The organism is Micromonospora sp. RHAY321, from assembly GCF_023896955.1.
Taxonomy (GTDB): Bacteria; Actinomycetota; Actinomycetes; order Mycobacteriales; family Micromonosporaceae; genus Micromonospora.
In genome coordinates, this window is record NZ_JAMHIW010000002.1 from 114,424 (window position 1) to 575,796 (window position 461,373).

Below are 461,373 nucleotides of genomic sequence, written 5' to 3' on the forward strand. Positions count from 1 at the left end.
CGCCTCGCCGCCGTCGACCTGGGTGCGTCCAGCGGCCGCGTCATGGCCGCCCGCGTCGCCCCCGGGGAGCTGGCGCTGGCGGAGGCGCACCGGTTCCGCAACGAACCGGTGCGGGTGGCGGGCACGCTGCACTGGGACGTCCTGGCGCTGTACCGAGGCGTCCTCGACGGCCTGCACGCCGCCGGCCCGGTCGCCAGCATCGGCGTCGACACGTGGGCGGTCGACTATGGACTCCTGGACGCGACGGGCGCGCTGCTCGGCAATCCGGTGCACTACCGCGACGGGCGTACCGACGGCGTCGGTGACCGGGTGGCGGAGCAGGTGGGGCCGGAGCGGCTCTACACCACGACCGGTCTGCAGCACCTGCCGTTCAACACCCTCTACCAGCTCGTCGCCGCAGCCGGCACACCACAGCTGGACATGGCGCACCGGCTGCTGCTGATCCCCGACCTCATCGCGTACTGGCTCACCGGCGAGATCGGCGCTGAGGTCACCAACGCCTCCACCACCCAGCTGTACGACCTGCGTCGCCGCGCCTGGGCGACCGACCTGATGGCCGACGCGGGCATCCGCGCCGAGCTGTTCCCACCGCTGCGGGAGCCGGGCACCCGGATCGGCCCGGCCCTGCCCGCACTGGGCCTGCCCGGAAACCCCGACGTGGTGGCGGTGGGGTCACACGACACCGCGTCGGCCGTGGTGGGCGTGCCGGCGGCGAGCGAGCACTTCGCCTACATCTCCTGCGGCACCTGGTCCCTGGTCGGGGTCGAGCTGGACGCCCCGGTACTCAGCGAGCAGAGCCGGCGGGCCAACTTCACCAACGAGTCCGGCGTCGACGGCACGATCCGCTACCTGCGCAACGTCATGGGCCTTTGGCCGCTGCAGGAGTCGCTGCGCACCTGGGGCACCACCGACCTGCCCGCCCTGCTCCGGCAGGCGGCCGTCCAACCGGCCTTCCGCTCCGTCGTGGACCCCGACGACCCCACGTTCCTGCCACCCGGCGACATGCCCGCACGCATCGCCGACGCCTGCCGCCGCGCGGGGGAGCCGGTGCCGACCACCCCGGCGGCCACGGTCCGGTGCATCCTCGACAGCCTCGCGCTGGCGCACCGGCGCGCGGTCCGTCAGGCGCAACTGCTCGCCGCTCGGCACGTCGACGCCGTGCACATCGTCGGCGGCGGCGCCCGCAACGAGCTCCTGTGCCAGCTCACCGCCGATGCCTGCGGGCTGCCGGTGCTCGCGGGGCCGGTCGAGGCCACCGCGTTGGGTAACGTTCTCGTGCAGGCCCGCTCCCTCGGCGTGGTCGGCGGCGACCTGTCGGCGCTGCGGGCCGTGCTGCGCGAGACCCAGCAGATCGTGCGCTACGAGCCACGCGGCGCCGAGACGACGTGGCGGGCGGCCGCCCGGCGTCTCGGATGGGAGGACTGAGGATGCGAATAGCCCTGTTCGTCACCTGCCTGGCCGACACCCTGTTTCCCGAGGCGGCCAAGGCGACGGTGCGGCTCCTGGAACGGCTCGGCCACGAGGTCGTCTTTCCGCGGGACCAGACCTGCTGCGGGCAGATGCACATCAACACCGGCTACCCGGACGAGGCGGTGCGGTTGGTACGCCGGCACGTGCGCACCTTCGCACCGTACGACGTGGTGGTCGCGCCCTCCGGCTCGTGCGTCGGTTCGGTGCGCCACCAGCACGCGGTGGTGGCCCGGGGCGCGGGTGACGAGCGGTTGGCCAGTCGGGCCGAGGAGGTCGCCAGCCGCACGTACGAGCTGTCCGAGCTGCTCGTCGACGTGCTCGGGGTGACCGACGTCGGCGCCTTCTACCCGCACCGGGTGACATACCACCCGACCTGCCACTCGCTGCGGATGATCCGGGTGGGGGACAAGCCGCTGCGGTTGCTGCGTGAGGTGCGCGGCCTGGACCTGGTGGAGCTGCCGCAGGCCGAGGAGTGCTGCGGCTTCGGTGGCACGTTCTCGGTGAAGAACGCGGACACCTCGACGGCGATGCTGGCCGACAAGATGCGCCACGTGCTGGCCACCCGGGCTGACGTCTGCACCGCGGGGGACGCCTCCTGCCTGATGCACATCGGCGGTGGGCTGTCCCGCCTGCGGGCCGGCGTGCGGACCGTGCACCTCGCGGAGATCCTTGCCAGCACCGAGACCAGCGGTGGGCCGGTCGAGCGGGCGCAGCGGCAGAGCGGCGTGGTGACGGCGTGACCCGTACCTTCCTCGGCATGCCCGCCACCGCGCCCCGCGGCGTCGGTAACCTGCGCGGCGACGAGCCCTTTCCCGTCGCGGCCCGGCGAAGCCTCGCCGACGCCCAACTGCGCCGCAACCTCGGCCACGCCACCGCCACGATCCGCGCCAAGTCGGCGGCGGTCATCGACGAGGTGCCCGACTGGCAGGAGCTGCGCGAGGCCGGGCGGGCCGTCAAGGCCGACACCATGGCCCGCCTGCCCGAGCTGCTCCAACAGTTGGAGACCGCGGTCACCGCCGCCGGCGGCACCGTGCACTGGGCCGCCGACGCCGTCGAGGCCAACCGGATCGTCACCGACCTGGTCAGGGCCACCGGCAGCGACCGGGTCATGAAGGTCAAGTCGATGGCCACGCAGGAGATCGGCCTCAACGAGGCGCTGGAGGCCGCCGGCATCGAACCGGTGGAGACCGACCTCGCCGAGCTGATCGTCCAGCTCGGCCGGGACAAACCCAGCCACATCCTGGTGCCGGCGATCCACCGCAACCGGGCGGAGATCCGCGAGATCTTCCTGCGCGAGATGCCCGGCGTCGACCCGGCGCTGACCGACGAACCCGCGATCCTGGCGGCCGCGGCCCGCCGCCACCTGCGTCGGACGTTCCTCAGCACCCGGGTCGCGGTCTCCGGGGCGAACTTCGCGGTGGCGGAGACCGGCACCCTCGCCGTGGTCGAGTCTGAGGGCAACGGCCGGATGTGCCTCACCCTGCCGGACACGCTGATCACCGTGATGGGCATCGAGAAGGTCATCCCCACCTGGGCCGACCTCGAGGTGTTCCTCCAACTGCTGCCCCGGGCCTCCACCGGCGAGCGGATGAACCCGTACACCTCGATGTGGACCGGTGTGACGCCCGGCGACGGGCCGCAGGAGTTCCACCTCGTGCTGCTGGACAACGGCCGCAGCGCTGTCCTCGCCGACGAGGTCGGCCGCCAGGCGTTGCACTGCATCCGCTGCTCCGCCTGCCTCAACGTCTGCCCCGTGTACGAGCGCACCGGTGGGCACGCGTACGGCTCGGTCTACCCCGGGCCCATCGGGGCGGTGCTGTCACCGCAGCTGACCGGCGTGGAGGACAACGCCTCCCTGCCCTTCGCCTCCTCGCTCTGCGGCGCGTGCTTCGACGCCTGCCCCGTGAAGATCGACATTCCGTCGATCCTGGTGCACCTCCGCGCCCAGCACACGGCGGCGTACCGGAGTGAGCACCGCCTGCCCAGCGCCGAGGCGGTCGCCATGGCCGCCGCCGCGTACACGATGGACCACCGGGCGCTGTACGAGGCCGCGCAGCGGGCCTCGCGGGCCGCCCGCCTCGCCGGCCGGCGCGGCCGCGGCCTGCCGCCGCCGCTGTCCGGCTGGACGGTCGGCCGTGACCTGCCGCAGCCGCCGCCGCAGACGTTCCGCGAATGGTGGACGCAACGATGACCTCCCGTGAGTTGATCCTCGGCCGCCTGCGCGCGGCCCTCGGCGAGACGCCGACCACTCCCGGCGACGTGCCACGGGACTACCGGCCCGCCGGCGGCGCCGGCGACCTCGACGTGCTGGTGCACCGGCTCACCGACTACCGGGCCACCGTGCACCGGTGTGCCGACGGCGAGGTCGCGCAGGTCGTGGACGGGATCCTCGGTGGCCGACGCGTCGTGGTCCCACCCGGGCTGCCCCGGCACTGGCTGCCCGACACCGTCGACGTGCTGACCGACGACGACCTCCCGAGGGAACAGGTTGCCGGGGCCGACGGGGTGGTCACCGCCGCGGCGGTCGCCGTCGCCGAGACCGGAACGGTGATCCTCGACGCGTCCCCCGACCAGGGGCGACGGGTCATCACGCTCCTGCCCGACGTGCACATCTGCGTCCTGCGTACCGATCAGGTGGTGGCGGGAGTTCCGGACGCCCTCGCGCGCCTCGACCCGCACCGCCCGCTCACCTGGATCAGCGGGCCGTCCGCCACCAGCGACATCGAACTCAACCGGGTCGAGGGCGTCCACGGCCCCCGGAACCTGCACGTGGTGATCATCCCGGGTTGACCCGCACCGGCCGGCCGGTGCGGGTCGCGGTGTGAGCGCGTTACAACCAGGCCTGCTCGGTGAACGTCTGTCGCAGGTAGCTCTTCGGCCTGGACCCCACGGTCGATCCGACGACCTCGCCCCGGCGGAACACCAGCAGCGTCGGCAGGGACATGACGCCGTAACGACGCGTCGCCGCCGGGTTCTCGTCGGAGTTGAGCTTGGCGACGACCATCCGGTCGCCGAACTCCCCGGCCAGCTCGGCGAGGCTCCGCTCGATCGCCTTGCACGGTGGGCACCACTCCGCCCAGAAGTCGACCACCACGGGCCGGTCGCTGGCCAGCACCAGCTCGGCGAACGTGTCGTCGGTGACGGTGACTAGGGAGCTGGTCTCCGTTTGGGGCATGTTTCCTCCCGGTGTGCGATGGCGTGGGCGAGCTGGGTGTGGAGCTGCTGGCGTACCGCGCCGAGCCGGTCGATGACCGCGTCGACCTCGACGAGCTTGCGTCGCAGCACCAGCACCGAGTCCGGGCAGACGTCGCCGGACGTGTTGCCGGCCCGGAGGCAGGCGACGAATGGGCGGACGTCGTCGAGGCCGAAACCGACGTCGAGCAGCGCCCGGATCTCACGGACGACCCGCAGTTCCGTCTCGTCGTAGACCCGGTAGCCGTTGGCGGAGCGCTGCGCGCGTACCAACCCGTGCGCCTCGTAGTAGCGCAGCGACCGCGTACTCGTGCCGGCCCGCTCAGCCAGTTCGCCGATCCGCATCCGACCCCCTCCACCAGCCCGTCGCCACCACGCTAAACCTTGTCGCCAGCGTCAAGGCAAGGCGTGTGCGAAGGGCTCCCTACCGTCGGCTGGCTTCCTGCCGCGCACCTTTGCGCCGCCACGGGGCCGCCAGGATCACGGCGGCCAGCAGGACGGCAGCGCCGAGGCCCAGCCCGGTGAGCAGCGAGATTGAGGTTGCGGCGGCAGGAGCATGGCGCTCGCCCTTGACGGGGACCACCGCGGTGTCGTGCTTCTTCTCGTCGGGTGTGACCAGGCGGCCGACGGACGCGTGGGGAGGCAGGGCGAAGCCCCAGTTGAGCAGGGCTGCCGCCTCTCCCAGACTTCCCAGCGGCGCGGTCTCCGCTCCGAGCAGGGTCACCGCGAGCCGTCGGCCGTTGCGTTCGGCCACACCGACGTACGTCTGCCGAGCCAGGTCGGTGAAGCCCGTCTTCCCACCGAGCGTTCCGGGATAGTGGCCCAGTAGCGTGTTGTCCTGAGTGATGGCGAATGCGCGGTTCCTCGGCTGCGCCGGAATCTGTGCCACCCTCGTTGCCATGTATCGCCGAAAGTCTTCCCGGGCGAAGGTGGCCCGTGCGATCAGCGCGAGGTCGTAGGCGCTGGTGTACTGGCCGGGGCCGTCCAGACCCGAGGGCGTTGCGGCGTGGGTCTGGTTCGCGCGCAGCCGGCGTGCTTCGTCGTTCATCGCCTCGACTCCGCCCGGTCTACCCGCGCCGCCGCCGCCGACCCGAGCCAGCACGTTGGCCGCGTCGTTTCCCGATGTGAGCAGGAGCCCCAGCCACAGGCTCTCGATCGAGTACCGGCCACCCTCGATCACCCCCATCAGCGAACTGGCTGGGTCGAGATCGCGCAGGTCCGCTCTGGTCACCTCGACCATCTGGGCCGGATCGAGGCGGGGCATCAGGGCCGCCGCCAGCAGCAGCTTCTGCACGCTGGCTGGCGTTCGGTGCTCGTGGGGGCCGCACCCACCCAGGACCTCGCCACTGTTGAGGTCCGCCACCAGCCACGAGGTGGCGGTCAGTGCCGGTGTCATCGGCGCAGCCGCAGGAATGGCCAGCCCTGCCGTGGCCAGCGCCTGCCCGCCGACCGCCCGGTGGGTGGGGTCAACCGGTGGCGGGGACGGTGTGGCCGGCGGCGGCGCCGGCGGCTTCACGGCCGGGCATGGCACGTACGGCGCGGCCGCCGCCCGCGTCGGTGGCAGGACCGCCACCGCGGGCAGAACCAGGATGGCGCTGAGCGTCACGGCGGTAAACCGATAGTCGGTCACATTAACGAACGGTAATCGTCACCAGGGCTGGCGCGGTCCGATTGGCGAAAGCACGTGGGGTAACCGGGGCAATGCCAGCGGCGACATCGCGTTCGGGTAGCCCGTCTGGGCCGTTACCGTCCGAGATGACGTCGTCTGTGCGCCTTTTTGCGAGACGGTGTTGCTTATTCACAAAAGTGCCATCGCTGCTTCTCATGGGGAAAGGCTTCGCGCCGTGGGTCTACTGTCCTCGACATGAGATTCCGCACGACGCTGTTCCTCGGCGGCAGGACCGCCACCGGTATGACGGTGCCGGCGGAGACCGTGCAGGCCCTCGGCTCCGGCAAGAAACCGCGGGTCGCGGTCACGATCAACGGCTACACCTACCGGCTTCGGGCGGATCTGGCCGCTGCGTTGGACGCGGAGCCGGGCGCCAGGCGGCAGTTCGAGGCGCTGTCGTATTCCAACAAACGCCAGCACGTGCTTTCGATCGAAGGCGCGAAGACCCCGGCGACCCGGCAGCGGCGGGTGGCCAAGGCCCTCACGACGCTGCTCGACCTGGATGCCCAGCGCGGCGGCTAGCTGCCCGAGCAGCAGGGCTGACCGGACTCGTGGTTCGGTCAGCCGAGCAGATCGCCGGTCGGCAGTGGCAGTGGCAGGCCGGGAAGCGACGGCAGCGGCACCGACGGCAGCGGCACCGACGGCAGCGGAAGTTGGGGCACCGTCGGGTCGGTGCCGGATGTCGGCGAGCCCGTCGGCGCGGGACGCTGTGGCGCTGGCGCCGTCCTGCCCGGTGTCGTTGCGCCGGAGGGCACGGGTGTGGCCGTTGACACCGCGGAAGTGGGCATCGGTGCCACCGGCGCCGGCGCGCAGCGGGGCCAGCCGGGACACCCCTGCGCCGCCAGGTCCCGCAGGACGGCGTCGATGTCGGCACGCAGGCGGGTGGCGTCGGCCGGGTCGCTGACCCGATCCAGGTCGCGCCGGGCCTGGTCGATCAGCCGCTGGGCCTCGTCATACCGCCCCTCCGCGACGGCCCGGCGGGCCAGGCTCGTGGTGTGTTCGACGCCGAGCACGTCCGCCCGCTCCGGATGGAACACCTTGGTCAGCGACCACAGCGGACTGCTCGGCCCGGCGTCGCGGCTGGCGACCCCCAGCCCCGTCGCCAGCGTGAGGGCGGCGACCACCGCGGCGGCCGATCCCACGGCAAGGCGTCCGAGCGGTTGCCGCCGGGGCGGGCTCGGGACCGAGACGGTGGGGGTGCCGGCCCGCAGCGTCCGGGACCGACGGTCCGGAGTTGGCGAGTCGGCCTGGGCCGCGCCGACCACGGTCTCCGGCTGGTCGGCGGTGATGTCGGCGCGCCAGGCGGCCAGCATCGCGGCGAGGCCGTCGGCGTCGGCCTCGTGTTCCCCGCGTCCCAGCGCGTCGAGGAGCAGGTCGTCGCGGTTGATGCCGGCGAGGTCCAACTCCTCGCCACCGTCGGGCCGGGGCTCGCTCATGCCGCCACCTCGTCAAGTCCGTCGCCGGCAAGCGTACGGAGCCGGGCCAGGGCACGGGACTGCGCCACCCGTACGGCCGCCGCCGACATGCCGAGGATCGCGCCGACCTCCTCGGCGGTCAGGCCGACCGCCACCCGGAGGATGATGATCTCCCGCTGGGCGTCGGGGAGGCGGTGCAGCAGCGCCGAGAGTCGACGGGCCAGATCGGTGGCGACGGCCTGCTGCTCCGGCCCCGGCGTGGTGTCCTCCTGCTCCAGGTCCGAATCGGGGACGGCGATGGCGGCGCCACGGATCGCCGCGCGTTGGGCGTCGGCGACCTTGTTCGCGGCGATGGCGAAGACGAACGCGGAGAACGGCCTGCCCTGGTCGCGGTAGCGGGGAAGGGCCTTCAACACCGCCAGGCAGACCTCCTGCGCGACGTCGTCGGCCGTGGTGTACGCCCCGCCGACGCGGCCCAGCCGTGCCCGGCAGTAACGGACCAGCCCCGGCCGCACGGTGCTGAGCAACGCAGCGAGAGCTGCCCGGTCACCCTGGGCGGCCAGGTGGACGAGCTCTGGCTCGATCACTGTGGTCATGGGGACGCGAGACACCTTCGTTACCGGCCGGTTAACCGCACGCTATCGAGACGCACGCCACTTTGCCTAGTTCACGTTCGGTGGTGGTGGCGTGGCGCAAAGAAGTTGTTGCGTTCGGCCGGGCCGCCGCGATGTCTCAGGTAGCGACCCGGGAGGGGAGGGTGGATGGGCGTCGAGGTGGCGGTGCAGGGGCTGACCAAGTCCTTCGGTGGTCAGCCGGTCTGGTCGGACGTCAGCCTGACCCTGCCGGCCGGCGAGATATCCGTGCTGCTGGGACCATCCGGCACGGGCAAGTCGGTGTTCCTCAAGACCCTGGTGGGGCTGCTACGCCCCGACAGCGGGTCGATCTGGATCGAGGGCAAGGACCTGCCCCGGCTCTCGGAGCGGGCGCTGTACGAGGTGCGCAAGCTGTTCGGGGTGCTGTTCCAGGACGGGGCGCTGTTCGGCTCGATGACGATCTACGACAACGTGGCCTTCCCGCTGCGGGAGCACACCCGCAAGTCGGAGTCCCAGATCCGCGAGGTGGTCACCGAGAAGCTCGACATGGTCGGCCTGGTCGGTGCCGAGAAGAAGCTCCCAGGGGAGATCTCCGGTGGGATGCGCAAGCGGGCCGGCCTGGCCCGTGCGCTCGTGCTCGACCCCCGCATCGTCCTGTTCGACGAACCCGACTCGGGGCTGGACCCGGTGCGCACCGCGTACCTGAACCAGCTGATCATCGACCTCAACCAGCGGACCGGGGCGACGTTCCTGATCGTCACGCACGACATCAACACCGCGCGCACGGTGCCGGACAACATCGGTCTGATCTACCACGGGCACCTGGCCATGTTCGGGTCGCGGGAGATGCTGCTGTCCAGCACCGAACCGGTGGTGCGACAGTTCCTCAACGCCCAGCGCATCGGACCGATCGGCATGGCCGAGGAGAAGGACGCCGAGGAACTGCGAGCCGAGGCGGACGCCGGCGCCGAACTGCCACCGCTGCCGCCCATCCCGCTGCAACTGCCGCCGACGGACGGGCGGCCCCGCGCCGCCGAGCGGCCACCGGGGCAGTGGTGCCGGGAGCACGGCGTCACCCCGCCACCCGGCTCCTTCGCCGGCCCACGCGACGCCGAGCGGTCCACGCTGGACGGACCACCGGGCGGGGACGGGCGGCAGGGCGCGGGGGTGTCCCGATGACGGGACCCGTCACCGCCGTACGGCACACCGGCGAGTTCTTCGCGTTCTGCCTGGACACCCTGCGCGGCCTCGGCCGGCGACCGGTGCAGGTCCGCGAGTTCGTCCAGCAGGCCTGGTTCATCAGCTCGGTGTCGATCCTGCCCGCCGCTCTCGTCTCCATTCCCTTCGGCGCGGTCATCGCGTTGCAGCTCGGCTCGCTGGTCCGTCAGCTCGGGGCGCAGTCGTTCACCGGCGCGGCGTCGGTGCTCGCGGTGGTCCGCGAGGCGGGGCCGATCGTCACCGCCCTGATCATCGCCGGCGCGGGTGGCTCGGCGATCTGCGCCGATCTCGGTTCCCGGAAGATCCGCGAGGAGCTCGACGCGATGCAGGTGCTGGGCATCGATCCCATCCACCGCCTCGTGGTGCCCCGCGTGCTCGCCTCGATGCTGGTCGCCGTGCTGCTCAACGGGCTGGTCAGCGTGGTCGGGGTGACCGGTGGCTACCTGTTCAACGTGGTCCTGCAGGGCGGGACGCCCGGCGCGTACCTGGCCAGTTTCCAGGCCCTGGGGCAACTGCCCGACCTGCTGGTGGGTGAGGTCAAGGCGCTGCTGTTCGGCGCTGCCGCCGCGCTGGTCGCGTCGTACAAGGGGATGACCGCCAAGGGTGGCCCGAAGGGGGTCGGCGACGCGGTCAACCAGAGCGTGGTGATCACCTTCATGCTGCTTTTCGCGCTGAACTTCCTCGTCACGGCCGTGTACTTCCAGGTCGTACCGCAGAAGGGAAGCTGACGTGCTGGTGCTGCGACACCTCGACAACCTGGGCGGCCAGCTCGCCTTCTACCTGCGGGCGTTCGCCTGGGCGCCGCGCACTCTGCGCCGCTACAAGCGCGAGGTGGTACGGCTGCTGGCGGAGGTGAGCTTCGGCTCCGGGGCGCTCGCGGTGCTCGGCGGCACCGTCGGTGTCATCTGCTTCCTGACCTTCTTCACCGGCACCGAGGTCGGACTGCAGGGCTACCAGGCGCTCAACCAGCTCGGCAGCAGCGCCTTCACCGGTTTCGTCTCGGCGTACTTCAACACGCGGGAGATCTCCCCGCTGGTCGCGGCGTTGGCCCTGTCGGCCACCGTGGGCTGCGGGTTCACCGCGCAGCTCGGGGCCATGCGGATCTCCGAGGAGGTCGACGCCCTCGAGGTGATGGGCGTGCCCTCGCTGCCGTTCCTCGTGACCACCCGCATGATCGCCGGCTTTCTCGCGGTCATCCCGCTGTACGTGGTGGGGCTGCTCTCCAGCTACCTGGCCACCCGCACCATCGCCGTGTACTACTACGGCCAGTCGGCCGGCACCTACGACTACTACTTCCACCTCTTCCTGCCACCCGAGGACGTGCTCTGGTCCTTCGGCAAGGTGCTCGTGTTCAGCGTGATCGTGGTCCTGGTGCACTGCTACTACGGCTACACGGCCACCGGTGGGCCTGCCGGTGTCGGCGTCGCCGTCGGACGGGCCGTCCGGCTCGCGATCGTCGCGGTCAACATCGTCGACTTCTTCCTGTCGCTGGCCATCTGGGGCGCGACCACCACAGTCCGGATCGCGGGGTGAGCATGAGACATCGCATTCTCGGCATCGTCTTCATCGTCGTGCTGACCGCGGCGCTGACCGCCTCCGTGCTGCAGTACCGCAAGGCGTTCACCCCCGTCGACCGGGTCACGCTGCAGGCCGGTCGTTCCGGGCTGCAACTGAGTCCGGGCGCCGACGTCAAGGTCCGTGGGGTCGTCGTCGGCGAGGTGCGCTCGGTCGGCAGCGACGGCGCCGGGGCGAGGATCCGGCTGGCCCTGGACCCGGCCACGACGCCGCTGATCCCCTCCGACGTCAGCGCGCGGCTGCTGCCCAAGACGCTCTTCGGTGAGCGGTACGTCGAGCTGGTCCCGCCGGTCGGCGGCAACGCCCCACCGATCCGCGACGGCGCCGTCATCACCCAGGACCGCAGCAGCACCGCCGTCGAGCTGGAACGGGTCCTCGACGAGGCGCTGCCGCTGCTGCAGGCGGTGCGGCCCGACCAGCTCGCCGCCACGCTGGGCGCGATCGCCGTCGCACTCGACGGGCGCGGCGAGCAACTCGGCGCGAACGTCGAGCGGCTCGACGCGTACCTGCGGCAGCTCAACCCGGCGATGCCGACCATCGCCGAGGACGTCCGGAAGCTCGCCGTCGTGCTGGACAGCTACGACGCCGCCCTCCCCGACCTGCTGGCCCTGCTGCGCGACGTCACCGTCACCGCCCGTACGGTCGCCGACCAGCGCGCACAGCTGGCGGCGTTCCTCGCCGACGCCACCGGCACCGCCGACGCCACCCGCAGTTTCCTCGACCGGCACGGTGACCAGATCATCGAACTCGGCCAGGTGAGCCGGCCCGTGCTGCAACTGCTCGCCACGTACGCCCCCGAGTACCCGTGCCTGATGAGCGGTCTGGTCGCCCTGCAACCCCGCGTCGAGGAGGTCTTCGCCGGCGGGCGGATGCACATCACCCTCGAGGTCACCCGCGACGGTGGCAAGTACGAGAAGGGACGCGACGAGCCCGTCTACGGCGCGCACGGCGGGCCGCAGTGCCGCGGCCTGCCCCGACCGGGGCAGCCCGCGCCCGACGTACCCGTCGAGGACGGTTACGACCGTGCCGGTGCGCGCCCTCGTACCCCGTTGCCCGTTGGTCTGCCGGCGACCGCGCCCGCCGGCGCCTCCCCCGAGATGGGCCGGGCCGCCACGGGCGAGGAGCGGGCGTTGGTCAAACCCCTGGTCGGCGCCGTCACCGGCATCCTGCCCGCGGAGGTCCCCGACATCGCGGTCCTGCTGTGGGGGCCGTTGCTGCGGGGAGGGGTGGTGAACGCGCGATGAGCAACCGGATGCTCGCACCCTCGCTGAAGCTGGTGGTCTTCGCCGCGGTGACCCTGCTGCTGACGGCGCTGCTCGCGCAGACCCTCGGTGCCTTCCCACCGGGTGGCGTCACCTACCGTGCCCGGTTCACCGACGTGACCGGGTTGCTCGTGGGAGACGACGTCCGCGTCGCGGGCGTGCAGGTCGGTCGGGTCAGCGGCATCAGGGTGGTCGACGACACGGCCGCCGAGGTGGCCTTCACCGTCACCGCCGATGTCCCGGTGGCCACCAGCGTCCGCGCCAAGATCCGCTACCGCAACCTCGTGGGTCAGCGGTACGTGGCCCTCAGCGAGGGCCCGGGGGAGGGGCGGCCACTGCGGCCCGACGGCCTGATCCCGCTCGGCCAGACCACCCCGGCGCTGGACCTCACCGTGCTGTTCAACGGGTTCCGGCCGCTGTTCACGGCCCTCGACCCCGACGACGTCAACAAGCTCGCCTACGAGATCATCCAGGTGCTGCAGGGCGAGGCCGGCACCGTCAGCAGTCTGCTGCGTCGCACCGCCTCACTCACCAACACCCTCGCCGACCGCGACGCCGTCATCGGCCGGGTCATCACCAACCTCAACAGCGTCCTGGGCACGCTGGCCGAACGGGACCGGAACCTCGACCAGAGCATCAGCCAGCTGCAGCAGTTCGTCTCCGGGCTGTCCGCCGACCGCACGGCCATCGGTGAGTCGCTGGTCAGCATCGGTGACCTCACCACCGCCACGTCGTCGCTGCTGCGCGACGTACGACCACCGCTCGCCGCGGACGTGCGCGCCCTGGACGAACTCTCCGGCACCCTCAACCGCAACGCGGCCGTCATCGACAGCACCCTGGGGCGGCTGCCCGAGCGGTACCAGTCCCTGACCCGCGTCGCGTCCTACGGCTCGTGGTTCAACTTCTACCTCTGCGACTTCGACGGCAACGTGGCGGTGTCGGGCCGGGCACCGCTCGACCTGCCCACGTTCAGCGCCCCGGCCGCCCGATGCGCCGGAGGCAGCCAGTGACACCGTTTCGGGAACGCAACCCCGTGGTCATCGGCACGCTCGGGCTGGTGCTGATCGTCGCCGTGCTGCTGGGCGCCTTCCAGCTCGACCGGCTGGCCGACCTCACCGGACGCGCCTACCAGGCGGCCTTCCACGACGCCAGCGGCCTCGTCACCGGCAACGAGGTGCGGGTCGCCGGCGTACGGGTGGGCAAGGTGACCGGCGTGGAACTCGCCCGCGACGGCGCGCCCCACGTGCGGGTCCGGTTCCGGGTGGACGACGACAGCGTGCGACTCGGCACCGACACCGGCGCCACGATCAGGATCAAGACGGTGCTCGGCCAGAAGTACCTGGCCCTCGCACCGGCCGGACCGGGCCGACTGCGTGAGGGCGGGCAGATCCCCCTCGCCCGCACGGCGGCACCGTTCGACGTGGTGCAGGCGGTCACCGGGCTCGCCGACACCCTCGACAAGGTCGACACCGACCAGCTCGCCGCCGCCCTCACCACCCTGGCCGAGACCTTCCGGGACACTCCGGAGAGCGTCAACGCCTCCCTGGTCGGGCTCTCCCGGCTCTCCCAGACTGTCGCCGGCCGCGACGCCGAACTGCGGGCGCTGCTCGACCGCGCCCGGCAGGTGACCGCCGTGCTCGCCACCCGGGACGAGGAGTTCCGCAAGCTGGTCACCGACGGTGAGGCGCTGCTGGGCGAGGTGAGCCGGCGACGGGACGCCATCCACCGGCTGCTCGTGGGCACCGACGAACTCGCCACCCAGCTGTCCGGACTGGTCAGTGACAACCGGGTCCAGCTCGCTCCGGCGCTGCACAAGCTGCGGGAGGTCGTCGCCATCCTGCAACGCAACCGGGACGACCTGGAGAAGACCATCCAGCGGATGGGTCCGTTCGTCACCGCGTTCGCCAACGTGGTGGGCAACGGCCGCTGGTTCGACTCGTACGTCTCCGGTCTGCTCCAGCCGTACCAGCCCACGACGGGAGGCCGCTGATGCCCGGTCCCATCCAGCGGTGGCGACGACCGGTCGCCGTCACCACCGTCCTCCTGGTGGCCGTCGCCGCCGGCGCGGTCGTCCTCCGCGACGGCACACCCCCACGGCGGGTGGTCGCCCACTTCACCCGCGCCGTCGGGGTGTATCCCGGATCGGACGTGCGGGTGCTGGGCGTCCGCGTCGGCGAGGTGGTCGCCGTGACCCCGCAGGGCCGCACCGTCCAGGTGACCATGTCCTACGACCCCGGCATCGCCGTTCCCGCCGACGCGCAGGCGCTCATCGTGCCGCCCAGCGTGGTCAGCGACCGTTACGTCCAGCTCACCCCCGCCTTCGCCGGCGGAGCCGCGCTCGCGGACGGGGCCGAGATACCGCTGGAGCGGACCGCCGCTCCCATGGAGATCGACGACATCTACCAGGCGCTCGACGACTTCAACCGCGCCCTCGGGCCGGAGGGCGCCAACCGCGACGGCGCCCTGTCCGACCTGGTCGCCACCGGCCGCGCCAACCTGGAGGGCAACGGCCAGAACCTGCACGAGACCCTCGACGGGCTGTCCCAGGCACTGGCCACCCTCTCCGACGGGCGGCAGGACCTGTTCGGGTCGGTGGCCAACCTGCAACAGTTCACCACCGCGCTGGCCCGCAGCGACCGCGAGGTACGCGCCTTCAACCAGCAGTTGGCCGACGTCGCCGAACAGCTGGCAGGGGAGCGTGACGAACTGGCCGCCGCGCTGCGCAACCTCTCCACCGCGCTGGCCGACGTCACCACGTTCGTGCGACAGAACCGGGACGCGTTGACCTCCAACGTCGACGCGCTGGCCGACATCACCGGCATCCTGGTCCGCCAGCAGCAGGCCGTCATCGACATCCTCGACGTCGCCCCGCTCGCCCTGGGCAACCTCAACCTCGCCTACAACCCGCGATCCGGCACCCTGGACACCCGCGACAACGCGCTGGGTCCCTACGATCCCGCCGCCTTCGCCTGCTCCCTGATGGTGGACCAGCTCCCCGCGCGTCAGGTGCCCGCCACGTGCCTGGCACTCGCGCAGACCCTGCACTCCCGCGGGCTGCCCATGACCGACCAGCTGCGCAGGCTCCTCAAGCTGCCGCCCGGCGCCCCGGCGACCGGCGGGTCCTCACCGGGGAACCCTCCCCCCGGTGCGCCGATCCCCGACCAGGCGCCGGGCGGCGTCGACAACACCAACGACCCCACCCTCGGCGGCATCCTGCGGGGCGTGTCATGACCGCCCGGGCACTGCGGACCCTGGCCTGCGCGATCGTGGTGGCGATGCTGCCGGCCGGCTGCGGCCTGCCCGACCTCACCGATCTGCCGCTGCCCGGCGGTGCCCCGAAGGGCGACGGGTACGTGGTCATCGCCGAGTTCAGCGACGTGCTGGACCTGGTGCCGCAGGCCGCCGTGAAGGTCGACGACGTCACCGTCGGCAGCGTGGAGAAGATCTCCCTGGCCGGCTGGACCGCCCGCGTCACCCTGCGCATCGGCGCGGACGTACGCCTGCCGTCCAACGTGACGGCCGCCGTCCGCCAGAGCAGCCTGCTGGGCGAGAAGTACGTGACCGTCGCGCCGCCGCCCACCGCCCCCGCCAGCGGTCGACTCGTCGACGGCGATCTCATCCCGCTGTCCCGGACCGCTCGCGGCGCCGAGGTGGAGGAGGTCCTCGCCGCCCTCGGGCTGCTGCTCAACGGTGGTGGGCTGGCGCAGCTGAAGACCATCAACCAGGAACTCGGCGCCGCACTCGACGGACGGGAACCGGCCGTTCGGGACGCGCTGCGCCAGCTCGACACGTTCATCGGCGGGCTGGACAGGCAGAAGGCCGACCTGGTCCGCGCCCTCGACGCCCTGGACCGGCTCAGCGGCCGGCTCGACCGGCAGAAGCAGGTGCTCGGCGAGGCCGTGGACTCCCTGGCTCCCGGCCTGACCGTGCTGGCCGGTCAGCGTGCCCAACTGACCCGGGCGCTGACGGCACTCGACCAGTTGGGCGACGTCGGCACCCGGGTCGTCAACCGGAGCCGCGACGACACCCTGGCCGATGTGCGGGCGCTGCAACCGATCCTGGAGCAGCTGGCGCGCGCCGGGGACGACCTGCCGAAGTCGCTGGACTTCATGCTCTCCTACCCGTTCCCGCCGAACGTCACCGGCGCGATCGTCGGTGACTTCGTCAACCTCTCCGTCACCGCGGACCTCGACTCGGCGTCGATCCTGGCGAACCTGGTCGCGGCGGCGCCCGCCCCGTCCCGTCCGGCCGCACCGCCGACGGGGACCCGGCGCGGCGGAGCACCAGCGGCGGGCGGTCCCGCACCTGCCACGCCGCGACCAAGCACCGGGTCCCGCCCCCTGCCCGACCTGCCGATCCTGAGATGCCTGCCCGACCCGCGCAACTTCCCGGCGACGTGGACACCGCCGAAGGACTGCCTGCTACCGGAGGGCTGCGTCCTGCTCAAGCCCGGCTCGACGGTGCCCATCGGCGGACTGATCCTGCCGAAGGGCCTCGTACCCCCGGGCACGGTCTTTCCCGCCGAGACCCAACTACCCGTTGGAACGGTCCTGTCGGCGCAGTGCGTCCTGCCGTTGACCGGCGCGGTGACCGGGCAGATCGGCGGCCTGCCGGACGTCCTGCGGGGAGGGCTGACGCCATGATCGGACGTACCGCGAAGGTTCAGGTCCTGGCGTTTCTGCTGGTGAGCGTTCTCGGCGTCAGTTACGTCGCCATCCGCTACGTCGGGCTCGGCGACCGTCTGCTCGGCGGAAGCTACGTCGTCCATCTGGACCTCACCCGGGCCGGCGGCATCTTTCCCAACGCCCCGGTCACCTATCGGGGGGTGCCGGTCGGTCGGGTCGCCGCGGTCGCCCTGCGCGGCGACGGGGTCCGCGCCGACCTGCGGTTGCAGCGCGACGTACGGATACCGGACGACCTGCGGGCCGTGGTGGCGCAACGCTCCGCCGTCGGAGAGCAGTACGTGGACCTGCGTCCGGAGCGCGACAGCGGGCCGTACCTCGCCGACGGCGCGGTGATCCCGGCCGACCGGACCGGTGTCCCGCTGGCGCCGGAGGTGCTGCTGAGCGACCTCGACGCCCTGGTCCGCTCCGTCGGCCCGGAGGATCTCACCGTCCTGATCACCGAACTCGGCACCGCGTTCGAGGGCAACGAGCTGGCTCTGGCCCGGATCCTCGACCACGGGGACGCCCTGCTGACCGATGCGACCACCCACCTGCCGGAGACACTCGCGTTGATCGACGACGGGCGAACCGTGCTCACCACCCAGGCCGAGTCGGCCGAGGCGCTGCGCCGGTGGGCGGCGGGCCTTGCCCGGCTGGCGGCCACCGTCCGCGACGCCGACCCGGACCTGCGGCGGCTGCTCGCCGCCGGGCCTCCCGCCGGTCGGGAACTGGTCGCGTTGCTGCGCGGGCTGGAACCAACGGTCGGCACCCTGCTCGGCAACCTGGTGACCGTCAATGGCGTCGCGGCCCGGCGGCTGCCCGGCATCGAGCAACTGCTGGTGGTGTACCCGATCGCCGTCGCCGGAGGGTTCACGGTCACCCCGGGCGACGGCACCGCCCACCTCGGCCTGGTGCTGAACGTCGACGACCCGCCGCCCTGCGTGTACGGCGGCGGTCGAACCACGTGCGGCGCCGGGGACCGCGCAGCCGGCGCCAGTGTGCGGGGGGCTGCCAACGCGCCCCGACCGGGCGGACCGGAGCCCGCCGCCGACCCGGCGCCGTCCAGCGCCACCCCGCCCGGCGGTTACGACCCCGCGACCGGCCTGGTGCTCGGCTCGGACGGTCGGCCACTGCAGTTCGGCGGGACCGGGGGCCAGTCCCGGATGGCCGGGGACCAGTCGTGGAAGCAGTTGCTGCTCGCCGGGGTGACCCGGTGACCGGCGTGAGCAAGGAGGTGGCGATGCGAGCTCGCAGGGACCACACGTTGAAGGTCATCAGGGGGGCGAAGGCCGGGGCTCCCGGCCGGGCCCCGCAGCGTCGGATCGTTCCCCGGCAGCTTCCCCGAGCGACGGAGCCGATCGACGACCTGCTGCGGCGGCTCGACCAGGAACCGGTCGAGGACCCGACGGGTTTCGAGGATCCGGTGGGTGGGGACGACCCGGCGAGCGCGGACGGCACGCTGGAGGAGCCCTCCGGTGGGCGCGTCACGGACGAGCCGGGAAGGGCCGGGCCGGCGGGAGGGCGACGTGTCTCCATCGTCGTGCTCGTGGTGCTCCTGGCCGCGGCGCTCGGCGCCGCCGGCGTGACCGGCCGCCAGTGGTACGTCGACCGGGCGACGGAGCAGGCCCGGCAGGCGGCCCTCTCGGCGGCCAGACAGGCCAGCGTCAACTTCGTCTCGGTCAGCGCGGCCAGCGTCGACCGGGACATCCAGCGGATCACGACCGGTGCCACCGGCGACTTCCGGGACGAGTTCACCCGGGGGCAGTCGCAGGTGCGCGCCGCGGTCGTGGAGAACAAGGTCGACTCGCGCGGGTCGGTGCTCCGGGCCGGGCTGGTCTCCGGGGATCGTCGTCGGGCGGTCGTGCTGGTGGCCGTCGACGCCACCGTCAAGAACGTCAAGGCACCCGAGGGGCGGCCGTCGCACTACCGGATCCAGCTCGACCTGGTCCGCGACCGGGAATCCGGCCGGTGGCTCGTGTCCCGACTGCAGTTCGTCGGCTGAGAGGGGGAGGACCGATGGGTAACCTGGTCGAATTCGTGCGACGGCCGCGCGTACCCCGGCGGCGCCGGATGCGGCTCGTCCCGGTGCTGGCCGTCGCGATCGTGCTCGCGGCCGCCGTCGCCGCTCTCGGCTGGTGGGGTGACCACCGGGCCGGTCAGCGGGACACGGCCGTACGGCAGGCGCTGGCCACCGCTCCCGCCGCCGCCAAAGCGATCTTCTCCTACGACTACCGGACGTTCGACGACAGCGTCGCCAACGGCCGCACCTTCGCCACCGGACCGTTCGGCAGGGAGTACGAGCAGACCACGGCGGCGTTGAAGCAGACCGCTGCCACGCAGCAGGCTGTCGTCGCGGCGGAGGTGTCCGCGACGGGTGTGGTGACCGCCACAGCGGAACGGGTCGAGCTGCTCGTGTACCTCAACCAGTACCGGCGCAACGTGAACACGGCCGGGGAGAAGGTCGACCAGAACCGGGTGGTGCTCACCCTGGTCCCGGTCGACGGGGAGTGGAAGGTGGCCAAGGCGGAGGCCATCTGACCGGCCGCCGCCCGCTGGCTCCGGATCGGGCGGGGGAGGCTCGTGACCTGCTTCGGAGCCGGAAAGCGCTAGGCTCCTGGCGTGATTGACGTGCAGGACAGCGGGAGCGACGAGCGGCTGCGCCGCATCGAGGCGGTCACCGACGCCGCGCTCTCCCAGCTCGACGTCAACGACCTCATGGAGGAGCTCCTCGAGCGTGTCCGAGAGGTGCTGAAAGTGGAAACGGCGGCCATCCTGCTGCTGGACGTACACGCCCAGCAGTTCGTGGCCACCGCGACGAAGGGGCTGGGAACGGAGGTCCGGCAGGGCGCTCGCACCTCCGTCGGCCACGGCTTCGCGGGCCGGATCGCTCAGGAGAAGCAGCCCGTCCTACTGGCCGACCTCGCCGCCACCGACGACCCGGATCTGTTCGCTGGGGGAGTCCGCTCGCTGCTGGGTGTGCCCATGCTCGCCGGCGGCGAGGTGATCGGCGTCATCCATGTCGGCTGCCTGCAACCGCACCAGTTCACCAGCGTCGACGTGCAGTTGCTGCAACTCGCCGCGGACCGGGCGAGCCTCGCCACCCGGACCAGGGCCAGCGGCCTCGACCGCACCGCCGCCCTCGCACTGCAACGCAGCCTGCTGCCCACCCACCTGCCGGACGCGCCCGGCGTGGACATGGCCGCCCGCTACGTGCCCGGTCACGACGCCGGCGTCGGCGGCGACTGGTACGACGTCTTCACGCTCCCGTCCGGCTGGCTGGGCGTCGTCATCGGTGACGTGTCCGGACACGGGCTACGCTCGGCGGTCGTCATGGGTCGCCTCCGCAGTGCGCTGCGCGCCTACGCGCTGGTCTGCGACGACCCGGCCAGTGCGCTGACGCTGCTCGACCGCAAGATCCACCACTTCGAGGCCGGGAGTCTGGCCACGGTCCTCTACGCCATGATCTCCCCGGACCGCACCACCATCCAGGTGTCCCTCGCCGGGCACCTGCAACCCATCCTGGCTTCGCCAGGACGCCCGGCCGAGGCGCTGACCATTCCGGTCGATCTTCCACTGGGTATCGGACCGCGCCAGCCGGCCCGCCGGTGCACCGAGGTCGCGTTCCCGTCCGACGCGGTCCTGGTCTGCTACACCGACGGGCTCGTCGAACGCCGGGGCGAGATCATCGACGAAGGCGTCGAACGGCTCCGCGCGGCGGTCGAACCAGGCTCCGCCGAGAAGGTCTGCGCCCGCATCATGAGCATGCTCGCCGGCAAACAGGCCACCGACGACATCGCCCTGCTCGCCATCCACACCGCCGACCGGATTCTCCCTGAGCCGCGCAACCCGGAGGCCGCGGCATGAGTACCGGTTTCGTGCATCCCGCCCTGTTCTACGCCGATCACGAGGAGTACCTGGCCGGGACGGTGCCGTTCATCCAGGCCGGTCTCGACGCCGACGAGCCGGTCATGGTCGCCGTACCGGGGGACAACCTCGACCGCATCCGCACCGCGCTCGGCAGCGACGCGGCCCGGGTCCAGCTGCACGACATGAGCGTGGCCGGGCGCAATCCCGGGCGAATCCTCCCGGGCGTCCTGTTCGCCTTCGCCGCCGCCAACGCCGGAAAGCGCGTACGCATCATCGGCGAACCCATCTGGGCCGGCCGAAGCGAGACCGAGTACCCCGCCTGCGCCCAACACGAGGCCCTCATCAACGCCGCGTTCGCCGGTCGGCCGGCCACCATCCTCTGCCCCTACGACACCGGCAGCCTGGAGCGGAGCTGGCTCGACGACGCCTACCGCACCCATCCCGTCCTGCAGATGGGCGGTGTGTCGTGGGAGAGCCCGGACTACGCCGACCCGATCGCCGTGGCCGCGGGATTCAACCTGCCGTTGCAGGGGCCGCCCCCCGAGGCGATCATCATCGCCATCGATCTCCCGGCTCTCCCGGTCATCCGTCGGCTGGTGACCGCCGAGGCCGTCGCGGCCGGTCTGCCCCCGGACCGGGTCTCCGACCTGACCCTGGCGGTCAACGAACTGGCCACGAACACGATCAGGCACACCCCCGCCGGCGGCACCCTCGCGGTCTGGACCGACCCGAAGAGGCTGATCTGCCAGTTCAGCGACACCGGGCACATCGCCAATCCGCTCGCCGGGCGGATTCCGGTGCCGCCGCAGCAGCCCGGCAGCCGAGGCCTCGTGCTGGTCAACCAACTCTGCGATCTGGTACGCGTCCACACCGTGCCCGGTGCCACCACCATCCGCCTGCACATGCACCGCTGAGGTCCGCGCGACGACAGGGGCAGCCGCGCGGGGGATCGGCACTCAGAATGGCTGCGTGAGCCTGAAGATCGATCACATCTACGTACCCGTCAAGTTCGACCTCGGCGGCACGTTGCAGGACGTGGAGCCGGCCGTTCCGCTGCTGGCCGGGTTGGGCGCCACCACCGTCGACGTGGTCGAGCACGAGGAGACCCGGGCCTACAACATCTCGTACCTCGCCACCCACCCCCCGGTGCTGCAACTCTCCCTCGGCACGTCGGCGGTGCGCGTCGGACACACCACCTGGGCCACCAGCACCCGGATCGTGATCTATCCGGCGCTGGGGGTGATCTCGGTGGACCTGCGGTTCGCAGCGCCGGAGCCGACGGCCGGTACCGAGGAGATCTGCCGGTTCTATGACGACCTGGTCCGCGAGAACACCCTCGACTACTTCCGGCACCTGCGCGACCTGGAGGTGTTCCCGGCGAACCTGGCAGGGCACCTGCGGGCGATCGAGGCCGAGCCCCGCGAACCGGGTGGGCTGACGGTGTCCGCCCACGTCCAGGCGGTCCGCGCGATCCTGCAGGACTCGCCCGGTTTCGAGCCACGGGAACGGTGCTACCCGTTTCAGAACATGCGGCAGTTCTTCGTGCTGCGCGGTCCGGAGGGCGGCGAGGACGAGCCGGTCGTGGAGTCCCTGCTGCGGCTCTCCGCGCTGCCGGTGACACCCGGTTCGCCGGCGGACGACGGTCCCCTGCGCCTGCGCGGCCTGGTGGTGCGCACGACCGGCTGGTCCACCGTGGCCGTCGTGCACGACGGGATCGAGGGCGGTCCGGCGACCGCCCGGATGGTCCAGGACATGTACGGGCAGATCCACGCCCAATGGTTCTTCTGCCAGCTCTGGGTGGGGGTGGATCCGAATGACCACGACGAACTCGTCGGGCCGGGCCACTCACTCGGCGCGCGCATCACCCAGCTGGCCCGGGTGCAGCTGCAGCTCAGCCGAGGGCTGGCCGAGGTGGGCAACGTGGATCTGATGTACCGGGATCCGCTGCGGATCGCGGTGGCCACGTTCCTGATCGACGGCCTGCGGGTGCCCCGGCACCTCCAGGCCGCGCGGCAGCGCCTGGAACTGCTCCGCAGCAACCTGAGCCAGCTCTTCGGGTTGCAGACGGCGCTGTTCCAGCAGCGGTTGCAGTGGCTGTTCTCGATCACTGCGGTTGCCGGTGTCGCCGCGCTCCTGCCGGAGATGCTCCAGGTCGACAGCATGCGCTGGCGGGTCGTGACGGTCGCGCTGTTCGGCATGCTGGCGGTGTTCTGCTGGCTGCTGATTCGGCTGCTCGGACGCGCCGGCGTGCACGCGGGCCGAGCGAACCGTGCAGCCGGTCAGGCGACGGGCAGGCGGCCCCGGGTCGCCTTCGGGTGGGTCCGGCGGCGGCGCGGACGCTGACCGGCCGAAGCCGCCGGGTGGGACGGCTCGATTCTCGGTTCAGCGTTGGCTGGATTCAGCGTCGGCTGTACTGTGACGGGCATGCAGATGTTGACGCACGGCCAGGTGCTGGCCCGCTTCGGCCACGCCCTGTCCGACCCCGTGCGAGCGCGGCTGCTGCTGGCGCTGCGGGACGGCCCCGGATACCCCGCCGAGCTGGCCGTTCTGCTGGGCGCCACCCGGCAGAACGTGTCCAACCATCTCGCCTGCCTGCGCGGCTGCGGCCTGGTCGTCGCCGCTCCGGAGGGACGCCGTACCCGCTACGAACTGGCGGACCCCCGCCTGGCCCACGCCCTGGGAGACCTGCTGGGCCTGGTCCTCGCGGTCGACCCGGCGGCGTGCCCGACCTCCGTCGACGACGGGTGCTGCTGATGGTCACCCCGTTGCCGCTGGTGTCGCCTGGGCAGTCGCCGTCACGGCGGGCGACACTGACCCGGCGTGTGCGGATGCTGGTGGCCGCGACCATCGCCTACAACACCGTCGAGGCCGTCGTGGCGATCACGGCCGGAGCCCTCGTCTCGTCGACCGCGCTGATCGGCTTCGGCCTGGACTCCGTCATCGAGGTGTCGTCGGCGGCGGCCGTGGCCTGGCAGTTCTCGGGCAGCGACCACGAGCGGCGCGAGCGGACCGCGCTGCGCATCATCGCGCTGTCGTTCTTCGGCCTGGCCGCCTACGTGACGGTGGAGTCCGTCCGGGCACTCCTCGGCGGCGACCGGGCCGAGCACTCCACGGTCGGGCTGGTGCTCGCCGCGGTGTCGCTCGCCGTGATGCCGGTCCTGTCCGCGGCGCAACGCCGCACCGGGCGTGAGCTCGGGTCGGCGTCGGCGGTGGCGGATTCGAAGCAGACGCTGCTCTGCACGTACCTGTCCGCGGTGCTGCTGGTCGGCCTGGCGGTCAACTCGCTGTTCGGCTGGTGGTGGGCCGACCCGGCCGCGGCCCTCGTGATCGCCGTGGTCGCGGTCAGGGAAGGCCGCGAGGCGTGGCGAGGGCGTCTCTGCTGCGCCCCGACCTCAGCCACCGCACCCGGGGCGGCCGACTGCTCCGGGGGATGCTGCGCACCTGGGGAACAGCGCTGAGGCCGGTCCCGCCTGCCTGGTGAGACGCCGAAGGTCGTCAGCGTCGCAGGGTCGTGGACGGCGACTCACCGAAGCGCGCACGGTAGTCGGCGGCGAAGCGACCGAGGTGGACGAACCCGTGTTGCAGGGCAACGGTCGTCACGGACACCCCGGGGACGGTCGCCCGCAGCGCACGGTGGGCGGCGTCCAGCCGGCACGCGCGCAGGTACGCCGTCGGCGTCGTCTGCAACTCCCGGCGGAAGCAGTCCTGCAGCGTCCGCACGCTCACCCGCAGCGCCTCCGCGACATCCCCGACCGTCAGAGCCTCGCCGTGGTGGTCGGTGATCAGGGCGCACGCCTGACGGGCGAGGCGCCCGGGGGCGGGGTGCCGTGCCGGTTCGGCGAGCAGGTCGGAATAGGTGTGCCGGTGGGCCAACAACAACTGGGCGATGAGCCCCTGCTCGAAACGAGCGGCGACCTGGGGGTGGTCGAACAGCGAGGCGTCCATGGGGTGTGCCAGCTCGCCGGCGAGGAAGTCCACACCGCGCTCCCACGCCGTCGCCGTGGGCGTGGTCATGGTCATGCCGATGTCGAAGCGGACCGGGCCGTCCACCGGGCGGCCCAGCAGGCGGGAGAGCTCCCGGTCGACGGTGCGCCGGTCGGCGTAGAAGATCCGGTGCGGTGAGCCTGCCGACCACCGCATGTCCGAGGCGTCGTACGGGGAGAGGACGGACGCGACGTCGGGCGTCGAGGTGACGCTGCGGCCGGCGTGCCGGACCACCGTGCCGCCACTGCGGGGGATCTGTACGAGGTAGAAGGTCTCCAGCGGGGTGGGCTGGATGCGTACCGCCTGCCCGTAGTCGAGGTCGATGACGCCCACGCCGCCCACCCGGTGGGCCGCCATCCGCAGCCGGACGTTGTGGACGCCCGACTGGGGCGTGAGGCGGTGCGCACAGAACACGCGACCCACCTCGGCCCGTGCCTGCTCGACGTCACGCGTCCGGATCGTCACGGCATCCATCCGACACCTCCCCGGCGTCCTGATGTGCTGACCCTAGGGCGCGACCGGGGCGACGGGGGTCGGAAAGGCGGCGACCCGACAGGGAGCAGGCCGGCTGCGCACGACGGACACATCCCGCGTGCGGCGGATAGCGGCCCATCGACGCTGCTGGTTAGCGTACGGACACCGCCGGCGCACCTGCTGCGGCGGTTCTCGTCAGCGGGTCACACCCCATTTCGGAGGCTGCCATGAGGATCGCCGTCGTCGGCGCTGGATTCGCCGGCCTGAGCGCAGCGAAGGTGCTGCGGCAGAGTGGCTTCCACGTCACCGTGTTCGAGAAGGCGCCCGACGTCGGTGGGGTGTGGAGTCGCACCCGCCGGTACCCCGGCCTCCGTACCCAGAACGACAAGGGCACCTACCACCTCTCCGACCTGCCCATGCCGGCGCACTACCCGCAGTGGCCGACGGGGGAGCAGGTGCAGGAGTATCTGGAGAGCTACGTGGACATGTTCGGGCTCGGCACAGCCCTGCGGCTCTCCACGGAGGTCGTCTCCGCCGAACTTCTCGACGACGAGACCGGGTGGCTGCTCGCGTCGCGGCCGGCGGGCGGCGGGGACCCGGTGACCGTGGAGAGGTACGACCACCTCGTCGTCGCCAACGGCATCTTCTGCGATCCCCTCGTCCCGTCCTTCCCGGGCGTCGAGGACTTCACGGCCGCCGGCGGACGGGTCCTGGCCGCGGGGGAGTTCCACGACCTCGCGGCGGCGCGGGAGAAGAACGTCCTCATCGTCGGGTACGGCAAGTCCTCCTGCGACGTGGCGATCCCCGTGAGCGATGTCGCCGCCCGGACCCACGTCGTCGCCCGCGAACTGCTCTGGAAGATGCCCAGGAAGCTCGGCGGCGCGCTCAACTACAAGTACCTCCTGCTCACCCGCATGGGTGAGGCGCTGTTCCGGTACATCACGCTGAAGGGCTTCGAGCGGTTCCTGCACGGTCCGGGCAACGGCCTGCGCCGCGGCATGCTCGACAGCGTCGGGTCGGTCGCGACCAGGCAGCTCAAGCTGCGTGAGCTGGGCCTCGTGCCGAACGGCAGCTTCCAGGACATCGCCCGCAGCACCGTCAGCCTCGTGACGGAGGGCTTTTTCGAACGCGTCGCCGACGGCCGCATCGGCGTCCACCGGGACCGGACGATCAGCGAACTGCTGGTCGACGACGGTCGACCGGCCGCCCGTCTCGCCGACGGCACGGTGCTCGCCGCCGACCTCGTGATCTGTGGCACCGGCTTCCGGCAGCACGTGCCGTTCTTCGACGAAACGCTGCACGCCCGACTCCAGGACGACGCGGGCAACTTCATGCTGTACCGCCAGATCCTGCCGATCGACGTGCCACACCTGACGTTCGCCGGCTACAACTCCTCGTTCTTCAGCCCGCTCAGCGCGGAGATGGCCGCCGTCTGGACCGCCGCCTACCTGCGGGGCGGGATCACGCCGCCGCCGGTGGACCGGATGCGCGAGGAGGTCCGCACGCGGGTGGCCTGGATGGCGGCGCGGACCGGAGGGCGGCACGCCCGAGGCACGAACGTCATCCCGTTCTCGATGCACAACATCGACGAGGTGCTCGACGAGCTCGGGCTCAACCTCGGCCGGCTGGCCCGGGCCAGGCAGTGGTTGCTGCCGGTCGACCCGCGTTCCTACCGGAGGGTGACGGCACGCATGATCCGGCGTACCGCCGACGAGGGCGTGACGGGTCGGGCCGAACCGGCCCCGGCCCGCCGTGCCGCGCCCTGAGGGCCCGGCGGGCGAGTCGGCCGACGCGCTGGTTCACACGCCGTCGATCCGCCCCGGGGGCGGTAACGTCGGCGAGCGCGAGCCTGTCCCGGATCCACGACACGAGGGGTGTACGGATGAACTGGACGCTGGAAGTGGTGATCGTGCCGGTCTCGGACGTGGACCGGGCCAAGGAGTTCTACGCCGAGCGGCTCGGCTTCACCGTGGACCACGACACCGTGATCAGCGACGACGCGCGACTGGTGCAGTTGACCCCGCCGGGCTCCGGCTGCTCGGTGGTCATCGGCAAGGGAGCGGTGCCGGACATGCCGCCGGGCTCACTGAAGGGGCTGCAACTGGTGGTGCCCGACCTGCAGAAGGCCCGGGCGGAGCTGGTGGAGCGGGGCGTCGAGGTCAGCGAGATCCAGGTGCTGGGGGTCAACCCCCGACCGGTGCCGGACCCGTTGGACAACGTCGGTTTCGTCTTCTTCTCCGACCCCGACGGCAACGCCTGGGCGGTGCAGCAGATCTCCAGTCGGGCCTGAACCGTCACCGGGCAGACCCGAGGGTTCGTGCCGCCATAACCGCCAGAAAGGCGAATAACGTGGGATAAAATCCCCTCACAGGCGCATGAGGCTCGACGGTCCACGAGGAGGCCAGGGCGATGGCGGGGCAGATCACCGAGCACCGCTACCAGGCCCGGCGGCTGGACGTGCCCGTGCCGGCGGTCCTGGCCGGCGGCTGACCCGCTCCGTGCTGACGCGAGCATGGTCCCGGGGGCTGGGGGACAGCACGAGCCCGCGTGGGGCGACCGTTCTGGAACTGCTGTTCGACATCGTCTACGTCTTCGCGCTGGCCCGCCTCGCCGGGCGGGTCGCGGACGACCTGACCATCGTGCGGCACGCGCTGCTGTCCGAGGCGGGGCAGACGCTGCTGTTCTTCGCGGCGATGTGGATGATCTGGTCGCTGAACTCCCTGATGGCGAGCACGTACGACCCGCGTCGCACCGACATCCAGATCGTCCTGCTGGCCACGATGTTCGGCACCCTGGTGCTCGCGGTCTCGCTGCCGCAGGCGTTCGGTCAGCGCGGGATGATCTTCGCCTGCACGTACGTCCTCATCCAGGTCGGCCGCCCGCTCTTTCTGACGTTGGCCCTGCGGGGCCACCCGATGTGGGAGGTCTCCGCCCGGGTGCTGACCTGGCACGCGGTGTCCGGCGTGCTCTGGATCGGCGGCGGCATCAGCGGAGGGCTCGGCCGCGGCGTCTTCTGGACCCTCGCCCTCGCCATCGAGGTGGCCGGGGCGGCAAGCAACTGGCCCGCGTTCGGGATTCGCGGGGCACGCCGCGACGCACTGTCCAAGGTCTCCTACGTTCACCTCGCCGAGCGGTACAACCAGTTCTTCATGATCGCGCTCGCCGAGGTGGTGCTCGAAGCCGGTGCCGCCATCAGTTTTCCGGGCTTCTCCACCGAACGGACCGTCACCCTCGTCGCCGCCTTCGTGGCGGTGGTGGCGTTCTGGCGGATCTACTTCTACCACATCCGGCCGGGCCGGACGGCGACCGGCAGTCTCGCCGGGGAGGGGATGCAACTGTCCCGCTGGGCGAGCTTCAGCCTGCTGCTCATCGTCGGAGGCATCATCTGCACCGCGGTCGGCTTCGGACAGGTCATCGAGGACCCGGACCCGCCGATCGACTGGGCGCTGCTGGTCATCATCTTCGGCGGCCCGGCGCTGTTCCTGATCGGGCGGACCTACCTGGAGAAACTGTCCCCGACCGGGCCCCGCTGCCGGGTGCCGCTGGTCGGAGTGCTGCTGCTGGCCGTGGCGGCGCCACCCATGGTGTTCCTCCCGCCGGTCGCGGCGTCGGTCACCGCCGCCCTGATCCTGGCCGCGGTCGGCGTCGCCGACGGGTTCACCCATCAACGCGGATCGGAGACGAATCCGCCGTTGTAGCGGGCGAGCGCGTCGAGTAGGTTTCCGGATACGCCGTCGAGCCGGGAGGAGGTCAGAACAATGTCCGATGTTCTGCGCCCCCTCCGCGCCTCGGCGTCCGCGCGGATCTGACCGGGGCGCTCGCTTCCGGAGGATCAATCCATGACTGATCTGGTCATCCGTCCGCTTGTCGCGGGCGAGGAAAACCTGTTCGACTCCATGCCCGATTCGCTGCCCCAACTGCGCCAGGTCGGCTACGCCGACGGGATCGCCGGCGGCGGTTACCGCCCCGAGCACACCTGGGTCGCCCTCCGCGGCGGCCGGGTGGTCGGCCGGGCCGCCTGGCTCCTCCCGCCGGGCGCCGTCGGTGCGCCCTGGCTGGAGCGGTTCGACCTGGACGCCGAGCCGGAGGTGGGCGCCGCACTGCTGCGCGCCGCCCACGAGGCGCTGGGCGGTCCCGGTCTGTACTACGCCGCCATGCCGGCGCACTGGCGACGCCGGCCCGAGGTGCTGGCCGTGATGAGGGCGCCGATGGCCGCGGCACGGCTCGCCGGGCTGGTCGAGCGCGGGGAGCGGCTCAGATGCTCGTGGACGGGCACGCCGCTGCCGGCCACCTCCGGGCGGTACGTCTTCCGCCCGGCCACCGATTCGGCGGAGATCAACGCCCTGGTCGCCCGCATCGCCGAGCCGGACGTACTGACCGGCGTGGAGATCGCGCGGGCGGTCCGGGGCGTCGACCTGGCCACCGACCCGCTGGCCTGGCTGGACGGGACGGCCGGCGACTGGCGGGTCGCGTTGGACGACGGCGAGCCGGTCGGACTGGTCGGGACGGCCGGGGACGCCTGCTACCCCCTCGTCGCCTACCTCGGTCTGCTCGACGAGGCCGTCCGGGCTGAGCTGCTGGCCGAGGCGGTGCGGGTGCTGGCCGCCGGCGGCGCCCGGGAGGTGATCGCCGACGTCGACGCCCACCGGGTGGCGGTGCTGGCGGAGCTGGAACGGACCGGCTTCCGGCAGTTGCGCGCGCGGGTCGCCTTCGCACCGGCAGGCGCTCCGGTGGCCGCCGCCGGTCGTCAGGACTAGCCGATCGGGGTACGCCCTGCCGCCACCAGGGCGTACCCCGTCCCCACCGCCCCATCGATCGACGGCCCGGTGAGAGGATCTGCCGGTGCCGAAGATCCTTGCCAGCACCCACCAGCAGGCCTAGCGTCGATGGACCTGTTCGGTGCGCACCTCACCGTCCTCACCCTCTGCTTCGCCCTCGCCGTCGGCGGGCTGACGGTGCTCCTGTCGGCGGTCGTCGGGCTCTACCTCTGGCCGTTGCGCCGCCGTGCGCTGCGTGACGCGCCATCGCAACCGCTCGACTTCGCCTCCGCCACCCGGGCCGCCGAGGCCACCGTGGCGGCCGAGGCCGCGGACCCGGGGGTCAGGCCGGAGTCCCGGAGCCGGTTGCTGAGCCACGGCACGCGTACCGGCAGGGTGGTGCTGCTGCTGCACGGGTACACCCTGGGGCCGGAACAGTACGACGAACTGGCCCGGGAGTTCTTCGCCCGCGGCTACAACGTCTGGGTTCCGCGGGCACCCCACCACGGCACCGCCGACCGCCGGGCACACCACCGGGTCGAGGCGACTGAGCTGACCGCGTACGCCGCCCAGGCGTTGACCGTCGCGGCGGGTCTCGGCGACGAGGTGGGTGTCGTGGGAATCTCCGGCGGCGCGGTGCTGGCCGCCTGGTTGGCGCAGGTCCGCGGCGACGTCGTGCGCCGCCTCCTGCTGCTGTCGCCGTTCTTCGGCCCCGACCCACGTCAGGCTCCGGCGTTCGCCGTCAAGCCGCTCATCGTGCTGTACGGGCGCCGCCTCCTGTCCGACCGCGTCAACTCGCGCGGCTACTCCTTCTCGGCGGTCACGCAGTACCTGACGATCGCCCGCAACCTCCCCGATCCGCCCCGACGGACCGGTCTGCTGACCGCCGCGGTCGCGATGAGCCCGCTCGACGGGGTGGTGGACCCGGTCGCGGCGGTGACCGTGCCCCGCAGGATCGCCGAGGCGAGCGGCATCCAGCTACGCGTCTGCATGCTGCCGGAGGCGTTGGCCGTCCGCCACGACGTCCTCGACCTCGCCTCGCTCGGCGCCGACGGACCCGCGTTGCACCGGCTCTACGTGGCGCTCTACGCGGGAGAGCCGACGCCGACGCCGACGGCCGGACTCGCCCGGACGAGCAGCGCGGGCGAGTAACGGTCGACGACATGGTGGCAGGGGCGTACGCCCTGCCACCACCGCTGGCCGGTCGATCAGGCCCGGACGGCACGCCGGCGCTGCCGCCAGGCCAGACTCACGGCCTGCAGGACGAAGAAGACGCCGCCGGCCGCGGTGTAGAGGATCAACATGCTGAGGCTCGGTTCGCCGCCCAGGGCGGCGGGCAGGTAGGTCGCGCCGGCGATGACCGAGAGCGCGCCCGCGATCAGCATCGGCCACTGGCGGCCCAGTTCGGGGCCGTGGCGGCGGATGGCGACGGTGAACTGGGCCACGCCCGAGACGATGGCCCAGACGCCGAAGGTGAAGAGCACGGCGCCGATCCCGCTGATGGCCGTCAAGCCGAGGGCGAGGGCCGCCAGGGCGCTGAGCGCGGTGTTGAAGATCTGCAGCTTGCGGGCCGGGGTGCCGGGGTCCTCGCGGGCATCGAGCAGCGAAGCCACCACGTCGATGAGCGGGTAGGTGACCAGGAGGACGACGGCGGTGGCGCTGAGCGAATCGGTGACGGCCGAGAAGCCGGCGGCCCAGGCGATCGCGACAAGGCCGCGGACGAGGTAGACGCGAAGGAGGGAGGGCATTCGAGTGCCAGCTTTCTGCCAGGAGTGTCGGGGGTACCCGGACGACTCTGCCGACCGCACCGGTCGGTGGCCCCAGGGAGAGACCCTGGCCGAGGCACTGGTCCCGGCCGACCCGACCCCGGCGGGGCACCTTGGGCACTGTCCGTCGCGGACCAGGCGGTTCCCCCGGGGCGACCGGCCGCTGAAGCCCAGGGCACCGGCCAGGGGTTCTCCCTGGGGCGACGGGTGAACCCGGCGCGCGACGGTGGAGGCCGGACGCCGAGCGGCATCCGGGCGCAGCAGAGGAGTGAAGATCATGGATTTCAAGCTGGAAGTCATCGTCCTGCCGGTCTCCGACGTGGACCGGGCCCGGGACTTCTACCAGAAGGCGGGCTTCCGGGAGGACGTCGACTACGTCGCCCCGGACGGCTTCCGCGTCGTGCACCTCACCCCGCCCGGCTCGGCGGCCTCGATCATCATCGGTGACGGGGTGGCCGACGCCGCACCGGGCTCGGTGCAGGGCGTGCACCTCGTGGTGGACGACGTCGTCGCCGCCCGGGCCGAGCTCATTGCGCGGGGAATCGAGGTGAGCGAGGTCTTCCACGACGCCGGGGGCGTGTTCCACCACGCCGGCACGCGGGATCGGGTGGCCGGCCCACAGCCGGACCGGCGGTCGTACGGCTCGTTCGCGTCGTTCAGCGACCCGGACGGCAACGGCTTCGTGCTGCAGGAGGTCACCCTGCGGCAACCGGGACGGGTCACCCACGTCGTCTACGGCTCGGTGACCGAGGTGGAGCAGGCCCTGCGCGACGCCGCCGCGGCGCACGGCCGGCACGAGGCGGAGCTCGGTCACGAGGACCCGGACTGGCCGACCTGGTACGCCGGCTACATGGCTCGGGCCGCCGGACTCGATTCCTGACCCCGGCGCGGTCCCTCGCGCCAGCGACGCGCCAGGGACCGCGCGGCGGATTCCCTCGCGCGCTCGTGAGCAGGCGTTACTCCTTCGCGGGGTCAACGCTCTCGCTCGGTGTACCCTCCGCCGGGGAGGATGACGTGCCGAGCAAGACCGAAAGTCCCGTGCTGCGCGGCCGGCGGCGCGAGCGGGACACGCTCGACCGGCTGCTGCGCGACGTCCGCGCCGGGCACAGCAGGGTGCTGGTGCTCCGCGGTGAGGCGGGCGCCGGCAAGACCGCGCTACTGGACTACCTGAGCGAGCACGTACCGGCCGGTCGGGTGACCCGGGCGGCCGGGGTGGAGCCGGAGTCCGAGATCGCGTACTCGGCGCTGCAGCAACTCTGCGCGCCGCTGCTCGGCCACCTCGACCAGCTGCCGGACCCGCAGCGTGTCGCGCTCGCCACCGCTTTCGGGCTGAGCCCCGGCAACCCACCCGAGGGGCTGCTCGTCGGGCTCGCCGTGCTCAACCTGCTCGCCGAGGCCGCGTCGGAGCAGCCGCTGGTCTGCATCGTGGATGACGTGCAGTGGATGGACCGGATGTCCGAGGTCATCCTCACCTTCGTCGCCCGTCGACTCGACGAGGAGTCGATCGCGCTGGTCTTCGCCTCCCGCAGCCCGGGGGACGAACAGATCCTCGGCAGTCTGCCGGAGCTGCGCGTCGACGGCCTGCCCGCCGCCGAGGCGCGGGCGCTGCTGGACTCGGTGCTGCCCGGACCGGTCGACGACCTGGTCCGCGCCCGGATCGTCGCCGAGACGCGTGGCAATCCGCTCGCCCTGCTCGAGCTGCCGCGAGGCCTCACGCCGGCGGAGTTGGCCTTCGGATTCGGCGCGCAGAACTCGGCGCCCCTGGTGAGCCGGATGGAAGCGGGCTTTCAGCGGCGCATCGCCGCGCTTCCGGCGAACACCCGCCGGCTCCTGCTCACCGCCGCGGTCGAGCCGGTGGGTGACGTGACGCTGCTGTGGCGCGCACTTGAGCGGTTGGGCGTCGGACCGGACGCCGCCGCGCCAGCGGAGGCAGCCGGGCTGGTCGAGTTCGGTGCCCGGGTGCGGTTCCGCCACCCACTGATGCGTTCCGCCGGTTGGCGGTCGGCCGAGGCCGCGGACCTGCGCGAGGTGCACCGTGCGCTCGCCGAGGTGACCGATCCGGATCAGGATCCCGACCGCCGTGCCTGGCACCGGGCGCATGCCGCCGTCGGGCCGGACGAGGAGGTCGCCGGGGAACTGGAGCGTTCGGCTGGCAGAGCGCTCGCCCGCGGCGGCCGATCCGCCGCCGCGTCCTTCCTCGAGCGCGCCGCCGAGCTCACCCCGGACCCGAAGCCGCGTGCCGCACGCGCCCTGGCAGCCGCGCGCGCTCGATTCGACGCGGGGGAGCTGGCGCAGGTACCGGACCTGCTGGCGGCCGCCGAGATGGGTCCGCTCGACCCGTTGCTGCGGGCCGGGGTGGAACGTCTACGGGCTCAGGTCGCGTTCGTGGTCAACCCCGGCCGGGCAGCAGGCCCGCCGCTGCTCGCCGCCGCCGGCCGTCTCGAGGAGCTGGATCTCGCCGCGGCGCGCATGACGTACCTCTCGGCCCTGGGTGCCGCCGTGCACGCCGGCCGGCTCGGGGGCGGCGACCTGCGCCGGGCGGCCGAAGCCGCCCGCGGCGTGCCGGCCGGCGGGGAGCCTGCCGGCCTGTTCCTGACCGGCCTCACGGCATGGGTCTTGGACGGGTACGCGCCCGCTGTTCCGCAGCTCCGCCGAGCCCTCGACGCGACGACGGCGGAGGAGGACCTGCACCTGCTCTGGCTGGCCGGGCCGGTCGCCCACGAGGTGTGGGACGACGCGGCCTGGTACCGGCTCACCGAGCAGGCGGTCGGGTTCGCACGTACCACCGGCGCGCTGTCGCTGCTTCCCACGGCGCTGGTCTTCCGCGCCGGGGCGCTGGTGTTCGCGGGTCGGTTCGCCGACGCGTCAGGCCTGCTCGACGAGGCCGATGCCCTCGGGGAGGCCACCGGGCTGGCCATGCATCCGTCCGCCTCCCTCACCCTGGCCGCGCACCGCGGCCGGGACCTGCCCGCGATGGAGCTGATCGACGCCACCGCCAGGGACGCTGACGCGCGCGGCGAGGGCCGCCTGCTCGGCCTGGCCGGCTACGCCAGGGCGGTGCTGTGCAACGGGCTCGGCCACTATCCGGCCGCATTGGAGGCCGCGCGGCAGGCGGTCGAGTACGAGGACCTCGCCGTATTGAACTGGACGCTCAGCGAGCTGGTCGAGGCTGCCGCACGCGCCGGGGAAGCCGAGGTTGCCGCCGAGGCACGCGAGCGTCTGACGGAACGAACCGGCGCCGCCAACACGGACTGGGCCCTCGGCACCCAGGCGCTCGCCGACGCACTGGCGGGACCGTCGGGGAAGACCGAGGAGCGGTACCGCGAGGCGGTCGAGCGGCTGAGCGCCACCCAGCTCGGCCTGCAACTGGCCCGTGCCCGCCTGTTGTACGGCGAGTGGCTGCGTCGGCACAATCGGCGCGCCGACGCCCGGACCCAGCTGCGCGCCGCACACGAGGCGTTCGCCGCCATGGGTGCGGAGGGCTTCTCCGAGCGGGCGAGCCGGGAGCTGGTCGCCACCGGCGAGACCGTGCACAAGCGGACCCTCGGCGTACCCGTCGAGCTCACCCCGCAGGAGGCGCAGATCGCGCGGCTGGCCGTGGCGGGGCGGACGAACCCCGAGATCGGCGCAGTGCTGTTCCTCAGCCCGCGTACCGTCGAGTGGCACCTGCGCAAGGTGTTCACCAAGCTGGGCATCGGGTCGCGCCGCGAGCTGGCAGCGGCGCTGCGCGACCGCTGACCCCATGGCGACACCGGGGCGCGCGCGAACAACCGCCCGGCGAGGTCGACCCCGGTGATCGTGCCCCTCTCGTCGCGGGCGAAGGGGCCATGCCCGCGGCCACGACCCGGTGTGACGGGTGCGTGGCCGCGGACACGACGCCGGGTCAGCCGCTGACGAGCTTGCTGGCGTATTCCGGGTTGGTGTAGTCGCGCCAGGCGGCGATCTTGCCGTCCCGGATCTCATAGATCGCCATGTTCATCACCGGGGCCACCGGCCGGCCCGGCAGGCCGAGGCCGTGGACCTGCTCGGCGATCACGACATCGCCGTCCACCGCCTGGTGCACCGTGGCGAACTGGACCTGGGCGAAGGTGCCGAAGACGCCCCGCCAGAGCTGCAGGACCGCCTCCCGGCCGCGAACCTGCTTGTCGCCGTACGCCTGAAAGACAATCTCGGGGTGCAGGTAGGGCGCGAGACGCTCGGCGTCCCTGGTGTTGAACGCCTCGACGAACTCGCGGACCAGTGAATCGTTGCTCTGTGACATGTCGAGGTCCTTCAGTTGGCGGGTTGGGTGGCGCCGTTGAACACCGGCGGGGCATATCCGGTGGGCTTGTCGCCGACGCCGAGGCCGGGGCTCACGACCCAGGACTGGTACTGCGGGGTGAACATTCCGTAGGGCATCCCGACGTGCGGCGCGCTGGCCTCCTCGAGTCGCCGACGGGCATCCGCCGGGATCTCGAAGTCGAGCGCGGCGAGGTTGTTGTCCAGCTGCTCGGGGCTGCTCGCCCCGATGATCACCGAGGCAACCGCCGGCTGCGTGGCCGCCCAGTTGATGGCCACCTGGGCCATGCTGCGACCCAGGTCGGCGGCCACGCCCTCCAGCGCCTCGATCACCTGCCAGTCGCTGGGGTTGATCTCGCTACCCGGGGCGTCGGGATTGGTCAACCGGCCGGTCCCGCTCATGCCCTCGCCGGTGCGCCGGTACTTGCCGCTGAGCAGGCCACCGCCGATCGGGCTCCAGGCGGTGAGGCCCATGCCCAGCGTCTGGGCCATTGCCACGTACTCCGCCTCGATGTCGCGCATGACCAGGGAGTACGGAAGCTGCACGGTGACCATCGGCGTCAGCCCGTGGGTCTCGGCGTAGCTCTGCGCCCGGGCCGCGTACCAGGCCGGTACGTCGGAAAGCCCGGCGTACCGGATCTTGCCGGCGCGTACCAGGTCGTCGAAGGTCTGCACGACCTCCTCGACCGGGGTGATCCGGTCCCACGTGTGTAGCAGGTACAGGTCGATGTAGTCGGTGCCGAGCCGGCGCAGCGAGGCGTCCAGGGCGCGCACCATGTGCTTGCGACCGTTGCCGCTGGCGTTCGGGTCGCTCGGGTCGATGGTGTTGGTGAACTTGCTGGTGAGCACGAGTCGATCCCGGACACCGGCCCGGTCGATCAGGCGGCCGAGGATCCGTTCACTTTCTCCGGCGGTGTAGAAGTCCGCGGTGTCGATGAAGTTCCCGCCTGCCTCCAGGTACCGCCGGAAAATCGGCTCCGCCTCTTCCTCGGTCTTGCCGTAAGCGGCATGGAACCCGTCGACGCCGAAGTTCATCGTGCCCAGAGCCAGTCGGCTCACCCGCAGACCGGACCGCCCGAGCAGGTAGTAGTGGTTCATCGTTGCGTCCTTCCGATCGCTTGTCGGGTCCGGAGCGGACCGCGTGGTCCAGACCTTTGCTCGGCAAAAATGGACCTGCAAGTCCAAAGCTTGCGCTACGGTTGGACTGCCAGGTCCAGACGAAAACCGGTGACGGAGGTCTCATGACACGCGCGTTGACCCGCAAGGGTGAGGCGACCCGGGCGCGGATCGTCGCCGGGGCGGCGGCCGAGATCCGCGAGCGAGGTGTCGACGAGGTACGGCTCGAGGACGTGATGGCCCGCACCGGCACCAGCAAGGGCCAGCTCTTCCACTACTTCCCGGAGGGCAAGGATGAGCTGCTGCTCGCCGTGGCAGAGCACGAGGCCGACCAGGTGCTCATCGACCAGGAGCCGATGCTCAGCAACCTGACGTCCTGGCCGGCCTGGCTGGCGTGGCGCGATCGGCTGGTCGAGCGCTACCTCGCGCAGGGCATGCAGTGCCCGCTCAACGGGCTGCTCGGTCAGGCGGGCCGGCGCGCGCCGGGCGCGCAGGCGGTGGTGACAGGCCTGATGGGGCGCTGGCAGAAGGCGATCACCGAGGGCATCCGGCACATGCAGTCGACCGGGGACATCGCCCCCGAGGTGGACGCCGACCGCGCCGCCGCGGCGCTGCTGGCCGGCATCCAGGGCGGCGTGCTGTTGTTGCTCTCCACCGGAAGGATCGACCACCTCGAGGCCGCCCTCGACCTGACCATCGACTCCCTCCGGGCAGGTGCCCGCGCCGTGTGAGCGCAGGCGTCGACGGCCGACGGCGACGGCCCCGGAGTGGTCAGTCCGGGGCCGCCGCGTGGTGTCGGTGCGGTCAGGCGGGGACGCAGCGGTGGTTCGCGGCCAGAGCGGGGTCACCGTGGCCGGTGTAACGGGCCGCCTGCGGATATCGGCACGCGTTGCGGCTGACGGAGCCGTCGGTGCTTGAGGTGGCGAGGGTGGCCGGAGCCTGGCCCTTCTCCACCCAGTTGACGAGCGTGCCCAGCTCGTCGGTCGGCTGCAGGCCGGTGCCGCCACCGCAGTGGGCGACGCCGGGCAGCAGGAACAGCCGGTAGAAGTCGTCGACGCGCTTGTTGCCGCCGAACACCCGGTTGACCCGCTCGCGGTAGTCGACCGTGCCCTGGGTGGGCACCAGCTCATCGGCCTGGCCGTGCCAGCTGAGCAGCTTGCCGCCGGCCTTCGCGAACGCGGACAGGTCGGGGTCGTCGGTGCCGATGATGTCGTTGTACTGCCGCTGTGACTGACGGAAGATCTGCGCGAAAGTCCGATAGGTCATGGTCGTGGTGGCGAACGAGGGGTCCTGCTTCACGAAGTACCTGACCCAGCTGTCGGCGACGGTGAACGGCACGCCCACCACGGCCAACCAGCTGAAGCTCGCCCCCTTGTTCGGGCCGTACCAGAGCTTTTGACCCGTGGGGGAGACCGGTCCGGCCCAGATCTTGCGGACCGCGTCGGCGGTTGCGGCGGAGATCGTGATGGTCCTGCCGTCGCAGACGACCGTGGTGCCGATCAACCGTCGGGCGTCCCAGTGGCAGTCCTGCGGGTTGTCGATGACGCCGTCGGCGACCCCGTCGAGGGGGTCACACGCCTTGACCGCCGCGGCGGTGAACGCCTCCAGCTCACACTGGGTGGGCTGGACCTTCTCCTCGTGGAAGACGACCTGCGGCCACAGCGTGGCGACCGCGAACCGGTCCCAGTTGATGGCCGGCGCCGTGGCCAGGACGCCCTGGAAGTCCGTCGGGTGGTCCTGGGCCTCCAGGTAGCCCTGGCGACCGCCGGTCGAACAGCCGTTCCAGTACGAGTAGCGCACCGCCGTGCCGTAGAACTTTCTGGCCACGTCCTTGCCGACGACGGCCATGTCGTGCAGCGAGCGGGAGGCGAAGTTCTTCAGCAGCGGAGTGTTGACCGTGCCGGCCGGGGTCAGTGCCCAGCCGCTGACGTCGACCGGGTTCTGGCCGACACCGGCGTCGGTGGCAGCGGCGACGTAGCCGTTCTTCACAGCGGTGACCAGCGGTGCGCCGAAGTCACCGGCGAGGTAGGCGCTGCCGCCGGTGGCCTGGAACCGCCCGGTCCACCTCTGCGGGTCCTGCGGCAGCGAGACCTTGACCGTGACGTGGTCGTTCGCGCCGGGGTGGGTCAGCGTGACCGTGACGTCACACCTGGCCGGCACATCGGTGATCGGCGGCGGGGTGGGCAGCGGGGTTGCGTCGGGGAAGGTGACGGTCCCGCCGGCCTGTGCGACCGCCCGCACCGACTCCACCGTGGTGCCGGGCGGCGCGGAGACGGGCATGGCGGAACAGGTCGTAGCGGCACCAGTGCCGCCGTCGCGGGTGACGCCCGAGGCGGCCATGGGCACCAGCGCCGCCGACAGCGGCACCGCCGCCGCCATCAGCAAGATCAGTCGTCGTTTCATGCCCGTCACCATCGCCTGGAGCCGGCGACTCTCGCCCCAGGGAGACGCCCTGGGGTACACCCTGGCCCGGTGCGTCGTCCAGGTAGTAGCCGGCTCGATTCCTGCGGGCGACGATGGCCGGCGCGGAAGCCGATCGCCGGCCGGTGAGTTAGCCTCTGACGCGAGTTGCTGGAGATCGGAGCAGGCGTGGCAGGTGACGACGACATCTCCGGGTGACAACCCCGGCCGGCCGCAGACGGGCGCGTGATCGCGCTGTCGCCGCGGCCCTCGTCGTCATGCCCTGCTCGCGCCGGGCCGCCTGTGTGCGCCCGGATCTCCGTTCTCCGAGGTCACCATGTCTGTTCGACCCGCACTGATCGCCCATGACCTGCTGCGCATCCGGGGTGACCGCCGGGTGCTCGACGGTGTCTCCCTGACCGCCGCGCCCGGCCACCGGATCGGCCTGATCGGCGAGAACGGCACCGGCAAGACGACCCTGTTGCGGGTCCTCGCCGGCGTCGACGAACCCGACTCCGGCACCGTCGCCCGCCCACCGGATCTCGGCTTCCTGCACCAGGAGATGCCCTTCAGCCCGGCCGCGACCGTCGCCACCGTCCTGGACGACGCACTCCGCGAGGCGCGAGCGGACCTCGCCGAACTGGACCGGCTCGGCACGGAACTGGCCGCGACGCCCGAGGACACCGAGCGGCATGCGCAGCTGCTGGCCGCCTACGGCGAGACTCTGGAGCGGGCGCAGGACCGCGACGCCTGGGACGCCGACCGGCGCGCGCTGACGGTGCTCGCCGGCCTCGGCCTCGGCGGGACACCCCACGAGCGGCGGCTGACCGCACTGTCCGGCGGGCAGCGTGGCCGTCTCGCGCTGGCCGCGATGCTGATCCGCCGGCCGGACGCACTGCTGCTCGACGAGCCCACCAACCACCTCGACGACGCGGCGGCGGCGTTCGTCGAGGAACAGCTCCGCGCGATGCCCGGAGTGGTCGTGGTGGCCAGTCACGACCGGGCGTTCCTGGACGCCGTGTGCACCCACGTCATCGACCTGGACCCGGCGGTGGAGGGGCCGGTCCGCTACGGCGGCGGGTACACGGCGTACCTGTCGGTGAAGCGCGCCGAGGCCGAGCGGTGGCGCCGGCGCTACGACGACGAGCAGGTGCAGCTCGCCGAGCTGCGCGAGGCCGCAGCCGTGACGGGGCACCAGGTCGCGCACGGGCGCGGCCCTCGCGACAGCGAGAAGATGGGGTACGGGCACACCGCGGGCCGGGTGCAGAACCAGATCTCCCGCCGGGTGCGCGACGCCGCCCGCCGGTTGGAGACGCTGGAGCGCCATCAGGTCGCCGCGCCGCCGGAGCCGTTGCGCTTCCACGCACCCGTTCTGGCCTCCGGTGCCGGCGACGACGCCATCGTGACGATGCACCAGGTGGAGGTCCCCGGCCGACTGCGGGTGGAGCAGCTGGCCGTGACGGCCAGCGACCGGCTGGTGGTGAGTGGCCCGAACGGCGCCGGCAAGTCGACCCTGCTGGCGGTCCTCGCCGGCCGGCTGAACTGTGCCGGAGCCGTCTGGCGGCGGCCTGGTCTACGGGTCGGCCTGCTGACCCAGGACACCGTCTTCGCCGATCCACGGCGGACCGCTCGCGAGACCTTCGCGACGACCGTCGGTGTGCAACGGGCCGAGGCGGTGCCGCTGTCGTCGCTCGGACTGCTCGCGCCCGCGGATCTCGACCGACCGGTGGGGGAGCTGTCGGTCGGCCAGCGCCGTCGGCTCGCCCTCGCGGTGCTCGTCGCCGATCCGCCGGAGCTGCTCCTGCTGGACGAGCCGACCAATCATCTCTCCCCACGACTCTGTGACGAGCTGGAGGAGGCGTTGGGCACCGGGCCGGGCGCCATCGTCGTCGCGAGCCACGACCGGCGGCTCCGATCCAGGTGGCCGGGCCGGGAGGTCACTCTCACCGTCGGACCGTCCGCCGTTGGAAACGTTTTCGTAACGAGCCCTTGACCTCTCCGCCACTAGCGGAGCAGACTCCCGGAAACGTTTACAGCTATCGGGTGGAGGTGCCGGACGTGGGTCGTAAACGTTTACAGGAATCGGTTGACGGCCGGCCCACTGTGCACACCGTCGCCGCGCGCGCCGGTGTCTCCATCGCCTCCGCGTCCCGGGTGCTCAACGGGGTCGGCGGCAGCCCGGAGACGATCCGCAAGGTGCGCGCCGCCGCGGCCGAGGTCGGGTACGTGCCCAACGCGATCGCCCGGTCGCTGCAGTCCCAGCGCACCGGCCTGGTCGCGCTCGCCGTCGAGGACATCGGCAACCCGGTCTACGTGGAGATGATGCGCGCCATCGAGGCCGTCGTCGCCTCCTCCGGTCGGCAGCTGCTGGTGCACGCCACCGGCGGGCGGATCGACAACGAGACGGCCCTGCTGCGCCGGCTCGCCAACCGCTACGTGGACGGGATGATCGTCTCGCCGATCCGGGTCACCGACGACCACCTGACCGCGCTGGTGGACAGCCCGGTACCGGTCGTGGTGGTCGGCCAGCTCGGCGCGGACGCCGCGGTGGACAACGTACGCACCGACTCCCGGCACGGTGTCGCGCTGGCCGTGGACCACCTCGTCGCCACCGGCCGACACCGGATCGGCTTCGTCAACGGTCCGCTCGACACCGTCCCGGGCACCGCGCGTGACGCCGGCTTCCGAGCGGCCCTGACCCACCACGGCATCCCGCTCGACGAAGACCTCATCGAGGTCGGCGACTTCCAGTACGCCGCCGGCCGGGAAGCCACGCAACGGCTGCTCGCCCGCACCGACCCGGACGCGCTGGTCTGCGCCAACGACCTGATCGCGGTCGGCGCGCTGCACGCCCTGCTGGCCGCCGGTCGCCGGGTGCCGCAGGACGTCGCCGTGGTCGGCATGGACGACACCGAGTTGGCCCGGATGATGTTTCCCCAGCTCTCCAGCGTCTCGCTCGGCTCGGCCGAGCGTGGTCGCCGGGCCGCCGAGCTGCTCCTGCAACGCATCGCCGACCCGAGCCTGCCGCCACGGCGCGAGCAGGTGCCACCGAGCCTCGCCATCCGGGCGTCCAGCGGCACGACGCTGCCCGCTCCCCGGCCGGCAGACCCACCGACCAACCACCCGTCCAGCGAAGGGGTGACCTCATGACCACGCTGGCCGAGCGGCCGGACGTCGAGCGGGCCGGCCCGGCCCGCCGGCCGAGCCGGTTCCGTTCCGACCGGACCGCCATCTACCTGCTGCTGCTGCCGTCGCTGCTGCCGATCCTGGTGCTGTCGGTGTTCCCGCTGCTGCGCGGCATCTACCTCGGCTTCACCGACGCCCGGGCAGGGCGCAACGTCGAGGTCTCCTTCACCGGCCTGGCCAACTACCGCGAGCTTCTGGGCGACGAGCTGTTCTGGAACTCGTTCAAGATCGGGCTGGTCTGGGCGCTCGGTGTGACGGTGCTGCAGTTCCTGCTCGCCCTCGGTCTGGCCCTGCTGCTCAACCAGCAGCTGCGGTTCCGGGGCGTGGCCCGGGTGCTGGCTGTGGTGCCGTGGGCGATGCCGCCGGTCGTGGTCGGCATCCTCTGGAAGCTCGTCTACCACCCGGACGCCGGCCTGCTCAACGAGTTCTTCCACCGCATCGGCGCCGACGGGATGCGCACCAACTGGCTCGGCGACTTCAGCACCGCGCTGCCCGCCGTCATCCTCGTCGGGGTCTGGGCCGGCATGCCGCAGACGACCGTCGTCCTGCTGGCCGGCCTGCAGGGGGTGGGCCGCGAGCTGCACGAGGCGGCCGCCGTGGACGGAGCGAGCACGTGGCACCGGTTCCGGCACGTCACGCTGCCCGCCCTGACCCCGGTGATCGTGGCGATCACGTCGCTGGACTTCATCTGGAACTTCAACTCGTTCGGTCTGGTCTACGTGCTGACCGCGGGCGGGCCGGGCGGCAAGACGATGCTGCCGATGCTCTTCGCCTACGAGGAGGCGTTCCGCTACGGCAACTACGGCTACGCCGCCGCGCTCGGCAACGTGATGGTCGTCCTCATCATCGCGCTGCTCGCCGTCTATCTGCGCCGCCGGCTGAGGGAGGCGAACTGACATGTTTGGCAAGCCGAGTCGTACCGGGCGCACCCTGCAGTACGTGGCGCTCGCCGGCTACCTGATCTTCCTCGGGTTCCCGCTGGTCTGGCTGGTCTCGACGGCGTTCAAGCCGCCCCGGGAGCTGGTGCGGCTGCACCCCACGTTGATTCCCAGCGACCCGACCGTGCAGAACTTCGTCCAGGCCTTCACCGAGCAGGAGCTGGGCCGTGCGGCGCTGAACAGCCTCCAGGTCTCGCTCGCGTCGGCGGTGCTGACCGTGCTGGTCGCCATGCCGGCGTCGTACGCGCTGGCCCGGTTCCGCTCCAAGCTCGGCACCGCGGCGCTGGGCTGGGTGCTGCTGTCCCAGCTCTTCCCGTTCGTGCTGCTGATCATCCCGATCTTCCTGGTGTTGCGGCAGGTCGGCCTGGCCAACACGCACGCCGGGCTGGTGCTGATCTACGTGGTCTGGGCGCTGCCGTTCGCCCTCTGGATGCTGCAGGGCTTCGTCCGCAACATCCCTCGGGAGCTGGAGGAGGCCGCCTCCGTGGACGGCGCGAGCCGCGTGCAGGTGCTGCGCCGGGTGGTGTTCCCGCTGCTCGCCCCGGGCCTGGTCGCCACCGCGCTGTTCTCCTTCATCTCCGCCTGGAACGAGTTCTTCTTCGCACTGGTGCTGATCAAGACCCCGGAGCTGGCGACCCTGCCGGTCGCGTTGGCCCGGTTCGTCGGCATCGAGGGCACCGCCCGGCTCGGGCCCCTCGCAGCCGGTTCACTGCTGGCCACACTGCCCAGCCTGATCTTCTTCGCGTTCATGCAACGCCGGCTCTCGTCCGGGTCGCTCGCCGGCGCGGTCAAGGGCTGAACCGTCCCCCCACCCACCACCAAGGAGGTAACCCCCATGCTCCGTACCCGATTCCGTCGACTCGCCGCGGCCACCGCGGTCGCGGTCGTCGGCCTCGGCGCGCTCGCCGCGTGCGGTGACGGCGGCGGCGACGAGGCCACGTCCGGCCCGGCCAAGCTGCGCTTCCTCAGCCTCGCCTGGCAGAAGGAGTCGCTGCAGGTCAACAAGGACCTCGTCGCCAAGTGGAACGCCGAGCACCCCGACATCCAGGTCGAGTACGTCCAGGGTGACTGGAACTCGGTGCACGACCAGTTGCTGACCTCCTTCGAGGGCGGCGACGCGCCGGACATCGTGCACTACGAGGCGTCCGCGATCGGCGAGTTCACCAAGCAGGGCTACCTGGCCGACCTGTCCGGGCTCGTCTCGGGCGACCTGAAGGGTCAGATCGACCAGGGCATCTGGGACACGGCCACCTTCGACGGCAAGGTCGCCGGGGTGCCGTTCCTGCTGGAGTCGCAGGTCGTCATCGCCAACAAGAAGCTGCTCGACGCCGCCGGCGTCACGGTGCCGCCGGCCGACGGTGGCTGGACCTGGGACGAGTTCCAGGGCAACGCGCAGAAGCTCACCAAGCCCGGGCAGTACGGCGTGGCGTGGGCGCTGAAGTCGCCGACCAACCGGGTGCTCAACCTGGCCCTCAACTACGACGGGAAGTTCTTCTACACCGACGGCGGGCGCACCGAGGTCCGGGTCGGCGACGCGGAGAAGGAGATCCCGAAGCGGATCCACGACATGATCTACACCGCGAAGTCCGCCTCCCCGGAGGCGCTCGGCATGAGCGGCGCGGACACGCTGCCCGGCTTCTTCGGCGGCAAGTACGCGATGCTGCCCGGCTCGGTGTCGCTGCGTCAGCAGATGGTCGAGCAGGCGCCGTCCGGCTTCGAGTGGGTCACCCTGCCACCGGTCAAGGGGCTGTCCACCAAGCAGGCGGCCAACCCGCAGACGCTGTCGGTCTCCGAGGACAGCAAGCACAAGAAGCAGGCCGCGCAGTTCCTCGAGTACTTCCTGAACCCGACCAACATGGCCGCGCTGGCCAAGGGTGACTGGCTGGTGCCGACCGGCAAGCATGCCAACGAGGAGCTGGTCAAGGTCACCGGCGGCAAGCAGGGCTGGGACGTCGCCGCGGACAGCGCCGCGGACCTGACGGTCGCCCCGTTCCAGCAGGCCGACGGCTACCCGGAGTGGAAGACCAAGTACGCCACCCCGGCTCTCCAGCAGTACTTCGCCAACAAGATCACCCTCGATCAGCTCGGTACGCAGCTGGTCGATGGTGGCAAGCAGGTTCTGAGGTAGGACATGTCACTCATGCTCGACACATCGGTCGGCTGCCTGGTCGGCGCCGCGGTCGGAGACGCCCTCGGCGGCGCCACCGAGACGGCACTGCCAGAGCAGATCCGCGCGCGGTTCGGCGGCTGGGTCGAGGGCATCGTGCCCCCGTACCACGCCGACTGGGCCACCGCGCGGCCGCTCGCGCCGTACCACAAGGGCGACGGGCACATCACCGACGACACGTTGATGACCCACGCCCTGGTCCGCGCCTACGCGGCCAAACGCGACCACCTCGACGCGTACGACGTGGTCGAGCTGCTGGTCCCCGATCTGATCGAGCGGGTGGTCTACATCCCCGACCTGGAGCGGGAGGGGGTGACCTTCCACCGGCTCGCGGCCGCCGAGCGGTGGCTGGTCACCCGCCTGCACCACGCTCACGCGGACCCGCGTGAGGCCGGGGTCGGCAACATCGTCAACTGTGGTGCGGCCATGTACATGGCCCCGGTCGGCATCGTCAACGCGGGCGACCCGGCCGGGGCGTACGCCGAGGCGGTGGAGATCGCCGGGGCGCACCAGCACAGCTACGGGCGGGAGGCCGCCGCCGTCTTCGCGGCGGCGGTCGCCGCGGCGGCGACCCCCGGCGCTGGCGTCGAGGACGTCGTCACCGCGGCGTTGGACCTGGCCCGCGACGGCACCCGGGCGGCCATCGACGCGGTGGTCAAGGAGGCCCGGAGCCACCACGACTGGAAGCAGGCCATCCCGGCGTTGCGCGCCGCGGTGGCCCCCTACGACACGGTGGGGGAGGAGTACCGCAACCCCGGCCTCGGCGCGCGGCGGCCGAGCCGGCTGCACGCCATCGAGGAACTGCCGGTCGCCATCGGCATGCTGGTGGTGGCCGGCGGCGAGTTCCGCGCGGCGGTGCTCGGCTCGGTCAACTACGGCCGCGACGCCGACTCCACCGCCACCATGGCCGGTGCCATCGCCGGGGCGCTCGGCGGTGCCGCCGCGGTGCCGGCGGAGTGGTCCGAGGTGGTCGCCACGGCGTCCCGGACCGACCTGGTGGAGCCGGCCCGGATCCTCGCGGGCGTGGCCGGCGAGGTCTTCGAGCGCGACCAGGCCCGGTTCACCCGGCGGGCGGAGCGCTTCGCCGGGCTGGCCGGCGGCGCCGGTTCGGGCACGGAGTCGACCCCGTGAGGATCACCTGGGTCCAGCCGGAGGACCTGCTGCCGCACGAGTTGGCGGCCAGCCGGGACGAGGGCCGCGACGTCGCGGTCCTCGCCGAGCGGTGGACGACGGCCGGCGGGGACCTGACCCCGCCGGTCAGCGGGGCGTCGCCGACCCCGGCGTCGCCGGAGCTGCGGGCGCTCGCGACGGAACTGCTGGACGCCGCCGACGCGCTGCCCGGCGTCGCCGCCGACGACGAGCCGGACGACCTGGCCGCGCTGCGGGCGAAGTGGCCGGCGGCCTGGTCGCTGCCGACCGACGTGAGCTACGACCGGCTGCACGGCGCGTGGCTCGGCCGGGCCGTCGGCTGCCTGCTCGGCAAGCCGGTGGAGAAGATCCCCCGGGAGGGAATCCGGGAGATCCTCACCGCCACCGGCCGGTGGCCGCTGCGCGACTGGTTCACCGCGAAAGGGCTGCCGGACGACGTCGCCGCCCGCTGGCCGTGGAACCGGCGCAGCGCGCCGACCAGCCTCGCCGAGAACATCGACGGCATGCCCGAGGACGACGACCTGAACTACGCGCTGCTGGCCCTGCGGGTGCTGGAGACACACGGACGGGACTTCACCAGCGCGGACGTGGCCCAGGCGTGGCTGGACTGGCTGCCCGGCGGGAGGGTCTTCACGGCCGAACGGGTGGCGTACCGGAACCTGCTGCTCGGCTTCCCGCCGCCGGAGAGCGCCCGCCGGCACAACCCGTTCCGGGAGTGGATCGGCGCGCAGATCCGTACCGACGTCTACGGCTGGGTCAACCCCGGCCGGCCGGACCGGGCCGCCGAGCTGGCCCTCAGGGACGCCACGGTCAGCCACGTCCGGGGTGGCGTGCACGGCGCGCTCTGGGCCGCTGCCCTGGCCGCCGCCGCGCCCGTCGCGGCGAGCGTCGACGAGGTGCTCGACGCGGCGGAGGCGGTGCTGCCGCCGCGCAGCCGGTTCGCGGCCACGGTCCGCGAGGCGCGTGCTCTCGGCGCGGGCACCGACGACTGGGAACGGGTGGTCGACGAGCTGTACGCCCGGCACGGCCACCTGCACTGGGTGCACGTGCGCAACAACGCCGCGCTGGTGGCGGCCGCGCTGGCGTACGGCCGCGGTGACCTGGAGCGGAGCATCACCGCCGTGGTCAGCGGCGGCTGGGACACCGATTCGACCGGCGCGACGGTCGGCGCGGTGACCGGTGCCCTCACCGGAGCGTCCGGGCTGCCGCAGCGGTGGGTCTCCCCGCTGCGCAACCGGCTGGCCAGCAGCATCGCCGGCTTCGACGGGATCGGCTTCGACGAGCTGGCCGAGCGGACCTGGGCACTGGCGCAGCGGGGGAGCGGGTCGTGAGGCGGCAGCGGTGGACGGAAGGGAGCGCGGCATGAGCGCGCGCGTGGCGGTGGTGGGCAGCAGCAACCTGGACCTGGTGGTGTCGGCGTCGCGTCTGCCCGCCCCCGGGGAGACGGTGCTGGGCGAGGACTTCCGGACCGTGCCCGGCGGCAAGGGCGCCAACCAGGCGGTCGCCGCCGCACGGGCCGGCGCCGCCTGCGACTTCGTCGGCGCGGTCGGCGACGACGAGTTCGGTACGCGGATGCGGGCCAGCCTGGCCGGCGCGGGGGTGGACGTTCGGGGCCTGCGGACGGTCGCCGGTCCCTCCGGCGTCGCGCTGATCGCCGTCGACCGGGACGCGGAGAACTTCATCGTCGTGGCACCCGGCGCCAACGGCACGCTGACCGAGCTGGACGCCGACGACAAGGCGACGATCGCAGCGGCGGACGTGCTGCTGCTCCAGCTGGAGGTGCCGCTGGTCGCCGTGGTGCAGGCGGCCGGCTGGGCCCGCTCGGCGGGCACGACCGTCGTGGTGAACGCCGCTCCCGCCACGGTCCTGCCGACGGAGCTGCTCGACCTGGTCGACGTGCTGGTCGTCAACGAACACGAGGCGGCGGTCGTCGCCGGGGTCTTCTCCGACGACCCGCCGGTGCTGCTCGACGCCCTGCTGGAGCTGGTGCCCCGGGTGGTGCTGACCCTCGGCGCGCGCGGTGCCGCGTACGCCGACCGCGGTGGCCTGCGCCTGGCGGTCCCCGCCCCGCGCGTCGACGCGGTGGACACCACCGCCGCGGGCGACGCCTTCACCGGCGCGCTCGCCGTTTCCTGGGCCGAGCGCGGTGGCGCCAGCAGCGAAGACACCGTCACGGCGAGCCTGCGCTGGGCGTGCGCCGCCGGCGCGGCCTGCGCCCAGCGGCCCGGCGCGTCCACCGCGCTGCCCGAGCGGTCCGCCATCGACGCCCTCCACGACGCGACCTACCGAGGTACCCCGTGAGCTTCAACCCGTACGTCCCGCGCCCGATCGACCGTCCGACGGACGTGCCGCTCGGCGGGCACGCCGACCTGACCACCCTGGACGAGGCGAAGATCTTCGCCGCACCCGACGACCCGGCCGACTGGCCGGCGTGGCGCGAGCAGCTCACCCGCTGGCGGGCCGACGCCCGAGCCCGGCTCGGCTACACCGGCACGCACTACGACGAGATCGCCGGCGACTGCTTCAGCGTCTGCCTGGCGTGGCTGTGGGACGAGGCGCTCTACGACCACGAGCGCGGCGTCTTCACCGTCGACGGGTTCCTCGACGCGGCCGGGCGGGACTTCGGGGGCTTCGACGGGGTGGTGCTGTGGCACGCGTACCCGGTGATCGGCCTGGACGACCGCAACCAGTTCGACTGGTACCGGGACGTGCCGGAGCTGCCCGACGTGGTGCGCGCGTTCCAGGAGCGCGGGGTGCGGGTCTTCATCGACTACAACCCGTGGGACACCGGCACCCGCCGGGAGGCGGGCAGCGACGCGGAGGAGGTCGCGGACCTGGCCGGCAAGCTCGGCGTCGACGGCGTCTTCCTGGACACCCTCAAGGAGGGCGCCGGCGAGTTGCGCGCCGCGCTGGACGCGGTGCGGCCCGGGATGGCCCTGGAAGGTGAGAGCCGGGTTCCGCTGGCCCGGATCGGCGACCACGCGATGTCCTGGGCGCAGTGGTTCGCCGACTCCGAGGTCCCCGGTGTGCTGCGGGCGAAGTGGTTCGAACGTCGGCACGTGCTGCACCACACCCGCCGCTGGCACCGCGACCACCTCGACGAGCTGCACTCCGCCTGGCTCAACGGAGCCGGGGTGCTGGTGTGGGAGAGCGTCTTCGGCGTCTGGGTCGGCTGGAACGACCGCGACCGGGCGGTGCTGCGGGCGATGCGCCGGGTGCAGACCAGCCACGCCGCGTGGTTGCGCGCCGAGGACTGGGTCCCGCTCGCCGACCATCCCGGCGAGGGCCAGGTGTACGCGTCCCGCTGGACGCACCAGGACGAGCCCCTGTGGACGGTGGTGAACCGGGGCGCGGACCACGACGGGCCGTGGCTGCTCACCGAGGCACGCCCCGACCGACGCTTCGTCGACCTGGTCACCGGCACCGAGCTGACCGTCACCGAGACCGCCGACGGCCGGTTGGCGGTGGGCGGCCCGCTACCGGCCGGCGCGATCGCCGCCGTGGTGGTCACCGACGCCGCCGCCCACCGGCACGAGCCACCCACCGGCGACCCGTCCTTCCCGGCCCGGGCCGCGGTTCGCCTCCCGACCCCGTGGGCGCCCCGGCCGCAGCCGCCGCAGGGCATGGTCGCCGTCGAGGCCGGCCGGCGGGAACTCGTCGTCCGGCACCGGGTGCGGGAAACCGGGCTGTACGGCGAGGCGCCCTACGTCGACGAGTGGAAACCGCTGCCGCCCCGGCTGCACCACACCGGCACGCTGCGCCGCAGCGTCCGGCTCGGCCGGTTCGCCATCGCCACCCACGAGGTCACCCACGGCGAGTACGCCGAGTTCCTGCGCGCCACCGGCTACCGCCCGGTGCGTCCCGAGCGGTTCACGGCGGGACACGGACCTGCCGACGCCCCGGTGACCGGGGTGGAGCTTGCCGACGCCCGGGCGTACGCGGCGTGGACGGGGCTGCGGCTGCCCACCGAGGACGAGTGGCAGGTGGCCGCCGAGGCGGGCCTGCTCGTCCGCCGGGAACCGCTGGTGTGGAACCTGACCGAGAGCGAGCACTCCGACGGGCGTACCCGGTTCGCCATCCTCAAGGGTGGCGCCGGCTACCGGGCGGAGGGCTCCGACTGGTACCTCGACGGTGGCCCGCAGCCCGCGGACGTCTCGGTGAAGCTGCTGCTGACCGGCGCCGGGCTCACCCGCTCCGACCAGGTCGGCTTCCGCTGCGCGGCCGACCTGGTGCCGGACCCCACGTCGGTGCCCGAGGCGGAGGTGAACCAGTGACCGCGCCCCTGGACGGGATCAAGGTCGTCGACCTGGCGACCCTCTTCGCCGGGCCGCTGGCGGCGGCATTCCTCGGCGACTTCGGCGCCGACGTGATCAAGGTCGAGCATCCGGCCAAGCCGGACCCCTCACGCGGGCACGGCCCTGCCCGGGACGGCGTCGGCCTCTGGTGGAAGGTGCTCGGCCGCAACAAGCGCACCGTCACCCTCAACCTGTCCGACCCGGACGGTGCCGCGCTGCTGCGCCGGCTGCTCGCCGACGCCGACGTGCTGGTGGAGAACTTCCGCCCGGGCACGCTGGAGCGGTGGGGGCTCGGGCCGGCGGAGCTGCACGCGGTCAACCCCCGACTGGTCATCACGCGGATCAGCGGGTTCGGGCAGGTCGGGCCGTACGCCCGGCGGCCCGGCTTCGGCACCCTCGCCGAGGCGATGAGCGGCTTCGCCGCGGCCACCGGGGAACCGGACGGCCCACCCACCCTGCCCCCGTTCGGGCTGGCCGACTCGGTGACCGCGCTCGCCGCCGCGTACGCGGTGATGCTGGCCCTGCGCGCCCGGGACGCCACCGGCACCGGCCAGGTGGTGGACCTCGCCATCATCGAGCCGATCATGGCGATGCTCGGCCCGCAGATCACCTGGTACGACCAGCTCGGCTACATCCAGCCCCGGCTGGGCAACCGGTCCAACAACAACGCGCCCCGCAACACCTACCGGTGCGCGGACGGGCGCTGGGTCGCGGTCTCCACCAGCGCGCAGAGCATCGCCGAACGGGTGCTGCGGCTGGTCGGTCGACCCGAGCTGATCGACGAGCCGTGGTTCGCCACCGGCAGCGGCCGGGCGGCGCACGCCGACGAGTTGGACGCCGCCGTGAGCGCGTGGGTGGCGAAACGGGACCGCGACGAGGTGGTGGCCGCGTTCGAGGCGGCGCAGGCGGCGGTCGCACCGGTCTACGACGTCCGGGACATCCTCGCCGACCCGCAGTACGCGGCGCTGGGCACCGTGCGCAGCGTCCCGGACGAGGAGTTGGGCGAGGTACGGATGCAGAACGTGCCGTTCCGGCTCACCGACACGCCGGGGGAGATCCGGCACGCGGGCCGCCGGCACGGCCAGGACACCGACGACGTGTTCGGCGCGCTCGGCCTGAGGGCCGACGAGCTGGCCGCGCTGCGCGAGCGGGGCGTGCTCTGATGCTGCTCACCTGGCTCTACGTGCCCGGTGACCGCCCGGACCGGTTCGCCAAGGCGGTCGCCTCGGGTGCCGACGCGGTCATCCTCGACCTTGAGGACGCCGTGGTCGCCGGGCGCAAGGCGTACGCCCGGGACGCGGTCGCCGAGTTCCTCGCCGAGGCGCACCCGGTGCCGGTGCAGGTGCGGGTCAACGAGCTGACCGGGCCGGACGTCGAGGCCGACCTGGTCGCGGTTTCGGGCCGGCCGGGGCTGGCCGGGCTGCGGCTGCCGAAGGTGGAGTCGGCCGCGACCCTCGCGGCTCTCGCCGGACGGGTCGACGTGCCACTGCACCCGTTGGTCGAGTCGGCCCTCGGGTTGGAGGCCGCGTACGCGATCGCGTCCGCCCACCCCACGGTGGCCTCGATCGGGCTCGGTGAGGCCGACCTCCGCTCGGACCTGGGGGTGAGCGACGACGACGGGTTGCTCTGGGCGCGCGGCCGGGTGGTGGTGGCCGCCCGCGCCGCGGGCCTGGTCCCGCCGGCGATGTCGGTGTACGCCGACGTCACCGACATGGCCGGTCTGGCAGCCTCCTGCGCGGTGGGTCGGCGGCTCGGTTTCCTCGGCCGCACGGCGATCCACCCGCGTCAGCTTCCGGTGATCGTCGAGGCGTTCCGGCCGGCCGGCCGGGAGGTGGTCCGGGCCGCAGAGCTGCTGGCCGCGGTGGCCGAGGCGCAGCGGCGGGACTCGGGCACGGTGGTGCTGCCCGACGGCCGGTTCGCCGACCGCGCCATGGTCGCCGCCGCCGAGCGCACCGTCGCCCTGGCCGCCCGCTTCGCCGCCTGACCGGCACCCGCCGGCTTCATCCGACGTGCCCAGCGATGGGTGCGGATCAGTGGCCGCGCGGCTGTGTCACCGGCGTCCTGTACCGGCGCCGGTCGGCGACGGGGCCGCCGGGACGGTCTTCGGTGCCCGGTCGAGCCGGTCGAGCCGCGCCAGCTCGGCGGTGCCGGCCCGGACCACGGCCGCGGCCAACGCGGTGGTCGCCGGGTGGACCCCATTCTGCCGTTCCGCTCCTGCGATCCGGACCGCCTGCGTCAGGTGCGCCCGCAGGTGCTGGGCGACCAGCCGGTCGAACGGCTTCCCGGTGGCCGCCCCCAGTGCGGTCAGCTCCTCGGCGGTCACCATGCCCGGCATGTCGTGCCCCTCGTGCGGGTTGGTCGCCGGCGCCCCGGAGTCCGCCAGCAGCCGGCGGGACCGGTCCAGGTCGGCGCGGTGGGCGGCCCCGACCTCGGCGGCCAGCCGCCGCCACGCCGGGTCGGTGGTCCGGGTCGGCACCAGGTCGAGCACCGGCAGCAGTCGTTCGGCCATCGCCACCGTCAGCTGGAGCCAGGCGATGTCGGTGGGGCTGAACGGTCCTGCCGTACCCGCGGCGGGCACCGCGCTCGGCGGTGCGACCGCCGTCGGTGCGGCCGCGGACGGTGGCGGGTTGCCGGCGGGGTCCGGTGATCCGGCGCCGCAACCGCCGACGAGCAGGACCGCGACGAGCAGCGTGGACGGTGCGGCGACGTGGCCTCGCATCCGACCTTCCTTTCCGCCCGGGTGGGCGGACCCGGCGTGACCGGGCCCGCCCTCGGGTCGAACGTGTCGGCTCAGATCGGCCGGCCGTCGTGACCGCACTTGATCACCGGGCGGATGCAGTCCTGGACGCGGCGGGCCATCTCCGCCACCGGCCAGGCGTTGAAGAAGTCGCCGTGCATGGTGTAGCCGGCACCCGAGGCCAGCCGGAACTGCGCCGGGTTGCCGTTGACCGGGTACCGCAGCACCTGCCGCAGCTTCGGCACGTGCACCGGGTGCGTCGCCGGGCAGGCCTGGTTCACCGGGTACGCCATGTGGCTCTTGTGATCAGGCGAATCCAGGTCGCGGCCGTTCCAGCACTGCGGGAAGTCCAGGTACGACTCCATCATCGTCCCGGCCGGGCAGGTGACGAAGTCCTTCGACGGTGCCACGTGTCCCGCGTGCAGGCACGACCAGCGGGCGATGCTCTCGTTCGGGCCGGTCGCCCGAGCGTTGCCCGCCACGATCCGCAGCCCCTGCGGGATGGGCTGGGTGGCCGCGACGACGTCGGCGCGTACGCCCTCACCCAGGTAGTAGAACGTGACGATGGTCGGCTCGACCGGCACGTTGTTGTTGTACAGGGTCGGCACCCAGTACGACGAGACGTCCGTGCGCGGGTTGCAGGTGGTCGGAGAGTTGACCAGGTCGGGGAGCGTGGTGTGCGCGTTCGTCACCGTGCTGCCGAAGAAGCTGTGCATGTGCGACGCGCCGGGCAGACCGGGGAAGATGATCGGGTCGTCCGGCAGCCGGTGGCTGTACGTGCAGTCGGCGGGGAACTCGGCGACCCGGATGGCGTTGATGCCCGGGGCGGCGTCGGCCCGGTTGGTGGTGGAAGCGATGTACGTGCCGAGTAGCACCAGCACGGCGCCGATCGCCGCGGCGAAGCGCAGCCGGCGGTGGATGCCGGAGAGGGGTGCGGCCCTGTCCATCTCGTGACTCCTGTCGGGGGGACGGGTCAGGGACAGCTCCGGCGCCGCCGCCGAAGACGTCGGAGTTCGCCCTGGCCAGACTTGGTGGTGGCCTGTTGAGCCGAGTGCGAGAGAGCGCTCTCACAGACCAGCCTCGCCCGGATGTCGACACTTGTCAATACATGCCGCAGTTGGTGGAAATGATGACGACAAAAGGGCCGGGCCCCGTGGTGGGGTCCGGCCCTTGTCGTTGGTGTTGTCCGCGGGGTCAGCTGGTGGCGTAGCCGCGGGTGGCGATCCAGTCGGCGAGGTGCTCGACGGTGACCTCGTAGGAGGCGGTGTTCGGGTCGGCGGAGTCGGCGATCTTCACCACGTTCCCGCCGTCGCGGTAGCCGACGACGCTGATGTAGTGCCCGCCTTCGAAGGAGTGCACGCCGCCGTCGGTGTCGGTGGTGGTGCCGGCGATGTTGGCGACCACGGCCCGGCCGTCGTCGACGGTGCGGACGATGTCGGCGCGCAGCTTGTCGGTCTGCTTGTCGTCGGCGCTGGGGGTGCTGATCTCGACGCTGTGGTAGGCGTCCTTGGCGGTTTCCTTGTTCAGGACGGGGGTGATGTCGTTGATGGAGTTGGTGCCGGCCTCGGTGGTGCCCATCTCCTTGGCCATGGCGTCGACGCTGATGTCCTTGCCCTGCACGGACAGGGCGTTGCGGGCGGCGGCGGGGCCGCAGTAGTAGAAGTTCGGCTGCGCCTCGTAGCGCACACCGAGCTGACGCTCACCGTTGCTCTTCCGGTCGGTCTGCGTCTGGCTGGCCGGCTTGGCATCCGACGCGGCGTAGGCGGCGGTGACGGGTCCGGCGATGGCTCCGCCGGTGAAGGCGAGCCCGGCGGCGGTCAGAGCGGTCTTACGGATCAGATCGGTACGCATGATGGCGTGCTCCTCTGCATCGGGGGATACGCGCAACCCCAACGTGCAAGGGGGGTGGGTTGCGCGGGGAAGTTCAGAAAGGGGGATCTGCCCGGCGGCTCGGCGGCCTGCTCGGGTGTCCGGGGGATGTAACCGGGGCGGCCTGGCGGGTGTTCCCGGCGGCTGCCCGCGACCGGGCCGGGGGCCACGGTCGCGTGCCAGGTATAACGACCCCGACCCGGCCCCGATTCCACCCCGAGAGTGGCCCCGCCCACCGGACGGCCCGCCACAAACCCGACAGACAGGCCGTGACAGGCAGGTCCCGAACCGGACACCGCACGCTCCCCGCGCCGGACCGACCGGGTCCAAGATCTGCGCACTTTCGGGGAAAGTGCTGCCTGCCGACGCGCCGAGGCGACACCTTCCCGGAAAGTGCGCACATCTCGACCGTCCGCAGCGCGGGTGCGAGACGGGGATGGGGATGGGTGAACGCACGGCACCGGACCAACGGCACAGCGGCTGACCGCGGAGCCCTCAACGCGCAAGACCGTACCTTCGGGGGACCTGTGCCGGCAGGCGGGCATGCGGGCCGGTTGGCATGAAGCGCCGATACCTGAGAGGTATTTATATGACTCTGAGGTATCACGCTCTCTGGTGCGGGTGCCGCCCGTGACGTGACCCGCCCACCGCAGGGCCCTCAGCCAGGCGGCGGCCAGCGAACGGGCGACACCCTGCGGCGCGCGGTGCGCGGTGCGCGGTGCGGTGGGCGTAGCGAATCGGCCGATTGGGTAACACCGGCGGCCATGAGCACGAGCGCCGCACCATCCGCCGCACCTGTGGCCGCCGCCCGGCTGGGCACGGTCGCGGTGGTCGCCCATCGCCGTAAGAGTCTCGGTGGCGGCCTCGACGAGCTGCGGGCGACCCTCGCCGGCGCTGGCGTCGACGACCTGCTCTGGTACGAGGTGCCGAAGAGCCGCAAGGCGCCGAAGAAGGTCCGCAAGGCGCTGAAGAAGGGCGCCGGGTTGGTCTTCGTGTGGGGTGGGGACGGCATGGTGCAGCGCTGCGCGGACACGCTCGCCAGCTCGGGTGTCCCGATGGCCATCCTGCCCGCAGGCACGGCGAACCTCTTCGCCGCCAACCTCGGCATCCCGGAGGACCTGGCGGAGGCGGTGCGCATCGGCCTGCACGGCCGGCGGCGCCGGCTGGACCTGGGCCGCCTCAACGGAGAGCACTTCGCGGTGATGGCCGGCGCAGGGTTCGACGGCGATCTGATCCGTGAGGCGGACCGGGACCTCAAGGGCCGGCTCGGCCGGCTGGCGTACGTCTGGACGGGCCTACGGCACGTTCGGGGAGAGCTGGTGCACACGCGGATCCGGGTGGACGGGGTCACCTGGTTCGACGGCGAGGCGAGCTGCGTGCTCTTCGGCAACGTCGGCACGATCACCGGTGGCATACCCGCCTTCGACGATGCCCGGCCGGACGACGGCTGCCTGGAGGTGGGCGTGTCGACCGCGAGCGGAGCGATCGACTGGGCACGCACCCTCGGCCGGATGGCCGCCGGCCGCTCGACGGATTCGCCCTTCGTCCGGATCACCCGCGGCCGCCGGGTGCGGGTCCGCTTCGCCACGCCACGGATGTACGAGCTGGACGGCGGCGCGCGCACCGCCGTCGGGAAGCTCAAGGTGCGCTCGGTGCCCGGCGCGCTCGTCGTCTGCTGCCCCGACCCGCCGCCCTGAGCGGTATCAAGCCTTTCGGGCCGTACGCCGGTTGCCGAACGATTCCATGGTGGTCGCCTTCTTGGCCGGCGCCCTGGTGGCGGACGTGGTGCGGGCCCGGGCCGGCGCGGCCTTCTTCGCGGGTGCCTTCTTGGCCGCGGCCCTCGTGGCGGGAGCCTTCTTCGGCGGTGCGTTCTTGGCGGTGGCCGCCTTCGCCGTCGGCCTGCGGGTGGGCGTGGCCGTGGTGGCGGAGGTGTCCTTCTTCCGGGCGACGCGGGGCGTCGTCGCCGTGGGCTTCTCGCCGGCCGCCTTGGCCGCGCTCGCGCCGGAGGCCCGCTTCGTGGCGGTCGCGACCTTCTTGGCCGCCACCTTCCGGCTCGGCGGCATCTTCTTCGCCTCGGTGCCCTTGGCCGGTCCGGGCGACCTGCGCGCCGGGGCGAACGTCCTGCGTGGGCTCATCCTCGCTCCTCCTCGGGTGTCGCCGGCATCGCCAGCGCTGCCGGATGACGGACGTGGCGGGTCGCCTGGGCCCTATCGGCGGGGTCTTCCCGCGCCTCCGGCCGCCAAACGCCGCAAGAAGGGCCGCCTCCACCACGGGCGGACGGGTGACGCGCGGGTGGGGCAGCCCGACGTGCCGGACCGCCCCACCTGTTCGCGAGGACGACTCAGAACCCGAGTACGGCACGACCCCCGACGACCGGCAGACGCAGCTCGCTGTCGTTCGGCGCGACCCGCAGCTCGGTGCCACCCAACGGCAGCAGGGTGTACTCCTGGTCGCTGGAGAAGACGACCACGCCGATACGGTGGCCCGCCGGGAAGATGTAGTCCTTCGGCTCCAGGGTCCACCGGTAGTCGTACAACTTGCCCTGCTTCACCGGCTCGGTCCGGGCCGGTCCCTTGCGGTTCTGCGGGTCCATCCAGCCCCGGGTCACCACCGTCGGCGCGGCGGTCGAGCCCGCCGGGCCGTAGTCGACCAGGTACGCGGTGAGGTTCGCGTCCGGCTTGTTGTCGATCGCCATCCGCAGCCGCATCTCGGGACGTCCGGAGATGCGAACGGACTGGGTCAGCGTGGGGGAGCGGTAGGCGAGTCGGTTCGGGCTCGCCGTGTCGGGGTTGGCCACCAGGGTGTCCGGGTGGATGGTCCGACCCTCGTCGACGAAGCTCTGCTCGACCCTGGCCTTCGGCGGCCTACCCGAGGTGAGCGCGCCCGGGGCGGTGGCGTCGGTGGCGGCGAGGTTCAGCCCGACGGTCCGGGCGGCAGGGTCGGGCCAGTTGGCGTACGTGGTGTAGGCCCGGTCCTCCCGCTGCAGCACCGCGGTCGGCTCGTCCATGATCCCGTTGCGGACGTTCCACAGCCAGAAGTCGAACCAGCGGTTCTCGGTCTGCTTGTACGTCCACGCCCGACCGTCGGGCAGGGTCACCGACGCGCTGCTGCCGGGGCCGCCGTGCCCGCCCTGGTGCAGCCAGATCTTCCGCGGTACGTCGCGCTTGGCCAGCTCGTCCCACCAGCCGGCGAAGTGCTCGGTCTTCACGTTCCAGTCGTTGAGGCCGTGCACCACGAAGACGCTCGCCCGCACGTCGCGGGCGTCGAGGTAGTCGCGGTCCTGCCAGAACTTCGAGTAGTCGCCGGTGACCCGGTCCTGCTCCTCGGTGATCTGGGCGATCTCGTCGGCGCAGGGTCCCTCGGCCCGTGCCTGCCCGGCCGTGTACTGGGCCAGGATGTCGGTGTCCTCACCCTGGTAGGTCCCCGGAGCGACGACCAGACCGTTGGCCCGGTAGTAGTCGTACCAGCTGCTGATGGCGGAGACCGGCACGATGGTCTTGAGTCCCTTGACCCCGGTGGTGGCGACCTGGTTGGGCAGGGTCCCGTTGTAGGAGACGCCGGTCATGCCGACGGCGCCGGTGGTCCAGCCGGCGGTGACCGGGGCGCCGTTGGCGTCGTACCCCTTGGCCCGGCCGTTGAGCCAGTCGATGACGGCCTTGGTGCCGAGCGTCTCGGCCTGGTCGCCGCTGGTCGGGCAGCCGTCCGAGTCGCCGGTGCCGACGCTCTGCCCGAGCACCACCGCGTACCCCCGCGGCACGTAGTAGTCGTCCAGCGAACCGGGCAGGTTGGCCTTCGCGGTCGCCCGCTGGGCCTCCACGTCGGCTGCGCGACGCCCGGAGCGGTCGGTCAGGCCGTTCTGCGGCAGGTCGTCGACCAGGACGCTCGGGTACGGCACGTCACCCCAGGTGCCCTTGCGGTACGGGCTGTGTTCGAAGATGACCGGCACCTTGAAGCCCTGGGTCGCGGTCTCCCGGGGTCGGGAAATGTCGATCGCCACCCGGTCGGGGCGACCGTCGTGGTCGGTGTCCACCGGCGTCTGGACGAACACCCGTTCCTCGATCGCGTCGGCGAGCGAGAACACGGGTTGGGTCATGCCGTCGCTGACCACGATGCCGGTCTGTGGGGTAGCCGCGGGCGGGGTGGCCGCCGCCGCCGGAGCTGCGCTCAGCAGTAGTGCGCCGGACACACCGACGCCGAGTAGTGCCAAGGGGGTTCGACGCACGCGCGTTTCCCTTCGGTCGGACTGGTTGCCGGGGGTCGCCCGGGGGGTGGATCTCGAAGATCCATTCGTGCCCATGCTAGGTCCGGGCAGCATTCCCGTCGATCCCTTCGAGTAGGGATGCACCCTTCGTCCACAATGGTCAGCTCGTTGCCGGCGGAGAGACAGCGTTGTCACCGGGACCTCGAAGTGCGGTGGACAACCATATGATCTTGCTCGAAGCCGCGCGAAAAGACGCGTTCATCCACATAAGACTGGAGCAAGATGCTCAGAAAGACACGGTGGCTGCTGGCCGTCGCCGTCACGGCCACGGCGCTGAGCGCCGGGCCGGGCGGCTCCGCCACCGCCAGCCCCAGCGGTGCCACCCCCACGGACACCACCGACGTCTCGGTCGCCGGGACGACGCACACCGTCACCCTGCTGACCGGGGACGTGGTGACCGTACGGAGCACCGCATCCGGATGTCCGCGGGCCACGGTGCGGCCGGCCGATCCGAACGCGGTGATCCGCCAGACCTGTGGCCCGGACGGCCACCTGCACGTTGTTCCGGCCCGCGTCGCGTCCCAGATCGGGTCGGTCCTCGACCCCGACCTCTTCGACGTCACCACGCTGATCGCGGACGGGTACGACGACGAGAACGCCTCGGAGTTGCCGCTCATCGTGCAGCCCGCCACCGCGTCGGCCCGGGTGGCCGCGCTCGGTGACGTGCTGCCACTGCCGAGCATCGGCGCGGTCGCTGGCCGCGTACCCAAGAAGAGCCCAGCCACCGCGAAGTTGGCGACCAACTCGCTGCTCGCCGGCGCGAAGAAGGTCTGGCTCGACCGCAAGGTCCGCGCCACCGCACTGACCGGCGGCGGGCAGCCCGCCGGCCTGGACCGCAACCTGGGCCAGATCGCCGCGCCCGACGCGTGGAAGGCCGGCTACACCGGCAAGGGAACCACGGTCGCGGTGCTCGACACCGGTGCCGACTTCACCCACCCGGACCTCGTCGGCCGGGTCGCCGAGCGGGCCGACTTCACCGCAGAGGGCGGTGACGCCGTCGACCACAACGGCCACGGTACGCACGTCGCCTCGACCATCGCCGGCACCGGCGCGGCCGCCCGCGGTCAGCGTCGCGGCGTGGCGCCGGACGCCACGCTGGTCATCGGCAAGGTTCTCGACGACCACGGCTCCGGTGCGGACTCCGGGATCATCGCTGGCATGGAGTGGGCCGCCAGCCGGGCCGACGTCATCAACATGAGCCTCGGCGGCAGCGACCCCGACGACGGCAACGACCCGCTCTCGCTCGCCGTCGACGGTCTGAGCAAGCAGACCGGCGCGCTCTTCGTCATCGCCGCCGGCAACAGCGGCGGCGCCATCTCCTCGCCCGGCTCCGCCGCCAGCGCGCTGACCGTCGGCGCCGTCGACCGTGACGACAAGATCGCCGACTTTTCCAGCCGCGGGCCGCTGGTCACCAGCAACGTGGCCAAGCCGGAGCTGGTCGCGCCCGGTGTGGACATCGTGGCCGCCCGTGCCGCCGGCACCAACCTGCAGGACCCGATCGACAGGTACTACGAGGGCATCTCCGGCACCTCGATGGCCAGCCCGCACGTGGCGGGCGCCGCCGCGCTGCTCGCGCAGCGACACCCGGACTGGACCGGCGAGCAGCTCAAGGCCGCGCTCGTCGGTGCCGCCGACCCGCTGACCGGCGTCGACGCGTACGCCGTCGGGGCCGGGCGGCTCAACGCGGCCCGGGCCCTCGGCGGCCCGACCAGCAACCAGCCGGTGGTCAACCTCGGGACCTTCGCGTACCCGCAGTCCGGGACCAGCGAGGCGAAGCTGAGCTGGACCGGTGCGCCGACCTCGGCGACGGCCCTCCTCGACCTCGACGTGTCGGTCGTCAACCACGACGGCCAGCCGGTGCCGCGCGGCGCGGCGTCGCTCTCGACGAGCCGGGTGACGCTCAAGCGTGGCGCCACCGCCGGGGCGACCCTCCGGATCAACCGTGCGGCGCTGGCAGCCCGGCCGGGCTTCTATCTGGCCACCGTCACCGCCCGCACCGCCGGCCGCAAGCTGGTCGCGACCACCCCGGTGAGCTTCTTCGTCGAGCAGCCCAGCTTTGACCTGACGATCCACACGAAGCCGCTGCCCGGCCTCAAGGAGGGCGCCGAGACCTGGATCAACATCCTGGTCACCAACCTCGCCGACCCGGTGATCTACTACGGTGGCCCCAGCGGTACGCCCGGAGACACCCTCACCACTCGGGTGCCGGCCGGCCGGTACGCGATCCTCGGCTCCTCGGTCGCCTACTACGTCGACAGGGACGTGCTGGAGACGACGCTCGTCGGTGAGACCGACCTGAGCGTCACCAGCAACCGGAGCGTGACGCTCGACCCTGCGCGAGCCAAGCCGGTGGCGGCGACGGTCGACGGAGTCCCCACCACGCCCACCAAGGTCGACTTCACGAGCCTCCAGACCGCGCCGAACGGTCTGTCCTGGTGGAACCAGATCAGCGGGTACGGCAGCTCGACCACGGTTCGTACCTCCCCGTTGCCGCAGCCCGGCATCGGCTCGCGACGTAGCTGGGCGGCGGTCAACCTGGATTCGCCGGCCGGCACGGCGAAGCCGTACCGCTACAACCTCATCCACGAGTACCCGAACGACGTACCCGCCGATCCCGCGTACCGGGTGACGGCGGCGGAGCAGGCGAAGCTGGCGCGGATCGACGAGCGGTTCCACCAGATGGACTCGCCGGGGATGGTCACCCAACTGGTCCGCACCGGCCTCACCCCTGACGGGCTGGGCCTCACCCAGACCCACGAGGGCAACCTGCCCCCGTACCGCACCGACTACCTCTCGCCGGGCTTCCTTTGGGCCGACGAGGGCGTCTACGGGGGACTTGAGGCCCAGGAGGCGCCCCGCAGCTACCAGCCGGGCAGCCGGCAGGCCAAGGTCTGGGCGCGTCAGCCGCTGCACTCGGGTTGGTACGACGACCCGGCCGGCGCCGACTGGAGCTGTGCCACCCCACCGTCGCGGACCCGGGGCAACCTGCACATCGACCTGGCGTCGCTCGTCGACCAGCATCAGCGGGCCGACTGCCTGCAGGGCAGCTCGATCGGCGTGAACCGCAAGCTGTCGGTGTACCGCAACGGCAAGCTGGTGCAGGAGCGGGACCGACCGCTCGCCGACGTCACCGTCCCGCAGCAGATGGCGGACTACCGGCTGACCCTCGACGTCGACACGAGCCTGATCCTGCCGATCTCGACCAGGGTCAACACGTCGTGGACGTTCCGGTCCGCCGGGCCCGACGGGACCGGGAGCGTCCCGTTGCCGCTGCTCGCGGTGGACTACGCGCTGCCGATGGACACCACCAACCACGCCACCGGCGGAACAGCCGACCTGGCCGTCCGTCAGATGCACGGCCTCAGGGCGCAGAAGGTGACCTCGTTCCAGGTCTGGACGTCGACGGACGACGGCGCCACCTGGAAGTCGGCCCGGGTCACCGGCGGCGGGGACAACTACCGGGTCGAGCTGCCGAAGGCCGCCGCCGGGACGCCCGTCTCGCTGCGGGTGAAGGCCGCCGCGAACGGCGGTAGCGGCATCGACCAGACCATCATCCGGGCGTACAACGCCGGCTGACGGCCACCCTGGTGCGGCCCGGCGCTCGACCGGGCCGCACCAGTACCCAGATTCCATCTCGGGAGGTGTCGATCCGGCCGGGTCTCGATCGTCGGGACGGCAGCACTGACACCGACACGAGAGGTACGCCCATGACGTCCCTGACCACCCCTGCCGAAGCACTTTCGGCCCGGCGCCGCCGAACCCGCTGTCTCCTGGGTTGCGGCACAGCCGCCGGACTCCTCTTCCCGGCGCTGTCATTCGGGCAGGCCTTCACGCGGTCGGGGTTCGACCTGCGCCAGCACGCGCTGAGCTCGCTCACCCTCGGTGAGCTCGGCTGGCTGCAGGTCGTCGCGTTCGTGGGCACCGGCCTGCTGGCTGTCGCGTTCGCGGTGGGCCTGTGGCGGGCGCTGCGTCCGGGCCGGGCCGGCACCGTGGGTCCGGTGCTGGTCGGTATCTACGGGGTGGCCATGGTCGGTGGCGGGATCTTCGTTCCCGATCCCGAGCTCGGCTGGCCGCCCGGCGCACCGGCGGGGCTCCCCCAGCAGGCCAGCACGGGCAGCATCGTGCACACGGTCTGCGGCGCGGCGGCTTTCCTGTCGTTGATCGCGGCCGGTCTGCTGTTCGCCCGCCGTTTCGCCGGGCAGGGGCGACGGGGCTGGGCGTTCTACAGCGCCGCCAGTGGGGTCGTCGCGTTCGTGCTCACCGCCCTGCCGTGGAGCGAGGAGAACGCGAGCGTCCGGTTCGCCGTCGGAGCGGTGATCATCTCGGGGTGGCTCGTCGCCGTCTCCTCGCGAGCGCGCGAGGAGACGGACTGACCGAGGCGAGACCGGCGTGGCGGCTCCTGGTCGTACCGGCGTGCGAGCATCCCGCCATGGCGACATCGAAAGAGCAGGTGACGGTTCCGACCGGCGTCGGCGTCGACGGTTTCCTGGCCGCGGTTCCCGATGAGCGTAGGCGGGCCGACGCGGGGCGGCTCCGCACGATCATGGGCGAGGTGACCGGCGAACCGGCGGTGATGTGGGGCCCGAGCATCGTCGGCTTCGGCAGCTACCGCTACACCTACGACAGCGGGCGTACGGGTGATGGGCCGCTGGTGGGTTTCTCGCCGCGCAAACAGCACCTGGTCGTCTACCTGGTGGGTGGTTTCGAGGATCGGTACGGCCCGATCCTCGAACGGCTCGGTCCACACCGTGCGGGTAAGGGATGCCTGTACCTGAAGCGGCTCGACGACCTTGACGAGGGCGCGCTACGTGAGCTGATCGACCGCACCGCGCGGGTGCACCGTGGCGTCGACCGGGCCAGCCGACGCTGATGATCCATGGCTGCGCGCAGACCGTGCGACGACCGGCCTGGTCAGGTCACTGACCCGTCCAGACCGCCTTCGCGCCGGAGTCGCCGGTGCGGACCACGTAGTAGATCGCGACGCCCGCCGCCACCAGCGACAACACCTGCAACGACAGGGTCAGGGCGCGGCCCGGCCGGTCGCCTCCGGTGGCGCTCGCGTCGGCGGCTCGCGGCGGGACGAACCGGACCAGTGCCAGCGCCACGACCGCCAGCCCGATGGTGGCCCATAGCGTGAAGTCGCCGAACTGCTGGTGGGCCTCGATCGTCGGGACGAACTCCGGGGTGACCCGGTTGGCGGCCCGCATGCGGTCGAAGAAGGCGTCCCCGGAGAGCTTCGCCAGCAGCGCGGCGAGTGGCGCGCCCACGGCGAGCAGCCCCAGCACCCAGCGGGTGTGCGGCCGGATCGGCGCGACGAGCGCGTACCCGATCGTCAGGAGCGCCAGCAGCGGCACGAACACGACGGCGGCGTGCAGCACGAGAGGGTGGGCGGGGATGCCCATGAACTCCTCGAACATCGGTCTCCTCCGGAGCTGACGGGCGGACGTGGATCGTTCAGGCATGGACGGTATCGGTACGGACCGGGCGTGTCAGCCCCCACGAGCGCGGGCACCGCCGCCGGTTAGGCTGCCACCGTGCTGAGGGGACTGCTGCTCGACTTCTACGGCACCGTCGTCGAGGACGACGACGCCGTCATGGCCGAGATCGCCGAGCAGGTGGCCGCCCGAGCGTCGGTGCCCGTCTCCGGTCACTACGTCGCGGCGGCGTGGGGACGGGAGTTCGAGGCGGTGGCGTCCGGGCCGAGGTTCCGAACGTTGCGGGACAGCGCGATGTCGAGCCTGGCGTCGGTGATGGCCGACGTCGGGTGTGCCGGCGACGCGGCCCCCCTGTGCGCGGCGCAGTTCAGGTACTGGCGGTCGCCGCCGCTGCGGCCCGGCACCCGCGACTTCCTGTCCCGCGTGACCGTGCCGATCTGCCTCGTGTCCGATGTGGACACCGCGGACCTGGAGGCGGCGATGGCCCACCACGGCCTCGCCTTCACGGCCGTGGTGAGCAGCGAGGCCGTCGGCGCGTACAAGCCGGACCGCGCCATGTTCACCCGGGCTCTCGCCGCGCTGGGGCTGGGGGCGCACGAGGTGCTGCACGTCGGTGACTCGCTCACCACCGACGTGGCCGGGGCGCACGCGGCCGGCATCCGAGCCGTGTGGGTCAACCGTCGGGGGCAGCTCGCGCCGCACGACGCCCCGATCGCGTACGAGATCGCCGACCTGTCGGGCCTCGCCGGGATCGACCGGTGACGGGCGGTCCGGCCGGCCACCCACGGTGGCCGGCCGGACGACGTGCGGCTCAGCGGTCGCAGCGCAGGACGGACAGGTCGACGGCGTCGGCCATCGCCTGCATGCCCTTGTCGTTCGGATGGAGGTGATCCCCGCCGTCGAAGAAGGGCAGGATCGCCTGCGGGTCGTACGGGCTGCGGGTGATCCGGTCGAGGTCGACCACGGCGTCGAACGCCCCGCCGTGCCTGATCCAGTCGTTGATCCCCTGGCGCACCGCCTCGCCGGCGGCGTCGTACTCGGACCAGCCCTTGTACGGCAGGACCGTGGCGCCGACGACGCACCGACCCGCCGCGTGCACCCGGTCGATCACCTCCCGGTAGCCGGCGACCAGGTCGTCGACCGTGACGCCCGTGTGGGCCTTGATGTCGTTGATGCCCTCGAGGACGAACACCGTGCGGACACCGGGGTGGGAGAGCACGTCGCGGTCCAGCCGGTGCAGGGCGGCCTGCCCGGCGCCGTCGGCGAGCACCTTGTTGCCCGAGATGCCGGCGTTGGCCACTCCCTTCACCGGGCTGTCGGGCGCGGCCTGGAGCCGCCGGGAGAGATAGTCGGGCCAGCGCCGGTTCGCGTCCGAGGTGGAGGCCCACCCGTCGGTGATGGAGTCGCCGAGGGTCACCACCGAGCTGATCGCCGTGGACGTCTCCACGCTGACGGCGTCCAGCCAGTACCAGGAGCTGATCGGATCGGTCCAGCTGGTCGCCGCCTCCTCGGCGGCGTGGTCACCGGCCGTCGCGTAGGACGTCTGCATGGCCATGCCGTGACCGGTCGTCGGCCCCTGGGCGCCGGTGACGTAGAGACTGACGACCAGGTTGCTCTGGGCGGCCACCTTCCCGGGCAGCGGGTCGCTGAGCACGGTCTCGCCGGCCGGCACGGTGACCGACGGCTGTCCGCCGAACGTCAGGCGCCGGTTGCTGCCGCCGATCAGCTCCGCGCCCTGGCGTTGCAGCCCGGCGTAGGCGCTGGCGAAGGTGACCGGGTGGTCGCCGAAGGCGTTGGTGAGGCGGATGCGCAGGGCGTTTCCGCCGACGCTGGTGCGCACGACCAGCCGGTAGCTGCGCTCGGCGGGTCCGGCGCCCTGCCGGTCGGCGCTGGCGGCCCAGGTGACCGCGAAGTGCCGGTCCCGACCCGACGGGGCGTGCTGCGCCCCGGCCGAGGCCGCCTGGGCCGGTGCCGCCAGGGGTACGCAGACCGCCGTGACCAGCGTGGCCACGACGACCGCCGACACGCGCCGCAGGTGGTGCCCGGGGCGCATCAGAGGTCCCGCAGGGTGACGGACTCACCGGGCTCGAGGGTGATCGGGCGCGCGGTGCCGCCGACGACCAGGGTCGTGCTGCGGCCACCGACGCTGGTCAGCCGCACCTGGGTGACGGTGCCGTCGCGCCAGCTGAGGTCCACGGTGAAGCCACCGCGTACGCCCACTCCGGTGACCGACCCGGCGGCCGCCCAGGCTGCGGGCAGCGCGGGCAGCAGCTCGACGTGGCCCGGGCGGGAGTAGACCAGCATCTCGACGATCGCGGACGGCGTACCGAGGTTGGCGTCGATCTGGAAGATGCCACGGCCGGGGTTCGTCTCGTAGATGTCGAAGAGGTTCATCGCGGTGCCGTTGCTGCCGCCCGTCGACGGCCTCAGGTTGTTGACGATGAGCTGGTAGGCCTTCTCCGCGTCCTTGAGTCGCGCCCAGCACAGGCTCCGCCACGCGTTGGCCCAGCCGAAACTGTTCATGCCGCGCGCGGTCAGCAGAGCCGTCGCGCCGTCGATGATCTCCTTGGAGGTGGAGGCGTCCGGGCGGATCCGGTCGCCGGGGAACAGACCGATCAGCGGGGAGAGGTGCCGGTGGGTGGTCTCACCGAGGTTGTCCGGTGACATCCACTCCTGCAGCCAGCCGGTCGTGGGGCTGACCTCGGGCAGGTAGAGGCGCTTGCGGAGGTCGTCGATGGTCCGGGCGTAGCCGGCGTCCCGGCCGAGCACCTCGGTCGCGGTGCGGTAGTTCTCGAAGAGGTTCCACACCAACTCCTGCGAGTAGGTGTTGCCCCTGGTGTCCTGCGGTCCGTGTTCGGCCGACCAGTCGCGGTCGGCGACCAGGACCTCCCGCGAGGCGCCGGACGCGTCGGTGACGGTCGTGGTGACGAGTCGGGTCTCCCAGAACTCCACGGCACCCTTGATGACCGGGTAGACCTTCGCCAGGTAGGCGCGGTCCTGGGTGTACTCGTAGTGCTCGAACAGGTTCTGGCAGAGCCACGCGTTACCGCTCGGGTGCCACCACCAGCCGCTCCCGCCGTACGGGTTGGTGGAGTAGGCCACGGCCCATCCGGCGATCCTGCCGCTGGAGTTGCGGAACCTGTTGGTCGAGGTGTTGAACAGCCGCTGGGTGACCTCGGTCCAGACCGGCAGTTGCGCGACGCAGTAGTCGGCGAAGGCGTCGAAGGTGTCGGACAGGCCGGCCCGGTCGGCGAGCCAGTAGCTCATCTGGATGTTGACGTCCGAGTGGTAGTCGCCCATCCAGTCGGGGTCGTTGCCGTCGAGCCACGCGCCCTGCAGACCGATGGGCAGGCTGCCCCTCGATCCGGAGATCATCAGATAGCGGCCGAACTGCAGGTACGCGGCCTCCAACTCCGGGTCCGGGACGTTGTCCCGCCAGCGCGCCTGCGTCCGTCCCCAGGTGTCCAGTTCGCGCTGCGCGGCGGACGACGCGCCGAGGTCGATGGCGAACTGCTCGAACACCGGGCGGAAGTCCGCGACGTGGGTGTGCAGCAGGTCGCGCGCGGACTCGCGGGCCGCGGCCAGGACCTTGTCGCGGGCGAGGCGCTCGGGGGCCAGGGACGGGTCGCGGAAACCGGCGGCGGCGTCGGGGGCGTAGTTGGTGCCGCCGCTGAGGACGACGGTGAGGTCCCGGCAGCCGGTGAAGGAGATCGACGTGCCGTTGACCGCGATCTTCCCGGTGCCGCTGTACGCGGTGACGGCGGCGCCGTAGCGCAGGCCGTTGGCGAAGGAGGCGCCGAACGACGCGTACCGGCCCACGCGGTCGGCGGTGGTGGCCTCCCCGTGGGTGCCGGCCAGGGTGACGGTGCCGGTGTAGGCGCCGCGGCCCTGCTGCGAGAAGTGCACGACGATGACGTCGTCGGGGCGGCTGGCGAAGACCTGCCGTTGGTAGCTGACACCGGCGATGTCGTACGTCGTGGTGACCAGGCCCTGCGCCAGGTCGAGGGTCCGTCGGTAGTTGTCCACGGTGCCGAGGTCGTGCCCGGGGATGTCGACGGTGAGCGTGGCCAGCATGGTCAGCGAGCCGAAGTCGTCACGGCCGTAGGGGAACTGGCCGTCGCTGTCGAGCGTGTCGTTGCGACCACCGGTCCACAGGGTGGCGTCGGTGATCATCAGAAGCTCGCGGGCGGGGTCGTTGCTCGCGAGCGCCCCGAGGCGCCCGTTGCCGACCGGCAGTCCCTGCTCGATCATCGAGTTGGCGGAGCCGGGGGCCTGCCACCAGAGCTGGTTCTTCGCCGCGGCGTCCGCGGCGAGCAGGGGAGACTCGGTGGGCCGCCGGGGGGCCGCCGAGGCGGCGAAGGCGGGCAGGCCGCCGAGGGCGGTGGCCGCGCCGGTGGCGGCGGCCAGCGTGAGGAAACCTCGGCGGCTGGGACGGATGGCGCGCGATTCGGTCTTCCGGAAATCCATGTCGGTACTCCAACCTGGGCCAACGGCGGTTGCGCGAAATGGCGCGGCCCGGCGCTGCCGCCGGGCCGCACCGGGACTCAGAGGCTCTGCGGTACGTCGATCCTGTCGATGTCGGGGGAGTACCAGGTCCCGCTGTCGAACGTGATGGTGTTGGCGCCCGCCTTCAGCGCCAACTGGACGCTGACGGTCTCGGCCGTGCCCCAGTCACCGGTGGAGGGGAACTTCAGGCTGGTGCCGTTGCCGCTGTTGGACGAGACGGTGACCGAGCGGGGGTCGCCGCTGACGTAGGCGACGGTGACGGTGTAGATGCCGTCCTTCTTCACCCGGACGTCGTTGAACTGCACCTTGCCGCCGAGGTAGAGGTTGCCGACCTTCTGGCCACCCGAGCAGGCGTCGCACCCGCCGACGGAGGCGTTGCCGCTCAGGGTGTTGGTGGCGGCCTCGGCCTCGTAGCTCGTCGAGACCAGGGCGGTGCCGGGCCGGACGGTGAACAGTCGTGAGCCGTGCGCCGGCAGCGTCGAGGTGATCCGGTCCTTCTGGGTTCCGAGGTTCCGGCTGTTCCACACGTCGCGGACAGACGCGGTGCCGGTGAACCCGAACGACGCCCAGTGGGCGGTGACGGAGGCCGGCGCGTCGCCGAGGTTGAACAGTGCGACCGTGTAGCTGCCGTCGGGGTTCTTCGAGCCCCAGACCTGCTGGTCGCCGACCGGCGTGACCGGCCGGGCGGGCGCGGCGCCGTTCTGGTCGATGGCGATGACCTCGCGGTTGGTCAGCAGGGACAGCCCGTAGTCGTCGAGGCGGGTCAGGTCGTCCCCGGTGTACAGCGGCGACTTCGAGATCGCCCACAGGGTCGCGTACGACTGTCGCTCCGCCCTGGTGAGGCCGTCCATCTCGCCGTTGCCCACGTTGAGGGAGTCGAGGTCGTTCCAGCCGCCGGGGCCGGCCTTGCGGCTCCAGGCGGGCGCGTCGTCGAACCGGTCGTCGACCGAGTTCTCCCAGCTGACCAGCGTGTTGCAGTAGCACTCGACGTCGGTGTCGATCCGCCAACCGTTGGAGTAGCGCTTCCAGTCGGCGGCGTGGTTGATGTCGAGCGACCAGGACAGTTCCAGGTGGATCGGGCGGCCGGCGGTGGCGATGGCCTTCTGCCAGGCGGCCACGTCGGCGACGTTGTTGTAGTTGTCACCGGACTTGAACGAGCCCGGGCCGACGCCGTCGAGCTTGAGGAAGTCGTATCCCCAGTCGGCGAACATCTGCGCCTGCGAGTCGATGTACTTCTGGGCGCAGGGGTTGTCGAAGTTCAGCTTGTAGGCGCTGTCCCAGCCGTTGGTGGTGCGCAGGTCCGGGTAGACGATGTCGGCGGTGGTGCAGCCGGGTGCGTTCCAGATCGGCGCAGCGCCGTTGGCGTACGCCTCCTTCTCCAACCCGACGGGCAGGTAGATGCCCGCCTTCAGGCCCTTGGCGTGGATGTGGTCGGCGACGGGCTTCATGCCGCGGGGAAAGCGCACCGGGTCGGGGGTCTGCCGGGCGTGCTGGTCGAACTTCGGCACCCAGGCGTTGTCGCGCCACCAGCCGGCGTCGATGTTGACGTACTCGTAGCCGTACGGCTTCAGCTTGGCGGCGAGGGCGTCGGCCTGCTTCAGCACGTTCGCCTCGGTGAGGTAGCTGTAGTCGCCGTCGGGGTTGAGACCCGGGTACTTGGAGGACTGCATGGTCCAACTGGTCCAGCCCATGAAGGGGCGCTCCGCGAGGCCAGCGGTGGTGGTCTCCGCCTGCACGGTGTCGTTCGACACCGGAGGTTCCGCCGGGGCCGCCTGGGCAGGGACGGCGACCGCGCCGAGGAGCACGGCCAGCGTCGCGGCGGCGAGGCCGGCGGGCGTTCGGGATCGGCGCCGGTCGGCGCCAGTGAGGGGTGTCGTCGGTGACTGCATGGTCAACCTCCTGGTGGCACGGTGGGGGTCGTCTCGGGCTCGGTACGGTCGGCCGACGGCTGGGTTGACGCCGTGGGTCAGGGCAGGACGAGCGATTGGATGCTGACCGCGGCCGCGCCGCGGGCCCATTCCTCGAAGGGCAACGGACGGATGGAGAGGGGGCACCGCGCGGCGGCACCGAAGGCCTGGCGTTCGAAGCTCGCGCGGATGTGGCTGTCGAAGAGGTCGTAGGCGGCCAGACCTTCGCCGGACACGACGATCCGGGTGGGGCCGACCAGGTTCGCGACGGCCGCGATGCCGCAGCCGATCGCGCTGCCGGCGCGGGTGAAGACGGCGCGGACCTGCTCGTGGCCACCCCGTGCCAGGGCCACGGCCTCGTCGATGGTGAGGTCAGGGCGGCCGGTGCGGTCGCGGGCCTGGGCCACGATGGCGTCGGTGCCGGCGATCGACTCGACGCAGCCACGGCCGCCGCAGTGGCAGTCGGGGCCGGTGGCGTCGACGGCGAGGTGGCCGATCTCGCCGGCCACGCCGTACGAGCCGGAGACGAGGCGGCCGTTGACGACCAGGCCACAACCGATGCCGGTGCCCACGGTGACCAGGGCGAACGACTCTGCGCCCACACCCTCGCCGAACCAGTGTTCGGCTGCGGTGAGCGCCTTGACGTCGTTCTCCACCGTCACGGTGAAGCCGGTGCGCTGGGCGGCGAGCCGGCCCAGCGACACGTCGCGCCAGTGCAGGAACGGCGAGTAGCGGACCAGGCCGGTGGTGCGGTCGATGTCGCCGGACAGGGCCAGCCCGAGGCGACGGACCCGGGTCCGGTCGCCGGCGAACCCGTCGAGCAGGTCGTCGGCGAGCCGGTTGACCTCGGTGAGGACGGCCTCGACGCCGGGGTCGGTCAGCGGCCGGCGGGCGGTGGCCCGTACCTGCGCGCGGAGGTCGCATACGACGCCGATCAGCTCGTCGGCGGTGATCTTCACCCCGAGGAAGAACTCGCGGTCGGCCCGGACGGCCAGCGGGCTGGCCGGGCGCCCGGCGCCGGGCCCGGTGCGCTCGGTGGCGGCCAGTTCGTGCAGGTAGCCCCGGTCGATGAGCGGGCGGGCGGCCTTGGTGACGGCGGCGGAGGAGAGCCCGAGTCGGCGCGCGAGCGCCACGCGACTGACGGGCCCCTCCGTCAGCACCGCCGCGAACACCGCCGTCGCGGCCGGTGCCGCCGGTGGCCCGGCAACCGGCTCGACCTCGCCCCCAGGAAACATGGACGAAATCTAAGGCGAATATTTAACTTCTTCAAGTATTGATTCTGTTGACTGCTCCGGCCTAGAGTCGGCGGCGCCCGCGGCGGTGCTCAGCTACGGGAGCGCGGCAGACAGTCCTTCTTGTACTTGAGGCCCGAGCCGCACCAGCAGGCGTCGTTGCGCTCCGGTGGCCAGGGAATCCGCGCTGCGGGACGGGCCGAGACCTCGGCAGCGTAGCCGGCCCGGATCTCCTGGTCGGCCGCGTCGCCGTTGCGCCGGCGGGCGTACGCGTCCAGGTCCGCGACCGTCGCGGCGAAGACGCCCAGCCCGGTCTTCCCGGTGTTCGCCAGGCGTACCAGCTCCTTCTCCAACCGGGCCCGGTGCGCGTCCCAGTCCGGCCCGTACACCTCGGCCAGCGCGGAGTGCTCGGACAGGAGGCGGTCGAACTCGGCCCGCGGCCAGAAGAGCAGGTCCGTCTCGCCGCCCTGGCGCTGCGCCACCCTCCGGACGAGCTGGTTCTCCAACCGGTCGGCCAGATCGTCGTGCCGGTCATGCGTCAGGTTGAGATCCCGGCGCACCCGGTGCCGCTGCTGCAACAGCAGGAAGAGGACACCCGGCGCCTCCGGGGAACCGACGTCCACCACGGGCTCGACAGCGGTGATGGCCTGCGGCGCCGCTCCGCCCGCGCGCTCGCCCAGCAGGGTGTCGACCGCCTCGCTCAGCCACTTCTCGGCGATCGCCGAGCGACCGGCGGCGTCGAGCGCCGCGCTCACGTAGGCCGGGGCGTCGGGCTGTACGAGCAGCAACGGTCGCAGCGCGGTCAGCTCCGCCATCGCCTCGTCGTCACGGCCGCCGGCCTGGAACAGGGCCCGGGCCCGCAGCGCTCGCGCGAACCCGGCCCGGGGGTCGTCCTCGCCCGGGTACGCCACCACGGCGCGCTCCGCGTACCGGAGCGCGGCGTCCGGCTTCCCCCGGATCTCGGCGATCTCGGCGGCCAGGGTCAGCGCATCCCCGGCGTCGTCCGGGTCGGCCAGTCTGCCCTGCTCCACCGCGTCGGCCAGGTCGGCGGCGACACCGAGGGGGTCGGCCATCCCGAGCGCCGAGCGGCGTAGTTCGGCGAGGTCAGCGCTGGTGAGTACGTCTGTCGTCGGCACGATCTCACGGTACGTCGGGGTGCTCCCGGTGTGCCGGCAGATCACCTGTAACGCCGCTCTCATGCCGCCGCCGGTGAACAGGATGTTCAACGTCACCGCGAGAACCGTTCGGGTCCAGGGCTCGGCGCCGGTCGTCGAGAGGTCGCAGAACCAACCAACGACGGCCATCTGCCGTCTACCCGTCGTCGGTAGCGTCCGGTCGCCAGTTTCTCGAACACACCGCACAAAAAGGGTGGGCTATGAGCACGGTGGATCGCCGTACGTTCCTCAAGGCGATGGGGGTTCCCGCGATCGGCGCGGCGCTTCCGTTGGACCTCAGCAAGGCGCTCGCCATCCCGGCGAACAACCGGACCGGCTCGATCAACGACGTCGAGCACGTCATCATCCTCATGCAGGAGAACCGCTCGTTCGACCACTACTTCGGCACGATGCGGGGCGTCCGCGGCTTCGGGGACCCGCACCCGGCGACGCTGCCGTCCGGCAAGGACGTGTGGCACCAGCCCGACGGCGCCGAGGAGCTGCTGCCGTTCCGCCCCGAGGTGAAGGATCTCGGCCAGACGTTCCTGCCGGACCCGCCGCACGGCTGGAACGACGGGCACGCCGCCTGGAACGACGGCCGGTTCGACCAGTGGGTGCCGAACAAGGGCGTCACCGCGATGACCTACCACACCCGCCAGGACCTGCCCTACCACTTCGCGCTCGCCGACGCCTTCACGGTCTGCGACAACTACCACTGCTCGCTGATGGGGCCCACGGACCCCAACCGCTACCACATGTGGAGCGGCTGGGTCGGCAACGACGGCAAGGGCGGCGGCCCGGTCATCACCAACGCGGAGGCCGGCTACGACTGGTCGACCTACCCGGAGCGGCTGGAGCGCAACGGCATCTCCTGGAAGATCTACCAGGACGTCGGGACCGGTCTCGACGCCGCCGGCTCCTGGGGCTGGACCAACGACCCGTACATCGGCAACTACGGCGACAACTCGCTGCTCTACTTCCACCAGTACCAGAACGCCAAGCCCGGCACGCCACTCGCGGACAGGGCCAAGACCGGCACCGAGATCAGAACCCAGGACCGCAGCCCCGAGGCGCTGCTTGCCGACTTCCGGGCCGACGTCGAGAACGGACGCCTTCCCGAGGTCTCGTGGATCACCGCCCCCGAGGCGTACACCGAGCACCCGAACTGGGAGCCCGCGTACGGCGCCTGGTACATCTCGCAGGTCATCGACATCCTTGCGTCGAACCCCGAGGTGTGGAGCAAGATGGCGCTCTTCATCACCTACGACGAGGAGGGCGGCTTCTTCGACCACGTCGTCCCGCCGACGCCTCCGCAGACGCGTGAGCACGGGCTGTCGACCGTGCCGACCACCAACGAGATCTTCCCCGGTGACGCCAGTCACCCGGCCGGTCCATACGGGCTCGGCGTCCGCGTGCCGATGGTCATCGTCTCGCCGTGGACGCGCGGCGGCTACGTCAACTCGCAGGTGTTCGACCACACCTCGCTGATCAAGTTCCTGGAGGCGCGGTTCGGCCATGGCCGCAAGGACCTGATCGAATCCAACATCACCCCGTGGCGGCGCGCCGTCGTCGGTGACCTGACCACGGCCTTCGACTTCCGGCACCCGAACCGGTCACAGCACCCCACCCTGCCGGACACCGACGACTTCAAGCCCGATGAGCTGGTCCGGCACCCCGACGAGGTGCCGGTCCCGCCGGCAGACCAGCGGCTGCCGAAGCAGGAGCACGGGGTACGCCCGGCGCGGGCGATCCCGTACACCCTGCACGCCGACGGCCACGCCGGCGACGGCTCGTTCCGGATCGACTTCCGCAACTCCGGCGCGGCGGGTGCGGTCTTCCAGGTACGCGAGGCCGGCAGCGCGGCCGCCCCGCGCAGCTACACCGTCGAGCCGGGCAAGCACCTGACGGACACGTGGACGGCCGAGTCCGGGTACGACCTGTCGGTGCACGGCCCGAACGGGTTCTTCCGCCGGTTCACGAGCGGCCAGTCGAACCTCGAGATCACCGCGTCGTACGACGAGCGGGACTACAAGGTCGTCCTCGCGCTCAAGAACCGTGGGTCGAACCGGGTCGAGGTGACCGTCCGCGACGGGTACAACTCCCGGCCGGTGAAGCTGACCCTGCGCCCCGGTGAGTCGGAGCGCGCACAGTGGACGCTTTCCCGTACGCGCGGCTGGTACGACCTGACCGTCACCGTCGCGGGTGACGCCGGCTTCGAGTACCGCTACGCCGGCCACGTCGAGAACGGCAAGGACAGCATCAGCGACCCGTCCCTCGGCGGGCTCGTCTAGGCAGGTTCCGGGGTCGAAGGACGGCCTTCGTCCTTCGACCCCCGCCTGAGTGCCGAGTGGCAGCGTTCCACCGCCGTACCTCCGCCCTTCACATGATCTTCAGTGGTCGGGCGGACGGGCTGTCGAGGCTGTCGGGACGACTTCGTCTCGATCAAGGCAGGTGTGGCAGTGCCGGACCCATCCACCATCAGTCGTCGACGGTTCCTGACCATCGCGGGCGGTACCGCCGGCGTGATCGCGGTGAGCCAGCTGGTCGCCGAGCTCCCCGCGGCGTACGCCGACGAACTCGACCCGGCGCCGTTCACCCTCGGCGTCGCCTCCGGCGAGCCGGACCACGCCAGCGTCGTGCTGTGGACACGCCTGGCCCGGGACCCGCTCAACGCGGCGGACGGCGGCATGCCGCCGGAGCCCGTCCCCGTCCGGTGGGAGGTGGCCCGCGACCCGCAGTTCCGCCACGTCGTCCGGTCCGGTGAGGTGACGGCCACGCCGACGGCGGCGCACACCGTGCACGTACTCGTGGACGACCTGGCCCCCGACCGCTGGTACTGGTACCGCTTCCTCGCCGACGGGGTGTCCAGCCGCACCGGGCGTACCCGGACCATGCCGCCGCCCGGCGCGAAGGCCGACCACATGCGGTTCGCGTTCGTCTCCTGCCAGTCCTGGGCCGGCGGCCCCTACCCCGCCTACCGGGACCTGGCCGAGCAGGACCTCGACTTCGTCGTGCACCTGGGCGACTACATCTACGAGACCACCAACGGCAGCCTGACCGAGTTCCGCCGGCTGCACGCGCTCTACAAGACCTCGCCCGACCTGCGTGCCGCGCACGCCCGGTTCCCGTTCATCATGACGTGGGACGACCACGAGGTGCAGAACAACTACGCCGGCGCGGTTCCGGCCGGCGCCGGCGACGGCCGGCCCTTCCTGGAGCGCCGCGCCAACGGCTACCAGGCCTACTACGAGCACCTTCCGCTGCGGCCCGAGCAGCGCCCCGACGGACCGGACATGCTCATGTACCGGCGGGTCGACTTCGGCCGGCTGGCCCAGTTCAGCGTGCTGGACACCCGGCAGTACCGCAGCGACCAGGCGCTCGGCGACGGGCGGAAGGAACCGACCGGCGAGGTCTTCGACCCGGCCCGCACCATGACCGGTCCCGAGCAGGAGCGTTGGCTGCTCGACGGGCTGGGCCGGTCGAAGGCGCGCTGGAACGTCATCGCCCAGCAGACCATCATGGCGGCGTTCGACTACGACCTGGGGCCGGGGCAGATCGTCAACCTCGACCAGTGGGACGGGTACCTGCCGGCCCGCTCCCGGATCCTCGACTTCATCGCCACGCACCGGGTGTCGAACCCCGTCGTGCTCGGCGGAGACTGGCACACCCACTGGGTGAACGACCTGAAGACCGACTTCACCGACCCCGCCGCGAAGACCATCGCCACCGAGTTCGTCGGCACGTCGATCTCCTCCGGCGCCGGTTGGGACGCCGACGTCCGGGCCGGCCTCGCGGCCAACCCGCACGTCAAGTTCTACAACGGCAGTTACCGCGGCTACGTGATCTGCGACGTCACCGAGCGACGCTGGCGTGCCGACCTGCGCATCGTGCTGGACGCCCGGGACGCCCTGTCACCGGCGTACACGATCGCGGCGTTCGAGGTGCGCGACGGCGTGCCGGGGGCGTACCGGATCGACGCCGGCGACGGCATCGTCGGGCGGGTCGCCGACGCGGCCACCGGTGCCGCTCTGCCGAACGTGCAGGTGACGGTGCTCAGGGAGGACGGCAGCCGACTCGTGGCGAGCACCACCGACCCGTCGGGGGAGGTTCTCGCCTTCGCGCCGCCCGGCAGCTACACCGTCACCGTGAACGGGGTCGGCTACGAGCCGGTGAGCCGTCCGGCGACGGTCGTCCAGGGCGCGCCGACGAAGCTCGACCTGCGGCTCACCCGGGCGGCGACCACGGCCGGCGCCGGCCGGGTCATTCCCGGCCCGCAGGCCGAGGCGAAGGCGTCCGACTTGGTGCTCGGCAACGACCTGCTGGCCCTGGCCGTCTCGGCGGGCACCGACGACCCGCAACTGTCCGGGGTCACCGTCGGCAAGCCCCTGGACCTGGCCGCGGTCGGGCGCCTCGACCAGCTCGACTGGATCAACCTGCCGTACGCCTCGGCGACGCAGCCCCGCGGCACCAACGCGTGGCAGCAGCGGACCGTCCGCTCCAGCACCGTCGAGGTGCTCTCCGCGACCGGCCCGCTGGCGTCCGTCCGCGCCACCGGCGTCAGCACGGCGGTCGCCGACCTCCAGGTCGTCACGACGTACACCATCCGGCCGAACGAACCGTGGGTGCTGGCGGAGAGCGTCTTCACCAACGTCGGTACGGCGTCGCGCACCTTCTGGACCGGCGACGCGCTCGACCACGACGGCGCCGGCCAGCGCAGCGGGATCGCCGGGCACGGCACCATCACCAGCAGCACCCCGGCCGACTACCCGCCCACCGCGCCGTGGATCGGCATGACCGGCTCGGACCGGCAGACCTACGGCCTGCTCTACGAGGAGGCCGGCTTCGTCGCGTACGCCGCGTACAACTGGGTGATGAGCCAGCGTCAGGTGACCCTGGCGCCGGGCGCGACGTTCACGCTGCGCCGCCGGATCGTGGCCGTCGACAGCGGTGCCGGCGCCGACCCGTTCGCGGTGCTCGGCCAGCTCTGACCGAAACGGGGGTGGGTGGCGCCGCCATCCACCCCCGCTCGCTCGTCACGGCGTCCGCTCTTCAGGACGTCGGGGCGGTTAGAACTCCTCGTACACCGCCGGGTCCTGGTCCGCGAGGCGCCCGTCCGGGCGGCCCAGCGCGGTGATGGCCTCGACCTCCGCGTCGGTGAGCTTGACGCCGAAGACGTCCAGGTTCTCGACCTGCCGCTGCGGGGAGGCGGCCTTGGGCAGCGGGATCACCTGGCGGGCCACGTGCCAGGCGAGGATGGCCTGCGCCGGGCTGATGCCGTGGGCGGTCGCGATCTCCACTACGACCGGGTGCTGCTGCAGGTCGTTGCCACGGCCGAGCGGGCTCCAGCCCTGCACGAGGATCCCGTGCTCCCGGTGATAGTCGATCGCCTCCTGCTGCGGGAAGTACGGATGTACCTCCATCTGGTTGACCACCGGAGCGACGCCGGTCTCGGCCACTAGCCGGTCGATGTGCTCGGGCAGGAAGTTGGAGAGGCCGATGTGCCTGACCAGGCCACGCTCGCGGGCCTCGATCAGTGCCCGCCACGCCTGCACGTACAGGTCGACCTTCGGGTTCGGCCAGTGGATCAGGTACAGGTCGACCCGGTCGAGGCCGGTGCGGAACAAGCTCTCCTCGATGGTGGTCAGCGCCTCGTCGAAGCGGTGGTGCCGTCCCGGCAGCTTCGAGGTGACGACCAGCTCGTCCCGTACGTCGCCCGCCGAGCGGGCAGCCCGGCCCACCGCGCCCTCGTTCTCGTAGTTCACCGCCGAGTCGAGCAACCGGTAGCCCGCCCGGATCGCCTGACCGATCGCGTCGACACCCGCCGAGCCGTTCAGCCGGTACGTGCCGAGCCCGATCGCCGGCAACGCGGTGCCGTCGGCGGCCGTCAGGTAGGGAATTGCCATGGTTGAGCTGCCTTTCGTCGACCGTGACTGGACCCTACCGGCACGAGCCGCGTGCTGAGCCCAACCGGTCGATCAGCCGAGGTCGCTCTCGCCGGCCGGCTCGTACACCGTCTCGACCGGCCGGATCACCTTGACCAGCGAAGCGAGGTACTCCCGCGTCTCGGGATCGGTGGAGTAGACGATCGTGCCCTGCATCCCTCGGGTCAGCAGGACCTTGTAGGTGTTGCGGATCAGCAGATCCGCTTCGGCGTCGCTGACCGTCTTACGGCTGCGGAACGCCGGGTCCTTCGACTCCTCACGTCGCGTCACCAGACGGCCTTCCCGAGCCACCAGGTCCGGCCCCATGATGACGCCCGACCAGTCGTACTCGAAGCCCTGGGCCGTATAGACGCAGCCCACCTGGCCGAAACCGTTCGGATCGGTGGCCCAGAACGCGCTTCCTGGTGCCTCGCCGACACTGCGCTCGCTCTTGACGTTCCACGGTCGGGACCAGCCGCCGACCCGTACATCCGGCACCAGGCTGTCGTCCGGGCGCGGGTCGCTCCAGGGCCAGCAGTACCCGGCGGACATTCGGGCGGTCACGCCGGCCGCCTGCTTCCTGGCGAGAAAGGCTTCCAACTCCTCCGGCGACTCCGCGAGACGCAGGTCGACCCTCCCGTCACCGGCCCAGACCGACGGCTCGTCGTCATCGAGACCGAGTAGATCAACGACCCACCGCTCGTACGCCTCACTGCCGCCGCAGCGGAACTGGCTGTGCAGCGACACCACCTCGACATCGAGGTTGAGCTGCTTCGCGTACGACGAGATGACCTCGACGTTGCCCAACTCGCCTGGCTTCACCACCTGGTGCTCGTCGAGCAGGAAGACCGGCACTCGGGCGGCGGCGATCAGCTCGTCGATCTGCGAACGCGCTTTGTCCCGCTTGGCCTTCGAGGTGAACCGGTTGACGGAGGTCTCCCGGATGCGGTGCGCCTCGTCGCAGATCAGCACGTCCAGACCGTTGCGCTCAGCCGACATGAAGCTGTTGAAGTAGCCGAACAGGCTCTTCAACCGGGTCGAGCCCTTGCCGGCGTACCGGCGCAACGTCTGGGTGAACGACCGTGAGCCCGTGGCGTGCATGACGGCACGGTTCTGGCGTGCCAACTCGCCAAGCACCGACAGCGCGATCACGCTCTTGCCGCTGCCCGGTCCGCCCGACACGACAACGACCGACTTGCGGTCCGCGGATCGGGCTCGCTCCACGGCGTGCAGCACCAGCTCGTACGCGACGCGCTGCTGATCGAGCAACGTGAAGTGCGACCGATCCTTCAACTCCTGCGCGGCGTACCTCAGTAGGTGGCGGCTGGGCCGAACAGAGCTGGCGAGGAAGCGGTCAGCGGCGCCAGCGCCTGACGTCGGGGCGAGATGGGCGCGCAGGTAGTCGAGGAACTGGCCCCGCCGCTGCTTGGTGAAGATCCGGCTCTGCTCGGTCGCCGGGCGATCGAACAGGTCACTGATGTCGCGGTCGACCGCATTGTGCAGGTACGCCGCCCCGCGCACCGGATTCTGGTGCCCAGCGAGGATGCCGAGAAAGTCCGTCAGATACTCGCAGTACAGCTCAACCTGGACGCCGGGATGCAGCCGCGGGCCGTGCGCGTGTTGCACTGCCACAAGGGTGTCAGAACCCTCGTAGGACTCGGCGTAGGACCACTGCTTCAGCTCCACGACCACGTATGAATCGTCGGACGTCCTAGGGTCCACGCCGGCGAGCACCACGTCGACCCGCTTGCTGGTCAGCGGCAACTGGTACTCGACCAGCATCTCAACCTGGCCCAGGCCCGCGTCGGCGAGATCCTGCCCCAGCACCTCAAGGCTGCGCGACCAGGCACGGCGCTCCGCCGGGCTCACGTTGCGACCGATCTGCTCCACGATCCGATCGGCGAGCGTGCCGCCGCTAACCAGGCGCAGCAGACCATCGGCGGACGTGCGAAACGCTGACAACACTTGCCCCCGGGCAGCACGAAGTGATCGTGCGCATGGGGGGCGTGTCCGGCAGCCGCCGGAAGCCCGTCGTGACGCGCTCCTACGTCATGGACTGTAGCGAAGAGATCAACTCAGCGCCACGCTGGCGTTGTGGGCTACCGCTTCGCCGCCGAGCCGCGAGCCTGGTCTGCCGGGTAGCGGAGGGCTGAATCCTCCAGCTTGGTCAGAGCTGCTTCCACCAGGTCGACGCCGAGTACGTCGGCTAGCCGAGTCAGGTAGATCATCACGTCGCCGATCTCGGCCTTCACCCGGGCACCGGCGTCGCGGTCGGACATGACCGTCGCGGACTGCTCAGGTGTCAGCCACTGGAACTCGGCGATCAGCTCGCCGACCTCACCGGCGAGGGCCATGGCGAGATTCTTGGGCGTGTGGAACTGCTGCCAGTCCCGCTCCTCAGCGAACGCCCGCACGCGGCCCGTCAAATCATCCATGCCAGGGAGCATCGCAGGTGCTGCGTGTCCGCACGCAGCGGCGACGCCGGTCGGATGTGGTTCCCTCAGATGCGGGGGAGACCCGGACGCTTCACGGCGGCTGCGAACAATAGCCAGGTGCCCGGTTCGAAGCGGAGTACCGGCCCCTCAGTGCTCTTGGAGTCGCGTACGGCGACAACGCCGGGAAGGTTGGTGGCGACCTCGACACAGTTGCCGCCGTTGCCGCCGCTGCGGGTGCTCTTGCGCCAAACGGCGCCGGTCAGATCAGTCATGTCGCATCTCCGCTATGACGGTCTTGATCATGTCCGCCGATTGTGCCTCATCGAGAGCAAGCCGCTCCAGACCGCGCCACACGCAGCGGTAGGAAGCCAACTCGTCTGGCTTGTCGAGGTAGAGCGCGCCGGTCAACGATTCGCTGTACGCCACCGACGGCTCTGGCGCGGTTCGCCCACCGTTGGTCGCCGGGAAGTCGAGGATCACGAACGAGCCCGCGACCGCGCCAGGGTGTGGACCGGCGGCGAAGGGCAGCACCCGCACGGACACATTCGGCATCTCTCCGGCATCCAGGAGACGAGTGAGCTGCTCGACCATGACGCCCCGGCTGCCGACAGCCCGACGCAGCACTGCCTCTGAGAGCACGGCATCCAGCCGGGGCGGCTGCGGCAGCCGCCGAGTCAGCAACCCCTGCCGTTGTAGCCGCACCTCCACCGACCGTTCGCGATCCTCTTCACCGATAGACGGTTGGTCCAGTCGAGCGAGGCCGAGGGCATACTCCCGTGTCTGCAACAGGCCAGGGATCAGCGTTTCCTCGTACTCCCGTAGGTGAGCGGCGGCGGACTCCAGCCCCACGTACAGCTCGAACCAGTTCGGCACCGCATCCCCGTACGCGTGCCACCACCCCTTCGACTTCGTCTCGGCGGCGAGCCCGCGCATCGCCTCGGTCATCTCGGGCGACACCCCGTACAGCTCGCACATCGCCTTGACGTCGAGCACCCGGACCGAGCCCATGCCGCACTCGAGGCGCCAGATCTTCTGCCGGCTGTACTCGAGGGCCTCGGCGGCGGCGTCGAGCGTCACCCCGGCCTCGTTGCGGAACTGTCGCAGCAGCCGGCCGAGTTGCCGGCGCGGCACGGTCGATCCGATGTCGTCGGGCATCCGCACACTCCCTGGTTGCATCACGCAACACTGCGTGACCTGCTCCTGCAACTCCTACGGATTCCAACAAAGAAAGTCAATGCACAACAGCGAAATCGCGGTATAGAACGTTGCGTTTCCACTGCGGACTGTCGCAGGCTGATCACAGCACGAACACCCCTCGCCCCTCCGCATCAGGAAGGCAGGCAGACATGAACGCCAGAAACCAACGACCAGGGCCGCCGAGCGCTGGTACCACGTATCGCTCCACCGCGTACACCAGTCTGCTGCCGTGGCAGGTGCGCGAGCGCCGCTTCGCGCCGACCGGACTCGGGCGTCGCGGTCTGAACCCCGACGACGTGTACGCCTTCCTCGACCGGGTCGCCGTCGACATGGCCGCCGTCTACGCCGCTCTCGCGGATAGCCGTCGCGAGACCGCCCGGATCAAGGCCGGGCTGCGTCGCTGGCAGACCGACCAGGCGCGCGCCCGCAACGAGCGGGACCAGCTTCAATGAGCCAGCGGTACGTCATCCACCTGCCCGTCGTCGCCACCGACCTGCCCGCCGCGCAACGCCTGGCCCGGGTCATCGGCCGGTGGATGCTGGTGCAGCCGATGGCCGACCCCGGGGAGACCACCGTCTCCGAGGAGGACCAGCAGTTCCTCCGCCACCGGGTCTTCTGCGACCTGCGGCTTCCTGGCGGCCGGCGCTGCCTCCTCCGCGACGGCCACGACGGCGCCTGCGCCCGCCGGCTGCGCAGATGACCGTTGCGCCTGAACGGGCAGGCCACCTCCCGGGTCCGGGAGGTGGCCTGCGAGCCGCGTCAGATGCGACGTACTACCGGTTGATCAGCCCGCTCGGCAGGAGGCGAGTACGCCGACCACGCCGACACCGGTCGGCTTGAGCGGCAGCTTGGTCGACGCCGCCGGGCAGCGGGGCACGGCCAGGTCGTAGACGCCCCGACCGAAGGTCGCCGCGGTGAGCTGCCGGCTCGGCTCGTGGTAACGCAGGTACATGACGGCCGCCTGCGGCAGGTTGGTGCCCAGCGCCGCCCACTCGCCACCGTTCCACGCCGACATGAACACCCCGACGTCGGTGCCGACCAGCAGCAGGCCGTCGGCGGTCGGGACGACGAAGTTCACCGGCGCGTCCGGCAGGCCACGGCCGATGTTGCTCCAGGTACGGCCGCCGTCGCGGGTCATCATCACGTGCGACCGGTCGCTACCGGAGCGGAAGGCGGAGAAGGTGGCGTACGCGATGTTCTTGTCGGCGGGGTTCACCGCCACCCGGGTGACCCAGGTGCCGGGCAGTTGCCCCGGGTTGACCTGCTGCCAGTTCTGCCCGAGGTCGTCGGTCCACCACAGCCGCCCGTCGTCGGTGCCGACGTAGAGCTTGTTGCCGTCGGTGGGCGCGGCGGCGACGGTGGTGATCGTGCCCCACGGGTAGCCGTTCGGGTCGTTGGGGCCGCCGCCGGTGAGGTCCGGGCTGATCGGCGCCCAGGTGCGACCGTTGTCCGTCGAGCGGTTGAGAATGTTCCCGGCGTAGTACATGACGTTCGGGTCGCTCGGGTCGAACTGCAGCGGGGTCAGCCAGTTGCGCCGCTCCGAGGTCGTCTGGCCGGTGCCGATGGTCTGGCGGGGGGTGCCGCCGGAGTTCTCCGACCGGTAGCAGGAGCCGTACTGGCTGCACCCGAAGACGATGTTCGGGGCTTCCGGGTGGATGACCACCTGGAGGCCGTCACCGCAGCCGATGGCGTTCCATGGGCCGCCGACGCCGTTGTAGCCGCGGTTGCAGCCGTTGTCCTGCGCGCCACCGACCTTCAGCACCGGATCGGTCTGCGCGACGTCCACCGTGTAGAACTGGGTGTACGGCTCGTAGGTCGCCTTGACCCAGCCGCTCGCGCCGTTCGCCTCGGATCGGTAGAGGCCGCCGTCGTTGCCCAGGTAGACCCGGCCGGGCACCTTCGGGTCCCAACGCATCGCGTGCTGGTCGGCGTGCACGCCGCTGACCGACGAGAAGCTCTGCGCGCCGTTGGTCGAGCGCATCAGGTTGACCCCGGTGAGGAAGACGTGATCGGCGTTGCCGGGATCGACGAAGAGCTTGCCGAACCACCAGCTGAACGTGGACTGGGATGCCTGACCGGCGGTGACCGGGGTCTGCGTCCAGGTGTCGCCGCCGTCGTCGGAGCGGTAGAAGGCGCGGAACGGGCCGAGTGCGGTGCCGACGTACGCGTACAGCCGCTGGGGGTTGTCCGGGGCGACCGCGATGCCCCAGCGGCCCTGGTCGGCGTCGGTGGGCAGGCCGTTGGTCATCCGCGACCAGGTGCGGCCGGCGTCGTCGGAGCGCCAGAGGCTGGAGCCGGGCCCGCCGTAGGTGCGCTGGTGTGGTTCGCGCAGGTGGTCCCACATGGCCGCGTACATGCGGCGCGGGTTGCTCGGGTCGATGACGACCTCGGTGGCGCCGGTGGTGGCGTTCGGCGGTGCGAGCACCTGCCTCCAGCTGGTCCCACCGTTCTCCGAGAGGTAGACGCCGCGCTGGCCACCCGGTACGAAGAGGTTGCCGCTGGCGGCGGCGAAGATCCGGTCCTCGTTGCTCGGGTCGATGGCGAAGCGGCCGATGGCGTGGCTGTCCTTCAGGCCGACGTGCCGCCAGGTTTTGCCCCGGTCCTTCGAGCGGTAGATGCCGTCGCCGCCGAAGGTGATCGAGCCGCCACCCGGCTGGGCCTCGCCGGTGCCGGCGAAGAGGACGCCGTCGCTGGTCATCGCGACCGCGCCCATGCTCTGCGTCCAGTCGTCCGGCCAGGCCGTCTCGAACGTGGCGCCGGCGTCGTCGGACTTCCAGACGCCGCCGGAGGCGGCGGCGATGAAGATCTGGTCGGAAACCTGCGGGTCGACGGCGATGTCCACGACCCGGCCGCCGATGTTGCTCGGCCCGAAGAAGTTCCACTTCCGCTGCGCCAGGTCGCGGTAGAGGAGGCGGGTGCGCAGGTTGAGATCGTGGGCCTCGCCGCGAGCCTTCGCGTACTTGGCCACCGAGAGGTCCCGGCTGCCGTCGCTCATCCGCTGGGCGGTCATCCACTCGTCGGGGATTTCCATCGGGCCGGTGGGCGAGTTGGTGGCCAGCGACTCCTGCACCGGCCGGGGCGCGGACGAGGCGGTCAGAGCGAGCGCGACGACCAGCCCCAGGCTCGTTGTCATCGCGAGGCCGCGGTACCTTCGGGCGAGCGTGAGTCTCATGCAGTCTCCCTGTCCACGCGCCATGGCGACCGAAAAGTGGTCCAGTGCGCACGCTAGACAGTGGAGTGACCGACGTCACCGAGCATCTGTCGCGATTCGACCTGCCTGATTAGGACATCTGTCGAGCCGGTCCGGTGGTCAGTTGCTCTGGAACTCGGGCAGGCCGGCCTCGTCCGAGTCCGGCCCGACCACCGCGGTCAGCGTCGTTCCGTCCGCGCAGAGCGCCGTGGCCCGCAGATACGTCCGCCGTTCCTGCGCCCGCATCAGTACCTCGGCCTCGAACACCTCGTCCTCGGCGCGCAGCAGGTCGATGTCGCCACGGCTCTCGTAGTGGGCGCGGACGTCCAGCGGGGTCATCCGGATGGTGGCCGCGACCGTGGTCAGGGCGCCCTGCTCGACCACCGAGGTGACCCGCGCGCCGTCGGGCAGCAGCAGGCCGGTGACCCGGGCGTCCACCTCGGCGTCGGCGTCAAGCGGCACCCGGTCACAGCTGGGCAGGTTCGCGAGCATCCCCGCTCCCCGGTCGGTGGGCCGCGCGGCGTCCGTGCCGCCGCAGGCGACGAGCAACGGAACCGTGACGACGACGGCGAACATCCGGAGTCTCACCGCAGCAGGATGTCACGCTCAGCGCAGCACCCGCCAGCGTCGCACCATCAGCAGCAGCGCGGTGATGATGACCCCGGTGACCACCATGAGGACGCTCGTGATCATGGCTCCGTAGGCGAAGCCGGAGAACTCGAAGACCTGGTCGAAGATGTAGACCGGCAGGTAGAGCGTGGCGTTCGCGGGCCGGCCGTCGGTGAGGACGTACGCCGGCACGAAGTTGACCTGCAGGGTGAGGATCGTGTCGCGGACGGCGAGCAGCACCAGCACCGGCGCGAGCAGCGGCAGCGTGAGCCGGCGCAACTGGCCGATCGGGCCGCAGCCCTCCAGCGCCGCCGCCTCGTACAGCCGGCCGTCGAGCATCCGGCGGGCGGCGAGCACGACGATGAAACCCTCACCGATCGGGAACGCGAGCATCAGCGCCACGGCCACCCGTGCGGAGCCGGGCTCGGCGAGCCAGTTCATGCCCGGGTGGCCGACGAGCCCGAGCAGTTGGTTGAGCGGGCCGTAGAGCGGGTTGAGCACCCACAGGAAGAGCACCGCCAGGGCCACGTCGGGTACGACGGTCGGCAGGTAGACCGCGACCCGGAACCAGCGGCCGCCGGGGCGGGGCGCGGCGAGCAGCAGCCCGAGCCCGATGGCGGCCAGCAACCGCAGCGGTACGGCCAGCGCCACGTGGATCGCGGAGGCTCGGACGCTGTCGACGAGGAAGTCGTCGGCGAGCAGCCGGCGGACGTTGGCGAGGCCCGTGAAGCGCGGGTCCCGGGTCAGCCCGGTGTGGTCGGTGAACGCGTAGCCGAGGTTGAGCAGGGCGGGCAGCGCGATCAGCAGCGCGACCGCCACCGCGTACGGCGCGAGGAACGCCCACGCGGTCAGCGGCCGGCTGGTCCGGCCGGTGCTCACCGGCGACGCCCGGTGTCGGCGTCGAAGCGGTGGATCCGGCCCGGGTCGGCGCGCAGTCGCACCTGGTCGCCCGGCCACACACCTGGGCGGGGGCCGGTGCGGACGGTCAACCGAGTGCCGTCGTCGCAGCGGGTCAGCAGGATGGCCTCGCTGCCGAGCGCCTCGACCGCCTCGACGGTCGTCGCCACCGGTCCGTCGGGGTCGAGCCGCAGGTCCTCCGGGCGTACGCCGAGGGTCAGGTCGGTGCCACCGCCCAGCACGCCGCCACCGGGCACCAGGTTCATCGGCGGGCTGCCCAGGAAGCCGGCCACGAAGGTGTCCGCGGGTTCGTCGTACACCTGCTGCGGCGGGCCGATCTGGCGGACCCGACCGTGGTCGAGGACGACGACCCGGTCGCCGAGCGTCATCGCCTCGGCCTGGTCGTGGGTGACGTGGATGGTGGTGGTGCCCAGCTCCCGGTGCAGGGTGAGCAGGTCGGCGCGGGTGGCGAAGCGCAGCGGCGCGTCCAGGCTGGCCAGCGGCTCGTCGAGCAGATAGACGGTCGGCTCGCGCAGCAGCGCGCGGGCGAGGGCGATGCGCTGGCGCTGCCCGCCGGAGGTCTCGTCGGGGTAGCGGTCGAGCAGGTCCGCGATGCCGAGCCGGTCGGCCGCCGCCCGGGCCCGATCTTCGGCCTCCGCGCGCCGGACGCGGCGGACCCGCAGCCCGAACAGCAGGTTGCCGCGGACGGTGAGGTGGGGGTAGAGCGCGTAGTCCTGGAAGACCATCGCCACCGCGCGGCGGTGCGGCGGCACCCGGGCCACGTCCTGCCCGTCGACGACGACGCGACCACGGTCCGGCCGGTCCAGGCCGGCGATCAGCCGCAGGATCGTCGACTTGCCGGAGCCGGACGGGCCGACCAGGGTGACCATCTCGCCGGCGCGCACCGCCAGGTCGACGCCGTCGAGGGCGACGACCTTCCCGTACGACTTGGTCAGCGATTCGAGCCGGATCACGCCCTGCTCAGCCACCGGCGCCCACCGGAAGCGCGAAGAGCGGCCGGAGCTTCTCCTCCAGTTGTCGCAGCCCCTCCTCGCGTCCGATCCGGCCGTAGAAGACCTCCTCGAGCAGGCCGCCGGCCTCGCGCTCCACCCGGGACCACGTGCCGGTGCGCGGGGTGGCGCGCAGATGCGGCTCGGCGTCGAGGTAGACCCGCGACGACCGAGGCGGCTTCTGCGGGTCGAGGAATTCGGGGGAGTTGGCCACGTCGAGCCGGGACGGCACCGTGCGGCCCGACCCGGCGAGGATCCGCTGGCCCTGCCCGCCCATCGCGAACTCGATGAACCGCCAGGCCTGGTCGTGGTCGGGCAGGCCGGCGCTCATGCAGTAGGCGTCGCTGTGCAGGATCGAGGCGGGTACGCCGCCCGGCGCGATCGGCAGTGGCGCCGCGTCCCAGGTGAAGCCGTCGATCGTGCGCAGCGTCGGCACGGCGACCCGGCTGTTGAGGTACATGCCGAGCGTGCCGCGCAGGAACCGGGCCTCACTCGACTCGCTCTGCTCCTCGGCGTCCGGGGGCACGACGTGGTGCTTCAGTTGCAGGTCGAGGAACCAGTCGACGGCGGCGCGGGTGGCCGGGTCGCCGGTGAGGGTCAGGGTGGTCGGCTTGTCCGGGTGGTCGACCAGCTCACCCCGGTTGGACCAGACGAACGGGGCGAGCCGCGGCAGGGACGGCTCCACGCCCACGCCGTACTTCCCGTCGCCGGTCAGGGCCCGCCCGGCGGCCAGGAAGTCGTCCCAGGTCCAGCCGGCCTTCGGCAGTGGCACGCCGGCCGCCGCGAACAGGTCGGCGTTGTAGTAGACGACCAGGGACGACATGTTCTGCGGCAGGCAGGTCAACGTCTTGCCGTCGAACCGGAAGGCGTCCAGTGCCCGGGGGGAGAAGTCACTCTCGTTCAGCGCCTCGCTGCGGTCGAGGTACGCCTGCGCCGGCTCGATTGCCTGCTGGGCGGCGAACTGGCCGTAGCGGCGGTAGTTGAGCAGGAACACGTCGGGTGGCTGCCCGCCGGCGAACGAGGTGGTCAGCCGGGCCATCAGGTCGTCCTGGGTGGCGACGGGGGAGAGGTTGACGGGCACGTCCGGGTGGGTTTGCTCGAAGGCGGCGACCAGGCTGCGGTAGCCGGCGATCTCCTCAGCGTCGCCGAAGAGCACGACCGTGATCCCTGGCCGGTCGGCCGCGCGGTCGCCGGCGCCGCAGCCGGCCGCGTAGCCGAGCAGCAGCGCGGCGGTGATCAGTGCACCCCATCGTCGAGCGCGGAACGTGCTCACCTACGACCTCCAGATCTCAGTGCCGCCAGCGGATCGTCGTTGAGCAGGATTCGCTGGGCGAGCAGGAACACCACCACGCACGGCGCTGTCGCGACAACGCAGGCGGCCATCAGCAGCGGCCAGTCCGTCGGGTTCAGCAGCCGCAGGAACTGCAGGCCGAGCGGGTAGGTGTAGCGGTCACCGCTCTGCAGGTAGAGCAGCGGGTCGATCAGGTTGGACCAGTGCAGCGTGAAGGCGAGCACGCCGACGGCCAGCGTCGCCGGCCGCACCTGCGGCAGCGCCACCCGGCGCCAGATCGTCAACCAGCCGGCGCCCTCCAGCCGGGCCGCCCCGAGCTGGGTGTCCGGCACGCCGCCGAAGCTCCACGCGTAGAGCAGCACCAGGAAGGGGCTGCCGGCGAGCAGCGCCGGGGCCAGCAACGGGACGTACGTGTCGACCACGCCGGCCAGCCGGAACAGCTCGAACCGGGTGGCCCACACCGCGGTGACCGGCACCATGAGCACCGCCAGCAGGCCCAGGACCGCCCGGCGGCGGGCCACCGGCGTCAACAGCCGTAGCCCGAAGCCGGTCAGTGAGGCGACGACGACGGTCAGCGGCACGGCGACCGCGACGACCAGCGCCGAGTTGGCCAGGTACCGGAACAGCGGGATCAGCTCAGGCAGCCGGGCGTACGCGGCCATGGTCGGCTCGGGCGGGAGTACCTCGAAGGTCCGGGGCGGCGGCAGGCCGGCGGGTCGTAGGGAGCCGACCACCATGAACCACAGTGGTGCGGCGAAGAGCGCCGCGAACGCCGCCGGCACCAGGAACCGCCCGATGAACCGCGGGATCACGGCTGGGCCCGAGAACCGCACATCCCGCCCTTCCCGTCGCCCGTCAACCGGTTGGCGCGCTCGTCTCCGATGCCGCCGATGGGCTCCGCCGGTGACGCTGGGTGACGGTCGGGTCGACCGGCGGAGGTGGTGCGGCGAACCTATGGCCGGGCGGCCGGGACGTCATCGGGCACCTGTTGGAATCACCCGCCGTCGCGTCCTACGCCTGTCGAGATGCGACAGACGTAGGACCGGACGGCGATCACCTCCCGCATCTGTCCGATGACCATCCGTGAATCGGTTTCTAGGGTGCGAGGCAACTGCCGCACCGCCGGCACGTCGTCCTCACCCGGGACGACCGGGACCACGGCCGGTGCCGGAGATGGGGAGGAGCACGATGCGAACCACAAGGAGCTGGTGGCGAGCGTCGGTGGTGGTCGTTGCGACCATCGCCGTCGGCCTGCCGGCGGCAACCGCGACGGCGAACCCGACGGCGGGCCTGGTCAGGCCCGTCATTCAGCACGGAGTCACCCAGCCGGTGTTCGGGTATGCCGACGCGATCCGCGAGCGGGTATTCGTCACCTCCGACGTCGACACCGATGGCGACGGCGCCCGCGACGTCGTGGCGATGGACATCATCCGGCCCAAGGCCAGCCAGGCCGGTCTGCGGGTGCCGGTGATCATGGACGCCAGCCCCTACTACTCCACCGTGTGCCGGGGCAACGAGAGCGAGTGCAAGGCTGACGTCGACGGCGACGGCCTCAACGACCAGTGGCCGCTCTTCTACGACAACTACTTCGTCCCGCGCGGCTACGCGGTGGTCCTGCTCGACATGATCGGCACCAACAACTCGACCGGCTGTCCGGTCACCGGTGGTCGCGCCGACAACATCAGCGCGCCGACCGCGATCGACTGGCTCAACGGTCGTCGGGCCGGCACCGACGCGGCCGGCACGCGGGTCGTCGCCGACTGGCACAACGGCAGGACCGGCATGATCGGCAAGTCGTACGACGGGACGCTGGCCAACGCGGCCGCCGCCAGCGGCGTGCGCGGGCTCACCACCATCGTGCCGATCTCGGCGATCTCCAGCTGGTACGACTACTCGCGCAGCAACGGCCTGGTCACCCGGGCGAACAACTACTCCGGCAGCCTCTCCAACACGGTCACCAACCCGGAGCGGCGGGAGCACTGTGCGCCGGTGCGGACCCAGCTCGGCGTCGACAGCGACGACGTCACCGGCGACTACAACGCCTTCTGGGCCGAGCGGGACTACGTCCCGCACGCGGACCGGGTGCGAGCGAGCGTGTTCGTCGTCCACGGCATCAACGACAACAACGTCCGCGCGGACCACTTCAGCAAGTGGTGGGACGCGCTGGCCGAGGAGAACGTCCCCCGCAAGCTCTGGCTGACCGGCACGGGTCACATCGACCCGTTCGACTTCCGACGGGGCGAGTGGGTGGACACCCTGCACCGGTGGTTCGACTTCTGGCTGCACGGGGTGCAGAACGGCATCATGGCCGAGCCGATGGCCGACATCGAGCGGGCTCCGGACGTCTGGGAGACCCACCGCACCTGGCCGGTCCCGGCCGCCCGGAGCACCCAGGTGTTCCTGCGCCCCGGCGACGAGGGGGCGGCCGGCGGGCTGTCGGTCCGCCCGCAGCCGGGTAAGGCGTCCCGGACGTTCCAGGACACCCCGTCGATGAGCCAGACCAACGCCATCCGGCACCCGTCGGACCCGGCGGCGAACACGGAGAACCGGTTGGTCTTCCTCTCCCAGCCGCTGCGTCGGCCGCTGCACATCTCCGGCACCCCGATCGTGAAGATCAACGCATCGGTGAACGGCGAGGACACCAGCTTCGCCGGCCTGCTGGTCGACTACGGCACCCGGCCGCGGTTCAGCACCTCCGGCGACGGCATCCGGACGCTGACCACCGAGGACTGCTGGGGTGACTCGGCCACCTGGGGCGGACGCGCCGAGGACGCCTGCTACCGGCAGACCGAGAAGACCGTCGCCACCGATCCGCAGGAGCTGGTGACCAAGGGCATCCTGGACGGCCTCAACCTCAAGTCGCCGTCCGTGACGACGCCGCTGGTGCCGGGCAGGAAGAACTCCGTCGACGTGCCGCTGCTCCCCGAGGACTACGTCTTCGGGGCCGGCAACCAGGTCGGCGTGGTGCTGCTCGGCTCGTACTCCGGCTACAGCAGCCGGGCGAAGCAGAACCAGGCCGACATCACCGTCCACTTCGACCGCAGCCGGATCGAGCTACCGATCGTCGGTGGCCGCTCGGCGGCCGTGGCCGCGGGCCTGTAGGCGGGGACCCGGTGGGCGGGACGCTAGCCCCGCCCACCGGTGTCACTCCTGCGGTCGGTACGCGCCGGTCAACCGGCCCAGCTTCAGCGCCAGGTGCAGACAGAGCCGCTCGTTTCCGTTCTTCAGATCGGTGTCGGCCAGCTCCTCGATCCGCTGCAGCCGGTAGTAGAGCGTGGTGCGGTGCAGGCGTAGCTGCTCGGCCGTGGCGTGCGCGTTGCCGGCCAGATCCAGATAGCGCTCCAGGGTCTGCAGCAACACCGGGTTCGGCTGCTCCCGCAGCAACCGTTCAAGCCCGGGGTGCACGTCGGCGATGTCCAGGTTCCGACCCTCCATCCGCGACAGCACCCGGTAGATGCCCAGCCCAGCCCACGACACCACCGGGCCGAGCGCCGGCAACCGCACGCCCACCCGGGCCGACTGCAGCGCCTCCCCGTACGACGCGATCGCCTCGGTCAGCCGGGGCCGCGGCTGACCGACCCCGACCACGACGCGCTCCACCGAGCCGAGCCCGCGGGTCGCCTGCCGCAGGTTGTCGTCGAGCAGCTTCGCGACGACCTCGGGGGAGTGACGCCCGGCACCGCGCTCGCCGCAGAGCAGCAGCACCCCGTGGTCGTCGCGGATCAGGTGCAGCGCCTCCCGGGTGCCGATCCACCGCCGGGTGGTGACCAGCGCCTGCTCCAGCGCCAGCCGGGCAACCTCGTCGGGCGGCTCGCCGTGCGGCGGCACCATCTGCGCGACAAGCGCGGTGGCCGGCCCGTCCCCGGCGATCAGGCCGGTCTCGCGCAGGGTGCGCAGCGACTGGTCCCGGCTGACGTCGCTGTCGGAGAGCAGGGTCCGCGCCGCCTCGGTTTCCCGTTGGGACGCCAGCTCACCGAGGAGGTTCTCCCGGTACAGCGCCAGCGACAGCTCGCTCATCAGGCCGGTGGCGGTGATGTCCGCGTCGGCCATCGTGCCGTCCGGGTCGATGAACCACACGAACCCGAGCAGCAGGTCCTGGTGACGGATCGGGACACAGACCCGAGGCAGCAGGTCGAGCTCTCGCGACGCCTGCGTGCGCACCACGGTACGGGCGTCCATGATGCCGAGGTCCCGGAACCACGCCATCACCTCCGGGGTGTTCTGCCGGCGCAGGATGGACGCCTTGCGCACGTCGTCCATCAACCCGGTGTGCTCGCTGTAGACCACCACCCGCTGACGCCGGTCCTCGATCAGCGCCGGGCGGCCCGTGTACGCGGCGAGTGCGTCGACGAGGCGTTGCAGCTCCCCTTGCATGAGATCGGCCCGTCACCTCCTCACTGGGTCGTCACCACAGCAGTACCCCGAGTGGGCTGCCCGACTCTCCCGGCGACCCGGTGCCCACCGCGCCACAGAACGATCATGCTGGGCTAGGCCGGCCTTCACAACCGTCTATCGGGCCGTAGCCGGCGCTTTCGGCCGTCCGCCCGGGCGCTTGTACGATCGCCGGCATGCCGACCGACCCCTCCGGCGCACCCCCAGCCCCTGGGCTGGGATCGCTCCCACTCGCGTCGGGCGTCGCGGACGTCTACCGCGAGCTGCTGACGGTCGCCCCGGTACCGCAGCGGGAGTTCCTGTCCACCGCGCCACCGCAGGCCACCCGGGCACTCGCCGGGCTTGTCAAGAGCGGGGCGGTGCACCGCGACGCCGCCGGTGTCCTGCACGTCCGCCCGCCGCGCACCGCGCTGGAGAGCTGGGCGGCGCAGCGGGAGATGGAGGCCGCCCGGGCCCGCGCCACGGCGGAGACACTGTCGGGGCTGTACACCGCGGTTCACGGCACGGGGGCGGCGTTCGTCGAGGTCATCGAGGGTAAGCAGGCCGCCCGGGAGCTGTTCCGCCAGTTGCAGGCCGGCGCCCGCACGCAGGTACGGGGGCTGGAGCGCGGGCCGTACCTGCGCGACACCACACGGGTGCCGGAGGAGGTCCAGTACGACGCGCTGCGGCGCGGCCTGCGCTACCGTTGCGTCTACGAGGGGGAGTTGCTGCACGACGAGGCGATGCTGGCCGCGGTGCGCGCCGCCGTCGCGGCGGGCGAGCAGGCCCGCGTCTTCCCCGAACTTCCGCTGAAGATGATGCTGACCGACGCCGACCGTGGCCTCATCATCCTGCCGCGCGGCAGTGGGGACGACGCCGACGCGGTGCTCGTGCACCGGTCCCGCCTGTTGGACGGGCTCTCGGAGCTGTTCGAGGTGTTCTGGCGGCTCGGTGCGCCGATCCACGCCACCGCCGACGCCGCCCAGCCCGACGACGAGCCTTCCGCCGAAACACAGCGGCTGCTCGCGCTGCTCACCGCGGGCCTCACCGACGAGTCCATCGCTCGCGACCTCGGCGTCAGCAAACGCACCGTGCACCGTCGGGTCAGCCGGTTGCAGGAGCTGCTCGGCGCGCGCAGCCGGTTCCAGCTCGGCGTGCAGGCCAGCCGACGTGGCTGGTTGTGACTGGCGAGATCACGCCATGGCCGGTCTTCGTCAGGGCGGCATCGAAGCACCGAAACACTCCTGGGCCAGGGTGGAGGCCATTCGATCATCTGCTCCATGAGAGGACGGGACGATGCCTCACCCCTCGACCGGGCTGCGCCGCGCGCGCCGCCCGGCCGCCATCCTCGCCACGGCCCTGGCCGCTGCCGTCCTGAGCAGCGGTACGGCCCTGTTCCCGGCTGCTGCTGCCACGGCTGCCGCCGCCACGGCTGCCGAGCCCGACACCGCCGCCCTGGCCGGCGCCCTCACCGCCCAGCGGCCGACCTGGGAGCCGTGCGGGCTGCCTGACACCAGCGCCGAGGACGAAGCGCAACTGCGGCTGTCCTGCGCGACGGTGACTGTGCCGCGCGACTGGCACAACCCCGGTGACGGCAGGACGATCCAGGTCCGCATCAGCCGTACCGTCGCCTCCGGCGAGGACCGCAAGGGTGTCCTGCTGGTCAACCCGGGTGGCCCGGGCGGCAGTGGCCTGTCGCTGGCACCGTACGTGGCACTCTCGGCGCCCGAGCTCGCCGAGCATTACGACGTGATCGGCTTCGACCCGCGCGGCGTCGGGCAGAGCACGCCGCTGCTCTGCACGGTCACCTACCGGGACACCGACGTGACCAACGACCTGATCACCCGGGCCAATGTGGCCGGTTGCCGCAACACCGAGCTGACGAAGTACATCACCACCGAGCAGACCGCGTACGACATGGACTTCATCCGGGTGCTGCTGGGTGAGCGGAAGCTGAACTATCTCGGCTACTCGTACGGAACCTGGCTGGGCACCTGGTACGCCGCCACGTTCGGAAGCCGCACCGGCCGGATGGTGCTCGACTCGGTGGCCGCGGTCGGCTCGCCGACGCTGCAGGAGACCTGGGACCTGCAGCCGTTCACCCGTGACCGGGCGTTCCAGGAGCAGCTTCTGCCGTACATGGCCCGGCACGACGACCTGTACGGTCGGGGCACCGACCCGATGGCGATCCGCCAGATGTTCGAGCGGGCCGGCGGCACCCGGGTCGGGATGGGGCCATTCATGTTCGGCTGGTTCATCCTCGGCGCCCTCTACGACACGCAGAACTACCCGACCGCGGCGGCGGCGGTCAACACGGTGATCCAGTACTACGAGGAGTGGAACGGCTGGACGCCGGAGCAGATCCTCGCGGCGGCCACCACGAAGCTGCTCGCCGCGCCGGGGATCACCGCCGACGACCGGGCGTACATCCAGCGGTCGCGGGTCAACGCCGAGGCGGCGTTGAAGGCCCAGCGTGACCAGGCCACCCTGGCCCAGGGTGCGGGTGAGTACACGTACGACATCGACTACGTCTTCGAGGTGATCCGCTGCCAGGACGGGCAGTGGAACGACAGCGTCGCGTACTGGAACGCCTTCAGCCGGCGACTGACCCGCGACGCCCCGCTGGTGGCCCCGTACCTGCAGAACCCACCGGCCTGTGCGTACTGGCCGACGAGCAACCAGATGCCGACGTTCGACCGGAAGACGTTCCCCAAGGTGCTGATGCTGCAGGACGAACTCGACGTCGCGACGGCGTACGAGGGCGCGCTGACGGCGTCGAAGAAGCTTCCCGGCGCGTCGATGATCAGCGTCGACAACGAGGGTAGCCACGGGGTCTTCCCGTACTACACGACGTGTGTGGACGACCCGGTGTACGCCTACCTGCTGGACGGCCGCCTTCCCTCCGAGACGTACACCGGATGCCAGGCGGTGCCGCTGCCGGGTGAGACGGCGGTGTTCGAGGTGGGTGGCAAGCTGACCGGCAAGGGGACGGTGCGGACCCAATTGGTCAGCGACGACATGCGGGCGGCGAACCGCATGCTCAAGCGGATGCTGCGTACCGAGCCGGGGCCCTCGTACCCGGAGTGATGGCCCTCGGGTGCGGGCGGCGACCTGCCGCCCGCACCCTCTTCAACTGATGCGTCTGCAGTGGGGATGTGCTGGTCGGGGCCTTTGGAGCTGAGTCGTTTACGACATCACGGACCGGGTCGCGGGCTGGAGGCTCCGGGCGGGTGGCGTCGGCGAGCCGGTCTGAATCGTTTACGACATCAGCTCCATAGGCAGCGCGCCGACCTCTACCGCGCCGCAGGTCCGGTCGCTCCGGACGGCTTTCCGGACGCAGCCGCAGTCGCCTCAGCGGCCCTACTGTGACCTGCTGTCGGATGTGGACCAACTGCGCACCGTGTTCGCGGAATCACGATGGACTCCGGGTCTTGACTCTCGTGAAACATGCCGCCACGATCTGACAACGTTGTCTTGGATCCGATCCGACAACGTTGTCATGTCTGGAGGCAAGATGTCCGAGCTATCGCCCATGTCGCGGCGCACGTTCCTCTCCGCCGGAGCCACGCTGCTCGCGTCGGTCGGGGTCACCGCGGTGCTGCCGGACGCCCTCGCGTCCGCCGCGCCCGCGACGCCGACGGCCACCGACCTCGCCCTGTACCGCCCGGTGACGGTCTCCTCGACGGACTACGCGCCGACGCCCGGCACGTTCGCCGTGGACGGTCTGCCGCAGGTCGGCGTGCGGGGCAGTGGATGGCGCGCCGCCTCCGGCGATCCGCAGTGGATCTCCGTCGACCTGCAGGCACCGTGCCGGATCGAGGCGGTCACCCTGGTCTTCGAGGCCACGCTCGCCGACGGGCCGTTCGACGGCAACTACACCGACACCGACGGCGACGAGATCCTCTCCAGCGCCGCGACGGCGTACCGGATCGAGGTCTCCGCCGACGGCCGGGACTGGCGGCCGGTGTACGAGACCAGCGAGGGCCAGGGCGGGGTCCAGGCCATCAAGCTGCCCGAGCCGGTCACCGCACGCTGGATCCGCATGACGTCGACCCGGCGCTCCAACGGCAACCCGGTCGGCCTCAACGGCTTCCAGGTCTACGGCGTCCCCCTGGCGGGCCGGCCGAAGGCCGAGGGGTGGACCAGTTGGGAAGGTGGCAACACCGGCTCGGCGCCCGAACTCACGGTGGCCGCCGACGGCACGGTGCCGCTGGAGTCCGGCTGGTCGTTGACGATGGACGACTTCGCGGGCACCGCCGACGGTGCCGCGCTGTCCAGCCCCGGCGTCGACGTTCGATCCTGGCTGCCCGCGACCGTGCCCGGCACCGTCCTGGGCACCCTGGTCGACCAGGGCCACCTGCCCGACCCCGTCTCCGGCTTCAACAACATGCGCATCCCGGAGGCGCTGTCCCGGCACACGTGGTGGTACCGGCGCGCGCTGCGCCTGCCGCGCGACCTGGACACCTCGGCCGGTCGCCGGATCTGGCTCGAGTTCGACGGCATCAACCACGAGGCCACGGCGTGGGTCAACGGTGTGCAGGTCGGCAGCGTCGCGCACCCGTTCGCCCGGGCGGCCTTCGACATCACCGACGCCCTGGCCGGCCGCCGTGGCGAGCACGTCCTCGCCGTCCGGGTCTCCCCGATGCCGCACCCGGGCACCCCCGGTGACAAGGGCCCCGACGGCCGGACCTTCCTCCAGTCCGCCCACCACTACCTGGACGCGCCGACCTACCTGGCGGTGTCCGGATGGGACTGGATGCCCGCCGTCCGGGACCGGGTCACGGGCCTGTGGGACCACGTCCGGCTACGCAGCACCGGTGCCGTGGTCGTCGGCGACCCACACGTCATGACCACGCTGCCCGACCTGCCGGACACCGACACCGCCGAGGTCACCATCAGGGTGCCGGTGCGCAACGCGGCCGACACCGCCACCACGGTCACCGTGCGGGCGGAGTTCGACAAGGTACGCGTCGAGTCGACGGTGACCGTGCCGGCGGGCGGGAGCACCACGGTCACCTTCGCGCCGGAGCGCTTCGGTGCGCTGCGACTGAGTAACCCCCGGCTCTGGTGGCCCAACGGCTACGGCGACCCCGACCTGTACGACCTCACGGTCACGGCGACCGTCCGCCGCTCGGTCAGCGACCAGCGGAAGCTCCGCTTCGGCATCCGCGAGTTCGGCTACGACTGGCACCAGCCGGTCGTGATCTCGCCGCCCGCCGCGCCGGCGCTGGAGTTCGTCGACGGCGCCGCCACGCAGACGGTCACCTTCGACCGGCAGCACGCGCGGCACGTGCGCATCCAGGCCGGTCAGCGCGCCACCGGCTGGGGTATCTCGATGTTCTCGCTGTCGGTGGTCGACGGCACCGGGCCGGACCTCGCCCTGCACCGGGACGCGACGGCGTCGTCGGCGGAGAACGACACCAACGTGGCGGGCAGGGCCGTCGACGGCGACCGCGCGACCCGCTGGGCCTCCAGTTCGGAGGACAACCAGTGGATCGCGGTCGACCTCGGCGCGGCTGTCGACTTCGACCGGGTCACGATCGTCTGGGAGCAGGCGTACGCGTTGGACTACCGCGTCCAGGCCTCCGCCGACGGGGACGCCTGGACCGACGTGACGTCGGTCAGCAACGAGACGCCGCTGGGCAGCCGGGCCACGCAGGTCGAGACCTTCCCCACCCGGACCGCCCAGCACCTACGCATCCAGACCGGCGCCCGGGTGACCTCGTGGGGCGTCTCCATGTGGGCGCTCTCGGTGCAGCGACAGGCCGAGCCGGACGTCGACCTGGCCCTGGGCGCAACGGCCACCGCGTCGTCCTCCGACAGCGACTCGAACGGCCCGGACCGGGCCGTCGACGGCAACCCGCGTACCCGATGGTCCTCGAAGTTCGAGGACAACCAGTGGATCCAGGTCGACCTCGGTGCTCCGGTCAGCTTCGACCAGGTCACGATCGTCTGGGAGCAGGCGTACGCCCGCGACTTCGTCATCCAGGTCTCCGACGACGGGCAGCGGTGGACCGACGTGAAGGCGGTCAGCAACGCCGTCACCCAGCTCAAGATCAGTGTGAACGGTGTGCCGGTGTTCGCCCGGGGCGGCAACTGGGGCTGGGACGAGCTGCTGCGTCGGGTGCTGCCCGACCGGCTGGCCGACACGGTCGAGATGCACCGCGACATGAACTTCACGATGATCCGCAACTGGCTCGGCAGCAGCAACCGCGAAGAGCTCTACCAGGCCTGCGACGAGCAGGGCATCCTGGTGTGGAACGACTTCTGGCAGGCAGGGCAGTTCCTGCCCAACCCGCCCGGCTACGTGGACATCGCCGCCGACACCATCCGGCGGTTCCGCCACCACCCGAGCATCGTGGTCTGGTGCGGCGCCAACGAGGGCGACCCGCCGCCGATCGTCGACGCCGGGCTCAAGCACGCGGCCGCCACCGAGCACCCGGAGATCCTCTACATCCCCAACTCCGCCGGCGGCATCGTCAGCGGCCACGGCCCGTACCACTGGGTGGAGCCGGGGACGTACAACAACAGGAACACGTACGACACCGGCGCCTTCGGCTTCCACACCGAGATCGGCATGCCGGTGATCCCGGTCGTGGAGAGCATGCGCAACCTCGTCGGCGACGCACCGGCATGGCCGATCGGCGAGGTGTGGAACTACCACGACTGGTCGACGATCGGTAACCAGCGCGTCGGCACGTACCAGGCCGCGATCGACGCGCGGCTCGGCGAGTCCGACTCGCTCGACGAGTTCGCCGTGCGGGCCCAGTTCGTCAACTACGAGAGCCACCGCGCCATGTTCGAGGCGTGGAACGCCAACCTGTGGCAGGACGCCACGGGCCTGCTGCTGTGGATGTCGCACCCCGCCTGGCACAGCACGGTCTGGCAGACCTACGACTACGACCTGGACGTGAACGGCGCCTACTACGGGGCTCGCAAGGGCTGCGAGCCGCTGCACGTCCAGGCCGACCCGGGCACCTGGCAGGTACGGGCGGTCAACCACACCACCACGGCGCTGCGCGGCGCCACCGTCACCGCCCGCCGCTACGACCTGAGCGGCCGGTCCCTGGGCACGCCCCAGCGTCAGCGGGTGGACGTCGCCCGCTCGTCGACGACGGCCGCGTTCCCGCTCGCCGCGCCCGACGGCGGTGGGCTGCACCTGGTCCGGCTGGAGCTGCGGGACAGCCGCGACCGGCTGCTCGCGGAGAACACCTACTGGCGGTACGACCAGGCCGAGCAGATGCGGGCGCTCAACGACCTGCCGAGCACCCGGCTCTCCACGTCGACCGGTGTCGTCCGCGTCGTCGACGGCCGGTCCACGGTCACCACGACGGTCCGCAACCAGGGCCGCACCGTGGCCGCGCTGGTCCGGCTGGCCGTGCACGACCAGCACGGTGACCGGGTTCTGCCCGCCCGCTACGACGACAACTACTTCTGGCTCCTGCCCGGAGAGACGCGTCAGGTGCGGATCTCCTGGCCCGCGCGCTCGGGTCTCGCCCGCCAGGTCAGGGTGACGGCTCAGGCGTACAACTCGGCCGGCAGTTAGGAGTTCGCGGTGGGAGGCGGCGCCCAGGGCCGCTTCCCACCGCCACCCGGACAGAACGGCTGGCTGGCGCGTCACTTCTTCCTCATGACGGCCTCGCGCCAGATCAGGCCCGCGATACTCGGCCGGACCTCGGTGGTGATCACCGCCATCGCCCGCCGGACGAACCGGTCGTCGGTCAACTGCGCCACCATGCTCGCCGCCAGATCCGCACGTGCCGTGAACAGGCCGTCCGCGACGTTCTCCGCCACCTGGTAGCGCGTGGCGGCCGGGTGGTCGAACAGCCCGGACGGCCGGGCGATGGTCCAGTCCAGGTCGCTGTCTCGTACGAGGGACTCCATGCGACGCATGTCCTCGTGCGCGGTGCGGCCCACCCTGCGGTTGAACAGCGGATCCAGCACGTTGTTGAAGAAGTACTCGCCGGTCGGTCGCCAGGTTGGATCCATGACGCTGGAGCTGACCGTGACGATGCGCTTCACCCCGTGACGGTGCATGGCGGCCAAGATGTTCGCGTTGCCGCGCGAGTACACGGTGATCGGCTTAGGGGTGAGCGGGACACCCAGGCTGGACAGGACGGCATCGCTGCCGGCAACGGCCCGGTGGACGGCGTCCGGGTCTGCGACGTCGGCGCTGACCACGGTGAGGCCGGTGCGGGGCTGGACGTTGTGCGGGCGGCGGGTGACCGCGACGACCTCGTGGCCCGCGGCCAGGGCCTGCTCGGTGATGTGGCGGCCGGTGGGGCCGGTGGCGCCGAAGACGACAGTGCGCATGTGCTCGCTCCTTGATGCGGGGTTGACGGCGTTGACCGTGCCACCGGGGGCGAGCATTATTCAACTGTGTTGAATAAAACCCGGGGTCGACCCCGAGGCAACCCCGATACCAGGGCCCGGATCGCCAAGGTCGCCCGCGAGCTGTTCCTGAAGCACGGTTATCCGGGCACGACCGTCCGGGCCGTTGCCGCCGCAGCGGGCGTCGACTCGGCGCTCATCAGCTACCACTTCGGCTCCAAGCAGGGGCTCTTCAGCCAGTCACTGAACCTGCTGTGCGTCGATCCCACCGCACTCGACCAGGCTCTGCGGGGTGACCAGGCCGGCCTGGCCGACCGCCTGCTCGACTCGGTCACCGACCTGTGGGACGCCACGGTGCCCGCCGAGAACCAGATGGCGGTGCAGGACGACGACACGATGCGCGCCCTGCGTGACTACCTGGACGGTGAGCTGCGCCTCCGCATCGCTGAATTTCTCGACGGGCCCGACGCGACGCAACGCGCCACCGCCGCGGTCGGCGTGCTGGGCGGGCTGATCTTCACGCGGTACCTGAACCCGATCCGATCGATCGGTGGGCTGTCCCCGGCCGACGTCCGCCGCGTCTTCGGGCCGGCGCTGCGGGCCGCCCTGCACGGCCGACCCCGCCGGGCGTGAGCCCTGCGCCACCTGATGAGGGCTTTTAGGGCCGTTACCGCACCCCGGCGGAGGGCCACGCCCCATGCTGCTCGGGGGACAGGAGCCGCGACGGGAGGGTGCGGGCGGCGACCGCCCGCAGCAGGGGTCCGAGCCCGGGGGGACTGGTCATGTCCAACGTCAGCCGCGCCGACGGCGGAACGGCCCGGTCCAGTTCGAGATCAGCCCCGGCCCGGGTCGCCTTCGCGTTCTGGATCACGCTCGTGGGAACCACGGTGCCGACCCCGCTCTACCCCCTCTACGAGATGGAGTTCGGCTTCTCGTCGTTGACCGTGACGGTGGTCTACGCGGTGTACGCGCTCGGCGTGGTCATCGGTCTGGTCGTCCTCGGCCGGCTCTCCGACCAGATCGGCCGTCGGCCGGTCATCCTCACCGCGCTGGTCCTCTCCGTCGCCGCCGACGCGGTGTTCCTGGCCGCCGTGGACCTGGCGATGATCGTGGTGGGCAGGCTGCTCGCCGGTCTCTCCGCCGCACTGGTCATCGGAGCGGCGACCGCGGCCCTGGCAGAGCTGATCAAGAGTCCGAGGCACCCTCGGCGGGCCGCCACGGTGGCGATCTTCGCGAACCTCGGTGGCCTGGCCACCGGCACCCTGCTGGCCGGGGTCGTGTCGGACGTGGCACCCGAGCCGCTCCGGCTGCCCTGGGCCATCGTGCTGACCCTGGCGGTGGTCGGGATCATCGCGATGCTCGGAGTGCCGGAGACGGTGGCGCGACGGTCCCCGCCGACCGTGCGACCTCAGCGGTTGCGCGTACCACCGACCATCCGCGGCGACTTCGTCCGCGCCGCGATCACCGCCGGCACGGGCTTCGCCGCACTCGGAGTGCTCACGGCGGTGAGCGGCCTGTTTCTCGGCATGGTCCTGCACGAGACCTCGCACACCCTGGCCGCGCTGGTGGTCTTCCTGGCCTTCACCGGGGCCGCGTTCGGTCAGCTGCTGACCCGCGTCCTGTCCTCACGTACCGCGCTGGCCTGCGCCTGCGTCGGCCTGATCGTGTCGGCCGGCCTGCTCGCGTTCAGCATGTGGATGGCGCTGCTGGTGACCCTGCTCATCGGCGCGACGATCAACGGTGTCGCGGCCGGGGTGGCGGTCGGCGACGGCATCGCCACGATCACGATGAAGGCCCCGCCGGAGCACCGGGCCGAGGCGGTCTCGACGTTCTTCGCCATCCTGTTCACCATGCTCGGTGTGCCGGCGGTCGGGGTCGGTCTGCTGATCCAGGTGACCGGTCTGCGTACCGCTGGGGAGATCTTCGGCGCGGCGGTGGCCGTGCTCGCGCTGGTGGTTTTGCTCAGCCTGGCCCGGAGCGGCCCGGCCCGTCCGCGACCCGCCGACTGATCCAGTCTGGTTTGTCCACGATGCCCGGGCGTTCGTGGTGTTCGGCAGCCATCCACGCGGGTCTTGCGGCGGTCATCGTATACAACATACGCTCCCCGAATCGCCCACTCGAGGAGCTCCCGATGACGAACCTCTCCTTCAGCGAAACGAGCCAGTCCCGCCGCCGTCCGCTCCGGGCCGCGGTGGCCGCGGTCGCTGTCTTCTGCACGGTCGTTGCCTGCTCACCGGTGTCGGACAGCGGGGGCACCCAGTCCGGCGACAACCAGTCGGCAGGCCAGGATTCCTTCGGTACGCCCGCGGACGCCGCCGCCGTCAAGCAGGGCGGCAAGCTGGTCATCGCCCTCTCCGCCGAGCCCGACGCGCTGGACCCGACGCTGTCGCGGAGCCTCTACTCCCGCTACGTCTTCCAGGCGATGTGCCAGAAGCTCTACGACGTGAACGAGCAGGCGCAGGTCGTACCCCAGTTGGCGACCGCCCTGCCCACGACGAGCGGCGACGGCCGGACGGTGACCATCACGTTGCGCCAGGGGGTGCGCTTCGGCGACGGGACGGCGTTCGACTCCGCCGCGGTGAAGGCCACCCTCCAGCGTCACCTGACCAACGCCCGGTCGGCACGCAGGAGCGAACTCGGTCCCATCGACGGCGTCGACACCCCGGACGCGCACACCGTCGTCCTCCGGCTCAAGCAGCCGTTCGCGCCCCTGCTCGGCGCCCTCGCCGACCGGGCCGGCATGATCATGAGCGCCAAGGCCCTGCAGAGCCTGGGCGACGACTTCGCCTCCGCGCCGGTCTGCGTCGGTCCCTTCAAGTTCGCCAAGCGGGTGCCGCAGAACTCCATCGACGTGGTCCGGGACCCGAACTACTACGAGGCCGACAAGGTCCACCTCGACGGCATCTCGTGGCGGATTCTCAGCGACGCGAGCATCCGCGCCGCCAACCTGCGCTCCGGCGACGCCCAGGTCGCCGACAGCATCTCCACGCAGGACGTCGCCTCCCTGCGCCAGGACGCTGCGGTCTCCGTCCTGCAGTCGCAGTCCCTCGGCTACCAGGGCCTGACGATCAACACCGGCAACGTCGACGGCGTCGGCACCGCGCCCAAGCCGATCAACCGCCCCCTCGCCCAGAACGCCAAGGTGCGACAGGCCTTCGAGCACGCGATCGACCGCAAGGCGCTGGTCGACGCGGTCTTCAACGGTCTGCACGCCGTCGCCTGCTCGCCCATCTCGCCCGCGAGCCCGTTCTCGTCCCCCGAGGCGCAGACCTGCCCGGCGCACGACCCCGAGAAGGCCAAGCAGTTGCTCACCGAGGCGGGTGTCCAGACGCCGTACCCGGTGACGATGCTCGCCTCGAACACGCCCGACACGCTGCGCCTGGCGCAGGCGCTCCAGTCGATGGTGAAGGACGGCGGGTTCGACCTGAAGATCAACCCGGTGGAGTACTCGTCGCTCCTCGACGAGCAGGACCGCGGCAACTTCGAGCTGCTGCAGCTCGGTTGGAGCGGGCGGATCGACCCGGACGCCAACATCACGAACTTCGTCGGGACCGGCGCCAGCCAGAACGTCTCCGGCTACAGCAACCCCCAGCTGGACAACCTGCTGACCCAGGCCCGGCAGGCCAACGACATCGAGGCGCGCAAGAAGCTGTACGGGCAGGCGGTCACTCTGCTCCAGCAGGACGACGCGCTGATCTACCTCTACCGGCAGCGGAACCTGACCGCCGTCAGCAAGCAGATCCAGGGCCTGCAGGTCTTCCCGGACGGCGTGATCCGCGCGGCCTTCGCCGGTTTCACCAAGTAGGTCGCCGTGGCCCGATATCTCCTCACCCGCGCCTGGCAGTCGGCGCTGACCCTGCTGTTGTCGACGATCGTGGTGTTCTTCGGTGTACGGGCGCTCCCCGGTGACCCGGCCCTCGCGCTGGCCGGGGAGGACCGGTCGCCGGAGGCGCTGGAGGCGATCCGCCGGCACTACGGGCTCGACCAGCCGCTGCCACTGCAGTTCGCGCAGTACGTGGAACGCATGGCGCAGGGCGACTTCGGAGTGTCGATCCGGACCGGTACGCCGGTCTCGTCGATGCTCACGACGGCCCTGCCGGTGACCGTCGAACTCTCCGTCCTGGCGATCCTCATCGCCACGGCGCTCGGCGTCGGCGCCGGGGTGCTCGCGGCGGTACGCCGCGGGCGCCCGGCGGAGTGGTTGGCCAACGCACTGGCCCTGATCGGCCTGTCCGTGCCGCACTTCTGGCTCGGGCTGCTCGCCATCCTCTACCTGTCCGTGGCGACCGGGCTCTTCCCCGCCTCCGGGTTCGTGCCCTTCCTGGAGGACCCCGTGGACAACCTGCACCACATCGTCCTGCCGGCCGTGATCCTCGGGACCGGGCTCGCCGCCATCATCATGCGGCAGACCCGTTCGGCGATGCTGGACTCGCTCTCGTCGGACTACGTACGGACGGCGAAGGCGAAGGGTCTCCGGCCGCGGGCCGTCATCACCCAGCACGCCCTGCGGAACAGCCTGATCGTGGTGGTGACCGTCGTCGGCCTGCAGCTCGGCGGCCTGATCTCGGGCGCGGTCGTCACCGAACAGATCTTCGGGCTCCCGGGCTTCGGCAAGATGACCATCGACGCGGTGTTCCAGCGGGACTATCCGGTGATCCAGGCCGTCGTCCTGCTCACCGCGACGGCCTACATCGTGATCAACTTTCTCGTGGACCTGCTCTACTCGGTCATCGACCCCCGCATCCGGGTGACGGGAGATCCGGCATGACCGTCCTCACCGTTCCCATGGCGGAGACCGGTTCCGCCGGCGTCACCCGACGCACCCGCGTCCTGCGCCGGTTGCGACGCAACCCGCTCGCCGTCGTGAGCTTCGTCGTGCTCGCCCTCGCGGGCGCCATCGCGTTGCTCTCGCCGTGGCTCGCCCCGTACTCCGTCGACCAGACCGATTTCGCCCACACGTTCGCGCCTCCCGGCACCCCCGGGCACGTGCTCGGCACCGACGACCTGGGTCGCGACGTCCTGTCCCGGATCATGCTCGGGGCGCGGGCGTCACTCCAGGTGGGACTGCTGGCGGTGGCCACCTCGCTGGTCATCGGTGTCCCGCTCGGGCTGGCCGCCGGTTACTTCCGAGCCTGGGACGCTCTGATCTCGCGCTTCACCGACCTGCTGCTCGCGTTCCCGTTCCTGATCATGGCGGTCGGGTTGGCGGCCATCCGGGGCGCCAGCCTCGGCAACGCCGCCGTGGCCATCGGCATCGCCCAGATCCCCGGGGTGATCCGGGTGGTGCGCTCGGACACGCTGCGGCTCAAGTCGCTGGACTTCGTCGCGGCGGCCGTCGTGGACGGCGCCAGCGACCTGTGGGTGCTGACCCGGCACATCCTGCCCAACGCGACGTCGGTGATCCTGGTGCAGGCCACGGTCGCGATCCCGGCGGCGATCCTCGGCGAGGCGGTGCTCTCGTTCCTCGGCCTCGGCATCCAACCCCCGGCTCCCAGCCTGGGCACGATGCTGGCCACCGCCCAGCAGTTCGCGGCCCGTGCCCCGTGGGCCGCGGTCCTTCCCGGTGTCGTCATCATGGGCCTGGCGCTGGCGTTCAACGTCTTCGGCGATGCCCTCCGCGACGCCCTCGACCCGAAGGGGGACCGGCGATGACCACGGTCGAACGGGCCGGAGCGGCCGCCGCGGTCGACACACCCGTCCTGGAGATACGTGACCTCTCGGTGTCGTTCCCGACCGAGACCGGCACCGTCTCGGCCGTCGACGGGGTCAGTCTGGACCTGGCCTCCGGGGAGATCGTCGGGATGGTGGGCGAGTCGGGGTGCGGCAAGAGCGTCACCGCGATGAGCATCGCGGGACTGCTCCCGGCGAGCGCCCGGATCACCGGCTCGGTACGGCTGGACGGCACCGAACTGGTCGGCACCCGCGAGTCGGTGCTCCGGCGGGTACGCGGCAAGGAGATCGCCTACATCTTCCAGGAGCCGATGACGTCCCTCAATCCCGTGCTCACCGTCGGGCGTCAGATCGGAGAGGTGCTCCAGGTCCACGAGCGGATGACCCGACGGGCCGCCCGGGCACGCGCCGTCGAGCTGCTGACACTCGTCGGGATCCCGTCCGCCGCGCAACGGGTCGACACCTATCCGCACCAGCTCTCCGGAGGCATGCGCCAGCGCGTGATGATCGCGATGGCGGTGGCCTGCGGTCCGAAGGTGCTGGTGGCCGACGAACCGACCACCGCGCTGGACGTCACGGTCCAGGCCGGCATCCTCCAGGTCCTGCGGGACCTGCGTGACCGGCTCGGCACGAGCATCCTCATCATCACGCACGACCTCGGCGTGATCGCCGACATCGCCGACCGCGTCGTCGTCATGTACGCCGGCCGGGTGGTGGAGCGGGCGCCGGTCAACGACCTGTTCGCGCACCCGTACCACCGCTACACCGCCGGGCTCCTGTCGGCGTCACCGACACCCGGACGACACGCCGGGACCGACCGGCTGCAGGAGATTCCCGGCCTGGTGCCCGTCCTGTCGACCCAGCCGGACGCCTGCACGTTCGCCGACCGCTGCCCGGCCGCCGACGCGGGGTGCCGCGACTCCGCCCCGCCGCTGGAGGTGGCGAGGGCCGGCGGCACGGACCACCTCGCGGCCTGTTGGCACCCGTGCCCGTCGCCCCGGTCCCAGATTGAGGAGGTGAACCGATGATGCCGGAGCCGAACGCCCTGGAGGTCGAGGACCTGGTGATGCACTTCGGCCCGGTACGCGCCGTGGACGGGGTGTCCCTCACGATCCCGAAGGGCCGGGTCACGGCCCTGGTGGGAGAGAGCGGTTCCGGAAAGTCGACCGTGGGACGATGCGTCGTGCGGCTCGTCGAGCCGACCGCCGGCGTGGTCAGGATCGCCGGAACGGACGTCACCCACCTGTCCCGGCGGCAGCTACGCCCGCACCGCAGCGCGGTGTCGATCGTCTTCCAGGACCCCGCCGCCTCCCTGGACCCGCGCATGCTGGTGGGCGAGGTCGTGGCCGAACCTCTGCGGCTGTCCGGCACGCGGGTCCCGCGCCGCGACCGGGAGGCCCGCGTCGCCACGGAACTCGAACGGGTCGGCCTGCGCGCCGAGGTCGCGCGCCGGTACCCGCACGAACTGTCCGGCGGTCAACGCCAACGGGTCAGCATCGCCCGGGCGCTGATCTCCGAACCCCGGCTGCTCATCGCGGACGAACCCACCAGCGCGCTCGACGTGTCCGTGCAGGCGTCGGTGCTCAACCTCCTCGCCGACCTGCAACGGGACATCGGCTTCGCGTGCCTCTTCATCACCCACGACCTGTCGGCGGTCGAGTACCTGGCCGACGACATCGCCGTCATGTACCTGGGCCAGCTCGTCGAGAAGGGTTCGCGCGAGCGGATCTTCGCCCGGCCCGCCCATCCCTACACGCAGGCGCTGCTGTCGGCCGCGCCGGTGGCCGACCCCGTTCGCCAACGGCAGCGTCAGCTGGTGCTGCTCGGCGACGACCTCCCGTCGGCGCTCGACCCGCCGTCCGGCTGCCGCTTCCGCACCCGGTGCCCCCTCGCCTTCGACCGCTGCGCCACGGAGGTGCCGGCGCAGGTCGCCATCGGCGACGGCATGGCCGCGTGCCACCTGGTCCGGCCGGACGGCACCGGACCCGACGTCCGGACCGCAGATACCAGTGAGGTGTTGTCATGACGTTCACCACCAGACCGACCCTGCAGGGCACCTTCGGCATGGTGTCCTCGACGCACTGGCTCGCCAGCCAGTCCGCCATGGGGATCCTCGAACGCGGTGGGAACGCCTTCGACGCCGCCGTCACCGCCGGGTTCGTGCTGCACGTCGTCGAACCACACCTCAACGGCCCCGGCGGTGAGGTGCCAGCCATCGTGGCGACCGCCCAGGAACCGGCCCCGAAGGTGCTGTGCGGGCAGGGACCGGCGCCGGCCGCCGCCACCATCGCGCACTTCCGATCCCTCGGGATGGACCTCATCCCCGGCTCCGGCCCGCTCGCGGCCGCCGTGCCCGGCGCCGTGGACGCCTGGCTCCTCCTGCTGCGCGAGCACGGCACGCTCTCGCTGGAGGAGGTGCTGGAGCCGGCCATCGGCTACGCCGCCGCCGGTCACCCGCTGGTGGGCAGGGTCGGTGACACCGTCGCCGCCGTACGGTCCCTGTTCCAGGAGCACTGGCCCACCTCCGCCGAGCTGTGGCTGCGCGGCGGCAGGCCACCGGCGGCGGGGGAGATGTTCGCCAACCCGGCGTACGCGCGGACCCTGCGGGGACTGGTCGAGGCCGCGCGGGCCGCCGGCGCCGACCGGGAGGCGCAGATCGAGGCCGCTCGCCGGGCCTGGAGTACGGGTTTCGTCGCCGAGGCGATCGACCGGTTCAGCAGGAGGCCGTTCCAGGACTCCAGTGGACGTCCCCACGCCGGGCTGGTCACCGGCGACGACCTGGCCGCCTACTCGGCGACCTGGGAGGCCCCGGCCACCCTCGACTGGCGTGGCTACTCGGTGGCGAAGACGAGTTTCTGGGGCCAGGGCCCGGTGCTGCTGGAGTCGCTGGCCGTCCTCGACGCGCTCGACGACCCCGGCGCGTACGACCCGGCGACCGCGGCCGGCATCCACGCCCAGGTCGAGGCGCTCAAGCTCGCCTTCGCCGACCGCGAGGCGTGGTACGGCGACGGCGCCGACGTCCCCGCCAAGGCGCTGCTGTCCCGGGAGTACGCGCGGGAGCGGGCCGCCCTGATCGGCGACCGGGCGTCAGCGGAGCTGCGACCGGGGCGTCCCGACGGGGCCGAGCCTCGACTGCCGGCTCACGTCCGGCCGGGCGCGGGACGTCGTGCCGACCCGACGGATCCCACGACCGGGGAGCCGACCGTGCAGTCGGACGGGGTGACCCGGGGTGACACCTGCCATGTGGACGTGGTCGACCGCTGGGGCAACATGATCTCCGCGACGCCCAGTGGCGGCTGGTTGCAGAGTTCGCCCACCATTCCGGAGCTGGGCTTCCCGCTCGGCAGCCGGTTGCAGATGTTCTGGCTGGAGGAGGGGCTCGCCTCGTCGCTGGCCCCGGGCCGGCGACCGCGTACCACGCTGAGCCCGACCATGGTGCACCGCGACGGCGAGCCGGTGCTGGCGTGCGGCACACCCGGCGGCGACCAGCAGGACCAGTGGCAACTGCCGTTCCTGCTCCGCCATCTCGTCGGCGGCCAGCCCCTGCAGGAGGCCATCGACGCGCCCGCGTGGCACACCGTCAGCCTGCCGGGCTCGTTCTACCCGCGCGACATGGAGCCCGGTGTCCTGGTGGTGGAGGACCGGCTCGACGAGGACACGCTGGCGGCCCTGCGGGCGTACGGGCACGAGGTGCGGGTCTCCGACGCCTGGAGTCTCGGCCGGCTGTGTGCGGTGACCCGCGACCCGGGCACGGGCGTGCTGGCCGCCGGAGCGAACCCACGGGGCATGCAGGGCTACGCGTGCGGTCGCTAGTGGGCCGCCCCGTACCCGCCCTCGGCGTTCTCGTAGGCGGCCGCGGACGCGGCGTCGAGATGGGCGAGTGCGGCCTGTTCGGCGCGGTCGCCGTCACCTGACTCGATGGCGTCGACCAGTTGGATGTGCTCGGCCCACGAGTGTGGTGCGCGTTCCGCGGCCCCCAGCCGGAAGACCCACTGGACATGGAGGTACAGCGACTTGGCGATCGACGACAGCCAGGGGTTTCCGCTGATCTGGAGGATCCGCAGGTGCAGGGCGCTGTTCAGCTCCGCGACCCGGGGCAGGTCCTGCCGCTGCGTGGCCTCCCGGCCCTGGTCGAGCAGCGCGCGCAGGGCCGCCACGTCCGCCGCGCTCGCCCGCTCGGCCGCCAGCCGGGCGGCGAGCGCCTCCAGGCGCTCACGGACGGCGAACATGTCCGCGATGGTCCCGCTGCTGGGTGAGGCGACGACCGCGCCGCGGCGGGGGAGGATCACGACGAAGCCCTCGGCCTCTGCGACGCGCAGCGCCTCCCGGACGGGGTTGCGGGAGACGCCGAAGTCCTCGGCCAACCGGTCCTCGGTCAGCCGCTCTCCGGGGAGGTAGTCGCCGTCGATGATGGCGGTGCGCAGTGCGGCGAGGACCTGGTCGCGTAGCGGCAGGTGTTGAGCGCCGAGCTTGTCCCGCAGGTCTTCAGCCAACCTGATCGCCTCTCCGTGATCCGTCCGGACAAAGTGTATACGAAGAACAATCTATGGAGGTGGCCGACAGTGTCGAGCACAGTGCCCCGCGTCATTCGCCCCCACACCACGACACAGCAGAGCGAACACCTCCTGCGGCGACGGCAGGCCCTCGTCGTCGTACTCACCTTCCTGACCGGAAGCGCCGACGCCCTCGGCTTCCTTGCCCTCGGCGGGGCCTTCGCCAGCGTCATGACCGGCAACATGGTCCTGCTCGGACTCTCGGCGGGCAGGGGAGAGGCCGACCTCGCCCTGACGTCGGGCTGCGCCATCATCAGCTTCATCGTCGGCGTCCTCGCGGGCGCCCGCCTCGTCGGCTCGGCGCGCCCGGACGATCCCGTCTGGCCCCGGCGGGTCACCTGGGCGCTCGGCCTGGAACTCCTGGTGTTCGTCGTGTTCCTCGTGGTCTGGGAGATCAGCCTCCCCACCCACGACGAGCATGTCCACCTCGCGCTCCTGATGCTCTCCGCCGTGGCGCTGGGCGTGCAGAGCAGCGCGATTCAACGATTCGGCGTACCGGGCCTGTCCTCCACGTACCTGACCGGCACTCTCACCAGCCTCATCGCCGGCGTCGCGGCCCGCAGCCCGTGGCGCAGCCTGCGGCCCAAGGTCCAGGTCCTGCTGGCGCTGATGACCGGCGCGGCGGTCGGTGCCCTGGTCGCCCTGCACCTGCCGGCCCTGGCTCCGGCGCTGCTGATCGTGCCGCTCGTGCTCGTCATCGCCGTGTCGTGGCGGATGAGGGCGTAACCGAACCCCGGGGGGTCAGCCACCGCGCGCGAACAGGGCCAGCCGTACGCGGTTGGGGCTGTCGGTCTTGGTCATCAGGCTGGTGATGTGCGTCTTGACCGTGGTGACGCCGATGTGCAGCCGGTCGGCGATCTCGGTGTTGGACAGGCCCTCGGCGACCAGGTTCAGCACGTCCTGCTCGCGGGCGGTCAGCCCCCGCACCGGCCGTGGCGCCTCGGCGCGGGCGTGCACCGCGCGCTGGACCAGGCGTTGCAGCACGTCGGGACTGAACGGGCTGTCACCCACGGCGGCCCGACGGATGCCGTCGAGCAGGTCGGTGGGCGGTGCGTCCTTCAGCAGGAACCCGCAGGCGCCGGCGGTCAGGGCGGGGTAGAGATGGTCGTCGTCGCCGAACGTGGTCAGCACCAGGACGCGGGTGGCGGGGCGCTCGGCGAGAATCCGGCTGGTCGCGGTGATCCCGTCGACGCCCGGCATGCGCAGGTCCATGACGACGACGTCGGGGACGAGCCGCGCGGCGAGCGGGATGGCGTCGCGGCCGTTGTCGGCCTCGCCGACGACCTCGATGTCGGGTTGGGCGTCGCAGAGCATGCGCAGGCCCGCCCGGATGAGGTGCTGGTCGTCGACCAGCAGGACGCGGATCATGCCCGCTCCGGCGCGGGCGAACCGGCCGGGGCCTCGCGGTCACGGGGCACCGATGCGGCCGGCGCGGGCACGGCCGGGAGGACCGTACGCACCCGCCACCCCCTGCTGGTGGGGCCGGCCTCCAACCGGCCGCCGAGGACGTCGACGCGCTCACGCATGCCCGTGATGCCGTGACCCCCGCCGGACGGGACCGCCGCCGGCACCGCGCCGCCGCCGTCGTCCGAGACCTCCCAGTGGACGGCCCCGTCCTCGACGGCGACCACGAGGTGCGCCAGCGCGGACGATCCGGCGTGCTTGGCCACGTTGGTCAACGCCTCCTGGGTCAGTCGCAGGACGGCCAGGCCGCGCACCGCGTCGAGCGCACCGACGGCCGGGTCGATGTCGGCGTCCACCGTGACACCGGCCTGGCGGGCCCGGTCGACCGTCGCACCGAGCGCCGCCGGAAGCGCCGACGGCTCGATGGCGGTCAGCGCCGCGTCGGGGCGTACCCCGTCGGGATTGCGCAGGACCGCGACCAGCCCGCGCAGCTCCGCCAGGGCGGCGGTCCCCGTGTCGTGCACGTCGTCGAACACCTCGCCCACCCGGGGGTCCAGGTCGGTGAGCACGTGTCGCGCCACACCGACCCGCAGCACCATCGACGCCACGTGGTGCGCGACGACGTCGTGCAGCTCGCGGGCGATGGCGCTGCGCTCGTCGGCGCGCGCGGCGCGGCTCTCCGACTCGTGGCGGCGCTGCTCCGCCGCCGCCCGCTCCACGGCCTGCCGGCCGAGCTCCCGGTTGGTCCGGATGACCAGGCCGAGCAGCAGCGGCACGCCGACCTCCAGGGTCAGCCCGAACACGCCGGAGGCGACCTGGCCGATCGGGTCGCCGATCGAGTCGGTCAGGTCGACCACGGCGAGCAACCCGCAGGCCAGCCCGATGGTGCGTCCTCGACGCGCCCGCATGGTCACTTCCAGCAACGCCCAGCTGGCGCCCACCTGGTTGATCGTGATGTCGTCGACAAGGGGGATCGCGATCGCCAGCAGCCCGGCCTGCGCCACGAAATTGACCAGCGGCCGGCGGTGGAACACCGGCGCAAGGGCGAATGCGACGGCCGCGAGGACCCACTGCGTGGCGGTCGGCGTGCGCCCGGCCTGGGTCCCGAAGACCAGGTAGCCCAGACCACTGAGGTCGAGCAGCACCATCCGCACGAGCGTGTCCCGCGTGTCGAACAGTCGCCCCGCCCACCCCACGGAGGTCAGCCTAGGCGCTGCGGCTCTGGGGCGACGACCGCCGACCGTGGCCACCGGGCCCGGACGCCGAGGTAGGCGGCCAGGCCGAGCGGTCCGAGCAGGATCGTCAACACCAGCACCGGAGCCATGACCAGCGCCGGCACCCCCCGTTCCCGGCTGTCGAGCCACGCCCACCGGCCGACGAACAGGTCGAACGCGATCATGTGCGCCCAGCCCGCCGCCGCGCCGTCGGCGGTGCCGAGCAGGTCGCGTACGCCCTCCAGAGTCGGCGATGCCACGGCCGGCAGCACCTCGCCGAACGCCGGGACCACCAGCAGCGCGTAGATCAGCACGACCGGCAGCACGATCAGCGGAGAGGAGATGATCCGGGCGGTCCACGACCAGTTCGGCAGCAGGATCATCAGCGCCCAGAACGGCGCGGCCACCGCGAACGTCAGGGTGAACAGCGTTCCCGTCATGCGGTCACCACCAGGTCCGGGCTGCGCCGGGGAGCCACCACCAGGCCGGCGGCGGTCGCCGTCGCGACCAGCAGGGCCGCGAAGGCGGCCAGCGTGAGCGTGTCCGGGCGCAGCAGCGGCTGCCCGCGCAGGGCCTGCCAGGTCAACAACACCGTGAGTACGCCGTACGCCGCACCCACGACGACCACCAGCCGAGCCAGGGTGCGCTCGTCCAGCCGCCGTGCGAGGAACCGGGTCAGCAGGATCGCCAGGATCGGCAGCGCCTGCAGGGCGTGCAGCCCCACGAAGTGCCCGATCCGTAGGTCCCCACCGGTGGTGCTCCAGCCGACCAGTGGCAACCCCGGCCCACCGTCGGGTACGCCGACAGCGTGCGCCCCGCTGACCCCGTCGATCCCCGGGTCCTGACCGGGCAGCGTCATCGGCACCGCCGCCAGCATGCCCAGCAGGGACAGGCCGAGCCCCCAGCGGACCGCGCGGGCGGCGACCCGATCGGGGATCCGCCGTTGCAGCACGACGATCCCGACGACGAAGTGCGCGACGAACAGCACCATGATCGCCGCGCCCATCACCGTGAAGAGCGCGCCGTTGAGAGGGCTGGTCGCATTGAAGTGGCTCGTCGTGCCGCGCATCACCTGTCCGACGATAACCGTCATCTCGATGACCGCCATCGCGACGATGACCGTTGCGGCCCACTCGGCGATCCGGCTGCGACGCGGCAGCAGGGAGAGCATCCAGGCGAGGGTCGTGCCGTACGCCACGAAGGACACGGCGAACTTGAGCGGCTTGAGCCAGATCGGCGATCCGGTGAGGACTCGCGAGTCGACGACGATGCCGACCGCGGCGACGACGGCGAGCACCGCCATCGCGGCGACGAAAACCATGAGTGGGCGGTGCCAGTGTGCCGCCCGGCGCAGCGCGATAGTCATGCCTTAGACACTGGTGGCGACGTCCGTCGACCGCGTCCGACCGGGAGCCCCGCTTGCGGACCGCGGTCGGAGCCGGCCTCCTCCCCGGGTAGGAGACACAAATCGTCGTGGACAGTCGTGGACGCTGGCACAATGGCCGGCCTGTCTACGGGATCGGAAGTGGCCATGACGATCGACGAGGACCGTGTCCTGCCGAACGAGACCGCCGTGCCGCTGCTGCACTGCGTGTCACCGGAGGAGACCCTGGCGTTCTGGCGTGCGCTGGGCTTCGAGGTGACCTACGAGCAGACCAGGCCGTACGTGTACCTGGCCTTCCACTGGAGTGGGTTCGACCTGCACTACGCCCGCGCGCCGAAGGGCCTTGACCCGTCGGCGGAGACCACCGGCGGGTGCCTGGTGATGGTCGACGCGGTCGCGGCGTACCACGCGGCGTTCACCGAGGCGATGCGCCGGAGCTACGGCAAGGTGCTCGTCAAGGGACTGCCCCGGATGACCCGATACCGCGCCGGTGCGTCGCGGTTCAGCATCGTCGACCCGTCGGGCAACACCATCATCTTCATCCAGCGGGACGAGCCGGCCGAGGTGGAGTACGGCGGTTCCAAGGACCTGCAGGGGCTGGCCCGGGTGCTCGACAACGCGCGGATCCTGCGCGAGTTCAAGATGGACGACCGGGCGGCCTTCCGGGCCCTCAACTCCGGGTTGCGCAGGCACGGCGACGACGCGCCGGCGATCGAACAGGGACTGGCGCTCGCCGGGCTGATCGAACTGTCGGTCGCGCTCGACGAGCCGGAGCGCGTACCGGACTGGGGGAGCCGGCTCCAGCAGTTGCCCCTGACGGCGGAGGAGCGTGCGCGGGTGCGCGGCGCGGTCGCCGACCCCGCCGTGCTCGGGTCGTGGTTGCCGGAGGCGACCTGAGGTCCGTCGGCGGTGCTCGTTTCGGTCGGAGCGTCGCAGGGCACTTCGGGGTGGACGGGAAGAGGTGATGATGAGCGACCACACGCCGCTACCGACGGCCCGGGTGCGAACGGCGCTCGCGCTGATCCTGCCGTTGCTCGGCACCGTCGCGCTGACTGCCTGCACCGCCGGTGAGGACGGGGCCGGTCCGGCTCCGTCGACCACCCCACCGACGACCGCGCCGGCGTCGACGCCCCAGGTGAACGAGCCGTCCGCGACCGCGAGCGTGCGGGTGACCATCCCGACGTCGGCCTTCGTCGACCTGCCGCCCGAGCTGCGGAAGTCACCGCGCCGGGCGACGCCGGTCGCGGACGCCCTGCCGACGCTGTGTGACAACGAGTTCGGCACCGGAGGTCGACAGGTCACCGCGAGCGCCGCGATGACGCTCACCTACAAGAAGCCCGAGGAACCCGACAGCAACGTGCCGCAGGGCATGATCCACCAGACGATCTTCACCTTCGACGGCGACGGCGCGGCGGCCTACCTGCGACGACTCCGGGGTGCTGTCCAGGTGTGCCCCTCCTACAAGGACCAGGGTGGAGACCCCGTCAAGGTCGAGAGCCGGGCCCTGCCGGGCGTCGGCGACGAGGCGTTGCTGTTGACCCGGACGTGGGCCGAGGAGAGCCTGAACGGCGAACGCACCGGCCGCGACGCGTCCAGCCAGATCGCGGTGGCGCGCGTCGACGACGCGGTGACCGTGTTCCACGACCAGGGCTGGGAGGGCAGCAGCGGCAACCCCGCCATCCTGGATCGGGTCGTGCGCGACGGCGTGCAGACCATCGACGCCTGGCAGCGGTAGCACCCTGACCCGCAGACCGGGGCATCGCCGCCTCCTGACACCGCCACCCGCTGGTCCCGGTCGTCGTCGACCGGGACCAGCGTGCGTCGGTGCCCCGCCGCTCAGAAGGGCCAGCGGTCGTGGGATCCGGCCTCGATGAGCGGGATCATCGCGAAGGCGGCGTCGGACAGGCCACCGAAGGTGTGCCGGTTGGCAACGGTCGGCGTGTGGCCGACCCGGTACCCGGCCAGGTTCCAGGTGTACACCGGCACCTCCGCGGGCACCGCTGCGGCAACGTCCGCCGAGCCGTGCCAGTGGGCCTGCTCATCGGTGAGGATGACCACCCGGTCGTGCCGGTCGTAGTGCTCCCGTACCGCCTTCTCGGTGTCCGTTCCCATGCCGTAGAAGTAGCCGCCGTCCTTGAACCGGCGCACGGCCGCCAGGACCGACTCGCCCGCCACCGCAGGGAACACCCGGCTGGCGTTGGAGAACGACACCACCGTGGCAGCCCGCGCCCGGGCGGCCAGCGCGAGGCCGAACACCGTGGCGGCGTCCCAGCAGCGCAGCGTGCCGTCCTTGCTGAACGAACTCTGCATCGAACCGGACGTGTCGACGAGGACCAGGGTCCGTCCGTCCAGGACCGGCACGTTCGCCAGGGCGGCCTGCAACGCCTTCTCCAGTGGGTACGCCCACCGCAGGTTCGGTGCCGCGTTGTACGCCGACAGGAACCGCATCGGCAGCACCCGCGAGGTGGCGACCTCCGCCGGGTCGGAGAGCCGGGCGGCCACCGTCTCGGCGACGGCGTCGCTCACCCCCGCACGGTCGAAGTTGCGCAGGTTACGCAGCAGCGCCAGATAGCCCATGGTCGGGATGATCGACTCCCACGCCGCGGCGTCCATCGCGTTCTGTCGCCACCCGGCCAGGGCCTCCCACGTCATACCGGCCGCACTCAGCACCGCCGGATCGGTGATCTCCCGCCGCTGCTCGGCCGGCAACGCCATGAGCGCATCCCGCGCGGCCAGCATACGGAGCGAGGCCGGCAGCGGGTTGTCCCGCTGGTGCCGCCGATCCAGCGCGTGCCGGAACAGGTCACCCTGCCGCTCGTCCTTCGCGGTGGGATGGGTCAGGTCGATGACGTCGCCGAACCGCACCTGGCTCCCGACGGAGTCGTACTTGAGCAGGCTCCGCTCGGTGTACAGCCGGACGGCCGCGTCGGCGATGCCCCGCTTCACCGGCTTGGGCAGCGCCCGGCCATGGCGACCCAGCCAATAGGCGAGAGCCTCGCCCGGCTCGTCCGCACGCTGCAGGGCGACGTCCACGACCGCCCGGGACCCCGGAATCGTCGCGGCAACCTGGGCGCGAGCGCCCTCCAGCGCCGCGACCACGGACGCCGACCGCATCATCGCGCCGGACCGCAGCCACGGCACGAAGCGGGCGAACCAGTCGGGGTCGGCGACGGCGACGGCCGCGACCAGGTCCCGGAAGCGGGCGTCCCGGTCGGTGGCCCCCTCGTAGAAGGTGTCCTCGCCGACCATGGTGGACACCCCGAGCAGGAACAGCTCGAGGCGCGGCTCGCGGGCGAAGCCGGGTGCGCCCTCGGCGGTCACCGGTCGGCGCTGGCTCTTGCGTAGCTTGAGGTTGAACTTGGCCATGACGTCCCCCACGTCAGTCGCCCGGGAAGGCGCCACCGCACCACACACCCGAGATCAGAATCGGCCACGGACTAGTCCGCCGTTCTGTCCGTTGAACCATCCACCCGGAGGTGTCGGGGGACTCGAACCCCCATCTGCGGAACCCTGAAGTAACCGTTGCCTGCGCACCGGGTGTGTGGCGTGGTCGCGCTTCCCGAGATCGGAGTCGGTGACGGATAGTCCTTCACCGGGGTGTGAACCCCTCCAGATGTAGCCGTCGCCTGCGCACCGGGAAGTGCGGTCACGACCGTAGCGGCGGCGACGACGGCCGGGCAACGGGGTTTGCGATCTCGTGATCCGGAGGAGACATGTCACGCCGCACACCCGAGATCAAGAGTGGACACGGCGTTTTGCGGGCTCGAACCGCGGGGCCCTTGCAGGGCCTTCACCAAGAAGTAGCCGTGTCCGTCGCACCGGGCGTGCGGCGTGAGCGCGCCTCCCGAGACCGGAGCGGCGACGGCGACCGGCCCTCGCGGGCCAAGGTGACCTCGGCCGCTGGTCGACGCCACCGACGGTGGCGGTGGGATTCGAACCCACGTCTCCCCGTTGGAAGCGGAAGTAGCCGTTGCCTGCGCACCGGGAGGTGCTTCACGAACCTAGGGCCGGGACCTCGGTGTCGGCAACCGATTACGTCGTGAGGTTGCCGCGGGATCCGCTGCGGGCCGGACGGCACCTCGTCTAGTGTCAGGCTGTTCATATTTTGTCGGTTTCGTCGGAAAGGTGCGGCAATGGGGGTGCGGCGCTGGGTCGAAAGCTGGCCGCTCTACCGTCAGCTCACCGGCACCGACCCGCTCGGTCGGGGTGCCGCGGCCAAGTCCGCCGGCTCGCTGTCACTCACCGCCCGCACCGAGACGGCCGACTCGATGGCCCGATCCGTCTGCCCGTACTGCGCCGTGGGTTGCGGTCAGCGGGTGTTCGTCAAGGACGGCCAGGTCACCCAGATCGAGGGCGACCCCGACAGCCCGATCTCGCGGGGGCGGCTCTGCCCGAAGGGCGCGGCCAGCAAGAGCCTGGTGACCAGTCCGCTGCGGCAGACGACGGTGCGCTACCGCCGGCCGTACTCGACGCAGTGGGAGGACCTCGATCTCGACACGGCGATGAACATGATCGCCGACCGGGTGTTGGCGGCCCGGGACGAGACGTGGGAGGACGTCGACGCGCAGGGCCGGCCGTTGAACCGGACGCTGGGTATCTCCAGTCTGGGTGGGGCGACGCTGGACAACGAGGAGAACTACCTCATCAAGAAGTTGTTCACCGCGATGGGGGCACTCCAGATCGAGAACCAGGCCCGTATTTGACACTCCGCCACCGTCCCCGGTCTGGGGACCAGCTTCGGTCGCGGCGGCGCCACCCAGTACCAGCAGGACCTGGCGCACTCCGACGTGATCGTCATCCAGGGCTCGAACATGGCCGAGGCGCACCCGGTGGGTTTCCAGTGGGTGATGGAGGCCAAGCGGCGCGGCGCCAAGGTCTTCCACGTCGACCCGAGGTTCACGCGGACCAGCGCGCTGGCCGACTCGTACCTGCCGATCCGCGCGGGCACCGACATCGCACTGCTGGGCGGGGTGGTGCGCTACATCCTGGAGAACGAACTCGACTTCCGGGAGTACGTGGTCGCCTACACCAACGCCGCGACGATCCTGTCCGAGGACTTCCGCGACACCGAGGACATGCACGGGCTCTTCTCCGGCTTCCAGGAGGACAACGCCAGCTACGACCAGTCCAGCTGGCGGTACGAGGGGGAGAGCCAGAACGCGACGCCGCGCGACACCGAGACGCAGCGGGAGACCGCGGCGGGGTTGGAACACGAGTCGCACGGCGCACCGGTCAACGGCCAGACCGAGCGGGATGAGACGTTGCAGCATCCGCGCTGCGTCTACCAGGTTCTGAAGCGGCACTATGCCCGCTACACGCCGGAGATGGTGGAGCGGGTCTGCGGTATCCCGCAGGAGAAGTTCCTCGAACTGTGCGAGGCGTGGACGGCGAACTCCGGTCGCGACCGCACCGGCATGCTCGTCTACTCGGTGGGCTGGACGCAGCACAGCGTGGGGGTGCAGTACATCCGCACCGGCGCGATCATCCAACTGCTGCTGGGTAACGTGGGCCGTCCCGGCGGTGGAGTCATGGCGCTGCGCGGGCACGCGAGCATCCAGGGTTCCACCGACATCCCGACGCTGTTCAACCTGCTGCCCGGCTATCTGCCGATGCCACATCACGCCGACCACCCCACCCTCGACACGTGGGTCGACAGCATCCGCCACCCCGGGCAGAAGGGCTTCTGGGGCAACGCCCGCACCTACGGGGTGAACCTGCTCAAGGCGTACTGGGGTGACGCGGCGACGGCCGAGAACGACTACTGCTACGGCTACATGCCGCGGATGACCGGCGATCATGGCACGTACCAGCAGGTGTTGAACATGATCGACGGGAAGGTCAAGGGGTACTTCCTGCTCGGGCAGAACCCGGCGGTCGGGTCGGCGCACGGCCGGGCGCAGCGCCTGGGGATGGCGAACCTGGACTGGTTGGTCGTCCGGGACCTGTTCATGATCGAGAGTGCGACGTTCTGGCAGAACGGGCCGGAGATCGAGACCGGTGAGATCGTGCCGGAGGAGTGTCGGACGGAGGTGTTCTTCCTTCCCGCCGCGTCGCACGTGGAGAAGGAGGGCAGTTTCACCCAGACCCAGCGGTTGTTGCAGTGGCGGGAGAAGGCCGTCGAGCCGCCGGGCGACGCCCGCTCGGAACTGTGGTTCTTCTACCATCTCGGTCGCATCATCCGGGAACGGCTGTCGACGTCGACCCAGCCCCGGGACCGGGCGCTGCTGGACCTGAACTGGAACTACCCGACGCACGGCCCGAACGCGGAGCCGAGCGCCGAGGCGGTGCTGTACGAGATCAACGGCTACGAGGTGGCCGGCGGTCGACCGCTGTCGTCGTTCACCGAGATGAAGGACGACGGCTCCACCGCCGGGGGGTGCTGGATCTACACGGGGGTGTACGAGGACGGCGTGAACCAGGCCGCCCGCCGCAAGCCCGGCGCGGAGCAGTCCCTGGTGGCCCCGGAGTGGGGTTGGGCGTGGCCGGCCAACCGCCGGATCCTCTACAACCGCGCCTCCGCCGACCCGGACGGCAGGCCGTGGAGTGAGCGCAAGAAGTACGTCTGGTGGGACCCGGAGAAGGCCGAGTGGACCGGTTACGACGTGCCGGACTTCGAGAAGACCAAACCGCCGACGTACCGGCCGCCCCCGAACTCCTCCGGCGTGGCCGGGATCGCGGGTGACGACCCGTTCATCCTTCAGGGCGACGGCAAGGGCTGGCTGTACGCGCCGACCGGCGTGCTGGACGGGCCGATGCCCACCCACTACGAGCCGGTCGAGTCGCCGGTGCGCAACCCGCTCTACCGGCAGCAGGCCAACCCGACCCGCAAGGTCTACACGCACCCGATCAACACGCTCAACCCGAGCCCGCCCGAGGAGCACAGCCAGGTCTTCCCGTACGTGTTCACGGTCAGCCGTCTGACCGAGCACCACACCGCGGGCGGAATGAGCCGGATGGTCCGTCCGCTGGCCGAGTTGCAGCCGGAGATGTTCGTCGAGGTGTCACCGGAACTGGCGGTCGAACGCGGGCTCACCCACCTGGATTGGGCGCACCTGGTCACCGCACGGGCGGCCATCGAGGCGAAGGTGCTGGTGACCGACCGCCTCACCCCGCTGCGGGTGGACGGCCGGATCATCCACCAGCTCTGGCTGCCGTACCACTTCGGGTTCGAGGGACTGGTCACCGGCGAGTCCGCCAACGACCTGTTCGGGATCAGCCTCGACCCGAACGTCCTGATCCAGGAGAGCAAGGTCGGCACCTGCGACGTACGGCCCGGTCGACGCCCGAGGGGACAGGACCTGCTGAACCTGCTCGTCGACTACCGGCGACGGTCGGGGGATCTCGGCCCGCACTACCCACCGCAGGTCACGACCGACGTCGCCGACAGCGGCCGCGACCGGGAGGTCTGACCGATGCCCCACGTGAACAGCCTGTACGGCCCGCTCGACCCGGCTCCCGACGCCGGCTACGTCGACCCGCCACCGCGGATGGGCTTCTTCACCGACACCAGCGTCTGCATCGGCTGCAAGGCGTGCGAGGTGGCCTGCAAGGAGTGGAACGACGTGCCCACCTCGGGCCTGGACCTGCTGGGCATGTCGTACGACAACACGGGCGCGTTGACCGCGAACTCGTGGCGGCACGTCGCGTTCGTCGAACAGCCCCGCTCGGCGGGCTGGGCGACACCCGCGTTCGAGCACGAACCGGACGGACCGCCGATCAGCCCGGAAACGGCGGCGGTCGGCGCGCGTACCGGCACCGACACCGGGACGGATCCGGGTCTGCCGCCAGGCTCGCCCGCGGCGGCGGCCCGGATGTCCGGTGGGCCGGAGTTCCTGGGGATGCCGGGGGCGCAGCCGCCGGGGCGGGGTACGGGCGTGGAGCAGCGCACGGATTTCCGGTGGCTGATGATGTCGGACGTGTGCAAACACTGCACGCACGCGGCGTGTCTGGACGTGTGTCCGACGGGTTCGTTGTTCCGTACGGAGTTCGGCACGGTGGTGGTGCAGGAGGACATCTGCAACGGGTGCGGCTACTGCATCTCGGCCTGCCCCTACGGCGTCATCGACCAGCGCAAGGACGACGGCCGGGCGTGGAAGTGCACACTCTGCTACGACCGTCTGGGTGTGGGAATGACGCCGGCGTGTGCGAAGGCGTGCCCGACGGAGTCGATCCAGTACGGGGCCCTGGATGATCTGCGGGAGCGGGCGGCGGCGCGGGTGGCGACTCTGCACGAGCAGGGGGTGCCGGACGCGCGGTTGTACGGGCACGACCCGAACGACGGGGTCGGTGGTGACGGGGCGTTCTTCCTGCTCCTGGACGAGCCCGAGGTGTACGGGCTGCCACCTGATCCGATCGTCACGACCCGGGACCTGCCGGCCATGTGGAAACGCGCCGGCCTCGCGGCACTGGCGATGGCCGCCGCCACGGCGCTCGCGTTCCTCGGCAGGCAGCCATGACCGGCGCGACGTCACCGGAGCCGGCAGGCCGCCGTGAGTCCCCGGCCGGTCCGGACCAGCCCGACGGGCAGCGCCGCCGCCGGGCCGGCCACGGTGGAGAGCAGCTCACGGTGCCGCCAGCCGACTTCGCCTCCTACTACGGCAGGCCGATCCTCAAGCCGCCGGTGTGGAAACACGACATCGCCGGCTACCTGTTCACCGGCGGGCTCGCCGCCGGGAGTTCGCTGATCGGCGCGGGCGCCCAACTGACCGGGCGGCCCGGACTGCGCGCGGTGGGCCGGTGGGCCGCCCTCGGCGGCGTCGCCGCCAGCACGTACCTCCTGGTCCACGACCTCGGGCGGCCGGACCGCTTCCACCACATGCTCCGGGTCGCCAAGCTGACCTCGCCGATGTCGATCGGCACCTGGATCCTCACCGCGTTCGGGCCGATGGCCGGCGTGGCCGCGGTCGCCGAGCTCGCGCCGCTGCTGCCGCGGCACGGCCCGCTCGGCCTCGCCCGCCGGGTGGCGCCGACAGTCGGCAACGTCGCCGGCCTGGCCGCCGCGGCCACCGCGCCGGCGCTGGCCACGTACACCGGGGTCCTGCTGGCCGACACCGCCGTACCGGCCTGGCACGACGCCTACCCGTCGTTGCCCTTCGTCTTCGCCGGCAGCGCGCTCGCCGCCGCCTCCGGGGTCGGACTGATCGCGGCGCCGGCCGCGCAGACCGCTCCGCTGCGAAAGCTCGCCCTGGCCGCCGCCACCATAGAACTGGTCGGCGGGCGCCGGCTGGAGCGGCTGGGGCTGACCGGCGAGCCCTACGGGCACGGCCGCAGCGGCCGGCTGGTCATGGCGGGGCGGGCCCTGCTCGCGGTGGGCACCGCCACGGCGCTGCTCAGCCGGCGCAGCCGGATCCTGTCGGCGATCTCCGGCGCGGCCCTCGTGGCCTCGTCCGTGGCCACCCGGTTCGGTGTCTTCGAGGCCGGCAGGGTGTCGGCGCGCGACCCGAAGTACACGGTGGTGCCGCAGCGGGAGCGCCTCGCTCAGAAGAACGAGCCGGCCACCCGCCCCTAGCCCCGAAGCGCCGCCGTCGGGGGCGCTTGTCGGTCCCGTCCTCGCCCGGGGCGGCGGACGTCCGCCGCCCCGGGCGCGCAGGACATCAGCCGGTGAACAGCTTCGCGGCGGTGATCGCGGTCTGGACGATGCCGTACCCGAGCAGCGCCGCGACGAGCAGCCACGACAGCCAGAGCCGCCCGGTCTGGCTGCCGACCCGCTGCGGCACCGGAGGTTGGCTGTCCTTGCCGAGGGCGACCGGGTCGGTCACGGTGGCGCGCGCCACCGGCGAGGTCGATCCCCGGTCGGGCTCGTGGAACCGATCCGGAACGGCACGGACGAGCAGGTTGGCGATGAACCCGATGGCGAGGATGCCGACCATGGTGAACAGCGCGGGACGGTACGCCGACGCCGTGAGCGTGCCGGGCTTGCCCTGCGTGTCGAGGATCCCGTTGACGATCAACGGCCCGGCGATGCCGGCGGCCGACCAGGCGGTCAGCAGCCGGCCGTGGATGGCGCCGACCTGGAACGTGCCGAAGAGGTCCCGCAGGTAGGCGGGGGCAGTGGCGAAGCCGCCACCGTAGAACGAGATGATGGCGGCGGCGATCAGCACGAAGACCGCCGTCGCGGAGTGGCCGGCCACGGCGAGCAGCGCGTAGAGCACCATGCCGACGCCGAGGTAGACCATGTAGATCGGCTTGCGCCCGATGAGGTCGGACGTGGACGACCAGACGAACCGCCCGGCCATGTTGAACAGGGACAGCACTCCCACGAAGCCGGCCGCCGCCGACACCGAGACCGCGCTGACCCCGTTGTCCCGGAAGAAGTCCTGGATCATCGGGCTGGCCTGTTCCAGGATGCCGATGCCGGCGGTGACGTTGCAGAACAGCACGATCCACAGCAGCCAGAACGAACGGGTGCGCACGGCGTTCGACGCGGACACGCTCGCCTTTGTCACGAGGGGCCGGCTGGCGACGCGCGCGGGGTCGAACCCGGCCGGCCGCCAGTCCGGCGCCGGGACCCGCACGTTGAACGGCCCGAACATCATGATCACGAAGTATCCGATGGCGAACGTGACGAAGAGCGCCACCAGGGCATGTCCGGACGCCACCGCGGCGGGGTTGCCGGGGTTGTAGTCCGGGTCGTAGAGGGAGAGCAACTGGCGCGCGAGCGGGCCGGCGACCAGGGCGCCACCGCCGAAGCCCATGATGGCCAGCCCGGTGGCGAGACCGGGCCGGTCCGGGAACCACTTGATCAGGGTGGAGACGGGCGAGATGTAGCCGATGCCGAGCCCGATGCCGCCGATGACGCCGTACCCGAGGTACAGCAGCCAGAGCTGGTGGGTCGCGATGCCGAGCGCACCGACCAGGAACCCGGTGGCCCAGAAGCAGGCGGAGACGAACATCGCGCGGCGCGGTCCGTTCCGCTCCACCCACCGGCCACCGACGGCCGCGGACGAACCCAGCATGACGATGGCGATACTGAAGATCGCCCCGATCGCCGTCTGGCTGGTGTCGAAGTGCGCGATGAGGGAGTTCTTGTAGACGCTCGTCGCGTAGACCTGCCCGATGCAGACGTGCACGGCCAACGCCGCGGTCGGGATGAGCCAGCGGCTGTATCCCGGCGGAGCGACAGTGTGCCGAGGATCGAGTACCGACAGCATGGGCATCGTCCGCACCTCCTGCGGCTGAGTAGGCCGTCGGCGGTGCAGAGCTGTCCGAAGCCTCGCACCGTCGCGCTGCCTACTGGGCAGAATCCGCGCAGACCCGGATGACACCGGGTCGGGGAATCTCGCCGGACTCCCGGCGGTTGGCCGAGTGGCTCTCGCCGCCACGGTGGCGGCTCGGCACACGTCTGGCGTGAGCCGTTGATCGGCTGGATCCCACGTTACGGTGCGACCGGTCCGCCCCTCACCGTTACGGGAAAACGCGGCCACGCCACCGGTGGACGCGAACGGGGGCGGGCCGACCGGCCCGCCCCCGTCGGTGCGTACGGCTCAGTGGATCGCGGCCTTCGCGGCCGCCTCCTCCTGGACGCGTCGTTCGTCCCCGCTCAGGGTGTGCAGGGGCTTTTCCTTGATGAACAGCACGACGACCAGCGCGAGCAGCGCGATCGGCGCGCCGACCAGGAAGAGGTCGGCCGTCGCGGTGCCGTACACGTCCTGGATGATGCGCAGCACCGGCTCGGGCAGGGTGGACAGGTCGGGCACCTCGGCGCTGCCGCCGCCGGCCGTTGCCGCCGGCCCGAGGCGCTCGGTCGTCAGCGAGGTGACCCGGTTGGCCAGGACCGCGCCGAGGGCGCTGACCCCGATGGCGCCGCCCATGCTGCGGAAGAACGTCAGCGTGGAGGTGGCCGCCCCGAGCTCGTTGGCGGGCACGTCGTTCTGCGCGGCGAGAACGAGGTTCTGCATGAGCATGCCGACGCCGATGCCCAGCACCGCCATGTAGATCGACAGGACGACGACGCTGGTCCTGGCGTCGATGGTGCCCAGGAGCACCATGCCGAGGGTCATCACGGCGGCGCCGGCCACCAGGTAGGCCTTCCACCGGCCGAACTTGGTGATGAGCTGGCCGGCCACCGTCGACGAGACGAGCAGACCGAAGATCATCGGAAGGCTCATCAGGCCGGCGACGGTCGGCGACTTGCCCAGCGAGATCTGGAAGTACTGGGACAGGAAGACGGTGCCACCGAACATCGCGACACCGACCAGCACGCTGGCGATCGTGGCCAGCGAGACCGTGCGGTTGCGGAAGATGTCGAGCGGGACGATCGGCTCCACCGCCCGCGACTCGACGAAGACGGCCAGCGCCAGCAGGATCAGACCGCCGACGACCATCAGGACCGTCCAGCCGGAGGCCCAGTCGAACTTGTTGCCGGCCAGGGACGACCAGATCAGCAGCGTGGAGACGCCCGAGGTGATGAGCACCGCGCCCAGCCAGTCGATCCTGGCCTTGCGGCGGACGACCGGCAGGTGCAGGGTGCGCTGCAGCAGGGCGATGGACAGGATGCTGAACGGGACCCCGATCAGGAAGCACCAGCGCCAGCCCAGCCACGACGTGTCGACGAGCAGGCCGCCGATCAGCGGACCGGCGATGGTGCCGACACCGAAGACCGCTCCGAAGATGCCGGCGTAGCGACCCAGCTCGCGCGGCGGGATCATCGCCGCCATGACGATCGTGGCCAGGGCCGTCATGCCGCCGGCGCCAATGCCCTGGACGACGCGGCTGAGCAGCAGCACCTCGACGTTCGGGGTGAAGCCCGCGATCAGTGAACCCACCACGAACAGCCCCAGCGAGAGCTGGATCAGCAGCTTCTTGCTGTACAGGTCGGCCATCTTGCCCCACAGCGGCACCGTCGCCGTCATGGCGAGCAGTTCGCTGGTGACGATCCAGGTGTAGACGGTCTGGCTGCCGTTCAGATCGGCGATGATCCGTGGGAGCGCGTTCGCCACCACGGTGGAGGCGAGGATGGACACGAACATGCCGACCATCAGCCCGGAGAGGGCCTGGAGAACCTCCCGACGCGACATGCGCGTGCCGACCTCGGCACTGTCGGCGGGCGGGGCGGTGGTGGTCATTGACGCTCCCTTGTCGGGTTTGTAACGGACTGGCTGGCCCCGGCACTGGTGAACCGGGGCGGGGTCAGGACGATGGTGGATCCGGTAGGCCGGCGGCGACCGCGGCGAACGCCTCGTCCACGAAGTCGCGCAGGGGCCGGGTGTCGTCGTCGGCGGCCCAGCGCAGCATGGCGGTGCGGAAGGCGGCACCGGCCACGGCGGTGACCAGCGCGGGGTGGCCGTGGTCGGGAGCGACGCCGAGGCGGGCGGCGATGGTCGTGACCATGGCCTGTTCGGTCGCGATGTTGCCGGCCATCAGCCGGGGCAGCAGCGCGGGATTCTGGGAGATGACCGCCAGGCGGAGCCGCCACAGTTCCCGGTCGGCCTGCATCGTGTCGATCGCCTCGTCGAGGGCGAGCCGGACGGCCCGCAACGCCGGCACCTGCGGCGCGGCGGCGGCGATACGCGCCACGACCGGGGCGCCGTCGAGCGCGGGGTCTTCGGTGAGTGCCTCGTCCTTGCAGGTGAAGTAGTTGAAGAAGGTGCGCGAGGAGACGTCCGCGGCCTCGCTGATCTCCTCGACCGTGACGTGCTCCAGGCCGCGTTCGGCGACCAGCCGCAGGGCGGCGGCGGTCAGCGCGGCCCGCGTCTGCCGCTTCTTGCGGTCCCGACGCCCGGGGGCAGCCTGGTCGGTATCGGTCACTCCGGCGAGGTTAGGAGACAACTTGCGGAGCCTGCAAGTTTTTATTCTGTGAAGTGACCTTCCTGACCCCGGGCCGCCGGGGTCACCACCGACGGGTCCGACCGCTCGCGCGGCACGGCGCCGGTGGTCTCCAGGATGAGCGCGGCCACCAGATCGGGGTCGTCGCTCATCGGTACGTGCCCGCAGCGGGGCAGCGTCACCACCCGGGCCGCCGGTAGGCCGGCCCGGGCCCGCTCGGCCTGGTGGACACCGAAGATCCGGTCGCGGTCACCCCAACCGATGGTCACCGGCACCGTCGCGTCGGACAGCCGGACGCCGTCGAAGCGGTAGTCACGGGCGGCTCGGGCCACCGCGGTGAAGCCGAGCCCCCGCCGCAGGGCGAGCGCGTCGCCCAACGCGCGGTTGGCGTCCAGCAACGCCGGGCGGGCCATCAGCGGCGCGAAGCACATCGCCCGCAGGTACGCCGACCGCAGCGCGACCCGCATGATCGGAGCCGGTAGGAACGAGTTGGCCCGCAACATCGTGAGGATGGCCAGCGCGCGCCGACGCTCGGCCGGCGTGAAGAAGCCTGCGGGGGAGAAGGCGGTGGCCGAGGCGACCGCTCCAGTGGCGGCAAGCTCCAGGCTGATCGCCCCGCCGAGGCTGTAGCCGGCCACGTGCGGACGGTCCAGCCCCCACCCGGTCAGGACCGGCAGGACCGCCGCGACGGTGGCGGCCATGTCGGCGGGCATGCCGCCCTCGGGCACCGGGGAGTTCCCGAAACCGGGCAGGTCGAGCGCGATCACCTCGTGGTGGGCGGTCAGCCGGTCGAACACCGGCTCCCACGCCTGGTGGCGGTGACCGATGCCGTGGATGAGCACGAGTGGCTCGCCGCTGCCCGCCCGACGGAAGTGAACGGTCATGACTTCCCTCCCACCGAGGTCCTGCCGAAGGAGCGGCCGAGCTGGCGTACCTCGTCCTCCATCTGGCCGACCATGGTCCGGCCGCCGAGCCGGGTGATCAACGCGTCGGAGAGGCCGCTCAACACCAGCGGCCGCAGCGCCTGCACCACGGCCAGCGAGCGGGGCACGTACACCTTGCGCCTGCGGCGTTCGATGCCGCGCATCAGGGCCTCGACGCATCGCTCGACGGGCACGACGGTGGACAGCGGCCACGGCAACCGGCGCAGCGTGTCGCGGAACGATGCCAGGTCGTCGCGGATGTCGCGCACGAGGTCGGTGTCGATCCAGATCGGGTGAGCCGTGCCGACGGTGACGCCGCGTGCGCGGGTCTCCAGGCGCAGCACGTTGGCGAACTGCTCCACGCCCGCCTTGGACGCGCAGTAGGCGGCCATGCCGGGCATCGCCGTGAAGGCCGCGGCCGACGAGACGATCAGGACGTGGCCACGGGCGGCGGTGACGTGCGGCAGCGCCGCGCTGACCGTGCGGATCGCGCCGCAGAGGTTCACCTCGACGGTACGCACCAACGCGTCGACCGGCCCCACGGCCACGGTGCCGAGGTTCGCGATGCCGGCGTTCGCCACGACCACGTCGATGCCGCCGAAACGGTCCACCGTGGAGGCGACGGCCGCGTCCAGGGCCACCTGGTCGGTGACGTCGCACTCGTACCAGTGCGCATCGAGATCGTCGCTGAGCTGCTTGAGTCGCTCGCCCTCCAGACCCACCAGGGCGACCCGCGCGCCGCGGGCGGCGGCCTCGCGGGCCAACCGCGCCCCGATGCCACGCGCCGCGCCGGTGACGAGCAGGGTCCTGCCCTCGAGGTCATACCGCATCGACGTGCTCCCGTTCCCGATCGTCCAGGCCGCCGACACCGGCGCCGACGATGGCGAGGTCGGTCTCCATCACTCCTCCTCCGGAGGCTCGGGTGCCGACGGCCAGGGCGGGTCGCCCACGCCGGTGATCCGTACGCCGCCCCACGGGTCGACCTCGGCGAGCCGGGCGGGCCGGACCCGGTCGGCGATGCGCAGCTCGACGTCGCGCCGGCCGGAGCGCAGCAGGCCGGCGACCGTCGGCTCGGGCTCGATCCGCCCACCCCAGTGGTAGCGGCCGTCGACCGGCTCCCACCGCCCGGTGAGGTGCACGCGGACGGTGGTGCCCTCGACGCCGGCCGGCCCGTGGTAGCTCACGGCACGATCCGCTCGTGGGCACGGGTCAGCTCGCGCGGCAGGTCGGCGCTGGCCCGTACCCCCTCGATTCCGTTCCACAGCAGAGCGGTCAGGTAGTCGGTGAGGGCCGCCCGGCTGATCGGTTGGCCGTGCGTGGTCCACCAGTCGCCGACGGCCTGCACGAAGCCCACCAGGCCGTACGCCCAGGGCTCCGCCGGGCCGGCGTCCAGACCCAGCGAACGCAGCCGGTCGCCGATCACCCGGGCCAGCCCGGCGGCCACCTGCCGGCTGGTGCCGGCGACCACCTGGTGGATGCCCGGGTCGCCGGACTGGTGCATCAGGAACCGGTAGAGCCTCGGCTCGGACTCGATCACCCCGAGGTAGGCGTCGATCGTCGCCTCGACCAGGTCGCGCTCCTCGCGGACCTGCTCGATCGCCGGTGCGATGGTGTCGACCATCCGGGCCGCCACCACCTCGCTCACGGCGACCCAGAGCTGCGACTTGTCGGCGAAGTAGCGGTAGAGGACGGGTTTGCTGACCCCTGCGGCGGCGGCCACCTGGTCCATGTCGACCTCCGGCCCGTAGCGCAGCAACGCCTGCACGGCGGCCCCGACCAGCTCCTGCCGGCGTTGCTCACGATGGTCGGCCCAGCGGGCCCGGCGGCCGTTGCCCCGCGCCTTCCGGTCGTCGGTCGGGGGAGGGGCCGGCGGGTCGGATCCATTGACATCGCTGAGCGGCGATTGCATGCTACTACTCGTAACAGTTACCGGTCGTCACGTCAATATGGAGGAGCAATGGAGGCGGCACCGGCGGAATCCGAGCGGGCGGCGGTCGCCGAGCGCCTGCTCACGTCCTCACTGCGGACCAGCTACGACCCCACCGTCGAAATCGACTGGGACGCCCCGCACACGCCGGGCGCCTACTGGCTGCCACCGCACCGCAGCAGCCTCTACGGCACCGGGCTGTGGGAGCAGCTCGGCGAGGAGCAGCGCGTCGAGCTCACCAAGCACGAGGTGGCCAGCGCGGCCAGCGCCGGGCTGTGGTTCGAGACGATCCTCATGCAGATGCTGATCCGGGAGTACTACGACGCCGACCCGACCAGCGCGCAGGCCCAGTACGCGCTGACCGAGGTCGCCGACGAGTGCCGCCACTCCATCATGTTCGGCCGTCTGATCGAGGCGCTGGGCTGCCCCGTCTACCGCGCGAGCCCCAGGGACCACCTGCTCGGGCGCTTCCTCAAGGCCACCGCCAGGGGCCCGCGGATGTACGCCGCCATCCTCATCGCCGAGGAGATCCTCGACGCGTTCCAGCGCGAGATCATGGCCGACGAGTCCCTCCAGCCGCTCATCCGGATGGTCTCGCGCATCCACGTGGTGGAGGAGGCGCGACACGTCCGGTTCGCCCGCGAGGAGCTGGCCGCACAGGTCGCCGACGCCGGCCCGCTGGGCATGGCGTACGCCCGGCTGTTGATCGGCCGTGCCGCCAACACGATCGCCAACCGCCTGGTCCACCCGGACGCGTACGCGGCGGTCGGCATCCCGCCGGCCGTCGGCCGGGCCGCCGCCCGCGCCAACCCGCACTGGCGCGCCACCCTGCGCTGGTCCGCGGCGCGGGTGCACGCCCACCTCGCCGACGCCGGCCTTGTTGGCGGGCCGGGGCGCCTGCTGTGGGCCCGCTCGGGCCTGATCTGACCCGGCTTCACACCCCCCGACTGCCCACATCAGGCAGTCGTCAGGCTCGACCGATCCGCGGCTCCTGTCGATCGGTCAGCCGCAACCCCACACCCCGCACCGCTTCGATGCTGGCACCGGTGCCGAGGTCCCGCAGCTTGCGCCGCAGCCGCTTCACCAGGGACTGGACGTCCGCCTTGCGTTCCCGGCCCTCGTCACGCCAGACCGACCGGTGCAGCTCGGCGTAGCTCCAGACCCGGACCGGCTCCGTGACCAGGCAGGTCAGCAGGTCGTGCTCCAACCGGGTCAGGTCCACCTCGCGCTCACCGCAGCGGGCAGTGGATCGGGCCGAGTCGATGACCAGCGCGGAGTCGCTCCCGGCGGTGGGCGCGGCCGTCGCGGCCAGCTGGTGTGGAGCGGCGATCAGCCGGCGCAGCTCGTCGAGGTCGGCCACCAGCAGCAGCGGTGCGATGCCGTCGAGGCGCTCCGCGAGCCGGATGCGCTCGGTCGGCGACGGGGTCACCGCGATCAGCAACGGGAAGGGCTCGTCGGCCGGCTCAGCCCCATCCACCGTCGATTCGTCGTCCTCGGCCACAGCACCGCCCGGGATCGAAGGGCATCCCTGCCCAGTTCTTGTCACGGTCCTGACAATGACTGGCAGGCGAGCCGCCCAGCCTGGCAACCGTTAGCGACAAGTTGCTCACGGCAAGTTCTTGATCGTCCATTCTTCTCGATCATAGTGTCCACTCGGGCAACCGGCGTGACCCGCGCGGTGCATGGGGGGGGCATGAAGGGGGTTCGTCGAGACGAGCCTCCCGCACCTTCACATGGCCCAATTCACCCTGGGTCGTTCTGAGGGAGGCAGCACCGATGTTCAGACGTCCACAATGGCGGCGCACAGCCAGATCACTGGTGAGCGCCGGCGCGGCGATGATCCTCGCCGCGACATGCCTGGCCAGTATCGGCTCGGGCGCGCAGGCCGCGCCCGGCGGCGGGATGGGGGCGGGCGCCCCTGCCGGGGACAAGATCCGACCGGAGCTCGCGAAGCAGTTCCAGGCCAAGAGCGAAGGGGACTTCTGGATCCGGTTCGCGGACCGGGCGGATCTGAGCAAGGCCAGTGCGATCAAGGACTGGGCCGAGCGCGGCGCCGCGGTTGCGGACACGCTGCGCAGGACCGCCGCCGAGAGTCAGGCCAAGATCCGCGCCGAGCTCGACGGTTCGGGCGCCAAGTACCAGACCTTCTGGGCCACCAACGCCATCAAGGTGAGCAGCGGCTCCCTGGCGATGGCCCAGAAGTTCGCCGGCCACGCCGAGGTCGAGGGCCTGTACGCACCGGTCGCCTACAAGGTGCCCGAGACCGCCAAGGGCACCGACGAGAAGACGGTGAACTCCCTCGAGTGGGGCATCGCCAACATCAACGCCGACGACGTCTGGTCCCAGTACGGCGCCACCGGCGAGGGCATCACCATCGCGAACATCGACACCGGGGTCCAGTTCGACCACCCCGCGCTGGTCAACTCCTACCGCGGCAACAACGGCGACGGCACGTTCGACCACAACTACAACTGGTTCGACGCCGCCGGGACCTGCGCGACCGCGCCCTGCGACAACAACGGCCACGGTACGCACACGATGGGCACCATGGCCGGCTCCGACGGTGCGAACCAGATCGGTGTCGCACCCGGGGTCACGTGGATCGCGGCGAACGGCTGCTGCCCCAGCGACGCCGCCCTGATCACCTCCGGCCAGTGGATGCTGGAGCCGGTGGACCTCAACGGCCAGAACCCGGATGCCAGCAAGCGGCCGAACATCATCAACAACTCGTGGGGGAGCGAGAACCCCTCCAACGAGCCCTTCATGGAGGACGTGACGCTGGCCTGGGCCGCGTCGGGGATCTTCGGCGTCTGGTCCAACGGCAACAGCGGGCCGGCATGCCAGACCAGTGGTTCACCGGGCAGCCTGGCCAGCAACTACTCGAGCGGCGCGTACGACATCAACAACAACGTGGCCGGCTTCTCGGGTCGGGGTGTCGGGCAGAACGGTGAGATCAAGCCCAACATCTCGGCACCCGGCGTGAACGTCCGGTCGAGCCTCCCGGGCAACGGCTACGGCAGCGCCAGCGGCACCTCCATGGCCGCCCCGCACCTCGCGGGCACGATCGCGCTGCTGTACTCGGCGGCCCCGTCGCTGGTCGGTGACATCAACGCCACCCGTGCACTGCTCAACGGCGCCGCCGTCGACAAGGCCGACGACCAGTGCGGTGGCACCCCGGCGGACAACAACGTCTACGGCGAAGGCCGGCTGGACGCCCTCGCGCTGCTCAACGCCGCTCCGACCGGCGACACCGGCACCCTCGCCGGCACGGTCACCGATGCGGCCACCGGCGCCCCGATCGCCGGTGCGACCCTGACCCTCACCGGCCCGGCCGCTCGCGAGCTGAGCACCGGGCCCGACGGCAAATACTCGACGACGCTGCCGGTCGGTGACTACCAGGTCGCCGTGGCCGCGTTCGGTTACGCCGGCACGACGAAGCCGGCGACGATCGCCGACGGCGCGACCACGACGCTCAACGTGGCGCTGACGGCCGTGGCGAGCGTCAACGTCACCGGAGCGGTCACCGACGGCTCCGGCCACGGCTGGCCGCTGTACGCGAAGGTGACCGTGCAGGGTGTGTCGGGCGTCTACGACTACACCGCACCGGCCAACGGCCGCTACAGCATCAAGCTGCCGGCCGGCCAGACGTACACCCTCAGGTACGAGTCGCAGTACCCGGGCTACCAGACCGTCACCAAGGAGGTCGTGGTCGGCTCGGGCAACGTCACCGCCAACGTCGCGGTGCCGGTGAACACCACCACCTGCACCACGGCGCCCGGCTACACGTTCGGCTCCGACGGTGAGTACGAGACCTTCGACGGCACCACGGTGCCGGCCGGCTGGTCCGTGGTGGACAACGCGGGCAGCGGTCAGGTCTGGAAGTTCACCGACGACGGCAGCCGGGGCAACCTGACCGGCGGCAACGGCAACTTCGCGGTGATCGACAGCGACGCGTACGGTGCCGGCGGCAGGCAGGACACCTCCCTGGTCAGCCCGGTGGTCAACCTGACCGCCGTCACGGCTCCGGTCATCCGGTTCAACCAGGACTTCAACCAGCTGGCCGACGACACCGCCGATGTGGATCTGAGCATCGACGGTGGCGCCACCTGGACGAACGTGCTCCGGCAGGAGACGGACGTCCGGGGGCCGAAGGTGACCGAGATCCCGATCCCGCAGGCGGCCGGCAAGGCGCAGGTCCAGGTGCGGTTCCACTACTTCGACGCCTCGTACGAGTGGTGGTGGGAGGTCGACAACGTCCTGATCGGCAGCCAGGTCACCTGCGTCCCGGTCGACGGCGGCCTGGTCGTCGGCAACGTCCGCGACAAGAACGACAACAGCTACATCAACGGTGCCACCGTCACCAGCGACGACCGGCCCGCCGAGAAGGCTGTCACCGTGGCGACCCCGGACGACCCGGGGCTGGCCGACGGCTTCTACTGGATGTTCTCGACGCTGACCGACACGCACCCGTTCACCGCGAAGGCCGGCAACTACGTCAGCCAGAGCAAGCAGGTCGACGTCCAGGCGGACTGGGCGACCACCGCGAACTTCCAGCTCGCGGCCGGCCGGCTGTCGGTGACGCCGACCCAGCTGAGCGCGACCGTCCAGATGCCCACCGGCAAGGCCAGCAGGACGTTCACGGTGACCAACACCGGCGGGGCGCCGGTCGAGGTCGAGTTCAGTGAGCGCGACAACGGGTTCGAGATCCTCCGGGCCGACGGGTCCCGGACGACCAGGCAGCAGGTGCTCGGCGCCAGCGGCGCGCCGGAGCAGCGGCTCACCGTGCCGACGTCGTTCGCCGCCAAGGCGTCCGGCAAGGCGGCGATGGCGACCCCCGCCGCGGTCGGCCCGCAGGCCGCGCCGTGGACGGACATCACCGACTACCCGGCCAACATCATGGACAACCGGGTGGTGAACCTGGACGGCAAGGTCTACTCGATCGGCGGCGGCGACGGGAGCGCCTCCACCTCGAAGAACTACGCCTACGACCCGGTCGCGCAGACCTGGGCGTCGATCGCCGACCTTCCCGGTGCCCGCAACGCCCTGACCGTGGGCGTCGTGGACGGAAAGATCATCGCGACCGGCGGCTGGGCCGACGGCGGCCCCGACTCCGCCACCTGGTCGTACGACCCGGCGGCCAACGCCTGGACGGAGCTGGCCGACAACCCGGCGCCGCGCGCCGCGGCCGCGCAGGCGGTCGTCGACGGCAAGCTGTACGCCATCGGCGGCTGCACCACCGCAGCCTGCACGCCGATGTCGAACAGCGTGGTCCGGTACGACCCGGCCAGCAACAGCTGGGAGACGCTGGCGAACTACCCGAAGTCGGTGGCCTTCGCCTCCTGCGGAGGGATCGACGGCGCGATCTACTGCACCGGCGGTAACGACGGTGCCGCCTCGCAGAAGTCCAGCTACTCCTTCGACCCGGGTGCCAACACCTGGACCGCCATCGCCGACGCGCCGGCCGACAACTGGGCCAGCTCGTTCGCTGTCGCCAGCGGCAAGCTCCTCGTCGTCGGTGGGTCGCAGGGTGGGGCCATCAGCAACGCGGGCTTCGCCTACGACCCGGCCACCAGCTCGTGGTCCAACCTGCCGAACGCCAACACCGCGCGGTACCGCGGTGGCGCGGCGTGCGGCTTCTACAAGATCGGTGGCTCGTCCGGCAGCTTCAACGCGGCTCCGGACAGCGAGGTGCTGCCCGGGTTCGAGGGCTGTGCCGAGGCGGCGGCCGACGTCAGCTGGATGACGATCGACAAGTCGGCGGTCACCCTCGCGCCGGGTGAGAAGGTCACGGTCACCGTCGGCGTGACGGCGAACGTCGACCAGCCGGGCACCTACTCGGGCTCGGTCGCGATCAAGGAGAACACCCCGTACGCGGTGGCTCCGGTGGCGGTGACCATGACCGCGACGCCTCCGAAGACCTGGGGCAAGTTGCTGGGCACGGTGACCGGGACCAGTTGCCAGGGTGCGACCTCGCCGATCGCCGGCGCGGTGGTCCAGGTCGACTCGTGGGCGATGTCGTGGACCTTCGCCACCGATGCCCAGGGCAGGTACGCCTACTGGGTGGACCGTCGGAACAACCCGCTCACGATGATCGTCGCCAAGGACGGCTGGAAGCCGCAGACCCGTCAGACGAAGATCAGCACCGCCACGCCCACCGTGGAGGACTTCGGGTTGTCCCCCATCCGGTGCTGACGCCTGAGCGCTAGCACCACAGATCCGGCCCGCCTGGTCACCGACCAGGCGGGCCGGGCCGTCTCCGGCGGTGGTGGGCCCCGGCGGCGGTCAGACGGACGCGAGGCGGAAGCCGACCCCGCGGACCGCGTGGATCGTCGCCGCGGCGTTCAGCCGGGCGAGTTTGCGGCGTACCCGCCGGATCACGGAGTGCATGTCGGAGCCGCGGCCCAGGTGCCGGTTGCCCCAGACCTCGAGGTGCAGCCGCTCGTAGGTCCAGACCTGGCCGGGTGCGTCGACCAGGCAGAGCAGGACGTCGTGCTCCAGTCGGGTCAGGTCGATCTCCTTGTCGCGCCACCGCAGCACCCTGCGGTCGGAATCGACGGTCAGATCGGGTGGTGGCGGCGAGTGCGTGCTCTGTGCCGCCTCGACGATCACCGCCTGGGCGGGGGGACCCGCCGAGGTGACGGGAGGCATCTCGACCACCCCGAGAAACTCCCGTGCCTGCTCGACGCTCGAGACGATCAGGAAGGCGTCACTGCCGCCGAGCAGCCGCGCCAACTGTCGGCGTTCGGCCGGCGAGGACGCGATGCCGATGACCAAGGAGGCGGCCGGAATCCCCTGCATTTTTCCCCAACCCCTTCCGGTTCCCCACTGCACTCCGGATGGTTTTTCGCACTGCCGACAGAAACGTCGGTCAATCAGTGCCCTGACCTTAGTGGTGGCTCGTCTCGGGCGGGTAAAACATAGTTGCATGCAAGCATGTGAATGACCGTTCACGCCGCGTAGGCCGCTCGAGTCGGCTTCGTCGGCTTGCCGGGCAATTTATGGTGATCGACGTGTCGTGCCGGCGGCCGCAGTCCCACGACCAGCCGTTTCTCCGTTCCGGGCGAGGGTGGGGCGGGCGGAGGTCCCGGCAGCGGCACACCCCGACAACCGCTGCTCGGCGTCCGGCTTTCCGCAAGCCAGCGGAAGTTGTGACAGAACCAAGACAATCCGCGGACGGTGCCCGGATCTGGCGGGCCGAGCATGGTCGGCATGTCCCTCGGATCGTCGTACCACCTCGGGCCGGCACCCGACCCGCGGTCGGCGCGGCCGCTGTCACCCGTGCCTTCGGCCGCGTCCCTCGGCCGACTCCTGCTCGGTGCGGCCCTCGCCTTCCTGCTCGCCCTGGGTCTCACCTGTGCCGTGTTCGTGCGGACCTACCCCGGCCAGTGGCTGGACGGCCTGCTCCTGCCGCGCGCCGAGCGGGGTGGGGGCTACGAGCAGCAGACCGTCCTGGTGGGTCCGTCCAAGACCGTGCTGGCCGCCTTCGGCAGCCCCACGCTCCTGGCCGTCCTGCTCGGCGCGGTGCTGCTGGTGGGTCTGCTCAACCGGCGGCTGCTGGCCGGCCTCGTGGGCGTCGGCATGGTCGTCTGCGCGGTGGTGGCGGCCGGCGCGGTGAAATCGGTGCTTCCTCGTTCGGATTTCCCGATCGGGAGCTCCACCACCCACAACAGCTTTCCCAGCGGTCATGTGGCGGCGGCGACGGCGCTGCTGCTCGCCTTCATGCTGGTCCTGCCCGGGTGGGCGCGCCGGTGGCTGGCGGTACCGGGCGCGGTGGGAGTCTCGGTGATCGCCTCTGCCACCATGATCGCCGGCTGGCACCGGTTCAGCGACACGCTCGGCGGCGTCCTGCTGAGTGTGGCGCTGTTCTGCCTGGCCGCGGCCGCCTTGGCGGGCTGGCGTGGTGACGCCGATCCGGGCGCGGGCGCCGGCCCACACGCCGGGACGGACAGCGGCGCCGCGTGGCGCCGGCTGACGGAGGGGGCGGTGGGACTGGTCGTGCTGCTCTGGGCGCTTCTGGTGGCCGGGCCGGGTCTGGCAGCATCCGTGCAGCGGGGGACGCTCGTCGCCATCGTGGCGGCATCCGGGTTGACGGTGCTGTCGGTGGTATCGGTGGTGTTCCTGGTGCGTTCGGCGGACTTCGCCGGCCCGCGACGGGTACGGCAGCGTGCGCCGCGGCCGGCGGCGACCATTCGGGACGGCACGACAGCCTGGCGCTGATACCCCCCACATCCGGACATCGACAAAAGGCTAAATCTATTCATGATGCGATACTTGGTGACATGTCCCAGGTCCTGCTGATCGAAGATCACCAGACGGTGCGCGACGGGCTCCAGCTGGCGCTGACGCGACAGGGCCACACGGTCGATGCGGTGGCCACCGGTGAGCAGGGGCTGGAACGGCTGCGGAGGGCTTCGTCCGACGTCGTGATCCTCGACCTGATGCTGCCCGGGATGGACGGGTTCGAGGTCTGTCGCCGGATCCGCCAGCTCGGCGACCTGCCGATCATCATGCTGACCGCCCGCAACGACGACATGGACGTGGTGGCGGGCCTGGAGGCCGGCGCCGACGACTACGTGGTCAAGCCGGTGCAGGCCCGGGTGCTCGAGGCGCGCATCCGCGCGGTGCTGCGACGCACCGCTGGTGAGTCCCGACGTACCGGCGGCGACCGGTCCGGCGTGGAACAGCACGGTGCTCTGACCATCGACCGTGCCGCGCTGGTGGTCAGCAAGGGCGGGCAGCCGGTCAGCCTCGCCCCGACGGAGCTGCGTCTGCTGCTCGAACTCTCGCACACGCCGGGGCAGGTGCTGAGCCGGCAGCAGTTGCTGTCGGCCGTGTGGGAGCACGGCTACCTGGGCGACTCGCGGCTGGTGGACGCCTGCGTGCAGCGACTGCGTGCCAAGATCGAGGACGACTCGTCGGCACCGGTGTTCATCCAGACGGTGCGCGGTTTCGGATACCGGTTCGGGCCGCTGTGACACTGTGGCGCTGGGCCGGCGGCCACGCCTCGGGCCTGCGGGTCCGCCTGCTGCTGGCCTTCGCGCTGCTGGGCGTGACCACCACCGCGGTGGTGGCCAGCGGAAGCTACTTCCAGGCCCGCACGGTCATCCTCCAGCAGGCGCAGGACGCCGCGGTGGCGTCGCTGACCGACCAACTCACGAAGGTCTACCCGATCCGCCAGCTCCCGCCGACCCAGAACGAGCTGGACGACCTGGCCCATCGCCTCTCCGACCGGGAGGGCTACGCCGTGGTCATCTACCACGACATGCGGGCGCAGGGTGCCCAGGTCCCCGAGCCCCTCACCCCGGAACTGCGGCAGGCGGTCGAGAGTGGCCTCATCGCCTGGCAACGCGTGTCGCGCGACGGTGAACCCGTGCTGCTCATCGGCACCCAGCTGAAACTCGACCGACCCGACGGCGCGGTCCTGCCGTCCGGGCTGGAGGTCTACGCGGTGCGCAGCCTCGCCTCCGAACAGCAGAGCATCGACCGGCTCGCCACCCTGGCGTGGTTGACCGGCGGGCTCTCCCTGGTCCTCGCCGTCCTGCTGGCACTGCTGGCCGCCCGGGGCGTGCTACGGCCGGTACGCGAGCTGGGCCGGGCGGCGCGACGGCTCGGCGAGGGTGACCTGACCACCCGGCTGGTCGTCCGGGGCGCCGACGAACTGGCCGACGTGGCGCGGACCTTCAACGACACCGCGGGGACGGTGGAGCGGCAGGTCGGCGAACTGCGCCGGATGGAGGCCGACGCCCGGCGCTTCGTGGCCGACGTGTCGCACGAACTCCGTACGCCGTTGGCCGCGATGACGGCGGTCACCGACGTGCTGGACGAGGAGGCCGACCGGCTGCCGGGGGATGCCGGCAAGGCCGCCCGGCTCGTCAGTCAGGAGACGCAGAGCCTCACCCAGCTGGTCAACGACCTCATCGAGGTCAGCAGGTTCGACTCCGGCACGGCGCGGCTCGCCCTCGACGACGTCGACGTGGCCGCGGCGGTCACCGCCACTCTGCGGATCCGCGGCTGGACCGATCGCGTACGGGCGGAGCTGCCGCCCGGGGTCGTCGCCCGCCTGGACCCCCGCCGGCTGGACGTCATCGTCGCCAACCTCGTCGGTAACGCCTTCCGGCACGGCACCGAGCCGGTGTCCGTGCGCCTGCACGCCGAACCGGACTGGATCACCATCGAGGTCCGCGACCAGGGGCCGGGGCTGGACCCGGAGGTGCTGCCGCACGTCTTCGACCGCTTCTACAAGGCGGACACCGCGCGGACCCGCTCCGAGGGCAGCGGTCTGGGTCTCGCCATCGCGTGGGAGAACGCCCGACTGCACCGCCACGCCGGGCAGGCGGGCAGTCTCGTGGCGAGCAACGCCCCGACCGGCGGCGCGGTGTTCACACTCCGCCTGCCCCGGGTGGCGGCGGACACGGCGAACACGGGAGGCGTGCGGTGACCGGCCGCCCTGTGGCCCGGGCGCTGCTCGCCGGCGGGCTCCTGCTCACGTTGCTCCTGGCGGGCTGCGGAGTCCGGCCCAGCGGCGTCATCACCGGCCGCCCCGCGATGGCTGGCCCCTCGGTGGGCGTCCGGCTCTACCTGCTGTCGCACGGAGAACTGGCGCTGGTCATCCACCCGAGCAAGGAGCCCGCCTCGCCGGAGGAGACGCTCGCGATGCTGGCCGCGGGTCCGGACGAGTCCGACCTGAGCCAGGGGCTCACCAGCGAGGTGCCCACCGGCCTCGTCCCGGCCGGCCCGGTGACGGCGGTCCCCGGCCGACCCGGCCTCACGGTGACGATGACGGGTCCCGTGCTGTCGTTGTCGGGCGCCGCGGCCGACCAGATCGTCTGCACGGCGGCGAGCGCCGCGGCGCTCGCCGGCCTGGCGGACAGCTTCCCCCCGATCACCCTCGCCGGGCCTGACGGCGCCCGCCCGCCCCGGTTCTGTCCGGTCGTCAGGTGACCGGGGCGGGCGGGCGTTCACACCAGGTCGACCGCCCGCGCCGGCCGGGGCAACCCGCCGGGAGACCGGCTCTTATCGGCCAGCGCGCCGGAGATCAGGATGTCGAGCAGGTCGCCGAACGCGACCCCGGCCTGCCGCCAGATCTGGGGGAACTGCGACGCGACGGTGAACCCGGGGAAGGTGTTGACCTCGTTCACGATGGGCTCGGCTGACCCCTCCGTGGGCAGGAAGAAGTCGACCCGGAGCAGCCCGCGGCAGTCGAGGGCGTGGAAGGCGCGGACCGCCCGGTCCTGGAGCACCTCGGTGGTGGCCTGGTCCAGCGGGGCGGGGATCTGGAAGACGGCCCCGCCGTCGTACTTGGCGTCGTAGTCGAAGAAGCCCGCGCCGTTCACCCGGATCTCCAGGGGCGGGCCGGCCTGCACCCGGCCGTCGGGATGCTGGAGGACGGCCACGTCGATCTCCCGTCCGCGCGCCCCCTGCTCGACCAGCACCTTCGGGTCGACCTCGCGGGCCTGCTCCAGCGCCGCCGGAAGTCGCTCCCAGTCGGTCACCTTGACGACGCCCAGGCTGGAGCCGGCCCGGGCCGGCTTGACGAAGACCGGCAGGCCCAGTCGTTGCTGGTCGGACGGGGACAGGTCCTCACCCGTCCGCAGGGTCACCCCGGGGCTGACCCGCAGGCCGTCCGCGGCGAGGAGCCTCTTGGTGACGCCCTTGTCCATGCCGGCCGCGCTGGCGAAGACGCCGTTGCCGACGTACGGCACACCGAGCCACTCCAGCAGCGACGCCACGGTGCCGTCCTCGCCGTACGGGCCGTGCAGGGCCGGGAACACCACGTCCTGGGCGCGCAGCACGCGCAGCGCCTGGGGGAGTGGGCTCGGGCGGCCGTCGACGTACCACTGGCCGTCCCGGCCGATGAGCACCTCGGTGACCTGGTACCGGTCGCGGTCCAGCCCGGCGAGGATGCTCGACGCCGAGCGGCGGGACACCTCGTGCTCGCCGCTCTGCCCGCCGTACAGCACTGCCAGTCGGGTTGTCATGAAACGTCCGCCCTTTCGTGAAGGTGGTCGCGGGCCACCCGGGGCCCGATACCGGTCAAGATCTCGTGCGGGTTGGTGCCGGCCCAGCGGGCCCACTCGGCGACCGTCGGTTGGGCCGGGTCGCCCCCTTCCGGGCCGAACAGCACGACCGGGTCGCCGATCGCCACGGGAAGGTCGCCGGCGTCGACCACGCACTGGTCCATGGCGATGCGCCCGACGATCGGGCAGCGCCGGCCGCCGAGCCACACCGCGGCGCGGCCCTCGACGGCACGGGTCACGCCGTCGGCGTAGCCGAGCGGCAGCAGGGCCAGCGTGGTGGGCGCCGAGGTCACGTACTCCGGTCCGTAGGAGACGCCCGTGCCGGCCGGCACCCGCTTCACGTTGACCACGGTGGTGCGCAGCGTCATCGCGGGGCGCAGGCCGAAATCGTCGGGCGATGTCCCGCCGAACGGGTCCACGCCGTACAGGGCGAGCCCGATCCGGCAGAGGTCGAAGCGGGTCCGGGGTGCCGACAGCGCGGCCGCCGAATTGGCCAGGTGGACCAGGTCGGGGTCGAGGCCGGCGGACCGGGCGTACCGCAACGCCTCCTCGAAGGTCGTCACCTGCCGGGCCAGCCCGGGGGTGCCCGGTACGTCGGCGTCGGTCAGGTGGGACCACACGCCGCGCACCCGGACCCCGCCTTCGCGCTCGTACTTCCGGGCCCAGTCGACAAGTTCGACCCAGTCGTCGCCGCCGGCTCCGTTGCGGGACAACCCGGTGTCGGCCTTGAGCTGCACCATCGCCGGTACACCGAGCCGGTGGGCCGCGTCGACGACCGCATGCAGGTGGGTCGTCGTCGACAGGCCGAGGTCGACGCCAGCGTTGATCAATGTGGCGAAGTCCTCGTCCGGGCGGTGCAACCAGCTCAGCGTGGGTGCGGTGATGCCGGCGCCGCGCAGGGCCAACGCCTCGGACGCCGAGGTCACCCCCAGCCAACCAGCCCCGGCGCGCAGAGCGGCCCGGGCGACCGGCACCGCGCCGTGGCCGAACCCGTCCGCCTTCACCACCGCCATCAGCTCGGTGCCGGTGAGCGACGCGATCGACCGGACGTTGCTGGCGATCGCCCCGAGGTCGACCACCGCCTCGGCCAGCGCGCTCATCCGGCCGCCTCCACCCGGCGAGGTGCCGTCCGACGGTCGCCGGGGAGGGCGAACAGCCAGCGTGCGTGCGCCGCCAGCAACCCGCGATGGATGGCCAGGCTGACGCCGATCACAAGTCCGGTCAGCAGGACCGGGTAGCCGAGCACGAGCAGGCCCCGGCCGACCTGGTCCAGCCCGCAGACGGGCCCGAGCAGCCGGTGCAGCAGAGCCAGGACCGGCATGTGGATGACGTAGATCGGCAACGTGATGCGGCCGAGGGTGGCGAGCCGACCGCTGGCGGCGGGCCACCGGCCCAACTGGGCGGCCGCCGTGACGCCGAAGGCGACCGCCACGACGGAGACCGCCGGCCACACGCCGAACCACCGCTGGGCGCCGAGCGCCGCCATCGCGGCCAGCGCGAGGACGTAGGCGCCCGAGGTCAGCACGAGCCGGCGCCGGGTGGCCGTCGCCGCCCACCATTCGATCTGCGGCCGCAGGTACAGGCCGGCGAGGAAGAAGATCAGGTTCTGGTACAGGCCGGCGCGGTTGCCCGGCGTGTCGAGCAGGCCGGCGGCGGCGACGGCGGACAGTGCCGCGGCCGGCACGAGGACCAGCACCCGGGGAGCCCGGCGCAGCACCTTGGCGACCGTGAAGTAGAGCGCCAGGGCGTAGAGGTACCAGAGGTTGGAGGGTGTGATGGTGAGCTGTTCCAGCAGACCGAGGGCGGACGTGGCGCGGTCGGTCGGGAAGTCCGGGGCCGCGGCGAGGACCGCGGTGTGGATCAGCAGCCAGACCGCGTACAGGTAGAGGAACCCGGCGATCCTGCTGCGGGCGACGACCCGCCAGGGTCGCTGGACGGCGTTCGCCGCGAAGACACCGGAGATGGTGAAGAACAGCGGCATCCGCAGCGGCAGGAACTGCTCGCCCACCGTCCCCCACAGGCCCGGCACCGGTACGCCGATGTGCCAGTCGATCTGCAGGTAGTCCTTCACGACGACGTGCCACAGGACGACCAGGATGATGCAGACGCCCTTCGCGGCGTCGGCCCACTCCGCCCGGTGCGGCCGTCCCGAGGTGGGGACGGCCCCGGTTGCCCGGTACCGGTGGCGAAACCGGACGCGCGTCGCACCGGGTTCGCGCTCGGCGGGCCGTGAGTCGGTGGATGTCGGCTGTCGGATCACTCAGGAGAAGGTGTCAGGTGGATATCCCCGCCTGATCCACGGATTGTCATGAACGGGTAATGGAAGTCGCCGGAGGGCACCTGTCGCCAGAGCCCACCCGTGACGTCGGGGAGCACTAGGCTCGGCTCGGAGGTGGCGAGGATGAAGCTCGGACTGCACTACTGGAGTTACTCGACCCCGGCCGAGGCGGCCGCGATCGCACCGACCCTGGCCGAGGCGGCCACCACGGCGGAGCAGGCGGGCGTCGCCTCCTTCACGGTGATGGACCACTTCTTCCAGATGGACGCGGTGGCCGCCGCCGAGGAGCCGATGCTGGAGGCGTACACGACGCTGGGGTTCGTCGCGGCGAAGACCCAGCGGATGACGCTGGGCGTGCTGGTCACCGGCGTGATGTACCGGTACCCGGGGCTGCTCGCCAAGACCGTGACCACGCTCGACGTGCTCTCCGGCGGCCGGGCACGGCTCGGCATCGGCGCCTCCTGGTACGAGCGGGAGCAGCGCGGCCTCGGCGTGCCCGTGGTGCCGGTGGCCGAGCGCTTCGAGCGGCTGGAGGAGACGCTGCGCATCTGCCTGCAGATGTGGAGCGACGACAACGGGCCGTTCGACGGCCGCCACTACCAGCTCGCCGAGACGATCGGCTCGCCCCGGCCGTTGAGCCGTCCGCACCCGCCCATCATGATCGGCGGCGGCGGCGAGAAGAAGACGTTGCTGCTGGTGGCCCGGTACGCCGACGCCTGCAACCTGTTCGGCACGGGTGCCGGCGCCGACGAGGTGGCGCGCAAACTGGACGTGCTGCGGGGGCACTGCGCCGCCGAGGGCCGCGACTACGACACCATCGAGAAGACGGTGGTGGCGCACCGGTCGCCGTTGGCCGACGTCGACGCGTTCCTCGCCGAGGTGGCCGAGTACGCCGCGCTCGGCGTCAGCGAGGTGCAGGTGACGCCTGATCGGCACCCGGTGGAGTTCGCCCAGCGGCTCGGCGACGAGGTGCTGCCCCGGTTGGCCGACATCGGCTGATCCCATCGCGATGGCGTGACCATTGTGAAATGGGCCAATGGAGGGTTGACCGTCGGTGCGCACCGCCGCCGGTTTCGGGCACCGGAATCAGTTCGCAGGATGAAATGATCCGGGTCACACAAAGGCCCGCGCCGCCCGCCGGAAATTGCTGTCGCGGCGGGGCGGAATGGGTCGAGTGTGGCCCCCGACCGGATGCTTCAGCGGGACATCGTCAAAAGTGGTCGCGACGGTGAGTCGTACGCCAGGGGCTGCCCTCCGCGAGCGGAGGACAGCCCCTGGGGTGTAGCTGCCGCGTCAGGCGACCGAGGCGGGGAACCGGTCCCACACGCGGTGCGCGGCCATCAGTTGCCGCACCGAGGTCAGCGCTTCGGCGCCGGAGCCGGCCGTGACGACGCCGGGAGTGCCGGCCACCCCCGCCTGCTCCAGCACCGTGACGCCGGCGCCCCAGGCGCCGATCGTCTTGGCGTGCCGCCAGCACTCCTCGACGAGGAGCAGCACGCGAGGATCCACGGTCACCGCCTTCGGACTACCCGCCTTGTCGTCGCGGGCGGGGATGGCATCCGGCGCGGGCACCGGCGCTCCGGCCAGCAGCACCGCGTCGAACTCGACCGACCGACCGGTGGCGAAGGTCCGCTGCACCGGCATGCCTCCCACCATTCCGCCGTGCGGGGCGATCAGCAGCGGCACCATGCCCGCGTCGAACACCGCCCGCCGGACCTCGTCGACACCGTCCAGGTCGCCGTCGGGGTCGACGACGATCCCGACCATACGACCGTCGGTGGGCCACTCCCTGCCGACCTGCGACAGCGCCGGGCTCGGCGCGACGTCGGCCAGGGGCACGGTCGGCTGCGGAGCGGGCAGGCCCAGGCCGGCGGCGACCTGCTCGCACAGCACCGGGTCGATGTTGGCGAGGCACTGCAGCTGGCGTTCCTTGATCGCCTGGTGGTAGCACTTGCCCAGCTCGAAGGTGTACGCGCGGATGATGTGCTCCCGCTCGACCGGCGACATGCTCAGCCAGAACAGGCGGACCTGGCTGAAGTGGTCGTCGAACGAGACCGGGTTGGCGCGTACCTTCGGCGCCTGCGCCACCGTCACCGGCACGTCGACGAACGCCTGCTCCCCGTCTCCGGCGGGGAAGGGGTTGCCACCGTCGAGTGAGTTCGGCCGGTACGGCGCGACCCCCGCGTGGACGGCGTGCTGGTGGAAGCCGTCGCGCAGCATGTCGTTCACCGGGGCGTGCGGGCGGTTGATCGGGATCTGGGAGAAGTTCGGCCCGCCCAACCGGGTGAGCTGCGTGTCGACGTACGAGAACAACCGGCCCTGCAGCAGCGGGTCGTTCGTGACGTCGATGCCCGGCGGAAGGTGGCCGAGGTGGAAGGCGACCTGCTCGGTCTCGGCGAAGAAGTTTGTCGGCGTCCGGTGGAGGGTCAGCTTCCCGATGGGCTGCACCGCCGCCAGTTCCTCCGGCACGATCTTCGTCGGGTCCAGCAGGTCGATCCCGGCGAAGGTCTCCTCCGGAGTGTCCGGGAAGACCTGGATGCCGAGTTCCCACTCGGGGTACGCGCCGGCCTCGATCGCGTCGTAGAGATCACGGCGGTGGAAGTCCGGGTCGATGCCGCTGAGCATCTGGGCCTCCTCCCAGGTCAGGGAGTGCACGCCCAGCTTGGGCTTCCAGTGGAACTTGACGAGCGTCGTCTCGCCCGCCTCGTTGACGAGGCGGAAGGTGTGGACGCCGAAGCCCTCCATCGTCCGGTACGACCGGGGGATGCCCCGGTCGGACATGTTCCACATCGCGTGGTGCTGCGCCTCGGTGTGCAGGGAGACGAAGTCCCAGAAGGTGTCGTGCGCGCTCTGTGCCTGCGGGATCTCGCGGTCGGGATGCGGCTTGGCGGCGTGGATGATGTCGGGGAACTTGATGGCGTCCTGGATGAAGAAGACCGGCATGTTGTTGGCGACGAGGTCGAAGGTGCCCTCGTCGGTGTAGAACTTCGTCGCGAAGCCGCGGGTGTCGCGGACCGTGTCGGCCGAACCGCGCGAACCGAGCACGGTGGAGAACCGTACGAAGACCTCCGTCTCCCGCCCCTTCCTCAGGAAGCCGGCCCGGGTGACCCGCTCCGCGGTGCCGTACGCGGTGAACACGCCGTGCGCCCCGGCGCCGCGGGCGTGCACCACGCGCTCGGGGATGCGCTCGTGGTCGAAATGCGTGATCTTCTCGCGCAGGTGGTGGTCCTGCAGCAGGGTCGGACCGCGTGATCCGGCCTTGAGGGAGTGGTCCGTGTCGCGCAGCCGCGCCCCCTGCGACGTCGTGAGGAAGGCACCCTGCTGGCCGTTGGCGGTCGTCGGCGCGCCGGTCTCCTCGCCGGTCGGCGTGCGGGTCTGCGGAGCCCCCTGCTCTCCCTTCGGCGGCAACGGGCCGTGCGGCGTCGTCGGCTCCTCGACGGTCGGCGGGGCACTGCCGGGCGCGCCGGGGACGTCCGGCGACAGGGCATCCGTGATCTTTTCTGAGGCGGTCTTCACGGCGTTCTTGACCGCCTTGGCGGGCGTGCTGGAATCCACTGACGAACCCCTCCATGGAGCGTGTGCGAGCAGGCCCAGGAATTCCTACCCCTGGTCAGGAGGCCAAAACACCGCCGCGGGACGTGGGGTCGACCCCGCGCGAGGACCTGGGCGGGCGGGACTGGTGATTTCACCGATGCGTGGGCCGGCGAAGAGGAAAAAACTGACGCACGTCGATATCCCTCGACTCTAGGGAGTGCCCGACGTGTCGTCACCAACCACCACCCGTCCCCGTTCCGTGGTAGCCCGAGCCGTGCGGCTCGCGCTGGCCGCCACCCTCGTCGCCGGCGGCGTCCTCGCCGGCTCCTCCGGCGCCGCGCAGGCGGCGAGCCCGTACGAGCGGGGCCCGAACCCCACCACCGCGATCCTGGAGGCCAGTCGCGGCCCGTTCGCCACGGCCTCGCAGAACGTGTCCTCGCTGAGCGTCACCGGCTTCGGCGGCGGCGTCATCTACTACCCGACCAGCACCAGCGAGGGCACCTTCGGCGCCGTCGCCATCTCGCCCGGCTACACCGCGGCCTGGTCCAGCATCAGTTGGCTCGGCCCCCGGCTCGCCTCACACGGCTTCGTGGTGATCGGAATCGAGACCAACAGCCGGTTCGACCAGCCGGACAGCCGTGGCCGGCAACTGCTCGCCGCACTGGACTACCTGGTCGAGCGCAGCTCGGTGCGTACCCGGATCGACGGCACCCGGCTCGCGGTGGCCGGTCACTCGATGGGCGGCGGCGGAAGCCTGGAGGCGGCGTCCTCCCGGCCGTCGTTGCAGGCCGCGGTGCCGCTGGCGCCGTGGAACACGGACAAGAGCTGGTCCGAGCTGCAGGTGCCCACCCTGATCGTCGGTGGCGAGAGCGACAGCGTCGCGCCGGTCTCGTCGCACTCGGAGCCGTTCTACAACAGCATTCCGTCCTCCGCGGAGAAGGCGTACCTGGAGCTGAACGGGGCGAGCCACTTCTTCCCGCAGTCGGTCAACACGCCGACCGCCCGACAGATGGTGGCCTGGCTCAAGCGGTTCGTCGACGACGACACCCGCTACGAGCCGTTCCTCTGCCCCGGCCCGAGTGGACTGCAGATCGAGGAGTACCGCAACACCTGCCCCAGTTCCTGACCGCGAACCCGGGGCGGTCGCCGGTGGCGGCCGCCCCGCTTCGTGTGCCGGTGGGGAGGTATTGAAGGTCTTGACGCGGTACCCGAGAAACGTACACTGCGAGTGTAAATAACACCCGCCACGACAGAGGGATGGGTGATGGAGCGCGGCCTCGCATTGCACCACATCGGCGTACGTTTCGGTGGCCTCACCGCCCTCGACGACGTCTCTCTGCGGGTGTCACCCAACCGGGTGGTGGGCGTCATCGGGCCCAACGGCGCCGGCAAGACCACGGTGTTCAACGTGATCTGCGGTTTCGTCGCGCCGGAGACGGGTTCGCTCACCCTCGACGGCGCGCCCCTGCGGCCACGGCCGCACCGGCTGACGCGCCTCGGCATCGCCCGCACCCTGCAGGGCACCGGGCTCTTCGCCGGGCTCACCGTGCTGGAGAACGTCATGACCGGCGCCTCGCACACCGCGCGGGCCGGTTTCGTGCCGGCGCTGCTCGGCCTGCCCAGCAGCGACCGCGACGAGCGGCGGCTGCGCCAGCACGCGCTGGACATCCTGGACGACCTGGGCATCGCCGGGCACGCCGGCGCCGCGCCGGCCACACTGCCCTTCGCCGTACGGCAGCGGGTCGCCCTGGCCCGCGCGCTCGCCGCCCGACCCCGGCTGCTCCTGCTCGACGAACCCGCCGGTGGCCTCGGTGCCGACGACATCACCGAGTTGGCGGAGCTGATCCGGCAGCTTCCCCGACGGGACGTCGACCCCTGCGCGGTGCTGCTGGTGGAACACCACATGGATCTGGTGATGGCGGTCTGCGACGAGATCGTGGTTCTCGACTTCGGCCGGGTGATCGCCGCCGGCACACCGGACGAGATCCGCGACGACCCGGCGGTCACCGACGCCTACCTCGGCGCCGCCATCGACGAGGCCGCCGCGTGAGCGCGAGGAGTGAGCCGGGTTTGCGAGCCCCGCAGTCGCGAACGAAAGGTGGCACCGGTGAGCGCGAGGAGTGAGCCGGGTTTGCGAGCCCCGCAGTCGCGAACGGGAGGTGGCACCGCGTGAGCGCGCAGGATCTGCTCGTGGTGCGTGGTCTGGTGGCCGGCTATGGCGCCGCGCCCGTGCTGCAGGCCATCGACCTCACCGTTCCGGCCGGCACCATCGCCGCGGTCGTCGGTGCCAACGGCGCCGGCAAGACCACCCTGCTGCGCGCGCTGTCCGGCATGATCCGCCCGGCCGCCGGGCAGGTGCTCCTCGCAGGGGAGGACCTGCGCGGTACGCCGGTGGAGAAGCTCGTCCGGCGGGGCATGGCGCACGTGCCGGAGGGCCGGGGCGTGATCAACGAGCTGACCGTCGACGAGAACCTGCGGCTCGGCGGGCTGTGGCGGCGCGACCGGGCCGACGCCGGTCGTGCGCTCACCGAGGTCTACGAGCTCTTCGAGCCGCTGGCGCGGCGCCGCCGGCACCTCGGCCACCAGCTCTCCGGTGGCGAGCGGCAGATGCTCGCGCTCGGTCGGGCGCTGGTCGCCCGACCGCGCCTGCTGCTGCTCGACGAGCCGTCACTCGGGCTGGCGCCGCGGGTGGTCGCTCGGACCATGGCCCTGCTCCGGCAACTGCGTGACCGTACCGGCCTGACGGTGCTGCTGGTCGAGCAGAACGTGCGCAGCGCACTGGCCGTCGCCGACCAGGGCGTCGTGATGGCCCTCGGCCGGGTGGTGATCGCCGCTCCGGCCGACAAGCTGCGTGACGACGTCGAGCTGCGGCACGCGTACCTCGGTTTCTGACCACCACCTCGTCCCCAGGAGGGAGGACTGTTGGACCGCTTCGTCTTTCTCACCACCACCTCGTCCCCAGGAGGGAGGACTGTTGGACCGCTTCGTCTTTCTCACCATCGACGGCCTTTCCCGGGGCGCGGTGTACGCCGCGTTCGCGCTCGCCCTGGTGCTCATCTGGCGGGCGGCACGGGTCGTCAACTTCGCGCAGGGGGCGATGGCCGTCGCCGCCGCGTACGTCGCCTACACCGTGTCCGCGCAGACCGGCTCGTACTGGCTGGGCTTCGTGGTGGCGATCGTCGCCGGGCTGCTGCTCGGTGCGCTGGTCGACCGGGCGGTGATGCGCTACGTCGACCACACCTCGCCGCTCAACCCGGTGATCGTCGCGCTCGGGCTGGTGCTGCTGATCCAGGCCGTCCTGGGCATGGTGTACGGCAGTGAGTTCCGCCCCGCCGAGGCGCCGTTCAGCCGCTCCGCTCTCACGGTGGGCGGGTTGGCCGTGCTCTCGCCGTACGACCTGTTCGTGTTCGCGACGATCGGGGTGGTGGTCGTCGGGTTGGCCTGGATCTTCGCGCGGACGGCGGTCGGGCTGCGGATGCGCGCGGCGGCGTTCGCCCCGGAGGTGTCCCGACTGCTCGGGGTCAACGTCGGCGGCATGCTGACCCTCGGCTGGGCGCTCGCCTCGGGTGTGGGCGCGCTGGCCGCCATGCTGGTCATCCCCACCGAGCTGGGCCTGCACCCGCACGCCATGGATCTGGTCTTCGTCTCGGCGTTCACCGCGGCGGTGGTCGGTGGCCTGGACAGTCCACCCGGGGCGGTGGTCGGCGGTCTGGTGGTGGGTCTGCTGCTCTCCTACGTCAGCGGTTACGCCGGCAGTGACCTCACGCCGCTGGCGGTGCTGGTCCTGCTGCTGGCGGTGCTGCTGGTCCGGCCCGGCGGGCTGTTCGCCCCGGTCGCGGCGAGGCGGGTGTGAGCGCCACCCGGGCGGCCGTGCCGCCGAAGCAGCGGCCGGCCGACGCCGGCGACCGTCCGGTCGACCGGCGGCGTGGCTCGACCCTGCTGCGCCACCTCGCCATCATGCTCGCCGCCGGGCTGCTGCTGGTCGGGGTCAGTTACGCCGTCGAGCCGTTCCGCAACTTCCAGCTCGCCACGGTGGCGGCCTACCTCTGCGCCACCGCCGGGTTGACGGTCCTCACCGGGCTCAACGGCCAGCTCTCGCTCGGGCACGGCGCGTTGATGGCGACGGGTGCGTACACGGTGGCGTTCTGCCAGAACGCGTTCGCCGACCGGGGGATGACCGGCGGCTGGCTGCTGCCGCTCTCGCTCGGTGCGGCGGTGCTCGGCACGGTGGCGGTCGGTGCGGTCGTCGGCGTCGCGGCGGCGCGGCTGCGCGGTCCCTACCTGGCCGGGGTGACCCTGGCCGTGGCTGTCGTCGTGCCGGCGCTGGCCGTCACCTTCGACGGCGTCTTCAACGGTGAGCAGGGGCTGTCGGTGCCGGTGGAGCCGCCGCCGGTGTCGCTCGGGCCGTACTTCCCCTACGAGCGGTGGCAGCTCTGGCTCACCGGCGCGGCCACCCTGCTCGCCCTGCTGCTGCTGGCCAACCTGATCCGCAGCCGGTACGGGCGCACCTTCCGGGCGGTCCGCGACGACGAGGTGGCCGCGCGTCTCGCCGGCATCCACGTGGCCCGTACCCAGGTGCTGGCGTTCGTGGTCAGCGCCGCCACCGCGGGTCTCGGCGGCGCGCTGCTCGCGGTGCTGGCGCAGAGCGTCTCACCGGGCGCGTTCTCGCTGACCCTGTCGCTGTTCCTGCTGATGGCCGTGGTGATCGGCGGTCTCGGCCGCCTCACCGGCGCGCTGTGGGGCGCCGTCCTGCTGGTCGCCCTGCCCGATCTCACCCACTCCTTGACCGAGATGCTGACCCTCTCGCCCGCCGTGGCGCAGCGGATGGAGGGCAACCTCCCGCTGGCGATCTTCGGAATCACCCTGATCGTCGTCATGATCGCCGCGCCCGGTGGCGTGCAGGGTCTGCTGTCGCGTCTCGGCCGGGCGCTGCTGGCCCGGTGGTCGGCGCGGCGGTCCTGAGCTGTCCCGGTCCGGCTCCGGCCGGGCGTCCCACCACCACAGAAGTTCGACTGAACCGGACCGAGAAAGGTCGGTGTTTCCCATGCACCGTTCGGCACGACGCGGTCTCGCGATCGCCAGCACCATAGCCCTGCTGATCAGCGCCGCCGGCTGCAGCGGCGACGACGGTTCCGGTCCCGGCGGGGGATCGGTGCCGGGCGTCACCGACTCGGAGATCGTCGTCGGCACGCACATGCCGCTCACCGGCCCGGCCTCGGCCGGCTATTCCAAGATCGCTCCGGCGACGAAGGCGTACTTCGACTACGTCAACGCCAACGGCGGCGTACACGGGCGCAAGATCACTTACAAGATCATGGACGACGGCTACAACCCGGCGAACACCCAGCAGGTGGTTCGGCAGCTCGTCCTGCAGGACAAGGTCTTCGCCGTGCTCAACGGCCTCGGCACGCCGACGCACACCGGCGTGCTCGACTTCCTCAAGAGCAACCGGGTGCCGGACCTCTTCGTCGCCTCCGGCAGCCGTAGCTGGGACCAGCCGGACAAGTACCCGGGCACGTTCGGGTTCAACCCGGACTACACGGTCGAGGGCAAGATCCTCGCCACCTACGCGAAGGCGAACCTGGCCGGCCAGAAGGTCTGCTTCCTCGGCCAGGACGACGACTTCGGCCGGGACAGCCTGGTCGGCGTGGAGAAGGTGCTCGGCGCGACCGGCGTGGCGGTCAAGCAGACGTACGTCACCAGCAACACCAACGTGGCGCCGCAGATCGGCGCGTTCAAGGCGGCCGGTTGCCAGGTCGTCGTGCTCGCCACCGTGCCCGGCTTCACGGCGCTCTCCATCGGCACCGCGGCGCGGCTGGGCTTCAAGCCACAGTGGCTGGTCTCCAACGTCGGGGCCGATTACCCCACCCTGGCCAAGCAGCTCGGCACCGCCGCGCCGCTGCTGGAGGGCATGGTCGGCACCAACTACCTGCCCATGCAGAACGACACCGCGAACCCGTGGATCCAGCTCTTCGCGAAAATCAACAAGACGCACAACGGTGACGCGCCCTTCGACGGCAACACCGTCTACGGCATGTCGGTCGGCTACCTCTTCGTGCAGGTGCTGCTGGCAGCCGGCAAGGATCTCACCCGGGAGAAGGTCCTGCAGACCGTGCAGAAGGGCGGCTTCCAGGGGCCCGGGCTGGTGCCGCTGCGCTTCTCCGCGAACGACCACTCCGGCTACGGCGGGCAGCGGCTGAGCCGGGTGACCGGGGGAGTGCAGAGCTACTTCGGGCCGGCGTACGAGACGGACGAGGCGGACGGCCCGGTCAACGAGTACACGGCCACACCGGTGGCACCGCCGGCCAACGGGGTGCCGACCGTCTCCTGAGGACGGTCGTCCGGCTGCCTCGATCGCGGCGCGTGGGCGCGTTGGACGCGCGTCACGGACGTTGACCGGCGCCGATCGCCACTTCTACTATCTGCACTGTGAATGCATATTCGGGTCGCCTTGCCGATCGGGTCGCCATCGTCACCGGTGCCAGTAGGGGAATCGGTCTGGCCATCGCCCAGCGGCTGGTGGCCGAGGGCGCGCGGGTGGGCCTGACCGCCCGACGTCCGGAGGCGTTGGCCGAGGCGGTCGACGCCCTGGGCGGGCCCGCGTACGCCGTGGCCGTGCCCGGGCGCGCCGACGACGCCGAACACCGGGCCGCCGCCGTGCGCGAGGTCAGCGCCGCGTTCGGGCCGGTGGACCTCCTGGTCAACAACACCGGCATCAACCCGGTGCACGGCCCGCTGGTCGGGCTGGACCTGGCGGCGGCGCGCAAGATCCTCGACGTCAACCTGGTCGCCGCGCTCGGCTGGGTGCAGGAGGTCTGCGCCGCCGGCATGGCCGACCGGGGTGGCTGCGTGGTCAACGTCTCGTCGGTCGCCGGGCTCGGCCCGTCACCCGGCATCGCCTTCTACGGAGTGAGCAAGGCAGCGCTCAACCACCTCACGGCCAGCCTCGCCGTGGAGCTGGGGCCGGCCGTCCGGGTCAACGCCGTCGCCCCCGGCGTGGTGAAGACCCGCTTCGCCGCCGCGCTCTACGAGGGCCGGGAGGAGGAGGTCGCCGCGCGGTATCCCCTCGGGCGGCTCGGCCTGCCGCAGGACGTGGCCGGCCTGGTCGCCTTCCTCGCCTCCGCCGACGCCGCCTGGATCACCGGACAGACCATCGTGTGCGACGGCGGCGTCACGCTGACCGGTCGAGCCGGATGACGGCGCCCGTGGACGCCCGGATGACGCTGCTCGCGGCCTGTCTAGACTCTGCGGTGCGTCGGGGGGCGTCGTGGCGGTGAAGGGGCGGGGGCGGATGGGCGGGGTCGAGGTCCAGGGCCGGGTCGACGGACGGACCGCCCGAGCCGAGCGCACCCGTGCGGCGATCGTCGAGGCGCACCTCGCGCTCATCTCCGAGGGCGACCTCCGGCCGACCGGGGAACGCATCGCCGAGCGGGCCGGCATCTCGTTGCGGACGCTCTGGACCAACTTCAAGGACATGGAGACCCTCTTCGAGGCCAGCGGCGCGGAGGTGCTCCGCCAGCAGGACGCCGCCTACCGGCCGATCTCGCCGGCGCTGCCGCTGTCGAAGCGGGTCGACGCGTACTGCCGGCAACGGGCCCGGCTGCTCCAGCTCATCGCGCCGTCGGCGCGGGCCGCCCAGATGCGCGAGCCGGTCTCCGACCAGTTGCACCGCAACCGGCTCAAGCACATCGAACGCGTCCGGGACGAGGTGGAGGAGCTCTTCGCCGCCGAGCTGGCGCAGGCCGGGCCCGGGCGCGGCCAGCTGCTCAACGCGCTGGTCGCGGCGAGCATGTGGCCGGCCTGGTCGATGCTGCGTGACGGCCTGGGGCTGGGCGTGGATCAGGCCCGTGGGGTGATGGCGCGGACGGTCGGCGCCCTGCTGGCCGAGGTGCCGGCCGGCTGACACCGGCCCCTCACGCTGGCTGCCACCTCTTTCCATTCGGTTACCGATAGGTGACACTGAATGCATGGTTACTGCATCAAGAGTGCAAATAACCGTGCTGCGTGGCCGAGACGACGAGTGCCGGGCTGTCCGGAACCTGCTCGACGGCGTGACCGACGGCGGCGGTGCCCTGCTGCTGCACGGCGAGCCGGGGTCGGGCCGGACCGCGCTGGTCGCGTACGCCCACCGGTACGCCGCGCACTGCACCGTGCTCGCCGGCACCGGCCTGGCCGAGGAGGCCGCCCTGCCGTACGCCGGCCTGCAACGCCTGCTCGATCCGGTGCTCGACCGCGCCGCCGCACTGCCGGAGCAGCAGCGACACCTGCTACGGCGGACGCTGTCCGGCGAGGGCTGTCCGAGCGACCGCCACCTGGCGCTGTCGATGGCGGTGCTCGGCCTGCTCGGCGCCGTCGCCCGGGACCGCCCACTGCTCGCCACCATGGATGACGTCGACCGCGGCGACCGGGAGACCACCCAGGTGCTGGCCTTCGTGGCCCGCCGGCTGCGGCACCTGCCGGTCGCCGTCCTGCTCACCGCGGACGTCACCACGACGGTCGACGGGATCCCGGCGCACCGGCTCCGGGCGCTGGACGAGCGGGAGAGCGTCGCCGTTCTCAACGACCGGTCGCCCGAGCGACCCGCCGCGCCGGTCGCGGTCACGCTCGCTTCCGTCGGCGGCGGCAACCCGCAGGCCCTGGTGGACCTCGCCGACGTGCTCAGCCCAGAGCAGTGGCGGGGGGAGGATCCGCTGCCCACCGCGCCGCCGGCCGACGGTGCGCTGGGCCGCGCCTACAAGGCCAGGCTGGACCGGTTGCCGCCGGACAGTCGACGGACGCTGCTGCTCGCCGCGCTCGACGAGGACGGGGACCCGGGAACCCTGATGCGGGCGGCGGGAGCCGCCGGGACCACGGTCGAGGCGCTCGCCCCGGCCGAGGTCGCCGGCCTGGTCCGCGTCGAGCCGACCGGCGTCACGTTCCCGCAGCCGCTGGCCCGCGCGATGGTCGCGGCCAGCGCGCCGCTCGCCGAGCGCCGCGCGGCGCACCGGCTGCTCGCCGGCGTCCTCGATCCCGAGGGCCAGCGCCTGCGCCGGGCGATGCACCTCGCCGCCGCGACGGCGGCCACCGACCCGGCCTTGGCGACCGAGCTGGAGCAGGCCGCGGCCGGTGGTCAGGGCGGCTGGGCCGCCGCCTCGGCGGCGCTGTGCCGGGCCGCCGAACTCAGCGACCACCCCGCCCGCGCCGCCGCCCGACTGCTGGCCGCGGCCCGGTACGCCTGGGCCGCGGGTCAACCCGGTCAGGCCCGACTGCTGCTCGACCGCCTTCGCGCCGTCTCCGTGGACCCGGCCGTCCGCGGGCGGGCCGAGCTGCTGCGTGGCGAGCTGGAGTTGCGGTGCGACGACGCGCCGGGTGCGTCGGTCACGCTGCTGGCCGCCGCCGGGGTCGTGGCCGGCAACGACCGTGCCCTTGCCCTGGCCGCGCTGGTACGGGCCGGCGAGGCCGTCTGCTTCGCCGGAGACCAGTACCGGTACGCGGAGGTCGGGCGCCGGGCGTTGGCGTTGCGCTGCCCGAACGAGCCGCCGGCCACCGAGTTGATGGGCTCCCTGGTCGCCGGGGTGGCCGCGACCCTGCGCGGTGACCATGAGCGGGCCGGTCCGGCGCTGCGCCGGGCCGTCGTGCTCGGTGGTCGGTTGACCGGGCCGGCGCTGACCCCGACCGCGCTCACCTGCGCGGCGGCGGCCGGCCTGGTGGTGGCCGTGGACGGCGCCGCGCACCGGCTCGCCGAACGCGCCGTCGGGTTGGCCCGGGAGCGGGGCGAGTTGTCCATGCTGTCCCGGGCACTGGAGCTGCGGGCGGTGGCCGAGTACTGGCTGGGCCGGCACGAGGCGGCGGCGGAGACGTCCCGGGACGGGCTGCGGGTCGCCCGCGCCGCCGGGCAGGTCAACTGCGCCAACGTCCATCTGGGCATGCTCGCGGTGCTGGCCGCCATCCGCGCCGACCGGGGCGCCAGCCTGCGGTGGATCCGTGCGATCGGCGAGGCGCCGGCGCCGGGCAGCCGGCCGCATGCCCTCGCCGGGTGGGCGCTGGCGGTGCTCGACCTGGTCGACGGCCGACATGTCGAGGCCGCCGACCGGCTGGCGTCGCTGGCGCGGCTCGGCACCGGCCGGGGACAGGTCCTCGTCCAGGTGATGGCGACCCCGTACCTGGTGGAGGCGGCGGCCCACCTGGCGCACCGCCCTGCGGCGACCGCCGCGCTCGCCGTCTTCGACCGTTGGGCCAGCAGCACCGCGAGTCCGTTGCGCCGGGCGCTCTCCGCCCGGTGCCACGCGCTGCTCGCGCCCCGGGGCAGTGCCGAGGCCGAGCGGGAGTTCCGCACCGCGCTGCGACTGCACCCGACGGAGGCCGGCACCTTCGAGCGGGCGCGTACCGAGCTGCTCTTCGGCCAGGAGCTGCGCCGCAGCCGGCGTCCGCGCGACGCCCGTGGGCACCTGCACCAGGCCCGCGAGACGTTCACCCTGCTCGGCGCGAGTTGTTGGGCCGAGCAGGCCACCGCGGAATTGCGCGCGGCGGGGGAGTCGGTCGGCCCGCCGGATCTGCCCGCGGCGCGGCTGCTGACCGGTCAGCAACTGCGGATCGCCCAACTGGTCGCCGAGGGCGCCACCAACCGGGAGATCGCCGCCCGGATGTTCCTCTCCACCCGCACGGTCGACCACCACCTACGCAACGTCTTCCACCGGCTCGGCATCCGGTCCCGCACCGAACTCGCCCGGGCGTTCGCCGCCGAGCTGATCTCCGACCGGTGACGGCCGGCGGCTCGTGGTCCGCTCTGGACGGCCAAAACTATCACCGCTAGTTTATTCCTCATGGAGCTCACCCTCTCCGCGGAACAGGCCGCGGTCCGCCAGCTCGCCACCGAGTTCGCCGACCGGGAGCTGGTGCCCCACGCGGCGGCCTGGGATCGCCGCGAGTCGGTCGACCCCGACGTCGTGGGCATGCTCGGCGACCTGGGCTTCCTGGGGTTGACCATCGACGAGTCCGACGGCGGCTCCGGCGGCGACCACCTCGCGTACTGCCTCGTGCTGGAGGAACTGGGCCGGGGAGACTCGGCCGTGCGCGGCATCGTGTCGGTCTCGCTCGGCCTGGTCGCGAAGTCGATCGCCACACACGGGTCGGCCGAACAGCGGGCCGAGTGGCTGCCCCGGCTCTGCTCCGGTGCCGCGCTCGGTTGCTTCGCGCTGACCGAGCCGGACAGCGGCTCGGACGCCGCAGCGCTACGGACCCGCGCGGTGCGCGACGGCGCCGACTGGCTGCTCACCGGCACGAAGACGTTCATCACCAACGGCACCACCGCCGACGTCGCTCTGGTCTTCGCCCGCACCGGTGGCCCCGGGCACCGGGGCATCACCGCGTTCCTGGTGCCCACCGGCAGCGCCGGGCTGACCCGGCGGGAGATCCACGGCAAGCTCGGCCTGCGCGGGCAGGCGACCGGAGAGCTGCGCTTCGACGAGGTACGGGTGCCCGACGCGGCGCGCCTCGGTGCCGAGGGCGCCGGGTTCCGGCTGGCGCTGGCCACCCTGGCCAAGGGCCGGATGTCCGTCGCCGCCGGCTGCGTCGGCATCGCCCAGGGGTGCCTGGACGCGGCCGTGGGCTACGCCGGGCAGCGGGCCCAGTTCGGCAAGCCGATTGCCGGCCACCAGCTCGTCCAGCAACTGCTCGCCGGCATCGCGGTGGACACCGCCGCGGCCCGCCTGCTGGTGTGGCAGGTGGCCGACCTGATCGACCGTGGCCAGCCGTTCGCCACCGAGGCGTCGATGGCCAAGCTCTTCGCCAGCGAGGCCGCCGTCCGGGCGGCCAACAACGCGGTCCAGGTCTTCGGGGGGTACGGCTACATCGACGAGTACCCGGTCGGCAAGTACCTGCGCGACGCCCGGGTCGCCACCCTCTACGAGGGCACCAGCCAGATACAGCAGCTCCTCATCGGACGCGCGCTCACCGGCGTCAACGCCTTCTAGCCCTCAGGAGGACCAGTGCGAGTCTTCACCTCGTTCGACGACCTGGCCGGCGCGGTCGGCGAGACCATCGGCCCCGGCCCGTGGCAGCGGATCGAGCAGAGCCGGGTCGATCTCTTCGCCGACGCCACCGACGACCACCAGTGGATCCACCTCGACCCGGCACGCGCCGCCGCCGGGCCCTTCGGGGGCACCATCGCCCACGGCTATCTGACCCTGTCGCTGCTCCCGGCGCTGGCCGGCCAGCTCTACCGGGTCGAGGGGGTGGCGATGGGGGTCAACTACGGGCTGAACCGGGTGCGCTTCCCCGCCCCTCTCCGGGTCGGCGCCGCCGTCCGGGCCACCGTCGTCATCGCCGACGTGTCCCCGGTCGACGGCGGGGTGCAGCTCGTCGCCGCGGTCACCGTGGAGAGCGACGGTGGCGGCAAGCCCGTCTGCGTCGCCGAGACCGTCAGCCGGCTCTACGGGGCTCCGGGACGATGACCTCCAGCGGCCGCCCCGTCAGTCCTGGTCGGACGGGGAGGTCGGGCGGAGCAGCGAGCCGAGCCAGCGGAGCTGACGCCGTACGTGGAGGGCCTCACCGCCCTCGTGGCCGTTGAACGGGTAGACGTGCATCTCCCGGTGCGGTGGGGCCGGCTGGCCCGTCGCGGCCCCGTACTGGTTGTAGGCGGCGAAGCCGGTGCTCGGCGGGCAGACGGTGTCACGCAGGCCGAGCCCGAAGTGCGCCGGTGCCGTCGCCCGCCGGGCGAAGCTCACCCCGTCGACGTACGACAGTGTGCGCCGGACCATCTCCTCGGCCTCGCGGTGCACCGCCAGGTACCGGGCGATCTCGCCGTACGGCGACGCGTCGGTCGACCCGATGGCCCGCTGCACGTCGCAGAGGAACGGGGCGGTGGTCACCAGGGCCGCGAGGTCGCCGACGAGGCCGGCCACCGCGAGGGCGAGGCCGCCGCCCTGGCTGTTGCCGACCACGGCGACCCGGCTCACGTCGACGCCCGGCAGGGCCCGGGCCGCGTCGACGGCCCGCACCGCGTCGGTGATCAGACGGCGGTAGTGGTAGTCCCGCGGGTCGAGGATCCCCCAGGTGGCCGGCCACGGGCCGCCGGGAGCGCCGTGCCGGTCCGGGGTGTCACCGGCGCCGTACTGCCCCGCCTGACCCCGGTTGTCCATCAGCAGGTGCGCGTACCCGGCCACCGGCCAGGTGAGCCGCTCGTGCGGCAGGCCACGGCCGCGCCCGTAGCCGGCGTACTCGACCACGACGGGCAGCGGCGCGTGCACGTGCGCCGGTCGGGTGTACCAGGCGCGCACCGGGTCGCCGTCGAAGCCGGCGAACGTCACGTCCCAGTAGTCGAGCAGCCGTAGGTCGGTGGGCTCCGGACGGACCTCGACGAGCACCGGCGGGGCGGCCGCCTCGGCCAGGGTGTCGCTCCAGAACCGGTCGAAGTCGTCGGGCTCGACGACGGTGGGCGCGTACCGCTGGAGCTGTTCGAGGGACGCATCGGGGTGGGGCACGGAACCTCACATGGGTCAGCGCGGGTGGGCGGGAGGTGCGGTGCTCTCGCGGACGACCAGCTCGGTCACCAGGTCGATGCGGCTGCTCGCCGGCTCGACGCCCCGCGCCAGCCCCAGAAGCATCTGGGTGGCGATGCCGGCCATGTCGTGCAACGGCTGGTTGATCGTGGTGAGGGCGGGGTCGGTCCAGGCGGCGACCGGCAGGTTGTCGTACCCGATCACCGAGAGGTCCTCGGGCACCCGCAGGCCGCACTGGCGGGCGGCCCGGAGCACCCCCATGGCCTGGATGTCCGAGCCGGCGAAGATCGCGGTCGGCCGGTCCGGTCGGCGCAGCAGCCGCAGGCCGTGCTCGTGCCCCGCGCTCGCGGAGAAGCCGCCGTACCGGACCAGTTCCCGGTCGACCACGACCCCGGCCTCGTCGTGGGCGGACTGGAAGCCGGCCGCCCGTGCCCGGCTGCACAGCACGTCCGGTGGGCCGGAGATGATCGCGATCCGCCGGTGCCCCAGCTCGAGCAGGTGCCGGGTGGCGAGCAGGCCGCCGTTCCAGTTGTTGGACCCGACGGTGGGCACCGAGGCCGAGGTCGCGCTGTCGGTGTCGACGACGACGAACGGAATCCCCTGCCGTCGCAGGTGTTGCTGCTGGGCCTCGGCCAGGTGGCAGAGGACGAACACCACGCCCAGCGGCCGGTCGGTGAGCAGCGCGTCCAGCCACCGTGTCGACGGGCGGTGCGCGCCGTCGAGCTGGGAGACGGCGAGCCCGATCCCGGCGTCGCTGGTCACCGCCTCGACGCCGCGCAGGATCTCCATGGCCCATCCGGCGTCGAACTCGTGGAACACGAGGTCGACGCGGCCGTGGCCGGACGAGGTCCTCCTGCCGCGGCGCTGGTACCGGTGGCGGTCGAGACTCGCCTCGACGCGGGCCCTCGTGTCGGGGGCGACATCGCCGCGTCCGTTGAGAACCTTGGACACCGTGGCGACCGATACGCCCACGTCGTTGGCGATCGTCGCGATGGTGGTGGAGGCGGGTGGGTCGAGCGGGCGGTGCTCTGTCATCGCGGCCTCGCGCAGCATCCGAAAGTTTCGGAAGACCCTAACACGATCTCGGGTTCCCGCCAGCCGGTCCGGCGACCGGGACGGCCGTCCCTGAGGCCGAACGCCCGTCGATGCGTCACGAAGCGCAGGACGCGCGGTTCGGGAGCACAGGAGGGGTTGCCGGGAGTCGAGGTGAGACCCTTGACACGCCCAGTCGGTGCACTTAGGTTGCCGAAAAGGTTACGCGGGTTTCCGGAAAGTTTCGGATCGTGGACCGCTCGCCACGTATCTGGCCGCCGGAAGGGCGCGGGATGTGGCCGGAGCTAAGGGGTCTGGGGCATGAGAGATCAGGTGCCAGTCGGCAGCGGCGCGGCGGCCCGCGCCGGAGGCCGGGGATGACGGCCGAGACGTTGCGGCCGACGCCGCCGACACCGGAGCCCGTGCCGGCGGAGGCCGGCCCTCCCGGGCGGCGCGCGCCGGGCCGTCGGCGGACCTGGCGGCAGGCGCTGCGCCGGGACTGGCAGCTCTACTCGCTCGCCGTGCTGCCGCTGCTGTTCTTCCTGATCTTCCGGTACCTGCCGATGATCGGGAACATCATCGCGTTCCGGCGGTTCAAGCCGGGCGGCAGCATCTTCGGCGAGTACTGGGTCGGGCTGCGGTACTTCCGGATGTTCTTCACCGACCCGACGTTCTGGGAGGTCTTCACCAACACCCTGGTGCTCGGGACGTTGACCCTGCTGTTCTGCTTCCCGCTGCCCATCGTGCTGGCGCTGCTGCTCAACGAGGTGCGTGCCCGCCGGTTCAAGCGGTTCGTCCAGTCCGTGTCCTACCTGCCGCACTTCCTGTCGATCGTGATCGTGGCGGCGATGGTCATGCAGCTGACGTCGATCGACGGCACGGCCAACCAACTCGTCCGCCTGTTCGGCGGCGACGCGGTGGCGTTCCTGCAACAACCGGAGTGGTTCCGCACCATCTACGTCTCGTCCGAGGTCTGGCAGACCGTCGGCTGGGGCACGATCCTCTACCTCGCCGCCCTCACCACGATCGACGAGGACCTGTACGAGGCCGCCCGGATCGACGGCGCCAGCCGGCTTCGGCAGACCTGGCACGTGACGTTGCCCGGTATCCGGCCGACGATGGTGACGCTGCTGATCCTCAACATCGGCAGCTTCATGGCGGTCGGGTTCGAGAAGATCCTGCTGCTCTACAACCCGCTGACGTACCCGACCGCGGACGTGATCTCCACCTACCTGTTCCGGATGGGCTTCCAGTCCAGCAACTTCAGCTACGCGGCGGCCATCGGCCTCTTCGAGGCGGTCATCGGGTTGGTCCTGGTCCTGTCGGCGAACCTCATCTCCCGTCGGACGGTAGGGACGAGCCTGTGGTGACCCTCGGTACGAGAAGAGACGCCCCGCAGACCCGTGGGCCGGTGGACAGCCGGGGTTACCGGATCTTCCGGGTGGTCAACACGGTCGTCCTGATCGGCGTCGTCATCGTGACGCTGTACCCGTTCCTCAACATCGTGGCCCGCTCGCTCAGCGAGGAGGCGTACATCATCGCGGGGAAGGTCAGCCTGGTCCCACGCGGCTTCGACCTGACCTCGTACAAGCTGGTGATGTCCGACTCGATGTTCTGGACGAACTACCGCAACACCATCGTCTACACGGTGGTCGCCACGCTCATCTCGATCGTCCTGACCACCTGTTACGCGTACGTGTTGTCGAAGCCGCATCTCAAGGGACGCGGCGTCCTCGTCGGCATCGCGCTGTTCACGATGTTCTTCTCCGGCGGTCTGATCCCCAACTACGTGCTGGTCACCAGCCTGGGGATGAAGAACACCATCTGGGCCGTGGTGATCCCCAACGCCATCAGCGTGTTCAACCTGCTGGTCATGAAGGCGTTCTTCGAGAGCCTGCCGACCGAGCTGGAGGAGGCCGCGGCGGTCGACGGGCTGAACACGTACGGCATCCTGCTGCGGATCGTGCTGCCGTTGTCGAAGGCGATCATCGCGACGATGGTGCTCTTCTACGCGGTCTCCTTCTGGAACTCGTGGTTCACCGCGTTCCTCTATTTCGACCGGCAGGACCTGCTCCCGGTCACCGTGTACCTGCGCAACCTCATCGCGGGCGCCACCAGCGCCGAGTCGGCCGCCGCCGACGCCGACAAGGTCCAGGCCGCCGCCACGCTCCAGGCCGTGACGGTCGTGCTCACCACCCTGCCCATCCTGGCGGTCTACCCCTTCGTCCAGCGGTACTTCGTCTCCGGCGTGATGCTCGGCGCCGTCAAGGGATGACGCCGGGGCCGCACCCCTCCACCTCCGAACCCCCACCACCGAAAGGACGAGCCATGCTCCACAAGACGTGGCGCCGCGTGGCGTTGGCCACCGCGGGTCTGCTCGCGCTCACCCTCACCGCCGCCTGTTCCGAGGACCCCGGCGAGTCGACGGACCTGTCGGAGAACCGGGTTGGCGCGATGGCCGAATACGGCGTCGGCGACCAGTTCAAGGCGACCGAGGCGCTGTCCTTCTCCACCCTCTACAACAACCACACGTTCTACCCGCTCAAGGAAGACTGGCTGTTCTGGTCGGAGCTGACCAAGCGGACCAACGTGAAGATCGAGCCCGTCGCCGTGCCGTTGAGCGACTACGAGCAGAAGCGCAGCCTGCTGATCGGCGCCGGGGACGCCCCGCTGATCATTCCGAAGACGTACCACCCGCAGGAGGACGCGTTCGTGTCCTCCGGGGCGATCCTCCCGGTGAGCGACTACCTGGACCTGATGCCCAACTTCAAGGACAAGATCACCAAGTGGAACCTCAAGCCGGAGATCGACAACCTGCGGCAGTCCGACGGCAAGTTCTACCTGCTGCCCGGGGTCCACGAGAAGCCCACGCAGGACTACACGGTGCTGGTGCGCACCGACATCCTCCAGGAGCTGGGACTTGCGGTTCCGAAGACCTGGGACGAGCTGTACACCGTGCTCAAGGCGATGAAGGCGAAGTACCCGAACGTCTACCCGTACTCCGACCTGTTCAGCAAGCCCACGCCGACCGGCGCCCTGCTGAACATCCTCAGCGCTTCCTTCGGCACCCGTGCCGGCTGGGACTACCAGCACGCCAACTGGGACCCGACGGCCAAGAAGTTCACCTACACCGGCGGATCCGAGCAGTACAAGCAGATGCTCACCTACCTGCACAAGCTCGTGGCCGAGGGCCTGCTCGACCCGGAGAGCTTCACCCAGACCGACGACCAGGCGCGCCAGAAGCTCGCCAACGGTAAGTCCTTCGTGGTCACCGGCAACGCGCAGACCCTGGTCAACAACCACCGGCCCGACCTGGCCAAGACCCTGCCGAACGCGAAGATGGCCAAGATCCCGCTGCCGGTCGGCCCGGCCGGTGAGATCAACCCGTTCCCTCGTCTGGAGAACGGCATCATGATCTCCTCGAAGGCCCGGGAGAGCAAGAACTTCGTAGCGATGATGCAGTTCATCGACTGGCTGTGGTATTCCGACGCCGGCCAGGAGTTCGCCCGGTGGGGCGTGGAGGGGACGACCTTCACCAAGGACGCGTCCGGCAAGCGCACGGTCACCGCCGGCGTCGACGTCCTCGGGCTCAACCCGAAGGCCCCCAAGCACCTGCAGAAGGATTTCGGCTTCTACAACGGCGTCTTCGCCTACGGCGGCACCCCCGACCTGGTCCGTGGGTTCTTCTCCCCCGAGGAGCTGGAGTTCCAGAAGGTGATGGACGCCCGCAAGCCGAGGGAGGTGGCCCCGCCGTTCCCGTTCACCGATGAGGAACGCGAGCAGGTGTCGCTCTGGGAGACCCCGCTGAAGGACTTCGTCTCCCAGAACACGCTGAAGTTCGCCCTCGGTCAGCGGCCCCTGAGCGAGTGGGACGCCTACCTGGCCGAGCTGAAGGCCAAGAACTCCGAGCAGTACATCGACATGGTCAACAAGGCGTACGAGCGCTTCCAGAAGAACAACGGCTGATCAGTGGGAAGTCCGGTCGGGCGGCGCACAGCGGCCCGGCCGGACCCCGGCGACCACCGGCGCGCGAGCGTGACCCGCCCGTCCCGGGCAGGACGACCAGAGGACCCCCATGCCCATCACCGTTCCCGATCAGCCGATCGGCCGGCTCACCGACGCCTGGCGCGGCTGTGTCGGCACCGGCCGTTTCGAGTTGGCCCTGCGCCGTGACTACCAGGACTCGCTGGCCCTCATCCAGCGGGACATCGGCTTCCGGCACATCCGGGGGCACGGGCTGCTCAGCGACGGCGTCGGCGTGCACCGCCCGTACGAGCACCGGGGCGAGCGCCGCGTGCACCACTCGTTCACCTACGTCGACCAGGTCGTCGACGCGTACCTCGACCTCGGCATCCGGCCGTTCGTCGAGCTGGGGTTCATGCCCTCGGGTCTCGCCTCGGGCGACCAGACGGTGTTCTGGTGGCGGGGCAACGTCACGCCGCCCCGCTCCTGGTCGGAGTGGTCGGACCTGGTCCGGGCCACGGTCGCCCACCTGGTCGACCGGTACGGCCTCGACGAGGTCCGCGGCTGGCCGATCGAGGTGTGGAACGAGCCCAACCTGGCGTCCTTCTGGCAGGGCGCCGACCGGGACGCGTACCACCGCCTGTACGAGGTGAGCGCGCACGCGGTCAAGGAGGTCGACGCGTCGTTGCAGGTCGGCGGCCCGGCGATCTCGCCGGGCGCGGACGAGTGGCTGGTGCCCTTCGCCGAGTTCGTCACCGACCGTCAGGTGCCGGTCGACTTCGTCAGCCGGCACGCCTACACCTCCGGGCCCGCCCGGCACGTGCCGTTCGGCACCCACCAGACGCTCGCTCCGGCGGCGGAGCTGCTCACCCAGTTCGCCGCACCGCGCCGGCACCTGGCCGGCACCGCGCTGGCGGGGCTGCCGGTGCACATCACCGAGTTCAACTCCTCCTACCGGCCGGACAACCCGATCCACGACACGGCGTTCCACGCCGCGTACCTCGCGCCGGTGCTGGCCGCCGGCGGCGAGGTCGTCGACTCCTTCTCGTACTGGACGTTCAGCGACATGTTCGAGGAGGTGGGGGTGCCCACCGCGCTGTTCCACGGCGGGTTCGGCCTGCTCACCCACCGCCAGATCAAGAAACCCACCTACCACCTGTACGCCTTCATGGCCCGCCTCGGCGACGAGGTGCTCGCGCGCGGCGACGACCACCTGGTGACCCGACACCCCGACGGTCGGATCGCCGTGCTGGCCTGGGCGCCGGTGGATGTCACCGGCCGCTCGCCGGTGCCCGACCGGCACCCGCTGGCCCTGTCCATCCCGCTCGGTCCGCCCGGTACGGCGTCGGCGTTCCTGCTCCGCTCGACGGTCAGCGAGGAGGCGGGTAACGCGCGGGCGGCCTGGGCGGAGCTGGGCCGCCCCCGCTCGCCCAGCGCGCGGCAGCTCGACGCGCTGCGGGAGGCCGCCGAGCCGGCCCGTACCCACCGCGCCCTGCCGGTCGCCGACGGCCGGGTCGACGTGGACCTCACCCTGGCCCGGCACGAGGTGACCCTCGTCGAGCTGAGCCCGGTGGTGGACGAGACCCCGCCGTGGTGGGACGACGACCGCCTGCTCGGCCTGCCGGCCGGGCCCGAGCGCGAGGAGCAGCCGTGAGCGGTGCCACGCACACCCGGCGACAGTTCGGCGACGGACCCCTGTCCCGGGCCGCCGCCCGCGTCTACACCCTGCTCGTGGTCGAGCTGCTGCTCCTGCTCACCACCCTGCCCGGGCTGCTTCCGCTGCTGCTGCTCGGGCGGGACCCGAGCAACCTGCCGCTGGCCGCGGCCTGCCTGGTCCCGGTCGGCCCGGCGGTCGCCGCGGCCCTGTACGCCCTGCGCCACCAGCGCCCCGACGTGACGGATCTGCGGCCCGCCGCCGTGTTCTGGCGGGGCTACCGGGCCAACCTCACAGGGGCGCTGCGCGTCTGGGTTCCGACGCTGCTGTGGCTGACCGTCCTCGCGGTCAACCTCGCCCACCTCGGTGCCGCCGCCGTCCCCGGGTGGTGGGCGGTGCCGCTGGTCCTGATCGGAGTCGGCGTGACCCTCTGCGCCGCCAACGCCCTGGTCATCACCTCCCTGTTCGACTTCCGCGCCCGAGACGTGCTCCGGCTGGCCGTGCACTTCCTGGTGCGTACCCCCGCTGTCACCATCGGCAACGCCCTGCTGCTGGCCGCGGCGGCCGGCGTCACGGCGGTGTTCTCCGAGGCGGTGCTGGCGCTGTTCGCCTCGGTCGCGGTCCTGGCGTTCCTGCGCGTCGCCGACCCGATGATCCACCTGATCCGGAAGGAGTTCACCGCATGAGCCTGCCCGTCACGGCAAAGGTGCCCTTCGGCGGCGACTACAACCCGGAGCAGTGGCCCGAGGACGTGTGGAAGCAGGACTACCGGCTCTTCGACGCCGCCCGGATCGACCTGGTCACCGTGGGCGTGTTCGACTGGGCGCTCACCCAGCCCGCCGAGGGCGTGTACGACTTCTCGCCGCTGGACCGGATCGTCGAGCGGGCCGCTGCCGAGGGGCGCGGCATCTGCCTGGCGACCGGCACCGGCGCGCACCCGGCGTGGCTGGCGAAGGCGTACCCGGAGGTGACCCGGACCGACTTCGAGGGCCGCAAGCACCGCTTCGGGCAGCGGCACAACTCCTGTCCCAGCTCACCGGTGTTCCGCCGGCTCTCCACCGAGCTTGCCCGCCGGGTGGCGAGCCGCTACGCCGACAACCCGGCGGTCATCGCCTGGCACGTCGGCAACGAGTACGGCGGCGCCTGCTACTGCGAACTCTGCGCGGCCGCCTTTCGTGACTGGCTGCGCCAGCGCCACGGCACGCTCGACGAGCTGAACGCGGCCTGGTACACCACCTTCTGGTCGCACACCTTCACCGACTGGGACCAGATCGAGCCGCCGTCGGCGCTGACCGAGCACTGGCGCGGCCCCGACCACACGGCCTTCCAGGGCATCACCCTGGACTTCCTGCGGTTCACCTCCGACGCGATGCTCACCAACTTCCGCGACGAGAAGGCCGCCATCCGGGAGTCCAGCCCCGACCTCCCGGTCACGACCAACTTCATGGGCATGTACCGGCCGATCGACTACCACCGCTGGGCACCCCACCTGGACTTCGCCTCCTGGGACAACTACCCGCCCGACGACGATTCGGCGGCCCGGATGGCGCTGACCCACGACCTGATGCGCGGGCTCAAGGACGGCCAGCCGTTCTGGCTGATGGAGCAGACCCCGAGCGTCACCGCCTGCCGGGACGTCAACCCGCTGAAGCGGCCCGGCCTGATGCGGCTGTGGAGCTGGCAGGCGGTGGCGCACGGCGCGGACGCCGTGCTGTTCTTCCAGCTCCGTGCGTCCCGGGGTGCCAGCGAGAAGTACCACGGCGCGGTGATCGGCCACGCCGGCCGCTCCGACACCCGGGTCTTCCGGGAGGTCGCCGAGCTGGGTGCCGAGCTGAGCCGGCTCGGCTCCGCGTCGCTGGGCGCGCGGACGCCGGCGCGGGTGGCGGTGCTGTTCGACTGGGACAGCTGGTGGGCGTTGGAGATCTCCGACGGCCCGTCCCGGCTGGTGCGCTACCAGCAGGTCGTGCTGGCGTACCACCGGGCGCTCTGGGACGCCGGGGTCGACCTGGACGTCGTCCCGGTGACCGCCGACCTGTCCGGCTACGACGTGGTCGTCGCGCCGGCCCTGCACCTGCTCAAGGGAGACCTGCCGCGGCGGTTGGAGGCGGTGGCCGCGCGCGGCGGCTCGGTGCTGACCACGTACCTGTCGGGTCGGGTGGACGAGAACGACCAGGCGTTCCTCCTGGACGTGCCGGGCCCGCTCGGGCAGCTCATGGGGATCCGGGTCGACGAGTGGGACGCCCGTGGCCCCGAGGTGGTCAACCCGGTCCGCCTCGGTGCGGGCGCCGACCAGATCGAGGTCGAGGCGCGGCTGCTGTTCGAGCTGGTGATTCCGCAGGGCGCGGAGGTGGTCGGCACCTACCAGGCCGACTTCTACGCCGGCACACCGGCGGTGACCCGCAACGCCCACGGCGACGGGTACGGCTGGTACGTCGCCGCCGGCCTAGACCAGGCCGGGATCTCCTGGGTGGTCCGGCAGGTGCTGGCCCGGCACGACCTGCTCGGGCCCTACCCCGACGTGCCGGACCTGGAGTCCGCCGTGCGGGTCGCGCCGGACGGGACGCGCCTGCTGTTCCTGCTCAACCACCGCGCCGAGCCGGTCGAGGTGACCGCGTCGACCGGCGGCGTCGACCTGCTCGGCGGTGATCGGACGGAGACCGGCCAGCCGCTGCGGCTGCCGGCGTACGGGGTCGTGGTGCTGCGGGAGGACCGGTGAGCGCCGAGGAGCCGGTGCCGGTCGACGAGCCGGCCGGCGCCGAGGAACCGCGGGCGCACGCCGCCTGGCTGCCGCCGGAGGCGTTCCGGGCGCTCGGCGCTCGACGCGTCCTGGTGCACGGCGACGGGATGCTCGTCGACACCGTCCTCGACGAGGTGGCCCGGGGCTGCACCCGCTACGGCGGGCGCGTGTGGCACTCGCCGTCCTGGGACGTCGACGCCGACCTGGTGTTGGCGCTGCGCGGCGCCGGCCCGCTGCCGAGCCCGTCGGTGCAGGCGGCGCGGGCAGCGGGAGAGGCAGCGCTGGCGGAGGCCGGCGACGGCGGGGCGCTCGGTGACGAGGGGTTTTTCCTGGCGCGGGCCGGCCAGGTGACCGTGGTGCTGGCCGACGCGCCCGCCGGTCTGCTGTACGGGTTGTACCACCTGGTCCGGCTCGGCGCGGCGGCCTTCGACCCGGCCCGTCCACCGGAGCGCCAGCGGCCCGTGCTGCGCCGACGGATGCTGAACCACTGGGACAACGTGGCCGTGCACCCGGTGATGGGCCAGGTCGAACGGGGGTACGCGGGCGGCTCGATCTTCTGGCGGGACGGCCGTCCGCGCGGCGACCTGGCCCGGGTCCGGGAGTACGGGCGGCTGCTGGCGGCCTGCGGGATCAACGCCATCTCGGTGAACAACGTCAATGTCGGCCGGACCGAGGCACTGCTGCTCACCGACCGGCTCGGCGACGTGGCCGAGATCGCGGACGTCCTGCGCCCGTACGGCATCCGGGTGCACCTGTCGGTCAGCTTCGCCGCACCGGTCGTCCTGGGTGGCCTGCCGACCGCCGACCCGGTGGACGAGGGGGTGCGGGCCTGGTGGTCCTCCACCACCCGGCAGGTGTACGAGCGCATCCCGGACTTCGGTGGCTACGTGGTGAAGGCCGACTCGGAGGGCCAGCCCGGCCCGTTCACCTACGGGCGCGACCACGCCGACGGGGCGAACCTGCTCGCTGACGCGCTCGCACCGCACGGGGGAGCGGTGCACTGGCGGGCGTTCGTCTACAACCATCACCAGGACTGGCGGGACCGCTCCACCGACCGGGCGCGGGCGGCGTACGACCACTTCGCCCCGCTCGACGGGCGGTTCCGGTCCAACGTGGTCCTGCAGGTGAAGTTCGGCCCGATCGACTTCCAGGTGCGCGAGCCGGTGTCCCCGGTGATCGCGGCCATGCCGGCCACCCGGTTGGCGGTGGAGTTGCAGGTCACCCAGGAGTACACCGGCCAGCAGCGACACGTCTGCCACCTCGGCCCGTGCTGGAGCGAGGTGCTGCGGTACACGCCGTGGGGTCCGGACGGGCGGACCGTCGCCGACGTGGCAGCGGGGGAGGCGGGGGCGGGCGGCGGCCTGGTCGCCGTCGCCAACGTGGGCGACGACATCTTCTGGACCGGGCACCCGCTGGCGCAGGCCAACCTGTACACGTTCGGCCGGCTCGCCTGGGATCCCGGGTTGGACCCGGGTGCGGTTCTCGACGAGTGGATCGCGCTCACCTTCCCGCCGTCGGCGATCGGCGACCCGGAGCTGGTGGGGCGGACACTGCACGAGATCATGGACGACTCCTGGCGTACCTACGAGCGGTACACGGCCCCGCTGGGTGTCGGCTTCATGGTTCATCCCGGCGACCACTACGGCCCGGACGTCGACGGGTACGAGTACTCGCGGTGGGGCACCTACCATTTCGCCGACCGCGACGGCGTCGGCGTGGACCGCAGCCGCGCGACGGGCACGGGCTTCGCCGGCCAGTACCCGCCGTACTGGGCGCAGGTGTACGAGTCGCCGCAGCGCTGCCCCGACGAGCTGCTGCTCTTCTTCCACCACATCCCCTACGGGCACGTCCTGCACAACGGGTCCACCGTCATCCAGCACATCTACGACGCCCACTTCGCCGGCGTCGACGAGGTGGTGGCGATGCGGCAGCGGTGGCGGACGCTGAGCGGGATGGTCGACCCGGCCGTGTACGAGCGGGTGGCTCAGCGCCTCGACGAGCAGGTGCGCAGCGCCGTCGAGTGGCGGGACCAGATCAACACGTACTTCCTCCGCAAGTCCGGTGTGCCCGACGCGCGGGGGCGCCGCATCTACTGACCGGGAATTTTCCGGTAACACGCCACCGCGTCTTCCGTGGACGCCGTCGGCTCCCCGTATCGCCGCGCAGGCTGTTGCCCGGTTCCGGCGGGCGAAGACTTCCGGAAGTATTGACAATCGAGTCACATCGATTGAAGCTGACAAGGTCACGCGAGCCGCGGTCAGGGTCGGGCGAAGGGCAGTCCTCGATCTACTCCCCTTCCATGCGCCACTTCCCCCAGGAATCGCGAATGAGACTGAGAACAAGAATGCTTGGCGCCCTCATGGGGGCCATGACGCTGGCCGCCACCGCGTTGACGTTCGCCGCCCCGGCCTCGGCGGCGACGTTGACCGAGGTGACCGGTTTCGGCAGCAACCCCACCAACCTGCGGATGCACCTGTACGTGCCGGACCGGGTGGCGTCCCGGCCGGCGGTCCTGCTGGCCCTGCACTACTGCACCGGATCGGGGCCGGCGTACCACTCCGGCACCCAGTACGCGTCCCTCGCCGACCGGTACGGGTTCATCGTGATCTACCCGTCGGTGACCCGCAGCAGCCTGTGCTGGGACGTGTCCTCGCCGCAGGCGCTGCGGCGTGGCGGGGGCAGCGACCCGGTCGGGCTGATGTCGATGGTCGACCACGTGCGGCAGCGGTACGCCGCCGACCCGACCCGGATCTTCGCCACCGGCACCTCGTCGGGGGCGATGATGACCAACGTCCTGCTGGGCGTCTACCCGGACGTGTTCGCGGCCGGTGCGTCCTTCGCCGGGGTTCCGTTCGGCTGCTTCGCCACCGGCGGCAGTTCGGAGTGGAACAGCGAGTGCGCCAACGGGCAGCTCATCAGGAGCCCGCAGCAGTGGGGGGACCTGGTCCGCGAGGCGTACCCCGGCTACACCGGCCGGCGGCCGCGGATGCAGATCTGGCACGGCACCAACGATGAGACGCTGCGCTACCCGAACTTCGGGGAGCAGGTCAAGCAGTGGACCAACGTGCACGGGCTGAGCCAGACGCCCACGTACACCGACTCGCCGCAGTCCGGCTACACCCGGACCCGGTACGGCGGCAGTGGCGGCACGGCTCCGGTCGAGGCGATCAGCATGCAGGGCGTGTCGCACAACCTGCCGGTCGACGCCGCGCAGGTGCTGCGCTTCTTCGGCCTGGACGGCGTCACCCCGCCGCCGACCACCCCGCCACCGACGACCCCACCACCGACGACCCCGCCGCCGACCGGGGACGGCTGCCGGGTCGGGTACACGGTCAGCACCTGGAACACGGGCCTCACCGCGAGCGTCACCATCACCAACACCGGTGCGGCCGCGGTGAACGGATGGGCGCTGACCTTCACGCTGCCCAGCGGCCAGCGCATCACCAACGGCTGGAACGCGTCGTACTCCCCGGCCAGCGGCGCCGTGACCGCCCGCAACGTCTCCTACAACGCCGCCATCGCCCCGAACGCGTCGGTGGGCATCGGCTTCCAGGCCACCCACGACGGCGGCACCGGCAGACCGTCCTCCTTCGCCCTGAACGGCGTCACCTGCTCCACCTCCTGACCCCCACCACCACCACCCAGAACTGGAGTTGCACGATGAGAAGAGCGCAGTGGAAGGCGGCATCCAGAGCCGCGATCGCGTTGACCGGAGTGGGTGCCCTCGCGGCCGGCATGGCGATGCTCCTGGCGGCTCCCGCCGCCGCCGGCACCACCCTCGGCGCGTCCGCGGCCGAGCAGGGCCGGTACTTCGGCGCGGCGGTGGCGGCGAACAAGCTCAGCGACAGCGCCTACACCACGATCCTGAACCGCGAGTTCAACTCGGTGACCCCCGAGAACGAAATGAAGATCGACGCGACCGAGCCGCAGCAGGGGCAGTTCAGCTTCGGTGCGGCCGACCAGATCGTCAACCACGCCCGCAGCCGTGGGATGAGCGTGCGCGGTCACACCCTGGCCTGGCACTCGCAGCAGCCGGGCTGGATGCAGAACATGAGCGGCACCGCTCTGCGGCAGGCGATGCTCAACCACGTCACCCAGGTGGCGACCCACTTCCGCGGCCAGGTCGTCGCCTGGGACGTGGTGAACGAGGCCTTCGCCGACGGCGGCACCGGCGCCCGTCGTGACTCCAACCTCCAGCGCACCGGCAACGACTGGATCGAGGCCGCCTTCCGGGCCGCCCGTGCCGCCGATCCCGGCGCGAAGCTCTGCTACAACGACTACAACACCGACGACTGGACGCACGCCAAGACCCAGGCCGTCTACACCATGGTGCGGGACTTCAAGCAGCGTGGCGTGCCCATCGACTGCGTCGGTCTCCAGTCGCACTTCAACAGCGGCTCGCCGTACCCGAGCAACTACCGCACCACGCTGTCCAGCTTCGCGGCGCTCGGCGTCGACGTGCAGATCACCGAGTTGGACATCGAGGGCGCGTCGGCGGCCACGTACCGCAGCGTGGTGCAGGACTGCCTCGCGGTGGCGCGCTGCAACGGCATCACCGTCTGGGGAATCCGGGACAGCGACTCGTGGCGGGCCTCCCAGACCCCGCTGCTGTTCACCAGCGGCGGTGCCAAGAAGCCGGCGTACGACGCCGTCCTCGCCGCGCTCAACAACGGATCGACCCCGCCGCCCACCACCCCGCCGCCCACGACGCCGCCGCCCACGACGCCGCCTCCCGGCCCGGGTGGCTGCACCGCGACGGTGTCGGTGAACCAGTGGACCGGTGGCTTCGTGGCGACGGTGCGGGTGACGGCCGGATCGTCGGCCCTGAACGGCTGGTCGGTGACGATCACGCTGCCGACGGGCGCGACGGTCACCAACGCCTGGAACGTCAACCGCAGCGGTGACACCGGCACGACGCGCTGGACGAACGTGGCCTACAACGGCGGGGTCGGCGCGGGCCAGTCCACCGAGTTCGGCTTCCAGGCCAACGGGACCTCCACCGGCCTCAACCCGACCTGCACGACGGGCTGACCACGGGCCGGCCGGTGTGGAGGGACCCGAACCCTCCACACCGGCCGCGCCCACTCAGGTCGGAGCGGCGGTCAGCCGAGGCTGATCCGGACCGGCTCATCGGTCGGGACGCCGGGCAGGCGCACGGTGACCCGCCCGTCCTGCGCCGTCACCACCCCACGGCTCGCGGTGACCGGCCGTGCGGTGGCGAACACCACGACGTCCTCGCCCTGAGTGGGGCGCAGCAGCACCGCGTCGCCGTCGGCGCCGACAAGCTCGCACGTCGTCTCCACCAGCGTCGCGTCCCCGACCCGGATCCCGTAGGGCAGCATCAGGCCCGAGCGGGCCGGCACCCGCAGCCGTCGGCCGCCCAGCACCGGCTCGCCGTGCCAGCTCAACGCCACCGTCACGGCCGACGGCGCCACGTTGACCAGGTGCAGCAGCCGCTGTCCGGCCGGGTCCACCGTGGAGGTCAGCACCAGGCCGGGTGCGTCGGCCCGGGGATCGAGCCGCGGGCGTACGCCCAGCCTCTCCAGGGCGGCACGCCAGAAGCCGAGATCGCTCGGCAGGTCGGCGGCGACCACCACGGCCCGGCCGGTGCCGAGCGTCACCTCGACGGCGCACGGCTCGCCGGAGCCGACCTCGGTGAGGATCGGCTCGGCGCTTCCGCCGGCGAGTCGTTGGGCGTAGCCGACCCGCACCTCCGGGCGGCCCGCCGCCCACCCGTGCCCGACGACGGACGGGAAGTGGTGTGGCCCGCCCTCGACCCGTCCGGTGACGGTGAGCCCCAGCGCGTCGGCCAGCAGCGTGCAGGGCGTGCCGTCGTGGTCGCGCTCCGGCAGCACCCCGTGCAGCAGCAGCCCGCCGCCGTCGCGCACGTGGGCGACCAGACGCTGCTGCACGTCGCGCCCCAGCGTCGCGGCGCTGGCCAGGGCGATCACACCGGTGGTGGGGCCGGCCGACTGCAGATCCAGCGCCGGGAACGAGAACCCGGCCAGGAGCAGCGACCGGGCCAGCACGTCGCGGGGACCCATGCCCCGGAACCGTTCCAGGTCGGCGACCTGCTCGGCACGCGATGGCGAGGCCGGGTGGTGGTACTCGGTCAGGTAGTGGTCGGGGACGAAGCCGAGTGCCAACCCGTCGTTCTCCTCGTCGGAGTCGGCGAGCAGGTCGGCGACCCCACGCACCGTGTGCAGTGCGCGCTTCACGGCGTCGAAGGTCGGGTTGAGCTGCCCTTCCGGGCCGACCGGTGCGGCGAAGCCGTGTCGCTCGCCGGTGAAGGCGATCCGGTCGTTGCCGTCGCCGACCGGCTGCGCCAGGGGTGGGTTGTACCCGCCGGCGAAGAGGTAGAGGTTGAGCAGTCGGTTGCCCTGCGCCACGCAGAGCCGGGTCTTGAGCTCCATCGCCTCCGGCGGGTAGAGCGTGGACAGGTCCTCGCCGTAGTCGCCGTTGCCGGCCTCGAACTCCAGCGAGGTCAACGGCTGGTCGGCGTCGTGCACGGCGGCCAGGAACGCGTTGCTCACGTACAGGTCGGCGACGTTGGTGACGGTGAGGTCGCCGAGGTAGTAGTCGGAGCCGGAGGTCATCTGCGGCTGGCCGCGGTAGGACTCGAAGAGCTGGCTGATCCCGATCGGGAAGGTCCGGCCGCGTCCGCCGCCGGTGCCGTGCACGTTGATGAGGAACGGCACCCCGCGCACCCCGTGCCGCTCGGCGCTGGCGCGCAGTGCGGCCACGTAGCGTCGGTACCGGTCACGCATGTAACGACCCAGGTCGTCGTGCACGGTCAGGGACCGCTGTTCGGTCGGCGTGCGCAACGCCGCGGCCCAGGCCGCCGGGTCGCCCGCGTCGGCACCGACACGCTCGGCGGCGACCTCCTTGCCGTACCGCTGCACCGCCCACCGGCGCTGGTCCTCGCAGAGCAGGTCGGTGAGGTCGGGGGAGTTGGTCACCCACGAGAGCATGCCGATCTCGTTGTCCAGCTGGACGGCGATCACCGGTCCACCCCGCCCGGCCAGCCGCTCGGCGATCAGGGGCATCACCTCGGCGTACCAGCCCTCGACGGCGGCGAGGAACTCCGGCGCGAGGTAGTCGACGGTGCGGGTCTCGATCGGCGTTCCGTCCCAGGTGGTCGGCAGCAGGTGCGGGTGCTCGTCGTACACCCGGTAGGGGATGCCCTCGTTCTTGATCTCGGCCATGACGAACGGCCCGGGCCGGACCACCGCGTGCAGGCCCCGCTCGTGGGCCAGGTCCAGGAAGCCGGCCAGGTCCCGCTGCTCGTGTGTACGCCCCGTGAGGTCCACCGTGCCGTCCGGCAGCTCGTGCCAGAGCCACGGGACGTAGGTGGCCACCGTGTCGGCGCCGGCCTCGCGCAGCCGGTCGAGTCGGTCGGCCCAGTCCGCCCTGGCCAGCCGGAAATAGTGCACCTCTCCGGCGAGCAGCAGTCGGGGGCGACCGTCGACGACGATCCTGCGGTTCTGGAGTAACACTTCGGACATAAGACCTGTCTCATCCTCTCGGCGGGCATCTCGGGCTGTCCTCTTGTGATCTGCCACGAGCCTGCTTATGGTGCCTGAAACCGGTTTCTGTTAACCGCACGTTACGGATCGAGGGGGCCATGGGCAACAGTCGCGTCACGGTTCGGGAGATCGCCCGGCTGGCCGGCGTGTCCGTCGCCACCGTCTCCCGCGTCTCCAACGGCACCGGCCAGGTGTCGGCGGAGCTGCGGCAGCGGGTCCTCGACGCGATCGAGTTGCACGGCTACCAACCCGACCACCTGGGCCGCGCGCTCGCCGCCCGCCGGCACGGCGCGCTCGGCCTGGTCTTCCCGGGCCTGTCCGGCCCCTACTTCAGCGAGCTCATCCAGGGCTTCGAGTCCGAGGCGGTGCCGGCCCGCGCCAGCGTGCACATCCTCTGCACGCACCTCAGGGAGGACTCCGACGCCCAGGTGCTGGAGATGGCCCGCCGGGTCGACGGCATCGCCGTCATGGGCGGCACCATCTCGGAGGCGGCGCTGCTCCGGCTCGCCGACCTGGTCCCGGTGGTCGTCCTGGCCGGCCAGGGTCGCGACGCGGTGCCCTCGGTGGGCGTGGACAACGCCACGGCCATGGGTCGACTGACCTCTCACCTGCTCACCGAACACGGCCTGCGCGACCTGGCCTTCGTGGGCACCCCCGAGGGGTCGCCCGACGTCAGCCAACGGTGGGCCGGCTTCCTCGCCGCCCACCGGGAACTGGGGCTCACCCCGCCCGGCGAACCGGTCCGGGTCAGCATGCAACAGCCCGACGGGGTGCTCGCCGCCGAGCAGTTGCTGCGCGACCGCCGGCCCCCGGACGCCATCGTCTGCGCCAACGACGAGATCGCCCTCGGCGCCCTCGTGGGCGCCCTCGGCCGGGGCCTGCGGGTGCCCCAGGACCTGGTCATCACCGGATTCGACGACGCGCCCATGGCCGCGCTCGTCTCTCCTCCACTCACCACCGTCCGGCAACCGGTGCGAGAACTGGCGGCCGAGGCCGCCCGGCTGATCCTCCGGGCCGCCAGCACCCCCGACGCCCCCGCGCCGGACAGCATCGTCCTCCCCACCGAGCTCGTCGTGCGCCGCAGTTGCGGCTGCCCGACGGGCACCCCCACTGGAGGTACCGGCAAGTGAAGAGATCCAAGCTCATCCGGACGGCCGCCCTGGCAGCGGCGTTGGCACTGGCGGTAACCGGTTGCACCGGCACGGAGTCCGCCTCCGGCCCCGGCACCGACGGCCGCATCGGGTTCCTCGACTACGGCGACTTCGGCGGCGGCAGCAACCCGCAGGCCAACTACAACCCGTACCTGGACGCCACCCGTCTCGGCGCCACCGAGTACGTCTTCGAGCAGCTCATCGCCTACGACAGCTACGGCTGCCAGGCCAAGCCCTGGCTCGCCACCCAGTGGACGTGGACCGACCCGCAGACCCTGGTCTGGAAACTCCGCGACGGGGTGCGGTGGAACGACGGCAAGCCGTTCACCGCCGACGACGTCACCTTCACCTACGAGATGCTCAAGCAGCACAAGGCGTTGGACACCAAGGGGATCTGGCGCTACCTCAGTGCGGTCGAGACCACCGACCCGCAGACCGTGACGATGCGGTTCACCCAGCCCGGCGCGTCGGCGCTCACCCTGTTCGGCGAGATCAAGATCGTGCCGAAGCACGTCTGGTCCACCGTGGCCGACCCGGTCACCTTCACCAACGCCGAGAAGCCCGTCGGCACCGGACCGTTCACCGTGAAGGCCTTCAACCCGCAGCAGTTGACGCTCGGCCGCAACGCCAGCTACTGGCAGGCCGACAAGGTCAAGGTCGACGAACTGCGGTTCCACAAGGCCGACGGCGGTGGCCAGATCGACCAGCTCAAGCTCAGCCGCGGCGAGTACGACAGCAACGCCATGTTCGTCCCGGACATCAAGAAGGCGTACGTGGACCGTGACCCGGAGAACAACAAGTACTGGTATCCCTCCGGTGGCTCGATCAGCGTCTACCTGAACCTGACCAGGGCGCCCTTCAACGACACCGCGTTCCGTAAGGCCCTGGTGCCCGCGTTCAACCGGCAGGAGATCGTCGACAAGGCGCAGCTCGGCTACGTGAAGCCGGCCAGCCAGACCGGCCTCGTGGTGCCGGGGCAGGCGCAGTGGCTGCCCAAGGACCTGCCCAACCAGGGCGTGGCCGACTACGACCCGGCCAGGGCCGACGCCGAACTGACCGCCGCCGGCTACCCGAAGAACGGCGCCGGCAAGCGCATCGGCAAGGACGGCAAGCCGATCGCCTTCAGCTTCCGGGTGCCCGGCGCCTGGACCGACTGGGTGCAGGCGCAGCGGATCATCGTGGCCAACCTCAACGCGCTCGGCTTCACCGTCCGCGCCGAGACGCCGACCCCCGAGGCGTACGAGAACGACCGGGCCATCGGCAACTACGACGCCGTGCTCGGCGTGCACGGCGGTAGCTGCAACATGTTCCGTAACTTCCAGGAGCCGCTGGGCAGCGACCAGTCCGCACCGATCGGCAAGAAGGCCGTCAGCAACTTCGTCCGGTGGAACGACCCGCGCACCGACGAGCTCATCACCACCCTGCGCACCGCCACCGACGAGGCGACTCAGAAGGCAGCGGTCGCCGGCCTGACCACCGTGATGACCGAGCAGGTGCCGGTGATCCCGCTCTGGTACGGGGCGAAGTGGTTCCAGTACCGCACCGCGAAGGCGACCGGCTGGCCGAACGAGCAGAACCCGTACGCCGCACCCAGCGACAACCTGCTCATCATCACCTCTCTGCAGCCCGCCGGGACCACCACCAAGTAAGCCGATGGCCGGCCGGCGCGTCCCCCGCGCGCCGGCCGACCCGTCCCCCGGAAGGGAAGGCCCCGGTGGCCTACTTCGCCCGACGCTTCCTGTTCTTCATCGGCACCCTCTGGGCCGCCGTCACGCTCAACTTCCTGATTCCCCGGCTGCAACCCGGCGACCCGGCCGAGGCGATCGTGTCGCGGCTCGCCGGGCAGAGCGAGAGCATCGACCCGGCGCAGCTCCAGGCCATCCGGATCATGCTCGGCACACCCGACGGCAACCTCTTCGAGCAGTACCTGCAGTACCTCGGCGCGGTCGTCCAGGGCGACTTCGGCGTGTCCTACACGTACTTTCCCTACAGCGTCACCCACATGATCGGGCAGGCGCTCCCGTGGACGGTGATCCTGGTCGGGGTCACGCAGATCATCTCGTTCATCGTCGGCACGTTGCTGGGCACCTGGGCCGCGTACCGCCGCAACAGCCGGGTCGACTCGGTCATCACCCTCGGCTCGACCTTCCTCGGCACGCTGCCCTTCTTCTGGCTCGCCCTGCTGCTCATCTACGTCTTCGCGATCACCCTGCGCTGGTTTCCCGAGCGCGGCGGCTACGGCGGCGGCAGCAGTCCCGGTTGGAGCTGGATCTTCATCTCCGACGCCTTCCAGCACAGCGTGCTGCCCGCCGTCGCACTGCTGATCACCGGCCCGATCGGCTGGATCATCGGGATGCGCAACAACATGGTGCAGAGCCTCGGCGAGGACCACGCCCGGCTCGCCGTCGCCCGCGGTCTGCCCCGCCGGCGCATCGCGCTCACCTACGGGGCACGGATCGCGATCCTGCCCAACGTCACGGGCTTCGCCATCGCGCTGGGCAGCGTCCTCGGCGGCACCGTGCTCGTCGAGACGGTCTTCAACTATCCGGGTATGGGCCGGCTGCTGCTGGAGTCGGTGTCCAGCCGGGACTACCCGCTGATGCAGGCGATCTTCCTGTTCACCACGGTCGGGGTGCTGGTGGCGAACTTCCTCGCCGACCTGCTGTACGGGTTCCTCGACCCCCGGGTCCGAAAGGCGGAGACGGCATGACCGACCGGACCGAGGAGCTGTCATGAGCACCCCCGCTCCCGCCGTACCGGCGCCGGGCGCCGACACCGAGGGTCTCCAGGTGGCCGCCACCGAGCAGGCCCGGCACAGCCGGCTGCCCGGCTGGTTCGTCATCCTGTGGCGCAACGGGAAGTGCCGGATCGGTCTGCTGATGTTGGGCGCGTTCGTCCTGGTGGCGCTCCTCGCCCCGCTGATCGCGCCGTACGACCCGCGCGGCGACGACTTCCCCACATCGCTGGCCCCCACCGGCGGGCACTGGCTCGGCACCACCGCCCAGGGGGAGGACGTCTTCTCCCAACTGATCGTCGGCGCCCGCACCTCGCTGATCGTCGGGCTCGCCGCCGGGCTGCTCTCCACCCTGATCGGGCTGGTCATCGGGCTGACCGCCGGCTACCTGCAGGGCTGGGTCGACGAGGTGCTCTCCTTCCTGATCAACCTCGGCCTGGTGGTGCCGGCGTTGCCGCTGATGGTGACGCTGGCCGCGTACGCGCCGGTCCGTGGCCTCTGGCTGATCATCGCGGTGATCAGCGTGACCGGCTGGGCGTACGGCGCCCGGATCAAGCGGTCCCAGATCATCACGCTGCGCACCCGCGACTACATCACCGCGGCCCGGTTCGCCGGCGACGGCACCGCCCGGATCATCGCCCGGGAGATCGTGCCCAACATGACCTCGCTGATCGTGGTCGGTTTCATGGGCGCGGCGCTCGGCGCGATCGGCGGCGAGGCGGGCCTGGCCTTCCTCGGGCTCGGCGACCCGCAGACCGTCAGCTGGGGCACCATGCTCAACCAGGCCAGCCTCGGTGGAGCCCTGCTCACCGGGCAGTGGGCCTGGCTGATCGCCCCCGGCCTCGCGCTGTCGCTGCTGATCACCTCGTTCACGCTGATCAACTTCGGCATCGACGCGCTGAGCAACCCCCACCTCCGGGAGGATTGAGATGACTCTGCTCCAGGTGGAGAACCTGTCCGTCACGTACACGCCGCGCGACCTGCCGGCCAACCGTGCCGTGCACGACGTCACGTTCGACATCGACGAGGGCGAGTTCGTCGGGTTGCTGGGGGAGTCCGGCTGCGGCAAGTCCACCCTGGGCAACGCCGTCCTGCGGCTGCTCTCCCCACCGGCGAGGATCAGCGGCGGTCGGGTCGTGTTCGACGGCGTCGACGTGACGACCGCCAGCGAGGACGAGCTGCGCGCCCTGCGCTGGACCGACCTGTCCACGGTCTTCCAGAGCAGCATGAACTCGCTCAACCCCGTCATCCGGGTGCAGGCGCAGTTCGCCGACACGTTCGCCGCGCACAGGATCCCCGGCGACGTCACCGCGCGGGCGACCGAGCTGCTCGAGCTGGTCTCGCTCGACCGGCACGTGCTCCGGGCGTACCCGCACGAACTCTCCGGCGGCATGAAGCAGCGGGTGGCGCTGGCCCTCGCGCTCGCCCTGCGCCCCAAACTGGTGGTCCTCGACGAGCCGACCACCGGGCTGGACGTGGTCGTGCAGCGCAGCATCCTCACCCGGCTGGCCGAGCTGCGGCGCGAGCTGGGCTTCGCCGTGCTGTTCATCAGCCACGACCTGGGCACGGTGCTGGAGATGGCCGACCGGGTGATGGTGATGTACGGCGGCGAGATCGTCGAGAACCGCACCGCGGCGGGGATGCTGCACGAACCAAGGCACCCCTACACGCGGGGGCTGCTCGGCTCGTACGCCGACCCGCGTCTGCCCGACGTGCAGGTCACCTACATCCCGGGCCGCCCGCCGGATCTGTCCCGGCCGCACCGCGGCTGCCTGTTCACGCCACGCTGCCCGCACGCCGAGGACGCCTGCCGGGAGGTCCATCCCGAGCTGCTGCCCGAGCGCGGCGGGCTGGTCCGTTGCCTGGTCGCCCAGGAGGACCGGCTGCCGGTGGTGCGGCTGGGCGCGGCGGACGCCGCCGCCACGATCGGCAGCCACTTCCCGGCCACCGGTGCGCTGACCGACCCCGGCGGCACCCCCGACGTGGTGGCCGAGGCCGTTCTCTCCGTCGACCAGGTCAGCAAGCGCTACACCACCCGACGCGGACTGCGCACCAGCACCACGGACGCCGTACGCGACGTGTCGTTCACGCTGCACCCGGGTCGGGTCACGGCCCTGGTGGGGCAGAGCGGCAGCGGCAAGTCGACGATCGCCCGCCTCGTCACCGGCGTGGAGCGCCCCAGCTCCGGCGAGGTGCGCTTCGAGGGCGGCTCCGGTCCCACCGTCCGCGTGGACCGGCTGCGCGGACGGGCCCTGGTGGACTACCGCAGGCACGTGCAGATGGTCTTCCAGGACCCGTTCAGCGCCCTCAACCCGACCCGGACGGTCGCGTACGCCCTGTCCCGCCCGCTGGTCAACTTCGCCGGCCTGCGCGGCACCGCGATCCGGGAGCGTTCGGCGCAACTGCTGGAGAGTGTGGGGCTCGCCCCGGCCGGGCAGTTCCTCGACAAGCTGCCGCACCAGCTCTCCGGCGGGCAGCGCCAGCGGGTGGTGACCGCCCGGGCACTCGCCCCCGACCCGCAGGTGCTCATCGCCGACGAGCCGATCTCGATGCTGGACGTCTCGATCCGCGCCGAGATCCTGGAGTTGCTCGGTGAGCTGGTCCGCAACCGGCGGCTCGCCATGCTCTACATCACCCACGACCTGCTCAGCGCCCGGCTGCTCGCCGACGAGGTGCTGGTGCTCAACCAGGGTGTGCTGGTGGAGCGGGGCCCGACCCGGGACGTGATCGGGGCGGCCCGGGACGACTACACGCGGCTGCTGCTCGACTCGATCCCCAACCCGTTCGCCCCGGCGAAGCGCTCCGGCGACGCGTCGGTGGTGCGGTCAGCCCAGCCAGGCGGTTGACCGGCCGGGCAGCCTCGTACCGTCCGTTGGAGCGCTGGCCAGCAGCGCCCGCGCTCCGTACGGTCGCCAGTCGACCGGGACGTCGCCGAGGTTGACCAGGCACGTCGGCCCGTCGGCGCCGCGTCGGAAGGCGAGACAGTCGGCGGGAGCGTCCAGCCAGGACACCTCCGCCGGCCGACCGCGCCAGCACGTCCCGCGCAGCGACACCGCCGCCCGGGTCAGTGCCAGCGTCGAGGTCGGGTCGTCAGCCTGCCGGGCCACCGAGAGGTCACCCCAGCCGGCCGGCTGGGGCAGCCACGGCGTCGACCCGACCGGCCCGAAGCCGTACGGTGCCCGCTGCCCGGTCCAGGGCAGCGGCACCCGGGCACCGTCGCGGCCCCGCTCGGCGCCGGCGGATCGGCGGAACACCGGGTCGCGGATCTCGTCGTCGGCCAGGGCCACCTCGGGAAGGCCCAGCTCGTCACCGGCGTAGAGGTAGACCGCGCCGGGCAGCGCGAGCATCAGCAGCAGGACGGCCCGAGCGCCGTCGCGGCCCCACCGCTGCGCCGCCCGGCTCACGTCGTGGCTGCCGTGCACCCAGGCCGGCAGACGGCCGTGCCGGGTGGTGGTGGCGAGCAGCGCGTCCACCCCCGCCCGCCAGGGTTCCGGGCGCAGCGGCCAGTAGAGCGGGTCCATCGCGAACGCCTGCCCCAACTCGTCCGGGCGCAGATACGGCCCGATCACCTCCGGCCCGCCCCAGGTCTCGGCCACGCCGAGCCGGTCACCCGGGTACGCGGCGAGCTGCCGCGCCCACCGGCGGTAGATGTCGTGCACCTCGTCGCGGTCGCTGTAGGGCGACGCGTCACCGGCCCGCCAGCCGTCGGGCAGCTCCGGATAGGCCGGGTCCTTCACCAGCGATCCGGCGGCGTCGAAGCGCATCCCGTCGACCCCCCGGTCCAGCCAGAACCGCAGCGTCGCCGTCGCGTCCGCGGCCACCTCGGGGTGATCGTGGCGCAGGTCGGGTTGCTCGACGTCGAACAGGTGCAGGTACCACTCGCCGTCACCGAACGGCGCCCACGCCGAACCGCCGAAGATGGACCGCCAGCCGTTCGGCGGCAGCTCCCCGGCGACGCCCCGGCCGGGCCGGACGTGGAACCGGTCCCGCTGCGGGGAGCCGGGGCCGGCCGCGCGGGCCGCGACGAACCACGGATGGGTGCTGGCGACGTGGTTGAGCACCAGGTCGACCACCACCCGCAGGCCGAGGCGGTGCGCGTCGGCGATCAGCCGGTCCAGCTCGTCGAGGGTGCCCAGGCGCGGGTCCACCGCCCGGTGGTCGGACACGTCGTAGCCGGCGTCGTGGTCGGGGCTCGGATAGAACGGCGTCAGCCAGACCGCGTCCACGCCGAGACCGGCCAGGTAGGGCAACCGGGACCGCGCGCCGGCCAGGTCGCCGAGGCCGTCACCGTCGGCGTCGGCGAAGGAGCGCAGGTAGACCTCGTAGGTGACGGCCTCGCGCCACCACGGTCCGGCGTCGGTCATCGCGGGGTCAGCTCCAGCAGGGAGATGGACGGCATGGGCAGGGTCACCGGCAACCCGACCGTGCCGTGTTCCGGCGTGACGGTCACCGGCTCGGTCGCGTCGGCGAGACGGTCGGCGGCCCGCAGGGCGGCCCACTGCCCGGCGGTCGGCCAGCCGTCGACGCCGAGCCGCCGCGCGGTGGCGGAGAGGTTCGAGGTCTGCTCGTCGAGTCGCCGGTGCCGCAGCTCGTACGCGTCGTGCGGCAACCCGTCGACGCGCAGCCGGACCGACCGGTGCAGCCGGTCGCGCTGGTCGGGGCGGTCGAGCACCCCCTGGTCCAGGGTCCCGTTCCAGAGCACCACGGCGACCCGGCCGGTCCGCGGGTCCACCGACGGCCAGACCCGGACGAGGCTGCCCGCGCCGTCGCCGTCGAGCCGGGCGGCGAGCTGCGCCGGCGCCAGTCGTTCCAGCATCCACAGCGCCCAGAACCGGGGCTTGGCCAGGTTGCCCACCGAGAGCAGCCCGAACCCGCCGTGCAGCAGCGCGGGAGGCCGGCCCAGCTCCTCGAAGTGGTCGCTGGCCACCCAGCAGGCGAGCGACGCGACCCGGCCGGCCGCCTCCTGCATGCCGGTGGCCACGAAGGCCGCCGAGAGCACCGAATCGTTGACCGGCGCGAAGTGGGTGGGGGAGGGGCCCCACTCGGTCCAGAGCAGCGGCGTACCGGCCCGACCGTGCCGGGCCAGCGCCGGGCGCAGGTCCAGCGGCGGGCTGCCGTAGACGTGCGTGGAGAGGAAGTCCAGTGGGGCGCGGGAGACGTCGACGTGGTCGAGGAACGGCTCGATCCACTTCGTCGCCGCGGTCGCCGGTCCGCCGACGGGCAGGCCGGGGCACGCCTCCCGCACGGCGTGGGCGGTCACGTCGTACATCCGCAGGTAGTCCTCCCGGCTGCCGGTCCAGAAGCAGTCCAGGTCGGGCTCGTTCCACACCTCCACGGCCCAGCGGCGCAGCTCGGCGTCGCCGACCCGTGACCGCAGGTGCCGGACCAGGTCCCCGACCAGGGCCGCCCACCGGTCCCAGTCGCGGGGTGGACTCGACACGCCCGCGTCGGTCACCACCCGCGAGGGGTCGCGCGCCAGCGCCCGGGGAGTGAACGACAGCTCCAGCACCGGCCGCAGCCCGGTCGGCGCCAGGGCGTCCAGCACCCGGTCGATGCCGGCGAAGTCGTGCGCCGGCTGGCCGTCGACCTCGCGGTAGACGCCGAGGTCGTCGCCGAGGATGCCGTGCGCCCGGACCCGTTCGACGCCCAGTTCGCGGTGCACCCGTTCGAGCGCGGCGGCGAGTCCGCCGCCCATCTCCTCGCCGCCGACCCGGTCGGTGCTGAGCAGCAGGCTCAGGTGTTCGGAGCCGATCATGTCGCGCCACGGGCGGTGCACCGGCCCGAGCTGACGGGCGGCGTCGACGGTCACCTCGACCGTGCCGTCGCCGTCGGCCAGCGCCGCGGCCGGCCCGGACGGTGGCCCGAGGGGGGCGTCGTCGGGCCGGTCGGCGTCGAACACCGGGCGCACCGCGTACCGCACCGCCCGTCCGGGTTCGACGGTGGTGTCGGTGTACGGCGGGTCGGGCACCGCCAGCAGGTCACCGCCCCGATGGTCGACCACCTGGTACGGACCGTCGCCGTCGGCGCGGTGCACCAGGTATCCGGCGGCACCGGGCACCCGGTCCCAGTCGATGCTCAGGTGACCGCGACCGGCCCGGACGCGCGGCCCGTCCGACGCGTCGTCTGCCGGTGGCACGCCGCCGGCAGGCGACGCGGTGGGGGAGGTCACCGCTCAGCTCCCGGCGACCTCGACCAACACGGCTCCCGGCTGGGGCAGGTGCAGCTCCACCACCGCCGCCCCGGCCCTGACCCGGGTGTCGACCTTCTCCACCGGCAGCGAGTCGGCCGCGCGCAGGGCGTCCCACTGCTGGTCGGCGGGCCAGTCCGTCACGCCGAGCCGCTGCGCCAGCGTGGTGACGTCGCCGTGCTCGCGGTCGAGCCGGGTCACCGTCACCGTGCGACCGTCGGCACCCTCGACGGCCAACCGGATGTGCCGGGCCAGCGCCGGGTCGCCGTCGCGCTTGGACTGGTCGAGGGTGGAGGCCCAGACCAGGATGGCGAGGCTGCCGTCGGCGCGCCGGCTCGCCCAGCTCTGCACCAGCCCGTCGGCACCGTCTCCGGAGGCATCGACGCTCAGCTCGGTCTCGCCGAGCTGCGCGAGCATCCGCAGGGCGTGGTAGCGAGGCTTGGCGATGCCGCCGACGGTGATCAGACCGAAGCCGCCGTGCAGCAGCCGGGGCGGACGGCCCAGCTCCTCGAAGTGGTCGCTGGCCACCCAGTAGGAGAGTGCGTCGACCCGGCCGGCGGCCGAGCGCATGCCGCTGAGCAGGAACGTCGCCGCAGAGGTGCCGTCGTTGACCGGGTGGAAGTGGGTGGGCGTGACGCCCCACTCGGTCCACAGGATCCGCGCGTCGGGGAAGCCCAGCCGGTGCAGTGTGGGCCGGAGGTCCAAAGGTGGGCTGCCATAGGTGTGGGTGGAGACGAAGTCGACGGGTGCGCCCGAGCGGGTGGCGTGCTCCAGCAGGGCGTCCACCCAGCCGGCGGCGGCCGACGAGGGCCCGCCGACCGGAATGCGGGGGTCGACGTCCTTGACGGCCTGTGCGGTGACGTCGTAGAGCCGCATCCACTCCTCGCGGGTGCCGGACCAGAAGACCTCCAGGTTGGCCTCGTTCCACACCTCGAAGTCCCAGGTCAGCACCGTCTCGCCGTACCGCTCGAGCAGGTGTGCCACAAGCGCCCGCACCAGCTCGGCCCAGCGCTGCCAGTCCTTCGGCGGGGAGATGACGCCGCGGTACTGGAAGACGGTCCGCTCCGGGTCGCTGGCCAGGTCGCGGGGCATGAAGCCGATCTCGACGACCGGTCGCAGGCCGATGGAGAGGATCAGGTCGTACACGCGGTCCACGCCGGTGAAGTCGATCACCGGCTCGCCGTCGACCTCACGGTAGACGGCGAGGTCGTCGTGGAGGATCGCATGCGCGCGGACCGACTCCACGCCGACCTCGTCGCGGATGCGACGCAGCGCGGCGAACAGTTCGGCGCCGATCTCCCGGCCGCCGGAGGTGTCCGTGCAGAGCAGCTGGGACAGTCGCTCGCTGCCGATCATCGGCTGCCACGGTCGGGGCAGCGGCACGCCCTCGGCGGCGGCGTCGACCCGGAGCGCGACGGTCGGGGCGTCGTCGCCGGGCGGCAGCGAGGCGGCGTGGACCGGGGCGCCGAGCGGGCCCGTGACGGTGACCTCGGGAACGGCGGCCACCGCGTAGGCGTACGGCTGGGCGGGCTCGCCGGTGGTGTCGACGTACCAGGTGTCGGGCACCGAGAGGACGTCGCCGCCGAGGTGGTCGATGGGAGCGGGTTCACCGACCGGTACGCCGTCGCGCAGCGGTTGCCGGTGCACCAGGTAGCCGACGGCGCCGGCGACGGGAGACCAGGACAGTCGAACGTGACCGACCCCGGCGGTGGCCACCAGGTCACCCGGCGGGGCGAGACGCGGGGTTCCGCTCGTTGTGCCCTCCTCATCGCTGCGCAGCGCGATGCGGGCCTCCCAGTCGGATCGGGCGTCGGCCGGCTGGTGGTCGCTTGCGCTCGTCACCGGGGCACCTCCAGGTGTGTCGTGTGGTCCGGTCCGAGCACTGTAACCGGTTTCTGCGATGGTTGCGCCAGGAGAGTCGTGACTTTTTCGCCTACCGGAGCGGTCCGGCCGGGTCGGTCGCACGACGCCGGCGAGCGTCGCCCGCCGTCATCGCGAGACCACCGCCCGGCGGTGTCAGCCGTTCTGCCGACGGGGCAGGGAGAACTGCTCCATCCGCATCAGCGGCGCCACACGCTGCCGCATGGCTCCCTTGCTGAACGGCTCGCGCAGCACGTCGTGGGCGAGCACATTGCCCAGCGCCGCCATGACCATCCCCTGGTCCAACGACAGGTAACGCCTGGACACCTGCCCGGTGCCGACGTCCACAGCGTCGTAGAAGCCGCCGGGGCCGTACGCGTCGAAGTCGCGCCGGAGGTTGGCGAGGTTACGCAGCGACTGGTCCTCGGCATAACGCAACGCGAGGAACGAGGCGTGCGGGGTCACCACACCGTCGCCGTACGAGGTGGGCGCCGGCTGCGCCGGCCGGCACTCGCCGTAGCCGGCGTCGACAGTCGTCCGCTGCTGGTCGGAGGTGTAGCCCGCGGCGTCCATCCCGATCGCGTCCACGCCGTACTCCCGGTAACCCCCGGCCGGGTTGTTCGACGGCGAGAACCCCCAGTATCCGTAGCCGGCCTCGCGCAGCCCGTGCTCGATCTGCGCGCGCACGTACGTCGGGTGGTTGATCGCCCAACTGCGCGGTCCCCACCGCTCCTCGGGCACGAACAGCGGGACCATGAGCGCCTCGAACATCGACCCACCCCAGGTCGGCACCAGCTGCATCCCCCGGTAGCGGTAGGCGCCCTCGAACACCCGCACCCCGAGGTAGGTGCGCCACTCACCGACGCCCCGCTGCTCGGACCACGACCAGTCGCAGCCCTCCGGCGCGAAGGTGCGGACTGTGCCGAAGTAGTGCTCGGGCGGTATCTGGCCGGCGGCGATGCCCAGGTAGCTGGCGATGCGCGGCTCGGCGTTGAAGGCGCCGTAGTGGTGGCACGTGTAGTGGACGTCGGGGCCACCCCGGTAGTTGCCGGCGACGGCGCATCCCGGCGGCGGGTCGACCCAGAAGCCACCACGGATCTGTCGCTCCGCCGGGTTGTAGTAGTAGCCGAAGTCCATCCGCCGCAGCAGCGCGTCGGCCTGCGTGGCCACCTGCGGCACCTGGTCCCTGACGACCGTCAGGGCGATCGCCAGCCAGCCGTTGTCCACGCTGGACAGGAAGGGGTGCACCGCGCCTCCGTCGACGGGCCAGGTGGTCAGCTTCTGGCCGGTCGAGGGGTCGTACCAGTTGTAGTACATCCCGGAGGCCTCGTGGATCTCCAGGCCGGCCAGCGTCCGCAGCGTCCGGGCGATGCGCGAGCGCGCCTCGGCGGCACTGATGAGGCCGGTCTCCCGGGCGGCGACGGTGCTCCAGAGGTACGCGCCGATGTTCGTCGGCGAGGTGTAGGGCGACCGGTCGGCCGGGTCGAGGTCACCGCCGATGCTGTCGGCGACCAGGCCGGTGTCGGGGTCGACCATCGCGGCGAACGAGCGCCACGTGTCGGCGGCGTACGTCATCAGAACGGCCCTGCGGGCCGCAGGGGAGTCCGGAGCGGGGGCGGCGGAGGCGGCCGGTGCGGCGGCGAGGACCAGTCCGACGGACACGGCCATCGCGAGCGCGCGGGTGAGACGGGTGGTGGATCGCACGGGGAGGCTCCTCACGTGAGGCCGGTCATGGCGATTCCTTGTCTGGAGCCGGGCGTGGTGGTCGCCGCGCAGCCGCAGCTGCCCCGGAGGACAAGCTCGGTCGGCAGCACCAGCGTCGGCCCGGTGCGGTCGGCGGTGCCGGTGGCCACCTGCATCAGCAGCCGCGCGGTCTGCGCGGCCAGCTCGCGCACCGGCTGCCGTACGGTCGTCAGCCCGGGGGTGACGAGAGCCGCCATGGGGGTGTCGTCGAAGCCGGTGATCACGAGATCCTGCGGCACCCGGAGCCCGTGACCGGTGGCGCCGACGAGCACGCCGAGGGCGGTCTCGTCGTTGGCGCAGACGATGCCCTGCGGGCGGATGCTCCGGCGTAGCAGCTGTTCGGCGGCGAAGACCCCGTCGGGCTGTTGCAACCCGACGCGGATCGGCGCGCGGGGCAGCGGCAGCCCCAGTTGCCGGTGTGCCTCGCGGAAGCCCGCCCAGCGTTCGCTCACGTCGGGCGACCCGCTCGGGTTGCCGACGAAGTCGAGTCGGCGCAGGGCGTGGTCGACCAGCAGGTGTCGGGTGAGGGCCGTCGTCGAGTCGGTGTTCTCGACCCGTACGGCCGGCACGCCGGGTGGTCCTCCACCGGCCAGGACCACGACCGGGAGCATGCCGGCCAGCTCCTCCAACGTCTCGTCGGAGAGGGTGCCACCGAGGACGGCCAGGCCGTCGACCCGGTGCGCCATCTCGATCACCTCGGCGTCGGAGTCGGCGCGCAGGTGGGTGCAGAGGATGTGCACGCTGGTGCGGGCGTTCACGGCCTCCGACTCGAAGCCCTGGATCAGCTCGGAGAAGTATGGGCCGGACAGCCCCGGGAAGACCAGTCCCACGGCGCCGTGGCGACGGGCGGCCAGTGCCTGCCCGAGGTGGTGTGGACGGTACCCGTGCTCCTCGATGGCTCGCAGCACCCGGCGGCGGGTCTCCTCGGAGACCTGCCCGGTGCCGTTGGAGACGCGGGAGACCGTCGCGACGGACACGCCGGCCAGGCGGGCGATCTCCCTGGCTGTCAGTCGACCGTTGGCCATGCTCCTCGATCCGTTCCTGTCGGTCCGGAACCGGTTACGGCAGCACTATATGGAGATACGTCGAAGCCCACAACCGGACGGCCCGGACGTTGCGGCGCGTCATGCGGCCGGGACGGGTTCGGCCGACAGGGCGGGCTCGGGATCGACCAGGTGCGTCCGTCTGGGCAGCAGGAGCGGGGTGGCGAGGAGGAGAACCCCGGAGATGGCGATCGCGGCGAGAGGGCTGGTCAGTGTGGCGAGGAAGCCCCAGATCACCACGAGGGTGGCCTGCACGAGTCTGCTGCTGACACTCCACGCGCTGAGCACCCGGGCGGCATGGTCGGCGGGAGTCCGTCGCAGGCGTTCGGTGGCGTGGATCGGGTTGAAGACGCCCATGCAGGTGATCAGCAGACCCTCGACGATGATGACGGTGAGGAGTCCGGTGAAACCGGGATGGACGAACGTGAGGCCGAGCGGGAAGAGCGATCGGAGCCAGCCCGAGAGGGTCATGACCCGGTACCGGCCGTAGCGTCGCACGAGGCGTGCGGAGAGGCGGGCGCCCACGAAGCCGCCGAGTGCCGGGATGCCGAAGGCGAGACCGTACTGCCAGGCCGGGAAGTGGTATTCGCCCAGCAGGAGGACGGCCAGGAGCGGCAGGGTGGCCATGATCAGGCCGCCGACCAGGATCGAGTTGAGGAGCAGGCGCCGGAGTGCCCGGTCGTGGAGGATGAACCGCCAGCCGCCGAGAAGGTCGGCTGCGCGCAATCCGGTGGTCGGGTCGCGGGGTGTTGCGACGTCGCCTCCGCGGATGCGCAGGACGGCGAGCGCCGACAGCAGGTAGCTGAGAGCGTCGGCCATGATGGTGACGACCGGGCCGAGCAGCCCGATGAGCGCGCCGCCGAGGGGTGGCCCGGCCGCGGTCGCCACCCAGCTCGTGCCCTCGAATCTCCCGTTCGCGACCAGGAGGTTCTCGCCGCGGACGAGGTGTTTCAGGTACGCGCCGGATGCGGCCGTGAAGGCGATGCCCGCGGTTCCGGACACGACCGAGACGACCAGCAGGTGGCCGTAGGACAGCACGCCGAGGCCGTACGCGAGCGGAATGCTCGCCATCGCGACGAACCGGGCCAGGTCCATCGCGATCATCACCGGACGCTTGGACCGGTGCTCGACCCACGGCCCGAGCGGGAACGCGATGATCGCCGCGACGGCAAGCCCGGCCGCCTCCAGGAGCGAGACCGCGAACGCCGACGAGTGCAGCACCCGAACCGCGATGAGCGGCAGCGCTCCGAAGGCTATCCACGTGCCGTAGGTGCTGACGGCGTACGCCGACCACAGCAAGCCGAAACTGGACCCCAGTCTCACGTGCACCCGACCCCTCCGCGACAACCGATGTGTGGGCCGCTGGATCACATCCGATGGACGGGAGCGGGATCAAACAACCGGCAGTCGGCGAGCCACAACCATCAGTTGGGCGGGCATATGCTCGACCGGTGGACACCGAGGCAGTGCGGTCGTTCGTCCGGGCGGCCGAGTTCGGCCAGTTGCAACACGCGGCCGACGAGTTGGGCGTGACACAACAGGCGGTCTCGAAGCGGATCGCCGCCCTGGAGCGCGAGCTGGGGGTTCGCCTGTTCACCCGTACCGCCCGAGGGGTCGAGCTGACGCTCGACGGCCAGGCGTTCCTCCCACACGCCCGGAGCATCGTCGCGGGCGTCGATCGCGCCGTCACCGCGGTCCGGCCGGGCTCGCGAGCCCTGCGGATCGACGTTCTGGGCCTGCGCAGCGCGCAGGCCGTCGTTCTGCACGACTACTGGCGGTCACATCCCGAAACCAACCTCGACGTGGTGACCCTCCGGGTCGACGACCCGCACGTGGCGGCCGCCGCCGTCCAGGCAGGCGATGTCGACGCCTCGTTCCGCACCGTCACCGATCCGGCCACGCTGCCGCGCGACGTGCGGATGATCCACGCCTTCGACTCCCCGCTGGAACTCCTCGTCGGCCCCCGGCATCCGCTCGCCTCCGCGCGAACACTGACACCACCGCAGCTGCGCAGGCTCCGGATCTGGGTGCCGGGCATCGTGCCCCGCAGCGAATGGGGAGAGTTCTACGATCAGCTCGCCACCGCCTTCGACCTCCGCATCGACGCGGCAGGCCCGAACTTCGGCAACGAGGTGCTCCTCGACGCCCTCGCGGACTCCGCCGACGTGGCCACCCTCGTCGGCGCGCGCGACCGCTACATCTGGCCAACGAACCACGACCTGCGCCGCATCCCGATCGTCAACCCGACGCTCGCCTACCCGCTCTCGCTCATGCTCCCCAGAACGAATCCGCACCCGGGGCTTCGGGCGATCATCAACCACGTCGCAAGCCTGACACCGTTGCCCGAGACGGCCTGGCGCCCGTCCTGGGCACTGACACCACGCGACGCCTAGCCGTCGATGCGGGTGATGTTGCGGATCTTGTTGGACGCGTCCAGGGCGGCCACCTTGTACGCCTCGGCCAGCGTCGGGTAGTTGAACACCGCGTCGACCAGGTAGTCGATCGTGCCGCCACAGCCGATGACCGCCTGGCCGATGTGGACGATCTCCGTGGCGGCCGTGCCGAACACGTGCACGCCGAGCAGTCGACCGTCGTCGGGGGAGACGAGCAGCTTCAACATGCCGTACGAGTCACCCACGATCTGGCCGCGGGCCAGCTCGCGGTAGCGCGCGATGCCCACCTCGAACGGCGTCGACGTGTCGGTGAGCTGCGCCTCCGTCTGCCCGACGAAGCTGATCTCCGGGATCGTGTAGATGCCGATGGGCTGCAGGCCGTGCATCTCCCGGATGGGCTCGCCGCAGGCGTGCTGCGCGGCCAGTCGGCCCTGCTCCATCGACGTGGACGCGAGCGCCGGGAAGCCGATCACGTCACCGACCGCGTAGATGTTCTCCACCGGGGTGCGGTAGTTGGCGTCGACCGTGATCCGGCCGCGCCTGTCCGCCTCCAGCCCGGCCGCCTCCAGGGCCAGGTCGTCGGTCTGGCCCTGCCGTCCGGCGGAGTACATGACGGTGTCGGCGACGATCTTCTTGCCGCTCTTCAGGATGCACAGCGCCGCCGTCTGGTGCTTCTCCACGGCGGCGACCTCCTCGCCGAAGCGGAACGCCACGGACAGGTCGCGCAGGTGGTACTTGAGCGACTCGACGACCTCCTCGTCGCAGAAGTCGAGCATCCGGTCGCGTCGTTCCACCACCGTCACCTTGGTGCCGAGCGCGGCGAACATGGACGCGTACTCCATGCCGATCACGCCGGCGCCGACCACGACCATGCTGCGGGGTACGGCCTGGAGGTTGATGACGCCGTCGGAGTCCACGATGGTCCGGTCGTCGAAGTCGACGCTGTCCGGGCGGGCCGGGCGGGTGCCGGCGGCGATGATGATTTTGTCGAAGGTCACCTTCGACTCGCGCCCGGAACCGCCGTCGACCCAGATGGCGTGCGCGTCGGCGAACCGGCCGGTGCCGGTGATCATCGCGACCCGGTTGCGGGCGAGCTGGTTGCGGATGACGTCGGTCTGCCGGGTGATCACGTGCTGGGTCCGGGCGGCCAGGTCGCTGACCGTGATCTCCTCCTTGACCCGGTAGCTGCTGCCATAGAGGTCCCGCTGGCTCAGCCCGGTCAGATAGAGCACGGCCTCGCGCAGCGTCTTGGAGGGCACGGTGCCGGTGTTGATGCACACCCCACCGATCATGTCGCGGCGGTCCACGATGCCGACCCGCCTGCCGAGCTTCGCGGCGGCGATCGCCGCCTTCTGACCACCGGGTCCGGAGCCCAGCACCACCAGGTCGTAGTCATACACGACAGTCAGCGTCGCAAGATGTCGCCGGGCGCGCCAGACCCCCGACGGCGGGCGATGGTCCGATCGTTGCCTGTGGAGCTGAACCGTCTGCGACATCGCCCGACCAGACCGTGCGGCCGAATCGTTTACGACATCAGCTCCAAAGGCGCTGACCCGACCACACACCCCGGGGATACGTGCCCGGCTGTCCGACCTAGCCGACGAGACGGCGTTCCCAGGCCCAGGCGGCGATCTCGACCCGGTTCCGGGCCGGGAGTTTCATCTGCACGCTCGCCAGGTGGGTCTTGACCGTGCCGACGGCGATGAAGAGCCGAGTGGCGATCTCGGCGTTGGTCAGGCCCCGGGCGACGAGCTTCACGACGTCGAGTTCGCGCGGGGACAGGCCGGCGTCGTCCCGCGCCGGGGCGGGCGGGCTGAGGTGCTCCAGCAGCCGTACCGTGATGGACGGGCTGATCAGCGCGTCCCCGGAGACGGCGGCGCGGACCGCCTCCACGAGCAGCGCCGGCCCGGAATCCTTGAGCAGGAAACCGCAGGCGCCGTTGGACAGCGCCGTGTGCACATACTCGTCGAGATCGAACGTCGTCACCACGACCACCCTGACCGGGTCGGCGACGCCGGGCCCGGCGAGCAGCCGCAGCGCCTCGAGGCCGTCGAGGCGGGGCATCCGGATGTCCAGCAGCACCACGTCCGGGCGCAGGCGCCGGGCCAGCTCGACGGCGGCGATCCCGTCGGCGGCCTCGCCGACCACCTCGATGTCCGGCTGCGCCCCGATGATCATGCTGAAACCCGTCCGCACCATCGCCTGGTCGTCGGCGATCAGGACCCGGATCATCGGACCCCCACCCCGTGCAGTGGCAGCGCCGCGTCGAGCACCCAGCCGCCGGCGATGCCGGGACCGGCGGTGATCGTGCCGCCGAGGGCACGTACCCGCTCGGTGAGGCCGATCAACCCGAAGCCGTGCCCCCGGGCCGGCGCGGTGCGCGGTGCCGTGCCGTCGTCGGCCACCCGGATCAGCAGCCAGTCCGGGGTACGGCGCACGGAGACGTCCACCGACCGCGCGTCCGGCGCGTGCTGGCGGGCATTGGTCAGCCCCTCCATCACCACCCGGTACGCCGACGACGAGACCTCCACCGGAAGCCCGTCCAGCGGCCCGTCGACGTGCAGCCGGGCTGGCGCGTTCGTCGCGCCGTTGTGGCCCTGGAGCAACGGAGCCAGATCGGCCACGCCGGCCAGTGGCGCGAGTGGCGCGTCCGGCGGGGCGTCCGGATTGCGCAGGACACCCACCATCCGCCGCATCGACGCCATCGTCTCGGCGCCGGCGCGCTCGATCTGTTCCAGAGCGACGATCACCCGCTGCGGGTCCTGCTCGGCGACGAAACGGGCGCCCTGCGCCTGCACCACGATGCCGGTCACGTGATGGGCGATGAAGTCGTGCAGGTCGCGTGCGAACTCGGCGCGCTGCTCGGCCCGGACCAGCGCGATCGTCCGGTCCCGCCCGGCCGCGACCACCCGCAGGTAGATCCCGCCGGCGGCGGCGCCGGCCGCGGCGAGTGCCTGGAGCAGCCCGAAGATCACGTAGACGTTCTCGGTGCCGGCGCGCAGCGGCAGCGCGGCGGCGGCGAGTGCGGTGACCACCGCCGCCCACGGCGCGAGCCGGGGAAAGCCCCGCCGGGCCACCACGAAGACCACCGCCAACAACCCCGCGGACTCGGCAAGACCCCAGGTGCCGCCGATCGGCGTCGCTCCACCCCGGGTCAGCAGGACGATACCGCCGGTGACGGCCAGTGAGGCAGCGCCCAGCAGGAGCGCCGACACCGGCAACAGGCGGGAGCCCTGCCGGTGCACGGGCAGCCAGACCAGCGCGGTCGACATCGCCAGCCCCACCCGCACCAGGAGGAGCAGGGCGGAGGCCGTACTCATCCCGCTGGCCAGGCCGAAGCGCAGGTCGAAGAGGCCGAGCAGGGCCATCGCCGCCAGACCGGCGAGCTGGCCCAGGCGTACCCACCATGTCGAGAATCCCGGCGCGTTCATCGTGACCCAGCGTAGCCAGGCTCCCGGTGGAGGCGGATCGGCCGAAAGACAGACCGGGCGCCTGCGATCCCCGACCGTGGGCCGATGCGGCCACCGGCCCGGCGGGGCGAGGCTCTCCCGGTCACTGTCGAAGTCACTGGAGGAACAATGAAGACCCATGCCCCGCCGGGAACCAGCCAGGCCGCCGTCGCCGCGGTCGACCTGGTGAAGGTGTACGGCAGCGGCGACACCGCGGTCCGTGCCCTGGACGGGGTCTCGGTCGGCTTCGACCGGGCCGAGTTCACCGCCATCATGGGCTCCTCCGGGTCCGGCAAGTCGACGCTGATGCACTGCCTCGCCGGCCTCGACACGGCCACCTCCGGCCGGGTCCTGCTCGGCGGGACGGAGCTGACGGGCCAGTCGGACCGGACGCTGACCCGGGTACGCCGGGACCGGATCGGGTTCGTCTTCCAGTCGTTCAACCTGCTGCCGCAGCTCACCGCCGTGCAGAACATCACCCTGCCGCTGGACCTCGCCGGCCGGCAACCCGACAGTGACCTCCTCGCCCACCTGGTGGACGTGCTGGGGCTCGGCCAGCGGCTCGGGCACCGGCCCAGCGAGCTGTCCGGCGGCCAGCAGCAGAGGGTGGCGCTGGCCCGGGCGCTGGTGTCGCGTCCCGAGGTGGTCTTCGCCGACGAGCCGACCGGTAACCTCGACTCCCGCTCCGGAGCGGAGGTGCTCACGATCCTGCGTGACTCGGTCCGCGACCTCGGCCAGACCGTCGTCATGGTCACCCACGACCCGATCGCCGCCGCGTACGCCGACCGGGTGGTGCTGCTCGCCGACGGCCGGGTCGCGGGCGAGATCGACAAGCCGGACCAGGGTTCGGTCACCGACGCGCTGCGCGATCTGGCGGCCCGCGCGTGAGGGCGACGGTGCTGGGCACCCAGGTCAGCGCCGCGGCGCGACGCCCCGGCCGGTTGATCCTGACCGGGTTGGCCATCCTGGTCGCGTCGTTCGTCGTCTTCGGCACGATCCTGGCGCAGCAGATCACCGAACGGACCGCGCTGGACAACCTCAGCGGCACCGCCGGCGCCACCGACCTGGTGATCGGTGATCCGGAGCAGCCGCCGCCGAGCGTGGCGGCGTTGCAGCGCGTCCGCGCCGTGCCGGGCGTCACCGAGGCGGTCGGCCGCCTGACCCTCGGCGTGTCCCTCGGGGAGGGGTACCTCAACCTGCAGGCCGACCCCGGCAGCGGTCCGCTGGCCAGGGTCCGGCTGCTGCAGGGCAGCTACCCCGACGCTCCCGGCGAGATCGCGGTCAGCCCGCGAACCGTCGAGCGGCTGGGTCTCTCGATCGGCACGGTGACCAGCGGCACGGGCGGTGAGTTGACCACGCCCACCCGGCTCACCGTCACCGGCCTGGTCGAGGCACCCGCCGACGGCGGCTTCAACGCGTACGCCCCGGACGGCGTCGTGACCGCGTGGGGTGGCCTGACCCCGCTGGAGCGCATCGACGTGCGGGTCGCCCCCGGCGCGTCGGTGGACGTCGTGCGGGAACGGGTGGTCGCGGCGCTGCCGGCCGGCCTGCCGATGCGCACCGGCGACGAGGTCCGCCAGGTGGAGGCCGACGCGGAGGCCGAGCAGGTCGGGCGGCTGTTCGCCCTGGTCGGGATGTTCGTCGCGGTGGCGGTCATCGCCGCGGCGCTGGTGGTCACCTCGACCTTCCGCATCGTGTTCGCCCAGCGGATGCGGCAGCTGGCGCTGCTGCGGGCGGTCGGCGCCGGCCGGGCCACCCTGGTGGCAGCGCTGGTCGCCGAGGGTGCCCTGACCGGGCTGGTCGCCGGCGTCGTCGGGGTCGCCGCCGCCCTCGCTGCCGGGCACGCCCTCCCGGCGGTCCTGCGCGCCACCGGACAGGCGGTCTCGTCGCCGGGCGTGCCACTGACGGCGGCCGCGGCGGTGGTGGTCGGCGCCGTGGTCCTCACCGTCCTGGCGGTTCTGGCGCCGGCGTTCTCCGCCGCCCGGGTCTCCCCGCTGGAGGCGCTGCGGGTGGCGAGTGTCATCGCCGCCCGGCGCGGCATCGGGGTCGTGCGCCTCGTGTTCGGGCTGCTCCTGGCCGGTGGCGCCGTGCTGGCGGGCGTCGCGACGGTGAGCCGGCTGCCGACGCCCGATCAGGAGTCCTACGACCCGATGCCGGGTCTGCTCCTGCTCGTCGGGTCCGGCACCCTGGCGTTCTTCGCGCTGGTCGCCCTCGGGCCGCTGCTGGTGCGCCCGGTGCTGGCCGTGGTCGGTTGGCCGCTGCGCCAGCTCGGGCCGCTCGGCCGACTGGCGGTCGGCGGGATCGGGGGAACGCCGCGCCGCGCCGCCGCGGTCTCGGTCGTGGTCGCGCTCGGCGTGACCCTCATCTCGGGTGTCGTCATCGGCGGCGCGTCCATGCGGGTCCTGGCCGACCGGGAGATGGCGCTGTCCGCTCCGGCCGACTTCGAGGTCACCGTCACCAACGGTGAGGCACTGCCGGCCGCCGTCGGGACGCGGGCCCAGGCGGCACGCGGGGCACTGGCCCGGGTGGTGCCGTACCGGCGGGTCGACGGCGTCGCGCTGATGCGTGGCGGCGACCGGCTCGGCAGCGCCGAGTCCGGTTACCCGACGATCGACCTCGACCTGCCGGCGTTGCCGACCACCGAAGATCTGGACGTGGCGCAGGGCACGCTGGCCGACCGTGGACCCGGCCGGATCGTGCTCGGCAGCTGGGTCGCCCGGGACGCCGGGCTGCGGGCCGGCGACACCACGACGCTCGCCCTCGGCGGGAAGACCGTCGACGTACGCGTGGCCGCCGTCCTGCCCGACCACGGCCCCCTGTACGCGGGCATCCTCACCGATCGCGCCGACCTCGACCGGCTGGGCGCGCCGCCGACGTACAGCGGTCTGCTGGCCGACGCGGCCCGCTCCGGCGAGGACGGCCGCACCGCCGGGGTGCAGGCGCTGCGGCAGGCGATCGGCGGCAGCGACGGGGTGGGCCTCGCGGTGCTCGCCGACGAGCGGGACCGCAACGACGAGGTGTTGAACAGCCTGCTCTGGATCGCCGTCGGCCTGGTCGGCCTGACGGTGCTGATCGCGGTGGTCGGGGTGGGGTCCACGACCGCGCTGTCGGTGGTGGAGCGGATACGCGAGTCCGGGTTGCTCCGCGCCGTCGGCCTGTCCCGGCCCGGCCTGGGCGGCATGCTGACCGTCGAGTCCGGCCTGTACGGGGTGATCGGGGCGACCATCGGCCTGCTGCTCGGCGTCCCGTACGCCTGGTTGGCGGTTCAGGTGCTCGGGATCAACGCGCCGCTGGCCCTGCCGGTGCTGCCGCTGGTCGGGCTCTTCGCGGCGCTGGTCGCGCTGACCGCGCTGGCCGGGGTGCTGCCGGCCCGGCGGGCGTCGCGGGTCAGCCCGGTGGTGGCCCTGGGAGCCGATGGCTGAGCGTTGCGGCGGGTCGGTGTCGGGGTTGCTCGGCACCGACCCGCCGGGGCGCACTCAGTTGGGGTTGCCGGCGTGGGTCAGCGTCTCCCAGGCGACGAAGAGGTTGTTGCTGCCGGCGGGGCGTTGTTGCAGCGTGAGGGTCTGCGTGTTGGTCATGACGTGGCCCAACCGGGTGCTCATGGCGTTGAAGCCGACCTCGGTGATCGGGCCCAGGCCGCGGGTGAGGCTGCCGCCGCAGAGCCAGGAGGGCGGCGCCTCGCCGAGCTGAAAGCGCGAGTGGAGGCCCAGCGCCTGCCGCAACCGCTCACCGACCTGCGGATACAGGTCCCTGCCCTGGATGCGGGAGGTCTCCGCGACATGTGAGATGGCGGAGATCCCGTACCCGGTGTGCACGAAGTCGCGGCAGGTCTCCTGGGCGAGGCCCGCGACGAAGGTGGACTGGCCGTGCCAGTACCCGATGATCTCCGCACTGGTGTCCAGGCCGCTGCCGGGCGTCGTGTACGGCAGGGCGCCGTCGCTGGGCAGGTAGACGAAGGCCCGGGCGCGGTTGAGGAAGCGGGCGACCGCCGCGTCGTAGACGGCCCGGTCCTCCAGGAACACCGAGATGCCGACCGCCGCCTCCATCATGGTCAGTTCCCAGTTGCCGTTGCTGTTCGAGCCGTTGCGGACCATCGGCAGGTAGACGGTGCGCAGCATGGTGGCGAACCGGTTGGCGTTGGGCCAGCTCGTGTACGTGTACTTGATGATCTCGGCGGCCCGGGGCCAGACCGAGGCGGCCCAGCCGGTCTGCAGCGGCGCGTTGCTGCCGGTGTGCGCGGTGATGGTGGCCGACCACGCGTCCATGATCTGGATCGACTTCTGCGCGTACCGGGCGTCTCCGGTGAGGTACCAGGCGAGCGCGTCGGTGTACGCGGCGATCGCGTCCTCACGCTCGTCGGTGCAGCCGTTGTTGGGGTTGGAGTAGGAGCCGCACTCCACCACGGCGCGCGGTGCGGGGGTTCGCGAGAGGGAGGCGTACCGGCTGCCCATCATCTGGTTGTAGGCCGACGCCCACGGCTGTGCTCCGGCCTGCACCCGGCCGCGGACGAAGTCGAGCTGACCCCGGCTGACCAACACCCCGGGGTGTGTGAAGCCGCCCGACGGTGGCGGGGTGCCACCGCCGGTGGGCAACGTCCAGGCTTGGTTGGCGGTGCCGGTGCAACTCCAGATCTGTAGCGGGGTGCCGTCGGCGGAGCTGGGGCCGGTCGCGTCGAGGCACTTGCCGGAGGCCGGGTTGACGAGTTGCCCGGCGCTGGACGACCACTGCTGCGCTCCGGTGCCGTTGCAGTCGTAGATCTGCGCCCGGGCCCCGTTCGCGGTGCTGCCGGCGGCGATGTCGAGGCATTTGCCGAGCGCCCTGATCGTGCCGTCGTCGGCCACCGTCCACTGCTGGGCGGCGGAGCCGTTGCAGGTGTAAAGCTGCACGGGGGTGTTGTTGGCCGGGTTCGCGCCGGCCACGTCGACGCACTTGCCGCCGTACCCCGTGATGGCGCCGGTCGCGGCCGCCCTGGCGGGTGAGGCGCCGACCGCCAGGCTTGTCGGTACGGCGAGCACGGCTGCGAAGAGCGCGGCCGTCAGTCGGATACGGGGCCGGCCGGGCGTGGCCCCGGCCAATCGTCGCGCCATGTCTGGGTCCTTCCGGGCGGCCGACACAACTGTAAAGTCTGTTAATCATTACAGTCATGCACATCGATATCAATGTTCTGCCGCCGTCGATGACCCGCGTGCGCGAACGGCCCCCGGCGCGGGCGCGCCGGGGGCCGTTCGGCGAGACGGGTTACCGCAGGCCGGGCACGTCGATCACGATCAGCTCCGTGTCGTCCGCGCGCCCCGGGATGCGACCGTCGTTGCCCGGGAAGTTGTTGTCGTTGGCGACGAGCACCCGGTCACCGCCGAGCGGCAGCACCGACTCGACCGACTGCAGGGGGAACGAGAAGAGCGGACCGACGCCGTACTCGCCCGGGCGGGCCGGCGTGGAGACCCCCTTCGGGTCGGCGATGTGCATCAGGTCGACCACGGTCCGCCGCGGCAGGTAGCCGTCCGCGCCCACCTCGTCCAGGTCGGTCACCACCAGGCGCTTGACCAGCGACTGCTGGCCCATGCCGTTGTCCCGCTCGATCAGCAGCAACCGCCGGCCGTCGAGCACCGCCGCGTCACCGACCAGCAGGGACGGGTCGTCCACCCGGAACGACCAGGTGCGGTTGGTGTACCGGTTGTGCCGTACGTCGAACTCGTAGACGACCCTGCGGCGCTGGTCCGGGTCGTTGACCCGGGCGCCTTCGAGGATCGGGTAGAGGGTCCAACCGTCCTCGCTGACCGCCATCGCCTCGAAGCCGTTGCTGGCACGCAGGGTCGGGGTCTCGCCCGGGGCGAGATCCGGCGACTGCGGGGACCTGGTCCCGTCCGGCAGCGGGATCGGCGCCTGCAGCACCTTTCCGGTCCTGTCGGTGCGGATCAGGCTCGGGCCGAACTCGTCGCCGATCCACAGGTTGCCGCGCGCGTCACGGGCCAGCGACTCGATGTCGAAGTCCGCGCCGGTCAGCAGACGATCCGGGGTGTCGCCGTTGACGATCGGGAACGGCACCTTGTGGTCGGGGTCGCGGAAGCTGATGTGCCCACGGATCGACACGCCCTGGCGGTGATAGTTCGGCTCGATCTCGTACGCCCGCAGCAGGAAGTCAGCCGAGTTGGTCTTCGCACCGAATCCGTTGTCCGGCATGGCGAGCAGCCGCCTGCCGGAGCGGTCACCCGGCTGGGCCGGGATCACCGCGGAGAAGCCGGGAATGGGCTGGCCGGGGAAGGGTGCGGTGATCCCGTTGACCGGGTTCGTGGCGAGCTGGGTGCCGGAGATCGGGCCCGGCTGGTACGCGGTCGCCGACAGCAGCGCCCGGTCCTGCAGCGTCACCTGGGGCCGCAGCTTCACCGACAGCGAGTACACCCGGGTGGTCTGGGTGGCGCTGCCGTTGTCGTCGGAGATGAGGTACAGCTCGCGGCGGCCGCCCGGCAGGTGGCTGCCGAGCGCGGCGCCCTCGATGTTGTCCAGCAACGGGTTGGGCTGCGGCTGCTTGGTGGTCGCGCCGGACGGCGGGCAGTTGGCGATGTCGACCAGCAGCTCCTTGCCGAGCCAGGCCCGTGGGTCGGTCACCGTCGACAGGGTCGGGGCGGCGGCGACGTCCGGCGCGCCGGTGGCGGAGACCTGGTACACCCGGACCGTGTTGCCCACCCCGGTGGTGAAACCGCGCTCCACGGAGAGCAGTTGGTCGTCGCCGAGCGCGATCAGCTCGACCAGGCTGAGGTTGGGGTCCGTCCGGTAGGCGTACTGGGTGGTCGGAGCGTACGTTCCACCCTCGCGGCCGTCGTACCGGATGATCCGGTGCCGGCCGCGGCCCTCAGCGTCGCGACCGTCCGTGGCGAGCGGGCCCTCCATGCCGGCGTAGAGCACCCGATGGTCCGGCGTGGTGGCCAGTGCCTCGAAGGTCTGGTTGACCGCGGCCTCGCCAGCCGGGGTGACCTGGAACCGGTCCGGCACCGGCAGCGACGCGATCTCGCGACCGTCGGAGAGCCGGAACCGGCGGATCGACGGCTCCCGCTCCGAGCTGGCCAGGATCGTGGCCCCGCCTCGCTCGGCGATGAGCCCCTCACCGTCGAAGTCGGCGCCGGTGTACGGCGTGCCGTCCGGGCGGGTGAGCACGGTGACGTCGCGGACACCCACGTCCACTCCGCGCCGGTCGGTGTCCAGGCCCAGCTCGTAGACCCGGGCGGGAGTGGTGCCGATGTTGTCCACCAGCGCCAGGGCGCGGCCCGGGCGGGCGACCGTCAGCGCGGAGAGGCCGGCGACGGAGGTGCCTCGGAAGGTGGTCTTGTCGAGGGCGTCGGAGAAGCCGAGCAGCGACGCGTCCGGCGCGCAGCTCGCCCCCGTGCCCGCGTGTCCGGGGGTCGGGTGCGCCGGCGCCCCGAGCGCCGGCGCCGCCGCGAGCAGCGAGATCGCCGCCGCCGCGGACGCGACGGCCCGGGCCTTTGTGGAAGTGGTACGCACATTGCCTCCAGCATCAAGTCGGCGGCCGTTACCGCCGGGCCGATGCAAGCGCCCGCCGTTCACCACAGTGGAACCCCCACCGGAACGTCACCTGAACAGCCAGTGCACGATGCTGTGCCCCGTCCCCGACGTGGTCAGGGGTGCATGGTCGCGCCCTTGAGCACCTTGTCCACCACGGTGCGCGGGGCGTGCAGCGCCAACCCCACCAGGTCGAGCTTGTCGCGGCCGACCGCCCGCACGGCGGCCCGGTTGTCCCGGTCGTTACCGGTCGCGAACAGCTCAGACGTGAAGATCGAGACGCGTAGCCCCCGGCCGAGCGCTCGCGCGTGCGCGGCGGAGAGCACCGCCCGGTCGCCGGCGAAGACCAGCACCGGCTGGCGGAACATCGGCAGGTACGGGGTGTCGTCGGCGTCGCGGTACTCCTCGCCGAGCAGCTCCGGCTCGGCGTTCGCCACGCCGCTCACGAGGAAGGCGGTGACGTTCAGCCGTTGCCAGCTCGCCTGGTCGTTGCGGAGCAGCACGGCAATCTTGGTGGGGAATCGGATCGGGTCGGTCATGAGATCCAACCTGCCAGCCTCGACACCGGCCGGTCTTGTACGTTCTTAGCGTGGCCACCCGCCCGGCGGGCTCGCACGTCAGCGCATGGCGACCCTCGGTAGCCGGGGTGGCCGAGGTCTTCCACGCCCACTTCGTGGATCACGCGTACCCGCCGCACACGCACGACGTGTGGACGCTGTTGATCGTCGACGACGGCGCGGTCGACTTCGACCTCGACCGGCACCGACACGGCACACGACGGACGTCGGTCACCCTGCTGCCGCCGCACGTGCCGCACGACGGCCGCTCCGCGACGCCGCACGGTTTCCGCAAGCGGGTCCTGTACCTCGACACCTCGGCACTCGCCGTGGAGCTGGCCGGCCGGGCCGTCGACCGTCCGAACCTGTCCGACCCGCCGTTGCGGCAACGGATCCACGACCTGCACCGGGTGCTCGCCGAACGGGGAGACGAGTTCGAGGCGGACAGCCGGCTCGCGTTCATCCTGGAACGGCTTCGCCGGCAACTGCGCCAGCAGGCTCCGGCCGGCGGCCAGCTCGCCGCCCGCGGCCTTGCCGACCGGCTGCGGGAGCTGCTGGACGCCCGGACCGTCGAGGGCGTCACGCTGCGCGAGGCAGCCGAGCTGCTGCACGCCCACCCCACCCACCTGGTCCGGACGTTCACCCAAGTACACGGGCTGCCGCCGCACTCGTACCTGACCGGCCGCCGGGTGCAGCTGGCGCGTCGCCTGCTCCTCGCCGGGCAGCGACCCGCCGAGGCCGCCGTCGCGGCCGGGTTCTTCGACCAGGCGCATCTGACCCGGCACTTCCGGCGTCACCTGGGCGTCAGCCCGGCCCGCTTCCCGGCGCCCGAGCCCGGCCGTGACGCGCATTCGGGCGATGTCGCCCGGCCCTCTGGTGGTCGCACCTAGCATCGGGAAAGGACCGGGCCTGCCGCAGCCGTCCGTCCGATTCCCGTCCCATGACCAGGAGGCATCGGCATGAGCTACCTCACCACGCAGGACGGCACCGACATCTACTACAAGGACTGGGGCGAGGGACCGGTCGTCACCTTCTCCCACGGCTGGCCGCTGAGCGCCGACGCCTGGGACGGGCAGATGCTCTTCCTCGTCCAGAACGGGTTCCGGGTGGTCGCGCACGACCGTCGCGGCCACGGCCGGTCCAGCCAGCCCCGCTCGGGCAACGACATGAACGGGTACGCCGACGACCTGGCCGCGGTCATCGAGGCGCTGGATCTGCGGGACGTCACCCTGGTCGGTCACTCCACCGGGGGTGGCGAGGTGGCCCGCTACATCGGCCGCCACGGCACGGGGCGGGTGGCCAAGGCCGTGCTCATCTCGGCCGTACCGCCCATCATGGTGCAGAGCCCGGACAACCCGGAGGGCCTGCCGATCAGCGCCTTCGACGACCTGCGGACGCAGCTCTTCGCCGACCGGTCGCAGTTCTACCAGGACCTGGCCCTGATGTTCTACGGCGCCAACCGGTCGGGCGCGAAGGTGTCCAAGGGGATCCTCGACCAGTTCTGGCTGTGGAGCATGCAGTCCGGCCTGTGGAACGCGTACCAGAGCATCAAGGCGTTCTCCGAGACCGACTTCCGCGACGACCTGGCGAAGTTCGACATCCCGACGCTGGTCATGCATGGCGAGGACGACCAGATCGTGCCGGTGAAGGACTCGGCGCACAAGACCGCGCAGCTCGTCGCGAACGCCAAGGAGATCTACTACCCGGGTGCCCCGCACGGCATCACGTCGACGATGCAGGACCAGGTCAACAAGGACCTGCTCGCGTTCCTGAAGAGCTGACGGAATCTCTCAGACCTGCTGCGCGCCGATGACCGAGAGCAGCCGCAGCTTCTCGTCGCTCTCCGACCCGGGTACGGCGGTGAAGACCAGCAGCGTCTGGGACTGGTCGGGATCGACCAGGGTCTGGCAGTGCAGTTCCAGTGGCCCCACCTCGGGGTGCAGGAAGTGCTTGGGCGGGCAGTAGCCGCCCGGCACCGGGTGCTCGCGCCACAGCTGCGCGAACTCGTCGCTCGCGGCCAGCAGGGATTCGACGATCGCCGCCGCCCGCGAGCCGCGGCCGTCACGGGTGTACGCGGCGTGCAGGTGTGCCACGAGGAGCCGGCTCTGCGTCGCGTGGTCCTGCGCCGGGTGCATCCGCCGGGTCTGCGGGTCGGTGAACCAGCGGTGGTGCAGGCTGCGGTCCAGCCCGGTGTGCCGGGTCTCGTCGCCGAGCAGCGCGATCGCCGGCGCGGTCTGCGCCAGGGTCTCGCCGAGGTGGTTCACCACCTGGGCGGGGGTGTCCTGCAGCCGGTCGAGGATTCGCATCATGCCCGGGTTGACGTGGTCGGCGCGGACGGTCCGGTGCGGGACGGCGTGCCCGGCGAGCTGGAACAGGTGGTCCCGCTCGGTGAGAGAGAGCCGCAGGCCGCGGGCCAGGGCGGCGAGCATCTGCTCGGAGGGGTGCGGCCCGCGCTGCTGCTCCAGGCGGCTGTAGTAGTCGGTGGACATCCCGCTCAACGCGGCGACTTCCTCGCGGCGCAACCCTCCGGTACGCCGTCGCTGACCCCGGGGCAGCCCCACGTCCTCGGGCTGGAGCGCCTCGCGGCGAGTCCGCAGGAAGCTGGCGAGTTGGGCGCGGTCCACGGTGTCTCCGATCGGTGGGTGCCGGCGGTGACCGGCACGTCTCGTGCAACCGGCGAGCCCGGGTGCGATGTTCCTGCACGGGTTCCGCGCCCCGAGGAGACGACCCCCTGCACCGCGCCTTTGCTCTGCTTCACCCCACGCAACACCAGACGTCCGGTATCCGGACAGGAGGCGTTGCGCCCGGTGAAGCAGAGCAAAGCGCGCAGAGGGTGCGGTAGCGGGCGGACCCAGCCCGACGGTGCGGGCGGGCGGTTGTCCGGCGCTCAGCGCTGGATGGACTTGGTCTCCAGGAACTCCTCGAGGCCCATCCGGCCGAACTCGCGGCCGTTGCCGGACTGCTTGTAGCCGCCGAACGGGGCCAGCGGGTTCCACTGACCGGCGTTCACGTCCACCTGACCCACCCGCAGCCGCCGGGCGACCGCCAGCGCGTGCTCCGGCTCGCCGAAGACGCCGCTGGTGAGCCCGTACAGCGTGCCGTTGGCGATGGCGACCGCCTCCTCCTCGTCGGCGTAGGGGATGATCGTCAGCACCGGGCCGAAGATCTCCTCCTGGGCGATCACGGAGGTCGGGTCGACATCCGCGAAGATCGTCGGCTGGACGTAGGCGCCCTTCGCCAGGCCCTCCGGCCGGTCCGGGCCACCGAACACGAGCCGGGCGCCGTCGGCGATGCCCCGCTCGATGTATCCGACGACCTTCTGCCGGTGCGCCTCGGAGGCCATCGGGCCGATCCCGGTCGCCTCGTCGGTCGGATCACCCACGGTGTACTGCTTCGCCGCCTCGACGGCCAGCGCGACGACCTCGTCCTGACGGGAGGCGGGCACCAGCATGCGCGGCCAGGCGCCGCAGACCTGCCCGCCGTTGGCGAACGCCATCATGACGCCCTTGGCAACCGCCGTCGGCAGGTCGGCGTCGTCGAGGATGATGGTGGCGCCCTTGCCGCCCAGCTCCAGCGCGACCCGCTTGACGGTTTCGGAGGCCGCCACCGAGATCCGCCTTCCGGCACGGGTGGAGCCGGTGAAGGAGATCATGTCGATGTCCGGGTGCGCGGACATGGCCTCGCCGACGACCGCGCCGGTGCCGTACACGACGTTGAAGACGCCAGCCGGCACGCCCGCCTCGGCGGTGACCTCGGCGAGGATCCGCGCGGTCAGCGGGGCGTTCTCGGAGGGCTTGAAGACCATCGTGTTCCCCGCGAGCAGCGCCGGCGCCAGCTTGGAGACGACCTGCTGCAACGGGAAGTTCCACGGCGTGATCGCGCCGACCACGCCGATCGGCTCGCGGACGATCAGCGAGTTGCCGACCTCCTCGGTCCAGGCGAACTCGTCGGCCAGTCCGGCGACGGATTCGATCACCGCGGCCGGGAAGCCCACCTGGGCGGTCCGGGACATGGCGATCGGGGAGCCCATCTCGGCGGTGATCGCTCCGGCGATCTCCTCTTGTCGGGCGGCGAGACCGGCGGCGACGGCGCGCAGCACGGCGGCCCGCTGCCGCGGTGTGGTGGTCGCCCAGCCGGGGAGCGCCGCGCGGGCGGCGGTGACCGCCCGGTCGACGTCGGCGGCCGTGCCGGCCGGGGTCTCGGCGACGATGTCACCGGTCGCCGGGTTGACGACGGGAAGGGTGCCGGCCGAGCCGGCGAGGATCCCGCCACCGATCCAGTGACCGGTGACGGTGTAGGTGGAAGGTGTCATGGACCGACCGTCGCACCGGCGCCGAGCCCCAACCAGGTGCGGTTCATCCAGGGACTCGCGATCCCTGGCTGGGGTCGGGCCCGGTCAGAGCGCCAGGACGATTCGGCCGGCCGCGGTGCCGCCGTCCTGCCGGGACCAGGCGTCCGCGACCGAGGCGAACGGCACGATCTCGTGGTCGACGGTGAGCCGGCCGGCGGCCGCGTGCCCGGCCACCACGGTCAGCGACGCCGCCCGCTGGTCGGCCGACAACCCGTTGTTGGTGTAGCCGATCATTCGCAACGCGCCGCTGCGCAGGACGGCGGACTCGATCGGGGCGGTCGCGCCGGCGGCGCTGCCCAGGTTGACCAGGCGACCACCGGGGCGCAGCACCCGCAGTGCCGCCGCGGCGGGGACGCCGAAGACCGGATCGAGGACGAGGTCGACGGGACCGTCCGCGGCCTGTCGCAGCCGGTCGGCCACGGATGCCACGTCGTCGTCCGCGAGCAGCGGGATGGAGACCGCGGCGCCAAGGTCCTCGGCCCGGGCCCGCGCCGCGGCGGAGCGGGCCACGGCGATCACCCGGCGTGCCCCGCCGAGCAGGGCCAGTTGGACGGCTGCCTGCCCGACCACACCTCCGGCGCCGAGCACGACGATCTGTTCGCCGGCCGCGAGGCCACCGGCGTGGGTCAGGGCAGCGTGCGCGGCGACGGCGGAGAGCCCCAGGGCCGCCAGCAGGGTCAGCGGTACGTCGTGCGGCAGCGCCACCACGTCGGCGCTCGGCACCGCGACGGTGCTCGCCATGCTGCCGTCCACCCCGGACCTCATCCCGGCCGAGGTGCCGAACCACACCGGGGTGCCGTCGGTGAGCCGGCCGACTCCCTGCACCCCGGGCACGTACGGGGTCGCCGGCGTGCCGAAGTAGCTGGTACCGCTCGCACAGAGCACGTCCAGCGGGGTGATCGGCACCGCTTCGACAATGACGGTCACCTCACCGTCGGCCGGCACGGGGGCCGGCCGCTCGGCGATCGTCGGTGGGGTGCCGCAGTCGCTGAGCAGGGCAGCGCGGATCACGTCGCGATGTCCGGGTAGGGCATCGCGAAGTGGGCGAGCCGCGCGCCGTAGGACTTCTGGTACTCCAGCGGCTCGGTGTTGTCCCTCTCGAAGAGGGCGATGAAGAGGGTCAGGGTGAGGAACGGATGCGCGCCCAGCTCGAACAGCTTCACGTGGTCGTGGGTGGCCAGGGCCTCCCGCTCGACGTCGTCGAAGCGCAGCCAGGTGCTCGCCTCGCCGCTGTGGCAGTTCAGCACCGTGTTGGCGCACTCGGCCTCCCACCAGGCGACCAGTTCGCGCGGCTCGCTGCGGTAGCGCTCGACCAGCTCGGGGTCGCGGTCGACCATGAAGAGGAATTTGTTCAGCAGGTACTTGCTCATGCCGCCGGTGCTCCGTTCGGATACCAGGTGAAGTACGCCTCCATGGTGTGGAACAGGTCGAGGGTGTCGACGTAGTCGGCCTTCACGCCGGCCCCGGCCACGCCCATCATGAGCATGAAGTCCATGAAGCCGTGGGTGGCGTTGCCGGGCGAGTGCAGGCTGTCCAGCGTCACCTCGCGTAGGCACCCGTCGAGGTCGCCGTTGGCGATCCACTCGACCGCCCGCTGGTCGAACTCCGGGTCCGGGCCGTGCGGGCCGAACTGGCGGGGGCCGCCCAGCTCCAGTGAGAGGTGGCCGGTGCCGATGACGGCCACCCGCAGGTGCGACGGCCACGACTCGACGATCTCCCGGATGGCCTGACCGAGCTGGACGAAGCGCTTCGGCTGCGGCAGCGGCGGCGCGAAGATGTTCGTGTAGATCGGCACGATCGGCAGGTCGGCCTCGGGCCGCAGCGTGATGATCGGGCAGGTGATGCTGTGGTCGATCCGCAGCTCGTTGCTGAACGCCAGGTCGAAACCGGAGTCGAGCCCGGCCCGCAGGATGTGCCCGGACAGGTCCTCCTGGCCCTTGAGCAGCATCCGGGGCAGCCCGAACTCGCGCTCCTCGTTGTACCAGTTGGCGTCGTAGCTGGGTGCCTTGCCGACCAGGAACTGCGGCATGTTGTCCAGCCAGAGCTGGTGGAAGTGGTCGGAGCCGACCATCACCAGCACGTCGGGCCTGGCCCGGGTCAACGTCTCCCGGAACGCCAGGATCTTGCTGGCCCACTCGTCGGCGAACGGTGGCCGGTCCTCGCCGGTGGCCGTGCTGGCCCGGTAGTAGAAGGGGTGGTGGGTGGAGGCGATGACCGCGACGACGGTGGCCATTCCGCTCCTTTCGCTGCAGTGGAGGGGGTCTCAGGGCTCGTAGACGGCGTTGCGGTCCACGGTGCGGTAGATGTCCATGCCGAGCGGCCGGCGCCGCTCCTCGGCGAGGTGCCCGAGCAGCCCCGCCGCGCGGGCCAGCAGGGCGAAACCGCGCAGCATCTCGACGGGAAGCCCGAGGTCGGCGAGCGCCGCGCCGCAGACTCCGGCGCCGTTGAGGGGCAGGGTCCGCCCGAGCACCTGGGGGTGCACCCGTCCGATCGCCTCGAACAGCCGCAGGTGGGGGCCGTACTGGCCCTCCTCGGTGGCGATCCGGATCAGGACGGGTGTGCGCGGGTCCTGCTCCTTGTGCACGGGGTGCCCGAGCCCGGGAACCAGCTGGCGTTCCTGCTTGGCCCGTGTGACCGCGTCGAGCGCCACGGCGTCGTAGTCGGTGACGTCGCCGGCCTGTGCGAGGGTGTCGGCGAGGAAGCGACCACAGTCCTCGGTGACGCCGAGGAAGCGGGAGCCGCCCCCGAGCAGGCCGGCGGCGAGCGCGCCCTGCAGCGACTCGGGCGCGGACAGGTAGGTCAGCCGGGCCGCGATGGCCGTCGGGGTGAAGCCGTGGTCGGCGAGCGCCACCAGCACCGCCTCGAAGACCCGTACCTCACCCCGGGTGGGGCGGCGGCCAGCCACCAGCCAGTACGCCAGCTCGCCGAAGCCGACCTGGCCCATCAGATCGGCGGCCAGGTCCTGCCCGAGCAGGGAGATGGTGGTCGGGTCGGACGTGCCGATCCCGGTCGGAAAGCTCAGCTCTTCAGCCACGCGCGGATCTCCTCGCCGTGTTCGTCGAGCCCGGGCGGCGGTAGCTCGTACCGGGCCGGGGTGTCGGAGAAGGTGATGGGGTTGCGCACGCCGGGCACGTCGCCGACGGCGACCACCGGGTCGAGCCCCAGCTCCTGGGCGAGCGCCACGCCGCCGTCGATGGTGTTGATCGGGGCACAGGGGACACCCGCGGCCAGCAGGTCGCGGAACCACTCGTCCTTGGTGCGCTTGGCGAGGCGTTCGACGAGCAGGGGTCGTAGCTGCTCGCGGTTGGCCGTGCGGTCCTGGTTGCGCCCGAAGCGTGGGTCGTCGGGCAGGTCGGGCAGGTCCAGCACCTGGCAGAGCTTGCGGAACTGCCCGTCGTTGCCGGCGATGACGATCAGCTCGCCGTCGGCGGTGGGCAGCGGCTCGTACGGGAAGAGGCTGGGGTGCGCGTTGCCCATCCGGAACGGGACGGTGCCGCCGGCGACGTAGCCGCTGGAGTGGTTGACCAGGCCGGACAGCGCGGAGCTGAGCAGGTTGACCTCGACGTGCTGACCCTTGCCGGTCGCGCCCCGGTGGTGCAGCGCGGCGAGGATGCCGATGCTCGCGTGCAGCCCGGCCATCACGTCGAAGACGGAGATGCCGGCCCGGTACGGCGGGCCGTCGGGGTCGCCGGTGAGGCTCATCAGCCCGGAGATCGCCTGCACCATCAGGTCGTAGCCGGGAAAGTCGGCGCCGGCCCCGGTGCCGAAGCCACTGATGCTCGCGTACACGATCCTGTCGTTGCCGGCGGTGACGGTGTCGTAGTCCAGGCCGAACCGGGCGAGGCCGCCGGGCCGGAAGTTCTCGATCATCACGTCGGCGCGGCGGGCCAGCTCCTGCGCGGCCGTCAGGTCGTCCGGGTTCTTGAGGTCGAGGGCGATCGACCGCTTGTTGCGGTTGATGCCCAGGTAGTACGTCGAGACGCCGTCGCGGGTGGGCGGCATCCAGGTGCGGGTGTCGTCGCCACCGGGGCTCTCCACCTTGATCACCTGTGCGCCCAGGTCCGCCAGGAGCATCGTCGCGTACGGCCCGGCGAGGATCCGGGAGAAGTCCGCGACGAGCAGGCCGGCCAGGGGCCCCGTCGATTGCTGCACCATGTTCCCGCCCGTTCTACGGACACATGTCCGCCGAAACAGCTTGCGTCACCGCACCGGGCGTGTCAACGGTTCTTCCATCGCTCGGAAACACGCTCTTGACACGAATCGTGACCGGTACCACACTTGCGCCACTCGGGCTGGCCGCACAGCGGACATCGGTCCGGATCCCTCGTACCCGAAAGGAATGGGGTGGCGATGAGCGCAACCGACCGGCCGGTGGTCTTCCGCAACGGCCTGGTTCTCACCATGGACGACGCACACACGGTGCTGCCCGGCGCTGACGTGCTGGTCATCGACGGCCGGATCGCGGAGGTCGGCGTCAACCTCACCGCTCCCGACGACGCCCTGGAGATCGACGCCACCGACGGCATCCTCATGCCGGGGATGGTCGACACCCACCGGCACATGTGGCAGACCGCCATGCGGGGGTACGGCGCCGACTGGACCCTGACGCAGTACTTCGTCTGGTACTACCTGGAGTCCGGCAAGCTGTTCCGGCCCGAGGACGTGTACGCCGGCAACCTGCTCGGCGCGATCGAGGCGATCGACGCCGGTGTCACCACCACCGTCGACTGGTCGCACGGCCTCCAGACACCCGACCACGCCGACGCGGCCGTCGACGCGCTCGAGGAGGTGCCCGGACGGTTCGTGCTCGCCTACGGCAACATCCAGCAGGGCCCGTGGGAATGGGCCACCTCGCCGGAGTTCCGCGACTTCCACCGCCGCCGGATCGACGGCGGCAAGCTGGCCGGCTTCCAGATGGCGTTCGACGTCACCGGCGACCCCGCCTTCCCCGAGCGGGCCGCCTTTGAGGTGGCCCGGGACCTGGGCGCCGCGGTGACCACGCACGCCGGCGTGTGGGGCGCCACCAACGACGACGGCATCCGCCTCATGCACGAGAACGGCTTCATGAACCCCTCGACCGTCTACGTGCACGCGGCGACGCTCACCCACGACTCGTACAACCGCATCGCCGCCACCGGTGGCTCCGTCTCCGTCTCCACCGAGAGCGAGCAGAGCGCCGGGCAGGGCTACCCGCCCACCTGGCAGCTGCGCCACCACGACATCCCGGTGTCGCTGTCGATGGACACCAGCGTGTGGTGGAGCGGTGACCTCTTCTCGGCGATGCGGGCCACGCTCGGCGCCGACCGCTCGCGAGAGCACCTGGAGGCGCACGCCAAGCAGGAGACCATCACCCACTGCCACCTGCGCGCCGAGCAGGTCGTCGAGTGGGCCACCCGCGGTGGCGCCCGCGCCCTCGGCATGGACTCCACGATCGGCGCCCTCACCCCCGGCCGGCAGGCCGACGTCGTCCTGATCAAGAACGACGCCTCGCCGGTGATGTTCCCGATCCTGAACCCGCACGGTCACGTCGTCTTCCAGGCCCAGCGTGGCGACGTGCACACCGTGCTGGTGGGCGGCCGGGTCGTCAAGCGGGACGGCCGCCTCGTCGGCGTCGACCTCGCCGCCGCGCGGGCCAAGGTGGCGGCCACCATCGACCACCTCCGCGAGACGATGGGGGAGGAGGCGTGGCAGCGGGGCATGAACCCGGACGTCCCCGAGACCGCCATCCTGGAGAACCCGTACCAGTACACCGAGTGGGACGCCGGCTCGGCGCAGTGGAAGCATTGAGGCATGAGTGACAACGGAAGGGGCGCCGGACCAGACTTCATCGAGGCTCTCGCCCGTGGCCTCGACGTCCTGCGCTCCTTCCGTCCCGGCTGCCCGTCCACCACGCTCAGCGAGATCGCCGCCGCCACCGGCCTGGCCCGGCCCACCGTCCGGCGCATCCTCATCACACTCGAGTCCCTGGGCTACGTCCGCGCGGTCGGCCGTGGCCACGCCCTCACCCCGCGCGTCCTCGAACTGGGGATGGCGTACGTCAACGCGCTGAACATGTGGGACGTGGCCCGGCCGCACATGGAGAAACTGGTCGCGCAGACCAACGAGTCGACCTCGATGGCCCAGCTCGACGGCAGCGACATCGTCTACGTCGCCCGCGTGGCCGTCCCGAAGATCGTCACGCTCGGCGTCACCATCGGCACCCGCTTCCCGGCTCCCGCGACGTCGATGGGCAAGGTGCTGCTCGCGGCGCTGCCTCAGGAGACCCTCGCCGCCGTGCTCGCCGAGCCCACCCGCTCCGGCATCACGCCGCGCTGGCAGCCCTCGCCGGGCGAACTGGACGCGGTGCTGCGCGAGGTCCGGGCGAAGGGCTGGGCGCTCGCCGACCAGGACCTGGCCCCGGGCATCCGCTCCGTCGCCACCGGTGTGCGCGACGGCGACGGCCGGATCGTCGCCGCGATCAACGTGACCGTGCATGCCGCCGAGACGTCGCTGGAGACGCTGCTCGACGACCACCTGCCGAAGCTGCTGCGCGCGGCCGCCGACATCGGGCACGACTGGGCGCTGACCGCCGCCGTCCCGGTCGTCACCGCCTGAGGCCTGCCTCCCCGCCGGCCGCCCGCGCAACATCCCACCGTCAACCGAGCTGCGGTTCGCGGCTTCCGGGTTCCGGCTTGCCGCTTTCGGCGTGCGCCTTCGCCCCTCGTGAATGGGGTACGACCCCGGGCGCGAACCGCACTGCGTCTGATCGACACCCCGACGACCGGTTGCAATCCGACGGCCGATCGGGCGCGTAGCCGTCGTGGTCACGAAATCCGGCGGCGAACCGTCACATCCCACGGTTACTCTGCCTGCGCGCGTCGTCGCCCCGGTACGCCGCGCCCTGCGCCTGGTAGGCGCGGCACCGCCGCCACCGCCCACCGAACGCCTGCTCAACCGACTTCAGGAGAGTTTGTGACCCAGCAATCAATCGCGACATCGGACAAACTCGACGCCGCGGTGCTCAAGGTGGCGGGCGTCGTCGTCCTCGGCGCGATCATGTCGATCCTCGACGTGACGGTGGTCAGCGTCGCCATCCCGACGTTCCAGAACGAGTTCGACGCGTCGTACGCCCGCGTCGCCTGGACGATGACCGCCTACACCCTCGCGCTGGCCACGGTGATCCCGCTCAGCGGGTGGGCGGCCGACCGGTTCGGCACCAAGCGCCTCTACATGGTGGCCCTGGCCCTGTTCACCATCGGGTCGGGGCTCTGCGCCACCGCCGACACGATCGGTGAGCTGATCGGCTACCGCGTCCTGCAGGGCCTCGGCGGCGGCATGCTCATGCCGCTGGGCATGACCATCATGACCCGGGCGGCCGGCCCGCACCGGATCGGCCGGTTGATGGCCGTCCTCGGCATTCCGATGCTGCTCGGGCCGATCGGTGGCCCGATCCTCGGCGGCTGGCTGATCGACACCGCGAGCTGGCACTGGATCTTCCTGATCAACCTGCCAATCGGCGTCATCGCCCTGATCTACGCGCAGATGGCGCTGCCGAAGGACGCACCCGAGCCGTCCGAGTCGTTCGACTTCGTCGGCATGCTGATGCTCTCGCCGGGGCTCGCGCTGTTCCTCTACGGTGTCTCGTCGCTGCCCGAGGCGGGCACCTTCGCCGCGGCCAAGGTGTGGGGCCCGATGCTGGTCGGCGCCGCGCTGGTGGTGGCGTTCGTGCTCTACTCGTTCAAGCCCCGGCACCCGCTGCTCGACCTGCGGCTGTTCAGCAACCGCAACCTGACCATCGCCTCGGTGACCCTGTTCGTCTTCATCATCGCGTTCATGGGCGCCGGGCTGCTGTTCCCGAGCTACTTCCTGCAGGTGCGCGGCGAGACGACGTTGACCGCCGGTCTGCTGATGGCCCCGCAGGGCATCGGCGCGATGATGACCATGCCGATTGCCGGCATGCTGGCCGACCGGGTGCCGATCGGTCGTACCGTCCCGTTCGCGCTGGCGCTCATCGTCGCCGGGTTCTTCAGCTTCACCCAGGTCGACCCGCAGACCTCGTACTGGCTGCTCGGCGGCTCGCTGTTCGTGATGGGTCTGGGCATGGGCGGCACGATGATGCCGATCATGACGTCGGCGTTGCGGACGCTGCAGGCCCACGACGTGGCACGCGGCTCGACGCTGGTCAACATCCTCCAGCAGATCGGCGGCTCGATCGGCGCCGCGGTGATGTCGGTGATCCTCACCAACGAGCTGAACGGCTCCCGGCCGATCCCCGGCCTGGTGGACCCGAGCGGCGAGCCCGTCACCGAGGCCGGGCTGGCCATCGCCGCCCAACAGCGACCGGAGCTGCTCCAGCAGACGCCGGTGGACCCGTCGCTCATCGAGCGTGGCCTCGACTTCGCCGCCAACTCGTTCGCCACCACGTTCTGGGTCGCGTTCGCGCTGGTGCTGGCCACCTTCATCCCGGCCGCCCTGCTGCCGCGCCGTCGCCAGCCCGCGCAGCCGCTCGACGACCAGCAGGGCGAGCTGGTCAAGGCGCCCGTCGTCATCCACTGAGCGACCCGCCCGCCGCGCTCGGCACCCCTCGTGGTGCCGAGCGCGGCGGCGCCGGCGTTTCAGCGAAGCGGCCCGTCCCCGGGCCCGTTCGGGTCCTCGACCAGGTGCATCGCGGCCTCCTCGGCGCTGGCGGCGCCTCCATCGATCCCGACGTCCCACGCCACCGACTCGGCCTCCTCGTCCTCGCCGAGGCCCTCGTCGTCGGCGACGAGACGACCCGCCCGCGCCTCGCGCTCGTATCCCCGCCGGGTCAGCTCATCCTCGTCGTCCACGCCCTCGGCGTACGGGTCGGTGTCCGGTTCCTCCTGGGCGAGGTACTGCTCCAAAGACTCGCCCGCCCGCTCCTCGGCGGGCGTGGTGCCGAACCGGTTCGCTCCCGTCCAATGGTCCTCGGCGATGATGCCGGTGTCGAGTGGGTCGCTGACGCGGTCGTCGTCCAGGGTGTCGGAGGCGTCCAGGACCCCGTCGTCCTCGGCCACGTTCCAATCCTCGACGGAATCCATCCGCTCGGTCTGGCTCACGGTGGTCTCCTCCTCGTCACGGTGCAGGGCAGGGATGGGACCACCCTATGGCCCCCGCGGATCAGCGCTCCAGCAGCTCCACCACGGCCCGGGTGAACTCCACCGGCTGCTCGATGTGCCCGAAGTGCCCGCTGCGCTCCAGCAGCACCAGACGCGAGTCCTTCAGGCCCTCGTGCAACTGCTCCGCCCAGCGCGGGCCACAGATGAAGTCGTGCGCCCCCACGATCACCACGGCCGGCACGGTGATCTCGGCGAGGCTCTCCCGGACGTCGAAGGGCGTCGGGTCCTGCGCACCCGCCGGCGCCGACCAGGCCCGCACCGCCGCCTGGAACGGGGCGAACTCGGACTTCCGGGACCAGAAGTCCGCGAAGTAGACCGGCAGGGCCGCGCGCAGGCCGGCGCTGAGCGCCTCGTCGTCGGTGGCGGTGACGGCCTGCTGGAAGGCGGCCGGGATCTCCGCCGCCTCCGGCCGGTCGGGGTGCCGCTGCGGGTACGCCGTGAGGCCGGCCATCGCCTCGGCCCAGAACTCGGCGCCGGTGACGGGCGAGGTGTCGTACAGGGCCAGGCCGGCGACCCGGTCCGGGTGCGCCAGCGCGTACCGCTGGACGACGAAACCGCCGTGCGAGTGGCCGAGCAGGTGGACCCGGGGCTCGCCGAGGTGGTCGATGACGGCGTCGAGGAACCGGACGTACGTGTCGAGCCGGTAGTCGGCGGCGTTGTCGAGCCGCCCGGAGGCGCCCGTGCCGACCGGCTCGACGTACACCATCGTGAAGTGCTCTTCGAGGCTCGGCATCCGCAGGTAGGCCCACTCGATGCCGGGGCCCCCGGAGTGCACCACGCACACCGGGCCGCTGCCGGCGACGTGGTAGACCTGCCGGACGCCGTCGACGGTGACCTCGTGGCTGGTGGAACTCATGAACCATCTCCCGATGCGTGACCCGTGCGGCGTGTGCCGGCACGGCAACTGGTGACTGACGCGGACCAGATGCGCGGGTCGATCGGAAAGTTCGCTCGGTCGGGAAAGTTTTCTCAGACGGCCGCCGGCCGGCCGGCGTCCCGTGCCGCGACCGGGTGGAAGAGGGTGAGCTGGCGCACCCGCCCCTCGCGCAGCACCTGCAGCCACAGCGCACCGGGAGGGCAGTGCTCCGGGTCGTCCGGTGGGCTGATCAGGTCGGTCTCCCAGATCACCACGTCACCGCTGGCCACGACGTTGCGCAGCCGCTGCCGTACCCCGTCGGTCAGGTCCTTGGTCATCCCGTGGATCGCCAGGTCGGTGCCGCCGCGCAGGCCACCCGGGGCGAGCATCTCGGCGTCCGGCCACCAGCTCTCCCGGACCACCCGGTCGAAGTCGCCGCGCATGGCCGTCGCGATCATGTCGCGGCCCTCGCGCCACCGGGCGTCGCTCAACGTGGCGACGTCGGCGTGCGCGGCGGTCGCCGCCGTCCGGAGGCCGCCGGCGAGCGCGCGACGGGCGTGGCTGAGGCGGCTGCGGACGGTGCCCACGGGCACGCCGCACACGGCGGCGATCTGCTCGTACGAGGAGGCCTCGCTGAAGTAGCGCAGGAGGGTCACCATCCGGTCGGGCTCGGACAGCGCGTCGATGGCGTGCCACACCCAGTCGCGCATCGCGCCGCGGTCCAGCGCCTCCTCGGGTGTGGGCGTGTCGGCGGGGCGGGCGAACCACTCCGGTTCGGCGACCGGGACCGGTCGGGGTGCCCGCAGCGTCATCCGGGCGTTGTTGCGGACGATGGCCCGCAGCCACGGGCCGACGGCGGCCGGGTCGCGCACCTCACCGACGCGGCGCAGCGCCACCACCATCGCGTCCTGCACGGCGTCCTCGGCGTCCGGCCCGTAGCCGAGCAGGCTCAGGGCGACGGCTCGCATCTCGGCCTCGTGGCGCGCCAGCAGCACTCCCAGCGCCGCCGCGTCTCCCGCCTGAGCGAGCAGGACCAGCTCCGCATCCGCCTGCACCACGCCCATTTCCCCCGTTGTGTGGCTCGTTGGCCGTTTCCGCCGTTGCCATCGGCCGTTCGAGCCTACGGCGATCACCTGTGCCACCGTCGAGGGCTGACCTACCCGGGCGGCGGGCCGGCTGCCCGGGTCGCCCGCCCGCCGATCTCGCGGAGGTACGCGACCAGCTCCGGCGGCTCGTGCACCTCGAACTCGCAGCCGAGGGTCAGCAGGCGCCACGCCAGCCACTCCAGGGTGTCGGCGTGACTGTGCAGCCGGCAGCTGCCGGCGTCGATCGGCTCCAGGTCGACCAGGGTGCCGCCGAGCGGGCCGGCCATCCGCTCGACCGGTGCGTGCAGGGTCACCACCGCGCGGTAGACCGGCGTCAACTCCAGCAACTTCTCCGTCACGAACGCCGCGGCGTCGGTGGCCGGCAGTGGGCGGGGCGCGACGCGCGTCCGGGTGGTCCGCTGGTCGGTGATCCGGTCCACCCGGAACATCCGCCAGTCTCCCCGGTCGTTGTCGTAGCCGACCAGGTACCAGCGGCGGCCCGCCGACACCAGCCGGTACGGCTCGACCAGCCGCTCGCTGTCGACGCCGTCGCGCCGACGGTAGGTGAACCGCAGCTGCTCGCGGTTGGTGACGGCGGCGGCCAGAGCGCTCAGGTGCTCGGGGTCGACCATCGGTCGGCTCCAGGTGAGCAGCGGCTCGGTGGCCGCCCCCAGCGTGCTGACGCGGTGGCGCAGCCGGGACGGCAGCACCTGTTCGAGCTTCGCCAGCGCCCGTAGCGAGGCCTCCTCGATGCCGACCACCGCGTGACTGGCGGCGGTCCGCAGACCGAGTGCGATGGCCACCGCCTCCTCGTCGTCGAGCAGCAGCGGCGGCATGGCCTTGCCGGCGACCATGCGGTATCCGCCGATCGCGCCCATCGTGGCCTGCACCGGGTAGCCGAGGTCGCGCAGCCGCTCGACGTCGCGGCGGATGGTGCGCAGGCTGACGCCGAGGCGGGTGGCCAGTTCGCTGCCGGGCCACTCGCGCGGGGTCTGCAGCAGCGACAGCAGGCCCAGCAGCCGGGCGGGGGTGTCGGACATGGCTCCAGAATGCCAGCGATGTGTGTCAGATCCTGACCTACATGAGCCGTAGCGTGCCCGGCATGACGCCATTCCGCATCGACATCCCGCAATCTGACCTCGACGACCTGCGTGAGCGGCTCTCCCGGACCCGGTGGCCCCGCCCGGTGCCCGGCACCGGCTGGAGTCGCGGGGTGCCGCTGGACTACCTCCGCGAGCTGGCCGGGTACTGGGCGGACGGTTACGACTGGCGGGCGCACGAGGCGCGGCTGAACGAGTTCACCCAGTTCGTCACCGAGATCGACGGGCTGGACGTGCATCTGCTGCACGTCCGCTCACCGGAGCCGGACGCGCTGCCGCTGCTGCTGACGCACGGCTGGCCGAACTCCGTGGTCGAGTTCACCGAACTGGTCGGCCCGCTGACCGACCCGCGCGCCCACGGCGGGGATCCGGCGCAGGCGTTTCACGTGGTGGTGCCGTCGGTGCCCGGCTACGGTTTCTCGCAGGCGCCACCGGCCGGGTTCACGGTCGACCGGCTCGCCCGGATGTGGGTCGAACTGATGGCCCGCCTCGGCTACCACCGATACGGCACGCAGGGCGGTGACCTCGGCGCGTACGTCGCGCCGGAGGTGGCGACGGTGGCGCCGGAGCAGGTGGTGGGCGTGCACATCGACGGAGGGTTCGGCTTTCCGACCGCGGCCGACGTGCCGGACATGACCGAGGCCGAACGCGCCGAGTGGGAGCAGATGCAGCAGTGGATGAGCGGCGGCGTGGACCATCACGCGCTGCTGCGGGCCGCGCCACAGACCCTCGCGTACGCCTGGAACGACTCGCCGGTCGGGCTGCTGGCCTGGATGATGCAGAAGTTCAAGGAGTTCACCGTGACGGTCCCGACCCCCGAGCAGGCCATCGACCGGGACCATCTGCTCACCAACGTGAGCCTCTACTGGTTCACCGGCACGTCCGGTTCGTCCTCCTGGCCCATGTACGAGCGACTCACGCTGGCAGACGACGGCGGGTTCGCCTGGCCCAGGGGACAGCAGCGGGTGCCGTCCGGGGTGTACGGCGGCGGGTCCGCGCTGATGCGGCGCCTCGCTGGGCAGCACAACACCATCGTGCACTGGCCGCAGGGCAACCCGGGCAGCCACTTCGTGGCCATGGACGAGCCGTTGGCGCACGCGGCCGACATCCGTACCTTCTTCGCGGGCCTGCGATGACCGGCGTGAGCTGGGCACAGGTGTGCGCCCGGCGCCTGGAGCGGCACGGCCTCTCCGCGCCGGGGCCGACCGGGCCGGGGTCCGAGCCGGACGCCGACGCGGTCGCCGCCGTGGTGTCCGCGACCTGTGGCGCACACGCCCAGGTCGCCTCCGCCGCCGAGCTGTCCGTCGGGATACGGGTCCCGGGCGCCACCCGTACCCTGGTGCGCCAGGCACTGTGGACGGAACGCACCCTCGTCAAGAGTCGAGGGCCGCGCGGGACGGTGCACCTGCTCGCCACCGCGGATCTGCCGATGTGGACCGGCGCGCTGTCGGCGATGCCGGCACCGCCACACGATCCGAGCCGTGACCTGCTGACCCCCGAGCAGACCGAGCAGGTGCTCGCGGCCATCACCGCCGCCCTCGCCGAGACCGAGCTGACCACCGTCGAGCTGACCGACCAGGTGGTCGCCCGCACCGGCCCCTGGGCCGGCGAACGTGTCATGGACGCGTTCCAGGACAAGTGGCCCCGGTGGATCGCCGCGATGGCCGCCGCCACCCGCAGCGGCATCATCTGCTTCGGCCCCAACCGTGGCCGCGCCACCACGTACACCAGCCCGGCGCGTTGGCTGCCCGGGTTCGCGCCGATGGACGGCCGGGCCGCGCTGGCCGACCTCGTCCGGCGCTACCTGTACGCGTACGGGCCGGCCACGCCGGCGCAGTTCGCCCGGTGGCTGGCGGCACCCGCACCGTGGGCGGCGGAGCTGTTCGACTCGCTGGACCTGACAGCCGTGACGGTGGAGGGCACGCGGGCGTGGGTCGCGTCAGGTGACACCGACTTCCCGGACGACCGGCCGTCCGGGTTGCGGTTGCTGCCCTACTTCGACGTGTACGCCGTGGGCTGCCACCCGCGCGAACGGCTCTTCCCCGGGGCGGCCGCCGAGCGGGCGCTGGCCCGTGGGCAGGCCGGCAACTACCCCGTGCTGCTGGTCGACGGCACGGTCGCCGGGGTGTGGCACCACCGTCGCTCCGGCCGCGCCATCCAGGTCACCGTCGAGCCGTTGCGGACGCTGGCCGCCCGTCACCGTACGGCGCTGGAGGAGCAGGTCGAGTGGATCGGTCAGATCCTGGAGGGCAGGCCCTCGTTGACCGTCGGCCCGGTGGCTGTCGGCCCACACGCCTGAGCGAGGGGCAGGATGAGGGGTGTGGACATCGAGCCGGTCGACTCCGCGCCCCGACGGGCGTTCCCCTGGGCGACCCTTCGGCAGCGCTGGGAGGATCTCACCTTCCTGCACTGGGCCGTCGCGCCGGAACTCGTCGCGCCGCTGCTGCCCGCCGGCACCCGACCGGACACCCTGGACGGCGTCAGCCACGTCGGCCTGATCGGTTTCCGGATGGTCGGGCTGGGCCTCGGCCGCGGCCCGGGGGTGCCGTATTTCGGCACCTTCTGGGAGACCAACGTCCGGCTCTACTCGGTCGACGACACCGGTCGGCGGGCGGTGGTGTTCCGGTCGCTCGACGCGTCGCGGCTGGTCCCGGTGCTGGTCGCCCGGGCGACGCTGCGGCTGCCGTACCTCTGGTCGTCCATGCGGCTGGACCGCGACGGTGACCGCCGCACCTACCGTTGCCGGCGCCGCTGGCCCGGCCCGGCCGGTACGACGAGCCGGATGACGGTCCGGGTGGGGGAGCGGATCGCCGACCCGACGCCGCTGGAGCACTTCGTCACCGCCCGCTGGGGGCTGCACACCCGGGCGTACGGGCGCACCCTGCACCTGCCGAACTGGCATCCGCGCTGGCCGCTGCACCGGGCCGAGCTGCTGCACCTGGACGACGAACTGGTCACCGCCGCCGGGCTGCCGGCGCCGGCCGGACCGCCGGTCAGTGTGCTGTATTCCCCCGGCGTTCCGGTCCAGTTCGGCCCGCCGGTCACCGTGGGCCGGCCCGGCTGACCGGCGGGTGCCGATCTGCCGGGCCGGTCGGCCACGTCGTTGTCGAGCCTCAGTAGCGGCCACCTTCCGGCGCGGGCAGCGCGTCGAGGTCGGCCAGGTCCTCGGCGCTGAGCCGCACGTCGCCGGCCGCACAGTTGTCCACCAGGTACCGGGGCGTCTTGGTGCCGGGGATCGGAACGACGTGGCGGCCCTGGGCCACCACCCAGGCCAGCGCGACCTGCGCGGGGCTGACACCGGCCCGGTCGGCGATCTCGCGGACCCGGCCGACGATGGCGAGGTTGGCACGCAGCGCGTCCTGCTGGAACCGCGGCAGACCGCGTCGGAAGTCGTCGGCGGGCAGATCGTCGAACGAGGTGAACCGGCCGGCGAGGAACCCTCGGCCCAGCGGGGAGAACGGCAGGAAGCCGATGCCCTGCTGCGCGCAGTACGGCAGCACCTCGGCCAACGGGTCGCGCGTCCACAGGGACAGCTCGGACTGCACCGACGCCACCGGGTGCACCGCCTGGGCCCGTGCGATCTGGGCCACCGTCACCTCGGACAGGCCGAGATGCCGGGCCTTGCCCGCCGCCACGACCTCCGCCACCGCACCCCACGACTCCTCGATCGGCACGTCCGGGTCGACCCGGTGCAGCTGGTAGAGGTCGACGTGGTCGGTGCCGAGCCGGCGCAGGCTGGCGTCGATCGCCGCCCTGATGTGCTCCGGACGGCCGTTGTTGCCGATGGTCGGTGAGTTGCCGGGGCCGCCGGTGGGGGAGGTGACCACCAGCCCGACCTTGGTGGCCAGGACGGCCCGCTCCCGGTGGCCGCCGGCCAACGCCCGACCGACCAGCTCCTCGTTGGTGTACGGCCCGTACACGTCGGACGTGTCGATCAGCGTGGCGCCCAGGTCCAGCGCCTGTCGGATGACCGAGATCGACGTGTCGTCGTCCCGGGGGCCGGTGATGTCGTAACCGTGGCTCATGCCCATGCACCCGAGGCCGATGACGCCGACCTCGGGACCCGCACTGCCCAGCGTGGTGGTTCGCATGCGCCCACGCTACGACCGGCTCGGGCAGCCGGCACGAACGGCATGCTCATTTCTCGGGCGGACGTGTCGAGGGCGGTGGTGCCGGGTTCGACCACAGAATGAGGGCCGGGTTGGCCACGCTGACAGAGACCAGGGAGTGGATCGATGACGAAGGTGACGACCGGGGCGACGATGTCATTGGACGGCTACATCGCCGACCCGTCCCACGGTGGCTTCGAGTACCTGTTCCAGTGGTACGAGAACGGCGACGTCGAGACGCCGACGGCCCATCCCGACCTGACGTTCCGGACCTCCGCCGTGAGCGCGCGGCACCTGCGCGATCTCACCGAGCGGACCGGCGCGCTGGTGGTCGGTCGGCGGCTCTTCGACATGACCAACGGATGGGGCGGCCGGCATCCGCTGGACGTGCCCGTGGTGGTCGTCACGCACAGCGTGCCGGACGGTTGGGAGCCGGAGAACGACTCGTTCGTCTTCGTGACCGACGGCATCGACAGCGCGATCGCGCGGGCGAAGACGATCGCCGGCGCCAAGGAGGTCGGCGTCAACGGCGGGACGATCGCCGCCCAGGTGATCCAGGCCGGGCTGCTCGACGAGGTGCACGTCGACCTCGTCCCGGTTCTGCTCGGTGACGGCATCCCGCTCTTCGCCGACCTGAAGATCGCGCCACTCCAACTGGACGGGCCCATCAGCGTCGTCGAGGGCACCGGGGTCACCCACCTGGCCTACCGGGTGCGCCCGGCGGCCTGACACACCCGGGTCGGTCCGGCCCGGGCCGACCCGGGTGGCCGTCGCCGCCATACAATCGATGATGTTCACTGTCAGTGGCGGGGGCATGGCAGACGGCTACCGGCGAGGGTGGTGCGGGAGATGGGACCGGACGAGCGGGAACGGCTGTTCGAGCGGGCGCGGGAGCTGTCGACGCGGCAGGGGACCTGGGCCGAGGCGGACCGTCTGTGGGTCCAGGTGATCGACGCCTACCGGCGGGCCGTGCAGGGTCCGGGCCGGGCGGACCGGCATGATCAGCAGCAGTTGGCCCGGGCGTTGTGGCGGCGCGGGATGCTGTTGTCCGCGCGCGGCCGGGCCGCCGACGGGATGGCACCCGGCGGTGAGGCGGTCACCATCTTCGAGCGGGTGAACGACGCGGTGGCGGCCGAGGGTGGGAACGTGGCCGACCCGCCACGGGATGAGGCCCTCGCAGAGCTGATCACCGCCCTGGTGGACCTGGCGGAGGTCGCGTTCGCCGCCGGCCAGCCCGCCACCCGCATGGAGTTGGTGGAGCGAGCCGTCGCGGTGGGCCTGCTCACCGTCTCGCCGCCGTCCGCCGGGCCGGCCACCAGGGAGGCGATGGGCACCGCGTACCACAACCAGGCGACCGCGTTGCTGCACCAGGCGGTCACGCGGCCCGCCTCGGACGACGTCATCCGCGAGGCCGCGCTCGCCGCGTCGCGGGCCTGCGAGCTGCGCCAGAAGCTGATGGACCCGCTGCGCCCGCTCAGTCTATGGGAGATGGCCAACACCTACGGGGTCTACGCGCAGTGCCTGGCACTGATCCGCGACTTCGACCGCGCCGACATGGTGCTGGGGCTCGGCAACCGGCTGGTGGAGCTGCTGGGGCCGGCAGGCGCACAGCCCGCCCTGAAGTTGCGCGTGGCGGCGCAGATGGTGGCCCGGGAGAGGGCGACGTCCCGAGGTTCGGCCGGCTCACGTCGCTGGGGGTGGCGGAGGCGCTGACCCCGGGCCGGCGAGGTGGTCGAAGTCGCGGATCAGTCCCAGGCACTGCGCCTCGCCGCGACCGCGACCACCGCCGGCCGAGGCGTTATCCTGCGCGCGTGGAGGTCACGACGGAGGGCGAGCGGCTGGCCGCCGACCTCGGTCGGTGGCTGGACGACCTGACCTTCGTCGACCTGGACGCCGACGAGGTCACCACGCGGGTGATCGAGTCGGTGGTGCGGTGGGCCGAGGCCCAGGGCTGGCGGGTCTACCGGCGCGCGCCCAGCGTCCTGCCGCTGCCACCACCGCTGGAGCAGCGGCACTCGGTCCTCGACGTGGCGTGCGCCCGCCCCGACGGCCCGCCGGTCGTCGTGGAGGTCGACCACACCGACCGGGCGCGGACGGTGCAGAAACTGCGGGCGGAGGCGGACGCCGGTCGGATTCCGCTCTGGGTGCGCTGGGGGACCGGACGCTTCACCGTGCCCCCGCCGCCGGTACGGATGGTGACCGTCGAGGTGACCCGGCGTGCCGGGCCGGCGGGGCGCGGACGGCTGCACAGCCGCACCGGCGACCGCCCCGCGCCAGCTCACTCGGCCGGTGGCGGCACGGCGGCCGCGCAGGCGCTCCCGATCCCGCTGACCGAGCCGGAGCAGCCGGTCTGACCGACGCGCTTCCGGGCGCCGTGAAGGGCACCTGAAGCGAATCGTAAGCGGCAGCCGGCAAGGTTCTGGGTGTCACCGGAGAGCACCACGACAACCAGGAGATCCCGATGCGCAAGCTCATCAACTCGACCTACATCACCCTCGACGGCGTCATCGAGAACCCCATGTGGACCGGGCCGTACTTCGACGAGGAGGCCGCCGCCTTCGCCGGTGCCCAGACGGACGGGGCCGACGCGATGCTGATGGGCCGGGCCACCTACGACGGCATGTCCGTCGCCTGGCCGAGCATGGACGAGAGCGACCCCAGCACCGGCGCCGCCTACTTCAACAACGTCAAGAAGTACGTCGCCTCGACCACCCTGACCAACCCCACCTGGAACAACACGGAGGTGCTCCAGGGCGACCTGGTCGAGGCGGTCAGGAAGCTCAAGTCGCAGGACGGCAAGGACATCATCCAGTACGGCTACGGCTCGGTCACCGCGCAGCTGGTCAAGGCGGGCCTGGTCGACGAGGTCCGGTTCTGGATCACCCCGGTGCTGGAGGGTGGCGCCAACCTGACCGCACCGTTGGCGGAGTTCAAGGCGTCGTTCGAGCTGATCGACACCCGGGTGCACAAGAGCGGCGTGATCATCGCCTCGTACCGGCCGAAGACGGCCGCCTGAGCATCTGATCAGAGCTGGGCCCGGGCCTCGCCCGGGCTCAGCTTCGTGCCCTCGGCGACCAGGGCGTCGAAGCGTTCCCGCCCCAGGGCGGCCAGCACCCGCGCGGTCACCCGGTCGATGTCGTCGCGTTCCGCCGGGGAGGCCGGGGCCCGCACCGCGAGCCGGGCGGCGACTGCGGCGCCCAGCAGGCGGGCGGCGACCTCGGGGGAGCGCACCGCCGACGCCATCCCCTCCAGGGTGATGACCGCGTCCCGTGGGATCGCCATCGCCTCGGCGGCGTCGAACGCCTCGACGTGCAGGGCCAGCGCGGCGTCCGGGTCACCGGCCAGCTCGACCGCGTGGCCCAGCTCGACCAGGATCATGGGCAGGTAGAGGGCGGGCTGCGTCTCGCCGCGTCCCTGCTCGACGAGGCGGGTGAGGTGGGTTACGGCCACGTCGAGCTTGCCGTCGCGGCGGGCCGCCAGCCCGAGGCTCATCTCCGCGAAGACCAGCGCACTGGGGATCGCCTGCTCCACCGCAAGTTGGTATGCGCGCTCGGCCAACTCCCGACCCTGCGCGTAGTCGCGGGTCTGCACCGCGAGCCACGCCAGCCACGACAGTTCGGTGCACACCTGCGGCCACAGCGCCAGCTCCTCGGCCCACCGCAGCCCCTCCCGGTGCAGGGCGGCGGCGCGTTCCTGCTCGCCGCGCATGTCGGCCAGCCCACCCACCCACTCGGTCGCCTGGAGCCGGCCCCACCGGTCCCCGATGCTGGCGAACAGCGCGGCGCTGCGGGTCGCGGCGTGCTCCAGCGTGGCCTGGTCGCCGTTGGCGTGCGCGATCTTCGCCCGGGAACTGAGCACCGCCGCCTCGGTCCACGGGTCGGCGGCCGCGGCGGGCAGCAGCTCCGACGCCAGGGCCAGGTCGCTGTGTTCGATCACCGCGTTGGCCGCGAACCAGGCGGCGCGGCCGTCCGGGTCGCCGGCCAGCGCGGCGCGAACCTCGGCCGCCGCGATCGGCTCGCCCTGCAACAGCGCGAAACCGACCCGCCAGGCCGCGGCTCGGGCCTCCTGCGCCGGGTCACCGGGCGTCGCCAACGCCCGTCGGGCCTCGGTGAGCTGGCCGCGCAGATACCAGTACCAGCTCAGCGCGACGGCCAGCCGCAACCCGCCGCCGTGGAGCAGCGCCGAGCGCAGGTTCGCCGTCTCCGCGTCCAGCAGTGCCAGCCACCGCTGCTGGTCGGCGCCGCGCAACCGCGGATCGGCGCGTTCGGCCAGCTCCGTGTAGTACGCGGCGTGCCGCGCGCGTGCCTCGTCGGCGTCGGTCAGCCGGGCCAGGCAGAAGGCGGCGACCGATTCGAGCAGCCGGTAGCGTGGGCTGACGCCGGAGTCGTCCAACACGACCAGTGACCGGTCCACGAGCCGGGCCAGGGTGTCGAGGTCGGTCCGGCAGACCCGCTCGGCGGCCTCCGGGGTGCAGCCGTCACTGAACACCGCGAGCCGCGCGAGCATCCGCTGGTCGGGCTCGTCCAGCAGCTCCCAGCTCCAGCCGATGACCGCGGTCAGTGTCCGCTGCCGTGGCGGGACGTCCCGCTGCTGGGTGGTGAGCAGCTGGAAGCGGTCGTCGAGGCGGTCCACCACCCCCCGCACTCCCAGGGCGCGGACGCGGGTCGCGGCCAGCTCCAGTGCCAGCGGCAGCCCGTCGAGGCGGCGGCAGAGCTGGGCCACGGCGGGTGCGGTCCGGCCGTCGAGGCGGAAACCGCGCTGCTGCGCGGCGGCGCGGGCGGCGAACAACCGGGCCGCCGCCGAGCGCCGGACCGCGTCCAGGTCGCCGTCCTCCGGCACGGACAGTGGGGGTACCTCCCAGAGCAGCTCCCCGGTCAGGCCGAGCGGTTCCCGGCTGGTGGCCAGCACGCTCACCCCGGGAGCGTCCCGCAGCAGCTGGGCCACCAGCTCGGCGACCGGCTCGATCACGTGCTCGCAGTTGTCGAGCACGAGCAGCAGCTGTCGGTGCCGCAGCGCGGCGACGAGCCGATCCACGGCGGACAGGCTCGTGCCGGCGGTTTCGCGGGTGTCCAGCGCGCCGAGCACCTGCTCGGCGACGCGCGGGTCGCCCGCCGGCAGCGGGGCCAGCTCGACCAGTTGGACACCGTCCGGAAAGGACTGGCTGCGGGCCGTCTCGGTGGCCAGCCGGGTCTTGCCGACGCCGCCCGGCCCGACCAGCGTGACCAGCCTCTGCCGGGGCAGCAGGTCGCGCAGCTCGGTGAGCGCCTCGGCCCGCCCGACCAGCTCGTCGAGCTGGGCCGGCAGGCTGTTGCGGATGATCGCGGCCTTTGGCGGCGCGCTCAGAGCGGCGTCCTGTTCGAGGATCTTCCGGTGCAGGGCGACCAGCTCCGGCCCCGGATCGAGGCCCAACTCGTCGGCGAGCCGGTCGCGCAGGTCGGCGTAGCTGTCCAGCGCCTCGGACTGGCGGCCGGCCGCGTACAGAGCGCGGAGCTGCACCGCCCGCAGGCCCTCGTGCAGCGGATGCCGGGCCACCAGCTCCGCGAGGTCGGCGGCGGCCAGGTCGTGCTCGCCCCGGGCCACCCGCGCCCCGGCCAGCCGCTCGTGTACGGCGAGACGCTGCTCGGCCAGCCGGGTCGCCTCCGCGCGGACGAACTCCGCGTCGGCCACGTCGGCGTACGCGTCGCCGCGCCACAGCCCGAGGGCCTCGGTCAGCCGGTCGACGTCGGTGCACCGGGCCAGCTCGGCGAACCGGTCGGCGTCGACCGCGCCGGCCCGCAGCAGGTAACCGGGCGACCGGGACTCGACCAGCTCGCGGGCACCCGGCTCGGCGTCGTTGAGCGCCTTGCGCAACTGGGACACCCGCACCTGGAGGGCTCCGGTCGGGTTCGCGGGCGCGTCGTCGCCCCACAGGTCGTCGATGAGCCGGTCCGCCGAGACCACCTGGTTGCGGTTGGTCAGCAGGTCGGCCAGCAGCGCCCGCACCTTGGTGCCGGGCACCACCACCGGCTCGCCGACGTCGGTGGTGACGGCGAGCGGCCCGAGCACCCCGAACTGCACGGCGGTCATCCTAGAGCGTGTGGCGGACGTGCCCGGCCCGTCTGCCCCACGTCCCGAGGCGGTAAGGGGACCTGAAGGCGACCGTAAGCGCCCCGGTGGACCGTGGGGACATGGATATCCACCACGAATCGCACGGCAACGGCGAGGGCCGGCCGCTGGTACTGATCCACGGCGCGCTCTCCGGTATCGGCACCTCGTTCGGCACGATCCTGCCGTTCCTGGCGAAGACCCGCCGGGTCATCGCCGTCGAGTTGCAGGGCCACGGTCGTACCCCTGACGTCGATCGCCCTCTGACGGTGGAGCACTTCGCCGCCGACGTGGTCGAGCTGCTCGACCGCCTCGACATCGAGCGGGCGGACGTGTACGGCTGGAGCATGGGCGCGGCGGTCGCGCTGCGCCTCGGCACCGACCACCCCGACCGGATCGGGCGGCTGGTGCTCGCCTCGGTAAGCTTCGACGACGCCGGCCTGCACCCGGGGCTGCTCGACGGGATCCAGGATCTGCAACCGGAGCACCTGCACGGCTCGGAGTTCCACGAGGAGTACCTGCGGACCGCCCCGGACCCGGCGGGCTGGGCCAACCTGGTCACCAAGATGAAGGTGCTGGACGCGAACCTGCCGCAGTGGACTCCCGAGCAGATCCGCGCGCTGGCCGCGCCCACGATGATCGTGCTGGCCGACGCGGACATCGTCCAGCCCGAGCACGCGGTGCGAATGTTCCGGCTGCTCGGCGGTGCGGTGCCCGGGGATCTGACCGGTCTGCCGCCCTGCCGGCTGGCCATCCTGCCCGGCACCACCCACACGACGATCCCGCAGCGCGCGGACTGGCTCGCGCCGATGATCGACGAGTTCCTGAACGAGGTGTAGGGGCGGACCGTCCACTCTCGCCGGCCCGATCCGAACTTCGCCGGTCCCGGTCATGGCGTGCGGCCGATTTACCAGGTAGAAACATGCCAACCCCTCCATCCGGCCCAACCGCCGCCCGGAGGGACAAGAGAGCGCTCTCACGCCCCAGCTGGCCGGAGCACGTTCCGGCCGGCGGAGAGGACGAACCGCATGACAACCCAGCCCCGACGGGTGCGCCGGCGATCCGGCCGCACCCTCCTTCTCGCTCTGGCGCTGACCACCGCTGTCACGTTGACCAGCACAGCCGCCAGCGCCGGCCGGCCGACCTACGGCGAGCCGGACTTCGGACCCAACGTCACGATCTTCGACCCGGGCATGCCGATCAGCGAGATCCAGCAGACGCTGGACGCGGCGCACGCGGCGCAGGTCAACAACGAGATGGGGACCGCGCGGCACGCCTACCTGTTCAAGCCGGGCACGTACGGCACGACCGAGCAGCCCCTGCAGGCCAAGGTGGGCTACTACACCGAGGTCTCCGGTCTGGGCGCCTCGCCCACCGACGTGACCGTCAACGGCAAGCTGGAGGTCTACAACCGCTGCCTGGCCGACGGCGGCACCGGCAACTGTCTCGCGCTGGTCAACTTCTGGCGCACCCTGTCCAACCTCTCGCTCACCATCAACGCGGCGGGCCAGGACGGCTGCCGCTCGTCGGCGAACTTCTGGGCGGTGTCCCAGGCGGTGTCGATGCGCCGGCTGAACATCGGCGGCGGCGGGCTGTCGCTGATGGACTACTGCACCGCCGGCCCCCAGTTCGCCAGCGGCGGCTTCATCGCCGACTCCCGGCTGCCCGCCACCACCAACGGGTCGCAGCAGCAGTGGCTGACCCGCAACAGCGAGGTCGCCGGCTGGTCCAACGCGGTGTGGAACCAGGTCTTCGCCGGGGTCGAGGGCGCACCGGACGACGCCTCCTTCCCCGACCCGCCGTACACCACGCTGGCGACGACTCCGCTGAGCCGGGAGAAGCCGTACCTCCTCGTCGACGGCAAGGGCCGCTACAACGTGCGGGTGCCCGCCGTGCAGCGCGACAGTCGGGGCGTCTCGTGGGCCGACGGCCTGACGCCGGGGCGGACGATCTCGATCCGCGACTTCTTCATCGCCAAGCCGTCGGACTCGGTGCACGTCATCAACAGCCAGCTCGCCCGGGGCAAGCACCTGCTGCTCACTCCCGGCACGTACGACATCGCGCGCAGCATCGAGGTGCGACGGCCCAACACGGTGGTGCTCGGCATCGGCCACGCCACGCTCACCGCGGTGAACGGCTCCATCCCGCTGGACGTCGCCGGTGTGCCCGGTGTGGTCGTCGCCGGCGTCACGATCGACGCCGGGCTCGTCGAGTCACCGGTCCTGCTGCGGGTGGGACGGCAGCACGGGCACAACGCGAGCAGCGCGGCCAACCCGACCACGCTGTCCGACGTGTACTTCCGGGTCGGCGGCCCGCACATCGGCCGGGCGGACACGGCGCTGCAGGTCAACAGCGACAACGTGCTCATCGACCACACCTGGGTGTGGCGCGGTGACCACGGCGTCGAGGGCTTCACGCAGGGCGTGAACGGTGACACGGACCGCTGGAGGACCAACACCGGTCGCTACGGCGCGGTGATCAACGGCGACCACGTGACCGCCACCGGCCTGTTCGTCGAGCACTTCCAGCGGTACAACACGGTCTGGAACGGCGAGCACGGCACGACGATCCTCTACCAGAACGAGCTGCCGTACGACCCGCCGACGCAGGCGGACTGGATGAACGGCGCGGTCGAGGGCTGGGCCGGCTACAAGGTCGGCGACCGGGTGCGCAACCACACCCTGTACGGCGGCGGGGTCTACGTCTTCAACCAGAACAACCCCTCGATCCACACCGAGAACGGGTTCGAGGTGCCGGACCGGCCGGGCGTGCGGTTGCACCACATCATGACCGTCAACCTCAGTGCCGGCACGATCGACCACGTGGTCAACGGCGTGGGCGACGCGGCCGACATGACGAAGGTCGGCGTGCCGGTCTACCTCGCGCAGTACCCGCTGCCGTAGGGCAGGTCGGGCGTACCAACGGAGGGCCGGAGCCGGTGTGGCTCCGGTCCTCCGCCGCTGGGGGATGGGTCGGCCGGGCGGACGAAGAAACCGTCCCCTCGGGCTTGAATTCCTATCGTCCTGATAGGAAAATGGGTGAATGCCGGTCGGTCCGTTCCTCACCTCCCGCCGGGTCGTGGACCTGATGCGGGTCGCCTCCGAGCTCTGTCCCGGCTCGACGACGACCGACTGAGCCGTCGCCGCCTGCGCACCCACCCGGCCTCGGCCGCCGGCCAGTCACGTCGACCGTGGCCCATCGCGCCCGTCGCCGCTCGCCCGCTCGGCGAGCCGCGTCCGCGTTCCGTCCCGATCCCGCCACGGCCGGATCGGGCCCTTCCCCTCGGAGGTATGCCATGAGCACGGATTCGTCACCGTCCACCCCGCCAACCGCCGGGGAGTCCCGGCTCGCGTTCAACGAGGACTGGGTGGCCACCATCCTCGGTCTGGTCCTGCTCGGTCTGGTCCTGGTCGGTGCCATTCCCGCCGGGTTGGTGCCCTGATGGCCACCGACGCGACGCGCACGGACGCCGAGACCCCCACGGCCGACGCCTCCCGCACGGACGACGGACCGGCCGGGACCGCCGAGTCCGCCTCGGACAGTGGGCCACGGGCGACCGTCGACCCCGCCGCTTCCGCCAGCGCGGCGCGCGACGGCGGGTTCTGGGCGTGGACGGCGCTCGGCCTGGTGGTCGTGGTGGGGCTCGCCGCGCTCACCCGCTACCTGGAGCAGAACGTCCCCGCGTGGGCCGAGGGCACCGCCGTCGAGGACATCGGGGCGGCGATCGAGTACCCGGTCTACGCGATCCTGCTCGGCCTGCTCGGCAACGTCGCCGTCACGCTGCTCGGGTGGCGTGACCGGATCGCCGCCGCGTTCCGGACCGAGTTCTTCATCAAGACCGGGCTGGTGCTGCTCGGAGCGTCGATCAACCTGGCCGTCATCGCCAGCGCCGCCGGCCCGGCGATCGCCCAGGCGATCCTGCTGATCAGCGGGGTCTTCCTGTTCACCTGGTGGCTGGCCGGCCGCTTCGGGCTCGACGACAAGCTGCGCGCGCTGCTCGCCTCGGCGGTGTCGATCTGCGGGGTCAGCGCGGCGATCGCCGCCGCCGGCGCCGTCCGGGCACGTCGGGAGCAACTGGCCTACACGGCGAGTCTGGTGATCGTGTTCGCGCTGCCGTCCATCTTCGTCCTGCCCTGGTTGGCCGACGTGTTCGGGTTGTCCGACGCGGTGGCCGGCGCCTGGATTGGTGGCAACATCGACACCACCGCCGCGGTCACCGCCGCCGGAGCGCTCGCGGGCGAGGAGGCCCTCCAGATCGCCAGCATCGTCAAGGTCACGCAGAACGCGCTCATGGGCGTGGTCGCGGTCGCCCTGACCGCGTACTTCACGCTGCGGGTGGAGCGCCAGCCCGGCGCGGCCCGACCGGGTCTGGGGGAGTTGTGGCGGCGCTTCCCGAAGTTCGTCCTGGGCTTCGTCGCCGCGTCGGTCATCGCCACCTGGTACCTGGACGCGGCGGGCGCGGACGGCAAGGCCACCATCGCCATCGTCAACGACCTGCGCGTCTGGTTCCTCATCCTGGCCTTCGTCAGCATCGGCCTGGAGGTCCGGGTCTCGTCGCTGCGGGAGGCCGGCTGGCGGCCCGTCGCGGTGTTCGCCAGCGCCACCCTGTTCAACCTGGCGCTGGCGCTCGCCCTGGCGTCCCTGCTGTTCCGCAACTTCGCGGCCTGAATCGCGTCGCACCCCGCCCCTCCCGGACCGGAGGGGCGGGGTGCTCGTCTCCTGCCGTTGCTTTGGCGAATAATTTCACGGATCAGTCGAACTCTTGCGTGCCGACATTCGCTACTGCCACGATGGCCGTCAATGCCTTCCGTCCCGAAGGAGTGGTCGTCATGGCGGTCTCCCGCCGCAGGTTCGTCACATCGGTGATGGCGGGGTCCGCCCTCGCCGCCGCCTCCACCACCGAGCTGCTCACCACCCTCGCCAGCCCGGCCCACGCCGCCAGCCCTCCCGGCGACGTGGTCGGCAAGGTGACGGTCGGCTACCAGGGCTGGTTCAGCGCCCCCGGCGACTCGGCGCCCATCGGCGGCTGGTGGCACTGGAGCCGCGACCGGTTCCAACCGCCCTCGCCCGCCAACACCACGATCGTGTCCTGGCCGGACATGCGCGAGTACACGCGCAGCTACCCGACCGCCTATCCCAACCTCGGCAACGGCTCACCGGCCACCCTCTTCTCCTCCTACGACCAGCAGACGGTGGACACCCACTTCCGGTGGATGCAGGAGTACGGCTGCGACACCGCCGCACTGCAGCGGTTCAACCCGACCGGCGACGAGGGCCCGACCCGCGACGCGATGACCCAGAAGGTGCGCTCCGCCGCCGAGCGGTACGGGCGCAAGTTCTACATCATGTACGACGTCACCGACTGGTTGACCTTCCAGTCGGACATCAAGACCGACTGGACGACGAAGATGTCGGCGCACGTCGCGTCCTCCGCGTACGCCCGGCAGAACGGCAAGCCCGTCGTCTGCATCTGGGGCTTCGGCTTCAGCGAGCCCAGCCGGCCCTTCACCCCGGGGCCCTGCCTGGAGGTCGTCAACTGGTTCAAGGCGCAGGGCTGCTACGTCATCGGTGGCGTGCCCACCTGGTGGCGGCAGGGCATCGAGGACTCCCGCCCCGGCTTCCTCGACGTCTACCACGCGTTCAACATGATCTCGCCCTGGATGGTCTACCGGGCCAGGACGGTGGAGGAGCTCGACTCGTACTACAACAACGTCAACGTCGGTGACATGGCCGACTGTGCGGCACGCGGCATCGACTACCAGCCCTGCGTGATGCCCGGTGACCTCGCCGGGGGTCACCGCCGACACGGCGACTTCTACTGGCGGCACATCTACAACATGGTCCGGCTCGGCTCCCAGGGCCTCTACGTGTCCATGTTCGACGAGTACAACGAGGGCAACCAGATCGCCAAGACCTCCGAGACCCAGGCCACCACCCCGGCCGGGGCGAACATCCGGGCGCTGGACGAGGACGGCGTGGCCTGCTCCTCCGACTACTACCTGCGGATCACCGCCGACGGCGGTCGGATGCTCAAGGGACAGCTCGCCCTCACCCCGGTGCGCCCCACGCAACCGATGGTGGGCGACCCCCCTCCGGTGCCGGGCGGGAACCTGGCCGCCGGCCGGCCCGCCTCGGCCAGCAGCCAGGGCGGCGCGTTCCCGGCGGCGAACGCCGTGGACGCCAACGCCTCCAGTTACTGGGAGAGCGCCAACGGCAGCTTCCCGCAGTGGTGGCAGGTCGACCTCGGCGCGAGCCACCAGCTCGCCCGGCTCGTGCTGCGCCTGCCCGCCGGCTGGGGTGCCCGGACCCAGACCATCACCGTGTTGGGCAGCGTCGACGGCACCTCCTTCACGACCATCAGCCCCGCCGCCGGGTTCACCTTCGACCCGGCGACCGGAAACACCGTCACCCGTGCGTTGCCGGCCAGCGTCGCCCGCTACGTCCGCCTCAGCGTCGGCGGCAACACCGGCTGGTCGGCCGCCCAACTCGCCCAGGTCGAGGTGTACGCCTCGACCAGCACGCCGGACACGCCGCCGACCGCGCCGAGCGGCCTCACCGTCACCGGCCGGACGGCGACCAGCGTGTCACTGGCCTGGACCGCGTCGACCGACGACACCGGGGTCAGCGGCTATCAGGTGCGCCAGGGCGCGACGGTCGTCGCGACCGTCACGGGCACCACGGCCACCGTGAGTGGGCTCAGCCCGTCCACCGCGTACAGCTTCACGGTCACCGCGCGAGACGCCGCGGGCAACACCTCGGCCCCGTCGAACGCGGTCACGGCGACCACGGACGCCCCCGCCAACGCGGACCTCGCCCGGGGCCGACCCACCGCGGAGAGCAGCCACACCCAGAGCTACGGGTCGGGCAACGTCGTCGACGGCGACCCGAACAGCTACTGGGAGAGCGTCAACAGCGCCTTCCCGCAGTGGGTCCAGGTCGACCTGGGTGCGGCCCGCACGGTCGGGCGGGTGGTGCTCAAACTGCCGCCGGCGTCGGCGTGGGCCACCCGGACGCAGACCCTCGCGGTGCAGGGCAGCACCGACGGGTCGAGCTTCGGCACCCTGGTCGCCTCGGCCGGGCGCACCTTCAACCCGGCCACCGGCAACCAGGTGACGCTCACCTTCACCGCCGCGCAGACCCGCTACCTGCGGATCACGGTCACCGGCAACACCGGCTGGCCGGCGGGACAGTTGGCGACGCTGGAGGCGTACGCGAGCTGACCGGCGAGCGGGCGGCCGCCGGAGAGGACCGGTGGCCGCCCGGACCGCGGTGCGTCATCCCGCTGGCTGTTCCATCCGGCGCAGGTCGTCGGCGGGGTGGATGGTGCGGACGGGGTCGGGCACCGGCCCGCGCCGCTTCCACTCACGCGGGTAGCCGAGGGACACCTCCTCGAAACGCACGCCATCGTGGAACGTCGTCCGGGGGATGTGCAGGTGCCCGTAGACCACGGTGGCGGCCCCGAAGCGCAGGTGCCAGTCCCGGGTGCGGACGGTGCCGCACCACTGGGCGAACTGCGGGTACCACAGGACGTCGGTGGGTTCCCGTACCAGCGGGTAGTGGTTGACCAGCACGGTCGGCAGGGCCGGGTCCCGCTCGGCCAGCCGGCGCTCGGTCTCGACGACCCGGGCCTCGCACCACGCCTCCCGGCTCGGGTAGGGATCGGGGTGCAGCAGCACCTCGTCGGTGCACACCACCCCGGCCTCGTACGCCAGCTCCAGTGACCGTTGCTTGGTGTGCGCCCCGGGCACCCGGAACGTGTAGTCGTAGAGCACGAAGAGCGGGGCGATCGTGGCCGGCCCGCCGTCGCCGTCCCACACCGGGTACGGGTCCTCCGGGCTGACGACACCCAACCGCCGGCACAGCCGTACGAGCTCGCGGTAGCGTTCCTCGCCGCGTAGCTGCACGGGGTCGTCGGGCGGTGTCCACAGCTCGTGGTTGCCCGGCGCCCAGACCACTCTCGCGAACCGGCTGCTGAGCAGCCCGAGCGCCCACTCGAGGTCGGCGAAGCGCTCGGCCACGTCGCCCGCGACGAGCAGCCAGTCACCGTCGTTGTCCGGGCGCAGCTCCCGCACGAACGAGCGGTTCTCCGGATGGCCGATGTGCAGATCGCTGACGGCCCGCAGCCGAGGTGGAAGAGTCACGCTTCGAGGCTAGGCCGGTGCGGCACGGTCGGACACCTCCGACCGATCGGTGTCGCCGGCGGCGGAATCAGCAGAACCAGCCATCCTGGACCCAGCCGCGCCGGTTGATGTGCCCGTAGGCGAAGCCGTAGATGTAGCCGCCGCTGCGAGGACCCTCGACGAGGAAGGTCTGGCCCTGGTAGAGGGTGCCCATCCAGGCCCCGTTGGGTTGGGTGCGGACGAACAGGTCGCTCGCGCACACCGTCTCCCGCTGGCCGATCGTGCCGTTGGCGGCCTGCGCGGGGGCCGGCGCGGCGAGCGTCGCGGCGACGATCCCGACCAGCAGGCCGGCCGTCGCCCGGATGGCGGCCCGGGTCACCACGAGTCGTACCCGCCGATGCACTCGGCCCGTAGGTAGCCCCAGTCGTTCGGACCGAAGTCGAACGAGGCCGCCCACCCGTTGTAGACCGGGTGCGCGCCCGGCGTATGGCCGATCTTGTCGCCGTAGCCGAGCGTGCGCTTCAGGCCGGTGGGACCGCCGGCGGAGTCGTAGTTGGCGTAGAAGCTGGCACTCTGGCAGACGACGATGGCGTGCCGGGGCACCACCGGGTCGGCGTGGGCCGGCGTGGCGCCGAGGGCGGCCGTGGCCGCTCCGACGGCCAACGCGGCGACCCCCGTGCGGGTCCGTCGAGGCATGCCCACCTCCCGTGTGGCGAAACTTTCCTACCGGCGACCCTAGCAACTACGTTGATAAATGTCGATGAGGTCGAGCGGGGGTGGGACCCGGTGAGGGCGTTGCGGTGCCGGCATATCCGGCGACCGGGCGGGAAAGCGCTGGCGTCCGACAGCCCGAACCGGAGCAGGAGAAAACCATGCCTTTCATCACCGTCGGGACGGAAAACTCCGCGCCCATCGACCTGTACTACGAGGACCACGGGACCGGACAGCCGGTGGTGCTGATCCATGGCTTCCCGTTCAACGGGGCGACCTGGGAGAAGGAGACCAACGCGCTGCTCAACGCCGGATACCGGACGATCACCCTCGATCGGCGCGGTTTCGGCAACTCCGCCCAGCCGGCGTTCGGGTACGACTACGACACCTTCGCCGCCGACCTCGACGTGCTGATGACCGAGCTGGACCTGAGCGAGGTAACCCTGGTGGGTCACTCGATGGGCACCGGCGAGGTCGTCCGCTACCTCGGCAACTACGGCTCGCGGCGAGTGAGCAGGGCGGTGCTGCTCAGCCCGCTGCAACCCATGCTGGGCAAGGCGAACGACAACCCGGAAGGCGTCGACAGGGGCCTCTTCACGGGGTTCCAGCAGGCCATCATCAAGGACCGCTTCGCCTACCTGACCCAGTTCTGCGACGCGTTCTTCAACTACAGCGAGAACAAGGGCAAGCTGGTCAGCGAGGAGGCGTACCGGGCGCACTGGCAGATCGGCGCCATGGCCTCGGGCAGGGCCACCCACAACTCGGTGGACGCCTGGCTGGAGGACTTCCGCCCCGACCTTCCGAAGATCGACGTTCCTGTTCTGATCGTCCAGGGCGACAAGGACAACGTGCTGCCCCTTCCGGTGACCGGTCAGCGGCTCGCGCCGATGCTGCCGACCAGCCAGCTCATCACGCTCAAGGGCGCGCCGCACGGCATCCCTTGGACGCACGCCGACGACGTCAACAAGGCGATCATGGACTTCATGAAGCAGCCGGCGAAGGCGCGAGCCTGATCCGCGGCCGTACCGGATCGGACGTCCGTACGGCAGGGACACCGCGACACCCGGCCCGCCGTGGGCCGGGTGTCGTCGTCCGTCAGGGCCGGCGGGCCACCACCGCGCCGTTGGCGCCGGGAGCGTCGAACGGCACGACCCGGGCGTCCACGAAGCCGGCGTCGGTGAGCCAGGCGACGTACTCCGCACCCGAGTAGTTCCGGCCGCCCTCGGTCTCGACCAGCATGTTCATGCCCATCAGCGCCGCCTCCGGCGGGCCGGTGCGCTCGTCGTTGAGCAGCAGTTCGCAGACGACGATCGCTCCGCCGGGCGGCAGCGCGGCGTGGCACCGCGCCAGCAGCGCCCGGTTCGTCGGCTCGTCCCAGTCGTGCAGGATCATGCTGAGCAGGATGACGTCGTGCCCGTCCGGCAGGGCCGGGTCGGCGAGGAAGTCGCCGGCGACCGCGTCGATGCGGCCGGTCAGACCGGCCGCCGCGATCCGCTCCTCGGCGCGGACGCACACGTGCGGAAGGTCCAGGACGGTCGCCCGCAGCTCCGGCAGCCGACGGCAGAGCTCGAGCGGGAACGCACCGGCCCCACCGCCCACGTCGAGCAGGCGACGGTACGCCGAGAAGTCGTACGCCTCGGCCAGCGCCCTGGCGGTGAAGCTGGACGTGGAGTACATGGCGTCCCAGAACTGCGCCAGCATCTCCGGGTCCTCGGTGTCGAACATCGACTGCTGGGTCTGCGGGTCCCAGGTCAGCGGCCGGTCGGTGCGCAGAGCCTCGGCAATGCGGTGCCAGGGCAGGTAGGTGCGCAGGTCGGAGTAGCGGACCTGGGCTCCGAAGTAGTACGGGCGACCCTCCACCAGGAACTGCTCGGCCAGCTCCGAGTTGCGGTACCCGTCGCCGGCCTTCTCCAGCAGGCCGAGCGAGGCGCTGGCGGCCAGCAGCAGGTCCGCAGGGCGGTCGGCCAGCCCGAACTCGGCGGCGGCCTGCTCGACGGTCATCGTCCGGCCGTCGGCGAGCCGGGTGAACAGGCCGAGTTCGACGCCGACCGCGAGGGTCTTGAACCCCCAGACGCCGGCCACCAGGCTCATGAGGGGAGTCGGAGTGATCATGGCGACATGAGATCACAAATTCGGACCGTCCACGATGGGTGGTCGGTCGCCGGTCAGGCTCGGATCAGCGTGACCAGGCCCGCCGCGACCAGCACGCCCGCCCAGAGCCGGTCGACGTTGAACCACGCGCGACGCAGCACCCCGACCCCGAGCACCTGGTAGACGAGCATCGCGACGACCAGGGCGGTGCCGAACACGGCCACCGTGTGCACGCCGGCCGCGGCCAGCCCGGGCAGCGCACCCACCGGCGCGGCGGCCAGGTGCCCGGGGTGACCCCCGGGCATCGGCTCGTTGACCAGCACCGGCAGCAGCATCAGCCCCGCGCCGTGCGCCGACGACATGAGGAACGACCACCCGGCGAGCTGCGCCGCGGACAGCCGCATCCCCGCCCAGCGGAAGTGCCGCTCGGACAACAACCGCCACAGCCCGAAGCCGACCAGCAGCACACCACCGACCACCGCCAGGGCGGTGCTCGCCGTCACCGACCGGGTGGCGGTGACCAACGCGGCGACGATCCCCACCGAGGCGAGGTGCCCGGCCGCGATGGGCGGCAACGAGCGCAGCAGAGCCGTCCGGCTGCGCTCCTGGAGGCCGCGGGCCACCGCGAACAACCAGCCCATCGCCGGGTTCAGGCCGTGGAACGCCCCGAGCGCGGCGAGCGTCGCCCAGGTGGTGGCGGTCACGGGAAGCAGTACGAGTCGGACGAGGCGTCCCCGCCCTGCAAACGGGTCTGGTGCACCCGCAGGCCCCGGAACTCCTCCCCGTGCGGGAAGAACCTCGGGTCCGGCCTGAGCCCTCCGGCCTCGACGTCCACGTCGAGCTTGGCCAGCCAGGCCCCCACCCCGTCGGGATAGAACTGGTCGTCCCAGGCGCCGTAGAGGGAGTTGCTGACGTAGACCCGCCGGCCGTCCCGGCTCACCTCGACCATCTGCGGGCCGCCGGCCAGAGCCTCGTCCGGGGCGGACGGGTGCGCGGTGCGCCGTACGATCCCGCCGAGGTGCACCGACCCGGTCTGCACCGGGTGCAGCGGGTCGCTGACGTCGTACTGGCGCAGCTCCCCGGTGCCCCAACAGGAGACGTAGAGGAACCGGTCGTCGACCGACAGGTCGATGTCGGTCACCAGCGGCGGCACCGCGCCGAACGGCTTGAGCAGGTCGGGCAGGTCCCCGGGGTCGGCCGGCTCTGCGGGAATGTCGATCACCTTGGTGACCGCCCAGGCATCGCCGTCGCGGTGCCACAGCCAGATCGAGGCGGACAGGTCCTCGACGCTGATCACCACCCCGACGAACCCGTACGACTTCGTCGGGTCGTGCGCCGGGCGCAGCTCCAGCGGCATCTGGTACTGGTCGCCCAGGTCGACGCGCTGCACGTGCCGGCGTTTCGCGAGATCCCAGAAGTGGATGGCGTGGCCGTAGCGCCGGCCCAGGAGCAGCTCACCGATGATGCCGTCCTCGATCATCGACGGGGTGCCCCACTCGCTGGTGACCAGCACGTCCTGGGTCAGGTGCCACCACAGGTCGTACGCCAGGAACTGCGGGCCCCGGTCGGCCTCCCACGCCCCGCGTACCTCGAACGTGGTGTGGTCCAGGATGGCGATGCCTCCCGGACCCTCCGCACCGTCCGCGCCGCCGAGCGCGGAGAGGTAGATGCCGTCCGGGCCACAGTGCACGGTGTGCGGGCGGGAGTAGCCGGCCCGTTTCGCCAGCTCCTCCGGGCCGATCACCTTGACCACCTGCGGCTGGCGCGGGTCGGGCCGGGTGTCGATGACGTGGATCCGCGACGAGCGCAGGCCGGGAACGATCAGGTAGCGCCGCTCGACGTGCGGGTGCGGGGCGGTCGGGCAGAGCGCGCTGCTGCACGCGTTCCAGCCGAAGTGATGCAGCTCGTCGCCGAGGTGCGGCAGGTCGGTCCAGCCGACCACCCGGCCGTAGTCGGGGGAGTCGGGGTCGGTGTCCAGCACCACGATGGCGTCCGGGCGGCTGGCCGTGCGGTCGAAGGCCGCCACGTAGGCGAGCTTCTCGGCCGGCGCCGCCACCGCCTCCCGGGGAGAGGGGTAGAAGGTGGGATCGGGGGTCCAGCGGGTCATCGGGTCTCCGCTCGTCAGGTGGTGGGAACGCCGAGCCGGTCCAGCAGGTGGCGGCGCAGGGCGCCGAAGGCCGGGTCGTCCGGCGTACGGGTGGGGGACAGGTCGACGGGCAGGTCCGCGGCGATGCGGCCGGCGTCGAGGAGCAGGATCCGGTCGGCGAGCAGGAGCGCCTCCTCCACGTCGTGGGTGACGAGCAGGGCGGCGAAGCCGTGCTCGGCGCGCAGCCGGCGCAGCAGCACCTGCATGCGCAGCCGGGTCAGCGCGTCCAGGGCGCCGAACGGCTCGTCGAGCAGCAGCAGGTCGGGCTCGCGGACCAGGGCCCGCGCGACGGCCACCCGCTGCGCCTGCCCGCCGGAGAGCTCCGCCGGCCAGGCGCGGTGCCGCTCGGCCAGCCCGACCTCGGCCAGCGCCCGGTGGATCCGTCCGGCGGTGTCGGTACCGGACAGCCCGAGCCCGACGTTGTCCGCCATCCGCTTCCACGGCAGCAGACGGTGTTCCTGGAAGACCACGGCGGCGGTGCCGTGGACGACGGTCTCGCCGCTTGCCTCGCCGTCGAGCCCGGCGAGAATCCGCAGGAGAGTGCTCTTGCCGGAACCGCTGCCGCCCAGCAGGGCCACCACCTCGCCCCGCGAGATGGTCAGATCGACCCCGGCCAGCACGACCGTCGGCCCGAACGCCCGGCGCACCTCGTGGGCGGTGAGCACCGGCGTCGCGCCGTTCAGGTGGCCCGCAGTCCGCGACGCCATGTCAGCATCCTCCTCTCCAGGACGCGCAACGCAAGGTCGGATATCAGCCCGAGCAGGGCGTAGACGAGCAGGCCGAGCACCACGACCTCGGTCTGGCTGAACTCCCGCGCCTCCATCATCAGAAAGCCGATCCCGGTCTGTGCGTTGACCTGTTCGCCGACGACCAGGCTGAGCCAGGCCGCCCCGATCGCCAGGCGCAGGCCGAGGAAGAGGGCGGGCAGCGCGCCGGGCAGCACCACGTGGCGCAGCCGGGCGGCCTGTCCCAGCCCGCACGTGCGGGCCGCCTCCACCAGTCGCTCGTCGATGTCGCGGATGCCGGCGTAGGTGTTGAAGTAGATGGGGAAGAACGCGCCCAGCGCGACAAGGCTGATCTTGAGCGGTTCGCCGATGCCGACCCAGATGATCAGCAGCGGCACCAGGCCCAGGTGCGGCAGCATCCGGGCCATCTGCACCGGGGGGTCGACCAGGTCGTCGCCGAGCCGGAGCAGTCCCGCCGCGGTGCCCAGGACCAGGGCGAGGAGCCCGCCGATCAGCAACCCGGCCCCGGCGCGGGTGAGGGAGTCCAGCAGGTGGATGGCGAGCGTACCGTCGCGGGCCAGTCGCCAGCCGGCGGCGAGCACGTCGCTCGGCGCGGGCAGCTTCTCCGGCGCGAGCAGCCCGGTCCTGGCGGCCAACTCCCAGCCCAGCACCAGCACGACCGGGCTCACCAGCCGCCGCCAGCGCCGCGCGGACCGCTGGCGTCGGGGCACGACCGGCGCTGCGGCCGCGACCTCGGTCAGGGGCTCCGCGAGCGTCGTACGGCTCACTGGAAGACCTCGCTGAACCGACCGTCCACCCGGGATCGGATGTCGACCGGGCCGGGAATGAGATCCAGGGCGATGAAGCTGTCGGTGATCGCCTGGAGTTCGTCGCCGATCGCCGGGGTGACCGGGGCGAGGGGCCGGGCGCTGCGGGCCAGGGCGCGGCTGGTGACGTCCTCGGGAATTTTCAGCTCCGGTGCGAGGGTGCTGGCCCGCTCCTCGGGGTGCGCGATGCCCCAGTCGGTCACCTCGCGGTACCGCTGGAGGAACGAACGGATGTCGTCCGGCCGCTCGGCGACGGCGTCGGGGGCGGCCAGGACGTACTCGCGGTTGCTGGCCAGGCCCGTCGCGTCGGCGAGCACCCGGACTCCCGGCTGCTCGGCCAGGGCGAAGTACGGGTCCCAGATCACCCAGGCGTCGACCTGCCCGCTGTCGAAGGCGGGCCGCCCCTCGGCGGGCTTGAGGTACTTGACCTGGATGTCCTTCAACGTCATGTGGTTGGCCTCCAGCAGCCGGACCAGCAGCCAGTGCACGTTGGAGCCCTTGTTGAGGGCGACCGTCCCACCCTTCAGGTCGGCGAAGCTGCGGTAGCCGCTGTCGGCCTTGACCAGCACGGCCTCACCCTGCGGGATCGGCGCCGAGGTGCCGATGATGGTGAACGGGATCTTGCCGGCGGCGGCGAAGACGGGCGGTGCCTCGCCGACCTGCCCGAGGTCGATCGACCCGGCCTTGAGGGCCTCGGTCAGCGCCGGGCCGCTCTCGAACAGCGACCACTCCACCCCGGGTGCGGCGCCGCGTGCCTTGACCAGGCTCAGGCCGCCGAAGCGTTGGTAGCCGATCCGGAGCGGGCCCGTGTCGTCCCCGGCGTCGGCGGGCCCTCCGCAGGCGCTCACGCCGGCGGTGGCGAGCAGTGCCACGGTGGCGAGCGCGGCCGTCAGCAGGCGACTGCGGTGTGAGCGGCTCCGTGAGGGGGTGCGCATGGCGGCTCCTTGGGTTGGGCATGCGGATCCGGACGCATCGACCGGTGTCGGTGGCATCGTCGGTAGCCTACTAACCCGGTAGGTTTTATGGGTAGGCTGTCGGCGGGATCGTCCCACCCCTCAGGAGGTGCCCGCCCTCGCCGCGTGCGCCACCGCAACCGTTCCCGCCGCCGCGCTGGAGGAAAGAGCCGAGATGACCCTCACCTTCCACTGGTTCCTGCCCACCTACGGCGACAGCCGGGACATCGTCGGCGGCGGGCACGGCGTGCCGGCCGGCACCGCCGGGGGTGCCCGCCCGGCCACCGTGGCGTACCTGGGGCAGATCGCCCGTACCGCCGAGCAGCTCGGCTTCGTCGGCGCGCTCACCCCGACCGGCGCCTGGTGCGAGGACGCCTGGCTCAGCACCGCGATGCTCACCGAGGTGACCGAGCGACTCAAGTTCCTGGTCGCCTTCCGGCCCGGGCTGACCTCACCCACGCTGGCCGCCCAGATGGCCTCGACCTTCCAACGGCTGTCCCGGGGCCGACTGCTGCTCAACGTGGTCACCGGCGGTGAGTCACAGGAGCAGCGGGCGTACGGCGACTTCCTGGACAAGGACGCCCGGTACGCGCGGGCCGACGAGTTCCTGCAGGTGGTGCACGCGTTGTGGCGCGGTGAGACGGTCGACCACGCCGGCACCCACCTGCGCGTCGAGCAGGCCCGGCTGCACCGGCTGCCCGACCCGGTCCCGCCGGTCTACTTCGGTGGCTCGTCCGCCGCCGCCCTGCCGGTGGCGGTGCGGCACAGCGACGTCTACCTCACCTGGGGAGAGCCGCCGGCCCAGGTCGCCGGCAAGCTGGACCGGGTCCGCGCGCTGGCCGCCGACGCCGGGCGCGAGCTGCGCTTCGGCATCCGGCTGCACGTCATCGCCCGGGACACCGCGGAGCATGCCTGGGCGCAGGCCCGCCGCCTGCTCGACGGCATCGCCGAGGCCGACATCCGGGCGGTGCAGGAAGGGCTGCGCCGCAGCGAGTCCGAGGGACAGCGCCGGATGCTCGACCTGCACGGCGGCTCCCGCGACGGCCTGGAGGTCTCGCCCAACCTGTGGGCCGGGGTCGGGCTGGTGCGCGGTGGGGCCGGCACCGCCCTCGTCGGCAGCCACACCGAGGTCGCCGACCGGATCGCCGAGTACCACGCGCTCGGTATCGACGAGTTCATCCTCTCCGGCCATCCGCACCTGGAGGAGGCGTACTGGTTCGGCGAGGGTGTGCTGCCGATCCTGCGCGACCGCGGGCTGTGGCGGCACCCCGACGGCGAGCCGGGAGCGGCGGAACACCTCGACATTCCCTTCGCCGGGGCACCGGCCCCCCGGCCCGCACCGGAGCCCGCCGCGGCACGCTGACCGAGGAAACCTCCGGACGCTGCCGCTAGCTGGGTCCGCCGGCCGTACGCCGGCTGGCCCAGCGCGCGCCGAGGCTCACCACCGTGCTGCCGATCGCCGTCCCGACGAACACCAGGACCGCCCCGACGACCCAGAGTCCGCTGTCGTCGCTCGACGCGGCCCGCCACGTCCAGGCCGTGGTGAAAACCACCGTCATGACAGGCGCCACCAGCCACGGGCTGAGCCGCCGGACGGCGAGGGCGGCGAGCAGCACGAGGCTCAGCACGCAGCCGATCACCTGCCACGCGGCGTACGGGCCGCTGGTCGATCCCGTTTGCGGGTCGACGGTGTACCCGGTGTCCCAACCCAGCCAGAGCAACCACACCCCGACCGTGGCCACCGCCAGGTACAGAGCCCCGAGCAGTGCACGCGTACCCCTCGTCGCTGTCATCCGGAGATCATCCCCCGCGCGGCGCGGTCTGGAAATGAGCACCGGCACCCATCTGCGACGGCGCCCGGCCAATCAGGTCTGGACGCGGGCGAGGAAGTCGCGGACCAGCGGTACCACCTCGTCGAGGTGCGTCTCCAGCAGCCAGTGCCCGCCGTCGAGCAGGTGCAGCTCGGCGTCGGGCAGGTCCCGCAGGTACGCGCGGGCCGCGCCCGCCGGCATGTAGCCGTCGTGCGGTCCCCAGACGATCAGTGTGGGCGGTCGGTGGGTGCGCAGGTACTCCTGCTGGCGGGGGAACCAGTCGACGGTGCTGCCCTGGTCGGCCAGCAGGCGGAGCCAGGCGTCGCGTCGCCGGGGATCGGCGATCAGCGCCCCGGAGAGCCGCCACAGATCCGGGCTCACCCGGTCGGTCAGGGTGTCCGGCAGCTCGCCCAGGAACTCGCGGTGGAACCCCTCCTCGGTGATGGCGGCGGCCAGTTGGTCGCGGCCCTCGTCGGTCGGATCGCGCCAGAACCGCTTGAGTGGTTCGTACTTCGGCCCGTGCTGGTCGGGATAGATGTCGCCGTTCTGGATGACGAGACCGGCGACCCGCTCCGGCGCGGCCATCGCCAGGCGCAACCCGAACTGGCTGCCGTAGTCCTGGAGGTAGATCACGTAGCGGGTCAGCCCCAGCACCTCGGTGAACCGCCGGAGCAGCTCGGCATGCGCGTCGAAGGTGTACGCGAACAGGCCGGGGTCGGGCATGTCGCTGTAGCCGAAGCCGGGGTAGTCGGGGGCGATGGCCCGCCACCGGTCGGCCAGCGCGGGCAGCAGGTGGCGGAACTGGAACGACGACGACGGGTAGCCGTGCGGCAGCAGCACCACGGGCGCGTCGGCGGCACCGGCCTCCCGGTAGAAGATCGTGATGCCGTCGACCACCACCGTCCGGTGGCGCACAGCGTGCTCGGCCATGACCCCTCCTGATCAGCCACGGGGGTGGGCGGACCTCTCGACCGTGCCAGAAGCGGTACGGAATCGCGGCCGAATCCGAACGGCCGGCCTGCCGGATCAGGCCCTCGGCGCGGGGCCGGTCGAGTCGCGGACAACCAGCAGGTGCCCGGTGGCCCGGCGCCTGGGCCTCGCCGAGCGGGGCTTGAGCGCGAGGGTGAGAGCGGTGCGGCCCATCTCGGTCATCGGCAGTCGGATGGTGGTGAGGCTGGGCGCGAGGTCGGCGGCCACGGAGACGTCGTCGAAGCCGACGACGGACATCCGTTCGGGCACCGGGACGCGGCGCGCCCGCAGCGTCGACAGCACCCCGATCGCCATCGCGTCGTTGAGCGCGATGATCGCCGTCGTCTCGGGGTGCTGGTTCAGGATCTGCTCGGTGGCCGCCCGGCCGCCGCCACGGGTGAAGTCGCTGTGCACCACGGCGAGGTCGGCGGGGGACAGCCCGCGCTGCCGCAGCGCCGCCGACACGCCCGCGAGTCGGTCGGCGACCGTGGTGAGACCGGCGCTGCCCGCGGCCACCGCGATCCGCCGGTGGCCGAGATCCATCAGGTGCTCGGCGAGCGCGCAGCCGCCGGCCTCGTTGTCGGGCAGGACGGCGTCGACGCCGAGCGCGTGCCGCCCGATGGCGGCGACCCGGCCGCCGTGGTCCTGGAACGCCGCCAGCTCGGCGCGGGCCTCGGACTCCAGCCGGGGATCGTCGTAGCCGGAGCCGCTGATCAGGATGACGCCGACCCGCTGGGCGATGAGGTGGCGTAGCTGTTGCAGCTCGTAGGCCGGGTCGCGACCGGACTGGCAGATCTGCACCAGCAGCCCCTGCTCGGCGGCGACCTGGATGACCCCGCTGGCGATCTCGGAGAAGTAGGGGTCGTCGACCTGGTGCACGATCAGCCCCACGGTGGAGCTGGCGCCGCCGGCGAGGGTGCGGGCGTACGGGTTGGCGACGTACCCCAGCTCGCGGGCCACCTGCCGGACCCGGTCGGCCACCTCGGCGCTGACCCCCTCGCGGCCGGCCAGAGCGCGGGAGGCGGTCGCCAGCGAGACGGCGGCGCGGTCCGCCACGTCCACGAGGCGAGGTCGCTGGCCGGCCCTGGGCATCCGCAACTCCCTGGAGACATCCATGTCACCTGATCTATTGCCAGTGACGATCGTCGAAGCCTAGGGTACGTAAGCGCTTACGTAAGCGCTTACGTCGGTCCGCACCGGCGTGCCGCGAAATGAGGTGAACGCGATGTCCAGGGCCAGAAGAGCCGCCGTCGCCACCGTCTCCCTGCTGGCGGTCGGCGTGCTGACCGGCACGGGGGCCCCACCGGCGCAGGCGGACCGGAACCGTCCGTCCGATGTCCACCCGGCGCTGCGCCCACACCTGGTCGCCGCGTACGACTTCGACCACCCGGTGCCGGGCGACCCCGCGCTGGAACGCGACCAGGGCCGCTCCGGGACCGAGATCGAGCTGATCAACGGCGGCCCGGCCATGCGGGTCCAGGACCACGCCTACCGGGGCAGCGGCAAAGCGCTGCAGACCCGGCAGGTCGACCCGGCGGTGGCCGGCAACGACGACTGGAAGGCCGGCACCTGGTCGGCCAGCGGGGTCCGGACGCTCCGCGCCTTCAGTGCCACCGCGGGCACCACCGTGATGGGGTGGTTCAAGCTGCAGATGGACAGCCCGCTGCCCAACTCCACCACCGCCGACCCCAACGACCGGTACAACGCCATCGGGCTGGCCGGCGTGCTGACCGGTGACTCCGACGGCCACGGCGTCCGGGCCCTGCTGGAGCTGATCGACGTCGACGGGGAGTTGCGCCTGGTCGCGCTCGGCCGCCGGCTCGACGGTGGCAACTCGCAGACGTTCGCCGCCAGTCAGGACTGGCGGGACCTGCTGCCGGCGGGGGAGTGGGTGCACCTCACCGCCACCTTCGACTTCGGCACCGGAGCCCTCGCCCTCTACCGCAACGGCGAACCGGTGCAGGGCTTCTACACCCGCACCGACGACCCGTGGCTCGTGTCGGGACCCGGCCCGCACGTGACCACCGCGTCCGACCCCCGGGGCATCAAGATCGGCGGAAGCTTCCCGCAGGACACGCTGGAGCGCAATCCGTGCGACTGCCGCATGGACGGCCTGATGTTCCTCGACAGCGTGGTCTCCGCGAGCGACGTGCGGAGGCAGTACCGCCACCTGGCCCGCTGACCACCCTCGGCACCGTCCCACCGAGAAGGAGACACGCGTGCTCACCCTCCACGACCGCGCCCGCGGTATCCGCAGATCCGTACTGACGGCCGGCCTCACCGCCCTCGTGCTGGTCCTGTCCACCCTGCTCGCGACACCCGCCCGGGCCGCCGACGCGGTGTACGACCCGGTCCCGCAGATGCCGGTCCAGTCGCGGCTGGGGCTGGTCCTCACCGAGTACGCCAGCTTCCCGCAGTCGTACCCCACACCGGCTCCCACGGATCAGCGGCTCATGCGTACCGCCCGGATCAACACCATCATGGAGCTGCCCGACGGCTCGGGCCGGCGTGCCGTGCCGGACCTGAACGGCAACCTCTACCTGGTCGAGGGCGGCGTGCCGCACGTCTACCTCGACGTGGCGGCGACGTTCGCCCCGCGGTTCTTCTCCGGACGCGGCCTGGGGCAGGGCTTCGGGTACGTCGCCTTCCACCCGGAGTTCGGCGCCAACGGCCGGTTCTACACCATCCACACCGAGTTGGCGTCGGCGACGACCACCCCGCCGGACTTTGCCCAGGCCGGGACGATCTATCACGGCGTCATCACCGAGTGGACGGCGACCGACCCGGCGGCCGACACGTTCGCCGGTACCCGGCGCGAGGTGCTGCGCGTCGGCTTCGGCGGCCAGGTGCACGGCATCCAGGAGATCAACTTCAATCCGACCGCGAAGCGCCACGACCGGGACTACGGCCTGCTGTACCTCGCGGTCGGCGACGGTGGCCTGGGCGTACGCAACACCGACCCGCAGAACCTGGGCCTGCCGCACGGCAAGCTGCTGCGCATCGACCCCCGCGGCACCAACTCCGCCAACGGGCGGTACGGCATTCCCCCCTCGAACCCGTTCGTCGGCCGGGCCGGCGCGCTCGGCGAGATCTACGCCCTGGGCTTCCGCGACCCGCACCGCTTCAGCTGGGACCGGGCCACCGGCCGGATGTACCTCGGGCACATCGGTGAGCACGCCATCGAGGCGATCTACGAGGTCCGCGCCGGCGACAACTTCGGCTGGAGCGAGCGCGAGGGATCCTTCGTCTTCGACAAGGCGGCCACGAACCCCTGTGACCGGCTGTTCCCGCTGCCCGCCGACGACGACCGGTACGGATACACGTATCCGGTCGCCGCGTACGACCACGACCCGGCCGCGGACTGGAACTGCACGGCCGACGTCGGCGTCGCGGTGGCCGGTGGGTTCGTCTACCGCGGACGCGCCGTGCCCGCGCTGCGCGGCAAGTACGTCTTCGGTGACCTGGTCGACGGCCGGGTGCTCTACACCGAGGCCAACGAGATGCGCCGTGGCCGGGGCCTGGCCCCGATCCACCAGCTCGCCCTGTTCAACGCCGCGGGCAGCCCGGTCCGGATGCGGGACCTCTCCGGGCCCGGCGCCCCCGGTGACCCCAACCGCGTCGACCTGCGCTTCGGCACCGACGCCGCCGGTGAGCTCTACGTGGTCGCCAAGGCCAACGGAAAGATCTGGAAGGTCACCGGCACCCGGGTCTTCGCCAGCGGCGACGTCGGCAACACCACCGTGCGTCGCACGGCGGGGGCCTCCAACTGGGCGCCGGTGACCCCGGCGAAGTGGCAGTTCACCCGCGACCAGGTCATCCTCGCCGAGGCAGGGGTCAGCCGGCCCGGGCCGCGCCGGCCCTTCGAGTACGCCGTCCTCACCGCGGGTCCGGCGTGGTCGTCGGTCGAGGTCGACGCGCGGGTACGGCTCGACACCCCCGTGGAGGTCAGCAACCGGGACGTCATCATCGTCTTCGGCTGGCGGTCGGACACGGAGTTCTACTACGCGCACCTGTCCACCGACAACACGATCTATCCGCACAACGGCATCTTCAAGGTCGACAATGCGGACCGGGAACGCATCGACCACCAGTGGAACGGCCGCTCGCGCGGCGCCAACCCGGCGATCACCGACGCCGACTGGCACCGTGTGCGGGTCGTCCACCTGCCGGCCAGCGGTGAGATCGCGGTGTACGTCGACGGGCGCAAGGACCCGCTGATGACGGCGAAGGACACCACGTTCGGCTCCGGGCGCGTGGGCTTCGGCTCGTTCGACAACGTGGGCCGACTGCGCGACCTGACCGTCACGGGCACGCCGGCCTGATCGGCGTCGCGGTGGGGACGGGGCGACGATGCCGCCGTCCCCACCGTCAGCCGACGCCCGGGTCCGCCGAGCCGGCCCGGAGGGTCCGTCCGGTTCGTAGAATCCGTGCCATGCCGCGGATCGTCGAGTTGCTGGCCTCGCCCGTGCACCGCTTCCTGGGCCGGCCCGCCGACGGTCCGGCTCCGGCCCCTCCCGGTGAGCTGGTCGACGTGGTCCGGATCCGGGCCGGCCTCGGCATCGTCGGCGACCGGTACTTCGGTCAGCCGGCGCACCGCGACGCCAGCGTGACGGTGATCGCCCAGGAGTCGCTACCACCCGGTGTGGGCCTGGCGGAGGTCCGGCGCAACGTCCTCACCACCGGCATCGCGGTGGACGAGCTGATCGGCAAGGTGCTGGTCCTGGACTCCGGCGACGGCCCGGTCAGTCTGCGGGTCAACCGGGCGGCCCGGCCCTGCGCGTGGATGGACGTCACGGTCGGCCCGGGTGCGTGGAAGGCAATGCGCACCACGGGCGGCATCCGCTGCACGCCGCTCAACGACGGCACCCTGCGCATCGGGCCGCTCGACGTCAGCATCGAGCGCGCGCCCACGCCGTAGTGGCGCCGCCAGCCTGTTGAGGGTCAGACCGGGCTGATGTGAGCGGCGAGCACCCGCCAGCCGTGGGTGTCGTCGCGAACCCAGGTCCGGGTGTACCGCAGGCGCCCCGCGAACGGCACCCCGTCGAACACCCCGGCCACCCGGCCCAGGAAGAACGTCACTCCGGTCGACCCGACGACGAGCAGGTTCAGATCCTCCTCGACCAGCTCCTCGATGACCGAGGTCCGGTCCCGGTGCGCGGCCAGGTCGTCGCGCTTGGTGTACGTGCCGCCGTCCGGGCCGACGGCGATCAGCTGGTCGACGAGCAGCTGGTCGAGAGCCGCGACGTCACCGGCTCGCTGCGCGGCCTGCAGGGTGCGCTCGGCATCGAACAGTTCCGCCTCGCGTTCGCTGTCCGGCATGCTGCCGTCCTCCCGATCGGGGTTCACCCGGTGCCACCGGGGCTGTCCGCATTGTGGCAGCCGGGGCGGCCCCGACGCGACGGATCGGCCCGGCGGCATGTCCCGCCCGGCTGCGGAATCCGCCCCGCGCCGCGTCGGCCGGCGGCCGGCCGGTGGCTAGGCTGCTGGCATGGCAGACCAGGGCGGGCGCGCCGCCGCGGCGGCAGGCGCGGTCGAAGCGGTGGTCCGCGAGGTCCTGGCCGTCGTCCCCGCCGGCTGTACGTGGTTGCTGCCGGTGCCGGATGACGGGCGGCCGGTCGCGGACTTTCGCATCGCGGCCACCAGCGGCGAGGGTTATGACATCTACGGCCGGGGGGTCGAGCGGGTCGGCGAGCGGCTCAGCGAGCTGTATCCGAGCATGGTCGACGGTCCTCTCTGGCAGCTGTACCACGAGGTGCTGTCCACCGGATCGTCCGGCCGGCTGGCCGACTTCCGGTACGCCGAGAAGCGTGCCGGCGTCGTCGCCGACTCGCTGTTCGACGTACACGTGCACCGGGTGCTCGGCGGCCTGCTGGTCGCGTGGGAGCGGCTCGACGAGGACCGGCGTCGGCTGGAGCGCACCGAGTTGCTGGGCAGCCTCGGCTGGGCGGAGTACGACCTGGCCAGCGGGCTCAGCCAGTGGTCTCCCGGCATGTACCGGATCTTCGAACGAGACCCGGCGCTCGGCCCGCTGTCCCGAGCCGAGCAGTCCGCGGCCATCCTCCCGGACGACAACATGCTGCGCGAGGCCGCCTGGCAGACGCTGGACAGCGGAGCGTCCTCGGACGTGACGGTCCGGTTCCAGCCGGCGGGCACCGTGAAGTACCTGCGGATCCTCTCCGACGTCTCCCGGGACGCCGACGGCGCGCCGTTGAAGATCCATGCCGTGGTGCAGGACGTGACGGCCCGGGTGGACTCACGGACCGCCATCGAGCGGCTCAGCGACCAGGTGCGGACCCGGGAGATGACGGCGCTGGCCGAGCACCGGCTGGCCGGGCAGTTGCAGAACCTGATCCAACCCGTGCCCCGCGCGCCGTTCCCGCTCGCCGGGCTGGAGGCGATGGTCAACTACCTGCCGGCGGAGAGCGCGGCCCGGGTGGGCGGTGACTGGTACCACGCGCAGACCCTGCCCGACGGGCAGGTCGTGCTCGCCGTCGGCGACGTGACCGGTCACGGGCTGGACGCCGCGAGCGGGATGGCGCACCTGCGCTTCGCGCTGGTGGCCTGGCTCTCGATCGGCATCCGTGACCCGGCGGTGCTGCTCGGGAACCTCAACCGGCTCTGCGGTCAGCTCGCGATCACCGGGACCGCGGTGGTCGCCTTCTACGACCCGGCGACCCGGGTGCTCTGCTGGGGACGCGCCGGGCACATGGCGCCGCTGCTGTCCCGTGCCGGCGAGACCGGCCCGCTCGACCGTCCGGCGGGCCTGCTGCTGGGCGCCGGAGAGGACTCCGCGTACCCGGTGCTCACCCCGCGACTGCGCCCGGGTGACCTGGTGCTGTTCTACACCGACGGGCTGGTGGAACGACGCGCCCCCGACAACGATCTGCTCGAACAGGTGCGGGCGATGCTCTCCGCGCTCTCCGCCGCGCCGGGGGAGCAGACCCTCCCCCGACTGCGTGGCCTGCTGCACCGGCCCAACCCGGACGACGACACCTGCACACTCGCCGTACGCGTGCTGCCCTGAGCCGCCGGGCTCACAGGCCGAGCCGGATGCGGACCACGGTCCCCTCCGGCATCGCCAACACGCCGACCTCGTCGCAGACCTGCTCGACGATCGCCAGCCCTCGACCCCGTACCGCCTCGGCCGGCGGCATGTCGCGGCCGAACGCCCGCATCGGCCCCTGGTCGATGACGTCGCAGATCAGATGGTCGGCCTCGGCCCAGAGCCGGACCCGGCCGCCGCCGGTCGTGTGCTGCAAGGTGTTGGTGGCCAGCTCGCTGACGGCCAGCGCCAGCAGCTCCACCCGTTGCGGCGACAGGCCCCGGGCGACCGCCCCGGCGCAGACGAACGCGCGCAGCGCCCGGAGGTCGGCTGCCGCGTGGTACGCCATGCTGTCCGTGCTGTGCGCGGAGGTGGACTGCTCGGCAATCGTGCGGATCTCCCGCCGGTCGCCGGGCATCAGCCCGCCAGCCGCGGGTCGTCGGCGGGTGGTCGCAGCAGGTTGCCGACGCCCGTGATGTCCAGCACGGCGGCGACCGGCCCGCCGGCGTTGACGGCGTACAACCGCCGGCCGTCCGCGCGGGCCGTCCGGTGGGCGGTCACCAGGGTGTGCAGGCCGGTGGAATCGAGGAAGCGCAACCCGCCCACGTCGACCACGACCACCGGGGCGCCGCGGACCGCCGCGGCGAGCACGGTGGTCAGTTCGTCCCGGACGGCCAGGTCACACTCGCCGGTCAGCGTGACCACGATCCGGCCCGGTGCCGTGGATGTGCGGGCCTCGAAGTGCGCCATCGGGCAGCAGCACCTTCCTCCTAGCGACAGCCGTTGTGGGCACATCATGTCACCCGCCCGCCGCTTGGCAGCGTCCTCCGTTCGGCGGCGATCAAGGACCGAGGATCAGGGGACGGGCGATGCTGGGCCGACCCAGCTCGCACCACCGTGCGTCGCACGCCGCGAGGGTCGCTACGGGCGGATGTCCAGGGCGCCGATCAGGTCGTCGCGCAGCGTGAACCGGTACCGCAGCTCGATGGGGCTGCCGGGAAAACTGCCCGACACCCGGGTGAGGACCACGTACGAGTCACCGGCCTGCGGCGTGACCCCCACCGGCTCGGCCGTGTACGAGTAGGCAGCCGTCGTCCGCTCCCGCCAGGCGCGGATCGCGGCCCGTCCCTCGTGCAGCCGGTCCTCGTCGGCCACGGTGGCGGTGTCCGCGAAGCAGGCGACGAAGGCGTCGAGATCGCCGTCGTCGACGGCCCGGAAGTACCGGTCGATCACGTCGGGCAGGTCGACCGCCATCTGCTCCTCCTGCGGCGCGGGCCGCCGTCGGCGGCCGCCGGATACGCGTCCGACCTCACCGTACGAGACGGGGCCCGCGCCGCGCGGAGCAACCAGGAGAACCCTCCGGAGGTCCGGCGTGGGTCAGGGCTTGCGGCCGACGGCGCAGTAGCCGTCCAGGTCGGCGGGCGGGCCGTCCCGCTCGGGTCGCCAGTGGGTGAACGGCACCAGGCCGGGCTCGACCAGCTCCAGGCCGTCGAAGAACCGGGCGATCCGCTCCGGGCTGCGCAGGTGGTACGGCAGCGCCCCGCTCTCGTTGTACTGCCGGTGCGACTCGACGACCGCCTCGCTGGTGTCGGTGCCGTCGGACAGCGCGAGGTAGCTGCCGGACGGCACCGCGTCGAGCAGGGTACGGACGATGGCGACCGCCTGGTCGTCGTCGCCGACGTGTCCCATCACGCCGAACAGCAGGACCGCGACGGGCTGGTCGAGGTCGAGGTGCTCGGTGGCCTGTCGGAGCACCGCCTGCGGGTCACGCAGGTCGGCGTGGATGTACCGGGTCAGCCCCTCCGGGCTGCCGACCAGCAGTGCCCGCGCGTGGGCCAGGACCATCGGGTCGTTGTCGACGTACACGACGCGGCTCTGCGGGTTGACCCGCTGGGCCACCTGGTGCGTGTTGTCGGCGGTGGGCAGCCCGGTGCCGACGTCGAGGAACTGCCGGATGCCGGCCTCACCGGCGAGGAAGCGCACCGCGCGGGACAGGAACGCCCGGGACTCGCGCGCCGTCTCGATCATCGCGGGGAACAGCTCGCGGACCTGCTCACCCGCCAGCCGGTCGATCTCGAAGTTGTCCTTGCCGCCCAGCCAGTAGTTCCAGATCCGGGCGGAGTGCGGAACGCTGGTGTCGATCTTGGGCTGGTCGGTGGCCGGGAGAGGTGCCGCTTCTGCCACGGGCGTCCTTCCGCTGGGGGTGGGGAAGACACGAAGGACAACCATGCTCCCACAGCGCTCCGGTTCGTAAATCGGACACCCGCGCACGGCCCCGGGTTTGTGGCCGGTGGGCCCGGGTAGCCACGCGTCTCCGGACGGAAGGGGCGAGCCATGGCCGAGCTGATGTTCGTCGACAAGGTCGCGGGACGGGCGGGTGTCCCGCCCGAGCAGGCGCGCCCGCTGACCGAGGCCGTTCTGCGTACCCTCACCGAGCGGCTCAGCGGCGGTGAGGCGGCCGAGCTGGCCCCCCATCTGGCCCCCGAGTTGAGCCCGCTGCTGATCAAGGCGGTTGAGGCGCCGGAGGCGTTCGGTTACGACGAGTTCATGCGGCGGGTGGCCGACCGCGCCGGCACGGACCGACCCACCGCCGAGCGGGGCGTCCGGGCCGTCCTCCAGACGATGCACCGGGTGGTCGGGCACCGCGAGTTCGAGGACGCGCTGTCACAGCTCCCGGCCGATCTGCGGGCGCTGGCCCAGCCGCTGCCGCAGGGCCCCTGACCGTACCGACCGCCGGGATCCGCGCCGGGTGGCCCGGGGCACGGCCTGACCGGTTGCCGGTTCAGACCGCGCCCCAGGTGTCGGTGCCTACCCCGCGCTGACGACCCACTTCTGGTGGGCGCCGCCGGCGTACGTGCCGATCTGGATCTGGGTGCCGTCGGCGGTGGCGCCACCGGCGGCCTGCATCACCTTGCCCGACTGCGGGTTGCGGATCGACCCGTCGGGCTGCGGCTGCCACACCTGCGAGCCGGTGCCGTTGCAGGTCCACAACTGCACCTTCGTGCCGTCGGCGGTGCCGCCGTTGTCGACGTCCAGGCACTTGCCCAGAGCGCGGTAGGTGTCGCCGACCCGGCTCCAGGACTGGGCGCTGGTGCTGTTGCAGGTCCAGAGCTGGATCTTCGTGCCGTCGGCGGTGCCGGCGTTGTTCACGTCCAGGCACTTGCCGCCGACGCCGGTGATGGTGCCCGAGCCGCCGCTGGTGGCCGCGTACACCTCCAGTTCGTAGATGCGTGCGGCCGGATCGCTGGTGCTGGTCGGCGCGGTGATGGCCAACCGCACGTGGCGGGTGCCGGGGGCGGTGACGTTGTGGGTCGTGGTGCTCGCCGTGTTGCCGGTCACCGTGGCGCGGGTGGTCCAGGTCGTGCCGTCCGCGCTGGACGCGACCGTGAAGTCCCGGGTGTTCCAGGCGGCGTTCTCGCCGCCGGCTCCGGCGTGCTTGACCACCACCCGGTTCACCGCGTAGCTGGCCCCCAGATCCACCTGGAGGTACTTCGTGGCGCCCGTCGAGCACCACTTGTCACCGTTGCCGCCGGCGACGCTGCCGTTGACGGCCTTGGCCGGGGCCTCGGTCGCCGAGCAGGAGCTGTCCGCCGTGGCCGGCTTGTTGAGCGCCAGGTTGGCCCCGCCGGTCGGCGGCGGGGTGGTGCCCGGGATGGCGTTCAGCGTGTACCACGCCTCGGTGCTCCACAGTGACTGCCCGGTGGTCGAGGTGAACGGGCGCGGCGAGCGCAGGTACACGACGTGGCCGGCCTTGCGCCCACCAACGGCGAGGCTGACCTTCTTTCCGTCCGCCGAGAGGGTGGCCGAGGTGACGGTCAGCGTCTCCTCGTCGATCTTCGGACCGCCGTAGCTGGCGGTCGCCTGGTACCGCCACTGCTTGACCTTGTAGTGCGCGGCCAGGTTGGCGGCGGTCTCCGCCGAGACCGGCTGGGTGTACTCCACCTCGAAGCCGGCCTCGGTGGCCCGCATGGCGAGCATCTCGAAGGCGTTGGTGGTGTTCGGGGTGAGCTTCTGCAGGCCGTACGACAGCTTGCCGGTCTGGCCCCAGTTGCCGCCCGCGCCGAGCCCGCCGACGTAGATCGCGCCGTCCGGTCCGACGTTGACCTCGGAGACGCCCGCCTCGAGGCCCTGGGTGAGCCGGAACAGGGCACCCTGGTACTCGCCGTTGACCTTCTCCACATTGGCTCTCTGCAGGCCGCCGTAGGTCACGTCACCGATGACGAACTGCCCGGCGTACCGGCCGGTGGTCAGGTACATCGGCGTGCTGGGGGAGTTGGCGATCTCGTTCTGCGGCATCCAGAGCACCGGCGGGGTGACCGGGTTGGCGTCGAACGGGCCGGCCGGGTTCATGTAGTGGTTGAAGAACCGGCCCTGCTTGACGTGCACCAACTTCGAGGAGGGCAGCCAGCCGCCCTGGTTGTCGGTGACGAAGATGCCGCCCTCCGGGCCCCAGCCGATGCCGTGCGGGGTGCGCAGGCCACCGGCGACGTAGCTGACCGCCCCGGTGTCCTTGTTGACCTTGAGGGTGGTGCCCCGGTTGACGGCGGGCTGCGGGTTGGTGGTCGCGCCGCCGGAGTTGATCGACACCGACAGGTTCAGGTAGAAGAACCCGTCCTGGTAGAGCAGGCCGAACGCGAACTCGTGGAAGTTCCCGCCGTACGGCCAGGTGGCGACCGTCTGGAGCTGGTCGGCCACCTCGTCGCCGGTGCTGTCGACCAGTCGGGTCAGCCGCTGCTTCTCCGAGACGTAGACCACTCCGTCGACGACCTTGAGCCCCATCGGCTCCTTGAGACCTCCAGCGATCTTCTTGGTGGTCACGTTGCCCGGCGTGGTCGCGCCGCCGGTGTTGTTCATGATCCACACCTCACCGTCCTGCGAGGTGCCGGACTGGTCGCTGCCACCCCAGGTCGAGATGACCAGTCGGCCGTCGGGCAGCCAGTCCATCCCGGTGACCTTCGGCTGGAAGCCGGTGGGCCGCAGGTTGGTCAGCGTGTAGCCGGGGTGCACACCGGTCAGCGGCAGGCCGTCACCGGGGGAGTCGGTGACCCCCTCGCACTCCTTGCGGCCGGGAGCGGTCACCCGGACCACCCCGGCGTCGGTGCTCAGCGCCGAGTTCGGCACGACCACGAAGGACGACGAGCCGGGCGTTTTCCACTCCAGGGTGATCTGCTGCCCGCCGTCGCGCTCGAAGTGGTCGATGCGCAGCGGGTGCAGCCCGGCGGTGAGGGTGACGGTGCCCTCCTTGGGCGGCGTCGCGCCGTGCAGGCCGTCGTGGTTGATCACCACGCTGTTGTCGATGGTCAGCTTGGATCCGTCGTCGCTGCTGAGCCGGAACGTGTAGCTGCCGGCCTGGGTGGTGGTGATGTTGCCGAGGACCTGCGAGACGAAGTAGTTGTCGAAGCCGAAGTCGGCGGTCGACGTCCAGTTGATCGTGGACATCAGCTTGTCCACGTTCGGGGTCTGCGCGGGCTTGAGCGTGCAGAGCTCGGACAGCGGCACCTGCACGTCGAAGACGCGCAGCGTGACGCCCGGTTCCTGCTCGGGGGCGGCGCCGGCCGGGTCGGCCCAGAAGCCGGCGGCGAGGACGAGTGCCAGCGCACCCAGGACAGGACTGCGGAATCGGCGCAGCAGCCGTGTGCCCATCGTTCCTCCAAGAGGGATAGGAGTGTCCGACGGCCGGCGTGGATCAGTGGTGGAGGCGATGGCCGTCGGCCCGGTTCCGAAACGCCCTCGACGCCGACGAGTGACGTTCTGGAAACACCGGGTTGATGGGTCGAGACATTAAGTTGTTTCGATTGGACTGTCCATGCCTTTGCATCGATACATCAAAAGTTCCCGATGTATGTGCGAAAGTACGCGGTGGTACGCGATGAATGCCCGGTGTCGAGACCCTGGACCTACCGCCGCCCGCGCCGGGCCGGACCACCCGCCCGGTTGCCGGGCTTCCGGGTCGCGGTGCCCGGCTTACGGGCCGGGACGGCGGACCCACGGGCTCGGCCGGCGGGACGGCGGGCCGGGTTGGCAGCGCCGCGCGGAGCGGGTCGACGGCGGGCCGCCACCAGCACGACGACCGCGACCACCGCCACGATCACGGCCGGCACCAGCCACGGCGGCAGACCACCGCCCTGCCCGGTCGTGGCGCCCGCCGGCTCGCTCGCCGCAGCGCCGCTAGCGCCCGCCGGGCCGGGGCTCGCGCCGGCTGCTCCGGGGCTCGCCGACGGGGTGCCCTCCACCTGGGCGAGCAGCGCCGGCGCGGGACCGTCCGTGGGCGCCGTCCAACCGGCCGGTGCCGCCGTGATGGAACCCTGGTAGTCGAACGTGACGCTGCCGCGCACGGCCTCACCATCGGAGGCGACGGAGAGATAGCTGGCGGTGTACCGGCCCTTCGCCGGCCAGTGCGCGACGGACACCATGGCGGGGAAGCCGGTGTGGTACAGCCGAGGCTCGAAGACCCCGTTGACCATGAAGTACTCCTGGACCGGCTTGTCCAACCGCTTCGGCTCGCCGTACGACCAGCCGTTGTCCACCCGCGACCCGTTCGGCCCGGTGACGGTGAAGTGGGCGTTGGACGCCGGCTTCTCGGTGAAGTACAACGCCACCTGCGCCAGCGGCTCACGGACAACGGTGCCGGTCAGCGGGGCCGACGTCGCCAACTGGCCGTGCGCGGACGCCGGAGCGGCGGGCAGCAGCAGGAACACCACCAGCGTCGCGGCCAGCGCCGCCAGCGCTCGGCTCAGGACGTGACGGACAGTGACCAGCCTCGATCGCATTCGTTCATCATGGTCATTTCCTCCCCGCCGAACAAGACGTAGAGTTCACGTCCCCGACGATCAGTTCGACACCCGTCCCCCCGCGTCGTTCGGAGTCCGCCCGTGTTCGTCCGTGCCCCCGGTTCCCGGGTTCCCGCCGTCCTCGCCACCGGTGTCCTCGCCGCCCTGCTCGCCACCGGTTGCGGGCAGGGCGACGACCCGTCCGTGGCCGACCCGTCGGCATCGCCGACGGCCGCCGCGCCGCCGACGACCGCCACCACGCCGGCGCCGTCGGCCAGCCCCACACCCGGCCCCACCGCCAGCACGCCGGCGGTGGACCGGGAGATCACCGTGACGATCGCGAAGCGGCGGGTCAACCCGCCGACCGGGCGGGTCACCGTGAGTAAGGGCCAGCTGGTGCGGATCACGGTCACCTCGGACGTTCCCGACGAGCTGCACCTGCACGGCTACGACCTGGGCGCCCGCCTGCCGGCCGGCGCGCCCGCCTCGGTGGAGTTCCGCGCCGACAAGACCGGGCTGTTCGAGGTGGAGACGCACGAGACCGAGCTGGTGCTGTTCCAGCTCGTCGTCCGCTGAGCACCGTGACCGGCGCGACCGCCGTGCTGGCACACGGTGTCGGTGGCCGTCAGGACCTTCCGATCACGCTGCCGCAGCTCGTCGTCGCCGCGGCCCTGACCCTCGTCGTCACGTTCCTCGCGCTGGGCCTGCTCTGGCGCGAGCCACGACTCGACCGCGACGCCGCCGGCGGCCGGCCGGTGCCGCAGCGCCTGGCCCGGCTCGTCGACGCGCCCGCCCTCCGGTGGGCGCTGCGCGCGTTGGGCCTGCTCGCCGCCGGGTGGTTCTGCCTGGGCCTGCTGGCCGGACCGGACACCCCGGACAACCCGACGGCCGGCGCGCTCTACGTGCTGCTCTGGGTCGGGCTGGTGCCCGTGTCGTTGCTGCTCGGCCCGGTCTGGCGGGCGGTCAACCCGCTGCGTACGGTGCACCTGCTCGCCGCGCTGGCGGTACGGCGGGACCCGGAGCGCGGCCTCCGCGAGCTGCCAGCCGGCCTGGGGCTCTGGCCGGCGGCCGTCACCCTGTTCGGGTTCGTCTGGCTGGAACTGGTCGCACCCGACCGGGCCACGCTGCCGGTCATCACCGCCTGGCTCGCCGCGTACGCCGTGGTCATGCTGGCCGGGGCGGCGCTGTTCGGCGCGGGCTGGTTCGACCGGGCCGACCCGTTCGAGGTGTACAGCGGACTGGTCGGCCACCTCGCCCCGGTCGGCCGGGCCGCGGACGGCGTGCTGGTGTGGCGCAACCCGCTGGACGGGATCGCCGGCCTGCGCCCCCGACCCGGCCTGGTCGCCGTGGTGGTCGTGCTGCTCGGCTCGACGATGTTCGACAGCCTCTCCAACGCGCCCGCGTGGCTGCGCTTCGCTCAGGAGAACGGCCAGCCTCCGGCGGTCACCGGCAGCGTCGGGCTGATCCTGGTCATCGCCGCCGTCGCCGCGGCGTACCTCGCCGCCACCGGGGCCGCCGCCCGGATCGGCCGCGCCGACGACGACCCGGTCGACGGTGCCACGTCGGCCCGCGCCGTGCCCGGCGAACTCGCCCACTCGATCGTGCCGATCGCCGCGGGATACCTGGTGGCGCACTACTACTCGCTGCTGATCCTGGAGGGTCAGCGCACCGTCGCGCTGCTCTCCGACCCCCTCGGCACCGGCGCCAACTGGTTCGGCACAGCCGGCTGGCAACCGCACACCGGCCTGGTCACCCCCGGCGGGGTGGCCAGCCTCCAGATCACCGTCATCATCCTCGGGCACCTGCTCGGCACGCTGCTCGCCCACGACCGCGCCCTGTACCTGTTCCCCCGTGCCCGGGCGGTGGCCGGTCAGCTCCCACTGCTGGCACTGATGGTCGCCTACACCGTCGCCGGCCTGCTGCTGCTCTACGCCGGGTAGGACCGCCGCCGGCCGGGTGACCCGGGTTCGGGGCGGTGCTGCCCGCAGGTGAGGATGGGGCGTGGATTCCGATCTTCGCCGCTACCTCGACGAGCTGGTCGACGCCGCCCGGGACGTGCTCGGCGACGACCTGGTGGGCGCGTACGCCGCCGGCTCGGTGGGGCTCGGCGCGTACCAGCGCGGTCGCAGTGACGTGGACGTGGCGCTGGTCTGTGCCGGGCCGCTGACCGGGACCGACAAGGTGGCGCTGGTGGCGCGGCTGCGACACGAAGCGCTGCCCTGCCCGGCGCGCGGGCTGGAACTGGTCGCCTACCAACGGTCCGTGGCCGCCGCCGGCCGGCCGGAACCCGGCTTCGAGGTCGAGCTGAACACCGGTTCCGGGATGCCGTTCCGGCGCACCCTCGACCCGGCGGACCGGCCCGCGACCGACGGCCGGTTCTGGTACGGGCTGGATCGCAGCATCCTGCACCAGAGCGGCTTGCCGCTGCTCGGGCCGCCGGCGGGGGAGGTCTTCGCCGACCTGGCCCCGGCCGACCTGCGCCGCCTGCTGATCGAGGCGCTGACCTGGTGGTTGGCCCTGCCGATGCCGCCGGGCGACCAGCCCGCGCCCGGCGCGGAGGACGCGGTGCTCGGCGCGTGCCGGTCGCTGGTACGCCACCGCGACGGCGTCTGGTTGTCCAAGGTGGCGGCCGGGCAGCGGCTGATCGATGCCGGGGACCCGGCCGAGGTGGTCCGCCGGGCGGTCGCCGCCCGGCGCGGCGGGCCGCCGCCCACCGGGGCGCAGGCACGCGCCTTCCAGCAGCGGGTCCGCGCCGAGATCGCCGGCCAGCCCGACTAGCGGCCCGGTCACCACGACGCCGCACGGACGCACCCGGGTGGAAGCGTGCTCACCGCCCCCGGAGAAGGATGCTGCCGAGGAGGAGAAGGCCAGGTCAGAGAGCTCACCCGGACAGCCTGTTGACCAAAATAGGATGCGGCAGTGACCGACGGTGAGCGGGGGCGGACGATGACGCAGGTGGACTCGGCGGAGACCGGGCAGGGCGACGCCGGCCGACGGGATGCCGGCGCCCGGACGTGGCGCGCCCGCATCCGCCGGGCGATGCGCAACGTCTTCCGGCCGAGCCCCTGGAAGCGCGGCCTGGTGCTCGCGGCGCTGGCGCTGCTGCTCGGCCTGATCCTGCTACTGCACCGGCAGATCCCGAACCGGATCGGGAACCTCGGCAGCCTGGTGGAGACGTTCCTGCCGTGGTTCGGCCTGCTCATCCCCGTACTGCTGATCGGGGCGCTGTGGCGTCGTTCAGCCTCCGCGGTGGCCGCGCTGCTGCTGCCGGTCGTGGTGTGGCTGAACCTCTTCGGCGGGCTGCTCGTCGACAAGTCCCGTCCCGGCGGCGACCTCACCGTGGCCCAGCAGAACGTCAACGCCAACAACCCCGACCCGGCCGGCACCGCCCGCGACCTCGCCGCCGCCGGTGCGGACGTGCTGGCCCTGGTGGAGCTGAGCCCGCAGGCCGTGGGCACGTACGAGGAGGAGTTGGGGAAGGCGTACCCGTACCACACGGTGCAGGGCACGGTCGGGCTGTGGAGCAAGCTGCCGCTGTCGGACAGTCAGCCGGTGGACATCCAGATGGACGCCGGCCCGCTGGCGGCCACCAAGCCGGCCGACATCACGATGGCCTACAACCGGGCGCTGCGCGCCACGGTGGTCACCGACCAGGGGCCGCTGGTGGTGTACGTGGCCCACCTGGGATCCGTGCGGGTTAATCCCAGGGCGGGCTTCTGGACGGCCCATCGGGACAGGAACGCGCGGGCGCTCGGCGAGGCCGTCGCCGCCGAACGGAACGAACGGGTGGTGCTGCTCGGCGACCTGAACGGCACCATGGACGACCGCGTGTTCGGCAGCATCACCTCGCGGTTGCGCTCGGCTCAGGTCGAGGCCGGGGACGGCTTCGGCTTCACCTGGCCGGCGACGTTCCCGGTGGTGCGGATCGACCAGATCCTGGTCCGCGGTGTGAAGCCGGAGAGCTCCTGGGTGCTGCCGGCCACCGGCGGCGACCACCTGCCGGTGGCGGCCAGCATCAGCTGGTGAACGTGCCCTAGCGGACCGGGCGGGGCTGGAGCGAGGCGAAGAGCAGGTTGAGTCCCTCGGCCATGGTCGGGTGGGTGATGATCGCGTCCCGCAGGGCGGTCCACGGCATGCCGGCGAGCATCGCCAGCTGCACGGAGGTGATCACCTCTCCGGCCTCGGCGCCGAGCAGCGCCGCGCCGAGGATCCGGCCGCTGCCGGCGTCGACCACCGCCTTCCACATGCCCTCGGTCTGCCGCAGGGTGCGCGCCCGGGGGATCGCGGAGACCGGCAGGTGGGCCACCTGCACGTCGTACCCGGCGCGGCGCGCCTCGGTCTCGGTGAGCCCGACCCGGGCCAGCTCCGGGGTGGTGAAGATGGTGTACGGGATGAGCCGTCCGGCGGTGCTGCGTCGCTCACCCGCCAGGTTCGCCCGGATGATCCGGTAGTCGTCCAGCGAGGCGTGGGTGAACTGCGGCGTGCCCGCGACGTCCCCGGCCGCCCAGGTCCGCTCGGCGGTGGTACGCAGGTACTCGTCGACCAGCACGAAACCGCGCTCGTTCAGCCGGACACCGGCGGCGTCCAGCCCGAGCCCGTCGGTGACCGGCGCCCGACCGGCCGCCACGAGCACGTCGTCCCCGGTCACCAGGCTGCCGTCGTCCAGGGTCACCCCGACGGTGCCGTCGTCGTTCCGGTCGACCCGGGCGACCGTCACGCCGACGCGTACGTCGATGCCGTCGTCGATGAAGATCCGCATCACCGCGTCGCTCAGGTCGGGATCCTCGCGGGTGAGCAACCGGGGACCGCCCTCGATCAGTGTCACCGTGCTGCCGAACGAGGCGAACATCTGCGCGAACTCCACCCCGACGGTGCCGCCCCCGAGCACCACCAGGCGGGCCGGCAGCCGGTCCAGGTGCAGCAGGCTGTCGCTGGTCAGAACCCTGGCCTCCGCCATCCCGGGCACGGACGGCAGGTGTGGTCGGGTGCCCGTGTTGACCACCACGTCGGCGCCGCGGAGCAGCCGCTCACCCCCGTCCGCCAGGGACACCCGCACGGTACGCGGCCCGACGAAGCGGGCCTCGCCGATCACCAGGTGCAGGCCGGATTCGAGGAACTGCTGCCGGTTGGCGGCGATCATCCCCTCGACGACGTCCTGCTTGTGGGCGCGCAGCAGGTCCACGTCGACCCGGCCTCCCTCGACCACCAGGCCGAGCGCGCGGGCGCCACGCAGTTGGCGTGCGGCCCGCGCACTGGTCACCAGCGCCTTGGTCGGGATGCACGCCACGTTGATGCAGCTGCCGCCGATCATCCCGCGTTCGACCATGGCGACGCGCCGGCCGGAACGGGCAACGTCCATGCTCAACGTCTTGCCGGCCTTGCCGCCGCCCACGACGAGCAGGTCGAACTCCTCCGGTTGGTCGGTCACCGGCGCTCCTCTCGGTCACCGGACCCGGCCGGCGGCCGCCGGTGCGCGGCGGCCAGCCCAGCCTGTCAGCTCCGACGGGACCGTCGACCGGGTTCCGCGCAGAATCGCCCCGTCCGAACCGGCCCGAGGTCGACCGCCACCGGCGTCAGGTCCGGGCGGCGCCGTTCTCGCTGATCGGCTGCCCGAAGGGCAGGAACGGCACGGGCGTCGGGTCCCCGGTGCCGCCTGGTCGCCCGAAGGCCGGCCCGGCATCGCTGGTGGGTGCGTTCGTGGCGGCCGGACGGTCGACGGTCACGGCCGGCTCGTCCGTGCCGCCCGGGCTGTCGGCCGGCTCGCCATCGGGCCGTTCGTCCTCGGCCTGGTCGCCGCCGGGCAGCTCGTCACCCGGCTGGTCGTCGGCGGCCCGCTCGTCGATCGGCCGCTCGCTGACGAGTCGGTGGGCGGCGGGCCGCTCGACGACGGGCCGGTCGGTGCCGGACCGGCTGCCCACCATCGGGTACTCGGCGGTCTCCGTGCCACCCGCGGCGGCGGCCATCACCGCGGCGGCGGCCAGGTCGGCCACCCGCTTCGCCTCCCGCTGCACCCGGGCGCGGACGTCCTTGGCGTGCCGCTCGGCAGAATCCCCGGCCCGGCGGGCCTCGTCCAGACGCGCGCTCTCGGCGGTCAGGTCCCGGCGCACCTCGTTCAGCCGCTGCTGGATCCGGCCCAGCTCGTTCTCCAGGGTCTCGCCCTCCTGGCGGACCTCGGCGAGCTGCTGGCGGGCGGTCTCCAGCTCGGCGTGCAGCTGGGCCGACTCCTGGCGGCGTTCCTCAAGCTCCTCCTGCACGGCGGCAAGCTGCTCCTGCTGGGTGGCGGCCTGCTCGTCGGCCCGGTTGCGCAGCTCCGTCACGTGCTGCTGTGCCTCGGCCAGCAGCGCCGCGATCTGCTGCTCGGTGGTGCTGCGCTGCTCGGCCAGCTCCCGCTCGGCGACCGCCTGCTGCTCGGCGATCTCCTGCTCGGCGGCGGCTCGCCGGTCGTTGACCTCGCGCTCCACCCCGGCCTGCCACTGGGCCATCTCCTGCTGGCCCTTGGCCCGGGCGGCCTGGAGCTCCTGCTGGATCTGGGTGCGGGCCGACTTCATCAGCGCGTCGGCGGCGACCCTGGTCTGGTTGAGCTGCTGGGCGCTCTGCTCGGTGATCCGCTTCGCCTCGTGCTGCGCACGCTCGTGGGCGGCCTCACCGTCGGCCCGCAACTGCTCGGCGTGCTCCCGGATCGCGGTCAGCTCGGCCTCGGCCACCCGGCGCCGCTCCTCGTACGCCTGCTCCTGCTCGGCGCGCCGGGCCGCCAGTTCCTCGCCCAGATCCTGGCGCGCCTGCGCGGCCCGCTCGCGCGTGTCGACGAGGATGCGCTCCGCCTCGGTCCGCAGCTCGTTCGCACGATCCATGGCCGAGTCGGTGATCATCGACGCCTGCTTCTCGGCGAGGGCCAGGATCTCGCCGACCATGGGACCCAGATCCTGGAACGAGGCGCGGTCCACCTGCACGGGCTGCTCCTGAAGCTCGGCCAGCTCGGCGCGCAGCCGCTGCACCTCGGCGGTCAGCTCACGGACGCGGACCGCGGAGCGCCCGTGCTCCCCGCTCAGCATCGCCAACTGCCCGTCGAGCTGCTCCAGGTGCTTGTCGACCTGGCGTTTGTCGTAGCCGCGCAGGGCGAGCTCGAAGCTCGGCCGCGAGGCCGCATCGTCGCGTGCTGCGTGCGGCTCAGCGCCGATGGACATGCACCATCCTCCGTACGATCGGGGCGCCAGGGCCGGCGGTCGACCGCCCCGCGCGGGCCGTGAATGTGGCGCAACGCTACCGCCGAGGCCGCGCCGTGAGTAGGCCCGCCCCACCACCGCCCACGACAACCTCCGAGCACCCGTCCTTTCCCCGGTGGATCGTGACGGAGCGCCGCCCGGAAGGCGGTGATCCGCGACCTTTGTCGCCGTCCACAGTGGCGCATGCCGGTGGCGGACGAGCCGCCACCGGCATCGGTGTTCAGCGCCGGCGGGCGACCAGCACCGCGTCGTGCAGGGTGATGTCCCGGCCCTCCGGGTCCGTGGCGGTGCGAGGCCGGGCCTCGGCGGTGAGCACCTCCCACCGGGCCGGATCCAGCTCGCCGGCCACGTCCTCGGCCGTGTACATCATGTCGGGCATGTGCATCCGGTGCGCGGACGTCCACAGGTCCGACGGGTGGTGCCCGACGATCAGCAGGGTGCCGCCCGGCGCCACCGCTGCGGCCAGCCGGGCGAACAGCTCCCGCCGCTGCGCCGGCGGCAGGTGCATGAACTGCGCGGACACCAGGTCGTACGCCTCCTCGGTGGGCGGCTTCTCGCGCAGGTCGGCGTGCGTCCACTCGATGCGGTCGCCGACCCCGGCGGCGTCGGCGTGCCCGGCGGCACGGCCCAGCGCGGTGGTGGAGATGTCCACCGCCGTCACCCGCCAGCCGCGCTCGGCCAACCACACGGCGTCGGCGCCCTCGCCGCTGCCCACGTCCAGTGCCCGCCCCGGTGCCAGATCGGCGGCCTCGGTGACCAGTTGCGGGTTCGCCCGGCCACTCCACACCGCCGGCCGGGAACGGTAGCGCTCCTCCCACGCCGGCTCCTCGAAGGCCGTGGCCACCAGCTGCCGGTACGCGGTCACCGCGTCGCGGGTCTCCTCGGCGATCAGGTCGGCGTTGATGGCTGCCCCGGCCGTCAGGCCGGCCGCGGCGGCTGTGATCACCTGGCCGCGTACGTCGGCGACGTTGCCGGCCACCCAGACTCCCGGCACGGTCGTCGCCCCGGTAGCGTCGGCCGGGATCTGGCTGCCGATCACGTACCCGCCCATCGTGACCTCCTCCGGGGCCAGGCCCAGCCCGACCAGCAACCCGGCGCGCGGGGCCGTCCGGGTGGCGACCACCACCGCGTCGAGCGCCACCACCCGGCCGGAGGCGAGCCGGACGCCGGTCAGCGCGTCCCCGGTCACCTCCAGCGCGGCGACCGGACCCGGCACAACGGCGATGCTCCGGGCGGCGAGCCGCTCGGCCGCCTCCTCGTCCGGTGCCGGAGCGTCGTGCAGCAGGAGCAGCACGTCCGAGCTCCACTGCCGCCACATCTCGGCCTGGTGCACGGCCATCGGCCCGGTGGCCAGCACACCGATCCGCCGGTCCTGGACCTCCCAGCCGTGGCAGTACGGGCAGTGCAGCACGTCGCGACCCCACCGCTGCGCCAACCCCGGCACGTCGGGCAGTTCGTCGGTCAAGCCGGTGGCCACCAGCAGCCGCCGGGCGCGCACCACCTGCCCGTCGTCGAGGTTGAGGCGGAACCCGTCGTCGTCCCTGGTCGCCGTCTCCACCCGCCCGGCCAGGAACGTCCCGCCGTACCCGGCCACCTCGGCGCGGCCGGCCGCGACCAGCTCGGCCGGCGGCGTTCCCTCGCGCGCCAGGTAGTTGTGCACGTGGTCGGCCGGCGCGTTGCGCGGCTCGCCGGAGTCGATCACGAGCACCGAGCGTCGGGCGCGGCTCAGTGCCAGGGCTCCGCTGAGCCCCGCCGCGCCGCCGCCCACCACCACCACGTCATATGTCTCGTCCACCGGTGTGTCTCCCTGCTTCTCGGCTGAGCCCACCATCCGTCGCCGCCGGCCGGGCGGCAACTATCCTTGCCGTTATGGCAAACGACGACAGCGCGGCGCTGGCCGCCGTCGGCCCGCGACTGCGTGCCCTGCGCCACCAGCGGGGGACCACCCTGGCCCAGCTCGCCGACCTGACCGGCATCTCGGTGAGCACCCTGTCCCGGCTGGAGTCCGGCAGCCGCCGGCCCACCCTGGAGCTGCTGCTCCCGCTGGCCCGGGCCTACCAGGTGCCGTTGGACGAGCTGGTGGACGCTCCGGCGACCGGAGACCCCCGGGTACGCCCCAAGCCCATCGTCAAGCACGGCGTGACGTTCCTGCCCCTGACCCGCCGACCGGGCGGTCTGCAGGCTTTCAAGCAGATCCTCCCGCCGAACACGCCTACCGGGGAGCTGACCCAGCAGACCCACGAGGGGTACGAGTGGATCTACGTCCTCTCCGGCCGGCTGCGCCTGCTGCTCGGCGAGCACGACCTGACGCTGACCCCGGGCGAGGTGGCCGAGTTCGACACCCGCGTCCCGCACCGGTTGTCCAACCCCGGCCCCGGCACCACCGAGGTCCTCAGCCTCTTCGGGCCGCAGGGGGAGCGGCTGCACGTCCGCGCCCGCCCCACCGGGTCCGACGACCGGTAGTCGCGGCTCAGGAGCGCCCGTGCTGTTCCTGGTCAAGTGTCCGTTCGGGCTCGGGTCCTGGCGAGGGTGTGGAGCGTGTCCGTGGTCGCCGGGTCGGCAGGGAAGAAGGCCTCGACGGCCAGCCCGGAGACGGTGACATCCCGAGGTGTGCCGAAGACGGTGGTGGTCGTGAAGAACGACAGCTCCCGGCCGTCGTGGCGGTACCGCAGCGGGATGACGACGCGCGAGACGGCGTCCCTGACCGGCGCCGTAGCGTCGTTGTCGCCCGGATAGCCGCGAAGCTCCTCGTGCAGTTCGTGCAGGGCCGGGTCGTTGGTCGCCGCGGCCTGCTGGCGCAGCCGGTGGAGCAGGTGGGCGCGCCACTCCGGCAGGTTGAGGATTCGCGGGGCCATGCCGTCGGGGTGCAGGCTGAGTCGCAGCACGTTGACCGGTGGGGTCAGGAGGTGGGGTTCGGCGCCAGCGGTGAGCAGAGCGACGGCCGGGTTGGCTTCGACGAGATGCCAGTGCTGGTCGATGAGCACCGCGGGGTACGGGTCGTGGCCATCGAGGATCTGCCGTACGGCGGCACGTACCGGAACCAGTTCCGGATCACTGAGCTCGTGGCTGGGGTAGGCGGGCGCGTACCCGCCGGCGAGCAGCGCCGTGTTGCGCTCGGCCAGCGGCATGTCGAGCTGATCCGCCAACCGCAGGATGAGATCCGGACTCGGGCGGGATCGCCCGGTCTCCACGAAGCTCAGATGCCGGGTCGACACCCCCGCCTCGATCGACAGGTCGAGCTGGCTCAACCCGCGGGTTCGGCGCCAGTCGCGCAGCAACTCGCCGACGGGTCGCCCCTGCCTTGTCATGGTCGTCACGCCCCGACCCTAGGTACCCCATCGGAGCGCGGGCCATTACCTGCGACGTAATCGACAGGCGCCACGGCACCGGAGATCCTTTTTCCAGAGGCGGCGACCCGCCCCCATTTCCGGCGAACGAGGAGAGTTCCATGACTGCGGCATTCCACGAGCTGGCCGAGCGGTACATCGCGATCTGGAATGAGACCGATCCGGCGAGGCGGCGTCAGGACATCGACGACCTGTGGGCACCCGAGGGCCGCTACGTGGACCCGCTGGCCGTCGCCGAGGGCCGGGAGGCCGTCGACGCGACGATCGCCGCGGTGCAGAGTCAGTTCCCCGGCATGACGTTCCGGTTGGCCGGCCCGGTCGACGGCCACCACAACCAGGTCCGCTTCACCTGGGAGCTCGGGCCGGAGAGCGGCGAGGCACCGATCGCTGGTTTCGACGTCGCGGTGGTCGACGGCAACGGGCGCCTGACCCAGGTGCTGGGCTTCCTGGACCGAGTCCCGGCGGAGAGCCGATGACCGCCCACCCGACCCGCGCCGGGTTCGCGGCACTCAGTCGAGGCAGAACTCGTTGCCCTCGACGTCCTGCATCACGAGACACGACTCGTTGACGCCATCGGCGGACAGCAGGCGCACGCGCACCCCGCCGAGCGCGACCAGTCGTGCGCATTCGGCCTCAAGTGCCGCCAGGCGCTCGTCACCCACGAGCCCGGTGCCGACCCGCACGTCAAGATGCACCCGATTCTTGACGACCTTGCCTTCGGGGACGCGCTGGAAGAACAGTCGCGGGCCCACACCGGTGGGATCGACGCAGGCGAACGCCGAGCCCTGCTGTTCAGGCGGCAGCGCGCGGTCGAACTCGTCCCAGGTGGCGAACCCCTCCGGTGGCGGCGGTACGACGTACCCCAACACCTCGCACCAGAAGCGGGCGACGCGCTCGGGTTCCGCGCAGTCGAAGGTGACCTGGACCTGCTTGACCGACGCCATCGGTCCACCATAGGGGCGGGATCCCTCGTCGTCACCACGGGGCCGCCCCTCAGCGGGGTGCGGCGATCGGCGGCGTCGACGGCCCGAAGCTGGTCAGGAACCGGTCCCGGAAGGTGTCCATCGGCCACACCGGGGCCTGCGGACCCGGCCGCAGGCCGTCCTCCCAGCCCCAGCCGGCCGCTCGGGCCAGCACTGCCGGGTCACGGGCGACGATGGTGATCGGCACGTCCCGGCTGGCGCCCTCGCCGGTGACCACGGGGGCGGGCTGGTGGTCGCCGAGGAAGACCAGCACCAGGTCGTCGTCGCCGTAGGTCTGCACGTAGGAGATCAACGTCTCCAGCGAGTACCCGATGGCCTGCCGGTATCCCGCCCGGATCCGGCTGGTGTCACCGTCGGCGTCGCCGCTGTCCTCGCCGGCGGCGGCGCCGTGGTAGATCGAGCCGTCGCCCACCTCGTCCCAGCCGATCATCCGGGGTATCGCCGTCCAGGGCGAGTGGCTGGAGACCAGCGGGATCTCGGCCATCACCGGCTGGTCCGCGCGGGCGCGAACCTGCCGCTGGAAGAACGACATCGTGTACTGGTCGGGCATCGGGGCGTAGCTGAACGACGGCCCCCGATAGCCGAGCGCCTCGGCGTCGTAGTAGCGGTCGTAGGAGAAGAACCCCTTCTCCGGCCACGGTTGGGTGGCCGCCGGCAACACCCCGACGGTCTGCCAACCGGCCCGCTGGAACGCGCCGTTGAGGGTGAGCCGGTCACTGGCCAGGAGGCTGCGGTGCCGCTGCTCGTTGTCCGTCCACAGGCCGGACAGCAGCGTGTCGTGCGCCAACCAGCTGCCACCGCCGAAGGTCGGGGAGGTGAGGAAGCCGCTGCGGGAGCCGTACCCGGCCGCGCGCAGTCGCTGGGTTCCCGAGTCCAGCACCGCGTTGACCTGCGGCGCCAACTCCGGGTCCTCCACCGCGTCCCGCCCGTAGCTCTCCACGAAGGCGAGGATGACGTCCTTTCCGCGTAGCCCGGTCAGCAGTTGGTCGTCCGGGGTGTCGCGGAACGGGTCGGTGGCGATCTGGGCGGTGAAGGCGCCCCGGTCGCGCAGCCGCTCGTCCACCTGCCCGGCGTGCGCGCCGACCAGCGCGGTGATCCCGGCGTCGGCCACCGGCACGCCCGGGACCACCCGGACCCCGATGACGGCGCAGGCCAGCCAGGCGACCGTCAGCGTGGCCACCGCCCGGGTCGCCACCCGCTCGTGACGGGCCAGCAGGGCCGCCAGCCGCCGCAGCGCCAGCGTCAGCACCAGCAGCAGCGCGCCGACCAGCAGCAGGGCGCCCACCGCCGCGCCGACCGCGCCGGCCCGACCGGCCGAGTCCCGGACGAAGCCGAACGCGTCGTCCAGCAGCAGCCAGTCCAGCACCAGGTCGAACGGCCGGTCGAGGGCCGCGCGGAAGCCCAGGTCGGCGAGGTTCACGATGGCCAGCAGGCCGAGCAGCGGCCCCACGACGACCACCACCGCCTGCCGGGGTCGCGTGGGCAGCGCCAGCAGCAGCGCGGCCATGACCAGCCCTTCCAGCGGGATGCGCAGGAAGGCACCGGGCGTCAGCAGACCGAGCCGGTCCGGGCCGACCAGGACGACGAACACCAGCAGCACCGCCAGCACACTGCCCGCCGCGGCCACCGCCCGCCGCGCCGGGCCGCGCTCGGCCGCCGACACCCCGGGAGTACGCGCCGACGCCTCCCCCGCGGCGGAGGGGCGCGAGCGGAACCGGCCGGCCAGCCGGCGTACCCGGGTGGGAAGGGTCATCAGAGCCTCCAGTCGGAGTGGACGGTACCGGCCGAGCGCGCCGCCATCGCCGGAGCGTGCACCGGCAGCAGGGGCGGCACGGTGACGGGGGAGTGCCCGGCCACCGGCAGGAGCACCACCGGGACGGGCGCGACCCGTGGCGCCGGAACGGGCGACGCGGCCGGCGCGGGTGCGGCGACAGCGACCGGTGCCGGCGCGGCGACCGGGCGGGCCGCCGGGCGGCGGCGCCACAGCCAGGCGATGTCCCGTCCGAACGACTCCACCAGCAGCGTCAGCGCCACCACCAGCACCAGCGTCGTCCACGGCTCCGGCAGCACCCGCGCCGCGGCCACCGCCAGCAGCACACCCTGCGCGGCGGCCACCACCTTGCGCCAGTAGCGCGGTGGCAGCGACCCGCTGAGCCAGGGCAGCACCGCGCTCGCCGCGACGAACGCGTACCGCATCGCGCCGATGGCCAGCACCCACACTCCGGCGGCCGGCGCGACGTACACGCTGAGCACCAGGATGAGGAACGCGTCGACCTCCATGTCGAAGCGCGCGCCGAGAGCGCTGACCGTGCCGGTGCGCCGCGCCACCTGACCGTCCACGGCGTCCAGCAGCAGTGCCACCGCGCTCACCGCGACCAGCAGCCCCACCGGCGAGGGCCGGCCGAACGAGTCCACCACCAGTGCGGTGACCGCTCCGACCAGGACGGCCCGGGTCAGCGTCACCCGGTCGGCGGGGCCCAACCGCGACGCGCCGGCCTGGCGCAGGCCCCGGCTCAACCCGATGCAGGTGACCACCGCGTAGCCGGTCCCGACCAGCCAACCCGCGCCGCCCAGCCCCACGGTGGCGGCCAACGCCGCCAGCACGACCAGTTGCGCGCCCAGCCCGATCATCGGACCACTTCGAACTGTGGGCACCGTACCTCCGTGTTTATGATCGACGACCCCGACAGGGAACACGGAAAACGTGGCCGTTCGGTTCGGCCGGAAGCAAAGGTGAGGTGCGCGACGGTGATCCGCGAGGCGTACGCCTGCTGGGTGCGCGAGCCCGGCTCGGCGGAGATCCGGCCGGTGACGCTGCCCGCCCCGGGTCCCGACGAGGTGCTGGTCCGGGCGCGATACTCCGGGGTCAGCCGGGGCACCGAGACGCTGGTCTTCGCCGGCCGGGTGCCCCCCGACCAGTACGCCGCGATGCGCGCGCCGTTCCAGGAGGGCGACTTCCCGGGCCCGGTGAAGTACGGCTACCTGAGCGTCGGCGTGGTCGAGCAGGGTCCACCGGCCCTGCTGGGGCGCACGGTCTTCTGCCTGCACCCCCACCAGAACGCGTACGTCGTGCCGGCCACCGCCGTGGTGCCGGTGCCCGACGGGGTGCCGCCCGCGCGGGCGGTGCTCGCCGGCACCGTGGAGACCGCGGTGAACGCGCTGTGGGACGCCGCGCCGCTGGTCGGTGACCGGGTCAGCGTGGTCGGCGCGGGCATGGTGGGCTGCTGCGTCGCCGCGCTGCTCGCCCGGTTCCCCGGCGTGGACGTCGAGTTGATCGACACCGACGCCCGCCGGGCCGGCGTGGCCGGCGCGCTCGGCGTGGCGTTCGCCCGCCCGGCCGACGCCTCCGGTGACCGGGACCTGGTCGTGCACGCCAGCGCCACCGCCGCCGGGCTGCAGCGCTCGCTGGACCTGCTCGCGCCGGAGGGCACGGTGGTCGAGCTGAGCTGGTACGGCGACCGCCCGGTGCAGGTGTCGCTGGGCGGGGCGTTCCACTCCGGCCGGCTGACCGTACGCAGCAGTCAGGTCGGTATGGTCGCGCCCGCCCGGCGGGGCCGGCGCAGTTACACCGAGCGGCTGGCGCTCGCCCTGGACCTGCTCGACGACCCTGCGTTCGACGCGCTGATCACCGGTGCGTCCCGCTTCGCGGAGCTGCCCGACGTGCTCGCTCGACTCAGCACGGGCGACCTGCCCGCGCTCTGCCACCTCATCACCTACGACGGGGAGTGACCGTGTTCAGCGTGACCGTTCGGGATCACATGATGATCGCCCACAGTTTCCGGGGCGAGGTGTTCGGCCCGGCCCAGCGTCTGCACGGGGCGACCTTCGTGGTGGACGCGACGTTCCGCCGGCCCGACCTGGACGCCGACGGCATCGTGGTCGACATCGGTCTGGCCACCGAGCAGCTGCGCGCCGTGCTCGGCGAGCTGACCTACCGCAACCTGGACGACGAGGCCGCGTTCGCCGGGGTGAACACCACGACCGAGGTGCTGGCCCGTACGGTCGCCGACCGGCTGGCCGAGCGGGTGCACGCCGGCCAGCTCGGCGCCGGGGCGCGCGAGCTGGCCGGCATCACCGTCACCCTGCACGAGTCGCACGTCGCCTGGGCCAGCTACGAGCGGTCGTTGTGATCGGTGCGGGTCGGGCGACGCCGGTCGGCCGGCCGGGAGCGCAGGGCCGCACCGTCCACGTCGTCCTGCCCGGCGACATCGACGACCCGGCGACGCCCAGCGGCGGCAACGTCTACGACCGGCGGATCTGCCGAGGGCTGGGTGAGCAGGGCTGGTCGGTGCGTGAGCATCCGGTGCCCGGCGCCTGGCCGCGCCCCGACCCGGCGGACCGGTCGGCGCTTGCCCGGCTGCTCGCGGCCACGCCGGACGACGCGGTGGTGCTGCTCGACGGCCTGATCGCCTCGACCGTGCCGGACCTGCTCGCCCCGCACGCCCGCCGGTTGCGCCTGGTCGTCCTGGTGCACATGCCGCTGGACGACGACGCCGAGGCCGCCGCGCTGGCGACCGCCCAGGTTGTGGTCACCACCAGCGAGTGGACCCGCCGCCGGTTGCTGGCCCGCCACCCGCTGCCAGCCGACCGGGTCCGGGCGGCACCGCCGGGGGTGACCGCCGCCCCGGCGGTACCCGGCTCCGCCGCCGGCAACCGGCTGCTCTGCGTGGCGGCGGTGACCCGGCACAAGGGGCACGACGTGCTGGTCGACGCGCTGTCCACCCTGGCCGGGCTGCCGTGGACGCTGGTCTGCGCCGGCACACTGGCCCGGGAGCCGGAGTTGGTGCACCGGCTGCGCGAGCGGCTGGCGGGGGCGCAGGTCGCCGACCGGGTCCGGCTGGCCGGCCCGTTGACCGGGGCGGCGCTGGACGCCGAATACGCCGCCGCCGACCTGCTGGTGCTCCCGTCGCGGGGCGAGACGTACGGGATGGTCGTCACCGAGGCGCTGGCCCGGGGCCTGCCGGTGCTCGGCACGGAGGTCGGTGGTCTGCCGGAGGCGCTCGGCCATGCCCCCGGCGGTGACCGGCCCGGGTTACTGGTCCCGCCGGACGACCCGACGGCGCTGGCCGGAGCGCTGGCCCGCTGGCTCGACGACGACACGCTGCGCACTCGCCTGCGGCGCGCCGCCCTCGCCCGGCGGGAGACCCTGACCGACTGGCCGGTGACGACCGCGCTGCTGGCCGCCGCGCTGGAGGAGGTGACGGGATGACCGTCGAGGAGACCCTGCCGTTCGCCGACTGGCTACGGCTGCGCGAAGCCGCCGACGCGGCGGCCCGCGCCGAGGACCTGGTCGACGTACTCCGGCCCCGGTTGACCGGCGACGGCCCGACGCTGATCCACGACCTGGGCAGCGGCACCGGCTCGATGAGCCGCTGGCTGGCGGCCCGCCTGCCCGGCCCGCAGCACTGGGTGCTGCACGACCGGGACGCCGACCTGCTGTCCCGGGCCGCCGACGCCATGGCCGGCGTCACCGCCGCGGACGGAGCGCCGGTCACGGTGAGCACCCGGCACGGTGACCTCACCCGGCTGACCGCCGAGGACCTGGCTGACGGCGCGCTGATCACCGCGTCGGCGCTGCTGGACATGCTGACCGCCGAGGAGGTCGAGAGGGTGGTGGACGCCTGCGCCGCCGCCGGCCGCCCCACCCTGTTCGCGATCTCGGTGACCGGGCAGGTCCGGCTCACCCCGGCGGACCCGCTGGACCCGGTGATCGAGGCCGCGTTCAACGACCACCAGCGCCGTACCGTCGACGGCCGGCGGCTGCTCGGCCCCGACGCCGCCGACGCGACCGCCGCCGCGTTCGCCCGCCGGGGCGTCGCGGTACGCCAGCGGCCCAGCCCGTGGCGGCTCGGCCCCGAGCAGGCCGACCTGGCCGCCGAGTGGTTCCGGGGCTGGCTGGGGGCGGCCTGCGCACAGCGCCCGGAACTGGCCGACCGGGTCGGGCCGTACGCCCGGCGCAGGCTGGCCGACGCGGCCGCCGGCCGGCTCGGTGTGCTGGTCGAGCACCGGGACCTCCTCGCCCACGGATGAACCGCTCGCGCCCCGGATACGTGAACTGGGGCAAGTGGACGATCTTCAGGGAGGACCGGCGCCGATGTTCTGGGCCTGGGCACGAGTGGTCGGCGGGGTGGGGCTGCTCGCCGTCCTGCTGTGGCAGGTGGGCACCGGTCCGTTCCTGGCCGGGGTGCGGCTGATCGACGCGCCGGCGCTGGCCGCGGCCCTGCTCATCGGTGTGCTCACCACGGTCTGCGCGGCCTGGCGGTGGAGCCTGGTCGCCGGTGGCCTGGGTGTACGGCTGCCGCTGGCGACCGCGGTGGCGCACTGCTACCGCGCGGTGTTCCTCAACGCCACCCTGCCCGGCGGTGTGCTCGGTGACGTGCACCGGGCGGTACGCCACGGCCGGGACGCCGGCGACGTGAGCCGGGGCATCCGCGCGGTGGTCTGGGAACGTGCCGCCGGTCAGGTGGTCCTGGTGGCCGTGGCGCTCGTGGTGCTGGCCGCCTTCCCCTCGCCGGTGCGCCCCTATCTGCCGGCCGCCGCCGCGTTGCTGGTCGCCGCCGGGTTGGCGGCCGTGCTGCTGGCCCGGGTCCTGCCCCGGACCGGCCGGTCGCGGTGGGCGCGAGGGCTGCGCACGGCCGTGGCGGACGTCCGGGCCGGGCTGCTGTCCCGCCGGACCTGGTTCGGCGTGCTGCTCGCCTCCACCGTGATGGTCGCCGGTCACCTGGCCACCTTCCTGGTGGCGGCGCGTACCGCCGGCTCGGACGCCCCGCTGTCCCGGCTGCTGCCGTTGACGCTGCTCGCCCTGCTGGCCATGGGCTTGCCGCTGAACATCGCCGGCTTCGGCCCGCGCGAGGGGGTGGCCGCGTGGGTGTTCGGCGCGGCCGGGCTCACCGCCGCCCAGGGAATTGCCACCGCCACCGTCTACGGTGGACTTGTGCTGGTGGCAAGCCTGCCCGGTGCCGCTGTGCTGCTCGCCCGGCGTGCTCGGGTTCCGGCGGGCGGGCGGGAAACCGGCGACGGCTGTTGAGCCGGTTGTGGAAGGACGCGCCGCCGCGCGACGGTGGCGCCGGACAAAGGAGTCCCATGCGCGAAGCACTGCCGGTTGCCACGGTCCGTACGCAGGTCACGGTGCCGTTGGCGTTTCCCGACGGCTACGCCACGACCGCCCGGGTGTTCTCGTTCAAGGGCCTCGTGGACGGCCGGGAACACCTCGCCCTCGGTCTCGGCGACTGGGCCGGCGCGCTGGACCGGCTCGCCGCCGGGGGTGAGCCGCCGCTGGTCCGCCCGCACAGCGAATGCCTGACCGGGGACGTGTTCGGCAGTCAGCGCTGCGACTGCGGGCCGCAGTTGCGCGAGGCCGCGCAGCGGATCGCCGAGGCCGGTGGGTTCCTGCTCTACCTGCGGCAGGAGGGCCGGGGCATCGGCCTGTACGCCAAGCTGGACGCGTACGCCCTGCAGGACGCCGGCCTTGACACCTACCAGGCCAACCTCGCGCTCGGTCGGGGCGAGGACGAGCGGGACTACAGCGTCGCGGCGCAGATGCTGGCCACCCTGGGCGTGCCGCGGATCCGGCTGCTCAGCAACAACCCGGACAAGGCCGAGCAGTTGACGCGGCTGGGCGTCACCGTCGTCGAGCGGGTGTCCACCGGCATCTTCCTGTCTCCGGCCAACGCCGACTACCTCGCGGCGAAGGCGGCCAAGGCGGCGGAGACCGAGTTGGCCGAGGCCAGGGCAGCGGCGGAGGCCGGGGCGGCACGGTCCGAGGTGGCCGACGGTGCCGCTCCCGCGCCGGCGGGCCGTACCCCCGACCGGCCCTTCTCGCGGTGACCTGCCGGCCGGCGCCGACGCGGCCGTACGTGCTGCTGAGCTGCGCCACCTCGATCGACGGCTACATCGACGACGCCTCGGACCAGCGGCTGCTGCTGTCCAACGACGACGACCTGGACCGGGTCGACGCGGTCCGGGCCAGCTGCGACGCGATCCTGGTCGGCGCCGGCACGGTCCGCCGCGACGACCCCCGGCTGCTGGTGCGCTCAGCCCGCCGTCGGGCCGAGCGGGTGGCGTGCGGCCGGCCCTCCACGCCCACCAAGGTCACCCTGACCGCCCGGGGTGACCTCGACCCGACCGCCCGGTTCTTCACCGCCGGCGACCCGCCCCGGCTCGTCTACTGCGCCACCGGCGCGTTGGAGAAGACGCAGGAGCGGCTGGGTCGGGTCTCCACCGTGGTGGACGCGGGTGAGCCGGTCGACCCCGGGTGGGTCCTGGCCGACCTGGCCGGCCGGGGTGTGCGGCGGCTGATGGTGGAGGGTGGCGGGACGGTGCACGCCCAGTTCCTCACCGCCGGCCTCGCCGACGAGCTGCACCTGGTGGTCGCCCCGTTCTTCGTCGGGGACGGCCGCGCGCCCCGGTTCGTCGGCGAGGGCCGGTTCCCCTGGCACCCCGGCCGCCGTGCCCGCCTGGCCGAGACGCGCCAGATCGGCGACGTGGTCCTCCTCCGCTACGCCCTCTCCGACCGCTTCCCGGGAGCCTGACCGCCGTTTCCCCGCACACGACGGGTGGTCAGGCGGCGCCAGGCTGCGCGGAGGGCGTAGGTCAGGGCGCTGGACAGGAAGAAGGCGGCGGTGAGCAGCAGCCAGCGGGACAGGTAGGGGTGCTGGTTCTGGCCGGTGGCGGCGAGGTGGGTGGTCTCGCCCAACCGCAGGATGCCTGGGGCGAAGACCAGGAACAGCAGGGCGCTGGCGAGCGCCGGCGCCCGGAGATGGTTGAGCAGTGCGACCCGGCGGTCCGGCCCGGGGCGGATCACGGCCCGCAGCACCCGGTCGGCGGTCGCGTACGCCGGGAAGAGCACCAGGTCGTGGGCGATGACCGCGCCGAGGAACCAGAGCAGCATGCGGCCGGTCGTCGCCTCGCCGGCCAGCCGCAGCGCCACCCAGCCGGCGAGCACGATGGCGGCCGTCACCACGATGACGTGTCGGGGGCCGGCGCCGTAGCCGGCGCGCAGCCGGGCGGTCAGCTCAGTCATCGCCGCGCACCCGGAAGTCGATCTCGGCGACCCACTTGGTGCAGTGCACCCCGGGCAGGGCCGGGACGATCACCCGGGCCGGGAAGCCGTGGTCGGGGGAGAGGTCGACGCCGTTGACCCGCAGCGCGAGCAGGGAATCCGGGTCGAGGACCTGGTTGGGCGCGAGCACCGCCTCCCGGAACAGCCCGGCCTTCTCCAGTGACGACACCCGCGCGGAGGCCGGGTCGGCGACCCCGGCCAGGGCGGCGAGGTCACGCAGCCGTACGCCGGTCCAGGTCTGCCGGGTCGACCAGCCCTCCACGCAGGCGATCGGCAGCGCGGCGGTGTGCTGCGCCATGGCCAGCAGCCCGGGCCGGTCCAGGGTCACCGTGCGGTCCGCGCCGCGCAGGGTCAGTCGCCAGCCGCTGCCGGTCTCCTCGGGGCGTACGCCGGCGGCGGCGACGGTTCGGTTGACCGGGAAGCCGTTCGGGCCGGGGCCGTTGTCGCGCCCGCGCGGCAGCAACAGCGCGGTGTGACGTAGCGGGCCGTCCAGGGTCTGCCCGACGGTCAGCGCCGCCAGCAGCAGCGTCGCGCCGCCGACCAGGCCGACGGCGCCGCGCCGGCTGACCGTGGCCGGGCCGGGTCGTGCCGCCACCAGGTCGTCCGGGTCGGGCGGCTCGGGGTGGGTCGCGGCGACCGGGGTACGCAGCTCGGCGCCGAACGGGCGGGACCGTAGCGCGGTCACCAGCCGGGGCAGCTTGAGCACCACGTGCGCCACGAACGCCCCGATGAAGACCCACCCGCCGAAGTAGTGGGCGGTGTAGAAGTCGAAACCGAACAGGTACGCGTACTGGATGTTGAGCAGCCCGGTGGCGATCTGGAACAGGATCCCCCCGACCAGCAGCAGCAGGGTGAGCCGTTCCAGCACCTGGGCCAGCGAGCGGGCCGGCGGCCAGTTGAACAGCTTCGGGATCACCGACCAGAGCTTGCCCAGCACCACGGGGATGAGCACGATCCCGAGCGTGACGTGCAGTCCCTGGGTGACCCGGAACAGCCAGGACGGCCGGGTCGGCCAGTCGAACGTGGGCAGCCGCAGCCAGCCCACGTCGTGCGGGAACGCCTGCCCGAAGCGAGGGCCGTAGGCGGCGTAGTCGAGCAGCCCGGTGATGATCACCAGCGGCAGTCCGACCAGCAGCACCGACCCGTAGACGGCGGTGAGCCAGGGGCCGCGCAGCGGGCTGCGCCAGCTCCGGTCGAGGGTGTCCACGCCTGGTGGCCGGTGCCGGTCCAGCGCCCGCCAGAAGCGGCGCGGTGCGCCGTGGTCGTCCGCGTTCGCCGGTGGCGCGCCGGTCGGGTCGGTGCTCGGACCGGGTCTGCTGCGAGACACCGTTGCTCCTTCCTCGCCGCCGGGTGCCGCACCGGCCGTCGGCCGGGCGGGCGGCGTGCCGCCGTCGGTCGGCGGATGCGCTGCGGGCAGGCTAGAACGCGCAGGTCGGGCCCGGACGCGTTTGCCGCATTACCGAACGCTTACCGGCCCACCTGTGCCCGTCGACCTGTTGCGAACTCCTTACGGGTCGCCGGAACCGGCCCGCCGGGCACCCGTCCGCCCTACCGTGACCGGGTATGCGGGTACTGGTCACCGGCGCGGCCGGATTCATCGGGTCGCAGGTCGTCGACCTGCTGGCCGAGCAGGGGCACGAGGTGGTGGCGTTGGACGCGCTGCTGCCGCAGGCGCACGGCGGTGAGCTGCCCGCGTGGTCCCGCACGCACGACGTGGTACGCGGCGACGTCCGCGACGGCCCACTGCTGGACCGGCTGCTGTCCGGGGTGGACGCGGTCTGCCACCAGGCGGCGATGGTCGGGCACGGCCTGGACCCGTCGGACGCCCCCGACTACGTCACGCACAACGACTACGGCACGGCGGTGCTGCTGGCGGCGCTGCACCGGGCAGGGATCGGCCGGTTGGTGCTGGCCAGCTCGATGGTGGTCTACGGCGAGGGGCGCTACACCTGCCCCGGCCACGGCACGGTGCGCCCGGCGCCCCGCCGGGCCGAGGACGTGGCGGCCGGCCGGTACGACCCGACCTGCCCGCACTGCGGCCTCGACCTCGACCCGGCCCTCGTGCCCGAGGACGCCCCACTCGACCCGCGCAGCACGTACGCGGCGAGCAAGCTCGCCCAGGAGCACCTGGCGGCGGCGTGGGCCCGCCAGACGGGCGGCACGGTCTGGGCACTGCGCTACCACAACGTCTACGGTCCGCGGATGCCCCGCGACACCCCGTACGCCGGAGTGGCGTCGATCTTCCGGTCCGCGCTGGCGGCCGGCGAGGCACCACGGGTGTTGGAGGACGGCCGGCAGCGGCGCGACTTCGTGCACGTCACCGACGTCGCGCGGGCCAACCTGCTGGCCCTGACCAGCGCCGCGCCACCGGCCACGCTGGTGCCGGTGAACGTCTGCTCGGGTGAGCCGCACACGGTGGGGGAGTTGGCGGTGACCCTGGCCGAGGCGATGGGCGGACCGGCTCCCCGGGTTGTCGGGGGCGCCCGGGCGGCCGACGTGCGGCACGTGGTGGCGGACCCACGCCGGGCCGTCGACCTGCTCGGCTACACCGCCCGGGTGGGCTTCGCCGAGGGGGTGGCCGGCTTCGCCACCGACCCGCTGCGCGAGCCGGCCGCGATCGCCGGCTGACCGCCCGCTTCGCGGGCGCGCTCAGGACACCGTCCAGACCAGGTGGTTGACGGCCAGCGCGGTGGCCGCCTGCCCGGCCAGCCACCAGCGCCGCGAGCCCGCCGGCAGTCGGGCGGTGGCCACCAGCAGCCACACGACGAACGGCAACCAGATCCGCTCGACCTCGGCCTTGCTCAGCCCGGACAGGTCCGCGCCGAGGACGGCCACCACGGCCGCCAGTGGCAGCAGCACGGTCGGGCCGGCCGCGCGTACCGCCGCTGCCGCCGGCGTGGCCAACCGGCCGACGGCCCGCCACCCGGTCGCTGCCGCTTCCGGACCGAAGCGTGGGCCACCCGGTGCCGGACCGGTCGGCGGCACGGCGGAGCGCGCCGGTAGCGCCTCGCGCAGCGCCGGCCACCACTCCCGTCGCACGGCCAGCAGCACCCACCGCAGTGCCGGCCCGAGCACCGGCCCGGCGCTGAGCAGCAGGGCGGCCACGTTGGCCCACACCCAGTAGCCGTAGGGACGGTCCGCCGCCCAGCCCTGGTAGTACCGCTCGACCACCAGCCGGTACCCGTCCCACCACTGGAAACCCGCCGCCAGGAACACGGCCGTCACGGCGACCACCCCCGCGCAGGCGGCGAGCAGCGCACCCCACCGGTGGGTACGGCGCAGCGCCAGCACGGCCAGCGCGAGCACCCCGACGAGCAGAAACCCGTACGACAGGTGCAGCGCGAAGCCGAGCAGCGCGCCGCCGGCCGCGGCGGCGACCCGGCCACGCACCGCCAGCAGGGCCAGGCCGGCCGCGACCACGGCGGCGAAGATGCCGTCGGCGGAGGCGCCCACCCAGACCGCGCCCGGAAGCAGCACGAGGAACGGGAGCACCGCGCGGGCCGCGTCGGCCGCGCCGAGCGCCCGCAGTGTCACCGGCACCGACACCGCCACCGTGGCCCCGACGAGCACGCAGGCCAGCGCGGCGGCGGTGCCCCCACCCAGGCCGACCCGGTCCAGCCAGACGAAGATCAGCAGTGCGCCGGGGGGATGCCCGGCGGTGTGGGTGGACCAGGCGTCCGGCTGGAAGTCCAGGATCCGGCCGGTGAACCCGGCCAGCATCGCCGGAATGTCGGTGACCCCGGGCACCTCGTGCAGGTACTCGGCCTGTGGGGTGAGCCGCCGCGCCAGCCCCGCCGGCCAGCCGTCCACCAGGGCCAGCGACAGCGTCCAGGCCACCGCCGCCAACCACGCGGCGATCAGCAGGACGCCCCACCGGGCGGTGCGCGCCCACCGCACGCCCCAGCCCACGACCGCGACCGCCACCAGCAGCGCGGCCGGGCTGCCCCAGCCCACGTGCGGCCGCCAGGTCGCGTACAGCGGGGCGGCGTCGGCGTACAACCCGGCACCGCGCGCGTTCAGCAGCGCACCCACCAGCACGGCCACGGCGAGCAGCGCCGCCTCCACGCCCAGCACCAGAAGATCGCCCCGCCAGCGGCGGGTCCGGGTCCGCCCGGGGGCGGTGGCGGGAGCGGTGGTCGAGGTCATGACCACCGGACGGTACGGCGACAGCGCGCCTCCCCGGGGCGGAACTGCCAGCCCGTCACCGGACGGTAAGAAATGCGCTGGTGGTAAGGGTTCGGTAAGCACATTCCGGCCTTCGCCGGGTGGGTGCCGCCCTAACGTCGGCCGTATGCCGACTCAGATCGACGTGGTGCTGCCCTGCCTGGACGAGGCGGCCGCCCTGCCCGGCGTCCTCACCGCCCTGCCGGCCGGCTACCGGGCCATCGTGGTGGACAACGGCTCCCGGGACGGCTCGCCCGAGGTGGCCGCCCGGCACGGCGCCCGGGTGGTCCACGAGCCCCGGCGCGGGTACGGCGCGGCGGTGCACGCCGGCCTGGAGGCCGCAGACGGCGAGCTGGTCTGCGTCCTCGACGCCGACGGCTCCTTCGACCCGGCCGAGCTGCCGGGCCTGGTCGCCCCGGTGGCCGCTGGCACGGCGGATCTCAGCGTGGGCCGGCGCCGGCCGGTCGGTGCCGGGGTGTGGCCGTGGCACGCGCGGGCCGGCACGGCCCTGGTCGCCGCGCTGCTGCGCCGCCGGGGCGTACCGCTGCGGGACCTCAGCCCGATCCGGGTGGCCCGCCGCGACGCGCTGCTCGCCCTCGGCGTCGCCGACCGGGCGTTCGGCTACCCCCTCGAACTGCTGATCCGGGCGGCGGCCGCCGGCTGGCGCTTCCACGAGCTGGACGTGACGTACGCGCCCCGCACGGCCGGCACCCGATCCAAGGTGTCCGGCTCCGTCCGAGGCACCCTGCGCGCCACGCGCGACTTCGCCGGCGTGCTGCGCACCGTGGGCGGCCCCCGGTGACGGTCCTGCTGGTGGTCGCCAAGGCGCCGGTGCCCGGGGCGGTGAAGACCAGGCTCTGCCCGCCGGCCACCCCAGCGCAGGCGGCCCGGATCGCCGCCGCCGCGCTGCGCGACACCCTCGACGCCGTGCGCGGCACCCCGGGGGTGACCCCGGTGCTGGCCTGCGCGGGCCGCCTGACCGAGGCCCAGGACGCGGCCGAGCTGACCGCCGCCCTGGCCGGCTGGGTGGTGCTGGACCAACGCGGCACCGGGCTCGGCGACCGGCTCGCCAACGCGTACGCCGACGTGGCGGCGGCGTACCGGGGGCGGCCGGTGCTCCAGATCGGCATGGACACCCCGCAACTGACGCCGGCCCGGCTGACCGCCGCGGTACGCCGGCTGCACGCCGCGGACGCGGTGCTCGGCCGGGCGCGCGACGGCGGTTGGTGGTCGCTGGGCCTGCGCGATCCCCGGCACGCGGGCGTGCTGCGCGACGTACCGATGTCGACGCCCGACACCGGCCGCGACACCTGGGCGGCGCTGACCGGGCGCGGGCTGCGTACCGTGGCGCTGCCGGTCCTGCGTGACGTGGACGAGTGGGCTGACGCCCTGGCGGTGGCGCCCGAGGTGCCGCGGGGCCGGTTCGCCCGGCAGGTCGCGGCGGTCCGGCTCGCCCTCGTGCCGGGGGACCGGAAATGAGTCGGGTCGACTCGGCGCGGGGTGCGCCGCTGGCTGTTCCGGTCGGGGCGCCGGTCCGGGCCGGCGACGGGTCGGCGCAGGGCGACGGGTTCGCCGCCGCGCTGGACCGGGCGGCCGGCGGGCGGTGGTTGGTGCACGGCGACGGTGTCCGTCGCCGGCTGCCGGTGGATCGCTGGCACGGCCGGGCCGAGCCGGCGGTGGCCGGGGTGGTCGCCCGCTGCGGCGGACCGACCCTCGACCTCGGCTGCGGGCCGGGTCGGCTCACCGTGGCGCTGACCCGGTCCGGTCTGACGGCGGTGGGGGTGGACGTCTCCGCGGCGGCGGTGCGGCTGACCCGTGCCCGTGGTGCGGTCGCCCTGCACCGCGATCTGTTCGGCCCGCTGCCCGGCGAGGGCCGCTGGTCGCACGCGGTGCTCATCGACGGCAACATCGGCATCGGCGGCGAACCGGTCGCGCTGCTGCGCCGGTGCCGGACGCTGCTCGCCTGCGGCGGCACGGTGCTGGTGGAGCTGGAGCCGCCCGGTCCCGGGCTGTGGCAGGGCCAGGCCCGGGTGGCCGCGGCGCACCGGGCCGGCGGGCTGTTCCTCGGTCCGGCGTTCCGGTGGGCCCGACTCGACGTGCACGCCGTCCATCCGGTCGCCGCCGCTGCCGGCCTGGTCGTACGGGACCTGTTCCGCCGGGGTCGGCGCTGGTTCGGTGAGCTGACCGCCGTCCACCCGCTCGTCTCCGACCGCCCCTGACCGCCCCTGGAAGGGTCGACGCAGGTCAGGCCGCCGGGAGGCGGACCACGAAGCGGCAGCCGCCGACGATGTTCTGCACGTCCACCCGGCCGCCGTGCGCCTCGACCAGCCCTCGGACGATCGCCAGCCCCAACCCGCCGGAGCCCTCGCCGCCCGTGTGGGGCGTGCGGGCCGGTTCGCCCCGGAACGCCACATCGAACAGTCGGGGCAGGTCGTCCTCGGGGATGCCGCCGCAGGTGTCGGCGACCGCCAACCACGCGGCGTCGCTTTCGCACCCGGCGTCGACCCGGACGGTGCCGTCGCTCGGGGTGTAGTGCACCGCGTTGAGCAGCAGGTTGCCCACCACCCGGGCCAGCTCGGGCTCGCTGGCCAGCACGGTCGGCCAGCCCGACTCGGCGGCCACCAGGCGGATCCGGCGGGCCTCGGCCAGCGGTGCGGTGCCGGCCAACGCGTCGGAGACCACCTCGCCGAGCGGCACCGCCGACAGCGAGAGCCGCAGCGCCCCGGCGTTGATCCGGGACAGCTCGAACAGGTCGTCCACGAGGCGGGTCATGCGGTCGGTCTGCGCGCGGATCCGCCGGTGGTACTCGGCCACCGTCGCCGGGTCGTCGACCACCCGGTCCTCCAGCGCCTCGGCCATCGCCCGCAGCCCGGCCAGCGGCGTACGCAGGTCGTGCGACACCCAGGCGACCAGGTCCCGGCGCCCCTTCTCGACGCGCCGTTCCCGCTCCCGGGCCTGGTCCGCCCACACCGCGGCCACGGCCAACCGACGCCCGAAGTACCAGCCGACGCCGAGGCTTACCACCGCCGCCGCGGCCACCGTGAGCAGCACGACCTGGAGGTCGTGCGGGGACAGGAACATCGCCTGGGCGACCACCACCACCCCGGCCACCACGGCGGCCACGGTGACGGTGAGCAGGACGCAGACGTGCACCGTGATCGACCGGTCGCGCAGCAGCCGCAGGGTCAGCGCACCGACCAGGCCGACGCCCAGCGCCGCCGCGAGCGCCGCGCCGAAGATCAGCGCCAGGTCACGCATCGGCCGGCTCGTACCGGTAACCGACGCCCCAGACGGTGACGATCCGCCGGGGCTCGGCCGGGTCGTCCTCGATCTTCTCCCGCAGGCGCCGCACGTGGACGGTCACTGTCGACTGGTCGCCGAAGTTCCAGCCCCACACCCGGTCGAGGAGTTCGGCGCGCCGGAACGCCCGACTCGGGTGCCGCATCAGGTGCGCCAGCAGGTCGAACTCGCGCAGCGTCAGCGCAAGCTCGCGTCCGTGCAGGCGGGCGGTCCGGGGTCCGGTCGCCACCTCCAACCCGGCGTCGACCAGCACCTCGGCCGCCGGCCCGGCCGGCTCCCCGGCCCGGCGCAGCACCGAACCGACGCGCAGCACCAACTCGCGCGGCGAGAACGGCTTGCCCAGGTAGTCGTCCGCGCCCAGTTGCAGGCCGAGCACCCGATCCGCCTCGTCGCCGCGCGCGGTCAACATGATGATCGGTACGCCGTCCGGCCGTTCCCGCAGCCGCCGGCACACCTGCAACCCGTCCAGCCCGGGCAGCATCAGGTCCAGCACCACCAGGTGCGGCGAGCGCTCCTGCACGGCGTCCAACGCGGCCAGCCCGTCCCCGACGTGGCTCACGTCGTAGCCGGCGTGCTCCAGGTAGCGGCAGACCACGTCGCTGACGGTCCGGTCGTCGTCGACCACGAGCACCCGCTGCGCCACCGGCCACCTCCCCGGGTCAGCCTAGCCAGCACCGCTGCCGGTCAGCGATCCGGAAGATCTTGCGGTCCTCTTACGTCCTGCGGTGACAGACAGACCGGAGCTTGCCGCCGCCGTCGATGACGGTCAGAGCAACGGAGCACGATGCCGAATGCTCAATGGCCGGACGGCCACCCTTCATGGACATGACCATCGATTGACATGATCGTCAGAGACGGTTGCCGTCCACCCCCTGACGAAAGGCGGCTGCTCATGCCGACCACGCCCTCCGCCACTCCCACTCCACGCGCCAGAAGGCGCGCCGCAGCGATCGCCCTGGCAGCCCTCGCCGGGGCTTGCCTGACCGTCGCGAACGTGCAGTCGGCTTCGGCCGCGCCCTCCGGCATTCCGTCCAAGGCGACGGCGCAGTCGCAGCTCAACGCGCTGACGGTGGCGGCGCAGGGGTCGACGGCCGGTTACTCGCGGGACCTGTTCCCGCACTGGATCACCGTCAGCGGTAGTTGCAACACCCGCGAGCAGGTCCTCAAGCGCGACGGAACCTCCGTCGTGGTCGACAGCTCCTGCGCGGCCACTTCGGGCCGCTGGTACAGCCCGTACGACGGCGCGACCTGGTCGGCGGCCTCCGACGTCGACATCGACCACGTCGTGCCCCTCGCAGAGGCGTGGCGCTCCGGAGCCAATTCCTGGACCACCAGCCGTCGGCAGAGCTTCGCCAACGACCTCACCCGCCCCCAACTGATCGCGGTGACGGACAACGTCAACCAGGCCAAGGGGGACCAGGACCCCTCAACGTGGCAGCCGTCGCTGTCGTCCTACCGCTGCACCTACAGCAAGATGTGGATCACTGTGAAGTACAACTGGGGCCTCACTCTCCAGTCCTCCGAGAAGTCCGCGCTGCAGAGCATGCTCAGCACCTGCGCCTCCTGACCAACACGTGCCACCCGGCCGGCGCTCGTTGGCTCCTCACCGTGCTCCAGGCAGGTAAGCCCGTGCCACGCGCGTCTCTTATCACGCGGGGCGCCGGTCGGTAGCGTGGGACGTGACGGCGGCCGTCGGGCCGGTGTCGCATCCCGCGCTACGAGGAGGTACGGGATGGACTCCATGCCGGAGTTGAGCTTCGGGCATGGCCACCTGAGGAACGAGCGTCCGAAGGCCAGGATCCAGCGTTTCGCCTGACGCCAGCATCGACGTGCAGGCCGTAGCGGACCGGTTGAGTCACACTGGAGGCCGTGCGAAGGTCTCTCGGTGATGGCTGGTCGATCGAGCTGATCGGTCCTTGGACGCGAGAGCGGGCCACACACGGTGCCGCAACCTGGCGGGCGCCGGGTCGACTGGTGCACGTCGCCCCCGGAGCGGAGTGGCGCTGTGCCAACGGGGTCGACATCATCGCCTCACTCGACGCGGAGCTGCCACCGGACCCGGCAGGAAAGCTGGCCGAGAGCGGCCGCGACGGGGTTGGGCACCGGGCGGCCTGGCTCTACCACCGCAGCGGCGATGCCGCTTTCGCCCTCTACGGCTACACCTTCCGCGACGACGCGTACGTCGAGACGTTCTTCACCAGCCCGGACGCTGCCGACCCCGGCTGGGCGTTCGACGCCTGGCGTTCGGTGGCGCACTCCACCGACTAGTGGGCTCGATGTCGCCGACTGACCGAGTGATCAGCGCCCGGGCACCGGCTGCGTACGATGCGGGGCTGAGTTTCCCTCGTCGCGGCGGAGGTATCGGGCAGATGGCAGGCCAGCACGAGGGTTTTGCTCTCGGCGTCGACCTCGGTACGTCCAACACCGTCGCGGTGCTGCGCTGGCCTGATGGGCGGACCCGTCCGCTGCTCATGGATGGTCAACCGGTCAGTCCGTCCGGTGTGTACGCCGACCCGGACGGCACGCTGCACGCCGGATGGGACGCCCGACGGCTGGCGCAGGCCGACCCGGCCCGGTTCGAGGCGAACCCGAAACGACGGGTGGACGACCCGGCGGTGCTGCTCGGCGACCGCCCGTACCCGCCGGCGGAGCTGCTCGCCGCGGTGCTGGCGGCGGTCGGGCGGGCCGCGGTGAGCAGCGTCGGCTTCCTTCCTCCGGCCGTGCTCACCTGCCCGGCTGCCTGGGACGCGACCCGGCGGCAGGTGCTCGGCGACGCGCTGATGCGGGCGGGCTGGCCGCAGGCCGCCGAGCACACCCTCGCCGGGCCGACGCCGCCGGGCACCCGACTGCTGCGCGAGCCGGTGGCCGCCGCCCGCTACTACACGCAGGTGCTGCACCGGCCGGTGCCGGTCGGCGGCGCGATCGCGGTGTTCGACTTCGGTGGCGGGACCCTGGACGTCGCCGTGCTGCGCAACGAGGGCGCCGACCCGTGGGGTGACTCCGGCTTCAGCGTGGTCGCCGACGGCGGCCTGCCCGACCTCGGTGGCCTGGATCTCGACGCCGCGCTGGTCCAGCGGGTCGGTGAGCTGGTCGGCGACCGGCACGCCGCGCTGTGGGCCCGGCTGCTGCACCCGGCGGACGCGGCGCAGCGCCGCGACCAGATCCGGCTGTGGGACGAGGTCCGGGGCGCGAAGGAGACCCTCTCCCGGTCCACCGTGGCGCCGGTCGCGGTGCCCGGGGTGGGCGAGGCCGTGCGGCTGACCCGGGCGGACGTGGAGCGGGTGGCCACGCCGCTGCTGCGCCGCGCGGTGGATCGGGCCCGGGAGGTGATCGCCGCAGCCGGGCTGAGCCCCGACCAGTTGTCCGGGCTGTTCCTGGTCGGCGGCTCGTCGCGGATCCCGCTGGTGGCCCGCATGCTGCACGCCGAGCTGGGGGTGGCGCCGACGGTGCTGGACCAGCCCGAGTTGCCGGTGGCCGAGGGCGCGCTGACCGACCTGCCGCTGCGCAGACCGCTGGCGGTGCCGGCGTACGCGGGACCGCCCGTCGCCCCGCCCGCACCGGCCGGAGTACCCGCACCGGCTCCGCCGGGCCCGTCCACGCCGCCGGTGCCGGTCTCACCGGCCGGAACGCCGTTCGCGCCGACGCCGCCCGCCCCCGAGACCGCGCCGACCGTGCCGGCCAAGTCGGGTCCCGCCGCGCCGACCGTGCCGGGGTCGGCGGGCGTACCCCCGACCCTGCCCGGCGGGTCCACGTCGCCGGCCAGCGGGCCGCGCTGGCGGCGGGCCCGCTGGGTGGTGCTCGGCGCGGTGCTCGCCCTGGCCGGGGTGGTGACCGCGGCGACGCTCTACTACACCCGGGACCGCTACCCGGACCTGGAGTTCCGGTCGCTGCTTGAGCTGTCCCGCCCCACTGCCGGCGCCGAGCGGCCCGCGGGCATGTGGACGGCGGTGCTCGGCGACCGGGCCTATCTCGGGTACCCGCTGCCGGACGACCGCCTGGAGGTGGTGGGCGTCGACGCCGCCACGGGTGACCAGCTGTGGCGCAAGCAGACCGCCGTCACCGCCGAGGACTGGGCCGGGTTGGTCGCCGTCCCGGGGGCGGTCGCGGTCCTCGCCGACGCCCCGGGCGACAGCACCCCCCGGGAACTCGCCGTGCTGGACGGCCGCTCGGGCACCCAACGCTGGCACCGGGCGATCCGTGGTGACGACGACGTCTACTTCGCCGACGACGCGGCGGTGGTGGTGGACCGGGACGCCGGCCAGCTCGTCGGGCTGCGGCTGAGCGACGGCAGGGCCAAGTGGACCCGGCCCAACCCCCGTGACCAGTACGGCGGTGGCCGTACCGTCGTCCTACCGGTGGGCAGTGATGAGGCGTCCGGTGGTCCCGCGTTCCTCGACGGCACGCCCCGCAACCCCTGGACGGGCGAGGACCGGCGGCTGGTGCAGGTCGGTGCGGACCGGTCGGTGCGGCTGCTCGACATGTCGTCCGGCGCCGTGCTGCGCGAGTGGGGGAGTGTCGCCGACCTCGACGACCTGCTGGTGGCGCACGAGGACCGGCTGTACGTGGCCGCCAACGACGGCGGGTACCAGCTCCTGGCGTACGACCTGGGTTCCGACGCGGAGCCGGTGGTGCTCTACCGGGCCGGGGACGACCAGCGTCGGCCGAAGGAGCTGGTGGCCTGCGGCAAGCGGCGGGCCTGCCTGCTGGAGGTGCCGGACAGCGACGCCGCCCGCACCGAGGTCGTGGCGGCGACCGAGGGTGAGCGCCCGAGCCGCTGGCCGGCGCCGGGCGTGACCCGCCTCGTTCCGCTCGGTGAACAACTGCTCGGCCAGCGGGAGTACCCGGAGCCGACGGTCAGCCTCTTCGACGCCTCTGGCAAGACGGTGCTGCGCGACCGTCGCGGGGTGGCGGCCCGGTTGGACGAGGGCAACGTGCTGGTCTTCGCCAAGGCGCCCAGCACGGTGGCGGACAATCGGGTCCTGGCCGGCGTGTGGGCCGAGTCGGGTGAGGTCGACGAGCTGGGTGAACTCCAGGACGTCCGCAGCGCGTCCTGCTCGTGGAACACCCGGGTGATCGCCTGCGGGGCGGAGAAGGACTTCGTGGTGTATCGCTTCGCCAACGACTGACCCCCCGCCGGGGGTCAGGTCAGGCGCGGAGGATGTCGGTGCCGTCCACCCGGACGGGGATCTCCGTCAGGCCCCGGGTGGCGGGGCCGCCGAGCCGGGCGCCGTCGCCGGCCGAGAAGGTGGAGTTGTGCGCGGGACAGGTGATCACCCCGTCGCGGGGAGCGCCGACCCGCACGCCCTGGTGCGGGCAGGTCGCGTCGTACGCCGTGAAGGTGCCGGCCTCGGGCTGCACGACCAGCACGCCGTCGACCACCGTGCCACCGCCGACCGGGACATCGCCGGTACGGGCCAGCACGGTGCCGGCCGTGGCGGCCGCACCGCCCGCCGGGGTGTCGCCGGCCCCGCAGGCGCTGAGAAGTCCGGCGGCGCCGACCGCGCCGGCCCCGGTCAGCAGCGCCCTCCGGCTCAGGCACCAGCGGTTGTCGCGGAGGAAGTCCTGCCCGTCGTACACCGTCGTCACCTCTCCGTCGGCGGACCGGACCGCTGTGGTCCCGGGCGCCGCTGCCGCTGGTCGGCGGCGGCGCGGCCGGACAGGTCCGGTGGTTCGCCGGACCAGCCTGCCCCACGCGGCTGAACGTCAGATGCGACGACGCTGAATGGCGGCTGGGTGCCGGCGGTGGGCCGCAGATGCCCGCCGGGGCGGCCCGTACGATGCTCCGGTGATTCTTCGGGGTTCGGTCCGGGCCGATCGTCCGCTGGTGGTACTCGCTGTCGAGGAGGAGGCGCGGTACCTCCCTCCGGAGCTGCCGGTGCTGCTCACCGGGATGGGCAAGGTGAACGCCGCCAGCGCGGTGGCGGCGGTGCTGGCGGCCGGGCCGCGCCCCGCCCTGGTGCTCAACCTGGGCACCGCTGGCGCGCTGCGCCCCGGGTGGGGCGGCATCCACGAGGTCGCCACCGTGCTCCAGCACGACCTGGACACCGCCCTGCTGCGCACGCTCACCGGCCAGACCTACGGCGCGCCGCTTCCGCTGGCCGCCGAGGGCGCGGTGCTCGCCACCGGCGACACGTTCGTGGCCGACGACGCGGCGCGGGACCGGTTGGCGCAGCGCGCAGACCTGGTCGACATGGAGGGGTACGCGATCGCCTGGGCCGCCAGTCAGGCCGGCGTACCGTGCCGCCTGGTCAAGCAGGTCAGCGACCAGGCGGGGGAGGGTGCGGCCCGGACGTGGCGGGAGTCGGTGGACGACTGCGCCCGGGACCTCGCCGACTGGGCCGGCCGTCACCTCGCCTGACGGTCGGGGTCACTCGCCCGGCCGCCACAGTCGCAGGCCCGGCGTGGTCTCCGGGGTGTGGCCGGGGGTCAGGATGTGACCGGCCAGCCCGAGCGCCACGATCCCGGCGACCGACAGGGGCGGCCATCCGCCCGCCCACGGCAGCACCAGCAGCGGCAGCAACTGCCAGACCAACCGCCGCCACGGCACGACCGCGGTCACCAACCAGGTGAACAGGACGCGGCCGAGCACGAACAGCATCGGGCCACCGATGATCAGCACGAGCCACCGCGCCGGCGTCGCTCCGGTCGGTCGTGCGGCGACCAGGTCGAAGGAGGCCGCCGTGCCGATCACGCCGGTCAGCATCACCAGATGTGTGTACGGAGCCACCCGGGACGCCTTGCGCGTGTCCGCCCCGGCCTTCAGCAACTTGCCGGCCTGAAAGACGTAGATCTGCCAGAGCAGCAGCATGGTGGCGAAGGCGCAGAGCAGGGCGGAGAGCCGGAGGCGGTCGAGATCCATCCGGCTGACTTCCAGAATGGGCACCAGAATGATGTCGCCGAGGGCCAGGATGATGAACTGCTGGTACCGCTCGCCCAGGTGCTCGGTGGTCCGGTCGTACTGCTCGAGGGGCACCCGGCCCAGCCCGGGCGTCGGGTACCGAACCGCTGCGGAGACCAGGTCGATCACTATCGCGACCGTCCAGAATTCCCAGTTCGGCGTGCCGGTCAGGGCTCCGGTGATCCAGAGCACGCCGGAGACGACGAACCAGAACAGGAACCGTGTGGCCCGCTCCGTGGCCGCCCGGTGCCGCTGTCGGTGCAACGTGGTGACCAGGACGACGCCGCGCACCACGTGCGTGGTGGTGTAAGCGATCGCGAAGACCATGGCGTGCCCGGCAGACAGCATCGGCAGAGCGGCCGCCATCCCCACCGAGCCCACCATGGCGACCATCAGGATGGCCTGGATCGGGCGCTGGTCCGGGTCGTAGAACTCGGTTGTCGTGGAGGTGACCGACCAGGTCCACCAGATCGCCGCCAGCGTCAGGAGCACCGGCCCGGCACCGGTCCAGGGCTCGCGTTCGGCGATCAGCTTCGAGACCATGGCGAGCGCGGCCACGAAGACGACGTCGAAGAGCAGCTCCAGCAGCGTGGCCCGGGCCGACCCGTTCGGCCGGCGTACCAGCGCCGTGCTGCCTCCCGTGGTCATGCCCGGCCTCCCGCCGCATCCTCCGAGGATTATCGGCGGCACCGGCTCGGCGCGTCCCTGGATCGGCGATTCCCGCCGATCCCGGTCACACGGCGGCCGACCGGAGGTTGCCATGCCGCCGATCAACGGGCGATGCTTGATGACATCCACATATCTCGATCTCTGCGGAGGCTCGGATGCGCCGCTCCCCGCTCGTCGCCCTCGTCCTGACCGCCCTCCTGCTCCTCACGCCCGGCGCGGCGCAGGCCGCCGTCCCCGACCGGGCCGCCCCCGCCCCGCGGACCGCCGACCCTGCCGCGCTGGCCGGGGTACGCACTGCCGGCACCGCCTGGGGCCTCGACCCGGCCACCGGTCGGATGACCATCACCGTCGATGACACCGTGGCCCCCGCCGAGGTGGCGGCACTGCGGGCGGTGGCCGACCGCGCCGGCGCGCTGCTGCGCCGGGAGCCCGGAACGCTGCGGACCCTGATCGCCGGCGGGCAGGGCATCTACGGCGGCGGTGGCCGCTGCTCGCTCGGCGCCAACGTGCGCAGCGGCACCACCTACTACGTGATCACCGCCGGGCACTGCACCGCGGCTGCCAGTTCCTGGTACGCCGACAGCGCACAGACCACCGTGCTCGGCGTCCGTACCGCGACCAGCTTTCCCAACAACGACTACGGCGTGATCCGCTACACCGGCCGGATCGCCCATCCCAGCGCCGTCTACACCTACCCCGGCCTGCTGACCATCTACGGCGCCGGCAGCGCGTACGTCGGTCAGGCCGTCTGCCGCAGCGGCGCCACCACCGGGGTGCGGTGCGGCAGTGTCACCGGGCTCAACCAGACCGTCAACTACTCCGGCGGCGTGGTCTACGGCCTGATCCGGACCAACATCTGCGCCGAGCCGGGCGACAGCGGCGGACCGCTCTACGTGGCGGCCACCGGAACGATCATCGGCATCCTCTCCGGCGGCAGCGGCAACTGCACCTCCGGCGGCACCACCTACTACCAGCCCATCGGGGAGGCGCTGGCCGCGCACGGGCTGACGCTGCCCTGACCCGTCGTTGCGCTCGGCGCAACCGGTTGCCCGTTCCCTGCAACGGGCCTAGGCTCGGCGGCACCCCGGACCCCGCCGCGAGGACGAGTGCATGCCGCCCGAGCCCCGACACGACCCCGCGACCGCCCCGGCCGGCCCTCCGCCGGTCGAGGTGGCCACGGTGGGGGAGACGATGGTCGTGCTCTGTCCCGCGCCGGGCGAGCCACTGGAGCAGGCCGAGCGGGTCGCCGTCTCGGTCGGCGGCGCCGAGTCCAACGTGGCCGGCTACCTGGCCCGGCTCGGGCACCGGGCCGCCTGGGTGAGCCGGGTCGGCGACGACCCGTTCGGGCGGGCCGTCGTCCGGCACGTCGCCGCCGGCGGCGTCCGCGTCGACCTGGTCACCGTGGACCCGACCGCGCCCACCGGGCTGTACGTCAAGGACCCGGGCCCGACGGCGACCGCCGTGCACTACTACCGCGCCGGGTCGGCCGCCTCCCGGATGGATCCCAGCGACCTGACCGACCCTCGGCTGGCCGGCGCCCGGGTGCTGCACCTGTCCGGGATCACCCCGGCGCTCTCCGCCACCTGTTGGGCGCTGGTCGAGCACGCCGTGACCGACCGGCCGCTGCCGGGGGCGCTGATCAGCTTCGACGTCAACCATCGGGCGCCGCTCTGGCCCGCCGACCGGGCCGCGCCGGTGCTGCGCGACCTGGCCGACCGCAGTGATGTGGTCTTCGTCGGTCAGGACGAGGCGGACGCCCTCTGGGGCACCACCGATCCGGAGGCGGTGCGCCGGCTGCTGCCGGGCCCGGACACGGTGGTGGTCAAGGACGGCGCGGTGGGCGCCACCGCCCTGTGCCGCGACGCCGAGCCGGTCTTCGTCCCGGCGCCCCGGGTCACGGTCGTCGAGCCGGTCGGCGCCGGGGACGCCTTCGCCGCCGGCTACCTCGCCGGGCTGCTGCGCGGCCTCGATCCGGTACGCCGGCTGCGCCTCGGTCACCTGGTCGCCGCGCAGGCGCTGGGCAGCAGCGGCGACAACGCCCCACTGCCACCGTGGACCTGGTTCGATCGGCTGCTCGACGCCCCCACCGACGCCTGGTCACCGCTGGACCTGACCGGCCCGAGAGAGGTCTGAGGCATGTCTTGCGTGGCGGCCCCGGTGCGGCACGTCGACGGCGCGGTGACCGCGGCCGTGTCGGTGACCGCCCCGACGGTGGTGGCCACCCTCGCCGACCTGCGACGACTGCTGCCCCGACTGCTGAGCACCACGCAGCGGATCTCCCGCGACCTCGGATGGAGTGGACCATGACCACACTGGACTTCGATCATGTCTTCGGCGCCGCCCGGGTGATGGCGATCCTGCGCGGCCTGCCGGTGGCGGAGACCGTCCGGCTCGCCGGGAGGGCCTGGGACCTCGGCATCGACGTGGTGGAGGTGCCGGTGGCCACCGCCGACGCGGTGCCGGCGCTGCGCGCCGCCGTCGAGGCGGGCGCGGAGCGCGGCAGGATCGTCGGCGCCGGCACGGTGCTCGGCATCGAGCAGGTGACCGCGGCGGCCGACGCCGGTGCCGCCTTCACCGTCGCGCCCGGCCTGGACCTGGCGGTCGCCGACGCCGCCGCCGCGCGGGGCCTGCCCCACCTGCCGGGCGTGGCCACCCCGACCGAGGCGCAGCAGGCGCTGCGGCACGGCCTCACCTGGCTCAAGGCGTTCCCCGCGATCTCCCTGGGCCCGGCCTGGTTCCGGGCCGTCGCCGGCCCGCTGCCGCAGCTGCGCTTCGTCGCCACCGGCGGCCTCGACGCGGGCAACGCCGGCGAGTTCCTGGCCGCCGGCGTACGGGTGGTGGCCGTCGGCTCGGCGCTGGCCGACCCCGACCAGCTGGACCGACTCGCCGAGCTGGTCGCCCTCGGAGCGCCCAACCGCTGACGCCCGGGGTGGCGGGTTTGCGCCATGGCGTAAAGGCGTCGGTGGGAGGCGGCAGTCGGGGACGGGCGTTGCGCCGATGCTGTGCTGCGTACCGCTCCTCGACACAAAGAGGTCATCTTGGCTCTGTCTTCCAGGCGCCGCCGGTCCGGGCTGATCGCCCTCGGCGCCGCCCTCACCCTGGCGGCCGGGTTCACCCCACCCGGCACAGGGGCGTCCGCCGCCCCTCCGCACACCCCTGACCGCCCGGCGGGCCAGCCCCCGGCCGCCGCCGGACGCGCCGCCACCGTCACCCTGATCACCGGGGACACGGTCACCGTCACCACCGCGGCCGACGGCAGCACCGTCTCGACCGTCCGCCGGCCGAACGGCAGCATGTCGAGCTTCCACCGCACGGTGCTCGACGGCGACACCTACGTCTACCCGGACGAGGCGCTGCCGTACGTCACCGGCGGCGTACTGGACCGGCAGCTGTTCAACGTCACCGAGCTCATCGCGGACGGCTACGACGACGCGCACACCGACAGGCTGCCGCTGATCGTCACCCTGACCGACGCCGCTGCCCGCAACCGCACCCGGCCCACCGTGGACGGGGCCGAGCTGGTCCGGCCGCTGGACAGCGTGCGGGGCGCGGCGCTGACCCGCCAGCGTGCCACCGCCGAGAAGTTCTGGACGGCGCTCACCGCCAGCACGGCCCGCCGCGCGGGCGGCACCCCGACCCTCGCCAACGGCATCGCCAAGGTCTGGCTGGACGCCCGGGTGCACGCCGACCTGACCGAGTCCACCGCGCAGATCGGTGCCCCGGCGGTCTGGGCCGAGGGCAACACCGCCGCCGGTGTCGACGTCGCGGTGCTCGACTCCGGTGCCGACGTCGAACATCCGGACCTCGCCGGGCAGATCACCGGCACCAGCAGCTTCGTGCCCGAAGAGCCCGACGTGCTCGACTACAAGGGACACGGCACGCACGTCGCCTCGACGATCGCCGGGACCGGCGCCGCGTCCGCCGGCGCGGAGCGGGGCGTCGCCCCCGGCGCCCGGCTGCACATCGGCAAGGTGCTCAACAGCGAGGGCAGCGGCCAGAACTCCTGGATCATCGCCGGCATGGAGTGGGCGGTCCGGGACCAGAAGGCCCGCGTCGTCAACCTCAGCCTCGGCGGCGAGGCCACCGACGGCACCGACCCGCTGAGCCAGGCGGTCAACCAGCTCAGCGCCGAGACCGGCGCCCTCTTCGTGGTCGCCGCCGGCAACGGCGGCCCCAACTCCATCGGCAGCCCGGCCGCCGCCGACTCCGCGCTCACCGTGGGCGCCGTCGACGCCACCGACCACCTCGCCGACTTCTCCAGCCAGGGTCCGCGCGCCGGCGACGGCGGGCTCAAGCCCGAGCTGACCGCACCCGGCGTGGACATCCTGGCCGCCCGCTCCCACTTCGTGCGGGGCGGCACCGGGGACTACACGCTGATGAGCGGCACCTCGATGGCCACGCCGCACGTCGCCGGCACGGCCGCCCTGGTCGCCGCCGCGCACCCCGACTGGACCGGCCAGCGCATCAAGGAGGCGCTGGTCAGCACGGTCAAGGCCACCCCCGGGTACACGCCGTACCAGGCCGGTGCCGGCCGCGTCGACGCCGTTGCCGCGGTGCACGCCAACGTCTTCGCCACCCCGAGCGCCTACTCCGGCTTCCAGGCCTGGCCGCAGCAGCCCGGGCTGACCGTCGACCGGAAGGTCACCTACACCAACACCGGCGGCACGCCGGTCACCCTGAAGCTGGCCCTTGACGCGGCCACCGCGCCGGCCGGCCTCTTCGCCCTCTCCGCCGACACCGTCACCGTGCCGGCCGGCGGCACCGCCGCCGTGACGCTGACCGCCGCGTACGACCGGCTCCCGGTAGAACGGCAGGTCAGCGGCACAATCATCGCCACCGACGGCGCCGGTACGGTCCGCGGTCGCACCCTGATCGGCGCCAGCAAGGAGGGCCAGCGGCAGAACCTGACGCTGGTCGCCAAGGACCGGGACGGCAAGCCCCTCGCCGGCAAGGTCATCCTCACCACCGACGGCCTGTTCACCGCCGTGGACCTGCCCGAGAGCGGCACCGCCACGCTGCGGCTGCCGGTCGCGACGTGGACCGGGTGGATCGCCGCCGACGTGCGGGGCGTGAACGGGCCGCACTCCAAGGGCATGGCCCTGCTCAGCTTCACCGACGTCACGCTGGACCGGGACCGCACCGTCACCCTGGACGCGCGGGCCGCCCGGCAGGTGCGGGCCCAGGTGCCCCAGGAGGCCACCCCCAGCGCACTGCGGCTGGACATCCACCGGTCCTTCGGGGCGAGCCTCACCGAGAGCCAGATGCTGCCCGACGCCTCGTACGACAGCATGTGGGCGCTGCCGACGGGCCGCCCGGTCACCGACGGCGAGTTCGAGTTCGGCGCGCGGTGGCGGCTGGAACAGCCGGCGCTGACCGTCGCCTCAGGCGAGCGTTCGTACGACGACCTGCTGGTGAAGCGGGCGACCCCGGCGCTGCCGGGCGGCCGGCACAAGCTCGACGCGGTCTACGCCCCCGACGCCTCGGCGACCGGGCTGGCCAGCAGGCCGGTCCGGGACCGGGCCGTGGTGGTCCGGCGCAGCGACACCGTGGACATCGCCACCCAGGCGCGGGCGGCCGCGACGGCCGGCGCCAAGCTGCTGCTGGTGGTCAACGACGGCGTCGGCCGGCTCCAGCCCTGGGACGAGGTTCCGTGGAGTCCGGAGAGCCCCGCCCCGGTGACCGTGGCGACGCTCACCGCCGACGAGGGCGGGCAGCTCATCGCCGCGCTGGAGCGCGGCCCGGTGCGGCTGACCGTCGACTCGCACCCGGAGACCGAGTACCTGTACGACGTGGTGCACCACTGGACCGGCGCGGTGCCGGCCGACCCCACCTACCGGCCCACGAGCCGGCAGTTGGCCCGGGTGGACGTGGAGTTCCGCAACTACCGACCGGGCAAGGCGCTGGAGTTCCGCACCGACATCTGGCGCGGCTGGGCGTCGAGCAACCTGGTGAGCGTCCGGGCGCAGGGTCGGCGTACCGACTGGGTGACCGCCGACGCCAGGTGGATCGAGGACGCCCACATCGCCGGCGAGACCGGTCAGCACTCGATGGACGTGACCACCTACCAGGCGGGCAGGCCGAGCACGGCCACCTGGTTCGGGCCGATCCAGCGGCCCCGGATGGGCGTGCTGGGCTACCTGCCGGTCCGCTACCTGGACACCGTCTACCTGCCCGCGCCCGGCTGGGGTGACGGAGGTGGCCACATCGGTGAGGCGTACGCCAACTTCGACATGGTCAACCGGACCACCCTCTACCAGGGCGACAAGGAGCTGAACTGGGGTAACGCCGAGTACCTCCGGGTCTCCGGCCTCGCTGAGCAGCGGCTGCCGTACCGGCTGGTGGTGGAGAACGACCGGGCGGCGTGGACCAACCCGTACTCCCGGCAGACCCGCACCGAGTGGGGCTTCAGCTCGGCGGTAACCGGGACGGAGACGTCCGAGGTGCTGCCGATGATCCAGCTGGACTACCGGGTGGCCATCGACCGGGACGGCAGGGCGTCGCGGCGGGCGCCGCTCACCGTGGTCGCCTCCCAGTTGCCCGGCATCACGGGCAAGATCGGCGCGGTGACCGTCGAGGTCTCCTACGACGACGGGGCGACCTGGCAGAAGCCCCGGCTCACCCGGGACGGCGACGGCTGGCGGACCTCGCTGGCCGCACCGGACGGGGCCAGCTTCGTCAGCCTGCGCACCACCGCGCGGGACGCCGCCGGCAACACCGTGAGCCAGAGCATCAACCGGGCGTTCGGCCTGCGCTGACGCCGCGATCTGCCGGCCGCCGGTCCGGGTGCCTCGCGTACCCCGGCCGGCGGCCGGTTCTCCTCCCGCGTCAGTCGGCCGCCGCGGGCCGGTCGAGGAAGTGCAGTCGGGCGCGTTTTCCCGGCAGGTCGATCAGCGGACCGGGCCGGAAACCGGTACGTCGCAGCCGATCGAGGACCTTGTCGTTGCGGGCGTCGGGCTCCATCACGATCCGCAGCCGGCCCGGGTCGGCGAACACGAAGTCCAGGATCGCCCCGAACAGCGCGCCGGTGAAGCCGCGCTCGACCCGCACCGGTGGCCCGATCAGCAGGTGGACGCCCACGTCGCCGGGGCGTACGTCGTAGCACTCGCCGACCGGGTCCGCCTCCGGCTGGTAGGTCTGCGCCAGCGCCGCCGGCACGCCATCACGGTGCACCAGGTACGCGTGGTGGGTCGCCAGCGAGTCCAGGTACGCGTAGATCTCGTGCACCCGCTCACGGCTGGCCTCGCGCATCCCCCAGAACCTGGCCCGCTCCTGCGTGACCCAGCCGTGCAGCAGGTCGGCGTCCTCGTCGGGCCGTACCGGCCGGATGGTCACCACCCCGAACCCGGTGACGTCCCGCCGGTAGTGGTGCCGGTCGGCCGTGGCGTCAGCGCTCATCTCGCTCCTCGGTGAGCTGGTCCCAGTCGGTGGTCACCGGCAGCAGTTCGCCGGCCAGCCAGGCGCGGCTCTGGTCGTCGTGGTGCGGGTCGCCGGGCACCCCGCTGGCGCCCAGCGGGACCACCCAGAGGCTGTCCTGGCGCCGGGCCAGATCCCACACGAATCGGGCCGCCGGCCCGCGCGCGCACCAGTGCGTGACCCCCGGCACGCTGGACGTGGCCAGCACACAGTCGTGGTCGCCGTCCAGGCTCGGGGCGGGTCCGGCGTCCGGATCGGGCAGCGCCCGCCAGGGCGCCAGCCGGTGCAGGTCACCCCAGCGCACCTGTCCGTTCGCCGTGTCCGCGACCTCCTCGGCCGCCGCGCCCACCAGCGCGGCCACGTCCAGGCCGGGAAGCCGGGCGTCGCCGAGCAGGTGCTCCAGCGCGTAGCCGACCCGCGGCGTCAGCGCCAGCCAGGGTGCGAACACCTCCGGGTACGCCGGCGGCTCGGCGAGCGCGGCCAGCGCCGGGTGGGCGGCCAGCCGGCGTACGACCGCCGCCCGCAGGATGGCGAAGTCGGCGGCGTCGGTGCTGTCGGCGGCCATCCGCCGGTCCCAGCGCAGCAGGCGGTCGCGCAGCGCGGAGGCGGCCGGACCGAGCCCGGTCAGCGCGGCCAGGGCGCCCAGCAGCGGGCCGGCCGAGCCGAGGTGCGTGTCGGTGTGCACGGCGGTCATCCGCTCGGCCGTCCAGTCGGCACCGGCGTCGAGCAGCTCGGCGATCCGGTGCGCCCGGTGGGGCGGGGCGAACTCGACCCCGAGCGGCTCCGCCAGCCCCCGTTCGTTGGCCATCACCGCGCGGCCGACGACCTCGGCCCGGGGCAGCGGCGCGTACCAGCCGCGCCAGGCGTGCGCGGCCTCCCAGCCCGGGACGACCCGCCGGCCGTTCTCCGGATGCCGCACCGGCACCGCGCCGGCGACCCGGTGCAGGAGCCCGCCGGCCGTGTCCGCCGCCTGCACCACGTTGACCGGCTCCACCCAGTGCCGCAGTGCCCGGTCCACGTCGGCCACGCTGCGGGCGCGCAGCAGCTCCGGCAGCGCCGCGAAACCGAGCGCGGCGCGGACCCGAGGCGGGTAGCGCAGGCTGATGGCGGTCGGATCGTCCGGCCCGCCGGCGATCACCGGACCCCGGGCGGTCTCCACCACCTCGACCTCGACCGGCTCCGCACCGGCCACCTCGATCGTCTCGACGTGGGCGTGCGCGGGTCGCCAGCCGTCCGGGCCGAGCGCCTGCACCACCGGGCCGTGCCGGCGCAGCCGTTCGGCGTACACGTCCTGGTAGTCGGCCATCGCGTTGGTGATGGCCCAGGCCACCGCGCCGGTGTGCCCGAAGTGCGCGATGCCCGGCACGCCCGGCACCGCCAGCCCGAGCACGTCGTACTCCGGGCAGGCCAGCCGGATCTGCTGGTAGACGCCGGGATCCTCGATGAACCGGTGCGGGTCGCCGGCGAGCAGTGCCGCGCCGGTGCCGGTCCGCTCGGCGGCGAGTAGCCACCCGTTGCTGCCGGCGACGGCCGGCCCGTCGGTGGCGAACAGGTCGACCGCGTCGGCGCCGAGCCGCTGCGCCACGTGCTCGCGCCAGAGCTTGCCGGGGAACCCGGCGAACAGGATGTGGTGGCCCAGCCAGACCGCCAGCGGCGTCCACGGCTGCCACACGCCGGGAGTCAGGCCCGTGGCCGCGAACTCCGGCGCTCGGGCGGCCCCGGCGGCGAGACCTTCGTTGACCCCGGCGACGTACGCGGCCACCCACTCGGCGGTCGCCGGGTCGAGCGCGGCGTGGCAGCGACGGGCGGTGTCGTCGAGCCGGACCTGCCGGGCGAACCGGTCCCAGCCGAGCGCGTCGGCACCGAGGAAGGCGGCGCTGGTGCCCTGGGCCCGGTGCCGTTCCACCTCGATCTGCCACGCCCGGTCGTACGCGGTCACCCGACCCTGCTCGCTCGCCAGGGCGAGCGGGTCGTCGGCCCGCAGGTGCGGCACGCCCCACCGGTCGCGGAAACGGGCGGCGGTCACGCCGGCTCCGGGGCGGGCACGGTGGCGCGGCGCCGGGCGGCGGGGATGACCAGCGGGGTGCCGGTCTCGGGGTCGTCGATCACCCGGCAGGGCAGCCCGAACACCTCGGCCACCAGGTCGGCCGTGACCACCGACGCCGGCTCGCCGGCGGCCACCACCTGCCCGTCGCGCATGGCGATCAGGTGGGTGGCGTAGCGGGCCGCGTGGTTCAGGTCGTGCAGCACCGCGACCAGCGTGCGCCCCTGCTCCTCGTGCAGCCGGGCGCAGAGGTCCAGGATCTCGATCTGGTGGGCGATGTCGAGGAACGTCGTCGGCTCGTCCAGGAGCAGCAGCGGGGTCTGCTGGGCCAGCGCCATGGCGATCCAGACCCGCTGCCGCTGGCCGCCGGAGAGCTCGTCCACCGGCCGGTCGGCGAGGTCGTCGACCCCGGTGGCGGCCATCGACTCCTCCACCACCCGCTCGTCCTCGCGCGACCACTGCCGCAGCAGACCCTGGTGTGGGTAGCGGCCTCGGGCGACCAGCTCGGCGACGCTGATGCCGTCGGGTGCGATGGACGACTGCGGCAGCAGGCCGAGGGTGCGGGCCACCTTCCGGGCGGGCAGGTCGTGGATGTCCCGGCCGTCCAGCAGGACCGTGCCGACGGTCGGGCGCAGCATCCGGGACAGCGCCCGCAGCAGGGTCGACTTGCCACACGCGTTCGGGCCGATGATCACGGTGAACGACCGGTCGGGCACCGCCACGGTCAGGTCCTCGGCGATGGTGCGCCGGTCGTAGGCGAGGGTCAGCGAGGTGCCGCCGAGCCGGGTGGTGCCGGGGTGCATGGGTGCTCCTTCGAGGGCGTCGCGGGTGTTCACAGCCGACCCGCCCGGCGTTCCATGGCCAGCAGCCAGACCAGGTAGCCGCCGCCGACCACTCCGGTCACCACACCGACCGGAAGCTGGTGCCCGGTGAACGCGCGCTGGGCCAGCAGGTCGGCGCCGACCAGCAGCGCCGCGCCGACCGCCATCGACGGCAGCAGGTTCGGGCCGGGCGCCCGGGTCAGCCGCTTCGTCACGTGCGGTGCGACCAGCGCCACGAACGACACCGGCCCGGCGGCGGCCGCCGCGAACGAGACGAGCAGCACCGCCGCGGCGAGCAGGACCAGGCGGAGCCGGCGTACCGGCACACCGAGGGCGCTCGCCGTGTCGTCGCCCAGCTCCATCATCCGCAGCGCCGGACCGCAGACGACGAGCACCAGTGGCGCCAGCACGGCGGTGACGACGAGCAGCGGGCCGGCGTTGGCCCAGCCCCGCCCGTCCAGGCTGCCGGTGAGCCAGAGCACCGCGCGGGCGGCGTCCATCAGCGGCGCCCGGGTCAGCAGGTAGCCGTTGACGCCGGTGAGGATCGCCGCGACGCCGATGCCGACCAGGATGAGCCGGTAGCCGTGCACCCCGCGACGCCAGGCGAGGGCGTAGATCAACAGGCCGGTGCCGAGGCCGCCGGCCACCGCCGCGCCGGCCAGGGCCAGGCTGCCGCCGCCGAGGACGACCACCACCAGCGCGCCGGTCGACGCGCCCTGGGTGAAGCCGAGCATGTCCGGGCTGCCGAGCGGGTTGCGGACCAGCGACTGGAACACGGTGCCGGCCAGCGCGAGCGCCGCGCCGACCAGCAGTGCGGTGACCAGTCGGGGCAGCCGCAGCTCCTGCACGATGAACTGCTCCGCCGGGGTGCCGCCGCCGGTGAGCGTCCGCAGCACGTCGGCCGGGCCCATCGGGTAGTCGCCGCTGCCCACGGCCACCAGGCCCAGCCCGGCCGCGAGCAGCGCGGCGCCGGCGCCGACCGCCAGCGCGCGGGGGCGGAACCGCAGCGACAACCCACCGGGTGTACGGAGGACGGTCATGGGTGGGCCACCCGTCCGCGGGCGACCAGCCAGAGGAAGAGCGGGCCGCCCAGCACGGCGGTCACCATGCCGACCTGGAGTTCGCCCGGCCGGCCCAGCACCCGGCCCAGCACGTCGGCGCCGAGCAGCAGCACCGGCGAGAGCACCGCGCAGTACGGCAGCAGCCAGCGCAGGTCGGGGCCGGTCAGGGCCCGGACGAGGTGCGGCACCAGCAGCCCGACGAAGACGATCGGACCGCAGGCGGCGGTCGCCGCTCCGCAGAGCAGGGTGACCGCGACGATCACGGCGGCCCGGATCAGCGCGGGTCGGGCGCCCAGTGCCCGTGCCGCGTCGTCGCCGAGCGCCAGGGCGTTCAGCGGCCGGGCCGTGGCGAGCGCGACCAGCAGGCCGGCCAGGATGAACGGCGCCACCTGGGTCACGGTCACCGAGTCCGTGCTCGCCAGTGAGCCGACCGTCCAGAACCGCAGCCGCTCCAGTGAGGCGGTGTCCAGCAGCATCACGGCGCTCACGTACGAGTAGAGGGTGGCGTTCAGCGCCGCGCCGGCCAGCGCGAGGCGGGCCGGGGTGGCCCCGCGCCCGCCGCCCACGGCGTAGACCAGCGCGGTGACCACCGCCGCGCCGAGCAGCGCGAACCAGACGTACCCGCCGATGGCCGTGACGCCCAGGAACGCGGCGGCGGTGGCGACGGCGGCGGACGCCCCGGCGTTGATGCCGAGCAGCCCTGGGTCGGCCAGCGGGTTGCGGGTGAGGGCCTGCATCACGGCGCCGGCCACACCGAGTGCCGCGCCGGCGAGCAGGCCGAGCAGGGTGCGGGGCAGGCGCATCCGGTGCACCACCGCGTACTCGGCGGCGTCGCGGTGCAGCAACCCGGACCAGACGTCGCCGAGCGGCATGGCCTTCGCGCCGACCGCGATGCTGAGCACGAGGACCACGCCGAGCAGCGCCACGGCGGCGACCAGGCCGGCGGCGCGGGCCGCCTGGCGACCGCGCCGCGCCGGCGGTGGTCCGGAAGGTGGTGCCGCCGACCCGCTCGGCACGGGCCGCGCCGAGACGGTGACGGAGGGTGTGGCGTCCAGTGTGGGCTCCGGGGGTGTGGCGACACGACGTACCGCTGTTGACAACGTGCGAGGTTAGGCTAACCTAACCCCCGCTACTGGTCGACCCCGGCCATCCCCTGATCGAAAGACGACACCATGCCCGATGCCCTGTCCGCCCGTCGCCTCTCCCGCCGTGGCCTGCTGGCCGCCGGTGGCGCCGCCACGCTGGCCGCCCTGCTCGCCGGCTGCGGCAAGGACGACGCCGCCAAGCCCGCCGCCGGCAACGGAGGCGGCCCGTGGTCGTTCACCGACGACCGCAACCAGAAGGTCGACGCGGCTGCCCGCCCGGCACGCGTGGTGGCCTTCACCGGCGTTGCGGCGGCCCTGGTCGATTTCGGCATCGACAAGCAGATCGTCGGCGTGTTCGGCGAGACCAAGCGCGCCGACGGCACGGCCGACCCGCAGGCCGGTGACCTGAACGTCGAGGCCGTGGAGATCCTCGGCAACGTGTGGGGCGAGTTCAGCCTGGAGAAGTACGCGGCGCTGCGCCCCGAGCTGCTGGTCACCCACATGTACGACCCGGACGCGCTCTGGTACGTGCCGGACGAGAGCAAGGCCAAGATCCTCCCGTTGGCGCCGAGCGTGGCGATCACCACCGCCCGGGTGCCGATGACCAAGCCGATCGAGCGGTACGCCGCACTGGCCGAGTCGCTCGGCGCGGACCTGTCCGCCAAGAAGGTCACCGACGCGAAGGCCCGCTTCGACGCCGCCTCCGAGGCGGTCCGCCAGGCGGTCAGGGCCAACCCGGGCATCAAGGTGATGGCCTGCTCCGGCAGTCCCGACCTGTTCTACGTCTCCAACCCCAAGGTGAGCACCGACCTGATGTACTTCGCCGAGCTGGGCGTCGACATCGTCGTTCCCACCAAGCTCGAAGCCGGCGACTACTTCGAGGCGCTCAGCTGGGAGAACACCGCCAAGTTCCCGGCCGACCTGCTCCTGCTGGACAACCGCAGCACCGCCCTGCAGCCCAAGGACCTCGTCGCCAAGCCCACCTGGCAGCAGCTGCCGGCGGTCAAGGCCAACCAGGTGACCCCGTGGGACGCGGTGCCCCGCTTCTCGTACGCCGGCGCCGCGCCGCTGCTGGAGAACCTCGCCACCGCCATCCGGAACGCGAAGAAGGTCAGCTGACGCCATGAGTACGAGCACCGTCGAACCCGTAGCCCTCCAGTACCGCTTCTTCGCCGCGCACGTCGTACGGGCCCGCCGGGTCGGTGCTTCCCTGATCCGGGTCACACTCGGCGGTGCGGAGCTGGCCGGTTTCGCCGGCGGCGGCCGGGACCAGAGCGTCTCGCTGTTCCTGCCGCACCCCGGGCAGGACGCGCCGGTGGTCCCGGTGGAGCGGGGCGAGGGCTGGTTCGGCGCCTGGCGGGCACTCCCGCCGGACGTCCGCGCGGTGATGCGCTCGTACACCATCCGGGAGCACCGCCCGGCCGCCGCGGAGGTGGACATCGACTTCGTCAGCCACGGCGACACCGGCCCCGCGTCCCGGTGGGCCGGCCAGGCCGGGCCCGGCGACCGGGTGCTGCTGCTCGGCCCGGCCGTGCACGACAACCGCAGCGTCTGCTTCCGCCCGCCGGACGACACGGACCTCGTCCTGCTGGCCGCCGACGAGACCGCGCTGCCGGCCGCCGCCGGCATCCTGGCCTGGCTGCCCGCCGGCACGCGGGTCCGCGCCTGGATCGAGGTGCCGGCGGCCGCCGACATCGTCGAGCTGCCCACCGAGGCCGACGCGGAGATCAAATGGATCGTGCGCGGCAGCACCCCGGCCGGCAGTGATTTGCTGGTCACCGCGGTCCGCGGCGCCCGGCTGCCCGCCGGCACCCCGTACGCCTGGATCGCCGGCGAGTCCGGCGCGGTGCGGGCGCTGCGCCGGCACCTGGTCGGCGAGCGGGGCATCGACCGCCGGCGGGTGACCTTCGCCGGCTACTGGCGGCGCGGGGCATCCGAGGAGGACCTGCGCGCCGAGGCGCTGGCCGACACCACCGCCTGAGCGGCGACCCAACCGAACGCAGCACGGCCCCCGGCGCGCGACCGCGCCGGGGGAGGGTTCCGGCTGCTCATTCGTCGAGAACGTGGAGGACACCCCGTGACCGTGCCGACGTACCCCGTCGAGACCACCGCACCGCCACCGGCTCCGGCCGCCGCTCCGGCCGCCGCGCGAGCCCAGCTGCTCCACGAAGGCTCGGTCGAGCAGTACCGGCGGACACTCGCCGCCGGCGTCGACCGGGTCGCCCGCCGGGTGGCCACCGTGGACCGTCCCGGCACCGGGATCACACCGGCCGAGCTGGCCCCCCTGGTGGACCGCGTCGACCTGGACCGGCCGCTCGGCGACGCCGGCGCCGCCCTCGACGAGCTGGAGGACGTCTACCTGCACGACGCCGTCTGGTTCCACCACCCCCGCTACCTCGCCCACCTCAACTGCCCGGTGGCCATCCCGGCGCTGCTCGGTGAGGCGGTGCTCACCGCGGTCAACTCCTCGCTGGACACCTGGGACCAGAGCGCCGGGGCCACCCTCATCGAGCGGCGGCTGATCGACTGGACGGCAACCCGGATCGGTCTCGGCCCGAACGCCGACGGTGTGTTCACCAGCGGTGGCAGCCAGTCCAACCTCCAGGCGCTGCTGCTGGCCCGGGAGGAGGCGTGCGTCGCCGCGACCGGCCCGGCCGAACGCGCCGACCTGCTGCCCCGGCTGCGCGTCATCACCTCCGCGGCGGGCCACTTCAGCGTGCAGAAGTCGGCCAAGCTGCTCGGCCTCGCACCAGACGCGGTGATCGCGGTGTCCACCGACGCGCAGCGGCGGATCCGGCCCGCCGCCGTCCGCGACGAGATCGCCCGCTGCCGGCAGGCCGGGCTGGTGGTGATGGCCGTCGTCGGCACCGCCGGCACCACCGACTTCGGCTCCATCGACCCGCTGGCCGAGCTGGCCGGGATCTGCGCGGCGGCCGGCGTCTGGCTGCACGTGGACGCCGCGTACGGCTGCGGTCTGCTGGTGTCGACGACCCGCCGGCACCTGCTCGACGGCATCGAGCGGGCCGACTCGGTGACCGTCGACTACCACAAGTCGTTCTTCCAGCCGGTCAGCTCCAGCGCGCTGCTGGTCCGGGACCGGCGGGCGCTGCGGCACGCCACCTACCACGCCGACTACCTCAACCCGGCGCGGATGGTGGAGCAGCGGATCCCCAACCAGGTCGACAAGAGCCTGCAGACCACCCGCCGCTTCGACGCCCTGAAGCTCTGGCTGACCCTGCGGGTGATGGGCCCGGACGCCCTCGGCGCGCTCTTCGACGAGGTGGTCGACCGGGCCGCCGACGCCTGGGAGCTGGTCAGCGAGGACCCCCGCTTCGAGGTGCTGACCCGCTCGTCACTGAGCACGGTGGTCTTCCGTTACCTGCCCACCGGCCCGGGTCGGGAGCTGGCCGACGCGGCCAACCTGCACGCCCGGGAGGCGCTGGCCGCCTCCGGCCTCGCGGTGGTCGCCGGCACCCGGGTGGACGGGCGGCACTTCCTGAAGTTCACCCTGCTCAACCCGGCCACGACCGTCGAGGACGTCGGGCACGTGCTCGAACTGATCGCGACCCACGCCGGCCGGTACGTGCACGACCGCACCGCCGCCGACCTGACCTGCCACGTCGGCTGATGCCGGCGACGACGAACCCGCGGCTGGAGGGCCGGATGTCCACCCACGACTTCATCGCCATCGGCCTGGGCCCGTACAACCTGGGCCTGGCCTGTCTCACCGCGCCGATCGACGAGCTGGACGGGGTGTTCCTGGAGGCCCGGCCGAGCCTGGCCTGGCACCCCGGCATGCTGCTGGAGTCGGCCCGGTTGCAGACGCCGTTCATCGCCGACCTGGTGAGCCTCGCCGACCCGACCTCGCCGTACTCCTTCCTCAACTACCTCAAGGAGATCGGGCGGCTCTACCCGTTCTACATCCGGGAGAGCTTCTACCCGCTGCGCAGCGAGTACGACGCCTACTGCCGATGGGCGGCGGCGAAGCTGCCGAACCTGCGCTTCGGCCAGTCGGTGACCACCGTGGAGTACGACGCCGCCGACGAGCACTACGTGGTGCGTGCCACCACCGGGGCGGGGGAGACGGTCGAGTACCGCGCCCGGCACCTGGTGCTCGGCACCGGCACCCCGCCGCACGTGCCCGCCGCCGTCGCCGGGCTGCCCGGCGACGCGGTGCACAACTCGCGCTACCTGGAGCATCGGGACGCGCTGCGGACCAGGCGCAGCATCACCGTGGTGGGCAGCGGCCAGAGTGCCGCCGAGATCTACCATGACCTGCTCGGCGACATCGACCGGTACGGCTACCAGCTCAACTGGGTGACCCGCTCGCCGCGGTTCTTCCCGCTCGAATACACGAAGCTCACGCTGGAGATGACCTCACCGGACTACGTGGACTACTTCCACGCGTTGCCCGAGGCGACCCGCTACCGGCTGGAGTCGGCGCAGAAGGGCCTGTTCAAGGGCATCAACGCCGACCTGATCAACGACATCTTCGACCTGCTCTACGCGCTCAGCATCGACGGGCCGGTGAACACCCGGCTGCTCACCAACACCGAGCTGACCAGCGCCGGCCACCACGACGGGGCGTACACGCTGGGGTTGCGCCAGGTGGAGCAGGAACGAGACTTCACGTTGCGGACCGAGGGCCTGGTGCTGGCCACCGGCTACCACTACCAGGTGCCGGAGTTCCTCACACCGGTGCGCGACCGGATCCGCTGGGACTCCCACGGCCGGTTCGACGTGGCCCGCAACTACAGCATCGACCACAGCGGTCGCGGCATCTTCCTGCAGAACGCGGGCACCCACACGCACAGCATCACCTCACCCGACCTGGGCATGGGCGCGTACCGCAACTCCTGGATCATCCGGGAGCTGCTGGGCCGGGAGTACTACCCGATCGAGAAGAGCATCACGTTCCAGGAGTTCGGCGCGCCCGCCGGGGTGGCGTCGTGACCGTGGTCTACACCCGCGTCGACGACCAGCTCGGCGAGTTCGCGTTGCGGACCCTCGACCCGGACGCCGACGCCGCGCTGCTGCACTCCTGGGTGACCCATCCGAAGGCGGCGTTCTGGCTGATGCAGGACGCCGACCTGGCGGGTGTCGCCGAGGAATACCGGCGCATCGCCGACCATCCGCACCACGACGCGTACCTCGGCCTGTGGCGGGGGGAACCCGCGTTCCTCGCCGAACGCTACGACCCGGCCCACGTCGAGCTGGTCGGCCTGTACGACGCCCAGCCGGGCGACGTGGGCATGCACTTCCTCTGCGCCCCCACGGGCACGCCGGCGCACGGCTTCACCCGCGCGGTGATCGGCACCGTCATGGCCTGGCTCTTCGCCGACCCGGCGACCCGCCGGGTGGTCGTCGAGCCGGACGTGCGCAACACCGCCGTGCACGCGCTGAACGCCGCCGTCGGCTTCGAGGTCGTCGGCACCATCGCCAAGCCCGAGAAGGACGCGCTGCTCAGCGTCTGCACGCGGGCCCGGTTCGCCGCCGCCGGGCGCGCCGCCACCACCCGAACCGAAGGAGCCCCGGCGTGACCGCCACCGCCGTCCCCACCCAGTCGTCCGCCGTCGTCCCGGCCGCCACCGCCGATCCGGTCGGGCACCTCACCCCGCAGCGGTGGGCCCGGGCCAACCGGCTGCTGGTCCGCAAGGCGCTCGCCGAGTTCACCCACGAGCGGCTGCTCACCCCGGAGCCCGTGCCGGCCGGTGACGACGACCGGCAGTGGTACGAGATCCGCAGCGACGACGGCACGGTCACCTACCGGTTCGCCGCACACGTGCTGGCCCTGGCGCACTGGCAGATCGACGCGGACAGCATCACCCGGCACCGCGACGGCACGTCGCTGCCGCCCGACGCGGTGGACCTGATCATCGAGCTGCGCGACACCCTCGGGCTCTCCCCGCGGGTGCTCCCGGTCTACCTGGAGGAGATCACCTCCACGCTGGCGGGCACCGCGTACAAGCTGTCCCGGTCACTGCCGTCCGCCGCCGAGCTGGCCGGGGCGGACTTCCAGACCATCGAGACGTCGATGACCGAGGGCCACCCCTGCTTCGTGGCCAACAACGGACGGCTCGGGTTCGGCGTCGACGAGTACCACCGGTACGCCCCGGAGGCCGCCGCGCCGGTCCGCCTGGAGTGGCTGGCCGCGCACCGGGACCACTCGACGTTCAGCAGCGCGGCCGACCTCGACTACGACGCGCTGATCGACGGTGAGCTGGACCCGGAGACCCGGGCGCGGTTCGCGGCCGGGATGGCCGACCTCGGCCTGGACCTCGCCGACTACCACCTGATCCCGGTGCATCCGTGGCAGTGGTGGAACAAGATGGCCGTCACCTTCGCCGGTGAGCTGGCCGAGCGCCGGCTGGTGCACCTCGGCCCGGGGCCGGACGCCTACCTGGCCCAGCAGTCCATCCGCACCTTCTTCAACGTCACCGAGCCGCGCCGGCACTACGTCAAGACGGCGCTGTCGGTGCTGAACATGGGCTTCATGCGTGGGCTCTCGGCCGCGTACATGGCGGCCACCCCGGCGATCAACGACTGGCTGGCCGAGCTGATCGCCGGCGACGAGGTGCTCGCCGGGACCGGGCTGACCGTCATCCGGGAGCGGGCCGCGGTGGGCTACCGGCACCGGCAGTACGAGGCGGCCACCGACCGCACCTCGCCGTACCGCAAGATGCTGGCCGCCCTGTGGCGGGAGAGCCCGGTGCCGAGCCTCGCGCCGGGGCGGCGGCTGTCCACGATGGCCGCGTTGCTGCACGTGGACAGCGACGGCGGCTCGCTGGCGGCGGCGCTGATCGCCCGGTCGGGCCTGGAGCCCGAGGTCTGGCTGCGCCGCTACCTGGACGCCTACCTGACCCCGCTGCTGCACAGCTTCTACGCCCACGACCTGGCGTTCATGCCGCACGGCGAGAACGTCATCCTGGTCCTCGACGAGCGGGACACCGTCGAGCGGGTGATCTTCAAGGACATCGCCGAGGAGATCGCGGTGATGAGCAGCGAGGTCGAACTGCCGGCAGAGGTGGAGCGGATCAGGGTCGAGGTGCCCGACGACACCAAACTGCTGAGCATCTTCACCGACGTGGTGGACTGCTTCCTGCGCCACCTCAACGCCGTGCTGGTCGAGGCGGGCGTGCTGGCCGAGGAGGACTTCTGGCGGACGGTCGCGGACTGTGCCACCGACTACCTGGACCGCGTGCCGCACCTGGCCGAGCGGGCCCGCCGCTACGACCTGTTCGCCCCGGAGTTCACGCTGTCCTGCCTCAACCGCCTTCAGCTCCGCGACAACCAGCAGATGATCGACCTGGCCGACCCGTCGGCCGCCCTGCAGTTCGTCGGCACCCTGGCCAACCCGCTCGCCCCGTACGCTCCGACCCGCTGACACCACAGGCCCGGTCGACGGTTCCTGACCGTCGACCGGGCCCGCGGTGTGAGACGCACGCGTATCCCCGCGACGCTGTCGCGCATGGTCCGGGCGCTCGCCGGCTGGTGCAATGGAGGCATGACTGATCCCGAGGTGACCGCCCGGTGCGCCGCCCATGGCGTGCGGACGGTGTGAGATGGGCTTCCTGCGTACCGCGAGCCTGTTCGCCGCGACCCTGACCACCGGCCTGACCGCCGGGTTGTTCGCCGCGTTCGCGTACGCGGTCATGCCGGGCCTGGGTCGTACCGACGACCGGACGCTGGTGCTCGCCATGCAGCGGATCAACGAGTCCATCCTGAACGGCTGGTTCGCCGTCTGCTTCGGCGGCGCGCTGGTGTTCACGCTGCTGGCGGCGGTGTCGCACCTGGGCGCCGGGCGCCGCGCGGTGCTGCCGTGGATCGTCGCCGCGCTGCTGCTGTACCTGGTGGTGCTCGGCGTCACGGCCGTCGTCAACGTGCCGCTCAACAACGTGCTGGCCCGCGCAGGCGACGTCGACCGGGTGGGTGACCTCGCCGCTCTGCGGGAGCGGTTCGAGGCGGCCTGGGTGCGCGGCAACGTAGTCCGGGCCGTGGCGTCGACCGGCGCGTTCGGGCTGCTCGCCTGGGCGCTGGTCGGGCTCGGCCGGCTGCCCGGCTGAGCCGTGCGGCAGCTCAGTCGGCCGTGCCGATCCGCCGGAACGCGCGGGCCAGCTGGACGAGATCGAAGCCCTCGAGGTGGTCCAGGAACCGTCGCCGTACGGCGGCCAGGTGGCTCGGCCAGGACTCCTCCAGTCGGGCGAGCCCGGCGGCGGTGAGAACGGCGTTCCAGCCGCGGGCGTCCTGCTCGCTGCGAACCCGTTCGACCAGGCCCTGGGTCTCCAGTCGAGTGATGGTGCGGGTCATCCCGCTGAGTGAGAGCTGGCACTCCGCGGCGAGTTCGTTCATGCGCATCTGCCGGCCCGGCGCCTCGGACAGGACGCGCAGCGCGGTGTACTCGGTCAGCGGTAGCTGACGGTCGCCGGTCATGTCGGCGTCGATGGCCCGAGGCAGGACGAACATCAGCTGGCCCAGGGCGCGGACCAGCGCCTCCTCGTCGGGGTTGAGCGGGCGGAGGGGTTCTGCGGAGTTGCCGGACATGCGTCCCATCCTAGTTGCTTGACTGAGCAAATGCTTGCCCTCGGTGTGACGGCAGCCACAGGGCGGAAACTTGCTTGACGAAGCAAGGAGTGGTTAGCGTTCTGGTCGCCAGGCTAGGACTTCTGAAAGGCGCCAACCATGACCAGGATCGGGATCATCCTCGGGAGCACCCGCCCGGGGCGTAACGGCGAAGCGGTCGCCCGCTGGGTGCTCGATGTCGCCAAGCAGCGCACCGACGCGGAGTTCGAGCTGATCGACCTGCTCGACTACAAGCTGCCGCACCTCGATGAGGCGTACCCGCCGTCGATGGGCCAATACACCCAGCCGCACACGCTGCGGTGGGCTGAGACGATCGCGTCGTTCGACGGGTTCGTGATGGTCACCCCCGAGTACAACCACTCGACCTCCGGCGCTCTGAAGAACGCCATCGACTTCCTCTACGCCGAGTGGAACAACAAGGCCGTCGGGTTCGTCAGCTACGGCTCTGTCGGCGGTGCCCGCGCGGTCGAGCACCTGCGGCTGATCTCCGGTGAGCTGCAGATGGCCGACGTCCGCTCCCAGGTGGCGCTGTCGCTCTTCACCGACTTCGAGAACTTCAGCGTCTTCAAGCCCAACGACCACCAGCGGGACGCGCTCGGCGCGACCCTCGACCAGGTCGTCGCCTGGAGCACCGCGCTCGCGCCGCTGCGCCAGCGCTGACCGTTCAGACCGGAGCCGGCCGCGGGATTCCTCCCCGCGGCCGGCTCAGCTCGTCGCGAGGTGGAGAGTGGTGCCGTCGGCGACGGCGCGGAGCTTGTCCGGGTTGGCGACGTTGCGGATCGTGGTGATGCGGCCGTCGGCGTCGATGTCGAAGGTGACGGTGGCGATCACCCGGCCCGCGCCGCTGAACACCAGGCCCGGCCCACCGTTGATCTCGATGAGGCCGGCACGCATGTCGTCGGGCGGGACGCCCTGGTAGGTGACGGTGCCGATCGCCGCGAACCAGGCGGCGACGGTCTCCGCGCCCACGACGGGACGCAGGGCCTGGCGGACCTTGCCGCCGCCGTCGGTCCACAACGTGACGTCGGGGGACAGCAACTCCATCAGGACGTTGATGTCACCGCCGGTCGCGGCGGCGAGGAACCGTTCGGTGACGCCGCGTTGCTGCGACCGGTCGGCCGGGAAGCGTGGCCGCCGGGCGCGCACGTGCTCCCGAGCACGGTGCGCGGCCTGGCGTACGGCGGCCTCGGAGCGTTCCACCGCCGCCCCGATCTCGGCATGGCTGAAGCCGAAGACCTCCCTCAGGACGAACACCGCGCGCTCGAGCGGGCTGAGCGTCTCCAACACCACCAGCATCGCCATCGACACCGACTCGGCGTCGGTGACGGCGTCCGCGGTGTCGCCGTCGGTCAGGACCGGCTCGGGAAGCCACGGCCCCACATAGGTCTCGCGTTGGTGCTGGCTGGAGCGCAGACGCTGCAGCGCGAGATTCGCCACGATGCGCGCCAGGTAGGCCCTGGGGTCGGCCACCTGGGAGCGGTCGGCCGCGGACCACCTGATCCACGCGTCCTGGACGGCGTCCTCCGCGTCGGCCGCCGAGCCGAGGATGCGGTAGGCCACCGAGAACAGCAGGTTGCGATGGCGCTGGAAGACGCCCTGGTCGGCGTCCGACCGCGGGCCGGTCACCGCGCGTCCCGGAGCCGGGTGAAGCGGCCACCGTGCGGCCAGAACGCGCCGGAGGCGGGCATCGTCAGCATGCGGCGGTAGGTCGGCCAGGGAGAGGCGCTCACCGTCTCCTTGTACCAGACCGCCGCGCGGCCGGTCAGACACACTCGGCGTGGGCTGTCGTCGGGGTGGGTGAACTGCACGACCGCATCGTTGCGACCCAGGCTCACCGGCGTGTGGTAGTAGCCGAAGCGGAACGCCCTGGGCTCCCTGCCGTGCAGGGAGCGGACGATCGACACCGCCGCGTGCACCCCGGTCGGCATGCCGCTCTGGCAGGTGCCGTGCAGGACGCCGTAGCCCTGGCGGATCGCCGCCGCGTCGCCGATCGCGTACACGTCGGGGTGCGACACCGACCGCAGGGTGGCGTCGGTGACGACCCGACCGCGTTGGTCGACGGTCAGGCCCGCGGCGGCCGCCAGCGGTGAGACCCGCGTACCACCCGTCCACAGGACGACGTCGGCCGCGACCGTCGCCCCGCCCGCCAGCTCGACCGAGTCGGGCAGCACCTTGGTCACCGCCGTCCCGCCGCGCACCTGGACACCGAGTCGATCGAGCGCGGCCCGCAGATACGCCCGGGCCCTGGGGTTCATGGTGGCGCCCGGTTCCTCCCGGCCGGCCAGGACGACGGTCAGGTGCGGGTACCGCTCGGCGATCTCCGCGGCCGACTCGACACCGGTGAGCCCACTGCCGACGACCACCACCGTGCCGTCGGCGAGCCGCGCCAGCCGGTCGGCCAGCACCGCCGCGTCCTGGGCGCTGTCCAGCGTGTACGCGTGGTCGTCGACACCGGGCACCAGCGACGTGTCGGCCACGCTGCCCAACCCGTACACCAGCGTGTCGTAGTGCAGCGTCCGGCTGTCGTCGATCCGGACGGTCCTCGCCTGCGCGTCCACCGCCGTGACCCAGCCTCGGACGAACGAGGCGCCGGTGTCCGCCAGGATCGCCGGGATGTCCATCTCGGCGAGCCGCTGCCCGGTCGCCGTCATGTGCAGCCGCAGCCGCTCGGTGAACCGTTCCTGCGCGTTCACCACCGTCACCCGGACGTCCCCGCGTCGCCTGGTACGGGCCGCGAGCTGGATGGCCGCGGCCATGCCCGCGTAGCCGGCGCCCAGCACCAGGACGCGGTGAGTGGGGGCGGTGCCGGGTTGGTGTGCTGTGCTCATCGTGGTGCCTCTCCGTGTGGGTTGACGACCACGAGATGCGTGGGGCCCCGCCGTCCGTGACACGGGGTCGGTGTGACGCCCGGCACAGCCGACGCGGAGCGGGTCGGCCCACTACCCTCGGCACCATGAGCCGACCTGTCGGCGACGTCCGGCCACCGCTGTGGCGGGATCGCACCTTCGGCACCTACTGGGTCGCGCAGTCGCTCTCCGCCGCCGGCGACTCGTTCGCCTACCTGGCCGTGCCGCTGCTGGTGCTCCAGGCGACCGGGTCGGTGGCCAAGATGGGCCTGCTCACCGCCGTGGCGGGTGCCGCGTCCGTCGCCGCCGGGATCTTCGGCGGGGTGCTGGTCGACCGGTACGACCGGCGCACCCTGATGATCGTGGCGGATCTGGCCCGGTTGGTCCTCTACGGCCTCGTGCCGCTGGCCTGGCTGGCCGGCCCGCAGGTCTGGTTGCTCTTCGTCGTCCTGCCGGTCTGCGAGGCAGCGGGAATGGTGTTCCAGGTCGCCGCGGTGACCGCCGTTCGCAACCTGGTCGACCGGGACCGGATCACCGAGGCCAACGGCCGGTTGCAGGCGACCTTCGCGGCGGCGGCCGTGGTCGGGCCGCTGCTCGCCGGCGTGGTGTCGGCCCGGTTCGGCCCGGCGACGGCGATCGCCGTCAACGCGGCGAGCTTCGCGCTCTCCGCGGCCGGTCTGCGGCTGATCCGACTGCGACCCGTCCGGGCCGACGACGCCGCCCCGCTGGCCCGGCAGCGGCCGCTCGCCGAGTTCCTGGCCGGGGCGCGGTTCCTGTGGCGCCAGCCCGTGCTCCGCGCGCTGACCGTCCTGCTGTCGGTCTTCATCTTCCTGACCTACGGCTTCACGGACGTGCTGATCTACCATGTCACGCACGACCTCGACGGGTCCGAGGGCACCGTCGGTACGGTGCTGGGCCTGGCGGCGGTCGGCACGGTCGCCGGGGCGCTGCTGGTGGCCCCCCTGCGCCGTCGGCGCGGCTTCGGCGTCACGTGGATTGGCGCGCACGCGGTCTGCGGTCTGGCCGTGGCGGGCGTCGGCCTCGCGACGACCGTGCCGGCGGTCACCGCGCTGACCGCGGTGTACCTGTGCTGCCTGAGCGTGGGCGGCATCTGCTCGATGTCGCTGCGCCAGGAGATCACGCCCGACCATCTGCTCGGCCGGGTCACCTCGGCGTTCTGGAGCACGCACTACGCCCTCGGGCCGGCCGGCGCAGTGGTGCTGACCTGGGCCGCCGCTCGGTACGGCGTCGCGGCGGTCACCGTCGTGGCGGGGGCCGGATGTCTGCTGGTCGCGGTGGGCGGCCTGTTCACCCCGATCCGCCGGGCCGGTGCGGAGCCGGCCCTCGGGCCGCCGGGACTCCAATCGGCCCCGGTCGGCGGCACCGTCAGTGGTTGAGACGCTCAGTGCCGCCACGGCCCCCGGGCGGGCGGGTCAGCCGGGTCAGAATTCCTGGTACATGACGTGCAGGCCGACCCGGCCGAGGGTGGGATGGCGGAACGCGCCCCGCACCGTGCCGACCACCTCGAAGCCCTCCCGCCGGTACAGCTCCACGGCCGACCGGTTGCACTCCACCACGGCGTTGAACTGCATGCCGGCGTACCCCTGTTGGCGTGCCCAGGCCAGCGCGTCGCGGCACAGCGCGGTGCCCACGCCGCGGCCCCGGGCGTCCGCGGCGACCATGAAGCTCGCCGTGGACACGTGCGCGCCCGGCCCCGGACGGTTGGTGCCCATCTTCGCGGTGCCGAGCACCCGCTCGCCGTCCACCGCGACGACGGTCCGCCCCGGCGCCGCCTCCGCCCACATGCCGTACGACTGCTCGGCGGTCATCGCGGGGTCGTAGGGAAACGTCTCCTGTGCCCGGATCACCTCCTCGATGATCGGCCACACCTGCGACCAGTCCTGGTCGACGAACGTCCGAATCTGCACCGGGGCAGGTTACGGGCGGTGACGTGGGCCGACAACGGGGTTTCTGCCCGACCCGGCGGGGCGTTCAGCCCGCGTCGAGCGCCGCGATCTCCGCGGCCAGCAGCGCCGCGAGCCGGTCGTGCCGATGCGGGTGGCTGTCAACGGTCATTCCGCGGCTGGGCATCTCCACCGTCATCAGCAGGTACAGGTGCAGCCGGTAGAGGCCCAGGCGGCGGCGCGCCGAGGCGTCCAGCACCAGTGGCTCGGCGGTGGCGGCGCGGTAGCCGCGCAGCAGCGGATGCTCCGGGTCGTCCTCGATCCGCCGGTACAGCAGCGGGGAGACCAGGTCCAGCAGCGGATCGCCGTGCAGGAACCGTTCGCCGTCCACCAGTCCGCTGAGCCGCGGCCGGCCGTCCGGATCGGGTGCGGTCAACACGTTGCCGTCCCAGCAGTCGAAGTGCAGCAGGGCCGGACGGCGTACCTCGTCCAGCACGCCGGCGTGCCGCCCGACCAGGGCGCGCAACCGGTCCGGGGCGACCGGCAGTCGGACGGCCCAGTCGGTGGCGTCGTCGAGCAGCGCGTCGAGCATCGCGGTGAACGCCGCCCGCCAGGTCGACCCGCTGGCCCGGCCGCCGTCGTAACCGAACCGGTCGCCGGTGATCCGGTGCAGCGCGGCGAGAGCCGCCCCGAGGTCGTACCGCGCCGGACCGTCGTCGACCGACGCGTCGGCCTCGGCCAGCTCGCTCAGCGACCGGCCGGGCAGCATCCCGGTGACCAGCCACTCGCCGTACGCGGGATCGGTGCCGTGGTGCAGCACCGGGGGAACGGGCACCTGCGGCGCCCGCTCGGCGACCAGCCGGAAGTACCGCGCCTCGGCCGCGCACAGCCCGCGTTCGTACCGCAGCAACCGCGTCCCGGACGGTGGGGCGAGCTTCACCACCACCCGGCGGTCGTCGTCCAGCAGCACCCACCAGACCGTGGCGTACCCGCCGCCGGTGAGCGGGCCGCAGTCCCGGACCCGGGCCTGCGGCCCGAACGACGCGCGGACCAGGTAGGCCACGTCGTCCGTCGTGAGGGGACGCTGGGTGGGGCTGACCACGGTCACGGCGCGGCGTCACCTCGCCGCGCCCGTGGCGCCGCGCCTGCCGTGTCCCGCTGCGGGTGTGGGGCGGGGCCGGCGGTGTCCCGGCGGACCAGCTCGGCGGGGAGCACCTCGACCCGGGGCGCCGGCGCCCCGGCGCCGAGCACCAGGGACATCGCACGGACTCCCATGTCGACCAGCGGCAGGCGCACGGTGGTCAACGCCGGTGTCACGTCCCGGGCGATCGGCATGTCGTCGAAGCCGACCACCGAGATCCGCTGCGGCACGGGCAGCGAACGGGCCCGCAGGGTGGCGAGCGCGCCGATGGCCATCGAGTCGTTGAGCGCCACGATCGCGGTCAGCTCGGGGTCGGCGTCCAGCAGCCGGGCGGTGGCCTCGGCGCCGCCGTCGCGGTCGAACTCGGCGTACCGGATCCGCTGTTCGGGCAGGTCGAGGCCCTGCTCGGTGAGGGCCTGCCGGAGCCCGGCCAGCCGGTCGGTGGTGGTGGTGAGGATGCGCGGGCCGGCCACCACGCCGATGGCCCGGTGCCCCAGCTCGCACAGCTCCCGCCCGGCGAGGTAGCCCCCGGCCCGGTTGTCGGGCATCACCGCGTCGCCGGAGTGCTCGTGGCGGCCGATCACCACGACCCGCCCACCGGTCGCCTCGTACGCGGCGAGCTTCTCGTTGAGCTGCCGGGTGAACGCCGCGTCGTGGTAGCCCGAGCCGGCCAGGATCAGCGCGGCCACCTGGTGGCCCCGCAGCAGCTCCACGTACTCCAACTCGCGGTCCGGGTCCCGGTAGCTGTTGCAGATCATCAGCAGCCGGCCCTGGTCGGTGGCGACCCGCTGCAGCCCTCGCGTGATCTCGGCGAAGTACGGGTCGGAGACGTCGTGCACGATCACGCCGACCGCGCTGCGGTGCGAGCGGGCCAGCAGTTGGGCGTGGGCGTTCGGCACGTACTGCAACTCGGCGACGGCGGCGAGCACCCGCTCGCGCAGCTCGTCGGTGACCGGCTTGCTGCTGCCGTTGATCACGCGGGAGGCGGTCGCGGGCGAGACGCCCGCACGCCGGGCCACGTCGGACAGGGTCGCCATGGCCCGCCCCCTCGATCTGTTGACGGCGTTTCGTCATGCCGGCTAGCGTCACGGTACCGCAGAGAAAGCCCTTTCCCGCAGGGAGGCCCGGCCGTGTCCGATCGCTTCGCGGTGCTCCAACTCGACGACCTTCCCACCAGGCGATGCTCCTGCGGCACCACCCGCCGGGGCTTCATCGCCGAGAGCGACGGCCAGGCCAGCGTGCACCTCCTACAGGTGCAGGACGCGGTCACGCACCACCACCGGATCGCCACCGAGTACTACATCGTGCTGGCCGGTGAGGGCGAGGTCGAGCTGGACGGGGTCCGCCACCCGGCCCGACCGATGTCCGCGTTCCTGATCAAGCCGGGATGCCGGCACCGGGCCATCGGCGACCTCACGGTGCTGCTGGTGTCGCTGCCGGCGGCGGACGACACCGACGAGTACTTCGATGCCTGACCGGTCGGCCCCGCTGCCCGGCGGGATCGGGGTGTCCCGGCTGCGCGTCTACGACACCGTGGCACCCGACGGTGTGGTCGGCGGCACCCCGCACGTGCACCTGTGCTGCACCGAGGGGTACGTGGTGACCGGCGGCGAGGGCGCCGTGCAGACCCTCACCGCCGCCGGCCACCGGGAGACCCCGCTGCGGCCGGGCGCGGTGGTCTGGTTCGAGCCGGGCACCGTGCACCGGCTGGTCAACGGCGGCGGGCTGACCATTGTGGTGCTGATGCAGAACAGCGGCCTGCCCGAGGCCGGTGACGCCGTGCTCACGTTCCCGCCCGAGGTGCTGGCCGACCCGGCCGCGTACGCCGCCGCCGCGGCGCTGCCCGGCGGGGGAGCGCCAGGCGCCGACGTGACCGCCGCGTACCGGCGGCGGGACCTGGCGGTGACCGGCTTCGAGGCGTTGCGGGCCGGAGGGCCCACGGCGCTGGCCGCGTTCCACTCCGCCGCGGTGGCACTGCGCCAGCCACTGCTGGCGCGTTGGCGGGAGCGCTGGGCGGCGGGCGCGGGCCGGGCCGCCGCCGACACGGGCGAGCAGCTCGACGCCCTCGGCCGAGGCGACGCCGGGCACCTGGGAGAGGCGGCGGTGTACGCGGTGGACGAACCGGTCGAGCGCGGCCGCCTGGGCATGTGCGGCCTGCTCGACACCTATCCGGCGGCCGTCTGACGCCACCGTCGCCCACATCGGACCGTCTGCGCTGAATTCGGGGTGTGCAGAGGGAGGGGACGGCCCGGATTCCAGGAGACCGAGTCGATCTCGGGACCACCATCGGGGGCGGGGCCGGGGCGGCGCCGGAACAGATCGAGGAAAGGCCTTGCCTGGCGTCGGGGTGCCGCCTACGCTCCAGGAAAGCGTTTGCCTGATACGCCGACCGGCCCGGTCCGCGGGTGTCGTGCCGGGTCCCGAGGAGGTTCCGCGTGACCGAGAACGCTCTGGACACGGCGGGCCGCAAGGCCGCCGCCGCGACGGCGGCCGGTGAATCCGCCGTACCGGCCGGCAACTCGTCGACCGGCGGACCCGGGCCGTCCACCGTGGCCGGTCCGCCACCCGGCGTCGGTGGTCGCCCGCCGCGACCGACGCTCGGCCGGCGGGCGCTGGGCCTCGCCGACTCACTGTGGCGGCCGGCGCTGGTGCTGGCGGCGTTCTTCGCCGCCTGGTGGTTCGTCGCCGCCCAGGAGTACGTGCCCAACTACCTGGTGCCCACGCCCGTCCAGGTCTGGACCACGATGACCGACCAGTGGTCCGAGCTGGCCCGGCACACGCTGGTCACGCTCTACGAGACGGTGGTCGGCTTCGTGCTGGCCGCCGCGCTGGGGCTGGCGGCAGCGGTGGCCATCGCCTACTCGCGCACCCTGGACAAGGCGCTCTACCCGATCGTCCTGTTCGCACAGGTCATCCCGAAGATCGCCATCGCGCCGCTGCTGGTGGTCTGGTTCGGTCTCGGTTTCACCCCGAAGATCATCCTGGCCGTGCTCATCGCGTTCTTCCCGGTGGTCATCTCCGGCGTGGCCGGGCTGCGCTCCACCGACCCGGAGCTGCTCGACCTCGCCGCCACGATGGGCGCCGGGCCGTGGCGCACCTTCCGCAAGATCCGATTCCCGAACGCGCTGCCACACCTGATGGCCGGCCTCAAGGTGGCGGTCACCCTCGCGGTGGTCGGCGCCGTGGTCGGCGAGTTCGTCGGCGCCAGCGAAGGGCTCGGTTACGTCCTGTTGCTGGCCAACGGCAACCTCGACTCCGCGCTCCTCTTCGCCGACCTGATCCTGATGTCCGGCATCGGCATCGTCCTGTTCGTCCTGGTCGAGATCGCCGAGGCACTGCTCATTCCCTGGCACGCCAGCCGTCGGGCCGGCGTACCACTCACCACCTCCTGACCGACCCCATCACGGAGGCACCGATGAAACGCACCGCCACCACCATCCTGGCCACCGTCGCCCTGCTCCTCGCCGCCACCGGCTGCGGCGGCGGCGACTCCTCCGACACCGGCGCCGGCGGCAACAAGGAAGTCACCCTCACGCTCAACTGGGTGCCCTACGGCGAGCACGCCCCGTTCTACTACGGGCTGCAGAAGGGCTACTACACCGCCGAGGGCATCGACCTGAAGATCCTGCCCGGCAACGGCTCGGGCAACACCATCAAGCAGGTCGCCCAGAAGCAGACCGACTTCGGCTGGGCCGACAGCCCGGTGCTGCTCAAGTCGGTGGCCACCGGCATGCCGGTCCGCAGCCTCGGCGCCTACCTGGAGAAGGGCCCGTCCTCGGTGGAGTTCTTCACCGAGGAGAACATCAAGACCCCGGCGGACCTCAAGGGCAAGACCGTCGGCGGCACCCCCGGCGACGCCCTCTACGCGACCTTCCCCGCCTGGCTGGAGAAGAACGGCGTCAAACAGAGCGACGTCAAGGTCGTCAACGTGGACGCCGCCGGCAAGATCGCCGCGCTGGCCGAGGGCAAGGTCGACGCCATCATGGGCTTCTTCCACGACCAGGCGCCCACCATCGAGAACCGGACCAGCAAGAAGGTCGACGTGCTGCTCTTCGCCGACTACGGGATGAACCTGCTCGGCACCGGCCTGATCGCCAACACCCAGACCCTGCAGAAGGACCCGGAGCTGGCCCGCAAGTTCGTCCGGGCTACCCAGAAGTCCTGGGCCGACGCCGCTCGCGACCCGGCCGGCGCGGTGAGCGCGATGAGCGCGCTGGCCGAGAACGAGCCCCCGGCCGAGGTGCTCACCAAGCAACTCACCCTCGTCCTGCCGCTGATCGGTGCCGAAGGCCCGCCCGGGGTGAACACCGAGGCCCAGTGGACCGAGACCATCGACCTGATGTCCCGCTACGCGGAGCTGAAGGACCCGGGCGCGCCCAACGCGTACTGGGACGCCTCCTACGCGGCCCAGGGGTGACCCGGTGACCGCCGCGCCGGCACGGGCCGGCACCGCCATCGGGATGTCCGGGTTGACCGTCCGGTTCAGCTCCCGACGGTCGCAGACCACCGCTCTGGACGACGTGTCCCTGGACATCGAGCCGGGGGAGTTCGTCACCATCGTCGGTCCGTCCGGCTGCGGCAAGTCCACGCTGCTGAAGATCGTCGCCGGGCTGGTCCGGCCGACCAGCGGCGAGGTGTCACTGCTGGACCGCCCGGTGAAAGGCCCGCAGAAGGAGATCGGCTTCGTCTTCCAGAAGGCCGCGCTGCTGGAGTGGCGCGGCGCGCGGGCCAACATCCTGCTCCAGGCCGAGATGCGCGGCATGGACCGGGCGCAGGCGGCCCGCCGGGCGGACGAGCTGATCGAGATGACCGGCCTGACCGGCTTCGAGAAGGCGCTGCCGCACGAGCTGTCCGGCGGTATGCAGCAGCGGGTGGCGCTCTGCCGGGCGCTGCTGCACTCCCCGCCGGTGCTGCTCATGGACGAGCCGTTCGGCGCACTGGACGCGTTGACCCGGGAGCAGATGAACGCCGAACTGCACCGGATCTGGCGGGAGACCGGCACCACGGTCGTGCTGGTCACCCACTCCATCGCCGAGGCGGTCTTCCTCGGCACCCGGGTCGTGGTGATGAGCGCCCGGCCCGGCCGGATCATCCGGACCTTCCCGGTCGAGCTGCCGGCGCACCGCGACTACGCGCAGGTGATGTCGGATCCCCGCTTCGACCGGCTCGCCACCGACCTGCGCGGGTTGCTCGGCAGCGCGGCCGCCAACCACTGAGCGTGATCAGCACGACCAGCACGACGGAAGGAACACCATGACCCGCAGGTCGATCGGCATCATCGTCAACGGCGTGACCGGACGGATGGGCTACCGGCAGCATCTCGTCCGCTCGCTGCTGGCCATCCGCGAGGCGGGCGGCGTGACCTTGGCCGACGGTACGACCATCTGGCCGGAGCCGGTCCTGGTCGGACGCAACGAGACGAAGCTCCGGGAGCTCGCCGAGCGGCACGGCCTGACCGACTGGACCACCGACCTCACCTCGGCGCTGGCCCGGGACGACGTGGAGATCTACTTCGACGCCCAGGTCACCCAGCAGCGGGAGAAGGCGATCCGGCAGGCGATAGAGGCCGGCAAGCACATCTACACGGAAAAGCCGCTGGCCGAGGACACCGCCGGCGCGCTCGACCTGGCCCGGGCCGCCGACGCGGCCGGCGTACGCACCGGCGTGGTGCAGGACAAGCTGTTCCTGCCCGGGCTGCGCAAACTCAAGCGGCTCATCGACGGCGGCTTCTTCGGCCGGATCCTCTCGGTACGCGGCGAGTTCGGCTACTGGGTCTTCGAGGGCGACTGGCAGCCTGCCCAGCGGCCGTCCTGGAACTACCGGGCCGAGGACGGCGGCGGCATCGTGGTCGACATGTTCCCGCACTGGCACTACGTGCTGGAGGAGCTGTTCGGCCGGGTCGCCGCCGTCTCCTGCGTGACGGCCACCCACGTGCCCGAGCGGGTCGACGAGGACGGCCGCACCTATCCGGCCACCGCCGACGACGCCGCGTACGGCATCTTCGAGCTGGACGGCGGAGTGGTCGCGCAGCTCAACTCGTCCTGGTGCGTGCGTGTGTTCCGCGACGAGCTGGTGGAGTTCCAGGTCGACGGCACCGAGGGCAGCGCGGTGGCCGGGCTGCGCCGCTGTCGGGTGCAGCACCGGGCGGTGACCCCGAAGCCGGTGTGGAACCCGGACCTGCCGGTCACCGAGGACTTCCGGGCCCAGTGGACCGAGGTGCCCGACAACGAGGAGTTCGACAACGGCTTCAAGGTGCAGTGGGAGGCGTTCCTGCGGCACGTCGTGGCCGGTGAGCCGTTCCGCTGGGACTTCCTGGCCGGCGCGCGCGGCGTGCAGCTCGCCGAGCTGGGGTTGCGCTCGGCCCGCGAGGGTGTCCGCGTCGAGGTGCCGGAGCTGGGCCGGTGACCGGCGCGGCCGAGGTCGTGCTGCCCGGCGGGCGGCGACACCGCCTGGCCGGTGGCAGCGGGTTCACCCGCCCGGCGGCACCGGCGACCAGCCGGATCGCGTACGCCGCCGCGCACGTGGTGGCCGACCCTGGCGCGGAGAATGTCCCCGGCGCGCCAGCGGCGGTGGACTGGGACACCACCCTGGCCTTCCGTCGGCACCTGTGGTCGTACGGGCTCGGCGTGGCCGAGGCGATGGACACCGCCCAGCGGGGGATGGGGCTGGACTACCCGGCCACCCGGGAGCTGATCCGCCGCAGCGCCGCCGAGGCCCGCGCGGTGGGCGGGCGGATCGTCGCCGGGGTCGGCACCGACCAGCTGCCAGCAGGTCCGGCCACCCTCGCCGAGGTCACCGCCGCCTACCGGGAGCAGCTCGACGACGTGCGTGCGGCCGGCGCCCGACCGGTGCTGATGTGCAGCCGGCACCTGGCGGCCGCGGCCCGCGGCCCCGAGGACTACCTGCGGGTGTACGACGAGCTGCTGACCGCTGCCACCGAGCCGGTGGTGCTGCACTGGCTGGGTCCGATGTTCGACCCGGCGCTGACCGGCTACTGGGGTGCGGTCGACCTGGACCTGGCCGCCGACACGGTGGTCGAACTGATCAAGGCGCACCAGTCCCGGGTGGACGGCATCAAGGTGTCGCTGCTCGACGCCGGGTGGGAGGTCGCACTGCGCCGCCGACTGCCGGCCGGAGTCCGGCTCTACACCGGCGACGACTTCCACTACCCGGAGCTGATCCGGGGCGACGAGGTGGGCCACTCCGACGCGCTGCTCGGTGTGTTCGCGGCCATCGCGCCGGCCGCCGCCGCCGCGCTGACCGCGCTCGACCGGGGGGACCTGGTCGCGTACGACGAGATCTTCGCCCCGACCGTCCCGCTGGCCCGGCACCTGTTCGCGGCGCCGACCTGGCACTACAAGACGGGGATCGTGTTCCTGGCCTGGCTGGCCGGCCACCAGGACCACTTCACCATGGTCGGCGGCGCGCAGTCCGGCCGGTCTCCGGCGCACCTGGCCACCCTGCTCACCCTGGCCGACGCCGCCGGGTTGCTGCCCGACGCCGAGCTGGCCGCCGCCCGCGCCCGGGCGCTGTTCACCGTGGCGGGGGTGCGGCAGTGAGTGGGCTGGAGCGGTTCTCCTTCAACCAGGCCACCGCTCAGCACTGGCCGCTGCCGGAGGTGGTGGCCGGTTGCGTCGCGGCCGGGGTGCCGGGCATCGGGCTGTGGCGGGAGCCGGTGGCCGGGTACGGGTTGGCCCGCTCGGCGAAACTGGTCCGAGACGCCGGTCTGACCGTCACCTCGCTGTGCCGGGGCGGCTTCTTCTCCGCCGACGACTGGCGCGCGGAGAACCTGCGGGCCATCGAGGAGGCGGCCACGCTGGGCGCCCCGGAGCTGGTGCTGGTGTCCGGCGGGCTGCCTCCGGGCAGCCGGGACATCGACGGCGCCCGGCAGCGGGTCGCCGACGCGATCGGGGCGCTGGCCCCGCACGCCGAGGCCGCCGGCGTACGCCTGGCGATCGAGCCGCTGCACCCGATGTTCGCCGCCGACCGCTGCGTGATCGCCAGCCTCGGTCAGGCGCTGGACATCGCCGAGCGGTTCGACCCGACGGTGGTCGGTGTGGTCGTGGACGCCTATCACGTCTGGTGGGACGACACGGTGTACGCGCAGATCGCGCGAGCGGGTTCCCGGATCGCCGCGTTCCAGGTCTGCGACTGGGTGACACCACTGCCGGAGGGGGTGCTGCTCGGCCGGGCGTTGCCCGGCGACGGGTGCATCGAGCTGCGCCGGTTGCGCGAGGCGGTCGACGCGGCCGGCTACGGCGGCCCGATCGAGGTGGAGGTCTTCTCCGCCGAGGTGTGGGCGCGGCCGGGCACCGAGGTGCTGGGCGCGGCGATAGCCGGCTACCTGCGCCACGTTGCCTGAGACTGTCGAGCGGCGTTGGCCGGCGGCGGTCGGCGCGTGGTTGGGCATCGGCACCGCGCCCGCCACGCTGGTGCTCGGCGCGGCGATGGCGGCTCGGCACGGCGGCGCGGTGCCGCCGGCCGGGCTGCTGGTCGGCGGGGTGCTGATGGCGGCGCTGCTCTGGGGGCAGGGCCGGATCGGCCTGCGCCGCCCGCTCGGCGACGGCGGGACGCTCACCGCCGTGCTGCCCGCCTATCTGGGGAACACCTCGCGGCTGCTGCTGGCGGCGGTGCTGGCCGTGTCGATGGTCGGCTGGAACGGGTTCAACGTCGGGCTCGGCGGGGCCTCCCTCGCCGCGTTGACGCACCTGCCGGGCTGGGCCGGGCCGGTGCTGCTGGAGGTGGCGGTGCTGTCCGTCTCCTGGGCGCCGGCCCGGCTTGGCAACCGGGTCGCCGTGCTCACCACGCTCAGCGCGGTGGTCCTTGTCGGCTGGTGCCTGACGGTGCTGCCACCACCCGGTGCGCCGGTCCGCCTGGCCGCCGGTGGGCTCGCCGACGCCGCCGCGCTGATCGGCTACGCGGCGGTGTTCGCGCTGCGCGCGCCGGACTTCAGCGTGGGCCTCGCCCGGCGGCGGGACCTGGCCTGGTGCGTGGGGCTGCTGATCGGACCTGCGCTGCTCGGGGTGCTCGTCGGTGCCGGCCTGTGGCTGCGGACCGGTTCGGCCGACGTGGTCGCACTGCTGGCCGTCGGCTCGGGCCTGGCCGCGTACGCGAATCTGTTCGTCGCGGTGGCGGTCTTCGCCGCCGCGCTGACCACCACGTACTCCGGGGCGCTGGCGATCCGCGGCCTGGCTCCCCGCGTGCCGGCTCGTACGGCGATGCTGGTCGTCGCGGTGCTCGGCGGGGTGCTGGCGGTGGCGCGTTTCGACCGCCTCGTGCTGCCCTGGTTGACGCTCCTGGCCGCCGCGCTGCCGGTGCTGGTGGTGCCGATGGCCATGGAAGCCGCGGCCCGTCGGCGTGGCCGTGTGCCGCGGACCGTGCCCGCCTGGTGTTGGGTGCCGCCCGCGTTGCTGGCGGTGGCCTGCACGCTCACCGGGGTCGGCGTCGCGCCGCTGCTCGGGCTGGCCGTGGCCGTGGCGTGCACCGTGCTCTGGAGGCGCCGAGGAGACGCGGCCCGGGCGGCCGATGGTGGCGCCCAGCCCGGTAGGTGAGGGGTCCGATGGGACGATCGTGGCTACCAGGCCCGGTGCCTGGACATCAACATGCTCGCCCTCATGGGTTCACCTCGCCGCTCGTCGGGTCCACTCACGACGGACGCCGACCTCCGGGCTGGCGACCTCGGCCGCTCTACTCAGCTCGCCGAGCCGGAGCGCGCGAGCCGTACGCCGGGCCGAACACCACCAGCAGCGCCAGGTCCTCGGTCACCTCGTCGAACCGGTGCTCCTCGCCAGCCGGCACGAAGATCACCGAACCCGGGCCCACCTCGGCCGCGCCGTCCGGGGTCACGATCCGGCCCCGCCCCGCGGTGACCACGTAGATCTCGTCCTCGGTGTGCGGGCTCTGATCGTCGAGACCGCCCGCCGGGATGCAGTACGTTCCCACCGACAGGTCCGGCACTCTCAGCTGTTCAACCCAGTCGTTGGCGGCCCCGGCGGCTGCGGTCCACCGGCCCGCGCCTTCGATGATCAGCATGGCGGAAGCCTAGTACGGCATCGACAGTAGGCGAATCGTCTTCGAGTCGGGTTCGTTGGTGTGCTGGACCCTGGTTTCGCAGGCCGGCCCTGGGCAACCGCACGGCGGATCTGCCATGTTCATGCGATGCCCTGGCACGGTCCACTGGTGCGGCTGAGGTTTGTGATCTTATACGCATCAGCGATCCGAAACACCGCGCAAACCATTGGTTAACCGTCGAGCACTTAGGTGGGGGAGCGCTCCCATAGGCGGGTCGCGATCGATGAGGACAGCTCCACAAGGGAGCACGTGAGAGGAGTCTCGTGGCTACCAGCACGAGCGGGAACAGGCTGCGAAGATCAGCGATACCGACGCTGGTCCTCGCCGTGATCGCCGGCACAACCGGCGTCGCGGGCTCGGCGTCAGCGGCCCCGACAGGGCCATCGGGCAGCGGGAACAGCACCACCGGCTACTTCACCGCCGGGTCCGACAAGAGAGTCACCCTGACCGACGGCGCCGACCGCCGACCCGACGGCCGCGACGCCGCCAGCCAACGAGCCACCGTGGACACCGCCGGTTCGGGCACGTACATCGTGGAACTGGCCGAAGAGCCCCTGACCTCCTACGCCGGTGGCGTGTCCGGCCTGGCGCGAACCCGCCCGGACGCGGGTGACCGGCTGGACGTCACGTCGGCACCGGCACGGGCCTACCGCGGGCACCTCGACGCGCAGCGCAGCGCCGTCGCTGCCGCAGCCGGGATTCAGGTCAACGCCGCGTACGCCACCGCCTTCAACGGGTTCTCGGCCAAGCTGACCGCCGAGCAGGTGGCCACGTTGCGGGCGGACAAGCGCGTCCGCGCGGTCACCGCCTCGCAGGCGCTCGGCACCAGGACGCCGCCGCCCACCGCGTCGACCCCCGGCGCTCCGCCCGCGACCGCCCCGGCCGCGCCGGACCAACCCCCGGTGGGGGGTCCTGCCCGCAAGCCGGTCAAGCCCGGCCCCGGCACCGGTACGGGAATGGTTATCGGCGTCCTGGACACCGGCATCTGGCCGGAGAGCGCGTCGTTCGCCAGGAAGATGCAGGCCCCCGCGACCTGGCGTGGCACCTGCCAGACCGGCGTGGCCTTCGTGGCCGAGCATTGCAATGGCAAGATCGTCGGTGCCCGCTACTTCGCCGACACGTGGCTCGCCGGCGGCGGCTCGGTGCCCGAGGGCGAGGTGTTGTCTCCCCGCGACATGTCCGGACACGGCACGCACACCGCGTCCACGGCGGCCGGTCTGCCGGTCTCGGACGTCACCATCGACGGTCGGCGCTTCGGTCCCGTCTCCGGGGTGGCGCCGGACGCCCAGATCGCCGTCTACAAGGTGCTCTGGGGCGGCATGGGCTTCGACGCCGACATCATCGCCGGCATCGACGCGGCCGTCGCCGACGGCGTGCAGGTCCTGAACTTCTCGATCGGCAGCGACCTCGGCGACTGGGAGGCCAACACCCCCATCGGTATCGCCTTCCTCAACGCCACGCTGGCCGGAGTCTTCGTGGCGGCGTCGGCCGGCAACACCGGCATCGTGAGCGGGGCGATCAGCAACGCGGCGCCCTGGGTGACCACCGTGGGCGCGGCGGTGACGAACCTCGACGAGGCGACCGTCACGTTGGGCGACGGCACGAAGCTCGTGGGTGGCTCGCTGGACGCACTGCCCGGTGGCGACTCACGGCCGATGGTCTTCGGCGAGCAGGCCGGGTCACCGGACCTGGGTGCGGTCTACTGCGAACCGGGCAGCCTCGACCCCGCCAAGATCAAGGGCAAGGTGGTCGCCTGCGCACTGTCCGACACGTTCGGATCCGCCGCCGAGATCAAGGCCAAGGGCGGCGCGGCGATGGTGGTCTTCGACCCGGTCGGCAACTACCGGATCAACTCGATCTTCAACTTCCCGGTCGTCTACCTGCCGACCGAGAAGCAGGCCGGCACACTGTTCAACTATCTGATGCGTCACCCGACCGACGCGCGGGTGTCCCTGCGCACTGGCGGTGACGGCTCCAGCGTCCCGGGCGTACCCAGCGTCGCGGACTTCTCCTCCACCGGCCCGGACAAGGTTGCCGTCGGCGTCCTCAAACCGGACCTGGTCGCGCCTGGTGCGGACATCATCGCCGCGGTCTCCCCGGCGGGTAACTTCGGACGGCAGTACGACGCGTACTCGGGCACCTCGATGGCCTCGCCGTATGTGGCCGGCGCGGCGGCGGTTCTGCGTGCCGCGCATCCGAACTGGTCGCCGGGCGCGGTCGCCTCGGCGCTGCGGACCACCGCCACCGACACGGTCGGCACCAGCAGTCCCCTCGACCAGGGCAGTGGTTTCATCAACCTGGCCGGGGCCACCGATCCGGGTCTGGTCATCGAGCCGACCGCGGCGGACCTGGTCGCCTTCAGCGAGACGGCCGTGCCGGACGGCAAGGAGCTCAACCTGCCGGCCATCTCGTTGCGCGAGTACGACGGGACCCGCCCGGTGACACTCACCCGCACCCTGACCAACGTGGGCAAGGCGCGGGAGACCTACCGCTCGTCGGTGTCCGGGCTGGACGGCATGAAGGTCACCGTGTCGCCGGCATCGGTGACGCTGGCGCCCGGCAGGTCCGCGACCGTGACCATCACGCTGCGTCGGGGCAGTGCGCCCTGGGACCGGTACGTGACCGGTTCGATCGGCTGGCGCGGCAAGGCCCACAGCGCCCGGATCCCGGTCGCCGCCCGGCCGTGGGGAATCATGCCGCGACCGTACGGTGACGACGGGGAGGAATTCGGCCGGATGACCAGCGGGGCGTCCGGCTCGATCCAGCCGGGCTTCACCGGACCACTCACCGGTCGCAGCACTGGTTACACGCCGATGCGGCGCTCGTCGTACTCGATGCCGGCCGGCGTCTACGGCGGCGTGTTCGACCCGGGTGCCACCGGGGTGAAGACGTTCGACTTCACCGTGCCGGCGAACACCGCCGGCATCATGGTCGAAACCAACACCGACGACCCGAACACGAACCTGGACCTCTACCTGTACAAGGGCGACACCCTCATCTACAGCAGTGACAGGTTCTGGACCAGCGCGGAGCAGGCGTACAAGTTCCTGCCCGAACCGGGGCGCTACACGGCGTACGTGTTCGCACAGTTCCCCGGTGGTCCGGTTGTCGACTTCCAGTTCGGTCACGCCATCGTCGGCCGAAACGCGAAGTATCCGGGCGCTACGCTGACGCTTCCCTCCACGGCGGAGCGTGGTGCGACGCAGGGTTTCACGCTGAAGCCGAACAGGCCGCTGCCCGAGGGCGACTTCTGGGCGTACACCGAGTACGGAACCAACGGCGCGGTCATCCCTGGCAACCTCGTCTACACGCAGCAGAGTTCCTGGGAGTAACCCCTAGTCGACCGTGGGGCGGTGCCGACGGTGGCGGACGGGGTGGCCCCCCGCCCGCCACCGCTCGATCATCAGTTGACCGTGATGGTCAGGTTGGCCGAGCGGGTCTCCCCACCGGTGTAGGTGACCGTCACCCGCGCGGTGAAGGTCCCCTTGCGCGGATAGCTGTGACCGGTCGACCGCAGCGTCGCGCCGTGGGTGACGGCGGTGTTGTCGCCGAAGTCCCACGCGTAGTCGGTGATGCTCTGCCCGGACGGCGCCGTCGCGGTGGCGGTCAGGGTGGTGCTCAGCGGCGCGGTGCCGCTGCCCGGGCTGGCCGTGAGGGAGAGCGACCCGCCGGGCTCCTGTTTGACACCGGCCCCGTTGAACCGCAGCCAGTCCAGCGAGAGCAGGTCCGGCGTGCCGCCGACCTGGGCGGCGTTGACGAACCTCGCGTACAGCGTGGTGGTGCCGGCGGGCTTGTTGGTGAGCGTGACGGTGGGGGAGACCAGGTTGTCCCATCCGCCGGTCGAGCCGATGGTGGCAGCGCCGATCAGGGTGCCGGTGGGTGAGCCGGTCCGCAGCTCGATGGTGCCGCCGAGCCCGCCGTTGGTCACCCCGAGGGTCACCGAGCCGATGTTGCGCAGGTCCACCGGCCCGTACGCCACCCAGTCGTTGTGGTCGACCTCGCCGAGCCGCTTGCCGGCGCGGGCGGTGGCCCGGTCGTTCACGATGATCCCGGACTGGGCGGTGAAGTGCTCGGCCTCCTTGCTCTTGGGCTGCAACTGCGCCCGGGTCGAGCCGGTGAGGGCCGGTACGCCGCCGGCCGCGCCGCCGTCGGTGTACTGCGCGGTGACCACGGTGTAGAGGTTCTGCCCCGGCCCGTGCCCGTCGCCGGCGTCCGCCTCGGTGGCGAGCAGCCCCGAGCAGCCGGTGTACACGTCCAGCGGGTGGGCGTGCGAGTCGTGGCCGAGCTGGGTCTGCACGGTCACCCTCGCGCAGTCGATGGTGGCGTCCTCCGGGTCGGTGACCGTCACCGTGTACGGGATCTTGTCGCCGAAGTCGAAGAACCCGCCGTCGGGAACCGTGATGGTCACCGTGGGCCGGGTGTTGCCGACCACCACGTCGGTGACCGCGCTGGCGGTCAACCCGTTGCCGCTGTTGCGGACGGTCAGCCGGGCGGTGAACTTCCCGGCGGTCGAGTACGTGTGGCTCGGGTTGGCGGCGGTGGAGTCGGTGCTGCCGTCGTTGGTGAAGTCCCAGGCGTAGGTGAGCGCCGAGCCGTCCCCGGCGGTCGACCCGGCCGAGGAGAAGGCGACCGCCAGCGGCGGGCGTCCACTGTCCGGCGCGGAGGTCACCTTCGCGGTCGGGGGCCGGCCGTTGGCCACGTAGTCGATCCGGTAGATGCCGGCGCCGGCGTTGCTGCCGCCGCGACCGCTGCCGGTGCCCTCGCCGAAGTCGATGACGTAGAGCGACCCGTCCGGGCCGAACTCCGCCTCGAAGGGCTGGATCCAGCTCATGTTGCCGAAGATCCCGTTGATGGACTGGAGGTCACCCACGGCCGTCGGGCCGAAGCGCGCGTTGTTGAACGTCTGCGCCGTCTTGTGGATCGAGAGCGTCTTGAACCACTTGCGGGTGAACTCGTAGGTGAACCACTTGCCCTCGAAGTACTCCGGGAACTTCGTCGTGCGGGTGTTGGCCGGGTCGTGGTCGTAGACCGGCCCGCTCATCGGCCCGCCACCGCCGGTGCCCACCTCCGGGAACTGGCTGGAGGCGGAGTACGCGTACCAGACCAGCGCCGACTTCGCCGCCGGCAGGGTGGTCAGGCCGGTGTTGTTGGGGGAGTTGTTGACCGGCGCGGCGCAGTTGAACTTCGCCCCGGAGGTGCTGGTCGCGAAGTTGTAGTCGTTGAACGGGATGTTGTTGCCCACGCAGTACGGCCAGCCGTAGTTGCCGGCGCTGGTGATCCGGTTGAACTCGACCGTCCCCTCCGGACCACGGTTCGGGTCGGCGGCCCGGGCGTCCGGGCCGTAGTCGCCGACCAGCAGCGCATTGGTCTGCGGCTCGATATTGATCCGGAACGGGTTCCGCATGCCCATCGCGTAGATCTCCGGTCGGGTCCTCGCGGTGCCGGCCGGGAAGAGGTTGCCGCTCGGGACGGTGTACGTACCGTCGGCCTGCGGGGTGATCCGCAGGACCTTGCCGCGCAGGTCGTTGGTGTTGCCGGCGGTGCCCTGGGCGTCCCAGGCGGCCCGGCCGGCGCGCTCGTCGATGGGGGTGTACCCGCTGGAGGCGAACGGGTCGGTGTTGTCGCCGATCGCGGCGTAGAGGCGGCCGGCCCCGTCCATGGCCAGCGATCCGCCCATGTGCGAGTTGGCCCGGCCCTCACCGCGGTAGGTGGGGATGGCCAGCAGCCGTTTCTCGGAGGAGAGCGCGACGCTGTTGTTGGCGACCGTGAAGCGGGACAGGTTGAGCTGTTTCAGGGTCTTGTCCGACCAGAGCAGGTAGATCCAACCGTTGCTGGCGAAGTTGCGGTCCAGGGTCATCCCGAGCAGCCCGTCGGACTGGTCGGTCATCGCCGAGGTGTACGCGAGGTCCAGCAGCGTGGTGACCTGGAGGGTGTCGGAGTTGACCACCTTCAACGCGCCGGTGCGCTGGATGTAGTAGACCTTCCGGTCGGGGGCGACGGCCAGCTCGAACGGGTCCGCGAGGTTCTCGGTGACCAGCCCCACCCGCTCGAAGTTGCTGGTCTCGGTGGCCGAGCAGTCACCGGCGACCGCGCCCGCGGCCCACTCGATGCCGTAGCGCAGGTGCTCCAGGAACGTCGGGGTGCCGAACTGGGAGCTGGCGTGCCCGCCGGCGGTGAACCAGGACCGGCCGCCGTCGTAGCGCTGACACCAGGAGTACGCGTGGTCGACGCCCTCGTCCATCCCGGGGATCCCGTCGCGCACCTTGATCTGCGCGAGGGTGTGCACGTTGCCGGTCGGGTTGGTCCGCCAGTTGTACCACTCCTCGTTCTGCTCCCACAGCTCCGGCAGGTTCCGGGTGGAGGGGTGCGCCCGGTCGAGCACCTTGACCCGTCCGGGGAAGGTGCCGCCGGTGGCGGAGAAGTCCGGGTGGTAGTCGAAGATGGTGCCGACCAGGCCCTCGTACCAAAGCCAGTCGCGTTCGCTTGCCGAGGCGGCGTGCAGGCCGGCCCAGCCGCCGCCGTTGCGGATGAACGTCTGCAACGCCGCGCGCTGGCTGGCGTTGAGCAGGTCACCGGAGGCCGGCGTCGAGTTGGTGTTGTTGAACACCAGGGCGTCGAAGGTGGCGAGGTTGGCGTCGGTGAACGCGGCCGCGTCGGTGGTGGCGACGACCTCGAAGTTGTGGGTGGTGCCGAGCTGCTGGATCGCGGCGACGCCGGCGGGGATCGAGTCGTGGTAGAAGTTGGTGATCTTGGAGAAGACCAGCACCCGGAAGCGGGGGGCGGCCTCGGCGGGCAGAGCGGTGGTGGTGCCCAGGACGGTGGCGACGGCGAGCAGGGCGAGGCAGAACGCGCGGAGGTGTCGGGGCATGGGGGCGCTCCCTGTTGGACGGTGAGGGCGGAAAGCGCTTTCTCGCTGCCCGCATCACGGTACTGACAGCCAGTGATGACCGTCAATAGTCCAAAGGTAAGCGTTTTCCTGACCCGATCGTCCCGGCTTCGCCGGTGCCGTCAGCTCAGCGGCACCTGCGCCGGCCGGTCGCCGTCCCCGGTGACACCGACGCCCTCGGGCGCGGCGATCGGGGCCGTGATGATCCGGCTCGGCAGCACCGGCGCGTCCCGGCCCGTGCCCCGTCGGCCGTCGCCGTCCCTGGACTGCTCGTGGTAGTCCTGCTCCACGTTCACCGACCAGACGTCGTGCGTGCTGCCGGTGGCGATGTTCTCCGCCGTGAGCATCGCCGTCAGCATCGAGTGGTCCTGGTTGTTGTAGCGGTGCATGCCGTTACGCCCCACCGGGTGCACGTTCGGTACCGCCTCGGCCAGCCAGGCCCGGATCACGTCCACGTTGTGCTGGTAGCGCTCGTCGTACACCGGGTACGCCTTCGGCATCCGCACCACGTAACCCGCCTCCACCACGCCCGGCCGGGCCAGGCCCAGCCGCTCCAGCTCCGCGGTCGCCAGGGCCACCAGGTCGGCGTCCGGGGTACGCCACATCTCGTCGTCCTCGAACACGAAGTACTCCAGGCCCAGGCAGGTGCGGCCGTCCTTCACCAGGTACGGCGACCAGGAGCCGAAGTTCTGGATCCGGCCCACCCGCACGCCGGGGTCGTGCACGTAGATCCAGTTGTCGGGGAACGAGAACTCGGCCGGCACCACCAGCGCCACCGTCAGGAAGTCGCGGTAGCGCAGGTCGGCGGCGCAGGCCAGCACCTCCGGCGGCGGCGCCGGGCGCAGCGCGGTCACCAGCTCCGAGATCGGCATCGACGAGATCACGTGGTCGGCCGGTGTGGTGCGCTGCCCGCCCACGCCGTTGACCGTCACGCTGGTCGCCCGTCGTCGCTCCGGGTCACGGTGCACGGCGGTGACCCAGGTGCCCGTCGACAACTCCCCACCACGGTCGCGGACCTGCTCGGCGCAGCGCTCCCACATCATCCCCGGCCCGTACTTGGGGTACTGGAACTGCTCGATCAGACTCGTCACGTCCGTGCGGTACCGCCGGGGCAGCACCGCGTTGCGGATCGCCTTGGCCAGGGACAGGTTCTTGATCCGCTGCGCGGCCCAGTCCGCCTGCAACCGGTCCGCCGGCATGCCCCAGACCTTCTCCGTGTACGTCTTGAAGAAGATCGAGTACAACCGCCAGCCGAACCGGGCCGACACCCAGCCCTCGAAGTGCGACTGGTCCCGCGGCGGGCGCAGCCGGGCCCGGGCGTACGAGCCCAGGCAGCGGGCCGCCTCCGGCACCCCGAGGTTGCGCAGCGCGTTCGCCGCGCTCAACGGGTAGTTGAACAGCGCCCCCCGGTAGAAGATCCGGCTCATCCGCGGTCGGGTCAGGAAGTCCTCGTCCGGCAGGATCTCGTGCCAGAACGCCTCCACCCGGGGCACCTTCGTGAAGAAGCGGTGCCCGCCGATGTCGAAACGCCACCCGTCGCGCTCCACGGTCCGGCTGATGCCGCCGACCACCTCGTCGGCCTCGAAGACCCGTACCGGCAACCCGTGCCGGAGCAGTTCGTACGCCGCCGTGAGGCCCGCCGGCCCCGCACCGATGACCACCGTGCCCTGCTGCTCGCTCATGCCCCCGCACTCCTGCCCGCCGTGGTTGAGGCGCGGCGCGTACCCGTTCTGCGGCAGACATCACCCCCGGAAAGGCGCTGGTCGTGCCCGTTTCCGCTCCGGCGGGGCGGGCTGCGGCGTACAACAGGAGGGGCGGCACCCCCGCGGCGGGTGCGCCGGTGGGCGGACCGGGGGAGCGAAGCGGATGCGCCGGTGGCGGAGCGGCCAGGGGCGCACCCCGACGCTGGCCGTCCGTGCGGCCGGGGCGGGCCGGGCCGCGTCGCGGCTGGCTCGCCGGGTGCCCGAGCCCTGGCCCTACCTGCTCGGCCTCTTCCTCGGCGCGAAGCTGCTGCTCACCCTGGTCGGGCTGCTGGTCCTGCACGCCTGGGACGACATCCCCGGCGCGCCGCCGGCCGACGAGACGTTGATGTGGACGCAGCAGCGGGAGATCTCCGGGCACCGGTGGATCTCGCTGTGGTTCGCCTGGGACGCGATGCTCTACCTGCGGCTGAGCGAGCTGCCGCTGACCGGACGGTGGACGGACTTCGGTTTCCCGCTGCTCTACCCGTTCCTCGCCCGGCCGGTCGGCGCGCTGCTCGGCGGCGACAACGCCCTGGCCCTGCTGCTGATCAGCAACGTCGCCTTCCTCCTGGCCCTCTGGTACGGCTACCGGCTGGCCGAACTGCTGCTCGGCGACCCGGACGCCGCCCGCCGGTTCACCCGGTACCTGGTGCTGCTGCCCACCGCGTTCCTGTTCCAGGCCGCGCTGACCGAATCGCTCTTCGTCTGCCTCGCGCTGGCCGCCTTCTACCACGCGGAGCGCCGCCAGTGGCTGCTGGTCGGTGTGCTCGGCTACTTCCTGGCGATGAGCCGCTCGGTCGGCTTCGTCGTCGCGCTGCCACTGGCGCTGGTGCTGCTGCGCCAGCACGACTGGCGGCTCGGCCCGCGCGCCCTGCTCGGCTACCTGCGGATCGGCTGGCCGTTGCTGCTGCTGCCCGCCGGCTGGTTCACCTTCATGGCGTTCTGCCGGTGGCGGGGCGGGGACTGGTTCGCCTACCAGCACGCCCAGCAGACCGGGTGGGGGATCAGGGTGCAGAACCCGGTGCCCGTGCTGCTGGGCGGCCTGGCCGGGGAGCCGCGGGACGCCGCCCGGGTCTGGTTCGCCGTGGCCGTGCTGGCCGTGCTGGTCGCCGGGTTCCGCCGCCGCGAGCTGGCCTACCTGGTGTACGGCGTGCTCATGGTGCTGGTGCCGCTCTCGATGGGCCCGCCGGTCTACAAGAGCCTGCTGCGCTACCTGCTCGCCGTGTTCCCGGTGGCGCTGGTGCTGGCCCGGTGGGCGCGCCGCGCCACCGTCGACGTGTGGCTGACCGCGACCCTCGCCCTGGTGCAGGGAGCGCTGTTCGTCCTCTGGCTCACCTACTGGACACACATGATCATCTGATTGGACCCCCGGCTCGCCGGGCAGGATGGGTCGATGACCGAGCCACGGGTGCGCCTCGACGACCTGGGCTCCTGGCTGATCAAGGGCAACGCCGACACCGTCGACCTGACCGCCCGCTTCGCCCGGGAGCCCCTGGTGACCAACTGGTGCGTACGCCCCGGCTACCGGGCGCGGCTGATGCGTGCCGGGCAGCCGGTCGTCTTCTGGGCCAGTGGCAGCCGCGGTCGCCTGCCGTACGGGGTGTGGGGGGTCGGCCGGGTCACCGGTGCGGCCGAACCGGGACCGCCGGGGCAGCCCTGGTCGGTGCCACTGGACCTGCCCATCCTCGGAGAGCAGGACCGGGTGCCCCGGCTGCGGCTGCGCGCCGACGACCGGCTCGCCGACCTGGAGGTGTTCCGCCAGCCGCAGGCGGCCAACCCCTCGTACCTGACCGTGGCCCAGTTCGCCGCCCTGCGTACCCACCTGCCGGAACGAGCGGCCTGGGGTCCATACGCGGACCCATGACGGCGCAGGTTCAGGGAAGTTGCTGCTTCAGCGCGTCCGCAGGCAGCAGTTTCCCCAACAGTGCGTGGATCTTGCCGCGCCCCCGGCCCGGGCCCGATCGACGGGCCTGTGCGAACCTGCTACCCGACATCTGAACCGCACCCCTGGAGGCCCGGTGTTCGCCCTGCCGCTGACCGAGGAGGCCGAGCTGCGCCCGCTGGACCCGTGGCGGGCCGAGGAGTTCCTCGCCAATCTGGACCGGGCCCGGGAGCACATCCAGCCCTGGGTGTCGCCGTCCTTCGTCGCCACCGACCTGCCCTCGGCCCGGGCGGTGCTGCAGCGGTACGCCGACCGCTGGGCCCGCGACGCCGGCGGCATCTGGGGCCTGTGGTGGCGCGGCACACTGGTCGGCGGCGTCATGTTCGTGTCGTTCGACGCGGATCTGGGCGTCTGCGAGGTGGGCTGCTGGGTGGAGCCGGCGGCGCAGGGGCACGGGCTGGTCGCGCCGGCGGTCCGCCGCATCGTCGACTGGGCGGTACGCGAGCGCGGCATCCACCGGGTGGAGTGGCGCACCAACGCCGAGAACGCCCGCAGCATCGCACTGGCCCGCCGGCTCGGCATGCGCCACGACGGCACGCTGCGCCAGCTCTACCCGAGCCCGCAGGGGCGGATCGACCTCGAGGTCTGGTCGGTGCTGGCCGACGAGTGGCTTTCCGGGCCGGCCGTCCGGTAGCCCACCGTCCACTGACGACGGCCGGTCCTGTCGTACCCCGGCGGCACCATGCATCCATGGCCGTCCCCGCGCTCACCCCGCACCCCGACCCGCCGCGCTCCGTGCCGCTGCGCGAGGCGCGCACCCGGTTCAGCCAGCTCGTCGCGCTGGCCGAGCTGACCGACGCGGTCACCATCGTCACCCGCGATGGTGATCCCCGCCCGGTCGCCGCGATCGTCCCGGCCTCCGCCGCCCGCAGCGGCGCGCAGGCCCGCGCCGACGCCGACCGTCTCGCCGCCGTCACCGCCGGCTGGGCTCGCCGGCTCGACGAGCAGCACCGACGCAGCAGTCACCGGCACGCCGCCGAGCTGGCCGCCGTCCGCGCGGCGTTGGCCGAGGCGTGGGCCGAGCTGGACCGGCGGGTCGTTCCCGGCAGCGACCCGGCGCTGGCCCGGCTGCGCGCCGCGCACGCCGACCTGCTCGCCGGCTGACTCGCTGCTGGCCCGGCCACCCACAGGCCGACCCGGGGCCACCGCATCCGCGCGGAAATCGGGGTCAGCCGGTCGCCGGGTAGGCGTGCGTCTCGGTCGCCTTGACCGCCACCCACACCCGCTGGCCGGGAATCAGCCGCAGTTGGGCGGCGGCGGCCGGGGTGACGTCCGCCGCCACCCCGATCGGTCCGTCCACCTGCACCCGCACGTTGTCGCCGTGCCGCTGGACACCGGCGACGGTGCCGGCCCAGGTGTTGCGTGGGCTGCCGTCGGGTCTGCTCGGGTGCAGGGCCACCGCCGTCGGGCGGAACGCGACGAACGCCTCGCCGTCCAGGCGGTCGGCGACGGTGAGGGACAGCTCGGGCGCGACGCGTACCCCGTGCCCCTCGGCCCGGCCCCGGTAGAGGTTCAGCCCGACCAGCCGGGCCACGTAGTCGGTGCGCGGGCGGGCCGTGACGCTCGGCCCGTCGCCCTCCTGCACCACCCGCCCGTCTTCGACGATGACGAGCCGGTCGGCCAGCGCCAGCGCGTCCAGCGGGTCGTGGGTGACCAGCACCGTCGCCCCGGGATGGGCGGACAGGTGGCGGTGCAGTTCCGCGCGGGTGTCCAACCGGGTGCGGGCGTCCAGCGCGGCGAGTGGCTCGTCCAGCAGCAGCAGCGCCGGCTCGACGGCCAGTGCCCGGGCCAGTGCCACCCGCTGGGCCTGCCCGCCGGAGAGCTGCCGGGGGCGGCGGTGCGCCTGCCCGGTCAGCCCCACCCGGCCGAGCCAGTCCCGGGCGGTGGCCCGCGCCGCCCGCCGGTCGACGCCGTGCCGGCGCGGGCCGAAGGCCACGTTGTCCAGGGCGCTCAGGTGCGGAAAGAGCAGGTAGTCCTGGAAGACCACGCCGATCGGCCGGCGTTCGGTGGGGATCCAGCCCCGGCTCGCCGGCCGGTCCAGGTCGACGCCGTCGAGGGTGACGTGCCCCGCGGTGAGCGGCTGCAGCCCGGCCAGCGCGCGCAGCGCGGTGGTCTTTCCGGCGCCGTTCGGCCCGAGCAGCGCGACCACCTCGCCGGGCGCGACCCGCAACGGCACGTCGAGCCGGAAGGCGTCCCGGTCGACGACGAGCCGGGCGTCGAGCAGCGGCGTGGTCATGGGCCGGTGATCCAGCGGTCGCGCAGCGCGGCCAGGATGCCCACCGAGACGATGAGCAGCACCAGGCTGAGCACGATCGCCGATTCCAGGTCCGTCTCCAACGCCAGGTAGACGGCGAGCGGCATGGTCTGCGTCCGGCCGGGGTAGTTGCCGGCGAAGGTGATGGTGGCGCCGAACTCTCCAAGCGCCCGGGCCCAGCAGAGCACCGCGCCGGCGGCCAGCCCCGGCGCCACCAGGGGCAGGGTCACGTGGGTGAAGGTGGTCCACCGGCCGGCACCCAGCGTCGCGGCGGCCTCCTCGTAGCGGTGGTCGGCTGCCCGCAGCGCACCTTCGACGGCGATCACCAGGAACGGCATGGCGACGAAGGACTCGGCCAGCACCACGCCGGCGGTGGTGAAGGGCAGGGTGATGCCGAACGTGGCGTCGAGCCAGCCGCCGAGCAGCCCGCGCCGGCCGAAGACCAGCAGCAGCGCCACCCCGCCGACCACCGGCGGCAGCACCAGCGGCACGGTGACCAGCGCACGGACCAGCCGGCGGCCGGGAAACTCGACCCTGGCCAGCAGCCAGGCCAGCGGGACCCCGAGCAGGAGGCAGAGCACGGTGGCGAGGGTCGCGGTCTGCACGGACAGTCGCAGCGCCGTCAACGCTCCCGGCTCGGTGAGCCGCTGCGGCAGCGTGGACCAGGGCGCCCGGACGACCAGACCGGCGAGCGGCAGGACGAGGAAGATCAGCCCCAGCCCGGCGGGGATGAGCAGCGCCGCCGGCACCCGCCCGCGCCGACGGGCGGCGTCGAGGACCACGCTCACGGGGCCTGGAACCCGGCCCCGGCGAGAACCGCCTGCGCCGGCGCCGAACGGACGTACGCGACGAAGGCCCGCGCCCCGGCCGGGTTCGGCGCCTCCTTCAGCGCCACGATCGGGTAGTCGTTGACCGCCCGCGCCGACTCGGGAAACTCCACGCCGGTCACCTCGGCGGTCGCCGCCCGTGCGTCGGTGCGGTAGACCAGGGCCGCGTCGACCTCGCCGAGCTTCACCTTGGCCAGCGCGCCCTTGACGTCCTGCTCCAGCGTCACCGGGGTCAGTGCGACTCCGGCGGCGTCCAGCGCCGTCCGGGCAGCCGCCCCGCAGGGCACCTGGTCGGTGCAGAGCGCCACCTTCACCCCAGGTCGGGTCAGGTCGGCGAGCCCGGTCACCCCCTTCGGGTTGCCCCGGGACACCGCGATCACCAGTTGGTTGCGGGCGAAGCTGCTCGGCGTGCCGTCGGCGTTGCCGGCCTCGGTCACCGTGGTCATGGGGGCCGGGGCGGCCGAGGCGAACACGTCCGCCGGCGCACCCTGGTTGATCTGGTTGGCCAGGGCGGAGCTGCCCGCGAAGTTGAGCGTCACCGTGCTGCCCGGGTTGGCGGCCTCGAAGTCCCTGCCGATGCGGGTGAACGACTCGGTCAGCGACGCGGCGGCGAACACCGTCACCGTGCCGGTGACCCGGCCGTCCGCGGCGGCCTGCGGGGCCTCGTCCGGGGCGCAGCCGGAAACCGCGAGCCCGGCCGCCGCGACCACGGCGGCCAGCGCGGTGCGCAGTCGGCGCCCGCTCATCCGGTGGTCCGTCCCCGAGCCGGAGTGGGTGCCACCCGCTCCACCACCACCGTGGTCGACTTGATCACGGCGACGGCCACCGACCCGACCCGCAGATCCAGCTCGTCGACCGCCTCCCGGCTCATCAGCGACACGATCCGGAAGGGGCCGGCCTGGATGTCGACCTGGGCCATCACGGTGTCCTTGCGGACGTCGACCACGATGCCGCGCAACCGGTTGCGAGCCGAGGAGAGCTCGGCGCCCGCGTCCGGGTCGGACGCCTGGGCGCGGGCGAAACCCGCCAGGTCGACGCCGTCGATGACCCGGTGGCCGTGCCCGTCCCGCCCGGCCGGCAGGCGCCCGGCGTCCACCCAGCGGCGGATCGTGTCGGCGCTGACGCCGAGCAGGTCGGCCGCCTCGCCGATCCGGAACATCGTCACGGCGCTCACCCTAGCGCCCGCACCTGCGAGGACGGAAGGGCGGGATGGCTGGTTTTCGCGTACCGCAGGGATTGTCCGGGCTGCATCTGCGGTCTCGTCTGTGGCCGCGCGGCGGGCTCGCCGGCTGCGAGCCCGCCGCCGACCGCGCTCAGCAGTTGCGCAGCTCGGGGGACTGGTTGAGCAGTTGGCCCCGCGTGGACACGAAGCGGCGGTAGCGCTCCCCGTCGACGGCCTCGGGGCGGAACGCGGCGACGCGGTGACAGTTCTGGAAGGCCAGCCGGACCCCGAAGTGCCGCTCCAGGCCGCCGCGGATCGCGTCGCTGGCCAGTGCGCGGAGCAGCTGTCCCCGGTCGGCGTCGGTCGGCGGCGGGACGACGTTGTCGGCCAGGTCGGCGTCGCCGGCCTCCAGATCGGCCACCACGCGGCTGACGGTGGCCCAGGCGTACGGCAGTGAGTCGCGGACGCAGGCGATGAAGGCGTCGTCGTCGACGGGGCCGCGTTCGGCGGCGTCGAGCAGGGCTGGCGGGACGGTGAGCGACATGGTTCTCCTCCGCTTCCAGGTAATGAATACCGTTGTCATTAACGGTGCGGAGTGAGCACACCACGTCCTTCCGGCGACGTCAACGACGTCCGGGCGCGCCGCGCCGCAACACGCGCGATCGATGGCCGGCGGTCACGCCCGGCGAGGATGGCCCTTGAGGTGGCGGCCCAGCTCGCGGGCGATCTCCCGGTTGGCGTCCCGCTCGGCCAGCGTCTGCCGCTTGTCGTACGTGCGCTTGCCCTTGGCCAGCGCCAGCTCGACCTTGGCCCAGCCGTTGTCGAAGTACATCGACAGCGGTACCAGCGTCACCCCGCCCTCGCGGACCTTCTCCAGGATCCGGTCGATCTCGGCGCGGCGCAGCAGCAGCTTCCGGTTGCGCCGGGGAGCGTGGTTGGTCCACGTGCCGTACGCGTACTCGGCGATGTGCAGGCCGTACAGCATGATCTCGCCGTCGCGCTCGTGGGCGTACGCGTCCACCAGCGATGCCCGCCCCTCGCGCAGCGACTTCACCTCGGTGCCGACCAGCACGATGCCCGCCTCGTACGTGCGCAGCACGGTGTAGTCGTGTCGGGCCTTCTTGTTCGAGGCGATCAGTCGGCGTTCGGGCTGCCTGGACGGGGTCACCCGGCGACGATATCCGGCCGCCGGCTCAGCCGGCCCGCCGCCGGTCCGCGCGCAGCCGCCGTGCCAGGTCCCGCTCGGCCGCCGTGAACGCCTCATCCGACTCGCACGGCAAGTGCGCCACGATCGGCGGCGGCACACTGTCGTACGGAGCCGGCACCACGTCGCGCGGGTCGGTCAACCGGCGGTCCACCATCGCCTCCGGCCCGGTCGACGTCTCGCGGTCCCCCGGCCGGTGCGGGGCGAAGATCCAGCCACCGATCGGGTCGGTGTCGCGCCACAGGTTCGTCCACCGCCAGCCGACCCGCTCGCCGATCTCCCGCAGCGCCTTGTCGTCGACGTACGCGGGGAACAGCCGCGCGTACAACCGCTTCAGCGGCGACCCGTAGGTCAGCAGGGCCACCCGGTCGGTGATCCGTGACGGCAGTTGCAGGACCGTGGCCGCGAGCAGCACCGACCCGTGGCTGTGCCCGGCCAGCAGCACCGACTCGCCCTGCTCGACCAGGTAGGTGATCCGCCGGGTCAGCTCCGGCACGGCCCGCTCGGCGTAGCAGGGTGGGGCGAAGGGATGCGCGGACCGGGGCCAGAAGGTGCCCAGGTCCCACAGCACGCCCACGTACCGGCGGAACTGCGTCGTCCGGTAGGCGAAGATGCCGCCGATCACCAGCCCGAGGATGATCACGGCGATCGCGTAGCTACCCATCCCGATCAGGAAGTTGACCATGTCGGCGGGTATCCCGACGTAGCGCTGGATGACGTCGCCGGGGTAGAGCTGGAGCAGACCGAGCACGCTGGCGGCCAGGCCGAACGCCGCCAGGATGGCGTAGACGACGGCGAGCGGCTCCAACCGTTCGGTGAACCGGGCGCGGGCCACCGCACGCTCGATCTGGCGGAGCCGGTCCGACGCCTCCGGCGGCGCGTTCGGAAAGTCGGCCGCCACGATCGCCGCCGCGGCCCGCCACCGCCTCCGCCGGGTCAGTACCGTGACCACGCCGCCGACCAGCACGGCGGCCAGCACCGCGACGAAGAACCCGAAGATCGCCCACTTGTATGCCAGGGGCGGGCTGGTCACCAGTCGGTCCGCCGTCGCCCCGTCCCGGTCCAGCAGGTCCGCCACCCGGTAGTCGAGCTCAGCCGAGAACGCCACGGCGAGGCCCGCGGCGACCGTGACGAACACCGGCGCGCCCAGTGCCCGCACCCACGAGCTCCCCGGCCCCCCACCGCGTCGTCGCATCACCACCACGGTGAGGACGGCCAGCAGCGCGGTCTGGCTGGCGAACAGCCAGGCCACGGTTGCCCCGTACCCGGGCAACTCCCTGTCCTGCGGCCAGGGTTTCGGGCTCCTGATGGTGTGCACCACCACCAGGATGGTCAGACCGCAGGCGATCGTGCGCAGCCCTCGCGTGACCCGGTCGACCCACGTGTCCCGGCCGGGCCTGTCGAGGGCCCGCACCGTGGCGAGCAGGACGAGGCAGGTGAGCAGCACCGCCGCGGTGGCCGCCAGGAGCAGCATCATCTCCCACGAGGGGCCCTGGCTGGCCCGGGCGGCGAGCAGACTGCCGTCCAGGGTCGCGAAGGCGGCAGCGACGTGCACCGAGCGCAGCCGGCCCACCAGCGGCGCGGCGTCCCACTGGGCGACCGCGCTCAACCGGTGCTCGGAGGTCTCCGGCGCCGACGTCCGGAACATCTCGAACGAGCGACTCGGACGCGCCCCCAGCCACCACACGATGCCGACGGCACCGACGGGCACCAGCGACATCACACCCAGACGCAGGCCCGGCGAGCGCCCGCCGAGCCAGGACAACCAGCTCCGCTCCGCCATGCAGGACGGGTAGCCCATGCACCGCCAGGCGATCAGGTCCAGCGCCACCCCGACGATGGAGAGCACGTAGAGCATGGTGAGGGTGAGCGCGAGCACCCGGCACAGCGCGACGATGCTGTGCTTCGAGGCGCGGCTCGCCGGGCGCATCCAGATCGCCACGTTGCAGAGCATGAACGGCAACAGGAACACCAGCGACAGCGTCCGCACGGCCGTTCCGGACGGCAGATCACTCCAGCGGTACGCCTCCAGCGTCACCCCGTCGGTCCCCGTGGCGCCGGGGTAGCCCGGCCGTGTGCGGTAGAAACCGCCGCTGCGGTCCCCGGCGACCTGTTGGACGTGCGGCCGGTCCAGCACCTGGTCGGCGCCCGCCCCGGAGACGCCGTGCACCCGCAGCTCCACGACCCGGTCCGACGGCGTCGGTCCGGTCGGCGACGCGTCCGCCATGTGCCCCCCGGAGGTGTGCGCGGCAGCCGGCGGTGTCGGTGTGCGGCTGTCCCGCGCGGCGACCCGGCTTACCCGCCCCGCGCCCCACCAACCGCGTTTCGGCGCCCGAGCCGTCCCCGCGCGGTGCGGCGCATCCTCGCCAGGTGGTTTCATGGGCGCCATGGCGAACCCGGTGATCCTGACCGTCGACGACGACCCGGTGGTGTCCCGGGCGGTGGCCCGGGACATCCGACGCCGCTACGGCGACCGCTACCGGGTGCTGCGGGCCGCCTCGGGACCGGAGGCGCTCGATGCGCTGCGGGAGGTCAAGCTGCGCGGAGAGCAGGTGGCGCTGCTGCTGGCCGACCACCGGATGCCGGAGATGACCGGCGTCGAGTTCCTGGAAGCCGCGATGGACATCTTCCCGGCCGCCCGCCGGGTGCTGCTCACCGCGTACGCGGACACCGACGCCGCGATCGAGGCGATCAACGTGGTCGACCTGGACCACTACCTCCTCAAGCCGTGGCACCCGCCGGAGGAGAAGTTGTATCCGGTGGTAGACGGCCTGCTGGAGGCGTGGGCGGTCACCCCGGACGCGGCGAGCAGCGAGATCCGGGTCGTGGGTCACCGCTGGTCGGCGCCGTCGTTCAAGGTGCGCGACTTCCTGGCCCGCAACCTGGTGCCGTACCGCTGGCTGCTCGCCGACGACCCGGAGGGCGCCCGGCTCCTCGACGCGGCGGGCGCCACCGAGGCGGACGTCCCGCTGGTGGTGACCGCCGAGGGCAAGGCACTGATCGCGCCGAACGAGGCCGAGCTTGCCGGGTTGGCCGGGTTGACGGTGGTGCCGGCGTCCGACTTCTACGACCTGGTGGTGATCGGCGGTGGCCCCGCCGGTCTCGGTTCGGCCGTGTACGGCGCGTCGGAGGGGCTGCGCACCGTGCTGGTCGAGCGGCGGGCGACCGGCGGGCAGGCCGGGCAGAGCAGCCGGATCGAGAACTACCTCGGCTTCCCGGACGGCGTCTCCGGCGCCCAGCTGACCGACCGGGCCCGGCGGCAGGCGGTGAAGTTCGGTGCCGAGCTGCTGAGCGCCCGGGAGGTGGTCGGCCTGAGCGAGGCAGGCTCCGCCCGGCTGCTGCGCTTCGGTGACGGCACCGAGATCGCCGCGCACACCGTGGTGCTGGCCACCGGGGTCTCGTACCGGGTGCTCGACGCCCCCGGTCTGGCCGAGTTCACCGGCCGGGGAGTGTTCTACGGCTCCACCGCCACCGAGGCCCCCAGTTGCGTCGAGCAGGACGTCTACATCGTCGGCGGGGCCAACTCGGCCGGCCAGGCCGCCGTGCACTTCTCCCGGTACGCCTCCCGGGTGCACCTGCTGATCCGGGGCGCGGACCTGACCAGCTCGATGTCGAGGTACCTGATCGACCAGCTGGAACGCATCGACCGGATCACGGTGCACCCGCACACGGCCGTGGTCGGCGGCGCCGGCCAGGACCACCTGCAACGACTCACCCTCTGCGACACCCGCACCGGGGAGACCCGCTCGGTGGACACCTCCTGGTTGTTCATCTTCATCGGCGCCGAGCCCCGGACCGACTGGCTGGACGGGGTGCTGGTCCGCGACGGGCGCGGCTTCATCGTCACCGGTCCGGACCTGATGACCGGCGGGCGGCGGCCGTCCGGTTGGTCGCTGTCGCGCGACCCGTACCACCTGGAGACCAGCCTGCCCGGGGTGTTCGCCGCCGGGGACGTACGGGCCGAGTCGGTCAAGCGCGTCGCCTCCGCCGTCGGCGAGGGCGCCATGGCCGTGTCGCTCGTGCACCGCTACCTGGAGGCCCAGTGAGCACCGAGAACGATCGACTGACGGCCGCGCAGCTGCGCACCCTGTTCCTGTTCGAGGCCCTCGACGACGGGCAGCTCGACTGGCTGGCCGAGCACGGCCGCGTCGAGCAGCGCGCCGGCGGCACCGTCGTGTACGCCGAGGGCGAGGACGCGACGTGCTTCTTCGTGCTGCTGCACGGCGCGGTGGCGTTGAGCCGGCAGGTACGCGGCGACGACGTCGAGATCAGCCGGACCGACCAGCGGGGGGTGTACGGCGGGGCCACCCAGGCGTACCTGGACGACCGTGTGGGGGAGACCTACCGCAACACCCTGCGGGCGCTGACCGACGCGGAGTTCTTCGTGCTGCCGGCGGAGGACTTCGCGCACGCCGTCCGGTCCTGGTTCCCGATGGCCATGCACCTGCTCGAAGGTCTGGTCATCGGCATGCGCAACAGCCAGACCATCGTCGGCGAACGGGAGCGGCTGCTGGCCCTCGGCTCGCTCTCGGCGGGCCTCACCCATGAGCTGAACAACCCGGCCGCGGCGGCGGTGCGGGCCACCTCGGTGCTGCGCGACCGGGTCGCCGGGATGCGGCACAAGCTCGCGATGATCGCCGACGGGCGGCTGGACGGCCGGGCGCTGCACGGGCTGGTCGAATTGCAGGAGGAGGCGGTGGCCCGGGTCGCCACCGCGCCGAAGCTGACCCCGATGGCCACCGCCGACGCCGAGGACACCCTCACCGACTGGCTGGAGGAGCACCAGGTCAGCGGTGCCTGGGACCTGGCGCCCATCCTGGTCGGTGGTGGACTCGACGACGCCTGGCTGGCCCGGGTGAAGGAGGCGGTCGGCCCGGCGGATCTGGAGGCGGCGGTGCGCTGGCTCACCTACACCGTCGACACCGAGCTGCTCATGCGCGAGATCGGCGACGCCGTGACCCGGATCTCGGGGCTGGTCGGCGCCGCCAAGCAGTACTCCCAGCTGGACCGCGCGCCGCACCAGGTGGTGGACGTGCACGACCTGCTCGACGCCACGCTGGTGATGTTCAAGGCGAAGATCCCCGCGCAGGTCAAGCTGGTCCGCGAGTACGACCGCAGCCTCCCGGCGGTCCCGGCGTACGCCGCCGAACTGAACCAGGTGTGGACCAACCTGATCGACAACGCGCTGGGCGCGATGGGCGAGGAGGGCGTGCTGACCGTCCGCACCGGGCGCGTCGGTGACCTGCTGGCGGTGGAGATCACCGACACCGGCCCCGGCATCCCGCCCGCGGTGCGTCCCCGCATCTTCGAGCCCTTCTTCACCACCAAGCCGGTGGGTGCGGGCACCGGGCTGGGCCTGGACATCTCGTACCGGATCGTGGTGCACAAGCACCACGGCGACATCCGGGTGGAGACCGAGCCCGGGCGGACCACCTTCCGGGTGCTGCTGCCGGTCACCGACGACCCGCCGCCGACTCCCTGACCCGCCCACTGGCGACGCGCCGATTACCTAGAGACATCGACCGGTAGCGGCAAGTAGTCTCGGGCGGCATCCTGACCCCGTCCGGAGGAGGGTCCGTGGAGTCGATGGCCCGCCAGCGCACCGCTCCCGAGACCGACGACCAGCCCGGCGATCCGCCCGCCGGCACCATGCTGCCGGAGCTGGAGGACCGCGACTGGCTGCACCACGCGCAGGAGTTCGCCCACACCAGCTTCCGGGCGGTGGCCCGCCGACTGCCCCGGCTGGTCCGGGAGGCCGTCGGGCTGGCCTGGGCCACCAACCGCCGGGACACCGTCGCCTCCATCGGGCTGAACATCGCCGCCGGGGTGATGACCACGTTCGGCCTGCTCGCCACGACCAGCGTGCTGCGCGAGCTGTTCGCCGCCGGCCCCACCCCGGACCGGGTCCGCTCGGCCCTGCCGGCGCTGATCGTGGCCGCGACGGCGGTGTCGGCGCGTGGCGGCCTCACCATCGCGGCCGGCTGGGCGCAGGCCCGACTGACTCCGCAGATCAACTATCAGGTGGAGCTGCGGCTGTTCGAGGCCACCACGGCGGTGGACCTGGCGGCGTTCGACGACGCCGGCTTCGCCGAGGAGATGGACCGGGCGCGGGACCGGGGGATGGCGGAGGCGGCGTACATCGTCGACCACACCGTCAACCTGGTCACCGGCGTGGTGGGGATGCTCGCCACCGCCGTGGCGGTCACCGTCATCCAACCGCTGCTGCTGCCCTGCCTGCTGCTCGCGGCGATACCCCAGGCGATCACGGCGGTGCGGATGGCCCGCCGGGAGTACCTGGCGATGCTCGCCCGCATCACCCGGCGGCGTCGGATGTGGATGCTCGCCCACCTGATGGCCAACCGGCGCACCGCCGCCGAGGTGCGCGCCTACCAGATGCGCGACTTCCTGCTGGCCGAGTACCGCGGGGTGATGGCCGTCGAGACCCGCGCCCAGTTGCGTCTGGTCCGCTCGCAGACCGGCACCCGCGTCGTGGGCGCCACGGTGGCCGGGGTGGCCACCTTCGGGGTGTACGCGGTCCTCGGCGGCCTACTGCTGAACGGGATGGTCGCCCTCGCCGCCGCGGCCACCGCCCTGCTCGCCCTGCAGTCCGCGCGGACCAGCCTGGGCGTCGCGGTCATCGCCACCAACTCGCTGTACGAGGACGCCCTCTACTACCAGGACTACCGGGACTTCCTCGAACGCGCCCGGAGCCGGGTGGCGCTCGGCGGCGACCAGGTCGTCGAGGGTGTCGACGCGATCGAGGTGGACGAGGTCAGCCTGCGTTACCCGGACACCGACGCGCCGGCGGTGGACCGGGTCAGCCTGACCGTCCGTCGGGGCGAGGTGATCGCGTTGGTCGGCGAGAACGGCTCCGGCAAGACCACGCTGGCCAAGCTCATCGCCGGGCTCTACCGGCCGACCGGCGGGGTGATCCGCTGGGACGGTGTGGACGCCACCGAGCTGGACCCCCGCGCCCTCGGCGCGCAGGTCGCCGTGATGACACAGGAGTGGTGGAAGTTTCCGTTCACCGCCGGGCAGAACATCCGCGTCGGCCGGCACGACCGCCCGCCGGAGCGACCCGGGCCGAGCGTGCAGGAGGCCGCCGGGGCCGCCGCCGCCCACGACATGATCGTCGGCCTGCCGCACGGCTACGACACCCTGCTGGACCGGGAGTTCAAGGACGGCCACGAGCTGTCCGGCGGGCAGTGGCAGCGCCTCGTCGCCGCCCGCGGCCTCTACCGCGACGCCGCCCTGCTGATCTGCGACGAGCCCTCAGCCGCCCTGGACGCCCGCGCCGAGCACGCGCTGTTCCAGCACCTGCGTCGCCGGCCCGACCGGGCGGTCGTCCTGATCACCCACCGGCTGGCCAACGTCCGGCACGCCGACCGGATCTTCGTCATGGAACGGGGTCGGCTCGTCCAGCACGGCAGCCACGACGAGTTGATGGCGGCCGGTGGCCTCTACCGGGAGTTGTTCGAACTCCAGGCCGCCGGCTATCTCGCCGGCACCGACGACGCCCTGCCCCGCTGACCCCTGCGCGACGCGGCACGGTGCGGTCAGGCGTGGTGCTCGCGGGTGAGGAAGTCGGCGAGTACCCGGGTGTGGGTCGAGAAGGCCAGCTCGACCGGGTCGGTGAGCACCAGCCACTCGGTGGCCTCCTCGGTCGGCGCCGACGGTGGCAGGTCCTCGACCGGCCGCTCGGGCAGCACCCCGAAGACCATCATCGTGCCGCCCGCCGGGGCGCCGTGCACCGCGAACAGCCGGGCGTCCTCGGCGGCCGCGATGAGCCCGGTCTCCTCCCGTAGCTCACGGACCAGCGCGTCGGACCACTCCTCGCCGTACTCGATGAAGCCGCCGGGCAGCGCGAGCAGCCCGCGGGCGGGCTCGATGTCCCGGCGGACCACCACCACGCCCAGGCCCTCGGCGGTGCGGACCGGCAGCACCGCCACCGCGACGGGCAGCGGATTACGCCAGACCGTCTGGCCGCAGGCCGCGCAGACCCGCGGCCACACGGCGTGCGCCGGGTAGGCGGTGCCGCAGTACGAGCAGTGTGAGTACGCCCCACCGTTCATGCCGCAGCACCTTACCGCCGATCCGGGGAGGAGCGCTCGGAGATCATCCGGCAGCGATTCGCCCCGGCTCGACGCGGCGGGCTCGACGCGGCGGGCCCGACGGGGAGGGTCAGGCGGCCGGGGTGCCGGTGTAGAAGGCGGTGGTGCGCTCCGCGGCGGCCTTCGCCTCGTCGGCGTCGGTGCCGGCGGCGATGCTCGCCTCGCCCCACAGGTGGCTGCTGCGCTCCATGAACCGACGCCCCTCGTCGGAGGCGCTCCACTCGGCGCTCTGCTCCGGCGACACGCCACTGCCGTCGGCGGCCAGGTGCGAGGCGAGACCGAGCAGGCCCAGGTCCCATCCGACGCCGACGGCGCCCGGCCCGAACTGGGCCCACCGGTCCTGGTCGACGTGCGCGATGTGGTCCAGCTCGAAGCGGGTCCGCTCGCTGTCGACGGGGGTGAGTCGCACCTCGATCCAGCTCACCTCGCCGCCGTACTCCCAGGTGGCGGTGAAGCGGTGCGGCGGGTCGCAGCTCTCGATGGTGCCGCCGGCGTTGCCCTCGAGCTGGTACCGGCCGTGCAGCCGCAGGTCGCCGGAGACCGGCAGGAACCAGCGCGGGATGCGCTCGGCGGTGGTGCAGGCATCCCAGAGATCCTCGACCGTCGCGTGGTACGTCTGGCTGAGGGTGGTCACCCGGGCCTCGCCGGCCTCCAGCGTGCGGCTGCCGACGTGGCGCTGGACGGCGTTGATCTGCTCGGTCGCGTCGATCATCGTTCTTACCTCTCCTCGGGTGGGTCGGCGGGCCCGCGCAGCCGACGCTCGCGTCGGCCCCGGGCCAGCTCGGTGGCGAGTGCCGCCAGGGGCGGGGTCCAGAACCGGCGGAAGTGCTCCAGCCAGCCGTCGACCTCGCGCAGCGGGCGCGGGTCGACCGCGTAGAGCCGCCGGGCGCCCTCGGGCCGCACGGTGGCGAAGCCGTTGTCCCGCAGCACCTTCAGGTGCTGGGACACGGCGGGCTGGGAGATGCCGAACTCGTCGCTGATCACCGCGCTGACCGCGCCGGCGGTCTGCTCGCCGTCGGCGAGCAGCTCCAGGATGCGGCGCCGGACCGGATCGCCCAGCACGTCGAAGGCGTGCACGACGCCTTTATATCATCAGCGGCTTATTTAAGCCAAAGCTGATAGGCCGAGCAGCTTGTCCAGCCGGATCGGCAGCTCGCGTATCCGTACGCCGGTGGCGTGGTGCACGGCGTTGGCGATCGCCGCGGCGGCGCCCACGATGCCGATCTCACCGATCCCCTTCACGCCGGCCGGGTTCAGCTCGGCGTCCTGCTCGTCGATCCAGTGCGCCTCGATCCGCTCCACGTCGGCGCAGCCGGTGATGTGGTACGTGGCCAGGTCGTGGTTGACCCAGTCGCCGTACCGCTCGTCGAGGACACCCTCCTCGTGCAGGGCCATCGAGATCCCCATCGTCATGCCGCCGATGAGCTGGCTGCGCGCGGTCGTCGGGTTGACCACCCGCCCGGCGGCGAACACCCCGAGCATCCGGTTCACCCGCACCTCACCGGTGTCCACGTCCACGCGGACCTCGACGAACTGCGCCCCGTACGCGTACCGGGGCAGCATGGGCTGCCCGCCCACCTCCTCCTCGGTGCTAACCTCGGCGGTCACCTCACCGTCCGCCGGCACGCCGTCGGGGGCGTTCCGCAGCTTCTCGCGCAGCGCCTCACACGCCCGGACCACCGCCCAGCTCCAGCTGGAGGTGCCCATCGAGCCACCGGCCACCGGGGCCACCGGTAGGTCGCTGTCACCGATGCGAATCTCCACCCGCTCTGGCGGCACCCCGAGCGCGTCGGCGGCCACCTGCCACATCGCCGTCCGGGCGCCGGTGCCGATGTCGGTGGCGTTGATCCGCACCAGGAAGCCGCCGTCGGCCCGGGCGGTGGCCGCCGCCGACGACGGCCTGGCCCGGGCCGGGTAGCTCGACCCGGCCACCCCCGTGCCGATCAGCCAGCGCCCATCGCGCCGGGCCCTGGGCGTGGGGTCCCGGTCGGCCCAGCCGAACCGGCGCGCGCCCTCGCGCAGACAGGCCACCAGGTTGCGGCTGGTGAACGGCTGCCCCTGGTCGGGGTCGACCTCCGCGTCGTTGCGGACGCGCAGCTCCACCGGGTCCATGCCGACGGCGGTGGCCAGCTCGTCCATCGCCGACTCCAGGGCGTACGCGCCGGGGCACTCGCCCGGCGCGCGCATCCAGAACGGCGTGGGCACGTCGAGGCGGACCAGCCGGTGGGTGGTGCGCCGGTGCGGTGCGGCGTACATGCTGCGCGTGTAGACGGCGGTCTGCTCGGCGAACTCGTGGAGGGTCGAGGTCTGGCTGATCGCGTCGTGGCAGATCGCGGTGAGCCGGCCGTCGGTGTCGGCCGCGAGCCGGACCCGCTGGATGGTGGGCGTGCGGTAGCCGATCGGCCCGAACAGCTGCTGCCGGGTCAGCGCCAGCCGGACCGGCCGGTCCACCTGCCGGGCCGCCAGCGCGGCCAGCACGACGGCGGCCTTGGCGTACCCCTTGCTGCCGAAGCCGCCGCCGACATGCTCGGCGATGACCCGGACCGACTCCGAGGGCAGCTCGAACAGGTCGGCCAGGGTGGCCTGCACCGACGAGGCGCCCTGGTTGGAGTCGTGCACCAGCAGCCGCCCGTCCCGCCACTGCGCGGTGGTGGCGTGCGGCTCCATCGGGTTGTTGTGGTACGCCGGTGTCCGGTACGTGGCGTCCATCCGTACCGGGGCGGCCGCGTACCCGGCGTCGAAGTCGCCCTCGGCGGTGTCCGTCGGGTAGCTGGGGTTGACGTGGTCCGGCCGGTACAGGCCGGGATGATCGGAGGTGAGCACGGTGCTGTGCGGCCCCGCGTCGTAGTCGATCCCGACCAGCCGGGCGCCCTCCCGGGCGGCCTCCAGGCTGGTGGCCACGACCACCGCGACGAACTGTCCCCGGTAGTGCACCACGGGCTCCTGCAACAGCCAGAGTTCCCGGTCCGACCCGGGCGCCAGCCGTGCCGCGTTGCCGTGGTGCACCACGGCCAGCACGCCGGGCAGCGCGAGCGCCGGCGCGGCGTCGACCCGGGTGATCCGGCCGCGGACCACCGCCGCCGGCACCGCCCAGCCGTAGCTGACGTCGTCCACCGGGTACTCCACCGCGTACCGGGCCGCGCCGGTGACCTTCTCCCGTCCCTCCAACCGGGGGTAGGCCCGGCCGACAGCACCGGCGCTCACGACGGCGTCCCCTCGGCCAGTTCGGTGAGCGCCCGCACCGTGATGGCCCGGGTCAGCGGCAGCTTGAAGCCGTTGTGCCGCAACGGGCGTGCCTCGGCCAGCTCGGCGTCGGCGGCCCGGGCCGCCAGCTCCGGGCTGAACGGCCGGCCCCGCAGCTCATCCTCGGCCCGGTAGGCCCGCCACGGCCGGTGCGCCACCGCCCCGTACGCCAGGCGGACGTCGCGGACGACGTCGCCGTCGAGGTCCAGGACGGCGGCCACCGAGCCGACGGCGAAGGCGAACGAGGCCCGGTCCCGCACCTTGAGGTACGTCGAGCGGCGGGCGGCCGGTAGCGCCGGCAGTCGCACGGCGGTGATCAGCGCGCCCCGCGCCAGGGTGGTCTCCCGCTCCGGATGCTCGCCGGGCGAGCGGTGCAGGGCGGCGAGGGGCACGTCCCGGGCGCCGCCGGCCTCGTGCACCTCCACCACCGCGTCGAGTGCGGCCAGCGCGACGGCGAGGTCCGAGGGGTGGGTGGCCACGCACTGCTCGGACCAGTCCAGTACGGCCAGGTCCCGGTTCTGCCCGTGCCGGGCGGCGCAACCGCTGCCCGGTTCACGCTTGTTGCATGCCTTGCCGGTGTCCTGGAAGTAGACGCAGCGGGTGCGTTGCAGCAGGTTGCCGCCGGTGGTGGCCACGTTGCGCAGCTGTCCGGAGGCGGCGGCGAGCAGGGCGCGCGCCAGCACCGGGTAGTCGCGGCGGACCACCGGGTGGGCGGCGAGGTCGCTGTTGGGGACCGTCGCGCCGATCCGCAGCCCGCCGTCGGGCAGCTCCGCGACGGCGTCCAGCGGCAGCCGGGTCACGTCCACCAGCAGGTCGGGGCGCTGCACCCCGAGCTTCATCAGGTCCACCAGGTTCGTCCCGCCGGCCAGGTACGCCGCCTGCGGCTCGGCGGCCAGCACGGCGACGGCCTCGGCCACGTCGGCCGGGCGGTGGTAGCGGAAAGGCCTCACGTCGTCGCCGCCGTCTCGCGTACGGCCGCGACGATGTGCGGGTACGCGGCGCACCGGCACAGGTTGCCCGCCATCCGCTCGCGGATCTCCGCGTCGGTCAGCTCGGCCGGGGTGGTGAGGTCGTCGGTGACCGCACTGGGCCAGCCTCTGGCGACCTCGTCGAGCATGCCTCGGGCGGAGCAGAGCTGGCCGGGGGTGCAGTAGCCGCACTGGAACGCGTCGTGCGCGACGAAGGCGGCCTGGAGGGGTGACAGCTCGTCCGGCCCGGCCAGCCCCTCCACGGTGAGCACGGACCGGCCGTCCAGGGTGACCGCGAAGACCAGGCAGCTCTTCACCCGGCGGCCGTCCAGCAGCACGGTGCAGGAGCCGCACTGGCCGTGGTCGCAGCCCTTCTTCGCCCCGATCAGGCCGAGCCGTTCGCGCAGCGTGTCGAGCAGCGTGGTGCGGTTGTCCAGGGTCAGCTCCCGGTGTGTGCCGTTGACCTCGAACGACACCCGGGACGAGTGCCGCTCGTCGGTGGTCGTCTCGCTCTCCGGTCTGTCCTGCACTGGCCCAGAGTAGCTTTACCGGTACAAATACGGGCGAATAACCCATGGAGCTTCGCGCGGGAGGGGACGTCGTGCCTGAGCTGCCGGTCACTGCCGGGCTGCTGCTGGCGGCGGGCGCCGGCCGGCGCTACGGCCGGCCCAAGGCGCTGGTCGAGCTGGCCGGGGAGCCGCTGGCGCGGCGGGGGATCCGGCTGCTGCGCGACGGCGGCTGCGCGCCGGTGCACGTGGTGCTCGGTGCTGGCGCGGACGAGCTGCCCGACCTGCCCGGCGCGGTGCCGGTGCGCCATGACGGCTGGCAGGAGGGGCTGGGCTCGTCGTTGCGCCGGGGCCTCGCCTCGCTCCCGGCCGACGTGTCGGCAGCCGTGGTGGCCCTCGTCGACCAGCCGCTGCTCAGCCCGCTCGCGATCCGCCGGGTCCGGGCTGCCCACGCCGGTGGCGCCGTCGTGGCGATCGCGACCTACGCGGGGCGGCCGGGGCATCCGGTGCTGCTGGGCCGCGCGACCTGGCCGCTGCTGGACCGGTACGCCGTCGGCGACCGGGGCGCCCGCGACCTGCTGCGTGCCCGTCCGGACCTGGTGGTGCAGGTGCCGTGCGACGACCTCGGCTCCCCGGTCGACGTGGACACCCCGGCTGACCTGCCCCGCGTCTGAGCGGCCGCGCGGGCGCCGGATCGGAGGGTCAGCGACCTGCGGCCCGTCGCCGGCGCAGCCCTTCGCTGGTGAACGCGTGGTACATGACCATGACGATGACGCCGATCAGGCCCAGCAGTGGGTTGACGAACCAGCCGAGCAGGCCGCTCAGCCCGTAGAGGACCAGGCCGGTGACCGGCCGCAGCCGCTGCGCCTGCACGTACGTCGGACTGACCCCGCGCTGGAGCAGCGCCGGGTGGCGGCGCAGGTAGCCGAAGAACACCAGCCAGGGGGCCGACATCAGGGCGGCGGCCAGCGCGTACAGGGCGACGGCTGCGCGGCGGTCGGCGGTGTCGCCGTGGGTGAACGCGGACGCCAGCACGGCGGTGGGAAACGGGATGATCACCGCGCCGAAGAGGATGCCGAGGTTGATCCAGCTCAGCGCGAGGGTGGTGCCGCGGATCAGCCGGACCAGCGCGTGGTGGTTGAGCCAGAGCACCCCGATGTAGATGAAGGACACCACGAAGGCCAGGTAGGACGCTCCTTCGTCGAGCAGCCCCGCCAGCAACTCGCCCTCGTGGTACTCCGGCACCCGCAGCTCGATGACCAGCAGCGTGATGACGATGGCGAAGACGCCGTCGCTGAACGCGGTCAGCCGGTCCGTGTCGGACATCCGTGGCCCGGTGTCGGGCTGCTCGACCTCGTCGGCTGCTGCGGCCATTGGGGAAGGCTAACCGCCGACGGGACCGGTGGGCGGCGGTTTGTCCCGAATGAGAGGGCGACTGTGGACGGACGTCCGATGGGGCACCCGGGCGAGATAATACTGTGTATTATACCGAGTATGCTAACTCTGGGTGATGGTTCGTGAGCATCCGCCACGCCATGCTGACGCTGCTCAGCGAGGCACCGAAGTACGGTCTCCAGCTCCGTCAGGAGTTCGAGGCGCGCACCGGTGAGGTCTGGCCGCTCAACGTCGGGCAGGTCTACACCACCCTGCAACGCCTGGAGCGCGAGGGACACGTCGAGTCCGACGACGCCGGCCGCGACGGCGCGCAGAAGCGCTACCGGCTCACCGCCGACGGCGAGCGGGAGCTGCACAGCTGGCTGCGTACGCCGCCGCGGGCGGGACCCCCGCCCCGGGACGAGCTGGTGATGAAGGTGCAGGTGGCGATCCGCCTGACACAGGTGGACGTCACCGAGATCCTCCAGGCCCACCGGCGGCGGATCGTCGAGGAGATGCAGCGCTACACCCACCTCAAGGCCGACGCGGCACCGGAGGACATCGGCCTCGGTCTCGTCGTCGACGCCGAGCTGTTCCGGCTGGAGGCGGTCGTCCGCTGGTTGGACGCCGCCGACGCCCGACTGCGCAGTCACCCGACCCGGCCCAAGCCCAGCACACCGGCCGCCGACACCTCGCCGGCCGCCGACGCCCAGGACGCGCGCTCGACGGGCCGGACCGGGGACCGGGCTGCGGGAGCCCGCCGATGAGCGTCGTGCTGAGCCTGCGGCAGGTGTCCAAGGTGCACGGGTCCGGCGGCGCCGCCGTGCACGCCCTGCGCGCGGTCGACCTCGACGTGGTCGCCGGTGAACTGGTGGCGGTGATGGGCCCCAGCGGCTCGGGCAAGAGCACCCTGCTGACCATCGCGGGCACTCTGGAGGAGCCCACCACCGGCCAGGTGACCGTCTGCGGGTCCGACCTCTCCACGCTCTCCGCCGACGCCACCGCCCGGCTGCGTCGCCGGTCGCTCGGCTTCGTCTTCCAGGACCTCAACCTGCTGGCCGGCCTCTCCGCCGTCGAGAACGTGGCCCTGCCCCTGGAACTGGACGGCATGTCCGCGCGTCCGGCCCGTGCCGCCGCCCTCCAGGTGCTCGACGAGCTGGGGCTGACCGACCGGGCCGGTCACTACCCCGACGACCTCTCCGGCGGCGAGCGTCAACGGGTCGCCATCGCCCGGGCCGTGGTGGGGGAGCGGCAGCTGCTGCTCGCCGACGAGCCCACCGGCGCCCTCGACGCCGCCAACGGCGAAGCCGTCCTGCGGATGCTCCGAGCAGCCTGCAAACGCGGCATCGCCGGAGTGATGGTCACCCACGACGCCCAACTCGCGTCCTGGGCCGATCGGGTGATCTTCATTCGGGACGGCCGGGTCGTCGACCAGACCGCCCCGTCGGCCGGGCCGGAGGCCCTGCTCGCCTCGGACCCGACCCCGTGACCCCCGACCCGGACCGCAGCCGGCCCGCCGGCGGCGGCCTCGCGGCCCGCCGCGCCGTGGTCCGCTGGGCCGTACGGCTGTTCCGCCGCGAGTGGCGACAGCAACTGCTGGCCATCGCGCTGCTCACCGTCGCCGTCAGCGGCGCGACCTTCGGCCTGGCGGCGACCTGGAACCTGGCCGCGTCGAGCGACGCCACCTTCGGCCGCGCCGACCAGCTGCTCCGGATCCCCGGCGACGACCCCACCGCGCTGGACGGGCGGGTCGCCGCCGCCCGGGCGTGGTTCGGCACGGTCGACGTGATCGGTCACCGGCACGTGTCGGTGCCCGGGCTGTTCGACCCGGTCGACGTCCGGGCGCAGGATCCGGCCGGCGCGTACGGCGGACCGATGCTCGCCCTGCGGCAGGGCCGCTACCCGACCGGGCCCGCCGAGGTGGCGGTCACCGACGGGGTGGCGCGAGCCCTGCGTGCCGACCTCGGCGGGCCGGTGCGCCTCGACGACACCGACCGCCTGGTCGTCGGCGTGGTGGAGAACCCGGCGGACCTGCACGACGAGTTCGCCCTCACCGACCCGGCGCACGCTGGCCGACCCCAGTCGGTGACCGTCCTGGTGGCCGGTGACCGCGACCGGATGGAGGCCTTCCGGCAGACGATCGACGGCCCGCTGGTGCGCGAGGCCCGGCCGACGGCAGAGCGCACCACGCTCACGATCGCCGCGCTGGCGCTGGCCACCATCGGCCTGCTGCTGGTGTCGCTCGTGGCGGCCGCCGGGTTCGTGGTGCTGGCACACCGCCGGCTGCGTCAGCTCGGCATGCTGGCGGCCATGGGCGCCACCCGCCGGCACCTGCGGCTGGTGCTGCTGGCCAACGGCGCGGCGGTCGGGGTGGTCGCCGCGCTCGGCGGCACCGCCGTCGGGATCATCGCCTGGCTGATCACCGCAGGCTTCGTGGAAACCGCCGCCGGGCACCGCATCGGCCGGTTCGACCTACCCTGGCTCACCATCGGCGCAGGCATGCTGCTGGCCGTGGCCACCGCCACCGCCGCCGCCTGGTGGCCGGCCCGCGCGGTGGCGCGTACCCCGATCGTGAACGCGTTGTCGGCCCGGCCGCCGATTCCGCCGCCGGCGCGGCGGACCGCCGTGGCGGCGGCCGCTCTGCTCGCCGCCGGCCTCACCGCGCTGGTGCTCTCCGACGGATCGAACCCGTTGCTCATCGTCACGGGCAGCGTCGGCACGGTGCTCGGCGTGCTGCTCGTCAGCCCGCTGACCATCCCGGCGCTGGCGGCGGCCCGGGGCGGCCTGCCGGTGGCCGTCCGGCTCGCCCTGGCCGACCTGGCCCGGTACCGCGTTCGGGCCGGCGCGGCGCTCGCCGCGATCAGTCTGGCGGCCGGCCTCTCGGCGGCGATCGTGGTGGGCTCCTCCGCCGCCGAGTACCGCACGCAGCAGGCGGCAGGTCTCGGCAACCTGGCCGACAGCCAGCTGCTGATCCGGATCGGCCAGCCGGAGCCGGTGATCCCCGAGCGCACGGCGGCCGAACTCGCCGCCCTCCAGGCCCAGACCGACACCATCGCGACCACCGTCGGCGCGACGACCGTCATCCCGCTGGACATGGCGGTGGTGGCCTCGTACACCGACCTCGGCCGGGAGGGGAGATCGAGCGGCCACCCGGCCGTCGAGATCGGCCCCCCGGCCGCGGCCGGCCGCTCGACGACGTCCCACCCGCTCTACGTGGTCAACCCCGGCCTGCTCCGGCTGAACGGCGCGGCCGGCACGGCGGTCGACGCCGGGACGGATGTCCTCACCACCCGCACCGGTGAGCTGGCGCTGCTGAACATCCCCGCCCGGGGTGTCCGGCCGACCGTGCGCGCCCTGCCCCGCTCCGGCTACACCGGGCTGCCCGACTCGCTCATCACGCCCGCCGCGCTGGACCGGCACGGCTGGCAGCCGGCGCGGGTCGGTTGGTTCCTCGCGGCCGACCACGCCCTCACCGACGCACAACTGGCCACGGCCCAGGACCTGGCCGCCGCGGCCGGGCTCACCGTCGAGTCGCGCAGGGAGCAGAGTTCGTTGACCGCGCTGCGGACCGGCGCGACCATCGCCGGCGCCCTGCTCGCTCTCGGGGTGTTGGCGACGACCGTCGGCCTCATCCGCGGCGAGGCGTCGGCGGACCTGCGGACGCTGACCGCGACGGGGGCGCCGAGGCGGGTACGTCGGACGCTCACCGCCACCACCGCCGGAGCGCTCGCCCTGCTCGGTGCCGTGCTCGGTGTGGCCGGCGCCTACCTGGCGCTGGCCGGTGCGCTGCACCGCGACCTCGACCCGCTCGGCGCCGTGCCCGTCGCGCACCTCGCCGCGATCACCGCCGGGCTGCCGTCGCTCGCCGCCGGCGCCGGTTGGCTGCTCGCCGGCCGGCCGCCGCCGTCGCTGGCCCGCCGCCTCCTGGACTGAGCGCCGGACGTGAAGTCGGAACTCCCTGGGCGCCGCACGACGCGGCGCCCAGGGTGCCCGGGCCTCGCCGGCCCCCGTTCAGGCCACCGGTGTGGCGGTCCCGGTCGCACCGGCGACGCGCTGGTGGGCGCGGATCAGTTCGGCGTAGCGCAGGCCGCTCGCCTTCACCGTCCGACGCTGGGTGGCGTAGTCGACGTGCACCAGGCCGAAGCGCTTGTCGTAGCCGTACGCCCACTCGAAGTTGTCCAACAGGGACCAGACGAAGTAGCCGTCCAGCGGCACGCCCCGGGCCACCGCCGACGCGCAGGCCGCCAGGTGCTGCTCCAGGTGGTCGGTGCGCTCCTTGTCCTCGACCGTGCCGTCCGCCGTGACCTCGTCCGGCCAGGCGGAACCGCTCTCCGTGACGATGATCCGGCCCGGCCGGTACTCCTCGTTGACCTCGACGAGCAGCCGCTCCAGTCCCGCCGGGTACATCTCCCAGCCCATGGCCGTCTCCACCGAGCCGGGCACCGGCACCTGTCGGGCGTACGGCGGCGGCCCGGTCGGGTCGTCGGCCACCACCTGGCGGAAGTAGTAGTTCACCCCGAGGAAGTCGGTGGGCGTGGCGATGACCGACAGGTCGTCGCCGCGCACCGGCGGCTCGACCCCGTACGTGGCGACCATGTCGGCGGGGTAGCCGCGCCCGTGCACCGGGTCCAGCCACCAGCGGTTGACGTGTCCGTCGGCCCGCCGGGCCGCCGCGACGTCCTCGGGCCGGTCGGTCGCCGGCTCGATCGGGCTGAGGTTGAGCACCAGACCCACCGAGGCCGGTCGGGCGGCGTTGGCGCGGATGGCCTGGGTGGCCAGGCCGTGCCCGAGCAGCACGTGGTGTGAGGCGTGCACCGCGCGGGTCAGGTCCCGCTCGCCGGGGGCCATCCGCCCCTCCAGGTGCCCGATCCAGCACACGCAGAGCGGCTCGTTGACGGTGTTCCAGTCGGCCACCCGGTCGCCGAGGCGGCCGGCGACCACGGCCGCGTAGTCGGCGAACGCCTCGGCGGTGGAGCGCTCCGGCCAGCCGCCCCGGTCCTGCAGCACCTGCGGCAGGTCCCAGTGGTAGAGCGTGACGAACGGTCGGATCCCGTCGGCGAGCAGCGTGTCGACCAGCCGGTCGTAGAAGTCCAACCCGACGGGGTTGACCCGGCCGACGCCGTCGGGCATCACCCGAGGCCAGGCCACCGAGAACCGGTACGCGTCGACGCCGAGCCGGCGCAGCAGCGCGAAGTCCTCCGGCCACCGGTGGTAGTGGTCGCAGGCCACCGCGCCGGTGTCGCCGTTGTCGACGTTGCCGGGGGTCGCCGAGAAGGTGTCCCAGATGGACGGCGCCCGGCCGTCGACGTCGACGGCCCCCTCGATCTGGTACGCCGCCGTGGCGACACCCCAGAGAAAGTCGGGCGGCAGCTTGGACAGGTCCGGCACGGGTCGGTTCTCCTCTGGGTTCGAATGACTCACTTGACAGCGCCGGCGGTGAGGCCGGCGACGAAGTAGCGCTGCAGGGCAAGGAAGCCGGCGACGACCGGGATGCTGACCACCAGCGAGGCGGCCATCACCTGGTTCCAGTAGACGTTGAACTGGGTGGAGTAGCCCTGCAGGCCGACGGCCAGCGTGCGGCTGCTCTCGTCGGTCATCACCGACGCGAAGAGCACCTCACCCCAGGCGGTCATGAACGCGTACACGGTGACCGCGACCACGCCGGGCACGGCGGCCGGGAGGATGACCTGGAACAGGATGCGCAGCGGACCGGCCCCGTCGACCTGGGCGGCCTCGTCGAGCCCTCGGGGGATCGAGTCGAAGTAGCCGACCAGCATCCAGATCGAGAACGGCAGCGAGAAGGTGAGGTAGGTGATCACCAGGCCGGTACGGCTGGCGTACAGCTCGACGCCGGTGGCGTTGCCCAGGTTGACGTAGATGAGGAACAGCGGCAGCAGGAACAGGATGCCGGGGAACATCTGGGTGGACAGGACCGTCACCGAGAAGACCCCGCGGCCGCGGAACCGGTAGCGACTGACCGCGAACGCGGCGAAGATCGCCACCGCGACCGAGCAGATCGCCGCGATGCTCGACACCACCAGGCTGTTCACCAGGTAGCGGGCCAGCGGCACCGTGCTCCACATGTCGACGAACGGTTGCAGGGTGGGCCGGCTGGGCCACCAGGTGAAGCCGTTCTGCACGTCCTGCAGCGGCTTCGCCGCGGAGGTGACCATCACGTAGAGCGGGATGGTCACGAAGAGGGTGAGCAGGGTCAGCACGATGCGCCGGCCCCAGCGCTCACCGGCGGTCTCACGCATGGTCGTCCCTCCGGCGGTTGGTGATCAGCAGGTACGCGGCCGAGACGACCAGCAGGAACAGCAGCAGCGCCACCGACATCGCCGAGCCCGAGCCGAAGTCCCAGGTCTTGAAGGAGCTGCGGTAGATGTGGATGGAGATGAGGTCGGCCTGCTCGGGGGCGGAGCCGCCGAAGAGCACGTACGGGGTGTTGAAGTCGTTGAAGGTCCAGAGGAACAGCACCAGCAGCAGCACCAGGTTCACCGGCCGCAGCATGGGCAGGGTGACCGAGCGCAGGCGACGCCAGAACCCGGCGCCGTCGATCGCGGCGGCCTCGTACATCTCGCCGGGGACGTTCTGCAGGCCGGCCATCAGGCAGAGGAAGGCGAACGGCCAGTTGCGCCAGACCGACACGACCAGCAGCGACCAGAAGCTGTTGTCGCCGATCAACCAGAACGGCCGTTCGTTCATCAGCCCGAGCTGGTCGACCAGCACGTGGTTGACCAGGCCGGTGTCCCGCTGGAGCAGGAAGCTCCAGGTGATCACGGCGGTGTAGACCGGCAGGGCGTACGGGGTGAGGAAGAGCGCCCGCAGGATCGCCCGGCCGCGGAACGGCCGTTGCAGCACGACGGCCGCCGCCATGCCGAGCAGCCAGGCGAACCCGACCGAGAGCAGGCTGTAGACCAGGGTGACCCAGAACGAGTGCAGCAGTTCCTTGCCGGCGGCGCTGTTCAGGTCGAGCGTGGCGCGGTAGTTCTCCAGCCCGACGAAGGGCGCGGTGGACCAGTCGCGGATGTGGAACTGGGTCAGCTCCAGCAGGCTCATCCAGACCCCGACCACCATCGGGATCACGTGGATGGCGAGTTCCAGCACGACGGCCGGCGCGAGCAGCAGGTACGGCAGGAGTGAGCGGCGGGGGCCGCGGGGCCGGCGAGCGGCCTTCCGGGCGGGTGACCCGGCCCGGGGTTCGCGCCGTCCGGCGTCCGGCGCGGTGGTGCTGGTTGCCATCGGGGTCCTCTCGGAGGCGGTGGCCGTGGCCGGGCTCCTCACCCGACCACGGCCACCGATGACGCGTGGGTCAGCGCATCTTCTGCTGCGCGTCGGTCAGCTTCGCCTTCACCGACGCCTCGGTGACGGGCTTTCCGCTCGCCGCGTCGGCGAACAGCTCCTTCATCGCGGTGCCGACCAGGGTCTCGAAGGTGCTCTCCTCGGGCACCTGCGGCAGCGGGGCCGCGGTGGTGACCAGGGTCTCCTGGATGGTCTTCTGCTCCGGGGCGCTGAACGCCGGGTCGGAGGCCGCGGTCTTCACCGCCGGCAGCGAGCCGTACGTGCGGTTGAGGATCGTCTGCTCCTCGTCGCTGGTCATGAACTTCACGAAGCTCAGCGCGCCGTCACGGTTCTTGGTGTGCTTGAAGACCGCCATGTTGATCCCGGCGACCATGCTGTTGATCTTCTTGCCACCGGCCGGCGGGCTGGCCAGGAACGGCACCGGGGCCACCCCGTACGCGTCGGCGGGCATGTTCTGCGTCTTCAGGTTCGACCCGGCGGACTGCCACAGGAGCATGGCGGCCTTGCCGTTGGCGAAGTCGGAGACCGACTGGTTCTGCGCGTACTCGGCGTTGCTCGGGTTGGTGATCTTGTCGGCGGCCATGAAGTCGACGTACCGCTTGATCGCCGAGACGTTCTGCGGGGTGTCGAAGGTCGGCTTGCCGGCCGAGTCGAACCACTCACCGCCGTACTGCTGGCTGAAGGTGAACGCGTGGTGGGCGTTCTCCGACGGGTTGGCCCCCTCGATCGCCAGGCCCCACTTGCCGCCGGTGCTCAGCTTCTTGCCGTACTCGGCGAGCTGCTCCCAGGTGGTCGGCGGGGCGGTGATGCCGGCGTCGGCGAACGACTTCTTGTTGTAGTACAGGCTGTACGCCATGCTGTAGAGCGGCACGGCGGCCGGCGGCTTGCCGGGGGCGCCGGCGGCGGCGAGCGCGGCGGGCACGATCCGGTCCTTGCCGCCGACGGCCTGCAGGGTGGCGTCGTCGAACTCGACCAGCGCGCCGGTGGCCTGCAGCGACGCCGACCAGGTGTTGCCGATGTTCACCACGTCCGGGCCCTTGCCCGACGCGGCGGCGGCGAGCAGCCGGTTGAGCAGGTCCGACCAGGGGACCACCTCGACGTTGACCTTGATGCCGGTCTGCTTCTCGAACTTGTCCAGCTCGGGCTGGAGGATGGTCTTGTCGGCCTCCAGGCTGGCGCCCTGGTTGCTGGCCCAGTAGGTGAGGGTCTTGCTCGATCCGGCGGAGTCGTCGCCGGAGCCGCCGCCGCAGGCGGTCAGCGAGGCGGCAGCCAGTACGGCGGCGGTGAATATCCCGAGGTGTCGTCTCGACACGGTCAGCCCTTCCGGTACGTGGTGGGGGTCCGCCGACCTCCGTCGTCGATAGGGGTGTGGGCGACGGAGGGCCGGCTGCGGACGGGGTTTCGGGGTGCGCCGTCGGTGGTCCGTCGGCGTTTCCCAGGAGTTACATCACGGCTTAATGAATGTCGTCATTAAAGTAGTTGTCCAGTGGGTCGTCAAGCACAGGGCGGTTACAGTCGCTCGAACGACCGACGGGATCGAGGTGCCGAGTGGAGCTGGCGCGAGCCACCAACCGGAGCGTCCGGCTGCGCAACAGGTCCGCCCTGCTGACGAAGCTCTTCCTCGACGCTCCGCTCACCCGCCAGGACCTGGTGCGCAGCACCGGGCTGAGCCAGCCGGCGGTCAGCAACGTGGTTGCCGACCTGATCGACGAGGGGCTGGTCGCCGAGGCGGGCGCCGCCGAGTCCGACGGTGGCCGGCCCAGCATGCTGCTGCGCGTCGCGCCCCGGTTCGCCTTCGTCGTCGGGGTGGACGTGGGCGAGACCCGGGTGCGGGTCGAGCTGTTCGACTTCGCGATGACCCTGCTGGCCAGCGTCGAGTACCCGCTCGACCCGGCCCGTACCGAGCCCGACGTGGTCGCCGGGCACGTGCTGGCCGGCATCGACGCGGTCACCGGCCAGGCCGGGGTGACCCCGGCCGACGTGCTCGGCGTCGGCATCGGCGTCTCCGGCGTGGTCGAACAGGGCACCCAGGCCGTGGTGCACGCCCAGGCCCTGGGCTGGGACCGGGTGCCGTTGGAGCGCATCATCGGCGCCGGGACCGACCTGCCGCTGCACATCGACAACGGCGCGAAGACCCTCGGCCAGGCCGAGATGTGGTTCGGCGCCGGCCGGGGCGCCCGGCACGCCGTCTTCGCGCTGGTCGGCTCCGGCGTGGGCGCGTCGGTGGTGACCAACGGCGCCACCTACCGGGGCGCGTCCAGCAGCGCGGGGGAGTGGGGGCACACCACCCTGGTGTACGGGGGCCGGGTCTGCCGGTGCGGCGCGCGCGGCTGCCTCGAGGCGTACGTGGGCGCGGAGGCGATCATCGACCGTTACCGGGAGGCGCGGGAGGGCCGCCCGGTGCCGGGCGAGGACGAGGAGTCCCAGCTCGCCGCCCTGGTGGCCGCCGCCGAAACCTCGGCCACCGCCCGTCGGGTGCTGGACGACACCGCCGGCTACCTCGGCGCCGGGGTGGCGAACCTGATCAACCTGTTCAACCCTGAGCGGGTGGTGCTCGGCGGCTGGGCGGCGATGGCGCTGGGCGGCCTGCTGCCCGCCGTCCGGGACGCCGCCGGTCGACAGGCGCTGCGCCAGCCGTACGAGCAGGCGTCGATCGAGCTGTGCCGGCTCGGGGTGGACGCGGTGGCGTTGGGGGCCGCCACGCTGCCGATCGCCCGGTTCCTCACCGAAGGTGGCGTACGTCGCTGACGGGCAAAACGCCCACAACAAACCTTCGGGATAAATAACAGTGTTATAGATCGATGTCTTGACGCCGTCGCAATCTCGCCGCAACACTCCTACGAGAGCGCTCTCCGCCCCGCGGCGCCGCGTCGGCGGCAATCCTCCAACCGCACCCAACGGGCGAGCCCCGACCCCACCCAAGCGTCGTCCGTAACCCCCTATCGACAGGCGATGTCATGACATCTCGTGTTACATCCGCACGCCCGCGTCCCCGGCGTGCCATCCGGCACCTGCTTCTCGGGCTCACCGTGGCCCTGGTCGCGGCGCTGACCCCGACCGGTGCCACGACACCGGCGCAGGCCGCCCCCACCCTGCTCTCGCAGGGCCGCCCGGCCACCGCCTCGTCCACCGAGAACGCCGGCACCCCGGCCGGCGCCGCCGTCGACGGCAACACCGGCACCCGGTGGGCCAGCGCGTTCAGCGACCCCCAGTGGATCCAGGTCGACCTGGGCGCCCGGGCCACCCTGAGCCAGGTCACCCTGCAGTGGGAGGGCGCCTACGCCCGCGCCTTCCAGCTCCAGACCTCCGACGACGGCGCCACCTGGACCTCCATCTACAACACCACCGCCGGCACCGGCGGCACCCAGACCCTCACCGTCACCGGCGCCGGTCGGTACGTGCGGATGTACGGCACCGCCCGCGCCACCGGCTACGGCTACTCGCTCTGGGAGTTCCAGGTCTACGGCGAGATCGGCGGCAGCACGCCCACCTGCGGCAGCACCAACGTCGCGCAGGGCAGCCCGGCGACCGCCTCGTCCAGTCAGGATGCCGGCCTCGCGGCATCCGCGGCGGTCGACGGCAACCCGGGCACCCGGTGGGCCAGCGCCGCCAGCGACCCGCAGTGGCTGCGCGTCGACCTCGGCAGCACGCGCTCGATCTGCCGGGTGGTGCTCAACTGGGAGGCCGCGTACGCCCGGGCCTTCCAGCTCCAGACCTCGGCCGACGGCACCACCTGGACCACCATCTACTCGACCACCACCGGCACCGGCGGCACCCAGACCCTCACCGTCGCCGGCAGCGGCCGGTACCTGCGGATGTACGGCACCGTTCGGGGCACCGCCTACGGCTACTCGCTGTGGGAGCTGGCCGTGAACACGACCGGCGGGACCACCGAGCCGCCGGTCGACCCGACCGACCCGCGCAACCCGAACCTCGGGCCGAACACCTTCGTCTTCGACCCGAGCACCCCCACCTCCACCATCCAGAGTCGACTGAACACGCTGTTCACCCAGCAGGAGACCAACCAGTTCGGCCCGCAGCGCTACGCGGTGCTGTTCAAGCCGGGCACCTACACGGCCGACGTCAACCTCGGCTTCTTCACCCAGGTCGCCGGCCTGGGCATGAGCCCGGACGACGTCAACCTCAACGGCCACGTCCGCGCCGAGGCCTTCTGGTTCGGCGGCAACGCCACCCAGAACTTCTGGCGGGCCGCCGAGAACCTCTCGGTCACCCTGCCCGCCGGGCAGACCGTGGAGCGCTGGGCGGTGTCCCAGGCGGCGCCGTACCGGCGGATGCACCTGCGGGGCGCGCAGAACCAGATCCAGCTCTGGAACGGCGGCGACGGCTGGTCCAGCGGCGGCCTGATGGCCGACACCCGCATCGACGGCCTGGTGGTCTCCGGTTCGCAGCAGCAGTGGTACTCCCGCAACAGCGAGTTCGGCAACGGCTGGACCGGCTCGGTCTGGAACATGGTCTTCCAGGGCGTCAACGGCGCACCGCCACCGAACTTCCCCAACCCGTCGCACACCGTCATCCCGCAGACCCCGCAGGTACGCGAGAAGCCGTTCCTCTACGTGGACGGCACCGGTGAGTACCGGGTCTTCGTGCCGGCGCTGCGCAGCAACTCGACCGGCACCAGCTGGTACAACAAGACCCCGGCCGGCTCCTCGATCTCGCTGTCGCAGTTCTTCATCGTCCAGCAGGGCACCAGCGCGGCCACCATCAACGCGGCCCTGGCCCAGGGCAAGCACCTGCTCTTCACCCCGGGCGTGCACCGCGTCACCGAGCCGATCCAGGTCAACCGGGCCGACACGGTGGTCCTCGGCCTCGGCCTGGCCACCATCCAGGCCGACAACGGCAGCGTCGGAATGCGGGTGGCCGACGTGGACGGTGTCAAGGTGGCCGGCATCATGTTCGAGGCCGGCACGACCAACTCGCCGGTGCTGATGGAGGTCGGCCCGGCCGGCTCGGCGGCGAGCCACGCCGCGAACCCGACCTCGCTGCACGACGTGTTCTTCCGCATCGGCGGGCCGCACGTCGGCAAGGCCACCAACACGCTGACCGTCAACAGCGACAACGTGATCGGCGACCACATGTGGCTGTGGCGGGCCGACCACGCCGCCCAGGGCGTGCCCACCGGATGGACGCTGAACACCGCCGACACCGGGCTCACGGTCAACGGCGACAACGTCACCATGTACGGCCTCTTCGTCGAGCACTACCAGAAGTACCAGACCATCTGGAACGGCAACGGCGGGCGGACGTACTTCTACCAGAACGAGATGCCGTACGACCCGCCCAACCAGGCGGCCTGGATGAACGGCGCGACCCGCGGGTACGCCGCGTACAAGGTGGCCGACTCGGTCACCAGCCACCAGGCGTTCGGGATGGGCAGCTACTGCTACTTCAACGTGAACCCGGCCGTCGTCGCCGACCGGGCCATCGAGGCGCCCACCAACCCGAACGTGCGGTTCACCAACATGGTCACCGTCTCACTCGGCGGCGTCGGCACCATCAACCGGGTGATCAACAACACCGGCGGCACCGCGAACGCGGCCACCCAGCAGGTGTACCTGACCACCTACCCCTGACCGGGGCGCCCGCGCCGGTCCGGTCGCGCCGTCGACCGGGCCGGGCGGGTCGCACCGTGGGCCGGGCCGGCCGGGTCCCGCCGAAGACCCGGCCGGTCCCGGTCGCGCCGCGCACCGGACCGCACCTCGACCGACCCGCAACCGTCGGGCATACGACTCCTGGCGCGTCCGCCGCGACGATCACGCAACAGCTGGGCTGGCATCGACGGTCCTATACTGTGCGTACCGGTCGTGGAACCCGTGAGCGGAGGCGGGCGTGCCACTCTTCTTCCTGAGCTACGCCCAAGAGGACAACCGCAACGGTCAGGTGCAGGCGTTCTTCGGCGATCTCAGCGAGGCGGTGGCCGGGCTTGCCGGGGTCCGCTGGCACGAGGCGGGCTTCATCGACGGGCAGATCCTGCTCGGCAGCACCTGGACGGACACGCTGGCCAACGCGCTGTCGACCAGCGCCTGCCTGATCGCGCTGACCTCCCCCCGGTACGTCGTCAGCGACTACTGCGGCCGGGAGTTCCGGGTCTTCGCCGACCGGATCGACGAGCACGAGCGGCAGCACCAGGTCCGTCCGCCGGCCCTGGTGCCGGTGCAGTGGATTCCCTGCGACCGGTTGCCCGAGGCGGTCGGGGCCTTCCAGTACCGCAACTTCCCGACCGGCACGGTCTACGCCCAGGACGGGCTGCTCACCCTCAAGCAGCGCCGCCGGCACGAGGACGACTACAAGGACTTCGTGGACGCGCTGGCCAAGCACATCGTGCAGACCGCCCGCGAGCACACCCTGCACCGGCCGGCACAGCGCCCGACACTGGCCAAGGTGACCAGCGCCTTCGGGCAACCGGTCCGGCCGCAGACGCAGACCGGGCCGGCGGCGGCGGGCGCGGTGCAACGGGCCACCAGCGCGCGGCACGTGCACATCGTGCTGGTCGCCGGCAGCTCCGCCGAGCTGGTCGGCAGCCGCCCCGGGGCCGAGGATCGCTACGGCGCGGTGTCCCGGGACTGGCGTCCGTACCGGCCCGAGCTGGAGGTGCCGATCGGCAGTTGGGCCGGTGCCATCGCCACCACCAAGAGCTACGGCTGGACGGTGGAGGACGCGGAGGACCTGGCGGCGGTGCGGGAGTGGGCGCGGGCGCACAACCAGATCGTCGTGCTGGTGGTCGACGTCTGGTCGGCCGACCTGCCGCGCTACCGGCTCAGTCTGATCGGCTACGACCGGGACGTGGACGCGCCCCGGGCGCCGGTGCTGGTGCCCTGGACGGCCGCGGACGACGCGGCGTCCGGAGGCAACCGCAAGATGTGGGACACCCTGGCCCGGGTGCTTCCGCACCACGTGCTGCACAACACCCGCGAGATGTGGCGTACCGAGATCCCCACCTCGGCCCGCTTCCAGGAGGAGCTGGAGGACGTGCTGGTGGTCGAGCAGGGTCGGATCTACCGCACGGGCACGGTCTACCAGGAGCCGCCCACGGACGGCACCGGGCAACGCCCGATCCTCGAAGGTCCCTAGGGGAGGCAGGCCATGGCGGTCAACGAGACGGCACGTGGGCAGATCGTCACGTTCTACTCGTACAAGGGCGGCACCGGCCGGACCATGGCGCTGGCCAACGTGGCCTGGATCCTGGCCAGCCAGGGCCTGCAGGTGCTGGTCGTCGACTGGGACCTGGAGTCCCCGGGCCTGCACCGCTACTTCCATCCGTTCCTGCGGGACAAGGAACTGCGGGCGACCCCCGGTGTGATCGAGATGATCTGGGATTACTCGATCGCCACCATGCAACGCAACCGCGACGAGGACTCCCAGGAACTCCTCACCGGGCATGCCAAGATCCAGCGCAGGGCGGTCTCGCTGAACTGGGACTTCAGCCACGGCGGCGTGATCGACTTCGTGGCCGCCGGGCAGCAGGACACGGCGTACTCCCGGCTGGTGAGCACCTTCGACTGGGCCAACTTCTACCAGCGGCAGGGCGGCGCGTCGTTCATCGACGCCGTCCGCGCGCAGATGCGCGCCGAGTACGACGTGGTGCTCATCGACAGCCGCACCGGGCTCAGCGACGTGGCCGGCATCTGCACCGTGCAACTGCCCGACCTGGTGGTCAACTGCTTCACCATGTCCACCCAGAGCATCCGCGGCGCGGCGGCGGTGGCCCGCTCCATCCGCAGCCAACGCCCCGACGACCCGCCACTGCTGCTGCCGGTGCCGATGCGGGTGGAGGACGCCGAGCTGCGCAAGCTGGAGACCGGGCGGGACCTGGTCCGCGCCGAGTTCGCCCCGTTCCTCGACCACCTCTCCGACGCGGCGGCGGCGCGCTACTGGAACACGATCGAGGTGCCCTACCGCGCCTTCTACGCCTACGAGGAGATCCTCGCCGCCTTCGGCGACCGACCCGAGCAGGTTGGCACCCTGCTGTCCGCGTACGAGCAGCTCGCCTCGGTGGTCACCGGCGGGCGGGTCAGCAGCCTGCACCCGATGCCCGAGGAGGACCGGCGTCGCTCGCTGACCGAGTTCGAGCGCAGCCGGCTCACCGCCGAGCAGGCCGTCCTCGTCAGCTACGCCTCCGCCGACCGGCTGTGGGCCGAGTGGATCACCGACCAGTTGGAGGAGGCCGGGCTGCGGGTGGACCGCCGGGCGGTGGACGTGCCGCTGCGCGCCGGCGGGCGAGCCGAGTTCGACCGGGCCGTCGGTGGCGCCAGCCGGGTGCTGGCCGTCCTCACCCGGCACTACGCGGGCACGTCGCTCGCCGCCGAGCTGTGGAAGGGCGCCACCAGCCGCGACCAGCTCGGCGGCGGTGGACTGCTGGTGCCCCTGCGGGTGGACGAGTCGCGGCTGGCCGTGCCGTACACCGACCGCAGTCCCGTGGACCTCACCGACATCGACCCGTCCACGGCCCGGACCAGGCTGCTGGAGGCGGCCGGCGCCCCGGCGGCCGCGGTCGGCGGGCGTCCGGTCGGTCGGTTCCCCGGCCCGTTCCCGGCGGTGTCCAACGTGCGCCAGCACGGCACGCCGTTCGTCGGCCGCGCCGCCCAGCTCGAGGCTCTGCGCGACCGGCTCACCACCTCACCGGACTCGGCGACCCAGGTCGTGCACGGCCTCGGCGGGGTGGGCAAGACCCAACTCGCCGCCGAGTACGCGCTGCGCTTCGGCCGCGACTACGACCTGGTCTGGTGGATCCCGGCGGACAGCGAGGACCGCATCCGAGGCGGCCTGGCCGACCTCGGCCAGGCGATGGGGCTGGGCACCGGCGGCGGTGCCGACGCGGTCCGCCGAGTGCTCGACGCGCTGCGTCGGGGCGGCCCGGACCGGCGCTGGCTGATCATCCTGGACAACGCCAACGAGCCCACCCGCGCCATCCGGACCCTGCTGCCGCAGGGGCCGGGCCACGTGCTGCTCACCACCCGGGACCAGAGCTGGAGCGAGTACGCCACCGCGACCGAGTTGACCGTCTTCGACCGCGCCGAGAGCGTCCAACTGCTGCGGGACCGGGTCGCCGGGCTCACCGAGGACGAGGCGACCCAGGTGGCCGAGAAGCTCGGCGACCTACCGCTCGCGGTCGAGCAGGGTGCGGCGTACCTGCGGGCCACGGCGATGCAGGTCGAGCGGTACCTCACCTCGCTGGACACCCCGGGGCTGCTGCGGATCCTCGACGGCCGGCAGTCCGCCGGCTACTCCAAGGCCCTCGCCGCCACCTGGCTGGTCACCCTGGCCCAGCTGCGCTCGGAGAAACCGGCGGCGGCCCGGCTGCTGGAGCTGTGTTCGTTCTACGCGCCGGAGCCCATCCCGGTGGCCATGCTCACCGGCGACCGCTTCGCGAGCTTCATGGCGCCGTTCGACCCGACGCTGACCGACCCGATCCTGCAGGGCCTGGTCACCGCCGAGCTGGGACGCTACGGCCTGGCCCAGGTGGACGCGGAGAACAACTCCGTCCGCATCCACCGGCTGGTCCAACTGGTCATCCAGGATCAGCTCGACGATCCGGAGGAGGCCCGCCGGCAGGCCCAACTGCTGCTCGCCGCGGCCAGCCCGCGCGACCCGGACCGGCCGGGCAACTGGCCCCGCTATGCCGAGTTGTGGCCGCACGTACGCCCCAGCGGCCTGCACCTGTCCACGATGGATGAGGCGCGGCAGCTGGTCGTGGACACCGTGCGCTACCTCTACCGGCGCGGCGACTACGACACCAGCCGGGCGCTGGCGCAGGAGTCGCTGGACAGTTGGCGCGACACCGACGACGACGATCCCACCAAGCTGCGGATGCGCTTCCACCTGGCCAACGTGCTGCGCGCGCAGAGCCACTTCGACCGGGCGTACGAGATCGACCGGGACGTCTACGACCGGCAGCGGCGGATCTTCGGTGAGGAGCACCTGTACACCCTGATGACCGCCCGCAGCCTCGGCGCGGACCTGCGTGCCCAGGGTCTCTACCACGAGGCCGAGGCGCAGGACCGGCGCACCCTCGAGCTGAGCGTGCGCAGTTTCGGCGACGACAGTGGCCGGACGCTCATCGCGGAGAACAATCTCGCCGTGTCGTTGCGGCTGGTGGGTGACTTCCGCGGCGCCGCCCTGCTGGACCAGCACATCCACGAGCGGCGGCGCGACCGCTTCGGCGAGGAGGACCCGTCCACCCTGGCGTCGGCCAGCAACTACGGGCGCGGTCTGCGGGACACCGGCGAGCTGTGGCGCTCGCACAGCGTGCTGCAACGCACGTACACGATCCAGCAGAAGGTGATCGGCGCGGACCACCCGGAGACGCTGCGGACGGCCAAGGAGTTGGCGCTGACGCTGCGCCAGCTCGGCCGCTTCGCCGACGCGCACCGGCTGATCGAGCGGACCGTGCTCCGCTACCAGCGCACCCTCGGCGCCGAGCACGCCGACACGCTGTCGGCCGAGATGGCGTTGGCCACCACCTGGTCGGCGGTGGGTGACAACCAGACCGCGCTGCGGGTGGCCCGGCGGCTGCGCGACGGCTACAACGAGGTGCTCGGCGAGACGCACGCGATCACCCTGGCCTGCCTGAACAACCTCGGGGTGCTGCTGCGCAAGCAGGGCGACCACGGTCAGGCGCGGGATCTCTCCCAGCGGGTCCGCGACCAGTTGCTGGCGAACCTCGGTGAGCGCCACCCGCACACCCTGCTGGCCACCCTCAACCTGGCCAACGACCTGTTCGCCCTCGGTGACCGGGAAACCGCCCTGCTGCTGGACACGACCGCGTACGTGGAGCTGACCCGGGCGCTGGGCGCCGAGCATCCCGACACCCTCTCCGCGTCGGTCAACCTGGCGGTGAGCCGGCTCGCCACCGAGAGCGAGGCCGACGCCGGGCGGGCCCTCTACGACGAGGCGTTCGGGCAGCTGGTGCAGCTCTTCGGCGGCGACAACCCACGGGTGGTCCAGGCTCGTCAGCAGGACCGCTCCAACGCCTACATCGAGCCGGCCCTGCTCTAGGCGGTCACACCCGTGTCGGCGGCGACGGCGACAATGAGCAGGTGATGGTTCTCCGTACCGACCGTCTGTCCCTGCGACGTCTGCGCGACGACGACCTCGACGCCCTGGCGACCATGAACGCCGATCCGGAGGTCATGCGCTACATCATGGACGGTTCCGTGCGGGATCGTGAGCAGAGCGCGTTGGGTCTCCGCAAGGTGATCCACGACTGGGACGCCCGGGGGTTCGGCCTGTTCGCCGTCGAGCTGCGGGAGACCGGCGAGGTGGCCGGATGGGTCGGTCTCGCGGTGCCCGAGTTCCTGCCGGAGGTGCTGCCGGCCGTCGAGATCGGTTGGCGGCTGGACCAGAGGTTCTGGGGGCACGGGTACGCCGCCGAGGCCGCCGCCGAGGTCCTGCGGTTCGGCTTCGAGGACCGCGACCTGGATCGGATCATCAGCATCCGGCACGTGGACAACGCCCGGTCCGCGCGGGTCATGGAGAAGCTGGGAATCTCGTACGCGTTTCGCACCGTCGTACCGGAACACCAGCAGCCCGTCGCCGTGCACGAGATCACCCGCGAGCAGTACCTGGCCCGCCGTCGCGGTTGACCGCTGCGGGGCCCGGCTGCGGCGCGGTGTCCAGGCACCAGGCTGCCAGCGCCAGCGGGTCGGCGTCGGGCAGCGCCCGGTGGGCCTCGCGAACCAGGTCCGGGCGGGTCACCAGGGCACGGGTCGCGGCCGCGTTCCCGGTCAGCCGGGCGGCGAGCGCCAGCCCCACCCAGGCGTCGGTGTCCCCGGGATCGTCACGCAGCCGTCGCTGGTATCCGTGCAGCGCGCCCTCGGCGTCGCCTGCCGCGTAGGCACGATCAAACGAATCCATTGTGGACGGATCGGTGTCGCCGGCCAGCAGTCGCCCCCGTACCGCCGCTTCCGGGCCGGTGCCCGCGGCGAGCGCCGGGGCGGCCGGACCGGGCGCGACCGTCGGCGGCGGGCCGCTGCCCGGGCGCGGCTCGCCTCGCCGCCACGCCCGCACCGCGCGGTCGACCTCGTCCGGGTGCGGGCGCAGGTTGGTCAGGCCCCAGCGCACCGCGCCGCCGTCGGCCACGTCCCGCACCGCCGCCTCGACCCGGGTGTCCACAGGCTCACGCCAGCCGCGCAGCGTGTGCGCCATGCCGGCGGTGAACGTCCGCCCCGCGTCGGTCAGTTCGGTGGCGGCCGCGAGTTGCCGGACCGCCCGCGCGGTCTGCTCCCGCCAGTACGCGAACTCGAAGGCGGCGTGGACGCCCTCGGCCCGGCGGCAGCGCCACACCTCGGCCACCCCCAGGTGCGCGTACGCGCCCTGCAACAGCGCGCCGACCGGCCTTGGGTCGAGCCGCCACGGCGCCCGGTAGCGGGCCGGCCCGCCGGGGTGGTGCAGCGGCACCAGGTCCAGCAGCGCACCGAGCTTCGTGTGTTGCAGCTCGTGCACCAGCAGCAGGGCGAGGGTCTTCGGGTCGGCCGGTACGGAGAGCGCGATGGCGCCCAGCGCGTCCCGGCTGGTCGCGCTCACCGCGTGCCCGGACGGTGGGGGCCGCAGCGGCACCAGCGAGCGCAGCAGCCCGGTCAGCCCGTCGGCGTGCGCCGGCAGGTGCCCCCGCAGCCAGCGCCACGCCTGCCCGGTCAGCCGGGCCAGGTCCGCGGCGTCGGCGGCGGCCAGCCGGGGCGTGGGTGGGTGGTGGTAGCGCTGCCGCCACGGGTCCTGGTCCTCGATGGACACCTCCACGCCGCTCGCCGGTGTGATCCGCCGTACCGGCAGCCAGCGCGCCGACCCGTCGCCCGCGACGACGCGTACCGTGCCGTGCCCCGCGCTCACCACCGTCGGGCCGGGGGTGAGGCCCACCGCCCCGCCGAGGGTGGGCAGCAGCAGCGTACCGTCCGGGCAGGGCAGGGTCAGTTCGAAGGCGAGCCCGGCGCGGGTCGCCGCGGCGGCGGCGACCGCCGCCAGGTAGCCGGCGTCGGCCGGCCCGGCGATGGCGGCGCGTGCCCAGCCGGTGAGCGGCGGGTGTGCCAGCACCTCGGCGACCGCGAGCGGGTCGGCCCGCTCGGCCCGGGTGAGCAGCTCCAGGCCGTCGCGGACCAGCGGGTCGCCGCCGTACGCCCGGGCGGCGGCGACGGTCAGCAGACGGCGTCGGCCCTGCTGCCCGCCGCGCAGCACGTCGACGGTGCCGGCGTCGCCGTGCCCGCCGGCCAGCCCGGCGAACTGCGCGTCCGACAGCGGCCCCGGCACCTGTTCACCGCCCCGTCGGCACGGGCGCGCCGGCCCGTCCGGCACCCGTCGCGCCGGCGGGCGGCGTGACGACGGTGCGGCGCAGCGCGTCCACGTCGGCGGCCACCACCGACTGCACGTGCCGGATCAGCCGGAACAGGTCGGCGCAGTAGACCGACGGGTGCGCGAAGCCGGCGCCGTCGCGGAAACGGTGCGCGTACAGGCCTCCGCCGCACGCGCCGACCACCGGGCAGGTCCGGCAGGCCGGGGCGAGGGCCGCGATCCCGGTGGGTCGCCCGGCCAGCGACGGGTGGCCCAGCGCCTCGTCGAACGTGTGCCGGAAGACGTCCAGTCCGGTACGCATCACCGACGCCGTGGTCGTCTTGAGGGTGTCGGTGCCCTCGATGGTGCCGTCGGTCTCGATCGTCATGATGTCCGGGTCGGTCGCGCCCAGAGCCTGCGTGCCGCTGCGCCCGCCGAGCAGCAGCGCGATCAGCGACTCGAACAGCCGGATGCCGGTGCGTCGGGGAGTCTCCCGGTACCAGGTGTCGAAGACGGCGATCAGCCAGTCCGCGTACGGGGTGGCCGGGTCACCCGGGCGGCGTCCGGGCGGGGGAGCGGTCCAGTTGCCGTGCGGCAGCAACAGGTCCAGCAGGGGCGGGTCGAACTCCCGCAGGCTCCGGTAGACGACGACCGGGTCGTTGGCCAGGTCGACGGTGCAGAGCAGCCCGGCGTACCGGGCCCGGTGCTCGGGCCGGGCCAGCAGGCGCAGGGCGGCGGCGACCTCGGTGAAGCTGCCCCGCCCGTCGGCGTGCCGGCGGTACCGGTCGTTGGCCGTCCGGTCACCGTCCAGGCTCACGCCGATGTCGATGCCGTGCGTGTGGCACAGGGCGAGCATGGCCTCGTCCAGCAGCACCCCGTTGGTCTGCATCGCGACGTCGAGGGTGGCGCCGGTGGGCATCGCGGTGCGCAGCGTCCGTACCGTCCGGTCGAGCACGGCGGCGCCGGCCAGCAGCGGCTCTCCGCCGTGCAGCACCACCCGGACCCGGTCGGTGCCGTGGCGGGCGACGTGCGCGGCCAGCCGGTCGGCAACCCGGTCCACGGTGGCGGGCGCGATGACCCGCGGCCGGTCCCGCCAGCCCTGGTCGGCGTGGCGGTAGACGTAGCAGTAGTCGCAGGCCAGGTTGCAGCGCGAGTGGACCTTGAGCACGAGCTGGCGTACCCGGGGTGCCGCAGCGGATGGCGCGTCGGGGGCAGGCCGGGCCGGGGCGGCCGACGGCGAGGCGTCGGCCGGCACGGTCAGAAGCTCGACTCGAACGCCGACACGTCGCCGGGCCGACCCGGTTCGCTCTCGGCGGCCAACGCACCCAGCACGTGGGCCAGCACGCCGTCACCGGCGCCGGCCAGCAGGTCCGCCAGCGGTACGTCCCCGAGCTGCACCAGAGCGGCGCCCGTGGTGACCGGCGCGGGCGGCTGGGCGTGCTCAGTCACCGTGGACCCTCCCACGGCCACGGACCGGCACCTGCGTCACCGCTGCGCTCACTCCGCCTTTCTACACCATCGCGCCCGACCCGGGACGGCACGACACCGCAGCCGTACCCGCTGGCCACCGCACCGTCACCCGGCGTACCGCCGCCGTCCGGACGCCCGGTGTGGGTCGGGCCGAATCTTCTGCGCGCGGCCTGTCGAACCGGGGGACCGCCGTTCGTGTGGAGGATGAGAGGCCGGTGACGGGCCGGCCGCCCCCCGCGAGGAGGAACGATGACGCAGTACCTGCTCAGCATCCACCAGTCCCAGGGCGAGCTGCCCCCGGACCCGGAGTTCCTCGCCGGGGTGATGCGCCAGATCGGCGAGCTGCATGACGAGTTGGTGGCCGCCGGGTCGTGGGTGTTCGGGCAGGGCCTGCACGGCCCGGAGACCGCCACCGTCCTGCGTCCCCGCGACGGCGAGGTGCTCGTCACCGACGGGCCGTTCGTCGAGGGCAAGGAGTACCTGGGCGGCATCACCGTCATCGACGTGCCCGACCTGGACGCCGCCCTGGACTGGGGCCGCCGCTACGCGCTGGCCACGACGCTGCCGATCGAGGTGCGCCCCTTCCAGGGTGGAGCCGGGGACTGACCGTGCAGGACGTGGAGGCGGTGTTCCGAGCGGAGTACGGCCGCGCGGTCGCCGTCCTGGTCCGCCTCCTCGGCGACATCGATCTCGCCGAGGAGGCCGTCCAGGAGGCCTTCACCGTCGCCGTGCGGCGGTGGCCGCAGACCGGCCCGCCGCCCAGCCCGGCCGGCTGGATCATCACCACGGCCCGGAACCGGGCCGTCGACCGGCTGCGCCGGGAGGCGTCCCGGGCCGACCGGCATGCCGAGGCGGCCCTGCTGTACGCCGCCGATCCGCCCATCGAGGAGGGACCGGTGCGCGACGACCGGCTACGCCTGATCTTCACCTGCTGCCACCCGGCCCTCGCCCCGGCCGCCCGTGTCGCGCTCACCCTGCGACTGCTCGGCGGCCTGCGCACCGCCGAGATCGCCCGAGCGTTCCTGGTGCCCGAGCCGACGATGGCGCAGCGGCTGGTACGGGCCAAGTCGAAGATCCGCAACGCCCGGATCCCGTACCGGGTGCCGCGCGACGCCGACCTGCCCGACCGGCTGCACGCCGTGCTCGCGGTGCTGTACCTGATCTTCAACGAGGGTTACACGGCCAGCACCGGCCAGCGGCTGGTCCGCGCGGAGCTGTGCGCCGAGGCGATCCGGTTGGCGCGGCTGCTGGTCGAGCTGATGCCGGACGAGCCGGAGGCACTGGGTCTGCTCGCCCTGATGCTGCTCACCGAATCCCGCCGCGACGCGCGGACCACCGCCGACGGCGACCTGATACCGCTGCCCCGGCAGGACCGGGGCCGGTGGGACGCCGCACTGGTCGCCGAGGGGCAGGCCCTGGTACGCCGCTGTCTGCGCCGCGACCGACCGGGCCCGTACCAGATCCAGGCCGCGATCACCGCCGTGCACAGCGCCGCTCCGCGCGCCGCCGACACCGACTGGGGCCAGATCCTCCGGTTGTACGACCAGCTCACGGCGGTCGCTCCCGGACCGGTGGTGGCGCTGAACCGCGCGGTCGCCCTCGCCGAGGTGGCCGGACCGGCGGAGGCGCTGACCGAGGTGGACGGCCTCGACCTGGACGGCTACCACGTGCGGCACGTGGTCCGTGCCGATCTGCTGGCCCGACTCGGCCGGGCCGGGGAGGCCGCCGCCGCGTACCGGACGGCCGCCGCACTCACGGACAACGCGGCCGAAAAGGCGTTCCTGGCCGGGCGGGCAGCGGCCCTGTCACCGGACTGAGCGCGCGTTTGCCCCCTGCCCGCCAGGGAACCCGAGGCACCCGTCGGCGCGGCGTCGGACGCGGCCGCAGGAACGGATGGAGAAGGCCATGACGAGCCGTGCCACGGCCGCCCGCACCGTGCCTGACCTGGCCGTCCTCACCCTCGGCGTGGAGGAGGAGTTCCTGCTGCTCGACCCGGACAGCGGACGCAACCTGCCGGTGGCCGACCAGGTGCTGGCCGCGCTGCACGGCACCGCCCGGGAGCAGAGCCGGCAGGAGTTCCGGCACAGCATGGTGGAGATGGTCACCCCGGTCTGCGCCGACCTCACCGAGCTGCGCGCGCACCTGGTGGCGCTGCGCCGATCCGCCGTCGAGGCCGCCACGGCGGCCGGGGCCCGCCTGGTCGCGGTCGGTGCCACCCCGGTGGCCGAGCCGCACCGGACGGTGCCCGACAGACCGCGCTACCACGCGATGTCGCGCCGGTACGGGCCGGTGGCGCACGACCCGGCGGTCTGCGGGTGTCACGTGCACGTCGGCCTGCCCGACCGCGAACTGGCCGTGCAGGTCTGCAACCACCTGCGGGTGTGGCTGCCGGTGGTGCAGGCGATCACGACGAACTCGCCGCTGCACGACGGGCGGGACACCGGTCACGCCAGCTGGCGGTCGATGCAGCTGGAACGCTGGCCCAGCATCGGCCCGACGCCGTACTTCGACTCCGCCGCCGACTACGACCGGACCGTCGACGAGCTGATCGCCGCCGGCATCATGCTGGACGCCGCGATGGTCTACTGGTACGCCCGGCCGTCGTCGGCGTACCCGACCGTGGAGGTGCGGGTGGGCGACGTCTGCGCGGACGTCGACGACTCCGTGCTGGTCGCCGCGCTGGTCCGGGCGCTGGTCGCCACCCTCGCCGACGAGGTACGCGCCGGCGTGTCCGCCCCGAACACCCGCGACTGCCTGGTCGCTGCGGCGCACTGGCGGGCCGCCCACGACGGCCTCGACGGCGAGCTGATCGACCTGCGCGCCGGCGGCACCCGGCCGGCCTGGGACATGGTCGACGACCTGCTGGCGCTGGTGGCACCGGCCCTGCTGCGGCACGGCGACCTCGGCTACGTGCTGTCGCAGCTCGCCCGGCTGCGACGCGACGGCACCGGCGCGACCCGGCAGCGTCAGGTGCTGGAGCGCACCGGGAACCTGCGGGCGGTCATCGACGACCTGGCCGCCCGCACCGCCGCCGGCTGACTCTGCCGGTCTGCTCACTCTTTCAGTGGATGTCGTGCGACTGGAGCCAGAGTTCCAGGAGCCCGAGCTGCCACAGCTTGTTGCTGCCGGCGGCCGCCGCGGCCCGGTCCGGCTCGGCGAGCAGCCGCCCCACGTACTCCGGTCGGAACAGCCCTCGCTCGCGTGCCTCCGGTGCCTGCAACGCCTCGGCCACCAGTTCGCGTACGGGCCCGTCGACGTTGCGCAGCGCCGGCACCGGGAAGTAGCCCTTGGGACGGTCGATCACCTCGGCCGGCAGCACCTCCCGGGCCACCTCCTTCAACACGCCCTTGCCGCCCTGGGCCACCTTGTGCTCCGGGGGGCAGTGCGCGGCCAGGGTGACCAGGTCCTGGTCGAGGAACGGGGTACGCACCTCCAGGCCCCACGCCATGCTCATGTTGTCCACCCGCTTGACCGGGTCGTCGGGGAGCATCAGGTGCGTGTCCAGGCGCAGCACCGCGTCCAGTGCGGTCTGCGCCCCGGGCGCGGCGAGGTGTGCGGCGATCAGCTCGCGGCTGGCGTCGTGGTCCAGCGCGTACGACGGGCCGACGATCTGGCTCAGCTCGTCGTGGTCGCGGTCGAAGAACGCGGCGGCGAACGTCTCGTCCGCGCTGTGCCGGGACGCCTCGGCGAGCGGCTGGTGGTAGCCGTAGCCGGCGAACACCTCGTCGGCGCCCTGCCCGGACTGTGCCACCTTCACGTGCTGGGCCACCTGCTCGCACAGCAGGTGGAAGGCGACCACGTCGTGGCTGCCCATCGGCTCGGCCATCGCCAGCACGGCGCGCCGTACCGCGGGCACCAGGTCGTCGTCGGCCAACCGGATGCGCTGGTGGTCGGTGTCGTACGCGCTTGCCACCAGGTCGGAGTAGTGGAACTCGTCGCCGGACTCGTCGCCCCGGCTGTCGAAACCGATGCTGAACGTCCGTAGGTGCCGCTGGCCGGCCTCGGCGAGCAGCGCCACGATGAGGCTGGAGTCCAGCCCACCGGAGAGCAGCACGCCGACCGGCACGTCGGAGACCAGGCGTCGGCGTACCGCGGTGCGGAGCGCGTCGCCGACGGCCGCCCGCCACCCGGCGGCGTCCATCCCGGCGTCGGCCGGTTCCCGCACGTAGTCCGGACGCCAGTACACCTCCTCCCGGCTGCGCCCGTCCGCCTCGATGACCCGCAGGGTGGCCGGGGGCAGCTTGCGGACGCCCCGCAGCACGGTCCGCGGCGCGGGCACGATGGAGTGCCAGGACAGGTAGTGGTGCAGGGCCACCGGGTCGATGCCGGTGTCCACGTCGCCGGCGCGCAGCAGGGCGGGCAGGGTGGAGGCGAAGCGGAGCCGCCCCGGGGTCTCGGCGAGGTACAGCGGCTTGATGCCGAGCCGGTCGCGCGCCAGCACCAGGCGCCGCCGGGTCCGGTCGACGAGGGCGATCGCGAACATGCCGACGAGGTGGTCGACGAAGCGCTCACCCCAGTGCGCGTACGCCACCAGGATCACCTCGGTGTCGCTGGTGGAGTGGAAGTCGTACCCGGCGTTGCGCAGCTCCTCGCGCAGCTCCGGGTAGTTGTAGATGCAGCCGTTGAAGATCAGCGCCAGGCCGAGGTCGTCGCGGACCATCGGCTGGCCACCCGCGTCGGACAGGTCGATGATCGTCAGCCGGCGATGCCCGAGGGTCACCCAGCCGTCGGTGAACAGCCCTTCGCCGTCCGGGCCGCGCGAACGCATCGCCTCGGTCATCCGGGTGACCGCCGCGGCGTCGGGCTGCCTGCCGTCGAACCGCGCCTCCCCGCTGAGCCCGCACATCAGACGCGGCGGTGGGTCAGGTGGGGCACCAGTGGCACGAGGGTCCTCCCGTCACGTCACCCGGCGCGTGGCGGCCGGTCCCGTCGGCCGGACGGGGCCGCTGGCTACCCGGGCGCGGTGGGGGCAAACCAGGCACGCCGCCGTGAGGAGGCTCGGTCTCCCCGCTCAGCCGCGGAGGGTGCGCAGGATGCGGGCGAGTTGGTCGCGGTCGGCGTCGTCGAGGTGGCCGAAGAACCGGTCCGCCTCGGCCCGTCGGGCCGCCCGGATGGCGGCGCTGACCCGGGTCCCCTCCTCGGTGAGCACGACCAGGGTGGCCCGCCGATCGGCCGGGTCTGGTCGGCGTTCGACGAGCCCACGGGTCTGCAGGTCGTCGATGACCTCGGTGGCCGACCGGGGTGCGATGCGCAGGTGCTCGGCGATGGCGCCGGGGCGCAGCTCGCCGTGCCGGGCCAGCACCCCGAGCGCCCGGGACTGGCTGGGGGTGACGTCCCACGGCGCCAGCGACTCCCGCGCCTGCCGGCGCAGCCGCCCGGCCACCGCCCAGAACGTCTCCGCCAGGCTCTCGTCGTCGCCGTCCGCCGTGCGCTCCGTCACGGGGAATACGGTAGCAGGAGATGCGGTTGTTCCCTCATGATGAGGTAACCTCAGCAATCTCCCACGAGAGGCAGTCCCCTTGGAACCCACCCCCACCGGCCGCGACCGCGGTCACCGCACCGCCACCGCCGACGAGAAGGCGCAGGCCCGCCAGGTGTCGCTGCGCCGCATCGGCCGGCTGTTCACCGCCCACCGGCCCGCGCTGGCCGCCGTGACCGCGATCATCGTGGTCTCCTCGATCATCGCGATGGCCACCCCGTTCCTCCTGCGCGCCGTCATCGACCGGGCACTGCCCCAGGGCGACGTGACCCTGCTGGTCTGGCTGGTCCTCGGCATGGTCGCCGTGGCCGCGGTCACCGCCGCCCTCGGCGTCGTCCAGACCTGGATCTCCACCCAGGTCGGGCAGCAGGTCATGCACCGGCTGCGCACCGACGTCTTCAGCCACCTCCAGCGGCAGTCGCTCGGCTTCTTCACCCGGACCCGCACCGGCGAGGTGCAGTCCCGCATCACCAACGACATCGGCGGCATGCAGTCGGTGGTCACGTCCACCGCCACCGCCGTCGCGTCCAACCTCACCACCGTGGTCGCCACGGCGGTCGCGATGGTCGCCCTCTCCTGGCAGCTCTCCCTGGTCTCGCTCGTGGTGCTGCCGCCGGCGATCTGGCTGACCCGCCGCGTCGCCCGGATGCGCCGGGAGATCACCGCCCAACGCCAACGGGAGCTCGCCGACCTCAACGTCACCGTCGAGGAGGGCCTGTCGATCAGCGGCGTGCAACTGGCCAAGACCCTCGGCACCGGGCCCGCGCTCATCGACCGCTTCACCGCCTCGTCGGCCCGCCTGGTCGACCTGGAGCTGCGCAGCGAGCTGGCCGGCCGCTGGCGGATGGCCTCGATGAGCATCATCTTCGCCGCCGTACCGGCGGTCATCTACCTCGCCGCCGGCCTGCCCGGCACGGCCGGCACCCTGAGCATCGGCACCCTGGTCGCATTCACCGCCCTCCAGGGCGGCCTGTTCCGACCGCTGATGGGGCTGCTCAACGTGGGCGTCTCGCTGACCGCCTCGCTGGCGCTGTTCGCACGGATCTTCGAATACCTCGACCTGCCCGTCGACGTGGCCGACCCGGCCGAGCCGGTCCGCCTCGACCCCACCCGGGTGCGCGGTCACCTGCGCCTGGAGGACGTCACCTTCGGCTACCCGGGCAGCGACACCGCCGCGCTCGCCGGGATCACCCTCGACGTGCCCGCCGGGACCAGCCTCGCCCTCGTCGGCGAGACCGGCTCCGGCAAGAGCACCCTCGCCGGGCTGGTCAGCCGGCTGCACGACCCGACCGCCGGGCGGGTCACCGTCGACGGCGTCGACCTGCGGGATCTTCGACTGGCCGACCTGGCCGCGATCGTCGGCGTGGTCAGCCAGGAGACGTACCTGCTGCACACCACCGTCCGGGAGAACCTGCGCTACGCCCGGCCGGGCGCGACCGACGCGGAGATCGAGAACGCCGCCCGCGCCGCACACATCCACGACCTGATCGCCGCCCTTCCCGACGGGTACGACACGATGGTCGGCTCGCGCGGCCACCGGTTCTCCGGCGGCGAGAAGCAGCGCCTGGCCATCGCCCGTACGCTGCTGCGCGACCCGCGCATCCTCGTCCTCGACGAGGCCACCAGCGCGCTGGACACCGAGACCGAACGCGCCGTGCAGCGGGCCTTCGACGTGCTCGCCGAGGGCCGCACCACGATCACCATCGCGCACCGGCTCTCCACCGTCCGCGACGCCGACCAGATCGCCGTGCTCGACCACGGCCGGATCGTCGAGTCCGGCACCCACGACAGCCTCCTGCACCGCAACGGTCGCTACGCCACCCTGGCGGCCTGAGCGCCGGGCTCCGGTTCACAACCGTCTCGAAACCGTCTCTAAAACCGTCTCATTATTGGTTGTCCAGGTGCCGGTAGACGGTGGCCCGCGAGACGCCCAGAGTGGCGGCGATGGCGTCCACCGAGTGGGTGCCCGCCGCGTGCATCCGCCGGGCCTTCTCGACCTGCTCCCGGCCCAGCGCCCGTGGCCGCCCCGGCGGTCGCCGGCGCTCCGGCGCCCCGGCCACGGCGTCCGGCGCCGAGGTGGCCAGCAGCCGGCGTACGCCGTCGAGCATGTCGGCGCGCAGCACCTCGTCGGGCACGTCGGTGAAGAAGACGATCGGGTCGCTGCACGCGGCCACCGCCTGGACGGCCCGGACCCGCTCCCGGCGGCCGGCATCCGGCCCGGCGATGACCTCGTTGGCACGCATCGCGATCGCCATGAGCCGGTGGTACGTGTCGTTGCGCCCGACCAGGGCGATGTCGTGGAAGAGCATGCCGAGCGGTCGGCGGTGGGCGAGCATGGTGTCCACCCAGCCCTCCAGCAGCGTCCACCGGGCCTGCTCCGTCGGCTGCCCCCGCGCGGCGTCGAGCAGCGCCTCCAGGTCGGCCAGCAGCGGCTCGACCAGTGCGGCGAGCAGGTGCTCCTTGGCCGGGAAGTGGTACAGGATCGCGGCCTTGGTCAGCCGCAGCCGCTCGCCGATCTGGCGCAGCGAGGTGCGCTGGTAGCCGTGCTCGGCGAAGAGGTCGAGCGCGGCGCGCAGGATCCGGGTGCGGGTGTCGTCCGCGGGATCGGCGGTCATGCCGGCCAGCGTAGCCCGCCCTGACCGGTGGCAGATCTCACCGTTGATCCGGCTGACCGGCGGTCAGTACAGTGAGGGTGGCCGACGCATCCGATGGCAGGAGGGGCGATGCCCGTCATATCGATCGACAACCTCGTCAAGACGTTCGGCCGCATCCGGGCACTCGACGGGCTCGACCTGCGGGTCGAGGCGGGGGAGGTGCACGGCTTCCTCGGGCCCAACGGTGCCGGCAAGTCCACCGCCATCCGGATCCTGCTCGGGCTGCTCCGCCGCGACTCCGGTGAGGCGCGGGTGTTCGACGCCGATCCCTGGCGCGACGCGGTGCACCTGCACCGCCGGCTGGCGTACGTGCCGGGCGACGTGAGCCTCTGGCCGAACCTCTCCGGCGGGGAGGCGATCGACCTGCTCGGCGAGCTGCGCGGCGGTCTCGACAAGCGTCGCCGTGACGAGTTGCTGCAGCGCTTCGACCTGGACCCGACCCGCAGCTGCCGCACGTACTCCAAGGGCAACCGGCAGAAGGTCGCCATCGTCGCCGCCTTCTCCTCCAACGTGGAGCTGTACGTGCTCGACGAGCCGACCTCCGGCCTCGACCCCCTCATGGAGGCGGTGTTCCAGGACGAGATCCGGCGGATCAAGCAGGCCGGTGCCACGGTGCTGCTCTCCAGCCACGTGCTCGCCGAGGTCGAGGCGCTCTGCGACCGGGTCAGCATCATCCGCGAGGGCCGTGCCGTCGAGTCCGGCACCCTCGCCGAGCTGCGCCACCTCACCCGCACGACGGTGATCGTCGAGACGGCCCGACCGACGAGCGGTCTGGACGGGCTGCCCGGCGTGCACGGCGTGCGCGAGGTCGACGGGCGCACCCACCTCGAGGTCGACCCGGCGCACTTCGACGAGCTGCTCGGGCAGCTCATCGGCTTCGGCGTCCGCGCGCTGACCAGCACCCCACCCACGCTGGAGCAGCTCTTCCTGCGCCACTACGGCGACGAGCCAGTCGCCGCCGACGGGCACCGGCCGGCCGACGCCCCGCGGGCCGGTGCCCGATGACCGCCCTCACCGGCACCCGTCGGCTGGCCCGACTCGTCCTGCGCCGCGACCGGATCCGCCTCGCCATCTGGGTCCTCGGCACACCCCTGCTCGGCTACGCGCTCGCCGGCAGCGTCGCCGGCATCTACCCGGACGAGGCGGCCCGCCAGGGCTACGCCACCACGTCGGCGACCAGCCTGGTCGCCCGGGCCTTCAACGGCCCCATCGCCGGCACCGACCTCGGTGCCGTGGTGGTCGCCGAGACGTACGTGACGCTGGCCCTGATCGTCGCGCTGCTGAGCACCTTCGCGGTGACCCGGCACACCCGTCAGAACGAGGAGACCGGTCGGGCGGAGCTGCTCGGCGCCTCCGTGGTCGGCCGGTACGCGCCGCTCACCGCCGCGCTGTTGGTGGTGGTCACGGCGAACGTGGTGGCCGCGGCGCTGCTCACGTTCGCTCTGCTCGGTGCTGGCCTGCCGCTGGCCGGCTCCGTCGCGGCGGCCGGCGCGGTCGGTGGTGTCGGGGTGGCCTTCACCGGCGTCGCCGCGGTCACCGCGCAGCTCTCGGTCACCTCCCGGGGCGCCAACGCGCTCGCCGCCGCCGCCGTCGGGCTCTCCTTCGTGCTGCGGGCCGCCGGCGACGTGTTCGGCGACACCAACGCTTACAGCACCCGGGTGGAGAGCGCCTGGCCGTCCTGGCTCTCCCCGCTCGGCTGGGGCAACCAGGTGCGAGCCTTCGGTGGAGAACGCTGGTGGGTGCTGGCCCTGCCCGTCGTCCTGCTGCTCGGCGGGGTGACGCTGGCGTATGCCCTCGCGGAGCGACGCGACCAGGGCGCCGGCTTGCTCGCACCTCGACGCGGGCCGGCGACCGCTGCCGCTCGGCTGCTCAGCCCCGCCGGACTGGCCTGGCGGATGCAGCGCGGCACGCTGCTCGGCTGGGCGTTCGGGGTGGCCGTGCTCGGCCTGTCGATGGGCGTCGCCGGCGACGAGTTCAACGCCATGATCGACCAGAATCCGGCCGCCGCCGAGGCGATTAACGCGATGGGCGGCGGAACGAACCTGATCGACGCGTACCTGGCCGCGATGCTCGGGCTCTTCGCCCTGACCATCGGGGCGTACGTCGTGCAGGCCCTGCTGCGGGTACGCGGCGACGAAGCCGACGGCGTGCTGGAGGCGGCACTCGCCACCGCCGTGAGCCGCACCCGGTGGCTCGGCACCCAGGTGCTCGCCGCGGCACTCGGCGCGGTCGCCCTGCTGCTGCTCGCCGGCCTGACCACCGGGCTCGGCTACGGCCTGGTCACCGGCGACCCGCTCGGACAGGCCATCGAACTGGGCGGGGCCGCACTGCTGCGGCTGCCGGCGCTGCTCGTGGTCGCCGGGGTGGTGACGGCGCTCTTCGGCCTCCTGCCGCGTTGGTCGGTGGTGCTCTCCTGGACGGCGCTGCTGGTCTTCCTGCTCCTCGGGCAGCTCGGCGCGGTGCTGGAGCTGCCCCAGGCCGCACTCAACATCTCCCCGTACACCCACGTCCCGTCGGTGCCCGCCGTCGACCCGACGGTGCTGCCGCTCGTGGTGCTCGCCGGGGTGGCGGCGGCGCTGCTCGCCACCGGCGTGGCCGCCTTCCGCCATCGCGACGTCCCGAGCTGACGGGCGGGGACTGCGCAACTTCAGGGAGGTGGTCCCCTTGCGGCTCGCCGAGGGCGCCACCTCCCTGAGGTTGTGTGCCAACGGGGCGCCCTGACGTAGCGCCGACGTCGGCGGGGTGTCCCTGCGTGACGCAGTGGATCACAATCGGATGGTGCGCCGTCCGATGTGGAAGTGGGGCCTGCTGACCGTCGTCGCTGCGCTGGCGGCGGGCGGGACGGGCTGGGTCTGGCTGCGCTATGACTTCGAGAAGGTCAACTGGGCCTGGGGCGTCATCGCCGGCATCATCGCGGTCTACGTCGTCCTGGACCAGGTCTTCACCAACCGACCCGCGGCGTCCATGGCGCTCGTCACGCACCGACGTGCCGCAGCGGACCAGCTTGCCGACCTGATCCGCCGCGACCCCACCGACGACACGCTGCTCCGCGCCATCGACGAGCCGTACCCGCTGCCCGTGCGCTGGTCCACCGGCCCGGCCCGCCTGTTGCCGTCCTGGCGGGCGATCGGCCGCTCCAGCGACGCGGCGCCGCTGGACCTGTCCGGGCGCGACGGCGCGCTGTGGAGCCGATACCGCAGCATCCCGTCCGGACGGCTGCTGCTGCTCGGGCGGGCCGGTTCCGGCAAGTCGATCACCGCGCTGCGGATGGCCCGGGAGCTGCCGGCACACCGCGACCCGGACACGCCCGTTCCGGTGCCGCTGCCGGTCGCGTCGTGGGACCCCGACCGGGAGGGCTTCACCGACTGGCTGGTCGACCGGATCGCCCGGCGGTACCCGCAGCTCGCCGCCGAGCGCCCCGACAGGGAGGCGGTGCTGCGCGACCTCGTCGAGGCGGACCTGGTGGTGCCCGTCCTGGACGGCCTCGACGAGATGCCCGAACAGCGGTTGATCGCCTGCCTGGAGCAGCTGAACGCCCTGGCCACCCAACGATTCGTGCTCACCTGTCGCTCATCGGTGTACGAGCGGTACCTCACCCAGGGGGAGAAGCTGCGCGGCGCCGCCGTGGTGGTGCTCGAACCGCTGAGCCCCGCCGAGGTGGCCGACTACCTCGTCGATGCCGCCCCGTACCACCAGGCGGAGAACTGGTCGACCGTCGCCGCCACCATCGGCGACGACACCGAGCTGACCGACGTACTGTCCACACCGCTGATGGTGGCGATGGCCCGCACGGCCTTCGACCAGCCCGGCACCGACCCACGCGACCTCGTCCCGCTGGCCCGGGAGCAGGGCAGTCGGTCGGTGGAGGACGACCTGCTGACCCGGGCCGTCGACGCCGCCCTGCGCTCCGGGCGGGGCGGTCAGGGGCTGCACCGGTGGGAGCCGGACACGTCCCGGCGGTACCTCGCCTTCCTCGCCGCGCACCTGGAATCGCTCGACCAGCGCGAGTTCCGCTGGTGGCAGTTGCCTGCCGCGCTGCCCGGCCCGTTCTGGGCGATCTTCGATGGCCTGCGCACCGGGCTGGCCGCCTGGGTGGCGCTCACGTACGCCCATGACGCTCTCACCGCGACCGCCGCCGTCACCAGCGAACCCGGCATCCGCGACCTGCTGAACGCGATCGCCCGCAACCCCGACGGCCTGGGCGTCGCGGCCTTCCTGCTGGCCGGGTGCGCCGCGATGCTGCGCGGTGGCACGGCGCGGGACACACCCCGTCGGGTGCTGTTCGCCGGTGGCCGGTGGGCCTTGCGGGACGGGATGATCGGCGGCCTGGTCGGCGGCACGTTCTGGGCGTTCGTAACCCTGACGCTGCTGTCGACCGTCACCCCGTCGCCGGAGCTGGTTGAGTGGCTGGACCGGGTGCCGGGGTTGCCGCCGTGGTCGGTCCCGGTGCGCGCCGCGGTGCTGGTCGGTGTTCTCTGGTGGGTGTACTTCGCCGTCACGGCTGGCCTGCGGGTCGACGTCGCCGCGCCCGCCGCCGAGCTGGGCGCCACCAGCGCGGCCGAGACCATCGACGCGGACCGCGCCGCGAGCGTGGCGGCGGCGCTGACCACCGTGGCGGCCGCCGTCCTGGGGGTGTTCGTCGCAGTGGCGTTGCTCCGGCTGACCGGGGTGCTGCCTGCCGCGCCGTCGGTGACGTCGCTGGCGTACGCCGGGATGGGTCTGGGGTTGGGCTGGTGGCTGCACCGGCGCGCGGGTGCCGCGTGGGTCCGGTTCGCGGTCGCCCGGGCGGTGTTGGCCGTCCGGGGCCGGATCCCCTTTCCGCTACTGGCGTTCCTGGCCTACGTGGAGTCGGTCGGCCTGCTGCGGCACGGCGCCGGGGCGTACCGGTTCCGGCACGGCCGCCTGCAGAGCCGGCTGGCCGCCGGGTCGCTGACCGGGCGGCGGGGCAGCCGGCTGCGGGAGGAGTTCGGCATCGAGCTGGCCCGGGCCGGCTACTGGACCGAGGCGCTGGGCGCCTTCGCCGCCGTCGCGCGCACCCGGGCGGCGAGCATCGGGTCGGTCGACCGCCTGACCGTGGCGGCCCTGCGCAAGGCCCTGCTGGCGGGGGCCGCCGCCGGCCAGTGGACCCGGCTCGCGGACCTGCTGGCGCTGATGCCCGCACCGAGCCCGCCCGGCACCACCACACCGGTGTCCGAGCAGCGCGAGCGGATCGCCCGGCTGCTCGTCGCCGACACGTCACTGCCCGAGCTGCGGGCCGCCGCCGAGGAACTGCGCCGGCGGGAGGACGACGACACGCGAACGGACACCGGCACCGACGAGTTCCTGGCCGCCCTGCACTACGCCGAAGGCGGCCCCGACGCGGCACGGGCCCTGCTGGACCGGCTGCTCGGCAGCGGCAGCGCGGGCGACGGGTTCGGCCGGTCCGTGCCCCTCGCGGCCGGGCTGCTGGCCCGCCTGCTCCTCGACGACGGCGACGCCGAGGCCGCCCTCGCCGTCTGTCACCACGAGCTGCTGCTGACCGATCAGGCGCCCGACCGGGCCGACCTGCTGTTGTTGCAGACGTGGAGCTGGTCGGTCGAGGTGCTGCGTCGGGTTACCGACGAGCACGGTGACCTGCTGCGCCGGATCCGCGCCGCGCTCGCCGAGCAACGTGGCCGGCGTTTCGCGCTGACCCGGCGGGAGTTCGCGGAGATGGGATTGCAGATGTGCCACGCGACGGTCGGTCACGCGACGCTGGGGCCGCTCGCGGTGGCGGTCAGCCGGCGGCTGGTCGGGGTGCTCGCCGACCCGGAGATCGTGGTACTGACCGCCCGGCGCGGGGCACCCATCTGGCACGCCGGGTAGGGGATGGCGGGGCTTGCCCGGTGCTGGCAGCCTCGGCGGCGTGAGCACCCTTCTGACGCAGCTTCCGGCGCTCCTCGGCGTGCTGGTCGGCACCCTGGGCACGATCCTCGCCACCTCGTTGGCTGACCGCGCCCGGTGGCGGCGCAGCCAGAGCGTCCGCTGGGACGAGCGGCGGCTGGACGCGTACGTCGACTACGCGCACGCCATCAAGGAGAGCCACGCGGTGGTGTTGCGGATGACGGCCGACCACCGGCCGGGAGCGCGCAGCCACCCCATCGACCGGGAGGCCGGCCCTGGCCCGGCTGGCCGAGGCGGACGCACGGCGCACCATTGTCTGGGAGAACCTGCTGCTGCTCGGCGACGAGCCGACCGTCGCTGCGGCCGCTCGGTGGCGCGACGCCGTCTGGCAGCTCGAACGCCTCGCCCGCGGGATCGTCGACCCACCGCAGGACATCCCCGCCATGCTCACCCTCGTCAACGAGGCACGCGACGGCTACTACCGTGCGGCCCGGCGCAGCCTCGGCGTCCGGGGCGGATCGGTGGAGCAGTCCGCCGCGTTGCGGCAGGCGCTGGTGGACCGGCCGGCCGTGACGTCCGACCAGCGGGAGACGGCTGCCAACTGACCTGGCCGAAGACGATCCGTCACTACGAAGGCAGCGACGTTCTCGGCTGTGAGTGTCCTGACGGTCGCCAATGATCTGGCACCGTGCACAGCAGCGTGACCAACGGGGCGGCCCGAGTCGGAGGGTGGTTCTACCCTGCCGGGTGACAGCAATTTGCCTTAGGAGAAGATAAGTCAGTCGTGCGACGGGGATATTGGCGAGAGCCCGGGGATGCGGTCAGTGCTGAGGAGGCCTGGGACATCTGGGCACCCCACGCGTACGACGTCCTGCTGGAGGTGGCGCGGCGGTATCAGGCCGTCACCACCTACGGTGAGGTCGGCAAGGAGGTGCAGGACAGGTCAGGCGTTCGGACCTCCGCGCTCCTGCAGAACTGGATCGGTGCGGTCCTGGGTCGGGTGGTCCGGCGCGCACACAAGCAAGGTCATCCACCGCTGACGGCGCTGGTCGTCCACAAGGACGACGGCAAGGTCGGCGTCGGATACGCCGAAGTGTTGCAGGTGGCCGGGCAGCCGCCGGTCGAGGACGAGATGGAACGCGAGCGACACGCCGCCTCGGCCCGGCTGGCCTGCTACCGCTACTTCGAGGCGTCAGGGCTTCCGGCGGACGGTGGCCAGCCAGCTCTCGCACCGAGGCTCGAGGAGGCCGTGCGACGCCAACGCCGGAGCGCTCCGCAACCGCGTCGCCCCACCTGCCCACGGTGCGGCATCCAAACTCCGGTGAGCGGCGCCTGCGACTACTGCGACTGACACCTGTTGGCGGCGTCGCGACCTCCCGGCGCGGCGACACCGAGCGTCCGCCACCTGCACCGGCTCCGACCTGAGCTGATCATGGACCTATGATCATCCGCTGCACCACCGGGCTGGTCCCGGACCACCAGCGCGGATGAAGGGGTCGGCTGATGGCGAAGCACGACAGGGAATCAATGGCCGACCGCTTCGACGCGGCCTGGAAGGCCCTCGAATCAGAACTGAAGCATCGTTGGAGGGAGCGGACCGCAGGCGGCTCAGGGCAGCAGCAGACCGCATTCAGCATGCTGACCTGGGCCCGGGATCAGAAGCTGCTCACCACCGATCAGGAACGGTTCCTGGACCGCTGCCGCAGCGTCCGCAACGCCTACACGCACGTGTCGTTCGAGGGCTACTCGGGGCCGATCGCGTCCCCGCCAAGAGAAATCGTGGAGCGCCTTGAGAAGATCCTGGGCAGCCTGCGGCATCCGCGGAAGGTCGCGGACATTGCGACCAAGGCCAGCACCTGCCTGCCGACCACGCCACTGCGAGAGGCGCTGCAGACGATGCACCGGGGCGACTTCTCCCAACTTCCCTACCGGGACGAGCAGCGCGGCTGGCTCCTCGTGACCCGGGAACAGGTCGGCCGCTGGGCGGAGGCCAAGGCTGAAGCCGACGGTATGGTGCTGCTCGACCTGAGCGCCGCGGTGTCGGAGCTCGCGGATCACCCAGAGGTCGGTCCGGTGCGGCCGAGTCAACTCGACCCGTCGGCCACGCTCGCGAGCGCCGTGGCCGCGCTCGAGTCGGCGCTGCACCGGCCGGACGACGCCGACGGCGGTTACCCGCTGGTCCTGGTGACGGGCAAGGGGGCCGGGGCCCCGGTACAGGTGCTCGCCGTGGACGATCTGCCGCGGGCGTACCGCGAACTTGGCCGCTGACCCGATGGGGCTGACCGATGGCAGAGCGCCGGGCGCCGGCCACATGGTCACCTGGCCCTAGGATCTCTTCCATGCAGGAGGGCCGGTGGACGACGATCACGCCGTCGCAGTTTGCGCACGAGCGGGAGGCGCTGGCGCACGTCCAGGCGCTGCTACCCGACACCGAGCCCTACCGCGCCTGGTCGAACTTTAACCTTTACCGCCCAGACCGGACACCCTTACGAGGTTGACCTGCTGGTCGCCGCCCCGGGTGGGCTCTACCTGATCGAGATCAAGAGCCTGAACGGCCGGATGATCTCCAGCGGCTCCAACTGGATCCTGCAGGGACCGTCGGGGAGCGGCACTCGTACCTTCGACAACCCGCTGCACCTGGCGGACATGAAGGCCAAGAAGCTCAAGTCCCTGCTTCAGGTCGCCGCGACCCAGCGCAAGGGGCCGCCGGTCAGGATCCCGTTCGTGCAGGCGGCGGTCTTCCTGTCGAAGCCTGGCCTGCACGTCGGCCTCTCCGAGCACCACCTGCACGGCATCTTCGGCCCGGAGCCGGCACCCGGCCACCAGTCCGGCTCGCTGCCGACGATCAGTTCGCTACTGCAGTTCTCTCTGCCGCTGCGGGGATACCCGGTTTGCTGTTCCTGCCCGCCACTTTCCCCGCCGACCTGGCCCAATACTTCGGCCACATGCTCCGAATCGCACAAAAGCTTGCCTACCTCTATAGTTGGCCGGACCTTTTTCAGCCGACAGCGACGATCTCGACGACGCGACCAAAGGGGTGCTCATCCTCTTCGTGGGCGTGATGTTCGGCACCCAGTCGGCCAACGCTGCCGTGGGGAAGATTTCGGGTGAGATCTCCAAGCAAGTTGTCAAGAAGCTACCGCAGAAGGCACTCACCAAGGCAGTCATCTATCCAGTAGTGAAAAAAGTCGCAAGCTACCTTGGCGTTCAGATAACCAAGCAGACTTTCGCGCGGACTGTTTCAAAGGCGATCCCCCTCATTGGGGCCGCCGTGTCGGGCGAGCCTACTCCTGCGACCTTCCTCCCCATGTCCAACAGGCTGAAGGATCACCTGTCCAGCTCGGAACTGGCGAAGCCAAAGCACCAGCTTGTAGATGCACAGGTCGTAGAAGTGGGTGTTTTTGAGTCTATCGCCGACGACGATACCGAGCAGCAGCCGGGGCCAGAGTGCACGCCTTGAACTAGAGTCAATCCTCCTAGCCCTCTCCAAAGAAGGAGACCGGCTGAACCAGCGCTGCTTGGCCCCCGAACCACCTGGACTCCTCCTAGGCGACCGCCCGGAGATTACAGCTCGATTCGGTGGGTCGGTCCCGAGAAGACTGTCTCGAACGGGAACAGTACGGCGACAGGAGCTGATCCGCTCGGAACGGTCCAGACTCTGGCCGCCTTGACGGTGTCCCCAGGGTTTGTGGTCATGTCCTCATTGAGCAGGTTATTGAGGTTGCTCGTTACCTCGTCGTCGCTGCTTGATGACGCAAACTGCCCCTTGTCGATCACCACGTCTGCGAAGTCCATGGACGAGCCCGGCGTCTTGCCGATGTTCGTCAACGTCGCATCGACGCGGCAGAACTCCTTACCAGCCTCAGGGGTGGCAGTGATGTACTCCGGGACGTCGGATTCTCCCTGCCACTTCGGGTTCGCAGCTGCGCGAGGGATCGACCTGATGCCGCAGGCCAATTTCGTCACCATGATGAGCCATTGGACAGGCGGAGTGTTGTCGCTGAAGGTCTGGGTGTACTCGAACGGCTGCCCAACCTTGACACGCTGCAGCTGGGGAGTTCCCTCCGCCGACCCACAGAGCTCATCCCGGTTCGGCGGCGTGAACTTAGGGTCGGAGCATGCCTCTTCGAGATCCACGGATGGACTCATTTCCGGGACGGTCGAGTCCGGGGCCGGAGAGGACGTGCATCCGACCATGACAGCGACGATCGCAAGGCCCATGGCGGGCAGCAACGGTGATCGATGCATACCGTCAACTTATGCACCGTTGCACGTGATCGCATCTTAAGCTCGGCTGTTAGAGCAGTGTGCCCACGGCGAGCCTGGCGAATCGCTACGCAGGATGAAAATGGCTCAGTGTTGAGCGGCTCGTCGAGTCATCGCGATGGGCGCCGTTGGCGCAGCACCTCGGATTCCGCATCGCCTACCAGAACGGCCGGTCGATCCACCACTACCGCTCCGGCAATCTCGAAAGCCCGGGCGATGTCCTGCCACAGCGGATAGTTCGTATTGCGGACGCGTGGACTGGGGTGGGCCACCGCGAGCCAGGGAACCAGCTTGGCCTCCTCACGCAGCAGGTAGAGCGCGAAGGCTTGACGGGCGATGCCGCCCATCGTCACCACCAGCCGCAGGGCGGGCAGCAGGTCGATGAGCCGGGCCAGCCAGGGCAGCCCCGGTTCGATGTCGGACCGGGTGGCACCCTTGTTCTTCTTCTCGTCGCCCATGAACCACGGCACGGCGTTCCAATGCAGGCAACGATCCCGTCTCAGCCCTGACGCGCGGTAGAACTCCCACACGTGAGCGGCCGTCGAGTCGTCATTGTCGGGGGAGAGCATGCTGCTGCCCAGCGCCGCGGCTCGGGCGGGAGTCTCCAGGAGGAACAGCACCTGGGCGTGCACTCCGCCCAGGGTCGGATCGACGTACGGCACGCTCTGGTCGCCGCGCTCCGCGCGTAGTTCTTCCACGAGATCCGTAATCGGGGCGATGTGCGGCTCGTGGAGGCGGGCGAGCTTCGCCGTGACTAGGTCGGGATTTCGGTTGACTCGAGCGGCACCTGGCAGGTCCATGACCGGATCGTCCGGCAAATCTATGACGAAAGCCACGAGCCCTACCGTAGGCGGCGCGAAATCAGGCTTCGGGTGTGCTCGGTGAGCTGCTCGGCGACGAAGTCGTTGAGCCGTTCCGGGTCCGGCTCGACCCGCCGGGCTTCCTCCAACTCCTCCCAGGTCCCGTAGTCGTAGGGATCGCCGGCCGTCACGACTCCGATCCCATGCATCCGGGCAGCCGCCGCCACGTCAGCGACGTCATCCTTGAGCGCCGATGCCTGATCCGGCGGGACGTAGAACAGCACATACGACCTCGTCGCCGCGCGGCGGTGTGCCAGCGCCTCGTAGACCGCCTGAACATTGACCGCGTTCGGCGACTTGATCTCGAACGTGTTGACGTCCAGGTGCTTACCGGGCACGTATTCGAAGGTACGAACCTCGACGGTCGTGATGTCCAGCCGTGACCAGATCCCGGTCGGACGACTGCCGCCCAACGCGGTGATCTCCACGGCGAGAAGGTCCTGTCGGTGGTCCTGGGACCAGTCGCGTTCGATTACGGCCCGCATGGGTTCGTAGAGGCTCAACTCGTTGGTGATCGCCGCCTGGATCGTCTCGGCGTCGGGCGTACCGACCTCGACGACGACCGCCATCAGATGCCCGCCGCCGGGGACGTCAGGCCGTGCTCTTCGCACCACCCCGCCTCGGCCGGGCCCCGGATCACGAGCCCCTTGTCGACCAGCCCGTCACGTGCCGTGAAGTACCGGTTCTGGTTCCAGTGCAGGTATTGCCGGAGCGAAGGGTTGCTGACGGGGGAGCCGTCAGTGGGCAGGGCGCTGAACAGCGCCAATTCGTCCTCGGTGAGCGATGGACCGGTGTCCATTCCTCACCCTAACAGGGGGCGGCCGGGCTGGCGGCCTGCTGATCTACGACCGTGCTCCGATGATCACCCTCGCCAGGGCCACCTGGTCTTTGACAGCTATGCAGGTCGCAAATCTTGTCTCGGCCGCCGGGGGCTGGGGGCGGCCGGTCCTGACTGACGGAGGTCGACTTCGAACACGAAGGGTGCGGCGGCCGCGAGGGTGGTGTCCGCGTCGAAAAAGTGGAGGGTCGGCTCGACCAGCGCCTTGGTGACGACCGCCAGTCGCCAACCTGGGTCTTCCCGCGCCGACCGTTCCTCGTTGCGGGTCAGCAGCACGTTCGGGGCCAAACCGCTGACCCCTTTGACCTCGACCCGGTGCACCTCCTCATCAGAAGACGTGCAGGTGAGATCCCAGCCCTTGTTCTGCTTGCTGACGTCCTGCACGCGCCACCCGGCGCGCTTGTAGTGCTGTGCGACCGTCTTCATTCCCGCTGCTTCCACCAACGCGTTGGTCGTCGGGTTGCCGAAGCCTGCGCCGGAGGCCGTGACAGTGATCTTCTCCGGTTGCGGAGGAAGGAGCTTGCCCAGCACGGCGAGTTCAGCCTTGGTGACTGCCAGAGGGTTGCCCATCTGGGGTTGCCGGAAGACTTCCAGGGCAGCCAGTCGGCGGCTGCCCTTCAGCGTCGCGCGGTGAATCGGCTCTTCGAAGAGTTGGATGTCAACGGGGACGAAGTGTTTCGACTGGCGTCGCTGGTTGTCGTCGCTCCAGTACCCTTGATCCTCATCTGAGGTGTCGACGTAACCAGCCGGCCCAAGGACGCGTCCCCATCCCCATAGTCCAGGTTCAGGGTAGGCGCGGCCCTGCCCGGTCACCCAGAACAGAACCTGCTGCCCTTCCGCCATGAGTGCCGTGCGGTAGCTCGGGACGACCGACCACCGATCGATCGTCTCTCCGCCGTCGGCCACGAAGGCTGCCAGATCCCAGACCTCCGGATTGCACTTCAGCATCCAGGCGCCAAGGTTCTCCACCGTCACCAGGCGCTTCGTGTCGCGGCCCCGGTGCCGAGTCGCCTCGATGGCCTCGCTGTATGTCACGTCTCCGGCTCTCATCGACCCAGTTTCCTGAGGCCGCCGGCGGGCTTCATCACCGAACCGGCCGAGGATGCCTGGCTTCCAAGACCATTACAGCAGAGCGACGGGTTGCCGATGGGGCACCGTCGCTCTGTGCGGCGCTTCGTCCTCTTACTCGTCGCGACCGCTGCCGTTCGTAGCGGTGGAGGTGCTCCGGGGCTGGCCCCGCAGCCGCTCGGCCAAGAGGTCGAAGGAGGTGGCCTGCTCGAAAATGTCACCATTGCGCATCCTCTCCTCGAGTAGATCCTCCAAGCGCTGAGCGGTGGCCTTCTGCTCGGCAATGAGGTCCTGCACGACAGAGGCAAGATTCTCGTTGGTCATCCGCGCCGCGCCGCCGGCGACCGGGCTGTCCACCAACTTCTCCAGAATCGACAGCCACTGCCGGCTGAGTCGCTCGGCGTACTGCGCTCGCTTCACGTCCACGTCGTACTCGCAGTCGAGTTTGATCAACTGCTCCCAGTACGGGCGTACCGCCTGCTTGACCCGCTCGTCGAGCTGCACCCAGACGTGCGGCTGACACGTGACCTGCACGCCACCCCGTTCATAACGCCACGTTCCCATGTCGGCGAGCGCCCGCTGGAACTCCACCTCGAACTCCCGGGCCCGGTGTGCCGGGAAGTTGCGAGCGCGCGCGGCCGCCAGGCGGGTCAGCGCGCGAACGGCGTACGGCAGGAAGTACTGCGCCGAGCCGCTCAGCATCTCGCGCGGTAGCCCGTCGGACGACCACACGAAGGCCGCCCGGACCGTGAAGTTGAAGACGTAGCCCCGCGCCGGGACGACGATCGGCGCCTGGGCATCACGCCGTTCGGTCAGCCGGCCGGGCGGTGGGGGAGGCGTTGGCGGCGGTGGTGGAGCCGGTGCCGGAGCGGGCTGCGGTCCTTGAAGGGCGGCGATCAACCGCCGCCAGAGTGTCAGCAACCAGTGCCCAAAACGTCGCCACAGCCCAGGATCGGATCCGCCGCCGGTCGAAATGTCTGCCATGTCATCGTCCCCTCATTGCTGACTCGATCCATTCGGGCAGGCCAGCGCGAAAGTCGGGCAGCCGCGTGAGATGGAAACGCATTCGTCGATGGACTGCGGGACTGCTGGCCAGGTCGCTCAGCAGCTCACCGGTCGACTTGCGCAGGCTCTCGTCGAGATCCGCGTGGTGCAGCCACTGGCCGAGGGCGCGCGAACCGCGCCAAGACATGTCAGGAGCAAGGAGCGCGACCCGCCAGACGCGGGCGAGAGAGTTGCTGTCGATGTCGTTGGCCGCGAGCCTTCTCATCAGCTCCGGAACGCCAGTCGTCGTTTCACCTGACGTCTTCCAGGCCAGGGCGAGCAGGGCGTTCGCGGCGTGCCGTTGGAGCTGCCTGTCCTCCGTCCACCGCGCCAACTCGCCCAGAATTCGGTCGGCACGATCGGGCGTGTACAACTGGTTGATTGCCTCGGCAACCGCGTACATGTCCTGCTGCATGCGATCTTCGGCGATGCGGCGTAGATCCGCGAGACTCCAGCTCAGATCAGGCTGCTGCAGCCCGCTCGCATAGATCCGTGCAGCGGTGTCCCGCTGGTAGTTGAGTCGGCCGTGGGCCCACTCGCGCACCTTCTCGCGTACGAGGTGGTCAACCTGGCCGCCCAGATCAGCCGTGACCAGCGCCCATGCCGCAGCCTGACGTGTCCGTTGGCGTGGGGCCGCCGCCCAGTCGTCGATGAGGTCCTGGCAGACCCGGTCGAAGTCGTGGTGGGCGAGCAGTCCTGCGGCCTCGGCCGCCGCTCGGCGCACCGGCTCGTCGTTTTGGGACACCAAGGCAGCGAGCCATTTCAGCAGCGCTGGTCGGGTGCTGTCGAACTCGTGCCAGGCCACATCGATGATGGCACCGCGCATGCCACCGTCGTGAAGCCAGGCCGATCGGCTCACCCCACCCCGTGCCCGGTTCCTCTCCTGGCCCTTCTGCCAGTCCACGTCGAGCTTCCCGAGCAGTTCCGATACGGGGTGTTGCAGTGCCAGCCGGCCCCAGTCCGGCCGCTTGGCCTCACCGTCTATCTGCTCCAGCAGCAGGCCCGCTGACTCGAAGACATAGTGCAACGGCTGCCAGCAGCAGACCGCGTAGGCGAGGCGAAAGGCGCGCTCGTGCTGGTCCGCCCGCCGCGGACGCCGACCACCCTCTGTGGGCTTCGAGTGCAGGATTTCGGCCGCCCGCTGGCGTCGCCGCGGCTGGGAGATCTTGAGGATCTCCGACAACACGGCCTCGTCGGCCGGATGATGGCTCGCCACCGAGTCGGCAATCGCGACGACCTCCCGAGGACCGTAGGTCGCATCCAGTGCCGCGCAGAGCGGATCGTGTTGGAGATATCGATCGGCATGTTGCTGGCTGTCCGCTCGGTTCAGCTTCCTGGACTTCCGCAGTCGGTTCGCCACGTGGCGACGGAACACCATGCGTGGCGCGGGAGCCCGGTGTGGCACCTCGGCACTGTGCCGCACGGCGTCGCGTGGATCGGCGTCCCTGATCAGCAGCAGGCTCGCCGAGCGCCGCCGGAACGCCTCGGAAAGTTGGCGCAACGCCTGTACATGCCCATTGCCGGGCAAGCGGAGGACGTACCCGTGGTTCTCCGCGATGCAGTCGGGATCGCGATGCAGAACCTCCGGGTTGACTCCGGCCGGCAGCAACACCTCATCCACCCGGTCCTGCCCGTGGCGCCGCGCCAGTGCCGCGCAGGCGGTGCTGAACCGGCCGGTGTTCGGCGCACCGGTCAGACAGGCCGTGGGACGGTGCCCCAGTACCTCATCGAGTCGATCGTCCGCCTCCGCAGCGCCGTACACCTCGACAAGATCTGGTACCCCCGCGAGCTTCCTGATGATCGGCTTGGCCGACGGCTGGCCCTCATAGCTCACATGGTGGATGGTGTTGTTGTTTCCGAACGCCGTCGCGCCATGTGCGCTCACATGGGAGTAGCTGGTTCCCGCGAACTGCGCGCCGTACAACTCCTCACCAACTCGCTGATCCACTCGCAGCGAGTCCGGAGCAATCTCCTCTTCCGGCTCATCGCCTGAGGAACGGACTTGGAACTGCTGCGACACAGGAGACGCAGGCGCGGGTTCGGACTCAGGTGCCTCCGTCTGCTCGGGAGTGCCGTCCGACTCGACGGCAGGTGCCTGAGGATCGTCGGAAGGCACGTTCACGTCGCTCATCGCTGCGTCCCGGACTGGTCCGCGGCCTCGCGGAGGCCTGCCGTGGAGATGACGTTGCCGTTGCCGTAGGCGGTAGGGCCGTGGGAGGTGATGTGCTGAAAGACCTGGCCGCCAGCGGGCGGGCTGGGCTCCGGAAAGGTCGGGCGCCTGTCATCACTGCGTTCACGAGCACGGCCGTCACTGGGATCCCCGGCCTCGGGGCCATCTGCCGCCGTGGCACTGCCTGCGACGTTCTCACCAGGAACGTAGATCCAAGCGACAGCTTCGAAGTCCTTGTCCGGCAGGCGGGCAGTCACGCGGAGAAACTGCTCCGGCCGCAGATCCCGATAATGCCGGACGATGTCCTCGTATATGCGGTCCGAGACGATCAGCGCGACCTCCGCGCCGCGGAACCGACGCAAGGCAGCCTTGAGTTGCGGCGAATCAACCAGCCGGCAAACAGTCACCACGGCGTCGCCGGGGTAGCCGTTGGCGCCGTCCAGGTGGACCGGCCCCTCATGCACGCCGATTCGCAGCCGGATCCGTGCTTCGGGGCTCAGCCCACGGTTGTGTTCCCGCAGCAGCCGGTCGATCGTGGGCGTCAGCCGGGTCACGATGGCCCGTTCGCTCGTCCCCGGGGGCAGGATCGCGAGTTCGCCGTCACCTCCCTGTTGGATCAGCCAGTTGGCACGATCGAAGCCCAGCTCCTCGCAGGCGTCTTTCATGATCTTTTGAAACGCGAGCTGGGCCCGGTACTGCAGAACGTTGTCCCGTCCGCTGTAGCTCTCCATGTCGACGGCGATGAGCACCCGCCGGTCCGGATCTGCGAATTCAGGCATGCACTCCACCCTTCAGTGACAACGGTGAGCCGGTCAGGGTCATCTCTACCGGCCGGGTGCGCTGGAAATTCCATAGAAGTACGGGTTGTCGCTCACCGTCCGGTAGGCGACAACCCGTACTTCGACTCCCTGCCCGTGGTGGTCCCGGCCTTGACTCGAAGCATGGGAAGAACCCGGCGAATGAGCACGCAACCCGACCTTGATCCTTGGCGCGATCTCCTGGTCGGTCTGACGACGGCGGCCTCGCTCCAGGCCTCGATCAGGCACGCGGACACCAAAGCCGCCGCACTGCTCACCATCGAGGGGGCGGTGACCACCGCAGTCGTGGACAGAGCTCTGCCGCTCGCGGTGGGCGGCGGCGGAGTGGTCACCCTCTCCCTTGCGACCCTCCTGGCGACTTCCTTCGTCATCGGAGTGGCGTCGGCTACGTGGCAGCTTGTTCTGGCGCTTCGACCTCGTCTCGAGGGTGCCAGCGGGGCCAACCGCTTCGGCTTTCCGAACCTCGTACGAGGCAAGGGCCGCCCGCCGGTTGCGTCGACCCGACGGCACCGGGACGAGGCGTGGGACTTCGTCGCCGCACTGGCCCGTATCGCGATGGCCAAGCATCTACGGATACGCCGGAGCATGCCATGGCTGGTGGTGGCGATGACGTCGGCCAGCGGCTTGGTGATCGTCATGAACCTCGGGCTGCCGGCGATGTCCTGACACGCGACAACATCGGGTAGCGGTATCAGAGCCGAAAGTGAATGATGATCTCAGAGCGGAGCTGGAGGTGGTACGTGGATGACCCGAGCTGGCTGCCCGGCACCTTCCTCGGTCGCCTCGAAAGGACCGCTCGGGACCGGCTGCTGGCGGCCGCGGTCCGGCGTTCGGTGAGAGAGTCGCAGGTCGTGCTGCGGGAGGGCGTTCTCGAGTCGCACGTCGTCGTGCTGGACGACGCACTCGCCAAGGTCACCGTCGCCATGGCTGACGGGCGACAGGCTCTCCTGGCGATCCGCATGTCGGGCGACATCGTCGGCGAGATCTCCGCGCTGAACGGCACACCGAGGACCGCAACGGTCACCACCTGTCGGCCGTCGATTGTTCGGATCATCCACCGGAACGAGTTCCGTGCTTTCCTGCGCGGCAACCCGGATGCCGCCATGGAGGTCGCCGGCATCGTCGCGGACCGCCTGCGTTGGGCGAACCGTCGACGCGTCGACTTCGCCTCGTACCCGGTCAAGGTCCGCCTGGCGCGGGTGCTGTGGGAAATCGCCACCGCCTACGGCCGGCGCGACCCCCGCGGCCTCGTCATCAACGTCCGACTCACGCAGGGCGAACTGGCCACGCTCTGCGGCGCGGCCGAAATCAGCCTGCAGAAGGCGCTCGGCAATCTGCGTGCGGCCGGCATCATCGCCACGGGTTACCGCGAGATCGTCGTCCGGGACAGCGACGGGTTGCGTGCCGTCGCGGATCTCGACAACTCGCTGTGATGGGTATCACGGCAGGGTCTGGCGAACCTGCCGTGCTCCCCCGACACGGCCTTGCTAGCAAGTGGGAGGCTCGGCCACATGGGAGCGTCATCGCACAGTTGCCCGCGCTGCTCGGCGTACTGGTCGGCCCCATCGGCACGATTGTGGCCACCTCCGTCGCCGATCGGACAAGGTGGAAGCGGAATCAGACCGTGCGTTGGGACGATCGAAGGCTCGACGCCTACGTCGAATTCGCACAGGTTCTCAAGGAGATCCATGCCGTCGCCGTTCGCATGCTCGCAAGTGAGCGGCCGAACTCCCGGGGGCACCACATCGATCGGGAGGCGGGCCTCGCGCGGTTGGCCGACGCAGACGTCCGGCACACGTTGGCTTGGGAGAGCGTTCTGGTCGCCAGGGAAGATGACGGTGAGGTGCGGTGGTGGACCTGGGCCGGCTTCCGGGCCAGTGCCACGTTGATTGCCACGCTCAGCGAGCTCGCCGACCCGACGCAACGATATGACGACGCGTCGATCCGGCTGCGGGCGGACCTGGATAGTCGGACGGTACGGGCGGCAATGGCAGATGCGGTCGATCGCATCTGCCTGCCAGACGTCACCGACAAGGCGATTGCCGGCCTCATGTTCAGTGCCGCCCTGCCGGAGCGCCTCGCCGTCGCTACCCTGGCCGCCCGATTGGCGGATGTTCCGGCGGCCCAGGCGGTGCTCGCCGAACCCACCCGCGTGACGTTCCTTCCCGCCGTCTGATCAAGAGACGCCGCAGGACACCATACGACCATCCGCAAGGCGGGTAGCAGCATTGAGGCCTGGTGCGAGCTGGCGTCCCGCCTAGTCGATGTGGACTCAGTGTGGCGGGGCTGGGCTGGGGCGGCTCTGCTGGGGTGGGATGGGGGACGGCGGGTCGGTGGGGGCACGAGGGTGCGAGTGCAGGAGTTCGGTGATCCAGCGGGCTGCTTCCTTCTGCGCGGTGAGCATGTGCTCGCGGGCGTCCGCCAGATCCTGGTCCCCGGTGTCGACGTGTTCGTTGAGGATCGCCGCCCACCGGCGGCTCAACTCCTGGGCGTAGCGGGCCTTTCGGAGCTGCTCGTCGAACTGGTACTCCAGTTTCATCAGCCGGTCGACGTGCGGTCGGTACGTCGGCATGATCCGCTCGTCGAGCCGGACGGTGGCGTCGGGTTGGCAGGTGATGACGATGTCGCCCCGCTCGTAGGTCCACGTGGGTTCGTCGGCGAGAGCCCGCTGCAACGCCAGCTCCAAGTCGGCGGCCCGGTGCGGGGGCAGGTCCCGGGCGGCGTCGGCGGCGATCCGGGTCAGCCGCTGGATCGCGTTCGGCTGGAAGTAGTCCACGTACCAGCTCAACACCTCCGAGCGGAGGCTCGCCGGCGAGGACCAGGCGAACGTGGCGCGGATGTGGAACGAGTACACGTACCCCCGGGCGGGAACCGCGATCAGCCGGGGCGCGTCGCGCTGCTCGACGAGGGGGCCGGACGGCGACGGTGCGGCGCCCAACCCCACGGGCGCCTCGTCCTGGAGTGACGCGACGAGTCGGTCCCAGGTGCGTGCCCACCACCGCCAGCTGCGCACACTCACGTCGCGGGTGATGGTCAACCCGCGGATGCCGCGGTGCCGCCACCGGTCCGCAGGCCTCGGCCTCCCATCGGGGGCGTCCGTCATGGCACCCCTCCATGGTCACGGATCCGCATTTCACGCTAACAACCCGTGACCGATATGCCCGCCGCCACGCCGTCGCGACTCCCGGCCGCAGGGTCGGCGGGGGAGCGGATCATCCGGGGTTCACCGATCATTGTGGAGCAGTTGGCGCGGCGAGGGCTGTTGCGGCCGATCGGCAACGGTGAGACTGGGACCGATCCGATACTGACGCGGATCGATGAACCGGATGGTCTGGAGGCAGCCTGTGTCCACCCTCGTGTCCCCGCTGGCCACGCTCGGCGCGATCCGCCGGCGTACCACCACCCTCGCCCTGCTCCTCGCCATGGTCGCCGCCGCGCTGGTCGGCCCGTCCGTGGTCGCACCCACGCTGACCGACTCCGCCTCGGCGGCGGTCTACAGCTCCTGCACCATCAGCCGCTGCGCGGATGCCCGCACCGCCCGCTCCGGGTGGTCCGCCAAGGGCTTCCCGACCAGCCGCGGCTGGTATTCCTGGAGTGGTGGGCTGTCCAACTTCGCCGGTGGCCGGTTCTACAACTACGAGGGTCAACTGCCCACCAACGCCACCTACTACGAGTACGACGTCTACCCCCGCACCCAGGGCGCCGCCCGGGACGCGTACCGGATCGTGGTGAACCGCAGCACGGGGGTCACCTGGTTCTCGCCCAACCACTACACCGACTTCTACCGGCTCTGACGGTTCCGGGGCCGGCCGGGGCACCGGTCGGCCCCGCCGCGAGCCGACCAGGACAGGAGGCACGTGATGGTCGACCAGGACGGTGGTCGGTTGCCCGACTGGCTGACCGTGTGCCGGGACGCCGCACCGGAGGTGCCCGGCGCGTCGGTGCTGGCCGGCGCGGCGAGCCGGACCCGGCCCGCGCTGTTCGCCACGTTGGCCGACGCGCTGGCGCTGCCGGCCCACCTGGGAACGACCTGGGACGCCCTCGCCGACGTGCTTCGGGACCGCCTGGACGCCGGCCCGCTCACCCTGCTGGTCACCGACGCGGGCCAACTCCTCGCCGACGAGCCGGCCGGCCAGTACGCCCTGCTGCTCACGGTGCTCGGCGACCTCGCCGGCACCGCTCCGCACCCCCTCCGCGTCGTCCTGCACGAAGCCTCGCCCTCCTGAGTGCCGAGGGGTGACGGCACCGGCGCAGATGTCCGGACGAGCGTGATGACTCTGAGGTATCAATATGACTCTGAGGTATCGCGCTCTTCAGCAACACGGCCGCGCCACCCCGCCGCGAGCAGCGCATGTCCGCCTCCGTCGGCCGTCACCCGGGCGACCGACGGTCAGTTCCGCTGGGCCGGCTGGTCCAGGATCGCGCTGAACCGCTCCTCGGCCAGGTCGAGCTGACCGAAGATGTGTCGCTTCACCGCCGGCGAGAGCGGCGTGTCGGGGCGGGCGATGAGGTCGCGGAAGAGCGGCACCAAAGGCCGGTACTTCCGGGCCGACGAGACGACCTTCGGCCCGACCGTGTGGATCACCCCGACGCCGTTGTCGGTGAAGTCGGACACCTTGATCACCCGGGCCCAGGGCTCCCGGCCCAGGCTGACCGCCAGGTGCTCGAAGTACTGCGCGTTCCGGTCGCGCTGCGGGTCGTACACCGGGTTGGTGACGGCGGCGACCAGCGTGGCCACCCGCGACCCGAACCGGCTGGCGAGCGCGGCCAGCGCGGCGTCGGTCGGGTCGCCGCCCACGTCGCCGTCGGCCAGCTCGACCGGGTGGTCCTCGACGGCGTCGTGCAGCAGCCCGGCGACGATGACGTCCACGTCGCGCACCTGGTAGTGGTGCATCAGCCGGATGGCCACCCGCAGCAGGTGGTTGAGGTACGGCTCGCGGACCCGCCGGTCGTCGCGGTGCAGGTCGGCGGCCAGGTCGAGCGCGGCGGTCAGCCGGGCCCGGGCGTCGTCGTCGAACTGCTGGACCTCCAACCGGAAGCGTTCCAGCAGGCCCGGCTCGCCGTGGATCTCGGTGATCGCGTGCATCGGCATGCTGCCCAGGTGCGGCGGGAAGTCCATGCGTCACTTATAGCCGATCTTCACCGTGTGGATCGCCCCGTGCGTCACCGACCCGACCGCACGGAACCGGGCCGACGCCCGCGCGGCGTCGGCCCGGCCGGTGGTGCGGCCCTGCCCGGTTCGGCCCGGCGGCTTGGTCCGCGCTGCTGCAAACCGGTCAGACGGGCAGCCGGTCCGCGCCGGCGAGCGGCCCGACCAGGAGGGGGACCAGCGGCGCCGGGAGGACCGGGCCGTGGCGCAGGGTGGGCGTCCAGCCCGCGTCGGCGCCCAGGTCGGGATCGTGCGCCGCGTTGTACGCCGCCAGCAGGTCGACCGGGCGCGCCGGCCCGCCGTCCTGACGGACCCAGGTGCCCCGCTCGGTGAGCGCGGTGCCACCCCAGTCGTAGAGCAGGTCGGCCGGCTCGACCGTCGCGTCGAGGGTGAAGAAGTTGTTCTGCGCGTACAGCGCGGACTGCACGCCGACGCCGAGGGCGTACTGGAAGTCGCCGCCGCCGAGCCGGTAGTGGTTGTTGTAGACGTCGACCTGGCCGAAGCGCACCCGGGGCAGCCGTTGCAGCACGCTGTCGAAGAGGTTGTGGTGCAGCGTGACCTTCAACCGACCCACGTCCGGGCCGACGGTGTTGGACGAGCCGATCAGCATCAGCTTGTCGCGCCCGGTGAAGCGGTTCCAGGAGGCGGTGACCAGGCTGGCGGTGTGCGTGACGTCCAGCGAGCCGTCGTGCACCTGGTACGGCCGTCCGAAGTGGGTGGGTTGGGCGCTGTCGGGGTTGTCGCCGTCGGTGAAGGTGTTGTGGTCGACCCAGACGTGGTCGCTGCGGCGTACCGAGATCTGGTCGTACTGGCTGTTCCAGTTGCCGGCCTCGCCGTCGGTGGGGGACCAGGCGGGGAAGCAGTCCCGGGCGTCGACGAAGGTCAGGTTACGGACGATGACGTTCGACGCCCGGTCGATCATGAGGGTGAGGCCGGTCAGCCGGGCGCCGCGCAGCCCGATGATGGTCGTGTTGGGGCCGACGTTGATCTGGGTCTGTCGGGTCTGGTTGGCCACCGAGCGCACCCGGGCCTCCTCCAGCGGCCCGGTCGGCGCCACGCGACCCCACACCGCCCGGTCGTACGCGGCCAGGTAGGCGTCCAGCCGGTACTGCGGGTCAGCCAGGTCGGCGCAGCTCAGCGTCGTGCCGTCCGGTCCCTCGAAGCCGTCGACGGTGCCGTCCACGTAGATCAGCTTCGGGGTGGTGTCGGTCGCGTTGCCGGCGTTGTCGCCGCCCAGCGCGGCGACCAGCTCGGCCCGGGTGCGGACCACCCGGGTCCGCTCGGGGGTGGCCGTCGAGCCGCCGGTGGTTCCGGCGCCCTCGGCCGCCCAGCCGTCCCGCTCGGGCAGCACCTGCCGGCCGAGGTGGCGGGCCGACCAGGAGAGCCGGTCGCTGTCGGCCGCCGGGTCGGGGCGGGGGGCGGCGCCGGCCGGAGCGGCACCGAGCAGGAGGGCGATGACCGTAGCGCCGGTGAGGATTCTGCGCATCGATTCTTCCCATTCGCTGGTGGTGGTTCGGCAGTCACCAGGAACGGTAGGTTCGCAGTTTTATGAGAGTCAATATGCATTGTGTGCAGGAATGTTGCAGTTGTCGGGCTCGACCGGCATTGCCCCGACCGTCGCCGGTCGAGTATCCGGGGATCTGTCCGATGAGGCCCGCAGGAGTCCGGGCGGTGTTTGCACTCCGGTTGCCGTCGCCCCCTATTCCGCCAGCTCGGCGTGGTACGCCGGGGTCGCCCACGGCACCGCCAGCTCGCTCGGCAGCGCCCCCCGATCGGCCGCCCGGCGCAGCAGCTCGACGACGCCCCGCAGGTGCCGTACCCGCTCCCCGCCGTCGCCCACCGCGGCGACCAGGTCGCCGTCGAGCAGCCGGGGCTCCGGTGCGGCCCGCAGCGCGTCCAGCAGGGCGGTGAACGGCGCGGTACGGGCCAGCGGGGCGATCAGCGGCACGCCGGCCGGGTCGGCCCGGTGCGCCAGCAGGTTCTCCAGCAGGCCCCGCCGCCCCGGTACCCGGCGGGTCACCACGTCGCCGGGCAGCCGCAGCCGGTCGGTCGGATACTCCAGCACCGCCCGCCCCGCCGTGCCCGTCACCAGCACCTCGCCCGCCACGAACTCCTCGGCGGCCAGGGTGACGGCGGCCAGCACCGGCGGGCCGGCCCGGAACCGGACCCGCAGCACCGCGGTGTCCTCCACCTCGATGGGCCGGACCCGGTAGCGCTCCACGTCGATCGCCACCGGCCAGGGCGGCGCCCCGGCGAGCGCCTCGGCGACCGCGAGGCACTGCATCACGGCGTGCGCGAGCGGGTTGGCCAGCGCGCCGTCCAGCACCGGCCGGCCGTCCAGGGTTCGCCGACCGGCCCAGGGGGACCGGGCGTAGTAGGCGTCCGGTCGTTGCCACGCGGCGACGGTGGCGATGCCGGTGACCGTTCCCAACCGGCCGGCGGCCAGCGCGTCGGTCAACGCGGTCAGCGCCGCCGAACCGAGCGCCTGGAAGCCGACCTGGGCCACCCGGCCGGTGGCCGCCAGCGCCCCGGTCAGCTCCTCGTGCTCGGCCAGCGACAGCACCGGCGGCTTCTCCAGCAGCAGGTCCGCGCCGGCCGCGAGGGCGTCCCGGGCGATCGGCAGGTGCGTGTGCGGCGGGGTGCAGATCACCACCACCTCCGGCCGTGCGGCGGCGAGCATCGCCCGGTGGTCGGTGAACACCCCGACCCCCGGCGGCACCGGCGCCGCCTGGTCGTCCTCCACCGGTCGGACGTCGACCAGGGCGACCAGCCGCAGCCGGCCGTCGGCGTGCAGTGGCGCGATCACCCGCCGGTGCCAGCGGCCGTGCCCGTTCGCCCCGATCACGGCGATCCGCGTCGGCGGCGTACGCCCGTTCACCGGGCACCGGCCAGCGTCGGCCCGTTCACCGGGCACCGGCCAGTGTCGCCTCGACGCCGTGGCGCTCCAGCGCGGCCAGCCAGGCGGTCACGTCGGTGCGTACCTCGTCGTCCTCGGCCACCTCGGCCGGGACGACCTCGCGCAGTGCGAAGACCGCGTCGACCACGCCCGCCGGGGTTCGCGTGCCGGCATCCAGCGCGGCCCGGATCGGCCCGGCGAGCGGGTCCTGGAACGGCAGTGCCCGTCCGTCGTCGGCCTGGCCCAGCGCGAAGCGCAACCAGGCGGCCACCACCAGCGCTCCCCAGCGCGCGGACCGGCCGGACGCGCGCAGGTCGGCGATGGTGTGCAGGATCCGCTGCGGCAGCTTCTGCGAGCCGTCCAACGCCACCTGCAGGGTGCGGTGGTGGATCGCCGGGTTGCCGAACCGGGCGAGGACCTGCTCGCCGTAGTCGACCACCCGGACCCCGTCCGGCGGGGTGAAGCTGGCCGCCACGTCCTCGGCGATCAGCCGGCGCAGCACGGCGGCCAGGTGCGGGATCTCCAGCGCGTCGGCGATCGTCTCCCGCCCGGCCAGCGCGCCCAGGTACGCCACGGCCGAGTGCACGCCGTTGAGGGTGCGCAGCTTCAACCGCTCCCACGGCCCCGCGTCGTCGGTGAGAACCGCCCCGGCGTGCTCCCAGCCCGGCCGGCCGCCGGGGAAATCGTCCTCGATTACCCACTGCGCGTACGGCTCGGCGGCCACCGCGGCCAGGTCGGTCACGCCCAGCGCCCGGCGCGCCGCCTCGATCGTCTCCCCGGTGCTGGCCGGCACGATCCGGTCCACCATGGTGCCCGGGCAGGTGACGTTGCCGGCCACCCAGTCGACCAGCCCGGCGGGAACCCCGGCGGCCCGACCGACCGCCTGGTCGACCAGGCCGCGTAGCCGCAGGCCGTTGGCCGGCAGGTTGTCGCAGCTGACCAGCGCCACCGGTCCGGCGTCGGCGGCGGCCCGGGCGGCGAGCCCGCGCAGCAGCAGCCCCGGCACGGTGATCGGAGGCCGTCCGCCGGCCAGGTCGGCGGCGAGCGCCGGGTCGGGGCGCAACCGGCCGGTCACCGGGTCGAGCTGGTACGCCTTCTCGGTGACGGTCAGGGTCACCACCCGCACTGCGGGGTCGGCGAGCAGCGCCACCACGGCGTCCGGGTCGCTGGGCGCGTGCCGGACCCCGCTCAGCGCGCCCACCACCCGGGTGGCGCTGCCGGTGGCGGAGAGGGTGCTGACGCTGAACAGGTTGTCCTGCGCGGTGAGCGCCTCGACCAGTGCGGTGCTGCGGGGGGCGACCGCCACGATGCCCCAGTCGCCGCCCGCCGCGCCGATCGCCGCTTCGGTGTAGACGGCCTGGTGCGCCCGGTGGAACGCACCGAGCCCGAGGTGCACGACACCGGTCGGCACGGTGCCCGGCCGCACCAGCGGTCGGGCCTCGGCGGGCAGCCGGCGCAGCATGCCCAGGCCGAGCCGGGAGGCGCCGACGGTCACCGCCACGCCGGGCCGTCCGGGAAGCGGAACTCGGCGATCGACGTGGGCTTCATGGTGGCGCTGTAGCCGGGCCGCTCGGGCAGCAGGTAGCGGCCACTCCGTGTGCGTACCGGGTCGACGAAGTGTTCGTGCAGGTGGTCGACGTACTCGACCATCCGCCCGTCCAGGCCGGTGCCGACGCGCAGGTAGTCGAAGATCGCGAGGTGCTGGACGTACTCGCAGAGGCCGACGCCGCCGGCGTGCGGGCAGACCGGCACCCCGAACTTCGCGGCCAGCAGCAGCTCCGCGAGGACCTCGTTGACGCCGCCCACCCGGCACGCGTCGATCTGCATCACGCCGATCGCCTCGGCCTGGAGCAGCTGCTTGAAGATCACCCGGTTGGCGGCCACCTCACCGGTGGCCACCCGGCACCGGCCGTCGGTCAGCTCGGTGACCGCTCGGGCGATCCGGGCGTGCCCGAGGATGTCGTCGGCGTGCGTGGGCTCCTCGATCCAGTACGGGTCCACCTCGGCCAGCGCCGTCATCGCCGTGATCGCCTCGTCGACGTCCCAGACCTGGTTGGCGTCCATCATGAGCAGCGCGTCCGGGCCGATCTCGGCCCGGATGATCCGGGCCCGGCGCAGGTCGTCAGCGAGGGGGCCGCCGACCTTCATCTTCACCGCCCTCCACCCGTCGTCGTACGCCTGCCGGGTCAGCGCCCGCACCTTGTCGTCGGGGTAGCCGAGCCAGCCGACCGAGGTGGTGTACGAAGGGAAGCCGATCTCCTTGAGATCCGCGAGCCTGCCATCCCCTCCGATCAATCCCTTGTCGAGGATGGCGGCCGCCTCGTCGGGGGTGAGCGCGTCGGTGATGTGCCGGAAGTCGACGCTGGCGACGAGTTCGTCGGTGGGCATTTCGGTGAGGAACCGCCACATCGGCTTGCCTGCCAGGGTCGCCCGCAGGTCCCACACCGCGTTGACCAGGGCGCCGGTCGCCATGTGGATGACGCCCTTCTCCGGGCCCAGCCAGCGCAGCTGCACGTCGGCGCTGAGCGAGCGCCAGAACGCCACCGGCTCGGCGGCGATCTCCTCGACCGTGCGTCCCCGCACGTGGTGGGCCAGCGCCCGCACCGCCGCACAGGTGATCTCGTTGCCCCGGCCGTTGGTGAAGGTGAACCCGGCGCCGGTCGGCCCGGCGTCGGTGCCCAGCTCCACGTACGTCGCCGAGTAGTCGCCCCGGTTGATCGCGTCGGAGCCGTCGCCCCGGGCGGCGGTCGGGAACCGCACGTCGTGCACCTCGACGGAGGTGATGGTCACGCTCACTGGTCACGCCCTCCGAAGTTGAAGACCCGCTTGGGCAGCCGGTACGCGAGGTCGACGATGGTCTCGGCGGCCTCGTCCATCGGCAGCCGGTGCTCGGCGACCAGCCGCGCCAGGAAGCCGGCGTCCACCCTCCGCGCCACGTCGTGCCGGACCGGGATGGAACAGAACGCCCGGGTGTCGTCGACGAACCCGGTGGTGTTGTAGAACCCGGCGGTCTCGGTGACCGTCTCGCGGAACCGGCGCAGCACCTCGGGGGAGTCCAGGAACCACCAGGGCGCCCCGAGCAGCAGCGCGGCGTAGCCGCCGGCCAGCGGCGCCAGCTCCCGGGTGAAGGTGTCCTCGTCGAGGGTGTAGAGCACCACCCGCAGCCTGGGGTCGTTGCCGTAGCGCTCCAGCAGCGGGGCGAGCGCGTGCACGTACTCGGTGGCCTGGGGGACGTCGCCGCCGACGTCCCGGCCGTGCCGGGCGTGCAGCCAGCGGTTGTGGTTGCGCACCGCGCCGGGGTGCAGCTGCATGACCAGGCCGTCGTCGAGGGACATCCGGGCGAACTCCACCAGCATGTGCGCCCGGAAGGCCTCCGCGTCGGCCGCGTCGGCCTCGCCGCGCCGGCCCCGGTCGTACAGCCGCGCGGCCTCCTGCGGGGCGAGGTCCAGCGTGCGGGCGGTGGGGTGACCGTGGTCGGAGGATGTCGCGCCGGCGGCGATGAACGCCTCCCGGCGGGTCCGCAGCGCGGCCAGGTAGCCGGTGTACGTGCCGGTGTCCGCGCCGGCCAGCTCGCCGAGACGGTCCACGTTGGTCGACCAGCCCTCGAACTCCATGTCCACCACGTCGTCGGGGCGGAAGGTGGTGACCACCCGCCCGCCGGGCCCTCCCCAGCCGTCGGCGGCGAGCTTGGCGTGCTGATCGAGGTCGTCCAGGGGAGACTCGGTGGTGGCGAGGACCTCGATGCCGAACCGCTCGAACAGCGCCCGGGGCCGGAAGTCCGGCTCGGCGAGCCGGGCGGCCAGCTCGTCGTAGAGGGCGTCGGCGGTGGCCGGGCTCAGCGGGGTGTGCACCCCGAACACGGTGCGGAAGGTCTGCTCCAGCCAGAGCCGCGACGGGGTGCCGCGGAACAGGTGCCAGTGCGCGGCGAAACGCCGCCAGATCACCCGGCCGTCGGTCTCCACCGGGCTGCCGTCGCGGGTGGGCACGCCCAGGTCCGCAGGGGGTACGCCCTGGCTGAGCAGCATCCGGGTCAGGTAGTGGTCGGGCACGATGAGCAGCTGCGCCGGGTCCGGGAACGGCTGGTCCTCGGCGAGCAGGGCCGGGTCGACGTGCCCGTGCGGCGAGATGATGGGTTGCTCCGCCGCGAGGGCGTACAGCTCCCGGGCCAGCGCGCGCTGGCCGGGCTCGGGTGGCAGGAGCAGGTCGGTGTGGTTGAACGTCGGCACGGGGATGGGCTCCTCGTCTCCTGTGTCAGCGGGGGGTGAGCAGGTCGGCGACCCGGACCGGTTGACCGGTCTCGAAGGAGCGGTTGGCGGCCAGGCCGGTGAGCAGGGCCAGGGCGCCGTCGTCGGCGGTGGCGGCGCGGTCCAGCGGGTCGGGGTGACCACCGAAGAGCACCCCGGTCATCCGGGCGTCCGCGCCGCCGTGCCCCTGCCGGGTGCGGCCCTCGACCGGGATCTGCCGGGGTGGGGCCCAGAACGGGCGGAGGGTGAGCGTCGCGCCGCCGCCCTCGGCGGGTGCCTCGGCGCCGTGCAGCGCGGCGCCCTTGACCGCGCCGGCGGTGCCCCGGTCGACGAAGTCGTTCTCGGTGACCTCCAACTCCAGCCGGCCCCGGCTGCCGTTGACCATCACCCGGTAGCCCTCCCAGGGGGAGTACGCGGTGAGGTGGTAGGTCATGGTGGCGCCGGTGGAGTAGCGGGCGAGGACCGCCATGTCGTCCTCGATGCTCACCCCGGGGGCGAACACGTTGCGGTCGCGCTGGTAGCCGTCCTCGGCCTCGGCGTCGAGGTACAGCTCGCGCAGCCGGGGATGGGCGTCCAGCCGCAGCGCGAACGGGTCGTCGGCGGCGGCGGGGAAGCCGTACGCCCGGTCGTAGTCGCGGGCGTAGCCGTGCCGGCGGCCGTCCTCGCCGTAGAAGAACAGCCGCCCGGCCGCGTACACCTCGACGGGGGTGGCGGCCAGCCACCAGTTGACCAGGTCGAAGTGGTGGCTGGCCTTGTGCACCATCAGGCCGCCGGAGGTGGCCTTGTCCCGGTGCCAGCGGCGGAAGTAGTCGGCTCCGTGTCGCACGTCGAGCAGCCACTCGAAGTGCACCGAGCCGATCTCACCGACCGCGCCGTCGGCGAGCAGCTTGCGGACCTGCTCGTGCAGCGGGTTGTAGCGGTAGTTGAAGGCGACCGTCACCCGGCCGCCGGTCTCCGTCACCGCGTCCAGGATCCGCCGGCAGCGCGGAGCATCCACGGTCATCGGCTTCTCGGTGACGACCTCGCGGCCGGCGCGCAGGGCGGCCACCACGTACTCGTCGTGGGTGACGTCCACGCTGGTCACCAGGACGACGTCGACCCGCTCCTTGTCCAGCATGGCCAGGAATTCGCCGGCCGGGTACGTGGGCACCGGGCGGTGCCCCAGCTCGGTCAGCCAGCGGTTGTGCGCGTCCATCCGGGCCTGGTTGACGTCGGCGAAGGCGACCAGCTCGGTGGAGTCGGCGTGGTCGAGCACCAGGGCCCGGACGAACATCTCCGCCCGCGCGCCGGTGCCCACGACGGCGTACCGGACCCGGCCGTCGGCTCTCGGTGACATTGGGTCGCCTCCCCCCGGTGATCCTGCAAAGGTTTGCAGTGAAGTAATCACGCTCGATCCGATGGCGTCAACGAGAGCCGCACAATCGGCGGTAAATGTCAGTGTTTGCGAGCCTGGAAAATGACCATTGGGAGCGCTGGCGCAACAGAACCGTAATCGTCCACCGTTGACACTGGCGCAACCGTTTGCATTAATGGGCCACACCCACGTGACCGCCGCCACATCGGACGAAGGGGCCGCCGTGCCAGTCACCATCCGGGACGTCGCCCGTGCCTCCGGGGTGCACATCTCCACCGTGTCCCGCACCTTCTCCGCTCCGCACCTCGTCAACCCGGAGACCCGGGTCCGGGTGCTGGCGTGCGCGGAGGATCTGGGCTACCGGCCGAACCGGGCCGCCCGGGCACTGATCACCGGGCGGACGCACAACATCGGGCTGATCATCGCGGACATCGCGAACCCGTTCTTCCCGCCGCTGATCAAGGCGGCGGAGAGCCAGGCCCGGCACCGCGACTACCACGTCTTCGTGGCCGACACCAACGAGGACCCGACCGCCGAGGAGGAGCTGGTCCACGCGTTGGCCAAGCAGGTCGACGGGGTGCTGCTGTGCAGCCCGCGCATGAGCAACAGCCTGATCGAGCAGCTCAGCCGCGAGGTGCCGTTGGTGGTGGTGAACCGCCAGGTGACCGGCCTGCCCTGCGTGCTGATGGACGTCGGGCAGGGAGCGCGGGCGGCGATCGAGCACCTCATCGGCCTGGGCCACGACCGCATCGCGCTCCTGGGCGGGCCGCGCAGCTCGTGGACCAACCGGGAGATGCGCCGGGCCGCCGCCACGGCCGCCCGGGCCGGCGGCGCCGAGTTGACGCTGCTCGGCCCGAACGCGCCCACCGAGACCGGTGGTTCCGCCATCGCCGAGCAGGTGCGGCGCAGCGGCGTGTCGGCCGTGCTCGCCTACAACGACCTGATGGCGATCGGCCTCATCGAGGGGCTGGACGCGCTCGGGGTCCGGGTGCCGCAGGAGGTGAGCGTCGTCGGGGTCGACGACATCGCCCTGAGCCGGCTCACCCGCCCCAAACTGACGACGGTGGCCACACCCACCGCGGCCGCCGGCCGGACGGCCGTCGACATGTTGCTGCAACAGGACAGCGAGTCACCGCGCGGTGCGCGGGGGCTCGGTGTCGGCACGGCGCTCGGCGTCCGTCGTACCACCGCACAGGTAATGCTCCAGACCGACCTGGTCATCCGCGACTCGACCGGCCCGGGCCCGCAGGCCCGACCGGCACGTCCCCTGGCCGCGCCGCTGGGCCCGGACCCGCATTGCCCTGCGGGCCCGGGCACCCCGACCGCGGCCACCGGTGACGCCGTCGCCTCCTAATGCCGAGGAGTGAGCGCACATGCACCCCGCAACGCCCCCCACCACTGACACGCCCGTCGGGCGCACTCACCGTACCGCGCTGCCCCGGCGGCGGCTGCTGCGCGGCCTGCTCGCCGTGACGGTCGCCGCCCCGCTGATGTTCGGTGCCGCCGCCTGCGGAGACGACGACGACGGCGCCGCCGACCCGAACGCCCCGGTCAAGCTCTCCATCTTCTGGTGGGGCGGCGACGCCCGGGCCAAGCTGACCGAGGACGCGCTGGCCCTCTACACCAGGAAGCACCCGAACGTGACGTTCGAGAAGACCTGGCAGGCCAACCAGGGCTACTTCGACAAGCTGGCCACCCTCACCGCTGGCGGCAACCCGCCGGACCTGTTCCAGATCGACGACAACTACCTGGCCGAGTACGCGGCCCGCAACAGCACGCTCGACCTCACCTCGTACCAGAAGTCCGGGAAGCTGGACACCTCCAAGTTCCCGGAGAGCCTCTGGCAGTACGGCGTGGTCGACGGCAAGCTCGCCGGCCTGGCCGCCGGGGAGAACACGCAGGGCCTCGTCTACAACAAGACGCTGCTGACCAGGCACAACCTGCCCGAGCCCACCACCGGAATGTCGTGGGAGCAGCACATCGCCTGGGCCGAGCAGGTCACCGCCAGGACCAAGGTGCCCGGCACCCAGGACCCGAGCGCCGACTACAAGGCGTTCTGGGTCTGGCTGCGCCAGCAGGGCAAGGACCTCTACAAGGGCAACGAGCTGGGCTTCACCGCCGAGGACGTGACCAGGTGGTTCGAGCTGTGGAAGGGCGCCCGGGACCGCAAGGCCACCCCGACCCCCGACGTCATCCACGAGGGCAACGCCACCGACATCACCAAGCAGTTGGTGGTCACCGGCAAGGCGGCGACCTCCTGGGTCTGGGCCAACCAGATGCCCGACCTGAAGAAGAACACCAAGGACGAGCTGGGCGTCATCGCGTACCCCGGTGACCCGAGCGCGCAGTGGGCGCGCGCCTCGATGTACTGGTCGGTGTTCAAGGGCAGCAAGAACAGGGACATCGCGGTCGACGTGATCAACTTCCTGAACAACGACCAGGAGGCGGTCAAGCTGCTCGGCACCGACCGCGGTCTGCCGTCCAACCTGGACCTGCGCCGCGTGGTCAGCGACGGCACCACCGACCCGGCCATGAAGCAGTCCATCGCCGTCGAGGCGGAGCTGACCCAGAAGTTCGGCAAGTCGCCGCAGGTGCCGATCAAGGGGCACAGCAAGGTCAAGTCCGAGCTGATCAAGGCCGCCGAGAACGCCCAGTACGGCCGGGCCACCCCCGCCCAGGCCGCCGCCCAGTTCATCGAGGCGTGCAAGTCCGCCATCGCCTGACCGCCCCACCAGGCGAGGAGAGGAGCTGTTGGTGGCGTTGACCACGGCGCCCGACCCGACCCGACGCGGCCCCGGATCCGCCCGGGCCCACACCGACAGGCGTGGGCCCGGACGCTTCCGGCACAGCGAAGGTCTGGCGGGGTACGTCTTCCTGTCGCCGTGGCTCATCGGCCTGATGGGTGTCACGGCGGTCCCCATGCTGCTGTCGCTGTACCTGAGCTTCACCAACTACGACATCCTCACCCCCTTCTCCGAGGTGGAGTGGGTGGGGCTGGCCAACTACGAACGGATGTTCACCGCCGACCCGTCGTACTGGCACGCGGTGCGGGTGACCCTGACCTTCGCGCTGATCGCCGTGCCGCTGAAGCTGGCCGCGGCGCTCGGTGTGGCGCTGCTGCTCAACCGCGCCTGGCGCGGCGTCGGGCTGTTCCGCGGGCTGTTCTACCTGCCGTCGCTGCTCGGCGGGAGCGTGGCGCTGGCCATCGTCTGGGTCAACATGTTCAACCGCGACGGCGCGTTCAACTCGCTGCTGAGCCTCTTCGGCATCCAGGGCAAACCGTGGGTCAACGACCCGGACTGGGCCCTCGAAACGTTGATGGTGCTGGCCATCTGGCAGTTCGGCGCGCCGATGGTGATCTTCCTGGCCGGGCTCAAGCAGGTGCCCACCGAGCTGTACGAGGCCGCGTCGGTCGACGGCGCCGGCCGGTTCCGCCAGTTCCGCAACGTCACCCTGCCGATGCTCTCTCCGGTGATCTTCTTCAACCTGGTACTGGAGACCATCAACGGCTTCCAGGGCTTCACCGCGGCGTTCGTGCTCAGCAACGGCACCGGCGGCCCGGTCGACTCCACCCTGATGTACACGCTCAACCTCTACATCACCGGCTTCACCGAACTCGACATGGGCTACGCCTCGGCGATGGCCTGGGTGTTCCTGCTCGCCATCGCGGTGATCACCGCGGTCTTCTTCAGCACCGGACGGTTCTGGGTGCACTACTCCGACGGGGAGGACCGGTGATGGTGACGGTGACCCCGACGGCCGACGCGCCGACCGGAACGACGCCGACCACCCGTCGTCGGCCCGGCGGCCGGCCGGTGCTGCGGCTGCTCATCCTGGTGGCGATCGTCGCGGTGGTGCTCTACCCACTGTTCTGGATGGTCGGGACCTCGATGAAGTCCCAGGAGGAGATCGTCAACAACCTCGGGCTGCTGCCCGAGCGGTTCACCCCGGGCAACTACACCGCCGGGTGGTCCAACTTCGACGTCAGCTTCGGCCGGTTCTTCCTCAACAGCGCCATGGTCAGCCTGCTCACCGTCGTCGGCAACGGGCTCTCCTGCCTGCTGGCCGCGTACGCCTTCGCGCGGCTGCGGTTCCGGCTGCGCGGCGTGTGGTTCGCCGTCATGATCGGCACGCTGCTGCTGCCCCAACACGTCCTGATCGTGCCGCAGTACATCCTGTTCCGGACGTTGGGACTGGTCGGCGGCGACTGGCCCTACCTGCCACTGCTCATCCCGCAGTTCCTGGCCACCGAGGCGTTCTTCGTCTTCCTGATGGTGCAGTTCATGCGCGGCGTCCCGCGCGAGCTGGACGAGGCGGCCCGGATCGACGGCGCCGGCCCGTACGGCATCTTCCGGCACATCATCCTGCCGCTGAGCCGCCCCGCGCTGGTCACCACGGCGATCTTCTCGTTCATCTGGACCTGGAACGACTTCTTCCGGCAGCTGGTCTTCCTGTCCCAACTGGAGGACTACACCGTGCCGGTCGCGCTGACCCTGTTCATCGACTCCACCAGCCAGAGCGCGGTCGGGCCGATGTTCGCCATGTCGGTGCTGTCGCTGCTGCCGGTCTTCCTGTTCTTCGTCGCGTTCCAGCGGATGCTCGTCGAGGGGATCAACACCAGTGGCATCAAGGGCTGAGCGGCAGGACACCGGCGGACGGCGGGACTGGTGCGACGTCGCCCGGGACGCCGCCGACCTGGCGCTGCTCGGCATCCTGCTGGTGCTGGCGGCGGTCCCGCTGGTCACCGCGGCCGCGGCGGTCGGCACCGCCAGCGCGGCGGTGCACGACTGGACGCGTACCGGCGGTTGGCCGTCGGCAGGGGCCACCGTGCGCCGGTTCGGCCGCTCGGTGCTGCCCGGCGTGCCGGTCAGCCTGCTCGCGGTCGCCGTGGCCGGGCTGCTCGGGGCCGACCTGGCGGCCCTGGCCACCGGCCGGGTGCCGGGCGGCCCGCCCGCGTTGCTGGTGACCGCACTGGTCACGGCCGGTCTGGTCGGGTGGGCCGGGCTGGTCGTCGTCGAGGTGGGCGGGAACGGGGGCGGGCGGTGGCGGGCCGGTGCCCGATCGGCCGCCCGCGCCTGCCTCGACGCGCCCACCCGCTGGGCCGCGCTCACCGGGGTGACCGTGGTGGCCGGCCTGCTCGCCGCCCTGGTCACCCCCGTGGCGCTGCCGATCCTCGCCGGTTACACGCTGGCCGCCCTGCACGCCGTCGCCGGTCGCCGGCCGGTCGGCGCCCACCCGGAGCTGTCGTGAGCCCCGACCTGGGCGGCACCACCCGGCTGGAGCCGGCGCGGTTGCTGGTCGACGGCACGGAGGTCGCCCGGTACGTGCTCGACCCGGCGCTGGACGCGCGGCACGGACCCCGGCCCTACCTGCACCCGGTACGCACCCTGGGCGGCACGGTCGTCACCGACGCCCTGCCCGCCGACCACGTGTGGCACCTCGGCGCCTCCCTCGCCGTGCAGGACGTGGACGGCGCCAACCTGTGGGGCGGACGCACCTATGTCCGCGACGTCGGCTACACCTGGCGCGACGACCACGGCGTCATCACGCACACCGGTGAGATCGAGCGGACCCCGGGCCGGTACGCGCACGACCTCCAGTGGCGCGACCGGGCCGGTGCCGTGCTGCTGACCGAGCGGCGGCGGCTCGCCACGTCGGCGGTGGCACCGGACACCTGGCGGCTCGACCTGCACTCCGCCCTCACCGCCCCGGCCGACCGGGCGGTGCACCTGGGCAGCCCGGCCACCAACGGCCGCCCCGGCGGGGCCGGCTACGGCGGGTTCTTCTGGCGGGCGGTCGCCGACGGTGAACCGGCGGTGTTCACCGCCGACGACGCCGGGGAGGACGCGGTCAACGGCAGCGCGGCGCCGTGGCTGGCGCTGGCCGGCGTCGGGCCGGGCGGCGGGGCGTACACCCTGGTCGTCACCGGTCTCGGACGCGGCGACCGGTGGTTCGTGCGGACCGCGATGTACCCGGGGGTCTGCGTGGCGTTCGCCTTCGATCGGCCGGCCGTGGTGCCGGCCGGCGAGACCCGGCACGGCCGGTACCGGGTGTGGGTCGCGGACGGGACACTCGACCGGGACCGGGCCGCCGCCCTGGTGGCGTCAGTGCCGTGAACGGGCGTGGTCAGCGGGAACGGTCGATCAGCTCGCGGACGGCCACCTGGTACGCGGCCTGGGTGTGGTAGGGCCAGTGCCGCTCGACCGGGGGCGGAACGGTGTCCGCCGGGTCGATGGCCAGGCTGCGCGGGTCGCGGAGCCGGATGTCGACGTCGCCGGTCGCCGGGTCGGCGCAGAACGGTGCGTCCGGGGCCCGGCCGAAGATCGGCCCTCCGATCGGGTCGGTGTCCCGCCAGAGGTTCCGCCACCGCCACCCGATCCGCTCGCCCAGGTCGCAGAGTGTCCGCGGTCCCAGGTACGCCGGGTAGAGCTGGGCGTAGGTGCGGTTCAGCGGCGAGCCGTAGGTCAGCAGCGAGACCCGGGACAGCACGGACGGCGGTAGGTGCAGGACGGTGGCGGCGGCGAGGACCGAGCCGTGGCTGTGCCCGGAGAGGACCACCGGTCCGCGCGCGGCGAGCCCGGTGATCCGCTTCGCCAGTTCCGGGACCGAGCGGGCGGCGTAACACGGCGGAGCGAAGGGGTGGACCGTGCGGGGCCAGAAGGTACCGAGGTCCCACAGCACCGCCAGCACCCGCCGGGTCTGGAACGACCGGTACGAGCGGAAACCGAGGACCATCAGGCAGATCACCAGCAGGCTGATCACCCAGACGCCCGCGTCGGTGACGTAGGCGGCGAGCACGGCCGCCGCGCCGCCGTGCCCACCGAGCCGCGCCGCGAGCTGGGTGGGACCCATCCCGATCACGTCGAGGGCGACGGTCGCCAGCCCGAGCGAGGCGATCAGCAGGAACGCGATCAGCACCGGGCCCAGCTCCTCGACGATCTGCGACCGGGCGATGGTCTCCCGCACCAGGCGCAGTCGGGGGACCTCCTCCGCCGGCACCTCAGGGTAGTCCCGCTCGATGATGCGCGCCGCCAACCGCCGTCGCCGCCGACGACTCAACAGAAGAGTGGCCGAGGTCGCCGCCGCGCCGATCAGCAGAGCGGCGAGCCCGGCGAGAGCGGCCCACCAGTAGGCCACCGGCGGCTCCAGCGGGCCGAGGGTCGACGGGTTGGGCCGGATCGGATCGGGAATGTTGCCGTGGTCCAGGACGTCGGCGGTCCGGTAGACCAGGGTGGCGGTGAACGCCGCTCCGACGCTCACCGCCCCCGCCGCCACGATCGGGGTGCCGAGCCCGCGCAGGAAGGGACGGCTGTCGGTCGGGGACGCGCGCTGGCGGGCGTACGTGACAGCGGTGAGCACCACGAGCAGAACGCCCTGCGCCGCGACCACTCCGGCGGCGCCGCCCTCGTACCCGGGCAGTTTCCCGGGGCCGGACGGTGCCGCGCCGGCGAGGACGGCCGAGCCGAGGCACAGCACGGTCACCACGACGGTGGCCGCCCACAGCAGGCGCAGGAACGCCCGGGTCCGCGCTCCGCTGGCCGGCACGGGCAGGCAGAGCAGGACCACGCAGAACACGAGCAGTCCGACGGCCGCCACGGTCTGCACGAGGTGCCGGGCGGCGCCGACGCCGCCTGACGAGATGCCCGCGAGCAGGCTGAGGTTCAGTGTGCCGACGCCGAGCGCCACGTGGATCTGACGCAGCCAACCGATGGTCCGCTCGTCGTTCCAGAAGCCGGCGTCGCTGAGGCCCCCGGTCCGCCCGGCGGTGGGCGACTGCTCGGACGGTGGCCCGAAGCCCTCGAACGCGCGCGCGGACCGGACGCCGATCGCCCAGACGACCCGCAACGCGAGCAGGGGTACGAGCGACAGCAGGGCCAGCCGGGGGCCGGACGGCAGGGCGTAGAGCCAGGCCAGATAGGGGCGGCTGGCCCGGCACCCGGGGTACGGCACGCACTGCCAGCCGACCAGGTCCAGCGTGACGCCCACCGTCGCCAGCACGAAGGTGGCGGTGAGGGTGCCGGCGAGCAGTCGGCACAGCACGCCGAGCAGCCCCCACCGGTCGCGCCCCGGCGGCCGCAGCCAGATCGCCAGGTTGCTCAGCATGAAGGGCAGGAGCAGCAGCATCGAGGCCGTCCGGACCGCGGCGCCGGCGGTGAGGGAGCCCCAGCGGTACGCCTCGACGGCGACTCCGTCCGTGGCCCCGCCGGCGGCGCCGCTGCCCGGCCGGGGCCGGAAGAAGCCCGCGTGCGAGCCCCCGGCGACGCGGACCACCACCGGATGGTCGAGGATCCGCTCCGCCGTCACCCCGGACACGCCGTGTACGCGCAGCTCCACCGCGTCGCACGCCGGCGTCCTGTCCACGCCGCCAGGGTCACAGACAATCCACCGGGTCGTCGCCGATACCGGAAAGGTCAACGGGTGGGCAGTGCGGCGGTCACCCGGATGGACTTGACGATGGCGGGGATCGACCCGATCAGCAGGACCAGACCCCAGATGATGGCGACGACCGCGAAGACCAGCGCCCCGACGTCGTCGAGGATGCTCACCACGACGACCGGCACGAGCCGGTGCAGGAACTCCAGCACGACGGTGCAGAGCAGGGTCGTGAGCGCCAGCAGCACCAGGCCCTTGTTCTGCAGGAAGCGTGGCTGTGCGAGCAGCAACAGCACCACCCAGACCAGCTTCAGCAGCAGCACCAGCCCGAGCAGCACGCTCGCCTCGCCCACCGGGAAGAACCCCCACAGCGCCAGGTACGCCAGGGTGCCGAACGGCGCGGCCAGGAAGAGCGACACCATGATGGTCAGCTCGACGAGGGCGACGATCAGCAGCACCAGGGACGCCAGGATGAGCAGGATCGAGAAGATCAGCGTCGCCAGCCCCTGGATCCGGCCCTGGCTCCGGTCGGGCAGCACCAGGCTCAGGCAGAACAGGCCGGTCGTCCAGAGCGCCACCACGTCGATCAGCGCCAGGTAGCTCGTACCCCGCCCGGAGGGCTCGCTGACCGCGCCGACGTCCACGTCCACGCCGAGGTCCACCGCGCCGGCCCGCAGCGCGCCGGTGGCGTCGCCGCCGCCGGTGAGCAGTGACGAACCGACCTCGACCAGGAACACCAGCGTCACCGCGACCAGCGCGAGCAGCAGGAAGGGCTTGCGCAACTCACCCATGTCGGGTCTCCTCGCGGTCGGGCCGGGACGGCGCGCGGCCGGTGCCGGCGCCCGGGTGGGTCAGTCGGCGGCGACGGTGACCGTGCACCCGGCACCTCCCGGGCAGCTCAGCAGGACGGTGGCGGCCCGGTCGACGGCGATCCGGGCGACCGCCTCGGTTCCGTCACCCGGCTCGACCTCGGCGTGGACGGTGAGGTCGGCGTCCCGGGGCGCCGGGGCGGTCACCTCGAAGGCGCGGGCACTGCGCAGCACCACCGTCTTGAGCCCGCCGGGGTCGGCCACCCGCAGTTCGCAGTCGCCGAGGAAGCTGAGGACGTCCCCGCTGCGGTCGCAGTCGGCGCGTACGGTCGCCGGGTCGACCGTGCCGCTCCCGCCGGCCAGGCGGCCCAGCCGCTCGACCACCCCCGGCGGCTCGTCCGCGCGGCCCTGCTCGCCGCTCCCGACGCCGACGGCCAGCGTGAAGAACGCCACCAGGAGCACCGCCAGCGTCACCAGCACCACCTTCTGCCGACCGTTCATCGGTGCGCGACCGCCCCGGTGACCTCGGTGAACCGGATCTGGTCGACCCCGGCGAAGTACCGTTCGACACCCTGCGTCTTGCCCACCGCGATCAGCGTGAGCGTGTGTTTGCCGGCTCCGAGGCGGACGGTGCCGACGTCGGCGAAGTCACCCAGCACCACCTTCGGCGTGAAGCCGAGGAAGGTGCCGCCGACCTGCGTACCGTCGATCTGCCAGATCGTGTTGGCGTAGTCGAACGAGGTGGTGCGCGTCGTGGAGAAGCGCCAGACGGCGTCGCTGGGCAGGTCGACGGTGAGGCTCACCCGGTCACCGGGCGCCAGGCCCTGGAAGAACAGCTGCCGATCCCCCGACCAGGTCACGGCGCAGCAGTTTCCCTGCGGCACCACCGCCGCCGCCTTCCCGGCCGGCGACTCCACCCGCGCACCGTCGAGCAGGCTCTCCGCCTCCAGCGTCACGACCCGCGGCGCACCGGGTGGCGGGGCATCGTCGGGTCGGGTCAGCAGGTAGCCGACCACCCCGCCGACCAGCAGCACCAGCGCCGCGGCGGCCGCGATCCACGGCCAGGGCGGCCGCTTCGGCGGAGCCACCGCGCGGACCTCGTACGTCACCCGCCCGCTGGAGCGGGAACTCTCCTCCGGCGCGGTGTTCGCCGAGTACGCGAAGCCGGTCATGTCGTACCGGCGGGGCGCGGTGCCCGGGGGCACGGCGAGGCGGACGAGGAAGGAGACCGAGCCCTGCCCGGGTACGACCCGCTGCGGCTCGGCGACGGTGAACCAGGCCCGTTGGCTGCCCTCGCCCGGTGCCACGTCGAAGACCACGGTGTCCGGCGCGAGCCCCGGGTTGGACACGGTGAAGGTGAGCTCGCCGACGTTGCCGGCGTCCAGGGTGAACTGCTGGGCTGCGGCGACGACGGCCCATTCGGTGGTCATGACGGCTCCTCTGCGGACGGTCCGGCGGGTGGCGCGGGGGATGGTGGCGAGACAGGGTGGTGCGGCACCGACGCCCGGCCGATCGCCGGCCCCGCCACAGCGGGCGGCGGCGGTTCGGCGGGTGGCGGCGGTTCGGCGGGATCGTCGGCGGTGACGACGAGTTCGGCGGTCACCGCGGCGGGCTTCTCCGCCTCGACGATGCGGGTGATCACGGCGAGCAGGTGCGCGGCTGCCGGCGGCACCCGCACCACGAGGTGGAAGGGCTGCTCGTCGGGTTCGTCGATCGTGAAGCCCGTCAACCCGGTGGCCAGCTCGAGGGCTCTGCGCATGCCGTACGGGGTGCCCCGCCAACGGGCCAGCAACGCCCCGTTGGCCACGAGGTCGCGCAGCCGGCCCACCGGCAGCGGCAGCGGGGCGTCCGGGCGGGGCGAGGCCACCACGTGGTCCATCGCCACCCAGCGGGTCAACCGCGCGACCAGCGGATCCGGCGCGCGGTACGGGTCGAACAGGGCGTCGACCTCGGCGAGGATCGCCTCGTCCGGGGCGTGCAGCCCCTCCATCACGTCCAGTAGCGCCCAGAGCACGCTGCCCGGGACGCAGGCCCGCTGGTAGGCGGCGGGCAGCAGCCGTTCAATCGCCGAGCGTCGCATCCTGCCGCACCACCTCGATGTCGTGCTCGCCGGAGCAGAGCAGCCAGGTGTCCGGGACGGTCACCACGTCGGCGGTGGCCTGGTTGGCGCTGGCGGTCCAGTCCACCGCGGCGGCGCTGCGGTACACACCGCGCTCGCCGCCGGCCAGGATCAGCCGCTCCGCCGCCTGGTTGTCGGCGCCGGCCGTGGTGGCGCCGGTGGCGTGGCCGCTCACGGCGATGGCGTCCACCGGCACGAACCGGGTCCGGTCGCGCAGCGGCAACCCGCAGTTGACCATCACCGGTTGCCACTGCGGCTGCGCGGCCAGGGTGTCCAGCCGCAACACCCCGCCGCTCTGGGTGGCCGCGACCGCCAGCGGGCCGGCGAACGCCAGATCCCGGCAGGTCCCGCCGATCCAACCGCCCTGCACCGACTGCCACTGCACGTCGGACTCGAACAGCCGGGTGCGGTGGCAGCCCTGGCCGGGCTTCTTCGGATCGGGCTCACCCGCACCGCTCCACAGCAGCGTCGCCGGGCCGTCGTACTGCACCGCGAGCACCCGGTTGTCCACGTTGGAGAGCCCGACGTGGGCGAAGCTGCCCGGCCGGCCGCCGGCGGTCGACAGGTACACCCCGAAGCCGGCCTGCGCGGCCACCGCGACGCCGGGCGCACCGCGCTCGGAGACGAACGCGCGCACCGCGTAGAACCCCCGGTCGGCGTCCGACGGGTCGACCAGGATCTGCAACGGCACCGCGCCGGGCAGCAGCGACACCTCGTACAGGCCGGTGTCGGTGGCCACCAGCAACGCGCCCGCGCCGTCGCGGTCCAGCCAGGCCACGTCGGAGATCCGGGAATCCAGGTCGGTCAGCAACGACCACGTCTCGCCCAGGTCCGTGCTCAGGTGGACCCGGGAGCCGCCGGAGGCGCGCAGCGTCACCACGGCCACCGATCCGGGACGCGGCACGATGCCCGGCCGCACCGGCGCCGGTGCGGGCGCCACCCGCAGCACCGTCTCGCCGTCGAACCGGCCGGTCGGCTCCCAGCCCGCACCGGCGTTGCTGGAGCGGAACAGCACCGCGCCCCGCCCGGCGTACCAGGTGCGGGGCTGGTACTGGTCGACGGCGAGGGCGCGTACCTCGGCGTCGGGTGCCTCGTCCACCACGAACCGGACTGACTCGACGTAGCGCACGCCCGGCTCGGCGTGCTCCAGCAGGCGGTACACGTTCGACGCCCGCAGCGGCTCGCCGAACGGCCAGCCGGTCGGGTTGAGCGCCGTGGGCAGCGGGCTCAACGTCTGGTGCAGGCGGTCGTGGATGCGACGGCGGACCGCGTCCACGTCCTCCTCCCGCCGGACCACGACCCGCGCCCGCACCGAGACCGCCTTGAACCGGGCCCAGGTCGCCCGGGACCGGATGCCGACCATCCGGCGCTGTTCGAGATCCGCCTCCACCCGGCGGCGCGCCTCGGGCACCTCGTGTTCGCGCAGCACCGACACCGGCAGCCGGCCACCCGGACGGGCCGGCGGCGGCACGTACGGCACCAGCACCACCTCGACCTCGCCCGGCCGGGCGAAGCTGTACACGGCGGCGCGGGTGAACGCCCGGGCGCGCGCCACCGCGCCGGAGCTGGTGGCCAGCACCTCGAAGTCCCGGGCGGTGACGGCCCGCTGCTGGGCGAAGAACTCGTACGGGCCGCGCAGCAGCACCGACTCCAGCGCCTCCATCTCCCGCCCGCCGGCCGCCGGCGCCGGGTTGTCGACCCGTACCCCGGGAAGCGGGTCCCGCAGGCTGGTCAGCGTGCCCGCGGCGACGTTGCCGGTCGGCCCGCCGCCGGCCCGGTACCAGAGCCGGATCTGCCGCCCGGCCGGCGGCACCGCCGCCACGGTCACCGGCGAGTGCACCGGGTCGCCCGGTGCGGGGTCCGCCGACGCGGGCTCACCGGCGGCGGCCGGCCCGGTGGGGCGCCGCAGGTCGAGGGCGGGCGCGAAGGTGACGGTGCCCGAGCAACGGTCCACCAGGTACGCCTTGGCCTGCGGGCCGAGCCCGGCGAAGCTGTCCACCGGTCGCCAGATCTCGAACGTGCGGCCGTCGTGCTCGCGGGCCGCCGCGCCCAGCTCGACCGTGCCGGCGGGCACCTCCACGCCGAGCAGCAGGTCCAGCGCTTCGGCGGTGTGCGCCAGCGGGGCGCGGGCCGCCCGCAGCACCTGGCCCGGCTGGCCGGTGCCGGTGCCGAGCAACTCCGCCTCGACCGGCTCGCAGTGGTGCATCCGCACGGTCACCGACGCCTCGCCCGCGGGCAGCACCGACGGCTCGGTGGTGACGAACAGGACCGGCCGGGGGTCGGCGCCCCGGGCCGCCGCGACTCGCAGGCCGGCCGGGATCCGCACCGCGCCCCGGTCGGTGCCGCTGCGCGTGAACCGGACGTCCGCCCAGGCCGCGGTCGGTGCGTGCCGGGCCACCCCGAGGAGGTTGAGAAACGAGACGTACGCCTTCTCCGGCAGCTGGTTCAGCCGGTAGATCATGACCTCGGTGAGGTGCGCGAACGCCTCCACCAGCGCCATGCCCGGATCGTGCGCCGACAGGTCGGTCCACGCCGGGCAGGACTGCCGGATCCGTTCCCGGGCCTCGGTGACCAGGTCGAGGAACGCGCGGTCGTCCAGGTGCGGCACGGGCAGCGTCATGACGGTCCTCCCTGCGCCGGTTCGTCGATCGGGAGCAGGTCCACGGAGAAGACCAGCTGCCCGGGAGTCAGGCTGGCCCGGACCCGGTAGTCCAACCGGATCACCAGCCGCCACGCGTCGTCCGGGTCCGGCCCGGCGTCCACGTCGATCACCTCGACCCGGGGCTCCCAGCGGGCGATGGCCTGCCGGACGTAGTGGATGGCCAACCCGGCGGTGGTGTCGTCGTTGGGCGCGAAGACCAGCCGGTGCAGCCGGGAGCCGTACCCGGGTCGCATCAACCGCTCGCCGGGCGTGGTCGACAACAGCAGGAACAGCGCCTGGCGTACGCTTTCGTCGCCCTCGGTCATCGCCAGGCCGCCCGCCGCGGTGAGCGCCAACCCGCCGGACCGGCCCGCGTCGAAGCCGGCGCCGACGAAACGGAACGCCCTCACCGGTCCGCCTCCAGGAACCCCTGGCGCGGGTCGCGCACCGTGTGGTGGACCAGCCCGGGCGGCGTGCCGTTGGTGAACCCGTCCAGGTGGGAGAGCACCACCCGGTGTCCGTCGACCCGCAGCCAGTCGCTGTAGCCGACCCGGACGGCCAGCGTCCTCGTACACGGCTTGATGGTCGGGCCGTAGTTCGGACAGGCGATGATCTTCCGTCCCTCCGGGTCGTCGTCGACCAGCACCGGCAGCCCGGTGACGGTCACCCACCGCTGTGAGGGTTGGTTCTCGACCCGGCCGTCGTGGTCGCAGGTGATCACCGAGTTGCGGTGGATCCAGCGCATCAGCCGCCTCCTTCGTGGTGTGCGCGGGCGAGCGCACGCGCGCGCTCCGCCGCGGTGGTCGGGTCCTCCGTCGCCTCGGCGTGCAGGAAGTCCACGCTGCGGGCGCGGACCACCATGGCCCGACCGGGCGCGGAGATCACCAGGTCGGTCGCCGCGTGCAGGGTGGCGAGGTCGGGGGTGAGTTCCAGCCAACTGCCGCCCTCGGTGGCCAGCCGCAGGCTGCGCTGGACGTCGTCGACGACGATCGACTGCCCGCCGGCGGTGCGCAGCGTCCAGCGGCGGGCCCGGCCGTCGTGGATGCCCGGGTCGTACGGCTCGACGGCACCGAACAGCGAGCCGAGCACGATGCCCGAGGCCGGTTCGCCGCCGGGCAGCACCACCAGCACGGTGTCGTCCGGATCGGGGAGCGCCACCAGGCCCTTGCCGCGCCCGGCGCCCGGGCAGAGCACGGCGAGCCAACCGGCGTCCAGGTCCCCGTACGCCGGCAGCGTCAACCGGACCCGGCCCAGCCCGTCCGGGTCGGCGACGTCGGTGACGGTGCCGAGGGTGACGACCGCGCCGGCCGAACCGCCCGGTCCGCTCGACGGGGGCGGCGGCACGGTGGAGAACCGGGTCAGGTGCCCGTTGCCGTCGACCGTGTGCACCACCTCCGTCAGCACGTACGCACCGGCCACCGGATCGGGCACGCCGCTCAGGTCGATCCGCCGGCCGGGCCGCAGCGCCGGATCGCCCTCGGCCACCCCCTCGGCCGTCACCAGGGTGGCGGCCCGGGTGTCCAGCCGGGCCTGCGCCAGCGCCGCCAACTCGTCGTCGCTGCGGCCGGGCTGGTCGACGGCGGTGCGAACCCCGTCGGCGCCCACGTCGGCCGGATCCGGCCGGTCGCCGGGTGGCCGGCCGCAGCGCGCCTCGTCGGCGCGCTGACTGATCGGTTCGGCCCGCTGCGGATGCCAGCCCAGGGCGGCGCTCGCGCCACTGGCCTGGTCCAGGTTGGTGGCGAGCCGTAGGGTGTGCACGCCCGCGCCGAGGACCAGCGGGATCGGTTCGCCGTACCCGGCGAGGGTGATGAGGCGTACGCCCTCGCCGTCGGCGACCACGTGCAGCCCGGCCCGGCCCGTCACCTCCCGCAGCAGCTCCAGGTCGCTGTGCCGGTGCTGGAGCAGCCGCTCCAGCCGCGGCCCGTCGGCCTCCGCCGTCACCGAAAGCCCGACCTCCCCGCACAGCTCCCCGGCCAGCTCGGCGGCGGTCACCGAGGTGAAGACCCGCAGCCCCTGTCGTTTGCGCAGCCGGTGCAGCGCGTCGTACGCCCGCAGCCGCAGCACCGCCGCGCCGTCGGCGGCGTACTCGACCTCCACGCAGGTCACCTCTCCGGTGAACAGCGCGTCGGGATGATCGGCGAGCCGTAGGTCGAGCGCCGTGCCGGGACGAACCGCGGGGTCGAACGCGCCGCCCCCGGCGGTGGTGGCGAGCACCAGCTCGGCCTGGGTGGGCTGGTCGAGCCGCGCGGCCACCCGCAGCGAGCGCACCCGCTGGCGGGCCGCGCCGGCCAGCTCGACGCCGTCGAGGAGGACGGTCAGCGCCCGGGGCGCGATGCTCGTCACGCCGCACCACCCGGGTCGGTGCCGGTGGGTGCGGGGGCGGTCGTCGTCGCGGTCGCCGCAGTCCAGGCCGTCGGGGCGGCGGCGATGGACGCGCCCACGAACGACGCGCCGGCACCCAACGCGCCGATGACCGACCGGGCTGCCCCGGCCAGCGCCGACCCACCGCCCGCCATGCCGCCGGCCAAGGTGCTCCCGGGTGGCGGAACGGCCAGCGTGGTGCCGGCCGGCACCGCCAGCGGGTCGGTGATGCGGTTGTGCTCGGCCAGCAACCGCCAGCGCAGCGGTGAGCCCAGCGCGTCGTTGGCCAGCAGGTCGAAGCGCACCCCCGACCGGCCCGGCTCCGCGGCGCCGTCACCGGCGGCGACCACCGCACTGCCCGGGGCGGCCGTCGGCGTGCTCGCCGCCGCCAGCTCCTCGGCGAAACCGGCCTCTGCCTGGTCGGCGGTCTCGGCCGCCCGGACCAGCTTCAACCGTAGCCACGAGCGGCGTGGCGAGCCGGTGCCGGTGAAAGCGTCGAACCGCTCCGCCACCGCGATGATCATGCCCGGCACGTTCCAGGTCTTGCCCCAGACGAGGCGGACCAGCGGCGGGCGCAGCCAGCCGTGCTCGGCGGTGGAGTTCTCCGCCAGCATCCACAGCGGGCGGGTGAGCACCCGCACGTCGCTCGGGCGGACCTGTGCCTCCACGAAGTCCACGTCGAAGAGCAGATCGAGGACGAGCTCCGTCCGGCCGCCACCGGTGAAGACGAGGGGGTCGTCGGCCAGTCCGGACCCGGTGAGCTGCCCGCCGGCGGCGCCCCGCTGGCGTACCCCGGCGAGCCGGGTCACCTGCACCGTCTCCGGGTTGAGCAGGCAGTCCACCCGCTCCCCGGAGGAGTCGATGAGGAAGGCGACGCGTTCCATCAGCCGCCCGCCTGTTCCCGATCCAGCCGTCCGTGCTGAGCCGCGTCCAGCGCCTCACCGGGCACCGTCCACAACGGTTGGTCGTCCGGTAGCGCCGGCCACAGACCACGGGCCGTCGCCGACCATCCACCGACCGAGCCGTCCGGCAGGGCCGGCCAGGGAGCGCTGTCGGCCGCGCGCGCCACATCGGCCGGGCTTCCGCCCGTCGTGCGCGCCGCAGCCGCCAGGCCCGTCCACCCGGCTGGCCCTCCGCCCTCGCCTAGGTCCTGGCCGCGCCGTCCACGATCCGCCACCGAAGCCCTGTCCAGGCTCCCGCCCCGGTCGGCCTCGAAGCCGAGCCCGCCGCGTTCACCGTCAGCGCTCAGCCCGCTGCGACCGCCGCCAGGGCCGAATCCGGCCCGTTCGCCGCCACCGTTGAACCTGCTCCGGTCACCGCCGGTCCCGAACCCGCCCCGACCGATCCCGAAACCGCCCTCGTCCGCCTCGAACCCACCCGGCCCCGCAGCCGTCCCGGTTCGGCCGACCGTGGACCGGCCCCTGTCCCACTCGTCCGCTCCGTCGGTGGGCGCGATTGCAGATCGTGGAGGGGAGATGCGCCTGGAGTGGGCGAGACCTTCCACGATCCGACCCGCGTCCGGGGAACCGGACGTGGGGGTGGTCGAGGTCGGACCAGTGTGTCCGGCACGGTGGTGAACGGAGTCGGTGCTCGGCGGTGAGGGGAGTGGGCCGGGGACCGCCGGGCGGATGGTCGGCCGGGATGGCACAGCGGTGTCGCTCGACGGTCCGCGCACCGCCGGTCCGATCCCAACGCCCTCGGGGCCGGAAGCGGCTGGCCCCGCCGATCCGTCCCCTCGCGGCGACGCGCCCGATCCCGCCGACGCGGTCGACCCGGCCCGTGCACCAGGCTCGGTCGTGGAGTCGAACCGGCGGCGGAAGCGCAGCCGGGCCGGCGGCGTCCCGCCAGCGGCGGGGCCACCCGCCGCGCCGAGCTCCAGCCCTGCGTCAGCGGTGCGGGAGCCACCGATTGCGCCCCTGTCGCCTCGGCTGACAGAGGCGGTCGCACCGAGCGAGCCGTTCCCCCCGTGCGCGGACTCGTCGGTTCGACCAGACGCCCCGGCCGAGAGCCCGGTGTCGGCAGGACCGCCGGACGCGCGGCCAGGATCGCCGGCCACGTCGTACCCGGGGGCTCCTCCGAAGGTGTCGACTGTGGACGGGACCTGCTCGCCCGACCCCTGACCTGCCCCCGTGCCGGCGGCGCCGGTCGACGCCCGACCGCCCTGGGGTACCTCGAGGTCCAGGTCCTGCAGCAGGCCGGGGGCGTGCGCGGCGACGAGGTCCAGCCAGTGCTGCGGCGGTTCGCCGAAGCGGCGCGGAGCGGCCCTGTCCACCTCGGTCGGCCGGCGGGCCGAGCGTTGCCCGGTTGCGTCGGTGGGTTCGACCCGCCCGGCGAGGCGCTGGACCGCGCCGGCCGCCGAGCGCAGCCGGCCGGCCAGCCAGCTACGCGGGTGTCGGCGCGGTGGCACCGCCGGACTCCAACTCCAGACCCTCGTAGCGCAGGGTCAGCGACGCGATGGCGATCTCGTGGCTGAGGGTGTTGAGGTGCGCTCCGCGCCACCGGGTGGGCCAGGCGTCGATCAGGTTCCAGCGCAGCACCTCGGCGGTTCCCACGGAGTCGAGCAGCACCACCGAGACGTTGCGGCGGTTGAGTGTGCCCTGGGCGGTGGCGTTCACCCAGTCCCACAGCTCCCGGGACGCGGTGAGCCCGAAGTGCAGGGTGACCGGCTCGTACTCGGCCTGGCCGGGCACCATCCGCATCCGGCCCAGGCCGTGCTCCCGGTACGGCTGGCCGGGGATGTTCACCTCCAGCCCGCTCATCTCGGTGAAGTGGCCGTTGGTGACCCCGTTGATGAGGAGCCTGAAGTTGTACGCCCGGTACGGGTCGACGGGAGCGCCCGGCTGCGGGGTGGCTGTGGTGGGCATGTCAGCCTCCGATCGTCTCGGTCTCGGTGCCGCCGGCCCACTGGCTCAGCTTGAACACGACGAACTCGGCGGGCTTGACCACGGCGATGCCGATGTGGGCGATCACCATGCCCGCGTCGCGGACCTCCGGCGGGTTGGTCTCCTCGTCGCACTTGACGAAGAACGCCTCCTCCGGGCTTCGCCCGAGCAGCGCGCCGTCGCGCCACACCCGGGTGAGAAACGCCCCGATGTCGCGCCGGATCGAGCGCCACAGGGTGAAGTCGTTGGGCTCGAAGACCATCCACCGGGTGCCGTTGGCGATGGCCTGCTCGATGGCGATGCTGAGCCGCCGGACGTTGAGGTAGCGCCATTCGCTGGCTTCGGCGGCGAGCGTACGGGCACCCCAGACGCGGATGCCCTCGCCGGCGAAGTAGCGGATCACGTTGACGCCCTTGGGGTTGAGCACGTCGTGCTCGGGTCGGGTGACCAGGTAGCCCAGGTCGACGGCGCCGCGGACCGGTTCGTTGGCCGGTGCCTTGTGCACGCCGCGCAGGGCGTCGGTGCGGGCCCAGATGCCGGCGAGGTGTCCGCTCGGCGGGGTGAGCTCCAACTCGCCGCTGATCGGGTCGCGGACGCGTAGCCACGGGTAGTAGAAGGCGCCGAACTCGGACTGTCGGGGCCGGTACGCCGCCCCCTCGGTGCCGCCCGAGCCGCCGGGACCGCCCGGACCCGAGCTGGCCGAGCCGCCGCCCGCCCCCTCGGCGGGCTTCGGGGGCTTGCCGGAGGACGGCGTGGCGACCCGGGTCAGCGCGGAGATGTCGTCGATGTCGGGGGCGGGGTCGCAGATCGCGACCATGGTGCGGGTCCGCTCGGCCATGCTCAGCAGCGCGTCGTGGGCCACCACGTCGTGGAAGCCGGGCGCGGCGATGATCGAGATCTCGTCGATGGCCTCCAGCAGTTGCAGGCCGCCGCGCCGCTGCCCGGTGCCGCTGATCGCGCCGCCCTCGCCGACGTTGACGACCCAGCAACGCGCGCCGCCGTTGTCCAGGAAGCCGAAGACCGCCCGCGCCAGCGGAGTGCTCTCGACCTGCTCCCCGTCGGCGAAGAGCCGGAGGAACTCGGTCCAGTTGTTGACCGGTACCGCCCTGCCCAGGTGGGCGGAGCGGTCCGGGGCGACGCCCACGAACGCGGCGATGCTGGTGCTCGCCGGTCCGATCGGTCGGGCGCCGCTGGGGACCTCCTCGACGTAGATGCCGGGGGAGAAGTAGCTGGGCATCGGTCCTCCTGTGCGGGTGGGCGTCAGTGGGTCGGTGGCGCGCAGACGATGACGATGTCGGGTTCGGCGGGGTCGACCTCGGCGGTGAGCACGAGCCCACGGCCGGTCAGCCGGAGTCGGACCGGGCCGGGTTGCGCGGGGTCGTGCGGGACTCCGACGATCAGGAACCGGCCGTCGGGGTCGGTGCGGGTGGCCGATGCGGTGCCGGGCAGTTCGACCCGCATCGCGGCCAGCGGCTGGTCCTCGGGGCCGACCACCCGGCCGGCGAGCGTGCGTAGTTCCAGTTGCCGCAGCCGCAGCGGCCGCAGGACCGGCGGCGCGGCCGGGGTCGGGTGGTCCACCTGCGCCGGCACGTCGATGAGCAACGCGGGGCGCGGGGCGGTGCCGAACGCCGTCCAGAGCGTGGTGTCGCCGGCCTCCAGCACCACCGGGTAGCTGCCGTCGCTGGTCGCGGCGGTGAGCACCCGGTCCAGCCCGGACAACCCGGCCGGCCCGGACGCGCAGAGCAGGTAGCGGACGGTGAACCGGTACGGTTCGCGGACCGCGCCGCTGGAGCGGGTCTGCCGGGCCGGGCGCAGGTCCATGGGCCAGAGGGTGAGCCCGGCCGCGTCGTCGTCGGTGCGGGGCGGACCGATCGGGACGGGTTCCCCCGCCGCGCCGGCCAGCCAGGTGGCCAATTCGGCGGTGGCCGTCTCGATCGGTCCGCGCCCGTCGGTGCTCATCGCGGCGGCGTCCCCTGGATCCGGTACGCGATGGCCTCGTTCCACACGTGCGGGTAGACGCCGATCTCGAAGTAGCGGGTGAACCGGTTGATGGGCGCGTTCGTGTGGTCGTGGTAGAGCAGCCAGATCGGTGCGATGGTGAACAGCACGTAGTTCGCCAGCACCAGCGGGATGTAGAGCGGGCCGAGCAGGCGGCCCTGGAAGATGTGGACGTCCTCGTGTCGCTGGATGCCGGAGCTGGAGCCGGCGCAGACGGTGCCGATGGTGGTGGCGTAGCGGGGTGAGACTCCCTCCACCACGCTGACCCGGCCGCTGGCCTGTGAGGTGGGCCGGTCCAGCGAGTGCCCGAAGATCAGGTGCACGGCCAGGTAGATGGCCCCGACGACCGTGTTCAGCAGGCTCCACGTGTGGTCGACGAGGAAGAGGAGGACGCCGCGGGTGTCCGACGCGTACACCCCGGCGGAGGCCACCGCCCAGCCGAAGACCGCGCCGACCAGCAGGCCCACGACGGCGCCGATCAGCAACCCGACCGGGCCGCCGGCCAGGAGGCCGAGAGTGGCGCCGAAGGCGACCTGGACGGCCGCGCTGATGATTCCGAAGATCATGATGTCACTCCTCAGACCCAGGAGCGGAAGATGCGGGGCTCGCGGCCTTGCGCGAGCTGGGTCGGCGACGCCTGGGTCGCCTGCCGGTTGCCGGGCGGGAACTGGTTGACACCGAGCGCGGCGGAGAAGATCACCAGCGCGTTGAAGAATGCGATGATCCACTTCTCGCCGCCGGCGTCGTCGGCGAACGCGGCCGTCACGTAGGACAGCAGCAGCGCGATGCCGATGGCGATCCACTTGCGGATCTTGTCGCCGCTGGGGCCGATCAGCCCGCCGATGACGTTGGTGGCCAGCAGGGTGGCGGCGCTCGCGCCGGCGAGGCTGCCCAGAGCTGCCCAGGTGAAGAGATCGTTCACGGCGATCCCCCTTTTCTCCGATGGTGCGACCGGGATGTGGTGGTGGTGAGGTCCGGTGCTCCCGGGGGAGCACCGGCGCCGGTCGCCGTCGTGGCGGGGCGGCCGGGGCCGGGCGTGGCCGGCAGGGCCGGCCACCGGATGGATCAGCCAGGCCCGGGCGCGCCGGCGGGCGGGCCCGGCGCGGTCGGGCTCGGTGCGGCCGGCGGCGCCGGGCGGCGTCGACGCAGCAGGAGTACGCCGACAACGGCGAGGATCAGCAGGAGGAGCAGCCCGCCGACGACCAGCAGCCAGGGGAACCCGCCTTCGTCGTCGGCGGCGGCGGCCGGCGAGGCCGATGGTCGGGGCGGCGCCTCGGCGACGGCCCGCAGTTCGGTCGGCTTGTCCTGGTTCGAGTCCACCTTCCAGGTGACCGACCGGCCGTTGACGGTGCCGTTGGTGTCGATCACCCGACCCGGAAATGTCACCGAGATCTCGAACGACATCAGCTTGAGGAACGCCTGTTGCTGCTGCGGATTCTGCTGGTCCATTTTCCCGCCGTATTTTGACGGGTCCAGAGGCAACGTGAAGCGGTAGAAATCGCCGTCCCGGACCAGCTTGACGCTCTCACTGTCAAAACTCGCCAGTGGCGCCCTGCGATAACTGATCTGGGTGCCGAAGAGTTTGGTGTCCTCGTAGCTGGACTCTTCGCCGGCAGGCAGCGCGGGAATGTTCTGCCGCAGCTCCGCGAAGGCCGCCGGGATGTTCTTGTTCCGCGAGCTGAGCAGGGACTTCTGGGCGGTCAGCAGGAGTTGCCCGTCGACCGTGTCATCGGCGTTGACGGTGAGCCCCATGTTGAGCTGCATGCAGCCGCTCAGAACGGCGAGAAGGAGAACGCACACCGCGACGCGGAGTGCCTTACCGCGGTTGACTCTCCTGTTCATGGGCTCAGTGTGTGTGATCGCTATCACCACGAGCAGTCAGCGATCGGTCACAAGGCAGTCGCCGATCTTACCGGTGCGCTGTCATGTTCGGCCGAGGCCGATGATGCCGCAATTGACTACTCTGGAGTTTTGCGGTCCGAAAAGGGCGACACCTGCCGTCCAGCCTGCGACTGGGCGACGGCAACCGATCCGGTCAGCCCGCCGGAGGCTGCCAGTCGGCGTAGCGGGCCATGCCCCGCAGCGTGGCCCGGGCGGGGGTGAGCCGTAGCGCGGTGTTGCGCATCGCCACGGCGAGCGGGTTGCGCAGCTGTTGGCCGTACCGCCCGGCGCGCAAGGAGGCCCGGGCGACGGCCTGGCTGCGGGGGCGACGCTGCCGGTCGTACGCCGCCAGCGCGGCCGGCAGCCCCTCGGCGCCGGCGGCGCAGACCGCGCCGAGCACCACCGCGTCCTCGATGGCCTGGCCGGCGCCCTGCCCGAGGTTGGGCGTCATCGGGTGGGCGGCGTCGCCGAGCAGCGCCACGCGCCCCCGCACGTACGAGGGGAGCGGGGTGGCCAGGTGGTGGATGTCGTTGCGCAGCACGACACCGGGTGGGGTCGCCGCCAGCAGTTCCGGGATGGGGGCGTGCCAGTCGCCGAAGCGGTCCCGGACGGCCGCCAGCTCGTCCGGGGCGTGGCCGCCCGGCGGGGCCGTGATCGCCGCGTACCAGTAGAGCGTGCCGGCGCCGAGCGGCACCATGCCGAATTCGGCCGCCGGACCCCAGGTGACCGCCGCCGGGACCGGGTGTTCGAACGCGATGGCGGCCCGCCATGCGGTCGAGCCCGCGTACACCGGGGCGGGGATCTGCGGCCAGAGCTGGGCGCGCAGCCGGCTGCGCAGGCCGTCGGCGGCGACCACGAGGTCGGCGGCGACCGTCTGCTCGCCGGCAGGCCCTCGGTAGTGCACCTCGGCGCGGTCCCGGCCGCTGTCGACGTGCTCCACCTCGGCGCTCGTCCGCAACGACGAGGCCGGCAGAGCCTCGCGCAGGATGCGGTGCAGGGTGGTCCGGTGGACGCCGAGCGCCGAGGTGCCCAGCTGCCGGACCATCTCGGCCGCGTCCATCCGGGACAGCCACCGCCCGTGCCGGTCGCGGAGCCCGCCGGGTGCCTCGGCGTGCTCGCCGCGCCGCACGGCCGGGCCGAGACCCAGGGCGTCCAGCGCGCGTAGCGCGTTCGCCATCAGGGTCAGGCCGGCGCCGATCTCGCGCGGCTCGGGGGCGCGCTCCAGCACGGTGACCCGCCATCCCCGACGGTGCAGCGCGAGCGCCGCGCTCAACCCGCCGATCCCGGCGCCGACCACCACCGCGTGCGACTCGTTCACGTCAACCACCCTCCTACACCTGCACGACCGGGAGCTGACCCGGGGTCAGTCGGCCGGCGCGCCGACCCGGTGCTGGCTCGGGGTGATGCCACGGACCCGGCGGAACGCCGTGCTCAACGCGTACGGGCTGGCGTAGCCGACCCGGCGGGCCACCGCGCCCAGCGTGGCGTCCGGCTCGCGCAGCAGGTCGGCCGCCAGCGCCAGCCGCCACCCGGTCAGGTACGCCATCGGCGGCTCGCCGACCAGCTCGGTGAAGCGGCGCGCCAGGACCGCCCGGGAGGCGCCCACCTCGGCGGCGAGCGCGGCGACCGTCCACGGCCGGGCCGGGTCGTTCTGCACCAGCCGAAGCGCCGGACCGACCACCGGATCACCGGCCGCCCGGTACCAGCCCGGCGCCGCGTCGGGGCGGCCGAACCAGGTGCGCAACGCGCCGATGAGCACCAGGTCCAGCAGCCGGTCCAGCACCGCAGCCTGGCCGGGCGCGTCGCGGGTCACCTCCTCGGCGAGCAGCGCGACCAGGGGGCTGCGCCACTCCTGGGCCGGGACCACCAGCAGTGGCGGCAACGCGGTGAGCAGCCGACGGCTCACCTCGCCGGGCAACTGGTACGTGCCGGTCAGCAACACCGTCGACCCGTACGGGCCGGTGCCCCAGGTGCGCACGCCCAGCGCCATCGACGCGGCCAGTGGCTCGCCGCGCAGGGTGGTGCAGCGCTGCCCCGGGTGGATGACCACCTGCGGCGGGGTGGCCGGGTCGTCCGCCACGAGGTAGCCGTCCGGCCCGCGCAGCACCGCCACGTTTCCGGGCCGCAGCGCCGCCGGGGCCGCCTCGTCCGGTACGAGCCAGGCGGTGCCGCTGACCAGCGCCACGACGGTGAGCGGCGCGCGGTCCTCGATCCGCAGCGCGTACGGCGGGTCGAGCACCGAGCGGAGCAGGAAGGCGCCCCGGGCGCGGGGACCGTCGAGCAGCCCGGTGAGCGGGTCCATCGCGCGATGGTAGACGATCGCGAGGGGCGCTCCGGGTGTTGCGAGCGGATCAACGGGCGGCCGGCGCGCTGAGCGGGGAGGTGGGCGATGGTGCGGGTCAGCGGCCTGCGGGTGGCCGGTGGGCGGCTGCGGCAGGGCTGGCGGCCGGTGCTGGAGGCGACCGTCGCGGCGACCGTGGCCTGGCTGCTGGCCACCCGGTTGCTCGGGCATCCGCAGCCCTTCTTCGCCCCGGCAGCCGCGCTGATCGTTCTCGGTCAGGCCCGGGGGCAGCGGATCCGGCGGGCCGTCGAGGTCGTCCTCGGGGTTGCCGCCGGTGTGCTGGTCGCGGACCTCGTCGTGCAGGCGCTGGGCCCGGGCAGCACCTGGACGGTGTTCACGGTCATCCTGCTCACCGTGCTGCTCGCGGTCGCGTTCGGTGCCACCGGCGTGACGCTGGTGCAGGCCGCGGTGTCCGCCCTCTACCTGGTGGTGGTCGCACCACCGGACGGATCGCTGGTGCCGTTCCGCTTCGTCGACGCGCTCGTCGGCGGCGTGGTCGCGCTCGCCGTCAGCCTGCTGGTGGACGCCCGGCGCCCGCTGGCCCCGCTGGTCGCGGAGGTGCGGCGCACCTTCGACGAGCTGGCCGGGCTGCTGGGCGGAATCGCCGACGCGCTGGACCACTCGGACGAGGCCGCCGCGGTGGCCGCGCTGGGCCGGGCGCGGGGCATGGACGCCCGGGTCGACGGGCTGCGCGACGGGGTGCTGGCCGCCGGCGAGGCACTGCGGCTCAACGTGCGCCGACGGCGGCACATGGGTCGGCTGCGGTCGGTGGACGAGTCGATCCGGCAGACCGACTACGTGGTCCGCAACGTCCGGGTGCTCGCCCGTGCCGGGGTCACACTCAGCCGGCTGCACGCCCCGGTGTCGCCCGAGCTGGGTGCCGCCGTGCGGTCGCTGGCCGAGGCGGTCCGGGAGGCCGGCGCGGCCCTCGCCGCCGACCTGGACGGGCAGGAGGAGGCCGCCGACCGGCACGCCGCCCGGGCGGAGAAGTCGGCGCTGGCCGCCGTGCACACCGCCGGGCAGCTCTTCGGATCGACCCAGACCCTCCCACTCGCCATGATCATCGGTCAGGTCCGGGCAACGGCCATCGACCTGCTGCGCGGCCTCAGCCCCGACGACGACGTCACCGTCCTCGCCCGCGTCGACGAAGCCCTCGGGCTCCCCGCGATCTGACCCGTACGGCCGTCAGGACGGTCGGCGCGCCATGGTCAACCAGGCGGTGGCCGACTCGCGGACGGAGGTGGGGACCTCGTGTCCGTCGGGGAACTCCTCGTAGGTGACGTCGTAGCCGAGGCTGTGCAGGTGCGGGACGAGCCGCCGGCTGCACATGTCGATCGGCAGGACCCGGTCGTCCACCCCGTGCGAGACGTAGATCCGCGGCCGGCCGTGGGTGGCCGGCGGCGCGGCGAAACCGGGGGAGAAGGCCACCACCGCGTCGACGAGGTCGCCGTTGGCCAGGCCCAGCGAGAGCGCGTACGAGGCGCCGTCGGAGAACCCGCCGAGGGTCACGTCGCGCACCGGGTACCCGTCGAAGACGGTCGCCAGCAGTCCGTCGATGCGCCGCACGTCCGCCCCGAAGCCGCCGGCGATCAGGTCCCAACTGCTCGCCGACGCCTGCGGGGCCACCAGGAGCAGGTGCTGCGCGTCCGCGACCGGTAGCAGCAGGTCCAGGCCCTGCCGCGCGGAGCCGCCCGCCCCGTGCAGCAGCACCACCAGGCGGTACGCGGCGCCGTCGGCGGCCGGCTCCGGGGCGTACGCCATCGCCACCAGCGCGCCGTCGGCGTCCGACATCGGCACCAACCCGGTCGGCGCGGACGCCACCGGCGGATGGACGCGGGCGCTCAACCGGCCGTGCCGGGAGTCGTCCGCCGGCTCTCGGTCCTGCGGCGCGGGGTCGGACACGGGTCACCGCTCCTCGCTGTCGGCGGGGTGTGCGCCGCGGTTACCCGGCTCGCCACGGCTTAACCGCCGGCGCTCGCCGGTGCGGGGTCAGGCGCTGTCCCGGGCCACCAGGGCGGACGGGAAGAGGGTCTGCGGCGCGG

The 461,373-nt window shown here is 72.4% G+C and carries 396 protein-coding genes, 1 tRNA gene and 3 pseudogenes (2 of these 400 cut by a window edge); 211 read left to right on the forward strand and 189 right to left on the reverse strand.

All coding sequences use genetic code 11. The annotated features are described in order from the left end of the window. The 4 genes in view from M8C17_RS04995 to M8C17_RS05010 are tightly spaced (at most 17 nt apart) and all read left to right on the forward strand, a layout consistent with a single transcriptional unit that may run on beyond the window. Positions 1-1,425, forward strand: partial view of a rhamnulokinase family protein gene (locus M8C17_RS04995; protein WP_252415186.1) — the 3' portion only. It extends 15 nt beyond the left edge of the window; only the last 1,425 of its 1,440 coding nucleotides appear in the window; its start codon lies off the left edge, out of view; it ends in the stop codon at positions 1,423-1,425. A 2-nt stretch (positions 1,426-1,427) separates the two neighbouring features. Continuing rightward, positions 1,428-2,210, forward strand: a complete 783-nt coding sequence (locus M8C17_RS05000; RefSeq protein WP_252415187.1) for a (Fe-S)-binding protein — start codon at positions 1,428-1,430, stop codon at positions 2,208-2,210. Between the two features lie 17 nt (positions 2,211-2,227). Then, positions 2,228-3,661: a LutB/LldF family L-lactate oxidation iron-sulfur protein gene (locus M8C17_RS05005; RefSeq protein ID WP_252415739.1), complete on the forward strand. Its 1,434-nt coding sequence runs from the start codon at positions 2,228-2,230 to the stop codon at positions 3,659-3,661. Beyond that, positions 3,658-4,260 carry an LUD domain-containing protein gene (locus M8C17_RS05010; protein ID WP_252415188.1) on the forward strand — a complete coding sequence of 201 codons (603 nt, stop codon included), beginning with the start codon at positions 3,658-3,660 and terminating at the stop codon, positions 4,258-4,260. The genes M8C17_RS05005 and M8C17_RS05010 overlap by 4 nt, the downstream gene beginning before the upstream one ends. Positions 4,261-4,300: 40 nt before the next feature. Here the strand turns inward: M8C17_RS05010 and trxA are convergent, their stop codons facing one another. The 3 genes from trxA to M8C17_RS05025 form a co-directional block, all read right to left on the reverse strand. Beyond that, complete coding sequence (gene trxA, locus M8C17_RS05015; RefSeq protein WP_252415189.1) at positions 4,301-4,645, reverse strand: thioredoxin; 345 nt, start codon at positions 4,643-4,645, stop codon at positions 4,301-4,303. Then, complete coding sequence (locus M8C17_RS05020) at positions 4,618-5,007, reverse strand: MerR family transcriptional regulator (protein ID WP_252415190.1); 390 nt, start codon at positions 5,005-5,007, stop codon at positions 4,618-4,620. The genes trxA and M8C17_RS05020 overlap by 28 nt, the downstream gene beginning before the upstream one ends. A gap of 79 nt (positions 5,008-5,086) precedes the next feature. Beyond that, positions 5,087-6,292: a D-alanyl-D-alanine carboxypeptidase family protein gene (locus M8C17_RS05025; RefSeq protein WP_252415191.1), complete on the reverse strand. Its 1,206-nt coding sequence runs from the start codon at positions 6,290-6,292 to the stop codon at positions 5,087-5,089. Between the two features lie 234 nt (positions 6,293-6,526). On the opposite strand from M8C17_RS05025, the gene M8C17_RS05030 reads away from it, so the two are divergent. After that, positions 6,527-6,853, forward strand: coding sequence for a YdeI/OmpD-associated family protein (locus M8C17_RS05030; RefSeq protein ID WP_252415192.1), 327 nt, complete (start codon positions 6,527-6,529; stop codon positions 6,851-6,853). Positions 6,854-6,891: 38 nt separating this feature from the next. Here the strand turns inward: M8C17_RS05030 and M8C17_RS05035 are convergent, their stop codons facing one another. Both M8C17_RS05035 and shbA read right to left on the reverse strand, forming a co-directional pair. After that, positions 6,892-7,767 (reverse strand): anti-sigma-D factor RsdA, encoded by an 876-nt coding sequence (locus tag M8C17_RS05035; protein WP_252415193.1) that lies wholly within the window; start codon positions 7,765-7,767, stop codon positions 6,892-6,894. Then, the gene (gene shbA / locus M8C17_RS05040) at positions 7,764-8,342 is read right to left on the reverse strand and encodes an RNA polymerase sigma factor ShbA (RefSeq protein WP_252415194.1); all 579 of its coding nucleotides are present in this window, start codon (positions 8,340-8,342) and stop codon (positions 7,764-7,766) included. Before shbA ends, M8C17_RS05035 begins: the two co-directional genes overlap by 4 nt. Before the next feature lie 165 nt (positions 8,343-8,507). On the opposite strand from shbA, the gene M8C17_RS05045 reads away from it, so the two are divergent. The 16 genes from M8C17_RS05045 (at position 8,508) to M8C17_RS05120 (ending at position 24,383) form a co-directional block, all read left to right on the forward strand. Further along, positions 8,508-9,518 carry an ABC transporter ATP-binding protein gene (locus M8C17_RS05045; RefSeq protein WP_305884674.1) on the forward strand — a complete coding sequence of 337 codons (1,011 nt, stop codon included), beginning with the start codon at positions 8,508-8,510 and terminating at the stop codon, positions 9,516-9,518. Beyond that, on the forward strand, positions 9,515-10,285 hold the full coding sequence (locus tag M8C17_RS05050) for an ABC transporter permease (RefSeq protein WP_252415195.1): 771 nt from the start codon (positions 9,515-9,517) through the stop codon (positions 10,283-10,285). The genes M8C17_RS05045 and M8C17_RS05050 overlap by 4 nt, the downstream gene beginning before the upstream one ends. A gap of 10 nt (positions 10,286-10,295) precedes the next feature. Beyond that, complete coding sequence (locus M8C17_RS05055) at positions 10,296-11,090, forward strand: ABC transporter permease (RefSeq protein ID WP_305884676.1); 795 nt, start codon at positions 10,296-10,298, stop codon at positions 11,088-11,090. Positions 11,091-11,092: 2 nt separating this feature from the next. Beyond that, positions 11,093-12,376 (forward strand): MCE family protein, encoded by a 1,284-nt coding sequence (locus tag M8C17_RS05060; RefSeq protein ID WP_252415197.1) that lies wholly within the window; start codon positions 11,093-11,095, stop codon positions 12,374-12,376. Beyond that, a complete protein-coding gene (locus tag M8C17_RS05065) occupies positions 12,373-13,404 on the forward strand; it encodes an MCE family protein (RefSeq protein ID WP_252415198.1) in 1,032 nt (343 codons plus the stop codon). The genes M8C17_RS05060 and M8C17_RS05065 overlap by 4 nt, the downstream gene beginning before the upstream one ends. Then, on the forward strand, positions 13,401-14,384 hold the full coding sequence (locus tag M8C17_RS05070) for an MCE family protein (protein WP_252415199.1): 984 nt from the start codon (positions 13,401-13,403) through the stop codon (positions 14,382-14,384). The genes M8C17_RS05065 and M8C17_RS05070 overlap by 4 nt, the downstream gene beginning before the upstream one ends. Beyond that, entirely contained in the window at positions 14,384-15,625 is a 1,242-nt protein-coding gene (locus M8C17_RS05075; RefSeq protein WP_252415200.1) for an MCE family protein, read from the forward strand. The genes M8C17_RS05070 and M8C17_RS05075 overlap by 1 nt, the downstream gene beginning before the upstream one ends. Then, complete coding sequence (locus M8C17_RS05080; RefSeq protein ID WP_252415201.1) at positions 15,622-17,037, forward strand: MCE family protein; 1,416 nt, start codon at positions 15,622-15,624, stop codon at positions 17,035-17,037. The genes M8C17_RS05075 and M8C17_RS05080 overlap by 4 nt, the downstream gene beginning before the upstream one ends. Next, entirely contained in the window at positions 17,034-18,275 is a 1,242-nt protein-coding gene (locus tag M8C17_RS05085; RefSeq protein ID WP_252415202.1) for an MCE family protein, read from the forward strand. Before M8C17_RS05080 ends, M8C17_RS05085 begins: the two co-directional genes overlap by 4 nt. Before the next feature lie 23 nt (positions 18,276-18,298). Then, entirely contained in the window at positions 18,299-19,060 is a 762-nt protein-coding gene (locus M8C17_RS05090; protein WP_252415203.1) for a hypothetical protein, read from the forward strand. Between the two features lie 14 nt (positions 19,061-19,074). Continuing rightward, positions 19,075-19,596 carry a hypothetical protein gene (locus tag M8C17_RS05095; protein WP_252415204.1) on the forward strand — a complete coding sequence of 174 codons (522 nt, stop codon included), beginning with the start codon at positions 19,075-19,077 and terminating at the stop codon, positions 19,594-19,596. 81 nt (positions 19,597-19,677) lie between these two features. Next, positions 19,678-20,922 (forward strand): PP2C family protein-serine/threonine phosphatase, encoded by a 1,245-nt coding sequence (locus tag M8C17_RS05100; RefSeq protein WP_252415205.1) that lies wholly within the window; start codon positions 19,678-19,680, stop codon positions 20,920-20,922. Beyond that, positions 20,919-21,839 (forward strand): sensor histidine kinase, encoded by a 921-nt coding sequence (locus M8C17_RS05105; RefSeq protein ID WP_252415206.1) that lies wholly within the window; start codon positions 20,919-20,921, stop codon positions 21,837-21,839. Before M8C17_RS05100 ends, M8C17_RS05105 begins: the two co-directional genes overlap by 4 nt. A 55-nt stretch (positions 21,840-21,894) precedes the next feature. Next, entirely contained in the window at positions 21,895-23,268 is a 1,374-nt protein-coding gene (locus tag M8C17_RS05110) for a hypothetical protein (RefSeq protein WP_252415207.1), read from the forward strand. A gap of 81 nt (positions 23,269-23,349) precedes the next feature. Then, complete coding sequence (locus M8C17_RS05115) at positions 23,350-23,679, forward strand: helix-turn-helix transcriptional regulator (RefSeq protein WP_252415208.1); 330 nt, start codon at positions 23,350-23,352, stop codon at positions 23,677-23,679. Then, positions 23,679-24,383, forward strand: a complete 705-nt coding sequence (locus tag M8C17_RS05120; RefSeq protein ID WP_252415740.1) for a cation transporter — start codon at positions 23,679-23,681, stop codon at positions 24,381-24,383. Before M8C17_RS05115 ends, M8C17_RS05120 begins: the two co-directional genes overlap by 1 nt. Before the next feature lie 37 nt (positions 24,384-24,420). Here the strand turns inward: M8C17_RS05120 and M8C17_RS05125 are convergent, their stop codons facing one another. After that, positions 24,421-25,383: an AraC family transcriptional regulator gene (locus M8C17_RS05125; protein ID WP_252415209.1), complete on the reverse strand. Its 963-nt coding sequence runs from the start codon at positions 25,381-25,383 to the stop codon at positions 24,421-24,423. Between the two features lie 227 nt (positions 25,384-25,610). Between M8C17_RS05125 and M8C17_RS05130 the strand changes: the two genes are divergently transcribed. The 5 genes from M8C17_RS05130 to M8C17_RS05150 all read left to right on the forward strand — a co-directional run bounded on the left by M8C17_RS05130 (position 25,611) and on the right by M8C17_RS05150 (position 31,292). Further along, positions 25,611-27,149, forward strand: coding sequence for an NAD(P)/FAD-dependent oxidoreductase (locus M8C17_RS05130; protein ID WP_252415210.1), 1,539 nt, complete (start codon positions 25,611-25,613; stop codon positions 27,147-27,149). A 116-nt stretch (positions 27,150-27,265) separates the two neighbouring features. Further along, on the forward strand, positions 27,266-27,673 hold the full coding sequence (locus M8C17_RS05135) for a VOC family protein (protein WP_252415211.1): 408 nt from the start codon (positions 27,266-27,268) through the stop codon (positions 27,671-27,673). 208 nt (positions 27,674-27,881) lie between these two features. After that, positions 27,882-29,081 (forward strand): low temperature requirement protein A, encoded by a 1,200-nt coding sequence (locus M8C17_RS05140; protein WP_252415212.1) that lies wholly within the window; start codon positions 27,882-27,884, stop codon positions 29,079-29,081. A 141-nt stretch (positions 29,082-29,222) separates the two neighbouring features. After that, the gene (locus M8C17_RS05145) at positions 29,223-30,140 is read left to right on the forward strand and encodes an acetyltransferase (RefSeq protein ID WP_252415213.1); all 918 of its coding nucleotides are present in this window, start codon (positions 29,223-29,225) and stop codon (positions 30,138-30,140) included. A gap of 129 nt (positions 30,141-30,269) precedes the next feature. Continuing rightward, a complete protein-coding gene (locus M8C17_RS05150; protein WP_252415214.1) occupies positions 30,270-31,292 on the forward strand; it encodes an alpha/beta fold hydrolase in 1,023 nt (340 codons plus the stop codon). Positions 31,293-31,348: 56 nt separating this feature from the next. Here M8C17_RS05150 and M8C17_RS05155 read toward each other — a convergent pair whose 3' ends face one another. After that, the gene (locus M8C17_RS05155; protein ID WP_252415215.1) at positions 31,349-31,888 is read right to left on the reverse strand and encodes a DUF308 domain-containing protein; all 540 of its coding nucleotides are present in this window, start codon (positions 31,886-31,888) and stop codon (positions 31,349-31,351) included. A gap of 295 nt (positions 31,889-32,183) precedes the next feature. On the opposite strand from M8C17_RS05155, the gene M8C17_RS05160 reads away from it, so the two are divergent. Together M8C17_RS05160 and M8C17_RS05165 are read left to right on the forward strand one after the other, a co-directional pair. Further along, positions 32,184-32,786, forward strand: coding sequence for a VOC family protein (locus M8C17_RS05160; protein ID WP_252415216.1), 603 nt, complete (start codon positions 32,184-32,186; stop codon positions 32,784-32,786). Positions 32,787-32,920: 134 nt separating this feature from the next. Continuing rightward, a complete protein-coding gene (locus tag M8C17_RS05165; protein WP_252415217.1) occupies positions 32,921-35,644 on the forward strand; it encodes an AAA family ATPase in 2,724 nt (907 codons plus the stop codon). A 145-nt stretch (positions 35,645-35,789) separates the two neighbouring features. Here M8C17_RS05165 and M8C17_RS05170 read toward each other — a convergent pair whose 3' ends face one another. Next, positions 35,790-36,167, reverse strand: coding sequence for a nuclear transport factor 2 family protein (locus tag M8C17_RS05170; protein ID WP_252415218.1), 378 nt, complete (start codon positions 36,165-36,167; stop codon positions 35,790-35,792). Positions 36,168-36,178: 11 nt separating this feature from the next. Then, a complete protein-coding gene (locus tag M8C17_RS05175) occupies positions 36,179-37,282 on the reverse strand; it encodes an aldo/keto reductase (RefSeq protein ID WP_252415219.1) in 1,104 nt (367 codons plus the stop codon). A 143-nt stretch (positions 37,283-37,425) separates the two neighbouring features. On the opposite strand from M8C17_RS05175, the gene M8C17_RS05180 reads away from it, so the two are divergent. After that, positions 37,426-38,031: a TetR/AcrR family transcriptional regulator gene (locus M8C17_RS05180; RefSeq protein WP_252415220.1), complete on the forward strand. Its 606-nt coding sequence runs from the start codon at positions 37,426-37,428 to the stop codon at positions 38,029-38,031. Between the two features lie 73 nt (positions 38,032-38,104). Here M8C17_RS05180 and M8C17_RS05185 read toward each other — a convergent pair whose 3' ends face one another. Beyond that, a complete protein-coding gene (locus M8C17_RS05185) occupies positions 38,105-39,703 on the reverse strand; it encodes a tannase/feruloyl esterase family alpha/beta hydrolase (RefSeq protein ID WP_252415221.1) in 1,599 nt (532 codons plus the stop codon). Between the two features lie 334 nt (positions 39,704-40,037). Between M8C17_RS05185 and M8C17_RS05190 the strand changes: the two genes are divergently transcribed. The 11 genes from M8C17_RS05190 (at position 40,038) to M8C17_RS05240 (ending at position 53,419) form a co-directional block, all read left to right on the forward strand. Next, positions 40,038-41,693: an ABC-F family ATP-binding cassette domain-containing protein gene (locus tag M8C17_RS05190; protein WP_252415222.1), complete on the forward strand. Its 1,656-nt coding sequence runs from the start codon at positions 40,038-40,040 to the stop codon at positions 41,691-41,693. A 65-nt stretch (positions 41,694-41,758) separates the two neighbouring features. Then, the gene (locus tag M8C17_RS05195; RefSeq protein WP_252415223.1) at positions 41,759-42,850 is read left to right on the forward strand and encodes a LacI family DNA-binding transcriptional regulator; all 1,092 of its coding nucleotides are present in this window, start codon (positions 41,759-41,761) and stop codon (positions 42,848-42,850) included. Next, positions 42,847-43,782, forward strand: coding sequence for a carbohydrate ABC transporter permease (locus M8C17_RS05200; RefSeq protein WP_252415224.1), 936 nt, complete (start codon positions 42,847-42,849; stop codon positions 43,780-43,782). Before M8C17_RS05195 ends, M8C17_RS05200 begins: the two co-directional genes overlap by 4 nt. Before the next feature lies 1 nt (position 43,783). After that, complete coding sequence (locus M8C17_RS05205; protein WP_252415225.1) at positions 43,784-44,623, forward strand: carbohydrate ABC transporter permease; 840 nt, start codon at positions 43,784-43,786, stop codon at positions 44,621-44,623. Between the two features lie 36 nt (positions 44,624-44,659). Continuing rightward, positions 44,660-45,952: an ABC transporter substrate-binding protein gene (locus tag M8C17_RS05210; protein WP_252415226.1), complete on the forward strand. Its 1,293-nt coding sequence runs from the start codon at positions 44,660-44,662 to the stop codon at positions 45,950-45,952. Positions 45,953-45,964: 12 nt separating this feature from the next. Beyond that, entirely contained in the window at positions 45,965-47,122 is a 1,158-nt protein-coding gene (locus tag M8C17_RS05215; protein ID WP_252415227.1) for an ADP-ribosylglycohydrolase family protein, read from the forward strand. Beyond that, the gene (locus M8C17_RS05220; RefSeq protein ID WP_252415228.1) at positions 47,119-48,471 is read left to right on the forward strand and encodes an ADP-ribosylglycohydrolase family protein; all 1,353 of its coding nucleotides are present in this window, start codon (positions 47,119-47,121) and stop codon (positions 48,469-48,471) included. The genes M8C17_RS05215 and M8C17_RS05220 overlap by 4 nt, the downstream gene beginning before the upstream one ends. A gap of 31 nt (positions 48,472-48,502) precedes the next feature. After that, positions 48,503-49,441: a ribokinase gene (locus M8C17_RS05225; protein ID WP_252415229.1), complete on the forward strand. Its 939-nt coding sequence runs from the start codon at positions 48,503-48,505 to the stop codon at positions 49,439-49,441. Continuing rightward, positions 49,438-51,414: an SUMF1/EgtB/PvdO family nonheme iron enzyme gene (locus tag M8C17_RS32110; RefSeq protein ID WP_252415230.1), complete on the forward strand. Its 1,977-nt coding sequence runs from the start codon at positions 49,438-49,440 to the stop codon at positions 51,412-51,414. The genes M8C17_RS05225 and M8C17_RS32110 overlap by 4 nt, the downstream gene beginning before the upstream one ends. Next, on the forward strand, positions 51,411-52,598 hold the full coding sequence (locus M8C17_RS05235; RefSeq protein ID WP_252415231.1) for a CaiB/BaiF CoA-transferase family protein: 1,188 nt from the start codon (positions 51,411-51,413) through the stop codon (positions 52,596-52,598). The genes M8C17_RS32110 and M8C17_RS05235 overlap by 4 nt, the downstream gene beginning before the upstream one ends. Beyond that, positions 52,598-53,419: a CoA ester lyase gene (locus M8C17_RS05240; RefSeq protein WP_252415232.1), complete on the forward strand. Its 822-nt coding sequence runs from the start codon at positions 52,598-52,600 to the stop codon at positions 53,417-53,419. The genes M8C17_RS05235 and M8C17_RS05240 overlap by 1 nt, the downstream gene beginning before the upstream one ends. A 66-nt stretch (positions 53,420-53,485) precedes the next feature. On the opposite strand, the gene M8C17_RS05245 is transcribed toward M8C17_RS05240, so the two are convergent. From M8C17_RS05245 to M8C17_RS05255, 3 genes are all read right to left on the reverse strand, one after another. Continuing rightward, positions 53,486-54,154, reverse strand: coding sequence for a DUF305 domain-containing protein (locus M8C17_RS05245; protein WP_252415233.1), 669 nt, complete (start codon positions 54,152-54,154; stop codon positions 53,486-53,488). Positions 54,155-54,225: 71 nt separating this feature from the next. Next, a complete protein-coding gene (locus M8C17_RS05250) occupies positions 54,226-55,119 on the reverse strand; it encodes a DUF1996 domain-containing protein (RefSeq protein WP_252415234.1) in 894 nt (297 codons plus the stop codon). 247 nt (positions 55,120-55,366) lie between these two features. Further along, positions 55,367-56,023: a C39 family peptidase gene (locus M8C17_RS05255; RefSeq protein ID WP_252415235.1), complete on the reverse strand. Its 657-nt coding sequence runs from the start codon at positions 56,021-56,023 to the stop codon at positions 55,367-55,369. A 782-nt stretch (positions 56,024-56,805) separates the two neighbouring features. Here M8C17_RS05255 and M8C17_RS05260 point away from each other — a divergent pair. Continuing rightward, positions 56,806-57,738, forward strand: a complete 933-nt coding sequence (locus M8C17_RS05260; protein WP_252415236.1) for a diacylglycerol kinase family protein — start codon at positions 56,806-56,808, stop codon at positions 57,736-57,738. 6 nt (positions 57,739-57,744) lie between these two features. Here the strand turns inward: M8C17_RS05260 and M8C17_RS05265 are convergent, their stop codons facing one another. Together M8C17_RS05265 and M8C17_RS05270 are read right to left on the reverse strand one after the other, a co-directional pair. Next, positions 57,745-58,176, reverse strand: a complete 432-nt coding sequence (locus tag M8C17_RS05265) for a hypothetical protein (RefSeq protein ID WP_252415237.1) — start codon at positions 58,174-58,176, stop codon at positions 57,745-57,747. 206 nt (positions 58,177-58,382) lie between these two features. Then, entirely contained in the window at positions 58,383-60,263 is a 1,881-nt protein-coding gene (locus M8C17_RS05270; protein WP_252415238.1) for a Xaa-Pro dipeptidyl-peptidase, read from the reverse strand. 261 nt (positions 60,264-60,524) lie between these two features. Between M8C17_RS05270 and M8C17_RS05275 the strand changes: the two genes are divergently transcribed. The 3 genes from M8C17_RS05275 to M8C17_RS05285 all read left to right on the forward strand — a co-directional run bounded on the left by M8C17_RS05275 (position 60,525) and on the right by M8C17_RS05285 (position 65,172). Continuing rightward, positions 60,525-63,878: a S8 family peptidase gene (locus M8C17_RS05275; protein WP_252415239.1), complete on the forward strand. Its 3,354-nt coding sequence runs from the start codon at positions 60,525-60,527 to the stop codon at positions 63,876-63,878. 131 nt (positions 63,879-64,009) lie between these two features. Next, positions 64,010-64,675: a DUF998 domain-containing protein gene (locus tag M8C17_RS05280; protein ID WP_252415240.1), complete on the forward strand. Its 666-nt coding sequence runs from the start codon at positions 64,010-64,012 to the stop codon at positions 64,673-64,675. A gap of 56 nt (positions 64,676-64,731) precedes the next feature. Next, positions 64,732-65,172, forward strand: coding sequence for a DUF1801 domain-containing protein (locus tag M8C17_RS05285; RefSeq protein WP_252415241.1), 441 nt, complete (start codon positions 64,732-64,734; stop codon positions 65,170-65,172). 46 nt (positions 65,173-65,218) lie between these two features. On the opposite strand, the gene M8C17_RS05290 is transcribed toward M8C17_RS05285, so the two are convergent. Then, positions 65,219-65,719, reverse strand: coding sequence for a DUF2231 domain-containing protein (locus tag M8C17_RS05290; RefSeq protein WP_252415242.1), 501 nt, complete (start codon positions 65,717-65,719; stop codon positions 65,219-65,221). 117 nt (positions 65,720-65,836) lie between these two features. On the opposite strand from M8C17_RS05290, the gene M8C17_RS05295 reads away from it, so the two are divergent. Then, a complete protein-coding gene (locus M8C17_RS05295; RefSeq protein WP_252415243.1) occupies positions 65,837-66,499 on the forward strand; it encodes an HAD family hydrolase in 663 nt (220 codons plus the stop codon). Between the two features lie 49 nt (positions 66,500-66,548). Here the strand turns inward: M8C17_RS05295 and M8C17_RS05300 are convergent, their stop codons facing one another. The 5 genes from M8C17_RS05300 to M8C17_RS05320 all read right to left on the reverse strand — a co-directional run bounded on the left by M8C17_RS05300 (position 66,549) and on the right by M8C17_RS05320 (position 74,614). Continuing rightward, entirely contained in the window at positions 66,549-67,790 is a 1,242-nt protein-coding gene (locus M8C17_RS05300) for an SGNH/GDSL hydrolase family protein (RefSeq protein ID WP_252415244.1), read from the reverse strand. Beyond that, entirely contained in the window at positions 67,790-70,204 is a 2,415-nt protein-coding gene (locus M8C17_RS05305) for a glycoside hydrolase N-terminal domain-containing protein (RefSeq protein WP_252415245.1), read from the reverse strand. The genes M8C17_RS05300 and M8C17_RS05305 overlap by 1 nt, the downstream gene beginning before the upstream one ends. Before the next feature lie 77 nt (positions 70,205-70,281). Then, the gene (locus tag M8C17_RS05310; RefSeq protein ID WP_252415246.1) at positions 70,282-72,132 is read right to left on the reverse strand and encodes a carbohydrate-binding protein; all 1,851 of its coding nucleotides are present in this window, start codon (positions 72,130-72,132) and stop codon (positions 70,282-70,284) included. A 77-nt stretch (positions 72,133-72,209) separates the two neighbouring features. After that, the gene (locus tag M8C17_RS05315) at positions 72,210-73,385 is read right to left on the reverse strand and encodes an ROK family protein (RefSeq protein WP_252415247.1); all 1,176 of its coding nucleotides are present in this window, start codon (positions 73,383-73,385) and stop codon (positions 72,210-72,212) included. An 89-nt stretch (positions 73,386-73,474) separates the two neighbouring features. Beyond that, positions 73,475-74,614 carry an SEC-C domain-containing protein gene (locus tag M8C17_RS05320; protein ID WP_252415248.1) on the reverse strand — a complete coding sequence of 380 codons (1,140 nt, stop codon included), beginning with the start codon at positions 74,612-74,614 and terminating at the stop codon, positions 73,475-73,477. Between the two features lie 143 nt (positions 74,615-74,757). Here M8C17_RS05320 and M8C17_RS05325 point away from each other — a divergent pair, with 143 nt between their 5' ends. Together M8C17_RS05325 and M8C17_RS05330 are read left to right on the forward strand one after the other, a co-directional pair. Continuing rightward, a complete protein-coding gene (locus tag M8C17_RS05325) occupies positions 74,758-76,827 on the forward strand; it encodes a phosphocholine-specific phospholipase C (RefSeq protein WP_252415249.1) in 2,070 nt (689 codons plus the stop codon). 168 nt (positions 76,828-76,995) lie between these two features. After that, the gene (locus tag M8C17_RS05330; protein ID WP_252415250.1) at positions 76,996-79,524 is read left to right on the forward strand and encodes an alkaline phosphatase D family protein; all 2,529 of its coding nucleotides are present in this window, start codon (positions 76,996-76,998) and stop codon (positions 79,522-79,524) included. A 78-nt stretch (positions 79,525-79,602) separates the two neighbouring features. On the opposite strand, the gene M8C17_RS05335 is transcribed toward M8C17_RS05330, so the two are convergent. From M8C17_RS05335 to M8C17_RS05355, 5 genes are all read right to left on the reverse strand, one after another. Continuing rightward, entirely contained in the window at positions 79,603-80,439 is an 837-nt protein-coding gene (locus M8C17_RS05335; protein WP_252415251.1) for an aldo/keto reductase, read from the reverse strand. A gap of 72 nt (positions 80,440-80,511) precedes the next feature. Next, a complete protein-coding gene (locus tag M8C17_RS05340) occupies positions 80,512-82,347 on the reverse strand; it encodes a DUF2075 domain-containing protein (protein ID WP_252415252.1) in 1,836 nt (611 codons plus the stop codon). Between the two features lie 209 nt (positions 82,348-82,556). Beyond that, a complete protein-coding gene (locus tag M8C17_RS05345; protein ID WP_252415253.1) occupies positions 82,557-82,892 on the reverse strand; it encodes a nucleotide pyrophosphohydrolase in 336 nt (111 codons plus the stop codon). Between the two features lie 65 nt (positions 82,893-82,957). Further along, positions 82,958-83,164 carry a DUF397 domain-containing protein gene (locus tag M8C17_RS05350; RefSeq protein ID WP_252415254.1) on the reverse strand — a complete coding sequence of 69 codons (207 nt, stop codon included), beginning with the start codon at positions 83,162-83,164 and terminating at the stop codon, positions 82,958-82,960. Beyond that, a complete protein-coding gene (locus M8C17_RS05355; protein WP_252415255.1) occupies positions 83,157-84,047 on the reverse strand; it encodes a helix-turn-helix transcriptional regulator in 891 nt (296 codons plus the stop codon). The genes M8C17_RS05350 and M8C17_RS05355 overlap by 8 nt, the downstream gene beginning before the upstream one ends. Positions 84,048-84,238: 191 nt before the next feature. Here M8C17_RS05355 and M8C17_RS05360 point away from each other — a divergent pair, with 191 nt between their 5' ends. Both M8C17_RS05360 and M8C17_RS05365 read left to right on the forward strand, forming a co-directional pair. Next, positions 84,239-84,541, forward strand: a complete 303-nt coding sequence (locus M8C17_RS05360) for a DivIVA domain-containing protein (protein WP_252415256.1) — start codon at positions 84,239-84,241, stop codon at positions 84,539-84,541. Continuing rightward, positions 84,538-84,789, forward strand: a complete 252-nt coding sequence (locus M8C17_RS05365) for a hypothetical protein (protein ID WP_252415257.1) — start codon at positions 84,538-84,540, stop codon at positions 84,787-84,789. Before M8C17_RS05360 ends, M8C17_RS05365 begins: the two co-directional genes overlap by 4 nt. A gap of 84 nt (positions 84,790-84,873) precedes the next feature. Here the strand turns inward: M8C17_RS05365 and M8C17_RS05370 are convergent, their stop codons facing one another. The 6 genes from M8C17_RS05370 to M8C17_RS05395 all read right to left on the reverse strand — a co-directional run bounded on the left by M8C17_RS05370 (position 84,874) and on the right by M8C17_RS05395 (position 91,898). Continuing rightward, complete coding sequence (locus M8C17_RS05370) at positions 84,874-87,222, reverse strand: glycosyl hydrolase (protein ID WP_252415258.1); 2,349 nt, start codon at positions 87,220-87,222, stop codon at positions 84,874-84,876. A gap of 177 nt (positions 87,223-87,399) precedes the next feature. Beyond that, positions 87,400-87,867, reverse strand: a complete 468-nt coding sequence (locus M8C17_RS05375; RefSeq protein ID WP_252415259.1) for a hypothetical protein — start codon at positions 87,865-87,867, stop codon at positions 87,400-87,402. Between the two features lie 18 nt (positions 87,868-87,885). Beyond that, positions 87,886-88,767, reverse strand: coding sequence for a carbohydrate ABC transporter permease (locus tag M8C17_RS05380; RefSeq protein ID WP_252415260.1), 882 nt, complete (start codon positions 88,765-88,767; stop codon positions 87,886-87,888). Beyond that, entirely contained in the window at positions 88,764-89,774 is a 1,011-nt protein-coding gene (locus tag M8C17_RS05385; protein ID WP_252415261.1) for an ABC transporter ATP-binding protein, read from the reverse strand. Before M8C17_RS05385 ends, M8C17_RS05380 begins: the two co-directional genes overlap by 4 nt. Then, positions 89,767-91,068: an extracellular solute-binding protein gene (locus tag M8C17_RS05390; RefSeq protein ID WP_252415262.1), complete on the reverse strand. Its 1,302-nt coding sequence runs from the start codon at positions 91,066-91,068 to the stop codon at positions 89,767-89,769. The genes M8C17_RS05385 and M8C17_RS05390 overlap by 8 nt, the downstream gene beginning before the upstream one ends. Beyond that, positions 91,065-91,898, reverse strand: coding sequence for a carbohydrate ABC transporter permease (locus M8C17_RS05395; RefSeq protein ID WP_252415263.1), 834 nt, complete (start codon positions 91,896-91,898; stop codon positions 91,065-91,067). Before M8C17_RS05395 ends, M8C17_RS05390 begins: the two co-directional genes overlap by 4 nt. Positions 91,899-92,274: 376 nt before the next feature. On the opposite strand from M8C17_RS05395, the gene M8C17_RS05400 reads away from it, so the two are divergent. Continuing rightward, positions 92,275-94,188 (forward strand): Xaa-Pro dipeptidyl-peptidase, encoded by a 1,914-nt coding sequence (locus M8C17_RS05400; RefSeq protein ID WP_252415264.1) that lies wholly within the window; start codon positions 92,275-92,277, stop codon positions 94,186-94,188. A gap of 42 nt (positions 94,189-94,230) precedes the next feature. Here M8C17_RS05400 and M8C17_RS05405 read toward each other — a convergent pair whose 3' ends face one another. Next, entirely contained in the window at positions 94,231-95,460 is a 1,230-nt protein-coding gene (locus tag M8C17_RS05405; protein ID WP_252415265.1) for a CdaR family transcriptional regulator, read from the reverse strand. 194 nt (positions 95,461-95,654) lie between these two features. Between M8C17_RS05405 and M8C17_RS05410 the strand changes: the two genes are divergently transcribed. The 3 genes from M8C17_RS05410 (at position 95,655) to M8C17_RS05420 (ending at position 103,003) form a co-directional block, all read left to right on the forward strand. Continuing rightward, positions 95,655-96,641 carry a LuxR C-terminal-related transcriptional regulator gene (locus tag M8C17_RS05410; protein ID WP_252415266.1) on the forward strand — a complete coding sequence of 329 codons (987 nt, stop codon included), beginning with the start codon at positions 95,655-95,657 and terminating at the stop codon, positions 96,639-96,641. A gap of 112 nt (positions 96,642-96,753) precedes the next feature. Beyond that, positions 96,754-98,544 (forward strand): alpha/beta hydrolase, encoded by a 1,791-nt coding sequence (locus tag M8C17_RS05415; RefSeq protein ID WP_252415267.1) that lies wholly within the window; start codon positions 96,754-96,756, stop codon positions 98,542-98,544. 427 nt (positions 98,545-98,971) lie between these two features. Next, positions 98,972-103,003 (forward strand): discoidin domain-containing protein, encoded by a 4,032-nt coding sequence (locus M8C17_RS05420; RefSeq protein ID WP_252415268.1) that lies wholly within the window; start codon positions 98,972-98,974, stop codon positions 103,001-103,003. A 71-nt stretch (positions 103,004-103,074) separates the two neighbouring features. Here the strand turns inward: M8C17_RS05420 and M8C17_RS05425 are convergent, their stop codons facing one another. Continuing rightward, the gene (locus M8C17_RS05425) at positions 103,075-103,770 is read right to left on the reverse strand and encodes an NAD(P)-dependent oxidoreductase (RefSeq protein WP_252415269.1); all 696 of its coding nucleotides are present in this window, start codon (positions 103,768-103,770) and stop codon (positions 103,075-103,077) included. A 66-nt stretch (positions 103,771-103,836) separates the two neighbouring features. Here M8C17_RS05425 and M8C17_RS05430 point away from each other — a divergent pair, with 66 nt between their 5' ends. The 8 genes from M8C17_RS05430 to M8C17_RS05465 all read left to right on the forward strand — a co-directional run bounded on the left by M8C17_RS05430 (position 103,837) and on the right by M8C17_RS05465 (position 113,271). Continuing rightward, positions 103,837-104,421 carry a TetR family transcriptional regulator gene (locus M8C17_RS05430; protein ID WP_252415270.1) on the forward strand — a complete coding sequence of 195 codons (585 nt, stop codon included), beginning with the start codon at positions 103,837-103,839 and terminating at the stop codon, positions 104,419-104,421. Between the two features lie 149 nt (positions 104,422-104,570). Next, positions 104,571-105,797 carry an MFS transporter gene (locus tag M8C17_RS05435; RefSeq protein ID WP_252415271.1) on the forward strand — a complete coding sequence of 409 codons (1,227 nt, stop codon included), beginning with the start codon at positions 104,571-104,573 and terminating at the stop codon, positions 105,795-105,797. Between the two features lie 122 nt (positions 105,798-105,919). Further along, entirely contained in the window at positions 105,920-107,593 is a 1,674-nt protein-coding gene (locus M8C17_RS05440; protein WP_252415272.1) for an ABC transporter substrate-binding protein, read from the forward strand. A gap of 6 nt (positions 107,594-107,599) precedes the next feature. Continuing rightward, positions 107,600-108,556 carry an ABC transporter permease gene (locus tag M8C17_RS05445; RefSeq protein WP_252415273.1) on the forward strand — a complete coding sequence of 319 codons (957 nt, stop codon included), beginning with the start codon at positions 107,600-107,602 and terminating at the stop codon, positions 108,554-108,556. Further along, positions 108,553-109,440: an ABC transporter permease gene (locus tag M8C17_RS05450; protein ID WP_252415274.1), complete on the forward strand. Its 888-nt coding sequence runs from the start codon at positions 108,553-108,555 to the stop codon at positions 109,438-109,440. Before M8C17_RS05445 ends, M8C17_RS05450 begins: the two co-directional genes overlap by 4 nt. Next, positions 109,437-110,486 (forward strand): ABC transporter ATP-binding protein, encoded by a 1,050-nt coding sequence (locus M8C17_RS05455; RefSeq protein ID WP_252415275.1) that lies wholly within the window; start codon positions 109,437-109,439, stop codon positions 110,484-110,486. Before M8C17_RS05450 ends, M8C17_RS05455 begins: the two co-directional genes overlap by 4 nt. Beyond that, complete coding sequence (locus M8C17_RS05460) at positions 110,486-111,484, forward strand: ABC transporter ATP-binding protein (RefSeq protein WP_374557583.1); 999 nt, start codon at positions 110,486-110,488, stop codon at positions 111,482-111,484. The genes M8C17_RS05455 and M8C17_RS05460 overlap by 1 nt, the downstream gene beginning before the upstream one ends. Then, complete coding sequence (locus tag M8C17_RS05465) at positions 111,481-113,271, forward strand: gamma-glutamyltransferase family protein (RefSeq protein ID WP_252415277.1); 1,791 nt, start codon at positions 111,481-111,483, stop codon at positions 113,269-113,271. Before M8C17_RS05460 ends, M8C17_RS05465 begins: the two co-directional genes overlap by 4 nt. Here the strand turns inward: M8C17_RS05465 and M8C17_RS05470 are convergent. Next, complete coding sequence (locus M8C17_RS05470; RefSeq protein ID WP_252415278.1) at positions 113,268-113,951, reverse strand: GntR family transcriptional regulator; 684 nt, start codon at positions 113,949-113,951, stop codon at positions 113,268-113,270. The two genes, M8C17_RS05465 and M8C17_RS05470, sit on opposite strands and share 4 nt — an antisense overlap. A gap of 69 nt (positions 113,952-114,020) precedes the next feature. On the opposite strand from M8C17_RS05470, the gene M8C17_RS05475 reads away from it, so the two are divergent. Then, positions 114,021-114,737, forward strand: coding sequence for a YoaK family protein (locus M8C17_RS05475; protein ID WP_252415279.1), 717 nt, complete (start codon positions 114,021-114,023; stop codon positions 114,735-114,737). A 15-nt stretch (positions 114,738-114,752) separates the two neighbouring features. Here the strand turns inward: M8C17_RS05475 and M8C17_RS05480 are convergent, their stop codons facing one another. The 4 genes from M8C17_RS05480 to M8C17_RS05495 are packed head-to-tail and all read right to left on the reverse strand — an operon-like array spanning position 114,753 to position 117,995. Next, entirely contained in the window at positions 114,753-115,379 is a 627-nt protein-coding gene (locus tag M8C17_RS05480) for a response regulator transcription factor (protein WP_252415280.1), read from the reverse strand. After that, a complete protein-coding gene (locus M8C17_RS05485) occupies positions 115,376-116,611 on the reverse strand; it encodes a sensor histidine kinase (protein ID WP_252415281.1) in 1,236 nt (411 codons plus the stop codon). The genes M8C17_RS05480 and M8C17_RS05485 overlap by 4 nt, the downstream gene beginning before the upstream one ends. A 5-nt stretch (positions 116,612-116,616) precedes the next feature. Then, positions 116,617-117,069 carry an ABA4-like family protein gene (locus tag M8C17_RS05490; protein WP_252415282.1) on the reverse strand — a complete coding sequence of 151 codons (453 nt, stop codon included), beginning with the start codon at positions 117,067-117,069 and terminating at the stop codon, positions 116,617-116,619. Continuing rightward, entirely contained in the window at positions 117,066-117,995 is a 930-nt protein-coding gene (locus tag M8C17_RS05495) for a hypothetical protein (RefSeq protein ID WP_252415283.1), read from the reverse strand. The genes M8C17_RS05490 and M8C17_RS05495 overlap by 4 nt, the downstream gene beginning before the upstream one ends. Before the next feature lie 165 nt (positions 117,996-118,160). Between M8C17_RS05495 and M8C17_RS05500 the strand changes: the two genes are divergently transcribed. Continuing rightward, positions 118,161-118,910 carry a glyoxalase gene (locus M8C17_RS05500; protein ID WP_252415284.1) on the forward strand — a complete coding sequence of 250 codons (750 nt, stop codon included), beginning with the start codon at positions 118,161-118,163 and terminating at the stop codon, positions 118,908-118,910. Between the two features lie 70 nt (positions 118,911-118,980). Continuing rightward, positions 118,981-119,748 (forward strand): hypothetical protein, encoded by a 768-nt coding sequence (locus M8C17_RS05505; protein WP_252415285.1) that lies wholly within the window; start codon positions 118,981-118,983, stop codon positions 119,746-119,748. Between the two features lie 101 nt (positions 119,749-119,849). On the opposite strand, the gene M8C17_RS05510 is transcribed toward M8C17_RS05505, so the two are convergent. Both M8C17_RS05510 and M8C17_RS05515 read right to left on the reverse strand, forming a co-directional pair. Then, positions 119,850-121,379 carry a TROVE domain-containing protein gene (locus tag M8C17_RS05510; protein WP_252415286.1) on the reverse strand — a complete coding sequence of 510 codons (1,530 nt, stop codon included), beginning with the start codon at positions 121,377-121,379 and terminating at the stop codon, positions 119,850-119,852. Positions 121,380-121,933: 554 nt separating this feature from the next. Next, positions 121,934-121,996 (reverse strand) — tRNA-OTHER (locus M8C17_RS05515). 150 nt (positions 121,997-122,146) lie between these two features. On the opposite strand from M8C17_RS05515, the gene fdh reads away from it, so the two are divergent. The 3 genes from fdh to nrfD are packed head-to-tail and all read left to right on the forward strand — an operon-like array spanning position 122,147 to position 127,521. After that, a complete protein-coding gene (fdh, locus tag M8C17_RS05520) occupies positions 122,147-125,422 on the forward strand; it encodes a formate dehydrogenase (RefSeq protein WP_252415287.1) in 3,276 nt (1,091 codons plus the stop codon). Positions 125,423-125,425: 3 nt separating this feature from the next. Continuing rightward, the gene (locus tag M8C17_RS05525) at positions 125,426-126,469 is read left to right on the forward strand and encodes a 4Fe-4S dicluster domain-containing protein (RefSeq protein WP_252415288.1); all 1,044 of its coding nucleotides are present in this window, start codon (positions 125,426-125,428) and stop codon (positions 126,467-126,469) included. Next, on the forward strand, positions 126,466-127,521 hold the full coding sequence (nrfD, locus tag M8C17_RS05530) for an NrfD/PsrC family molybdoenzyme membrane anchor subunit (protein ID WP_252415289.1): 1,056 nt from the start codon (positions 126,466-126,468) through the stop codon (positions 127,519-127,521). The genes M8C17_RS05525 and nrfD overlap by 4 nt, the downstream gene beginning before the upstream one ends. 85 nt (positions 127,522-127,606) lie before the next feature. Here the strand turns inward: nrfD and M8C17_RS05535 are convergent, their stop codons facing one another. The 7 genes from M8C17_RS05535 to M8C17_RS05565 form a co-directional block, all read right to left on the reverse strand. Further along, positions 127,607-129,163: an OFA family MFS transporter gene (locus M8C17_RS05535; RefSeq protein WP_252415741.1), complete on the reverse strand. Its 1,557-nt coding sequence runs from the start codon at positions 129,161-129,163 to the stop codon at positions 127,607-127,609. A 333-nt stretch (positions 129,164-129,496) separates the two neighbouring features. Further along, the gene (locus tag M8C17_RS05540) at positions 129,497-131,077 is read right to left on the reverse strand and encodes an MDR family MFS transporter (protein ID WP_252415290.1); all 1,581 of its coding nucleotides are present in this window, start codon (positions 131,075-131,077) and stop codon (positions 129,497-129,499) included. Positions 131,078-131,141: 64 nt separating this feature from the next. Beyond that, positions 131,142-131,759 (reverse strand): TetR family transcriptional regulator, encoded by a 618-nt coding sequence (locus tag M8C17_RS05545; protein WP_252415291.1) that lies wholly within the window; start codon positions 131,757-131,759, stop codon positions 131,142-131,144. A gap of 41 nt (positions 131,760-131,800) precedes the next feature. Further along, positions 131,801-132,661, reverse strand: coding sequence for an alpha/beta fold hydrolase (locus tag M8C17_RS05550; RefSeq protein ID WP_252415292.1), 861 nt, complete (start codon positions 132,659-132,661; stop codon positions 131,801-131,803). Next, complete coding sequence (locus M8C17_RS05555; protein ID WP_252415293.1) at positions 132,658-133,530, reverse strand: SDR family oxidoreductase; 873 nt, start codon at positions 133,528-133,530, stop codon at positions 132,658-132,660. The genes M8C17_RS05550 and M8C17_RS05555 overlap by 4 nt, the downstream gene beginning before the upstream one ends. 69 nt (positions 133,531-133,599) lie before the next feature. After that, entirely contained in the window at positions 133,600-133,884 is a 285-nt protein-coding gene (locus M8C17_RS05560; RefSeq protein ID WP_252415294.1) for a DUF4873 domain-containing protein, read from the reverse strand. Beyond that, the gene (locus M8C17_RS05565) at positions 133,881-134,609 is read right to left on the reverse strand and encodes a TetR family transcriptional regulator (RefSeq protein WP_252415295.1); all 729 of its coding nucleotides are present in this window, start codon (positions 134,607-134,609) and stop codon (positions 133,881-133,883) included. The genes M8C17_RS05560 and M8C17_RS05565 overlap by 4 nt, the downstream gene beginning before the upstream one ends. A 48-nt stretch (positions 134,610-134,657) precedes the next feature. Here M8C17_RS05565 and M8C17_RS05570 point away from each other — a divergent pair, with 48 nt between their 5' ends. Next, entirely contained in the window at positions 134,658-135,554 is an 897-nt protein-coding gene (locus tag M8C17_RS05570) for a diiron oxygenase (RefSeq protein ID WP_252415296.1), read from the forward strand. Between the two features lie 40 nt (positions 135,555-135,594). Here the strand turns inward: M8C17_RS05570 and M8C17_RS05575 are convergent, their stop codons facing one another. Next, complete coding sequence (locus M8C17_RS05575) at positions 135,595-136,104, reverse strand: winged helix-turn-helix domain-containing protein (protein ID WP_252415297.1); 510 nt, start codon at positions 136,102-136,104, stop codon at positions 135,595-135,597. Positions 136,105-136,445: 341 nt separating this feature from the next. Here M8C17_RS05575 and M8C17_RS05580 point away from each other — a divergent pair, with 341 nt between their 5' ends. Next, entirely contained in the window at positions 136,446-140,819 is a 4,374-nt protein-coding gene (locus tag M8C17_RS05580) for a S8 family serine peptidase (RefSeq protein ID WP_252415298.1), read from the forward strand. A 90-nt stretch (positions 140,820-140,909) separates the two neighbouring features. Here M8C17_RS05580 and M8C17_RS05585 read toward each other — a convergent pair whose 3' ends face one another. After that, positions 140,910-141,425: a winged helix-turn-helix domain-containing protein gene (locus M8C17_RS05585; protein ID WP_252415299.1), complete on the reverse strand. Its 516-nt coding sequence runs from the start codon at positions 141,423-141,425 to the stop codon at positions 140,910-140,912. 411 nt (positions 141,426-141,836) lie between these two features. Here M8C17_RS05585 and M8C17_RS05590 point away from each other — a divergent pair, with 411 nt between their 5' ends. The 4 genes from M8C17_RS05590 (at position 141,837) to M8C17_RS05605 (ending at position 145,568) form a co-directional block, all read left to right on the forward strand. Next, positions 141,837-142,844, forward strand: coding sequence for a phosphatase PAP2 family protein (locus tag M8C17_RS05590; protein ID WP_252415300.1), 1,008 nt, complete (start codon positions 141,837-141,839; stop codon positions 142,842-142,844). Between the two features lie 62 nt (positions 142,845-142,906). Beyond that, entirely contained in the window at positions 142,907-143,602 is a 696-nt protein-coding gene (locus M8C17_RS05595; protein ID WP_252415301.1) for a response regulator transcription factor, read from the forward strand. Further along, the gene (locus M8C17_RS05600; RefSeq protein WP_252415302.1) at positions 143,599-145,065 is read left to right on the forward strand and encodes a HAMP domain-containing sensor histidine kinase; all 1,467 of its coding nucleotides are present in this window, start codon (positions 143,599-143,601) and stop codon (positions 145,063-145,065) included. The genes M8C17_RS05595 and M8C17_RS05600 overlap by 4 nt, the downstream gene beginning before the upstream one ends. Beyond that, positions 145,062-145,568, forward strand: a complete 507-nt coding sequence (locus M8C17_RS05605) for a hypothetical protein (protein WP_252415303.1) — start codon at positions 145,062-145,064, stop codon at positions 145,566-145,568. Before M8C17_RS05600 ends, M8C17_RS05605 begins: the two co-directional genes overlap by 4 nt. A gap of 17 nt (positions 145,569-145,585) precedes the next feature. On the opposite strand, the gene M8C17_RS05610 is transcribed toward M8C17_RS05605, so the two are convergent. Genes M8C17_RS05610 through M8C17_RS05620 form a run of 3 tightly spaced genes read right to left on the reverse strand, consistent with a single transcriptional unit; the run spans position 145,586 to position 148,904 of the window. Further along, a complete protein-coding gene (locus M8C17_RS05610) occupies positions 145,586-146,605 on the reverse strand; it encodes a D-alanine--D-alanine ligase family protein (RefSeq protein WP_252415304.1) in 1,020 nt (339 codons plus the stop codon). Continuing rightward, a complete protein-coding gene (gene alr / locus M8C17_RS05615; RefSeq protein WP_252415305.1) occupies positions 146,602-147,744 on the reverse strand; it encodes an alanine racemase in 1,143 nt (380 codons plus the stop codon). Before alr ends, M8C17_RS05610 begins: the two co-directional genes overlap by 4 nt. Further along, a complete protein-coding gene (locus M8C17_RS05620) occupies positions 147,741-148,904 on the reverse strand; it encodes an acyltransferase (RefSeq protein WP_252415306.1) in 1,164 nt (387 codons plus the stop codon). Before M8C17_RS05620 ends, alr begins: the two co-directional genes overlap by 4 nt. 141 nt (positions 148,905-149,045) lie before the next feature. Between M8C17_RS05620 and M8C17_RS05625 the strand changes: the two genes are divergently transcribed. Then, positions 149,046-149,921, forward strand: coding sequence for an LLM class F420-dependent oxidoreductase (locus M8C17_RS05625; RefSeq protein WP_252415307.1), 876 nt, complete (start codon positions 149,046-149,048; stop codon positions 149,919-149,921). Between the two features lie 294 nt (positions 149,922-150,215). On the opposite strand, the gene M8C17_RS05630 is transcribed toward M8C17_RS05625, so the two are convergent. Then, positions 150,216-152,477: a catalase gene (locus tag M8C17_RS05630; protein WP_252415308.1), complete on the reverse strand. Its 2,262-nt coding sequence runs from the start codon at positions 152,475-152,477 to the stop codon at positions 150,216-150,218. Between the two features lie 205 nt (positions 152,478-152,682). Here M8C17_RS05630 and M8C17_RS05635 point away from each other — a divergent pair, with 205 nt between their 5' ends. From M8C17_RS05635 to M8C17_RS05685, 11 genes are all read left to right on the forward strand, one after another. Further along, positions 152,683-153,582 carry an alpha/beta hydrolase gene (locus tag M8C17_RS05635; protein WP_252415309.1) on the forward strand — a complete coding sequence of 300 codons (900 nt, stop codon included), beginning with the start codon at positions 152,683-152,685 and terminating at the stop codon, positions 153,580-153,582. A 138-nt stretch (positions 153,583-153,720) separates the two neighbouring features. Beyond that, a complete protein-coding gene (locus M8C17_RS05640) occupies positions 153,721-154,506 on the forward strand; it encodes an ABC transporter ATP-binding protein (protein ID WP_252415310.1) in 786 nt (261 codons plus the stop codon). A gap of 119 nt (positions 154,507-154,625) precedes the next feature. Beyond that, positions 154,626-155,348 (forward strand): ABC transporter ATP-binding protein, encoded by a 723-nt coding sequence (locus tag M8C17_RS05645; RefSeq protein ID WP_252415311.1) that lies wholly within the window; start codon positions 154,626-154,628, stop codon positions 155,346-155,348. A gap of 82 nt (positions 155,349-155,430) precedes the next feature. Further along, entirely contained in the window at positions 155,431-156,309 is an 879-nt protein-coding gene (locus M8C17_RS05650) for a branched-chain amino acid ABC transporter permease (protein ID WP_252415312.1), read from the forward strand. Then, entirely contained in the window at positions 156,306-157,418 is a 1,113-nt protein-coding gene (locus M8C17_RS05655) for a branched-chain amino acid ABC transporter permease (RefSeq protein ID WP_252415313.1), read from the forward strand. Before M8C17_RS05650 ends, M8C17_RS05655 begins: the two co-directional genes overlap by 4 nt. 82 nt (positions 157,419-157,500) lie before the next feature. After that, a complete protein-coding gene (locus tag M8C17_RS05660; RefSeq protein ID WP_252415314.1) occupies positions 157,501-158,787 on the forward strand; it encodes an ABC transporter substrate-binding protein in 1,287 nt (428 codons plus the stop codon). Positions 158,788-158,885: 98 nt separating this feature from the next. Then, the gene (locus M8C17_RS05665) at positions 158,886-159,653 is read left to right on the forward strand and encodes an SDR family oxidoreductase (RefSeq protein ID WP_252415315.1); all 768 of its coding nucleotides are present in this window, start codon (positions 158,886-158,888) and stop codon (positions 159,651-159,653) included. 94 nt (positions 159,654-159,747) lie between these two features. Then, entirely contained in the window at positions 159,748-160,359 is a 612-nt protein-coding gene (locus tag M8C17_RS05670; RefSeq protein WP_252415316.1) for a TetR/AcrR family transcriptional regulator, read from the forward strand. 94 nt (positions 160,360-160,453) lie between these two features. After that, positions 160,454-163,198: an AAA family ATPase gene (locus M8C17_RS05675; protein WP_252415317.1), complete on the forward strand. Its 2,745-nt coding sequence runs from the start codon at positions 160,454-160,456 to the stop codon at positions 163,196-163,198. Positions 163,199-163,258: 60 nt separating this feature from the next. Next, positions 163,259-164,407 (forward strand): acyl-CoA dehydrogenase family protein, encoded by a 1,149-nt coding sequence (locus M8C17_RS05680; protein ID WP_252415318.1) that lies wholly within the window; start codon positions 163,259-163,261, stop codon positions 164,405-164,407. Positions 164,408-164,422: 15 nt separating this feature from the next. After that, entirely contained in the window at positions 164,423-164,887 is a 465-nt protein-coding gene (locus M8C17_RS05685; protein WP_252415319.1) for a MaoC family dehydratase, read from the forward strand. 18 nt (positions 164,888-164,905) lie between these two features. Here the strand turns inward: M8C17_RS05685 and M8C17_RS05690 are convergent, their stop codons facing one another. Together M8C17_RS05690 and M8C17_RS05695 are read right to left on the reverse strand one after the other, a co-directional pair. After that, a complete protein-coding gene (locus M8C17_RS05690) occupies positions 164,906-165,916 on the reverse strand; it encodes an acetylxylan esterase (RefSeq protein ID WP_252415320.1) in 1,011 nt (336 codons plus the stop codon). A gap of 15 nt (positions 165,917-165,931) precedes the next feature. Beyond that, positions 165,932-166,969 (reverse strand): LacI family DNA-binding transcriptional regulator, encoded by a 1,038-nt coding sequence (locus tag M8C17_RS05695; RefSeq protein ID WP_252415321.1) that lies wholly within the window; start codon positions 166,967-166,969, stop codon positions 165,932-165,934. Between the two features lie 374 nt (positions 166,970-167,343). Here M8C17_RS05695 and M8C17_RS05700 point away from each other — a divergent pair, with 374 nt between their 5' ends. The 9 genes from M8C17_RS05700 (at position 167,344) to M8C17_RS05740 (ending at position 180,351) form a co-directional block, all read left to right on the forward strand. Next, a complete protein-coding gene (locus tag M8C17_RS05700; protein ID WP_252415322.1) occupies positions 167,344-168,336 on the forward strand; it encodes a sugar ABC transporter permease in 993 nt (330 codons plus the stop codon). Further along, positions 168,333-169,241, forward strand: a complete 909-nt coding sequence (locus M8C17_RS05705; RefSeq protein ID WP_252415323.1) for a carbohydrate ABC transporter permease — start codon at positions 168,333-168,335, stop codon at positions 169,239-169,241. The genes M8C17_RS05700 and M8C17_RS05705 overlap by 4 nt, the downstream gene beginning before the upstream one ends. 53 nt (positions 169,242-169,294) lie before the next feature. Further along, positions 169,295-170,932, forward strand: coding sequence for an extracellular solute-binding protein (locus M8C17_RS05710; protein ID WP_252415324.1), 1,638 nt, complete (start codon positions 169,295-169,297; stop codon positions 170,930-170,932). 109 nt (positions 170,933-171,041) lie between these two features. Further along, positions 171,042-172,583 carry a xylan 1,4-beta-xylosidase gene (locus M8C17_RS05715; RefSeq protein ID WP_252415325.1) on the forward strand — a complete coding sequence of 514 codons (1,542 nt, stop codon included), beginning with the start codon at positions 171,042-171,044 and terminating at the stop codon, positions 172,581-172,583. Continuing rightward, the gene (locus tag M8C17_RS05720) at positions 172,580-173,269 is read left to right on the forward strand and encodes a DUF624 domain-containing protein (protein ID WP_252415326.1); all 690 of its coding nucleotides are present in this window, start codon (positions 172,580-172,582) and stop codon (positions 173,267-173,269) included. Before M8C17_RS05715 ends, M8C17_RS05720 begins: the two co-directional genes overlap by 4 nt. Then, the gene (locus tag M8C17_RS05725; RefSeq protein WP_252415327.1) at positions 173,266-175,299 is read left to right on the forward strand and encodes a beta-galactosidase; all 2,034 of its coding nucleotides are present in this window, start codon (positions 173,266-173,268) and stop codon (positions 175,297-175,299) included. The genes M8C17_RS05720 and M8C17_RS05725 overlap by 4 nt, the downstream gene beginning before the upstream one ends. Continuing rightward, on the forward strand, positions 175,296-177,416 hold the full coding sequence (locus M8C17_RS05730) for an alpha-glucuronidase (protein ID WP_252415328.1): 2,121 nt from the start codon (positions 175,296-175,298) through the stop codon (positions 177,414-177,416). The genes M8C17_RS05725 and M8C17_RS05730 overlap by 4 nt, the downstream gene beginning before the upstream one ends. A 272-nt stretch (positions 177,417-177,688) precedes the next feature. Then, positions 177,689-178,945, forward strand: a complete 1,257-nt coding sequence (locus M8C17_RS05735) for a PHB depolymerase family esterase (protein WP_374557271.1) — start codon at positions 177,689-177,691, stop codon at positions 178,943-178,945. Between the two features lie 35 nt (positions 178,946-178,980). Beyond that, positions 178,981-180,351: an endo-1,4-beta-xylanase gene (locus M8C17_RS05740; protein WP_252415330.1), complete on the forward strand. Its 1,371-nt coding sequence runs from the start codon at positions 178,981-178,983 to the stop codon at positions 180,349-180,351. A gap of 71 nt (positions 180,352-180,422) precedes the next feature. Here the strand turns inward: M8C17_RS05740 and M8C17_RS05745 are convergent, their stop codons facing one another. Further along, positions 180,423-182,825, reverse strand: a complete 2,403-nt coding sequence (locus M8C17_RS05745) for a beta-galactosidase (RefSeq protein WP_252415331.1) — start codon at positions 182,823-182,825, stop codon at positions 180,423-180,425. Between the two features lie 119 nt (positions 182,826-182,944). Here M8C17_RS05745 and M8C17_RS05750 point away from each other — a divergent pair, with 119 nt between their 5' ends. The 5 genes from M8C17_RS05750 to M8C17_RS05770 all read left to right on the forward strand — a co-directional run bounded on the left by M8C17_RS05750 (position 182,945) and on the right by M8C17_RS05770 (position 189,577). Further along, entirely contained in the window at positions 182,945-183,976 is a 1,032-nt protein-coding gene (locus tag M8C17_RS05750) for a LacI family DNA-binding transcriptional regulator (RefSeq protein WP_252415332.1), read from the forward strand. Continuing rightward, positions 183,973-185,646, forward strand: coding sequence for an ABC transporter substrate-binding protein (locus tag M8C17_RS05755; RefSeq protein ID WP_252415333.1), 1,674 nt, complete (start codon positions 183,973-183,975; stop codon positions 185,644-185,646). The genes M8C17_RS05750 and M8C17_RS05755 overlap by 4 nt, the downstream gene beginning before the upstream one ends. A 65-nt stretch (positions 185,647-185,711) precedes the next feature. Next, on the forward strand, positions 185,712-186,707 hold the full coding sequence (locus M8C17_RS05760) for an ABC transporter permease (protein WP_252415334.1): 996 nt from the start codon (positions 185,712-185,714) through the stop codon (positions 186,705-186,707). Between the two features lie 22 nt (positions 186,708-186,729). Then, positions 186,730-187,659 carry an ABC transporter permease gene (locus tag M8C17_RS05765; protein WP_252415335.1) on the forward strand — a complete coding sequence of 310 codons (930 nt, stop codon included), beginning with the start codon at positions 186,730-186,732 and terminating at the stop codon, positions 187,657-187,659. A gap of 1 nt (position 187,660) precedes the next feature. Continuing rightward, positions 187,661-189,577, forward strand: a complete 1,917-nt coding sequence (locus M8C17_RS05770; RefSeq protein ID WP_252415336.1) for an ABC transporter ATP-binding protein — start codon at positions 187,661-187,663, stop codon at positions 189,575-189,577. On the opposite strand, the gene M8C17_RS05775 is transcribed toward M8C17_RS05770, so the two are convergent. The 6 genes from M8C17_RS05775 to M8C17_RS05800 all read right to left on the reverse strand — a co-directional run bounded on the left by M8C17_RS05775 (position 189,557) and on the right by M8C17_RS05800 (position 198,893). Further along, entirely contained in the window at positions 189,557-191,095 is a 1,539-nt protein-coding gene (locus tag M8C17_RS05775) for an alpha-amylase family glycosyl hydrolase (RefSeq protein ID WP_252415337.1), read from the reverse strand. The genes M8C17_RS05770 and M8C17_RS05775 overlap by 21 nt on opposite strands. Beyond that, positions 191,092-192,900, reverse strand: coding sequence for a xylan 1,4-beta-xylosidase (locus M8C17_RS32115; RefSeq protein WP_252415338.1), 1,809 nt, complete (start codon positions 192,898-192,900; stop codon positions 191,092-191,094). The genes M8C17_RS05775 and M8C17_RS32115 overlap by 4 nt, the downstream gene beginning before the upstream one ends. A 3-nt stretch (positions 192,901-192,903) precedes the next feature. After that, on the reverse strand, positions 192,904-194,760 hold the full coding sequence (locus M8C17_RS05785; protein WP_252415339.1) for a xylan 1,4-beta-xylosidase: 1,857 nt from the start codon (positions 194,758-194,760) through the stop codon (positions 192,904-192,906). Positions 194,761-194,934: 174 nt separating this feature from the next. Then, a complete protein-coding gene (locus M8C17_RS05790; protein ID WP_252415340.1) occupies positions 194,935-196,482 on the reverse strand; it encodes a glucoamylase family protein in 1,548 nt (515 codons plus the stop codon). Positions 196,483-196,493: 11 nt separating this feature from the next. Next, complete coding sequence (locus M8C17_RS05795; protein WP_252415341.1) at positions 196,494-197,546, reverse strand: LacI family DNA-binding transcriptional regulator; 1,053 nt, start codon at positions 197,544-197,546, stop codon at positions 196,494-196,496. A 99-nt stretch (positions 197,547-197,645) separates the two neighbouring features. Next, positions 197,646-198,893 (reverse strand): MFS transporter, encoded by a 1,248-nt coding sequence (locus tag M8C17_RS05800; protein WP_252415342.1) that lies wholly within the window; start codon positions 198,891-198,893, stop codon positions 197,646-197,648. Between the two features lie 122 nt (positions 198,894-199,015). Between M8C17_RS05800 and M8C17_RS05805 the strand changes: the two genes are divergently transcribed. After that, the gene (locus M8C17_RS05805; RefSeq protein WP_252415343.1) at positions 199,016-199,957 is read left to right on the forward strand and encodes a LysR family transcriptional regulator; all 942 of its coding nucleotides are present in this window, start codon (positions 199,016-199,018) and stop codon (positions 199,955-199,957) included. Here M8C17_RS05805 and sthA read toward each other — a convergent pair. The 3 genes from sthA to M8C17_RS05820 all read right to left on the reverse strand — a co-directional run bounded on the left by sthA (position 199,954) and on the right by M8C17_RS05820 (position 203,388). Further along, entirely contained in the window at positions 199,954-201,357 is a 1,404-nt protein-coding gene (sthA, locus tag M8C17_RS05810) for a Si-specific NAD(P)(+) transhydrogenase (RefSeq protein WP_252415344.1), read from the reverse strand. The genes M8C17_RS05805 and sthA overlap by 4 nt on opposite strands. Before the next feature lie 193 nt (positions 201,358-201,550). After that, entirely contained in the window at positions 201,551-202,189 is a 639-nt protein-coding gene (locus M8C17_RS05815; RefSeq protein WP_252415345.1) for a response regulator transcription factor, read from the reverse strand. Beyond that, complete coding sequence (locus tag M8C17_RS05820; RefSeq protein WP_252415346.1) at positions 202,186-203,388, reverse strand: sensor histidine kinase; 1,203 nt, start codon at positions 203,386-203,388, stop codon at positions 202,186-202,188. The genes M8C17_RS05815 and M8C17_RS05820 overlap by 4 nt, the downstream gene beginning before the upstream one ends. Positions 203,389-203,535: 147 nt before the next feature. Between M8C17_RS05820 and M8C17_RS05825 the strand changes: the two genes are divergently transcribed. Continuing rightward, positions 203,536-204,294, forward strand: a complete 759-nt coding sequence (locus M8C17_RS05825; RefSeq protein ID WP_252415347.1) for an ABC transporter ATP-binding protein — start codon at positions 203,536-203,538, stop codon at positions 204,292-204,294. Next, complete coding sequence (locus M8C17_RS05830) at positions 204,291-206,828, forward strand: FtsX-like permease family protein (RefSeq protein WP_252415348.1); 2,538 nt, start codon at positions 204,291-204,293, stop codon at positions 206,826-206,828. Before M8C17_RS05825 ends, M8C17_RS05830 begins: the two co-directional genes overlap by 4 nt. A 54-nt stretch (positions 206,829-206,882) precedes the next feature. Here M8C17_RS05830 and M8C17_RS05835 read toward each other — a convergent pair whose 3' ends face one another. From M8C17_RS05835 to M8C17_RS05845, 3 genes are all read right to left on the reverse strand, one after another. Beyond that, a complete protein-coding gene (locus tag M8C17_RS05835; protein ID WP_252415349.1) occupies positions 206,883-208,493 on the reverse strand; it encodes a ricin-type beta-trefoil lectin domain protein in 1,611 nt (536 codons plus the stop codon). Between the two features lie 151 nt (positions 208,494-208,644). After that, positions 208,645-210,903: an esterase-like activity of phytase family protein gene (locus M8C17_RS05840; protein ID WP_252415350.1), complete on the reverse strand. Its 2,259-nt coding sequence runs from the start codon at positions 210,901-210,903 to the stop codon at positions 208,645-208,647. A 134-nt stretch (positions 210,904-211,037) separates the two neighbouring features. Next, positions 211,038-211,460, reverse strand: a complete 423-nt coding sequence (locus M8C17_RS05845) for a DUF2000 family protein (protein ID WP_374557287.1) — start codon at positions 211,458-211,460, stop codon at positions 211,038-211,040. A gap of 50 nt (positions 211,461-211,510) precedes the next feature. Between M8C17_RS05845 and M8C17_RS05850 the strand changes: the two genes are divergently transcribed. Then, positions 211,511-212,368: an AraC family ligand binding domain-containing protein gene (locus M8C17_RS05850; protein WP_252415352.1), complete on the forward strand. Its 858-nt coding sequence runs from the start codon at positions 211,511-211,513 to the stop codon at positions 212,366-212,368. 69 nt (positions 212,369-212,437) lie between these two features. Further along, the gene (locus M8C17_RS05855) at positions 212,438-213,259 is read left to right on the forward strand and encodes an alpha/beta fold hydrolase (protein ID WP_252415353.1); all 822 of its coding nucleotides are present in this window, start codon (positions 212,438-212,440) and stop codon (positions 213,257-213,259) included. 9 nt (positions 213,260-213,268) lie between these two features. Here the strand turns inward: M8C17_RS05855 and M8C17_RS05860 are convergent, their stop codons facing one another. The 7 genes from M8C17_RS05860 to M8C17_RS05890 all read right to left on the reverse strand — a co-directional run bounded on the left by M8C17_RS05860 (position 213,269) and on the right by M8C17_RS05890 (position 219,984). Next, positions 213,269-214,102, reverse strand: coding sequence for a helix-turn-helix transcriptional regulator (locus tag M8C17_RS05860; protein WP_252415354.1), 834 nt, complete (start codon positions 214,100-214,102; stop codon positions 213,269-213,271). 263 nt (positions 214,103-214,365) lie between these two features. After that, positions 214,366-215,790 carry an aldehyde dehydrogenase family protein gene (locus tag M8C17_RS05865; RefSeq protein ID WP_252415355.1) on the reverse strand — a complete coding sequence of 475 codons (1,425 nt, stop codon included), beginning with the start codon at positions 215,788-215,790 and terminating at the stop codon, positions 214,366-214,368. Between the two features lie 84 nt (positions 215,791-215,874). Continuing rightward, positions 215,875-216,840 carry a zinc-binding dehydrogenase gene (locus tag M8C17_RS05870; protein WP_252415356.1) on the reverse strand — a complete coding sequence of 322 codons (966 nt, stop codon included), beginning with the start codon at positions 216,838-216,840 and terminating at the stop codon, positions 215,875-215,877. Further along, positions 216,837-217,199: a hypothetical protein gene (locus tag M8C17_RS05875; protein WP_252415357.1), complete on the reverse strand. Its 363-nt coding sequence runs from the start codon at positions 217,197-217,199 to the stop codon at positions 216,837-216,839. The genes M8C17_RS05870 and M8C17_RS05875 overlap by 4 nt, the downstream gene beginning before the upstream one ends. After that, entirely contained in the window at positions 217,196-218,062 is an 867-nt protein-coding gene (locus M8C17_RS05880) for an extradiol ring-cleavage dioxygenase (protein ID WP_252415358.1), read from the reverse strand. Before M8C17_RS05880 ends, M8C17_RS05875 begins: the two co-directional genes overlap by 4 nt. A 30-nt stretch (positions 218,063-218,092) precedes the next feature. Next, complete coding sequence (locus M8C17_RS05885; RefSeq protein WP_252415359.1) at positions 218,093-218,863, reverse strand: citryl-CoA lyase; 771 nt, start codon at positions 218,861-218,863, stop codon at positions 218,093-218,095. Continuing rightward, positions 218,848-219,984, reverse strand: a complete 1,137-nt coding sequence (locus M8C17_RS05890; RefSeq protein WP_252415360.1) for a CaiB/BaiF CoA-transferase family protein — start codon at positions 219,982-219,984, stop codon at positions 218,848-218,850. The genes M8C17_RS05885 and M8C17_RS05890 overlap by 16 nt, the downstream gene beginning before the upstream one ends. 195 nt (positions 219,985-220,179) lie before the next feature. On the opposite strand from M8C17_RS05890, the gene M8C17_RS05895 reads away from it, so the two are divergent. From M8C17_RS05895 to M8C17_RS05905, 3 genes are all read left to right on the forward strand, one after another. After that, positions 220,180-221,616 carry an amidohydrolase family protein gene (locus tag M8C17_RS05895; RefSeq protein ID WP_252415361.1) on the forward strand — a complete coding sequence of 479 codons (1,437 nt, stop codon included), beginning with the start codon at positions 220,180-220,182 and terminating at the stop codon, positions 221,614-221,616. Between the two features lie 3 nt (positions 221,617-221,619). Beyond that, positions 221,620-222,423 carry an IclR family transcriptional regulator C-terminal domain-containing protein gene (locus M8C17_RS05900; protein ID WP_252415362.1) on the forward strand — a complete coding sequence of 268 codons (804 nt, stop codon included), beginning with the start codon at positions 221,620-221,622 and terminating at the stop codon, positions 222,421-222,423. 357 nt (positions 222,424-222,780) lie between these two features. Further along, positions 222,781-224,364, forward strand: a complete 1,584-nt coding sequence (locus tag M8C17_RS05905; RefSeq protein ID WP_252415363.1) for a DHA2 family efflux MFS transporter permease subunit — start codon at positions 222,781-222,783, stop codon at positions 224,362-224,364. A gap of 59 nt (positions 224,365-224,423) precedes the next feature. On the opposite strand, the gene M8C17_RS05910 is transcribed toward M8C17_RS05905, so the two are convergent. From M8C17_RS05910 to M8C17_RS05925, 4 genes are all read right to left on the reverse strand, one after another. Further along, entirely contained in the window at positions 224,424-224,885 is a 462-nt protein-coding gene (locus tag M8C17_RS05910) for a DUF5709 domain-containing protein (protein WP_252415364.1), read from the reverse strand. A 61-nt stretch (positions 224,886-224,946) separates the two neighbouring features. Further along, positions 224,947-225,801 (reverse strand): alpha/beta fold hydrolase, encoded by an 855-nt coding sequence (locus M8C17_RS05915; RefSeq protein WP_252415365.1) that lies wholly within the window; start codon positions 225,799-225,801, stop codon positions 224,947-224,949. A gap of 113 nt (positions 225,802-225,914) precedes the next feature. Next, on the reverse strand, positions 225,915-226,859 hold the full coding sequence (locus M8C17_RS05920; protein ID WP_252415366.1) for an RNA polymerase sigma factor: 945 nt from the start codon (positions 226,857-226,859) through the stop codon (positions 225,915-225,917). A gap of 98 nt (positions 226,860-226,957) precedes the next feature. After that, positions 226,958-227,926 (reverse strand): YafY family protein, encoded by a 969-nt coding sequence (locus M8C17_RS05925; protein ID WP_252415367.1) that lies wholly within the window; start codon positions 227,924-227,926, stop codon positions 226,958-226,960. Between the two features lie 62 nt (positions 227,927-227,988). On the opposite strand from M8C17_RS05925, the gene M8C17_RS05930 reads away from it, so the two are divergent. From M8C17_RS05930 to M8C17_RS05940, 3 genes are read left to right on the forward strand one after another with little or no spacing between them, the layout of a single operon-like run. Then, a complete protein-coding gene (locus M8C17_RS05930) occupies positions 227,989-229,122 on the forward strand; it encodes an epoxide hydrolase family protein (RefSeq protein ID WP_252415368.1) in 1,134 nt (377 codons plus the stop codon). Between the two features lie 5 nt (positions 229,123-229,127). Continuing rightward, positions 229,128-230,285: a winged helix DNA-binding domain-containing protein gene (locus tag M8C17_RS05935; RefSeq protein ID WP_252415369.1), complete on the forward strand. Its 1,158-nt coding sequence runs from the start codon at positions 229,128-229,130 to the stop codon at positions 230,283-230,285. A 21-nt stretch (positions 230,286-230,306) separates the two neighbouring features. After that, the gene (locus M8C17_RS05940; RefSeq protein ID WP_252415370.1) at positions 230,307-231,050 is read left to right on the forward strand and encodes a YqjF family protein; all 744 of its coding nucleotides are present in this window, start codon (positions 230,307-230,309) and stop codon (positions 231,048-231,050) included. Positions 231,051-231,099: 49 nt separating this feature from the next. Here M8C17_RS05940 and M8C17_RS05945 read toward each other — a convergent pair whose 3' ends face one another. Next, on the reverse strand, positions 231,100-232,077 hold the full coding sequence (locus tag M8C17_RS05945; protein WP_252415371.1) for an aldo/keto reductase: 978 nt from the start codon (positions 232,075-232,077) through the stop codon (positions 231,100-231,102). Positions 232,078-232,221: 144 nt separating this feature from the next. Here M8C17_RS05945 and M8C17_RS05950 point away from each other — a divergent pair, with 144 nt between their 5' ends. The 4 genes from M8C17_RS05950 (at position 232,222) to M8C17_RS05965 (ending at position 235,111) form a co-directional block, all read left to right on the forward strand. After that, entirely contained in the window at positions 232,222-232,824 is a 603-nt protein-coding gene (locus M8C17_RS05950; protein WP_252415372.1) for a dihydrofolate reductase family protein, read from the forward strand. Positions 232,825-232,944: 120 nt separating this feature from the next. Then, positions 232,945-233,808 carry a hypothetical protein gene (locus M8C17_RS05955; protein ID WP_252415373.1) on the forward strand — a complete coding sequence of 288 codons (864 nt, stop codon included), beginning with the start codon at positions 232,945-232,947 and terminating at the stop codon, positions 233,806-233,808. A 98-nt stretch (positions 233,809-233,906) separates the two neighbouring features. Then, positions 233,907-234,449, forward strand: a complete 543-nt coding sequence (locus M8C17_RS05960) for a hypothetical protein (protein ID WP_252415374.1) — start codon at positions 233,907-233,909, stop codon at positions 234,447-234,449. A 107-nt stretch (positions 234,450-234,556) separates the two neighbouring features. After that, positions 234,557-235,111, forward strand: coding sequence for a dihydrofolate reductase family protein (locus tag M8C17_RS05965; protein ID WP_252415375.1), 555 nt, complete (start codon positions 234,557-234,559; stop codon positions 235,109-235,111). A gap of 8 nt (positions 235,112-235,119) precedes the next feature. Here M8C17_RS05965 and M8C17_RS05970 read toward each other — a convergent pair whose 3' ends face one another. Continuing rightward, the gene (locus M8C17_RS05970; protein ID WP_252415376.1) at positions 235,120-238,161 is read right to left on the reverse strand and encodes a BTAD domain-containing putative transcriptional regulator; all 3,042 of its coding nucleotides are present in this window, start codon (positions 238,159-238,161) and stop codon (positions 235,120-235,122) included. A gap of 101 nt (positions 238,162-238,262) precedes the next feature. On the opposite strand from M8C17_RS05970, the gene M8C17_RS05975 reads away from it, so the two are divergent. The 5 genes from M8C17_RS05975 to M8C17_RS05995 all read left to right on the forward strand — a co-directional run bounded on the left by M8C17_RS05975 (position 238,263) and on the right by M8C17_RS05995 (position 245,399). Next, positions 238,263-239,018, forward strand: a complete 756-nt coding sequence (locus tag M8C17_RS05975; RefSeq protein WP_252415377.1) for an alpha/beta fold hydrolase — start codon at positions 238,263-238,265, stop codon at positions 239,016-239,018. A 189-nt stretch (positions 239,019-239,207) separates the two neighbouring features. Continuing rightward, a complete protein-coding gene (locus M8C17_RS05980) occupies positions 239,208-241,082 on the forward strand; it encodes an adenylyl cyclase (RefSeq protein ID WP_252415378.1) in 1,875 nt (624 codons plus the stop codon). A gap of 392 nt (positions 241,083-241,474) precedes the next feature. Next, entirely contained in the window at positions 241,475-241,621 is a 147-nt protein-coding gene (locus M8C17_RS05985) for a hypothetical protein (RefSeq protein WP_252415379.1), read from the forward strand. After that, a complete protein-coding gene (locus tag M8C17_RS05990; protein ID WP_252415380.1) occupies positions 241,621-242,847 on the forward strand; it encodes a YeiH family protein in 1,227 nt (408 codons plus the stop codon). Before M8C17_RS05985 ends, M8C17_RS05990 begins: the two co-directional genes overlap by 1 nt. Positions 242,848-243,008: 161 nt before the next feature. Continuing rightward, positions 243,009-245,399, forward strand: a complete 2,391-nt coding sequence (locus M8C17_RS05995) for a discoidin domain-containing protein (RefSeq protein ID WP_252415381.1) — start codon at positions 243,009-243,011, stop codon at positions 245,397-245,399. Positions 245,400-245,453: 54 nt separating this feature from the next. Here M8C17_RS05995 and M8C17_RS06000 read toward each other — a convergent pair whose 3' ends face one another. The 3 genes from M8C17_RS06000 to M8C17_RS06010 form a co-directional block, all read right to left on the reverse strand. Beyond that, complete coding sequence (locus M8C17_RS06000; RefSeq protein ID WP_252415382.1) at positions 245,454-246,320, reverse strand: metallophosphoesterase; 867 nt, start codon at positions 246,318-246,320, stop codon at positions 245,454-245,456. A gap of 67 nt (positions 246,321-246,387) precedes the next feature. Next, complete coding sequence (locus tag M8C17_RS06005) at positions 246,388-246,678, reverse strand: hypothetical protein (RefSeq protein ID WP_252415383.1); 291 nt, start codon at positions 246,676-246,678, stop codon at positions 246,388-246,390. Then, positions 246,675-246,995, reverse strand: a complete 321-nt coding sequence (locus M8C17_RS06010; protein WP_252415384.1) for a hypothetical protein — start codon at positions 246,993-246,995, stop codon at positions 246,675-246,677. The genes M8C17_RS06005 and M8C17_RS06010 overlap by 4 nt, the downstream gene beginning before the upstream one ends. Positions 246,996-247,171: 176 nt before the next feature. Between M8C17_RS06010 and M8C17_RS06015 the strand changes: the two genes are divergently transcribed. Next, on the forward strand, positions 247,172-248,023 hold the full coding sequence (locus M8C17_RS06015) for an alpha/beta fold hydrolase (RefSeq protein ID WP_252415385.1): 852 nt from the start codon (positions 247,172-247,174) through the stop codon (positions 248,021-248,023). Positions 248,024-248,105: 82 nt separating this feature from the next. Here M8C17_RS06015 and M8C17_RS06020 read toward each other — a convergent pair whose 3' ends face one another. Genes M8C17_RS06020 through M8C17_RS06045 form a run of 6 tightly spaced genes read right to left on the reverse strand, consistent with a single transcriptional unit; the run spans position 248,106 to position 253,734 of the window. Continuing rightward, positions 248,106-249,122, reverse strand: a complete 1,017-nt coding sequence (locus M8C17_RS06020) for an acetylserotonin O-methyltransferase (protein ID WP_252415386.1) — start codon at positions 249,120-249,122, stop codon at positions 248,106-248,108. A 53-nt stretch (positions 249,123-249,175) separates the two neighbouring features. After that, positions 249,176-249,805, reverse strand: coding sequence for a hypothetical protein (locus M8C17_RS06025; protein ID WP_252415387.1), 630 nt, complete (start codon positions 249,803-249,805; stop codon positions 249,176-249,178). Further along, the gene (locus M8C17_RS06030) at positions 249,802-251,208 is read right to left on the reverse strand and encodes a selenium-binding family protein (protein WP_252415388.1); all 1,407 of its coding nucleotides are present in this window, start codon (positions 251,206-251,208) and stop codon (positions 249,802-249,804) included. Before M8C17_RS06030 ends, M8C17_RS06025 begins: the two co-directional genes overlap by 4 nt. Before the next feature lie 14 nt (positions 251,209-251,222). Beyond that, a complete protein-coding gene (locus tag M8C17_RS06035) occupies positions 251,223-251,954 on the reverse strand; it encodes an ABC transporter ATP-binding protein (protein ID WP_252415389.1) in 732 nt (243 codons plus the stop codon). Next, positions 251,927-252,760 carry an ABC transporter permease gene (locus M8C17_RS06040; RefSeq protein ID WP_252415390.1) on the reverse strand — a complete coding sequence of 278 codons (834 nt, stop codon included), beginning with the start codon at positions 252,758-252,760 and terminating at the stop codon, positions 251,927-251,929. The genes M8C17_RS06035 and M8C17_RS06040 overlap by 28 nt, the downstream gene beginning before the upstream one ends. Further along, a complete protein-coding gene (locus M8C17_RS06045) occupies positions 252,757-253,734 on the reverse strand; it encodes an aliphatic sulfonate ABC transporter substrate-binding protein (protein WP_252415391.1) in 978 nt (325 codons plus the stop codon). Before M8C17_RS06045 ends, M8C17_RS06040 begins: the two co-directional genes overlap by 4 nt. A gap of 193 nt (positions 253,735-253,927) precedes the next feature. Between M8C17_RS06045 and M8C17_RS06050 the strand changes: the two genes are divergently transcribed. Further along, the gene (locus M8C17_RS06050) at positions 253,928-255,115 is read left to right on the forward strand and encodes an LLM class flavin-dependent oxidoreductase (protein WP_252415392.1); all 1,188 of its coding nucleotides are present in this window, start codon (positions 253,928-253,930) and stop codon (positions 255,113-255,115) included. A gap of 25 nt (positions 255,116-255,140) precedes the next feature. Here the strand turns inward: M8C17_RS06050 and M8C17_RS06055 are convergent, their stop codons facing one another. The 3 genes from M8C17_RS06055 to M8C17_RS06065 form a co-directional block, all read right to left on the reverse strand. Next, positions 255,141-255,545 (reverse strand): hypothetical protein, encoded by a 405-nt coding sequence (locus M8C17_RS06055; protein ID WP_252415393.1) that lies wholly within the window; start codon positions 255,543-255,545, stop codon positions 255,141-255,143. Between the two features lie 72 nt (positions 255,546-255,617). Beyond that, entirely contained in the window at positions 255,618-256,493 is an 876-nt protein-coding gene (locus M8C17_RS06060; RefSeq protein WP_252415394.1) for an alpha/beta fold hydrolase, read from the reverse strand. Positions 256,494-256,589: 96 nt separating this feature from the next. After that, on the reverse strand, positions 256,590-257,624 hold the full coding sequence (locus tag M8C17_RS06065; RefSeq protein ID WP_252415395.1) for a LacI family DNA-binding transcriptional regulator: 1,035 nt from the start codon (positions 257,622-257,624) through the stop codon (positions 256,590-256,592). A 133-nt stretch (positions 257,625-257,757) separates the two neighbouring features. Here M8C17_RS06065 and M8C17_RS06070 point away from each other — a divergent pair, with 133 nt between their 5' ends. The 3 genes and pseudogenes from M8C17_RS06070 (at position 257,758) to M8C17_RS06080 (ending at position 261,450) form a co-directional block, all read left to right on the forward strand. After that, complete coding sequence (locus M8C17_RS06070; RefSeq protein WP_252415396.1) at positions 257,758-258,714, forward strand: LamG domain-containing protein; 957 nt, start codon at positions 257,758-257,760, stop codon at positions 258,712-258,714. Positions 258,715-259,012: 298 nt separating this feature from the next. Continuing rightward, positions 259,013-260,023, forward strand: a pseudogene (locus M8C17_RS32270) (sorbosone dehydrogenase family protein); the annotation flags it as partial. 941 nt (positions 260,024-260,964) lie between these two features. Next, complete coding sequence (locus M8C17_RS06080) at positions 260,965-261,450, forward strand: molybdenum cofactor biosysynthesis protein (RefSeq protein WP_252415398.1); 486 nt, start codon at positions 260,965-260,967, stop codon at positions 261,448-261,450. Between the two features lie 23 nt (positions 261,451-261,473). Here M8C17_RS06080 and M8C17_RS06085 read toward each other — a convergent pair whose 3' ends face one another. Further along, entirely contained in the window at positions 261,474-261,851 is a 378-nt protein-coding gene (locus tag M8C17_RS06085) for a nuclear transport factor 2 family protein (protein WP_252415399.1), read from the reverse strand. Between the two features lie 169 nt (positions 261,852-262,020). Between M8C17_RS06085 and M8C17_RS06090 the strand changes: the two genes are divergently transcribed. Further along, positions 262,021-263,556: a PP2C family protein-serine/threonine phosphatase gene (locus M8C17_RS06090; RefSeq protein ID WP_252415400.1), complete on the forward strand. Its 1,536-nt coding sequence runs from the start codon at positions 262,021-262,023 to the stop codon at positions 263,554-263,556. A 10-nt stretch (positions 263,557-263,566) separates the two neighbouring features. Here the strand turns inward: M8C17_RS06090 and M8C17_RS06095 are convergent, their stop codons facing one another. The 4 genes from M8C17_RS06095 to M8C17_RS06110 all read right to left on the reverse strand — a co-directional run bounded on the left by M8C17_RS06095 (position 263,567) and on the right by M8C17_RS06110 (position 265,803). Then, positions 263,567-263,992, reverse strand: coding sequence for an ATP-binding protein (locus tag M8C17_RS06095; protein WP_252415401.1), 426 nt, complete (start codon positions 263,990-263,992; stop codon positions 263,567-263,569). Continuing rightward, a complete protein-coding gene (locus M8C17_RS06100) occupies positions 263,992-264,324 on the reverse strand; it encodes an STAS domain-containing protein (RefSeq protein ID WP_252415402.1) in 333 nt (110 codons plus the stop codon). Before M8C17_RS06100 ends, M8C17_RS06095 begins: the two co-directional genes overlap by 1 nt. Before the next feature lie 171 nt (positions 264,325-264,495). Then, complete coding sequence (locus M8C17_RS06105) at positions 264,496-264,828, reverse strand: nuclear transport factor 2 family protein (RefSeq protein WP_252415403.1); 333 nt, start codon at positions 264,826-264,828, stop codon at positions 264,496-264,498. A gap of 123 nt (positions 264,829-264,951) precedes the next feature. After that, positions 264,952-265,803: an SAM-dependent methyltransferase gene (locus M8C17_RS06110; protein ID WP_374557319.1), complete on the reverse strand. Its 852-nt coding sequence runs from the start codon at positions 265,801-265,803 to the stop codon at positions 264,952-264,954. Positions 265,804-265,908: 105 nt separating this feature from the next. Between M8C17_RS06110 and M8C17_RS06115 the strand changes: the two genes are divergently transcribed. Next, the gene (locus tag M8C17_RS06115) at positions 265,909-266,295 is read left to right on the forward strand and encodes a DUF2267 domain-containing protein (protein WP_252415405.1); all 387 of its coding nucleotides are present in this window, start codon (positions 265,909-265,911) and stop codon (positions 266,293-266,295) included. A gap of 87 nt (positions 266,296-266,382) precedes the next feature. Here the strand turns inward: M8C17_RS06115 and M8C17_RS06120 are convergent, their stop codons facing one another. Further along, a complete protein-coding gene (locus M8C17_RS06120) occupies positions 266,383-269,217 on the reverse strand; it encodes a ricin-type beta-trefoil lectin domain protein (RefSeq protein ID WP_252415406.1) in 2,835 nt (944 codons plus the stop codon). Between the two features lie 254 nt (positions 269,218-269,471). Then, on the reverse strand, positions 269,472-270,344 hold the full coding sequence (locus M8C17_RS06125) for a copper resistance protein CopC (protein WP_252415407.1): 873 nt from the start codon (positions 270,342-270,344) through the stop codon (positions 269,472-269,474). Between the two features lie 102 nt (positions 270,345-270,446). Here M8C17_RS06125 and M8C17_RS06130 point away from each other — a divergent pair, with 102 nt between their 5' ends. The 4 genes from M8C17_RS06130 (at position 270,447) to M8C17_RS06145 (ending at position 274,370) form a co-directional block, all read left to right on the forward strand. Beyond that, on the forward strand, positions 270,447-270,920 hold the full coding sequence (locus tag M8C17_RS06130) for a hypothetical protein (RefSeq protein WP_252415408.1): 474 nt from the start codon (positions 270,447-270,449) through the stop codon (positions 270,918-270,920). 5 nt (positions 270,921-270,925) lie between these two features. Then, positions 270,926-272,284: a hypothetical protein gene (locus tag M8C17_RS06135; protein ID WP_252415409.1), complete on the forward strand. Its 1,359-nt coding sequence runs from the start codon at positions 270,926-270,928 to the stop codon at positions 272,282-272,284. 61 nt (positions 272,285-272,345) lie between these two features. Continuing rightward, entirely contained in the window at positions 272,346-273,122 is a 777-nt protein-coding gene (locus M8C17_RS06140) for a nucleotidyltransferase domain-containing protein (protein WP_252415410.1), read from the forward strand. 261 nt (positions 273,123-273,383) lie between these two features. Next, positions 273,384-274,370 carry an endonuclease/exonuclease/phosphatase family protein gene (locus M8C17_RS06145; RefSeq protein WP_256482244.1) on the forward strand — a complete coding sequence of 329 codons (987 nt, stop codon included), beginning with the start codon at positions 273,384-273,386 and terminating at the stop codon, positions 274,368-274,370. 7 nt (positions 274,371-274,377) lie between these two features. On the opposite strand, the gene M8C17_RS06150 is transcribed toward M8C17_RS06145, so the two are convergent. From M8C17_RS06150 to M8C17_RS06160, 3 genes are all read right to left on the reverse strand, one after another. Next, positions 274,378-275,772 carry an FAD-dependent oxidoreductase gene (locus M8C17_RS06150; RefSeq protein ID WP_252415412.1) on the reverse strand — a complete coding sequence of 465 codons (1,395 nt, stop codon included), beginning with the start codon at positions 275,770-275,772 and terminating at the stop codon, positions 274,378-274,380. Positions 275,773-275,917: 145 nt separating this feature from the next. Beyond that, the gene (locus tag M8C17_RS06155) at positions 275,918-277,528 is read right to left on the reverse strand and encodes a hypothetical protein (RefSeq protein ID WP_252415413.1); all 1,611 of its coding nucleotides are present in this window, start codon (positions 277,526-277,528) and stop codon (positions 275,918-275,920) included. 259 nt (positions 277,529-277,787) lie between these two features. Further along, positions 277,788-279,398 carry an FAD-dependent oxidoreductase gene (locus M8C17_RS06160; RefSeq protein WP_256482155.1) on the reverse strand — a complete coding sequence of 537 codons (1,611 nt, stop codon included), beginning with the start codon at positions 279,396-279,398 and terminating at the stop codon, positions 277,788-277,790. Between the two features lie 38 nt (positions 279,399-279,436). On the opposite strand from M8C17_RS06160, the gene M8C17_RS06165 reads away from it, so the two are divergent. Beyond that, positions 279,437-280,030 carry a helix-turn-helix transcriptional regulator gene (locus tag M8C17_RS06165; protein WP_252415415.1) on the forward strand — a complete coding sequence of 198 codons (594 nt, stop codon included), beginning with the start codon at positions 279,437-279,439 and terminating at the stop codon, positions 280,028-280,030. Positions 280,031-280,062: 32 nt separating this feature from the next. On the opposite strand, the gene M8C17_RS06170 is transcribed toward M8C17_RS06165, so the two are convergent. Then, positions 280,063-280,875: a helix-turn-helix domain-containing protein gene (locus tag M8C17_RS06170; protein ID WP_252415742.1), complete on the reverse strand. Its 813-nt coding sequence runs from the start codon at positions 280,873-280,875 to the stop codon at positions 280,063-280,065. Between the two features lie 140 nt (positions 280,876-281,015). Here M8C17_RS06170 and M8C17_RS06175 point away from each other — a divergent pair, with 140 nt between their 5' ends. Further along, positions 281,016-281,390 (forward strand): nuclear transport factor 2 family protein, encoded by a 375-nt coding sequence (locus tag M8C17_RS06175; protein WP_252415416.1) that lies wholly within the window; start codon positions 281,016-281,018, stop codon positions 281,388-281,390. A gap of 33 nt (positions 281,391-281,423) precedes the next feature. Here the strand turns inward: M8C17_RS06175 and M8C17_RS06180 are convergent, their stop codons facing one another. The 3 genes and pseudogenes from M8C17_RS06180 to M8C17_RS06190 all read right to left on the reverse strand — a co-directional run bounded on the left by M8C17_RS06180 (position 281,424) and on the right by M8C17_RS06190 (position 284,552). Next, complete coding sequence (locus M8C17_RS06180; protein ID WP_252415417.1) at positions 281,424-281,858, reverse strand: VOC family protein; 435 nt, start codon at positions 281,856-281,858, stop codon at positions 281,424-281,426. A gap of 49 nt (positions 281,859-281,907) precedes the next feature. Further along, positions 281,908-283,536 (reverse strand): annotated as a pseudogene (locus M8C17_RS06185) (sulfatase-like hydrolase/transferase); the annotation flags it as partial. Between the two features lie 113 nt (positions 283,537-283,649). Continuing rightward, the gene (locus M8C17_RS06190; protein ID WP_252415419.1) at positions 283,650-284,552 is read right to left on the reverse strand and encodes a CDP-alcohol phosphatidyltransferase family protein; all 903 of its coding nucleotides are present in this window, start codon (positions 284,550-284,552) and stop codon (positions 283,650-283,652) included. Between the two features lie 93 nt (positions 284,553-284,645). Between M8C17_RS06190 and M8C17_RS06195 the strand changes: the two genes are divergently transcribed. The 7 genes from M8C17_RS06195 (at position 284,646) to M8C17_RS06225 (ending at position 290,428) form a co-directional block, all read left to right on the forward strand. Further along, positions 284,646-285,626: a zinc-binding alcohol dehydrogenase gene (locus M8C17_RS06195; protein WP_252415420.1), complete on the forward strand. Its 981-nt coding sequence runs from the start codon at positions 284,646-284,648 to the stop codon at positions 285,624-285,626. Positions 285,627-285,628: 2 nt separating this feature from the next. Next, positions 285,629-286,027: a 6-carboxytetrahydropterin synthase gene (locus M8C17_RS06200; protein WP_252415421.1), complete on the forward strand. Its 399-nt coding sequence runs from the start codon at positions 285,629-285,631 to the stop codon at positions 286,025-286,027. Next, a complete protein-coding gene (locus M8C17_RS06205) occupies positions 286,027-287,106 on the forward strand; it encodes a glycosyltransferase family 4 protein (RefSeq protein WP_252415743.1) in 1,080 nt (359 codons plus the stop codon). The genes M8C17_RS06200 and M8C17_RS06205 overlap by 1 nt, the downstream gene beginning before the upstream one ends. Next, positions 287,103-287,927 (forward strand): class I SAM-dependent methyltransferase, encoded by an 825-nt coding sequence (locus M8C17_RS06210; protein ID WP_252415422.1) that lies wholly within the window; start codon positions 287,103-287,105, stop codon positions 287,925-287,927. The genes M8C17_RS06205 and M8C17_RS06210 overlap by 4 nt, the downstream gene beginning before the upstream one ends. A 64-nt stretch (positions 287,928-287,991) precedes the next feature. Next, entirely contained in the window at positions 287,992-288,924 is a 933-nt protein-coding gene (locus M8C17_RS06215) for a lysylphosphatidylglycerol synthase transmembrane domain-containing protein (protein ID WP_252415423.1), read from the forward strand. A gap of 56 nt (positions 288,925-288,980) precedes the next feature. Beyond that, a complete protein-coding gene (ribA, locus tag M8C17_RS06220) occupies positions 288,981-289,724 on the forward strand; it encodes a GTP cyclohydrolase II (RefSeq protein ID WP_252415424.1) in 744 nt (247 codons plus the stop codon). Then, positions 289,721-290,428, forward strand: coding sequence for a dihydrofolate reductase family protein (locus tag M8C17_RS06225; protein ID WP_252415425.1), 708 nt, complete (start codon positions 289,721-289,723; stop codon positions 290,426-290,428). The genes ribA and M8C17_RS06225 overlap by 4 nt, the downstream gene beginning before the upstream one ends. Here M8C17_RS06225 and M8C17_RS06230 read toward each other — a convergent pair. Both M8C17_RS06230 and M8C17_RS06235 read right to left on the reverse strand, forming a co-directional pair. Then, the gene (locus M8C17_RS06230) at positions 290,395-290,919 is read right to left on the reverse strand and encodes a hypothetical protein (RefSeq protein WP_252415426.1); all 525 of its coding nucleotides are present in this window, start codon (positions 290,917-290,919) and stop codon (positions 290,395-290,397) included. The two genes, M8C17_RS06225 and M8C17_RS06230, sit on opposite strands and share 34 nt — an antisense overlap. Then, positions 290,912-292,285, reverse strand: coding sequence for a molybdopterin-dependent oxidoreductase (locus tag M8C17_RS06235; RefSeq protein ID WP_252415427.1), 1,374 nt, complete (start codon positions 292,283-292,285; stop codon positions 290,912-290,914). The genes M8C17_RS06230 and M8C17_RS06235 overlap by 8 nt, the downstream gene beginning before the upstream one ends. A gap of 236 nt (positions 292,286-292,521) precedes the next feature. Between M8C17_RS06235 and M8C17_RS06240 the strand changes: the two genes are divergently transcribed. Beyond that, complete coding sequence (locus M8C17_RS06240) at positions 292,522-293,586, forward strand: NAD-dependent epimerase/dehydratase family protein (RefSeq protein ID WP_252415428.1); 1,065 nt, start codon at positions 292,522-292,524, stop codon at positions 293,584-293,586. A gap of 21 nt (positions 293,587-293,607) precedes the next feature. Here the strand turns inward: M8C17_RS06240 and M8C17_RS06245 are convergent, their stop codons facing one another. Next, positions 293,608-295,104: a hypothetical protein gene (locus M8C17_RS06245; protein ID WP_252415429.1), complete on the reverse strand. Its 1,497-nt coding sequence runs from the start codon at positions 295,102-295,104 to the stop codon at positions 293,608-293,610. Between the two features lie 145 nt (positions 295,105-295,249). Here M8C17_RS06245 and M8C17_RS06250 point away from each other — a divergent pair, with 145 nt between their 5' ends. From M8C17_RS06250 to M8C17_RS06260, 3 genes are read left to right on the forward strand one after another with little or no spacing between them, the layout of a single operon-like run. Further along, on the forward strand, positions 295,250-295,924 hold the full coding sequence (locus M8C17_RS06250; RefSeq protein ID WP_252415430.1) for a glycosyltransferase family 2 protein: 675 nt from the start codon (positions 295,250-295,252) through the stop codon (positions 295,922-295,924). Further along, on the forward strand, positions 295,921-296,601 hold the full coding sequence (locus M8C17_RS06255; RefSeq protein ID WP_252415431.1) for a DUF2064 domain-containing protein: 681 nt from the start codon (positions 295,921-295,923) through the stop codon (positions 296,599-296,601). The genes M8C17_RS06250 and M8C17_RS06255 overlap by 4 nt, the downstream gene beginning before the upstream one ends. A gap of 29 nt (positions 296,602-296,630) precedes the next feature. Next, complete coding sequence (locus M8C17_RS06260) at positions 296,631-297,341, forward strand: methyltransferase domain-containing protein (RefSeq protein WP_374557588.1); 711 nt, start codon at positions 296,631-296,633, stop codon at positions 297,339-297,341. A 25-nt stretch (positions 297,342-297,366) separates the two neighbouring features. On the opposite strand, the gene M8C17_RS06265 is transcribed toward M8C17_RS06260, so the two are convergent. Together M8C17_RS06265 and M8C17_RS06270 are read right to left on the reverse strand one after the other, a co-directional pair. Next, a complete protein-coding gene (locus M8C17_RS06265) occupies positions 297,367-298,380 on the reverse strand; it encodes a sensor histidine kinase KdpD (protein ID WP_252415433.1) in 1,014 nt (337 codons plus the stop codon). Beyond that, positions 298,373-299,065, reverse strand: a complete 693-nt coding sequence (locus tag M8C17_RS06270) for a response regulator transcription factor (RefSeq protein ID WP_252415434.1) — start codon at positions 299,063-299,065, stop codon at positions 298,373-298,375. Before M8C17_RS06270 ends, M8C17_RS06265 begins: the two co-directional genes overlap by 8 nt. Before the next feature lie 249 nt (positions 299,066-299,314). Here M8C17_RS06270 and M8C17_RS06275 point away from each other — a divergent pair, with 249 nt between their 5' ends. The 3 genes from M8C17_RS06275 (at position 299,315) to M8C17_RS06285 (ending at position 303,548) form a co-directional block, all read left to right on the forward strand. Continuing rightward, positions 299,315-299,989, forward strand: a complete 675-nt coding sequence (locus tag M8C17_RS06275) for an HNH endonuclease family protein (RefSeq protein ID WP_252415435.1) — start codon at positions 299,315-299,317, stop codon at positions 299,987-299,989. A 302-nt stretch (positions 299,990-300,291) separates the two neighbouring features. Next, a complete protein-coding gene (locus M8C17_RS06280) occupies positions 300,292-300,690 on the forward strand; it encodes a hypothetical protein (RefSeq protein WP_252415436.1) in 399 nt (132 codons plus the stop codon). Positions 300,691-300,791: 101 nt separating this feature from the next. Further along, positions 300,792-303,548, forward strand: a complete 2,757-nt coding sequence (locus M8C17_RS06285) for an Hsp70 family protein (RefSeq protein WP_252415437.1) — start codon at positions 300,792-300,794, stop codon at positions 303,546-303,548. 19 nt (positions 303,549-303,567) lie between these two features. On the opposite strand, the gene M8C17_RS06290 is transcribed toward M8C17_RS06285, so the two are convergent. Next, positions 303,568-304,008: a Rieske (2Fe-2S) protein gene (locus tag M8C17_RS06290; protein WP_252415438.1), complete on the reverse strand. Its 441-nt coding sequence runs from the start codon at positions 304,006-304,008 to the stop codon at positions 303,568-303,570. 199 nt (positions 304,009-304,207) lie between these two features. Between M8C17_RS06290 and M8C17_RS06295 the strand changes: the two genes are divergently transcribed. After that, entirely contained in the window at positions 304,208-304,780 is a 573-nt protein-coding gene (locus tag M8C17_RS06295; RefSeq protein WP_308209371.1) for a nucleosidase, read from the forward strand. 9 nt (positions 304,781-304,789) lie between these two features. On the opposite strand, the gene M8C17_RS06300 is transcribed toward M8C17_RS06295, so the two are convergent. Next, a complete protein-coding gene (locus M8C17_RS06300) occupies positions 304,790-305,968 on the reverse strand; it encodes a low temperature requirement protein A (protein WP_252415440.1) in 1,179 nt (392 codons plus the stop codon). A gap of 176 nt (positions 305,969-306,144) precedes the next feature. Here M8C17_RS06300 and M8C17_RS06305 point away from each other — a divergent pair, with 176 nt between their 5' ends. The 5 genes from M8C17_RS06305 (at position 306,145) to M8C17_RS06325 (ending at position 312,744) form a co-directional block, all read left to right on the forward strand. Further along, positions 306,145-307,008 carry a S1 family peptidase gene (locus tag M8C17_RS06305; RefSeq protein WP_252415441.1) on the forward strand — a complete coding sequence of 288 codons (864 nt, stop codon included), beginning with the start codon at positions 306,145-306,147 and terminating at the stop codon, positions 307,006-307,008. Between the two features lie 91 nt (positions 307,009-307,099). Beyond that, complete coding sequence (locus M8C17_RS06310) at positions 307,100-308,122, forward strand: sugar kinase (RefSeq protein ID WP_252415442.1); 1,023 nt, start codon at positions 307,100-307,102, stop codon at positions 308,120-308,122. Positions 308,123-308,125: 3 nt separating this feature from the next. After that, complete coding sequence (locus M8C17_RS06315; protein ID WP_252415443.1) at positions 308,126-308,296, forward strand: IclR family transcriptional regulator C-terminal domain-containing protein; 171 nt, start codon at positions 308,126-308,128, stop codon at positions 308,294-308,296. After that, positions 308,293-308,910: a bifunctional 4-hydroxy-2-oxoglutarate aldolase/2-dehydro-3-deoxy-phosphogluconate aldolase gene (locus M8C17_RS06320; protein WP_252415444.1), complete on the forward strand. Its 618-nt coding sequence runs from the start codon at positions 308,293-308,295 to the stop codon at positions 308,908-308,910. Before M8C17_RS06315 ends, M8C17_RS06320 begins: the two co-directional genes overlap by 4 nt. Positions 308,911-309,027: 117 nt before the next feature. Continuing rightward, positions 309,028-312,744 carry a S8 family serine peptidase gene (locus tag M8C17_RS06325; RefSeq protein WP_252415445.1) on the forward strand — a complete coding sequence of 1,239 codons (3,717 nt, stop codon included), beginning with the start codon at positions 309,028-309,030 and terminating at the stop codon, positions 312,742-312,744. A 70-nt stretch (positions 312,745-312,814) separates the two neighbouring features. Here M8C17_RS06325 and M8C17_RS06330 read toward each other — a convergent pair whose 3' ends face one another. The 5 genes from M8C17_RS06330 to M8C17_RS06350 are packed head-to-tail and all read right to left on the reverse strand — an operon-like array spanning position 312,815 to position 318,254. Then, positions 312,815-313,384, reverse strand: a complete 570-nt coding sequence (locus M8C17_RS06330) for a GNAT family N-acetyltransferase (protein WP_252415446.1) — start codon at positions 313,382-313,384, stop codon at positions 312,815-312,817. Beyond that, on the reverse strand, positions 313,374-315,428 hold the full coding sequence (locus tag M8C17_RS06335) for a penicillin acylase family protein (RefSeq protein ID WP_252415447.1): 2,055 nt from the start codon (positions 315,426-315,428) through the stop codon (positions 313,374-313,376). The genes M8C17_RS06330 and M8C17_RS06335 overlap by 11 nt, the downstream gene beginning before the upstream one ends. Beyond that, a complete protein-coding gene (locus M8C17_RS06340) occupies positions 315,425-316,249 on the reverse strand; it encodes an ABC transporter ATP-binding protein (protein ID WP_252415448.1) in 825 nt (274 codons plus the stop codon). Before M8C17_RS06340 ends, M8C17_RS06335 begins: the two co-directional genes overlap by 4 nt. Before the next feature lie 29 nt (positions 316,250-316,278). Continuing rightward, positions 316,279-317,307, reverse strand: a complete 1,029-nt coding sequence (locus tag M8C17_RS06345; RefSeq protein WP_252415449.1) for an iron chelate uptake ABC transporter family permease subunit — start codon at positions 317,305-317,307, stop codon at positions 316,279-316,281. Further along, a complete protein-coding gene (locus tag M8C17_RS06350; protein WP_374557591.1) occupies positions 317,304-318,254 on the reverse strand; it encodes a FecCD family ABC transporter permease in 951 nt (316 codons plus the stop codon). Before M8C17_RS06350 ends, M8C17_RS06345 begins: the two co-directional genes overlap by 4 nt. 246 nt (positions 318,255-318,500) lie before the next feature. Between M8C17_RS06350 and M8C17_RS06355 the strand changes: the two genes are divergently transcribed. From M8C17_RS06355 to M8C17_RS06385, 7 genes are all read left to right on the forward strand, one after another. Next, positions 318,501-319,532 carry an ABC transporter substrate-binding protein gene (locus M8C17_RS06355; protein WP_252415450.1) on the forward strand — a complete coding sequence of 344 codons (1,032 nt, stop codon included), beginning with the start codon at positions 318,501-318,503 and terminating at the stop codon, positions 319,530-319,532. Positions 319,533-319,536: 4 nt separating this feature from the next. After that, positions 319,537-320,394 carry a siderophore-interacting protein gene (locus M8C17_RS06360; protein WP_252415451.1) on the forward strand — a complete coding sequence of 286 codons (858 nt, stop codon included), beginning with the start codon at positions 319,537-319,539 and terminating at the stop codon, positions 320,392-320,394. Positions 320,395-320,490: 96 nt separating this feature from the next. After that, positions 320,491-322,041: an aspartate aminotransferase family protein gene (locus M8C17_RS06365; protein WP_374557351.1), complete on the forward strand. Its 1,551-nt coding sequence runs from the start codon at positions 320,491-320,493 to the stop codon at positions 322,039-322,041. Between the two features lie 35 nt (positions 322,042-322,076). Continuing rightward, entirely contained in the window at positions 322,077-323,366 is a 1,290-nt protein-coding gene (locus tag M8C17_RS06370; protein WP_252415746.1) for a lysine N(6)-hydroxylase/L-ornithine N(5)-oxygenase family protein, read from the forward strand. Continuing rightward, positions 323,363-323,953 carry a GNAT family N-acetyltransferase gene (locus tag M8C17_RS06375; protein WP_252415452.1) on the forward strand — a complete coding sequence of 197 codons (591 nt, stop codon included), beginning with the start codon at positions 323,363-323,365 and terminating at the stop codon, positions 323,951-323,953. The genes M8C17_RS06370 and M8C17_RS06375 overlap by 4 nt, the downstream gene beginning before the upstream one ends. Further along, positions 323,950-325,797 carry an IucA/IucC family siderophore biosynthesis protein gene (locus M8C17_RS06380; protein WP_252415453.1) on the forward strand — a complete coding sequence of 616 codons (1,848 nt, stop codon included), beginning with the start codon at positions 323,950-323,952 and terminating at the stop codon, positions 325,795-325,797. Before M8C17_RS06375 ends, M8C17_RS06380 begins: the two co-directional genes overlap by 4 nt. 178 nt (positions 325,798-325,975) lie before the next feature. Next, the gene (locus M8C17_RS06385; RefSeq protein WP_252415454.1) at positions 325,976-326,476 is read left to right on the forward strand and encodes a DUF1772 domain-containing protein; all 501 of its coding nucleotides are present in this window, start codon (positions 325,976-325,978) and stop codon (positions 326,474-326,476) included. A gap of 13 nt (positions 326,477-326,489) precedes the next feature. Here the strand turns inward: M8C17_RS06385 and M8C17_RS06390 are convergent, their stop codons facing one another. After that, entirely contained in the window at positions 326,490-326,954 is a 465-nt protein-coding gene (locus M8C17_RS06390) for a MarR family winged helix-turn-helix transcriptional regulator (RefSeq protein ID WP_252415455.1), read from the reverse strand. A gap of 138 nt (positions 326,955-327,092) precedes the next feature. Here M8C17_RS06390 and M8C17_RS06395 point away from each other — a divergent pair, with 138 nt between their 5' ends. Further along, on the forward strand, positions 327,093-327,653 hold the full coding sequence (locus tag M8C17_RS06395) for an NADPH-dependent FMN reductase (RefSeq protein WP_252415456.1): 561 nt from the start codon (positions 327,093-327,095) through the stop codon (positions 327,651-327,653). A 45-nt stretch (positions 327,654-327,698) separates the two neighbouring features. Here the strand turns inward: M8C17_RS06395 and M8C17_RS06400 are convergent, their stop codons facing one another. Further along, positions 327,699-328,619, reverse strand: coding sequence for an RNA polymerase sigma-70 factor (locus M8C17_RS06400; RefSeq protein ID WP_252415457.1), 921 nt, complete (start codon positions 328,617-328,619; stop codon positions 327,699-327,701). Further along, positions 328,616-329,821 carry an NAD(P)/FAD-dependent oxidoreductase gene (locus M8C17_RS06405; protein WP_252415458.1) on the reverse strand — a complete coding sequence of 402 codons (1,206 nt, stop codon included), beginning with the start codon at positions 329,819-329,821 and terminating at the stop codon, positions 328,616-328,618. Before M8C17_RS06405 ends, M8C17_RS06400 begins: the two co-directional genes overlap by 4 nt. 125 nt (positions 329,822-329,946) lie before the next feature. On the opposite strand from M8C17_RS06405, the gene M8C17_RS06410 reads away from it, so the two are divergent. Further along, positions 329,947-331,236, forward strand: coding sequence for an MFS transporter (locus tag M8C17_RS06410; RefSeq protein WP_252415459.1), 1,290 nt, complete (start codon positions 329,947-329,949; stop codon positions 331,234-331,236). 45 nt (positions 331,237-331,281) lie between these two features. Here the strand turns inward: M8C17_RS06410 and M8C17_RS06415 are convergent, their stop codons facing one another. From M8C17_RS06415 to M8C17_RS06425, 3 genes are all read right to left on the reverse strand, one after another. Continuing rightward, complete coding sequence (locus tag M8C17_RS06415) at positions 331,282-331,767, reverse strand: GNAT family N-acetyltransferase (protein WP_252415460.1); 486 nt, start codon at positions 331,765-331,767, stop codon at positions 331,282-331,284. A 64-nt stretch (positions 331,768-331,831) separates the two neighbouring features. Beyond that, positions 331,832-332,851: a phosphotransferase gene (locus M8C17_RS06420; protein WP_252415461.1), complete on the reverse strand. Its 1,020-nt coding sequence runs from the start codon at positions 332,849-332,851 to the stop codon at positions 331,832-331,834. After that, entirely contained in the window at positions 332,848-333,921 is a 1,074-nt protein-coding gene (locus M8C17_RS06425) for a LacI family DNA-binding transcriptional regulator (RefSeq protein ID WP_252415462.1), read from the reverse strand. Before M8C17_RS06425 ends, M8C17_RS06420 begins: the two co-directional genes overlap by 4 nt. Before the next feature lie 93 nt (positions 333,922-334,014). On the opposite strand from M8C17_RS06425, the gene M8C17_RS32120 reads away from it, so the two are divergent. The 9 genes from M8C17_RS32120 (at position 334,015) to M8C17_RS06470 (ending at position 342,435) form a co-directional block, all read left to right on the forward strand. Further along, a complete protein-coding gene (locus M8C17_RS32120; protein ID WP_252415463.1) occupies positions 334,015-334,359 on the forward strand; it encodes a cupin domain-containing protein in 345 nt (114 codons plus the stop codon). Continuing rightward, a complete protein-coding gene (locus M8C17_RS06435) occupies positions 334,352-335,068 on the forward strand; it encodes a cupin domain-containing protein (RefSeq protein ID WP_252415464.1) in 717 nt (238 codons plus the stop codon). Before M8C17_RS32120 ends, M8C17_RS06435 begins: the two co-directional genes overlap by 8 nt. Positions 335,069-335,319: 251 nt before the next feature. Next, positions 335,320-336,276: an ABC transporter permease gene (locus M8C17_RS06440; RefSeq protein ID WP_252415465.1), complete on the forward strand. Its 957-nt coding sequence runs from the start codon at positions 335,320-335,322 to the stop codon at positions 336,274-336,276. Positions 336,277-336,299: 23 nt separating this feature from the next. Beyond that, entirely contained in the window at positions 336,300-337,301 is a 1,002-nt protein-coding gene (locus M8C17_RS06445) for an ABC transporter substrate-binding protein (protein WP_252415466.1), read from the forward strand. A 43-nt stretch (positions 337,302-337,344) separates the two neighbouring features. Beyond that, positions 337,345-338,100 carry an ABC transporter ATP-binding protein gene (locus M8C17_RS06450; RefSeq protein ID WP_256482261.1) on the forward strand — a complete coding sequence of 252 codons (756 nt, stop codon included), beginning with the start codon at positions 337,345-337,347 and terminating at the stop codon, positions 338,098-338,100. Between the two features lie 37 nt (positions 338,101-338,137). Further along, on the forward strand, positions 338,138-339,289 hold the full coding sequence (locus tag M8C17_RS06455) for a Gfo/Idh/MocA family protein (RefSeq protein ID WP_252415468.1): 1,152 nt from the start codon (positions 338,138-338,140) through the stop codon (positions 339,287-339,289). Then, positions 339,286-340,443 (forward strand): dihydrodipicolinate synthase family protein, encoded by a 1,158-nt coding sequence (locus M8C17_RS06460; protein WP_374557366.1) that lies wholly within the window; start codon positions 339,286-339,288, stop codon positions 340,441-340,443. Before M8C17_RS06455 ends, M8C17_RS06460 begins: the two co-directional genes overlap by 4 nt. Positions 340,444-340,448: 5 nt before the next feature. Then, positions 340,449-341,246: a sugar phosphate isomerase/epimerase gene (locus tag M8C17_RS06465; RefSeq protein ID WP_252415748.1), complete on the forward strand. Its 798-nt coding sequence runs from the start codon at positions 340,449-340,451 to the stop codon at positions 341,244-341,246. Next, positions 341,239-342,435, forward strand: a complete 1,197-nt coding sequence (locus M8C17_RS06470) for a hypothetical protein (RefSeq protein ID WP_252415469.1) — start codon at positions 341,239-341,241, stop codon at positions 342,433-342,435. Before M8C17_RS06465 ends, M8C17_RS06470 begins: the two co-directional genes overlap by 8 nt. Positions 342,436-342,571: 136 nt before the next feature. Here M8C17_RS06470 and M8C17_RS06475 read toward each other — a convergent pair whose 3' ends face one another. Continuing rightward, positions 342,572-342,916: a cupin domain-containing protein gene (locus tag M8C17_RS06475; RefSeq protein WP_252415470.1), complete on the reverse strand. Its 345-nt coding sequence runs from the start codon at positions 342,914-342,916 to the stop codon at positions 342,572-342,574. Between the two features lie 302 nt (positions 342,917-343,218). Here M8C17_RS06475 and M8C17_RS32020 point away from each other — a divergent pair, with 302 nt between their 5' ends. Beyond that, on the forward strand, positions 343,219-346,287 hold the full coding sequence (locus tag M8C17_RS32020) for a S8 family serine peptidase (protein ID WP_308209372.1): 3,069 nt from the start codon (positions 343,219-343,221) through the stop codon (positions 346,285-346,287). 71 nt (positions 346,288-346,358) lie between these two features. Here M8C17_RS32020 and M8C17_RS06495 read toward each other — a convergent pair whose 3' ends face one another. Both M8C17_RS06495 and M8C17_RS06500 read right to left on the reverse strand, forming a co-directional pair. Further along, positions 346,359-349,823, reverse strand: coding sequence for a ThuA domain-containing protein (locus M8C17_RS06495; protein ID WP_252415471.1), 3,465 nt, complete (start codon positions 349,821-349,823; stop codon positions 346,359-346,361). A 140-nt stretch (positions 349,824-349,963) separates the two neighbouring features. Beyond that, on the reverse strand, positions 349,964-351,523 hold the full coding sequence (locus M8C17_RS06500) for an NAD(P)/FAD-dependent oxidoreductase (protein ID WP_252415472.1): 1,560 nt from the start codon (positions 351,521-351,523) through the stop codon (positions 349,964-349,966). A 184-nt stretch (positions 351,524-351,707) separates the two neighbouring features. Here M8C17_RS06500 and M8C17_RS06505 point away from each other — a divergent pair, with 184 nt between their 5' ends. The 4 genes from M8C17_RS06505 to M8C17_RS06520 all read left to right on the forward strand — a co-directional run bounded on the left by M8C17_RS06505 (position 351,708) and on the right by M8C17_RS06520 (position 354,629). Next, positions 351,708-352,943 (forward strand): hypothetical protein, encoded by a 1,236-nt coding sequence (locus M8C17_RS06505; protein ID WP_252415473.1) that lies wholly within the window; start codon positions 351,708-351,710, stop codon positions 352,941-352,943. 33 nt (positions 352,944-352,976) lie between these two features. Next, positions 352,977-353,447: an EVE domain-containing protein gene (locus M8C17_RS06510; protein WP_252415474.1), complete on the forward strand. Its 471-nt coding sequence runs from the start codon at positions 352,977-352,979 to the stop codon at positions 353,445-353,447. Between the two features lie 154 nt (positions 353,448-353,601). After that, positions 353,602-354,159 (forward strand): GNAT family N-acetyltransferase, encoded by a 558-nt coding sequence (locus M8C17_RS06515; RefSeq protein ID WP_252415475.1) that lies wholly within the window; start codon positions 353,602-353,604, stop codon positions 354,157-354,159. Positions 354,160-354,215: 56 nt separating this feature from the next. Continuing rightward, complete coding sequence (locus M8C17_RS06520) at positions 354,216-354,629, forward strand: type II toxin-antitoxin system Phd/YefM family antitoxin (protein ID WP_252415476.1); 414 nt, start codon at positions 354,216-354,218, stop codon at positions 354,627-354,629. A gap of 64 nt (positions 354,630-354,693) precedes the next feature. On the opposite strand, the gene M8C17_RS06525 is transcribed toward M8C17_RS06520, so the two are convergent. From M8C17_RS06525 to M8C17_RS06555, 7 genes are all read right to left on the reverse strand, one after another. Then, entirely contained in the window at positions 354,694-355,761 is a 1,068-nt protein-coding gene (locus tag M8C17_RS06525) for an ABC transporter ATP-binding protein (protein WP_252415477.1), read from the reverse strand. Further along, positions 355,758-356,567: an ABC transporter permease gene (locus M8C17_RS06530; protein WP_252415478.1), complete on the reverse strand. Its 810-nt coding sequence runs from the start codon at positions 356,565-356,567 to the stop codon at positions 355,758-355,760. The genes M8C17_RS06525 and M8C17_RS06530 overlap by 4 nt, the downstream gene beginning before the upstream one ends. Next, on the reverse strand, positions 356,564-357,352 hold the full coding sequence (gene modA / locus M8C17_RS06535) for a molybdate ABC transporter substrate-binding protein (protein WP_252415479.1): 789 nt from the start codon (positions 357,350-357,352) through the stop codon (positions 356,564-356,566). The genes M8C17_RS06530 and modA overlap by 4 nt, the downstream gene beginning before the upstream one ends. Then, on the reverse strand, positions 357,349-357,771 hold the full coding sequence (locus M8C17_RS06540) for a molybdopterin-binding protein (RefSeq protein WP_252415480.1): 423 nt from the start codon (positions 357,769-357,771) through the stop codon (positions 357,349-357,351). Before M8C17_RS06540 ends, modA begins: the two co-directional genes overlap by 4 nt. A 148-nt stretch (positions 357,772-357,919) precedes the next feature. Beyond that, positions 357,920-358,312: an SCO5389 family protein gene (locus M8C17_RS06545; protein ID WP_252415481.1), complete on the reverse strand. Its 393-nt coding sequence runs from the start codon at positions 358,310-358,312 to the stop codon at positions 357,920-357,922. 132 nt (positions 358,313-358,444) lie between these two features. After that, positions 358,445-358,936, reverse strand: coding sequence for an SsrA-binding protein SmpB (gene smpB / locus M8C17_RS06550; protein WP_252415482.1), 492 nt, complete (start codon positions 358,934-358,936; stop codon positions 358,445-358,447). Between the two features lie 25 nt (positions 358,937-358,961). Continuing rightward, a complete protein-coding gene (locus M8C17_RS06555; protein ID WP_252415483.1) occupies positions 358,962-361,199 on the reverse strand; it encodes a hypothetical protein in 2,238 nt (745 codons plus the stop codon). A gap of 151 nt (positions 361,200-361,350) precedes the next feature. Between M8C17_RS06555 and M8C17_RS06560 the strand changes: the two genes are divergently transcribed. The 3 genes from M8C17_RS06560 (at position 361,351) to M8C17_RS06570 (ending at position 366,502) form a co-directional block, all read left to right on the forward strand. Then, positions 361,351-363,018, forward strand: coding sequence for an FAD-dependent oxidoreductase (locus tag M8C17_RS06560; protein ID WP_252415484.1), 1,668 nt, complete (start codon positions 361,351-361,353; stop codon positions 363,016-363,018). Next, complete coding sequence (locus M8C17_RS06565; RefSeq protein ID WP_252415485.1) at positions 363,015-364,454, forward strand: ATP-binding protein; 1,440 nt, start codon at positions 363,015-363,017, stop codon at positions 364,452-364,454. Before M8C17_RS06560 ends, M8C17_RS06565 begins: the two co-directional genes overlap by 4 nt. Before the next feature lie 104 nt (positions 364,455-364,558). Further along, positions 364,559-366,502, forward strand: a complete 1,944-nt coding sequence (locus tag M8C17_RS06570) for an ABC transporter ATP-binding protein (protein ID WP_252415750.1) — start codon at positions 364,559-364,561, stop codon at positions 366,500-366,502. Positions 366,503-366,528: 26 nt separating this feature from the next. Here the strand turns inward: M8C17_RS06570 and M8C17_RS06575 are convergent, their stop codons facing one another. The 6 genes from M8C17_RS06575 to M8C17_RS06600 form a co-directional block, all read right to left on the reverse strand. Further along, a complete protein-coding gene (locus tag M8C17_RS06575) occupies positions 366,529-367,044 on the reverse strand; it encodes an NUDIX domain-containing protein (protein WP_252415486.1) in 516 nt (171 codons plus the stop codon). Positions 367,045-367,153: 109 nt separating this feature from the next. After that, the gene (locus tag M8C17_RS06580) at positions 367,154-367,795 is read right to left on the reverse strand and encodes an SRPBCC family protein (protein WP_252415487.1); all 642 of its coding nucleotides are present in this window, start codon (positions 367,793-367,795) and stop codon (positions 367,154-367,156) included. Between the two features lie 5 nt (positions 367,796-367,800). Further along, positions 367,801-368,160, reverse strand: coding sequence for a helix-turn-helix transcriptional regulator (locus M8C17_RS06585; RefSeq protein ID WP_252415488.1), 360 nt, complete (start codon positions 368,158-368,160; stop codon positions 367,801-367,803). Positions 368,161-368,187: 27 nt separating this feature from the next. After that, positions 368,188-370,287, reverse strand: coding sequence for a molybdopterin cofactor-binding domain-containing protein (locus tag M8C17_RS06590; protein WP_252415489.1), 2,100 nt, complete (start codon positions 370,285-370,287; stop codon positions 368,188-368,190). Continuing rightward, complete coding sequence (locus M8C17_RS32025; protein ID WP_252415490.1) at positions 370,284-371,276, reverse strand: xanthine dehydrogenase family protein subunit M; 993 nt, start codon at positions 371,274-371,276, stop codon at positions 370,284-370,286. Before M8C17_RS32025 ends, M8C17_RS06590 begins: the two co-directional genes overlap by 4 nt. After that, the gene (locus tag M8C17_RS06600) at positions 371,273-371,770 is read right to left on the reverse strand and encodes a 2Fe-2S iron-sulfur cluster-binding protein (RefSeq protein ID WP_252415751.1); all 498 of its coding nucleotides are present in this window, start codon (positions 371,768-371,770) and stop codon (positions 371,273-371,275) included. Before M8C17_RS06600 ends, M8C17_RS32025 begins: the two co-directional genes overlap by 4 nt. A gap of 125 nt (positions 371,771-371,895) precedes the next feature. Here M8C17_RS06600 and M8C17_RS06605 point away from each other — a divergent pair, with 125 nt between their 5' ends. Next, entirely contained in the window at positions 371,896-372,474 is a 579-nt protein-coding gene (locus M8C17_RS06605) for an NTP transferase domain-containing protein (protein ID WP_252415491.1), read from the forward strand. A gap of 28 nt (positions 372,475-372,502) precedes the next feature. On the opposite strand, the gene M8C17_RS06610 is transcribed toward M8C17_RS06605, so the two are convergent. Then, the gene (locus M8C17_RS06610) at positions 372,503-373,174 is read right to left on the reverse strand and encodes a TMEM175 family protein (protein WP_252415492.1); all 672 of its coding nucleotides are present in this window, start codon (positions 373,172-373,174) and stop codon (positions 372,503-372,505) included. Between the two features lie 143 nt (positions 373,175-373,317). Between M8C17_RS06610 and M8C17_RS06615 the strand changes: the two genes are divergently transcribed. From M8C17_RS06615 to M8C17_RS06625, 3 genes are read left to right on the forward strand one after another with little or no spacing between them, the layout of a single operon-like run. Further along, positions 373,318-373,941, forward strand: coding sequence for a PadR family transcriptional regulator (locus M8C17_RS06615; RefSeq protein ID WP_252415493.1), 624 nt, complete (start codon positions 373,318-373,320; stop codon positions 373,939-373,941). After that, positions 373,938-374,663, forward strand: a complete 726-nt coding sequence (locus tag M8C17_RS06620; protein WP_252415494.1) for an ABC transporter ATP-binding protein — start codon at positions 373,938-373,940, stop codon at positions 374,661-374,663. The genes M8C17_RS06615 and M8C17_RS06620 overlap by 4 nt, the downstream gene beginning before the upstream one ends. After that, a complete protein-coding gene (locus tag M8C17_RS06625; protein WP_252415495.1) occupies positions 374,660-377,107 on the forward strand; it encodes an ABC transporter permease in 2,448 nt (815 codons plus the stop codon). Before M8C17_RS06620 ends, M8C17_RS06625 begins: the two co-directional genes overlap by 4 nt. A 78-nt stretch (positions 377,108-377,185) precedes the next feature. Here the strand turns inward: M8C17_RS06625 and M8C17_RS06630 are convergent, their stop codons facing one another. The 4 genes from M8C17_RS06630 to M8C17_RS06645 all read right to left on the reverse strand — a co-directional run bounded on the left by M8C17_RS06630 (position 377,186) and on the right by M8C17_RS06645 (position 381,788). Continuing rightward, positions 377,186-378,562 carry a GH1 family beta-glucosidase gene (locus tag M8C17_RS06630; RefSeq protein ID WP_252415496.1) on the reverse strand — a complete coding sequence of 459 codons (1,377 nt, stop codon included), beginning with the start codon at positions 378,560-378,562 and terminating at the stop codon, positions 377,186-377,188. A gap of 29 nt (positions 378,563-378,591) precedes the next feature. Continuing rightward, positions 378,592-379,431, reverse strand: coding sequence for a carbohydrate ABC transporter permease (locus M8C17_RS06635; RefSeq protein WP_252415497.1), 840 nt, complete (start codon positions 379,429-379,431; stop codon positions 378,592-378,594). Next, complete coding sequence (locus tag M8C17_RS06640; RefSeq protein WP_252415498.1) at positions 379,424-380,416, reverse strand: carbohydrate ABC transporter permease; 993 nt, start codon at positions 380,414-380,416, stop codon at positions 379,424-379,426. The genes M8C17_RS06635 and M8C17_RS06640 overlap by 8 nt, the downstream gene beginning before the upstream one ends. Before the next feature lie 70 nt (positions 380,417-380,486). Then, the gene (locus tag M8C17_RS06645; protein WP_252415499.1) at positions 380,487-381,788 is read right to left on the reverse strand and encodes an extracellular solute-binding protein; all 1,302 of its coding nucleotides are present in this window, start codon (positions 381,786-381,788) and stop codon (positions 380,487-380,489) included. Between the two features lie 236 nt (positions 381,789-382,024). Between M8C17_RS06645 and M8C17_RS06650 the strand changes: the two genes are divergently transcribed. From M8C17_RS06650 to M8C17_RS06670, 5 genes are all read left to right on the forward strand, one after another. After that, a complete protein-coding gene (locus M8C17_RS06650) occupies positions 382,025-383,224 on the forward strand; it encodes an ROK family transcriptional regulator (RefSeq protein WP_252415500.1) in 1,200 nt (399 codons plus the stop codon). 209 nt (positions 383,225-383,433) lie between these two features. Further along, the gene (locus M8C17_RS06655; protein WP_252415501.1) at positions 383,434-386,067 is read left to right on the forward strand and encodes a discoidin domain-containing protein; all 2,634 of its coding nucleotides are present in this window, start codon (positions 383,434-383,436) and stop codon (positions 386,065-386,067) included. Positions 386,068-386,323: 256 nt separating this feature from the next. Next, entirely contained in the window at positions 386,324-387,565 is a 1,242-nt protein-coding gene (locus M8C17_RS06660; RefSeq protein ID WP_252415502.1) for a TIR-like protein FxsC, read from the forward strand. A gap of 12 nt (positions 387,566-387,577) precedes the next feature. After that, a complete protein-coding gene (gene fxsT / locus M8C17_RS06665) occupies positions 387,578-391,489 on the forward strand; it encodes an FxSxx-COOH system tetratricopeptide repeat protein (RefSeq protein ID WP_252415503.1) in 3,912 nt (1,303 codons plus the stop codon). 44 nt (positions 391,490-391,533) lie between these two features. Then, the gene (locus M8C17_RS06670) at positions 391,534-392,076 is read left to right on the forward strand and encodes a GNAT family N-acetyltransferase (protein ID WP_252415504.1); all 543 of its coding nucleotides are present in this window, start codon (positions 391,534-391,536) and stop codon (positions 392,074-392,076) included. Here the strand turns inward: M8C17_RS06670 and M8C17_RS32125 are convergent. From M8C17_RS32125 to fxsA, 3 genes are read right to left on the reverse strand one after another with little or no spacing between them, the layout of a single operon-like run. Further along, positions 392,039-393,733: an HEXXH motif-containing putative peptide modification protein gene (locus M8C17_RS32125; protein ID WP_252415505.1), complete on the reverse strand. Its 1,695-nt coding sequence runs from the start codon at positions 393,731-393,733 to the stop codon at positions 392,039-392,041. The genes M8C17_RS06670 and M8C17_RS32125 overlap by 38 nt on opposite strands. A gap of 4 nt (positions 393,734-393,737) precedes the next feature. Beyond that, positions 393,738-395,009 carry an FxsB family cyclophane-forming radical SAM/SPASM peptide maturase gene (locus tag M8C17_RS06680; protein WP_252415506.1) on the reverse strand — a complete coding sequence of 424 codons (1,272 nt, stop codon included), beginning with the start codon at positions 395,007-395,009 and terminating at the stop codon, positions 393,738-393,740. Between the two features lie 2 nt (positions 395,010-395,011). Continuing rightward, positions 395,012-395,203: an FxSxx-COOH cyclophane-containing RiPP peptide gene (gene fxsA / locus M8C17_RS06685; protein ID WP_252415507.1), complete on the reverse strand. Its 192-nt coding sequence runs from the start codon at positions 395,201-395,203 to the stop codon at positions 395,012-395,014. Positions 395,204-395,473: 270 nt separating this feature from the next. On the opposite strand from fxsA, the gene M8C17_RS06690 reads away from it, so the two are divergent. From M8C17_RS06690 to M8C17_RS06700, 3 genes are all read left to right on the forward strand, one after another. Then, positions 395,474-395,830, forward strand: a complete 357-nt coding sequence (locus M8C17_RS06690; protein ID WP_252415508.1) for a YciI family protein — start codon at positions 395,474-395,476, stop codon at positions 395,828-395,830. Positions 395,831-395,832: 2 nt separating this feature from the next. Continuing rightward, positions 395,833-397,041 carry an RNA polymerase sigma factor gene (locus M8C17_RS06695; RefSeq protein WP_252415509.1) on the forward strand — a complete coding sequence of 403 codons (1,209 nt, stop codon included), beginning with the start codon at positions 395,833-395,835 and terminating at the stop codon, positions 397,039-397,041. Positions 397,042-397,129: 88 nt separating this feature from the next. After that, the gene (locus tag M8C17_RS06700) at positions 397,130-398,263 is read left to right on the forward strand and encodes a glutamate--cysteine ligase (protein ID WP_252415510.1); all 1,134 of its coding nucleotides are present in this window, start codon (positions 397,130-397,132) and stop codon (positions 398,261-398,263) included. 22 nt (positions 398,264-398,285) lie between these two features. Here the strand turns inward: M8C17_RS06700 and M8C17_RS06705 are convergent, their stop codons facing one another. Together M8C17_RS06705 and M8C17_RS06710 are read right to left on the reverse strand one after the other, a co-directional pair. Next, entirely contained in the window at positions 398,286-400,070 is a 1,785-nt protein-coding gene (locus M8C17_RS06705) for an N-acetylglutaminylglutamine amidotransferase (RefSeq protein ID WP_252415511.1), read from the reverse strand. 165 nt (positions 400,071-400,235) lie between these two features. Beyond that, positions 400,236-400,664, reverse strand: coding sequence for a MarR family winged helix-turn-helix transcriptional regulator (locus M8C17_RS06710; protein WP_252415512.1), 429 nt, complete (start codon positions 400,662-400,664; stop codon positions 400,236-400,238). Between the two features lie 79 nt (positions 400,665-400,743). Here M8C17_RS06710 and M8C17_RS06715 point away from each other — a divergent pair, with 79 nt between their 5' ends. Then, positions 400,744-402,537: an ABC transporter ATP-binding protein gene (locus M8C17_RS06715; protein ID WP_252415513.1), complete on the forward strand. Its 1,794-nt coding sequence runs from the start codon at positions 400,744-400,746 to the stop codon at positions 402,535-402,537. A 52-nt stretch (positions 402,538-402,589) separates the two neighbouring features. Here M8C17_RS06715 and M8C17_RS06720 read toward each other — a convergent pair whose 3' ends face one another. Beyond that, positions 402,590-403,318, reverse strand: a complete 729-nt coding sequence (locus M8C17_RS06720; RefSeq protein ID WP_252415514.1) for a TetR family transcriptional regulator — start codon at positions 403,316-403,318, stop codon at positions 402,590-402,592. Between the two features lie 108 nt (positions 403,319-403,426). Here M8C17_RS06720 and M8C17_RS06725 point away from each other — a divergent pair, with 108 nt between their 5' ends. The 8 genes and pseudogenes from M8C17_RS06725 (at position 403,427) to M8C17_RS06755 (ending at position 412,679) form a co-directional block, all read left to right on the forward strand. Further along, the gene (locus tag M8C17_RS06725) at positions 403,427-404,362 is read left to right on the forward strand and encodes an ABC transporter ATP-binding protein (RefSeq protein WP_252415515.1); all 936 of its coding nucleotides are present in this window, start codon (positions 403,427-403,429) and stop codon (positions 404,360-404,362) included. Further along, a complete protein-coding gene (locus M8C17_RS06730; RefSeq protein ID WP_252415516.1) occupies positions 404,359-405,984 on the forward strand; it encodes an ABC transporter permease in 1,626 nt (541 codons plus the stop codon). The genes M8C17_RS06725 and M8C17_RS06730 overlap by 4 nt, the downstream gene beginning before the upstream one ends. A gap of 151 nt (positions 405,985-406,135) precedes the next feature. Next, the gene (locus tag M8C17_RS06735; RefSeq protein ID WP_252415517.1) at positions 406,136-409,201 is read left to right on the forward strand and encodes an NACHT domain-containing NTPase; all 3,066 of its coding nucleotides are present in this window, start codon (positions 406,136-406,138) and stop codon (positions 409,199-409,201) included. 461 nt (positions 409,202-409,662) lie between these two features. Next, positions 409,663-409,824, forward strand: a complete 162-nt coding sequence (locus tag M8C17_RS06740) for a hypothetical protein (protein ID WP_252415518.1) — start codon at positions 409,663-409,665, stop codon at positions 409,822-409,824. Between the two features lie 179 nt (positions 409,825-410,003). Then, the gene (locus M8C17_RS06745; protein WP_252415519.1) at positions 410,004-410,570 is read left to right on the forward strand and encodes a hypothetical protein; all 567 of its coding nucleotides are present in this window, start codon (positions 410,004-410,006) and stop codon (positions 410,568-410,570) included. Positions 410,571-410,722: 152 nt separating this feature from the next. Next, entirely contained in the window at positions 410,723-411,487 is a 765-nt protein-coding gene (locus M8C17_RS06750) for a hypothetical protein (RefSeq protein WP_252415520.1), read from the forward strand. A gap of 111 nt (positions 411,488-411,598) precedes the next feature. Beyond that, a pseudogene (locus M8C17_RS32275) lies at positions 411,599-411,946 on the forward strand (nuclease-related domain-containing protein); the annotation flags it as partial. Between the two features lie 256 nt (positions 411,947-412,202). Beyond that, on the forward strand, positions 412,203-412,679 hold the full coding sequence (locus M8C17_RS06755) for a hypothetical protein (RefSeq protein ID WP_252415521.1): 477 nt from the start codon (positions 412,203-412,205) through the stop codon (positions 412,677-412,679). A 104-nt stretch (positions 412,680-412,783) separates the two neighbouring features. On the opposite strand, the gene M8C17_RS06760 is transcribed toward M8C17_RS06755, so the two are convergent. The 8 genes from M8C17_RS06760 to M8C17_RS06795 form a co-directional block, all read right to left on the reverse strand. Next, on the reverse strand, positions 412,784-413,356 hold the full coding sequence (locus M8C17_RS06760; protein WP_252415522.1) for a DUF4352 domain-containing protein: 573 nt from the start codon (positions 413,354-413,356) through the stop codon (positions 412,784-412,786). A 239-nt stretch (positions 413,357-413,595) separates the two neighbouring features. Beyond that, a complete protein-coding gene (locus M8C17_RS06765) occupies positions 413,596-414,321 on the reverse strand; it encodes a uracil-DNA glycosylase (protein WP_252415523.1) in 726 nt (241 codons plus the stop codon). Between the two features lie 5 nt (positions 414,322-414,326). After that, complete coding sequence (locus M8C17_RS06770) at positions 414,327-414,914, reverse strand: hypothetical protein (RefSeq protein WP_252415524.1); 588 nt, start codon at positions 414,912-414,914, stop codon at positions 414,327-414,329. After that, positions 414,914-415,144: a hypothetical protein gene (locus M8C17_RS06775; protein ID WP_252415525.1), complete on the reverse strand. Its 231-nt coding sequence runs from the start codon at positions 415,142-415,144 to the stop codon at positions 414,914-414,916. Before M8C17_RS06775 ends, M8C17_RS06770 begins: the two co-directional genes overlap by 1 nt. A gap of 96 nt (positions 415,145-415,240) precedes the next feature. Next, positions 415,241-416,218 carry a protein NO VEIN domain-containing protein gene (locus M8C17_RS06780; RefSeq protein ID WP_252415526.1) on the reverse strand — a complete coding sequence of 326 codons (978 nt, stop codon included), beginning with the start codon at positions 416,216-416,218 and terminating at the stop codon, positions 415,241-415,243. 147 nt (positions 416,219-416,365) lie between these two features. Beyond that, positions 416,366-417,235 carry a hypothetical protein gene (locus M8C17_RS06785; protein WP_252415527.1) on the reverse strand — a complete coding sequence of 290 codons (870 nt, stop codon included), beginning with the start codon at positions 417,233-417,235 and terminating at the stop codon, positions 416,366-416,368. A gap of 1 nt (position 417,236) precedes the next feature. Next, positions 417,237-419,426 (reverse strand): hypothetical protein, encoded by a 2,190-nt coding sequence (locus M8C17_RS06790; protein ID WP_252415528.1) that lies wholly within the window; start codon positions 419,424-419,426, stop codon positions 417,237-417,239. Next, positions 419,423-420,244 carry a hypothetical protein gene (locus M8C17_RS06795; protein ID WP_252415529.1) on the reverse strand — a complete coding sequence of 274 codons (822 nt, stop codon included), beginning with the start codon at positions 420,242-420,244 and terminating at the stop codon, positions 419,423-419,425. The genes M8C17_RS06790 and M8C17_RS06795 overlap by 4 nt, the downstream gene beginning before the upstream one ends. Before the next feature lie 180 nt (positions 420,245-420,424). Here M8C17_RS06795 and M8C17_RS06800 point away from each other — a divergent pair, with 180 nt between their 5' ends. The 3 genes from M8C17_RS06800 to M8C17_RS06810 all read left to right on the forward strand — a co-directional run bounded on the left by M8C17_RS06800 (position 420,425) and on the right by M8C17_RS06810 (position 422,459). Then, positions 420,425-420,949 carry a hypothetical protein gene (locus M8C17_RS06800; RefSeq protein WP_252415530.1) on the forward strand — a complete coding sequence of 175 codons (525 nt, stop codon included), beginning with the start codon at positions 420,425-420,427 and terminating at the stop codon, positions 420,947-420,949. A 74-nt stretch (positions 420,950-421,023) separates the two neighbouring features. Further along, complete coding sequence (locus M8C17_RS06805) at positions 421,024-421,716, forward strand: Crp/Fnr family transcriptional regulator (RefSeq protein ID WP_252415531.1); 693 nt, start codon at positions 421,024-421,026, stop codon at positions 421,714-421,716. 98 nt (positions 421,717-421,814) lie between these two features. Beyond that, positions 421,815-422,459, forward strand: coding sequence for a hypothetical protein (locus tag M8C17_RS06810; protein ID WP_252415532.1), 645 nt, complete (start codon positions 421,815-421,817; stop codon positions 422,457-422,459). A 96-nt stretch (positions 422,460-422,555) separates the two neighbouring features. Here M8C17_RS06810 and M8C17_RS06815 read toward each other — a convergent pair whose 3' ends face one another. Further along, on the reverse strand, positions 422,556-423,302 hold the full coding sequence (locus M8C17_RS06815; protein WP_252415533.1) for a hypothetical protein: 747 nt from the start codon (positions 423,300-423,302) through the stop codon (positions 422,556-422,558). A gap of 325 nt (positions 423,303-423,627) precedes the next feature. Between M8C17_RS06815 and M8C17_RS06820 the strand changes: the two genes are divergently transcribed. Further along, positions 423,628-424,077: a ribonuclease domain-containing protein gene (locus M8C17_RS06820; protein WP_252415534.1), complete on the forward strand. Its 450-nt coding sequence runs from the start codon at positions 423,628-423,630 to the stop codon at positions 424,075-424,077. A gap of 66 nt (positions 424,078-424,143) precedes the next feature. Continuing rightward, positions 424,144-424,509, forward strand: coding sequence for a barstar family protein (locus M8C17_RS06825; protein ID WP_252415535.1), 366 nt, complete (start codon positions 424,144-424,146; stop codon positions 424,507-424,509). Between the two features lie 164 nt (positions 424,510-424,673). Here M8C17_RS06825 and M8C17_RS06830 read toward each other — a convergent pair whose 3' ends face one another. The 7 genes from M8C17_RS06830 to M8C17_RS06860 form a co-directional block, all read right to left on the reverse strand. Further along, positions 424,674-425,402: an HD domain-containing protein gene (locus tag M8C17_RS06830; RefSeq protein ID WP_252415536.1), complete on the reverse strand. Its 729-nt coding sequence runs from the start codon at positions 425,400-425,402 to the stop codon at positions 424,674-424,676. A gap of 157 nt (positions 425,403-425,559) precedes the next feature. Continuing rightward, positions 425,560-426,918, reverse strand: a complete 1,359-nt coding sequence (locus M8C17_RS06835; protein WP_252415537.1) for a polysaccharide lyase family 1 protein — start codon at positions 426,916-426,918, stop codon at positions 425,560-425,562. 213 nt (positions 426,919-427,131) lie between these two features. Next, positions 427,132-428,310, reverse strand: coding sequence for a Gfo/Idh/MocA family protein (locus M8C17_RS06840; protein ID WP_252415538.1), 1,179 nt, complete (start codon positions 428,308-428,310; stop codon positions 427,132-427,134). Positions 428,311-428,335: 25 nt separating this feature from the next. Further along, positions 428,336-429,829, reverse strand: coding sequence for a mannitol dehydrogenase family protein (locus M8C17_RS06845; protein ID WP_252415539.1), 1,494 nt, complete (start codon positions 429,827-429,829; stop codon positions 428,336-428,338). Next, positions 429,820-431,124 carry an enolase C-terminal domain-like protein gene (locus tag M8C17_RS06850; protein ID WP_252415540.1) on the reverse strand — a complete coding sequence of 435 codons (1,305 nt, stop codon included), beginning with the start codon at positions 431,122-431,124 and terminating at the stop codon, positions 429,820-429,822. The genes M8C17_RS06845 and M8C17_RS06850 overlap by 10 nt, the downstream gene beginning before the upstream one ends. Then, entirely contained in the window at positions 431,121-432,554 is a 1,434-nt protein-coding gene (gene uxaC, locus M8C17_RS06855; protein ID WP_252415541.1) for a glucuronate isomerase, read from the reverse strand. Before uxaC ends, M8C17_RS06850 begins: the two co-directional genes overlap by 4 nt. A gap of 25 nt (positions 432,555-432,579) precedes the next feature. Further along, positions 432,580-433,908 (reverse strand): Gfo/Idh/MocA family protein, encoded by a 1,329-nt coding sequence (locus M8C17_RS06860; protein WP_252415542.1) that lies wholly within the window; start codon positions 433,906-433,908, stop codon positions 432,580-432,582. 241 nt (positions 433,909-434,149) lie between these two features. On the opposite strand from M8C17_RS06860, the gene M8C17_RS06865 reads away from it, so the two are divergent. The 6 genes from M8C17_RS06865 to M8C17_RS06890 are packed head-to-tail and all read left to right on the forward strand — an operon-like array spanning position 434,150 to position 440,042. Then, on the forward strand, positions 434,150-435,280 hold the full coding sequence (locus M8C17_RS06865) for a LacI family DNA-binding transcriptional regulator (protein WP_252415543.1): 1,131 nt from the start codon (positions 434,150-434,152) through the stop codon (positions 435,278-435,280). 19 nt (positions 435,281-435,299) lie between these two features. Continuing rightward, on the forward strand, positions 435,300-436,649 hold the full coding sequence (locus M8C17_RS06870) for an ABC transporter substrate-binding protein (protein WP_252415544.1): 1,350 nt from the start codon (positions 435,300-435,302) through the stop codon (positions 436,647-436,649). 31 nt (positions 436,650-436,680) lie between these two features. Next, positions 436,681-437,664 (forward strand): carbohydrate ABC transporter permease, encoded by a 984-nt coding sequence (locus tag M8C17_RS06875; protein WP_252415545.1) that lies wholly within the window; start codon positions 436,681-436,683, stop codon positions 437,662-437,664. Further along, positions 437,664-438,563 (forward strand): carbohydrate ABC transporter permease, encoded by a 900-nt coding sequence (locus M8C17_RS06880; RefSeq protein WP_252415752.1) that lies wholly within the window; start codon positions 437,664-437,666, stop codon positions 438,561-438,563. The genes M8C17_RS06875 and M8C17_RS06880 overlap by 1 nt, the downstream gene beginning before the upstream one ends. Further along, positions 438,547-439,176 (forward strand): hypothetical protein, encoded by a 630-nt coding sequence (locus M8C17_RS06885; protein WP_252415546.1) that lies wholly within the window; start codon positions 438,547-438,549, stop codon positions 439,174-439,176. The genes M8C17_RS06880 and M8C17_RS06885 overlap by 17 nt, the downstream gene beginning before the upstream one ends. Continuing rightward, the gene (locus tag M8C17_RS06890; RefSeq protein ID WP_252415547.1) at positions 439,173-440,042 is read left to right on the forward strand and encodes a DUF6807 family protein; all 870 of its coding nucleotides are present in this window, start codon (positions 439,173-439,175) and stop codon (positions 440,040-440,042) included. The genes M8C17_RS06885 and M8C17_RS06890 overlap by 4 nt, the downstream gene beginning before the upstream one ends. A 10-nt stretch (positions 440,043-440,052) precedes the next feature. Here M8C17_RS06890 and M8C17_RS06895 read toward each other — a convergent pair whose 3' ends face one another. From M8C17_RS06895 to M8C17_RS06980, 18 genes are all read right to left on the reverse strand, one after another. Further along, positions 440,053-442,287, reverse strand: coding sequence for a lipase family protein (locus tag M8C17_RS06895; RefSeq protein WP_252415548.1), 2,235 nt, complete (start codon positions 442,285-442,287; stop codon positions 440,053-440,055). 50 nt (positions 442,288-442,337) lie between these two features. Further along, on the reverse strand, positions 442,338-443,090 hold the full coding sequence (locus M8C17_RS06900) for a hypothetical protein (protein ID WP_252415549.1): 753 nt from the start codon (positions 443,088-443,090) through the stop codon (positions 442,338-442,340). A 60-nt stretch (positions 443,091-443,150) separates the two neighbouring features. Then, entirely contained in the window at positions 443,151-443,609 is a 459-nt protein-coding gene (locus M8C17_RS06905) for a hypothetical protein (RefSeq protein ID WP_252415550.1), read from the reverse strand. After that, entirely contained in the window at positions 443,606-444,538 is a 933-nt protein-coding gene (locus M8C17_RS06910) for a hypothetical protein (RefSeq protein WP_252415551.1), read from the reverse strand. Before M8C17_RS06910 ends, M8C17_RS06905 begins: the two co-directional genes overlap by 4 nt. Then, complete coding sequence (locus M8C17_RS06915; RefSeq protein WP_252415552.1) at positions 444,535-445,188, reverse strand: phage tail protein; 654 nt, start codon at positions 445,186-445,188, stop codon at positions 444,535-444,537. The genes M8C17_RS06910 and M8C17_RS06915 overlap by 4 nt, the downstream gene beginning before the upstream one ends. Next, on the reverse strand, positions 445,169-447,847 hold the full coding sequence (locus M8C17_RS06920; RefSeq protein ID WP_252415553.1) for a putative baseplate assembly protein: 2,679 nt from the start codon (positions 447,845-447,847) through the stop codon (positions 445,169-445,171). The genes M8C17_RS06915 and M8C17_RS06920 overlap by 20 nt, the downstream gene beginning before the upstream one ends. Next, complete coding sequence (locus M8C17_RS06925) at positions 447,844-448,278, reverse strand: GPW/gp25 family protein (RefSeq protein WP_252415554.1); 435 nt, start codon at positions 448,276-448,278, stop codon at positions 447,844-447,846. Before M8C17_RS06925 ends, M8C17_RS06920 begins: the two co-directional genes overlap by 4 nt. Further along, complete coding sequence (locus M8C17_RS06930) at positions 448,275-448,613, reverse strand: hypothetical protein (protein WP_252415555.1); 339 nt, start codon at positions 448,611-448,613, stop codon at positions 448,275-448,277. The genes M8C17_RS06925 and M8C17_RS06930 overlap by 4 nt, the downstream gene beginning before the upstream one ends. Further along, positions 448,613-450,211: a phage baseplate assembly protein V gene (locus M8C17_RS06935; RefSeq protein ID WP_252415556.1), complete on the reverse strand. Its 1,599-nt coding sequence runs from the start codon at positions 450,209-450,211 to the stop codon at positions 448,613-448,615. Before M8C17_RS06935 ends, M8C17_RS06930 begins: the two co-directional genes overlap by 1 nt. Continuing rightward, entirely contained in the window at positions 450,208-451,113 is a 906-nt protein-coding gene (locus tag M8C17_RS06940; RefSeq protein ID WP_252415557.1) for a hypothetical protein, read from the reverse strand. The genes M8C17_RS06935 and M8C17_RS06940 overlap by 4 nt, the downstream gene beginning before the upstream one ends. A 1,497-nt stretch (positions 451,114-452,610) precedes the next feature. Continuing rightward, positions 452,611-453,093 (reverse strand): phage tail protein, encoded by a 483-nt coding sequence (locus M8C17_RS06945; protein ID WP_252415558.1) that lies wholly within the window; start codon positions 453,091-453,093, stop codon positions 452,611-452,613. A 1-nt stretch (position 453,094) separates the two neighbouring features. Continuing rightward, positions 453,095-454,348, reverse strand: a complete 1,254-nt coding sequence (locus tag M8C17_RS06950; RefSeq protein ID WP_252415559.1) for a phage tail sheath subtilisin-like domain-containing protein — start codon at positions 454,346-454,348, stop codon at positions 453,095-453,097. A gap of 23 nt (positions 454,349-454,371) precedes the next feature. Next, a complete protein-coding gene (locus tag M8C17_RS06955; protein ID WP_252415560.1) occupies positions 454,372-455,070 on the reverse strand; it encodes a carboxypeptidase-like regulatory domain-containing protein in 699 nt (232 codons plus the stop codon). Next, the gene (locus M8C17_RS06960; RefSeq protein WP_252415561.1) at positions 455,067-455,675 is read right to left on the reverse strand and encodes a glycine zipper family protein; all 609 of its coding nucleotides are present in this window, start codon (positions 455,673-455,675) and stop codon (positions 455,067-455,069) included. Before M8C17_RS06960 ends, M8C17_RS06955 begins: the two co-directional genes overlap by 4 nt. 11 nt (positions 455,676-455,686) lie before the next feature. Continuing rightward, entirely contained in the window at positions 455,687-456,031 is a 345-nt protein-coding gene (locus M8C17_RS06965; RefSeq protein WP_252415562.1) for a hypothetical protein, read from the reverse strand. 143 nt (positions 456,032-456,174) lie between these two features. After that, positions 456,175-456,951, reverse strand: coding sequence for a DUF3153 domain-containing protein (locus M8C17_RS06970; RefSeq protein ID WP_252415563.1), 777 nt, complete (start codon positions 456,949-456,951; stop codon positions 456,175-456,177). A 193-nt stretch (positions 456,952-457,144) separates the two neighbouring features. After that, positions 457,145-458,308, reverse strand: a complete 1,164-nt coding sequence (locus M8C17_RS06975) for an FAD-dependent oxidoreductase (RefSeq protein ID WP_252415564.1) — start codon at positions 458,306-458,308, stop codon at positions 457,145-457,147. Between the two features lie 45 nt (positions 458,309-458,353). After that, positions 458,354-459,292 (reverse strand): AraC family transcriptional regulator, encoded by a 939-nt coding sequence (locus tag M8C17_RS06980; protein WP_252415565.1) that lies wholly within the window; start codon positions 459,290-459,292, stop codon positions 458,354-458,356. An 87-nt stretch (positions 459,293-459,379) separates the two neighbouring features. Between M8C17_RS06980 and M8C17_RS06985 the strand changes: the two genes are divergently transcribed. Further along, the gene (locus tag M8C17_RS06985; protein ID WP_252415566.1) at positions 459,380-460,504 is read left to right on the forward strand and encodes an aromatic acid exporter family protein; all 1,125 of its coding nucleotides are present in this window, start codon (positions 459,380-459,382) and stop codon (positions 460,502-460,504) included. Positions 460,505-460,516: 12 nt separating this feature from the next. Here M8C17_RS06985 and M8C17_RS06990 read toward each other — a convergent pair whose 3' ends face one another. Further along, complete coding sequence (locus tag M8C17_RS06990) at positions 460,517-461,233, reverse strand: alpha/beta hydrolase (RefSeq protein ID WP_252415567.1); 717 nt, start codon at positions 461,231-461,233, stop codon at positions 460,517-460,519. A gap of 87 nt (positions 461,234-461,320) precedes the next feature. Next, positions 461,321-461,373: the end of a LacI family DNA-binding transcriptional regulator gene (locus tag M8C17_RS06995; protein WP_252415568.1), read on the reverse strand. Its footprint extends 940 nt past the window's final position; the window shows 53 of its 993 coding nt (coding positions 941-993); its start codon lies off the right edge, out of view; the stop codon is at positions 461,321-461,323.

Excerpts from the sequence above, each read along its gene's own strand:
- M8C17_RS05000 (WP_252415187.1), top strand. The coding sequence starts at position 1,428 with ATGCGAATAGCCCTGTTCGTCACCTGCCTGGCCGACACCCTGTTTCCC.
- M8C17_RS05005 (WP_252415739.1), top strand. The coding sequence starts at position 2,228 with ATGCCCGCCACCGCGCCCCGCGGCGTCGGTAACCTGCGCGGCGACGAG.
- M8C17_RS05010 (WP_252415188.1), top strand. The coding sequence starts at position 3,658 with ATGACCTCCCGTGAGTTGATCCTCGGCCGCCTGCGCGCGGCCCTCGGC.
- trxA (WP_252415189.1), bottom strand. The coding sequence starts at position 4,645 with ATGCCCCAAACGGAGACCAGCTCCCTAGTCACCGTCACCGACGACACG.
- M8C17_RS05020 (WP_252415190.1), bottom strand. The coding sequence starts at position 5,007 with ATGCGGATCGGCGAACTGGCTGAGCGGGCCGGCACGAGTACGCGGTCG.
- M8C17_RS05030 (WP_252415192.1), top strand. The coding sequence starts at position 6,527 with ATGAGATTCCGCACGACGCTGTTCCTCGGCGGCAGGACCGCCACCGGT.
- M8C17_RS05035 (WP_252415193.1), bottom strand. The coding sequence starts at position 7,767 with ATGAGCGAGCCCCGGCCCGACGGTGGCGAGGAGTTGGACCTCGCCGGC.
- shbA (WP_252415194.1), bottom strand. The coding sequence starts at position 8,342 with ATGACCACAGTGATCGAGCCAGAGCTCGTCCACCTGGCCGCCCAGGGT.
- M8C17_RS05045 (WP_305884674.1), top strand. The coding sequence starts at position 8,508 with ATGGGCGTCGAGGTGGCGGTGCAGGGGCTGACCAAGTCCTTCGGTGGT.
- M8C17_RS05050 (WP_252415195.1), top strand. The coding sequence starts at position 9,515 with ATGACGGGACCCGTCACCGCCGTACGGCACACCGGCGAGTTCTTCGCG.
- M8C17_RS05060 (WP_252415197.1), top strand. The coding sequence starts at position 11,093 with ATGAGACATCGCATTCTCGGCATCGTCTTCATCGTCGTGCTGACCGCG.
- M8C17_RS05065 (WP_252415198.1), top strand. The coding sequence starts at position 12,373 with ATGAGCAACCGGATGCTCGCACCCTCGCTGAAGCTGGTGGTCTTCGCC.
- M8C17_RS05075 (WP_252415200.1), top strand. The coding sequence starts at position 14,384 with ATGCCCGGTCCCATCCAGCGGTGGCGACGACCGGTCGCCGTCACCACC.
- M8C17_RS05080 (WP_252415201.1), top strand. The coding sequence starts at position 15,622 with ATGACCGCCCGGGCACTGCGGACCCTGGCCTGCGCGATCGTGGTGGCG.
- M8C17_RS05085 (WP_252415202.1), top strand. The coding sequence starts at position 17,034 with ATGATCGGACGTACCGCGAAGGTTCAGGTCCTGGCGTTTCTGCTGGTG.
- M8C17_RS05090 (WP_252415203.1), top strand. The coding sequence starts at position 18,299 with ATGCGAGCTCGCAGGGACCACACGTTGAAGGTCATCAGGGGGGCGAAG.
- M8C17_RS05095 (WP_252415204.1), top strand. The coding sequence starts at position 19,075 with ATGGGTAACCTGGTCGAATTCGTGCGACGGCCGCGCGTACCCCGGCGG.
- M8C17_RS05105 (WP_252415206.1), top strand. The coding sequence starts at position 20,919 with ATGAGTACCGGTTTCGTGCATCCCGCCCTGTTCTACGCCGATCACGAG.
- M8C17_RS05115 (WP_252415208.1), top strand. The coding sequence starts at position 23,350 with ATGCAGATGTTGACGCACGGCCAGGTGCTGGCCCGCTTCGGCCACGCC.
- M8C17_RS05120 (WP_252415740.1), top strand. The coding sequence starts at position 23,679 with ATGGTCACCCCGTTGCCGCTGGTGTCGCCTGGGCAGTCGCCGTCACGG.
- M8C17_RS05125 (WP_252415209.1), bottom strand. The coding sequence starts at position 25,383 with ATGGATGCCGTGACGATCCGGACGCGTGACGTCGAGCAGGCACGGGCC.
- M8C17_RS05130 (WP_252415210.1), top strand. The coding sequence starts at position 25,611 with ATGAGGATCGCCGTCGTCGGCGCTGGATTCGCCGGCCTGAGCGCAGCG.
- M8C17_RS05135 (WP_252415211.1), top strand. The coding sequence starts at position 27,266 with ATGAACTGGACGCTGGAAGTGGTGATCGTGCCGGTCTCGGACGTGGAC.
- M8C17_RS05145 (WP_252415213.1), top strand. The coding sequence starts at position 29,223 with ATGACTGATCTGGTCATCCGTCCGCTTGTCGCGGGCGAGGAAAACCTG.
- M8C17_RS05150 (WP_252415214.1), top strand. The coding sequence starts at position 30,270 with ATGGACCTGTTCGGTGCGCACCTCACCGTCCTCACCCTCTGCTTCGCC.
- M8C17_RS05155 (WP_252415215.1), bottom strand. The coding sequence starts at position 31,888 with ATGCCCTCCCTCCTTCGCGTCTACCTCGTCCGCGGCCTTGTCGCGATC.
- M8C17_RS05160 (WP_252415216.1), top strand. The coding sequence starts at position 32,184 with ATGGATTTCAAGCTGGAAGTCATCGTCCTGCCGGTCTCCGACGTGGAC.
- M8C17_RS05170 (WP_252415218.1), bottom strand. The coding sequence starts at position 36,167 with ATGTCACAGAGCAACGATTCACTGGTCCGCGAGTTCGTCGAGGCGTTC.
- M8C17_RS05175 (WP_252415219.1), bottom strand. The coding sequence starts at position 37,282 with ATGAACCACTACTACCTGCTCGGGCGGTCCGGTCTGCGGGTGAGCCGA.
- M8C17_RS05180 (WP_252415220.1), top strand. The coding sequence starts at position 37,426 with ATGACACGCGCGTTGACCCGCAAGGGTGAGGCGACCCGGGCGCGGATC.
- M8C17_RS05185 (WP_252415221.1), bottom strand. The coding sequence starts at position 39,703 with ATGAAACGACGACTGATCTTGCTGATGGCGGCGGCGGTGCCGCTGTCG.
- M8C17_RS05190 (WP_252415222.1), top strand. The coding sequence starts at position 40,038 with ATGTCTGTTCGACCCGCACTGATCGCCCATGACCTGCTGCGCATCCGG.
- M8C17_RS05200 (WP_252415224.1), top strand. The coding sequence starts at position 42,847 with ATGACCACGCTGGCCGAGCGGCCGGACGTCGAGCGGGCCGGCCCGGCC.
- M8C17_RS05205 (WP_252415225.1), top strand. The coding sequence starts at position 43,784 with ATGTTTGGCAAGCCGAGTCGTACCGGGCGCACCCTGCAGTACGTGGCG.
- M8C17_RS05210 (WP_252415226.1), top strand. The coding sequence starts at position 44,660 with ATGCTCCGTACCCGATTCCGTCGACTCGCCGCGGCCACCGCGGTCGCG.
- M8C17_RS05215 (WP_252415227.1), top strand. The coding sequence starts at position 45,965 with ATGCTCGACACATCGGTCGGCTGCCTGGTCGGCGCCGCGGTCGGAGAC.
- M8C17_RS05225 (WP_252415229.1), top strand. The coding sequence starts at position 48,503 with ATGAGCGCGCGCGTGGCGGTGGTGGGCAGCAGCAACCTGGACCTGGTG.
- M8C17_RS05240 (WP_252415232.1), top strand. The coding sequence starts at position 52,598 with ATGCTGCTCACCTGGCTCTACGTGCCCGGTGACCGCCCGGACCGGTTC.
- M8C17_RS05245 (WP_252415233.1), bottom strand. The coding sequence starts at position 54,154 with ATGCGAGGCCACGTCGCCGCACCGTCCACGCTGCTCGTCGCGGTCCTG.
- M8C17_RS05250 (WP_252415234.1), bottom strand. The coding sequence starts at position 55,119 with ATGGACAGGGCCGCACCCCTCTCCGGCATCCACCGCCGGCTGCGCTTC.
- M8C17_RS05255 (WP_252415235.1), bottom strand. The coding sequence starts at position 56,023 with ATGCGTACCGATCTGATCCGTAAGACCGCTCTGACCGCCGCCGGGCTC.
- M8C17_RS05260 (WP_252415236.1), top strand. The coding sequence starts at position 56,806 with ATGAGCACGAGCGCCGCACCATCCGCCGCACCTGTGGCCGCCGCCCGG.
- M8C17_RS05265 (WP_252415237.1), bottom strand. The coding sequence starts at position 58,176 with ATGAGCCCACGCAGGACGTTCGCCCCGGCGCGCAGGTCGCCCGGACCG.
- M8C17_RS05275 (WP_252415239.1), top strand. The coding sequence starts at position 60,525 with ATGCTCAGAAAGACACGGTGGCTGCTGGCCGTCGCCGTCACGGCCACG.
- M8C17_RS05280 (WP_252415240.1), top strand. The coding sequence starts at position 64,010 with ATGACGTCCCTGACCACCCCTGCCGAAGCACTTTCGGCCCGGCGCCGC.
- M8C17_RS05285 (WP_252415241.1), top strand. The coding sequence starts at position 64,732 with ATGGCGACATCGAAAGAGCAGGTGACGGTTCCGACCGGCGTCGGCGTC.
- M8C17_RS05290 (WP_252415242.1), bottom strand. The coding sequence starts at position 65,719 with ATGTTCGAGGAGTTCATGGGCATCCCCGCCCACCCTCTCGTGCTGCAC.
- M8C17_RS05300 (WP_252415244.1), bottom strand. The coding sequence starts at position 67,790 with ATGCGCCCCGGGCACCACCTGCGGCGCGTGTCGGCGGTCGTCGTGGCC.
- M8C17_RS05305 (WP_252415245.1), bottom strand. The coding sequence starts at position 70,204 with ATGGATTTCCGGAAGACCGAATCGCGCGCCATCCGTCCCAGCCGCCGA.
- M8C17_RS05310 (WP_252415246.1), bottom strand. The coding sequence starts at position 72,132 with ATGCAGTCACCGACGACACCCCTCACTGGCGCCGACCGGCGCCGATCC.
- M8C17_RS05315 (WP_252415247.1), bottom strand. The coding sequence starts at position 73,385 with ATGTTTCCTGGGGGCGAGGTCGAGCCGGTTGCCGGGCCACCGGCGGCA.
- M8C17_RS05325 (WP_252415249.1), top strand. The coding sequence starts at position 74,758 with ATGAGCACGGTGGATCGCCGTACGTTCCTCAAGGCGATGGGGGTTCCC.
- M8C17_RS05335 (WP_252415251.1), bottom strand. The coding sequence starts at position 80,439 with ATGGCAATTCCCTACCTGACGGCCGCCGACGGCACCGCGTTGCCGGCG.
- M8C17_RS05345 (WP_252415253.1), bottom strand. The coding sequence starts at position 82,892 with ATGGATGATTTGACGGGCCGCGTGCGGGCGTTCGCTGAGGAGCGGGAC.
- M8C17_RS05350 (WP_252415254.1), bottom strand. The coding sequence starts at position 83,164 with ATGACTGATCTGACCGGCGCCGTTTGGCGCAAGAGCACCCGCAGCGGC.
- M8C17_RS05355 (WP_252415255.1), bottom strand. The coding sequence starts at position 84,047 with ATGCCCGACGACATCGGATCGACCGTGCCGCGCCGGCAACTCGGCCGG.
- M8C17_RS05360 (WP_252415256.1), top strand. The coding sequence starts at position 84,239 with ATGAACGCCAGAAACCAACGACCAGGGCCGCCGAGCGCTGGTACCACG.
- M8C17_RS05365 (WP_252415257.1), top strand. The coding sequence starts at position 84,538 with ATGAGCCAGCGGTACGTCATCCACCTGCCCGTCGTCGCCACCGACCTG.
- M8C17_RS05370 (WP_252415258.1), bottom strand. The coding sequence starts at position 87,222 with ATGACAACGAGCCTGGGGCTGGTCGTCGCGCTCGCTCTGACCGCCTCG.
- M8C17_RS05400 (WP_252415264.1), top strand. The coding sequence starts at position 92,275 with ATGCGAACCACAAGGAGCTGGTGGCGAGCGTCGGTGGTGGTCGTTGCG.
- M8C17_RS05405 (WP_252415265.1), bottom strand. The coding sequence starts at position 95,460 with ATGCAAGGGGAGCTGCAACGCCTCGTCGACGCACTCGCCGCGTACACG.
- M8C17_RS05410 (WP_252415266.1), top strand. The coding sequence starts at position 95,655 with ATGCCGACCGACCCCTCCGGCGCACCCCCAGCCCCTGGGCTGGGATCG.
- M8C17_RS05415 (WP_252415267.1), top strand. The coding sequence starts at position 96,754 with ATGCCTCACCCCTCGACCGGGCTGCGCCGCGCGCGCCGCCCGGCCGCC.
- M8C17_RS05420 (WP_252415268.1), top strand. The coding sequence starts at position 98,972 with ATGTCCGAGCTATCGCCCATGTCGCGGCGCACGTTCCTCTCCGCCGGA.
- M8C17_RS05425 (WP_252415269.1), bottom strand. The coding sequence starts at position 103,770 with ATGCGCACTGTCGTCTTCGGCGCCACCGGCCCCACCGGCCGCCACATC.
- M8C17_RS05435 (WP_252415271.1), top strand. The coding sequence starts at position 104,571 with ATGTCCAACGTCAGCCGCGCCGACGGCGGAACGGCCCGGTCCAGTTCG.
- M8C17_RS05440 (WP_252415272.1), top strand. The coding sequence starts at position 105,920 with ATGACGAACCTCTCCTTCAGCGAAACGAGCCAGTCCCGCCGCCGTCCG.
- M8C17_RS05450 (WP_252415274.1), top strand. The coding sequence starts at position 108,553 with ATGACCGTCCTCACCGTTCCCATGGCGGAGACCGGTTCCGCCGGCGTC.
- M8C17_RS05455 (WP_252415275.1), top strand. The coding sequence starts at position 109,437 with ATGACCACGGTCGAACGGGCCGGAGCGGCCGCCGCGGTCGACACACCC.
- M8C17_RS05460 (WP_374557583.1), top strand. The coding sequence starts at position 110,486 with ATGCCGGAGCCGAACGCCCTGGAGGTCGAGGACCTGGTGATGCACTTC.
- M8C17_RS05465 (WP_252415277.1), top strand. The coding sequence starts at position 111,481 with ATGACGTTCACCACCAGACCGACCCTGCAGGGCACCTTCGGCATGGTG.
- M8C17_RS05480 (WP_252415280.1), bottom strand. The coding sequence starts at position 115,379 with ATGATCCGCGTCCTGCTGGTCGACGACCAGCACCTCATCCGGGCGGGC.
- M8C17_RS05490 (WP_252415282.1), bottom strand. The coding sequence starts at position 117,069 with ATGACGGGAACGCTGTTCACCCTGACGTTCGCGGTGGCCGCGCCGTTC.
- M8C17_RS05495 (WP_252415283.1), bottom strand. The coding sequence starts at position 117,995 with ATGACTATCGCGCTGCGCCGGGCGGCACACTGGCACCGCCCACTCATG.
- M8C17_RS05500 (WP_252415284.1), top strand. The coding sequence starts at position 118,161 with ATGACGATCGACGAGGACCGTGTCCTGCCGAACGAGACCGCCGTGCCG.
- M8C17_RS05505 (WP_252415285.1), top strand. The coding sequence starts at position 118,981 with ATGAGCGACCACACGCCGCTACCGACGGCCCGGGTGCGAACGGCGCTC.
- M8C17_RS05510 (WP_252415286.1), bottom strand. The coding sequence starts at position 121,379 with ATGGCCAAGTTCAACCTCAAGCTACGCAAGAGCCAGCGCCGACCGGTG.
- M8C17_RS05525 (WP_252415288.1), top strand. The coding sequence starts at position 125,426 with ATGCCCCACGTGAACAGCCTGTACGGCCCGCTCGACCCGGCTCCCGAC.
- nrfD (WP_252415289.1), top strand. The coding sequence starts at position 126,466 with ATGACCGGCGCGACGTCACCGGAGCCGGCAGGCCGCCGTGAGTCCCCG.
- M8C17_RS05535 (WP_252415741.1), bottom strand. The coding sequence starts at position 129,163 with ATGCTGTCGGTACTCGATCCTCGGCACACTGTCGCTCCGCCGGGATAC.
- M8C17_RS05540 (WP_252415290.1), bottom strand. The coding sequence starts at position 131,077 with ATGACCACCACCGCCCCGCCCGCCGACAGTGCCGAGGTCGGCACGCGC.
- M8C17_RS05550 (WP_252415292.1), bottom strand. The coding sequence starts at position 132,661 with ATGACCGTTCACTTCCGTCGGGCGGGCAGCGGCGAGCCACTCGTGCTC.
- M8C17_RS05555 (WP_252415293.1), bottom strand. The coding sequence starts at position 133,530 with ATGCGGTATGACCTCGAGGGCAGGACCCTGCTCGTCACCGGCGCGGCG.
- M8C17_RS05565 (WP_252415295.1), bottom strand. The coding sequence starts at position 134,609 with ATGCAATCGCCGCTCAGCGATGTCAATGGATCCGACCCGCCGGCCCCT.
- M8C17_RS05570 (WP_252415296.1), top strand. The coding sequence starts at position 134,658 with ATGGAGGCGGCACCGGCGGAATCCGAGCGGGCGGCGGTCGCCGAGCGC.
- M8C17_RS05585 (WP_252415299.1), bottom strand. The coding sequence starts at position 141,425 with ATGCAGGGGATTCCGGCCGCCTCCTTGGTCATCGGCATCGCGTCCTCG.
- M8C17_RS05590 (WP_252415300.1), top strand. The coding sequence starts at position 141,837 with ATGTCCCTCGGATCGTCGTACCACCTCGGGCCGGCACCCGACCCGCGG.
- M8C17_RS05595 (WP_252415301.1), top strand. The coding sequence starts at position 142,907 with ATGTCCCAGGTCCTGCTGATCGAAGATCACCAGACGGTGCGCGACGGG.
- M8C17_RS05610 (WP_252415304.1), bottom strand. The coding sequence starts at position 146,605 with ATGACAACCCGACTGGCAGTGCTGTACGGCGGGCAGAGCGGCGAGCAC.
- alr (WP_252415305.1), bottom strand. The coding sequence starts at position 147,744 with ATGAGCGCGCTGGCCGAGGCGGTGGTCGACCTCGGGGCGATCGCCAGC.
- M8C17_RS05625 (WP_252415307.1), top strand. The coding sequence starts at position 149,046 with ATGAAGCTCGGACTGCACTACTGGAGTTACTCGACCCCGGCCGAGGCG.
- M8C17_RS05640 (WP_252415310.1), top strand. The coding sequence starts at position 153,721 with ATGGAGCGCGGCCTCGCATTGCACCACATCGGCGTACGTTTCGGTGGC.
- M8C17_RS05660 (WP_252415314.1), top strand. The coding sequence starts at position 157,501 with ATGCACCGTTCGGCACGACGCGGTCTCGCGATCGCCAGCACCATAGCC.
- M8C17_RS05670 (WP_252415316.1), top strand. The coding sequence starts at position 159,748 with ATGGGCGGGGTCGAGGTCCAGGGCCGGGTCGACGGACGGACCGCCCGA.
- M8C17_RS05680 (WP_252415318.1), top strand. The coding sequence starts at position 163,259 with ATGGAGCTCACCCTCTCCGCGGAACAGGCCGCGGTCCGCCAGCTCGCC.
- M8C17_RS05695 (WP_252415321.1), bottom strand. The coding sequence starts at position 166,969 with ATGACAGAGCACCGCCCGCTCGACCCACCCGCCTCCACCACCATCGCG.
- M8C17_RS05700 (WP_252415322.1), top strand. The coding sequence starts at position 167,344 with ATGACGGCCGAGACGTTGCGGCCGACGCCGCCGACACCGGAGCCCGTG.
- M8C17_RS05710 (WP_252415324.1), top strand. The coding sequence starts at position 169,295 with ATGCTCCACAAGACGTGGCGCCGCGTGGCGTTGGCCACCGCGGGTCTG.
- M8C17_RS05715 (WP_252415325.1), top strand. The coding sequence starts at position 171,042 with ATGCCCATCACCGTTCCCGATCAGCCGATCGGCCGGCTCACCGACGCC.
- M8C17_RS05725 (WP_252415327.1), top strand. The coding sequence starts at position 173,266 with ATGAGCCTGCCCGTCACGGCAAAGGTGCCCTTCGGCGGCGACTACAAC.
- M8C17_RS05735 (WP_374557271.1), top strand. The coding sequence starts at position 177,689 with ATGACGCTGGCCGCCACCGCGTTGACGTTCGCCGCCCCGGCCTCGGCG.
- M8C17_RS05740 (WP_252415330.1), top strand. The coding sequence starts at position 178,981 with ATGAGAAGAGCGCAGTGGAAGGCGGCATCCAGAGCCGCGATCGCGTTG.
- M8C17_RS05745 (WP_252415331.1), bottom strand. The coding sequence starts at position 182,825 with ATGTCCGAAGTGTTACTCCAGAACCGCAGGATCGTCGTCGACGGTCGC.
- M8C17_RS05750 (WP_252415332.1), top strand. The coding sequence starts at position 182,945 with ATGGGCAACAGTCGCGTCACGGTTCGGGAGATCGCCCGGCTGGCCGGC.
- M8C17_RS05765 (WP_252415335.1), top strand. The coding sequence starts at position 186,730 with ATGAGCACCCCCGCTCCCGCCGTACCGGCGCCGGGCGCCGACACCGAG.
- M8C17_RS05770 (WP_252415336.1), top strand. The coding sequence starts at position 187,661 with ATGACTCTGCTCCAGGTGGAGAACCTGTCCGTCACGTACACGCCGCGC.
- M8C17_RS05775 (WP_252415337.1), bottom strand. The coding sequence starts at position 191,095 with ATGACCGACGCCGGACCGTGGTGGCGCGAGGCCGTCACCTACGAGGTC.
- M8C17_RS05795 (WP_252415341.1), bottom strand. The coding sequence starts at position 197,546 with ATGGCCAACGGTCGACTGACAGCCAGGGAGATCGCCCGCCTGGCCGGC.
- M8C17_RS05815 (WP_252415345.1), bottom strand. The coding sequence starts at position 202,189 with ATGATCCGGGTCCTGATCGCCGACGACCAGGCGATGGTGCGGACGGGT.
- M8C17_RS05820 (WP_252415346.1), bottom strand. The coding sequence starts at position 203,388 with ATGAACGCGCCGGGATTCTCGACATGGTGGGTACGCCTGGGCCAGCTC.
- M8C17_RS05825 (WP_252415347.1), top strand. The coding sequence starts at position 203,536 with ATGAAGACCCATGCCCCGCCGGGAACCAGCCAGGCCGCCGTCGCCGCG.
- M8C17_RS05835 (WP_252415349.1), bottom strand. The coding sequence starts at position 208,493 with ATGGCGCGACGATTGGCCGGGGCCACGCCCGGCCGGCCCCGTATCCGA.
- M8C17_RS05845 (WP_374557287.1), bottom strand. The coding sequence starts at position 211,460 with ATGACCGACCCGATCCGATTCCCCACCAAGATTGCCGTGCTGCTCCGC.
- M8C17_RS05855 (WP_252415353.1), top strand. The coding sequence starts at position 212,438 with ATGAGCTACCTCACCACGCAGGACGGCACCGACATCTACTACAAGGAC.
- M8C17_RS05865 (WP_252415355.1), bottom strand. The coding sequence starts at position 215,790 with ATGACACCTTCCACCTACACCGTCACCGGTCACTGGATCGGTGGCGGG.
- M8C17_RS05875 (WP_252415357.1), bottom strand. The coding sequence starts at position 217,199 with ATGAGCAAGTACCTGCTGAACAAATTCCTCTTCATGGTCGACCGCGAC.
- M8C17_RS05880 (WP_252415358.1), bottom strand. The coding sequence starts at position 218,062 with ATGGCCACCGTCGTCGCGGTCATCGCCTCCACCCACCACCCCTTCTAC.
- M8C17_RS05890 (WP_252415360.1), bottom strand. The coding sequence starts at position 219,984 with ATGGTGCAGCAATCGACGGGGCCCCTGGCCGGCCTGCTCGTCGCGGAC.
- M8C17_RS05895 (WP_252415361.1), top strand. The coding sequence starts at position 220,180 with ATGAGCGCAACCGACCGGCCGGTGGTCTTCCGCAACGGCCTGGTTCTC.
- M8C17_RS05900 (WP_252415362.1), top strand. The coding sequence starts at position 221,620 with ATGAGTGACAACGGAAGGGGCGCCGGACCAGACTTCATCGAGGCTCTC.
- M8C17_RS05915 (WP_252415365.1), bottom strand. The coding sequence starts at position 225,801 with ATGAGTTCCACCAGCCACGAGGTCACCGTCGACGGCGTCCGGCAGGTC.
- M8C17_RS05925 (WP_252415367.1), bottom strand. The coding sequence starts at position 227,926 with ATGTCCGACACCCCCGCCCGGCTGCTGGGCCTGCTGTCGCTGCTGCAG.
- M8C17_RS05930 (WP_252415368.1), top strand. The coding sequence starts at position 227,989 with ATGACGCCATTCCGCATCGACATCCCGCAATCTGACCTCGACGACCTG.
- M8C17_RS05945 (WP_252415371.1), bottom strand. The coding sequence starts at position 232,077 with ATGCGAACCACCACGCTGGGCAGTGCGGGTCCCGAGGTCGGCGTCATC.
- M8C17_RS05950 (WP_252415372.1), top strand. The coding sequence starts at position 232,222 with ATGACGAAGGTGACGACCGGGGCGACGATGTCATTGGACGGCTACATC.
- M8C17_RS05955 (WP_252415373.1), top strand. The coding sequence starts at position 232,945 with ATGGGACCGGACGAGCGGGAACGGCTGTTCGAGCGGGCGCGGGAGCTG.
- M8C17_RS05965 (WP_252415375.1), top strand. The coding sequence starts at position 234,557 with ATGCGCAAGCTCATCAACTCGACCTACATCACCCTCGACGGCGTCATC.
- M8C17_RS05970 (WP_252415376.1), bottom strand. The coding sequence starts at position 238,161 with ATGACCGCCGTGCAGTTCGGGGTGCTCGGGCCGCTCGCCGTCACCACC.
- M8C17_RS05975 (WP_252415377.1), top strand. The coding sequence starts at position 238,263 with ATGGATATCCACCACGAATCGCACGGCAACGGCGAGGGCCGGCCGCTG.
- M8C17_RS05980 (WP_252415378.1), top strand. The coding sequence starts at position 239,208 with ATGACAACCCAGCCCCGACGGGTGCGCCGGCGATCCGGCCGCACCCTC.
- M8C17_RS05985 (WP_252415379.1), top strand. The coding sequence starts at position 241,475 with ATGAGCACGGATTCGTCACCGTCCACCCCGCCAACCGCCGGGGAGTCC.
- M8C17_RS05990 (WP_252415380.1), top strand. The coding sequence starts at position 241,621 with ATGGCCACCGACGCGACGCGCACGGACGCCGAGACCCCCACGGCCGAC.
- M8C17_RS05995 (WP_252415381.1), top strand. The coding sequence starts at position 243,009 with ATGGCGGTCTCCCGCCGCAGGTTCGTCACATCGGTGATGGCGGGGTCC.
- M8C17_RS06010 (WP_252415384.1), bottom strand. The coding sequence starts at position 246,995 with ATGCCTCGACGGACCCGCACGGGGGTCGCCGCGTTGGCCGTCGGAGCG.
- M8C17_RS06015 (WP_252415385.1), top strand. The coding sequence starts at position 247,172 with ATGCCTTTCATCACCGTCGGGACGGAAAACTCCGCGCCCATCGACCTG.
- M8C17_RS06020 (WP_252415386.1), bottom strand. The coding sequence starts at position 249,122 with ATGATCACTCCGACTCCCCTCATGAGCCTGGTGGCCGGCGTCTGGGGG.
- M8C17_RS06030 (WP_252415388.1), bottom strand. The coding sequence starts at position 251,208 with ATGACCCGCTGGACCCCCGATCCCACCTTCTACCCCTCTCCCCGGGAG.
- M8C17_RS06035 (WP_252415389.1), bottom strand. The coding sequence starts at position 251,954 with ATGGCGTCGCGGACTGCGGGCCACCTGAACGGCGCGACGCCGGTGCTC.
- M8C17_RS06045 (WP_252415391.1), bottom strand. The coding sequence starts at position 253,734 with ATGCGCACCCCCTCACGGAGCCGCTCACACCGCAGTCGCCTGCTGACG.
- M8C17_RS06050 (WP_252415392.1), top strand. The coding sequence starts at position 253,928 with ATGACCCTCACCTTCCACTGGTTCCTGCCCACCTACGGCGACAGCCGG.
- M8C17_RS06055 (WP_252415393.1), bottom strand. The coding sequence starts at position 255,545 with ATGACAGCGACGAGGGGTACGCGTGCACTGCTCGGGGCTCTGTACCTG.
- M8C17_RS06060 (WP_252415394.1), bottom strand. The coding sequence starts at position 256,493 with ATGGCCGAGCACGCTGTGCGCCACCGGACGGTGGTGGTCGACGGCATC.
- M8C17_RS06065 (WP_252415395.1), bottom strand. The coding sequence starts at position 257,624 with ATGCCCAGGGCCGGCCAGCGACCTCGCCTCGTGGACGTGGCGGACCGC.
- M8C17_RS06070 (WP_252415396.1), top strand. The coding sequence starts at position 257,758 with ATGTCCAGGGCCAGAAGAGCCGCCGTCGCCACCGTCTCCCTGCTGGCG.
- M8C17_RS06080 (WP_252415398.1), top strand. The coding sequence starts at position 260,965 with ATGCCGCGGATCGTCGAGTTGCTGGCCTCGCCCGTGCACCGCTTCCTG.
- M8C17_RS06085 (WP_252415399.1), bottom strand. The coding sequence starts at position 261,851 with ATGCCGGACAGCGAACGCGAGGCGGAACTGTTCGATGCCGAGCGCACC.
- M8C17_RS06090 (WP_252415400.1), top strand. The coding sequence starts at position 262,021 with ATGGCAGACCAGGGCGGGCGCGCCGCCGCGGCGGCAGGCGCGGTCGAA.
- M8C17_RS06095 (WP_252415401.1), bottom strand. The coding sequence starts at position 263,992 with ATGCCCGGCGACCGGCGGGAGATCCGCACGATTGCCGAGCAGTCCACC.
- M8C17_RS06100 (WP_252415402.1), bottom strand. The coding sequence starts at position 264,324 with ATGGCGCACTTCGAGGCCCGCACATCCACGGCACCGGGCCGGATCGTG.
- M8C17_RS06105 (WP_252415403.1), bottom strand. The coding sequence starts at position 264,828 with ATGGCGGTCGACCTGCCCGACGTGATCGACCGGTACTTCCGGGCCGTC.
- M8C17_RS06110 (WP_374557319.1), bottom strand. The coding sequence starts at position 265,803 with ATGGTTGTCCTTCGTGTCTTCCCCACCCCCAGCGGAAGGACGCCCGTG.
- M8C17_RS06115 (WP_252415405.1), top strand. The coding sequence starts at position 265,909 with ATGGCCGAGCTGATGTTCGTCGACAAGGTCGCGGGACGGGCGGGTGTC.
- M8C17_RS06120 (WP_252415406.1), bottom strand. The coding sequence starts at position 269,217 with ATGGGCACACGGCTGCTGCGCCGATTCCGCAGTCCTGTCCTGGGTGCG.
- M8C17_RS06125 (WP_252415407.1), bottom strand. The coding sequence starts at position 270,344 with ATGCGATCGAGGCTGGTCACTGTCCGTCACGTCCTGAGCCGAGCGCTG.
- M8C17_RS06145 (WP_256482244.1), top strand. The coding sequence starts at position 273,384 with ATGCGCAACGTCTTCCGGCCGAGCCCCTGGAAGCGCGGCCTGGTGCTC.
- M8C17_RS06155 (WP_252415413.1), bottom strand. The coding sequence starts at position 277,528 with ATGTCCATCGGCGCTGAGCCGCACGCAGCACGCGACGATGCGGCCTCG.
- M8C17_RS06160 (WP_256482155.1), bottom strand. The coding sequence starts at position 279,398 with ATGGTGGGCTCAGCCGAGAAGCAGGGAGACACACCGGTGGACGAGACA.
- M8C17_RS06165 (WP_252415415.1), top strand. The coding sequence starts at position 279,437 with ATGGCAAACGACGACAGCGCGGCGCTGGCCGCCGTCGGCCCGCGACTG.
- M8C17_RS06170 (WP_252415742.1), bottom strand. The coding sequence starts at position 280,875 with ATGACAAGGCAGGGGCGACCCGTCGGCGAGTTGCTGCGCGACTGGCGC.
- M8C17_RS06175 (WP_252415416.1), top strand. The coding sequence starts at position 281,016 with ATGACTGCGGCATTCCACGAGCTGGCCGAGCGGTACATCGCGATCTGG.
- M8C17_RS06180 (WP_252415417.1), bottom strand. The coding sequence starts at position 281,858 with ATGGCGTCGGTCAAGCAGGTCCAGGTCACCTTCGACTGCGCGGAACCC.
- M8C17_RS06210 (WP_252415422.1), top strand. The coding sequence starts at position 287,103 with ATGACCGTCGAGGAGACCCTGCCGTTCGCCGACTGGCTACGGCTGCGC.
- M8C17_RS06215 (WP_252415423.1), top strand. The coding sequence starts at position 287,992 with ATGTTCTGGGCCTGGGCACGAGTGGTCGGCGGGGTGGGGCTGCTCGCC.
- ribA (WP_252415424.1), top strand. The coding sequence starts at position 288,981 with ATGCGCGAAGCACTGCCGGTTGCCACGGTCCGTACGCAGGTCACGGTG.
- M8C17_RS06230 (WP_252415426.1), bottom strand. The coding sequence starts at position 290,919 with ATGACTGAGCTGACCGCCCGGCTGCGCGCCGGCTACGGCGCCGGCCCC.
- M8C17_RS06240 (WP_252415428.1), top strand. The coding sequence starts at position 292,522 with ATGCGGGTACTGGTCACCGGCGCGGCCGGATTCATCGGGTCGCAGGTC.
- M8C17_RS06245 (WP_252415429.1), bottom strand. The coding sequence starts at position 295,104 with ATGACCTCGACCACCGCTCCCGCCACCGCCCCCGGGCGGACCCGGACC.
- M8C17_RS06250 (WP_252415430.1), top strand. The coding sequence starts at position 295,250 with ATGCCGACTCAGATCGACGTGGTGCTGCCCTGCCTGGACGAGGCGGCC.
- M8C17_RS06265 (WP_252415433.1), bottom strand. The coding sequence starts at position 298,380 with ATGCGTGACCTGGCGCTGATCTTCGGCGCGGCGCTCGCGGCGGCGCTG.
- M8C17_RS06275 (WP_252415435.1), top strand. The coding sequence starts at position 299,315 with ATGCCGACCACGCCCTCCGCCACTCCCACTCCACGCGCCAGAAGGCGC.
- M8C17_RS06285 (WP_252415437.1), top strand. The coding sequence starts at position 300,792 with ATGGCAGGCCAGCACGAGGGTTTTGCTCTCGGCGTCGACCTCGGTACG.
- M8C17_RS06300 (WP_252415440.1), bottom strand. The coding sequence starts at position 305,968 with ATGACCACGGGAGGCAGCACGGCGCTGGTACGCCGGCCGAACGGGTCG.
- M8C17_RS06305 (WP_252415441.1), top strand. The coding sequence starts at position 306,145 with ATGCGCCGCTCCCCGCTCGTCGCCCTCGTCCTGACCGCCCTCCTGCTC.
- M8C17_RS06310 (WP_252415442.1), top strand. The coding sequence starts at position 307,100 with ATGCCGCCCGAGCCCCGACACGACCCCGCGACCGCCCCGGCCGGCCCT.
- M8C17_RS06315 (WP_252415443.1), top strand. The coding sequence starts at position 308,126 with ATGTCTTGCGTGGCGGCCCCGGTGCGGCACGTCGACGGCGCGGTGACC.
- M8C17_RS06320 (WP_252415444.1), top strand. The coding sequence starts at position 308,293 with ATGACCACACTGGACTTCGATCATGTCTTCGGCGCCGCCCGGGTGATG.
- M8C17_RS06330 (WP_252415446.1), bottom strand. The coding sequence starts at position 313,384 with ATGAGCGCTGACGCCACGGCCGACCGGCACCACTACCGGCGGGACGTC.
- M8C17_RS06340 (WP_252415448.1), bottom strand. The coding sequence starts at position 316,249 with ATGCACCCCGGCACCACCCGGCTCGGCGGCACCTCGCTGACCCTCGCC.
- M8C17_RS06345 (WP_252415449.1), bottom strand. The coding sequence starts at position 317,307 with ATGACCGTCCTCCGTACACCCGGTGGGTTGTCGCTGCGGTTCCGCCCC.
- M8C17_RS06355 (WP_252415450.1), top strand. The coding sequence starts at position 318,501 with ATGCCCGATGCCCTGTCCGCCCGTCGCCTCTCCCGCCGTGGCCTGCTG.
- M8C17_RS06360 (WP_252415451.1), top strand. The coding sequence starts at position 319,537 with ATGAGTACGAGCACCGTCGAACCCGTAGCCCTCCAGTACCGCTTCTTC.
- M8C17_RS06370 (WP_252415746.1), top strand. The coding sequence starts at position 322,077 with ATGTCCACCCACGACTTCATCGCCATCGGCCTGGGCCCGTACAACCTG.
- M8C17_RS06385 (WP_252415454.1), top strand. The coding sequence starts at position 325,976 with ATGGGCTTCCTGCGTACCGCGAGCCTGTTCGCCGCGACCCTGACCACC.
- M8C17_RS06390 (WP_252415455.1), bottom strand. The coding sequence starts at position 326,954 with ATGTCCGGCAACTCCGCAGAACCCCTCCGCCCGCTCAACCCCGACGAG.
- M8C17_RS06395 (WP_252415456.1), top strand. The coding sequence starts at position 327,093 with ATGACCAGGATCGGGATCATCCTCGGGAGCACCCGCCCGGGGCGTAAC.
- M8C17_RS06405 (WP_252415458.1), bottom strand. The coding sequence starts at position 329,821 with ATGAGCACAGCACACCAACCCGGCACCGCCCCCACTCACCGCGTCCTG.
- M8C17_RS06410 (WP_252415459.1), top strand. The coding sequence starts at position 329,947 with ATGAGCCGACCTGTCGGCGACGTCCGGCCACCGCTGTGGCGGGATCGC.
- M8C17_RS06425 (WP_252415462.1), bottom strand. The coding sequence starts at position 333,921 with ATGGCGACCCTGTCCGACGTGGCCCGGCGTGCGGGCGTCTCGCCCGCG.
- M8C17_RS06435 (WP_252415464.1), top strand. The coding sequence starts at position 334,352 with ATGCCTGACCGGTCGGCCCCGCTGCCCGGCGGGATCGGGGTGTCCCGG.
- M8C17_RS06445 (WP_252415466.1), top strand. The coding sequence starts at position 336,300 with ATGAAACGCACCGCCACCACCATCCTGGCCACCGTCGCCCTGCTCCTC.
- M8C17_RS06450 (WP_256482261.1), top strand. The coding sequence starts at position 337,345 with ATGTCCGGGTTGACCGTCCGGTTCAGCTCCCGACGGTCGCAGACCACC.
- M8C17_RS06455 (WP_252415468.1), top strand. The coding sequence starts at position 338,138 with ATGACCCGCAGGTCGATCGGCATCATCGTCAACGGCGTGACCGGACGG.
- M8C17_RS06475 (WP_252415470.1), bottom strand. The coding sequence starts at position 342,916 with ATGCTGATCATCGAAGGCGCGGGCCGGTGGACCGCAGCCGCCGGGGCC.
- M8C17_RS06495 (WP_252415471.1), bottom strand. The coding sequence starts at position 349,823 with ATGCCCCGACACCTCCGCGCGTTCTGCCTCGCCCTGCTCGCCGTCGCC.
- M8C17_RS06500 (WP_252415472.1), bottom strand. The coding sequence starts at position 351,523 with ATGAGCGAGCAGCAGGGCACGGTGGTCATCGGTGCGGGGCCGGCGGGC.
- M8C17_RS06505 (WP_252415473.1), top strand. The coding sequence starts at position 351,708 with ATGCGCCGGTGGCGGAGCGGCCAGGGGCGCACCCCGACGCTGGCCGTC.
- M8C17_RS06510 (WP_252415474.1), top strand. The coding sequence starts at position 352,977 with ATGACCGAGCCACGGGTGCGCCTCGACGACCTGGGCTCCTGGCTGATC.
- M8C17_RS06520 (WP_252415476.1), top strand. The coding sequence starts at position 354,216 with ATGGCCGTCCCCGCGCTCACCCCGCACCCCGACCCGCCGCGCTCCGTG.
- M8C17_RS06525 (WP_252415477.1), bottom strand. The coding sequence starts at position 355,761 with ATGACCACGCCGCTGCTCGACGCCCGGCTCGTCGTCGACCGGGACGCC.
- modA (WP_252415479.1), bottom strand. The coding sequence starts at position 357,352 with ATGAGCGGGCGCCGACTGCGCACCGCGCTGGCCGCCGTGGTCGCGGCG.
- M8C17_RS06545 (WP_252415481.1), bottom strand. The coding sequence starts at position 358,312 with ATGTCGCTCACCGTCCCGCCAGCCCTGCTCGACGCCGCCGAACGCGGC.
- M8C17_RS06555 (WP_252415483.1), bottom strand. The coding sequence starts at position 361,199 with ATGGCGGACGCGTCGCCGACCGGACCGACGCCGTCGGACCGGGTCGTG.
- M8C17_RS06560 (WP_252415484.1), top strand. The coding sequence starts at position 361,351 with ATGGGCGCCATGGCGAACCCGGTGATCCTGACCGTCGACGACGACCCG.
- M8C17_RS06570 (WP_252415750.1), top strand. The coding sequence starts at position 364,559 with ATGGCCCGCCAGCGCACCGCTCCCGAGACCGACGACCAGCCCGGCGAT.
- M8C17_RS06575 (WP_252415486.1), bottom strand. The coding sequence starts at position 367,044 with ATGAACGGTGGGGCGTACTCACACTGCTCGTACTGCGGCACCGCCTAC.
- M8C17_RS06580 (WP_252415487.1), bottom strand. The coding sequence starts at position 367,795 with ATGATCGACGCGACCGAGCAGATCAACGCCGTCCAGCGCCACGTCGGC.
- M8C17_RS06610 (WP_252415492.1), bottom strand. The coding sequence starts at position 373,174 with ATGGCCGCAGCAGCCGACGAGGTCGAGCAGCCCGACACCGGGCCACGG.
- M8C17_RS06620 (WP_252415494.1), top strand. The coding sequence starts at position 373,938 with ATGAGCGTCGTGCTGAGCCTGCGGCAGGTGTCCAAGGTGCACGGGTCC.
- M8C17_RS06635 (WP_252415497.1), bottom strand. The coding sequence starts at position 379,431 with ATGCGTGAGACCGCCGGTGAGCGCTGGGGCCGGCGCATCGTGCTGACC.
- M8C17_RS06640 (WP_252415498.1), bottom strand. The coding sequence starts at position 380,416 with ATGGCAACCAGCACCACCGCGCCGGACGCCGGACGGCGCGAACCCCGG.
- M8C17_RS06655 (WP_252415501.1), top strand. The coding sequence starts at position 383,434 with ATGACATCTCGTGTTACATCCGCACGCCCGCGTCCCCGGCGTGCCATC.
- fxsT (WP_252415503.1), top strand. The coding sequence starts at position 387,578 with ATGGCGGTCAACGAGACGGCACGTGGGCAGATCGTCACGTTCTACTCG.
- M8C17_RS06670 (WP_252415504.1), top strand. The coding sequence starts at position 391,534 with ATGGTTCTCCGTACCGACCGTCTGTCCCTGCGACGTCTGCGCGACGAC.
- M8C17_RS06690 (WP_252415508.1), top strand. The coding sequence starts at position 395,474 with ATGACGCAGTACCTGCTCAGCATCCACCAGTCCCAGGGCGAGCTGCCC.
- M8C17_RS06700 (WP_252415510.1), top strand. The coding sequence starts at position 397,130 with ATGACGAGCCGTGCCACGGCCGCCCGCACCGTGCCTGACCTGGCCGTC.
- M8C17_RS06705 (WP_252415511.1), bottom strand. The coding sequence starts at position 400,070 with ATGTGCGGGCTCAGCGGGGAGGCGCGGTTCGACGGCAGGCAGCCCGAC.
- M8C17_RS06720 (WP_252415514.1), bottom strand. The coding sequence starts at position 403,318 with ATGACCGCCGATCCCGCGGACGACACCCGCACCCGGATCCTGCGCGCC.
- M8C17_RS06725 (WP_252415515.1), top strand. The coding sequence starts at position 403,427 with ATGCCCGTCATATCGATCGACAACCTCGTCAAGACGTTCGGCCGCATC.
- M8C17_RS06730 (WP_252415516.1), top strand. The coding sequence starts at position 404,359 with ATGACCGCCCTCACCGGCACCCGTCGGCTGGCCCGACTCGTCCTGCGC.
- M8C17_RS06740 (WP_252415518.1), top strand. The coding sequence starts at position 409,663 with ATGCTCACCCTCGTCAACGAGGCACGCGACGGCTACTACCGTGCGGCC.
- M8C17_RS06750 (WP_252415520.1), top strand. The coding sequence starts at position 410,723 with ATGGCGAAGCACGACAGGGAATCAATGGCCGACCGCTTCGACGCGGCC.
- M8C17_RS06770 (WP_252415524.1), bottom strand. The coding sequence starts at position 414,914 with ATGGCGGTCGTCGTCGAGGTCGGTACGCCCGACGCCGAGACGATCCAG.
- M8C17_RS06775 (WP_252415525.1), bottom strand. The coding sequence starts at position 415,144 with ATGGACACCGGTCCATCGCTCACCGAGGACGAATTGGCGCTGTTCAGC.
- M8C17_RS06785 (WP_252415527.1), bottom strand. The coding sequence starts at position 417,235 with ATGGCAGACATTTCGACCGGCGGCGGATCCGATCCTGGGCTGTGGCGA.
- M8C17_RS06790 (WP_252415528.1), bottom strand. The coding sequence starts at position 419,426 with ATGAGCGACGTGAACGTGCCTTCCGACGATCCTCAGGCACCTGCCGTC.
- M8C17_RS06795 (WP_252415529.1), bottom strand. The coding sequence starts at position 420,244 with ATGCCTGAATTCGCAGATCCGGACCGGCGGGTGCTCATCGCCGTCGAC.
- M8C17_RS06800 (WP_252415530.1), top strand. The coding sequence starts at position 420,425 with ATGAGCACGCAACCCGACCTTGATCCTTGGCGCGATCTCCTGGTCGGT.
- M8C17_RS06825 (WP_252415535.1), top strand. The coding sequence starts at position 424,144 with ATGGTCGACCAGGACGGTGGTCGGTTGCCCGACTGGCTGACCGTGTGC.
- M8C17_RS06830 (WP_252415536.1), bottom strand. The coding sequence starts at position 425,402 with ATGGACTTCCCGCCGCACCTGGGCAGCATGCCGATGCACGCGATCACC.
- M8C17_RS06835 (WP_252415537.1), bottom strand. The coding sequence starts at position 426,918 with ATGCGCAGAATCCTCACCGGCGCTACGGTCATCGCCCTCCTGCTCGGT.
- M8C17_RS06860 (WP_252415542.1), bottom strand. The coding sequence starts at position 433,908 with ATGTCACCGAGAGCCGACGGCCGGGTCCGGTACGCCGTCGTGGGCACC.
- M8C17_RS06870 (WP_252415544.1), top strand. The coding sequence starts at position 435,300 with ATGCACCCCGCAACGCCCCCCACCACTGACACGCCCGTCGGGCGCACT.
- M8C17_RS06880 (WP_252415752.1), top strand. The coding sequence starts at position 437,664 with ATGGTGACGGTGACCCCGACGGCCGACGCGCCGACCGGAACGACGCCG.
- M8C17_RS06900 (WP_252415549.1), bottom strand. The coding sequence starts at position 443,090 with ATGGGTGAGTTGCGCAAGCCCTTCCTGCTGCTCGCGCTGGTCGCGGTG.
- M8C17_RS06905 (WP_252415550.1), bottom strand. The coding sequence starts at position 443,609 with ATGAACGGTCGGCAGAAGGTGGTGCTGGTGACGCTGGCGGTGCTCCTG.
- M8C17_RS06910 (WP_252415551.1), bottom strand. The coding sequence starts at position 444,538 with ATGACCACCGAATGGGCCGTCGTCGCCGCAGCCCAGCAGTTCACCCTG.
- M8C17_RS06915 (WP_252415552.1), bottom strand. The coding sequence starts at position 445,188 with ATGCGACGCTCGGCGATTGAACGGCTGCTGCCCGCCGCCTACCAGCGG.
- M8C17_RS06920 (WP_252415553.1), bottom strand. The coding sequence starts at position 447,847 with ATGACGCTGCCCGTGCCGCACCTGGACGACCGCGCGTTCCTCGACCTG.
- M8C17_RS06930 (WP_252415555.1), bottom strand. The coding sequence starts at position 448,613 with ATGCGCTGGATCCACCGCAACTCGGTGATCACCTGCGACCACGACGGC.
- M8C17_RS06940 (WP_252415557.1), bottom strand. The coding sequence starts at position 451,113 with ATGGAACGCGTCGCCTTCCTCATCGACTCCTCCGGGGAGCGGGTGGAC.
- M8C17_RS06945 (WP_252415558.1), bottom strand. The coding sequence starts at position 453,093 with ATGCCCACCACAGCCACCCCGCAGCCGGGCGCTCCCGTCGACCCGTAC.
- M8C17_RS06950 (WP_252415559.1), bottom strand. The coding sequence starts at position 454,348 with ATGCCCAGCTACTTCTCCCCCGGCATCTACGTCGAGGAGGTCCCCAGC.
- M8C17_RS06955 (WP_252415560.1), bottom strand. The coding sequence starts at position 455,070 with ATGAGCACCGACGGGCGCGGACCGATCGAGACGGCCACCGCCGAATTG.
- M8C17_RS06960 (WP_252415561.1), bottom strand. The coding sequence starts at position 455,675 with ATGATCTTCGGAATCATCAGCGCGGCCGTCCAGGTCGCCTTCGGCGCC.
- M8C17_RS06970 (WP_252415563.1), bottom strand. The coding sequence starts at position 456,951 with ATGAACAGGAGAGTCAACCGCGGTAAGGCACTCCGCGTCGCGGTGTGC.
- M8C17_RS06980 (WP_252415565.1), bottom strand. The coding sequence starts at position 459,292 with ATGGACCCGCTCACCGGGCTGCTCGACGGTCCCCGCGCCCGGGGCGCC.
- M8C17_RS06985 (WP_252415566.1), top strand. The coding sequence starts at position 459,380 with ATGGTGCGGGTCAGCGGCCTGCGGGTGGCCGGTGGGCGGCTGCGGCAG.